The following is a 455545-nucleotide window of genomic DNA, read 5'->3' as shown; positions in this document are numbered from 1 at the left end:
CCTGGGCCAGCACGTCAAAGTCGCGCCCCTGGCGTGAGAGGCCGTGGGCACAGACGATGGTGTGGGCTGCGTCGGCCGCGCCCCACTGCCAGTACGCCATACGGTGCCCGCCGTTGGCGTCAGCGCAGGGTACGTAATTCAGCGTAGGGTCAGCCATGGTGGAATCACTCGTTTGATAATGACCACATCCTAATGGAAACCCCCCTACTCTTTTGGAAGGACGCAGCATGTTGAAAGGTAAAACCGCCATCGTTACCGGATCCACCAGCGGCATCGGTTTGGGCATTGCCAAGGCGCTGGCCGCCCAGGGTGCCAACATCGTGCTGAATGGCTTTGGCGATGTGGACGGCCCCAAGGCCGAAATTGCGGCGCTGGGCGCCCAGGTGGGCTACCACGGCGCCGACATGAGCAAGCCTGCCGAGATCGAGGCCATGGTGCAGTACGCCACCACGACCTTTGGCGGTGTGGACATTCTGGTCAACAACGCCGGCATCCAGCACGTGGCGCGGGTCGAGAACTTTCCGGTAGAAAAGTGGGACGCCATCATCGCCATCAACATGAGCAGCGCCTTCCACGCCACGCGCCTGGCCCTGCCCGGCATGTTGACCAAGAACTGGGGCCGCATCATCAACGTGGCCAGCGTCCACGGCCTGGTGGGCTCTGCCGAAAAGTCGGCCTATGTGGCGGCCAAACACGGTGTGGTGGGCCTGACCAAGGTGACCGCACTGGAAAACGCCACCAGCGGCGTGACCTGCAACGCCATCTGCCCCGGCTGGGTGCTCACACCCCTGGTGCAAAAACAGGTGGACGCCAAGGCGGCGGCCCAAGGCATCAGCAACCAGGATGCAACCAAACAGCTGTTGGGTGAGAAGGAGCCGTCGATGCAGTTCACCACGCCCGAAGAGCTGGGCGCGCTGGCCGTGTTCTTCTGCTCCCCCGCGGGAGACAACGTGCGCGGCGTGGCCTGGAACATGGACGGTGGCTGGGCCGCTCAGTAAGAGATTTTTAAAGCATTTTAGGCCTCTAGCCCCCGTGGATGCTGCGCAAGCAGCTCCTAATTCAATAGCATTTACGCCGCGGGGCTGAGGCTGACATGGGGCCGCTGGCGCGTGGCCCACCAGCTCATGGCCATGGAGGCCACCAGGCCCGCCAGCGCAAACCAGTGCAGCGAGCCCATGCCATCATGGGCGATCAGCCAGCCACCGCTGCCCGCCCCTAGCGCTTGGCCCGCATACATGGCCGAGCTGTTCAGCGCGATGGAGCCCGAAGCCAGGGCCGGCGCAATGCCCACCAACCGCGCCTGCTGCGCTGAATTCGACGAGAAGCACCCCAGCGCCCAGGGAATCAAGACCAGCGCCACCAGCACCAGGTTGGTCCCCAGTGGCCACAGCACCAGGCTCAGCGCCATGGCACCCACGCCCCACATCACGGCGCTGGGCGCGCCCATGCGGTCAATGCGGCGTGACATGAGGATGTTGCCCAGCAGGCCAAACGCGCCAAACCAGGCAAACAGCAGGCTCAGTTGCAGCGGCGTGATCGCCAGCATCACCTTGAAATACGGGGCGAAGTAGGAAAACAGCACGAACTGCCCGGTCGAGTACAGCAGCGTGACCGCCACACACAGCATCAGCGCGGGCGAGCGCAGGGCCTCACCCCAGGCCGCGCGCGACAGGGCCGGGGGTTTGATGCCATCGGGCATGGCACGCCACACCCAGGCCGCACTCACCACACTCAGCACGGCAACGACGGCAAAAGCCGCGCGCCAGCCCAGCGTGCCACCAATGAGGGCACCAATGGGCAGCCCCAGCACCGAGGCCACCGACCAGCCCAAAAACACAAACGTGATGGCCCGACCACGCTGCTCGGGCGGCACCAGCAGCCCCACACAGGCGGCAGCCTGTGGCGTGAAGATGGCCGGTGACACGACGGTCAGCACGCGCACAATCAGCAAAGAACCAAAGCTGGGCATCAGCGCGCTCAGGCCCAGGAATACGGCGTACCACAGCAGAGACAAGGCCAGCAGACGCCGCCGGTCCCAGCCCGCCACCACGCTGGCCAACAAGGGCGCGCCAAGGCACATGACGGCGGCGGCCGCGGCAATCAGCTGCCCTGCGGTAGCCACCGAGATATTGAGTGAGGTGCTGATGTCGTTGAGCGTGCCCGGCACCACCATGACGCCGGTGCCAATGACAAAGTTGCCAAACAGCAGAGGCCAGAGGACCGGGGGCAGCGGCGCAGTGGCCGCTGGAGGGGACGTAGAGGTCATGGCCCCATTCTCACCGCCCCCTGCCGCGAGCGCTGTCACAAGGGCAATAACAAACGCAGTGACCCTAGCTGGACTGCTTGAAGGCCATCACCGCCTGGTTGCGCAGCGTGCGCAGCAGCGCCAGCTCTTTCTCATCCAGCTCCAGGGAGCCGTGGCGCACCTTGTCGGCATAAATCAGGCCAAACGGGGCGTTTTTGATCTGCAGCGGCAGCAGCAAAAAGGTGGGCGCATTCAGGCTTTGCGGGTACCAGGCTGGCAAGCGCTGCACGATGCGGGGCTCAGTGGCGTCGGTGATCATGGTGTCCGCGCCCTTGAGGCAAACCACACCAAACAGATCGGGCGTGGCGGCCTTGAGGTGGGTCTTGAAACCTTTGACATGCGCCTCCACTCCCTGGCCCAGGCCAAAACGGCCGGACATCATTTCGGTTTTGGGGTCGCGCATGCAGAAAATGATGCGGTCAAACTCCAGCGCACGGTACATGGTTTCCAGAATCATGCGCAACACGTCGGTAAGTTTGAAGTCCTCCACCATGGCATTGGTGATGTCCTGAATACCCGCTGCCAGCGTTTCGGCCACCTGGCCGGCGCGGGCCATGGGGGCTGCCGCGCTGTCCAGCGGGGCCGACTGGGTGGCCTGCAGCTCAAAGCGCCCCAGGTTGCCATCGGTGTCCGATTGCAGAGCCGCAGGCCGGCTGCTCAACGCATCAGGCATGCGCAGCAGCTTGGCCGCGGCCGAGCCGGGGCTCACCCGAATCTCCATCGCAGCAGCCAGATCAATCAGCTTTTGCCGCGCCTTGATGGTGGCAGCCATCACCTGCTTGCCGCTGCTGCCCATGGCCTGGGCGTACTTCTTGGTGATCAGGGCAATGCGTGCCTCTACGTCCTTGGGGTCGCTCTTGAGCAATACGTCGGCAATCTCGTTAGACGCCAGGGCAATCCAGCGGATGCGCTCACCCGAATCCGTCGGGGCCTGCGAGGGCGGCGCACCCGTGGGCTTGGCCATGCAGCGCTGGATGCCCACCGGCAGGCCCCAGGCCTTGGCAATGCCCACGCCCAGATCTTCATAGCTCAGCCCCAGCACGCTGCTGGAGGCGGCCCGTTCGGTCATGGGTTCGCGTGCGGACTGCACCAAGGTGCGCACACGCGTGGCCTCTTCGGGAAAATAAAACTGGGCCAGTAAGCGGCCCAGGTTCTGGAACATGGCGCCGATAAAGGCCTCTTCGCTGTCCTTGAGTACCGGGCACAGCTCGCCGCCAATGGAGCCCGCCATCAACGAGCGCAAAAACTCTTCCTTTAACTGGCCAGCATGGGCCTTGTCCTGCATGTGCTCCAACAGCACCAGGCTCAGCGCCATATTGCGGATGCCGTTAAAGCCCACCAGGTTGACCGCCCGCGACACGGTGCTGATGTTGCCGCCGCGCGCAAAGTGGGCGCTGTTGACCAGGCGCAGCAGCTTGTTGGTCAGCGCCACGTCCTTGAGGATCTCGTTGGTGACGCTGCCCACGCTCTCGGTCTCGGAGCTGGCCATGCTCTGAATGCGGCCCACCGAGTCGGACAGGGCCGGGAAATCGCTTTTGTGCCGCATGCGACGCAGCAAAAACTCCAGCGTGCTGTTGTTCACGCTGCCGCCCTCGCCGCCCGACTCCCCTTGCAAGGACTTGCTCCATAGCTCCAGTTCGCTCTGAAAGGCGCGTGCGCTCACAAAGCGCTGCTTGGCGTCCTTGGCCAGGGCGCGCTGCACAATGGCCCGCAAGCGGTCGTCCACCCCGGCAGGCAGCACCTTGGGCAGCTCCAGCTGCTCATGCAGGGTGCGGTAAATGGCCCGGTGCGGGTCCGACTCCATGATCAGGGGCCGCCCCATCAACAGTTCGGCCAGCACCAGTCCGGACGAAAAAATGTCCATCGCGGGCGCAGGCGCGTCGCCATTGGCAGCTTCGGGCGACAGGTAGCCCACGGTGCCGGCGCTGTCCGGGGCCGGGTCTTTGCTCTGGCTGTCACGGATGCGGGCGGCAATGCCGAAGTCCATGACCCGGGCACGGCCTGCAGAGTCCACCACCACATTGGAGGGTTTGAGGTCACGGTGCACCACACCGGCGGCATGGGCCACGGCCACTGCGTCCAGCACGTCCATCATGAGGGCTACGGCCTCTGCCGCGGGCAAAGCCCCGCGCTGCTGCAGATGCTGGTCCAGGGTGTTGCCGGGAATGTATTCAAACACCAGGTAGGGCTGGCGGCCGTGCACATCGGCCTCGTACACCGGCACGATGTTGGGGTGGGTCACGCGGCTGGCATTGCGGGCCTCTTGCAGCCACTGGCTTACCGCCTGGTCGTCGGAGCCCGCTGCAGGACGCATGACCTTGATCGCGACCTCGCGCTCCATGCGGGGATCAAAGGCAAGCCAGACCGTGGACTGGCCGCCCTGACCCAGCACCCTTCGCAGCTCAAACCGCCCCAGTGTGGTGCCTGCCTCAGCGACGGGAGGGCGGCTGTTGGCAAAGGAGACGGGATCTGGCATGTCGCGGGCTCTGTGGGTGGTGCGTCAGTCGCAATGTCTTACCCCAAGTATGGCACTGCGATGGCGGTTCTACCCGCAAAAATACAGATCGTTTTCCCTCAAATTGCGGCCTTGCCCGGCTCTTGCCGCAATTCCTGCGCATGGCGCACAAACGCGACAAACTCCGGCACCGCAATGGGTTTGCTAAAGAGGTAGCCCTGAAAGATGTGGCAGTCGTTTGCCACCAGAAATTCGCGCTGGCCCTGGGTTTCCACCCCCTCGGCCACCACAGCAAAGCCCAGGCTCTTGCCCAGGGTGATGATGGTGTGGGCAATGGCCGCATCGTTGGGGTCGCTCAGCACGTCGCGCACAAAAGACTGGTCGATCTTGAGCTGCTCCAGTGGCAGCTTTTTGAGGTAGGTCAGGGACGAGTAACCAGTGCCAAAGTCGTCCAGCGAGCAGCCCACGCCCAGGGCACGCAAGGATTCCATCTTGTGCACGATGTCGTCCATGTCCTCCACCAGCATGCTTTCGGTCAGCTCCAACTTGAGACGCCGCGGGTTGGCCCCGGTGCGCTCCAGCACCGCCTGCACCTGCCCGACGAAATCGCTTTGGCGAAACTGCCGAGCGCTCACGTTGACCGACAGGCTCAGGTGCGACAGCTCGGGCATCTGGGCCCAGGTCACCAGCTGGGTGCAGGCGTTGCGCAGCACCCAGGCGCCTAACGGCAGAATCAGGCCGGTTTGCTCGGCCATGTCGATAAAGTCACCGGGCGCCACCAGCCCCATTTTGGGGTGGCGCCAGCGCAACAAAGCCTCGGCACCCAGCACCTCGCCACTGTGGGTCACCTGGGCCTGGTAGAGCAAAAAGAATTCATCCCGCGCAATGCCCTTGCGCATGTCCACCTCCAGCGCACTGGACTCCGAGACCTCGGTCACCATGATATGCACCAGCGCATACAGCCCCAGCATGGCCAGCGCTGTGTTGACCCAGGTACCGCTGATACGCACCTCGTGCGGAATCAGGTATTGCGTCTGAATGCCCCAGGTAGTGCTGCTCAGCGCGACATACGACACAAACAGCAGGCCCACCACGCTGTGGCGCATCCAAGCCGACTCATCGCGCAGCACCAGCATGGCCGCCAACGCCAGTACCAAAATGAAGTGATGGGTGGAGCGTGGTACTTGCGCATCCGGAATATCAAACACCAGGCCAAAGGCGCAGATGGATGAATACACGGTAGCCAGCATGACAAAAAATGCCAGCCGGGTGCGGCGCTGCTGGGTCAACCAGGCCACCACTACGCCCAGCACCGCCATGGCCCCCTCCACGGCCACAATCACCCAAGCACCGCGCGCAAAAAAGAAGACGGCCCAGCCCAGTCCAATGCCCATCATCAGTACCGCAGCCACCCACAGCATCATGCGCACACGGCGCAGGTGCAATTGACCAGGCGCTGGCTGCGGCGCACTCATGCGGGCTCTCCCTGGCTCTGCTGGGCGTGCAAATAAGCTGCAAAAGCGCCCGCAGCCAATGGACGGCTGAAGAAATAGCCCTGGTAGGCGCGGCAGCCACTGGCGAGCAAAAAGTCTCGCTGCTGGGCGGTCTCCACCCCTTCGGCAATCACGGCCAGCCCCAGGCTGTGGCCCAGGGCGACAATGGTTCTGGCAATGGCGGCATCGTTGGGGTCGCTCAGCACGTCGCGTACAAATGACTGGTCAATCTTGAGCTGGTCCAGCGGCAGGCGCTTGAGGTAACTGAGCGACGAGTACCCGGTGCCAAAATCGTCCAGCGAAAAGCCCACACCACGCGCCCGCAGCGCGGTCATCTTGGCAATCACGTCCTCCACGTTGTCCACCAGCAGGCTCTCGGTCAACTCCAACTTCAGGCGCCTGGGGTTGGCGCCGGTGTAGTCCAGCATGGCGAGCATGTGATCGGCAAAGTCCTGTTGGCGGAACTGGCGTGAGCTGACATTCACCGCCAGGGTCAGGTGCTCGGTGGCCGGATCTTGCGCCCAAGCCACCAGCTGCGCACACGCCGTTTCCAGCACCCAGCTGCCTAGCAGCACAATTTGGCCCGTTTCTTCAGCCACGGGAATAAAAGAGGCTGGCGACACCATCCCCCGCACCGGATGTTTCCAGCGCAACAGGGCCTCGGCCCCCTGTACCCTGCCCTGCGCATCCACCTGCGGCTGGTAGTGCAACTCGTACTGGCCAAACAGCAGCCCCTGGCGGATGTCAGCCTCCAGTTCGGCGCGCTGGGTGACGGCTGCCTGCATCAGCGGGTCGTAAAAGCGCAAAGCATTGCGGCCTGCGTTTTTAGCCTGGTACATGGCCAGGTCCGCCTGTTTGAGCAGCTCGTCCAGCACCACCTCGTGTCCGCTGAACAACGTGAGCCCAATGCTGGGCGTGCTGTGGTACTCGTGCCCGGCAAGCCGGTAGGGCGCGTTGAGCGCAGCGATGATTTTTTCGCCCACCTGGGTTGCCTGCCCCGCCGCAACCGTGCGCTGCACGTCCAGCCCCTCCAGCATCACCACATATTCGTCCCCTCCCAGCCGGGCCACGGTGTCTTCTTCGCGCACGGCGTCCATCAGCCGATGCGCCACTTGCTGCAGCAGCAAATCGCCTTTGTCATGGCCCAAGGTGTCGTTCAGGGTTTTGAAATGGTCCAGGTCGATAAACAGCAAGGCCCCGCAGGCCCCCGAGCGAGCGCTGCCAGCCAGTGCGTGCTGCAAGCGGTCCATCAGCATGCGGCGGTTGGGCAGCCCGGTCAGTGGGTCGTAAAACGCCAGCTGGCGGATCTGGTCTTCGGCCGCCTTGCGCTGGGTAATGTCGATCAAGGTGGCCACATAGTGGGTGACCCGGCCATCGTCGTCCGACACCGAGGAGATGTGCATTTGCTGGGGGTAGATATCGCCGTTTTTGCGGCGGTTCCAGATTTCCCCCTCCCAGTGCCCCTGCTGCTCCAGCGTCTGGTTCATCTCGGCATAAAAGGCGTTGTCATGCCAGCCAGAACTGAACATGCTGGGGTTCTGACCGATCACCTCATGGTCTTCGTAGCCGGAAATGCGGGTAAAGGCTTGGTTCACGCGCAGTATCTCGCGGCGTGCATTGGTGACCATCATGCCCTCTTGCGCCTCGAAGGCGGTCGCTGCCACACGCAGTTCGGCCTCGGTGCGGCGCCGCTCTGCCAAGTCCATGTCGAAGCGAAAAAACTCCGCCACCGCACCATGGGCGTACACCGCGGTGTGGCTGCAGTACACCGGCACTTCCTGCCCATTTTTGTGGACCAGCGTGAGCTCCTGCGAGACAAAGGCATCCGGGCTGGTCTGCATCTCCAGCAGCACTTCTTGCAGCGCATTGCGCAAGGTGTGCGGCACCACCAGCATGAAGAGGTTGCGGCCCACCGCCTCCTCGGCGGTATAGCCATACAAGCGCTCGGAGGCCGCATTCCAATAAGTGATCGTGCCATCGGGGGTGTAGCCCTGCACCGCCACCGCCCCCACGTTTTGCAGCAGACTGCGAAAACGTTTTTCAGATGCCTGCAAGGCCGCTTCGGCTTCACTGCGCTCGGTGACATCCCGCGCCAGCAGCACCAGGGTACGCGGCTGGCCAGGCGTCTGCTTGAGAGCGTGGGCCCGGCCTTCAAACCGGCGAACGCCCTGTTTGGACTGCAGGTCAAACACAAATGTCTGGGTGGTTTGCAAAGCCAGGGTGCGCTGCAGATGCACTAGCAGTGGCTCGGCATCCTCGCGCGGCAGCACGTCGTGCAAGCGTTTGCCCAGCAGATTCTGGCCCCGGCCGCCACGCAACAGCGCCGCGTCGGACAAGACCTCCACAAAAGTGCCATGTTCGTCCAACACATAGAGTAAATCAGGGATGGCACCGATGGTGGCCCGCAAACGCTCCTCTTGGCTACCCAGGGCCGCCTCGGTCTGCAAGCGCGCACGCACATCCTGCAGGATCAACCCCATCAACAAAGTAGCCGGCGAAAAAACCAGCAACATTGGCAGAGCCACGGCCTGCAGCACAGCTGCCCCCAAATCGCCAGGCAACCAAGTGAACAGGTAAATTTCGACGCAGTGCACCAGCAGGCCAAACAGCAGCAACTGCCACCACCCCAAACCCATCCAACCCCGTTGGTGCAGCACGTAATAGGCCAGCCCAAGCCCATAACAAGCCAGCACCACCGCTACGCCCACTGTGGCGCCCACACCGCCCAGGTACCAGCGGTACACCGCGGCAATGCCAGCTGCAAGCGTTCCCACCCAAGGCCCGCCAAAAAGGCTGGCCATGCTGAGAACCACGGAGCGTGCATCAAAAATGACACCGGACACGATCTGCAGCGGCATCATCATGCCAACCACACAGATACCGCCAAACAGCAGCCCACCCACGCCCTGACTGAGCCAAGGGTGCTGGCGCAAGGCGCGCACGCTATAACTGTAGAGCTGGCTCAAAGCCAGCAACAGTGCAACGCCCTTGGCAAGCTCTAATAGCAAGGGAGTCTCCTGCAGCCCGGAACGCCAAAGCACGCCAAACGCCCTCCCGCACAAGTGTTGTTGCAAACATTATGGCGCGCGGCAAGGCATTTGCGGCAGGTTTTGCGCCTCCTCTGTATGGCGTCAGGCGCGGGTGCCGGGGCTGGGTGTCTGGTTGGGCGGCAGCCTCAGGGGGCAGACTGGTCGCGCAGCTGGCGGCGCAACTCGGCACGCTCGGAAGGACTCAGCTGGCGGGCGGGTGCCCCGTCAGGCCGGGCGGGCACGGCCTCTTGCCGTTGCACCAAGGCCTGGCGCAAAGCGGCCCGACGCTGGTCTTTGCTTTGCTCCGCACGTGCACCTTCTGGCAACAGCTCTCTGCCCTGCGGCTGAACAGGTGCGGCCGCGCCATTGGCAGGCCCGGCCATGCCCCCCAGGGGGAAAGCAGCCAGCGCAGCAACGAGTAAAAGATGGTGCATGGTGGTGTAACGCAAGAGAACCGGACAGTGGTGACATTGTTGGAGCCGGTGCCTGTGTATGGGCTTGCTTATTTGTAACATAGTGTCAAAGTACGGCCTGTCTACGGCATTCGCAGGCGAGTGCAACGCAAAATCGCGCCTGTTACAAATTCAGAGTACCCCATGCAACCCAACGCAAACCGTCCCAACAAGATTCTGGTGGTCGATGACGATGCCCGCATTCGGGACCTGCTGCGCCGCTACCTCACGCAAGAAGGCTTTGATGTGCTGCTGGCCGAAGACGGCAAGTCGCTCACCCGCATCATGCTGCGCGAAACGGCCGACCTGATTGTGCTGGACCTGATGATGCCCGGCGAAGATGGCCTCTCCATCTGCCGCCGCTTGCGTGCCGCCAACGATGTGACCCCCATCATCATGCTGACCGCCAAGGGGGAGGACATTGACCGCATCGTGGGCCTGGAAGTGGGAGCCGATGATTACCTGGGCAAGCCTTTCAACCCGCGCGAATTACTGGCCCGCATCCACGCCGTGCTGCGTCGCCGCCCCGCCACCGAAGTGCCGGGCGCGCCCTCCAGTGACAACGAGGTCGTCAAGTTCGGCACTTTTGTGTTTGACCTGGGCGCACGTACCCTGACCAAGGCCGGCCAGGAGTTGACCCTGACCACTGGCGAATTTGCCATGCTCAAGGCGCTGGTGCGGCACCCACGCATTCCACTGTCGCGGGAAAAACTGGCACAGCTGTCACGCGGTCGCGAGTTCGAACCCTTTGACCGCAGCCTGGACGTGCAGGTGTCGCGCCTGCGCAAACTCGTGGAAAGTGACGCCACCACCCCCCGCTTCATCCAGACCGTGTGGGGCGTGGGTTACGTGTTTGTGCCTGACGACGCGGCCTAAAGCCGGGCTTTGCCACTGTGGCCAAAACCGAGCATGCCGACTTTGACGCCAGCGCACCTGCAGCGCTAGCCGAAGGCGAAATAACTGCAGGCCGATGGCGCTTTACGCGCCTGAGCCTGTTCTGGCGAACCTTCTTTTTGCTGGCCCTTTTGCTGCTAGGCAGCATTCTGGCTTGGCTGCAAACCTTGCGTTCGCTGGAGTTCGAGCCGCGTGCCCTGCAGACGGCGCAGCAACTCGCCTCCCAGGTCAACCTGAGCCGGGCCGCGCTGATCCACGCCGACGGCATTGCCCGTATCTCGCTGATCAAGACCATGAAAGACGAGGAAGGCCTGCGTATCGTGCCGCGCGAGCCCACAGACCAGTTTTCCCTGCTGGACAACGATGCCCTGAGCCGCCGCGTGGCCCTCGATATGAGCGAGCGGCTGGGCAAAGGCACCATCGTAGCGAGCAGGGTGAACGACCAACCTGGACTGTGGGTAAGCTTTGTGATTGACGGCGACGAGTACTGGCTGCAGACCGACCAAAACCGGGTGTCTATCGCTGGCGGCGCTACCTGGATGATCTGGTTATTTGTGGCTGCCGTCTTGTCCCTGGCCGGTGCAGCGCTGATTGCGGGTTTGATCAACCGGCCACTCAAGGATCTGTCGTTTGCCGCGAGCCGGGTGCGCGAGGGCAACTTCAGCGCCAGCCAGCTCGACGAACATGTCAACACCAGCGAGATCCGCGAGGTCAATATCGGCTTCAACCGCATGGCACAAAAACTGGCCAAGGTGGAGCAAGACCGGGCCGTGATGCTGGCCGGCATCTCCCACGACCTGCGCACGCCCTTGGCGCGCCTGCGGCTGGAGACCGAGATGAGCGTGGCCGAAGAAAGCGCCCGCGCCTATATGGTGGCCGACATCAACCAGCTCGACGCCATCATTGACAAGTTTCTGGACTACGCCCGGCCCGACCGCGTGGCGCTGGCCCCGGTGGTGCTGGGTGACGTGGTGGACGCTTGCGTGTATTCATTGCAAAAGCTGCCTGATGTGCGCATCAAGATCGACATGCAGGACGACCTGCTGGTACTGGCCGACGAGGTGGAGTTGGGGCGCGTGTTGTCCAACCTGCTGGAAAACGCCAGGCGCTACGGAAAATCGGTGCACACCGGCGTTGCCATGATCGACATTGCCGCCATTGCGCGCGAAAAGTGGGTGCTGATCAAGGTGCGTGACCACGGCATTGGCGTGGGCGAAGAGCAGCTACACCAACTGACCCAGCCGTTTTACCGCGGCGAAGCCGCACGCACTGCTGCCAACGGTGCCGGACTGGGGCTGGCGATTGTGGACAAGACCATCCAGCGCATGGGTGGCATGTTCCGGCTCACCAACTCCACGTCAGGCGGCCTGGCCGCCCAGATCCGCCTGCAGCGCGCTACGCGGCTTTGAACAACAGCACGACGGCGCGTGCCTCCATGGCACGGCCCTCACCCACCGGACCCATTTTTTCAGCCGTTTTGGCCTTCACGTTCACCTGGCCCACATCCACCCCCAACACCGCCGCCACGCGCTCGCGCATGGGCACGATGTAGGGTGCCAGCTTGGGGGCCTGGGCGATGATGGTGCTGTCCACGTTGCCAATGGCATAACCCAGCGCCCGGATATCGGCCGCCACCTTGGCCAGCAGCAGTGCCGAATCGGCCCCCTTGTACTGGGCGTCGGTGTCGGGAAAATGCTTGCCGATGTCACCCAGCGCAGCGGCGCCCAAGAGCGCATCGGTAATGGCGTGCAGCAGCACATCGGCATCGGAATGCCCCAGCAAGCCCTTGTTATGGGGCACCTCCACCCCGCCCAGCATCAGTTTGCGCCCTTCCACCAGTTGGTGCGTATCCCAACCCTCGCCAATCCGCATTGTCATGAATTGCATTCCTGTGTCATGGGGTCGGGGTCACCGTGTAGGTGGTGACCTCCATACCCGAAATGGAAACCTGCATGGGCTGAAAACCCAGCCCCGCAGGGTCGCCCAATAGCTCGCGCACGCGTTGGGTCACCAGCACCTCGCCAGGGCGGGCAATGTCTTCGCCCAGTTTGTAGGCCAGGTTGACGGCATCGCCAAAGCAGTCCACCGCCTCCAGCAGCAAGATGTCACCCACATCAATGCCCACGCTGAACGCCAGCAGCGGGGCATGCCCCTCTACCTGAGCGGCATTCACCATGGCCAGGGCCGCGGCCACTGCGTCCGCCACATCATCAAACACGGCAAGCAGGTTGTCCGCCTCGTTCTTCACCACCTCGCCATGGTGGGCCAGCACCAGGGGTTTGGTGATTTTGTGCATGCGCCGGATCTGGCACAGGTAGGCCAGAATGCCGTCGCGCCGCACCGTCAGCGTGAAGCCGCTCATGTCCAACGCCAGCACCGCCTTGCGACGCTGGAAGGTGTCCAGAATCATTTGCTCCACCGCAGGCTTGCGCGCCTGCGGCGCAGCAATCAGGGTGTCCATCAGGGCGTCAAAGGCATGCATGGCGGTTACTCCTGGGTGCGGGCCGCGAGCACGGCCTGGGCTAGCGCAAAGTCTTGCGGGTAGGTGACCTTGAAATTCTGGGCGCTGCCTTCTACCAGCAACGGAGCCTGGCCCATGAACTCCATGGCGCTGGCCTCGTCGGTCACGGCCTCGCCCGCCGCGTGCAAAGCGGTCTGCAAATCACCCAGGCGAAACATCTGCGGGGTCTGGGCCAGCCACTTGTCGCTACGGTCCACCGTGGCGGCCACCCGGCCACCCTGCTCCCGCTTTAGCGTGTCGGGCAGCTTCAGGGCCAGCAAGCCACCTACCGCGTCGCCCTGGCAGGCGTCGATCAGGGCATTGATTTGGGCGGGCGTAACGAGGCAGCGCGCAGCGTCGTGCACCAGCACCCAGTCATGCGCCACGGCCCCCTGGGCCATCAGCGCAGAAATACCATTAAAAACGCTTGCAGCCCTTGAGGAACCTCCGCAAGCAGCTATCGAAACAATAGCATTCAGTGGTCGCTCGGGCGCATCAAAAAACGTATCTCCAGCGCTCACCACCACCAGAATGCCGCCCAGCCGTGGCACCGCGGCAAAGGCGGCCAGCGTGTGCAACACCATGGGCTGGCCGGCAATGGATTGGTACTGCTTGGGGCCGGCGGCCCCCGATCGGCTGCCGTTACCCGCACAAGGAATGAGTGCAAAAAACCGCGAGGCTGGCGTCTGCTGCATGGTCAATACCGTTCCAGGGCGGGGTGGTCAGTGGGAGATCTGCAGGTCGCGAACCCGCAGAAAGAACAAGAAAGAAAACAAACAGCTGTGGCAGAATTTCTCCATCCACCTGCAGGGCAACGATCCACCGGAATCGGTGAAAAAAAGGCTGTAACCCAACACAGCGATGCATCATATCAACTGAGCCCATGCCAGCCTATCTCGTTCCCCAGTACGACCTCAGCACCGTCGCCTTGTCGCTGCTGATCGGTTGTTTTGCCTCTTTTGTCACGCTGGAACTGGCCAAACGCATGCGCTCGCCGGACCAGGCACTGGCCCGTTTCTGGTGGCTTGGTGGGGCCATCACCATGGGTACGGGCATTTGGTCCATGCACTTTGTGGGCATGTTTGCATTTACCTTGCCCATTGAGCTGGGCTACCGGGGCCTGGAGACCTTTCTGTCCTGGGTCGCCGCCATCGTGGTGTCGGCGATTGCGCTGGGGGCCGCCAACCAGGGGCAACTCAGCCGCCCACGGCTGGTCATCAGCGCGCTGTTGATGGGCGCGGGGATTTGTGCCATGCACTACACCGGCATGGCTGCGCTGGACATGGCGCCGGGCATCGTCTGGAATGGCTGGCTGGTCGCAGCATCTGCCCTGATTGCGGTCACGGCCTCGGCGGTGGCATTGCTGATCTTCTTCTGGCTGCGCCAGGTCAACCGCCGACACCTATGGGCCTACCAGCTCGCCGCCGCCGTGGTGATGGGCGTAGCCATTACCGGCATGCACTACACCGGCATGGCAGCGGCCCAGTTTCCTGCGGGCTCCCTGTGCCTCAGTGTGGACGCACTGGCGGGGCGCGAGCTGGGCGTGTTTGTGATCCTGGGCACCTTGATGCTCCTGAGCATGACCATGGTCACCGCCATTTTGGATGCACGCATGCAAAGCAAGGCGTCGCGGCTCTCAAACAAACTGCAGTCCACCAACGCCGAGCTACAAAAAGCCAACGAAGTCCTGCAGCAGCATGCGTTTACCGACGCCCTGACGGGCCTGCCCAACCGCCTGCTGCTGGAAGACCGGTTGCGTCATGCCATCAGCCGCTTCGAGCGCCAGGACAAGTCGCCGGCATCGCGCAACCTCAAACGCATCGCCGTGCTGTTCATTGACCTGGACGGTTTCAAACCCATCAACGACACCTTTGGGCATGCCACTGGCGACAAGGTGCTCCAACACGTTGCGCAGCGGCTACGCCAATGTGCACGCGAGGTCGACACCGTGGCACGACTCGGTGGCGACGAGTTTGTGATCTTGCTGGAGGATCTGGGCAACACCGCCGATGCGGTGACTCTGGCCCAGCGGGTGATCAACCAGTTTGCGGCCCCGCTGGAGATCGATGACCGCGCCATGCACCTGGGTGCGTCCATCGGCATTGCGCTCTGCCCCGACCATGCACAGAGCGAAAAACTGCTGGTGCATGCCGATGCCGCCATGTACGCCGCCAAACGCATGGGCGGGCGCAACTACGCCCTGTTTGAAGCCCATATGGATGCCAGCAACCACGGCGAGGTCAGCCTGCATGCGGACCTGAGCCAAGCCCTGGCCCGGGGCGAAATTTCCTTGCACTACCAGCCCAAGGTGGAAAACCGGCGCGGCACCATCCGCGGCGTGGAGGCCCTGCTGCGCTGGCAGCATCCGCAGCGCGGCGCAGTAGGGCCGCACATCTTCATCCCGATTGCCGAGCGCTACGGCCTGATCAACGCATTGGGCGACTGGGTCATCAACGAGGCCTGCCGGCAAATGCAGGTCTGGCAGGCCGCAGGGCTGAACATCTCGGTGGCCATCAACCTGTCGGTCTACCAGCTGCGCCAGGACAACCTGGGCGAACGCATTGCCGCCGCCCTGCAGCGGCATGGCGTTCCTGCCGAGCGCCTGGTGTGCGAAATCACCGAGTCGGTGGCCATGGAGGACATCCGCGCCACACAAACCGCCTTCGATGCCATCAGCCGCCTGGGCGTACTGCTGTCCATCGACGACTTCGGCACCGGCTACTCCAGCCTGAGCTACCTGCGCCAGCTACCGGCCAAACAGCTCAAGATTGACCGCAGCTTCATTCTGGACATTGAAGACAGCGTGGATGCGCGCGCCATTGTGGACGCCGTCATCAAGCTCGCCCACGCGCTGGGCCTGAGTGTGGTGGCCGAAGGGGTGGAGACTGCAGCCCAGCGTGATATTTTGCTGGCACTGGATTGCGACGAAATGCAGGGCTACCTGTTTGCCCGCCCCATGACGTCTGCCGCACTGCTGGACATGGCGCGCAGCGCCCCAGGTGAAGGCCACACGGGTTTCTCCCCCTCGGTGCTGGAACCTTGAACGCCCCTTAAAATACCCGCAGCCAGCACCCGCCAGGCTTTTTCACACCCCCTACGCCACCGTTTGGGGGTGTTTTGCATTTCTTGCCGCATTCGATACCGTTATGGATTTACCTAAACTCACCAGCGGCAAACGCTACACCCTGCCCCGCCCGGCAGGTTCGGCAGATGCCCTGCTGCTGGCCCGTCTGGGCGAACGTGAAAAAACCGCTGGCCATCCCATGACGGTGGTGACGGCCAACGCGAGTGACGCCCAGCGCCTGCTGGAAGAAATCGCCTTTTTTGCCCCCACGTTGCGCTGCGCCCTGTTTCCCGACTGGGAGACCCTGCCCTACGACACGTTTTCACCGCACCAGGACCTGATCAGCGAACGCCTGGCCACGCTGTGGCGTATTAGCCAGCGCGACAAGGAAACCGGTGCTGACGTCGTCATCGTGCCTGCCACCACCGCGCTGTACCGCCTGGCACCGCCCAGTTTTCTGGCCGGCTACACCTTTGAATTCAAGGTCAAGCAGAAGCTGGACGAGGCCCGCCTCAAAGCCCAGCTCACGCTGGCCGGCTACAGCCATGTCACGCAGGTGGTAAGCCCCGGCGAATACGCCGTACGTGGCGGACTCATTGACCTGTTCCCCATGGGCAGCGCAGTGCCGTATCGGGTGGACCTGTTTGACGACGAGATCGACAGCATCCGCACCTTCGACCCCGACAGCCAGCGCAGCCTGTACCCCGTGCCCGAAGTGCGCCTGCTGCCGGGCCGCGAATTCCCCATGGACGACGAGGCGCGTGCCAAGTTCCGCAGCCGCTGGCGCGAGCTGCTGGAGGGCGACCCGACCAAAAGCCGCATTTACAAAGACATTGGCAACGGCGTGGCCACCGCCGGCATCGAGTACTACCTGCCACTGTTTTTTGACGAGACGGCCACGGTGTTTGACTACGTGGGTGCAGACGCCACCGTAGTACTGCACGGCGACCTGGAACCGGCCTTCCAGCGCTTCTGGCAAGACACCAAAGACCGCTACCGCTTGGTGCAGGGTGACCCGGACCGCCCCGCCCTGCCCCCGGAGGCATTGTTTCTGGGGACCGAGCAGTTCTACGCCCGCGCCAACGCGCACGCCCAGTTAGCCATCCGCGCGCCCGGTGAAGGCGATGCGTTTGTCGAGTTCACGGGACTGCCCCCGCTGTCGGTTGAGCGCGGCACCGAAGACCCGCTTTCCCGCCTGAAGAACCATGCCCGCAACACCCAGCACCGCATCCTGGTACTGGCAGAGAGTGATGGCCGGCGCGAAAGCCTGCTGGACTTTGTGCGCGCCAGTGGCATCTCGCCGCCTGCGTTTGACTCACTGGCCGAGTTCCTGGCCAGCGACGAGAAGTTTGGCATTGCCACCGCCGGGCTGACGGTGGGCTTTAGCTGGCTGGAATCTGGCATCGACCTGGTCACCGAGACCGAGCTGTTTGCCGCCGGCCCGACGACACGCCGCCGCAAAAAGCAGGAGCAAGTCAGCGATGTCGAGGCGCTGATCAAGGACCTCTCCGAACTCAATGTGGGCGACCCGGTGGTGCACAGTTCACACGGCATTGGGCGCTACCGCGGGCTGATCAACATGGACATGGGCAACAAAAACGCCCAAGGCGAGCCCGAGTTGCAAGAATTTTTGCACCTGGAATACGCCGACAAGGCCACGCTCTATGTGCCCGTGAGCCAGTTGCAACTCATCAGCCGCTACACCGGCGTGAGTGCGGATGAGGCACCTCTGCACCGCCTGGGCAGCGGCCAGTGGGAAAAAGCCAAACGCAAGGCCGCCGAGCAGGTGCGCGACAGTGCGGCCGAGCTGCTCAACATCTACGCCCGCCGCGCGGCGCGCGAAGGCCACGCCTTCCGCTACAGCCCGGGCGACTACGAGACCTTTGCCAACGACTTTGGCTTTGAAGAGACTGCCGACCAGAAGGCCGCTATTCACTGCGTCATCCAGGACATGATTTCGCCCCGCCCCATGGACCGCCTGGTCTGCGGCGACGTGGGCTTTGGCAAGACTGAAGTGGCCTTGCGCGCCGCCTTTGTCGCGGTGACCGGTGGCAAGCAGGTGGCATTTTTGGCCCCCACCACGCTGTTGGCGGAGCAGCATTACCAGACGCTGGTGGACCGCTTCGGCAAATGGCCGGTGAAGATTGCCGAGATGAGCCGCTTTCGCAGTGGCAAGGAAATCACCGCGGCGCTCAAGGGCGTGGCCGACGGCACGGTGGACATTGTGGTGGGCACACACAAGCTGCTGAGCCAGGACACCAAGTTCGCCAACCTGGGCCTGCTCATCATCGACGAGGAACACCGCTTTGGCGTGCGCCACAAGGAACAGATGAAGGCCTTGCGCGCCGAGGTGGATGTGCTCACGCTGACCGCCACGCCCATCCCGCGCACGCTGGGCATGGCGCTGGAAGGCCTGCGCGACCTGAGCGTGATTGCCACCGCCCCACAGCGCCGCCTGGCCATCAAGACCTTTGTGCGGTCCGAAGGCAATGGCGTGATCCGCGAAGCCGTGCTGCGCGAACTCAAACGCGGCGGGCAGGTCTACTTTTTGCACAACGAGGTGGAGACGATTGAGAACCGGCGCCAGAAGCTCGAGGAACTGTTGCCCGAGGCCCGCATTGCCGTGGCCCACGGCCAGATGCCCGAACGCCAGCTCGAAGCCGTGATGCGCGACTTTGTGGCCCAGCGCTTCAACCTGCTGCTCTGCTCCACCATCATCGAGACCGGCATCGACGTCCCCAGTGCCAACACCATTGTGATGAGCCGCGCCGACAAGTTTGGCTTGGCCCAGCTGCACCAGTTGCGGGGCCGCGTGGGCCGCAGCCACCACCAAGCCTATGCCTACTTGATGGTGCCCGACATTGAGGGCCTGACCAAACAAGCCCAGCAGCGACTGGACGCCATCCAGCAGATGGAAGAACTGGGATCAGGCTTCTACCTGGCCATGCATGACCTGGAGATTCGCGGCGCCGGTGAGGTGCTGGGCGAAAACCAGAGCGGCAACATGCTCGAAGTCGGCTTCCAGCTCTACAACGAGATGCTCAGCGAGGCGGTGCGCTGCCTGAAGGCCGGTATCGAGCCCGACCTGCTGAGCCCGCTCAACGTCACCACCGAAATCAACCTGCACGCGCCAGCGCTGCTACCGGATGACTACTGCGGCGATGTGCACCTGCGCCTCTCGTTCTACAAAAAGTTGGCCACTGCCAAGAACACCGACCAAGTGGATGCGCTGCTCGAAGAAATTGTGGACCGCTTTGGCAAGCTGCCGGCCCAGGCACAGACGCTGATCGATGTGCACCGCCTGCGCGTGATTGCCAAGCCTTATGGCGTGGTGAAGGTGGACGCAGCGCCCGGCGTGATCACCATCACCTTCAAGAAAGACCCGCCGATCGACCCTATGAAGATCATCGGCCTGATCCAGAAGAACAAACACATCAAGCTGGCCGGCAACGAAAAGCTGCGCATTGAGCGCGAGCTGCTGGAGGTGAAGGACCGGGCCCAGATGGTGCGCGACATTCTGAAGAACCTGGGCCAGCCGCTGGCGGCCAGCCCACAGCCGGGTTGAGCATAAAATTGGCCTCTAGCCCTCGTAGATATTGCGCAATCAGCTCCTGAAATAATAGCAAAATCCCCATGTCCAGCACCGAACTCTCCCCCGGCCTTGTCGTCCAAAACCTGCCCAACGCGCTAAAGCTTGCCGACTACAAGCTCATCGCCTTCGACATGGACTCCACGCTGATCAACATCGAGTGCATCGACGAGATTGCCGACGCCGTGGGCCGCAAGGCCGAGGTGGCCGCCATCACCGAAGCGGCCATGCGCGGCGAGATCACCGACTTCAAGGACAGCCTGCGCCGCCGGGTGGCCTTGCTGAAGGGCGTGACGGTGGCCGACCTGGAGGCTGTGAAACGGGAACGCCTGCAGCTCAACCCTGGCGCGGCCGAATTGGTGGCGGCCTGCCAAAAGGCCGGGCTCAAGGTGCTACTGGTGAGCGGCGGTTTCACCTACTTTGCCGAGCACGTGCGCGTGCTGCTGGGCATCGACTACACACGCTCCAATGTGCTGGAAATTGCCTCCGGCCCGAACTGCGGCGTGTTGACCGGCGGACTGGTGCAGCAAAGCTGGGGCGACATTTGCGACGGTGCGGAAAAACGCCGCACCCTGCTGGAAGTGGCCTCACTCTTGGGTATCGAGCCCGCGCACTGTATTGCCATGGGCGATGGCGCCAACGACCTGCCCATGATGGGCGCGGCCGGCCTGTCCGTGGCCTACCACGCCAAACCCGCGGTGCGCGAAAAGGCACAGGTGGCCATCAATAGCGGTGGGCTGGACCGGCTGCTGGAAGTGCTGGCGTAAATCGCCCCCGCCCAGCCCGATCTCAGGTCTGGTGCACCGCCGCCCGCCCCGGCTCCACGGCAAATGCGGCCAGTGTCTGCACCCCTGAATCGGCTCGCGCCACATCGTCCACCGCTCGGAGTGTGACGCTCAGCCCCTTCGGGGTGAATTCGGCCACGCCGTAGCCGCGGCGTTCACGGTCGGCAAACACAAAGTGCGGGTTCTCTGCCAGGGTCTCTGGCACACCGTCGTTACTGCCACCGCGTGAGGTGATGCTGGTGCCGCAAAACTCCACCCCCACCGTCTTGCTCTGGGCGCGCGCGTAATCGGCCTTCACGTGGCCCACCCAGTTGGAATGCACGTCGCCACCCAGAAACACCGGGTTGCTGGCTTGGTGGCGTTGTAGTGCGTCGGTCACGCGGGTGCGGGCAGCGCTGTAGCCGTCCCATCCGTCGTTGGACACACTGATTCCATCCCCAGGTTTGAAGTCCCGTTGGCCAAATACGGTTTGCTGGCCCAGCACGGTCCATTGCCCACCGCCTGCGGCCAAGGACTGCTCCAGCCAGCGCTCTTGCGCCGCACCTAACAACGTGCGCCGTGGGTCGGCCAAGGCTGCGCAACTGGCGGGGTTAACGGTACTGGAGCCCGGGCCGCCGCCTTTGGTGCAGGCCTGCGGGTCGCGGTACTGGCGGTCGTCCAGCAAATGCATTGTGGCCAAGCGACCAAACGGCACCCGGTCATAGAGGCGCAACTCGCGATTGGCACCCCACACCCCGTTCAGCGCCCGGCCAAGCGCCGCAGCACGCAGCGGCATGTGTTCGTAATAGGCCTGGTAGGCCGCGGCACGGCGGGCGGCAAAGTCGACGCCCTCGGGCCCACGGCTGCCCTGCGTGCTGCTGGCGTAGTCGTTTTGTACCTCGTGGTCGTCCCAGGTCAGCAGCCAGGGGCAGGCGGCGTGCATGCCTTGCAGGTGCGGGTCACTTTTGTACAGGGCGTAGCGGGCACGGTAGTCATCCAGCGTGAGGGTGGCCGCAGCGGGCACAGTGCGCACGGCCTTGCTGCTACCCCCATATTCGTAGATGTAGTCGCCCAGAAACATCAGCGCATCGAGCTGCTCACCCAACATATGGCGGTAGGCACTGTAGTAGCCATGCTCCCAATGCTGGCACGAGGCATAACCCAGGCGCAGCTTTTGGGCGGCGGCACCCGGTGCCGGGAAGGTGCGCGTGCGGCCCACCGTGCTGACCGCCGCGCCCAGCATGAAGCGGTAGTGGTACCAGCGGTCTGGCTCCAGCCCCTGCAGTTCCACATGCACAGAATGCGCCAGCGCTGGCAGCGCCTGCGCTTGACCGGACTGAACCAGACGCTGAAATTGTGCGTCATGGGCCACCTCCCAGCGCACCGTGATGGGCGCGAGGGATGGCGCTTGCTCGGTCACCAGCCGGGTCCACAGCACCACGGAGTCATGGGTGGGGGACCCACTGGCCACGCCCAACGCAAACGGATTGTTATCCAGCTTGGCCTGGCTCCAGGCGCTGCGCGGCAGCCACAGGGTGCTGGCGCTGCTGGCTGCCCAGCCCAGGAGTTGCCGCCGGTCCATCAAAACAGGTCAGCCCGCCGCGATCTGGCGCAAGGCCTGCTCAAACACCTCGGGCGGCTGGCCGCCGGAGATGAGGTGGCGGTCGTTGATCACCACCGCGGGCACCGAATGGATGCCCTGGTCCAGGTAAAACTGTTCTTGCTCGCGCACTTCCGCCGCGTAATCGTCGGTGGCCAGCACACGCTGGGCTTCATCCACATCCAGATCCGCTGCCTGCACGGCGCGCAGCAGCACCTCGTGGTTGCTGGGGTCTTCGCCGTTGGTGAAGTAGGCAGCAAACAACGCTTTCTTCAGGGCCAGTTGCTGGCCCGAAGTCTCGGCCCAGTGCAACAGGCGGTGCGCATCGAAGGTGTTGTAGATGCGGGCGCGTTTGTCCATGTTGAAGGTGAAGCCCAAGGCTTCGCCGCGCTGGCGGATGTTCTCGCGCGCGGCGGCGGCCTGCTCGGGGGTGGAGCCGTACTTTTGGCTCAGGTGTTCGGTAATGTCCTGCCCTTCTGGGCCCATCTTGGGGTTCAGCTCAAACGGCTGGAAATGGATGTCGGCCTGCACTTCACCATCCAGCCGCTGCAGGGCGGTTTGCAGGCTTTGCAAGCCAATGGCGCACCAGGGGCAGGACACATCAGACACGAAGTCGATTTTTAGAGTGCTGTACATCAAAATTCCTTGGTTCTCACAGACAAAAATGGGGGTTGCGCCATTATGCTCAGGCTTGTCTATGGCTGCAGGCCGTGGGTGTTTCTGTGTTTTAGAGAGTCTTCCGGTTTCATGTCAGCGATTCGTTTTTTGGTGGCCGATAACAGCACCGCAATCCAAACTTTTTTGCGCCAACTTCTGGAGGGTTACGGCTTCGAACCCTCCAGCATCAAAACCACCCACACGCCCCAGGCGGCACTGGAGGTGGCTGCCGAACACCAGCCCCACCTGCTGCTGACCGATTGCTACTCCAAAGAGTTGGTGAGTGGTTTTTCCTTGCACCAATCGCTGCAAAAGCTCAATCCACAATGCCGATTCGGGCTCATGAGTGCACACATGGGCCCCACCATGGCGGAACAGGCCCAGCGTGCGGGCGCCTTGTTTCAGCTGGCCAAACCCTTCACGGCCGCGGACATCAAGGCCGCTGTGGCCAAAGCGATGGAACACATGGCGCAACTGCACCCCGAAGTGGCCCACAAACTGCAGCCCGTCGCGGCCCGGCCCGTACTACCGACGCTACCCAAGTTCCAGGCGGGCGACGCGGTGCTGTACCAAGGACGCTACGAAACCGTCAAAGACGTGATCTTTCGTCAGGGGGAATTGGTGGTGCATTTGCAAGGCACACCCGGCATGGTACCCGCCACCAAAATCACCAAACTTTAGGCGTGCTGCCCCTGGCGTGCGCGCCAGGCTTGGTAGTCTGCCCACAGGGGGCGCCAGACCAGCGCCATGAGGATCAGGGCCAGCGGCACCGTGGTGCTGTACCCCACCCACTTGAAGCCCATGGCACCCACCAGTGCGCCACCAAAAAAGCAGGCCACCATGCGCAGTTGCACCCGCAGGCGCTCGCGGTTGGCTCGCACCGGGGTGTCGGTGTGGCCGTTGATGTAGACCAGCTTGCCCAACTCGATGCCCAAATCCGTCACCAGCCCGGTGAGGTGGGTGGTGCGGATCTCGGCCTTGGAGATTTTGGTCACCACCGCGTTTTGCAAACCCATCAGGTAACACAGCAGCACGATGGTGAGGGGTTCAAAAAACCAGAACTTGGCCTCGGCCGCCGAACCAAACACACCAAAACACAGCAAAAGAATGGCCTCCAGCAGCAGCGGCCGACCAAAGGCGCTGCGCAGCTTGCGTTGCAGGCTCCAGTTCACCATCCAGGCTGTGGTCATGGCACCCGCCAAAAAGGCCCCCAGCGAACACAACCCCACCAGCACGATGGACCATTGCCCCAGCACCAGGTAATCGGCCACGGAAGACACCACCCCGGTCATGTGCGAGGTGTAGGTTCCCACCGCCAGAAAGCCCCCCGCATTGGTGGCCCCGGCCACAAAGGCCAAAGCCGAACCCAGGCCAACATTGGCCTGGGAGGAGCGTTCCAGATCGGTCCAGGTCACGCGGGCAAGGAATTACAGGGCCTGGCCCAGACGGCCAATGCCTTCTTCTATCTTGGCCACATCGGCCGTGGCGAAGCTCAGGCGCAGCGTACTTTGGTCTGGGTCGTGCGCGTAAAACGGCGCACCGGGCACAAAGGCCACCAGCTTGTCGATAGCCCGCTTGGCAAAATCACTGGCGTTCTGCTCTTTGCCATGCGTGCCGGTCAGGCGGGCCCAGAAGAACATGCCCCCCTGGGGGCGCTCAAAGGCAATGGCGTCGCCCAACTCGCGCTGCAAGCATTCGGCCATCACCCGCGCACGCTCCGCATAGGTGGCACGCACGGCGGCCAGGGCCGTGGGCAGGCGGTTCAGCGTGAGGTAGTGGGCGGCCGTGGCCTGGGTCAGGTTGCTGGTGTGGGCGTCGCTGAACTGTTTGCACATGGTGGCGCGGCCCAGCAATGCGGGCGGCGCAATCAGCCAGCCCACACGCAGGCCCGGGCTCAGCACCTTGCTGAAACTGCCGCAGTGCGCCAGCCAGTCGCGGCTGCCGGGCACGTTGTCGCTCAGGGCCAGCAGGCTGGGCGGTGGGGCCTGGTCGAAGAACAGCTCGCCATAGGGGTCGTCTTCCACCACCAGGGTCTGGGTCCGCACAGCGACCTCCAGAATGCGCTTGCGGCGCTCCATGCTCAGCATGGCGCCACTGGGGTTGCCAAAGGTGGGAATCAGGTAGACCAGCTTGGGCTTGTGCTCGTCAATCAGTGCTTCGAGCTTGTCCACGTCCACGCCGTTGGCGTCGATCGGCGCGCCAATGACCTGCGCGCCGTACAGGCGGAAACACTGGATGGTGGCCAGGAAGGTGGGCGCCTCCATGATGACCTTGTCGCCGGGCGAGATCATGGTTTTGCCAATCAGGTCCAGCGCCTGCTGGCTGCCGGTGGTGACGATGAGGCCGTCGGGTGCCACGGTGGCACCCTTGCTGGCCATGTGTTTGCTGATGCCTTCGCGCAGTGGCTGGTAACCCTCGGTCGCGCCGTACTGCAGCACGGGGCCGGGGTTGTTTTTCAGCACCGCATCGGTGGACTCGCGAATGCCTTCCACATCAAACAGTGCGGGGTCGGGAAAGCCGCCGGCAAAACTGATGATGCCGGGCTTGCCCAGCAGTTTGAACAGCTCACGAATGGCGGAGGTTTCTACGTTGTTCAGGCGATCGGCAAATTGCATGGGGCTCTCTTTCGGCTCACAAAGGGAAAAAATAGTACGCGGCGTTTGGCCAATTGGCCGGGAGGCATGTGGGATTGGGGTAAATTGTCACCGATTGGGTCGCAACTTTTTTTGGAGAATCCATGGTCAATCTCGAGTCCTTCTTTGCAACTGTCAAATTGCCATCGATGTCTGAGGTCGCCCACGCGCTGATCCAGACCCTGAACGACGACGACGCCTCGGTCCCCCAGGTGCGGGACCTGATCGCCAAGGACCCGGCCCTGTCCGCCAAATTGCTGCGCCTGGCCAACAGCGCCCAGTTTGGGCTGCCGCGCGGCGTGGGCACGCTGGACGACGCCATCACCATGGTGGGCATGTCCAAGGTGCGCACGCTGGCACTGGGCGCCTGCCTGAGCGAGTCCTTCCCCAACCTGCCCGACCTGGACCGCAAGGAGTTCTGGCGCTCCAGCATGGCCTGTGCCGGCTACGCCCAGTGGCTGGCCACCCGCCTGGGCATCGACGGGCAGCTGGCCTGGCTCACCGGCATGATGCTGCGCCTGGGCGAACTGCTGATTGCCCAGGCCGACCCGGCCACCCTGCGCGAGATCGAAAAACTGCCCCACCTGCCCGGTGTGCGCTGGCAGCGCGAGCAGCGCCTGATCGGCTTTACTGAAGGGCAAATCACCGCCGAGCTGGCGCGCCGCTGGAACTTCCCCATGCAAATGGTGCAAGCCCTGCAGCGCTCGGCCGACCCGATTACTGAGCAGGCCTTCTCGCGCCTGGGCGCCGTGGTGCACCTGGCCGGCCTGCTGGCCGAAACTGAAAATGCCGGCCCGGACTCCGTAGACGGCTTGCCCGCCGACGTGATTGCCGCACTCACGCTGGATGCCGACTGGCTGCGCACCAGATTCCCCGACACCAGCACCTTCCTGGACGTGACCGCTTAGTGACCCCAGCCGCTATCGAGACCTTTTTTGCCACCTTGCGGGCGGCCAACCCGCACCCGCAAACCGAACTGGAGTTCAGCTCGGTGTTCGAGTTGCTGGCAGCCGTATTGCTCTCGGCCCAGGCCACCGATGTGGGCGTCAACAAGGCCACCCGCCGGCTGTTTGTGGCGGCCAACACCCCGCAAAAAATCCTGGCCCTGGGCCAGGAGGGATTGGAGCAGTACATCAAAACCATCGGTCTGTACCGCAGCAAGGCCAAACACCTGATGCAGACCTGCCAGATGCTGGTGGACCTGCACGGCGGCCAGGTGCCCCGCACGCGGGAAGCCCTGGAAGCATTGCCAGGCGTGGGCCGCAAGACGGCCAATGTGGTGCTCAACGTTGCTTTTGGCGAACCTACCATGGCGGTGGACACCCACCTCTTCCGCCTGGGCAACCGCACAGGCCTGGCGCCGGGCAAAACCCCGCTGGAGGTGGAGCGCAAGCTGCTCCAGCGCATTCCGCCCGTGTACATGGTGGACGCCCACCACTGGCTGATCCTGCATGGCCGCTACGTCTGCCAGGCGCGCAAGCCAATGTGCTGGCAATGTGGTGTGGCCAGGGTCTGTGGCTATACACTCAAGACCCCTACCCCCAACCGATAACCACAGTACCACCCCATGGCGGACATCAGCGCCTTTATCCAAACGGTCAAGCTGCCGGTCATGCCAGAGGTTGCGCATGCGCTGATCCGCACGCTCAACGACGAGGATGCCGATGTCGTGACGGTGCGGGACGTGATTGCCAAAGATCCGGCCCTTACCGCCACCCTGCTGCGCATGGCCAACAGTGCGCTGTTTGGCCTGTCCCGCTCGGTCACCACGCTGGACAGCGCGGTCAGCGTGGTCGGGATGTCGCAAATCCGGGCCCGCGCCTTAGGCATTTGCATGGCACAGGTGTTCAGCCTGCCGGCCGGGGTCAACCGGCTGGAGTTTTGGCGCTACAGCATGGTGTGTGCGGGCTACGCCAAGTTTTTGGCCAACGAAGTGCATATTGATGAACAGCAGGCTTGGCTCACCGCCATGATGCTGCGCCTGGGCGAGATGCTGATCGTGCAGCACCAGCCCGCTCTGCTCGATGCGCTGCAACAACAGCCCTGTGCCCCCGGGCAGCGCTGGCAGCGCGAACGCGAGCTGCTGGGGTTTGACGAAGGCCGGGTGACGGCCGAAATTGCCAAACGCTGGGACTTTCCCGGTGAGGTGGTGCAAGCCCTGACCTTCTGCGGCGACGCGCAGGCCGCAGTGCAACAGTCCAAGCTGTGTGCGGTGGTGCACCTGGCCGGCTGGCTGGCCGACCAGGCCAGCAGCCACGCCACGGTACTGCAGGCCGTACCGCACATACCCACCGCGCTGCAGCATTACCTCCAGCTTTCGGCCGACGACCTGCAAGGTGGCCTGCCCGACCCAGACACCTTCAGCGATGTCTCCACCCTGTTGGCCTGAGGGAGGGCTGTGGGGGCCATTCTGAAGCTGGACGCACGCACCATCCTGGTCATGACGGCCATGATGGGGCCGCTCATGGCGGTGGTGTTGTACTCCATGCGGCGCAACTACCCGGTCAGCGTGCGCGGCCTGGGCTGGTGGGCCGGCGGGGCGCTGGTGCAATTTGTTGGCATTGTGCTGATCGCCACCCGCGATGTGTTGCCTACCCTGTTTTCCATTTTGCTGGGCAATGTGCTCATGATGGCCGGCAGCCTGATGTGGGTGGCCGGTACCGAAAAATTTCTGGGCCGCCCCTCCAGCATGCGAATCTGGCTGCCTCTGCTGGCCCTGGTCAGCCTGGCCGTGGCGGCGCTGCTGTTGGTCTGGCCCGACTATGTGCTGCGGGTGCTGGTTATCAATGGCAGCATGATCGCCATTGCCCTGCTGCACAGCCACCGCCTGGTGCTGCACAGCCGCTTCGAGTTTGCCTGCCGCTTTCTGGTGCTCGCGCTGATGGCCAGTGCCTGCGCCTGGCTGGTGCACGCCACCGGGGCCGTGATTGGGTATACCGGTGGCAGCGTGTTTGCCCCCACCAGTTTCAACGTGGCCTGCAACGCCGCACTGACAGTGACCACCCTCTTGACCCTGATTGGTTTTGTGCTGCTGGCCAGCGAGCGGGTGCGCGACGAGTTTGAGCGCCTGGCCACGCGCGACTCCCTGACCGGTGCGCTGATGCGCCGGGCCTGGAACGCCGCCGCACAGCTGGAAATGGACCGCCACCGCCGGCATGGCCGCGACCTGTCGCTGGTGGCCATGGACCTGGACTATTTCAAACGCATCAACGACACCTTTGGCCACCAGGCGGGTGACAAGGCCTTGATGGATTTTGTCGACCGAGCGAGCACCCATTTGCGCAGTCAGGACCAGATGGGGCGCCTGGGCGGCGAGGAGTTTGTGCTTCTGCTACCCGAAACATCGGCCCAAGACGCGTGGGTGGTGGCCGAGCGGATACGGTACTCCTCGGAACTGGCCGAGAACGAGACACGCTACACCGTGAGCATAGGCATTGCGACCCTGCAGACACAAGACCACTCTTTGCAAGCCCTGCTAGCCCGGGCGGACGAAGCGCTCTACCGTGCCAAGGCCAATGGGCGCAACCGCATCGAGTTTGCATGAACTCGCGGCCCTGGCACCTGCTTCTGGTGGCCGGCTGGCTGTTCACAAACATGGCCTGGGCCACAGAACCCGCCAAGGCCCCACAAGCCCCCGCACAGCTGCGCCTGTGTTTTGAGAGCGCCACCATCCAGCCCTGGCGCACCGCCGAGGGACGGGGCCTGAACTTCGAGCTGCTGCAGCAGGTGGGCCAGCAGGTCGGTCAGCCCTTTGTCTACCAGGCCCTGCCCTGGAAACGCTGCCTGGCCAGCCTGCAGGCCAATGAAGTGGACGGCGCCTTTGCCGCCAGCTTCAGCCCTGATCGACTGGAGATTGGTGCTTACCCCGGTGGCAAAGTGGCCGACCCGGCCAAACGCATGCACACCGACCGCTACGTGTTGCTCAAGCGCAAAGGCACAGCCGTGCAATGGGACGGCAAACAGATCAGCCACCTGGACGGCACCGTGGGCGTGCAGCTGGGTTACTCGATTGGTGCGCAGCTGCGCGGCTGGGGCGTGGCGGTGGAAGAAGGCAACCAGGGCGCGCTGGCGCTGGCACGCCGCCTCATGCTGGGCCGGGTGGGCGCCATTGCCATGGGCGGCAGCGACGCCACCATGCTGATGGCCCAGCCCGAGGTAGCCAACCAGCTCGAAGAGCTGCCGGTGCCGCTGACGGAGAAGCCCTACTACCTGCTGCTCTCGCACCAGTTGCTGGCCACCCAGCCCGAACTGGCCCAGCGCATCTGGAAGGCGATCGAGGCCGTGCGCAACAGCCCGGCCTACAAAAAGCAGGAACGGCAGGCCATGGAGTTGATGCCGGACTGAAGTGCGGCGGTCACTGCACCTGTCAGGGCAACACGCGCAACCACTGGCCAAAGGCCGGTGCCTGGCTCGGCCACTGGTCGGCCTGCTCTACGCGGCGCACGCCCTGTGCCAGCAGGCTCACCACCCGCGCCACCCCGGCATGCGTGATCCAGACCTGCACCCGGCCAGCCGCGCGCGCGGGCTGGCAGGCATCCCACACCTCGGCCACACGGCCCATAAATTCCGCCACCGACTCCTGCCCGCCAAAACGGTGCGCCCAGAAGTCGTCCGTCCAGGCATCCATGGCGTCCTTGTCAATGTCAGCCCAGGCCACGCCCTCGTAGACGCCAAAGTGCATTTCCACCAGCCGTGGCTCGGGCTTAAAGGTCAAATCGGGCCGCAGCCCCCGTAGATATTGCGCCAACAGCTCACATCTTTGTAGCACCGAGACGTGCACTTCGGCGCCCTGCGGCAGCACCTCGGCCAGCGCTTCTGCTGCCGTGTGGGTCGCCTGGGGTTCGGCCGGCAGGTCCAGCGCGCCATAACAAATGCCGGGCGCCACCCGCGGTTGCGCATGGCGCACCACCCACAGTGTCATGCCAGCCCGCCGTGCACCACCGCGCCCCAAGCCAGCGCCAGGCCCAGGTAAAAGGCCAGTTCGCCCACCTGCTGCGTGGCACCTAAGCAGTCACCGGTAAACCCCTGCAAGCGGCGCACAAACCAACGCAGCATGCCCAGCCAGGCCAGGCCACTGGCCAACACCCCGGCGCACAGCCACAGAGTCAAGGCCTGTAACGTCAGCTCGGTCACTACAAAAACCATAGCTGCTTGCGCAATGCCGACGAGGGCTAGAGCCCCCAAAGACCATAAAAATGCCACCCACAGGCTGCCCAGGCTGATCTGGTCTGCCAACGGCTTGGACTTGGAGCCGGCCACATCGCCCACATGGGGCAATAGTCGAATCGTCAGCAGCGGCCAGAAGCGCGAGATCACATGGCCGGCGAACAGCGCCACACACAGCACCGCACCGTGCAGCGACCCTAGCAGCGCCAGCAGACTCACCTTGGCCAGCAGCGCTAGCAACACAGCAATGGCGCCAAAGGCCCCCACGCGCGAGTCCTTCATGATCTCCAGCGCACGCTCCCGGCTCTGCGTGCCGCCCAGGCCGTCGGCCACATCGGCCAGGCCGTCTTCGTGGAAGGCGCCGGTGATGAGCACGCTGAGCACCGTGCCCAGCACGGCGGCCACCAGCGGCGCAAACGGACTGGCGGGCAACAGCGCGAGCAGCAGCCAGCTTGCCAAAGCCACCACGCCGCCCACCAACCAGCCCACGCCCGGCAGGTGCGCCGCACTAGCGCGCAGCATGGCCGGGCTAAAGCCCACCCAGTCCGCCAACCGGCCCGTCACCGGCACACGCGTGAAGAACTGCAGCGACAGCAGGTAGTGGCGGAAGAAGCTGGCCATGGCGCCCTGGCTCAATGCGCGGTGGCAGCGTCAGCGGACTTTTCGGACACACCGGCCGAGGCAAAGCTCGCCATGTCGCGCAGGATGGTGCAGGCCGATTGCAACAGCGGCCAGGCCAGCGCGGCGCCCGAGCCCTCACCCAGGCGCAGGCCCAGGTCCAGCAGACCCTGCACGCCCAGGTGCTGCAGCATGAACTCATGGCCGCGCTCGCCCGAGCGGTGGGCAAACACGCAGCGCTGCAAGACCAGCGGCTGCAGCGCCTGCGCCACCAGCACCGCGCTGGTGGCAATGAAACCGTCCACCACGATCACGCGGCGTTCATGCGCGGCCTGCAGCACTGCGCCCACCATGGTGGCAATCTCAAAGCCTCCCAGGGCCGCCAGCGCGTCCAGCGGCGCGGTGGCGTCGGCATGGCACACCAGCACTTCGCGCAGCACCTCGGTCTTGCGCTGCACGGCGGGTGCATCCAGCCCGGTACCCGCGCCCGTGCACACGGCAATGTCCAGCCCTGCCAGGCGCGAGAGCAGCAGCGACGCCGCCGAGGTATTGCCAATACCCATTTCGCCCAGCAGCAGCGCATTGCCCGGCAACCCCTTCACCAGGTCCATGCCGTGCTGCAGCGCTTCGTCTCGCTGCGCGGCCGTCATGGCGGCTTGGGCTGACGAATCTGCCGTACCCAACTCAGCCCCAATGGCCTTGCGCACCTGCAAACCGGGGCGCATGCTACCGGCGGGCAAGCCGGCCAAAAAGTCGCGCTTCACGCCGCAGTCCACCACCGTCAGCGCAATGCCGTTTTGCTTGGCCAGCACGCTCACCGCCGCGCCGCCGGCCAGAAAATTCTCCACCATCTGCCAGGTCACATCGCTGGGAAAGGCCGAGATGCCGCGCGCCGTGAGCCCATGGTCGCCCGCAAACACCACCATCTGCGGCTGGTCCAACACGGGCGCGGTGTTGCCCAGGATCTGGCCAATCTTGAGCGCCACGTCTTCCAGGCGGCCCAGAGAGCCCAGGGGCTTGGTCTTGTTGTTGATCGTGGCCTGCAACGCATTGGTGAGGGCGACATTGGAAATATCGGCCAGGATGGGCAAAGAAGTGGTCATGGGAATCGCTTTCAAAAATCAACACTAAAAATTTGGCTACGGTGATACGTAAATCACTTTGCCCACGAGGTGGTCTTGCGGAACGAAGCCCAGATAACGGCTGTCCATACTGTTGTCACGGTTGTCACCCAGAAAGTAGTAGTGGTCTGGAGGTACGGTGCAAGTCACTTCATCGGCTTCATATCGGCAACTCTCCATGTGGGCGAATTTCTCCGTCGGCAAGGGAACTGGGCGAACTTGCTCATCAAACACAACCTCGTACTCCTGCGCACCTGAGTTTTCTAGAAACCGCTTGTAGTAGCGCATTGAAAATTCATCCAGGTAGTCGGGCAAGGGGGAGAGAACCAGGACACGTCCATTCACGGTGAGTTTTCCGTTTTGGACCCTGACTTGATCACTCGGCAGAGCGACAACTCTCTTCACATACTGATATTTCCTCAGAGGCGGCGCCTCAAACACCAGAATGTCCCCGCGCGCAACGGGCTCGGTAACACCGAAGCGAAAAAAACTCAGTCCATAAGTACCGTAGTTACCAAAGCCCCACTTTTGAACAACCATACGTGCCCCGACCGGAATGGTGGGCTGCATGGAGCCAGCTGCAGCACGAAACGGTTCGTAGAAAAACGAACGGAAGGTCACGACACACACGACCAAGGCAACGCTAGAGAGTAGGATCCCCGACCATTGGCTGTAAGCCGGACGGGTGCGTTCGGGATCAAAGCGATTCGCCTGAACATATGCCACGCGGCAAATAAAGACCGCAAAACCCAAACTCAATACGGTGGTCAGTCCTTCGACCCGATGGAGAGATAAAAGCTCTAGACAGGCAAGGACTAATAAGCCCAACCCGCTGGCTATCGCCCACTTCCAGCGCACTACGTACAACATGCCCAGCGGAGGCATCACAAACCCCAATAAAGCTGCCAACCATTTGTTCGGACGGTTCTTCATGCTCTCCCTTTTTACGCGCGCTCAATCAGTTGCTCCAGATACTCTGCCGCAAAGTGCTGGCCTATGTAGTCCGCCAGCCCGTCAAACACGGTCTCCAGCGTGGGCACAGTGCCTCCCAGTTGCGCGCCAAACAGCGCTTGCAAGACGTCGGCGTCTTCAAACATGCCATGCAGGTACAGGCCCATCACATTGCCACGGGCATTGCACCAGCCGAGGCCGTCAGGCAGCACGGCATGGGCCACGTCACCCGCGGTGGCCATGGCTGCGTGTTGCTGGGTTTGGCCGTGGTGAATCTCGTAACCAGCAACCGATACGCCAGCCAAAGCGGACCAAGGCGAAGCGGAGGTTGAACCGGCACCCACACCAGGTTCCGAGCGCGGGGAAGCGAAGTCGGGGGGCGATTTCTGCGCGTTTGGCAGTATGAGCCCCCCGGCTTTGCCTCCCTGCGCGGGCGAGAGGGACGCCACGCCGTGCGAATGAAACTGCGCCAAAAACGCAGTAGTGGTGTGCCGCACTGTCTTGTCTTTCGCAAACACGGTGACGAGCGGCAACAGTCCCAGACCCGGCGCATTGCCATCAATCCCATGCGGATCAATCAGTGCCTCGCCCAGCATCTGCAGCCCGCCACACACCCCCAGCACCGCCCCACCCTGCTCTGCATGCCGCGCAATCGCCGCATCCAGCCCCTGCGTGCGCAGCCAGGCCAGGTCACCACTGGTGTGCTTGGAGCCCGGCAAGATGATCCAGTCGGTCGGCGTGAGCCCGGCCAGCTCCGACGGGCTGCGCACCCACTGCAAACGCAGACCCGGAATGTTCTTCAGCGGCTGGAACTCGTCGAGGTTGCTAATGCGCGGGTAGGCGACCACCGCCACCGTCATGTTCACCGCGCCCCGGGCCACACTGCGGTCGTCAAACACGCCGTCTTCCTCGGGCAGACCGTGGTGCCACCACATGGGCAAGGTGGCCACCGTGGGCACGCCGGTCAGGTCCTGCAACATCTGCGGCGCGGGGGCCAGCAGCTTCGCATCGCCACGGAACTTGTTGAGCACAAAACCCTTGATGAAGGGCCGCTGGTCTTCGGGCAACAAGGCCCACGTGCCATACAGGTGGGCAAACGCGCCACCACGGTCAATGTCGGTCACCAGCAGGCAGGCCGCATCGCCATGCTGGGCCACGCGCATGTTCACCACATCGCTGGCGGCCAGGTTGATCTCGGCGGGTGAGCCCGCGCCTTCGATCACCACCACATCGTTCTCGGCGCGCAAATCATCCAGCGCCTGCGCAATCTGCGGCCAGACCTTGAGACTGCGGCCGCGCCAGGGCATGGCGCTCAGCTCCGCATTCACCTGTCCCATCAGCACCACCTGGCTGTGCGTGTCGCGCTCGGGCTTGAGCAGCAGCGGGTTCATGCGCACATCGGGCACGGCATTGGCGGCCAGGGCCTGAAAGTATTGGGCGCTGCCAATCTCGCCCTGCCCGTTGTCGGAGGCCACAACCCGCGCGTTGTTACTCATGTTCTGCGCCTTGAACGGGGCCACCTTGAGCCCCTGGCGCGCGTAGTAGCGGCACAGCGCTGTGGTGAGCCAGCTTTTGCCGGCGCCGCTGGTGGTACCCAGCACCATGATGCATTTGGCGGTCATGCGGCCACTTTCTGATTCAAAGCGTTGGCCAGCGCATCTTGCGCGGCGGGCGGCAACACACCCAGCCGCACCCAACCCGGCAGGCCAAACGAGGTGGCATCGCGCAGCTTGATGCCCTGCGCGCGCAGCGTGGCGCACAGGGCCACGGCGTCCACACCCGCAGGCGGGCGGGCGCAGAAAAAGGGGGTGTCGCTGGTCTGCAGGGTCCAGCCGGCGGCGTGCAACAGCTCAACCTGGCGCTGCTTCCAGCCGGCCAAGATGTCCAAACTGCTTTGTAGCCACGCCTGTGTATCAGGCTGCGTCCAGGCCATGAGCATGGCGGCGCCGTGGGCGCCCAGCACCCAGGACGGCGCCAGGGCGTCCAGTTGCTGCACCGCCGCCTCTGCCCCCAGCGGCGCAATGGCAAAGGCCGCGCGCACGCCAGTCAGGCCCAGCGCCTTGTTGGGTGAAAACAGCTGCCACAGCTGCTGGCGCTGCATGCCGCCCAGCGTGGGCTGGCCCGCCAGGCGCAGCGGTGCGTAGGCACTGTCCAGCACCACGGTGCCGCGCACGCGGGTGAGCATGGGACTGTGCGCCTGGCCCAGCGGGCTGGACGGCTCACAGGCCCAGACCAGGTCGGCCACACCCCCCTCATCCGCCACGACCAGACCCCAGGCCTGCGCGGCGTGGGCGTAGTCGCCATAGGCGTGGGTGGGCAGACTCACCGTGCGGGCGCCCTGCTGCCGCGCCCAGGCCGTGATGCGAAAAATGAACTCACTGGCGCTGCCGACCAACACGATGCGCCAAGGCGCCACCGCATAAAAATCTGCCAGCGCGGTGCGCAGCGCGGTGTAGGCGGCGTCGGGATAACGCGTGGCATCGGCTGCCTGCACGGCGGCCAGCGCCTGCGGGCAGGGGCCGGTGGCATTGCTGTTGGTAGAAAAGTCGTACTGTGGGGCACCCAGTGCATCGGGCCCGCCATGGATGCGGGGAGCCCGGCTCATCGCCCCGCCCCCAGTACTATCAAAACCATAGCTGCTTGCGCAATCACCACCAGGGCTAGCAGTGCTTTTGATGCATAAACCAGGGCTCCCGCCGTGTCTGCCGCCACAGCCGCACGGCCCTGGGGGTTGAGCACATAGACACCCGGTTTGCGCAGCGCCACGTCCAGGTTCAGCGCCATGGCGGCCATGGGCCAGCCGCTGTTGGGCGATGGGGTCTGGCGCGCCTGGGCAGGCAGGCGCAGTGCCAAACCGGCACCGCGCGCTCCGGCCGCCATCAGCAGCGCCGCCGCGGTGATGCGCGCCGGCAACCAGCTCAGCACGTCATCCACCCGCGCCGCCCACTTGCCGGCCCAGGCCCAGTTCTGGCCCTTGTAGACGCCGGGGTAACCCCACATGGCGTCGGCCGTGTTGGCAAAGCGGTACAGCGCCGCGCCAGGCAGGCCCAGCAGCACAAACCAGAAGAGGGGCGCGACCACCGAGTCGTTGAGGTTTTCGGCCAGCGTCTCGATGGCGCTTTCGCGCACCTGGGTGTCGCTGAGCTGCGCCACCTCGCGGCTCACCAGCCAGCGCAGGCGCTCGCGGCCGGCGTCCAGCGACTGGCCCAACGCGGCCTCCACCGCTTGCACCTCGCTCCGCAGCATGGCCCAGGCCAGTAAGGGCTTGAGCGCCAGGCCCAGGCCCAGCCCGGCCGCCCACCAGGGCAGCGTCAGCAAGGCCGCTTGCAGCGCCCAGGCCGCTCCTGAAACCATAGCTGCTCCCGCAATCCACACAAGGGCTGCGAGCCAAAAAGCCTTCCAATCGCGGCGCTTGGGCTGCTGCACAGTATGGTGCTGCACCCAGGCGCCCACGGCGCCCAGGTAGTTTCCCATCCACACCACGGGGTGCAGGCGCAGGCGCGGCTCACCCCACCAGCGGTCTACCGCCAGTGCAACCAGCAATGCCAAGGCCAGCGCCATCATGGGTGGAACCGTGCTTCAGGGCTTGGGCATGGGCTTACCGGTGCGCAGACCCAGGCGCTGCAGCAGCGCGCCGTCGGCGTCCACATCGGGGTTGCCGGTGGTGAGCAGCTTGTCGCCGTAGAAGATGGAGTTGGCACCGGCCACAAAACACAGGGCCTGCACCGCGTCGCCCATGCTTTGGCGCCCGGCCGACAGGCGCACGCGCGCCAGCGGCATGGTGATGCGCGCCACCGCAATGGTGCGCACAAATTCCAGCGGGTCCAGGTCCGGCTGGTCGGCCAGCGGTGTGCCTTCCACCTTGACCAAATGGTTGATAGGCACCGACTCCGGGTAAGGCGACAGATTAGCAAGCTCGGCAATCAGCCCGGCGCGCTGCAGGCGCGACTCCCCCAGGCCCACAATGCCACCACAGCAGACGCTGACGCCGGCGTTACGCACACGAGCCAGCGTGTCCAGGCGGTCCTGGTAGTCACGCGTGGTGATGATGTCGCCGTAGAAATCGGGAGCGCTGTCCAGGTTGTGGTTGTAGTAGTCCAGCCCGGCGTCGCGCAGAGTTTCGGCATGGCCGTCGTTCAACATGCCCAGCGTGGCGCAGGCCTCCAGGCCGGTGGCCTTGACGGCTTTGACCAGCTCGGCCACGGCTTCCACATCGCGGTCTTTGGGCGCGCGCCAGGCAGCCCCCATGCAGAACCGCGTGGCGCCCGCGGCCTTGGCGCGCTCGGCGGCTTCACGTACCGCGTCGACGCCCATCAGCTTGCCGGCCTCTACGCCAGTGTCAAAGTGCACACTTTGCGGGCAGTAGCCGCAGTCTTCGGGGCAGCCGCCGGTCTTGACCGACAGCAGCGTCGCCAGCTCGACCATATTGGGGTCGAAATGCTGGCGGTGCACGGTTTGCGCCTGGAACATCAGGTCGTTGAAGGGCAGCTCCAGCAGCGCTTGCACCTCGGCCACCGTCCACACGCGCTGACCCGCGTCGGGGCGTGCAGCAGGGGTCTTGTGCGGGGCGTGGAAATGCAGGGGTTGGGGGGCGATCAATGTGGTTTCCATACGGGTCTTCCTTATCGTTATGCAGTTGTCTCATCCATACAGCGCTGCACCTAAGTGCAGCCTGTATCACTTACTGTGGCGCTTGTGCCGTGCCCACGGCCGGGCCCTCTGTGCGCTGGAGCAGCGTCAGCAAGGCGGGGCGCACCCAACGCTGAAACGCCAGCCCACCGGCCAAGCCCATGCTCACCCAAAACGACAGCGACACCCAGGTCGTGGCCCAGATGAACTGGCTACCCAGTTGGCGCAAGGTGGCTTGGGCCTCGCCGCTAAAACCGGCCAATGGGTCGGCCGTGATCTGCGGCGCACCGATGACGTAGGGCAAAGCCAACCAGGCCGCCGCTGCCACCCAGCGCAAATGGCTGCGCAAGACTGCGACCGATACACAGGCCAGTGCCGCACTGCCGGCCGCCAACACCCACCAGCCCTGGCGCGAGCCCAGGCGGGCAGCGTCCATGCCGGGAAGTTCTGCGTGCAAGCCCAGCGAGGGCCAGAAATGGAACGTCAACCAGCCGGCTGCAGCCACCCAGGCGGCCAGCGCCAGCGAACGCAGGCTGCTGCCGCGGTACAGGCTCACGCCCATCACCGCAAACACCAGCAGCGCCATGCTGAAGGCGTGCAACACGTTGGCCACCCAGGTCCAGAAGGCGCGCTCGGCGCCATCGGCTGGGGCCCACTCTTCGGTGGCCGCATCGGCGTGGTTGTGTGCAGCCGCGCCGGCATGTGCGTGGGCTGCGGCCATGGCGGGTGCCGCCACCGGTGCGGGCGCTTCTACCTTTTGGCTCTCAAACACCTCGGCCGCCAGGATGATGGGCACCGCTTGCAACTGCTGCACGCCCGACTGCACGCTGCCCACCAGCAGCGCAACGGCCAAAGCGGCAAAGATCAATCGTTGAAAAATCATGGCGATCTCCTTGTGAAGTACCCGTGGCTCAGTGGCAGGGTTTGACGGTCACGTGGCGCACATCATGTGCTGCGTTGTGCGCCAGCGGGCTCTCGGCAAAGGCCACGCCGTAGAGCACCACCAGGCCCAGTGCGGCGGCGGCCAGCAGCGGGCGCAGCACGGCCAGGCCGGGGTTCTGGGTGGCAGAGGGGGTGTGGGTCAGCGTTGTCGGTTCAGTCATAGCGTTCTCCTTGGGGTTGCGGGTTAAAAAACAAATTTGGTGACATTAAACAATGGTGGCGGTATGGGACATGGGCAGGCTCCAGGGTAGATGGCTCAGGCCTGTGCCAGCCGGTGCTCCGCGCCCCAGCGCGTGGCCCAGGCGGCACAGCGGCCCAGGGTCTTCTTCGGATCGTCAAAGTCCACGATCACCAGGTGTTGCGGCGTCAGCGGTGCCTCTGGTTGCTCCAGCGTGCGGCCATCGGTCAGCAGCCAGAGCCAGCATTCGGTGGGGCCACTGATGCGTAACGTGCGCTGCAACAGGCGGTCGGCCTGAACTAGGGCTTCCGCCAGCGGCGTGCCGCCACCGCCACCCAGCGGGCGCAGGCGCTGGCTGCCAGAGGCACGCGCGCGGCCCGGCGGCAGCAGCAGCTCCACGCCCTGCCCGCCAAAACGCAACAACGCCACATCATCACCCTGGCGCGCGGCCTGCTCGATCATGAACGCTGCATGGCCCTTGGCCAAGGCCAGACGGCCGCGCTGGCGCATAGAGCCCGAGGTGTCGAGCACGATGCAGTGCAGGCGCCCGGCGCGCAGCGCAACGGGCTGATGGCGCAGGTGGGCTCGCTGCAACGGCGCCGCGCCTTTGGCCACCACAGTGGGCAACCAGGCAATAGCGCTGCTGCGCTGCCGTGCACCGGGCGCAGTTGCTGTAGAAGCGTTAGAGGGTGGAGGCCACCGCCAGCTGCCAGGCCCGTTGCGCGGGCGGCGGCTGGGGTGGCCTAGGCTTTTTTTGGCGGCCACCCGGCGATACGTTGGACCTTGGTGGTGCCCTCGGGCTGGGCCGGCAGCGCGCCCCAGTCACCTTGGGGCGTGGGGGCGGTAGCTTGCTGGTCTTGCGGGCGCTGCGGGTTCTGTTGTGGTGGCTGTGGTGCGCTGGCGTTGCTGGGCGGCTGGGCTGCACTGCCCTCGGGGCGACGATGCGCCAGTGCGAGTTCGGCCACGGCGTCTACGTCGGCCACGGTCACTTCGCTGCGGCCTTCCAAGGCGGTCAACGCACGTGCGGCGCGCAGCATTACCAGATCAGCCCGCATGCCGTCCACGCCGGCCGTGATGGCGCGGGCAGCTGCGTGATTTAACACTTCGTCCGACCAGGTCAGGCGAGGCAGTGCAGCGCGAGCCGCTACCAATGCTGCGCTCAGCGCGCGTTGATCTTCTGCATGCTTCTCGCCCAGGGCAGCGGGGTTTTCATCAAAGTCCAGACGCGCGCGCAAGATGGCCGTGCGTTGTGCGGCGTCTACCGGGTTGGCCAGCGCCACCGACAGGCCAAAGCGATCCAGCAGTTGCGGGCGCAGCTCGCCCTCCTCCGGATTCATGGTGCCCACCAGTACAAAACGTGCGGCGTGCTGCTGCGAAATGCCATCGCGCTCCACCGTGTTCACGCCACTGGCAGCTACGTCCAGCAGTGCATCCACGAGTGCGTCGGGCAGCAGATTCACTTCGTCCACATAGAGCACACCGCCATGCGCGCGCGCCACCAGACCGGGCGCCAGGCGCACCTGGCCGTCGCGCAGCACGTCTTCTACATTGAGCGTGCCCACCAGTTGCTCCAGGCTAGCGGCCAGCGGCAGCGTGACAAAGGGTGCACCAGGCAACAACGCGGCCAGCGCGCGCGCTGCCGTGGACTTGGCTGTGCCGCGCGGGCCGCTGATCAGCACACCGCCAATGCCAGGGTCGATGGCGGCGAGTTGCAATGCCCGCTGCAGTTGCGGCTGACCCACCAGCGCGGTAAAGGGGAACGCAGCGCGTGTGGCGGGTTCCAGGGGAGTGTTCTGTGCAGAAGTCGTCATACCAAAGGTCCTTCTCCGTGTTCTTCCACGCGGCGCTCCAGCGCCAGCAAATGGTCTTCAATGCGTTCACGCTGGTCGCCCGGCGCTTCCCACAGACCGCGCTGCATGGCTTCGAGCAGGCGCTCGCCAATGCTGCGCAGCGCGCCGGGGTTGTGCTGCTGCAGGAACGCGCGGTTGGTGTCGTCGTGAAGATACGCGTCGGCCACCAGCGCGTACTGGTGGTCGCCCACCACGCCCGTGGTGGCGTCAAACGCAAACAAATAGTCCACCGTGGCGGCCATCTCAAACGCGCCTTTGTAGCCGTGGCGGCGCACGCCCTCCAGCCACTTGGGGTTGACGGCACGCGAACGCACCACGCGCGCCACCTCTTCGCCCAACGTGCGGATGCGCGGCGCACCCGGCACGCTGAAGTCACCGTGGTACAGCGCAGCGGCCTCGCCGGTCAGGGCCTGGACGGCTACCGCCATGCCGCCCTGGAACTGGTAGTAGTCGTCCGAATCGAGAATATCGTGCTCGCGGTTGTCCTGGTTGTGCAGCACCGCGTCCAGCCCGGCAATACGCTGCTCAAAGCTGCCACGCGCGGCCACGCCATGTTCGCCCTGCCCGTAGGCAAACGCCCCGGCACGCAGATAGGCCTGGGCCAAGTCCGCACCATCGTTCCAGCGGCCGCTGGCCATCAGTTCCTGCAGGCCAGCACCGTAGCCACCGGGACGCGGGCCAAACACCCGCCAGGTGGCTTCGCGCTCGGCCGCCTCGGCACTCTGGCCTTTGGCCTGCGCATCGGCTGCCTCACGCCGCACGCGGGCGCGGATCGGGTTCACCTCGTCCGGTTCGTCCTCTTCGTTGATGGCGGCCACGGTGCGCACGGCGGTGTCAAACAGGTCAATCACATTGGGAAAGGCATCGCGGAAGAAGCCCGACACACGCAGCGTCACGTCCACGCGCGGCCGACCTTTCAGGCTCATGGGCAGCACCTCGATGTCCACTACCCGGCTGCTGCCATCGGCCCACTTGGGCCGCACACCCAGTAGCGCAAACGCCTGGGCAATGTCTTCGCCGCCCGTGCGCATGGTGCTGGTGCCCCAGACCGACAGGCCCACCTGGCCCGGCATGCTGCCGTGGTCCTGCAAGTGCCGCTCAATCACCCGCTCTGCCGCCGCAGCGCCCATGGCATAGGCGGTTTGGGTGGGCACGGCGCGTGTGTCCACCGAATAGAAGTTGCGGCCCGTGGGCAGCACATCGGGGCGACCGCGCGACGGTGCACCACTGGGGCCAGCCGGCACAAATCGGCCTGCCAAGCCGCGCAGGCATTGCAAGATTTCTTGGGGGCCGCAGGCGTCCAGGCGCGGGCGCAGCACGACGTGCATGCGCTGCAGCACCGGGGCGGTATGGGGCCAGGCGGCAGCATCGAATGCTTGGTCGCCCACCACATGGTCCAGCACCAACTGACGCGCCAACAGCTCCAACCGTTCGCGTGTATGGCCCGCATGGCGCCAGGCCTCGGCACTTACGCCTTGCAATACCGCAGGGAACGGGCCATTCCAGGGCGCAGCCCATTCCGGGCTTAGCGCGCTAAAACCATCCACACCATCCAAGAACAAGTCTTTCGCCAATGCCACAAGCAAGCTTCGCTGCCCGGCGGCCGTGCCACCGGGAAAACGCGCCAGCGCCACCAGCGTGTCGATCTGCTGGCGACCCTGCGGGGAGGTGCCCAGGATGTGCAGGCCATCGCGGATTTGCGATTCCTTGATTTCGCACAAGTACGCGTCCAACCGTTGCAGCAGCGCCTCACGGCCCGCGTCATCGGCGGGTTTGGCAAACCCCAGGTCGGTGTGCAGGTTTTCGGTCAACACGCGGTCCAGAATGTCCACACGCAGGCGCTGGGCGCGGCGTGGGTCCAGGGAGAGTGCCTCGTAGTACTCGTCCATCTGCCGCTCCAGCTTTTGCAGCGGGCCGTAGGTTTCGGAGCGGGTCAGGGCCGGCATCAGGTGGTCGATGATGACGGCCTGCGTGCGGCGCTTGGCCTGGCTGCCTTCTCCGGGGTCGTTGACGATAAAGGGGTACAAGTGCGGCAGCGGCCCGAGGATGGCGTCGGGCCAGCAGTTGGCGCCCAGCGCCACGCTTTTGCCGGGCAGCCACTCCAGATTGCCGTGTTTGCCCACATGCACCACGGCGTCCACCGCAAACTGACGGCGCAGCCAGAAGTAAAACGCCAGATAGTTGTGTGTGGGCACAAGATCAGCATCGTGGTACGTCGCCACCAGATCCAGATCACGCCCGCGCGCGGGCTGGTTGCCGACAAATACGTTGCCATAACGCTGGCCCGACACCATAAAACGGCCACTGCGCACCATGGGGTCCTGCTCCGGCAAACCCCACAGCGCGGTGACCGCATCGCGGCTGGCGGCATCCAGGCGGTTGAAGTCCGCCAGGTAGTCTTCCATCGCCAGGCTTTGGCTGGCGGGACGCATGACGTTGGCGTCCAAGTTGTTCGTCACACCCGCCACCAGCGCCGCCATCAGCGCGTCGCTACTTTCGGGCAAAGCGCCCGTGGCGTAACCCGCGCCCTGCATGGCACGCAGCAAGGCCACGGTAGAGGCAGGCGTGTCCAGACCTACGCCGTTGGCCAGGCGGGAGTCGTCGTTGGGGTAATTGGCCAAGATCAGCGCCACGCGCTTGTCGGCATTTGGCTTGTCGCGCAGCACGCACCAGCGGCGCGCCAGTTCGGCCACAAAGGCCATGCGTTCGGGCTCGGGCTGGTAGCGCACCACATCCACCTCGGTGCGCTCGCAGCGCCAGGCCAGGCCCTTGAAGCTGATGGCGCGCGTGCCAATGCGACCATCCACCTCGGGCAGCACCACCTGCATGGCCAAGTCGCGCGGCGCCAGGCCATGCGGGTCGGCTGCCCACTGCTCTTGCGCACAGCCGGCGGTGATGAGCTGCAGCACGGGCGCATCACCGGCCAACGGTTCCATCTGCGCACCGTCTACGCTGTCTACGTCGTCGCCGTCCAGCGCGGTGATGGCAAAGCTGGTGGCATTGAGCACCACGCCCACACCGTGCTGCGCGGCCAGCGACTGCAACAACGCCAGGCTGGCGGGGTTCTTCAGCGAATCCACCGCCACGGCGACAGTGTTCAGGCCCTGGTCGTGCAGCGCGGCCAGCATGGCGTCAAACACGGCGGTGTTGCCGGCCTGCACATGGGCACGGTAGAACACCAGCAGCGCCACGGGCGCGCCGACCTGCCACGCCGGGGAACCCGGGGATACGTAGACCATGGCCGGCGGCAGCACAACGGGCGGCGCGGGACGCTCGCCCAGGCCAAAAGCGGAATGGCCAATGAGCTCATAAAAGCCGCGCGCATTGTCGCGGCCACCTTCGCGCAGGCAGCGCCAGAGCTGGCGGCAGTCCTCCTGCGGGGCGGTGCTACGCAGCAGCAGTTGCAGGTCTTCAAAGGCGTCACCCGAAAACAGGGCCAGCCACTGGCCGCGTTCGCGTGCCAGATCGCGCACGCGCTCCACCACATAAGCCCAGTCACTGGCGGCACCCAGGTGGTCAATGACGATCACACGCGCATGCTGCAGCACCTCGTCCACATACATGTCAGCCGAGGCCGGTTGACGCAACCACATGAGATTGGCCAGGCGCACCGTGGGAAAGTCTTGCGGCAGCTGTTGCGCGGCATCGGCCAGCAGCGACAGCGTGGTGTCGGCCGCGCTGAGCACCACGATGTCGCCCGGCGTCTGCTCCACGCGCACCACCCCCTGGCCTCCGTCTTCCACGTGGCCACCGGGGCGGGTCGAGAGCAAATGCATGTTGAGCTTCTCAGTACGTTAGGCGGCGACGGGTGTCGACGATGCGGACAGTGCCGCGCTCAACTCCGCCTGCAACACCGCTGCATTGAGTTCAGAACCAATCAGTACCAGACGCGATTGGCGCGCTTCATCGGGACGCCAGGGGCGGTCAAAGTAGCTGTCAAACCGTGTGCCCACGCCCTGCACCACCAGGCGCATGGCCACTCCGGGCAAGGCCACAAAACCCTTGGCACGGTAAATCTCATGGCGCCCCACCACATCGCGCAACGCAGCCAGCAATGCATCACGGTTGGTCACGTCCAGCGCCACCTGCACCGAATCAAAGGCATCGTGGTCGTGGTCTTCTTCCTCGTCGTGGTGGGTCTTGCGCGCATCGATCTGGTCTTCCACCGCGCGCTGCAGGCCCAGCAGCACGTCAATGTCAATGCGGCCATGTTGGGCATGCACCAGCTTCACGCCGGGCATGGTTTCGGCGCGGATAGCGGCTTCGACTTCCACTAACTGAGCGGGCGTGACGCCATCGGTCTTGTGCACCACCACCAGGTCGGCGGTGGCCAGTTGGTCTTCAAACAGCTCGTGCAACGGCGAGTCGTGGTCCAGGTTGTCGTCGGCACGGCGTTGAGCGTCCACGGCCACCGGATCGTCAGCAAAGTCACCGGCGGCCACGGCTGGCGCGTCCACCACGGTCACCACGGCGTCTACGGTGAAGGTGTTGCGCAGCGCGGGCCACTGGAAGGCCTGCACCAGCGGCTTGGGCAGCGCCAGGCCCGAGGTTTCGATGATCAGGTGGTCAATCTGGTCGCGGCGTGCGGCCAGCTTTTCCATCACCGGGGCAAATTCTTCCTGTACGGTGCAGCACAAGCAGCCGTTGGCCAACTCGTACAACTGGCCGTTCTCTTCACCGTTTTCGTCGCAACCGATGCCGCAGCCTCGCAGCAGTTCGCCGTCGATACCGAGTTCGCCAAACTCGTTGACGATGACCGCGATGCGGCGGCCCTGCGCGTTGGCCAGCAGGTGGCGTAACAGCGTGGTCTTGCCGCTGCCCAGAAAGCCGGTGACGATGGTGGCGGGGATTTTTCGGGTTTGCATAAGCATCTTTCGGGTCAAGAAAATTAACGGGTTGATTCACGCGGCGGCAGTGCCTTCAGGCACTCCACCAACATTTGCGCGGCTTCGCCCAGGCGCGTGCCGGGGCGTGACAGCAGGTCCATACGTTCGGTGTCCAGCAGGCACAGCTGCTGCTGGCGCACGGCCGGCAACGCACTCCAGCCAGGGCGGTCGGTCAAGTTGGCCAGTGTGGCACGCGGGCCGATGATGAGGTCCGGCGGGCGGCGCAGCAGCAGCTCGGGGTTGATCTTGGGGAATAGGCCCAGCTCGCCGCTCACCACATTGACCAGGCCCAGCTTGGCCACAGTCTCGCCAATAAAACTTTTCTCGCTGGCTGCGGACGATCCTGCGCCCACCTCCACATACACGGTGCGCCCACGCAAAGCGGTGGGCATGCGGCCGGCAGCGGCGTCCAACTCGCCATCGAGACGGGCGATCAACTCGGTAGCGCGGGCGGGCTCGCCCAGCGTGTCGCCCAACTTGACCAGCATGCGTTTCAAATCGGCATGGGTGCGCGCGTCCAGCATGAGCACCGGCACGCCCAGCGCCTGCAGGCGTTCGCCCGCGCGGCTGCGCGGCCCCAGCAATACGAGGTTGGGCCGCAGCGTGACAATGCGCTCGATCTGCGCGTCCTCCAGCCCGCCCACCTTGGGCAGTGCCTGCACCGACGCGGGCCAGGTGGAGTGGCGGTCCGTCCCCACCAATTGCGCGCAGTGGCCCAGCGCACACACGGCCTCGGTCAATGAGGGGGCGAGTGTGACGATGCGCAATGGCTGCTGCGCATGGGCCAGACCACCCAGTGCCAGGAGCAGCAGCACAAGGCGCCAGCGGGATACAAGCGAAGTCAACAAAACGTCAATCCTCAATGCCACGCTGCGCCGGCACACCGGCTTTGAAGTGGTGTTTGACCAGCGTCATCTCGGTCACCGTATCCGCCAAGTCCACCAGCTCGCCCGGCGCATTGCGGCCCGTCAACACCACGTGCACATGCGGCGGGCGCTCGCGCAGGCAGGTGAGGATGGTCTCCAGCGGAATCCAGCCGTAGCGCAGCGGGTACATGATTTCGTCCAGCACCACCATGAAGTGTTCGCCCGCGCGTATCGTCGCCTCGGCTTTGGCCCAGCCATCCAGCGCCAACTGGGCCGAGTGGTCCAGGTCCTTGCTTTTCCAGCTAAAGCCGTCGCCCAGGCCTACGATGGGAATGCCCAGCTGCTCGAACAGGCGGTGTTCGCCGAAGCGCGCGGTCGGCACCTTCATGAACTGGTAGACCTTGACGGCCTTGCCACGGCCGTGCGCGCGCAGGGCAATGCCAAACGCGGCCGTGCTCTTGCCCTTGCCGTGGCCGGTGTTGATCATGATGAGGCCGCGGCGTTCGGCCGTGGGGATGACACGTTCGTAGTCGACCGGTGGAGTTTCAATTTGCATGGGAGCCCTCTTGGGGGGTTGGGACACTTTGGGCAGCGCAATCCACTGCCCTTGTACGGGGTGAACGGCAATACGTCCGTCGAATACGTCTTCCATGGCGCGGTGCGTGGCCAGGTCGGCACACGCGCCCTGGTGGGTCACGCGGCCAGCGGCCATGACAACCATCGTGTCGGCCTGCAGTGCCATGGTGATCTCGTGCAGCACGCTGACCACAGTCTTGCCCTGGGCCACCAGGGCGCGCACCACGTCCAGCCAGTCGGCCTGGTGGGGTGGATCCAGATTGGCCAGCGGTTCGTCCATCAGCAACACCTGGGCCTGCACCGCCAGCGCACGCGCCAGCAGCACGCGTTGGCGCTCGCCACCGGACAGTTGGCCCAGCGCACGCTGGCGCCAGTCCCACGCGCGGGTGGCGCGCAGTGCTTGTTCTACGGCCGCATGGTCCGCCGCATTGGGCGGCGCCAGCCAGGCCTGGTGCGGCAGGCGGCCCAGCATGGCCACGTCCCACACCGTCAAATCATCGGCCGAGGTTTCGTTCTGGCCCAGCCAGGCCAGTTGCCGCGCGCGCTCGCGGTGCGGCAGGCTGTGCAGCGGCTGGGCCAACAAATGGACGCTGCCGCTGTGCGGCAACACGCCAGCCAGGCACTTGAGCAAGGTGGACTTGCCGGCGCCGTTGGGGCCCACGATGCTGGTCCACTGCCCGGCCGCGATGTCCAGGCTGATGCCATGCAGGATAGGCTGCTTTTGCAAGCCATTTCCGAGGCTAGCCCTTATGGAATATGCGCAGATAGCTATGGTTTTAGTAGCACCCGTCATGCTGCACGCCCTCCGCCCAGGCTGCTGCTGCGGTGCATCAGCCACAAAAGGTAACCACCGCCCAGCACGGCGGTGAGCATGCCCACGGGCAGCTCTTGCGGCGCGATCAGCCCGCGCGCCAGCGTGTCCGCCGCCATCAGCAACACGCCGCCCATGAGGCTGGAGAGCAGCATCAGGTGCGCATGCGTGGTCTTGACCACCGAGCGAACCAGATGCGGCGCGGCCAGGCCGACAAATGCAATCAACCCGGTTTGCGCCACCGCCGTACCTGTGGCCAGCGCCAGCACCGCCACCAGCGCGGCACGCATGGGCGCCACCGGCAGACCCAGGCTCACAGCGGTAGCGTCGCCCAAACTCAAACCATCGAGCACGCGCGCCAGCAGCCACGCCGCAAGCACACACAGACCCCAGACGCTAGCCATCAGCACACACGAGGTCCAGCCTACAAAGGCGGTGGAGCCCAGCATGAAGGCCTGCATGGCTTGCAGCGATTCGGGCGAGAACAGCAACACTAGGTGCGTCATGGCGCCCAGCACCACGCCCACCACAACACCGGCCAGCAGCAGGCGCAAGGTGTGACCCACGCCGCGTGAGAGCACCAGCGTCAGCATCACCGCAAACACCGCGCCCAGAAACGCGGCACCGGTCAGCCCCAAACGCACCCACAGGCTGCTGGAGAACACGCTCACCGCCACGCCACCATTCATGCTGCCGCCCAACATACCGGCACCACCACCCAGAGCAGCCAAGGCGAGCGCCACACCCAGTGAGGCGCCCGAGGCGCTGCCCAGCAGATACGGATCGGCCAGCGGATTGCGAAACAGGCCCTGCGCCACGGCACCGGCCAGCCCCAGCAAGGCGCCCGCGGCCCAGGCACCCAGCGTGCGCGGCAAGCGGATCTGCCAGACGATTTGCTGCGCCATGGCGGTCTGCTGCGGGTCTTGCGCGGGGTTGAGTAGCGGCCCAATCAGGTTTTCCAGCCCGGCACTGCCCACGCAGATGCCCAGCGCCGTGAGCGCCAATGCGCCCAGCACACCGGCCCAGACCAGCCAGAAAACGCGGGTGGGCATCATGGTTTGGCTCCGGGAGCTTTCGCGATCAGGCACTTGGCCATCAGGCGCGCACCTTCCGCCATGCGCGGGCCGGGGCGCACCAGCATGTCGGCTTCGTCGGGTGGAAAGATGCAGACCCGCTGCTCGCGCAGCGCGCGAATGCTTTGCCAACCCGGGCGGGCCTGCAGCCCATCGGCGCTGCGCTGACCGATCAAGATCAGGTCCGGGTTGGCGCGGACTATGTATTCAGGGTTGAGTTTGGGGAACGGGCCCAGCTTGGCGGGCACGATGTTCTTCACGCCCAAGCGCGTAAGTGTCTCGCCAATGAAAGATGACTCGCCCGCCGCATACGGCCCTTGGTTCACCTCAAAGTACACCTTGGTGTTACGCACGGCGACCGGCAGCGACTGGGCCGCGGCCGAGACACCCGCGTCAATCGCACGCCAGATGCGAGCGGCATCCTGGACTTCCAGCAACTGGCCGAGCTTGAGCATCACGCGCTGCACATCGGCATGGCGTTTGGGCTCCAGCGCCACCACCTTGATGCCCAGCGCCTGCAGCCGCTCGCCCGCGCGCGACGAGGTGGCCATGAGCACCACATCGGGCTTGAGAGACACGATCATCTCGATATTGGGGTCCAATCCACCGCCCACTTGTGGCAGCTTTTGCACGCTGGCGGGGAAATTGGAGTAGCGGTCCACCCCCACCAAGCGATGGCACTGGCCAAGTTCACACACGGTTTCGGTGAGCGAGGGTAAAAGGCTCACGATGCGCTGGGGCGTTGCGGGCAACGTGACGGTGACTCCGCGGTCGTCTGTGACCTGCAACGCATGGGCGGCTCCGGCAAACAGGCACGCCCAGGCGATCGCCCATACGACCAGGCGGTGAAGCGCCGGGCCGTTTTGCTCCGTGTCCCCCGCCCGCTTTGCGGGCTCCTCCTTTACCTGCGCAAAACGCCCCAGCACTCCACCGCTTCGCAGCACGCTACGTAGAAAGAAACTGCCAAGTCCACGGTGCGTCATGGCGCATCCTTCAAGGTCAGCGGCAGCCCCGCCGCCATCAGCGTCACGCGCTGGCAGGCGGCGGCCACATCCTGGTTCAGTTTGCCCAGCGCATCCACAAAGGCGCGCACCTCGCGCCCCATAGGGATCACACCCAAGCCAATCTCGTTACCCACCAGCACCAAGGGGCCGGAGGCGTGGGAAATTGCTATCAAAAGAGAAGCTGCTTGCGCAATATCCACGGGGTCCAGAGGCTGATTTGGCTCATATTCCGCAGGCATCAACCGGTTGGTCAGCCACAGCGTCAGACAGTCCACCACCACCAGCGTGTCGGGCTGGCTGTACTTTTGAATCGCCTCGGCCAACGCCAACGGCTCTTCCACGGTGCTCATACCAGGCACACGCTCGGCACGGTCCGCCTGGTGACGCGCGATGCGCTGACGCATCTCGTCGTCCCAGGGCTGGGCGGTGGCGATCAGCATGGCGCGATGGTCCCGGTTCTGGTCCAGCCACTGGCGCGCCAGCAGCTCGGCACGGCGCGACTTGCCGCTTTTCTGGCCACCCAGAATCAGTTCGCTTTTCGCAATCGTCATGGCGCTCATGGCGCTCATGGCAGGAATGCTCCGGCTTGGTCGGCGTCCATCCACTGCAGGATGATCTGGTGCATCTTCTGCACGCCATCGGTCAGCGCGGCCGGGCCGGGCTGCAGGATGTCGGGCGACTTGATTTCAAACAACTGGTTATGGCGCACGGCATTCACCGCATCCCAACCCTCCCGCGCCACCACGTTTTCAGGCCGGAATTTCTTGCCGCACCACGAACCCAGAATGATGTCCGGGTTGCGGCGGACGATCTCGGCACCGTCGGCAATGATGCGGTTCTTGCCCAGGGACTGTGCGGCCAGCTCCGGAAAGCAATCGTCGCCGCCTGCAATGCCGATCAGCTCCGACACCCAGCGGATCGCGCTGATGTGGGGTGTATCCCACTCTTCAAAAAACACTTTGGGCCGGCGCGCACCGGCCGTCACCTTGGCTGCAATCGCTGCCTGCATGGCACGCAAATCGGCCTGCATCTGCGTAATGCGCTGCGCGCCCTGCTCCGCCTCGCCCACCATGGCGGCCAGCTGAAACAGCATAGAGAAAATCTCGGCCACGCTGCGCTGGTTGAAGATGGTGACCTGTACGCCGCGCTTGACCAGCTCCGCCGCAATATCGGCCTGCAGGTCCGAGAAGCCCAGCACGCAGTCGGGCTGCAACTCCATGATCTTGTCGAGCTTGGCGCTCAGGAACGCGCTGACCCGCGGTTTCTCGTCCCGCGCACGTTTGGGCCGCACGGTGTAGCCCGATATGCCGACAATGCGCGCCTCCTGGCCCAGCAGGTACAACCACTCGGTGGTCTCCTCAGTCAGGCAAACGATGCGCTGCGGGCCGGGGCTGAAGTGCAGCAGATCCGTCATGCAGTTACCTCAACCGGCGCAGTGAATAACTCCACCACCGCCTCGGGGCAGGATGGGAACCAAGCATGGAAGTAACTGGCGCGCACGCTGCCCACTTGCCACACTGCCTCGCCAGCATCCGGTGTAGGCGTGGGTGCCGTAGCGGGGCGCGAGGTGCGCGCCGCTGGCTGCAGCGGCGTGATAGTAGTCGAGTAGTGGAAGGTATGGCCGCGCAAAGTGCCGCTTGCCATGGCCAACTGCTGCGGGCCCAGACCAGCCAGCAGCTTTTGCATGGTCACTTCACCCGGCAACACACCCCACTGCGCGTAGCGCTGGCCGTCCAGGGTCACCAGCGTGTCAAACAAGGCCATCATGCCGCCGCACTCGGCCCACACCGGTTTGCCGGCGGCCACGTGGGCAGCCAGGCTGTTCTTGAAACCGGTGTTCACAGCAATCGTTTCGGCATGCAACTCGGGGTAGCCGCCGGGAATCCACAGCGCGTCGCAATCGGGCAAAGCCGTATCGACCAGCGGCGAGCAGAACACGAGGTCGGCACCCAACGCACGCAGCGTGTCGAGATTGGCGGCGTAGATAAAACAGAAGGCCGCATCACGCGCGACGGCAACCGTCTTGCCCAGCAAGGTAAGGCGGCTGGGTGGCTGAGCGTTTTGCGGAGGTAAAGGAGGAGACCGCAACGCGGTCGGGGGACACGCAGCAGAACGCTCAGCCGCCCAGCCGCCTGGCGCAATAGGAAGGGGAACTTCCGGTGCAGCGAAGTCAACAGCCCAACGCTGCAAATCCTCCAGCGTCATCTGCCCCAGCCGCGTAGAAGCCAACGCATCCGCCGCCGCATCCAGCCGCTCCATGGCGTCCACCACTTCGGTCGCCACCGTCAGGCCCAGGTGACGCTTGGGCAAGGCCATGGTGGCATTGCGCAGCACCGCACCCAACCACTGGTCTTCTGCCACGCTGGCCTGCAACATGCCCGCATGGCGCGCATTGGCCACGCGGTTGGCCAGCACACCAGCCCAAGGCATATCGGGCCGGTAATGCTGCAGGCCAAAGGCCAACGCGCCAAAGGTGCCCACCATGCCCGACGCATCCACCACCGCCAACACCGGCAGGCCAAAACGCTGCGCCAAATCGGCCGCACTGGGCTCGCCGTCAAACAGGCCCATCACGCCTTCCACAATGATCAGGTCCGCCTCCAGCGCCGCGGCATGCAGGCGCGCACGGCAATCAGCCTCGCCCGTCATCCACAAGTCCATCTGGTAGACCGGCGCATCGCTGGCCAGCGCGTGCCAGCAGGGGTCCAGAAAATCCGGCCCGCACTTGAACACCCGCACCCGCCGCCCCTGGCGCGTGTGCAGGCGTGCCAACGCCGACGTGACCGTCGTCTTGCCCTGCCCGGAGGCGGGCGCGGCAATCAGGATGGCGGGGCAGGTGGCGGTGGTGTGCATGGTGTTCAGGGTGCCCACTTCAGACCGACATACAGCGTGCGGCCTGCGGTGGCGTAGGTATCTGCCAATTGGTACGTTGCATCGGTCACATTGTCCACGCGCAGCAGCCCACTCCACTGGGGCGACAACGGGCGCGTGGCCGACAGGTTGAGCAGCGCATAGGCGGGCAGCACGGTCGCGTTGGGAACCTTGTCATAACGCGACGAGGACAACTGTGCTTCTGCCCCGAAGGACCAGGCGCCCCAACGGGTGTGCCCCCCCACAACGGCATGGTGTGTGGCACGGCGGGCCAACAGGTCGCCAGTGACCCCATCGCGGGGGTCCTGCAGATCGAGGGCCGCATGCCAATGCACATCGGCCACCACGGACTTGGCGGACAGGGTCACCCCCCGATAACGTGCCTGCGCCGTATTCAGATAACACCCCCGTGAAGCCAGTGCCACGGGGGGCTTGTTGTTGATGCAGTTGCCCGTGCGCGAGGTGTAGGTGATCAAATTGGTTACCTCGTTGAGGTACACCGTGGCGCCGAATTCTGTGACGCCATGGCGGTAGCGCAATGCCAGCTCCTGGTTGCGACTGGTTTCGGGCAACACATCGGCGGTGCCGTATACGCTGAAGCGCTGGTACAGCGTGGGCGCCCGAAATGCCGTGCTGCCTGCCACCGTGACGCGCCATTGGGGTGTGATGGCATAACCATAGGCCAAGCTGCCGGTGTTTTGCGGGCCAAACTCACTGTCCTGGTCCTGGCGGATGTTGGCTTGCACCGAATGCACCTCGCCCGCCAAGCCATAACCCAGGGCCAAAGCATTCTGAAAGCGGCTGGTGTCGCGCGGCGTGGTACTGGCGTTGTTGAGCTGGTCCTCGCGGCGCTCCAGCGTGGCGGTGAGCAGGTTGGCTCCCTTGCGCCATTCGTTTTGCAGCAGGTAACCCCGCAGATGGGTTGTGGTCGCGTACGGGCTGGGAATCGTTTCGTAACGCTCCATGGACTCGTTGACACTCACCGTGGTGCGGTAGGCCTCACTCCATTGCCCGGTCCAGCTCAACCCGGTGGCCTGCAGCCGACGCAGGTTGCGGTTGTCCACCACACCGGTGCTGTCGTACTGGGAATTTTGGTCATTGCCCAGAAAACTGGCCTCCAGACGGTGCCCGGCAATCAAGGCAGCGCCCAAGCGCAGGCTGGCGGAGTCGTTCTTGTAGCCGTCGTCGTCGGGGTTTTGGCTGGCCAGCACGCGCGCGTTGAAGCCTTTGCTGCTCTCGGTGCCCAAGCCCAGGGCGTAGTCCCACTGCGCATCACCACCACTGAGCGACAGGTCCAGTTTGGACGTACCGTAGCTACCCATCCCCATGCTGACCGAGGGTGAGAAGCCTCCATCCCCTTGGCGCGTGAAGATCTGAATTACACCGCCCAACGCGTCAGAACCGTACACGGCAGCAGCCGGTCCGCGCAGCACCTCAACCCGCTCGATCTGGGCCAGCGGAATCGCCTCCCAGGACACGCCGCCGGTGGCCTGCGAATCCATGCGTACGCCGTTCACATACACCGCGGTAAAGCGCGATTCGGCGCCACGCAGGTAGACCGAGGTGGCGGCGCCGACACCACCGTTGCGCACCATCTCCACACCGGGCAGGCCGCGCAACACATCAGGCAGGGCCGCGGCACCGCTGCGTTCAATCGCCTCACGGTCCACGATGGACACATCCGCCAATACATCGGTCAGGGGCTGCACTACCCGGGTGGCGGTGACCACCACCTCTTTGAGCACGCGCGGCGCGGCCTCTTGCGCCTGCACAAGCAGGCACAGCGGCCACACGGCAGTAAGCACGGCAATGCGCACCCGAGACACACACAATTTCATGGAACAAGAATCCGAACAGAAGCCCTCCCCGGCTTCCCCGCCAGGGCATGGACGTCACGCAGGCGCGCCAGGCGCACCTCCACCGTGTTGGCCGGTATCCGGGCTGGTGGATGCAACCTCCATCGCCTTCCCAAGCGCGTGTTCGAAAACGCTCAGTGGCCGTGATGGAAGCGGAGCTCGCGGGCTCGTCCACTTACCGTTGCGGGGGCAGCGCAGGTTAGGTTCGCTGTTGCACAGCAACACCCTCCTGCTTCCCGTTGAACTGCGGCGTGTGAACCACACCGCGAGCACCAACCCGCGCATTTTACGCTGCCCCAGCTTGCACGCACCCTACAATGCGACCTCTATGTCGAACCAGACCCCCATCGACCAAATTGCCGAACGCGTGGAGCGCCTGCTGGTGCGCTACGAGGAGCTGCAGCGCACCAATGCCCTGCTCGCTTCGCAGGTGGAGACATTGACCCATGAGCGCGACGCCCTTAAGTCGCGACTCAACGCCGCACGGGCCCGGGTCGATGCGCTGCTGGAACGTTTGCCCGACGCCCTGGCCACGCAAAAAGACGCAACATGAAACAGCTTGAAGTTCAAATCATGGGGCAGAGCTACCTGCTGGGCTGCCCCGAAGGCGGCGATGCCCGGCTGCTCGAAGCCGTGGAGCGCGTGGATACCGCCATGTGCAAGATCCGCGACGCCGGCAAGGTGCGGGCACGCGACCGCATTGCCGTGCTGGCCGCACTGAACCTGGCCTTTGACCTGTCCGAACGCCCCGCTGCGGTGGCCCCCACCCCCAGCGAAACGGCCCCTGCAGCCGCCAGCGCAGCCAGCAACCCCGCGGGCGACGGCAGCCTGCTGCTGAACTCCCTGCTGGAACGCCTGGACGCCGCACTCGGAGAAGACGGTCGTTTGCTCTGAAGTCGGCCGCCAAGGCCTACAATTGCAATTGTCTGCGGTGCTGCCGGGCTTTATATTTCCTGAACCAATGCTCATTGAGCCCGGGCTTGGAACATTGCCTAGCTAGCGTGATCATCTCGCGTTAGATGAACCCAAAGCCAGCGCTGACCTCGCCCACCTAAACTTCGGTTTAGGGTGACGGTCCGGTGGATCACACCGCAGACACCTTATCTCTCGCTCCACGCTCCCCTCGCGCACCCACCATGACCCTGGAACCTTTGTTGATTGCCGAACTGGCCACCCTGGGTTTGGCCACCGGTTTCATGGCGGGGCTGCTAGGGATAGGCGGCGGCATGCTGATCGGCCCATTTCTGACGCTGATCCTCTCGGCCCGCGGCGTACCGGCGGATCTGGCGGTAAAGATGGCGATTGCCACCTCCATGGCCAGCATCATGTTCACCAGCATTTCCAGCGTGCGCGCCCACCACCAGCGTGGCGCCGTGCGCTGGAACCTGGTCAAGGGCTTGGCGCCCGGCATCGTCATGGGTGGTGCACTGGCCAGCCTCGGCGTGTTTGCCCTGCTGAAGGGCACCACGCTGGCCCTGCTGTTTGCCGCGTTTGTGAGCTACTCCGCCACGCAAATGTTTCTGGACAAGAAGCCCAAGCCCAGCCGGCAGATGCCGGGCATGGTGGGGCTCACCGCCACGGGCAGCGTGATTGGGTTCCTGTCGGGCCTGGTGGGCGCGGGCGGTGGTTTTGTCAGCGTGCCCTTTATGGTGGCGTTTAATGTGCCTATCCTCAACGCCGTGGCCACCAGCGCCGCGCTGGGATTTCCGATTGCGCTGGCCAACACCACTGGCTATGTGCTGGGCGGCTTGCAGGTGCCGGGGCTGCCAGACTGGTCGCTGGGCTATGTGTGGTTGCCGGGCCTGCTGTTGATTGCCAGCTGCAGTGTGTTCACCGCGCCGCTGGGCGCCCGCACCGCACACCGCCTGCCGATTGCCAAACTCAAGCGGACCTTTGCCATGGTGCTCTACCTGCTGGCCGCCTACATGCTCTACAAGGGCCTGAGCGGCTAAAAGCCCAAGGCCCCTGGCAGCGGTGGTGGCAACAGTCGCGCGGCCAGCACCTCAAACTCGGCCGCCGGCAACCCGGGCGAACACAAGAACCCCTGAAACGAGGCGCACTGCAGCTCCCGCAGGTAGTCGCACTGGGCCTGGGTTTCCACCCCCTCGGCCACCACCGACAGCTTCAGCGCCCGTGCCATGGCCACGGTGGCACCCACAATGGCGCGGTCACTCTCGTCCTCAGGCAGGCCCATCACAAAGGTGCGGTCAATCTTGAGCTTGGAAATGGGAAATTTCTTCAGGTAGGCCAGGCTGGAGTAGCCGGTGCCAAAGTCGTCAATCGCCAGGCTCACGCCCAGCCCTGCCAGCGCATGCAGACGGGCCAACGCCTCATTGGCATCCTGCACGAGAATGGACTCGGTGAGCTCCAGCTCCAGCAGCGCGGGGTTCAGTTCGGCATCGGCAATACAAGCCGCCACGCGCTCCACAAAATCGGGCTGCTGAAACTGCAGGGCCGACACGTTGACCGACACCACCAGCGGCCGCCCGGCACGCTGCCAGACGGCAGCTTGGCGCACCGCCTCCTGCATCACCCAGCTGCCAATCGTGATGATGAAGCCCGACTCCTCGGCCAGCGGAATGAAGGTGGCGGGTGACACCATGCCCAGCTCGGGGTCAGTCCAGCGCACCAACGCCTCTGCGCCCAGCAGGCGGCCGTCATCCAGGGCTACCTGGGGCTGGTAGTGCAGGCGGTACAGGCCCGACTCCATGGCGCGGCGCATGGCGTGGTCCATCTTCATGCGCGAGAGCAGGTCCACATTCATCTGCGGCTGGTAGAAGCGGAAGTTGCCCCGGCCGCGCTCTTTGACGCGGTACATGGCCGTGTCGGCACACTTGATCAGATCGTCCAGCGTGCGACCATCGGCCGGGTACATGGCCACACCGATGCTGCAGCCCAAAGAGAAGTTCATGGCATCTACCAGAAACGGCTGATTCAGCGCCTCCAGAATGCGCCGCGCAGCCACCTCGGCGCCCATGGCATCGGCGTCCTGCAAAAACGCCACAAACTCGTCGCCGCCCATGCGACTCAGCGTGTCCACATCGCGCATGCAGTGCAGGATGCGGTCCGCCACCTCCATCAGCACGCGGTCGCCAAAGGCGTGGCCCAGCGAGTCATTGATGTTCTTGAAGCGGTCCAGATCAATGAACAGGATGGCAAAGTGGCCACCACCGCGCTCCGCCAGGCGCAGCGCAAACTCCACACGCTGCCCCAGCAACAGGCGGTTGGGCAGGCCGGTGAGTACGTCGCGGTAGGCCAGCTTCTCGATGCGGCGCTGCGCTTCCAGGCGCTCGGTCATGTCCTTGAAAAAACCGACCGTGTGGGTCATCTGGCCCTGCACATCGTGCAAGGCCACCCAAGACACCTCCACGGCCACTGCGCCGTCGTCACGCGTGCGCCACACCTCACCGGCCCAAAAACCGTTGGCCAGCAGCGCCAACTCAATGTCGGTGAACAGCTGGGGGCGTGCAGGGTCGTGGAAGAACTGCTTGGCGGAGGTACCCAACAAACGCCCAGGCAAATGGCCCGCCAGGGCGGTGCAGCGGGGGTTGGCCTGTACGACCTCGAACGCGGCGTTGGTGATGAACGCCGCCTCAGGGCTGGACTCGAAGACCTTGGCCGCCAGGCGCAACTGGTTCTCGGACAACACCTGGGCCGTAATGTCCCGAAACGAAAAAACGCGTCCGCGCACCCGGTGGCGGCTGCGCTGGGGCACGCTGCGGCGCTCCAGGGTTTTGCCATTGCGCAGCCTCAACACGTCCACGCGCTCCAGGGTTTCGTCGGCTAGCAACAAGCCCTCAGCCGCCAGGTAGGCATCCAGGTCCAGCACCTGGGTCTGCAAATAGCCAGGCAATTGATCCCGGGCTGGGGGTTGCTGTGCGTCCCCGGGCAGTGACCAGAGTTCGGTGAAACGCCGGTTGAAGTTGCGCACCTGCCCCTGCAAATCGGTCACCAAAATGCCGTCGCCGGTGGATTCGAGCGTGGCGCTCAGTTCGGACACACGGTGCTCCAGCGTGTCTTCGGCGGCCTTTTCAGCGCGCAAGTCACGCAGGGCCACCAAGTAGCAAGGTGTCTCCGGGCTGAGCCAGATCCGGCTGACCTTGCGCTCTACGGCAATCGCATCCCCATCCCCACCACGCAGCAAGGCGTTGGAGTGGATCCCATGGGCCAGCCCCGCGGCCACGTCTTCCCAGAAAAACATGTCCTCAGGGGTGACCGCCAGCGCAATGGCCGGCATGCCCACCAGCGCCTCTGCAGCCATGCCCACCAAGGTGGCTGCTGCGGGGTTGACTGCGGTGATGCGCAGGCTCTTGGGGTCTACGAGCCAGATGGCGTCCAGCGTGCCGTCGAGCAGCCCCGCCAGGCCCTCTTCGGTCATGCCACAGGTTCAGGCGACTCGGGGTCTGGAGCCTGTTCGAAGAAATAGCAGATACGCTGGCGCGGTGCCAGGTAGTCGAGCGCCGACGGAGGCAGATTGGCGGGTTTGAGGCTGCGCCGGATACCCAGCTGCGGTGCGTATTCCAAGTCCAGGATCAAGGCCTCGTGCTTGGGCACGCTGGGTTCGTGCACGATCACGCGGGGCTTGAGCGGACGCGCCGAATTAACCGACACCACGATGGCGTAACGGTCGTCGATGAGCTGCACCACCGAACCCGGTGGGTACACCCCCATCATGCGGATGAAGGCGCTCAGGGCGGCAGCATCAAAACGGGTCTTGAGTTGCGCAAAGATCAGCGACAGCGCCTCATGCGGCGTGAGCGCCGTGGCCGGGCGGCTGGGGTTGCACAGGTTGTCATAGCGATTCACCAGCGCCAAAATGCGGCCGGCCACCGACATGGCATCGCCCTTGATGCGGGCCGGAAAACCACTGCCATCGGCCAGCTCGTGGTGCTGGGCTATGGCCAACTGCGCACCAGGGCGTAGCTCCATGGCCCTTGCCAGGTTGACGCCCTGGGCCACGTGCTCCTGGTACATGCGGTACTCGGCGGTAGAAAAGTTTTCTTCCACCCAGCGCACGCGGTCGGGCACATTGACCTTGCCAATGTCATGCAAAAAGGCGGCCATTCCCAGGTCCTGCAGCTCGCCCGATTGCAAGCCCATGGCCTTGCCCAGCAGCAGCGAGACGATGGTCACGTTAACCGGGTGCATGGAGGACTTGTCGCCCGCCGCCTCGGAGAGCAGGCGAATGGAGGCCTCCCCATGGTCCAACAACTCAGACACATAGGTGCCCACCATGGCCTGGCATTGCTCGGCCACTACTTTGGGCTGGGTCTGCACCTGGTCCAGTGCCTTACGGTACAGGCGCACCGATTCGCCGAAACGGCGCTCGCACACCACCAGACTGCGGTCCTGTGCGGCCAAGGCGGCTGCGCGCAGGCGGCGCTGTTCTTTCTCACGCAGGGCCGCAAGCTGGCGTTCGTCCAGTGCGGCCGCTTGTGCGCGGGCGCGGGCGGCCTCTTGCTCTGCAGCGGGATCGGGGTCACTCTTGGAGGGAATACAGCGGATGCGGGGCTGACCCAGGCTCTGCAGGGTCTCGATCTGCTTTTGCGAGCTGATCTTGAAGCTTCCCGTGGGGAAGGGATGGGACATCCAGCCCACATCCAATTCAATATAAAGCCCGACGCGCAGCAGCTTTATATCTACCCAAACGGAATCTTCAATAGTCATATTCAGTTGCTTGCGATGCGCCTTGCGTCTGTCAAGTGTGCTGAGCATACCCCACGTACAGAGGGAAAAAACCCAGTTAGGACTGCAGTTTTTGTATATGTGTAACAGCAGTGGCGAAGGCGCACCACGCAAAAGGCCCGCCGAAGCGGGCCTTGAGGCGCAGCCCCGGTCGATGCCGGGGCATGGCGGGCATCAGCCCATGTGCAAACCACCGTTGACCGAGAAGTCGGCGCCCGTGGCGTAGCCACCTTCGTCAGACGCCAGCCAGGCAATGATGGAGGCGATTTCGGACGGCTCGCCCAAACGCTTGACGGGCACGGTGGCCACGATTTTGGCCAACACGTCTTCGCGGATGGCCTTGACCATGTCGGTGCCAATGTAACCTGGGCTCACGGTGTTCACGGTCACGCCCTTGGTGGCCAGCTCTTGCGCCAAGGCCATGGAGAAACCGTGCATGCCGGCCTTGGCAGCCGAGTAGTTGGTCTGACCGGCCTGGCCTTTTTCGCCGTTGACCGACGAGATGTTGATGATGCGGCCCCAGCCCTTTTCCACCATGTCGGCGACCACTTGTTTGGTCACGTTGAACATGGAGTTCAGGTTGGTCTCGATCACCGAGTCCCAATCTTCGCGCGTCATCTTCAGGAACATGCGGTCCTTGGTGATACCGGCATTGTTCACCAGCACGTCGATGGTGCCGTGCTCGGCCTTGGTCTTGCCAAAGGCCTCCACGGTGGAATCCCAATCGCCCACATTGCCAACCGAGGCGTAGAAGGTGTAACCCAGCGCCTTTTGTTCATCCAGCCACTTGGTGAAGTCACGCGTGGGGCCGCAGCCGGCGATGACCTTGAAGCCATCTTTGTGCAAGCGCTGGCAGATGGCGGTCCCGATGCCGCCCATGCCGCCGGTGACGTACGCTACTTTTTGTGTCATGTTGACTCCTTGTCTAGTTTTACTTGCTATAAAAACAGGAGCTGCTAGCGCATATTCTAATTGGGCTAGCAGCCCATTTCATTTATTTTTGGTTGCCTAACGCTCTACCGCGAGGGCCACACCCATGCCGCCGCCAATACACAGCGAGGCCACCCCCTTCTTGGCGCCGCTGCGCTGCATTTCGTGCAGCAGCGTCACCAAAATGCGAGCACCGGACGCGCCGATGGGGTGTCCGATGGCGATGGCGCCACCGTTCACGTTCACCTTGGCGGGGTCGATGTCCAGCAACTTGTTGACGGCGCAGGCCTGTGCGGCAAAGGCTTCGTTCAGCTCAAACAGGTCCACGTCCTGCGCCTTCCAGCCGGCGCGGGCCAGGGCACGCTGGGTGGCCGACACGGGGCCCAGGCCCATGAGGGCGGGGTCCAGACCGGTGGTGCCAAAACTGGCGATGCGGGCCAAGGGCGTGAGGCCCAGGGCTGCAGCTTTCTTGGCCGTCATGACCACTACGCCGGCCGCGCCGTCGTTGATGCCCGACGCGTTGCCCGCAGTCACGCTGCCGGCCTTGTCAAACGCGGGGCGCAGGCCAGCCAGGGCTTCGGCATTGGTTTTCTTGTTGATGAACTCGTCCGCATCAAACACGATGGGGTCGCCCTTGCGCTGGGGGATGCTCACCGGCACGATTTCGTCCTTGAACTTGCCGGCGTCTTGCGCCGCAGCCGCCTTTTGCTGGCTACCCAGCGCCAGAGCATCCTGCTGTTCGCGGGTGATGCCATTGGCCTTGGCCACGTTTTCGGCAGTGATGCCCATGTGGTACTGGTTGTACACGTCCCACAGGCCGTCAGTGATCATGGTGTCGACCATCTTCCAGTCGCCCATGCGCTGGCCGTCGCGGCTGCCCAGCAGAACGTGGGGCGATGCGCTCATGTTTTCCTGGCCACCAGCAATGACGATCTCGCTGTCACCCCAAGCCACCGCCTGGGCGGCCAGCATCACGGCCTTGAGGCCGGAGCCGCACACGGCGTTGATGGTCAGCGCCGGGGTTTCTTTGGCAAGGCCGGACTTGATGCCGGCCTGGCGCGCGGGGTTCTGGCCCACACCGGCCGCCAGCACCTGGCCCAGGATCAGTTCGCCCACGGCGTCTACGGGCAGGCCGCTGCGCTCCAGCAGGCTTTTGATGACGATGCTGCCCAGCTCAGTGGCGGGGGTCTTGGCGAGTGAGCCACCAAACTTTCCAACTGCAGTACGGGCTGCAGCAACGATAACGATGTCTTCCATCAGGTGTCTCCTTCTTAGTGAATCAAAAACTCAAGCTTTGGCTTGAACATAACGCCCAGGAGCCGCCTCTATGGCTTTGTACTTGCCTTTGCCATAGCTCTTTGGCGCAGCAATTTGCTTGCCAGCATGGCCCTTGAGCCACTGGGACCAGTCGGTCCACCAACTGCCGGCATGCTCGGTTGCGCCCTCTAGCCACTGCGCGTGTGTCTTCGGCAATTTGCCGTCGGCACGGATCCAGTGGCTGCGTTTGTTTTTGGCCGGCGGGTTGATCACACCGGCAATGTGGCCCGACGCGCCCTGCACAAAACGTTTTTTGCCGGGCAGCACCTGGGTGGAGGCGTAGGCCCCGCCAATCGGCACGATGTGATCCTCGCGCGAGCCGTAGATGTAGACCGGGATGTCCAGCGCGCGCAGCTCCAGCTTCTCGCCGCAGACCGTGAGCTTGCCGGGCTTGACCAGGTTGTTTTCCAGGTAGGTGTTGCGCAAATACCAGGCGTAGTACGGACCAGGCAGGTTGGTGCTGTCGCTGTTCCAGTACAACAAGTCAAACGGCGGTGGGGTTTCACCCTTCAGGTAGTTGCCCACCACGTAGTTCCACACCAGGTCGTTGGGGCGCAAAAAGCTGAAGGTGCTGGCCAGGTCCTGGCCCTTCATCAGGCCGCCCTTGCCCAGCTCACCTTCGCGGTATTTGACGAAGCTTTCGTCAATGAACACATCCAGGATGCCGGTGTCCGAGAAATCCAGGAAGGTGGTGAGGAAGGTGGCACTGTCCACGGGCAGGGGCTGAGGGGTCCCCTTCGTGGCCCGGCCGCGCGCGGCCAGCACGCCCAGCGCCGTGCCCAGCATGGTGCCGCCCACGCAGAAGCCCAGCGCATTGATGGTGGGCGAGCCGCTTATGTCTTGGGCCACACCAATGGCGCGGATGACGGCGTGCTCGATGTAGTCGTCCCAGGTCTTGTGGGCCAGCGTGGCATCGGGGTTGCGCCAGCTGACCACGAAGGTACGGTGGCCCTGCTCCACGGCATAGCGGATCAGCGAGTTCTCGGGCTGCAAATCGAGGATGTAGAACTTGTTGATGCACGGGGGCACCAGCAGAAACGGCTTCTCGTAGACCTTGGCGGTCAGCGGCTTGTATTCGATGAGCTGGAAGAGTTCGTTCTCGAACACCACGGCGCCCTCGGTGGTGGCCACGTTCTTGCCGACCTCGAACAGGCTCTCATCCGTCATGGACACATGGCCTTGCTGGATGTCGTGCACCAGGTTCTTCATGCCTTTGGCAATGCTCTCACCCTTGGTCTCGATGGCTTTTTTCTGCGCCTCGGCGTTGAAGGCCAAAAAGTTACTGGGCGCGGCGGCGGCCATCCACTGCTCCACGGCAAAACGGATACGGCTCTTGGTCTTGGCATCGGCGTCCACGGCCTCGGCCAGACCCATGAGCGTGCGGGCGTTGAGCAGATAGACCGCAGCGGCATAGGCGGCCATGGGGTTGTCGCCCCAGGCGGGCGCGGCAAAACGGCGGTCGGTGCTGGCGGGGGCTTGGGTGGGGTGGCTCAGGCCCTGGCTGAACAGGCCCATGGCGTCTTGCAGGTACTGCTGCTGCAGGGCCTGCAGTTTCTCGGGGGCGAAATGGATTTCGGGCGCTTTTTCGGTCATGGCGGGAAAGCCCGCGCCGGCGGCCCCCAGGTCCATGCCCTGGAAGGATTCCAGCGCCTTGGACCAGCTCTGGGTAAATGCCTGCTGAAACTGTTGCGTTGCCTGGGCCAAAAAGTCGGAATTGGGTTGGGTCACGCCATCACCTTCGGAATTAGTGTCTCTAGTCTAACGCCCAAGTATGGCAATCCTGGACCTGCGCTATCCTGACATGCGCTAAGAGAAACCCTATGTACATCATTCCCATCGCCTGGCTCTACGTCGCCCTCATGATGAGTGTGGCCGAAGCCACCAACTCCAACGGCACCGTACTGGGCGCCATCGTCACTTTTGTCCTGTACGGCCTGCTGCCCATCGCCCTGATGGTGTATTTCATGGGCACGCCGGGGCGCAAACGGAAAATTCGGGCGCAGGAGATGGCGGAGCGTGAAGCCGCCATTGCGGCCCATGCTGCTGCGGCTGCTTCCAATGAAGCCGCTACAGCCTCAGCCCAGCCAGATGCAGGCGGCCAGCCGCCCGCTGACCCGGTCGCGCCGGTGGGAAAAGAAGCGTGAGGGGTTGCTGACGGTGCACCAGGGCGTGCTGCCGTCATTGCCATAAACGGCGCTCACCCCCGCCGCCTGCAGCCGCAGGCGCGCCAGGGCTGGCAGGTTGGCCCACCACTTACGGGGGCCGGCAGGCACAAAGCAGGCTGCGGCCTCAGACATGCCGTCCACAAAGGCTTGGCGCACCTCGTCCCCCACCTCAAACGCCGTGGGGCCTATGCAGGGCCCCAGCCATGCTATGGTTTCAGGAGCTGCTAGCGCAGAATCCACGTGGGCTAGAGCACTTTTTTGTTCATAAACTGCCGCCAGGGTGCTCTCCACCACCCCCACACCGCCCTGCCCGGCCAGGCCGCGCCAGCCCGCATGGGCGGCGGCCACCCAGGTGCCCGTGCTGTCGCACAGCAGGATGGGCAGGCAGTCCGCCACCATGATGGTGCAGGCCACGCCGGGCTGCGTGGCCAGGCAGGCGTCGGCCACAGTGCCGTCAGGCGAATCGGGCGCCAGGGCCTGTACCTGCGTGCCATGCACCTGCGCCAGAAACACGGGCCGCACGTCCAGCACGCGCTGCAGCACGGCGCGGTTGGCCTGCACATCGGCCGCATCGTCGCCCACATGCGTGCCCAGGTTCAGGCCGTCATAGGGCGGGCGGGACTGACCGCCGCTGCGCGTGGTGAACAGGGCATGCACCCCGGCGGGCGCGGGCCAGTCGGGCACCAACCAGTCTGCGGGCGCGCTTGGGGCGGGCCCGCTCATGGCGTGAAGTCCGGGCAGCGGCTGGGCTGGGCCGCATCAAACGCGGGCAGCGCCATGCAGGCGTCAAACGCGGCCAGGGTGTTGGGCAGGCCGCTCAGGTCGGTGTCAAAGCGGCGGGCGTTGAAGATTTGCGGCACCAGCAGGCAATCGGCCAGCGTGGGCGCATCGCCATAGCAAAAGGCCGAGGGCCGCAGGCCCTGGGCGTCCAGCGCATCCAACTGGCGCTCAAACGCCAGCAGGCCCTGGCGCACCCAGTGGCGGTACCAGGTGGTTTTTTCGTCCTCGTCGCACTGCAGGGTGCTGGTCAGGTACTTGAGCACGCGCAGATTGTTGAGCGGGTGGATCTCGCAGGCAATGGTTTGCGCCAGCGCCCGCACCTGGGCGCGGCCCAGCGCATTGGCGGGCAGCAGGGGCGGCGTAGGGCGGGTTTCTTCCAGGTAATCGATGATGGCCATGGACTGGGTGAGCGTGTGGCCATCCACCTCCAGCACCGGCACCAAGGCGTCGGGCGAACGCGCCCGGTGGGCGTCTTGCAGCTGTTCGCCGCGCACCAGGTGCACGGGGATGTATTCAAACGGCAGGCCCTTGAGGTTGAGCGCGATGCGCACCCGGAACGAGGCAGACGATCGGCAGTAGTTGTACAGCTTCATGCCCGCGAGGATAAACCCGAAGCCGTTACCATTGGAGACCCTCCCACTGACATTCACCCGCCTGGAGCTCCCCATGATTCTGGAACTTGCCGACATCCGCATCCACCCCGGCCAAAACGCCGCCTTTGACGAAGCCATTGCCCGCGGCCTGCGCGACGTCATCTCCAAGGCCAAGGGCTTCCAGGGCTACAAGGTGAACAAGGGGATTGAGAGCCCCGAGCGCTACATCCTGCAAATTTTCTGGAGCACGCTGGAAGACCACACCGTCGGGTTCCGCGAGGGCGAGCTGTTTCCCCAGTGGCGCGCCATCGTGGGCCCCTTCTTTGCCACACCGCCCGTGGTGGAGCACTTTGACCTGGTGGTGAAGTCGGCCTAAAGAAGGAACGCACCATGAGCTTTGTTGTCACACCCCCCGCCATTCCCTCGATCCCCGTGGTGGGCGAATCGGCCCGCTTTCCCATCCACCGCATGTACTGCGTGGGCCGCAACTACGAAGAGCACGCCAAGGAAATGGGCCATACCGGCCGCGAGGCGCCCTTCTTCTTCATGAAGCCCGCTGACGCCGCGCTGGTAGCGGAGGCCGGCCAGACCGTGGCCATGCCCTACCCCACGCTGACCAGCAACCTGCACCACGAGGTGGAGCTGGTCGTAGCCATTGGCAAGGGCGGTGCCAACATTGCAGCGGCGGATGCCCTCCAGCACATCTACGGCTACGCCTTGGGCCTGGACATGACGCGGCGCGACCTGCAAAACGAGATGAAGAAACAGGGCCGCCCCTGGTGCATTGGCAAAGGCTTTGACTTCTCGGCGCCCATCGGCCCCATCACCCCCGCCGCCCAGATGCCCGCCATCCACAGCGCGGCCATCGCGCTGCAGGTGAACGGACAAGACCGCCAGCGCAGCACGCTGGCCAAGCTGATCTGGAACATTGCCGAGACCATCGAGCAGCTGTCCGCCGCCTGGACGCTGCAGCCCGGCGACCTGATCTTTACCGGCACGCCCGAAGGTGTGGGCGCCGTGGTGCGCGGCGATGTATTGCTGGCCAGCGTGGAGGGGCTGCAACCCCTGCACGTGCAGCTGGTCTGAGCCGCCCCATGCTGCGTCCCCCCATTCGCCATTGCAAACAATGCGGCACCGCCGTGGTCTACCGCGTGCCGGACGACGGCGACACCAAAGAGCGCGCCGTCTGCCCGGCCTGCGGCACCATCCATTACGAGAACCCGCTGAACGTGGTGGGCACCGTGCCGCACTGGGGCGACCAGGTGCTGCTGTGCAAGCGCAATATCGAACCGCGCTTTGGCAAGTGGACCCTGCCCGCCGGCTTTATGGAACTCAACGAGACCACGGCCGAGGGTGCCGCACGCGAAACCGATGAAGAAGCCGGTGCCCAGTTTGAAATGGAGGGCCTGTTCACGCTGCTGAACGTGGCACGCGTGGGCCAGGTGCACCTGTTTTACCGCGCCCGGCTGACCAGCGACCAGTTCAACCCCGGCACCGAGACCATCGAGGCCCGGCTGTTTACCGAGGACGAGATTCCCTGGGACGAGATTGCGTTTCGCACCGTCAAGGAAACGCTGGAGCGCTACTTTGCCGACCGACGCACGGGCCAGTACGGCATCCACACCATAGACATCGTCTAGCTTCCCATGCTGCCCTGTTTTGTTTTGCTGGATCTGGAAACCACCGGAGGCAGCGCAGTGCACGACCGCATCACCGAAATTGCCGCGGTGCGTATAGAGCACGGCATGGAGGTGGCGCGCTGGAGCACGCTGGTCAACCCCGGTATGCCTATCCCATCGTTCATTCAAAGCCTGACTGGCATTAGCGATGCCATGGTGCAAGACGCGCCCACCTTTGCCCAGGTGGCGCCCCGGCTGTTGGCGCTGCTAGACGGAGCCGTCTTCGTGGCCCATAACGTGGGGTTTGACCACGGCTTTGTGGTGCAGGAGCTGGCCCGGCTGGAAAAGCCCCTCAAGGTCAAAACGCTGTGCACGGTACGGCTGTCGCGCAAGCTGTACCCGCAACACAAGGGCCATGGGCTGGACGCCATCATGCAGCGCCACGGCCTGCACACCCAGGCGCGCCACCGCGCCATGGGCGATGTGGAGGTGGTGCTGCAGTGGCTGCAGCTCGCCCAGGCCGACTTGGGTGCCGAGGTCGTGCAACGCGAAGCGGCGGCCCTGTTGCGCGGTGGCACCAGCGCACCAGCCCAACTCGAAACCCCGGTGGACGACATCCCCGACACACCCGGCGTCTACCTGTTCTACGGCGAAGGCCCTACACCGCTGTACATCGGCAAAAGCGTGAACATGCGTACGCGCGTGTTGGCCCACTTCCAGAGCGCGGAGAAGGTGGCCCGCGAGGCGCGCATTGCCCAAGAAATTCGCCGCGTCGAATGGCGTGAGACGGCCGGCGAGCTGGGTGCTCTGTTGTTGCAGACGCGCTTGGTCAAGGAACTCAAGCCGCTGCACAACCGCAAGTCCAGCAAAAAGTCCCAGGTGGACCTGGTGCAGCAAACCCTGCAAGGCTGGCCGCACGCCGGCCGCATTGGCATCCGCGAGCACCACGCGCGCACCGGCCGCACCGATGTGCATGTGTTTGACCAGTGGTGCCATGTGGCCACGGTGCACTCCGCCGAAGACCTGGACGATGTGCATCAGAGCCGGCAAACGCTGGTCTTTGACCTGGAAACTTACCGCGTGCTGGCCAAACGCTTGGCACCGCCCCTGGGCCGCGACGGCGCAGTTTTTCCTCTGGAGAACGCCCATGGCTAAACGCAGCCAACCCTTGCGTACGCAGATGGCCGACGCGATTCTGGAACTGGTGGTGCAGGTGCCCGCCAGCGACGAACCTACGCAGCAGCACCCCGCCGAGCGCGCCCACGTCATAGCCCGGGCTACCGCACGCAAGGCCAGCCTGCTGGCGGGCTCGCTCTCGCTGCCGCCGGGCTGGCTGGGCTGGGTCACGGTGCTGCCGGAAATGGTGGGCGTGTGGAGGCTTCAGACGCAGATGGTGGCCGACATCGCGGCGATTTACGGCCAACACACCACGCTGACGCGGGAGCACCTGCTGTACTGCCTGTTCAAGCAACTCTCGGCACAGCTGTTCCGCGACATCGCCGTGCGCATGGGTGAGCGCGTGGTGGTGCGGCCCACCACCGTCAAGGTGCTGCAGACGCTGGCGCAAAAGCTGGGCGGCATGCTGGCCGTGGCGGCGCTGCGCAAGGGCGCATCCCGCTTTGTGCCACTGCTGGGTGCGGTCAGCGTGGGGGCGTATGCCTACTACGACACGCTGCAGGTTGCCCACAACGCCGTCGCCTTGTTTGAGGATAAAACAGGGGCCTAGCCCCCGTGGATATTGTGCAAGCAGCTATAAAAACAGGAGCAAACGATGAACATTCTGCATGACTTGCAGTGGGTGCTGCCGCTGCGCTCAGCCGCTGGCACGCAGCTGGCTATGGCGTTTTCGTGGCTGGGTTACGCCACTTTTTTGATGTTCTTCATGTCGATCGGCTACTGGGTGTGGAACAAGGAGCGCTTCTTTCGCCTGCTGGTGGTGGTGGCCTGCAACGCGCTGCTCAACGCCTATGCCAAAGACCTGTTCCAGGACCCGCGCCCGCCGCTGGAGATTCGCCTGGATGACCTGGTAGGCGCCAGCTACGGCCTGCCCAGCGGCCACGCCCAAATGGCCGTGGCGCTCTGGATGTGGCTGGCCTGGGAGGTGCGCCGCACCTGGGTCTGGTGGGCCTGCAGCGCAATTGCACTGGGCGTGATGTTCAGCCGCCTGTACTTGGGCGTGCACGACCTGGAGGATGTGCTGGCAGGTGCGTTGCTGGGCGTTGCCAGCCTGTTGGTGTTTGCCTGGGCACTGCGCCAGTCCAGTCCGTTGCACCACTCCCTGGTCTGGCAGCTGGCTGCCATCGTGGGCGTGGCTATTGCAGCACTGCAGAGCTGGCCGGGTGGTCAGCCACCGGACTACGTGCCCATGCTGGCGGCCTGGCTGGCTACCGCCACCGCCGGCCTGCACTGGGATCGGCGGCATACGCAGTTTGCGGCGCCCAGCGGCCCCGCGCGCATCGTCGCCGCGGCCCTGCTGGGGGCGCTGCTGTTTTGGGGTGAACAAAAATTGCTCAAAACGCTGGGCCTGCAGCTGCAGTGGGAACCTACACTGTGGTCTGCGACCAAGGGCTTGGCAAGCGGCGCGTTTGTGGCCCTCTTGGTTCCCTGGGTGCTGCGCACGGTGCGGCTTGCCCCTGCCCGCAGCACACAGGCTCGACTCTGAAACCTGATTACCCCATTTCCGTACTGCTTTCCTGCGCACCATGGCCAAACTGTTTTTCCGCTACTCGGCCATGAATGCCGGCAAATCCACCTCGCTGCTGCAAATTGCCTACAACTACGAAGAGCAAGGCCAGACTGTGCAGCTCTTCACGGCTGGCATTGACGACCGCAGCGGCCACGGCAGCATTGCCTCGCGCCTGGGCATCCAACGCCAAGCCCAGGTGTTTGATGCGACTACCGATTTTTTGGCGCTGCTCACACCACAGACACAGCTAGCCTGTGTGCTGATCGACGAATCGCAATTTCTGACGCCTGTCCAGGTGCGCCAGTTGCACCAGATCGCCCACACGGTAGATATCCCCACCATCTGCTTTGGCCTGCGCTCCGACTTTCAGGGCAACCCCTTCCCCGGTGCCGCCTACCTGCTGACGCTGGCGGACGACATCGAAGAAATCAAGACCATTTGCGCCTGCGGCCGCAAGGCCACCATGAACATCCGCATCGATGCCCAGGGCCGGCGAGTGCGCGAGGGTGAACAGGTGGAGATAGGTGGCAATGAACGCTACCAGCAGGCCTGCGCTCGCTGCTTTTACCGGGAGCCTGGCGATGGACAAATCTGACATCTCCCCTCCGCCCTGGCCCCAGGTGGGCGCAGGCCTGTGGACCCGGTGGTGGGGCTACCTGGCCAGGTGGCTGGTGTTTGGCATCGTAGTGGGCCTCTTCCAGCCGGTGGACGACGGCGTGGGCGAGCTGTGGCAACGCATGTCGCTTCGGCTGGCGCTGGGCGCGTCCTTTGGCGTGGTGGCCGCAATCCTGTTCACCATGGCGGAGAACACCTTCAACACCGTGCGTGTCTGGTGGAAAACTTGGCTCTTGGTGTTGTTGACCTGGGCAGTCGTCAAAGCCCTGTTCGTGACCGCCATCGCACTGGTCTAGTTCGGGCCAGCGCTCGCCTGCGCTCAGGCCTCTAGCTGTTTAGCGGCTTCGCGTTTGCCCATCTTCATCACCGCGGCAATCTTTTGCAACTGGGCGGCCCGGGGCTGGGCCTTGCCGCCTTCCCACTTGTGGACCGAAAGGTAGGACACGCCCAGCAGTGTGGCCAATTGGGCCTGGGTCAGCCCCAGCTTGGCGCGCAGTGCCGCAAAACGCGCTGCACTAAAGCGAATGCCGGGTGCCGCAGCGGCGGGAACAGCAGACGCCTCTTGCCCACGGGCCTTGGAAGCCCGTGTGCCCGCCTTGACCGCAGAGGCCAGCGCCTTGACCTCGCGCTTGAGTGCCGCAATCTCGGAGCGATGGGCTGTCACGGCCTTGCGCAAGGCCAGCAACTCATCCTTGAGCTCCTTGCGGGCCACGCGGGCGATCTCGGACTTGAGGGAATTGATCAATGAGCTCATGGGGAAGATACCAGTCCTGAAAGAATGTCCATCAATGAAGTACCTTGGCATTTGATTGCAACCAAGCGCCCACGATTCTCCAATGAAAAAAGCCTCCAAGCATCACTGCTTGAAGGCTTTTCACATTTATCGTGGTCGGTGTGAAAGGATTCGAACCTTCGACCCCTTGCACCCCATGCAAGTGCGCTACCAGGCTGCGCCACACACCGATCGAGCCTCAAATTATAACCTCTGTTTTTAGCGCTTTCAGGCAGCTTCCGCAAGAAGTTCGCGAATCTCAAACAATTCACGCTTGAGTTGCACCAGCTCCATCGCAGGCAGGTCCGGAGCATCGACCAACTGGCTGTCTTCAAAGTCGTCCAGGTCCATGTCGTCGACTTCAACCACTTCCAAACCATCGAGCATGACCTCGCCATTGCGCTTTTTGTCACGCTCGTTTTGCAGCAACTCCTGCATCTTGTTGCGCGCACCACTGATGGTGAAGCCCTGGTCGTACAACAAATCACGGATCCGGCGGATCATCAGCACCTCGTGGTGCTGGTAGTAACGGCGGTTGCCACGGCGCTTCATAGGGCGCAGCTGCGTGAATTCCTGCTCCCAATACCGTAGCACGTGAGGTTTGACGCCGCACAAATCCCCCACCTCACCGATGGTGAAATAGCGTTTGGCGGGAATGGGAGGGAGCGTTTTCTCCATTGAAATCAATGCTGTACGAGGCAAAGCGCAGAGGTTACTCTAAGTTTTGCCCGCATGCAAAGACCATTTTGCGGAGAGGCGCCAAATGGCGGCCTGGTGTTGCTAAACGGCGCTGGCCGTCTTGCCTTCGTCCTGAATTTGCTCTTTGAGCTTGTGGCTGGCGTGGAATGTCACCACGCGGCGCGCCTGAATCGGAATCGCCTCCCCCGTACGCGGATTGCGGCCCGGCCGCGGCGCCTTGGTGCGGATCTGAAAGTTGCCAAAACCGGAGATTTTCACGTCGGTGCCGTCCACCAGGCTGGCCGCAATCAGATCAAAAAACGCGTCGATCATGTCCTTGGACTCGCGCTTGTTGAGCCCGATTTGCTCGAACAGCATGTCGGCCAACTGGGCTTTGGTCAGCGCCGGCGTTTCCAGGCTTTCAACAGAAAAATCCATGGTAGCTAGAACCTTCTCTGGTGGACGGGTCAGGTCAAACGCGCTGGCGGGCAGCAACCGCCGCAACCAGTTGGTCTACCACGGCTTTCACCGCGGTTTCAATTTGCTCTTCGGTCAGGGTGGTTTCGTCGCTGTTCAGCGTCAGGCGAACGGCCAGGCTGCGGTCGGTTGCGCCGTCTGCTGCCACCACATCCTTGGCGAGCTTGGAGCGGTAGACATCGAATAGCTGCGCATCGCGCAACAAGCCCGACGTAGGCGCGGCCCATACGGCGGCCATCAAGGCAGCATGGGTCACGCTGTCAGCCACCACCACGGCGATGTCACGCTGCACGGACTGGAACTTGGCCACGGGCTTGAACTCGGGCACGGGACGCGCCAGCACGGCATCGAGCGCCAGCTCGAACACCACGGGAGCCGTCGCCAGCTCATAAGACTGACGCCACTTGGGGTGCAACTCACCCACGTGGCCAATCACCTTGCCATCCAGCACGACCTGGGCACAGCGGCCCGGATGCATGGCGAGGTGGGTGCCAGGCGCGAACTCGGCCTTCAGCGGTGCCAGCAGGGCTTCCACATCGCCCTTGGCGTCGAAGAAGTCCACGCCCTGCTCTTTGCGGCCCCACTGCAGTGCATCGGCGCTGCCGCCCACCAGGCCGGCAATGCGCATGGGCTGGTCGAAACCTTCAACGGTGCTGTCGGTGCTCTTGACCGACGCATCGCGCAGGAACACGCGGCCCAGCTCAAACACGCGCACGCGTGGTGCCTTGCGGGCCGCATTGAAGCGCAGCACCTGCAGCAGCGAACCAATCAAAGAAGAGCGCATCACGCTCATCTGGCTGGCAATCGGGTTCAGCAGCTTGATGGGGTTGGGGTTGCCGGCCAGCTCATGCTCCCAGCGCTCTTCCACAAAGCTGAAGTTGATGGTTTCCTGGTAACCCAGAGCGGCCAACGCGCGGCGCACGGCAAACGGGCTGCGCTGCGCCTCGGCACGGATCTTGGCCGTGATGGGCGCCAGCGGTGGCGTATGCGGCAGGTTGTTGTAACCCACCATGCGCGCCACTTCCTCGATCAGATCTTCCTCGATCTGCAGGTCAAAGCGGTACGACGGGGGCGTAACGGTGACCGTGCCTTCACCCTCGGTCACTGGCAAGCCGAGGCGCTTCAAGGCGTCAACACATTGCACTTGGGTCAAGGGCATGCCGATGACCTTGACCGCACGCGCCACACGCAAGGTGACCGGCGTGGGTGTCGGCACATTGGCCTTTTGGTCGTCCACCGGGCCGCAAGTAGTGGCAGGTGTGCCGCAGATGTCGATGATCAGCTGTGTGATGCGCTCGATGTGCTCCACTGTCTGCGCAGGGTCCACACCGCGCTCAAAACGGTGACCGGCGTCGGTAGAGAAGTTGAAGCGGCGCGAACGGCCAGCAATCGACTTGGGCCACCAGAACGCGGCTTCCACATAGATGTGCTGCGTGTCGTCAGACACGGCAGTGGCGTCGCCGCCCATGATGCCGGCCAGCGACTCCACCTGGGCGTCGTCGGCAATCACGCCGACCTTGTCGTCCACCGTGACAGTATTGCCATTGAGCAGCTTGAGCTGTTCGCCAGGCTTGCCCCAGCGCACGTCCAGGCCACCATGGATCTTGTCCAGATCAAAGATGTGGGATGGGCGGCCCAACTCAAACATCACGTAATTGGAAATGTCCACCAGCGGCGTCACGCTGCGCTGACCACTGCGCGCCAGGCGGTCCACCATCCACTGGGGTGTCTTGGCTTTGGTGTTGACGTTGCGCACCACACGGCCCGAGAAACGGCCACACAGATCGGGCGCGCTGATCTTCACGGCGACTTTGTCTTGATTGGTCACCGCCACGGGGGCAATGGGTGCGGTGATCAGGGGTGCACCGGTCAGGGCTGCCACTTCACGTGCCACGCCATAGATGCTGAGGCAATGCGCGAGATTGGGCGTGAGCTTGAGCGTGAACAGGGTGTCGTCCAGGTCCAGGTACTGGCGAATATCTTGGCCCAAAGGCGCATCCAGCGGCAGCTCCAGCAGGCCGCCATGGTCTTCGGACAGCTTGAGTTCGCGCGCTGAGCACAGCATGCCCTGGCTTTCCACACCACGTAGCTTGCCTACCTTGATCAGGAAAGGCTTGCCATCCTCACCAGGCGGCAACTCGGCGCCCACCAGCGCACACGGAATGCGGATGCCGACACGCGCATTGGGTGCGCCGCAGACGATGTTCAGCAACTCGGGCTGGCCCACGTCCACCTTGCAGACACGCAGGCGGTCAGCGTTGGGGTGCTGCTCGGCTTCTTTAATCTCACCGACCACGATGTGAGTGAACGGAGGCGCGACGGGCTTGAGTTCTTCGACCTCGAGCCCCGCCATGGTGAGCGTCTCCGCCAGCTCGGCGGTGGAGATGGAGGGGTTGCAAAAGGTACGGAGCCAGGATTCAGAAAATTGCATGGTCAGTCAGGCGAGGTATTTGGCGGTGGGCAATAGCAGGTGCTTGTCGGTTTACTGGAACTGGGACAAGAAACGGATGTCACCGTCAAAGAACAGGCGCAAGTCGTTCACGCCGTAACGCAGCATGGTCAGGCGGTCCGGACCCATGCCAAAGGCAAAGCCAATGTATTTCTCGGGGTCCAGGCCCATGTTGCGAATCACATTGGGGTGCACCTGGCCAGAGCCGGCCACTTCCAGCCAGCGGCCAGCCAGTGGGCCGGTCTGGAACTGTATATCGATCTCGGCGCTGGGCTCGGTGAAGGGGAAGAAACTGGGGCGGAAACGCAGCACCAGGTCATCCGACTCAAAGAAGGTGCGGCAGAAATCGGTGAAGACGAACTTCAGGTCCTTGAAGCTCACGTTCTCGCCCACCCACAGGCCTTCGCACTGGTGGAACATGGGGGAATGCGTGGCGTCGCTGTCCACACGGTAAGTGCGGCCCGGGGCGATCACGCGGATTTCTGGCATATCGCCGGAGAACAAGCCTTCTGCACTGGCGCCGGCGGCGGCACGGTGTGTCTTCACATGCTGCACCGCGTAGCGGATCTGCATAGGACTGGTGTGGGTGCGCAGCAGGTTGGGCGCGGTTTCCGAACCACCTTCGACATAGAAGGTGTCGTGCATGGAGCGCGCAGGGTGGTCTTCGGGCGTGTTGAGTGCGGTGAAGTTGAACCAGTCGGACTCAATTTCGGGGCCCTGGGCCACTTCAAAACCCATGGAGCCAAAGATGGCTTCGATGCGCTCCAGCGTCAGCGACACAGGATGCAAACCGCCCTGCCCGCGCTGGCGGCCTGGCAGTGTTACGTCCAGCGCTTCGGCCTGCAGCTGTAGTTGTAGCTCGGCATCGGCGAGCGCCTGGCGGCGTTCGGTCAGCGCGGCTTCGATGGCCTGCTTGGCCACGTTGATCGCAGCACCGGTTGACTTTTTCTCTTCCACGCTGAGCGCGGCCATGCCCTTCATCAGCTCGGTCATGCGGCCGGATTTTCCCAGGAACAGGGCTTTGGCATTTTCCAGATCAGCGGGCGTCACTGCTTGGGCAAAAGCCGCTTTGGCGGTGTCAACGATGGCGTTCAACTCGGTCATAAATTTGGGTGTGACTGTTTATGTCATTGAAAAAGGGCTAGTGCTTTTTCAAGCGCTAACCCTTGTTTCTGGTGCGCAGAACGCTACAAAATCAGTAGCATTCAGCCGCGAACTCAAGCAGCCAGTTTGGCTTTCACTTGTTCCACGATGCCAGCAAAAGCAGCCATGTCATGGATCGCGATATCGGACAGAACCTTGCGGTCGATCTCGATGTTTGCTTTCTTCAGACCATTGGCAAACTGGCTGTATGTCAGACCGCATTGGCGGGCAGCAGCGTTGATACGCGCGATCCACAACTGACGGAAGACACGTTTCTTGGTACGACGGTCACGGTAGGCATATTGCCCAGCCTTCATTACTGCCTGTTTGGCAACACGGAAGACATTACCGCGGCGACCACGGAAACCTTTTGCAAGGGCCAGAACTTTTTTATGGCGGGCGCGAGCCGTTACACCACGTTTGACGCGAGGCATGAGATTACTCCTTGTTCGTCGTTAATTAAATACCACGACCGGGCAGCATCTGTGCCATGTGACCCATATTGGTCTCATGAACTCCAGTGGAGCCGCGCAAGTGGCGTTTATTTTTGGTGGTCTTCTTGGTCAAGATGTGACGTTTGAAGGCTTGACCGCGCTTAACGGTGCCACCTGGACGGACGCGGAAGCGTTTCTTCGCCGCGCTCTTGGTCTTCATTTTGGGCATGTAAATGCTCCTTTTCGTTTGTGCTCGTGAGGCGTCCGGAAAACTACTTCCAGCCTTGTTGGCCCCGAGCCACTTTTAAAGTGGAGCGCTTGACCGCTCCACTGGTGTGGCGAATCCAAAGATTCGCCGTTCACCCCAGCAGGTGACCAGACCTGCCGAGAGAATTTAGGCCGCAGGTTCCGCTGCGGGCTTGGGTGCGCCACCACCGGGCTTTTTACGGCCGGGGGCGATCATCATGATCATCTGGCGACCTTCCAGCTTCGGGAATTGCTCCACGAGGATGGTGTCGCCCAGTTCGTCTCGCATGCGCTGCAACATCGCCAAACCAATTTCCTGGTGGGTGATTTCGCGACCCCGAAAACGCAAAGTGATCTTGCACTTGTCGCCATCGGCCAAGAAGCGCCGGATGTTGCGCATCTTGATGTTGTAGTCGCCGTCATCGGTACCCGGGCGGAACTTGATTTCCTTGATCTCAATGACCGTCTGCTTGGCTTTCGCTTCCGCTGCCTTTTTCTGTTCCTGGTACTTGAACTTGCCGTAGTCCATCAACCGGCACACAGGCGGGTTGGCAGTAGCGGCAATTTCAACCAGATCAACATCCAGCTCGCCTGCCATACGCAGGGCTTCCATCAGGCTAACGACACCAAGCGGTTCATTTTCAGGGCCAGAGAGGCGAACCTCTGGGGCCATGATTTCCCGGTTTAGACGGTGTTTGCGCTCTTCACGCTGACGGCGGTCACGAAATTCAGTAGCGATGGCTCAATCCTTCACAATTTTTGCTACACAAATAGTAGCGATTGCCGCACAGTACACGCCGTCAAACCGGGTTTTCTTGGGTACAACCTCAAGCCGCTGATTTGTTGGCAATGTCACTCGTGATTCTTTGAACAAAGGCATCAAGGGACATTGCACCGAGGTCTTGACCACCCCGGGCGCGCACTGCAACAGCGCCTGCTGCCATCTCTTTGTCGCCAATGACGATCAGATAAGGCAGCTTTTGCATCGAATGCTCCCGTATTTTATAGGTTATTTTCTCATTGCGCAGGTCTAAATTGACCCTAAGCCCTTGATTTTGCAGCGTTTTAGCCACGGAACGGCAGTAATCGGCCTGTGCATCGGTGATATTGAGCACCGCCACTTGCACCGGAGCCAGCCAGGCCGGCAAGGCGCCAGCACTCTCTTCGATCAGAATGCCGATGAAACGCTCCAGGCTGCCGACGATGGCGCGGTGCAGCATGATAGGGCGGTGGCGCGCACCATCTTCACCCACAAATTCAGCGTCCAGACGCTCGGGCAAGTTGGGGTCGACCTGAATGGTGCCGCACTGCCAAGGGCGACCCAGCGCGTCCTTCAACGTGTATTCAATCTTGGGACCATAGAAAGCGCCCTCGCCCGGCAGGTATTCGAAGTCGCAGCCAGATGCACGCAAGCCCTCGGCCAAGGCATGCTCCGCACGATCCCAGCTCTCTTCAGTGCCAATGCGTTTTTCGGGGCGTGTGGAGAGCTTGTAGATGATGTTGGTGAAACCAAAGTCCTTGTAGACCTTTTGCAGCAGGGTCGTGAACGCCACCACCTCCGCCTGAATCTGGTCTTCGGTGCAGAAGATGTGGCCGTCGTCCTGCGTGAACGCGCGCACGCGCATGATGCCGTGCAGGCCACCCGAGGGCTCATTGCGGTGGCAGGCGCCAAACTCGCCGAAGCGCAGCGGCAGGTCGCGATAACTCTTGATACCGTGTTTGTAGATCAGGATGTGGCCCGGGCAGTTCATGGGCTTGAGGGCGTATTCGCGTTTTTCACTCTCGGTAGTGAACATGTTTTCGCGGTATTTATCCCAGTGGCCGGTCTTTTCCCACAGGCTCTTGTCGATGATCTGCGGGCCTTTGACTTCAAGGTAGCCGTTGTCTTGGTAGACCTTGCGCATGTACTGCTCCACGCCCTGCCAGAGCGTCCAGCCCTTGGGGTGCCAGAACACGGTGCCCGGAGAGTGCTCGTCAATGTGGAACAGGTCCAGCTCGCGGCCCAGCTTGCGGTGGTCGCGCTTTTCGGCTTCTTCGAGCATCGTCAAATGCTGCTGCAGCTCATCTTTGGTGGCCCAGGCCGTGCCGTAGATGCGTTGCAGCATCTCGTTTTTATGGTCACCGCGCCAGTAAGCACCAGCCACCTTCATGAGCTTGAAATGTTTGAGCTTGCCGGTGCTGGGCACGTGCGGGCCACGGCACAGGTCCTCAAACTTGCCTTCGCGGTACAGCGAGACATCTTCATTGGCAGGAATACTGGCGATGATTTCTGCCTTGTAATGCTCGCCCAGGCTCTTGAAATAGGCCACCGCTTCATCACGCGGCAGTACACGACGCACCACGGGCTCATCCAACGCGGCCAATTGCGCCATCTTCTTCTCGATGGCGACCAAATCTTCCGGCGTGAATGGGCGCTTGTACGAAAAGTCGTAGAAGAAGCCATGTTCAATCACAGGACCGATGGTGACCTGAGCCTCAGGAAACAGCTCCTTGACGGCATAGGCGAGCAAGTGGGCCGTGGAGTGGCGAATGACTTCCAGACCGTCTGCGTCTTTGGCTGTGATGATGGACAGCGCGCTGTTGGCTGTCATCTGGAAGCTGGTGTCCACCACTTTCGCAGCATCAGCAGGCTCGCCTGCGGCTCGGACTTTGCCGGCCAATGCGGCTTTGGCCAGGCCAGCGCCAATGGAGGCGGCGACCTCGGCCACGGTGACCGGGCCGGAGAATTCACGTTGGGAACCGTCGGGGAGCGTAATTTGAATCATGGTGTGCCTAACAAAGCGTCGAGAGCAAAAAGAAAAAGCGCGGAAGGGTCCGCGCTTTACTATGAATTTGGTAGCTGCTTGCGCACAAGGCGCGCGGACTACGGCCTTATTCGCTGATGAATGTCGCCGGTGTAGTTCGCGGTGTCATAACCAAACTGCCTTTCTCGCTCTTATACAAAGTTGATCTGAGGATTTTAACCCCAGTCAAGCGCCCCAGTAAAAAGGGCCGAACTCCCCTCACGAAAGTCCGGCCCAGTGCTGCAAGCAGGCAGCTTAGTGGAACTGCTCTTCTTCGGTAGAACCGGTCAGCGCCTTCACGGAGGAAGAACCGCCCTGGATCACGGTGGTCACGTCGTCGAAGTAACCAGCGCCGACTTCCTGTTGGTGCGACACGAAGGTGTAACCCTTGTCACGGGCTGCGAACTCAGGCTCTTGCACCATGTTCACGTAGTGCTTCATGCCTTCGCCGTTGGCGTAAGCGTGGGCGAACTGGAAGGTGTTGAACCAGTTGATGTGGATACCGGCCAGTGTGATGAACTGGTACTTGTAGCCCAGCGCGGACAGGTCTTCCTGGAAGGAAGCGATCTGTGTGTCGTTGAGGTTCTTTTTCCAGTTGAAGGAAGGCGAGCAGTTGTACGACAGCAGCTTGCCGGGGCAGGCAGCATGCACAGCTTGCGCGAATTCACGGGCGAAGCCAATGTCTGGCACGCCGGTTTCGCACCACACCAGGTCGGCGTAAGGAGCGTAGGCCACGCCACGGCTGATGGCTTGTTCCAGACCGTTCTTGACGCGGTAGAAACCTTCTTGTGTGCGCTCGCCGGTCAGGAAAGGCTTGTCGTTGGCATCGTGGTCAGACGTGATCAGGTTGGCTGCTTCCGCATCGGTACGGGCCAGCACGATGGTGGACACACCCATCACGTCGGCCGCAAAACGTGCGGAGATCAGCTTTTCACAGGCTTCCTGCGTAGGAACCAACACCTTGCCACCCATGTGGCCGCACTTCTTCACGGCAGCCAGTTGGTCTTCAAAGTGCACGCCAGCAGCGCCCGACTGGATCATGTTCTTCATCAGCTCGAACGCGTTCAGCACGCCGCCGAAACCGGCTTCTGCATCGGCCACGATGGGCAGGAAGTAGTCGATGAATTCCTTGTCGCCGGGGTTGATGCCACGGCCCCACTGGATTTCGTCAGCGCGTTTGAAGGTGTTGTTGATGCGGCGCACCATGGTGGGCACCGAATCGTAGGCGTACAGCGACTGGTCGGGGTACATGGTTTCGGAGGTGTTGCCGTCAGCGGCCACTTGCCAGCCCGACAGGTACACGGCCTCCAAGCCAGCCTTGGCCTGTTGCATGGCCTGGCCGGCGGAGATGGCGCCGAAGGCGTTGACGTAGCCCTTCTTGGCGCCGCCGTTGATCTTTTCCCACAGCTTCTCGGCACCGCGCTTGGCCAAGGTGTGCTCGATGGACAACGAACCGCGCAGGCGCACCACGTCAGCAGCGGAGTAGCCGCGCTTCACGCCCTTCCAGCGGGGGTTGGTCGCCCAGTCTTTTTCCAGGGCGGCGATTTGTTGTTCGCGGCTCAGTTGCGAGTTGAGGTTTTGCGTCATGAGAGCACTCCTAGGGTTGGTTAAACGTTGCGGCCCGGTTTTGTCATGCAATTCTGGTGCCGATGGATGAATTCTATGTCTTATATAAGACATATTTTTAATCTTATGTCTTATATAAGACATAAATTTATTCATTACAAATCAACAACTTAGATGCGACATTTCTCAATACAAAATCATAGACATGTATGTGAAATACAGACCATGGAAAATCCCCTCCTCTGTTTCACAATAAGAAAAGGGCTGACGCATATCGAAATGCGACAGCCCTGGTGTGCACCAAGCCGGGACGTCTTAGAAGGTTTGCGCGTAACGCGCCATCTCCCAAGGGCTGATGTGCTGGCTGAACGCAGCCCATTCGGCCCGCTTGAGGTGCAGGAATTGCGCACAAAAGGCCTCCCCCACCCCTTGGCGTAGCACCAGGTCCTGCTCCAGTGCCTGCAGCGCCGCGTGCAGATCGGCAGGCAAGCTTGCTGGCAACGCGGCACCCGCCTGGGCGCGCTGGTACAAATCGTCCGCCACCGGTGCGGGTGGCTGCAATGCACGGTCTATGCCCTGCAGACCGGCAACCAAGGTGGCGGCCATCGCAGCGTAGACATTGCAGGACGGATCGGGCAGGCGCCACTCCAGGCGGCCGTCCACCACACGCACCAGGCAGGTCCGGTTGTTGGCGCCATAGGCCTTCCACACAGGCGACCAGGTGGTACCCGAAGCACTGTTGCTGGAGGCCAGGCGTTTGTAGCTGTTGACCGTGGGCGCACACAGCGCGGCCAGTGCATCGGCATGGTGCAGCAGGCCAGCAGCAAACTGGTGGCCCGCGGTGCTAAGCCCCAGGGCGCCCTGCGTATCGGCAAACACCGCGCGCCCCTGTGCATCGGTGATACTGATGTGAAAGTGCAGCCCGCTGCCGGGCGCATGCGCCAAGGGTTTGGGCATGGCGCTAAAGACCATGCCATGGCGCTCGGCCACGGCGTGGGCAGCCAGTTTGAACAACATGTAACGGTCGGCCGCCGCCAACGCGTGGTCAAAACGGTAGTTAATTTCGTACTGGCCGCAGGCGTCTTCGTGGTCGATCTGCTGCAGCTCAAAACCCAGCTGCACCAGCGTGCTACGCATGTCCTCCAGGTAGGCCGCGTTGCGGTGGATGGACTTGAGGTCGTACGAAGGTTTGTCCAGTTGGTCCTGTGCATCGGCCACCTGCCAGACGCCGTTCACCTGGCGCAGCAAAAAGAACTCAGGCTCGATGCCCACCCACATGCGCCAGCCGCGCGCCTCCAGTTGGGCCACGGCCGCTTTCAGCACTTGGCGTGAGCAGGTGTCCAGCGCCTCACCGCCGGCAAAACCGTCACACACGGCACGCGCCACGCCCGGCATAAAAGGCAGCGCCTGCAGGGACTCGGGCAACACCCGCCCGTAGTACTCGCTGCGCGGCCCCATGCGCGGCAAGCCTGTACCCCAGATACTGGGGCCGGCAAAACCTGCCCCCACCTCCACCCACTCCTGCAGTTTCTCCAGCGGCACCAGCTTGCCTTTGGCCACACCATGGAGATCACAAAACTGGGTAAGCACAGAGTGCACGCCCTGGGCTTGCAGGGTACGGATGGTATCGGCGTAGTTATGCATAAAGTTGGCCTCTAGCCCTTATGGAATATGCGCAAGCAGCTATCAAAAAAGGAGTGAACGAAGTCCCCAAGCCATCACTGTGGCCCGGGTGACGGGGCTCATACCGGGCTGTCGATGCGAATCCAGGTGGTCTTGGTTTCGGTGTATTTGTCGAAGGCGTGCAGGGACTTGTCGCGCCCTACCCCACTTTGTTTGTAGCCGCCAAATGGCACGGTGATGTCGTCCTCGTCATACTGGTTCACGTGCACCGTGCCCGCACGCAGTGCACGCGCCACGCCATGGGCCTTGTTCAGGTCACTGGTCCACACGCCGGCCTGCAGGCCGTAGACGCTGGCGTTGGCCATGCGCACCACCTCGGCCGTGTCGCTGAACGACAGCACCGACAGCACCGGGCCAAAGATTTCTTCACGCGCAATCGTCATGTCGCCACGCACACCGTCAAACACCGTGGGCTGCACATAACAACCGCCCGTGGACTGCAACACCTGCTCGCCACCGGCCAGCAACTTGGCGCCTTCGGCCTTGCCGCTTTCGATGTAGCGCAGCACGGTGTTCATCTGCAGCGTGTCCACCAGTGCGCCCATCACCGTGTCGGGCAAGGTGGGGTTGGCCGGTGCGTAGGCTGGCACCAGCGCCAGGGCCTTTTCCAGGAATTTCTCTTTGATGCTGTCCTGCACATACAGGCGCGAGGGCGCGTTACAGCTCTCCCCCTGGTTGAAGAAGATGCTGCCTACCGCAGCCTCCACCGCGCGGTCGATGTTGGGGCAATCGGCAAACACGATGTTGGGCGACTTACCGCCCAGCTCGGTCCAGGCGCGCTTGAGGTTGCTTTGCCCGGCCATCACGTGGATTTGTTTGCCCACGCGGGTGGAACCGGTGAAGGCGATGCAGTCCACATCCATGTGCAGCGCCAGCGGCGAGCCGGCCTCGGGGCCAAAACCCGGCACCACGTTGAACACACCATCGGGAATACCAGCCTCCAGCGCCAGGTCCGCCAGGCGCAGCGCCGTGAGGGGCGATTTTTCACTGGGCTTGAGCACCACGCTGTTGCCCACGGCCAGCGCCGGCGCAATCTTCCAGGCGGCCATGATCATCGGGTAGTTCCAGGGCACCACCACGCCCACTACACCCACGGGTTCGCGTGTGATGAGGGCCAGCGCCGTGTCGGCCGTGGGGGCGATTTCGTCGTACACCTTGTCCACCGCCTCGCCGTACCAGCGGATGCAGTTGGAGGCACTGTTCACGTCCACGGCGCGCGCGTACTTCACAGGCTTGCCCATGTCCATCGTTTCGGTCAGGGCCAGGGCATCGGCGTTTTCCAGCAGCAGATCGGCAAAGCGGACCATGACGCGTTTGCGCTGCGCAGGTGGCAGGCCGCGCCAACGTTTGTCGTCAAAAGCGGCACGCGCTACGCCCACCGCACGGTCAATGTCGGCCGCGCCGCACTGCGCCACCTCGGTCAACACCCGCCCGTCCACGGGCGAGATGCACTGAAAAGTGGCACCACTCAGGGCGGCCACACGCTGGCCGCCAATTACGGCGCGCCCATCAAACTGCAATTGGCTCATGTCGTCCTCGTTTTTGTAAGCCGCCCGCGACGGGACGGCGGTTTTTCAGCGCGGGGCGCTTTCGGCCCGGGTAGCTGCGGCGATCTCGCGCTCCCGCTTGCGCGTCTGCCGCGCGACCCACACGCTGTAACTGATGATGACAATCGTCACCGTAAAGATCAGCAGCGTGGCGGCCGCGTAAATGGTGGGGTTGATGCCGCGGCGCGCGTAACTGAAGATGACCTGGGGCAAGGTGCTCACACCAGGGCCAGACAGGAATTCCGAAATCACCACATCGTCAAACGACAGCGTGAACGACAGCAAAAACGCCGCCAGAATGCCCTGCGCAATATTGGGCAAGGTCACGAGGAAAAACACCTCGTAGGGCTTGGCCCCGAGGTCCATGGCGGCTTCTTCGAGCGAGCGGTTCACCTCCAGCAGGCGCGATTGCACCACCACCATGCCATACGCCATGCCCAACAGCGTGTGGCCCAGGATGATGGTCAACATGCCGCGCTCGGGCCAACCCATGAGGTTTTGCGCCCCCACCATCAGCAACAACAGGGACAGGCCAATCACCACCTCGGGCATCACCAGCGGCGCATTCACCATGCCCGAGAACACCGTCCGTCCCAGAAAACGGCGGTAGCGCACCAGCACAAAGGCCGCAAAGGTGCCCAGCACGGCCGACAACACCCCGGTCACCGTGGCCACCTGGATGGAGAGCCAGAAGCCTTCCACGATCTTGGTGTCGCGTGTCAGTGCCTCGTACCAGCGCAGCGAGAAACCTGTGAAGTTCGCGTCCTGGCGGGTGCTGTTGAACGAGAACACCACCATGAAGATCAGCGGCATGTACAGGAACAGATAGACCAGGGCCATCCAGCCCTTACCAAAGTGTTTTTCAATCCACGGTTTCATGGCCTGCCCTTCATGCCTTGCCGGACGTGTCGCTGTCGCCGGTGTAGTGGTAATAAATGGCCAGCGGCACAATGATGAGCGCAATCATCACCACCGCCAGCGCCGTGGCACGGGGCCAGTTGTTGCTGGTGAACATTTCGTCCCAGACCACGCGGCCAATCATGATGTTCTCGGGCCCGCCCAGCAGCGAGGGAATTACAAATTCACCCACCGCGGGAATGAACACCAGCATGAAACCCGCCACAATGCCGGCCCTGGACAGCGGCACCGTCACCAGCCAGAAGGCCTTAAATGGGGTGGTGCCCAGGTCGTAGGCGGCCTCCAGCAGGCGAAAGTCCATCTTCACCAGGTTGGCGTACAGCGGCAGCACCATGAAGGGCAGGTACACATAGGTCATGCCCACCAACATGGACACATTGGTGTAGAGCATCTGGATCGGCTCGCTGGTCAGCCCCAGTGCCATCAGCACCTGGTTGACCACACCCTGGTCCGCCAAAATGCCCTTCCAGGCATAGACGCGCAGCAAAAACGAGGTCCAGAACGGCAACATCACCATCATCAAGAGCGCCGGGCGCGCACTGGGGGCCGAGCGGGCGATGAAATAGGCAAACGGGTAACCAATCGCCAGACACAACACCGCAGTGCAGAGTGCATACCAGATGGAACGCAAATAGGCTTCGATGTAGATGGTCTGGAACAGGGCCCCGTCTTCGCTGTTGCGGAAGATGGACCAGTAGTTTTCGTACTTAAGCTTCAAGAGCCCGGTGGTGCTGTCCCAGATCGGCTTGAAGGGATGGATGTCACTGCCCATGTCCACAAAGCTGATGTAGAGCAGGATCAGGAACGGCAGCAGAAAAAACACCACCAACCAGGCGTAGGGCACGCCAATGACCAGACGGCGGCCTGGCATGGGAAGAGAGAGTTGTGCCATGGTGTGCCTCAATCGCGCAACACGATGGCAGAGCGGTCACCCCACCAGAAGTACACATCGTCTTCCCAGGTGATGTCGCTGAGCTCCTGGCGCGAGGTGTTGGCCTCGGTGATCTTCACCTTGGTGCCGTCGGTGGCCACCACAATATAGGTGTTGTAGGAGCCAAAGTAGGCAATCTCCTTGACCTTGCCGGTGAACAGGTTCACCCCCACATCGGGCCGCACCTTGCTGATTTCGATCTTCTCGGGTCGCACGGCAATGCCCACCGGCATGTTCAGCGTGCCACTGACGCCATGGCCCACCTGGATTTCACCAATACCGGTCACGGCGGCGCAGCGGTCGTGTTCATCAATACTGAGGCGGCCTTCAAAAATATTCACGTTGCCAATGAAGTCGGCCACAAAACGGTTGGCCGGGTGTTCGTACACCTCTTCGGGCGAACCCACTTGCTGCACACGGCCCTTGCTCATCACAGCAATGCGGTTAGCCATGGTCATGGCCTCTTCCTGGTCGTGCGTCACCATCACGCAGGTCACGCCTACTTTCTCGATGATGTTGACCAGCTCGAACTGCGTCTGCTCACGCAGTTTTTTGTCCAGCGCGCCCAGTGGCTCGTCCAGCAGCAAAAGCTTGGGCCGCTTGGCCAGGCTGCGGGCCAGCGCCACGCGCTGCTGTTGCCCGCCCGAGAGCTGGTGCGGCTTGCGCTTGGCGTAAGTACCGAGTTGCACCAGGTCCAGCATTTCGCCCACACGCTGCTTGATTTCATCTTTGGGCAGGCCTTCGCGTTTCAGGCCAAAGGCCACGTTCTCCCAAATGTCCAGGTGGGGAAACAGTGCGTAGCTCTGGAACATCATGTTGATGGGGCGGTCATACGGCGCCAACTTGGCCACGTCCTGCCCACCCAGCAAAATCCGGCCGGAGGTGGGCGATTCAAACCCCGCCAGCATGCGCAGAAGCGTGGACTTGCCACACCCCGAGCTGCCCAACAGCGCAAAAATCTCGCCCTGCGCGATGGACAGAGACACCTCGTCCACAGCGGTGGCTTCGTCAAAGCGTTTCACCAGCTTCTCTGTCACCAGGTAGCCTGGTTTTCCGGATTGCACTGTCATCTCAGGGCCTTTGCATCTGTCGCACACAATAAAAAGGGCTGTTTATACCTGCGTACAAACAGCCCCGGCTGGCATTACGCCAAGTTTTTACTTACCTTTTTTGAAGGCGTTATAGGCGGTTGCCAACGCTTCACGCGCTTCGTTGCTGAAGCTGCTGGGGGGAATCATCTTGGCGAAGTAATCGGACTCCACAAAAATGGTCTTGTTACCGGCGATTTCGGGCTTGATCTTGTCGATGGCCGCCTTATTGCCCGTGGGGTAGCTCATTTCATTGGACATCAAAGCTGCGTTTTCGGCACGCAGGTAGAAATCAATGAACGCAGCGGCGTTGTTGGGGTGCTTGGCATCTTTGGTGATGGCCATGGTGTCAAAGAAGATCAGCGCACCGGTGCTGGGCAGCAGCGATTCAATTTCGTCCTTGGAGCCATTTTCCTTGGCGCGGCCCGCAGCGATGTTGATGTCGCCAGACCAGCCTACGGCCACGCAGGCTTTGCCGCCAGCGATGTCGTCGATCATGGTGGAGCTGAACAGGCGCACGTCCTTGCGCACCTTGGCCAGCATGGCGGATGCCAACTTGTAGTCTTCAGGGTTGTTGGAATACGCGTCCTTGCCCACATAGTGCAGCGCCACGGGCATGATTTCGGTGGGCGAATCCAGGTAGGCAATGCCGCACGACTTGAGCTTGGAACTGTACTTGGGGTCAAACACCAGGTCCCAAGCGTTTTCAGGCATGGGCAGACTGCCCAGGGCCTTGGTCACTTTGGTCTTGTTGATGCCCACGGTGGTGAAACCCCAAGCCCATGGCACCAGGTGTTTGTTGTCGGGGTCGGCTTTGGTCAGGGTCGCCATGATGGCGGGGTCCAGGTTGGCCAGGTTTTTGATCTTGGCCTTGTCCAGCGGCTGCAACAGGCCGCCTTCGATCTGGCCCTTGGCAAACACGGTGCCGGGCACCACGATGTCATAGCCGGTATTGCCTGCCACCAGCTTGGCTTGCAGGGCTTCGTTGGTTTCAAAGGTGTCGTAGTTCACCTTGATACCGGATTCTTTTTCAAACGCGGCAATCATGCCCTCTGGAACATAGTCGGGCCAGTTGTAGATGTTGAGCACCTTTTCTTCGGTGTTCACTGGCGCGGCAGGTGCGCTGGCCACCGGGACTGCAGCAGGCGCCGCAGCGGGGGCTTCTTCTTTTTTACCGCAAGCAGCCAAGGCTATTGCTGTCAGTGCAAAAGACCAGAGGTATTTTTTCATGGCGAATGTGTCTCCACTAAAAGAGAGTTGGGTTACGGACAATCAAAACGGCTTGGTGTGAATAAGCAAATTTCAGACCAAAAAAGATTATAGAAGTGCAAATCAGTCGCTTTACACCAATCCGCGCGCTTTGAGGTCACGTTGTGTCAAATCCAACGCCAGGTGGATCAAGCGCATCATTTCGTCGATGTCGCTGCGGGTCATCACCAAGGGCGGCGCAATGATCATGCGGTCACCCACGGCGCGCATGATCAGCCCGTTGCCAAAGCAGTGGCCACGGCACAACATGCCCACTCCGTCGTCGTCCTTGAAGCGTTCCTTGGTCTTCTTGTTCTTGACCAGCACCAGGCCACCGACAAAACCACAGGTTTCAGCCAGACCGACCATCGGATGGTCATTGAGCTCGGCATAACGCTGGGCAAAGTAGGCCCCGATCTCGCCATGCACCTTTTGGGGGAGCTGCTCCTGCTCCATGATGTTGATGTTGGCCAGGGCCACGGCGCAGGCCACAGGGTGCCCGCTGTAGGTGTAGCCGTGGTTGAACTCGCCACCCTGCTCGATCAGCACTTTCGCCACGCGGTTGCCCACCATCACGCCACCCAGCGGGATGTAGCCGCTGGTCACCGCCTTGGCAAAGGTCACCAGATCGGGTTTGTAGCCAAACTTCTCGTAACCAAACCAGTGCCCCAGGCGGCCAAAGGCACAAATCACCTCGTCGCTGATCAGCAAGATGCCGTACTTGTCGACGATGCGCTGGATCTCGGGCCAGTAGGTAGCGGGCGGAATGATGACCCCACCCGCACCCTGCACCGGCTCGGCAATGAAGGCCGCCACCTTGTCCGGACCCACGGCCAGGATTTTTTCTTCCAGCCAGCCCGCCGCGCGCACGCCAAATTCGTCGGCCGTTTCACCGGGCTTGCCGTTCTCAAAGTAGTAGGGCTGTTCGATGTGCGTGATGTTGGGAATCGGCAAGTCGCCCTGCGCATGCATACCGCTCATGCCGCCCAGCGAGGCGCCGGCCATGGTGCTGCCGTGGTAGGCGTTGTGGCGGCTGATGATGACCTTGCGCTGCGGCTGGCCCAGCAGGTCCCAGTAGCGGCGCACCATGCGCACATTGGAGTCATTGCTCTCGCTGCCGCTGCTGGAATAGAACACGTGCTGGAAGCTCCGGTCGCCCACCGTGGGCGCCAGGCTGGCCAGCTTGGCCGCCAGTTGCACCGCGGGCACATTGGTGGTCTGGAAAAAGCTGTTGTAGTAAGGCAGTGCCATCATCTGCTGGTGCGCCGCATCGGCCAGCGCCTTGCGGCCATAGCCCACGTTCACACACCACAGGCCACTCATGGCGTCCAGAATTTTTTTGCCCTCGGAGTCCCAGACGTAAATGCCCTCGGCCCGCGTGATGACGCGTGCGCCGCGGCTGGACAAGTCCTTGAAGTCGGTAAAGGGGTGCAGAAAGTGGGCGCTGTCCAGGGACTGGATCAAGGCGGTGTCGACGACAGTGTTCATGGGCTTTGGGTTCAAAGGTTGAATGGCTTACACGTGCAGCAACAGGTGCTCACGCTCCCAGGGAGAAATCACTTTCATGAACTCGTCGAATTCGAGTTCCTTGATCTCGGAATACACGGTGATGAACTCCTTGCCCAGCACCTCGTGCAGGTCAGACTCCTTGCGCAACCAGTCCAGCGCTTCGCCCAGACTGCGCGGCAAGGCGTAGGGTGACAGGTAGGCATCACCCCGCATTTCGGGCTTGGGTTTGATCTTGTTCTTCAGCCCCAGGTAGCCACAGGCCAACGTCATGGCCATGGCCACGTAAGGGTTCGCGTCGGCACCAATCACACGGTTTTCCACGCGGCGTGCGGCCGGTGACGAAATGGGCGAGCGAATACCCACCGTGCGGTTGTCATAACCCCATTCAATGTTGATGGGCGCCGCCGTGTTGCGCGAGAGGCGACGGTAGCTGTTCACATAGGGTGCCACCAGCACCATGGCTGCCGGAATGTAGCGCTGCAGGCCCCCGATGTAGTGCATAAAGGCCTCGGACGGCGTACCGTCTTCGTTGCTGAAGACGTTTTTGCCACTGGCCACGTCAATCAGGCTCTGGTGCACATGCATGGCACTGCCCGGCTCACCGGCAATCGGCTTGGCCATGAAGGTGGCGTACATGTCGTGACGCAAAGCGGCCTCGCGCACCGTGCGCTTGAAGAAAAATACCTCGTCGGCCAACCCCAGGGGTTTGTTGTGGAAGAAGTTGATCTCCATCTGCCCCGCACCCACCTCGTGGATCAACGTGTCCACGTTGAGCTCCATCTTGTCGGAGTAGTCATAAATCTCTTCAAACAGCGGGTCGAACTCGTTCACCGCATCGATGCTGTAGGCCTGGCGCGAAGTCTCGGCCCGGCCACTGCGGCCAATCGGGGGGCGCAACAGGGTGTTGGGGTCGGTATTGCGGGCGGTGAGGTAAAACTCCAGCTCGGGCGCCACGATGGGCTGCAGGCCTTCGGCCGCAAACAGGTCACACACCCGGCGCAACACGCTGCGCGGTGCAAAAGGCACCAGCTTGCCTTCGTGGTCAAAACAGTCGTGAATCACCTGTGCGGTGGGGTCGGTGGCCCAGGGAACAATGCGCACCGAAGACGGATCGGGGCGCAGCTGCATGTCCTTGTCGGTGGGGTCCACCACATCGTAGTAGGGGCCACTCTCAGGGAACTCACCCGTCACACCCATGGCCACAATGGCCTGGGGCAGGCGCATGCCGCGGTCTTCGGTGAACTTGCCGCGTGGCAGGATTTTTCCACGCGCCACACCGGTCAAGTCAGGTACCAGGCACTCCACTTCGGTGACCCGGCGCTCGTTCAGCCATTGCTCCAGATCGTTGAAGGTCATCGTCTTGTTTTCGGTCATTCTCCATCTCCTTGCGGCGCACCCCGGGGGTGGTCATTGTTGGGCCTGAGCCACTGTAGCAGTGCGCGCTGTTGAACCATTCTGCGGCAGAATTGGCTGGCAAACAGTGCCATTTGGCAAAACCTGATGGTGCCACTTTAATCCGCCTTCCACGCCACCCCAAGCCCCCCACGCCATGCTGTCCGAACTGCTACTGACCGATATGCACCACAACCCCGGTGCGGCCGCCCTGCCCCTGAACCGACGGTTGTACGAAAGCCTGCGCCGTGCCATCCTGAACGGCCACCTGGCCGGTGGCGACCGGCTGCCTTCCAGCCGCGAATTGACGCAAGACCTGCAGCTCTCACGCAACACCGTGATGGCGGCGCTGAACCAGCTCAGTGCCGAGGGTTACCTGGTCAGCCGAGTCGGGAGTGGCACCTTTGTGAATGAACAGCTGCCCAGCCCGCGCCAGCGTGGCCGCACCGGCAGAACCACCCACGCCGGGGCCAGGCTCTCGCGCCGCGGCACGGCGCTGGCCACGCAGTTCACTTCGGCCGAGCTTGAAATCCAGCCCTTCACCCCGGGGGTGGCGGATTTCAGCGCTTTTCCGGTGGCGCTGTGGCAGCGCCTGCAAAACAAACACTGGCGCATGAGCTACCCCGATATGCTGGACTACTGCTACTCGGGTGGCCACGCCCCCCTGCGCCGGGCCGTGACCGACTACCTGCGCGTGTCGCGCAGCGTGCCGCTGGACATGGACCAGGTCATCATCACCAGCGGCACCCAGCAGTCGCTGGAGCTGTGCGCCCAGATGCTGGCCGACCATGGCGACACGGTGTGGCTGGAAGACCCGGCCTACTGGGGTGCGGTCAAGGCCTTCATGGCCAGCGGCTTGCGCACCCACAGTGTGTTGGTGGACGCGGACGGCATGGCACCCACCGCCGCCGACGAACGCCATGCACCCCGGTTGATCTACACCACACCCTCGCACCAGTACCCCACCGGCGCCGTCATGTCTTTGGCGCGGCGCCAGCAATTGCTGGCGCTGGCCCAGAAGCACCAGGCCTGGGTGCTGGAGGACGACTACGACAGCGAGTTCCGCTTCAGCGGCCCGCCCATGTCGTCACTGGCGGGCTTGTCGCCCGACGAGCGTGTGCTCTACCTGGGCTCGTTTTCCAAGGTGTTGTACCCCGGGCTCAAGCTGGGCTATCTGGTGGTGCCCAAAGCGCTGGCGCCCGCCTTTCGCCAGGCCCACTACGACCTGAACCGCCCCGGGCAAATGCCATTGCAAGCGGCACTGGCGGAGTTCATTGAACTGGGCCACTTTGCCAGTGCGCTGCGCAAGGCGCGCCACAGCTATGCCCAGCGGCGCCAGCAGCTGCTGGACGCCCTGCAACCCTGCCTCGGCCCACACGCCCACATCAGCGGGGCCGAACAAGGGCTGCACCTGTGCCTGCGCCTGCCCAACACGGTGGACGACCAGGCCCTGGCGTTGCGCATTGCCCAGCAGGGCATGACCGTGCGTGCGCTCTCGGCCTACTGCCTGCAGCGCAGCGATGCCAAGGGCCTGGTGATTGGTTATGGCTACGCCACGCTGGAAGACATTGCGCACTGGGGGCCGGTGCTGGCCAGCACAGTCAAGCGCGCGCTGGCGGCTGGCCGCAGCGGCAAGAAAACCTGACCCCTCCAATAACGACGGCTTACAACCGGTCCATCAGCCGGTGGTACAGCATGCCCAGCACTAGGCTGGGGGTGCGTAACAACGTGCCGCCCGGAAACGGCCGGTGCTGCACACGCGCAAACACATCAAAACGTTCTGCTTGTCCGGCAATCGCGTCTGCTGCCAACTGCCCGGCCAGACCGGTGAGTGCGACACCGTGACCGCTGAAACCCTGCAAGTAATACAGGTTGGTACCCAGGCGCCCAAAGTCGGGCGCCCGGTTCATGCTGATGTCCACAAAGCCGCCCCAGACAAATTCCACGGCAACCCCCTTTAGCGCGGGGAAGATGCTCGCCATGCGCTGCGCCATGAGCGCCTGCAAGCCGGGGGGCGTGCGGGTCGAGTAACTCACACGACCGCCAAACAACATACGGTGGTCCGCGCTGCAGCGAAAGTAATCCAGCACAAAGTTGTTGTCGCACACCGCAGCACCCGAGGGAATCAGGGACTGGCACTGTGCTTCGGTCAACGGCTCGGTGCCAATGATATAGGTGCCCACGGGCATGGTGCGCGGTGCAATGTCCGGTGCTACCTGCGGACCATATTCGGGCAAGGTGCAGTTGCCCGCCAGCACGCCAAAACGCGCCGTGACCGAACCTTGAGCGGTGCGTGCCACCAGAGGTTCACCACGCTGCAAACCAATCACTGCGGATTGTTCATACACCTGTACCCCTAATGCCAGCGCCGCACGCAACAGGCCCAAGCCATATTTGAGCGGGTGCAAATGCCCCGACGTGTCTTCCACCGCCGCAGCGCAATACCGCGCGCTGCTGATGTGTTGCTGCACCTCGCTGCCCGTGTACAGCGCCGACTCAAACCCGTAACGGCTGCGCAGCAACGCCACCTCGGCTTCCAGTACACGCGCCTTGCGCGGTGAGTCGGCCACGGTCATATACCCCTTGCGCAGGTCGCAGCTTATGTCGAATTCGCGCACGCGCTGCTCCAGCAAGGCAATCGCGTCCAGCGACATGTCCCACACCTGCCGGGCCGCGGCCAGGCCCAGCTGCGCTTCAAACGGCCCCTGCCCGCTGGCCAGGCCCACGATGAACTGGCCGCCGTTGCGCCCAGAGGCACCGCTGCACACCCGGTCGGCCTCCAGCACCACTACCTGGTAACCACGCTGGGCCAGCGCGATGGCGGATGAGAGTCCGGCAAACCCGCCCCCCACCACCAGCACGTCAGCGCGCACCTCGCTCCGCAACGGCGGCAACGCGGCAGGCCGCTGCACGCTGGCCTCGTAATAACTCTTCTGGTTCAGTTGGGTGTCGGATTGCAGCAGCATGGTGCGCCCTCAGGCTGGGCGCTTGGCCACCTGGGAGGCCAGGTAGGTCCAAACAAACGTGGCTGCAGCATTGCTGGTGAGCTCGGCATGGTCGTAGGCCGGGGCCACCTCCACACAGTCCATGCCGACAAAATTGAGGTCGGCCAGCTCTTCCAGCAAGGTCAGCACCTGTGAGCTGCTCATGCCGCCGGGCTCGGGCGTCCCTGTGCCGGGCGCAAACGCCGGGTCCAGGCAGTCAATATCCAGCGTCAGATAACAGGGCTGCTGGCCAATGCGCGCGCGAATCTGTTGCACCACGTCCTGCAGACCCGCCCCGTCGCGCCCACGCAGCGCACGCGCTGTGAAGATCAGCCCACCCTGGTCCTGCACGTACTCACGTGCCGCACGGGTGCCGCTGGAGCGCAGGCCAATCTGCACCGTTTGCTGAGGCACCACCAGGCCTTCCTGCAGCGCCTCATAGGTCCAGGTGCCGTGGCCAGAGGGTTCGCCAAAATGGTCTTCCCAGGTGTCGCAGTGGGCGTCGAAATGAATGAGCGCGACCGGCCCGTGCTGGGCATGCAGAGCGCGCAGGAGCGGCAGGGTGATGGAGTGATCACCGCCCAAAAAGACGCAGTGGTGGCGCGCCATCAGAGCAGCCGCTTGGGCCTGGATGGCCTCACGTACTTGGGCCAGCGCGCCGGCATTGGGCAGACGCAAATCACCCGCATCGCCCAAGGCCTCCAATGGAGATACCCCAAACACCGGGTGCAAGCCGTCACACAGCATCAGCGAGGCACGGCGAATCTCTTGCGGGCCAAAACGCGCGCCGGGGCGGTTGGTCACCGCACCGTCAAAGGGCACGCCCACCAGCGCAAAACGCTGCGCCTGCAAGGGCGCCGATGCAAGAAACCGGTTGCTGTTGTTAGCGTAGGCAAACTCTCCAATGGCCATGGTTATCCTCGTCGGGTTCAACTCAATGGACTGCACGTTAACGCAAATTGATGTCTGCGATGGAGCCACTTGGCGCGCTGCGCATGGTGTAGGCTTGCACGCTTGCCGTTTCCACTCCCTGCCCTGCATGCCCCATTCCACCACCGCCCCCAGCCGCCTGTTGGCCTACTTTTTTTTGGCCCTCAGCATGGCGCTGGTGGGCAGCTATGTGGCCCTGTCCAAACCGCTGGTGGCCGCGTTGCCGATTTTTCTGCTGGCCTGGATGCGCTTTGGCATTGGCGGCCTGGCCATGCTGCACTGGCTCAAACGCCCGGCCGGTGAACCCACCATGACGCCGCACACCCGGGCGCTGGTGTTTCTGGAGTCGCTGCTGGGCAACTTCCTGTTTTCCATCTGTATGCTGTTTGGCGTGAGCATGACCAGCGCGGTGTCAGCCGGTGTCATCATGGCCAGCATTCCTGCGGTGGTGGCGCTCATGAGCTGGGTCTTTCTGCGCGAACACATCGGCCTGCGCACCTGGCTGGCGGTGGGTTGCGGTGCAATCGGCATTGGCTTATTGGCGCTATCAAAACAGGAGCTACCCGCGCAATCGCTATCGGGGCCAGAGGCCGATTTGGCACACAACAAGGCCTTGTTGGGCAATCTGCTGGTGTTTGGTGCCGTGCTGTGCGAAGCGGCCTATGCAGTGATTGGTAAAAAGCTGACCGGCGCCCTCTCGCCCAAACGTATCACCGCCCTCATCAACTTGTGGGGGTTTGTGCTGATGACGCCCCTGGGCCTGTACGCGGCCTGGCGTTTTGACTTTGGTGGTGTGGCCACCGGCTCCTGGGTGTTGCTGGTGTTCTACGCGCTGGCGGCCAGTGTGTGGACGGTGTGGCTGTGGATGACCGGTCTGAAAACCGTGCCGGCCGCACGTGCCGGTGTGTTCACGGTGATGCTGCCGATCTCGGCCGCGCTGGTGGGCGTGCTGGTGCTGGGCGAAAGCCTAACCGGCATACAGCTGGTGGCGTTTGCCGTGGCACTATTGGGCGTGGTGCTGGCCACCTTGCCCTCGCGCAGTACAGGCGCGACAACGACAGCTACACCAGCGCCGTAGCCGACACCACCATGCCGTCCTCGTCGGCATACAGCCAGTCGCCGGGGCGTACCCACACGCCCTGCAGCTGCACTGCCACACCGGCCTGCCCCTGGTTGCGTTTTTCGGTCGGCATGGGCATGGCAGCCAGCGCGCGGATGCCCACGGCCTGCGTGGCCAGCTCTGCGGTGTCGCGCACACACCCATCAATCACCACACCGGCCCAGCCATTGCGCGCAGCCGCAGCCCCCAGGTTGCCGCCCAGCAGTGCCCGGCGCACAGAAGCACCACCGTCCACCACCAGCACCTGCGCCACACGCCCGGCGTCGGTATCGACCCAGCCTCGGGAATCCACCGCGGCCTTGACCAGCGTGTTGTCCTCAAAACACTTCACGGTGACCACCGGGCCTGCGAACTTGCGCACGGCGCCAAAGTCACGAAACACCGGGGGCAACACCCGAAAATCGCCGCTGGTGTCGGCTTTGTGGGCATCGCAAAGATCACAGGTGGCAAAGGCAATCGGCATGAAAGATGCTCCAGAACAAGATACAGAGCCATTCTCCAATGAAAAAAACAACATCCCAGAGGGAAAAATGCAGTTCCTCCCTTGGAAACGTGCTTTTTTGCCATTAGCATCCGCAGTACCAGTGAAGAAGCAGTTTTTTGCTGGTGATTAATCAATCTTCTAGAAGGACAATCAATCATGGCAACTGCGAAAAAAGCACCGGCAAAAAAAGCCGCTCCCGCAAAGAAGGCGGCTCCTGCTAAGAAGGCAGCCGCTCCCGCGAAAAAAGTCGCTGTGAAAGCAGCACCCGCAAAGAAAGCGGCTCCCGCCAAAAAAGTAGCTCCCGCTAAAAAGGTCGCTGCCAAAAAAGCTCCCGCCAAAAAGCGCACCGTGAACGCCGCGTTCATGAAGGCACTGACTCCCAGCTCCGCATTGGCAGCTGTGGTGGGCGCAGCCGCTCTGCCCCGCACCGAAGTGGTCAGCAAGCTGTGGACATACATCAAGAAGAACAAGCTGCAAGACGCAGTGAACAAGCGCATGATCAACGCTGACGCCAAGCTGAAGGAAGTCTTCGGTAAAGCCCAGGTGTCGATGTTTGAGATGGCTGGCCTGATCGGCAAGCACCTCAAGTAATCCCTGCGTGATTCAAGAAAAGGCCGCACTTGTGCGGCTTTTTTTTGGCCTGCGTAGGCCTATACGAAAGTGCATATACCGCCTATCGTGCCAAGACCTCACAAACCTAGGGTTAACCGCCGTTTTTTTTGGGCATGCTTTATGCATAATCGCCCGCTTTCATCCCAAGGATCTTTGTCCATGAAACTCAAGATACTCGCTCTCGCCGCCACCCTGGCATTTGGAGCAACCGCCCTGCAGGCCAAAACATTCAAATGGTCTAGCGCCAGTGACATTGCAACCTGGGACATCCACTCCCAGAACAATGCCTTGCAAAACGGCATCCACGCCGCTGTGTACGAAAGTTTTGTTTACTACAACAGCAAAACCTTCAAGATCGAACCCGTGCTCGCCACCGCGTGGAAAGAAATCAGCCCCACACAAATGCGCTTCACGCTGCGCACCGGTGTGAAGTTTCACGATGGCAGCCCACTGACCACGGATGACGCGGTGTTCTCCATCCAGCGCGCCATGATGCCCACCTCCAACTTCACCCCCTACATCCAGGGCGTGGACAAGGTGGTCAAGGTCAACGACACCACGTTCGACGTCTACAGCAAGACGCCCAACCCCGTGTTGCTCAACCAGATGACCGAGCTGCGCGTCATGAGCAAGGCCTGGGCTGAAAAGAACAAGTCGGTTGCGCCCAAAGACATCAAGACCCAGGAAGAAAACTTTGCGCACCGCAATGCCATGGGCACTGGCCCCTACATGCTCAAGGAATGGCTGCCTGACCAGAAGCTGGTGCTGACGCAAAACAAGGCATGGTGGGGCAAAGCCGACACCAATGTGACCGAAATCGTCTACACCCCCGTCAAGGCCGTTGCCACCCGCATGGCAGCCCTCTTGTCTGGTGAAGTGGACTTGGTGCTGGACCCCAGCCCCCAGGATCTGCCCCGTGTGCGTTCCAACCCCGAGCTGAAGGTGATGGATGGTGTGGAAAACCGCACCATCTTCTTCGGCATGGACCAGTTCCGTGACGAACTGGTGGGCAGCAACATCAAGGGCAAAAACCCGCTGAAAGATGTGCGCGTACGCAAGGCCCTGTACCAGGCCATTGACGCAGACGCAATTGCCCGTGTCACCATGCGTGGTCTGGGTCAGCCTACCGGTGCCATCGTGGCGCCCCAGGTCAACGGATGGACCGAAGCGGTCCACAAGCGTTTCCCGTTTGACGTCGCTGCGGCCCAGAAGCTGCTGGCTGACGCCGGATACAAGGACGGATTCGAAGTGGACTTGGCCTGCCCCAACAACCGCTACATCAATGACGAGCAGATCTGCCAGGCTGTGACCGCCATGTGGTCGCGTATTGGCGTCAAGGCCAAGCTGCGCACCCTGCCCCTGGTCACCTACTTCCCCATGATCCAGCGCAACGAAGCCAGCATCTACATGCTGGGCTGGGGCGTTCCTACGTTTGATGCGCTGTACAGCCTGCAATCCCTGGTGCGCACCGTGGGCGCGGGTGGCGACGGCAACTACAACGTGGGCCGTTACAGCAACCCCCAGATGGACGCTTTGGTGGAACGCACCAAAAAAGAGACCGATCTGAAGTTGCGCACGGAACTGCTCACCAAGGCACTCCAGTTGCATAACGACGACGTTGCCAATATTCCTTTGCACAACCAAGTCATTCCTTGGGCCATGAAAAAGAATATTGACGTGGTGCACCGTGCAGACAACCGTCTGGACTGGCGCCTGATCAAAGTCAAGTAAGACCGCATACCCTTACAAAACAGGGCCGCGGCAGCTTGTCGCGGCCCTCATTTTTTTTGAATCCATGTTTGCATTCATAGTGCGGCGCTTGGCGCAAGCGGCATTGGTGATGGTCACCGTTGCCCTCATATCTTTCATGCTGTTCCAGTACGTCGGCGACCCTGTCGTCTTCTTGCTGGGGCAGGATGCTACCCAAGAGCAAATCCGGGAACTCCGGCAGGCCTTGGGCTTGGACCAGCCCTTCATTGTCCAGTTCTGGCATTTCTTGGCGAACGCGGCCCGGGGAGAGTTCGGATTCAGCCTGCGCCAGGGTACCCAGGTGTCAGCGCTTATCGCTGAGCGCTTCCCGGCCACACTGGAGTTGGCCTTGGTTGCGGGCTTTCTGGCACTGGCCGTTGGCATCCCGATGGGGGTGTACGCCGCCCTGCGCAGGGGTTCCTTTCTGAGCCAGGTCTTCATGACACTGTCACTCTTGGGCGTCTCTTTGCCAACCTTCCTGATCGGCATTTTGCTGATTCTGGTGTTTGCCGTGACCCTGGGCTGGTTTCCCAGCTTCGGGCGTGGGGAAGTTGTGAAGATCGGCTGGTGGACCAGTGGTTTGTTGACCGCCAAGGGCTGGCACCACATCGTGTTGCCCGCCGTCACACTCGCCATTTTTCAGCTCACACTGATCATGCGTTTGGTACGCGCCGAAATGCTGGAAGTGCTGCGCACGGACTACATCAAGTTCGCCCGCGCGCGTGGACTGACTACCCGGGCGGTTCACTTTGGCCACGCGCTCAAGAACACGCTGGTTCCGGTCATGACCATCACAGGCCTACAGCTGGGCGGGCTCATTGCTTTTGCCATCATCACCGAGACCGTCTTCCAATGGCCGGGCATGGGGCTGCTGTTCATTCAGGCGGTCACCTTCGCGGACATTCCGGTGATGGCGGCCTACCTGTGCCTGATTGCGCTCATTTTTGTGGTGATCAACCTGATCGTGGACCTGCTCTACTTTGCCGTAGATCCGCGCCTGCGCGCTGGCAAATCAGGCGGCCACTGAGCCACACCCGAATCCTTCTTCACACCTGAGGAATCTTGAATTGAAAACCCTGTTTCACCAATGGTGGGATGGCGATGTGGGCTACAGCTTTCGCACGTCTCCCACCGCCGTTTTTGCCGCGCTGATCGCGCTGATTTGTCTGGTCTGTGCGCTGTTTGCGCCATGGATCGCGCCCCACAACCCCTTTGATCTGGCAACGCTCCAACTGGACAACGCCCGACTGCCCCCCGCCTGGAGTGTGGGTGGCAAATCGGAGTACTTTTTGGGCACCGATGACCAAGGCCGGGACATCCTCTCTGCGCTGATGTACGGGGCCCGAATTTCGCTAGCCGTTGGCCTGGCTTCGGTGGTGTTGTCCCTGTTTGTGGGCGTGAGCCTGGGGCTGCTGGCCGGCTTTTTGGGCGGATGGGTGGACGGACTGCTCATGCGCCTGTGCGACGTGATGTTGTCCTTCCCTGCCATCCTGGTGGCCCTGTTGATTGCGGGGGTGGGGCGCGCCCTGTTTCCCAACGCCCATGAATCGCTCGCATTTGGCGTGCTCATCATCTCCATTTCTTTGACCGGCTGGGTGCAGTACGCGCGCACGGTGCGCGGAAGCACCATGGTGGAGCGCAATAAAGAGTACGTGCAGGCAGCCCGCGTGACCGGTGTGGCGCCCCTGCGCATCATGCGCAAACATGTGCTGCCCAATGTGCTGGGGCCAGTGCTGGTGCTGGCCACCATCCAGGTGGCCACAGCCATCATCACGGAAGCGACGCTGTCATTCCTGGGTGTAGGCGCCCCCCCCACCTCGCCCTCCCTGGGCACCCTGATCCGGGTCGGCAATGACTACCTGTTCTCTGGCGAATGGTGGATCACCATCTTCCCCGGCGCCATGCTGGTGCTGATCGCCCTGAGCGTCAACCTGCTGGGCGACTGGCTGCGTGATGCCCTCAACCCCCGTTTGCGGTAACCCTGTATGAGCTTGTTACAAGTTAAAAATCTGGTGGTGGAATTCCCATCACGCAAAGGCACGCTGCGCGCCCTGGACGATGTGTCCTTTGACATCGCGCCCGGTGAAATTTTGGGCGTTGTGGGTGAATCCGGTGCCGGTAAATCACTGACTGGCGCCGCCATCATTGGCCTGCTGGAACCCCCAGGCCGCGTCGGCAGCGGTGAAATTTTGCTGGAAGGCCAACGCATCGACAACCTTCCTTACGCCCAGATGCGCGCCATCCGCGGGCGCAAGATTGGTGCGATCTTTCAGGATCCGCTGACCTCGCTCAACCCGCTGTATTCGGTCGGGCGGCAGCTCATCGAGACCATCACCACCCACTTGCCGCTCAATGCGAGCCAAGCGCGTGCGCGTGCCATCGAGCTGCTCAAAGACACCGGCATTCCGGCGGCCGAGCAACGCATTGACCACTACCCGCACCAGTTCTCTGGCGGCATGCGACAACGTGTGGTGATTGCGCTGGCGCTCGCCGCAGAGCCCAAACTCATCGTGGCCGATGAGCCCACCACGGCGCTCGATGTATCCATCCAGGCGCAGATCATCACGCTGCTCAAAACCATCTGCAAGGAGCGTGGCGCTGCCGTCATGCTGATCACCCACGACATGGGCGTGATTGCCGAAACCTGCGACCGCGTGGCCGTGATGTACGCCGGGCGCGTGGCCGAAATTGGCCCCGTGCATGACGTGATCAACCGCCCGTCACACCCTTACACCGCCGGCCTGATGGCCTGCATTCCCGACATGAGCCAAGACCGCGAGAACCTCCACCAGATCGATGGCGCCATGCCACGACTCAACGCGATTCCGCAAGGCTGTGCCTTCAATCCGCGTTGCACCAAAACCATCGCCAAATGCGGGCAACAACGCCCCAACCTGATACAGGCCGGGAACACCCACGCGGCCTGCTGGTTGCACGAAACCGGAGGTGCCGCATGAGCGATACCCCACAACCCCTGGTCCGCGCCACCGACCTGGCCAAGACGTTTGACGTCTCGCCCCCCTGGTTGAACCGCGTCATCGAGCGCAAGCCCAAAATGCTGCTCAAGGCCGTGAATGGTGTGAGCTTTGACATCGAACGTGGCAAAACCCTGGCCCTCGTCGGGGAGTCTGGCTGTGGCAAAAGTACCGTCGCCCGTCTGCTGGTCGGTTTGTATGAGCCCACCCGTGGTGGCTTTCAGTTTGATGGGCAAGATGCCCATGCGGCCTTCAAGACGAAGGAAGGCCGCAAGCTGCGCCGCCGGGTGCAAATGGTGTTCCAGGACCCCTATGCCAGCCTGAACCCGCGCTGGACCGTGGGCGACATCATTGCCGAGCCCTTGCGGGAGCATGAAATCCTGAGCGACAACGAGGCCATCGCGCAACGCGTTGGAGAGTTACTGCAATCCGTAGGCTTGTCAGCGCAAGACCGGGTCAAGTTTCCCCACCAGTTCTCCGGCGGGCAGCGCCAGCGCATTTCCATCGCCCGGGCCTTGGCCACTCAGCCGGAGTTTCTGGTCTGCGACGAACCCACGTCTGCGCTGGATGTGAGCGTTCAGGCACAGGTGCTCAACATCATGAAGGACCTGCAGCGCAAACACGGCCTGACCTATTTGTTCATCTCCCACAACCTGGCCGTCGTACGCCACGTGAGCGATCAGGTGGGTGTGATGTACCTGGGTGGCTTGGTAGAGCTGGCGGACAAACACACTCTGTTTGACACCCCGCGCCACCCCTACACCCGCATGCTGCTGGAAGCCATCCCGAAGATGCACGACACCGGCAGGGCCCGCACCGCGGTGGCGGGCGAGGTGCCCAACCCGCTCAACCCGCCCACGGGTTGTGCCTTCCATCCGCGCTGCCCACACGCCAACACGCGCTGCAGCAGCGAAAAACCCGAGATGAAAAACTACACGGGAGTGCGCGTGGCATGCCACGCGGTCGAGGAAGGTCGTATTTAGGTCCGAACCAGGGCGGGCTAGGCCCGCCCTGGCGATGTGGGGTAGCCCACAATGTCCTGCAGCGCCGGGTAACCCGACACCGCAAACGACGCCAGCCGTCCCCCCATGACGGCACCTTCCACACTGCCCACGTTCAGGCCGGTGTAGATCCAGTCGCCCGCCAGCGTAAGGTTGGTAAAGCCGCTGCCCCAGGCCTTGAGGCGCGCCTTGGTGCTGCCTGGGGGCGACGTGACATAACTCTCGGTTGGGTCGATATTGGCGCGCCAGAATTGCTGGTTGAAGCGCTGCACACCCACGCCCGGGTGTGCCGGGTCGGTGCGCAGCAGGCTGAAGTCCAGGCCCACGGGATCACCCGGTGGATTCACCACATTGGTGGTGGCCAGGGGCAGCAGTGGCCCGATGCTGGCCTGCAGGTACTGCACGCACTGCGCCTGCACGCGGGCATGGGCCCGTGCGGGGTAGCCGGTGTCGGTAAAGGGTGGCGGGGCTTCGTACTCGGCCATGGCACCGCTGAAGTACCACAGCGACTTCGGGGCCGAGTCCTGCGGCCAATCCTCCCACTGCAGCAGGTGGGTGAAGTCCACCTGGCCGTCCAGCGGGTTCAGGTAGGTGGCGCCAATCACGGTGTCGGTCGGGTTCTGGAACGGGATGTCCCAACCCATTTCAGTGGTGCTGCGGTTCATCCACAGCTGCATGGTCTGGGTCTGCACCGTGGTGACCTTGTCCACCATGGTGCGCCACGGCAGGCTGGCGTCCAGCAGCTCGCGGCACAGGTAGGGCACGGCGCCAATCGAGATGGCGAACACCAGTTGGTCAAAGCCCTCACCCGCACGCAGCGTGCGGTGTGCCACGGGCTGCCAGCCGCTCCAGTAGGACTCCAAATCCACCCGCCCATCCCGCAGCGCATCGCCCTGCTCCAGCTGCTCGTGGCGTGGCTGGCCCGGCCACGATGGCAGGCCCTTGACCGAGATCAGCGGCTCGTAAGGGCGGTGTTTGTCCTTGAGCGTGGCCTGCACGGCGAAGTGCACCTCCTCCACCTGCGATTGGTCGGCACTGAGCTTCAGCGACTCGACTTTGTGGAAAAACTCGAACTTCACACCACGCTGGCGCAGCACCTCGTAGAGCGGCGCAATCACGGTCTCGCCCGTGCCCGCCTCAAACAGCCACGCAAAAGCTCCTGCGTAAGCAAAGCTGCGCAGCGTCCAGTGCAGGTAGCAGCCCGCGCCCATCAGCGCCGTGCGTGCGGTATCGCCCTTGGGGTATTGGTAAGACAGGTTCACGGTGTTCAGCGCCATGGGGCTGGACGCCACCATCACCGACGCGCCGTGGCGCACCAGCCAGTCGCTGAAGTTTTCTTCGTCCAGTGGGTCAAAGCCTTTGGTGGCCACTTCGTCCGCAATACAGCCACGCACGATGGCCAGCAGGAACTCGGCCACGATGAGCAGGCGGCGCAGCTCGGTGTTGTCTTTCACCAGCGTTTCGGCCGCATCGCGCACCCAGTGCCAGGCAGCGTCCAGCGCCTTCCACAGCGCCGAGTCCACGCCGTGCAGCGCCACGGATTCCGATTGGAGGATAGCCACGATACCCTTCACCATCGTGCGCCCCAGTGCCCATTGGGCCGACTTCACCAGCCCCAGGTCGGCATAGGTGTGCGCATGGTGGTCCAGCAGCGCGTCCAGCACATCGGCGGTGGCGGCAATCCAGTGGGCCACCGACTGCAGCTTGGCCATGGACGCCGGGTCGCCCGGCACCAGGGCATTGCGTGGCGAGGTGAAGGGCCAGCGGGTCATCTTGCCGTCGATGTACTCCCACATCAGCACAAAACTCTCGGGCTTGAAGGCTTCTTCAAAAGTGGCCAGCGGCTGGTCCGGCGTGCGGCCCAGGGCTTCGTAGCAGCGGCGCATCACCGGCAGTGCGTTGTAGTAGCTGCCCAAAAAGCCGTGGATGCCGTGTTCCTCGATGCGCATGTGCTCACCGCGTGCGGTGGCGCATTTGCCGCCCAAGCGCCAGCCCATCTGGTAGAGCGTGATGTCCAGTGACTGCTCCCAGCCAGGCTGGCTGGTCAGTTCAAACGCGGTGGTGAGTGCGGAAATACCACCACCCAGAATGGCCACCTTGCGGGGCCGGGCAGATGGAGACAGGGGACTTGCATCAGGGGTGGCAATGGGCACGACGGACTTTCAGGATGCTGCAACAGCACGGCGCCGCCACAAAGCCTGAAAGTTTAAGCCTCCCACCCCGCATCGCGCAGGGCGCCAAGAAACTTTTCCCGGTGTTCGGCCTTCACAAAGGGGTGGCCAAACATGAGGGACTGCAAGTTGTAGCCCCGCCCGCTCAGCGCCTTGGTCAGGCTGTCTTGTGCAGACGCCATATCCCCCACCGCCGACAGGCAGGCCGCCATCAGCAGGTGGTTGAAATACCAGTCGGCACGCTTGGCGGTGGCCTCGCGGGCGTAGCGCACCGCGTCGGCATAGCGGCCATCGATAAAGCAGGCAATCGCGCGGCTGCGGATCCACAGGCTCAGGTGCGGGTCGTGCGGGCTGGCGTCGATGGCCTGCAGGATGAACTCCTCGGCCTCTTCGGTGCGGCCCGAGAACACCAGCAGGCGCCCCAGCTCGCCCGCCGCGGCCGAGGCCTGGGGGTACAGGGCCAGCGCACACTCCATCTCGGCAATGGCGGCCTCCATCTGGCCGGCGCACGACAGGGCCGTGCCCAGCGTGAAGTGGGCAAAGGCATCACGCTCGTCATTGCGCACTGCCACCAGGGCCAGGCGATTGGCCTCCGCCACAGTGGCGCGTGGGTCTTCGGCCCAGGCGCCCCAGATTTTGGCCAGGTGGGTAAAGGCCATCAGCGACAGGCTGGGCGAATCGTTGGGCTTGATCTCCAGCGCCCGTGTCAGCAGGGCTTGCGCCTGCACCACATGGTCAGGCGTGGTGCGCCAGAAATGCCAGCGCGCCCGCATCAGCAGGTCCCAGTGCTCCAGACTCTGGTTGGGCACCTCGGCGGCCACCTTCTCCTCGCTGTGCAGGTAGACCGGCTCAATGGCGCTGACGATCTGCGCCGAAATCTCGGCCTGGATGGCAAACATGTCCGTCAGGGGCCGGTCAAAGCGGTCGGACCACAGAGTCTCTGCGGTGGAGGTGTCCACCAGCTCGGCCGTCATGCGCAGGGTCTGCCCTGCCTTGCGCACCGTGCCCGACACCAGATAACGCGCGCGCAGCGCCTGCCCCACGGCCTGGCTGCTGTCGCTGGACTTGCGGTAGGCAAACGACGAGTTGCGCGACACCACCAGCAGCCAGGGCGAGCGGGTGAGGTAGCTGATGATGTCCTCGGCCAAACCATCCGAAAAATATTCCTGCGCGGGGTCCGCATTCAGGTCCACAAAAGGCAGCACTGCAATGGTGCGGCGGTAGGCCGGCTGGTCAGACGCGCGGCCCTGGCTATTGGCAGCGCGCACAGGCGCCGCGGCGGGTGCAGGGCTCTCGGCCATGCGCATGGTGAAGCGGTAGCCGCGCCCGGGCACGGTGGCAATCGCATCGCCCCCCAGAATGCGCCGCAGGCTGGAGACGTGCACCTGCAGGTTGTTCTCTTCCACCACCAAGCCGGGCCAGACCAAGTCAAACAGCTGTTTTTTGCTGACCAACTGGCCCGCATGGTCCACCAGCACACACAGCACATCAAAAGCCCGGGCGCCCACCATGACGGGTTGGCCATCGCGCAACAGGCGGCGTTCATGCCGTTGCAGCACGCACGCCCCAAAAACACTGATGTCGGAATCGTTTTTGGCGAGGGAAGGTGTCACGGGCAAAGCGATCTTTCTTGGCGGTCCTGAAGACCTGGTCAGTCACGAATTCAGGAATTTTAAGGAGTGATTGAGGACTTTTGGGGAGCAACTCAGCAAACTCAGCCCAAGTCGTTGAAAGAAAAGAACATTCCATGCCAAAAACCACCGTGACTGCTCCACAAAACCCCATGTCTTACGAGCCACGCCCATCCCAGGGAGTGCAATGGCAACAGACCGTTGTCATGCGCAACGCGCAAAAGCAGGAGGAAGCCTTCAGCATCGGCCCGGACGGCTGCGTGTGGAGCTTTATCGCCGACAGCGGTGACAGCCGTTTTGATGCCAGCGGCCAGCGCTTGGAAAACCTGGGCCTGGAAGCCGATTTTCTGACCGTGGGCCGCAATGTGGCAGGCGCACTGGTGGTGATTGCGGCCAAAGGCCTGCGCACCCAGTACCGGACCGAAAGCCCATTGACCGCGCTGGACGCAGCAGAAAGCCTGGGCCGCCGCTGGTCGCCCGCCCAGTCCATCCACCTGCCAACCATCCAGGGCGCCACAGGTGTGCGCCGCCTGTACACCCAGTCCGACTTCAGCGGCATGCGGATTGCCATGATCGTGGACACCGAACAGCCCGGCGTCGGCAGCAGCTATGTGATGGCCTGCTCCCAGTGGCACGACAGCGGCCCGGGCCCGTTTATTCTGCTGCCCCCCTTGGGCGCCCCCGCGACGGGACAGGCCAGCAAGCCTGCGGGCCACAGCAGCCCGCCACTCTTTCGCATGGCACATTCAGCATAAAAAAGACCTCTAGAGCACGCCAATACTGCGCAAACAGCTATTAATTAGATAGCAAAAAGCGCCCCAGCACTGCCCGCCTGCTCAAGCCAGGTGAGGCGCATGCAGGTGACACCACATGTGCACCTTGGACACGTACCCACTCCCCACCCGCACCGCCAAGGGCTCGGTCCCAAAAGGCACAAAGCCGAAAGACGCGTACAAGCCAGTGGCCGCGGCGTTGCCCTCGGTCACCGTGAGCTGCACCAGCAGCGTGCCGTTGCGGCTGCGCCCATAGTCCAGCACAGCTGCCACCAACTGGCGCCCCAAGCCCAGACTGCGGTGCTGGGCATCCACATACATGCCAAACAGCGTGGCTTTGTGGCGGGCCTTCTCCCGCGGCTCAAACGACAGGCCCGCCAAGCCCACCAGCGCGCCCTGCTCCCAGGCGCCGAACAGCACTTCCTTGGCATCGTCACCAGCGGCCAGCCGGTTTTCCCACCAGCTGAGCGGAAAACCGCTGCGCTCGGTGGCGCTGGTGGTGAAGGCGTCCGGGTGCAAGGCATAGGCTTGCAGAATCAGCGCCCGGTAGGCCGCTGCGTGCTCGGGCGTCAAGCGGATGATGGGCATGGCAGGTCAGCGCTGCAACGCAGCTTGTGTCATCGCGGCCAAGGTGCCACGCGTGCTGATGAGTTCGGGCTCCAGCACCACCTCGATCACCGTGCCATTCGGTCGCACCAGCGCAGCCAGCAGCTCGGCTTCAAAGTCGGCACTCTTGCGGATGGTGACGCCCGCATAACCATAGGCACGCGCCAACGCCGCAAAGTCGGGATTGTTGAGCGCGGTGCCCGCAACGCGCTGCGGGTACTCGCGCTCCTGGTGCATACGGATGGTGCCGTACATGCCGTTGTTGAGCAGCAGGATGATGCTTTTGGCGCCATGCTGCACCGCCGTGGCCAGCTCCTGGCCGTTCATCAGAAAATCGCCGTCACCGGCAATCGTGAAGGCCGTGCGCCCGGTGGTGATGGCCGCCGCAATACCAGCCGGCACGCCATAACCCATAGCGCCATTGGTGGGCGCGAGCTGGGTCTTGTGGCCGCTCGCCAAGCCGGTGTAGCGGTAGAAGCGGTGCAGCCAACTGGCAAAGTTGCCCGCACCATTGGTCAGCACGGCATCTGCAGGCAGGTGCTTTTGCAGCGTGGCGATCACGCTGGGCATGTCCACCAGGCCGCGGTCGTTGTCGGCCGGCAGATCCTTGATCACGCTGGGCACCAGGTTGGCCTGGTAGTCGGCGTTGCAGCCTTGCGTCCAGGCCTCCCAGGGCACATTCACCGGGGCCGTCAGCACTTCAAGCGAGCGGGCCGCGGCACGCATGCTGGCGTGAATGGCCAGGTCAGCCTGGTAGACGCGATTGAGCTCCTCGGCGCTGCTGTGGATGTGTACCAGCGTCTGCGCCGCCTTGGGTGCCTGCAGCAGCGTGTAGCCACCGGTGGTCATCTCGCCCAGGCGCGGGCCAATGGCGATGATGAGGTCGCTATCGCGCACACGTTTGGCCAGCGCGGGGTTGATGCCAATGCCCACGTCGCCCGCGTACTGCGGGTGGTGGTTGTCAAAGGTGTCCTGAAAGCGAAACGCATTGCCCACGGGCAGACGCCAGTTTTCGGCAAAACGCTGTAACGCCTGTGCGGCCTGCGGCGTCCAACCACCGCCGCCCGCGATGACAAAAGGGCGCTCCGATTTCAATAGCAGTTGGCGCAGATTGCGCAAGGCTCCAGGGTCACTCCAGGCCTCCACCGGCTCTACCCGGGCCAGCGGTTGCGGTAGCTTGCCAGCCGCATCGGCCACCAGCGGCTGCGTCAGCATGTCTTCGGGCAACACCAGCACCACAGGGCCGGGGCGGCCATTCATGGCGGTGGCAAAGGCGCGGGCGATGTACTCGGGAATACGCGCCGCGTCATCAATACGCTCCACGCGTTTGGCCATGCCCAATGCGCTGGGGCCAAACATCACGCGGTAGTCCATCTCCTGAAAGGCCTCGCGGTCACGCTGGTCGCTGGCCACATCGCCCACCAGCAAGACCATGGGCGTGGAATCCTGAAACGCGGTGTGCACGCCAATGCTGGCATTGGTGGCACCCGGCCCGCGCGTCACAAAACACACGCCGGGGCGGCCGGTGAGCTTGCCGTGGGCCTCGGCCATGAAGGCGGCACCGCCTTCCTGGCGGTTCACCACAAACTGGATCTGGTCGCGGTACAAATGAAAACCATCCAGCACGGCCAAATAACTTTCACCGGGCACGCCAAAGGCGTGGGTTACGCCCTGTTCAACCAGGCATTGCACCAGCAGGTGGCCGGCGAGTTGGGGGGGAGACAGTTCGGGGGATAAATGGGGTGTCTGCATGCCTGCCATTGTGCCGCCGCAAGGCATGCGTTTTGCGCACGCCCCTATGCCATTTCCGCCAGGGCCAAGCCGCCCTCCAAATGCCAAGCCTGGCCATGCCCGCGAGCACGCAAGGCCTGCACAGCCTGCAGACTGCGCCCACCGCTGCGGCAGAAAAACACCAGGGGGCGGTGGCCTTCGTCCAACCAGGCGGGCAGGTGCTGGCCCAGGGTGGCCAGTGGCACATTACACAGCGCCAGTGTGGACCAAGGCAGGCTGTGTTGGCCCACCGCGTGTTCAAACGGCTCGCGCACATCCACCAGCAGCGCGTCAGGGTGGCTTTGCAGAAACGCGGGCAAGGTAGCGGCGGTCAGTGTGCTCTCTTGCATATCAGGCAAAGACGCTGCGGGTACCACAGGGGTGATCGCTGGCGGTTGCACCGCGGTCGCGGCGCTTTGCAGGGCCGCGCCACAGCGGGCAATACGCGCGCAGGCTTCGTCTATCAGCGCGTCATCGGTGAGCGCACCAATGGAGAGGCGTGCCGCGCCCTCCGCCTGCCAGGCCGGCAGTCCCATGGCGCACAGCACAAAGCTGGGCTCCGCCTTGGCCGCGCTGCAGGCACTGCCTGCACTAATGCGCATGCCGGCCGCGTCAAACAGGTTGAGCAACGCCTTGCTGGACAGGCCCGGCACCGAAAAATTCAGCGTGGTGGGCAACGAGCCGTCGAAGGGCATGTTGAACAACAACTCTGGAAAGGCATTACGCAGTGCTTCGGCCAAGCGCAGGCGCGCCTGCTGCAAAAAGGCGGTGGAGCGAAACACCCCGCCCTCCCCCGTTTCCAGCGCCTGCAGCACCGCGCCCAGGGCCGCAATACCCGGCATGTTCTCCGTGCCCGAACGCCGGCCCGCCTCCTGCCCACCACCCACCATCAGCGGGGTGAATGGGCTGCCGGCACGCACATAGAGCATGCCAATGCCCTTGGGGGCATAGAGCTTGTGGCCAGAGAATGGTGCGTAGTCGATGCGCGTGCCTTGCAGGTTCAAACCCAGCTTGCCCAGCGCCTGCACGCAATCCACCAACCACAGCGCACGGGAGTTCGTCGCGTGCAGCAACGCCTCGATACCTGCGATGTCAGAGATCACGCCGGTTTCGTTGTTGGCGGCCATGGTGCACAGCAGGCCGGCATGGGCGACATGGGCTTGCAGAAAGGCCATGTCATGCAGACCGTTGCGGTCCACCGGCACTTCCACAATGGGCAGGTTCAGGCCCAGCACGCGGTTCCAGTGCGCCAGGCTTTGCGGCACGGCTTTGTGTTCGGTGGCCCCCACCAAGAGCGGACCGTCCACGCGCTCGCCCGCATCGCGGCGTTCGCGTAGCGCACACAGCGCGGAGAGCACTGCGGTCTGTATGCCTTCGGTGGCGCCACTCACAAACAGCAGACGCCCTGCCCCCACGCCCAGCAGGCGGCTGGCGCGCGCCCGCACGTCATCGACCAATGCCCGGGCACGCAAGCCGGTGCAGTGGCTGCTGCTGGGGTTGCCAAACTGCGCTTCCATGGCCTGCAGAGCCGCATCGCGTGCCGCAGGCAGCAGCGGCGTGGTGGCATTGCAGTCCAGGTAAATCTCGGTCAGCGGGGTGTACATGGCGGGCCTTGCAAGCAGTTGGAATTGCTGCAAATATTAAGTGGCTCATCGGAAAAATTTGTTCCGTATTTACCGAATAATCGCCACTTTGTAGAATGAACGTTCTTTTAATAAGCAGATCAGCAGCATGAAAGAACTAGATCGAATGGACCGCGCCATCCTGGGCGCATTGCAGAAAGACGGCACGCTGTCGGCCGCCCAGCTCGGCGAGAAGGTGGGTTTGTCGTCCACCCCCTGCTGGAAACGCGTCAAGGCCATGGAAGAGTCTGGCCTCATCGAGAAGCGTGTGGCCATCGTGAACCGTGCGCAGGCCGGTCTGCCGGTGACCGTGTTTGTGAGCCTGTGCACCAACCGGCACGACGAAGCTTGGCTACGCAAGTTTGCGGCCTCGGTGTCTAGCATGCCGGAGGTGATGGAGTTCCACCGCATGAGTGGCGATGTGGACTACCTGCTCAAAGTGGTGGCGGCCGATATTGCAGGCTACGACCGCTTTTACAAACGGTTGATCCAGAACGCGCAGTTGGCGGGGGTGTCTTCGGCGTTCTCGATGGAAGAGATCAAGAGCACCACCGCGCTACCATTGTGATAGCTGCTCGCGCAATACCCATAAGGGCTAGAGGCCAATTTAAGCGCCAACTGTGGTGTGGGCGCGGTGGTAGGCACCGCTGCCACGGTGCAACACCGTGTCGGTGGACAGCACATCGCCGGGCTGGTAGCTGGGGCCGTGGTTCAGGCGCTCGTAGACCGGGGCAAAGTCGATGCGGGCCAGCCCCAACAGGTCGTCCAGGCTGTCCAGCACAAAGTAGCTTTCCTGAAAATCGTCAATGCGGTAGTGGGTGCGCATAACGCGCTCCAGCTCAAAACCAATGCGATGCGGCGACGCACTCTGCACCGCGTACACACTCTCGGTAAAGCTGGAGGCAATGCCCGCGCCATAGATGCGCAAGGCTTGCGCACCGTTCACCACTTCCTTCACCAGCCCAAACTCCACCGTGTACCAGTACACACGCGCCAGCTCGGTCAGCTTGCCGATGCGCTTGGCGCGCAGCCCGGCCTCGCCATACATCTGGATGAAGTCCGCCATCACCGGGTGCATGAGCATGGGCACGTGCCCAAACACATCGTGAAAGACATCGGGTTCCTGCAGGTAGTCCAGCTGGTTCGCACCGCGGATGAAGTTACCACTGGGAAAACGCCGGTTCGCCAGGTGTTCAAAAAACACCTCGTCGGGCACCAACCCGGGAACGGCCACCACCTGCCAGCCCGTTTGCGGCTTCAGCACGTCGTTGAGTTCGGCAAAGTTGGGGATGCCCTGGGCCGAGATTGGCAGGTTGCGCATGCCCTCCACAAATTCGGCGCAGGCCAAGCCCGGCAACAACGCGGTTTGCCGCTCAAACAGCGTCTTCCACACCGCGTGGTCTTGCGCGGTGTAGTGCTCCCAGCGCTGGGGAATGGTGTAGTCGTGTGCCATGCCCACGGTCCTCTATCGCACCGCCAGCACTGTGCCGCGGCACTCGCCAAAGCCAATGCGCCGTGCACCCGCACGTTCGCATGTGCCCCGCAGGATGATGCTGTCGCCGTCCTGCAAGAAGGTGCGTGTCTCGCCATTCGCCAGCGTGAGCGGCACTTTGCTGCCCTGCGTCAGCTCCAGCAATGAGCCGCCCTGCTCCGGCGCCGGACCAGAGAGCGTGCCGGTGCCCAGCACATCGCCCGCGCGCAGGTTGCAGCCGTTCACCGTGTGGTGCGCCACCAACTGCGCCAACGTCCAGTAGGCGTCGCGCATATTCGATTGCGACAGGCGTTCGCCCGCGCTGCCCGCCGCGCGCATGGCGGGCGTCTGCAGCCAAACTTCCAGCTGCACGTCCAGCGCACCGGCGCTGCGGTTGTGCGCCGAGTCCAGGTAGTCCAGGGGCTGCGGATCGTCGGCATTTCGTGTGAAGGCGGTGCGGAACGGGGCCAGCGCCTCCATCGTCACCAGCCAGGGGGACACGGTGGTGGCGAAGTTCTTGGCCAGAAACGGGCCCAGTGGCTGGTACTCCCAAGCCTGCACATCGCGTGCGCTCCAGTCGTTGAGCAGCGTGAGGCCAAACAGGTGTTCCTCGGCATCCGCTATGGAAACAGGAGCACCTAGTGCATTGTCCATGCCGACCCAAGCCGCTATTTCCAGTTCATAGTCCAATCGCGCGGTTGGCCCAAAGTCCGGCACCGTGGCGCCGGGCCTCAGGGTTTGTCCACGCGGGCGGTGGAACTGTTGGCCGCTGGCGCCAATGCTGCTGGCGCGGCCGTGGTAACCAATGGGCACCCACTTGTAGTTGGGCAGCAGCGGGTTGTCTGGGCGGAACAGCTTGCCCACCGTGGTGGCGTGGTGGATGCCGGTGTAGAAGTCCGTGTAGTCGCCCACCTCGCAGGGCAGGCCCAGCTCCACCTCGGTCTGGCGCAGCAGCGCGTCGGTCCATACCTCCTTAAGAGCCGAGCCCGCGCGCAGCCCTTCCCAGATCGCCAGACGCAATGCACGGCGTTCGGCCACAGGCGCCGCCATCAGGCGCGCCATGTCGTTGTGGTCAATCAGCCCCGTGGCGTGCAGGTCCAGCACGCGGTCGCCAATGGCCACGCCAATCTGCCAGGGCTCCAGCCGGTTGTGGCGGAAGCGGCCGAATGGCAGGTTCTGGATAGGAAAGTCCGCGTCCATCGCGTTGGCCGACTCCACCCAGCTTTGGGTGGCAGGATCGTGCGTGGCATCCAGCGTGATCAGCGCAGCGCTCATGCTTTGGCTCCCAGCTCTTTGGCATGCAAAAAGGCGGCGTGTTTGGGTGCGCGTTTGGTCACGCTCCATTCCTCCAGCATGGCCCACTTCACTGCGTCCGCCTGGGCAATCTTGGCGGTCTCTTCGGGGTCCGGGCAGGCCAGCTCCAGGCGGTGGCCATTGGGGTCGAAGAAGTAGATGCTGTGGAACATGCCGTGGTCGGTCACGCCCAGTACGTCCACGCCCTGCGCTTCCAGGTGCACCTTGAACTCCAGCAGCTCCGCGCGGTCTTTCACACGGAAGGCAATGTGCTGCACCCACTCAGGTGTGTTCGGGTCACGGCCCATGGGCGGCTGCGTGGGCAGCTCAAAAAAGGCCAGCACATTGCCCATGCCCGCGTCCATGAAGATGTGCATGTAGGGGTCGGGCGCCTTGGTGCTGGGCACCACGTCTTCGGCGATGGCCAGCACGAAGTCCATGTGCAGCATCTTCTGGTACCAGAGCACGGTCTCTTTGGCGTCCTTGCAGCGGTAGGCCACGTGATGGATGCGGTCGATTTTCATGGTGTGTCTCCTCGGTTCGCCTGGCTTCACTTGGCGGCTTCGAGCACGCCACGATTGATCTGGTCGCGCTCCAGCGATTCAAACAGGGCCTTGAAATTGCCTTCGCCAAAACCCTCACGGTAGTTGCCCTTGCGCTCGATGAATTCGAAGAACACCGGGCCCAGCAGCGGCTGCGAGAAGATCTGCAGCAACAGGCGCGGCTTGCCGCCTTCGGTCGTGCCGTCCAGCAGAATGCCGCGTGCCTGCAATTCACCCACGGGCTGGCCGTGACCCGGCAGGCGCTTGGCCAGGTTCTCGTAGTACACGTCGTTGGGCGCAGTCAGCAGCGGGATGCCGGCCATCTGCAAGCGGTCGATGGCGCTGGGCAGGTCCTCGCACAGCAAGGCAATGTGCTGGATGCCCTCGCCGTTGAACTGCATCAGGAATTCCTCGATCTGCCCCCCGCCTTGGCGCGCTTCTTCGTTGAGCGGAATGCGGACCAGCCCGTCCGGCGCGGTCATGGCCTTGGAGGTAAGGCCGGTGTATTCCCCCTGAATGTCAAAGTAGCGGATTTCCTGGAAATTGAACAGCTTGCTATAGAAGTCTGCCCAGTACGCCATGCGGCCCCGGTACACGTTGTGCGTGAGATGGTCGACCACGCTGAAGCCATGGCCCACGGGGTGGCGGTCCACGCCGGCTATGAATTCAAAGTCAATGTCGTAGATGGACTTGCCGTCTTCATAGCGATCGATCAAGTACAGCGGCGCACCGCCAATGCCCTTGATGGCAGGCAGGTTCAACTCCATGGGGCCGGGGCGCAACTCCACAGGCTGGGCGCCCAGCTCCAAAGCGCGTTTGTAAGCCAGGTGCGAATCCTTCACGCGGAACGCCATGCCGCAGGCGCTGGGGCCATGCTCGGCGGCGAAATAACCCGCCACGCTCTTGGGTTCGCGGTTGACGATGAAGTTGATATCGCCCTGGCGGTACAGCACCACGTCTTTGGAGCGGTGCTTGGCCACCAGCGTGAAGCCCATGCGCTCGAACACAGGTTCAATTACACCCGCGACAGGAGATGCGAACTCCACAAACTCAAAGCCCATCAGGCCCATCGGGTTGTCAAACAAATCACCTGTTGCAGTGGCCATGGTCGTGCTCCTCAAACGCTGTTCTTGAAGCCTTGATTGTGGTCATTTGGACATGCAAAAGGTGTGCAAGTTGCAGGGAAGCAGCCCGCACAGATGCATAATTTATGCATGAAAACAGAGAAAAACGAAGATTCGCTGCTAGATAGCTTTGATATTAGCCTTCTTGCCGCACTGCAGCGCGATGCGCATGCCACCCACCAGCAAATTGGGGAGCAGGTGCATTTGTCGGCCTCGCAGGTCAGCCGCCGGGTGCAGCGCCTGCAGGCTAGCGGCATCATCCGTCGTTATGTAGCGCTGCTGGAGCCCGCGGCCATTGGCCTGGGTGTGCGCGCCATCTCCTATGTCACGCTGACACGCCACAGCGGCGACGAAGGCTTGGCGTTTGAGCGCGAAATTGCCGGCTTCCCCGAAGTGCTGGAGTGTTATTCGGTGGCTGGTGAGTCGGACTACATCCTGCAGATCGTGGCGGCCGACCTCAGCGTGTTGTCGGAACAGGTGCTACGCCGCCTCACGCGCATCCAGGGCGTGGGCAGCATCCGCTCCAACATCGTGCTGGCGCGCATCAAGAGCAGCACGGAGCTGCCCCTGGCACACCTCAAGCGCGGCGCCTAGATCTGCACTCGCGCGCCCAGTTCGATCACGCAGTTGTTGGGCAGGCGGAAGAAGTCGGCCGCGCTGCCCGCGTTGCGCGACATCACCGCAAACAGCGCCTCGCGCCAATGCGCCATGCCCGAGCCACGCGTGGGCACCACGATGTCGCGGCTCAAGAAGTACGAGGTCTCAAACAGGTTGATGGGCAGCCCCTGGCTGCGGCACAGCTCCAGCGCTTTGGGAATGTCGGGTGTGTTTTTGAACCCATAGTGCAGTTGCACCGTCCAGAAGCCGGGCGCCAGCGTCTGCACCACCAAGCGTTCGTCAAACGCAATCCAGGGTACGTCGTGGAACACCACATTGAGGATGATGTTGCGCTCGTGCAGCACCTGGTTGTGCTTGAGGTTATGCATCAGCGCCTGGGGCACGGTGTCAGGGTTGGCCACGGCATACACCGCAGTGCGCGCCACGCGATGCACACCGTCTTGCGCCAGGGCCGCGACAAAGGGCGCCAGCTCGGGGTCGTCGCGCCGAATGCCGTCCACCAGCAGCTCGCGGCCCCGGTGCCAGGTGGCCATCACCAGGAAGATGCCCAGGCCCATGACCAACGGGAACCAGCCGCCCTGCAAAAACTTGAGCGAACATGACACCACCAGCAGCACGTCCAGCGCCACAAACACACTGGTGGCCGCAATCGCCAGCGGCAGCGGGTACTTCCACGCGTGGCGCACCACAAAGAAGGTCAGCACGGTGGTGATCAGCATGGTGAAGGTGACCGCAATGCCATAGGCCGAGGCCAACGCCGACGAACTGCCAAACCCAAACACGGCCAGCAACACCGCCACCAGCAGCAGCCAGTTCACGCCGGGCAGGTAAATCTGGCCCGCTTCTTTGGTCGACGTGAACAGCACCTGCATGCGCGGCAGCAGGCCCAGCTGGATCGCTTGTCGGGTCATGGAAAACGCCCCGGAAATGACAGCCTGCGAGGCAATCACGGTGGCCACGGTGGCCAGCACCACGGCTGGGATGATCCAGGCCTCGGGGAACATGCGGTAGAACGGGTTCTCCAGCGCGGTGGCATCGCGCATCAGCAGCGCGCCCTGCCCCATGTAATGCAATGCCAACGCAGGCAACACCAGCCCCATCCAGGCGAACTGGATGGGACGTTTGCCAAAGTGGCCCATGTCGGCATACAAGGCCTCAGCCCCGGTGAAGGCCAACACAATGGCGCCCACCGCCACAAACATATGCCAACCTTGGTCGCTCAAAAACGCCAGTGCATGCAGCGGGTTCAGCGCCGCCAGGATCTGCGGGCTCTGCGCAATCTCCAGCACACCGGTAAACGCCAGCACGCCAAACCAGAGCACGATGACCGGGCCAAACAGCTTGCCCACCAGGCCGGTGCCAAAACGCTGCATGGCAAACAGGCCCACTAGCACCGCAGCGCAGATGGGCAGTACATAAGGCTTGAACGCTGGGGTGACCACCTCCAGGCCTTCCACCGCGCTGAGCACCGAGATGGCAGGCGTGATCACGCTATCGCCGTAGAACAATGCCGCACCCAACACACCAGTCAGCAAGAGCACCAGACGTCGCCGCGGTGTGGTGCCCGCGGCCTTGGCAGCCAGCGCGGTGAGCGCCATGATGCCGCCCTCGCCCCGGTTGTCGGCACGCAGGATCAGCAGCACGTATTTGAGGGTCACCACCATCATCAGTCCCCAGAACACCACCGACACCGCACCGATCAGGTGCGGCGCGTCCAGCGGAATGCCGGTGGCGGGGCTGAAGATTTCTTTCATGGTGTAGAGCGGGCTGGTACCAATGTCGCCATACACCACACCCAGGGCGCCTAGCGTGAGGGCGCCCATACTTTCGCGAGCCGTGTTGGATTGCATGAAAAACTTAAACAGTGAAGAGGACTGCACTGTCGCCCGCCTCGCGTTAGGAAGGCATATGGAATGCCTGCCCGCAAGACTTTCCGTCTACTGCGTAGCCAGGCGGTAGCCCACGCCGGTTTCGGTCAGCAGGTGGCGGGGCTCGGCCGGGTCAGCCTCAATCTTGGCGCGCAGCTGGCCCATGTAGAGGCGCAGGTAGTGCGTGTGTTCGGTGAACTCCGGCCCCCACACGTCCACCAGCAGCTGGCGGTGCGTGACCACACGCCCGGCGCTGCGCACCAAGCGCGCCAGCAGTTTGAATTCGGTGGGTGTGAGGTGCAAGGCCACACCGTCTCGCTCCACCTGGCGCAGCGTCAGGTCCACGCGCAGGCCGTCCAGCACATGCACCGTGACCGCGGGTGACAAGGCGGTACCGCGGTGGCGCAGGGCCACGCGGATGCGCGCTAGCAACTCGCTCACGCCAAAGGGTTTGGTCAGGTAATCGTCCGCCCCAGCGTCCAGTAGCAGAATTTTTTGTGCCTCCTGGTGGCGAGCAGACACCACCAGAATCGGCAGTGTGTGCTGCTTGCGCACAGCCTGCACCAGTTCCAGGCCATCGCCATCGGGCAGGCCCAGGTCCAGCACCAGCACATCAGGCAGAGCGTGTTGCAACAGGGCCTGCGCTTCACGCACCGACACCGCGGTCTGCACCGCAAAACCCTCCACCGTGAGCGAAGACTGCATCAGCGCACGGATCTCGCGGTCATCCTCCACCACCAGAACGCGCAAGCTCATGGCATATCTCCCGCCAGGGGTTGCACTACCGCGGGCAACGTCAGGGTCACGCTGCAACCACCGCCTTGGCGCTGGCGCACGTCCAATGTCGCATGGTGCGCCTGTGCAATCGCACGGCACAGGGCAAGCCCCAAGCCCGCACCATGCGGGCCAGCGCGGTCGCCGCGCGCATAGGGCTCAAACAGGGTAGCCATCTGGTCCTCGGCAATACCCGGACCGCGGTCTTTGACCGATAGCTGAACGACACCGTCTTGTGTTTTGGCCACCAGGTCGATGGTGCTGTCGCTGTACTTCAGCGCGTTGTCCAGCAGATTGCTCAGCAGCTGGGCCAGCAGCACGGCGTCCACCCGCACCAGCGGCAAATCACCCGGCACGCGGGACTGGATGCGGCGCTGCGGGTCGCGCTGGCGCACACGGGCCAACACAGCGCCCACCACCTCCTGCACCGATTCCCAGTCCGGGCGGATGTCCAGCGTGGTGGTGCTCAGCCGCACCAGCTGCAGGGTGTTTTCGGTCACGGTAGACAGGTAGCTGGCTTCATCCATGATGCTGGCCAGCAGGCGCTGCTGCTCGGCCTCACTGAGCTTGTCACGCTGGGTTTGCAGTGACGATGCCGCCCCCACCACTGCGGCCAGCGGCGTGCGCAGGTCATGCGAAATGGCGGCCAGAAAGGTACTCTGCACTTGCTGGCGCTGACTTTCTTGCTGCGCCACGCGCATGGACTGCGCCATCTGCAGCCGGGACAGGGTTTGGGCCAGCAAGGCGCACAGCGCCTGGGCATGGTCGCGGCCGGCTTCGTCATCGGCGCGCACAGTTTGAATACACACCGCACCATGCATCTGCGTCGGGCCGCCCAGTGGCAGGTACCAGGCCTCCAGCCCCGGCCAACGCCCGGTGCCCGGCCCCAGCACTGCGGCTTCGCGCATGCAGCACTGCAGGCCGTCGCGCAGCGCGGCGTGGTCATCCACCTCGGCACTCAATGCCAGTACGCTGGGGCCGACAAAGGCCTGGGCCAAGGCGCTGCGCCCCAAGTCTGCCACGGCCTGCGCAGATGCAGCGTCCGCCAAGGCGGTGGCCAGCTGTTGCAGCTGCCAAGCCCGCTCGGCATTCGCGCGGGCCAGCGCGGTCTTGCGGCGCAGCGCACTGGCCAGATGGCTGATGACCAGCGCGACCAGCAACATGGTGAACAGGCCGATCAGGTGCTCCTGGCTGTCCACCGCAAAGGTGAAACGCGGCGGCACAAAAAAGAAGTTGAGCGCGATGACCGCCACCACGGCACACAGCACCGAGGGCAGCCAGGGCAAGGTATAGGCCGCCAGCACCACGGCCAGCACGTAGAGCATGGACTGGCTGGTGAGCGAGACATGTTGGTCCAGCGCGAACCCCAGCCCGGTGGCCGCGCCCAGCAGGGCCAGCACGGTGGCGATTGGGGTCAGATAAACGCGGTGAGTGGCGGACAGGGCTTGCATGGTCACGCCAGCGTACCACCCGCCATATCAGGATCGCATTAGGAAACGCGGGGCCGCAGCCCCAGCCGCTGCGCTACTTGGCAGTACGCAACCCCACACCCAGCGCCGCACCCACGCTCAGCAGCAGCACCAGAGCCGCGCCCAGCAGCGTGGCGCCGTACCAGCCGCGGTCCATAAACACGCCGAATACGATGGGCGAAATGGCAAAGCCCGTGTCCAGGCCCGAATACACCAGACCATAGACGCGGCCCGTGGCCCCCTTGGGCGTGGCCTTTTTGATCATCATGTCGCGCGAGGGGCCGCCAATGCCAACCGCAAACCCGGTGATGGCCAGCACCACCATGGTGCCGGTGGCGCCCAGCAAGCCGGTGCCGCACAGGGCCAGCAGCACGGCACCGGCCGCCATGGCCCAGGCCACCACGCGGTCGGAATGTTTGGACTTGGCCGCCACAAAACCGCCAATGAACATGCCCACCGCGCCGCACAGCATGTAGGAAGAAATGGTCAGCGTGGCCGCTTCAAAGCTCACGCCGTGCATGGCCTTGAGGATGGACACCGCGTAGCTTTGCACCACGGCCAAGGTCATGGTGGACAGCAAAAAGAAGCCGAAGCACCACCACACTACGGGCAGTTTCATAAAGGCCAGGTCGTGTTCGGTCTTGGCGTGCTCCGCTACACGCGGCGCCACTGTGGTGCTCAGATGTTCCCGCTGCACCACCAGCAGCGCCAGGATACCGGCGTACATCACCGCTGCGGCCAGGTAAGCATTGCGCCAGCCCATCAAAGCGCCCAGCCCGGCAAAGAACACCGGTGCCACGGCCCAGCCCAGGTTGCCCGTGAGCCCGTGCGCGCTGAAGGCGTAGCCAAGGCGCGGGGCGGATACCCGCTGGTTCAGGATAGTGAAGTCCACCGGGTGGAACGTGGCGTTGCCCAGGCCCGCCAGCACCGCCACCACAAACAGGCCGGAGTAGCCCGTCACAAACGACGCCGCCACACAGGCCACCATGAACAAGACCAGGGCCACATACATCAGCGGCCGCGCACCCAGCCGGTCCACCACAAAACCTGCGCTGGCCTGGCCCACACCCGACACCACAAAAAACACGGTCATCAGCAGCCCCAGCTGCGAGTAGCTGAGCCCAAACTCCTGCATAAACACCGGAAACAGCAGCGGCAGCAGCAAATGGCCGAAGTGCGAGCTGGCATGGGCCAAGCCGACAAGGCCAATCACGGTAGCGTCCTGCTTCATGGGAACCAAGGATGCGGCGGCGGGGGAAGAAAGTGTGGCGCTGGTCATGTGGGGCATCGTACGGACGAAAGCATTTTCTTGATTACGACAAAAAGACAATAATTGTCGAAATCCCGCCAAACCTGACCCAATGATCAACGCCATGAAACGCAAGGCCCCGCTCAACTCCGTGTCCTTCGACACCTCGGCCAAACGCCCACCCACAGCCCAGCGCCCGGTGCGCAGCCGGGCCCGCTCGCTGGCCATGGACGCCCACATCGAGCCCCACCAACACCCCTGGTCGCAGTTCACCTACTGCGCCAGCGGGCTCATGCAGGTCACCGTGACGCAGGGCGAGCGGCAGACCACTTTCATCGTGCCGCCCAGCCGCGCGGTGTGGATTCCGCCCCACGTGCAACACAACGTGGTGGTGCTGGAAACCGCCGAGCTGCGCACCGTGGACATTGCCCCCAGCGTGCTGCCCGCCAGCTGGACCGACTGCCGCGTGCTGGTAGTGAGTAAGCTGCTGCGCGAACTGGTGCACGCACTGGAGGGCAGCGAACCCGGCCCACGCGATGACGCCCTGATGGCGCTGACCGCGGATGAGATGGCGCGCGCCGACATCCAGGCCCTGGGCGTGCCCATGCCCCACCCCGAACACGGTGACAAGCGCCTGCGCGCCTTGTGCGAAGCCGTGCTGCGCGACCCGGCCGAAAAAGGCCAGCTCAAGGAATGGGTGGCCGACGTGGGCGCCAGCGAGCGCACCATGGCCCGCCTGTTCCGCGACGAACTGGGCACCAGCTACCAGCAATGGCGCACCCAGGCCGTGCTGGCCCACGCCCTGCCCCAGCTCGCGCGCGGCGTGCCCATCGCCCAGGTGGCCGCCGCAGCGGGCTACGCCAGCGACAGCGCGTTTTCCGCCATGTTCAAACAGAGCATGGGCAAGGCGCCCAGTCACTTCAAGGTAACGGGCTGAGCCGGCGAGGCACAATCGTTTCAAAGGAATTTTTCATGCACTTCTCCAACTGGCTGGTCTTCTGCGGCGTCGCGTTTCTGGTCACCTTCAGCCCCGGGCCCGGCGTGCTGCTGGCCATCTCCAACGCCATGGCCCATGGCAAACGGGACTGGGTGGCCAGCTCGCTGGGCAATGCCACGGGCCTGTTCATCCTCTCCGGCGTGGCCATGGCCGGCATGGGCGCCATCCTGGCGGTGTCGGCCGTGGCGTTCACCATCCTGAAAGTGGCTGGTGCCCTATATTTGATTTACTTGGGCATCCGGCAGTGGCGCAGCCAGGCGGTGTCGTTTGCCACCCCGGAGTCCGCCACGCACGCAGCGGGCGCGCTGGCGGACAAGGCCATCACCCGCCGGCTCTACGGGCAAGGCATGGGCGTGGCGCTGACCAACCCCAAAGCTATCCTGTTTTTCTCCGCCCTGTTTCCGCAGTTCATCACGGCCGATGCGCCGGTGCTGGAACAGGTGGCGGTGCTCACCTGCACCTTCGTGGCCATGTCACTGCTCTCGCACCTGTTTTATGTGCTGGTGGCGCGCCTGTTCAAAGGGCAGCTGGCCAACCCGCGCAAGCAGCGCCTGTTTAACCGCATCTCTGGCGGCCTGTTTGTGCTGCTGGGCCTGAGCCTGCTACGCCTGAAGAACAAGGTGGCTGCCTGATCCACCCCAGCTTGCTATCAAAATAGAAGCTGCTTGCGCATATTCCACGGGGGCTAGAGGCCTATTTGATGCTTATTTAGCTCTGCACCGGCGGCTTGCGCATCTGCAGCAGGGCCACGATGAACAGGCCCACCACCACCAGGTCAAAGCCAATCGCCAGGCCCGCCGTGCCCAGATACGCCTGGCCGTAGACCAGCACCAGCCCAATAAAGGCCAGCTTGCTGACGATGGCCACCACCAACACCAGCGGGCGGCTGGCAGGGCGGTAGGCGCCGTAGATCAGCAGCGCACCCACCAGCGTGATCAGCACACCCCAGTTGCGCACCACGATGTCGGCCAGCGGCCCTTCCAGCGTAGTGCCAAAGGTCTGGCGCAAGGCGCCCTGCGGGTCGATGGCGGCATACAGCATGGTGCAGGTCAGCACGCCCGACACCAGCATGATCCACTTCAACGGTTTGGCAATCCAATACATGACGTATCCCTTCAAGACGATGATGGTTGGGCCGACGCAGGCAGTCCGAATATTTTGTCAAACGCCCAGGTAAAGCCCACGGTGTAGAAAAAGAAGAAGGCCAGCAGGCCCAGGTCCGCCACAAAGGCGGCCCACAGCGAGATGTGCAGCCAATACGCCATCACCGGCATCAGGATGATCGCCAGCCCACCCTCAAAACCCATGCCGTGCGCAAAACGGCGCAGGGGCGAACGGCCCTTGACGGTCTGGCGCGCCTCCCAGCGCTCAAACAGGCTGTTGAAGATGTAGTTCCAGGCCAGCGCAATGCTGGACATAACGGCCGACAGCACAAAGGCCGAACCGGGGGGATGGGCAAAAGCGAGCGCCAGCGTGGGCGTAACAACGGCAATGGCAATGCTTTCGTACAGGGCGGCCTGCACGATGCGGCGAGTAATGGGAGTCATCGCCCAATCGTAACGGCTGCGCCCCGCAGCGCTATATGCGCCTGCGTATCATGGCCATGGCCTGTTCATTGCATGCCCCGGGGCCTACCAAAGCCCGATTCTTGTGGAGCCCCGCCTTGCTGATTGCCCAACTGTCTGACCTGCATGTGCGCCCGCCGGGCGAGCTGTACCGCGGCGTGGCCGACTCCAACCGCGCGCTCACCAACGCCATCGTCCACCTGCACCAGCTGGACCGGCGGCCCGACCTCGTCGTCATCACCGGCGACCTGGTGGACTACGGTGAGCCCGAGGAATACGCGAACGCACGCGCCCTGCTCTCACAGCTCACCATTCCTTACCTAGTGCTGCCCGGCAACCACGACCACCGCACAGCTTTCCGCACTGCCTTTGCCAACCACACGTACCTGCCGACGGATGGCCCGCTGCACTACTGTGTGGACGACTACCCGGTGCGCATCATCGCGCTGGACTCCTGCGTGCCGGGGCAACACCATGGCGATGTCGACGCGGCTGGCCTGCAATGGCTGCAGCGCACGCTGCAGGCCGACCCACACACACCCACGCTGGTGCTGCTGCACCACCCGCCATTTGTGAGCGGCATCCCGTATCTGGACGAATACGCTTACCGCGACCCCGCGCCGCTGGAAGCTGTGCTGCGCACGGTAAGCAATGTAGAAGCCGTGCTCTGCGGCCATGTGCACCGCCCCATGGTGCGGCGCTGGGCCGGCACCGTGGTGGCCAGTTGCCCCAGCACCACCACCGAGATCGCGCTGCAACTGGCGCCCAACGCCGTGCCCCAGTCCTTTATTGGCCCCGCAGCCGGCCTGCTGCACCTGTGGCAACCCGCGCATGGGCTGGTTACCCACACCAGCTACATCGGCCAGTACCCGGGGCCGTATCCCTTCTTCTGACCCCAGCACACCAAAGCAGTGCGTCAAATCTGGCACACCAATTGCTTGATCTACATCAGAGTAGAAGCTGTCAGTAACCACCGGGCACCCGCCCCAGGTTATCGGTCATTGCTCTGGTGACGGTAGTGCCGTCGCATGCTGAAGGTTCGCTTGCAGCATTTGGGTTCGCACCCAACAGAGACTGGCAGCCCCTGGGCTGCCGCCTGGCCCGGCACTGTCGTCTTTCCATATCAACTTTTGGAGAGATTGACGATGCAACGCAAACTGACCCAACACTTCACTCGCCTCGCCTGCGCCACCGCGCTGGCAGCCCTGTCTAGCGCCACCTGGGCGCAAGACAAAGTCACCCTGCTCACCTCCTGGTACGCCCAGGCCGAGCACGGTGGTTTCTACCAGGCGCAGGCCACCGGCCTCTATAAAAAGTATGGCCTGGACGTCACCATCAAGATGGGCGGCCCCCAGGTCAACGGCATGCAGCTGCTCACCGCAGGCCAGGCCGACTTCATCATGGGCTACGACTTCCAGACGCTCAATTCCATTGAGAAGGGCCTGCCCGTGGTCACCGTGGCCGCGTCTTTCCAGAAAGACTCGCAAGGCCTGTTGGCCCATGCGGATGTGAAGGGTCTGGACGGCCTGAAAGGCAAAACCATCCTGGCCAACAGCTCGGCCCAGACCAGCTGGCTGCCCTGGCTGCTGACCAAATACGGCTACGGCGCGGAGCAGGTGCGCCCCTACACCTTCAACCTGCAGCCCTTCTTTGCCGACAAGAACGTCTCGCAAAGCGCCTACCTCTCGTCCGAGCCCTTCATCGCCCAGAAGAACAATGTGCCGGCCAACTTCTTCCTGTTTGGGGACTATGGCTACCCACCCTACGGCACCACCATCGTTACGCAGCAAAAGATGGTGAGCGAAAAGCCCGAGGTGGTGGCCCGCTTTGTGCGCGCCACCATGGAAGGCTGGAAGAGCTACCTGGCCAACCCCGCGCCCGGCAATGTGCTCATCAAGCAAGACAACCCCAAGATGGAAGACGACCTGATCGCCTTTGCCGTCAAGCGCCTGAAAGAAGTGAAGGCCGTGGACGGTGGCGATGCAGCCACCCAAGGCGTAGGCACCATGACCGATGCACGCTGGGAGCAGACCTACAAGTTCATGGTCTCGGCCAACCTCATCAAGCCCGGCACCGACTGGAAGAAGGCCTACACCACCCAGTTCGTCAAAGACCTCAAGGTCATGCCCTGAGCCCCGCACGCACACACCCCAAGGAGTCACCATGGTGATGTACACCGAACCCGTGCGTGCGCTGCGGCCCACGCTGGACATAGGGCCCTGGCTGGACGGCAGCGACAAACCCGGCGTGGCCCGCGCGCTGGACCGCATCTGCCGCGAGATTGGCTTCTTCTACCTGGTGGGCCACGGCCTGGCCGGTGAAGAGATGGAGTCCATGCTGGCGCAGGCGCAACGCTTCTTCGCCCAGGGCGATGCCGCCAAACAGCGGCTGGCCGTGAACACCGCACGCCGCGGCTACGAGAGCATCGGCTCGCAGGCGCTGGATGTGGATTCGCCGCCCGACCTGAAGGAGTCGTTTCTGCTGGGCCACGAAACCCCGGCAGACCACCCCTTTGTGCAAGCCGGCCTGCCCAACTACGGTGCCAACCAGTGGCCCACCGAGGCCGAGCTGCCCTGGTTTCGCACGCTGTGCGAGCTGTACCTGCAAAAGGTGAGCAGCATCTCGGAAACGCTGATGCGCATCTTTGCCGTGGCCACCGGCGAGCGTGAGGATTTTTTTGACGAAGCCCTCATCGACCCCATGGCCACGTTGCGCCTGCTGCATTACCCGCCGCAGGCCAAGGTGGTGAACAACCAGATTGGCTGCGGCGCGCACACCGACTGGGGCGCCTTCACCATCCTGCTGCAAGACGCCACCGGCGGCCTGGAGGTGCAAGCCGCCAGCGGCGAGTGGCTGTATGCCGACCCGGTGCCCGGCGCCTTTGTGGTGAACCTGGGCGACATGATGCCGGTGTGGACCAACGGGGCGTACCACTCCAACGGCCACCGCGTGCGCAACCGCTCGCCGCAGAAGCACCGCTACTCCATCCCCTTCTTTCAGGACCTGAACTACCACACGCGCATCGCGTGCCTGAAGGCCTTCCGCACGGGGGACGACACCGAGCTGCCCACCCGCACTGCGGGCGAGCACTTTGAGTTGATGTACCGGCTCACGCACGAGGCGGCCCTGGCTGCCTAGTGCGATGTGCCCTGCTGGCGAAGGCGACCATTCTGGCGCGCCGGCCAGCGCCGCTGCACCTGTTTGCACAGGCGCAGTGGCAAATCTGGAGATACGACTATGTTGGTCACCCAACAACCTGTGCTGCGCCGCTTCTGGTACGCACTCATGCCCATCAGCCAGCTGGACGATGGCCCCAAACCTTTCACGCTGCTCGGCGAAAACCTGGTGCTGTGGAAGAAGGCAAATGGCGAACCCGCCGCCCTGCGCGACCGCTGCTGCCACCGCACCGCCAAGCTGTCCAAGGGTTTTGTCGAAGGCGACCACATCGTCTGCGGCTACCACGGCTGGACGTATGACTGCAGCGGCAGCTGCGTGCGCATTCCGCAAAACCCCGACGCCGCCATCCCCGCTGGCGCCAAGGTGCCCGCCTTCCACTGCCAGGAGAAATACGGCTACGTGTGGGTAGCGCTGGAAGACCCGCTGCGCCCCATCCCCCACTTTCCTGAAGACGGCGCGCCGGGTTACCGCCGCATCTTCCAGTTCTATGAAGAGTGGAAGACCAGCCCGGTGCGCGTGATGGAGAACTCGTTTGACAACTCGCACTTCAGCTTTGTGCACAAGGCCAACTTCGGCATCCTGAACCAGCCCGTGCCACAGAAGTACGAGCTGGCGGAAACCGACTTTGGCTTTGAGGGCGAGACCACCATCCCTATCAACAACCCGCCCGCCGGCCACCGCGTAACCGGCAGCACCGCGCCCACCACCACGCGCCGCCTGGCCAACAAGTACTACCTGCCCTTCTCGCGCCGCTTTGGCTGCCACTACCCCGACAGCGGCATCGACCACATCATCTACAACTGCGCCACCCCCATCAGCGACGACCGCCTCATGCTGGTGCAGTGGCTGTACCGCAACGACACCGAAGAACAGTGCAGCACGCAGGAGCTGATCGACTGGGACGCCACCATCACCGGCGAGGACCGCGACATCCTGGAAGCCACCGACCCCGATGCCTGCATAGACACCCGCCGGCGCCAGGAATTTCACATGCCGTCCGACAAGCCCGGCCTGCTGATACGCCGCATGCTGATGGACGTGCTGGCCGAACACGGCGAAGTGGAAATGCACGCCGGCAACCGCCGCACCGTGGTGCCCATCCACCCCGAATCTTCTGTGAAGGAGTGACCATGCTCATGAAAACCAGCACCGACACGGCCATTGCCGACGACGAAGCCCCGGCACTGCAGCTGCCCGATGCACAGACCGTGCTGCACGCCAACAAAGTGGAGAAGACCTATGGCAACGGCACCCACGCACTGGCCCGCATGAGCCTGCGTATCCAGCGTGGCGACTTTGTGTCCCTGCTCGGCCCCTCGGGCTGCGGCAAGAGCACGCTGCTCAAGATGTTTGCCGGGCTGGAGGAACCCAGCCACGGCCACATCCGCTGGGCCGGGGCCGACCAACCATCCAAGTCCGGCCTCACATCGGCCATGGTGTTCCAGGAGGCCACGCTCATGCCCTGGGCCACCGTGGCCGCCAATGTGCGCCTGCCGCTGGACCTGCAAAAAGTGCCACGCCACGAGGCCGATGCACGCGTGGCGCAGGCCCTGGCGCAAGTGGGCCTGGGCGCCTTTGGCCATGCCTACCCGCGCGAGCTGTCGGGCGGCATGCAGATGCGCGCCTCCATCGCGCGGGCCTTGGTGACCAAGCCCGATGTGCTGCTGATGGACGAACCCTTTGGTGCGCTGGACGAGTTCACCCGCAACAAGCTCGACACCGACCTGCGCGCACTCTGGCAGGCCACGGGCCTGACGGTGGTGTTTGTCACTCACAGCATTTACGAGGCGGTGTTCCTCTCCAGCCGCGTGGTGATGATGGCCGCGCGCCCCGGCCGCATCGTGGCCGATGTACCGTTGCCCGAGCCCGACCGCTCCGAGGCCTACCGCCTCTCGCCCCCGTTTGCCGAGCATTGCCGCGAGCTGTCCACCCTGTTGATGGCCGCCAGCGACCCAGCCGATTTGCACTAAGGAGCACCCGCCATGCAAACCTCATTTTTCAAAAACGCCAACACCCTCAAATGGCTGGCCCCGCTGGTCGTGGGTGCCGTCTTTCTGCTGCTGTGGCAGGGCATCTGCACCGCCTGGCAGGTGCCGGTCTACCTGGTTCCCAAGCCCAGCGACATTGCGCACACGCTGCTGACCGACGGCCCCTCGCTGCTGCTGTCGCTGGGCACCACGCTGAAGATCACCGTGCTGGCCTTTGTGCTGGCCACGGTGCTGGGCGTCATCGCGGCCTTTCTGTTTGTGCAGAGCCGCTTCATCGAGGCCAGCCTCTTCCCCTACGCCATCCTGCTGCAGGTCACCCCCGTGGTGGCGGTGGCGCCGCTCATCATCATCTGGGTCAAGCAGCCCACGCTGGCGCTGGTCATCTGCGCCACGCTGGTCACGGTGTTTCCCATCATCTCTAACACCGTGCTGGGCCTGCGCAGCGTGAACCCCGGACTGGTCAACCTGTTCAAGCTCAACCGCGCCAGCCGCTGGCAAACGCTGGTGCGCCTGCGCATCCCCAGCGCACTGCCCTTCTTCTTTGGTGGGCTGCGCATCTCCAGCGGGCTGGCCCTCATCGGCGCCGTGGTGGCCGAGTTTGTGGCCGGCACCGGCGGCACCGGCGCGGGCCTAGCCTACGAGATCTTGCAGGCCGGTTTCCAGATCAACATCCCGCGCCTGTTCGCCGCACTCGCCCTCATCTCGCTCACCGGCATCGCCCTCTTCCTCAGCATGGACTGGCTCAGCAAAAAAGCCCTGGGCCACTGGCACGACAGCGCGCAAGGCGCCTAACAACAAACTTCGCTATGACCTCTACCCTCATCCGCAACGCCGCCGCCATTGTCACCGGCCAGCGCGGCGCCGTCTCGCGCAGCGCCGGGCCCGACATCCGCATACGCGGGAACTTCATCGACGCAATCGGCCAGCTCACGCCCGAGCCCGGTGAACGCGTGGTGGACGCCACCGACTGCGTCGTCTACCCCGCCTGGGTCAACACCCACCACCACCTGTTCCAGTCCCTCATCAAGGGCGACGCGCACGGACTAGACCTGCCGCTCACCGCCTGGCTGGCCGCCACGCCCTACCGCTTTCGCGCCGCGTTTGATGAAGGCCTGTTCCGCACCGCCGTGCGCATTGGCCTGCTGGAGCTGGCGCTCTCGGGCTGCGGCACCGTGGCCGACCACAACTACCTGTACTACCCCGGCATGCCGTTTGACAGCTCGGCCATTCTGTTTGAAGAGGCGCAGCGCATGGGCCTGCGCATGGTGCTGTGCCGTGGCGGCGCCACCAAGGTGCGCCAGCTGGAGGCCGAACTGCCCCAAGCCCTCCGCCCCGAATCGCTGGACGCCTTTTTAGGCGATGTGCAACGCCTCACCGCGCGTTACCACGACGCATCCCCCAACGCCATGTGCCGCGTGGTCATGGCGCCCACCACACCGCCCTACTCCATGGCGCCTGCCGAACTGGTGGAGTGCGCCCGCACCGCGCGCGGCCTGGGCATCCGCCTGCACTCGCATTTGTCAGAGACGGTGAGCTACCAGGACTCCGTGCACAGCATGCACGGCATGAGCCCGGTGCGCTTTGTGGCCGAGCACGAATGGCTGGGCAGCGATGTGTGGTTTGCGCATCTGGTGAAGCTCGACGCCGAAGAGATAGCCCTCTTGGGCAGCACCGGTACCGGCATCGCCCACTGCCCGCAAAGCAACGGCCGCTTGGGCAGCGGCATTGCGCCCATCCTAGCGCTGCAGGCGGCCGGCGTGCCCATCTCCATGGGCGTGGACGGCGCAGCATCGAATGAGGCGGCCGACATGATCTCCGAAGTGCACGCCGCCTGGCTCATGCAGCGCGCTGCGGTGGGTGACCGCTGCCAGCCCCTCTATCGCGGTGGCAAGGGTGAAGGAGAAAGCACTGCTGTGACTGCCGACGACGTGGTGGCCTGGGGCACATCCGGCGGCGCCAAGGTGCTGGGCCTGGACGCCATAGGCACGCTAGCCCCCGGCATGGCCGCCGACATCGCGCTCTACGCGCTGGACGATCCGCGTTACTTTGGCCTGCACGACGTGGCCGTGGGCCCGGTGGCCAGTGGCGGGCGGCCGGCGCTCAAAGGGTTGTGGGTGAATGGGCAGCGGGTCGTGGAAAACGATGTGCTGCGGGGGGTGGATGTGGGGGAGCTGAGGGCGGAGGCGCGGGGGGCGGTGCGGAGGTTGATGGCGGGATAAGGCCTTAATTCAGATGGTCAAACCAAATATCTCCTAACTTGGCCTTAGTCGGACCGCGAGACTTTCTCTCAATTGATCCATATTGAGAGACTCGCGAACTCACCGATTAGACGTTTGATATTTGCATGCCCGATTGCCATACCAACGCTGGTCAACGTAAAGCTTTTCATCGGGGAATCTTTCCACACATCAAAAACATCAGACATATATGGGCGGATAGATATTAATTTTTCCCTGATCTCTAAATCATTCATTTTTCCAAGATCGAACAGCGCCAAGATCTGGGATCGATCTTCGACGGAGACTCCGTTGGCATCCAAAAGCTTTTCAAGCCCTTCTTTGTTATTAGCTCGGACTTGCAACTTTGCTGCATCGTTTAGACAGTGAATAAAGAAGCGCGGGTCCATACCAACACTGATCGCTCGATCTGCAATTTCAGATTGATCGAAGCCCTTGAGGAATTGACCTTGATAACTCTGACCAAAAATGGCTTCTAAAGAATGCTCACCCATCGCTATCGACCCGCAGCCTGAAAACTCTAAATGCTGGTAGCCAGCTTCATTTTTTTTGAGCTTGGGAACGAACGGCAATAATTGCTTATCGAGGTAGGCGCCAAGGGTTTGGTGATTTCCAATTGAATGATTTTGCGTGTACTTAAATAAAAAAATCACAGCCAACGCCGCAAGATGTGCGTCTGTGAGTTTTGGGGCCGTTGCAAGAGACTCGTTCAAAACAATCTGGAGAATATCCCGTTGATCCTGCTTGCTTCGATCTACTAGTAGATCAACAAGCAGATCACCCAAGTCTTTGTCACCGCTACGTACATATTCTTTTTGAACTGTATTGAGTGCAAACTGAAAATCAGGGTCTTTAGCTTTTTGAAGTCCAGCAGGGAAGTCCCTCTCAAGCTTCTTTATTACCTGATCTGTAATCTCTTCCGCCCTAACACTAGCAATATCTTTTGCTACGCCTGTCAGTTCATAGAACGTCGCCTTTGCAACATCTAAGGCAATTTGCCTAGCCTCCGAAGAGGACACCCCGACATTGACGATAGTTACATTGCCATTCGCTTGAATTGCTGTAGCACCATTTCCAACATCTTGGCTTTGATCTCTATTCAGCATTTCTTGTTTTTCCTCTGGAACGAATATTACCGACACTGACGTCGCCACCCGCTTGAATACCAATACCGTTTTCTGCGACAGTCTGGCTCTGCCTCGCTTGGCGTTTTATTTTTTTCTCACTCAGCCAAACCGCAATGAATGTGGACAAAGAAGTCAATATCGCAATGGCAGGCTCATAGCCCGGTTGCGCGGTATACCAAGCAACTGAACCCATGAAAACGAGACCGGACAAAACTTTCATGATCAGCATGCGATCGCCCCCGACGTGCAACCTGATTTAGAACACAAAAAGTCCGAAAAATCTGAAAGATGATTCATAGCGCGCGCCTCCCTTGCAGCAACTAAGTCGTTTTTTCTATTTGCTTTAGCGCCAGTATATGACCGTGCGTTAACCTCTCCACCATGTCCCAAACACCCCTCCACCTAGCAACCCCACTCCTAGAATCCCGCGCCCTCAGCCTCGCTGCGCAGCGCAGCGTCTGGCTCAAGATGGAAGCGCTGCAGCCGCCTGGCAGTTTCAAGATTCGTGGCATTGGCCATGCTTGTCAGATCCATGCGCAGCGCGGGGCTAAGCGCTTCGTGTCGTCGTCTGGCGGCAATGCGGGCATGGCGGTGGCGTATGCGGGGCGGGTGCTGGACATCCCCGTGACCGTGGTGGTGCCGCAGACCACGACGGCGCGGGCCCAAGAGCTGCTGCGGCTGGAGGATGCGGATGTGATCGTGCACGGCGCATCGTGGCAAGAGGCGAATGAACTGGCGCTGTCGCTGGTGGGGCCGGACGATGCGTTTTTGCATCCGTTTGATGACCCGCTGCTGTGGACCGGCCACGCCAGCATGGTGGACGAGGTGGCCCGCGCGGGCGTGGTGCCCGATGCGGTGGTGCTGTCGGTGGGGGGTGGTGGCCTGCTGTCGGGTGTGGCCGAGGGCATGGCACGCAATGGCTGGGGGCAGGTGCCCATCATTGCGGTGGAGACGAATGGCGCCGCGTCGCTGCACGCGGCCATGCAGGCCGGGCACACGGTGGCGCTGGACAGCATCACCAGCATTGCCAGTTCACTAGGCGCCAAGCGCGTGTGCGAACAAGCACTCCAGTGGACGCAGCAGCGCCCGCTGCAGAGTGTGTTGGTGTCAGACGCCAGCGCGCTGGAGGCGTGCGAGAGATTCTTGACCGACCACCGCGTGCTGGTGGAGTCCGCCTGTGGCGCCAGCCTGGCGCTGGCCTATGAAGCCAACGCGGCGCTGGCGCCCTACCGCAACGTTTTGTTCATCGTGTGCGGTGGCGCCACCGCCACGGTGGAGCAAATCCGCCAGTGGCGGCAAGCCGCGTAGCGGAGGCTAGAGGGTTAAGGGGCAGCGTTCTTCTTGGCAATTTCATTGCCAACGTAACCACCGCCCACGGCACCGGCGATGGTGGCCAGGGTCTTGCCGTCGCCACTGCCAATCTGGCTGCCCAGCGCACCGCCCACTAGAGCACCTACACCGATACCAACGATGCTGTTCTTCTCAGCCGGAGCGGCGGGAGCCGCAGCGGGTTGCGCAGGGGCATTGGAATTGGCTGCCACTTGGGTGGAAGATTTTTGCGTAGCTGGCTTCTGGCTCGCAGCCTTCTGCACGGAAGGTTTTGCAGCAGGGGCAGACACGTCTACCGGGGCACTGATGGCAACGCCATCTGACGCCGCCTTGGCATTGGAGTTGGGAAGAATGCCCGTAATGGCAGCGGCGCCCAGCAGGCTCACCAGAACCACTGAGCCTGCAGCAACCGCAACCAGTGGGTGCAGACGCGAAAAGCGAGATTGATTGGTAGAGAGGGGGTACGAGTTCATGGATTTTCCTTACGTGGTGACTTGATAAACCACGTGGTCAGTGTGGCTGACGCACGCGGTGGCCACCAGAGGAAAAAATCCCGACTTGGCGTAGGAATGCGCCTACAAGGGACACGCTGCAGGCTTGCCGAAAGTTTGAAAAGCCCACTCCCCAAGGCACAATGTCATCCATTCAGCTCCACCCAAAACCTATGCATCCCGCCCTTCACCTTGATGAGCAAGCCCTCAAGCTGTTCTGCGAATCCCACCGGATTCGCAGCTTGGCCCTGTTTGGCTCACAAGCCAAAGGAACTGCGCGGGCAGACAGCGATGTCGATTTGCTGGTGGACTTTGAGCCCGACGGCGTGCCTGGCCTGTTGGGTATGGCAGCGTTGGAAGATGAGCTTTCGGCCTTGGTGGGCGGACGAAAAGTGGATTTACGTACGCCGCGTGATTTATCGCGTCACTTCAGGGACGAAGTGGTGCGTACCGCCCAAGTGCAATATGCGCGCTGAAGATCGCATCCGATTGCTGCACATGGTGGAGGCTGCTCAGGCCGCATTGAAGTTTGTCCATGGTAAGCAGCAAGCAGACCTGCAAACAGACCAAATGTTGCTGTTCGCGGTGGTCCGGGCGATTGAAATCTTGGGCGAAGCCGCCAACAAGGTCTCCGAGGACATTCAGTCCACCAACAGTTCCATTCCGTGGCGGGCCATTGTCGGCATGCGCAATCGCTTGGTGCATGCCTACTTTGACGTGGACACCGAGATGGTTTGGAAGACGCTTCAAAGCGAAATTCCATGGCTACTCAGTGCTCTGCAAGCGCTACTTTCAGCCGATGAGGCATAGAGACTCTGGATCATTTCGGTTGGCGACGTAGGCCCTAACCGACACGCCTTTCAAGAACTCACGTCTTTCCCGCGCAGCATGTCATAGACCATCGCGCTTTGGCCTTCCTCAAAGCCGCAACGCTCCACCCGATTTGTGGGGTTGCTCCACGTACCAAACATCAGGTCCCAGACTGGCAGGCTGTAGTTCTGCGCGTGATGCCCAATTTGGTGATGGACACGGTGCATTTCGGGGCGTTGGATGAAATAGCCCAGCCATCGCGGCGACGGCGTATCGGAATGAATATAGAGATTGAAAACGCTCACGTAAAGGATGGCCCAAGCTGCAGCGCTGGCATCAAAACCAAACCCCAGATAGGCCACGACACAAGTAATGAGAGTTGCCGCGATGGAATCGAATGGATGGGCATAGAAAGCGGTCAAGGCTTCTATGCGGCTGGGGCTGTGGTGCAACTGGTGAAACAGACGCCATAGCAGCGGGCTCTTGTGCATGGCCCTGTGCCACCAATAGGCTACGAAGCTTGCGACCAGGAACGTTAGCCCCCCAGCGATGGGAGCCGACATGGAGCCTGAGAGATTCCAGATCGAATGGCCGGCAAATGCCGCGTGCAAAAAATATCCCGCTGCAACGGCGGCTGACATCTGCAGCACGTTGATGCTGCCAGCAAGTATGAGCCATCGGTTGTCGCAATGTGCTTTAGACGCTGGAGCGATGACCTCGCGCGTGAAAATTGCGATGAACACCAAAAAGATGATTGCGTAAACGGCAGTGGTCATTGGAGTGCAACGCCAAGTTGTGAATTTGGCAGGCTGGAGTATTTGGGGAGATCCGCCAGAAAGAGACTGGCTATCGAAAGTTCACTCTGGCGTGTTGATGTCGCTATCGTCCCCAGGGGCGTTCAGCGCTTGTTGCGCCAGCTCTTCGTCCGAGAGCTCGGGAAGACTCTCCAGTTCGTTCCATTCCTCCAGAAACTCTTCCGTTGGCGTTTCGCCGTGCACCAATACGTCTTCGACCGTCTGGCGTGGCCGAGTGGCAGTCAGTTCAGCAGCCGGGGGGACATCAAGACCTGCAGTGGCGGGCGCCTGGGCATTCTTGGTCTTTCCCTCCAGGAAGGACGCAAAGTCTCCGTTGTGAGGGGTGTCTTGGTTTGTCATGGTGTTTCTCCCTTCAATGTGTTTCGGCATTCCATACGCCCAGTGCAGGCTGGGTAGATATTAAACACACGCTGAACGCTATCAAATCAATAGCTGCTCGCGCATATTCCACCGGGTCTAGAGGCCAATATGGCCAATAAATTAGCCTAGGCGGTGACTTGCACGCCCTTCCAGAACGCCACCCGGTCGCGCACCATGTCGGCCTCGGGTTTGGGGTCGGCGTAGTACCAGACGGCGTCGATATTCATCTCACCATTCACCATCAGTGAGTAGTAGCTGGCCTGGCCTTTCCAGGCGCAGCTGGTCTTGTGGTTGCTGAACTGCACGTAGTCGCGGTTCAGGGCGCTGGCAGGAAAGTAGTGGTTGCCTTCCACCAGCACGGTGTCATTGCTTTCGGCTATTACGGTACCGTTCCAAATCGCTTTCATTGCAGGCTCCAGGGTCACATTCAGGGGCTCCCATTCCACCACAGCACAGTCCATCCGGGGGCTACCCGGGCTATTCGCTTTCGCTTATCCTTTGCCCACATTTGAAAGGCCCTGCCATGCGTACCTCCCCACTCTTCATGCGTCGCCACTTGCTGGTGCTGGCTGCCGGCCTGCTGGCCAGCTGGGGCGCCCAGGCCCAAAGCCCCGTGCGCGTAGGCTCCAAGATCGACACCGAAGGCAAGCTGCTGGGCAACATCGTGGTGCTGGCGCTAGAGGCCAACGGAATCAAGACCGAAAACAAGGTCGCGCTGGGCAATACCAAGGTGGTGCGCACCGCCCTGCTGGCCGGCGAGATTGACCTCTACCCCGAGTACACCGGCAACGGTGCCTTCATGCTGGGCGACGAGGGCAACAAGGCCTGGAAGAGCCTGCGCGCGGGCTACGAACTGGCCAAGAAGATGGACATGGAAAAGAACAAGGTCGTCTGGCTGGAGCCGGCCAATGCCAACAACACCTGGGCGATTGCCGTGCGCCGCGACGTGGCCACTGCCAACAAGCTGCGCACGCTGGACGACATGGGGCGCTACATCGCCAAGGGCGGCGCGTTCAAGCTGGCGGCCTCGGCCGAATTCATGGAGCGCGCAGACGCCATGCCGGCCTTCCAGGCGGCCTATGGCTTCAAGCTGCGGGCTGACCAGACGCTGGTGCTGGCCGGTGGCGACACCGCAGCCACCATCAAGGCCGCGGCCGAAAAAACATCGGGCGTGAACGCCGCCATGGCCTATGGCACCGACGGCCCGGTGGCCGCGCTGGGCCTGGTGGTGATGGATGACCCCAAGGGTGTGCAACCCGTCTACGCGCCCGCACCGCTGGTGCGTGAAGAGGTGCTCAAGAAGTACCCCGCCATTGCCACCGTGCTAGCGCCCATCTTCAAGGCGCTGGATGGCCCCACGCTGCAGATGCTGAACGCACGCATCCAGCTGGAAGGCCAGGACCCCCGCAAGGTAGCCAGCACCTTTTTGCACAGCAAGGGCTTCCTGAAATAGCCGCCGCCGTGGCGGACACGCCCCCTCAGCGCTGTAACCCGGTGCTGGCGCTGTGTGCTGCACTGGCGCTGGCCGGCGCCTGGGGTCTGCCCTTTGTGCGCGTGGCGCCCAACCGCCTGCTCTCGGGCGAGCCTGTTTACCTGGTTGATGTGTTGCTGGGCCCCTGGGTCTGGTTAGCGATGGCGCTGCTGTCGGCATTGGCCATCGCCACTTTGCAGGCCCACCGCCGCGCCACCCAGGCGCTGGTGATAGTGGCCATGGCCGCCACACTGCCCGCCCTGTGGCTGCTGGCCGGCGCACATGCCCACCACGTGGCGCAAACCGAATCATCTTTGCACCGCACCGCGCTGGGCGCCGGCTTCTGGACGCTAATGGGCCTGGCCTGGCTGGTGACGCTGGACGCCGTGGCACGGCTGCGGCTGGCCACGCTGGCGCGCCTGGCGGTGCTGATGGCGGCCGCTCTTCCCTTGCTGGCGGTGCTGGCGACACTGGATACAGGGCAAGAGCTGTCCATTGCGCAGGAGTACGCCAACCGCAGCGATGTGTTTGGCGCCGCCGTGCTGCGCCACCTGCAGATCGTGCTGCTGGCCACCATGCCGGCCGTGGGCATCGGCGTGCCGCTGGCCTGGGCGATGGCCCGCACACCGCGACTGCGCCAGGCGCTGTTTCCCATCCTCAATGTGATCCAGACGATTCCGTCCATCGCGCTGTTTGGCCTGCTGATGGCGCCGCTGGCCTGGGCCGCCGCAAAGGCACCGGTGCTGGGGCAGATGGGCATCAGCGGCGTGGGCCTGGCACCTGCCGTGCTGGCGCTACTGCTGTATGCGCTGCTGCCCATCGTGCGCTCCACACTGGCCGGGCTGGAGCAGGTGCCGGCCGCGGCCACCACGTCTGCGCGCGCCATGGGCATGGCCCACTGGCAGGTGCTGTGGCAGGTGGAGCTGCCGCTGGCGCTGCCGGTGCTGCTGGTGGGCCTGCGCACGGCGGTGGTGCAGACCACGGGCCTGGCCGCGGTGACCGCGCTGGTGGGCGCCGGGGGCTTGGGGCAAATCATGTTTGACGGCCTGTTCAGTGCGGCCAACGAGCTGGTGATGCTGGGCGTGTTGCCCATCGTGCTGCTGGCCGTGTTGGCCGATGCCCTGTTCAAGGCGCTGGCCGCGCTGCTGGAAACCCCCACCGCATGATCACCTTTGACCACACCAGCAAGTCCTACGACGGCACACCCGCCATCACCGACCTGCAACTGACCATCGCGCGTGGCGAGCTGCTGGTGCTGATTGGCCCCTCGGGCTCGGGCAAGTCCACCGCACTCAAGATGATCAACCGCATGGTGGACCACGACGGTGGCCGCATTTTGCTGGACGGGCAAGAGATTTACAGCTTCAACGTGCGCGACCTGCGTCGGCGCATGGGTTATGCCATCCAGTCGGTGGGCCTGTTCCCGCACTGGACGGTGGCACGCAACATTGCCACCGTGCCGCAACTGCTGGGCTGGAGTGCCGAGCGCATCGAAGCGCGCGTGACCGAGCTGCTGACGCTGTTTGCCATGGAGCCCGCGCAGTACCGCCACCGCTACCCCCACCAGCTGTCGGGCGGGCAGCAGCAGCGCGTGGGCGTGGCACGCGCGCTGGCGGCTGACCCCGATGTGCTGCTGATGGACGAACCCTTTGGCGCGCTGGACCCGGTGACGCGCGCTGCCCTGCAGCTGGAACTGAAACGCGTGCACCAGGCGTCTGGCAAAACCATTGTGCTGGTCACGCACGATATTGACGAAGCCCTGCTGCTGGCCACCCGCATCGTGCTGCTGCGCCAGGGCCGGGTGGAACAGGTGGGCACGCCGCTGGAGCTGCTGGCCACACCGGCCAATGACTTTGTGGCGGACTTTCTGGGCCGCGCCGACCTTGGGCTCAAGCTGCTCTCGCTGCGGCCCATTGCGCCGCTGGTGCAGCCGCTGTCCGAGCCCGCGCCCAACGCGCAGATTGCCGACACCGCCACGGTGCGTGAAGCCCTCTCGCACATGGCGGCGCATGCCGTGTCCGCACTGCGCGTGGTGAATGCTGCAGGCGATTCGCTGGGCCAGGTACGCGCGGCGGATCTGCTGGAAGCGCAGCACCGTGGCTAAGGACTTCGTGAACACCCCGCGCCTGAAAAGTGCCTGGTGGGCCGACCGCCTGCTGTGGACCGTGGCCCTGCTGATGGCGCTGGCCTACGGCCTGCCACACAGCCAGCCCCTGTTTGCCGCACTGTTCCCTGCCCTGCCGCGCCCGGTCTACCTGCAGGAGCCGCTGGCCGCGCTGCTGTGGCAACACCTGGGCCTGGTGCTGTTGTCCAGTGCCGTGTCGGTGGTACTGGGCACTGCGGCCGGCCTGGCCGCCACGCGCCCGGCAGGCCGCGCCTTCCGCCCGCTGCTGGAAACCATCGCCGCCATGGGCCAGACCTTTCCGCCCGTGGCCGTGCTGGCCGTGGCCGTGCCTGTGGTGGGTTTTGGGGAGCTGCCGGCGCTGCTGGCGCTGGCGCTGTTTGGCCTGCTGCCGGTGTTGCAGGCCACGCTGGCCGGTGTGGAGTCGGTGCCCCAGCCCGTGCAGGAGTCCGCCCGCGCCATGGGCCTCTCGCCCTGGCAGCAGCTCTGGCAGGTGCAGGTGCCGCTGGCCCTGCCGCTGTGGCTGGCCGGCGTGCGTACCTCCGTCATCATCAACATCGGCACCGCCGCCATCGCCTCCACCGTGGGCGCCAAAACCCTGGGCTCGCCCATCATCGTGGGGCTGTCAGGCTTCAACAACGCCTACGTGTTGCAAGGCGCGGTGCTGGTCGGCCTGCTGGCCGTGGCTGCCGACATGGCGTTTGAACGCCTGGCGCGGCGGGCGCAATGGGACGTGTGACCGCACAGCCCCCATTCGCTATACATTTGATAGCTGCTTGCGCAATAACCAAAAGGGTTAGAGGCCTAAAAGACCACTAACCCGCAGGTAAACACTGTCAGCTAAAGCTGAATTCCCCCGGCGCGCGGATCGGGTCCACACCCACACTGATGGTGTCCTTGGGCAGGAACTTGCCTTCCAGCAGCAGCTTGGACAGCGGATTCTCAATACGCTGTTGGATAGCGCGCTTCAGCGGCCTCGCGCCAAACACGGGGTCGAAGCCGACCTTGGCCAGTTCGGCCACCGCCGCATCGCTCACTTGCAGCGTCAGGTCCATCTTGGCCAGGCGGCCCATCAACGTGGCCAACTGGATCTTGGCAATCGACGCGATGTTGGCGGCGTCCAACGAATGGAACACAACCGTCTCATCAATCCGGTTCAAAAACTCGGGCCGGAAGTGGTTCTTCAGCTCGCCGGTCACGGCCTCTTTCACGTCCTCGTAGTCCTGCCCCACCATGCTCTGGATCAGCTGGCTGCCAATGTTGCTGGTCATCACGATGACGGTGTTCTTAAAGTCCACGGTACGGCCCTGGCCATCGGTCAAGCGGCCATCGTCCAACACCTGCAGCAGCACGTTGAACACGTCCGGGTGGGCCTTTTCCACCTCGTCGAGCAGCAGCACGCTATAGGGCTTGCGGCGCACGGCTTCGGTCAGGTAGCCGCCCTCTTCGTAGCCCACGTAGCCGGGGGGCGCGCCAATCAGCCGCGCCACCGAATGTTTCTCCATGAACTCGCTCATGTCGATGCGCACCAGGTGCTCTTCACTGTCAAACATGAAGCCGGCCAGTGCCTTGCACAGCTCGGTCTTGCCCACGCCAGTGGGGCCCAGGAACAGGAAGGAGCCCGTGGGGCGGTTGGGATCGCTCAGGCCCGATCGTGAGCGGCGGATGGCGTTGGCAACTGCCGCAATGGCTTCGTCCTGCCCGACCACGCGGTCGTGCAACTTGTCTTCCATCTGTAGCAGCTTGTCGCGCTCACCCTGCAGCATTTTGCTGACCGGGATGCCAGTGGCGCGGCTCACCACCTCGGCAATCTCGTCGGCGCCCACCATGGTGCGTAGCAGCTGGGTGCGGCCACCGTCCTTGGCGTCCTTGGTCTTGCCGGCTTCCTGGGCCTGCGCGTCTTGCAGGCGCTTTTCCAGCTCGGGCAGCTTGCCGTACTGCAACTCGCCCGCCTTGTTGAAGTCGCCCTTGTCGGTCAGCTCCTTGATCTGGAAGCGCAGCTTCTCGACCTCTTGCATGATGGTTTTCGACCCCTGGGCCTGTGCCTTCTCAGCCTTCCACAGCTCGTCCAGGTCGGCAATCTCTTTTTGCAGCGCGGTGATCTCTTCGTTGATAAGTTCCAGGCGCTTTTGCGAGGCTTCGTCTTTCTCGCGCTTCACGGCTTCGCGCTCGATCTGCAGCTGGATCAGGCGGCGGTCTTTCTTGTCCATGACCTCGGGCTTGGAATCCAGCTCGATCTTGATCTTGCTGGCGGCCTCGTCGATCAGGTCGATGGCTTTGTCGGGCAAAAAGCGGTCGGTGATGTAGCGGTGGCTGAGCTCGGCCGCAGCCACGATGGCGGGGTCGGTGATCTGCACGCCGTGGTGGGTCTCGTAGCGCTCCTTCAGGCCGCGCAGGATGGCGATGGTGGCTTCCACCGTGGGCTCACCCACGATGATTTTCTGGAAGCGGCGCTCCAACGCGGCGTCCTTCTCGATGTACTTGCGGTACTCATCCAGCGTGGTGGCGCCCACGCAATGCAGCTCGCCACGGGCCAGCGCGGGCTTGAGCATGTTGCCGGCGTCCATGGCACCCTCGCCCTTGCCGGCGCCCACCATGGTGTGTAGCTCGTCGATGAAGACGATGGTCTGGCCTTCGTCCTTGGCCAGGTCTTTCAGCACATTCTTCAGGCGTTCTTCAAACTCGCCGCGGAACTTGGCACCGGCCAAGAGTGCGGCCATGTCCAGACTCAGCACGCGCTTGCCTTTGAGCGAATCGGGCACCGCACCGTCCACGATGCGCTGGGCCAGGCCTTCCACGATGGCAGTCTTGCCCACACCGGGTTCGCCGATCAGCACGGGGTTGTTTTTGGTACGGCGCTGCAGCACCTGGATGGCGCGGCGGATTTCGTCGTCGCGGCCAATCACTGGGTCCAGCTTGCCCAGGCGGGCGCGCTCGGTCAGGTCGATGCAGTATTTCTTCAGCGACTCGCGCTGCTCTTCGGCATCCGCGCTGTCCACGGCCTGGCCACCACGCACGGCGTCAATAGCGGCTTCCAAGCTCTTGCGAGTCAGGCCATTGGCGCGGGCCAGGTTGCCGGCGTCGCCCTTGTGGTCGGCCAGGGCCAGCAAGAACAATTCGCCGGCCACAAACTGGTCACCCCGTTTGATGGATTCTTTTTCAGCCGCCTGCAGCAGGCTCACCATGTCGCGGCCCACGGTCACCTGTTCGTGCCCCTGCACCTGGGGCAAGCGTTTGATGGCCGCTTCGGCAGAAGCCAGCAATCCGGCCACGTTGACACCGGCGCGGTTCATCAGCGCTTTGGGGCCGTCGTCCACACGGATCATGGCAGCGAGCACGTGCACCGGCTCGATGTAGGCGTTGTCGTGGGTCAAGGCCAGCGTCTGGGCTTCGCCCAGGGCTTCCTGAAACTTGGTGGTGAGTTTTTCGATGCGCATGGCGGCTCTCGTGACGATTTATGGAATGCTACCCAGCTTGGGGCCATGGTGCCCCATTTCAAGCCCGGTGGGCGTACGCCAGCGGACATTGGCACGCTGTTTGACCCACATCAAACAGCGTGCCACGCGCCCCGCAATCCTCAGCCCAGGGTCCAGTCGATCTGCACCTGGTCAGGCGTGGCCACATCAAAGCGGCGCATGCTGAAGCTGGCGCGCAGCCGCTGGCCCCCGCTGGCCAAGGGCTCCAGCTCACATTCCAGCCAGCCATCGCCGTTCCAGGCCTGCGCTGCGATGTGCGCACTGCCGCCTGCCAGCGGCACCGTCTCCTGCGCCAGCACATCGCTGGCGGCCACGTTGGCAAAACGCAGCGGTGCATGCAGTGGCGGTGTGACCAGCGCGTAGGCCTTCACCGGGCTGTGGCTGAAGGTGATGGTGGCGCTGGCCGCGCAGTGGTAGTCGCCCGAGAGGAAGACCACATTGCTGATGTGCTGCTCGGCAATGAAGTCCAGCACGCGCTGGCGATCGCCTTCGGCAAACTGCCAGTTGTCGGTGGACCGGGGCGAAGGCCGGCCAAGCCCCTGCACCAGGCCCGGTGCCAGCACCGCGCCCGTGGCGATGAACTTGGCGTGGTGGCCACGCGCCTGCTCCTGCAGCAGCCAAGCCTCCAGCACCGGCCACTGGCCGGGCTCCAGCAGGCGCCGCGCGGTACCCAGCGCGCGGTTGCGGTGCACCCGCGTGTTGAGCGAGAGAAATGCCGCTGCAGCGTGTGAAACCGCTCCGTCGTGCCCCTGCGGTCCCAGGGGTGCGGGGCCGTGGGCACGCTGAAAGGCCGCAAAGGCGCTCAGCGCATTGCGCGTGAGCACGGCGCGCTCAGTGCCCAGGCGCTCTTCGTCACGGCTCCAGTTGTCGGCAATCTCATGGTCGTCCATCGCCATGTAGAGCGGCAGGCTGCGCGCCAGCTGCCTGAAGCCGGTTGAACCAAAGGCCTCGCGGTAGCGCGGCAGCAGCGCTTCAATCGGCGAGCTGCCCGAGGCCAGACCGGCCCGCGCATCGGCATAAATCTGGTCGCCCAGCATCCACATCAGCGAGGCCGGCGCCTGCCGCTGGCGCAGGGCCAGCTGCTGCAGGGTGTGGTCACTGCGGGCCGCTTCAAACTCGGTGATGCCGGGGTGGCGGCAGGTGGCCGCCACAAAGCGCAAGCCGGCCTGCGGGGTCAGCAGCTGGCCCTGCAGGCGCAGCACGCAGTCGCGCATCCAGCGCAGGCTGCGGCGCTGGCGCGACAGCGTGCCGGGCTGCGCACGCAAGGCCACGGCGCGCTGCTCGCGCACCAGCGCGGCCAGTGGCCGCAGCAGGGCCACGGCATCGTCCAGTGTCAGGTCCAGCGGCTGGGGCTGCAGCACGCCATGGCCCACCGCATGGGGGACGGCCATAGCCGTGGGGGCCAGCTCCCAGCCTGCGGCGCCCTGACCCTGCGCCAGGGTTTGCCGGTAGTCGGCATTCGCAGCCTCGGCCGAGGGTGGCACTGCGGGCACCGGGCTGCGCCCGGCGCTGTGCGCCACGTCTTCCACGGTCACCGGAGCCCCCCACACCGTGGGCCAATGCAGTGTGTGGGCAGCACCATCGGCAGGTGCATCGGCCGCAATGCGGTGCAGGCTCACCATGGCCACGGTGATAGCGCCTTGCCAGTCAGCTGGCACCTGCAGGTCGGCCACGGCATACACAATGCTTTGGTCCGGTGAGGCGTCTTTTGCCACGCCCACCAGGCCCTCCAGCGGGCTGCTGACCAGTGGCCAGGCTTGCACGGTGCGCTGGCGCCCCACCGAGAGCAGCGTCATGGCACCTACCGCCGTGTCTGCCTGCGAGTTGTCCACCTCCATCCAGACGCGCAGCACGGTGTCTGCGCCCTCGCGGCGTACCCAGCCCGTCAGCGGGCCGGTGCGCGGCAAGCGCGCGCGCAGGCGGTTTTGCGTCATGGGCTCGGGCAAGTCTGCGGCCTGGGCTTGGTTGAAGAAGTCCACCACCTCCGAGAAGATGACCTCGGGCGCGCGTTTGCCGATGGTGCAGTCAAAGTGCGCATGCTCGGGTGCCACCAAAAAGCGGTCCAGCTTGCTGGCCAAGCGCTGCCCGCCAAAGGCGCGGCTGAACTGGCGCTGGGTTTCGTGCAGCGACTCCTGGTCGAACAACACGTTGTCGGCCCCGTGCAGCAGCATGACGGGCATGCCCAGGTAGCGGCGCACGTTTTCATCCGTCACATAGATGTTCTGGCCATCGGCGTCCACCAGGTGCTCGTACTCCACGCACTTGGCGCCGTGCAAGAACACACCCAGGTTGGTGCGGCCAAAGTACAGGTCCAGCTTCTCGTGCGTGCCGGGGCGGCCGGGTTGGCTTTCAATGAGCTGGTCGTGGCGGAACAGGCGGCTCAGGAAACCGGCCATGCGTTTGCACGAGGTGCTGTCGGGCTGGTGCACGCGCAGGTCGTGCTCGTGCGGGCAGCGCTCGGCTTCGTCGTAGTGGAAGCTGGCAAACGCCCGGTCCATGAGGGCGTGCAAGCCGTTGGCCTGGGCCGTTCCGGCAGCAAAGTTCACATACTCCAGGCCCAGCGCATTGACCATGAGCGAGGCCACTTGCAGGCGCATTTGCGCGGTAACGGAGCCAATCACATAGGGCTGGAACTGCGAGAACAGCACCGCCGCCACTTTGGGCTTACCCGCTTCGTGCATGAGGTGGCCGCCCAGCAAGGCCATGGCGGTGGACGCAGAGCCCACGCAGTGGCTGAACACACTGAGTTGCCCGGGCAACAGCTCTGGTTCGCTGCGCTCAGCCTGCAACACGGCGAGCGCATGATTGACGGCGGCCGGCAAATCGCAGGCGCCAATGTCGTCCATGCTGGAGAGCCGGGCTGAGGCGCGCAGGAAAGGGCTGACGCGGTATTCGAGCAGCCACACATCCCAGCCCTGGGCGTAAAGCATGGCGGCCAGCGCACGTTCGCCCAGCTCTTCGGCCACAAAGGGCAAGGTGTTTTGCGCAAAGCCGTTAAGCAGGATGATGGACTTGAAGCGCCGCAGGCCCTGTGCGGTGACGCTGGATTCGACCCGCGGCTGGGCATAACGCACCAGGCCGATGCGGATGGTCTCGGTCTTCGGATCAGACACATCCGCGCCGGCACGCAGGGGCACGGTGAGGCATACCGGCGCCTGCGGGAGCACCTTACCGCCACCGGCCAGGCAGATGGGCGGGTATTGGTCGGCCGTCAGCTCAAAGTCGCCCTGGTCGGGCAGCGTGGCCGGGTCGGTGGCGGGCAGGTCGGCCTTGTAGTCGGGCAGGCGGAAATCGAGCATGCGGCTGCTCACCACGTAGCGCACGATGGTGAGCGGGTAGGTGATGAAGGCGGCCAGCGCGTTGACTGTGTCGGGGCCCGGCTTCATTTGCGGCGCAATGCGGCGCACCATCTCTGGCACGTCCATGGTCAGGCGACCGGTGGCCAGCACACGCCCTCCCTTGGCCTGCATAAGCTGCACGTCGAGCTGGGTCAACTCGTCCCACACGCTGCGGCGCTGCGGGGCGGGCCAGCCGCCGTGCTGCCATTTTTTGCGCAGCCAAGCCCGCAGCTCGCCCCAGCTCAGGGCTGGCTGGATCAGCTTTTCTCCTTGCAGGTACCAGTTGCGCTCGCCGTCGCTCAGCGTGAGGCGGTAGTCAAAGGTACGTGCAGCGCTGGCGTGCCACAGTAGCTTGGCGCCGTCCCAGATCAGATCGGTCAGCTTTTGTTTCTCTTTGCCTTCTTCCTTGGGGCGCTTGCTGTCGGGGTACCAGCGCGCAATTCCGTAGGTCAAGCCCGCCCGGGCCATGCGACTGACACGTGTGGAAAATCCCTCGGGCGCCGCACGGAACAGCTGCACGGTGCCACCGGTGACCTGCAGCACGGTGGACGGACCTTGGGCAGCATCAATGACCAGGCGCGAGGCAGTCAGGCTGCGCGCAGTGGCAGTGCCTGGCAGCGCCTGCAGGCTGTGGCTGGGGTCTTGCCACAGGCGGGTCCAGTCGGCCACGTCCATCTCTAGAAACAGCGCAGCAGCAGGTGCAACTGGCCCGGCAGGCCACCAGGCTGGCAACACCACGTCAGGCTCGGGCTGCAAGGGGCCGCGCAACACCTCGGCCAACACAGCACCATGGGGTGCATCGGGCGCGGCTTTCACCATGGGGGCGACGGGCGGGTATGGGGGCAAGGTGCGTGCGTGCGACGTGCGGGCCGGTTCGTCCTGCAACAGCAGGCGGCAGGTGCGCTCGGCCAGTGCGGTGATGGTGAGCAAGGGGTTCACCCCCAATGAGGTGGGGATGACGGAGCCATCCACCACCACCAGGCCGGTGTGCACACTCCCATCGGGCAGGAAGACCTGGCCCTGGTGGTTGACCACGCCCAGTGCGGGCGAGGCGGCCATACGGCAGCCGCCCAAGGGGTGCACCGTGATCCAGCTGGTGTCGGCCTTGGGGCCGCTGAGCACGCTGGCAATCTTGTCGGGGAGCACACCGCTCCCCGGGTTAGGCAAAAATTCTGCGCCCACGCCCTCCACACTGGCGGCACGGCTGCGGTGCAGCACGGGCGCGGGGTCCACCGCGCCACTGCCCCAGGACCAGGCAATACGCGACTGCCGTTTGGCCAGCTGGGCCTGCCCCGCCGAGCTGTCGTGCCCCATGCCCAGCATGACCAGGCTGCGGGCCGTGCGCCGTGGGTCGGCCACCAGCGGGTCTTGTCCACCTGTCTGGCGCAAGCCAAAGCGCGCCAGCTGGGGCAGCACGCCCAGCGTGGCCAGGGCCTCACCCACAATGGGCGCGAGCATGCCGGGAATGCCACCGTCTTCGGTGACGGTGCTCTGGGTATGGTCTAACTGGTCATGAAAGCGGATCACCGCACTGATGGTGGGCCCCACCTTGTCGGTGGCGGCGCGCACGGTGCCACTGCCCTCCCCCAGCGCGTTGGCCGTGTCTGCCATGTCATAGGCCGCGCTCAAGTCATCGCCGTTGGCAGAGATGCCCTTGCCCAGCCAGCTGTGGGCCACGGGCAGACCGTGCTCGCGCGAGCGCAGCAGGATTTCACTGGAACCAAAGGTGCCGGCGCTGAGCACCACGCGGCCGGTGCGCAACACAAATTCGTAGGCGCCGTTGAGCGCGCCTTCGGGCGCCTCGAAAGATTGCTCCCAGGTGCCGCGCTCGGTGGTGCGCACGCAGTGCACCACCCAGTCACGGCCGGGGTGGGCCATATCGGGGCTGTGCGACACATAGAGCACGCTGACCCCGGTGAACAGTTGGGCACCGGCTTGTGCGGCACGTGGCAGGTAGGTTTTATCCAGGCTGAGCTTGGCATTGTGGTTACAGCCCGAGCAGCAGTCGCCACAACCCACGCAGGCATCGCGCGGGCCCAGCCCTAGCGGGGCATTGGCCCGGAATTCGATAGCCAGGGGCACGTCTTCGGTACTGACCTTCAGACGGGTGCTGCCAAAACGGTCGGCTGCCGCCTGGCCAATTTCTTGCATGCGCTGGTACTTGGCGGTGTGCTGCGGCACGCAGGCCGGTGAGGCACGCTGTGCCTGGGGCGACTGGATCTCCAGCACCTGTGTGGCCAGCGCGTAGTCGGCATCCAGCGAGGCCTCGCGCACTGCGGCTGGCCAGGCGTCCTGCTGAAACACGCGCGGGTCGGGGCGCAAGGCCACGGCCGCATTGATCAGGCTACCACCGCCCAGGCCATTGCCCACCAGCGCACTGGCACGGGTGCCCACGCGAAAGTCGAACAGCGCGTCTTCGTAGCCAATGGCCGCGGGGCCCTGCCCACGTTCCAGATTGCCGCCCACCTCGGCGCGCACAAAGCCACCAAACTGGCCAAAATCAGTAGGGAACTCACCGGCCAGGTATTCTGCGCCGCGCTCCAGCACGGCCACGCTCTGGCCATGCTCGGCAAAGCGCAAGGCGGCCACCGAGCCGCCGTAACCCGAACCCACCACCAGCACCTCGGGCGCGTAGCCTTCTTGTGTGTTGGTGATCAGTTGCTCCACACCGTGTGACAGCCAGTGCATAGCGAATCCTCCCTGGAAATTTAATCGTTAGTTCATCGTAAAAAAGGCAGCTGCGTCTCACACCAGCGCTCGAACTCCGGCACCGGCATGGGCCGCGCAGCGTACCAGCCTTGCGCGTAGTCGCAGCCAATGGCGCACAGCAAGGCCCATTCCTCGGCATCTTCGGGGCCTTCAGCCACCACGCTGAGCCCCAGGCGGTGGCCCATGGCGATGGTGGACTCCAGCAGGGCCGCACCGTCGCTGCCATGGCGCACATTGCGCACAAAGGCACGGTCGATCTTGAGCTCGGCCACCGGCATTTTTTGCAAATACGCGAGCGAGGAGTAGCCGGTGCCGAAGTCGTCAATCGACAGGCTGAAGCCGCTGGTGCGCAAGGCGTTCATCACCTCCAGCGCGGAGGCTGGGTCCTGCATGGCGCCGCTCTCCGTAATTTCAAGCCGGATGTCAGCAGGGTCTACGCCTACCTGCTGCGCCAGCAGTGCCGTGCGCGCCGCAAAGCCCGCCTCGCCCAGGTCGAAGGTAGAGAGATTGACCGAAATCTGCAGCGGGCGGCCCTGGGCACGGTAGCTGGCAGCCAGGCGCATGGCCTGCTCCAGCACCCAGCGGGTGATGAGGGTGATGCGGCCGGTCTTTTCGGCAAAGGGCACAAAGTCGCCCGGTGGAATCATGCCGCGGCGCGGGTGCTCCCAGCGTACCAAGGCTTCGGCGCTGCTGACGGTGCCGTCGCTCAGGCGCACCTTGGGCTGCAGGTACATACGCAACTCGCCCTGCTCCACCGCGCGCTTGAGCTCGGAGAGCAGGTCCAGGTCGGCGCGCTGACTGGTTTCCATTTCCTGCTGGTACTGCAGCCAGTTGCGGTGCTGCGCACGGCCCGCGTCCAGGGCAATTTCGGCATTGCGCAGCAGCTGGGCCATGGAGGCCTTGTCGGGTGGCGGCAGGGCCACGCCCACGGCGAGCGTGATGTCCACCGCCTGGCCCTCGATCTCCGCAGGGCTGTTGAATGCGTAGTCCACCTCTTCGCGCATGGCTGCCAGACTGATGTCACTAGGGAACACCAGACAGAACTGGTCCGCATGCATGCGCCCCACACAGGCCGTGGCATGCACCTGGCATACGGCCTGCAAGCGGCGCCCGGTTTCCTTGAGTATCTGGTCGCCCAAGATGGGTCCCAGGGTTTCGTTGATGGCGTGGAAGCGCTCCACATTGAGCATCAGGGCGGCCGGCACGTCCCCTTCGTCGATGCGCAACTGGCCGTACTGGCGCGCGCCCTCACGGTTCAGCAGTCCGGTGAGTGCATCAAAGCGGGCCATGCGCGAGGTCTCGCGCTGCAAGCGCAAGGTGCGGTCGGCAATGCCGTAACAAAACGCGACAGGCAGCAACAAGGTACGCGCAAAATCAAACGTGGAGCCCAGCGCCACAGCCGAAGGCATGGGCTCGCGCAGCACCACGTTGTAGAGCAAAAAAGCGGACCAGTAAATCGCAATGGGGGTGAGCCCCAGCAGCAGAATTCCGCAGCCACGCTCTCCCCCGCGCCAGCCGCGCCAGTTGCCCGTGAGCAGCACCAAAAAGTGCAGCGGCACCAGTGCGTAAATCAGCACATTGGCCAGGCTGGGCCAGAGGTAGTGCAAGGGGATCATGCTGGCAAACAACGTTGCAACGCCGTAGGCCACCTTGGTGGTGCGCGGGCTGTGCCTGGCAAACCGCCCAAAACGCACGCTCAACAAAACGGAGAGTACGCCCACCAGGTAGTTAAAAATCCAGGCATTCAGCCAGAGCGGAGAGCTCGCGTCGAGCACAAAAGGCAGCCCGCTTTTGGTGAAGATGGTGAGCGACTGCACTCCCGCATAGAGCGCATAAATGGCGTAATTGGCCTCCCGCAGGGTGATGCTGAAAAACAGCGCAACCAGCGCCGTGGTGAACAGGAAGACCGCACCGCTGTGGTTGAGCAGGTCTGTGCCGTGCTCGTCGCGCAGGCTCTCCTCGGGCACCACTGCTTCTACCAACAGGGTGCGCGCCAAGCCTGGGTAGGCCAATGCGCCCAGGGCGGGTTCAAAGCGGGCATAGAGCGGAAATACAGCCGCCGCGTCGGGGGTGAAAATGGCCCGCAGGCCAGTGACCAGGGCCCCGCTGCTTTGGCCCAGGCGCAGCGCCTGCCCCAACGGCTTGCCCTGCGCATCGAACAGCGCAATGTTGACACGCTGCACATTCAGGTCGGCAAAGGACAACCAGGGCCGGGTTTCCAGCGCCTGGCCGGCTGGCAGGCTGGCAATCCGGACCCAGCAGGCACCGCCCTCGGGGTCCACGGGTGCTTTCCCCTCGGGTGCCGCGATCCAAGCGCTTGCGGGCTGGGCGATGGTCTGTTGGACCGACTGCAGACCGCAGTGGTAGTCCACCGGCAGGGGCGCAGCCAACGCCCAGGCACTCCACAGCGTGACCACCACTCCCCCTCCTAGCCGCAGTGCGAGTCGCCGGAAATCCATTTCTACCCTTGTGTATTGAGGTAAGGCGAAGACTGAGCTGGGCAACTTCCCACAGCATCAACCCGCAAATGATTGTAGAGGGATCAGGCCCAAAACGCCTGTTTTCAGGGCCTGCGTGCTACGCTTTTTAACGCAGGGGGCTCAGGCGTTGCGCGCCTCTATGCCCCAGCGGGCCAGGGCAGCGTCATCACTCACGCGCGCGTCCACCCAATGCGCCCCCTCCGCGGTCTGCTCCTTCTTCCAAAACGGCGCCTGGGTCTTGAGGTAGTCCATCAAAAACTCGCAGGCCTGAAAGCTCTGGCCACGGTGGGCCGAAGTCACCACTACCAGCACCACCCCATCGGTGGGCCGCAGCACCCCCACACGGTGCACCACACGGGCGCCCAGAATGTCAAAACGCGCAAAGGCCGCGTCCACCATGGCCTCGATGGACTTCTCGGTCATGCCGGGGTAGTGCTCCAGCTCCATGGTTTGCACCGAGCCCGCGGCGCCGGGACTATTACGGTCACGCACCGTGCCCACAAAGCTGCACACCGCCCCCACGCGCGGGTCGCCCGCCTGCAGGGCGGCAATCTCCTGCGCCACATCAAATGGCTGTGGCTGAATGCGGACACGGGGGGAAGAAATGGCGTCAGAGGGCATGGCCGAATTGTGGCACCGTGCTAGCATGGTGCCCATGTTCGCATTTACCGCACTCCTCACCATGGCCACGCTGGCCCTGGTCGGCGCACGTGTGGTGGCTGCCAGCAAATCCAAAAAACCCAAGCTCATTTGACCGGAGCTGCGGTTCCGTCCTCAGATGAGCGATGGAACTGCGAACAACACCCCTCCCCCGTTTACGCAACCCGCCGCGCAGCTGACGATGGTTTTTTCCATCGGTCTTGTTTCTGCAAAGGATGTTCGCGTGCACGCTACTGCTACCCATACTTCTGACACTTTTTCCGGCCTCTGGATTCCACTGGTCACCCCGTTTCACCACGACGCCGTAGACCACACCGCCCTGCGCAAACTCGTGCAGCACCTGGTGCCGCAAGGCATTGCGGGCATCGTGGTCTGCGGCTCCACGGGCGAGGCCGCTGCCTTGAGTGCAGACGAGCAACTGGCCGTGCTGGACACCGTGGCACAGGCCGCCCCGGGTCTGCCGCTGGTGATGGGGCTGTCGGGCTACCACCTGGGCGACACGCTGGCATGGGTGCGCACCTTGAATGCCCAGAAGCTGGCCGGTCTGCTGTTACCGGCACCCCACTACATTCGCCCCTCGCAAGCCGGGCTGCTGCAGTGGTTCACGGCGATTGCCGACGCGAGCGCCCAGCCTGTGGTGATTTACGACATTCCGGCACGCACCGGGGTTCCGCTGGCGCTGGCCACGCTGCGCACGCTGGCCCAACACCCCAACATCACGGCCATCAAGGACTGTGGCGGCGACCCGGCCAAGACCCAGACCCTGATTGCCGATGGGCAGCTGCAGGTGCTGGCGGGAGACGATGCCAACATCTTCACCACGCTGGCACTGGGCGGCACGGGTGCCATTGCAGCCAGTGGCCATGTGCACACGGCGCGCTTGGTGGCGCTGATGCAGCAGGTAGTCCGGGGGGAAATAGCGGCAGCGCAGACGCTATGGCGGCCGCTGCAGCCGTTGATCGAGGCGCTGTTTGCAGAACCCAACCCGGGGCCGGTCAAAGCGCTGCTAGCCCAGCAGGGCCTGATGCAGGCCGAGCTGCGCGCGCCCATGACGGCAGCCTCCACCGCCCTCACCGCGCGGCTGGTGGCGCTGAGCACTAAGCTAGAGACTAGCCCCCGGTAACAGGCGGGAAAAAGGCGACTTCGCAACCAGGCGTGAGCGGCGCGAACTCGGGGCTCATAACCTGGTCTAGCGCCATGCGCACCGCGCGGCCTGGTGCCAGGGCGTCGGCCCCGGCACCGCCGCGCGCCACCAGCTCGGCGCGCAGCGCGGCCAGCGTGGAGGCTTGCGTGTCCAGCTGCTCGGCGCCAGTACCCATGGCCTCGCGCACCGAGGCAAAGTAACGCACAGTGACTTTCATGCCAGCAGCTCGCTGAACGGGATGTAGCGCACCGTGGCGCCGTACTGGATGGCCTCGCCCGGTGGCGTGTCGATCAGGCCATCGCCCCAGACGGCCGAGGTCAGCACGCCCGAACTCTGGTTGGTAAACAGCTCCAGACCGCCCTGGTCGTTGCGGCGCACGCGCAGGAATTCGCGGCGTTTTTCGGCTCTAGGCCAGTCAAAGTCTGCGCGAGCAGCTATGCTTTTCATAGCAACATCTTGCGCCCCCTGCAGCCGCAGCAGAAACGGCCGCACCAGCAGCGCAAAGGTCACAAAGCTGGACACCGGGTTACCTGGCAGGCCGATGAAGTGCGCCGCACCGATGCGACCGTGCGCAAACGGCTTGCCGGGTTTGATGGCAATTTGCCACAGGTCCAGCTGCCCCAGGGACTGCACAGCGGGCTTGATATGGTCTTCCTCGCCCACCGAGACGCCGCCGCTGGTGAGCACCAAGTCATGGCTGGCAGCAGCCTGCTGCAGGGCTTGCACCGTGGCGTCCAGCTGATCGGGCACGATGCCCAGGTCGGTCACCTCGCAGCCCAGGCGGCGCAGCATGGCACTCAGGAAAAAGCGGTTGGAGTTGTAAATGGCGCCCGGCGGCATCTGCTCGGGCGGCACGGTGCCAGGCAGCACCAGCTCGTCGCCCGTGGAGAACAGCGCCACACGCGGCTTGCGCACCACCTTCAGCTGGGCCATGCCCACGCTGGCGGCCAGGCCCAGCGCGGCGGGGCCCAGGCGGGTACCCGCGGCCAGCACCACGTCGCCGCGGGCCACGTCCTCACCCGAGCGGCGGATGTTCTGGCCGGGCAGCGGCGTGCTGTGGATCTGCACACGGGGTGTGGCCTCTGCATCGGGCGCGTCCACTACCGTGCACTCCTCTTGCATCACCACCGCATCTGCCCCGGGGGGCACCGGTGCGCCGGTGAAGATGCGAGCCACGGTGCCAGGCTGCAAGGGCGTGCCCACGCTGCCGGCCGCAATGCGCTGCGACACCGGCAAGGCGCCTTGAGCAGCCAGCACATCGTCCACACGCAGGGCGTAGCCGTCCATGGCGCTGTTGTCGCACGGTGGGACTTGCAGGCCCGACACAATGGCCTGCGCCAGCACGCGGCCATCGGCGTCACCGGTAGGCACGGGCTCAAACTGGGTCAGGGGCTGCACGCTGGCCAGCAGCTGGGCCAGCGCGTCGTCCAGTGGCAACAGAGGTTTGCGGGGGGCGGTGGACATGCGGTGATTTGCTATGGTTTATATAGCTGCTGGCGCATATTCCATGTGGGCCAGGCAGCTATTTCATTCCTATTTGGCTCAGTAGCCGCACTCGGCGGCAACCAGGGCCTGGATGGCCGCCACATCGGCGTCCATCACCTTCACACGCTTGGGCAAGGCCTCGATGCCTTCGAACTTGGCGGGCCGCTCGGGCTCGCGGCCCAGGGCTTCAACGATGGTGGCGGCGAACTTGATGGGCAGCGCGGTTTCCAGCACCACCATGGGCACACCCGCCTCGCGGCGTTCCAGCGCCACCTTCAGACCGTCCGCCGTGTGGGTGTCGATGACCATGCCGTGGCGCTCAAAGGTCTCGCGGATGGTGGCGAGGCGGTCCGCGTGCACGCTCTTGCCGCTGACAAAGCCGTAGCGGCTGGCCGCCTGGGCAAACAGCGGGTCGGCGCTCAGGTCGAACTGGCCGGTCTTGGACAGGCCTTCGCCAAACAGCGCCTTGACGCGCGCACCATCGCGGCCCAGCAGGTCGAACACAAAACGCTCGAAGTTGCTGGCCTTGGAAATGTCCATGGACGGGCTGGAGGTCTCGTGCGTGTCGGCCGTGCCGCGCACGCGGTAGACGCCGGTGCGGAAGAACTCGTCCAGCACATCGTTCTCGTTGGTGGCAACCACCAGCTTGTCAACGGGCAGGCCCATCTGGCGCGCCACATGGCCGGCGCAGACGTTGCCGAAGTTGCCGGATGGCACTGCGAAGCTGACCTTCTGCGAATTCGTCTCTGTGGCCTGGATGTAACCCGCAAAGTAGTACACCACCTGGGCCAACAAGCGTGCCCAGTTGATCGAGTTGACGGTGCCGATCTTGTACTTGCGCTTGAAGGCCAGGTCGTTGGACACGGCCTTGACGATGTCCTGGCAATCATCGAACACGCCGTTGATGGCGATGTTGTGGATGTTGGCGTCCTGCAGGCTGAACATCTGCGCCTGCTGGAAGGGGCTCATGCGGCCGTGCGGGCTGGTCATGAAGACGCGCACGCCCTTCTTGCCGCGCATGGCGTACTCGGCCGCGCTGCCGGTGTCGCCACTGGTAGCGCCCAGGATGTTGAGTTCTTCACCGCGGCGGGCCAGCTCGTACTCGAACAGGTTGCCCAGCAGCTGCATGGCCATGTCCTTGAAGGCCAGCGTGGGGCCGTTGGACAGGGCTTCGATCCAGACGCCGTCTTCAAGGTGGCGCAGTGGCACGATCTCGCCGGTGCCAAACACTTCGGCGGTGTAGGTCTTGGCACACAGGGCACGCAGGTCATCGGCCGGAATGTCGTCGATGTAGAGCGAGAGGATCTCGAACGCCAGGGCGGCGTAACCTTGCTCGTGGTAGACCTTGCGCCACTGTTGCAGCGTGGCGTCGCTCACCTGCGGGTAGGCCTCGGGCAGGTAGAGGCCGCCATCGGGCGCCAGGCCTTCGAGCAGGATTTCGCAAAAGCGTTTGCGGTCAGGGTTGCCGCGCGTAGAGAGGTAACGCATCAGTTCAGCTCCTCTTTGCGGATACGGGTGATAGGTGCCAGCACCGTGGGCAGGGCCTGCATCTGGGCGATGGCCGCATCCATCTTGGCCTCGGCACAGTCGTGCGTGAGGATGATGACGTCGGTCTGCGTGCCGGCCTCGCCGCTGATCTCGTCGGCTTCACGCTGCAGCACCGCGTCGATGCTGATGTTGGCCTCGGCCAGGATACCGGTGACCTTGGCCAGCACGCCGGCCTCGTCGGCCACGCGCAGGCGCAGGTAGTAGCTGGTCACCACCTCACCCATGGGCAGGATGGGCGTGTTGCTCATGGCACCGGGCTGGAAGGCCAGGTGCGGCACGCGCTGGGCCGCGTCGGCAGTGTGCAGGCGGGTGATGTCCACCAGGTCGGCAATCACGGCGCTGCCGGTGGGCTCGGAACCCGCGCCCTTGCCGTAGTACAGCGTGGTGCCCACGGCATCACCGTTGACGACCACGGCGTTCATGGCGCCTTCCACATTCGCAATCAGGCGCTTGGCCGGTATCAGCGTGGGGTGCACGCGCAGCTCGATGCCATTGGCCATGCGCTTGGTGATGCCCAGCAGCTTGATGCGGTAGCCCAGCTGTTCGGCGTACTTGATGTCGGCTGAGCCCAGCTTGGTAATGCCTTCCACATAGGCCTTGTCGAACTGCACGGGAATGCCGAAGGCGATGGCCGACATGAGGGTTAACTTGTGCGCGGCGTCCACGCCTTCGATGTCGAAGGTGGGGTCGGCTTCGGCGTAGCCCAGGCGTTGCGCTTCTTTCAGCACCACGTCAAAGTCTAGGCCCTTGTCGCGCATCTCGGACAGGATGAAGTTGGTGGTGCCGTTGATGATGCCGGCGATCCACTGCACGCGGTTGGCGGTCAGGCCTTCGCGCAGCGCCTTGATGATGGGAATGCCACCGGCCACGGCCGCTTCAAACGCCACCATCACGCCCTTGGCAGACGCGGCCGCAAAAATCTCGGTGCCGTGCACAGCCAGCAGCGCCTTGTTGGCGGTGACCACATGTTTGCCCGCGGCAATGGCTTCCAGCACCAGCTCCTTGGCCAGCGTGTAGCCACCGATCAGTTCCACCACGATGTCGATGTCGGGGTTGCGGATGATCTCGCGTGCATCGGCCACTACCTTAGCCCTGTCGCCCACGATTTCTTTGGCCAGCGCGGTGTTGCGGCGCGACACCATGGTCACCTCAATGCCGCGGCCAGCGCGGCCCTTGATTTCTTCCTGGTTGCGCTGCAGGACGTTGAACACACCGCTGCCCACGGTGCCCAGGCCCATGATGCCTACTTGTATCGGTTTCATAAATTCTTCAGGTAAAAAGTACGTCTGGCCCGCATGAATACTGCGCGAGCCGCTATCAAAATCGGAGTGAATCAGGTACCAAAGCGCTTGCGGTAGCTTTCCAGAAACTTGGCGATACGGCCAATGGCCTCACGCAAGTCGTCCTCATGTGGCAAAAACACAATGCGGAAATGGTCTGGCTGCTGCCAGTTGAACCCCGTGCCCTGCACCAGCATCACGCGGGTCTCACGCAGCAGCTCCAGGAAGAACTGGCGGTCATCGGTTATCGGGTACACCGCCGGGTCCAGCTTGGGAAACATGTAGAGCGCGGCCTGCGGCTTCACGCAGCTCACGCCGGGGATGGCGGTGATCAGCTCGTAGGCCAGGTCGCGCTGGCGGCGCAGGCGTCCGCCCTCACACACCAAATCGTTGATGCTCTGGTAACCGCCCAGCGCGGTCTGGATCGCCCACTGGCCGGGCACGTTGGAGCACAGTTTCATGTTCGAGAGCATGTTCAAGCCCTCGATGTAGTCCGTGGCATTCTTTTTGTCACCCGACACCACCAGCCAGCCGGCGCGGTAACCGCAGGAGCGGTAGCTCTTGGACAGCGAGTTGAAGGTCAGCGTCAATATGTCAGTGGACATGCTGGCAATGGCCGTGTGGTGGATGCCGTCGTACAGCACCTTGTCGTACACCTCGTCGGCCAGGATCACCAGACCGTGTTCACGCGCGACTTCGATGATGCCTTGCAGCAGTTCGTTGGAATACAACACGCCCGTGGGGTTGTTGGGGTTGATCACCACAATGCCCTTGGTGCGCGGCGTAATCTTGGCGCGGATGTCGTCTAGGTTGGGCATCCAGCCATTGGACTCATCACACAGGTAGTGCACTGGCGTGCCACCGGACAGGCTGGTAGCAGCCGTCCACAACGGGTAATCGGGCATGGGCAACAGCAACTCATCGCCGTCGTCCAGCAGCGCGTTGGTGGCCATGGTGATGAGTTCACTGGCGCCATTGCCCAGGTAGATGTCATCGAGTGTGACGCCGGCAATGCCCTGCTTCTGGGTTTCGTGCATCACCGCCTTGCGCGCGGCGAAGATGCCCTTGCTGTCCGAATAACCCGCCGAATTGGGCAGATTGCGGATCATGTCCTGCTGAATTTCCTCGGGCGCGTCAAAACCAAACACCGCCAAATTGCCCAGATTGAGCTTGATGATTTTTTGGCCTTCGTCCTCCATCTGACGCGCCGCGTCCATGATGGGACCGCGGATGTCATAAAGCACATTGGCCAGCTTGGCAGATTTCTGAATGGTTTTCAAAGTCCCTCCGGGAGGTGTCAGCACAGGGTGAAACCTATAATTTGACCACAGAACGACGACGCCAAGCCTGCGTCACCACCGCTACATCCAGCACTCCCTCTACACACGCCGCCGCCCACCATGAAATTTATCCCCGATGCTGCCCAAGGCCCGTCCATCACCGGTTACGGGCCGGGCTGGATCGGCGTGAATGGCGAGCAACACCACGCCAGCATTCTGGTCAGCAGCCAGGGCCTGTGCCGCCCCTGGGGGGGCGCCAGCTTTGCCGACTTGCAGAGTGCACACTTTGACGAGTTGGCGGCGCTGGAACCCGAATTGGTGTTGTTTGGCAGTGGCCTACGCATCCAGTTTCCGCCGCCACAGTGGCTTGCCGCCCTGTATGCCCGGCGCATTGGTGTGGAAACCATGGACACCCAGGCGGCCTGCCGCACCTACAACTTTCTGGCCGGCGAAGGCCGCAAGGTGGTCGCCGCTTTGCTGGTCTAGGGAATCCACTAGGAATTCGTGGCGGGGTGGTAGTCATTTCAGAGTAAAATTGCGGGTTGCGGTCTGGGGCGACAAATTGCTGTCACGTTTGACGCCCCGCACTACGACTGACACATCAAGCACGCGAGACTGAAATACCCTATGGCGATCGTTGTCAACAAACCCCTCCCCGAATTTGAAGCCAACGCTACCGGCGGCATCAGGGTGACCAACACCACCCATGTCGGCAAAACCATGGTTTTGTACTTCTACCCCAAGGACAACACCCCCGGCTGCACCACGGAAGCCATGCAATTCCGCGACAAGTACAAAGATTTCGTCAAGGCAGGCGCCGAAGTGTTCGGTGTTTCCCGCGACAACATGAAGTCTCACGACGAGTTCAAGACCAAGCTGGAACTCCCGTTTGAGCTGATTGCCGACACCGAAGAAAAAATGTGCCACATGTTTGGTGTGGTCAAAAACAAGATCATGTACGGCAAGAAGGTCAAGGGCATCGAGCGCAGCACCTTCCTGGTAGGCGCCGATGGCATGCTGAAAGAAGAGTGGCGTGGCCTCAAGGTCCCCGGCCATGTGGACGACGTGCTCAAGGCTGTCAAAGCGCTCAAAAAAGCCGGCTGACCCTTCACTGTTGTTTTGGTGCACCACCAAAACAACAGGGCCATGGCGCTCATGCATAATGGTTTCATGCCGTTGAACGTCGCAACCGCGCTCTCACAAAAAGCCGCCTTGGCTCAAGGCGGCTTTTTCGTTTTTCCGGCTAGTGTTTTCTATTTTTCATCCTCTGCGAGCCCACTCCATGCCATTGCCCACTGCCCCGTCCAAGCGCGCCGATCGCCTGACCGCCAAAGAGTTTGACGCACCCGCACGAGCCTCCCAGCGCCCTCTGCGCAAAACACCGCACACCCAAGCCCTGGCCCCTGCTGTCCCCGTCGTCCCTGCTGTTCGCAGCAAACAGGCCGCACCCGAGGCCGCAAAAAAACCGCAAACTGCCGCCCTGACCCACACCCCGGTCAACGTGCCCGCACCTGTGGCCACCACGCTGGCGCCCAAAGCAGCGGTATCTCCGGTTCGCCGCGCCAAACGCACCGCAGGCACCGGCCCTACCAAGCTGTTTGTGCTGGACACCAATGTGCTGATGCACGATCCGATGTGCCTGTTCCGCTTTGAAGAACACGACATCTACCTGCCCATGATCGTGCTGGAAGAGCTGGACGGCCATAAAAAGGGCATGACCGAAGTGGCGCGCAATGCCCGCCAGACCAGCCGCACGCTGGATGCCCTGGCCGGCACACCCGGTGCCGACATCACCGCCGGCTTCCAGCTCGACAGCACCGGCCACAAGGATGCCCGCGGCAAGCTGATGTTCCAGACCCAGCCGCTGAACTACACCCTGCCCACCAGCCTGCCCCAGGGCAAGGCGGACAACCAGATTCTGGGTGTCGTCGAGGCCCTGCGCCAGCACTATGCACCGCGCGAAGTGGTGCTGGTGTCCAAAGACATCAACATGCGCGTGAAGGCGCGCGCGCTGGGCCTGGCCACCGACGACTACCAGAACGACAAAACACTGGAAGACGGCGACCTGCTGTACTCCGGTGCGCTCGCCCTGCCCTCCGACTTCTGGGCCACACACGGCCAGGCGGTGGAAAGCTGGCAACAGGGCCCGCACACCTTCTACAAGGTGGACGGCCCTGCCGTGCCCAGCATGATGATCAACCAGTTTGTCTACTTCGAGTCGCCCGGCGAACCCAGCCTGTATGCACGTGTGACCGAAATCCGCGGCACCACGGCCGTACTCAAGACACTGAAAGACTTCAACCACCTGAAGAATGCAGTGTGGGGTGTGACGACCCGCAACCGCGAACAGAACTTCGCCATGAACCTGCTGACCGACCCCGAAGTCGACTTTGTCACGCTGACCGGCACCGCCGGCACCGGCAAGACGCTGATGGCCCTGGCCGCCGGCCTGACCCAGGTGCTGGACGACCGCCGCTACACCGAAATCATCGTCACCCGCGCCACCGTAAGCGTGGGCGAAGACATCGGTTTTCTGCCCGGTACCGAAGAAGAAAAGATGGGCCCCTGGATGGGCGCGCTGGACGACAACCTGGAAGTGCTGGGCAAGACCGACACCAGCGCAGGGGAATGGGGCCGCGCGGCCACCAACGAGCTGATCCGCAGCCGCATCAAGATCAAGAGCATGAACTTCATGCGCGGGCGCACCTTCCTCAACAAATACGTGATCATCGACGAGGCGCAGAACCTGACGCCCAAACAGATGAAGACGCTGATCACCCGTGCCGGCCCCGGCACCAAGATCATCTGCATGGGTAACCTGGCGCAGATCGACACGCCCTACCTGACGGAAGGCTCTTCGGGCCTGACCTTTGCGGTAGACAAGTTCAAGGGCTGGCCACACGGTGGCCACATCACACTGGCACGCGGTGAACGCTCGCGTCTGGCGGACTTTGCGAGTGAAGTACTGTGAGTTTGAGGGGCAGACCACTCGCAAAGCGACGTGCTCTGACCTCAACTGACTGAAGTGACGCAAACTACTTGCTATTGATTCAATAGCTGCTCGCGCAACAATGACAAGGGCTAGAGGCCAATTTGGCATCCAGCCCTTTTCTTATGGCCGCAAAACGTGTTCAGTAGTCGTCGCCACCGCCTCCATGAGCCAGATTTTCAAACTTGGTGAAGCGGTTCATGAAGGCCAGTTTGACCGTGCCCGTGGGGCCGTTACGCTGCTTGGCAATGATGACCTCGGCCACACCGGGCTCCTTGCACTGGTCCTTGGTGTAGTACTCGTCGCGGTAGATGAACATGATGATGTCCGCATCCTGCTCAATAGCGCCGGATTCACGCAAGTCACTCATCATGGGGCGCTTGTCGGGGCGCTGCTCCACGCTTCGGTTGAGCTGCGAGAGCGCAATCACCGGGCACTTCAGTTCCCGCGCCAGCATCTTCAGGCCCCGAGAGATTTCGCCCAGCTCGGTGGCGCGGTTTTCACCGTCGCTGCTACTGCCGCTCATAAGCTGCAAATAGTCCACGACGATCAGGCCCAACTGGCCGCACTGGCGTGCCAGGCGGCGCGCGTTGGCCCGCACCTCGCTGGAATTCAGGCCTGCACTTTCGTCGATGTGCAGCGAGATGGTGCGCAGCTTCTCAATCGCCTCGGACAGGCGCGGCCACTCGTCGTCGGTGAGTTTGCCGGTGCGCAAGTGGCCCTGGTCGATACGGCCGATGGAGCCCACAATACGCACCGCCAACTGGGCGGCGCCCATTTCCATCGAAAAAATGGCAACCGGCAGGCCTTCGTTGAGGGCCACATGTTCTGCGATGTTGATCGCCAGCGCTGTCTTGCCCATGGAAGGACGGGCAGCCAGCACAATCAAGTCCCCCGCCTGCAGGCCGGCGGTCATGCGGTCAAAGTCGATAAAACCGGTGGGCACCCCGGTCACATCGTTGGGGTTGTCCGCCATCTCCTGCACACGGTCCAGCAGGTTGACCACCAGCGTGTCCATGCCCTGGAAGCCCTGTTTGTTGCGTTTGCCGGCTTCACCGATGTTGAAGATCTTCTGCTCAGACTCGTCTACGATCTCGGACACCGGCCGCCCCTTGGGGTTGAAGGCGTTGGTGGCAATCTCGTCGCTGGCGCTGACCAGCTTGCGCAGGATGGAGCGGTCCCGCACGATCTCAGCATAACGGCGGATATTGCTGGCGCTGGGCACGTACTGGGCCAGCGAGTTCAGGTAGGTCAACCCGCCAATCTCTTCGGCCTTGCCCTGGCTCTGCAGGTGCTCAAACACCGTGATCACATCGGCCGGTTTGTTGCCGTTGATCAGCGTACCAATCGAAGCGTAAATCAGGCGGTGTTCGTAGCGGTAAAAGTCGGTGTCCACCACCACGTCGCCCACGCGGTCCCAGGCTTCGTTGTCGAGCAACAACCCCCCCAGCACACTGGACTCCCCCTCGATGGAATGGGGCGGTACGCGCAGTTGGGCAATTTGGCGGTCGGGCTCGAAGGCATCGCTGGCAGACAAAACGGCAGACATGGTCAATTTCCTTGGAACCTTGCATCCTAAGCGGCCCGTTGGGGCACGTCGAGAGCAAAAGCTGGGGGCAAGTTGTGGGCAAACTGTGCAAAGGCTGGGATAAGTCCAGCCCAAAAACACAAAAGCCGCAAGGGACCAGCCCCGGCGGCTTTTGGTGAGAACTGTCCCGTTGCCGGGCCAGTCTTCAGGGTGCTGTTAAGCGGTTTCGCCGTACACAGACACAGTGATGTCCACCACCACGTCGGTGTGCAGAGCCACGCTCACGGTGCTGTCGCTAACGATCTTGATAGGACCGTTGGGCATACGCACTTGGGACTTGGCAACCTTGTAGCCGGCTTTCACGAGTTCTTCGGCGATGTCGTAGTTGGTCACGGAACCAAACAAACGGCCATCCACGCCAGCCTTTTGGGTCAGCTTGATGGTGGTACCACCGAGCTTTTCGCCCAAAGCTTGGCACTCGGCCAGCTTGGCGGCGGCAGCCTTTTCCAGTTCAGCGCGCTTGGCTTCGAACTCTGCCTTGGCAGATTCGGTAGCACGGCGTGCACGGCCGGATGGGATCAGGAAGTTGCGTGCGTAGCCATCTTTGACCTTGACGATTTCGCCCAGGTTGCCGAGGTTCACGACCTTGTCGAGCAGAATAATTTGCATGGTCGGAGCTCCTTAGATCTTGTGCTGGTCGCTGTAAGGCAACATCGCCAGGAAGCGAGCGCGCTTGATAGCGGTGTTCAGTTGGCGCTGGAAAATAGCGCGGGTGCCGGTCAGGCGTGCGGGAATGATCTTGCCGTTTTCAGCAATGAAGTCACGCAGCGTGTCGATGTCTTTGTAGTCAATCTCTTCCACACCGGTCACGGTGAAGCGGCAAAAGCGCTTGCGCTTGAACAGCAGGGATTGCGTGTTGCGCTTGGGGCGCTTGTCTTTGTTGAAACGTTTTGGTCCGGGCATGATGGACTCCTAAAAATTAGTCTTGCAAAAAATCTTGAATGTGAAACACGAGTGATTTGCCTTGGCGTGCATTGGCAAGAAAACCGTTGAACTTCCAGACACTGCCGATGGCCTGCTTTGCAAGCCGCTCTGCCAATGTGCCGAAAGCCACCGCTTTCACCACCACCTTCACGGTTCGCTGGCCTTCTGCTTCCGATACGCGGGACTCGTGTTCGAGTCGCAGGTTCAGAGCGGGTAGGCCGGCTGGCGTGTAACGCATGGATTCAACCTCTGCGATACAGGCGCTTAAAACCAATGAGTTGGCTTGCACTCCTTTTCAGGCAAATACGTGTTTACGCCTGGTACTCGGCCTGTTGGGCCTTGCGTGCGTCTTCACGTTCCACGGTCTTCATCATGGAAGAAGGACCGGTGTCGGCTTTTTTCTTCAACACGGTGAGGTGGCGCAACACGGCGTCGTTGAACTTGAACGCGTGTTCCAGTTCAGACATCACAGCCTGGTCGGCTTCGATGTTGACGCACAGGTAGTGGGCCTTGGCCAGCTTGTTGATCATGTACACCATCTGACGACGGCCCCAATCTTCAACACGGTGCACCTTGCCACCGCCAGCGGTGATCATGCCCTTGTAACGTTCCAGCATGGCAGGAACTTGTTCGCTCTGATCCGGGTGGATCATGAGGATGATTTCGTAATGACGCATTGATACTCCTTGAGGATTTCCCAGCATCTGGGATTAAGTAAGCTGCCCCCGGCGTCTAAACAGGGTGCAGCAAGGCGAAGCCCATGATTATAGCTCAGCCCAGATGGGGTGCCAAATCCCGCTCAGGAACCGGGTCGGGGCGACCCAACCAGCTGCACAGCACACCCGAGACAAAACCCGCAGGCACGCCGAACACGCCGGCCGAAATGGGCTGGATGCCCCACCACAGCCCATCACCCTGCAGACCCAGCGCCTGGCGCACCACCGGCAGGTTGATCGCCATGTAATACACGGTGACGCCCAAACCGGTCAACATGCCGCCGACGGCCCCCGCGCGGGTCATGCCCGGCCAGAAGATGCCCAGCACCATGGCCGGCACAAAAGCCGCACCAGCCAAGGAGAAGGATGCAGACACGAGGTACAAAATGCCCGCAGGCCGCTGCGCCGCGGCATAGGCCGCCAACAAGGCCACCACCAGCAGGGCAAACTTGGACCACATCACCCGACGCATGGCCTGGGCCTTGTTGCTATTGCCCTCAAAGTACACATCGTGGGCCAGCGCATTGCCAATGGTAAGCAACAAGCCGTCGGCCGTGGACAAGGCTGCGGCCAAGCCCCCCGCCGCCACCAGCACCGACACCACATACGGCAAGCCGCCAATCTCCGGCGTCGCCAGCATCACTAGGTCCGGGCCGATTTTGAGCTCGGCAAACTGCAATATCCGGTCCCCATTCACGTCCACCGCCATCAGCAAGGACGGGTCACGTGCCCACTGGGCGATCCAATGCGGCAGCGCATCCATGGGCTGCCCGACCAAATGCGCCATCACCTCGTACTTGACCAGCACCGCCAGCGCCGGGGCCGACAGATACAACAAGGCAATGAACACCAGGGACCAGGCCACCGATCTCCGCGCCTCGGCCACCGAGGGCGTGGTGTAGTAACGCGTCAGCAAATGTGGCAAACCCGCCGTGCCCACCATCAGGCAAAACATCAAGGCCAAAAAATTGGCCCGGGAGTTGTCAAAGTCTTTCTGCTCCTGCGGCGTGCCGTCTGGCTTGCCGGCATAGGGGCGCGTATGGGCGGGCATGCCGCCCAGGGGTTGGGCACGCTCCTGGTTGTCAGCCAGGGCCTTGGCCCAGCGATCGCGCGCCGCATCCACATCTTTGGGCAGGGCAGCCAGCTCACGGCGCAAAAGCTGGGCGTGGGCATCGTCGGCTTTCTGCTCCCCCAGCGCACGCAATTGGCGGCGCAGCTCCTGGCGCTCCTGCTGCAAGGCCTCTTCCACGTTTTGCAGCTTGCGCTCCAGCTCCTGGGCACGCCGGGCATAAATGCTGATGACCTCTTGCTCAGCGGGCGACTCTTTGAACTGGCGCTCCAGCTCGGCAATCTTGCCCAGCTGCTGGCCATAGGCCAAGGGCGCCAGCGGGTTGCCAGTCTGCTTGTAAGACAGCCAGGACACGGGTATCAGGAACGCCAGAATGATGATCACGTATTGGGTGACCTGCGTCCAGGTCACGGCCCGCATACCGCCCAAAAACGAACACACCAGTACACCACCCAGCCCCAGCAAAATGCCAATCTCGAAATGCACGCCGGTCAAACGCGAGGTGATCAGGCCCACCCCGTAGATCTGCGCCACCACATAGGTGAAAGAACACAACACCGCCGCCAGGGCGGCCAGCATGCGCGGCCAGCGCCCACCGAAACGCACCGCAAAGTAGTCAGGCACGGTGTACAGCCGCATGCGGCGCAGGTAGGGCGCCACCAGCAGGGCTACCAGGCAAAAACCGCCCGTCCAGCCCAGCACATAGGCCAAACCACCGGGCTGCCCGCCTGCGCCTGAAAAGCCCTGCAAATACAAGCCCCCGGCCATGCTGATGAAGGAGGCCGCACTCATCCAGTCGGCCGCCGTGGCCATGCCGTTGTACATGGCGGGTACACGTCGCCCTGCCACGTAGTATTCGTTGGCATCGGCTGTGCGCCCCACCACGCCAATGACGGCATAAAGCACCAGGGTGGTGGACAAGAAAATGCCTGCCACCCAGGGTTTGGACAGGCCCATGCCCTCGGCCACCGCCAAGGCCGCAATGAACAACAGCACCGACACCACATACAGGCCAAACCGACGGTGCAGACGCCGCTCGTAGCTGCGGTACACCACGGGGTCGAAGCCCAGGGTTTCGGTGTTGCACCGGTTCACCCGCCAGGCAAACACCACCACGATGGCAATGAAGGCCAGCACCGCGCCCTGGGCCGCGAACCAGAAGCCCACGGGCCAGGACAGGACTTCTTGCTGCAGGTCGTAAGCGAAAAACACCACGCCAAACGACACGGCAAACCACAGCGCCAGCAGCCCTGCATGCAGGTGCCACCGACGTGGGCTTGCCCCCCCCGTCATTTGCTGGCGAGCTGCTGCCAGGTGGCAACCACCGAGTCAGGGTTCAAGGAGATGGAGGAAATGCCCTGCTCCTCCAGCCACTGCGCAAAGTCGGGGTGGTCGCTGGGGCCCTGGCCGCAGATGCCGATGTACTTGCCCTGGCGCTTGCAAGCGTCAATGGCCAAGCTGATCAGCGCCTTGACCGCCGGGTCGCGTTCATCAAAGTCGGCCGCCAGCAGCTCCAGGCCCGAGTCACGGTCCAGCCCCAGGGTGAGCTGGGTCAGGTCGTTGGAACCGATAGAGAAACCGTCGAAGTATTCGAGGAACTGGTCTGCCAGGATGGCATTGCTAGGGATCTCGCACATCATTACCAGCTTCAGCTCGTTCTCGCCACGGCGCAGGCCGTGGCGGCCGAGCAGCTCGGTCACTTTTTTGGCCTGGCCCAAGGTGCGCACAAACGGCACCATGACCTGCACATTGGTCAGGCCCATGTCGTTGCGCACGCGGTTGAGCGCTTCGCATTCCATGGCAAAGGCTTCGCCAAACTCGGTGCTGGTGTAACGCACGGCACCGCGAAAACCCAACATCGGGTTCTCTTCCTCGGGCTCGTAGCGGCTGCCGCCGATGAGCTTGCGGTATTCATTGCTCTTGAAGTCCGACAGGCGCACGATCACCGGCTTGGGCCAGAAGGCCGCGGCAATGGTGGCCACGCCCTCCGCCACACGGTCCACGTAGAAGGCGCGTGGCGATGCATGGCCCCGGGCCACCGACTCGACCGCCTTTTTCAGGTCGCTGTCGATGTTGGGGTAGTCCAGGATGGCCTTGGGGTGCACACCAATGTTGTTGTTGATGATGAACTCCAGCCGGGCCAGGCCCACGCCCTGGTTGGGCAGCTGGCAAAAGTCAAACGCCAGCTGGGGGTTGCCCACGTTCATCATGATCTTGACGGGAATTTCGGGCATCTCGCCGCGCTGCACCTCGGACACTTCGGTTTCCAGCAGGCCGTCGTAGATGAAGCCGGTGTCACCCTCGGCGCAGCTCACGGTCACCAGCATGCCGTCTTTCAGCAGGTCGGTGGCGTTGCCACAACCCACCACGGCCGGAATGCCGAGTTCGCGCGCAATGATGGCGGCGTGGCAGGTACGGCCACCGCGGTTGGTCACGATGGCGCTGGCGCGTTTCATGACCGGTTCCCAGTTAGGGTCGGTCATGTCGGTGACCAGAATGTCGCCGGCCTGCACCTGGTCCATCTCGTTGATGTTGTGCACGATGCGCACCGGGCCGGTGCCAATCTTTTGGCCAATCGCACGCCCTTCCACCAGCACCGTGCCTTTACCCTTGAGTTTGTAGCGGTACTCGGCCTGGTTGCCGGCCTGGCTCTTGACCGTCTCGGGGCGGGCCTGCAGGATGTAGAGCTCGCCGTCGATGCCGTCTTTGCCCCACTCGATGTCCATGGGGCGGCCGTAATGCTCTTCAATCACCAGCGCGTAGCGGGCCAGTTGCTCCACGTCGGCGTCGGTCAGCGAATAGCGGTTGCGCAACTCGGTGGGCACGTCCGTGGTCTTGACCAGCTTGCCGCCGGCAGCTTTTTCTTCAGGTGAGGTGAACACCATCTGCAACAGCTTGGAGCCCAGGTTGCGGCGGATCAGCGCACGTTTGCCCGCCTTGAGCATGGGCTTGTGCACGTAGAACTCGTCGGGGTTCACGGCACCCTGCACCACGGTTTCACCCAGGCCGTAACTGCTGGTGATAAACACCACCTGGTCAAAACCGGATTCGGTGTCGATGGTGAACATCACACCCGCTGCGCCCAGGTCGGAACGCACCATACGTTGCACACCGGCAGAAAGTGCCACCACGTCATGGGCAAAACCCTTGTGCACGCGGTAGCTGATGGCGCGGTCGTTGTAGAGGCTGGCAAACACCTCTTTCATCTTGTGCAGCACATCCTCGATGCCCACCACGTTGAGGAAGGTTTCCTGCTGGCCGGCAAACGACGCATCAGGCAAGTCTTCGGCCGTGGCGGAGGAGCGCACGGCAAAGCTAGCTTGGACGTTGCCCGCGGACAATGTGACAAAGGCCTCGCGGATGGCTTTTTCCAGATCCGCCGGGAAGGGCTGGGCCTCGACCATGGCGCGGATTTCGGCACCCACCACTGCCAGCGCGCGCACGTCTTCAGTATCCAGATTCTTGAGTTTGGCGCTGATCTTGTCGGCCAGGCCGGCGTGGGCCAGAAACTGCCGAAAGGCATGGGCCGTGGTGGCGAAGCCCGTGGGCACTTTCACGCCCTGGGGAAGTTGCGAAATCATCTCCCCCAAGGAGGCGTTCTTGCCCCCCACGGATTCCACATCGGCCATGCGCAGCAGCTCGAAGGGGACGACCAGGTCGGTCGGGTTGAAAAGATTAGACATAGGAATGCTCCAGAAGTTAAAACCTTTACAGGGCCCCGCGGGGAGATGTCACCCGCCTGCCGCAAGCGCACGACCGTTCGTTTTCTGTTGTTGGTGTTCTGGATAACGAACCGGTTACCAAATGCGCTAAATTGCGGTGATTGTAGGTGGCGGACGCAGTAGGTCAGACTACGGAAAACCCGCCTGCGCTTGCAAATCACTGACATCCCGGACCCACCCACCATGCCCCAACGCACCGTATTTTTCATCTCCGACGGCACCGGCATCACCGCCGAAACCTTTGGCAACGCCATCCTGGCCCAGTTTGAGATGAAGGCACGCCACGTGCGCCTGCCCTTTGTGGACACGGCCGACAAGGCTTACCAAGCGGTGCGCCAGATCAACCACACGGGCGTGGTGGATGGCAACAAACCGATTGTGTTCACCACACTGGTGAACATGGAGGTGCTGAAGGTGATTCAGGAGGGCTGCCAGGGGATGCTGCTGGACATGTTTGGCATGTTTGTGCACCCGCTGGAAAACGAGCTGGGCATCAAATCCAACCACCGCATTGGCCGCTTCAGCGACGCCAGCAAGAGCAAGGAGTACCAGGACCGCATTGAGGCGATCAACTTCTCATTGGCGCACGACGACGGCCAGAGCAACCGCGACCTGGAGCAAAGCGACGTGATTCTGGTGGGTGTGAGCCGCAGCGGCAAAACCCCCACCTCGCTCTACCTGGCCATGCAATACGGCCTGAAGGCGTCCAACTACCCGCTGATCCCCGAAGACTTTGAACGCCGCCAGCTGCCGCCGGCGCTGGTGGCGCACAAGGCCAAGATTTTTGGCCTGACGATCCAACCCGAACGCCTGAGCGAAATCCGCAACGAACGGCGCCCCAACTCCAAATACGCCTCTATGGAGAACTGCCGCATGGAAGTGGCCGAGGCCGAGACCATGATGCGGCGGGCCGGCATCCGCTGGTTGTCCACCACCACCAAGTCCATCGAAGAGATTGCCACCACCATCCTGCAGGAGATCCACCCGGAGCGGCTGGTGTACTGATTGGCTGGCGCCCCCACGCTTCACCGCCAATTTACTATGGTTTTGATAGCTGTTTGCGCATATTCCACGGGGCCTAGAGGCCTATTTCTCTCATAAAATGCGACTGGGACAACGCGACGATGCCCGCGTTCTTTCAGGGCTTGGGGCTGGCCGACGGAGCCGACCCCGGTGCGGCAGGCGCCGCCAGGCCCGGCAGAGGTGTGGCGCAGGGGTCGGGGCGGTCCTCGCCCGCTGCGGTGAACCACAACACATCAAACCCCGCACGGTCGTAGTCGGCGGGACGGGCCTGCCCGGCCACGGTTTCCATCATGGCGATGCTCAGTGCCTGCGCAGGCGCCGCCAGATAACGTGGCACGGCGCGATCGGCACGCACATGGCCGGCACCGGCAATCAGCACCACCGGGCCACCCACGGCATCCATGGTCTGGGCCATGCGCGCGTCACGCGCACGCTGCGCCGCCACAATGCCATTCAGGCGCGCAGTCTCGGGCCGATAACCGCAGTGGCCTTGCACCACATCGTTCTCCAGCGCGGCCTGTTGCTCCGGCGTGGCCGCGGGCAAGTTGGGGGTGAGCTCACCCAGTGCAATTTTGCGCGCCTCGGTGCGTGACAGGTTGGCGGCGCGCAGCGGCCACCGGTGCTGGGCGGCAAAGGCCATCAGGTCTTTGTACATAGGCCAGCGCCAGCCCTTGCGGTTGAGCTGACCCGCATCGGCCAGGGCTTCGGCATCGGCCTGTCCGGCACCTTGGGCCTGGGTCAATGCGGCTTGGTGTTCCGAATCCATCTGCTCCATGGCCAGAGCGGGTTTGGCCCCCAAAGCAGCCAAACCTTTGAGCACATCGAGCTGGCGCGCGTGGTGGGCCTCACTGTCGTGTTTTTCACCCAGCAACACATACCGCGCGACGGCAGCACGCTGGTAGAGCGCGTCTTCCGTGATGAACTGCTGGGCGCGGGTGTCCCAGATGCGGCCCTGCAGCACATGGGGCACTGGTGTTGGGGTTGGGGTTTGCGCCATCACCACCGTCCCCAGGCACAGGCCCAGACAGAGATGCATGGTCGTGAGCAAGATTTTGGTCGTCATACGTTGCGTGGGTAGGTAAAAAAACCGGGAGCCCCCGAAGGTGCTCCCGGTGAACGGTGCCCTCACCGTAAAAGCTGTGTTTTACATGCCAACAGCGCCTGGCGTCAGCGTGGCAGTTCCGGTACCAGCACGTCGACTGCCGGCTTGGCTACGGCAATCTGGGCCAAACCACGCTCCAGCGAAGACGCGCTGGGGTTCTCCACAAACACACAGCGTTTGCCGGTGCGTTTGCAAAAGTCTTTGACACGCCAGTAGGCGTTGTGGCTGATGCAGCCGGTCTGGCAAATCACCAGGTCAGCGGCCGCGAGGTTGGCGTCCAGCACCGAGGCGTTGTCCTCCACCCCACCATCGTGGTGCGCAAAGCGGCCACCCACGCGCTCCACCACATCGCGGTAGTTGGCAATGTTGCCGCTGCGCCCCCCCACACACAGCACCATTTTTTGGTGCAACTGCACCACCATGGCTTGCACATCCTGCAGCGCACCGGCCTCGGGCCCCATAGCCACCCGCTCCAGCCCCGCACGCTCGGCAGCCACGCGTTCTGCCACGGCCAGCCGGCGCCGCAAGTCACCGTTCTGCGCTTCCAGCTCCTGCTGGCGTTGGGCCATTTGGTCCACCCGTTTTTGCAGACGCTGCTTGTCTTCCAGTTGGGGAATGGAGGCCTGCAGGGCTTCCAGATCCTGCGCCATAAAAACGATGCGGCTGTCTTTGGCAATGGCCTCGGCACGCACCTGCAATAACTCGGCGTTCAGACGTTCGATGTCCGCCGTCTTTTGCGCCATGACCCGTGTAATGCGCTCTTGCACCTTGCCCAGTTCGCGGCCCAGCACGGCGTTTTCTTCGGCCAGTGCATTAAAACGGGCAATCTCCAGACGCACACCGGCGCCGGCCTGGTGCTGGAACATGTGCAGGTCCTTGCACATGGCCTCCTGCAGCGGCATGTCACAACGCGGATGCGAGAGCGCAGCCCAAAAGGCACCCGCCACGTCACCCGCCTTCAGGTACTTGATCCACAATTCCGCCACGGCCAACGCACTCTTGGCGGCTTTGAAGGTCTGGATCTCGCGCACATACCGCGCATCCAGCTCGTCCTGCATCAGCTCCGACAGTTTGCAGCGGCGCGCGCATTCCGATACGGCGCCTGCGTGCACCTCGTAGTCGTTGGCCACCGCACTGCCGCCCAGCGCCTTGTTGACCAGACGGCGCAAGGTGTCGATGGGCAGGCTCACCCCCACCAGGGGGCAATGGCAATGGTGGTCCAAGTCCCACAAGCGCCGGCGCCGGGAACCGGATGACGGTGCTGCCACATGTTCCTGGTGGCAATGGATCTCGGGGCTAGGCAGATTCTTCAGCATGGGCTGGCCTCCTAATGCTATCTTTTCAATAGCTGCTTGCGCAGTATCTGTAAGGGCTATTGGCACTTTTTACCTTCAAACGCTGGTTTCACCCGCGCCCTCTGCCAGCGCTTGCTGCGCTGCCAGACGGGTACGCCAGGCCAAGGTCGGGCGGTTGACGCTGCGACGCTGGGGTTTGCCCTCCAGGGCTTCGGGCTCCGGGGCACAACAGGCGCACATGGCCCGGTAGGCACTGCGCTTGCCATGTCGGGCTGCGGGCGTGTGGCCTTCGAGCAAAGCTTCTACGGCTGAACTCACTGCACCACCTCCGGGCTGTGGTGCCAAAGACTGCGCTCGGTGGCCGGCAACTGCGCCAGCGCGGCACCCTGCCCCTGGTTTTGCCAGCGCTGGCGCAAGGCCCATAGCAAGGTTTTGAAACCGGGGGACAGCAGTGGATCTTCGGCCAGCGCTGTGAGATTCGACACGATTTTCCCCGCCATGGCCTCCCGGTGCGCACCGCAACAGGCCTGCACGTGGCCCGTCATCAGTGCCATGGTGCCAGCCAGCAAGGCCTCGGCACAGGGCATGGTGTACTCCTCGTTGTAATGCGGGGCTGCGGTGCTTTGCATGGTCTCTCCTTGGTGGTATCCGTGTGCTGACTGTTGTATGAATGTACTCAGTATATGCGAATCATTCTCATTTGCAATATTTTTATAGTTCTTGTTTGGGGGTTATTCCAAGGGACCGGATTCGCTGCAATCGAAGCCGGTGGGGATAATCGCGCTTTCCATACCAATACAAGGAGTTCCCCATGAAAGGTGACGCACAAGTCATTGCGCATTTGCAGGCCCAGCTCAAGAACGAACTCACCGCCATCAACCAGTACTTTTTGCACTACCGCATGTACAAACACTGGGGCCTGGACAAGCTGGCCAAGAAGGAATACTCCGAATCCATCGGCGAAATGAAACATGCCGACCTGCTGATGGACCGCATCTTCACGCTGGACGGCCTGCCCAATGTGCAGGACATGGCCAAGATCCTGGTCGGCGAAAACGTGCCCGAAGCGCTGGAATGCGACTTGAAAGCCGAAGTTGGTGCCCAGGCCACCATCAAAGCCGGCATCGCCCACTGCGAATCGGTGCGTGACTATGTTTCGCGCGACCTGCTGCAAAAAATTCTGGACGACACCGAAGAGCACATCGACTTTCTGGAAACCCAGATCGAGCTGATTGGCAAGGTAGGCCTGCAGAACTACCTGCAGAGCCAGATGGGCGAGTTGTCCTGAGCGACTAGGGACAGGCCACTACCGCACCGCCTGGGCCTTCGGCCTCGCGCGGTGCCTCCCACTGCACCAGCACCGGTGTCTTGCGAGAAAACAGGGCCACGTGGGCATCAATGACATGCTGCACGCGGGCGATCATCTCGGCATCTTCTGCCTCACAGACAAAACCGATACCCGCCTCGTGCGCGATCAGCGTGCAACGCCCCCACGGGAAATGCGCCACGCCCTGGGCATCGTCGTACTGCACCTCAATTTTTTTGGCAAAGTGATAACACAAGCGCACCATCGTGCGGCTGGGTTCGCTGCTGGCCACGCGCCCATGCTGCATCAACATGCGGTCCTCCCGGTCTTCAAATCACACATCTCAAGCCCCTGCCGCAGCGGGGGCCGCATCGACCAGCACCATGGGCATGCCGCGGGAACAATGCTCCACACGTGCCTCCACCCCATAGGCTTGGCGCAACAACGCGGGGGTGAGCACAACCCTTGGCGGGCCACTGGCCAGCAATTGCCCCTGCGACATCAGCAACATGTGGTCGCAAAAGCGGGCCGCCAGGTTGAGGTCGTGTACCGCCATCACGCACAGGGTGTTGTGCGCCTGCACATGGGCCCGCAGCGCTTGCAGCAATTGCAATTGCCAGCGCAAGTCCAGCGCACTGGTGGGTTCGTCCAACAGCAATAGTCGCGGGCTGCGAGCCAGCAGCTGCGCCAAGCCCGCCATTTGCCGCTGCCCGCCCGACAGCGTGCCCAACGCACGCAGCGCCAGTGGCTCCAGCCCCAAATCCACCAGCACCTGCGCGATGCGCTGGTGCACCTGGTCCCTGCTCCATTGCGGACAGGCGATGTGCAAGCTACCCAGCACCGCCTCGTACACGGTCAGGCCACTGGCTTGCGGCAGGCTTTGCGGCATGTAGGCCACACGCTGGGTGCGCTGTACGGGGCGCAAGTGGCCCAGGTCTTCACCATCCAGCCAGACCTGGCCCGACATGGCGCATAACCCGGCAATACCGCGCAAGGTGCTGGACTTGCCTGCGCCGTTGGCCCCCACCAGTGCCACCACCTGCCCCGCCTGGGGCAGCACCAGATCCAGGCCCTGCACCACAGGCACGCCCGCATAGGCCACCCCCATGTGTTTGAGCTGCAATGTCATACCTGCAAGCCCCCTTTGGAGCGCAGCACCAACACCAAAAACACCGGCACGCCAACCAGCGCCGTGACGATGCCAATCGGCAACACTACACCCGGCACCAGGGTTTTGCTCAGAATGGATGCGCCCGCCAACATCACCGCGCCCGCCAAACCACTGGCAGGCAAATAAAAGCGGTGGTCCTCCCCAAGCAGCAAGCGCGCAATGTGCGGCCCCACCAGCCCGACAAAGGCAATCGTGCCCACAAAGGCCAGCGCCGTGGCGCTGAGCACGCACACGCGCAACAGGCTGAGCAGACGCAGGCGCTCGACGGCCACACCACTTGAGCGGGCATGGTCCTCGCCCGCCCGCAAAGCGGTGAGCTGCCAAGCCTGGCTCTGGGTCCACACGCCACACACCAGCAGCACCAAGGCCAGCGTCGCAATCTTGGGCCAGGTACTGCGCCCCAGGCTGCCCATGTTCCAGAACACAATTTGTTGCAGGGCATTGCTGTCGGCAATGAACTCCAGCAGCCATAACACCGCCTCAAAGGTGAACATCAGCGCTATGCCGAACAACACCACCGCCCCGACGGATGCCCCCCAGCGCCAGGTCAGCAGGTAGATCAACCCGGCCGCAGTCGCCGCCCCGCCGAATGCGCATAAAGGCAAGGCCACATGCGGCCCTAGCCCCCAGGCGTCAAACCCGGTGACGATGGCCAGCGCAGCACCCACCGTGGCCGCTGCCGACAGGCCCAAGGTGAATGGGCTGGCCAACGGGTTGTTCAGCACGGTCTGCATTTGCGCACCCGACAAGCCCAGCGCGGCCCCCACCAACACCGCCATCAGCGCAAACGGCATGCGCACCTCCCACAGGATGACGCGCTGGCCGAGCTCCAGGCTATCGGCGTTCCACAGGCCTTGCCACAGCACCTGAAGTGGCATGCCCGAAGGCCCGGTGGCCAGATCGGTCGCAACCAATACGAGCAGCAGTGCCAACAAGGCCACAAGGCGGCGCAGGCGTTGGCGCACATGCTGACCATAACGCGCTGCAAGACTCGCCCCCGTCATGGCGCACCATTCAATGACACCCAGTACACACCGTCCAGCGGCACGGGTTGAAAGCGCTGGTACAGCATCTGCAGGGTGGCCTGCGGGTCCAGATCGGCAAACAGCGCAGGGTGCAGCCATTTGGCCATCGCCTGCACCGCCACCACGTTGAAGGGCGAGGTGTAAAAATGGTGCCAGATGCCGTACACCCGCCCTTGCTTGAAGGTTGGCAAATGCCCAATGCCACGGCGTTGGGTGGCGCGCACCAGCGAATCGCGTGCCGTACGGGCATCCACACCCGCCCCCAAAACAATCAGGTTGGGGGTGCGTGCCACGCTGTCACTGGCGCCAATGGCCGTGCCGATGTACACCTCGGGTGGGTGGCTCAACAGGTACTCCAGGCTCACCGTGCCATAGGCCCCGGGCACCATGCTGCTGGCAATGTTGCGCCCCCCAGCCGCATCCAGCACATGGCCCAACATGCCATTGGCCATGGTGTCGCAGCACTCCTCGTTCATACCCACGCGGTTTTCCAGAAACACCGTGGGTGCGCGCGGCTTGGCCCGGGCCAGGCGCTGTGTGACGCGGGCCATTTGGGTTTGGTAAACGCCCATGAATTCGGCCGCTTCGGCACGCCGCCCCAGCACCTTGCCCAGCACCTCCACACTGGGCAAAGTGTTGCGCAGCGGCTCCAGGCGAATATCGATAAACACCACCGCCACACCCGCCGCGCTCAGGCGCGCCAGGGTTTCACGGTCCAGCGGTGAAGGGCCATGCCCCCCCAGGCCAAAAATAGCCAGGTCGGGTTTCAGGGAAATCGCCTTCTCCACACTGAAGCTATCGCCCGTGGTGCGGCCCGTGCGGGGAATCTGCGCAATTGCCGGAAACCGCTTGGCATATTGGGCGTACCCGGCGGGGTCCAGCTTCTCAAAATCTGCCGACATGCCCACCAAGCGGCGCAGCGGGTCGCCACGCTCCAGCATCGCCAGCAGCGGCACCAGTCGCCCCTCTCCCAGCAGAATGCGCTCCACCTTGGCCGGCGCCCGCACGCTGCGCCCCGCCAAGTCTGTCACCACCTCTTGTGCGGCTGCGCCCTGCCCCACAGTCAGCCCCAGCCACACAGCGGCAACCACCACACGCCCCACAACCCTGATTCCTTGCATAGTCGTGATACGCCTCAGAACACGCTGGTCAGGGACACGTAAAACGTGCGGCCCGATTCGTTGTAAGTCGCCGCCCCGGCGCCCCCCGTTGTGCCGTACACCGGCGTGTTGGACACCGATACCGAGTTGCCTTGGCGGAACTGGCGCTTGTCGAACAGGTTGTTGATGCCCGCACTCATCTTCCAGCCCTTGCTGATTTCGTAGTTGCTACCCACGCTGGCCACTGCGTACGGCGACACCGTGTTGGCGGACGTGCCGGTCACCGCCACACCTTTGTAGTCGTACTTCATGGGCTTTTGCTCACCGTAGAACGTCGCGCTGAACAGCATGCCCAGCTTGCCGCTCACCCGCCAGTCCAGCGTGGAGTTCAACGTGTACTCCGGAATCACCGACAGATAGTCACCGGTATTTTTGTTCTTGGACTCGATCATGTAGGTGAAATTGTTGATCCAGTCCAGCGACTTGGTCACCGGCAAACGGACACTGCCTTCCAGGCCTTGCACCACCGACTCACCAATGTTGGTCCATTGGAAAATACTGCGGTTGTTCGTCGTAGAAATACCTACAGGTGTCGTGCCCGCCTGGATCTTGTTGCGGTAGTCGTTGTGGAACCAGGTCACGCTGGCCGAGAAACCCTCGTCTTTGTACTCAATACCCAGCTCCTTGTTGATACTGGTTTCGGGCTTGAGGTCCGCATTGCCCAACAAGAAACATCCCGTGGTGCCATTGGTCACCACCTGGCAGCCATTGTTGTTGCTGTAAAGCAGGTAGTTGGGGTTGCTCTGGAACAGATTGGGCGCCTTGTAGGCACTGGCCACACCAGCCTTCAAGGTCACTTTGCTGCCCAGCAACTGGGTCAGGTTCAGCGACGGGCTCCAGTTCGCGCCCGACTGGGTGTGCTGGTCAAACCGCAGCCCCGGCGTCAACAAGGTGTTGGCCGCTAGCTCAATGTTGTCTTCCACAAACACCGAGGCAATGCTGGCTGACGAGTCGGGGCTGCGCCCGGTGTTGCTGAGGCCCGGAATGTTGCCAAAGGTGTTGGCCTGCGAATTCGAACTGGGGTCTTGCAGCTTCTGCCCGGTCCATTCCACACCGGCGGTCAGCATCTGGTTCCAGGTGCCACGTAGCGGAATATTCACTTCCGAGTGGGCAGATACGTCCTGCAAAAGACTGGTCAGGAATGTATTGCTGGAGAAAGCGCCTTCCGTTCCCCCGACCAACCCCTCCTGAAGCCGCGCATTCTCTGTATCGCCCCATTGCAAGTAAGACATGGTGTTACCAAAATCGAACTTACCCTTGTGTGTCAGCGCCAAGGTGCGCTTGGTCATGATATTAGTCTCGGCACCGCGATTGCCCGCCACGATTGCCGCATTCGCGGGAATGCTTCCCACGTTTTGTGTGTCACCGGCGTAAATGTTGCCCTGCCGGCCGTAGCTCAAATCCAGGTCCAGCGTCTGTCCTGGCAGCAGCCTCCAGCTCAGCTGAGCGCTCAGGTCTTTGTTGCGCACCCCTTCTCGGCCGGCGGGCAACACGCTGGCATAACCTGGCGCCTGTTTGCCCGCGTTGATGTATTGGCCATCGGCACCGGTTTCGTTGGAGTTGCCAGTCAGGCGGTACGAAAAATCTTCTGCCAACGGGCCACTCAAACTGAAGTTCAGGCGCTGGGTGGCGCCTTCGTCCGAATGCTCGGGTGCGTTGGCATACAGGCCCACCTGGCCATGGGTTTCCTTGGCACCTTTTTTGGTAATGATGTTCACCACACCACCCGCGGCCCCGTTACCGTAGCGCGCCGCGGCCGGGCCGCGCAGCACCTCAATACTCTCCACTAGCTCAGGTGCGACCCAGTTGCTGTCGCCCCGGCTGTCACGCTCGCCGCGCCAGCCATAACGCACCGCGTTGCGGCTGCTGGCAGGTTTGCCGTCAATCAGGATCAGGGTGTTCTCCGGACCCATGCCACGCAGGTCGATCTGACGGTTGTTGCCGCGCTGGCCACTGGTCGAATTGCCGGTCAGGTTCACACCGGGCATGGTGCGAATGATTTCAGACAGGTCGTTGGCGGGCGGGCGCTTCTCAATGTCTTGCGCGCTGATGGTGGACACCCCCAGCGCCTGCTTCCACGCCTCTTCGGCGGTGCCCAACACCGTCACCTCCGACAAGGACTTGACAGCGTCTTGCGCCATGGCCGGCAAGGCGGCATATGCCAACGCCAACGCGAGCACCAAGGGCTTCACCGGAATTCCCACCACACCTGCCTGCATGTTTTTGTCCTCAAAACGGGCCTCACAAGGCCTTGATGCTATTGCGAATAGTTTTCATTTAGAATGAGGCCGTAGTATGGCAAGCCTGCTTAGGCTTTTTGTTTGCAGGAACAAGAAATATGTTTGCGAGCGCCCCTCCATCGCCCTCACGCGAGGTAGACACCCCAGCCCCCGCACGCGGCACTTTGGCAACCCTGCGTCCGCCCGCCCTTGACGCTGGGGGCCTGCAAGCCCTGGTGGGCCACGGCCACCAAGTGCTGAGTCCCTTGCAACGCAGCCCATCGGCCCTGATGCAGGGACACTTCTCCAACGTGACACTGCGCGACGGTCTGTCCATGCACTGCACGGACATCGTGCAGCTGCAGGACATGGCCACCCAGCTGGAAATGCGCGAAGAAGGCATCAAGGTGCTGATCAAGCTGGAGGGGCATGCCGATGTGTTTATGGACGAACACGCACTGCCATTTGTGGCCAGTCGACTCCCCAAAGCCACCCCGCAGGGCGCAGTGGTGGCACTGCATGCGCCGGCCACGTTCAGGCGTTATGCCAAAACCGGCGCACGCCAACGCATGGTGGTGCTGACCTTGACCCCAGCCTGGCTTGAGGCCGCTGATGTAGGCCCTGACCTCAGCCTCAAGCACCTGGCCATGCACCGCTGGAAACCCACGCCAAGAACCATTGCCCTTGCCGAACAGTTGCTGCACCCCAGCGGACTGGGCAGCGCGCTGCACCAGCTCCACCAAGAGAGCCGTGCACTCGAATTGATTGTGGAAGCCTTGGGGCAAATTCTGTTGCCCCTTGCCGTGCCATCCGGTGCCCTGCCGGCCAGTGCACTGCAACGCGTGCAGCGCTTGCAGCAGTTTCTGGACAGCGGCGAGGCCGACCAACTCGATATGCGCAGCATCGCCCAAGCCATGGGTTGCAACGCCACCACGCTACAACAGCAGTTTCGGCAAGTCAGCGGACAGGCCATTTTTGACTACTTGCGCCAGCAACGCCTGCAGCGTGCCGCGCATGCCTTGTCGCACCGGGGAGTCAGCGTGGCCCAAGCCGCCGACATTGCGGGCTACGCCAGCCAGGCCAACTTTTCCACCGCCTACCGCAAACACTTCGGCATCACGCCCAAACACTCACGCAAGCGCCTCTAGGGGCATGGCCCCCACGCTCCGCCGTTGCGCGATTCAAGGGGCGAACGCGAACTCCAGCACGCGGCGTGCACCGTGGAAGAGCATGTCCTGGTGGTCGTGCCCAGGCACCTGCTGCAACTGCACCTGCCAGGCGGGCACATGGTCTTTACTGGCCTGCACAAAGCGCTGGGCGTTATCGACCATGGTGCGCTCCTGCAGTTTCTTTTGCACCTCGGCAGACGCAAAACTGGCGGGGTATTGCTCGTCCTGCCCCACGGTCACCATCACCCGCACCGCGGGCTGCACGGGCAAGGCCGCCAAACGCTGGGGCAGGCCACGCATGACATGGTGCTCACCAAACCACAGCGACGGGCTGGACGCCCAGTAACGCTGAAAGTGCTGCGGTTGCGTGCTGAGCGTGTGCAAGGTGAACAGGCCACCATACGAAAAACCAAACAGCGTGTGCTGCTGCGGGTGCATGGCGAAATGCCGCGCCAGCAGAGGCCGCAACTCCAGCGTCAGAAAGCGCAAAAAGGCCTCTGCTCCGCCGTGCTGATGGGAGAAGGTGTCACCCGTTTTGCCAGTCACCGCAGGGGTGTAATCTTTGGCGCGGGCATTCACATCCAACGGATCACCACTGGCGTAACCCACGGCCACCACCAAACCCGCGGGCTCTTCGCCAATTTTCTGCCGCCACTGCGCACTCTCCCCCGCGCTGGGAGGCCGGGGCCGGGCCACTTCCATCAAAGGGTAACTGGCCAATCCATCCAGCGCCCATAACACCGGGTAGCCCCTCGCCGGTGCCGCTTTGTGCGGCAGGCCCAACCACACGCGGTAGCGCTGGCCCGTGTGTTGGGAGTCCAGGTCAAACGCCACGCTGCGCGACAAAGTCGGCGCAGCCCAGCCGGCGGGCAAGGGTTCACGACCAAACTGCGTGGGCGCCTGTGCCAGCACGGTGCCAGCCAGGCAGCCGCCCAGGGCGGCCAGAAGTAACCGCCGTTGATGACAAATGGATTTCAAAGTTTTTTCCTTGATGTGGCGTGCGCGCCGTCTGGGCAACACACGCGAGTTTTGGTGTGAATCGATCAACAATGAGAATTATTCGCATTATGATGGATGGTTTTCTTTTCACACCGAGGACCTTCATGCAAAAACGCCAACTACTCCAAACCGTTCTGGCTGCCGCACTGGCATTCAGCGGTTTTACCGCCCAGGCACAAACCGTCGATGCCAAAGCGGTGGTGCAGCAATACGCCACCCTGGTACACGCCAACTACAGCGACGTGTTGACCAGCGCCCAGACCCTGCAAAAGGCCATCGCCGCGTTTGCCGCAGCCCCCTCGGCCCAAGGCCTGGAAGATGCCAAAAAAGCCTGGTTGGCTGCACGCGAGTTCTACGGCCAGACCGAAGTGTTCCGCTTCTACAGCGGCCCGATTGACGACGACAACGGACCTGAGGGCCGCATCAACGCCTGGCCGCTGGACGAGTCTTACATTGACAGCGTGGCGGGCAAGCCCAAGGCCGGCCTGGTGAACAACCCCAAAATCAAAATCACCAAGGCCAGCCTGTCCAAACTCAACGAACGTGGCGGTGAAGAAAACATTGCTGCGGGCTGGCACGCCATCGAGTTCTCCTTGTGGGGCCAGGACCAGAGCGACACCGGTCCCGGCAACCGTTCGTTTGAAGACTTTGTGGACGGCAAGACCCCCAACGCCGACCGCCGCCGCGCCTACCTGGTCACCGCCACCGAGCTGCTGATCGACGACCTGGGCTTCCTGGTCAAGGCCTGGACACCCGGCGCCAAAAACTACCGCGCCAAGTTTGAACAAGGCGGTATCCAATCCGTGCGCAAGATCATCGTCGGCATGGGCTCGCTCTCGCGCGGTGAACTGGCCGGTGAACGCCTGGAAGTGGCCATGAACACGCAGGACAAGGAAGACGAACATTCCTGCTTCTCCGACAACACCCACCGCGATGTGGTGACCAATGCCCAAGGCATTGCCAACGTCTGGCTGGGTAGCTACAAACGTCTGGACGGCAGCGTGCTGCAAGGCGCGTCGCTCAAGGACCTGGTGGCCGCCAAAAACGCCGCACTGGCCGACAAGGTGAGCAAACAGATCGCCCAAAGCGTGGCCAATGCCACCGCTATCCAGGCCCCGTTTGACCGCGAAATCGTCGGTGCGAAAGATGCGCCCGGCCGTATCCGTGTGCAAAAGACGATCGACAGTCTGGTGCAACAGTCCAAGGACATCACCGAAGCCGCCGCCGCTTTGGGCATTACCAAGCTGGCCCAGGCCAAATGATGCGGGCCCGTCAAAAAGTCGGCCTCGTGCTGACTCTGGCGGGCGCTGTTGCTGGGTTAACGTGGCCCCTGTGGGGCCACAGCAATACCGACCTCTCCGGCGTGGTTCAGGGTGAACTCACGGCCGCAGAGGCCACGGTGTTTGCCACCGGGCGCAACGCCTTTTCCATGCCCCTGCCCACGCTGGACGACGCAGAAAATGCGCGTTTCGCGGTGGGCAATTCTTTCTTCCGCCGCAACTGGGTCGAAGCCCCCGCCTCCACCACCGCACGCGATGGCCTGGGCCCGCATTTCATCGCGCGCTCCTGCGGCGGCTGCCATGTGCAAGACGGCCGCGGTGCACCGCCCGATTTCCGCAAGGGCCTGAGCGATCCGCCCGTGGCGCTGCTCATGCGCCTGTCCATTCCCGGCATCGGCGCCCACAGTGGTGTCGTGCCCGACCCGGTCTATGGCGACCAGCTCAACAACGCAGCCATCCAGGGCGTACAGCCCGAAGGCCAAATCCGCATTCGCTACCAGACACTGCGCGGCCAGTTTGCCGACGGCACACCCTACACGCTGCGCAAACCGATCTACAGCCTGACCCACCTGGCCTACGGCCCGCTGGCCCCCGGCGCCATGCTGAGCCCGCGAATTGCGCCGCAAATGGCGGGTGTGGGCCTGCTCGAAGCCATTCCTGAATCCGACATCTTGGCCAACGCTGCGGCACAAGCCGCTGCGGCGGGCCCGATCAAAGGCCAGCCCAACCGCGTGTGGGACGACTTTGCCCAGGCCCAACGGGTGGGCCGCTTTGGCTGGAAGGCCAACCAGGCCAGCCTGGCCAGCCAGACCGCAGGCGCCTTTTTGGGCGACATCGGCATCACCTCGCCCCAGCACCCCGACGAGGCCTGCACGCCCACGCAAAAAGACTGCCTGGCGGCACCACGCGGTGCGCAAGGCAAGGCGCCCGAAATTGATGAGCGCACACTGGCGGACGTGATCTTCTACCAGGCCACGCTGGCACCAGCCGCGCGGCGCAATGTGAACGACGCCAAGGTACTGCGCGGCCAGGCCCTGTTTGCCCAGGCCCAGTGCAGTGCCTGCCACCGGCCCAGCTACACCACCGGTGCAGCGCCCTTCCCGCGCCTGTCCAGCACCAAAGTGCAGGGGCTGAAAATCTGGCCCTACACCGACCTGCTGCTGCACAACATGGGCCCGGATCTGGCCGATGGCCGGCCTGACTTTGCAGCCAACGGCCAGCAATGGAAAACGCCACCACTGTGGGGCGTGGGCCTAATCCACGACGTCAACGGCCACCGCCGCCTGCTGCACGATGGCCGCGCCAACGGCGTGCTCGAAGCGATTCTGTGGCACGGTGGTGAGGCGCAAGGGGCCAAAAACAACGTGCTGCAACTCAATGCCCGCGACCGGCAAGCGCTGGTGGCTTTTGTGGAGTCCCTGTGAAACGACGCACCCTGCTGACTTATATGCATTTTGGGGCTCTAGCCCTTATGGAAACTGCGCAAGCAGCTATCAAAACAATAGCAACCCCACAGGTAGCAGCCCCCTTTATCTCGTCCAGCCAGATGGTGCTGGGCCTGCTGAAGCAGCACCTGCAGCCCAGTGCGGCAAGCCTGCAACAGGCTGCGCAGGCCCTGGCGCAATCTTTGTCGCAAGCCACAACACCCTGGGCCCAGCACCGCCCGCGGTGGGTGGCCACCATGCTGGCCTGGGAGCGGCTGGCGGCGGTGGCCGTGGGGCCGCTGCTGGAGCGGCGTTCGGCCCGCGCCATTGATTTTTGGCCCACGCGCCCCGCCCAAATCCAGCGCCTGCTGGAGAGCGGCAGCGTCACCACCGTGCAACAACTGGAGACCGTAGGCGCCACCGCACGCGGCCTGCCCGCACTGGAGTGGTTGTTGTGGAAGACCGATGGCAGCGGCCACGCGAAGGCCTACGCCAGCGTGCTGGCCCAGCAAATTCTGACTGAGAGCCAGGCCCTGCAAGCGGGCTACCAGACGCTGACCGATACCGCATGGGAAGAGGAAGATGCCTGGGCCCTGTACGGCGAGTGGTTTGGCCAAGCCGTAGGTGGGCTGGACCAGTTGCGCATCAAAAAAATGGTGCCCGACACCCGCGGCAAGGACAGCGCACCCTGGGTGCGTGGTGTCAGCGGCCAAACGGCCGCCGCTTGGCTGGCCCAGGCACAGGGCCTGCAGGCGTTTTTGGTTGGCTCACCCGCCGCGCAGGCCGCCACCCAAGCCACCAACCCTGGCTGGCCAGTGGCGGGCAGCCTCAACAGCCTGCTGCTAGGCCGCGGCCATTTGCGCGACAGCCTGAGCCTGCAAGAGCGCACCACCACCCTGCTGCGCACGGTGCAAGCGGCACGCCCTGGCAACGCCACGTCGGTGCGCGCCGCCCAGGCTGCACTGGCCCAGATATCGGCACAGGCCAATGGCCTGGCGGGCGATGTGCTGGCCATCACCATGGGTTTTACCGATGCCGATGGGGACTAACGCCTCCATGGCTTTGCACCCGTCACGCCGCGCCTTTCTGGGCCAGGCCGTGACAGCCCTCGGTTGGGCAGGCAGCAGTTGGCACGCCGGGGCCTCCACGTCACGCGCCCCAGACCCCCCCCGGGTGCTGACCGCATGGATGCGCGGCGAACAGTCCTGGGCTGGCGTGTGGACCCCAGGGCAAACGCCCCGCGGCGTTGCCCTGCCTGCACGCGCGCACCAATTGCTGGTGCTGCCTGGCGCGCCAGGCACAGCGCCACAGGCGCTGGTGCTGGCCCGCCGGCCCGGCGAATACCTGCTGCGCATGGACCCGCTGCGTGGCAAGGCCCTGCAGTGGCACACCATGGAAGACGACCGTTACCTGGGTGGCCACGCAGCCCTGTCCGCCAAGGGCAAAACCTTTTTCACCACCGAGACCGATGGCGACACCGGCCAGGGCCTGATTGCCGAGCGCGACCTACACACCTTGGAAAAACTGCGCGAGTTTCCCAGCGGCGGCATTGGTCCACACGCGCTATTGCTGGAAGCCAGCGGCACGCTGCTGGTGGCCAATGGCGGCATCCTGAACCTGCCCGAAACCGGGCGGCGCAAACTCAACATTGGGCGTATGGATTCCAACCTGACCCGGCTGGACGTACAGAGTGGCCAGGTACTGGCGCAGTACCGCCTGGCTGACCACTACCTGAGCCTGCGCCACCTGGCCTTTGCGCCCGATGGCACGCTGGGCATTGCGCTACAGGCCGAACACCCGCAGCCGCAGGACCGCCAGGCCGCGCCCGCACTGGCCCTGCTGCAGGGTGACACCCTGCGCACGGTGGACTGGGCATCGGGCCAAGCCCCCGACGCCTGGGACGGTTACGCGGGCGACGTGTGTTGTGCAGACAAGCGGTTCTGGGTCAGCGCGCCCCATGCGGGCTGGCTGGCGTCGTGGTCTGTCGCGGGTGAGAGCCTGCAAACCCAGGCCCTGGCTGGCGCTGGCGCCTTGGCAGCTGGCGGTGAGCGCTGGATGGTGGGCGGCGACACGGCGGCCTTGCTCTACCGCAGCCACGCCCCGCAGCCGCAGCGCTACGGCGTGGCCTTGCCGTGGGACAATCACGCCACCTTGCTATCGTTTACATAGCTGCTTGCGCATATTCCACGTGACCTACAGCCCTGTTTGATACTTAAACAGCGGCTTAGCGCGCGGGGGCTACTGGTTTCAAGACCGGCGCGAGTTTGTACTCCACCAGCGTCTCCCGGCGGATTTGCTCCAGCACGCCTTCGGCCTTCATCTTTTTCAGCACGGCATCGATCTGCGGCACCAGCGCCGCATGTTTACGCTGCAGGTAAAAGTACAGCGGAATCGCCTCACCCACCGAAAACAGCTTGATGGGTGGCGGCAGGCCCGCCAGCTCGGCACTGCCGGCATCGGACAACACCGCGGCATCGATGCCACAGTGCACATCGTTGCGCCCCATCTGCAGCAGGGTCAGCGCGTTGACGGTGGTGGTCACATCCACCACGCGTTGGGGCGGCAGCAGACCTTGCAGCAGGCGCTCACACTCCACCACGCCACGCGTGAAATTGACCGACAGGCCGGAGTCCGCCAACTGGTCCAAGCGCAGCAACAGGGGCCTGGGTTGGATGGACCAGAGTGCAAAGCCAATGGTCATGATGGGCTCTTCCACCCGCACCAGGCCAGGCTGGCTGTCGGCAAAGGCCAGGGGGCGGGCCACCTCACCATCAATGCGGTCAGCGGCCAGCTCCACCGTGAGCCGGGCCGAAGGCATCACCTTCATCTCCAGCGGCACTCCCAAACGGCGGAAGAGTTCCTGGAAAGTACGCCGCAGCATCCGTCCGGCATAACTGCCATCCGGGCGCGATGTTCCCAGCACCATCCCCTGCGGGGTTTGGGCCAGCAATGGGCCGGTGGGCAACACCAATAAACCGGCCAACACAGCACAGAGCCACGGCCGGCATTTGCCCCCAGTCCCCCCTGTATCCGGTGGGCTCATGAAGACTCCAATCACAACGACGGCGGCCAGTATCGCACCGGCCCGCTTCACCGAAGCCCCACACAGCCTACATATTTCTTCACATAGAATACAAATAAGATAGATTCTCATTTAGAATCCACCCATCAACACCAGCCACCCCAATTTGCCATGATTGTTTGCGTCTGCCGCCGTGTGTCCGAGAAAGAGATTGCTCTGCACGCCAGCGAGGGCATGGGCTTTGACGACATCCAGTTTGAACTGGGTGTGGCCACCCAATGCGGCAAGTGTGAAGAATGCGCACGCGAAGTGATCGACAAGTGCCACGCCCAAGCCAGCATCGCCCAGCAGGGTTGGATGCCAATTGCCGTGTCCATGTCTCGCTAAGTGGGTCGTTTTTTTGCACACAAACAAGAACGCTTCTTGTTTGCATTGATTTTGATCTCTCCGCCTCCTTTTTTGCCTCTCCCCTCTCCGATAGCACGCAAGATCAGGTAGCTTCCCTGGGCCTCCTCCACCAATGTCCACTTCCGCCCTACCCCGCCCCAGCGCCTTGCCTGCCCTGAGCCGTAACACCACCATCGTTCTCAGCGTCATTGCCCTGCACGTGGTGGTGCTGTGGGCCATGCAAACCGGTTTGCTGCGCCGCGTGGCCGAGGCCGTGGTGCCTGCCGAAATCCTGGTCGAGATCATGTCCCCCCCTGCGGCGCCGCCTGCCCCCAAACCGGTGGTGCAGCCGCAACCCAAGGTGCAGCCCAAGGCCGTGACGCCCAAACCCGTCCAGCCCACACCGGCCCCTGCCGTCACCCCGCAACCCACCCCGGTGCCGCTGGCCATTGCGCCCTCGGCCGTGGCCCCCGAAGCCAGCGCCGCAGCCCCCACCGCCGTGGCACCCGCCCCCGCGTCTACCAATGCCGGCAGCAAGGCCAATGCACCGCCCGCACCGCCCGCGCCCCCCAAAGTGGAGCTGCCATCCAGCGACGCTGCCTATTTAAACAACCCCTTGCCGGCCTACCCCTCCATGAGCAAGCGCCTTGGCGAACAGGGCAAAGTGGTCGTGCGTGTGCTGATCAGTCCCGATGGCCAGGCATCCCAGGCCAGCGTCAAGACGTCCAGCGGCTCTGACCGGCTGGACCAGGCGGCGGTCACCACCGTTCTCAAGTGGCGCTACGTGCCAGGCAAACGCGGTGGCGTGCCCGAGGCGATGTGGTTTGACGTGCCCGTGAACTGGACGCTCCAGTAGTTCTTTTTTTCTGTATCTCTTTCTGATTTTTTGTGGAGTAGTAAATGGAATCGCAACTCGGACTCATGACCCTCTGGACCCAAGGCGATTGGGTCACCAAAGCCGTCGCCCTGCTTTTGCTGATCATGTCCTTGTCCTCGTGGATCGTGATTCTGATCAAGGCACTGGACGTTTTCAAATTCAAGTCCCTGGGCCAGCGTACCGAAGCGTTTTGGCACAGCGAAGACTTCTCCGCAGGCATGAAGGCCCTGGGCCCCCAGCAGGACAACCCCTTTGTGCAACTGGCCCAGACCGGCGAGGAAGCCACCGCCCACCACCGCAACACCCAAACCCAGCTGCACGATGCGCTGGACATCAGCGACTGGATCAGCCGCTCGCTGCGCAACAGCATTGATGACAGTACTGCACGCCTCCAGGGCGGTCTGGCGATTCTGGCCTCGGTGGGTTCAACAGCGCCATTTGTGGGCCTGTTTGGCACCGTGTGGGGCATCTACCACGCGCTGATGGGCATTGGCGCCGCGGGCTCGGCCACCATCGACAAAGTGGCGGGACCGATTGGTGAGGCGTTGATCATGACCGCGCTGGGTCTGGCCGTGGCGATTCCCGCCGTGCTGGGCTACAACGCCCTGGTGCGTGGCAACAAGTCCATCCTGACCAAGCTCAACCGGTTTGCGCACGACCTGCACGCCTACTTTGTGACGGGTGCCCGCGTGGGCAACCGCCAGGCAGACGGCAAGGTCATTGCCATGAAGAAGGCATAAGGCAAGGTATGTCCTTCGGAATACAAGACGCCAGCGCAGAGGGCGACGCCGATGTGATGAACGAAATCAACATGACGCCCCTGGTGGACGTGATGCTGGTGTTGCTCATCATCTTCATCATCACCGTGCCGGTGATGAAACACGCAGTGAACGTGGAACTACCCACGGCCACCAGCCAGCCCCAAAACGCCAAGCCAGAAACCATTCAGCTCAGCGTGGACGCCCAGGGCGCCTACTTCCTGAACCAGAACCCGGTCGCCGCAGATGCCTTGCCCGCCGTGTTGCAGGCCGAGGCAGCCAAGGACCCGCAGCCAGAGCTGCACATCCGCGGCGACAAAACCGTGCGCTACGAGTTTGTCGCTCAGGCCATGGGCGCGGCCCAGGTGGCCGGGCTGCGCAAGATCGGCTTCATCACCGAACCCAAGCCCTGAGGCAGGCGCCCATGCTGCTGACCCTGAAAACCCGCCTGGACTGCACCGCAGAGCGCTGCTTTGACGAGGTACAAACCACCCGCCTGCTCATGCACATTGCGCAACCGCTGGTGCACTTCACGCCCATCACCCCGCCAGAGCTGCCAGCCCGGTGGGAGGCGCGGGAGTACGAGGTCGCCATGCACCTGCTGGGTTGTATTCCGCTGGGGCGGCAAATGGTGCGTATATCGGGCCAGGACCATTCACAGCGCGACGGCCACTTCTCTGTGGAGCTGCGCGACAACGGCTCTGGCACGCTGATCTCGCGCTGGGACCACCGCATCTTCATCCAGGCGGCAGAGCAGGGCTGCCACTACACCGACCAAGTGGACATCCGGGCCGGCTGGCTTACGCCCTTGGTGTGGCTGTTTGCCTGGGGGTTTTACAAACACCGCCAGCAGCGCTGGCAGCAGCTCGTGCGCCGGAGTTTCTCGTATGCCTAGCACCCAAGAAGCCTGCGACAGCCCGATCCCCTCGCCCACACCGCGCAGTTCCCCTTCCCCGGTGCAGGGGAGAGCGCGAGAGAACCACGACGTGTTGCAATCCAGCGCCCTGCTGGGCCCCCGCCAGGCCATCGAGATTGAGCACAACGGCCAGCGTTACCGCCTGCAAAGCACCAAGTCGGGCAAACTCATCCTCACCAAATAGGCATAAAAATAGCTGCTAGCGCACATTCACAGTGCGCGAGCAGCTATGCTTTTAATAGCAGTTTGGCGGCTTACAGGCCGATGGCGGCAATCCCGGCCTTGGCAATCTGGGCGTCCTCGTTGGACTTGACGCCGCTCACCCCCACCGCACCCAGGCATTGGCCGTCTTTGAGGATGGGCACACCGCCCTCCAGCATGCCTTCCAGGTTGGGCGCGCTCAGGAACGACACGCGGCCACCATTAATCATGTCCTCGTACACCTTGCTCTCGCGGCGGCCCATGGCGGCCGTGTGGGCCTTGCCGGGCGCAATGTGGGCCGAGATGGGCGCCGCACCGTCCAGGCGCTGGAAGGACAGCAGGTGGCCGCCATCGTCCACGATGGCAATGCTGACGGCCCAGTTGTTTTTCAGGGCTTCGGCTTCAGCCGCGGCGGCAATGGCTTTGACATCAGCGAATTCGAGTACGGATTTGGTTTTCATGGCAGACCTTGCAAAAAATAGGGGGCAAAGAGAGTGAGAGAGGGGGAAAACCCCAAGCATACCGTTTGCCAAGGCAGCATTGACCGTGCCAAGCGCAGAACAGCCCTGCACAAAACCCGGCCAATCGCAGGGCCAAATGCGGCGCAGGCCTTGTTATTCCCTAGAATGGCCACACCTGCAGACTGCAGTAACAAGGAGCAATGACTATGACCGATCGCATAACCACCATGGGCCAAAGCCTGGGCTATGGCGCATCTTCCGCACAGCGCAACAAAGTGCTGCGCAACACTTATTGGCTGCTGGCCCTGAGCCTGGTCCCCACCGTGTTGGGCGCCTGGATTGGCGTGGCCACCGGTATCACCCAGTCGCTGGGCGGCATCATGGGTATGGTGGTGTTTTTGGCCGGCGCGTTCGGTTTCATCTACGCCATCGAAAAAACCAAAAACTCTGCCGCCGGCGTGCCCGTGCTGCTGGGCTTCACCTTCTTCATGGGCCTGATGCTGTCGCGGCTAATTGGCCACGTGCTGGGCTTCCGCAACGGCGCTGAACTCGTGTTCACCGCCTTTGGCGGCACCGCGGGTGTGTTTTTGGTGATGGCCTCGCTGGCCAGCGTCATCAAGCGTGACCTGTCGGGCATGGGCAAGTGGCTGTTTGTTGGCACCATCGTGTTGCTGGTCGGTGGCGTGATCAACGCCTTTGTCGGCTCCACCGCCGGCATGATGGCCATGTCCATGGCAGCCATTGGTATCTTCAGCGCCTACATGCTGTACGACATCAAGCAGATCATTGACGGCGGCGAAACCAACTACATCAGCGCCACGCTGGCCCTGTACCTGGACATCATCAACGTGTTCCAGAGCCTGTTGGCCCTGCTGGGTATCTTTGGTGGCGAACGCGACTAAACACCGCACACATCCCCTGCACACCAAGGCCCTTCGGGGCCTTTTTGCATGGCGCGCTCAATTGCGCGCAAAATCAGCCGATAAAAGACCTAGACCACTCTCTGCATCCATGTCCCTGCGCCTACTCCCCCTCGCCCTCACTCTTCTGCTCGCTGGCTGCGACCTGCAAGCCCTGCTGGCAGACCCGCGTGTGGCCCAGCGTGAGGCCGACGCCAAGGCCATCGGCAGCGCCTGCCGCCACGGGCTGCGTAGCATTGAAGACTGTTATGCCATGAACGAGAAGGCCTCCAAGGCGGCCGTTTTCACGGGCTGGAAAGACATGGACCAGTACATGCGCGACAACAAGATCGAGGGCGTGGCGCCCACCGGCATCAAACCCGCTTCGGCCACAGATGCAGACGGCGTGATCACCGAAACCAAGGACGCCGAAGCCAAAGACCCCAAGGCCAAGACCAAAACGGCCAAGGCCGGCGGCGAGAAGTCCAGCGCCCACTGAGAGCGCCACCCCACGGACGTGGGGCCTTCACACTCAGTCCTGCAGCTCAAACACCGCAATACTCTCCACGTGCGCCGTGTGGGGGAACATATTCACCACGCCCCCCTTGGTACAGCGGTAACCCGCCTCTTGCACCAGCACGCCCGCATCGCGCGCCAGCGTGGCGGGGTTGCAGCTCACGTAGACGATGCGTTTGGGTGGCGTCCAGCCCTTGCGCAGCTCGGGCTGCTGGTGCAAGGCAGCCAAGGCCTGCACCAATGAGAACGCGCCTTCACGCGGTGGGTCTACCAGCCATTTGTCGGCCGCGCCATCACCAATCAGCAACTCGGGTGTCATTTCGAACAGGTTGCGTGCTACAAATTTGGTAGCTGCCAGCGCAGTTTTTACGGGGGCCAGAGGGTTATTTGGCTCTGAACCCGCAGCCACATTGAGTGCCAGATTTTCGCGCGAACGCGCCACCAGCGCCTCGGCGCCCTCCACACCCAGCACCTCGCGCGCCTGGGTGGCCAGCGGCAGCGTGAAGTTACCCAGGCCGCAGAACCAGTCGATCACACGCTCGGTCTTTTGCACCGCCAGCAGGCCCAGCGCGCGCGACACCAACACGCGGTTGATGTGCGGGTTCACCTGGGTGAAGTCGGTCGGGCGAAACGGCATGGTGATGCCGAAGTCCGGCAGCTGATAAGCCAATTGGCCCGTGGTGTGGCCTGGCAGTTCGTCCAGGCGGTGCACCGTGTCCAGCCCCTTGGGTTGCAACCACCATTGCAGGCCGGGGTTGATGGCGGCAAACTGGCGCAGGCGGTTCAGGTCGCCATCGGACAGTGGCTCCAGGTGGCGCAGCACCATGGCAATCACCTCGCCCGCACCGCCATTGGCACCCGCCGTGGGCGCCATGTCACCCATGGCCAGCTCGATCTGGGCCAACGTCTCCACGGCGTCCATGGACTCGATCAGGCGGCGCAGCGGCACCAGCATGGCACTCACGTGCGGCGCCAGCACATGGCATTCCTTCATGTCGGCCACGTAGCGGCTCTTGCGCTCGTGAAAACCAATCAGCACCTGACCTTTTTTGCGCACGTGGCGCACCGACAGGCGGGCGCGGTAGCGGTAGCCCCAGGCCGGGCCTTCGATGGGGCGCAGGATGTTGTCGGGCTTGACCTTGCCGATGTGCCAGAGGTTGTCTTCCAGCACGCGCTGCTTCACCGCCACCTGGGCGCTCACATGCAAGTGCTGCATCTTGCAGCCGCCACAAGCGCCTTCGTGCAGGCCGAAGTGCGGGCAAGCTGGGCGCACGCGCTGAGACGATTCCTGGTGGATCTCGGTCAGCGTGCCCTTCTCGAAGCTGCTTTTGCTGCGGTGGATCTGGGCGCTCACCACCTCAAACGGCAGCGCACCGTCAACAAACACCACCTTGCCATCGGGCCGGTGGGCTACGCCCTGGGCCTCCAGGTCCAGGGATTTGACGCGCAGCCAGCCTTCGGGCAAGGCAGCTTCGGTCGGAGTTTCAGGGGAGATGGGGGAAAGGGTATCGGGGGAAATAACGTCGCTCATGCCCCGATTGTCTCAGGTCAGTAAAAGGGCAATTCTTCGCCGGGCCGCCCCAAGTTCTGAACCGCCTGGCGGTCAGCCCTGAAAGGGAAGAATTAACCCCCTCAGGGGGCAGCGACCCACGCAGTAGCAGAGCGTGGGGGCCAGTGTGGCTACATTAAAAATTCGCGTTTGATACCGCGGCGGGCCAGGTGGCGTTTGAGCTTGAACAAAGCCTCGTTTTGCACCTGGCGCACACGCTCACGTGTCAGCCCCAGCCGGCTGCTGATCACGTCCAGCGTTTCGGGTTCACGGTCATGCAGGCCAAAACGGCCCTCCAGCACCTCGCGCTCGCGCGGCGACAGGGTGGCAATCCACTCCTCCAGCAGCACGTCCACCTCGTGCGCATGGGCCTGCGCCTGCGGGTCCAGCGCCAGCTCGTCGACCAGGCTGTCGCCCAACGAATGCTCCTCGCCGCCCGGATCCAGCGTGGCATCGAGCGAGCGCGGTGCTTCGGACATGGCCAACAGATCGGCCACATCGGGCGCATCGCGCCCCAGCAGTGCCGCAATGTCCTCCACGCGAATGCCTTCGGGGCGCTGCGCCACCAACGCAGCATCGTTTTCCAGCGCCCGACGTGCGCGCAGCACCTGCTGCACCTCGCGCACCACATTCACCGGCAGGCGCACGGCCCGGCCCTGGTACATCAGCGCCCGGTCCACCGACTGGCGTATCCACCAGGTGGCGTAGGTGGAGAAACGAAAGCCCCGCTCGGGCTCAAACTTGTCGATGGCGTGCATCAGCCCCAGGTTGCCCTCTTCGATCAGGTCGGACATGGGCACGCCGCGCCCGTTGTAGCCCTTGGCAATGCTGACCACCAGGCGCAGGTTGTGTTCGATCATGCTTTGGCGCGCCGCAAAGTCGCCGGCACGGGCGCGCACCGCCATGTTGAACTCTTCTTCGGGGGTGAACAAGGTGGTACGCCGCACGCCGCGCAGGTACACGGCCAGCGCATCGGCCACATCTTCGCCCGCGGTGGGCGCAGTAGCCTCGGCGGTCCAGCCCTCGGGGGCTTGGCTTGCTATGTTTTCAGGAGCTGCTTGCGCAGAATCCATGCGCTCCAGAGGCCGATTTGATACCCAATCGCTCCCCGCGTGGTTCGGACGGGCGGGAGCGTCATCCGGTGCGGGGGGGCGGGGCTTTTTCATGGGGGCCTGCTATCTGGCGGGGAGGTATTTGGCCGGGTCCACCGGCTTGCCTTGCCGGCGCACCTCAAAGTGCAGCTTCACGCGGTCGGCGTCACTGCTGCCCATCTCGGCAATCTTCTGGCCCTTCTTCACCGTCTGGTCTTCCTTGACCAGCAGGGTCTGGTTGTGGGCGTAAGCCGTAAGGTAGGTGTTGTTGTGTTTGAGAATGATCAGGTTGCCATAGCCACGCAAGCCCGCACCGGCATACACCACCTTGCCTTCGCCGGCCGCCAGCACCGGGTCGCCCGCGGCGCCACCAATGTCCAGGCCTTTGTTCTTCACTTCGTCAAAACCCGCGACCACCGGGCCATTGCCGGGCCAGATCCAGGCCAGATCATCTTCCCCAGACGCTGCGGCTGCGGGCGCGGGTGTGCTGGGTGCCGAAGCAGCGGCAACCGGTGTGGATGCCGCCTTGGCAGGCGCCGAAGCCGCACCCGCTGCGGGCAGCGTGGTCGTGGTGGCCGACGAACTTGCCACGGGCTTGGCTACTGCCACCGTGTCCGCAACGGGCGGCACCACGCGCAGCACCTGGCCCACTTCAATCTTGTCGGGGTTGTCCATCGCGTTCCAGCGCGCGATGTCTTTGTGCCCCTGGCCGGTTTCCAGGCCAATGCGCATCAGCGTATCGCCGGGTTTGACGGTGTAGTAGCCAGCCTTACCCGCGTTCTCAAAGCCCGGTGGCTGCTTGACAGGCTGGGTGCGGGGGTCCGTCACCGGGGCCGACTTGCCGGCGGAGCTGCCACGGTCCTCGACAGGCGCGCGGTTCACGGACGTAGAGCTACAAGCAGACAACACCACCACAGCCACACAAGCCCCGGCCAACGCTAAACGACGCACACCAAACATATGTTTCTTTCCCTTTAGGCAATGCCCGATTTTAGAGGGACAAAATGCACCGCCTCCAACAGGGTCTGGCGCACCCCCTGCGGCGTCTTGTCCAGCACCAGCAAAGCCTGCGTGCCCGCCCCCGTGACCACGGGTGCCACCAGGCGCCCGCCCACGGCCAACTGGTCCACCCAGGCCTGGGGCAGCGCCTCGCCACCGGCTGCCGCAATGATGCCGGCATAAGGTGCCCCCTTGGCATAACCCGCCATGCCATCCCCAAACAGCAAATGCACATTGGGCAGCCGCAGGTGGCGCAGGTTTTCGCGTGCCTTGTCGTGCAGGCCGCGCAGGCGCTCAATGCTGTACACCTCGTCGGCCACCAGGCTCAACACGGCGGCCTGGTAACCGCAGCCCGTGCCAATCTCCAACACGCGGCCCACACGGCCCGTGGCGCCGTTGCGCAGCAGCTCAATCATGCGCGACACCACTCCGGGTTTGGAAATCGTTTGTCCCAAGCCAATCGGGAGGCTGGTGTCTTCGTACGCCTGGTTGACCAGCGCGCTGTCCACAAAACGGTGGCGCTCAATCGCACCCATGGCGCCCAGCACCAGCGGGTCGGTCACGCCCTGCCCGGCCAGCTTTTGCACCATGTGCTGGCGCACGGCCTCGGAATCCATGCCATGACCCTGGGGCATGTGCGGCAACGGGTGACTGCTGGCCTTGGCGCGCACGGTGGGCAACACCACGGGCTTGGCTGGCGCGGGCTGCGCCACAGCCTTGGGTACGGGCTTGGCCACAGACACCCCACTGCTGGCTACGGTGCCGTGTGGGTTGGGGCGTGTTTTGGCCAGCGTAGCGTCCAGCCGGGCGGGGAAGGACGGGCGTGGTTTCATGCCGCAACCGGGGGCTGCTGTCCCAGCCGGGACGCGGTTTGCGCCCAGTAGCCCAGGTTATCGTGGTCGGTCAGGTCCACTTTCAGCGGTGTGATGGCCACATGGCCTTGCGCTGTGGCGTGGAAGTCGGTGCCCTCGGCATCGTCTTTCACCGGGCCAGCCGCGCCAATCCAGTACATGGTCTCGCCGCGCGGGCTTTGCTGTTGAATCACTTTTTCGGCTGCATGGCGCTTACCCAGGCGGCACAACTTCACGCTGCCAATCTCGTCAAACGGCAGATTGGGAATGTTGACGTTGAGCAGCCAAGGCTTGGGGGTGATGAGCTGCTGCTGTTGCATGGCGAGCACCAGCTCGCGCGCCTTTTGAGCGGCCGAGGCAAGGTGCACCCAGTCTTTTTCGACCTGCGAGAAAGCGATGGCCGGAATACCAAACAAAAAGCCCTCCATGGCAGCCCCCACGGTGCCGGAGTAAATCGTGTCGTCGCCCATGTTGGCACCGTTGTTGATGCCGGACACCACCAAGTCCGGCCGGTAGTCCAGCAGGCCGGTCAGCGCAATGTGCACACAGTCGGCCGGGGTGCCATTCACATAACGAAAGCCGTTGGCTGCGCGGTGCACATACAGCGGCGAATGCAGGGTCAGCGCATTCGATTTGGCGCTGTTGTTTTGCTCGGGCGCAATCACCTCGACCTCGGCAATGTCTTTGAGCGCCTCATACAGCGCCACGATGCCGGGGGCTTGGTAGCCGTCGTCGTTGGAAATCAGGATTTTCATAGGAGTGCAGAGTGTGCTGGCATTGTAGGTGGGGGGTGTGAAACCTGGTCGCACGAGAGACATTTTTAAAACGCCCGCCCACCTATGATTTGCCAACTTTTTGGAGACACCCCATGCACGCCTGGTTATGCGAAAACCCCACCGGCATCGACGCCCTGACCTGGAAAGAGCTGCCCACACCGCAACCCAAGGCTGGTGAAGTGCTGCTGGAGATCAAGGCCGCCAGCCTGAACTTTCCCGACATCCTGATCGTGCAAAACAAGTACCAGATGAAACCCGCCCTGCCCTTTGTACCGGGCTCGGAGTACGCCGGCATTGTGCAAGCCGTGGGTGAAGGCGTCACGCATCTGAAAGTCGGCCAGCCCGTCGCCTGCTTGAGCGGCACCGGCGGCTTCGGCACCCACACCATCGCCCCTGCTGCGCTGTGCATGCCCCTGCCCCCCGGCTTCCCCATGGTGGATGCCGCGGCCTTCATCATGATCTACGCCACGTCCTACCACGCGCTGGTGGACCGGGCCCAACTCAAGGCCGGTGAAACCGTGCTGGTGCTGGGCGCGGCCGGTGGCGTGGGCACCTCGGCCATCCAAATCGCCAAGGCCATGGGCGCACGCGTCATTGCCGCAGCCTCCACGCAAGAGAAGTGTGAGCTCTGCAAGTCGATTGGCGCAGACGCCACCATCAACTACGCCACCGAGAACTTGCGCGAAGCCCTTAAGGCCTTGACCGATGGCAAGGGCCCGGACGTGATTTACGACCCGGTGGGCGGTGACTTTGCCGAGCCTGCATTCCGCTCCATCGCCTGGCGCGGCCGTTACTTGGTGGTGGGCTTTGCGTCAGGCCCCATCCCTGCGCTGCCGTTCAACTTGGCATTGCTCAAGGGCGCCAGCATCGTCGGCGTGTTCTGGGGTGACTTTGCCAAAAAAGAACCCAAGGCCAACGCCGCCATGATGGGCGAGCTGGCCCAGTGGTACGGCCAGGGAAAGATCAAACCCGTGATCGACCGCACCATGCCCATGGCCGAACTCAAAGCCGCCTACGCCCACATGGGCTCACGTGGAGTGATGGGCAAGCTGGTGATGGTGAACTGAAACGCGGGGCCTCAAAGGTGCCAAAGGTTGGCATCTTTGCGGGCAAGATGCGGATAAATCGCATCGTGGTCATTCGACAACTCGTGAATCGCCATCAACACCTCTGCGGGAAAGCCTGCCCGTGGCCGATCACCCACATCGTGCTGCAGCTCGTGCATTAGCGCTACAAACTCCGGGTGTCCCCAGAACAGTTTGATCTTCTTTCCAATGTTCGGAAAGGCCGCATCAATCGTCTTGAAAAAGATGCTGTCTTCAACCATGTGTTTTCTCCATCCAACGACAGCCCGGTTGCTGCTGCTGCGATCACACGCTGCGCGCCTCCAGGTCAGATGGATGAGATATCGGATGGCAAGGAAAGTTTCTTCAAACCCAGGCCGGGTAACCACAAGCACCAGACGTAAAAAAACCCTGTTTCCTTACGAAAACAGGGTTTTTACATACCTTGGGGTGGCTGATGGGGCTCGAACCCACGACAACAGGAATCACAATCCTGGACTCTACCAACTGAGCTACAGCCACCGCAGAGCCGAAATTATAACCCGATAAAACCCTTATGGAGCCTCTGGCGGCACAGAACTTGTAGGCGCTGGCACTTTGATTTGCACCTTGAAACGCTCTTTGAGCACTGCGTAATAGGCTTGGCTTTCGGCGTTGGCGGTCCATTGCGCATACTGGTTGCGCTCCTGCTTGGCCACATCGTCGGCCACAGGCGTGCGCGGCAGCACTTTGTTGACCTTCACAATCGCATAACCTTGGCGGCCCAAGTCCACACCCACAGTGGCGGGCAGCTTGGTTGGGTCGGCACGCAGGGCGGCGTCCAACAGCAGCCCTTGCACAGGCTGATTGGCTTCGCGCGATACCGTTACAGCCGCTGGAAAGCTGGCTGAAGCAGGAGCGGCCTTCCAGGCGTCCAGTTTGGCGGCGCCCTCTTTCTTGGCCAGCTCTTGGGCCCGGCTGGCCACCAGTTGTTCACGTACCTGCGCGCGCACCACAGACAAAGGCAAGGCCGCTGCAGGGCTGTAAGACACCACACGTGCCGCGCTCAGCTGGTTGGGGCCGGTCTCCACGGCTTCGGTGTTGCGCTTCTTCTCCAGCGAATCGGCGCTGAACACGGCAGCCAGCAGCTTGGCGTTGGCCAGCACACCTTTGGCATCCGCGGCAGGCTGGCGCTGCAGATTGCTGGCTTGTTTGACCTCCAGCTTGAGGCGTTCGGCCACGGGCTTCAGGCTGTCCGACTGCTCGTACACCCCATTGGTAAAGGTCTCCGCCACTTCGGCAAACTTGCGCTGTGCCTGTTGCACGCGCAGCTCGGCTTCGAGCCCCGCACGTGCTTCTTCAAACACGGGTTGCTTGGGGGCTTTCACGTCGGTGAGTTTGATGATGTGAAAGCCAAAGTCGGACTCCACCACATCGCTAATGTCGCCCTTCTTCATTGCAAAGGCAGCATCCTCAAAGGGCTTGACCATGGCGCCACGGGCAAAGAAATCGAGGTCGCCGCCGTTGGGAGCCGAGCCCGTGTCTTGCGAGTTTTTCTTGGCCAGCTCTGCAAAGGTCGCGGGCGCCTTGCGGGCCTGCTCCAACAGGGCTTGCGCTTTCTCTTTGGCCTTCTGGCGGTCAGCGGCGGGCATGTCTTTGGGCGCGTTGATCAGGATGTGGCTCGCACGGCGCTCTTCCTTGGCACTCAAACGGTCCGCATTTTGTTCAAAGTACGACTTGAGGTCGGCGTCATTCACCACGACGGTCTTTTTGACAGCGTCCAGGTCCAGCACCACGTACTCCACCGTAGCCGACTCGGGTGACTGGAACTGCGACAAGTTGGCTTGGTAGAAGGCTTCGATGTCGGCGTCCGACAGATTCACCTTGCTGGCAAAGTCGGCAGGGCTAAAGCGCGTAATTTGTACTTCGCGGCGTTCAAAAAATGCGTTCAGGGCGATGTCAGCCAAGGCATTGGGAGCGAACGCCGTGGATGTCATGCCAGACTCCACTTGCATCAACGACAAATCACTGCGCACGCGTGCTTCAAAACCTTCAGGCGTCAGGCCCTGGCTGGCGGCGAGCTGGCGGTACCGTTCCATGTCGAGCGAACCATCGGGCTTGCGCAGGCCCGCAATCGTGGGGTTCTGCTGCAGTTCACGGGCCAGGCGTGCATCGGAGGTGGTGAAGTGTGCGTCACTTACCGCAGCAGCCATCACGCGCTCACGCACCAGGCGTTCCAGCGTCGCGTAACGGGCTTCGGGGGAGTCCAGCAGTTTGGCGTCCAGGTTGGGCACAGACGCACGCAAACGGTCCACCTCATTCTTGTGGGCAAAGTCCCACTCTTCCTGGGTGATGCTGGCATTGCCCACTTGGGCCACGGTCGCACCACTGGAGACGACACCTTTGTACCCATCAATCCCCACCAACACAAAAGCGGCAATGATCAGCAAGAACAATGGCGCCGCGATGAACTTGGTGTTCCGGCGGACAAATTCAAACATGCACTAACTCTCCATGTAAACAACAAAAAAGGCGAACACACTGTTCGCCTTTGCTGGGTGGGTGGTGGGTGATGACGGGCTCGAACCGCCGACATTCTGCGTGTAAGGCAGACGCTCTACCAACTGAGCTAATCACCCAAACCGAAACCGAATTTTAGTTCAGGGCATCTTTCAATGCTTTGCCTGGACGGAACTTTGGCACTTTGGCAGCCTTGATTTTAATCGCAGCGCCGGTACGTGGATTGCGACCCGTGCGAGCAGCACGTTTGCCCACTGCAAAAGTACCAAAACCGACCAGGGAAACAGTGCCACCTTTTTTGAGGGTGGTCTTCACTGCGCCAATGGTGGATTCCAGAGCGCGCGTTGCAGCGGCCTTGGAAATGTCGGCGTGTTTTGCAATGTGCTCAATCAGTTCTGTTTTATTCACAAAGACCCCTTGTACGGAAGCGAATTAATGGATTGTCTCTTCAAATTTGGTTGTACCGCCTTGGACCTGAGATGCGGTGCAATGGCACACAACGCAGACACAAAACGATTCGGCGGTAGCAGTCAAAGCTGCTGCATTGCATTAAAGCCACGGCCTAATTCCGTGTCAATATGCCCTGCAACATTGCGACAGCGCGGAGGCGAATTCTAGACGCAATTCTTTCCAAAACTGGAGCAAGGGTGGAAGTTTTTTATGGCGCTTGGCACTGTCGCAAATGCAACAAAGTGTAGGCGCCATGCGGGGTGCACCGCTTCGGGGCACTTAGCCCGAGGGCAGGTTATTTGGTGCGTGCGCGGATTTCAGGCAAGGCTTTTTGCAGGTAATACACCATGGACCAGACGGTGAGAACGGCGGCGGCCCAAATGAGCCACACACCCCACAGATGGGTGTCAATCACACCAAACAGCACACCATCAAACAGCAGAAAGGGGATGGCCACCATCTGCACCACGGTCTTGACTTTGCCAATCATGTGCACGGCCACACTGCGCGATGCACCAATCTGCGCCATCCACTCGCGCAGAGCCGAGATAGCAATCTCGCGGCCGATGATGATGAGGGCCACAAACACATCGGCGCGTTGCAGGTGCACCAAGACCAGCACACAAGCACACACCAAAAACTTATCGGCCACCGGGTCCAAAAAAGCGCCGAATGACGAGGTCTGGTTGAGCTTGCGCGCCAGGTAACCATCCAGCCAGTCCGTTGCCGCGAATACCACGAACATGATCGTGGCCACCAGGTTGCGCTCATAGGCGGACGCCATGGAATCGGGCAAATAGAAGACACCCAGGATGAGGGGAATCGCGAAGATTCGCGTCCAGGTCATGAGGGTGGGGATGGTCATAAACATGGCGGGATTGTGGCACGGCTAGTGCAGCGCCCGGTAGATTTCATCGGCCAGTTCGCGCGATATTCCGTCCACCGTGGCAATGTCCTGTGCGCTGGCCAACGCCACGCCGCGCACGCCGCCAAAACGCTGCAGCAGTTTGGCACGGCGCTTGGGGCCGATGCCCGGAATTTCTTCGAGCTTGCCTCCACCCGTGCGTACCTTGGCACGCGCGGCGCGCATGCCGGTGATGGCGAAGCGGTGCGCCTCGTCGCGGATCTGCGCGACCAGCATGAGCGCAGCCGAGTCGGCACCTAGGTAAACCTTTTCACGGCCATCGGCAAACACCAACTCCTCCAGCCCCACCTTGCGGCCCTCGCCCTTCTCCACGCCCACGATGAGCGACAGGTCCAGCCCCAGGCTCTCAAACACCTCACGCGCCATGGCCACCTGGCCCTTGCCGCCGTCCACCAGCACCAGGTCAGGCAAGCGTGCGGTACCGCTCGGCGTGGTGCCCTGGTGCTTGGCTTCGCGCAGCGCCTCGGCCAGCTTGCTGTAGCGGCGCGTCAGCACCTGGCGCATGGCCGCATAGTCGTCACCCCCGGTGATGCCTTCTATGTTGAATCGGCGGTACTCGCTGTTCTGCATCTTGTGGTGCTGAAACACGACACACGACGCCTGCGTGGCCTCGCCCGCGGTGTGCGAGATGTCAAAACACTCAATGCGCAATGCGTCCAGATCGTCCAGCGCCAGGTCCAGTGCATCGGCCAGTGCCCGGGTACGCGCCTGCTGCGAGCCCTCTTCGGCCAACAGGCGGGCCAGCTGCAGCGCCGCATTGGTCTGTGCCATGTCCAGCCAGGCGCGACGCTGTTCGCGCGGCTGGTGCACGGCCGTGACCTTGATACCAGTTTGTTCGGACAGCGCCTGCAGCAACCCCTTGCTCACGGGCTCGCTGACCACCAGCGCGCCGGGCATAGGCACGTCGATATAGTGCTGCGCCAAAAAGGCCTCCAGCACCTGGGCCTCCACAGACTTCTTCACCTCGCTGTCATCGACCGCCTCGCTCATCACCGTGGCGTCTTCCACGTGCACGGGGAAATAAGGCCGGTCGCCCAAGTGGCGACCGCCGCGCACCATGGCCAGGTTCACGCAGGCCTTGCCGCCCTGCACCTTCACGGCCAAGATGTCCACATCGCGGTCCGACACGTTGTCCACCGACTGCTGGTGCAGCACATTCGACAGCGCCGCCACCTGGTTGCGCAGCTCAGCCGCCTGCTCAAACTCCAGTTTGTCGGCGTGGGCCATCATGCGGGCCTCCAGGCCGCGCATCACGTCCTGCGCTTCACCGCGTAAAAAACGTTCGGCATTGGCCACGTCCTGCGCATAGTCCACCGGGTTGATGTGGCCCACACAGGGCGCGGAGCAGCGCTTGATCTGGTACAGCAGGCAGGGCCGCGTGCGGTTGCTGAACACCGGGTCTTCGCAGGTGCGCAGGCGAAACACCTTTTGCATCAGCAAAATGGCCTCTTTCACCGCCCAGGCACTAGGGTAAGGCCCGAAGTAGCGGTGCTTCTTCTCCACGCCGCCGCGGTAGTAGGACACGCGGGCAAACTCCACCGGCTGCGGGGGGCGGGGCTTGGCACCCGGTTCGGCAGGCGCCAGATGCTTGGGCACGGGCGGCGTGCCGGTCATCTTCAGGTAGGGGTAGCTCTTGTCGTCCCGAAACAGGATGTTGTATTTCGGGTTCAGCGTCTTGATGAGGTTGTTTTCCAGCAGCAGGGCCTCGGCCTCGGAGCGCACCACCGTGGTCTCCATGCGCACAATCTTGCTGACCATGTGGCCGATGCGTGTGCCACCGTGGTCCTTCTGGAAATAACTGCTGACCCGCTTCTTCAGGCTGATGGCCTTGCCCACGTACAGCAGCTGGTTGTCCGCATCAAAGTAGCGGTACACCCCGGGCAGCGACGGCAAGGCCGCCACCTCGCGCAGCAGCGCGTCGGAATGGGTTTCTGCGGAGGGTGCTTCAGACATGGGACGCTATTGTGCTTGCTACTTGGAGGGTGGACCGCGCATGGACAATAGCCGCCATGCAATGGGATATTTTCTGCAAGGTCATCGACAACTTTGGCGACATCGGCGTGTGTTGGCGCCTGTGTGCCGACTTGGCCCACCGCGGCCACACGGTGCGCCTGTGGGTGGACGACGCCAGCGCCCTCGCGTGGATGGCGCCCGGTGCGGTAGAAGGCCAATGGCCTGGCGTGCAGGTGCGCAACTGGGCGGACGCGCACAAGCCCTCGGCACTGACGAACCTGCCCCCCGCCGATGTCTGGGTGGAAGGTTTTGGTTGCGAAATTGCTCCTGAATTCATAGCTGCTCGCGCAATAAGTAGGGGTCCTAGAGGCAAAAATGAGCATAAACCTCCGGTGTGGATCAACCTGGAGTACCTGTCGGCCGAGGCCTATGTGGAACGTTGCCACGCCCTGCCCTCGCCCGTGATGCAGGGCCCGGCCCAAGGCTGGACCAAACATTTTTACTACCCCGGTTTCACAGCACACACGGGCGGGCTGCTGCGCGAGCCGGACTACCTGGCACGACAAACCGCCTTTGACGCAACGGCACGCAGCACCTGGCTGGCCCAGCAGGGGATTGCCTGGCACGGCCAGCGCCTGGTCTCGCTGTTTTGCTACGAGCCGCCCGCGCTGGCAGCCCTGCTGCAAGGTCTGATGGACGGTGCGGCCCCCACCCTGCTGCTGGTCACACCGGGCCGCGCCCAGCGCGCGGTGCAGACAGCGCTTGCGCAGATGGACATCGCCCCTACCGGCGCTGGCGCGCTGGCGCTGCACTGGCTGGAGCCGCTAACCCAGACCGAATTTGACGCGCTGCTGTGGGCGTGTGACCTGAATCTGGTGCGCGGCGAAGACTCGCTGGTGCGCGCCATCTGGGCCGGCAAACCCTGGTTGTGGCACATCTACCCGCAGGACGATGGCGCCCATGCCGATAAGCTGGACGCACTGCTGGACCAGATGCAGGCGCCCGCCTCGCTGCGCGCGGCACAGCTAGCCTGGAACAACCTCTCTGACGTGGCCGGGCCGAGCGGGCCCAAGCCGGACTGGAGCAGTCTGCCCCTGGCCGAATGGTCGGCTGCCGCACACGATTGGCGCCGCACCCTGCTGCAAGCGGACGACCTGAGCAGCCAGCTCACCAATTTCGTGCTGAAAAAAAGATAAAATGCTAGGCTTTGCTGAATTTGCCGCCTGAGTTTTGGGGCAAGTCATGCCCCGCCGCAGACTGCGGCCTACAGTCGCACCACGCGACATTCGTTCCTGCAACCCTATGAAAATCGCTCAAGAAATCCGCGCCGGCAATGTGATCATGCACGGCAAAGACCCCATGGTCGTCCTGAAAACCGAATACAGCCGCGGCGGCCGCAACTCTGCCACCGTGCGCATGAAGCTCAAGAGCCTGATCGCCAACTTCGGTACCGAAGTCGTGTTCAAGGCCGACGACAAGATCGACCAGATCATTCTGGACAAGAAGGATTGCACTTACTCCTACTTCGCCGATCCCCTGTATGTCTGGATGGACGCGGACTACAACCAGTACGAAGTCGAATCCGAAAACATGGGCGACTCGCTGAACTACCTGGAAGACGGCATGACCGCGGAAGTGGTGTTCTACGAAGGCAAGGCCATCTCGGTGGAACTGCCCACCAGCGTGGAACGCGAAATCACCTGGACCGAACCCGCCGTCAAGGGCGACACATCGGGCAAGGTGCTCAAGCCCGCCAAGATCGCCACCGGTTTCGAAATCGGCGTGCCAATCTTCGTGGCCCAAGGCGACAAGGTCGAAATCGACACCCGTACCGGCGAATACCGTAAACGCGTCTGACCAGCCGCGTTGCCGCAAACGCGTGTAAATCGCGTTTCGTGCTCAGCTCAAAAAGGCTCCTTCGGGAGCCTTTTTGCTGTCTTGCATTTGCCGCACAATGCACGCATGGAAAACACGCAAAACCTCAACGAAGCCCGCCTGGCCAATGCCTGGGCCGACCTGCAAGCCCACGCCGACCTCGGCAACATGCTGGAGACTGACGCCTACCGCCTGGCGTTTGCCGACCCCGAATTTCTGCTGCGCCGCGAGACCCGCGGCCTGCGCATCCAGCTGGAGATGCTCAAGCCCGATCTGGACCAGGCAGCCCAGGGCGTGGAGAACACCGTGGTGGTGTTTGGCAGTGCCCGCTTTCCCTCCCCCGAAGACGCCAACGCTGCACTCAAGGCCGCAAAGGCCAGTGGTGACGCCCAACAACTGGCCCTGGCCGAGCGCCATGTGCGCAACGCCAAACACTACGACAACGCCCGCCTGTTTGCCCGCCTGGTGGCTGGCTACAGCGCACGCAAGCCGTTGAAGGACCGCCTGTTTATCTGCACCGGCGGCGGCCCCGGCATCATGGAAGCGGCCAACCGCGGCGCGTTTGAAATGGGCGCGCCCACGCCGGGCCTGAACATCGCCTTGCCCCACGAGCAGCGGGCCAACCCCTATGTCACGCCGTCGCTGAGCTTCAAGTTCCACTACTTCGCCACACGCAAGATGCATTTCATGATGCGCGCCAAGGCACTGGTGGCCTTCCCCGGCGGCTTTGGCACGCTGGACGAGCTGTTCGAAGTCATCACCCTGGTACAAACCAAAAAGGCCAAACCCGTGCCCATCGTGCTGTTTGGCACCGATTATTGGAAACGGCTGATCAATATGGACGTGCTGGTGGAAGAAGGTGCGATCTCGCCCGAAGACCTGAACCTGCTGCACTACACCGACGACCCGCAAGAGGCCTGGGACACTATCCGCACCTTCTACAACCTGCCCCTGTAAGGCACTGCTGCCTGAGGGTTGGTGCGCTTAGGGCCGCAGCTTCCAGGCCGCCGGGGCCCCCAGCCCCACCAGCGTCCCCACGGTCCAGAACACCACAGACACCCCCACCACCACACCCGCCGTGCCAAAGAGCATGGGCATGAGCACGCTGGAGAGATTGATGCTCATGAGCCGCAGCGCGATGGCCTGGCCATGCAGAGCGTGCGGTGTAATCTGGTGCAGCGTGCTCATGAGCATGGGTTGCACTGTGCCCAGGGCCAGCCCCAGCAACACCGAACACAACCCCATGGACCAGGCACCGGGCATGAAGGGGTAGGCCGCAAACAACACGGCAGTGGCCACCATGGCACCGGTTACCACCGCCCATTCACGCAGGTGTGCAGCCAGCAGCGGCATCAGCACCCGCACCGAAGCGGCCGCCACGGCAAAACCGCCCAGGATGGCACCAATGACTGAGGCGCTAAAACCGCGCTCATGGCCGATCACCGGCACCACAAAGGTGTGCACATCCCAGCAGCTGGAGAGCAGCCAGTTCACCAGCAACAGACGACGCATCAATGGCTCGCGCAACAGCGGCCACACGCTCGGCGCGGCACTGCCCGGCTCGGAATGCAAGCTGGGCAACTCCACCGTGTGGCGCACACACAACCAGCACAAGGCGGGCACCAATGCCGTCAGGGCAAAGGCGGCGACAAACCCGTTGTGGTCTGCCGCCCGCCCGCCCAGCCATACCCCGGCGTGGTCAATCAGCAAGCCCACACACACCGGGCCCAAAAAGTTGGACACCGCCGGCCCAATGGACAACCAGCTGAAAACACGCCGCAGCTCCTGCGCGCCATGCGCAGCGCGGCCCACATGCCGCTGCAGCGCAATGGAAGCTGCCCCGGTGGCGGCGCCCGTCAACAAGGCACTGAAACACAAAATCGCGAAGTGGGGAAACAATGCCGCCACACCACCACCCAGCATGGAAGCCCCAATGCCCAACGCCACCGGGCGACGCAGGCCGTGGCGGTCTGCATAACGTCCCGCAGGCAGCGCCAGAAACACCTGGCTCAGTGAAAACAGGGCCAGCAAAAAACCGACGGCGAGCGGACCATACCCCTGCTGCAAAGCCCACAGCGGTGCCGCCATGCGCATACCCGCCATGCTGGCGTGCAGGCACACCTGCCCGGCAATCAGCCGTAGCAGCCCCCAAACACTGCTGTTGGCGTGGGCTTCAGAACCGGAAACACTCATGCCGAGCCCGTGTCAGCATCCCGGTCAAAGTCGCGGTCGGTGGGCAGCAGGGCCTGGGCTTGCGTGTCCGGCAGCGCATCCACCTTTTTGAGCGCACGGCCCATGGCGCGGCTGCGCACCTCGGCGCTGTCCAGCGTTTTGAGCACGGTTTCGGTCTGCGCCTTGACCTTGGCCAGCACATCGCCAAACTTGCCGAACTCGGTTTTGACGGCGCCCAGCACCTGCCACACCTCGCTGGAACGCTTCTCCAGCGCCAGCGTGCGAAAGCCCATTTGCAGCGAGCTCAGCATGGCCAACAGCGTGGTCGGCCCGGCCAGCGTGATGCGGTGGTCGCGCTGCAGGCTTTCCATCAGGCCGGGGCGGCGCAGCACCTCGGCGTACAGGCCCTCAGTCGGTAAAAACAGGATGGCGAAGTCGGTGGTATATGGCGGCTCCACGTATTTTTCGGAGATCGACTTGGCCTCCAGCCGGATCCGCATTTCCAGCGCCTTGCCCGCCACCTCGGCGGCCAGCACATCGGCGCGGCCCTGGGCGTCGAGCAGGCGCTCGTAGTCTTCGTTGGGAAACTTCGCGTCGATGGGCAGCCACAAGGGCGTGCCGTCGTCCGATTTGCCGGGCAGCTTGATGGCAAAGTCCACCACGTTTTTGCTACCGGGGCGCGTGGCCACCTGGGTGGCGTACTGGTCGGGCACAAACACCTGCTCCAGCAGACTGGCCAGCTGCGCCTCGCCAAACATGCCGCGGGTTTTCACATTGGTCAGCAAATGCTTGAGGTCGCCCACGCCCTGCGCCAGCGTCTGCATCTCGCCCAGGCCCTTGTGCACCTGCTCCAGGCGCTCGGCCACCTGCTTGAAGCTCTCGCCCAGGCGGGCCTGCAGCGTGGTCTGCAGCTTCTCATCCACCGTGGCGCGCATCTCGTCGAGCTTGGCCGCGTTGGTGGTTTGCAGCTGCGCGAGTTGCTTCTCCAGCGTCTCGCGCACTTCATTCATGCGCCGTGCGTTGGATTCGCTCAGGTTGGACAACTGGTTCGTCAGCGTGTCCGACAGCGTTTTTTGCAACAAGGCGAGCTGCTGGCCAAACGCGTCGATCTGGGTGTTCTGCGTGCGGGTAGCCTCTGCCCCCTGCTGCACCAGGCTCTGCTGGAAGGTGGCCAGGTTCTGCGCCAACTCCTGGCGACCGCCGCGGGCGGACTCGGTCACTTCGCGGCGCAGCTCGCGCTCCAACCGCTCGCTGCTGGTTTTGACCAGCGCCAGCAGCTCCTGGCGCTGTGCCTCTTGCAGCGGGCTGGGGGGTGTTGGCACTGAACGCCGCACCAGCAGTAGCACCAACACCACCAGCTGCACCACCGCCAGGCCAACCAGCAGCCATTCAAACCATTGCATTGCCACACCCACCAAAATATGAATAAAAAAGCACTCTAGCCCTTATGGAGTCTGCGCAAGCAGCTCCTAAATTTATAGCGAACTACGCCCCGCGCAGCATCGGCTCCACCCCGATAAATGCCTGCTGGATGGCCGGCACCAGCGCCAGGGCCTCCTCGGCTTTGCCCTGGCGGGCCAGGGTCTCCAGGTCCTGGCACAGCGCGCCCAGCTGCATAGCCCCCACCGTGTGAGACGACGATTTGAGCCGGTGCCCCACCGCCGCCAGGCCCTTGAGGTCGTGCGCCGCGCGCAGCACCTCCAATTCACCCATTTGTGCCGACGTGGTGGTGACAAAGCGGTCCAGCAGGCGGCGGTGCATGGTCGGGTCGTCGCCCACCATGCGGCTCAGGGCTTGGCTGTCCCATTGCGGCGGTGGCGCATGCGGCGCGCTGTTGCGCGGCAACCATTTGGCCAGCATGGCACCCAGCTCGCTCAGGCGCAGGGGCTTGGTCAGGTAGTCGTCCATGCCACGCTCCAGGCAGTGCTGCAGCTCGCCGTCCATGGCATTGGCCGTGACCGCCACGATGGGCATGTGCTCCTGCGGGTCTTCGGCCTGGCGGATGGCGTCGGTCAGCGCAAAGCCGTCCATGTGCGGCATGTGGCAGTCAGTCAGCATCAGTCCGTAGCGGCCGGTGCGCCACATGGTGAGCGCTGTGGCGCCATCCGCAGCGGCTTCTGCGGCATAACCCAAGATGCGCAGTTGCTCCTGCATCACTTCGCGGTTGGTCTCGTTGTCTTCCACCAGCAAAATCAGGCGGCCGGCGTCGCGCGCGGCCTCCACCGACGGCGGTGTCGGGCTGGGCTGCGGCGCGGCAGCGGGCCGCGGCACCACCGCGGGCACCGACAGACGCCCGCAGGCCAGCGCAATACCCCGCAGCAGCTCCTGCTGCAGCATGGGCCGGGCACACACGGTGACCGATCGGCCTGGCAGGCTGCTCTGGTTTTGCCGCACCAGGCGCACTACGCCGCGGCCCGGCACAGCCTGGGCCCAGGCGTCCACCGATTCGTCCCACGCGGCCTCCACATCGAGCAGCAACACGGCCTGCCCCTGCACTACCGCCATCCAGGTCGCGGCCTGGTCCAGCGTGTGCACGCTTTGCACCTGGGCACCGGCCAAGTGCAGGTGGCCCGGCAGGTTCTGCGCACAGTCTGGGTCGTCCGTCACCAGCAGCACCTGGCTACCGTCTAGGCGTACGCCCGGCACCACATCGCCGCCCACCGTCGCCACTTGCAGCGGCAGCAACACGGTGAAGATGGAGCCCTCGCCCAAGGTGCTGTGCACCAGGATGCGGCCGTGCATCATTTCCACCAGGCGGCGGCTGATGGTGAGGCCTAGCCCGGTACCGCCAAACTGGCGCGCTGTGCTCACGTCAGCCTGGGTAAAGGCTTCAAACAGGCGCTCCACCAGCTCAGGGGCCATGCCAATGCCGTTGTCCATCACGCTGAGTTCCAGCATGGGCACACCCTGCGTCTGCTGCGCCGCGCGCACGTACAGGCGCACATTGCCACGCCGCTCGGCCCGGCCCAGCGTGAACTTGAGGGCGTTGCCAACCAGGTTGTAGAGCACCTGGCGCAAGCGCGTGGGGTCCACCCAGACCCAGGCCGGCAGGTCGGGGTCGACCAGCACCGAGAGGTCAATGTCCTTGCCCGCCGAGATGGTGACCATGAGCTGGGCCACACCTTCCACCAGCTCACGCAGGTGGGTGGGCATGGCCTCCACCTCCAGCTTGTCGGCCTCGATCTTGGAGAAGTCCAGGATGTCGTTGAGGATTTGCAACAACGCAATCGAGGAATCGTGGATGGTGCCCACCATGCGGCGCTGTTCGCGCGTGAGTTCGGTGGCACGCAGCAGGTCCACCATGCCCACCACGCCGTTCATGGGCGTGCGGATCTCGTGGCTCATATTGGCCAAAAACTGCGACTTGGCCTGGCTGGCGGCCAGCGCCGACTGCTCGGCCTGGCGGCGCTGGGTGATGTCGGTGCTGACCGTGATGTACTCACGCGGCGTGCCGTCGGTGTGCATAAAGGCAGCCACCGTGGTGTCCAGCCAGTACAGGGTGCCGTCCTTGGCGCGGTTGCTCAGTTCGGAGCGCCACACCTTGCCTTGCGAAATGGTGTGGATCAGATCGGTGTAAAACCGGTCATCGTGCTGGCCCGAGTCCATCATGCGGTAACTCTTGCCCAAAAACTCCTGGGGCGCGTACCCACTGATCTCCACAAACCTCTGGTTGCCGTAGGTCAGGTGGCCGCCCAGATCCATGATGGTGACGATGGCGTGTTGGTCAATCACATAACGCTGTCGCTCCAGCTCCGACAGGGCCTTGAGCACGCGCGCATTGCTGGCATCGCGCTCGTCGAGCAGCATCTTCTGCGCCGCGTTGATGCGCTGGGAGGCGTCCAGCAGGTGGCGTTTGATCAGCACCGCCATGCGGTAGGCCACGATAAAGCCGGTGGCCAGAATCGCCCACTGGGCCTGCGGCACGGTGGGTGCCGACGGCTGCAGGCCACCCGACACCTGGGCCCAGGTGATCCAAGCACTGGCGGCCACGGAAAGCAACAGCAGCAAAAAGCCGGCACGCTCGCCCAGAATGATGACGCAGTAGATCAGCGGAATGCCGGCCAGTGCGGCCTGCGCAATGCTGACCGAACCAAAGCGCAGCATGCTCGAAAACACCCCCACAAACAGCAGCACCAGCACCACCGCCGAGCTGGAGCGCACCCAGCCCTGGATCAGGAACACCTGCACCAGCGCGGCCAGACACACCAGCAGCACCATGTTGAGCATGTTGAGCCCATCGGTGAACAGGCCCAGCGCGTAGGCCGCCACGATGACCAGGCCACAGACCACAAAAATACTGGCGTTGAAGCCGCGGGCTACCGCACCAATGCCCACCATGCCGTCTGCCGAAGGAGCGCCGCCCGCGCCGCTATCGGCACCGGTCTGCGGCCACCACTTCATGTGCTGCGGGCCACGGGCTGTGGCGTGTTGATAGGGGTGCGCACCTTGCCATGCACCAGAAAGTCGACCAGGTTGTCCGCCGCCAGTTGCGCCATGGCGCGGCGTGTGCGCAGGGTGGCGCTGGCAATGTGCGGCGTGAGCACCACATTGGGCACGGTCAGCAGGTCGGGGTGAACCTGGGGTTCGCCCTCGAACACGTCCAGCCCCGCCGCGGCAATGCGCCGTTCACGCAGGGCCACGGCCAGGGCCGCGTCGTCCACAATGCCGCCGCGGGCAATGTTGATCAGCGTAGCGGTGGGCTTCATCTTGGCCAGCTCGGCCGCGCCGATGGTGTGGTGCGAGGCGGCCGAGTACGGCACCACCAGCAGCACGTGGTCGGCGCTCTGCAGCAGCGTGTCCTTGTCCACATAGCGGGCGCCACAGGCGGCCTCGGTGGCGGCGTCCAGGCGGCTGCGGTTGTGGTACATCACCTGCATGCCAAAGCCCAAGGCGCCACGCCGTGCAATCGCCTGGCCAATGCGCCCCATGCCAATGATGCCCAGCGTCGCGCCGTGGATGTCGGAGCCGCAAAACATGTCGTAGCTCCAGCGTGTCCAGTGGCCGGCGCGCAGGTAGTGTTCGCTCTCGGTCACGCGCCGAGCGGTGGCCATCAGCAGGGCAAAACCAAAGTCGGCGGTGGTTTCGGTCAACACGTCGGGCGCATTGGTGCCCTGCACGCCCGCGGCCGTCATGGCGTCCACGTCAAAGTTGTTAAAGCCCACCGCCATGTTGGCGCAGATGCGCAGCTGCGGGCAGGCCGCCAGCAGCGCGGCGCTGATGCGCTCGCCGCCCGTGCTCAGCACGCCCACCTTTCCCTGCAGCTTGTCGATCAGTTGCTCCGCACTCCAGGCGGCGTCGGCCTGGTTGGACTCTACGTCGAAGTGCTGGGACAAGAAGTCCAACACCTCCGGAAAGAGGGCGCGGGCCACAAGAATGCGTGGCTTGGCGGCAGAAATAGACATGCGGGTTCCCTGGAAAAAGGCGCTGGACAGCAGTTGGCAATCAGGCGGGCGATGTGATCTGGAAAACCTGGCGCAGGTAGGCCAGGTACTTCTCGTCATCGCACATATTCTTGGAAGGAGTATCCGACAACTTGGCCACCGGTTGGCCGTTGCAGCGCACCATCTTGATGACTATTTGCAAGGGCTCGTAACCCAGGTCATTGGTGAGGTTGGTGCCAATGCCAAACGCCAGCTGGCAGCGCCCACGGAACTGCTGGTAGAGCTCAATGGTGCGCGGCACCGTCAAGCCATCACTGAAGATCAACGTTTTGGTGCGCGGGTTCACGCGGTTGCGCTGGTAGTGCTCCAGCATGCGTTCGCCCCAGTGGAAGGGGTCGCCGCTGTCGTGGCGGGCACCGTCAAACAGCTTGCAGAAGTACATGTCAAAGTCGCGCAGAAACGCGTTCATGCCATACACGTCGCTCAGCGCAATGCCCAGGTCACCGCGGTACTCGCGCGCCCATGACTCGAAAGCAAAAATCTGGCTGTCGCGCAGGCGTGGCCCCAGCGCCTGCGAGGCCTGCAGGTACTCGTGCGCCATGGTGCCCAGCGGCAGCAGGCCCATGCGCATGGCTTGCAGCACATTGCTGGTGCCCGCCAACTGTCCCGGCGCAGCACCTGCCTGGCCCGGGCTGCGTACCGTGCCCAGCTTGGCGGCCAACACACGCAGCACCTCTTCGTGCCAGGCGCGCGAAAAACGGCGCCGTGTGCCGTAGTCGGCAATCTTGAGGTCGCCCAAGCCCGCCACACGCAGCTCGGCAATCTTGGTGTCCAGGCGCCGGCGGCCTTCGTCCAGATTCGGCGTCGGCTGAGTGTTGCGAAAGTACACCTCGTTGACGATGGCCAACACCGGGATCTCGAACAGGATGGTGTGCAGCCACGGCCCCTCAATCACGATCTCCAGCTCGCCCGTGGGCAGCGGCGTGACCGTGATGTATTTCTCGTTGAGCTTGAACAGGCCCAGAAAGTCCACAAAGTCACTTTTGATAAAGCGCAGCGAGCGCAGGTAGGCCAGCTCCTCATCCTGAAAACGCAGGCTGCAGAGACTGCGAATTTCTTGCCGGATGTCATCGGCATGGGCCGCCAGGTTCACCCCGGGGTTGCGGCACTTGAAGCGGTACTCCACCTGGGCGCCAGGAAACTGGTGCAACACCACCTGCATCATGGTGAACTTGTACAGGTCGGTGTCCAGAAGGCTGGCGATGATCATGGTGTGACAGGTGGTGCCGCTGCGGCACCTTTTTTGCTATGTTTTCAATAGCTGCTTGCGCAGCATCCACGTGGGCTAGAGCCCTATTTCTTATAAATTTTCGGCCTCAGTCCAGCCAATGGGTGAATTCGGCCACCGGCACGCGGGGGGTGTGAAAGCCGTTCACGGGCGCCTGCACATCCGCGTAACCCAGGGACATGCCACACACCAGCATCTCCCCCTCCCCCGCCCCGATGTGTGGCAGGATGATCTTGGCAAAACCATTCCACGCCGCCTGCGGGCAGGTGTGCAGGCCACGCCCACGCGCGGCCACCATGATGTTCTGCAAAAACGCGCCGTAATCCACCAGCGAGCCGCGGCCCATGACCTTGTCCACCGTGAACATCAGGCCCACCGGCGCGTCAAAGAAGCGGAAGTTGCGTTGGTGCTGGGCGTGCATCTTGTCCTTGTCGGCCTTGCCGATGCCCAGCAGGCCGTACAGGCCCCAGCCGTTCTCACGGCGCCGGTCGATATAGGGGCTGACCCATTGGCCCGGGTAGTAGTCATACTCTTCCTGGTACTCGGCCGCCAGCGCCGGGTTGGCGCGGATGGCGTCGTGCGCGGCGCATACCTTGTCCACCAAGCCGGTGCGGCTGTCGCCCTGCAGCACATAGACCTTCCAGGGCTGGCAATTGGTACCACTGGGCGCCCGGCTGGCCACCTGCAAGATCGCCTCAATATCAGCGCGCGCCACCGACTGCCCGGTAAAGGCCCGCACCGACATGCGGGAGCTAATGGCGTCGTCCACCACAGAAGCGGTCATACAAGGGTCTCCAGTACTTTTTTAAGGGCTGGCGGCAGCGCCACCGGTTTGCGGGTGATCTGGTCTACATACACATGCACAAAGTGGCCCTTGGCGGCAGTCAATTCGCCTTCGCCAAAAATGCCGACCTCATACCGCACGCTCGACGTCCCCAGCTTGGCCACACGGATGCCGGCCTGCACCGCCTGCGGAAAAGCCAGCGAAGCAAAGTAGTTGCACTGCGTCTCTACCACCAGGCCAATCGTGCTGCCCCCGTGGATGTCCAATACGCCCTGCTCGATCAGGTAGGCGTTCACCGCGGTATCGAACCAGCTGTAGTAGACGACGTTGTTCACATGGCCATACACATCGTTGTCAGACCAGCGGGTGGAGATGGGGCGGAACACCTTGTAGGCGCTGCGCGGTTCGGCGTGGGGTTTGGCGGGAGCGTGGTCCATGGGTCCATTCTGCCAGCGCAGGGCGGCCTAGTTGCCTGCGGTGACAAAGGCGTGAAAAAGTGCCGAACTAGGCCTTCGCATCTAAATTGTTGCACTGCAACAAAAAGTGCTTGCATTGCACCGCAGCATCGCTACAATTCGATTCATGCTGCACTGCAACATAAACAGAGCCAAGGGGCCAGGTTACGGAGCAGATAGTGATTTTCACCTTAACTACTGGAGAATGAACATGCTGACCGTTGAACAAGTAATCGCTTCCCACAAAGCCAACATCGAAACCCTGTTTGGCCTGACCAACAAGGCCTTCGAAGGCGTGGAAAAAATCGTTGAACTGAACCTGACTGCTTCCAAGGCTGCCCTGTCCGAAGTCGCTGGCCACACCCAGTCCATCCTGAGCGTGAAAGACGCCCAAGAACTGTTGGCTCTGCAATCCAGCCTGCTGCAGCCTTTGGCCGAAAAGACCGCTGCTTACAGCCGCCACCTGTACGACATCGCTTCCGGCGCCAGCGCCGAGCTGACCAAGACAGTCGAAGGTCAAGCCGCTGAAGCCCAGAAGAAATTTGCTGGCTTGGTTGATAGCGCTGCCAAGAACGCACCTGCCGGCTCCGAAGCCGCTGTGGCGATCCTGAAAAGCTCGGTGGCTGCTGCCAACAACGCTCTGGAATCTGTGCAAAAGGCTGTGAAGCAAGCGACGGATGTGGCCGAAGCCAACTTCAACGCCGTGGCCGCCACTGCGACCAACGCCACCAAGGCTGCTGCCAAAAAGCGTTAATTCAGGCAAGGGCTTCAAGTTTTTTCAAAAATTTGAGCCTTTTCCCTAGCTACCAAGGGAAAACCCTGAGATAATTCAGTCATCGGAAACAAAGTTTGTTTCCACCGGTTGTCTCCTCGGGTCCTTTCGAAACCTTCAGGTTCAGGGATCCCTTCAAGGCCTCGTTGCAAAACGGGGCCTTTTTTTTGGCCCCCGCTCTTGAGTGGCAAATGACATTGATGTGAAAGCTCCGCCTTGATCCAATTAGTGCATGGTAAAAATCCCCTCTGCACTGAAATGGATGATGAATCGCCGGGCCAGATTGCTGGGCGAAATCAAGAAGGTCGAAAAGCGCTTTGAGGCGCGTGAATCCGCTCTACAGAAGGAGCTAAACAGAGTCGAGAGCCGCGCCCAAACTCTTCGCAGCCGACTACTGCGGGTACAGAGTTTGCGTCCGCAGCATCTTGCTGTGTTGCAGCAAAACCTGACCGCCATCGATAACGCGATGGGGCAGCACGAGGTCATGATCGACACAGATCTGATCCGGCCACTGAAAGGTCAGGAGAATGCCTGGCTACTGCCTCATGGCGCCATGAGTCGCTTTATCTTGCATGCGCTGCGTGAAGCCGATGGTGAAATCCTGTGTACAAATGAAGTCGCCCTCTTCGTCGCAGAAGAAGGCAAGCTCAATATTGATCCCGAGGACTTCAGATCATTCAAGATCGCCATTCGACGACGCATGAGGGCACTACACGTGGCGGGACTTCTCAAACGCGTCGAAGCGGGGCGCAAGAGATCGGACAGCCGCTGGAGAGCGCTCAGGCCCGCCGAGCAACCAGGACGAGCGGAAATCGAACAGTGACCTGGATCGCCTTAGGTTGGGATCTTGTTTACCTCGGCGTTTGACTGAAAGTACCCGCGCCACTTAGAGTGGTGCTGAATCAACAGTCCTGCAGTGATGGCATGGCTCTTTTGCCCCTCCGTTTTCCGGCGCCAGTCCTCGCGCCACGCCATTTCGATGCCAAAGTCGAGCATGTATTTGGGTACGATCCGGAGAGAAACACCTAAGACATAACGGCGTAGGCGGCTAAAAAAGGACTCTGCCTGATTTTCATTGACGCCTTCGAGAGTGCTGAACTCCTCTTGATGATTCACAGTCTCATGGACATAGCCCGCGCTTTCCAGCCAACCATATGCAGAATTTTCATCCGTCATGATGGTTGACCCTGGTGCCACCATTTTCAAGATGGAATCCCTGACCTGTTCGGCGGTCTCCGCTTTCAGCACCGTGACGTAGGTGCGTACAGCTCCGAATCCTTTACGACCGCTGTGCTGGCGGATCGTGAAAAAAATACGACGATTTTTGAGCCGTTTAATGTTCGCGCGGGTCTGTTTGCTCTTTGGCCGACCCTTTCCCTGGTTCTGCGCCATGAGCTGCTCGGTCACCTTTGCAGCGATGGCTTCTGGTCTGGAGCGCCGGCGAATCCGGCCGCTACGTGGCCGTCCACCAAAATGCCCACCATCCAGTTCGATCACACCACTCATGACGGGCATTTCGTGGATCAGCTGAATTGCTTCCCGGAGCTTGTGCGCGAAGACAAAGGCAGTCTTGGCCTGTACTTTCAGGTCGCGATGCAGCCGCAAGGCTGAACATCCATTGGCACTGCTGATGAAAAGAGTAATCCCCAGTAACAGTCTCTTAAAAGGCAGCTTTCGCCCGTGGAAAATCGTGCCACTGGTTGGGGAAAAGATGCCGTAGCAGTGCTTGCATGACCAGCGGCGTTGTTTTTTACGGAAGTAATGGATGTCAATTGCCGCGCAATGGGGGCAGGCCATGTGGGTTGTCGACCCAAAGCGAATCTTCACGAAATGCCAGAAGCAGGCCTCCTCTGACATGTCGGCCACATCGGCCATAGTGAAATCCCTGGTCGAAGCCCGTACCAGGAAGTTTTTGTGTTCTGTGTAGTCCACGATAAATCGGTTGAAATTGCGCACTGCCGCCTGCTGGCGGCCAACCGGCTCACTGGAGACAAGACAATCCCTAGCCAGTGCTAAAAGCTATTGACATCCCATCCGAATTTTCGGAAACTACACGTGCAGGCCCTCAGACTTGTACACGTTAAGAACGCCGCAGTTCCTGCAAGAACTGCGGCGTTTGTGTTTCCAGCAAGCCACTCTTGCTTGTGAGACTGCTACGTCATGTGGCCCCCTCGTCTTCATTGCTCGGCAGCGGTCCTCTGGCCATCTGGGAAAGATTGGCTACCCAAGCCATGACATCGCCCCTCAAGGCATGTTGTCCCCTGCGACCGGGAATGTGGAATACGAGTACTGGAGTCATTCCCCGCCGGGCCGCCTGTGAAAAGGCCGTACCGGTGCGATAGCCCAAGGCCTTCCATAGCTCTGGACCACTCATCAAGGGGTTGTCTAAATGCGGGGTATCCTGCGACGAATCCGCAGTCAAATTGGTTTCATTGCTCATGCCTGTCATGTTGCTGGCAACGATCGGTTTTGACTACCGTCATATTTTTCTGAATTATTTGTCGCAACCCTTATTCGATGGAAATACCCACCTCGCGCGGACGTGGTCGCCCCCCAGAAGATGAACAAATTCGAAGTCTGAGAACACGAGCCTGGTACCACTGTTGTGTCTTGGAGACTGGGGCCCCCAATCCACCCGCCTTGGCAGAGATGTTTAGGGTCGGGCTTGGTGATCAGCAGCGTTCATGGGAACGATATGCCTCAGGTCGATCACTCCCTTCTCTATTTAGAAAGAAGCCGGCTATCGTTGCGTTGGTCGCCAAGCGTTTTCCGCGGACCTTGCCGGTTTACGCAAGCCCCCTGTGGATCATCATTCGCAACGACCAAGTTTTTGGCGTTGTCGAGACCAATGAACTTCTATGGCAACTGGACCAAATAGTCTGGAGGCCATTCTTCTTAACTGACCAGAACGGCCAACTAACAAGGAACTGGTCCTACATTCAGCATGAGATTTGGGATGAACCCAAACCGGCATTGCTCATGGACTACCTGGCTGCCTATCTTCTTTTGCTGAAGGAAGCCCGAACATTGGGTCATCATCTGACCTTGCAATCGGCGGAGCCTTGGATTCAATGGGTATTGACAATGCTTCCCCGTCACCCATTTCTCGGAGATCTCGCCGATGAACTCAGTTCAACGGTGATTGAGCGCATGCAAATTACTTCCGTCAGATTCGGGTTGTTGCCGAGCTAGGGCAACCCTTGAATTGAAACAGCGTGTGAATAAATTCAGCGAGGTGCTGCAGGCATAGGCAGCACCTCGCCGGCACTGCGCAGTGTTAACTACGCTGACCACTGCGGTCATCAGACGGTATAGTGCACGCAAAACTTTAAGGCGGGGAGGTAGACATGGTTGTGCTAGGAGTCATGCTGAAGGGAAACGTCGGGCGTCTCGTTGCACTTTCGGGGCGACAAACGGACCACACCGTGGTGAAGAGCCGAGTGAATAAGCTCGAACTGCCAAAGAATCCGTCCAAGGACGACGTTGACACATTCGTTCAGGCTTTCAAGTCGTTCTGCGCAGTGAACTCCGTTGACCTGGTTGCAATCAACCGAAGGGCGACCTCAGGTCAAGGCACCGGCGGCGCGGGGACCTTCATAACCGAAGGCATTCTCCTCGCTACATCGCCGTGCCCGGTCGACTTCTTCCATCCTGCAACCATCAAAGCTACGGACCGGAAGAAGGCTGGGTTGAAGACCTTGAGACCAGAAACCGTAGACCTGGGCATTGCCTACGATTTGGCTTTCGAACGCCTGCCGGAGTAATGCATGGCGCTTGACCTCAACGATCTTCCTCGCGAGGCCCGCGAGCTGTTGGCGAGGTTTCCGGAGTTCGAGCCAAATCATTTCAACGACACGGGTGCCAACGGGTATGTGCTTCTGGGGCGACACAACGTCCTCCAGCGGGACGTCGCGCTGAAAATTTACTTCCACGCGCCTAACGAGGTGGACCAAGAGCCCGCATTGGTCGCGGCGCTCAACCATGCGAATGTCATGAAGGTCTTGGACGCCCGGAATCTCCGTCCGGATTGCTCCTTCTTCATGACGCCGTTCGCCAACTATGGCGATCTCGGTACCTACCTAAAGGAGAACCATCTCTCCTTACCCCTAGCGTTTCGGCTGCTTGTACAGCTTTTGGCAGGTCTCTCCGCATTGCACGCCGACCCCAATCGGCTCCTGCACCGTGACCTAAAGCCGCAGAACCTACTCGTTCATGACGACACGATTCTTATCGCGGACTTCGGTTCGGTGCGTCACATCGCCAACGGAAGCGACTCGGTAGCAGCTTCGAAACACAGCGTGTTATATCGACCACCTGAGGCATTTGGCGATAACGGGTACTTCGACTTTTCGTCCGACTGCTATCAGGCCGGCATTATTGGGTATCTTCTCTTTGGAGGTTCATTGAGTGAGGACCTTCCCGACCACCTTAAGCCCGCTGAGAAGCGACAACTGGCTCGTTTGAAGCTTGAAAACGTGCCCTGGCACCAAGAATGTGAGTTTGTCGACCAGTGCATTCGGGCCAGGATAAAAAAAGGGACGCTGCTGGATTGGGACTCAATTCCTGAGTTCGTTCCCCGTCGCATTATTCGAGCTCTTAAGCGTGCGACAGCGACGAAGAATCGTTACAAAGATGCCAGCGAATTCCTTGCCAAGCTTGCGTCGCCCAAGCCGCTGCCGGACTGGATCAGGGAAAACGGACGCACCTGCACCCTCAGAGGGTGGAAGGGTGCCGACTATCAACTGACTGAGCAACACGGAATAATTTCCGTCAGGAAGAAGCGCATGGGTGCCGAGAAATTCATGAACGACAACGCCCTCTCCGGTGGAACGTGGGCACAAACCTTAGAGCGTCTTTCCCAGAAGTTGGAACTTCCCTAATTCCCCAGTTATTGACGCACCAATAGACAAGTCTTGTAAAGACGTATTGCAGTGAACAAAACTATTCATCCTGGCTACCTCCACAACTGGATACCGGGAGGATGATGGACTGCACACGACTTGCATTGCACTCCTGGAACTCGGATGGATGGGCCCTGGAGTGGGCTGTCAACGCCACCTACGCCGGATTGCCGTGAACATCTCAGTGCATCTGTACTTAGCTTATAGCTCCCATTGATCAGATAGATTAGGTCCGACAAGGCGGTGCGTCTCCTGGCGTTCTGGCTTTGGTTGCCCGCGAGCTACGAAGTAGTACAAGATGTGGACCAGATGATTCCACTTGCGAACGACATCTATGCTGGCGAAATATGGTGGCCAAAAATGCATAAATTTCATGTCCTCCATGACATGCTGGATGTACTTCCTGGGATCAATCAACTCTCGGAGATTGAAGTGCCGCCAAGCATTTGGGTGGGGGCCCGCAGGGGCGTGCGCCGGGCAATAGGTCCGAATGTCGTGGACATGGTACCGATGCCGTGCATCCCGCTCCCGATTCCCGCTGGGTGAGACCGCAGGAGCATGAGTCGCTTCATAGATGACCACGCCTGAAAGTTCTTCAAGCAGATCAAGGCCGCACTCTACACAGCGCATCACCGGGCGCTTGCGAAACACGTAGCTATCCGAGACGGCTCGAAGAAACTGGGTGTAGCCACGAGGAAACCATCGCTGCACCAGATTTGGGCCATCTGAAAGTTCTGAAAGATGCCTGCGGATGTCCGCATCTTGGATCAGGACGACGTCGAAGCCCTCTGGCATCTGCGTATTCGACTTGAGCCCTTCCGTCTCATTGATGAGGCCTTGAGTGACATGAGTTGAATAGAAGCCCATGAAGGCATGACAGTGGTTTGCTCGGAGGCGCGTCTCCAAGCGCTGCTCGTCTTTGGGGCCTACGGCTTTCTTCTGGTGTTTACAGCTGACTAGATACCTGACCTTTCGACTCGACAGCTTTCCTTCCAACACGTCCGTTACCACCATGTCTCTGCCGCCATCTGGTCCCTCCCCGGGTCGTATATTGATCTCGTAGCCGAGACAGCGCAGCACCTCTTCGGCGAACTGCTCGAATTTATGAGACGACTCGATTTCTGAAAAATCGATGATCTTGCTGAATTTATCTACGTCCATGTGCATCCCTTTTGCAGCAATTCTCGCAAAATGAATTGTTCATCATTCGCAACGACCAAGTTTTTGGCGTCGCCGAGACCAATGAACTTCTATGGCAACTGGATCATGAGGTTTGGAAGCCATTCTTCGTGACTGATCAGAACGGTCAGCTAGCAAGGAACTGGTCCTACATTCAACATGAGATTTGGAATGAACCAAACCCGGCATTGCTCATGGACTACCTAGCTGCCTATCTTCTTTTGCTGAAGGAAGCCCGATTGCTGGGGCACCATCTGCCCCTGCAATCAGCAGAGCCTTGGGTTCAATGAGCTTTGGCACTGTTGCCGAGTCACCCATTTCTCGGGGATCTAGCTGATGAGCTCAGCGGGTTGATCATTGAGCGCATGCAGATTACTGCGCCCAAAACGAAATTACTGTCATAATTTTTTGCTCCCTAGATGGATCCAGTAGTTGTGGCCCTTGGCGCCACGAGCCGATCCTGTTCCGACTACCAGTTTTAAACATGTTGGTCTGCATGCCATGTTTTATGGGTACGAATTGCTGCGGCTAATTTGCGTCGAAATCGCTATATGGCCTTGGGGCGAGATTCAGTAGAATGATCGATAAGCGGGTCAACATATCAGAATTCGCTGCCAACACATTCAGGGACATGCAGACTCAAATTCGGCCACGCCAGCCGGTGGTGTCTAATCGCTTCAGCTTTCTGACGCATGCTATGCGACAGGATGATGTTGCGCATGGTCTGGGTGCGTCTATAGGGATGCCCCAATGATCAACTTCCCAGTCCTTAAACGCGTTAGGGTCTCAGACTTTGCCATGTACGCTGGCACTGACGCCAAGCCAGGGCTGGATCACCCGTTTGTCCCTGGCGTCAACGTCATCGTCGGCATCAATGGTCTCGGCAAGACCACCTTGCTGACCATGCTGTTACGCGCCCTTTCTGGGGCGGTGGACGTACCTGGCGATGACGACTTGGGCGACAAGCGGAGGCGGATCGTCCCAGTCGACCGATTCTGGTTTCGCAAGCGGGCGCCTGATGACGCAGTCAATGCGAAGGTAACTATTTGGTTCACTCTCGGCTCTCATGAATTCGAAGTGACCCGGTCGCTGGCAAACTTGGACGTTGTCGAGCTTTCGGTTGATCAGCAACCCTTCCCTACCGCGCGCGGCACTGAGATGGAGGCCACCTATCGCGACCAGGTGGTAGCCGCATCGGGCCTGTCGTCTTTCGAGGACTTCGTATTCCTGCTGCGCTACATCGTGTTCTATCTCGAAGACAGGCGCAGCCTCGTCTGGGATGCTGCGGCGCAAGGTGACATCCTGGGCATCTTGGTTGACGTTCAGGGTGGACACCGTGGGCAATACGTCGACCTATTCAACGAGTTGCTCAGCAAGGACAGTGAGTATCGGAACGTTCATGCAGTCGTATATAAACGGCGCAGGGAATTCGACAAACAGACCAGCACGATCGAAGGCGGCCAGATCGAAAGGCTGGTTCAGTCACTGGAGGAGCGCCGCAAGGATCTGAAGGCGCTCGTGGTACGCAAGAACGAGCTCGCCCAGACGCGTGATCAGCTGCGCGAGCAGATGGAGAACCGCCGGCAGGAGATTCATGATGGGCGTGCCGCTTTGGCCGCGCAGCTCAACAATTTCTACGAATCCTTCTTTCCTCAGTTGGACACTCCTGCCCGGTACCTTCTGGCGCACTTCGAGGCTGGTGCCGGCTGTCTAGTCTGCGGCACACAGACCCCCGAAGCGATGGAGCGGGTCACGGCCAAACTCTATATGAACACCTGCCCCGTATGCGGCAGTCCCATCGAGGAAGGTCATCGACCTGCCAACGACCCGCATACAGGCGAGGTGATCGAGCAACAGCGTGTGAACATTGCGACTGCAGAGGCCGACTTGGCGGCTATGGAACAACCCTTACGAGACGCCGAGCAGGATTATTCGTCGACGGCGGCGGAACTCATGTTAATCACGTCGCAGTTGGTCTCCTTGGAGGGGCAGCTCAAGGCGTTGGGCGACAACTTGCCGAACGTGATCGAGCGGCGAGATGAACTCAACAAAACGCTTGGGACTTTTGAGGCCGCGCTGAACCAATTGGAGGTGGAGCGCATCGAGTTGGCTGGGCAGTTCCGTGAGTTAACCGAAGCGATTGATCAGGAAGTTCGGGCCGTTTCCGGCCAGATTGAGCAGGCCTTTGCCAAGTACATTCGCGGCTTCTTGGCCGAGCAATGCGAGATCAAGTACACGCCGAGGATCAGGCGGCTGGGGCAGCGTGCGAACACGGACTTGTTCACGTTCCCGCACTTCATCCCGGCGTTGACGTCCGGCGTTCATCGGAACATCACGACTGTGCGTGAAGCCGGCCAGTCGGTGTCCGAGTCCCAGAAGGAGTTCATCGACCTCGCCTTCCGCATGGCGCTCTTGGAGCTGGTCGCGCCAGACGCGCCCACAATGTTGATCCTCGAAACGCCTGAGGCCAGCCTTGATTCGGTCTTCGTGCCTCGCGCTGCGGACCTCTTGCGACGCTTCGCGACCCGGTCAAATGGCGCTTTGGGGACCCGGTTGATCGCGTCGTCCAACGTCAACCGCGAACAGATGATTCCAGCCTTGTTCGGGGCCTACCCTGACCAGCGCTTCTATGGCCAGGTCGTCGACGAAGCTCCGAACGAGATGCCACCAATGATCCCTATTGAGGAGCGGGTGTTGCACGTTTTGGACTTGCTGACCATTGCCGTACCTACCCGGGCGCTCGAGCGCTTTCGAGCCGCCTATGAGGATGAACGCGACCAAGCAATCTATCCCGACGGTCGGCCGAGTGGACCGCAGACATGAATATGGATGCTTCGTCACGACTTGACAGTGCAGGCATGTGGAAGGCTTGGGTGGTCCTCAGCATCGCCGAAGCCCGCCGCATGGGCCTGACGCCTGTGGCGACTTCGCAACTACACGTCATTCTCTATTTGGCCAACACCTTGGCGGATTTGTTCGGTGTAACCAGGGTACGTGGCCGAGTACTGAAGCGCGGGGACTACCCGTTCTTCCCCGACGTGCAGCGAGAGATCGACCGCTTGGCATTCGCTGGCGTGCTGGTTATTAAGCACGTGGAGTTCGGCGCAAAGGGACGCATGGCGGCTCAATACGGGCTCGGGCCGAAGGGCGCTGAAATCTGCAATGCAATGCTCGCCCATTCCCCAGAAGCCCAGCGGACCGCGCGACTGCTGCGCGAACTGGTGTCAGCTTGCTTCGGACGATTCCTGACCGCGCGCGCGGACATCGGTGCGGTCGATGCGAACTATGGGAACGCGGCTATTGCGCAAGGTGAGGTCGTTGACTTCTCAGAATGGGGCACCGACAACAAGAATGTGGAGGTGGCTCATTACCTTATCGAGCATCTACGCAAGCTTCGACCCGACGCACAGCGTGACGGCGTGCGCTTGTACTGCGACTACCTAGACCGGGCAATGGCAGAAGCATGAAGGCCCGCGGCACGGAAACCATGGGCCTAGGCGGTGCCCTGAAAGCAGCCGTTGATGCCGTTGTCCAGGAGGGCGCAGCTGGCCTTTCCGTGGCAGACGCCGGCACACGGACAGCCTTCCTCGACGCCTGGACGCGGGCCCTCGCTGAACATGCCAGGTACCTCCGCTCCAAGGGCGAGGGCCTCTCTGCTCCTGTCGTGCTAGTACACAGCGAGAACTGTGCCGACATAGGTGAAGGACTGGGCTGGATACGGCGGCCAATGCTCGGAGGTGCGCCAACTGATCCATTTGCCGGTACGCTTGCTATCGGCACCGGGGAGATCGGCGCCTACGCTAAGCCCGAGCATCTTCCTGACACCAACGCTATGACGGACACTATCCGCGCAGCAGGCCTAGCGAATTCCCTCACCATTGCCTTGCTCAGCACATCCGTGCTGGTCATCTGGCCCGACGGGGTAGATTCAGAGGCTTCGCCGGAAATCCGACGCGAGCTCGACGATGCACCCATGGTGCTGGACTTGGCTGCATTGGAGCAGGCTCTGCAACAGTTCTACGAAAGATCGGCACGCCAATCCCGCACTTGGTGGAAGGATCGCGCGAAGCGCATCACGGTTGAAAGTCCCGAAGGCGTCGTGCAGAACGACCTTTTGCATTTTCTGCTCGGTAAGTACTCGGAAGTGGCCAGGGTCAAAGCTGAGACGGTAATTGGTCACGGTCGCGCAGATATCACGTTAACGCCGATGAAGGCCAACGTCAGCAGCGCTGTACTTGAACTAAAGGTGACTCGTGACTTCATGACGCCGAAACCTGGCACTGTGAAGCCCAACGCCATCAGCCAGCAGGACAACATCGATTGGGCCAAGTCGGGCGTCTCTCAGACGGCAGCCTACCGCGATGACGAGACCCTGGACGCTGCGTACTTATGCGTCTATGATTTTTGCGCGAACAACGGCGAGGAGATCAGCAAGGCCATTGAGGAAGCAGCGGCTCCCTACAGCGTGATCGCAAAGCGCTACTGGATCACCGTATCGCACAAAGAACATCGGACAGATCGGTATCCCGATCTGTCCTGATGATTGGGCCATATCAGGTTGTCTTTGGTGAGGTCTTCGCCGCCGCTCGTTTCTTGACCGTTGGATTGCTCGTGGATTTTTTTGCCAACTGAGTGGTGCGAGGGACCTTAACTGGCTTGGTGACAGAGGCAGCGTCGCCTTTGTCTTTCTTCCGTGGTCGTGGTTCAGGCACCTGCATAGCGTGCAATTTCAAAATAACATCTTTGGCATCAGCATCCGGTTGCAGCGCCGGCATCTCATCGGTCTTGTTTCGTCGGGCGTCGTAGATACAGGCAAAGGCGGCGTCAGTATTGATGGTTTTTTTGTAGCCATGTGCTTGCTCAATGCCTTTGTGAGCCCACGCTAGGTTTTCAGCGTCGCTTTTCTCCGGTACAAGCACCTTGAGCTCGATCATTGTTATGACTTCGTTGCTGGTCGGGTCAAAACGCGCAATCCTGAGGTCCACGCGCCCTTCGTTCAGCGCAACCTCTTCGTCAACAAGTGCATTCTTACCACGATAGATACCGCGAAAATGCGTCAGCATCGCTGACTGCACGTGGAGCTCGGGCTTGGGTCCGAGAACCGACTTCTTTGGTTCCTCGAATATCTGCCACATGAGCCGAGCCATAGTGCCTCTGTATGACTCAAGCTGTACTTTGTGGAACACATCGAGCTCTTTCTCGATCTGTGCTGGCGTGATCATAGATGCGTCGAGCTGCTTGATTTCGACGACCCGAGGAGCGCGTAACCAGTCATCGATCGCGACGCCTTTGTCATGCACCAGCATTCGGCTTTGGCCGAGCAACAGCAAAGCAAACGTCTGATCAGCCTTGAGGTGATCACGGGCGAACTGGTACGCCTCGGTCGCCCCGTTCTTGAAATGAGGCACGTGCTGGACCACTTCACTCAGACTTTCGCCTGCAACCGCGACGCCGTCTTCCAGAGTGAGCAGTGCGGCAAAAACCTCAGTCGGCTGGACACTGACACTGGGCGGGATGCCCGGCTCAAGTTCTGGTGATTCGGAATACAGCATCAATAGCGCTTGATCACTCTTGATGAGTCCAGCCGTAATCGACGTCGAGCGGGCCACCAACCATTTGATGAAGTATTCGACCAGCGTTTGGAAGAAGCGTTCCTCGGGCGGTCCCGACACCAACGAAAGTCCTGAATCGAGCCCAGCGATGTCCTGTCGCGTGATTGTGCTTTGCTGGTTCATGTCAGGCGGCCTTCTTCTGAAGCAGCCGCTGGTAGACGGTCAACACGTCGCGACGATTGACAATGGCTTTCTCTGTCAAGTATTTTCGTATCTGTCGGAGGCCGACTAGCGTTGGCGTCGTCTTGTCGTCAGGAGTCTCTTCAACGAACAGCATGTTTCCTGGGCGCTCGAGCGCTTCCTGATAAGTCAGGTCCTGCTCGAATACCCTATCCAGGCCGCGACGCTCTTGTCGGTCGTGCATGTGCTCGTCGTGCCAGGCGCCTTCGACGACACCCAGGCAAAGATCAAGTAAGAAGGCATAGAGCGCTTCACCGCGCTGGGTGCTTCGTAGCTGGCGGCCGACTTCCAGACCCGCAAGGGTTGCACGGAAATTGCCCTCAAACTGTAAGTGCGTCGATGACGGATGCGGGGAGAAGTCCCGAACCTCCACCAAACCTGACAAGGCCAGCGCTCCTAGCGCGACGTGTGCGGCGCGGTAGTAGGGTCCCTGCTCGGTTCGTCGTGCCCGCTGACGCAGTGGCTGGATCCCATAGAAGCGGCACGAAGCGAACGACATGAACAGCAGCAGATGCAGCTGTTTGCGGGTCAGCTGGCCGATGCCGGCCGCTTCGGCCGCATTGATCGTGAAGAGCATCCAGCGCACAAACTGCAGGCGCTCCTGTGCGCTCTGGGGCACCGCATGGGACAGCCTAGCCATGGAACCGCCCGAGCTCTTCGTTGAGCAGGGACCGCGCTGCACTGTCTTTCAAGGTGTTCGACTTTGCGGTCACCTGAAGTAGGTCAATGAGCTGGGCGCCGTTGGTTTTGCTCGCACGGCGTGGCTTCCCGTCCTTACCGACGCGGCCAAGGAGGGCGGGAATCATGGCGGTGCCATTGACGTTAGAGGTGGCGATTAGGTTTCGAACTGGACCGGAATTCGCTGGCGCGTACTGACGCATGAGGTCTGCTGCGCGGAGCATAAACCAGCTATCCAAGCTGGCTTCCGGGGTTTCGATGACCAACGTCGTTGCACCGTCTGAGCAGGCCATGTCGAGGAGCGTCATGCGAAACGCTAGATCGAGAAACTCCTTCTGCGATTCTGAAACGTTGTCGCTAGTCAGGCGTTCTTTGGGAACCTCATGTGTGCTCGACGTCATGAGGATCGAGAATGACGGCATGCCGACCTGGCCGGCGCCGGTGGCGATCTTCACTTTGTCCTGCGAACCGAACTGTACCTTCACTGTTTCCTGGAGGAATGCCTCGGCATAGGCGGTCAGCTTCGTGCGCAGGACCTCTTTGAAGGTATCGATCTGCACGCGGCCCTCTTTAATGAGCTCGCGGTAGTTCTCGGCCAGTCCCTTACGCTGGCCATCCATCTCTTCCAAAGCATCGCGCTCTGCTTTCAATTCTGCTTCAAGCGCACTGGAGGTCTCAGGTGGGACGGGCAGTTGCGCCTGAAGCGTTTCGAGTGCCAATGCGGTCTCGGAATTCAGTGAGGCTGCCACGCGAAGCGCCTGAAGGGCGGGAGTCATCTGCGTATGAACAACGTCGCGTTTAGCTGCGATGGCAGTTGCGTGTGCCCTGACGCTCTCGATCTTTTGCTCCAAGGTGCGCACCTGAGCGGCGGCCAAGGGCTCAATCTTCGCCCCTTTGCCGCGGCCCGCAATCGAATGGTTGCAGACGAAACAATGGCCGCCCTTAAGTTGTTTTGCAACGGTCTGCACCTGACTCCGATGTCGGTTGCCGCAGACGAAGCAGCCCTGGCCTGAGGCGAGACCAGCCATCAGAAATTTGGCCTTGTCGTCGATGGATGGAAGGGCCTGAGCGATGAAAGCAGCGTCGGCGTGCTCCAGCTCATCCTCTAGGTCGGCGAGTGTCGCCTCCGCTTGATTGAGATCGACATCCAGACCGCGAACTTGTATTTGCAGGGCTTCGGCGACTTGTTGGTGCTTCCGGTATTCCTCTGCTGCCGCACTACGCGCCACCTTTGCGGCTTCGAATCGTGTGCGGAGGTCGCCGGTATCTTGTGCCGCAACCGCCGCTGCTTGACTGGTCTTGAGCCGTTCCTCACGAAGATTTAGCTGGTGGATCCGATTGCGGTAGAGTGTGTCCAGTCGCTGGATGGTCGCGAAGGTGTCATCGGTGTCCGCCGTGAGCTCTCGGTTGAGGAAGAGCATCTTGAAGAACTCGTATTGCGTCGCCGCCGACCACAGGATCGGCTGTCGCTCCTCAGTGAAGAACTGGAGATAGCGTACAACCACGTGGAAGTCGTAGGCGGACGCCAGCCCGCAGAGCCTCGCCATCTCCTCAGAGAACTGCAGTTCCGTCGTGACGGAGCGGTTTCGACCGTTGATCTTGACCGATTTCAGCGCCATCGTCTTGAGGGAACGGATCACGGTGATGGCGCGATCTCCCACCGTGAAGTCCAGCGAGGCTGTGGCGTTGTCACCGAGTTCTTCAGGCACGCGGTCCGCGAAGAACGAGAAGCGCTTGTCCAACACCAGCTCTCGCTTGCTGATCCGGCTCAAGTCGCGGTCGGCCTTGGCCCGGTCCAGCGGACCCAGCAGCATACGCATGAGCAGGTTCAGCAGCGTGGTCTTGCCGACGCCATTGATTCCGGCCAGGACCGTGATGCCAGCGGGAAAATCGAGATCCAATCCCTGGTTGTTGGTCCCCGGGTACAACGAGTAGTTGCGAATACTTAGCCGGACGAAAACTGGCAGCTTGATCTTGGACTTCAAAGAACCCTCCCTGGATGAATGTTGTCCGCATAACCTCATGCGTTCAATCAGTCTTGCACCAGGCTTACGCTCTTTGTGTGCAATTTGTTACATATCTTAGCGCCACCATACGGATCAACCCACTACTGGATCGAAAGTCAAAGCGTGAGTTCCACGATGCTTTCAGCGAGTTGGAGGCCACCACCCTGCTGAGCGCTCGCACGCATCTGTCGCACCTCACGCGTTGTGACCCGCCCAAAACCCATGCTCTTGGCGAGCTCCGCTAGGATCGAAGCGACCTCAATGCGTACGTCGGCGTACCGGGAATCGCCGACAACCATCATGACCCGGCCTGTACTCGTAAGCAGCCGCTGGCTCTGTTCCAGCACCAGCTCCAGATCGCGGAAATACGCCCCGACCATTTCCGGAATGGTTGAGTCCCAGAGCGCCTCGCGGCGGCTTCCAAGAGCGTCCAGCGCACTGCTCAGCTTTTCCGATTTATTCTTAGGGCCTTCGTAGCTGCGCCGGATTTGCACATGGGACCGTAGCGTCTGGTTCCGCAGGGTCAGGTTGTCGGCAGAGGAGCCAATGTAGCCGAGCACCCACAGTTCGACGTTGTAGATGTCGGTGTAGTCGAAGGAGTTCGGGTACGGCGGTGAAAAAACAATCAGATCCGCCTTCTCCTGTACTTGTTGCAACGCCGTGCGCGAATCTCCATTGATAACGGTGACCTGCGAACGCGGTCGATGCTCGAATCGCAGGACGTCTTCGAAAGATGTGTTGAACTGCTTCCCAAAGTGCTGATCCAGCTTCTCGGGCGTCGGCTGATTCAAGTGCCAGGCACCACGGTATCTGCGCCCCTTTCCGTTGACATAGACATTGCTGCAGTTGACCAACACCGACCCGAGTGCCACTCTGAAGAAGCGCTGAACATCGACGTCATCAATGGCGTCGATGCACGTCAGGTACTGCGCGAGCCTGCGGGCGACGTCACGCGGAAAGATCCACCGGTCCTTGCCTTCATCCTCAATGAAAGTCGCTGGCAAATGAGCGAGCCGGGACAGATCGGCAGGTGTGTCTTGCAGTCGCGCCTGGAAGTCGGCTGCTGCCGACAGCAGCTTTTCGCCAGTCAAGGGGCTCAGCTTGGCCTTGATCACGTCGGCGAGAAACGGATTAACCTCCACCGTTGTCGCGTTGATCGACAGCAGCTGCGAGGTGATGGCGCTTGTGCCGGACCCTCCAAACGGATCGATCACATGCGTGGGGCGGTAGCCCAGAGACGCGATGGCCGCGCTTACGAATTCCGGGGAAAAGGCTTCCTTGAAGTGGAACCAGCGCTGGAATGCCGTGCCCTTCCCATCTTGGTTTGTCGTCAGTGCCGCGCCGGTGACCGGCGTAAACGCCGCTGGCGGCAAACCTAAGCCCGAATTGAACCACTGCGGGGTTTGCGCGAAATGCTCTCGCAAGGTCTGGAGGTAGCGCTCGGGTGGATTGCGCATAGTTTTCTTTGATTGTGAAAGTGTGTCATCGTACCTTATTTTCGAAATTATGTACATAATTACGAAATGAATGCAATTCACGTTTCAATCGATCAAGCGCAACGAAGTTGGCTTGGGGCATGCACACATATCCGCGAGGTGACCCGCACGTCTTACGCGGGGGAGGTTCGGCGCTTCCGGGAATATCTGGAAGATGTTGACATCTTTGATACCCAAGCTATTACGGAAGACGCTTGGCTTGATTACCTCCGTAACCTGACCGAAGCTCGATCAACGGTCAGCACAAAACGCACGGATGCGCTAAAGATTTCTAGCGCGCTTCAAGCTGCAAGGATCACACGTTCATTTCTGCGGCATTGCTGGATACAGCGTTGGTTGAACTGGGTGCCGGGGTTAGGAAATCAAAGATGCAGCCCTACTCAATCCGCGTTGAAATTTCGGGTGCCAGACGGTTTGGTGAATTTTTTGCTTGACCCAGGTGAGTTCGACAGCGAGGTGATCAGCCGCTCAAGGTGTATTGTCGGCTTAACTTTCTGGGGAGGATTTCGACCCAAAGAGATAGCGGAACTCCGAGGGCGCGATTTGGTACTAGGTGAGCATGGTGGTGCAATGCTCCGCTCCGATTTCCGGTCTGAGGGCGTGGCTCTGCCGTCCATCATGGTGCAACAGCTCAAGTACTATGCGGCGCTGCGAGCAGAAAACTCGGGGCCTTTGACCTCAGATGCAGCGCTGATCGTCAAGTTGAAGTCGACAATACCCTTATCCGCTTCGGCAGCTTGGAAGGTGCTCAAGGACTGGATCGCCGCGCAAGCTCCTGGTGACAAGACTTTGAGCACGAGGGTGATTCGCGAAAGTTTCAAGCAACTCGCAGGGGCTGAGGCCGAGGACTACATTAGAGTAATAGAGCGGCAGTCTGCGAGCAAACATCGGTTTGCTACTGACTCGGCGAGTCGAATGATCAGTGCTCAGCAAGTCACCGAAGATCTGTTGAGAAAAATGGCGGGATTGGTGCTAAGCCCATAGGCACAACATACTCGACTGATGCGAGGTTGCTTTTGTAAACCGTACTTGGCGATACTTTTTTACTACGATCAATCAATAACGAGAGCGGTCGAACCCTGCTGAACAAATGACAAAGTCCATCGAAGCCGTTCTTGCCGAAGCTGAAGAACTGATCTCTCGGCGTCAATATAACGATGCTTTCAACAACTTGATCACTCTATTTCAGCAGTGCAGCCAAGTTGATATCAGACGACTTCATGAACCGATCAAGGAGATCATTGGCCGCTTCATGCCGCAAAAGCAAAGAAAGCTTGGCGAGGAGCTGAGTAGCCGCCTTGGGCGAATCGAAGCGGCGGTGCACGCAGAAGTACCTGGCAGCCCCTCTGAGCACCCGGTCCGACTGCAGCAATTCGTCACATCGCTCCAAGACAGGTTCTTGGAACTCCGTGAATGGCATATCTTTCAGTGGTCGACCTACTACAGGGACGAGCTCAAGGCGATCATGGCCGATACAGTGGATTTGATGCGCAGCAACAGCGACACTGATACTGCGTTCGCCGAGGTGGGCGCTGCGATACAGGTGCATTCGAGGGAAATATTCACCAAAGGCTTCAGCAGGATCATGTTGCAGGGACAAGCGACGCCGGATGCCGCGGTAGCAAAGGCTTTAGGCGGGCTGCGTTCGTTTCTGGCACTACCGGTGGAAATCTATGCAGACGAAACCTCGCGGATTTTTGAACCGAAGGGCTGTCGCGCCCTTCGAAAGGTAACTTCCCGCATGCTGCGTGGCATCCTAATCGGCTTCTTGAATTCACGGTTCGGGGAGCTCAACGCGCAAGAGCTTTTGACTCGCACCGCAAAGTCCTGGGTTCACGTATTGCCGCTTCTCGAAGAAGCAGATCTCAAGTTGCTCGATCAGAGCATAAGCCTCTGTACCATTGCACCCATTCTCGGGCGTCCGCTTGAACTACTTGCACAGGAGCTTGACCATGCATCTGCAAAAAGCAGTGTGGATGCTGTAGTCGTGACCTCTGCCATGGTCAACATCGATGATGTCACGATTGATCTAACTCTGCGACCACCAGCTGACTCCAGTGACACAAAGCCTCTCGAGTTGGGCATTCTGGGAGGGGGTGGAGGGCTCAGATATCAAATCGAACGACGGGCTAAACTTGGCTACATTGCCTGCCTGACACCTAAGCCCGTGCAAGAGTATTGGAAAGGATCATTTCCCACCAAGGAGGCCAAGGGCATCGTCGTGGCGATGCCAGATGAGGGGGTCAATTCCGTCGGTTTCTTGCTTTCGCGTTTGCGGCTGCGTTTCTACGAGAACACGGTAGTCGTTCAACCCAGCGTGCCACTCAAGACCAACATCGCGGAACGTTTTCCCCTGGAAAATCCTTCCCTCATGTCGTACTTCAGGGTTGATCGACCCAGTGTACGGGCCTTGGAGACAACGCTGTCTACTCGCACCGGAGTGCTCCTGTGGTGCAGCGTCCGTCGCAGCGGGAAAACCACCGGTGTGAGTGAACTTGCCAGCGGCATTGCTGAGCGAAACGCTGTATTTCAGCGTTGCGAGATGACGGGTGGAGATAAGGCAAGTCGCATGCTGTTCGAGGAGGTTTGCGATGCGCTCGAACCTGCGGCACCACTGCCGCGTGATTTTTTGCGCAGTATCGTAGCGCGTGCGGCACCAATGGGCGTACAAGAAAACCGTGGCTCGATACTGATAGTGGATGAATATGACCGCCTGTTTGGTTGGTTGCGGGTCATGGGGCGACGCAGTGAGGATGCGCGTACGCTCGTCGTGCAGCCATTACTAGACCAGTTTGTAGAATTTGCAACGGAGAATCTACTGATTCTCCTGGGCCAGCAGCCCAATGCGCATTTCATTTTTATGGATCAGAACCAGCTGAGCGCCTACGTACATCAGGAACCGTATCCACTTTTCAGTCATGAAAATAGTTCACCCGAAAGCGAGTTCCACGAACTGGTGCGGCGAACTTTCCAGAAGACGCTGACCTTCGATACTTCTTTCGTGGACGCAGTCTTCGAGGAGACTGGTGGTCATCCATTTCTTGCCGTCAACCTGCTGCGTGATTTTGTCGATTGGCTCATTGAGAGAAAAATTATTCCCAGTGAAACCCGTCTAACAAGAGCACTCTATGAAGAATATGCGCTCCACGGATTGACATTGAGCGCGGTAGGAAGAAGCACGCATTACAAGTTCTTTCGGGGCGCTGCCAGTGAGGCCCTATCGGAAGCAAGTATTGAGCAAGGCCCATGGCTACACACAGCTTATAAACTCCTGCGTCATCTCGCACTGAATGGGGGGACGAATACGAGCGCAATGAGTTTTCAAAGAGCCGAGGAATATGTCAATTCCACATTGGTGAGTTCCCAGCTCAGCGCCTACACGGGTAATTCTTTTTTGGCCAGTGCGGCGGAAAGCAATTTCATCGAACTTGTAGATGACCAAGTCAGGGCAAAAATTCCGCTGCTTGCACGCATTTCCGCAGCTGTCGGTGTTGCACATTAACTTCCTATTCACACATGCTCAGTCCTGACACCATTGCGGCTTCGCTCATCCTATTTCATCAACAACAGACAGAAAAGATAGAAGTGTTCTGGATTGAGTCGGCGAGTTCACGCCAGGAACTGGTGGCAGAGTTGACTACGCGCTTCGCAGGCCTCCCAATCCTAGTTACAACGGTCAACAAGAACCGCTTCCATGATGCGAATGGTGTTTCTGATGACCTCAACCTGACCATCCAGGAAAACGAAGAATGGTTCGTTCCTGATAACCGAGAGTTGGTGGGAGAGTGTCAAAAGTTCAGCCTAGTACTCGTTTCCAAGAGACCGTTAGGTATCCCGCAGATATCATCGCCGGTGACGCTGCCGGACTGGTTTCCACAATGGCCATGTGAAATACTGACCGCCGAAGTCAAGAGCGTATTTTCTTCCATCACTTTGTCGCTTGGGTCGCCTGATATTCCGCAGTCCGCCATCAACAGCGCACTCTTCGAACTGGAACGGGCGCTCTGCCATCGGCTCCATACCGTCGCCCAATCGAATCCAACTGCGGCGAATGCACTCATGGCGATGGTAGGTACTGGCGCTGCGCCGGTTAGCGTTACAGATCTCATCGCCAGTTCCAGGCAAGGTCTGCACGCGAGGAACGGCAGCGAGTTCCGGCCGGGCGGTGCGATCGATAGTGATTTCATCGTCTCTCATTTCGCCCGTGTATGGCGCGACTGTCAGCCCGTGCAACGCCAAAATCTCTCGGCTCACACATCAGCAGCACTCGGTTTGAGCACTGTCAGTTCCATTTATCCGCAGTATTCCTTGACGGCGCTGCTATCTCGTGGAAAAGAGAAGTTTCCGGCTACACCTGCGCACATCACCTTTTCTCGCAACTTAATGGTGACAGTTTCAGACGTGGTTCAGTTCGTGAATGGCATGCATCATGCTGATGAATTTCCACAGTTCCCTGCGGTACTCACCATTACTTTTGCCAAAGATTTGGCAAATTCTTGCCGCGCCGCTGCATCGACACTCGGCCAGCTCAGTTAGACATGCATCTGCCGGCATCTGATTCAGTGGACAGTGGTAGCTGTTCAACGCGGGTATGCATGTCAAGCTATTCTTGAGCGAGTGCTAAAATTTCCACTGAGTCTTCAGCTACGTCCCACACTGGGCAATCAGAGCCGAAATGTCGTGTAGCTGGAGGCTTCTTTGTTGACTAACAGCGACCCTGGTTCTCAGGGCCTGCGCCTCCACATCACCAGCCTTCACCTTTGCGACTGAACTCAGACTTTGGATTCAGCGTGAAGGTGACACCTTTCAGGTCGCCTTTTCCCACACTCCAGAGACTGCGCGCTGATCGTAGACCTGCCACCACCTCTTCTGCATCCTTGCGCTTGCGCGCTTTGAGCATCGGCAGACCGCCCACATCCCGGATGTCACCACCCGAGGTGTACCAAGCCCGCTGATTGGCCAAGGCATCGTCCAAGGCATGATTGCGACGCAATCCCTCGGCAAACGCCGCCTCGCGTGCTGCTACGAAAGCGTCAAATTCGTACAGATAGTCCGCGGTGAGAAGCAATGGCTCGCGAGCAAGGTTTTGCGGCCACTGCTTTTGCAGAAGTGCCTCTATCCAGGCCCAGTCCCATTGCGGGGAATCCATGGCCAGCATCACTGGCACACGTAATGCATTGATCCAGTCCGCTAGCCGCTCCTGCAAAGCAGGCACGGTTATGCGCGATGCGCCGCCTTCGAGATGAGGAATGACTTCTCTTTGGGTGTACTCACTCGCGTCCGAGTGTTGCCATGTATCGGATGGCTCGGCGTAGAACTTGTGTTTGCCGGATTCGTCCACCAAGCCTATGGATATGAGCTTAGCGTCCGGGGTTAAATCGGTGAATTCGGTGTCAACAAAAAGGCGGTCCATTTAACGAATCCTCCTGAGTGGTTCCATGAAGACCTTCCACTCCCTATAAATGGCCATCAGCCAGCGAATGGTGCTGGGACTAATCAATTGAATACGCGGCATGGAGCGCATCTTCAAATACAGGATGGGTGGCCGCTCTTACTGACGCATGATTACAAGTGTGACAGCCCCGACAACGGTGACCACTGAAATTATGATCCTTCGAAGCCTCCGGTTCGTCACGCCTTCCCAGCGGAATGCACCATTGCCCTTACTCAAATCTGCTTCGAGAAAAATCTTCATCGTCTGCCCCCTTTTTCTTGCAGCAGCTTTTTAAAATATTCAAAAGTCGCCGCGTAGTCTGGGTTTTCGGCGATGGTAGTCCACTCTTTTGGGGCCTTCGCCACGGCAGATCCAGGAACTACATAGTCGTCAGGGTGCCAAGCAATGACCTTGGCATTGCGTCGCACGATGGTGGCCGGAAGCGCTCCCCCGTTTAGTAAGAGGTCGTAGTCTTGTGGAGTGAGCCGTTTGCCGCTTACGAGAACGCCCAAGTGGTAAGCGAAGTAAACCACCAGTTTGATGTGATCGCGGCAACGCCAATAGGACCAACGTCCTTCGTCCCAAACTTCATACGTCTCCAGGTCTTCTCCCCCGGCCAATGCCTTGGTGCGTCGCAGCACCGGAATGAAGTGAGGCAAACGCTTCCAATCCTGCTCGTCATTTGTCATCGCCAGATCAGTATCCGTTTTGACAAAGAGGATGAGTTCTACGCCTTCGAACTGGTCTTTGGCCTCACACAGCTTGTCTGCTGCCGTCTCCATTGCCTTGTACCAACAATGCGGAGTGGACTCGAAGACCTGGTCACTCTTACCTGCAAGCCAGTCATATCCGACGTAAAACCGATCTGCAACACTGCGAATAACAGGGGAGGACAACTTGAGCTGCAAAGCATCTACTGATGCAAAGTCAGCCAATGTAAAACCAAGATCAGCCAACGCTTCGACCGCAGCAGGAAAAGAAAGTTGGTGCTCTTGAATGAGTACGTTGAAGCGTTCCGCAACTCCACGTAATGCTGCTGCCCCGCCATCTCGGCCCTGAGTCGACATAGCTACGCCATCGAGAATGGCCCCGGCAACCCCGGCAATTGAGCCGCCCAAGTAGTTCGCCTGGGCTTCTAGAAATGCTCTTGTCTCAGGCCTCACGACTACCGGGAAACGTCCCGGGTTCGTGGAAGCCGGTTGCTTCAACGATTCATCAGTTGCGGCTCCGACGAGCCGGTAAAGGATTTCTTGAAGAGTGGGGACAAAGCGTGTGGCCATATGATTGATTCATCTTGATTCACTTTAATTTTAGTGAATCAAAATGAATCGTCAAGCAGTATTTGAGAAATTGTTGCTTTGGCGATGTAAGTCTTTCCGAGAAGAGATGTGCGGGCTGTGCACCGCAAGGGAATCATGAAGTTCAAGCGTATGGGGACTGCACCCCACCACCAGCTTCGGTTTGCTACGGTTCAAATATCTGTAACCGGTAGCAGCGGTTGGTGGATTGTCATTTGCTACTCAAGAGCGTTGGCCCCGCCAAAATCGCCCCTTCAGCGCATGCGGGCGGCTAACGCCGCCTTGAGTTCAGGGATAGCCCGCAGCATGGCCTGGCGGCCAGCGTCGATGGAGCGCTTACGGGCACTAAAGTCTGAACTGGCTATGCCCTGCAGGGCCGGGCGAACCACCACATCGGCATCACGCAGCTCAAAGGTGTTGATGCTTTTGCCCATGATGGAAAAGGTTTGCAACAGGATTTCCAGCGTACCGCCGGTCAGACTGCCCTCGGGTGGGCTGGAAATATCCACCGCAATCACAAAATCAGCGCCCATCTTGCGCGCCGCCCCTACCGGCACCGGCGAGACGAGCCCGCCGTCCACATACTCACGCCCTGAAATTTTGACCGGCTGAAACACGGCTGGCACGGCACTGGAGGCGCGCACGGCCGTGCCCGTATCCCCACGTTGGAAGATCACGTCCTTGCCGGTGTTCAGGTCGGTGGCAATGATGCCCAAGGGCAGCGGCATGTCCTCAATGCGGCGCGAACCGACCTGGGTATTCACATAACGGGCCAATGCTTCGCCCCGCAACATGCCGCGGCTGAAGATCGGCAGGGTCCAGTCGGCAATGGCGGCCTCTTCCATGGTTTCTGCCACACGCTGCAACTGGGCTCCAGTCTTGCCACTGGCATAAATGGCGGCGACAAGACTGCCTGCAGAGGTGCCGGTCACCAAGGCGGGTCGTATGCCGTTCTCCTCCAGCACCTGGATCACGCCCACGTGGGCAAACCCGCGCGCAGCACCACCGCCCAGAGCCAAGCCTATTTTGGGAGGCGGCTTGACCACCATGGGCGGCACCACGGGCACCGAAGGGTTGGCATCCACCACCGGTGTATCAACCACTGGGGCAGACGCACACCCCACCAAAACGCAGACCGCGCACACGACAACCGGCGTCGCCCAAACTCTTTTCACCCACTCCGTGACTAGCATCAATTTACCTTTATTACGAATGATTCGTGTTTGTTCTATGATGCGGCTGGTTCCCACAACATCCGAGCGACACACCATGAAAATTTCTCGCATTACCCTGGCCGCACTGATGGCCGTTAGCGCAACCGGCGCCATGGCGCAAGAGCAAACGCTGAACATTTATTCAGCACGCCACTACCCCACGGATGAGGCGCTGTACACCAACTTCACCAAGGCCACCGGCATCAAGCTCAACCGGGTGGACGCCGATGATGCGGGTATTCTGGCGCGCTTGAAAGCAGAGGGCACCGCATCCCCCGCCGACATTATCTTGCTGGTAGATGCCAGCCGCCTGTGGCGCGGTGAAGTGGATGGCCTGTTCCAGCCCGTCAAGTCCAAGTTGCTCGAAGACGCCATACCTGCACAGTTGCGCGGCAAAACAGCCGCCGATGGTGGCACACCTTGGTATGGTTTCTCCACCCGCGCACGCGTCATTGTGTATGACAAGGCGAAGGTCAACAAAGACGATGTGGACACCTACCAGGAGTTGGGTGACGCCAAGAACAAAGGCAAGCTGTGCATCCGCTCCGGCTCCCACCCCTACAACCTGTCTCTGTTCGGCTCTGTGGCCGAGCATTTGGGTGACGCTGCAGCGGAACAATGGCTCAAGGGCATGGTCGACAACATGGCGCGCGCGCCCAAGGGCGGCGATACGGACCAGATCAAGGCGGTTGCCAGCGGCGAATGCGGCATTGCGGTCACCAACTCCTACTACCTGGCCCGCTTGATGCGCTCAGAGGTCCCTGCAGACAAAGCCGTAGTTGAACGTATCGGCGTGGTGTTCCCCAACCAGGCTTCCTGGGGCACCCACATGAACATCGCCGGTGGCGCAGTCGCCAAGAACTCCAAGAACGTGGCCAATGCCGTCAAGTTCCTCGAATACCTGGCCAGCCCCTCCGCCCAAGAACACTTTGCGAACGGCAACAATGAGTGGCCCACCGCCAAAGGTGTGAAGTCCAACAACCCTGCGCTGCAAGCCATGGGCGGTGGCTCGTTCAAGAGCGAAACCATTCCTATCAGTGTGGTGGGCATGAACCAAGTGAAGGTTCAGCAAATGCTGGACCGCGTGGGCTTCAAGTAAGCTAGGATTTGTGCGCGCCCTGCCCTTGCGGCAAGGCGCACACCATCACACTTGCTGGGAGAGGGTTCGCCATGAAAGTCGTTTGGTCCATTGCTTTGCTGTTCTTCGTCATTACAGCGCTGCTGTTTCTGGCGGGCCAACTGGGTATGCTCAAAGGGGCGACACCCTCTGACTTGGGTCTCAAAGACGGGCGACTAAAGCCGCCCGCCCGCACACCCAATAGTGTCAGCAGCCAGGCAGATCTGTATCCAGACCATCCGCAAGCCCAATATGCGGCCATTGCCCCCCTGGATTACCAAGGGAATGCCAAAGCAGCCATGGCCAAACTGGCTAGCGTGGTGCAAGCCCAAACAGGCACGGTCATCATGTCGCAAACCGATGACTACTTGTATGCCCAAAGCACGACCAAGCTACTGCGCTTTACCGACGATGTTGAATTCTGGCTGGATGCCACCAACCAAAAGATCCATGTACGCTCTGCAAGCCGTATCGGACGCAAAGACTTTGGCGTGAATCGACAGCGCATCGAAGCTATTCGGGCCCAGTTTCAAGCCAGCTGATGGCGCGAAAGGTGCCATAAAAATAGGGCGCTTAAAGCGCCCTATTTTCTTTTGGCCGTCAACGGCAGCGATCAGCCCGCCGTAGCCTCTTCAGGCTTGGACTTGCCCTCCTTCTTGGGCAGGGGCTGTATGTCCAGAATCACTTCGGTCTTGTCGGCCACCGCATCGTCCAGGTCCACAGTCAGTCGCCCGCCATCCACCAGACGGCCGAACAACAACTCATCCGCCAAGGCACGGCGAATCGTGTCTTGAATGAGACGTTGCATGGGGCGTGCGCCCATGAGTGGATCAAACCCTTTTTTGCCCAGGTGCTTGCGCAACTTGTCGGTGAAGGTAACGTCCACTTTTTTCTCGGCCAGTTGGGTTTCCAACTGCAGCAAGAACTTGTCGACCACACGCAGGATCACCACCTCGTCCAGCGCCTTGAAGCCCACGATGGCATCCAGTCGGTTACGGAACTCGGGCGTGAACAGGCGCTTGATGTCCACCATCTCGTCGCCCGCTTCACGCGGATTGGTGAAGCCAATCGTGGCCTTGTTCATCGTCTCGGCGCCCGCGTTAGTCGTCATGATGATGATGATGTTGCGGAAGTCCGCCTTGCGGCCATTGTTGTCGGTCAGAGACCCGTGGTCCATCACCTGCAGCAGCACATTGAAGATGTCCGGATGGGCTTTCTCAATTTCATCCAGCAACAGCACCGCATGCGGCTTCTTGGTCACAGCCTCGGTCAACAGACCACCTTGGTCAAAGCCCACATAACCCGGGGGCGCACCAATCAGGCGGCTCACGGCATGGCGCTCCATGTATTCGCTCATGTCAAAACGAATCAGGTCAATGCCCATGATGTAAGCCAGCTGCTTGGCGGCTTCGGTCTTGCCAACACCCGTGGGGCCGCTGAACAGGAAGGAGCCAATTGGCTTGTCACCCTTGCCCAGACCGGAGCGCGCCATCTTGACCGCCGAGGCCAGGATATCAAGCGCCTTGTCTTGGCCAAACACCACACTCTTCAAGTCACGTTCCAGTGTCTTGAGTTTGCTGCGATCATCATTGGATACATTGGCCGGAGGAATGCGTGCGATCTTCGCCACGATTTCTTCGACCTCGGTTTTGCTGATGGTCTTCTTGCGTTTGCTGGGCGCCAGAATGCGCTGGGCGGCACCGGCCTCGTCAATCACGTCAATTGCCTTGTCCGGCAAGTGGCGGTCGTTGATGTACTTCGCGCTCAACTCTGCGGCGGCTTGCAGCGCAGCCAACGCATATTTGACGTTGTGGTGCTCTTCGAAACGGGACTTCAAACCCTTGAGGATTTCCACGGTCTGGTCGATGGTGGGCTCCACCACATCCACCTTCTGGAAACGGCGAGACAACGCAGCATCCTTCTCGAAAATGCCACGGTACTCGGTAAAGGTGGTGGCACCAATACACTTGAGCTGGCCCGAGCTCAAACTGGGCTTGAGCAAATTGGAAGCATCCAGCGTACCGCCGGAAGCAGCACCTGCACCAATCAAAGTGTGGATTTCATCAATGAACAACACCGCATTGGGCCGGTCCTTGAGAGCTTTCAAAACACCTTTGAGGCGTTGCTCGAAATCGCCGCGGTACTTGGTACCCGCCAACAGGGCGCCCATGTCCAACGAATAGACGACCGAATCGGCCAAAATTTCTGGCACCTCATTTTGAGAGATGCGCCAAGCCAGGCCCTCGGCAATCGCTGTTTTGCCTACTCCCGCCTCACCCACCAATAGTGGGTTGTTTTTGCGGCGACGGCACAGGATCTGAATAACCCGCTCCACCTCGTACTCACGGCCAATCAGCGGATCAATCTTCCCGTCCTTGGCCATCTGGTTCAGGTTTTGGGTGTACTGCTCCAAAGGCGAGGTTTTCTCGCTTTTCTCAGCCCCGCCCTCTTCTGCCTCAGCGGGGTTTTCGCTTGACTTGGCGGCTTCAGGTGGATCACTTTTCTTGATGCCGTGGGCAATGAAGTTCACCACGTCCAGGCGTGTAACACCCTGCTGGTGGAGGTAGTAGACCGCGTGTGAATCTTTCTCGCCAAAGATGGCAACCAATACGTTGGCGCCGGTGACTTCTTTCTTGCCACTGCCGGTGCTCTGCACATGCATGATGGCGCGCTGGATCACGCGCTGAAAACCCAGGGTGGGCTGGGTATCCACCTCATCGCTACCCGCCACCTGGGGCGTGTTGTCCTTGATGAAGTTGCTCAGGGATTTGCGCAGATCGTCGATGTTGGCCGCACAAGCCCGCAGCACTTCGGCAGCGCTGGGGTTATCGAGCAAGGCCAACAGCAAGTGCTCTACGGTGATGAACTCATGTCGCTGCTGCCGCGCTTCGACAAACGCCATGTGCAGGCTGACTTCCAATTCTTGGGCAATCATATGAATTCCTTTTTGCCTTGCTGTGTTGAATAACTGTAATGCGTTTTACGTCGCGCAAAGCGCTTACGCCGCAAATACCCTACAAATCGACCGGCTCGCTCACACACTGCAGAGGGTGACCGGCTTTGTGCGCCGCCTCCATGACCTGGTCTACCTTGGTCGCCGCAATGTCCTTGGAATACACGCCACAAACGCCCCGCCCATCCAAATGGATCTTGAGCATGATTTGCGTGGCGGCCTCCAGATCCTTGCCAAAAAACTCCTGAATCACCACCACCACAAACTCCATGGGGGTGTAATCGTCATTGAGCATCACCACCTGGTACATGGAAGGCGGCTGCACCTTTTGTGTCAGGCGCTCCATCACGACAGAGCCGTCCCCGTCTCCGGTAGAGGGCGGCGAGATCATCGGTTTGGTGGGTTTGTTGGTAGCCATGCGTGAGATTTTATCGGGCGCTTACTGGTGTACACGCTGGCGATGTTTTTTGGAGTTGGTGACAAAATTTCAGGTTTCAAGCCGCGCCAGAAAAAAACCGCTGCGCAGCCTAGCTCCACAGCGGTTTTCGGGGCCGACGAGGCGCTGCACGCAGCGCCCGCACAACACGTCTCACATATTGTCGATCATGACCTGGCCGAAGCCGGAGCAGCTGACCTGCTTGGCACCGTCCATCAGGCGGGCAAAGTCATACGTCACTTTTTTGCTGGCGATGGACTTCTCGATGGAACTGATGATGAGATCGGCCGCTTCTTTCCAGCCCATGTGGCGCAACATCATTTCCGCTGACAGGATCTCGGACCCGGGGTTCACATAGTCCTTGCCCGCATATTTTGGCGCCGTGCCGTGGGTGGCCTCAAACATGGCCACGGTGTCCGACAAGTTGGCACCAGGGGCAATCCCAATGCCCCCCACCTGAGCAGCCAATGCGTCGGAGATGTAGTCGCCGTTGAGGTTGAGGGTGGCCACCACGCTGTACTCCACCGGGCGCAACAGGATTTGCTGCAAAAAAGCATCGGCAATGCTGTCCTTGATGATGATGTCCTTGCCCGACTTGGGGCTCTTGAACTTACACCAGGGGCCACCATCAATCAGCTCCGCACCAAACTCCTTTTGTGCCAATGCATAGGCCCAGTCGCGGAAGCCACCCTCGGTGAACTTCATGATGTTGCCCTTGTGCACAATCGTCACATTGGGTTTGTCGTTGTCAATGGCGTACTGAATGGCCTTGCGCACCAAACGTTCTGTTCCTTCGCGTGACACAGGCTTGATGCCGATGCCTGAGGTGTTGGGAAAGCGAATCTTCTTGACGCCGAATTCGTCTTGCAGGAATTTGATCAGCTTCTTGGCCTTGTCAGACTCCGCTTCAAACTCGATGCCAGCGTAGATGTCTTCCGAGTTCTCACGGAAGATCACCATATTGGTCTTCTCGGGTTCCTTCAGCGGACTGGGAACACCCTTGAAGTACTGAATCGGCCGCAAACACACATAGAGGTCGAGCTCCTGGCGCAGCGCCACGTTCAGTGAGCGAATGCCGCCCCCCACCGGTGTCGTCAGTGGGCCTTTGATCGACACCACGTACTCGCGCACCACGTCCAGTGTCTCTTGGGGCAGCCAGACATCGGGGCCATAAATTTTGGTGGACTTTTCACCCGCGTAGACCTCCATCCACTGAATCTTGCGTGCACCACCATAGGCCTTGGCGACTGCCGCATCCACCACTTTGAGCATCACCGGGGTGATATCCAGCCCCGTACCATCACCCTCGATGTAAGGAATGATGGGATGGTCCGGCACATTCAATGTTTTGTCGGCATTGACAGTGATTTTTTGGCCTTCGGCAGGCACCTTGATGTGCTGGTACATAGAAACGGAACTCCGGGTTCGGTGCGCTAACAATGTGACGCCACACACCACAAACGAATGGCGAGTGCATGGACTTGAACGTCAGAATTCTAGTTGTAAATCCCGCCCAGCCTCTCCCGCGCATGGCGCACAATTCAAACACCCGCCCACCAACCCGCAAACGGACAACGCATGAAATCTTTCGGTAGCTACTTGGCTGCGCTCTGCCTGGCACTGGCAGGTCCTGCACTCGCGCAAGACACCCCCCAAACCAATTTGCCACGCGTCAAACTCACGGCCGGCATGCACCTCATCGACGCACAAGTGGCGCAAACCTCGGACCAGCGCACCATCGGACTCATGTTCCGCAAAGACATGCCGCAGCACGAAGGCATGCTTTTTATCTTTGAACAACCTTCTGGCTTGTGTTTCTGGATGAAAAACACCTTGCTGCCTCTGACGGCCGCGTTTGTGGCCGATGACGGCACCATCGTCAACCTCGCCGACATGAAGCCGCAAACAACGGACTCCCATTGCGCCAGCAAACCGGTACGCTACGTACTGGAAATGAACCAAGGCTGGTTTGCCAAACGCGGCTTCAAAGCAGGTAGCAAACTTGGTGGGGCACCCTTTGAGAGCCGTAAATAAGACACCGTTGACCGCTCTCGCACCATGAAAAAGCCCCTTCAAGCCGAAGCTTGAAGGGGCTTTGAACATTGCGCTGCAGACCCTAAGGCCCGCCACACACCGTTACGCTTTTACCGATGCCAATGCGGCATTCAGCGTCTGGCTGGGGCGCATCACTGCGTCCAGCTTGCTGGTGTCGGGCAGGTAATACCCACCGATGTCCGCTGGCTTGCCTTGCACCGCAGCCAACTCCGCCACGATGGTTTGCTCGTTGTCGGTTAGTTGTTTGGCCAATGGCGCAAACAGCTTCGCCAGTGCTGCGTCGTCGGTCTGCGCGACCAGTTCCTGCGCCCAGTACAGGGCCAGGTAAAACTGGCTGCCACGGTTGTCGAGCTGGCCAGTTTTGGGAGACGGATTTTTGTTGTTGTCCAACAATTTGCCCGTCGCAGCATCCAGCGTTTTGGCCAACACTGCGGCCTTGGCGTTGCCCGTTTTCAGACCCAAGTCCTCCAACGACACGGCCAACGCGAGGAATTCACCCAGCGAATCCCAGCGCAAGTGGTTTTCTTCCACCAGTTGTTGCACGTGTTTGGGAGCCGAGCCGCCCGCACCGGTTTCGTACATGCCGCCGCCCGCCATCAAAGGCACGATGGAGAGCATCTTGGCCGAGGTGCCCAGTTCCATGATGGGGAACAAGTCGGTCAGATAGTCACGCAGGATGTTGCCAGTGGCGCTGATGGTGTCCTGGCCACGGATCACGCGTTCCAGGGTGTAGCGCATGGCACGCACCTGGCTCATGATCTGGATGTCCAGGCCTACGGTGTTGTGCTCGTGCAGGTACATCTTGACCTTGGTGATCAACTGCGCTTCGTGCGGACGGTAGGAGTCGAGCCAGAACACGACGGGCATGCCCGAGTTGCGCGCGCGGTTGACGGCAAGCTTGACCCAGTCGCGGATCGCTGCGTCCTTGACCTGGCACATGCGCCAGATGTCGCCGGCTTCCACGTTTTGGCTCAGCAGCACTTCACCCGTGGCCAAGTCGGTGATGTTGGCCACACCGTCTTCCGAGATTTCAAACGTTTTGTCGTGTGAACCGTATTCTTCGGCCTGTTGCGCCATCAGGCCCACGTTAGGCACGGTACCCATGGTCTTGGGGTCAAAGTTGCCATGCCATTTGCAGAAGTTGATGATCTCCTGGTAAATGCGCGCAAAGGTCGATTCAGGCATCACGGCCTTCACATCCTTCAGGCGACCATTGGCGTCCCACATCTTGCCGCCGTTGCGGATCATGGCCGGCATGGAGGCGTCCACGATGATGTCGTTGGGCGAGTGGAAATTGGTAATGCCCTTGGCAGAGTCCACCATGGCAAGCTCGGGGCGGTGCTCGTGGCAGGCGTGCAGGTCGCGCTTGATCTCGTCCTGCTTGCTTTGCGGCAAGGTGGCGATCTTGGTGTACAGGTCGGCCATGCCGTTGTTGACGTTAACACCCAGCTCTTTGAACAAGGCGCCGTGTTTTTCAAACGCCTCCTTGTAGAAGATCTTGACGCAGTGGCCAAACACGATGGGGTGCGACACCTTCATCATGGTCGCCTTGACGTGCAAGGAGAACATCACGCCGGTCTTGCGCGCGTCTTCGATTTCCTTCTCGTAGAACTCCAGCAGCGCTTTTTTGCTCATGAACATGCTGTCGATAACTTCACGGTCCAGCAGCGACACTTTGGACTTGAGCACGATGGTCTGGCCGCTCTTGGTGATCAACTCCATCTTGACGTCACGGGGGCGGTCCAGCGTCATGGACTTTTCACCGTGGTAGAAGTCCCCGGCGTGCATGTGTGACACGTGTGAACGCGAGGCCTGGCTCCACTCGGCCATGCTGTGAGGGTTCTTGCGCGCGTATTCCTTCACGGCCTTGGGCGCGCGGCGATCCGAGTTGCCTTCGCGCAGCACAGGGTTCACGGCGGAGCCGATGCAGCGGGCATAACGGGCGCGAATGGACTTTTCTTCGTCAGTCTTGGGCGCTTCGGGATAGTCCGGAATGGCGTAACCCTTGGATTGCAGCTCCTTGATACAGGCTTGCAACTGGCCGACGGACGCGCTGATGTTGGGCAGCTTGATGATGTTGGCATCGGCTTGCAGCGTCTTCTTGCCCAGCTCGGCCAGGGTATTGGGCAGCCGTTGGTCTTCAGGCAGAGATTCAGGGAACTCACCCAGTACCCGGGCCGCCACCGAGATATCACTCTCGGTCACATTGATGCCCGCAGGCGCCGCAAAGGTGCGAATGATGGGCAAAAAGGACGCCGTGGCCAGGCGGGGTGCCTCATCGGTCAGGGTGTAGATGATGGTGGGTTGCTGGGTACTCATCTCTTGTCTCCAAAAAATAGATAGGGGTGGCGCCGTGGGTCTGCACTACCCACCGGCTTTATTAACCGGATAGTCCGTGATTGTGCTTTCAGCGGTCTGACCCAAACCTTGTTTTTTGCAACGCATTCTCACCATACGGAATTTAACTTCATTCTGGTGAAATTTTTTTAAGCCCTAGTCCACGCATGGCAACAAAAAAGGCCAACAGGTTGCCCTGTTGGCCCTTCAGACGCCGCAAGGCGGCACTCAGGCGAAGTTCTGCGCCGCAAATTCCCAGTTCACCAGCTTGTCGAGGAAAGTCTCGACAAACTTGGGGCGCATATTGCGGTAATCGATGTAGTAGGCGTGTTCCCACACGTCCACCGTCAACAGCGCGGTGTCAGCGGTGGTCAGGGGCGTGCCGGCAGCACCGGTGTTCACGATGTCCACGGAGCCGTCGGGCTTTTTCACCAGCCAGGTCCAGCCGGAACCGAAGTTGCCCACAGCCGATTTGACAAAGGCTTCCTTGAAAGCAGCATAGCTGCCCCATTTGGCATTGATGGCGGTTGCCAGCGCTCCTGTGGGTTCACCACCACCAGCGGGCTTCATGCAGCTCCAGAAGAAGGTGTGGTTCCAGATCTGGGCAGAGTTGTTGTAGATGCCGCCGCTGGACTTCTTGATGATTTCTTCGAGCGTCATGCTCTCGAATTCGGTGCCCTTTTGCAGGTTGTTCAGGTTCACCACGTAGGCATTGTGGTGCTTGCCATGGTGGAACTCCAAGGTTTCTTTGGAGTAAGCGGGAGCCAAAGCGTCGATCGCGTAGGGCAAGGCGGGCAAGGTATGTTCCATGGAGTCCTCTGGGTTGGTTAGCAAGAAAAATGGGATTGTAGAAACTAATTGGCCGCCTGTTGGCTGACCTGAACATCAACCGCACCGTCGGCAAGGGTTGCCCGCAAGCGGTCCCCCGGCTGGAGCTGGGCCACCCGTGTCACGGCCTGTCCCGACGCATCGCTGAGCCAGGCATAACCCCGGCGTAACACCAATCTGGGGTCCAGCAGTTCCAGGCGCAAGCCAGCCCGCGCTGTGCGCTCCTGCTGGACTTGGTGGGCACGCGTCAGACTGGGCAACAGGCGTTGTTGGGCATGCTGCCAGGTGGAGCGCTTCCACTGCACATCGGACACCACAGCCTGCAGCATGCGCTGCCGCAAAGCCACCAGCCCTGCACTCCGCTGCGCGACGATGGACGAAGGCCGCCCCAGACGTGCCGAGACGCCATCCAGGCGTTGCGACTGCCGGTCCACCACGCGCATCAGGGTCGCCTGGAGGCGGTCCTGCTGGCTGTCTACCAAGCCTAGCAGCTGCTCGGTTGCGGGGCTCACCATCTCGGCTGCTGCCGTCGGCGTGGGCGCCCGCACATCGGCCACAAAGTCGGCAATCGTAAAGTCGGTTTCGTGCCCCACACCACTGACCACGGGCACCGGGCTGGCCGCAACCGTGCGCGCAAGTTGTTCGTCGTTGAAGGCCCACAGATCCTCCATGGAACCGCCACCCCGCACCAGCAAAATGGCATCCACGCCCTGCGACTGCGCGCCCCGGTAACGGTAGAGCGACTCCAGCGCCTGCACCAACGCGGGGCCCGCCCCCTCCCCTTGCACCATGGCTGGCGCCAGCACCACCTGCACATGGGGCGCCCGTCGGCGCAGGGCGGTCACCACATCGTGCAAGGCGGCCGCACCCAGCGAGGTCACCAGACCGATGGTGCGCGGCACGGCGGGCAATGCCCGTTTGCGTGCGGCGTCAAACAAACCTTCGGCTTCCAGCGTCGCCTTGAGGCGCATGAACTGCTCAAACAGGTTGCCCTGCCCCTGGCGCGTCATGCTTTCCACAATCAACTGCAAATCGCCACGCGGGCCATAAATGTCCAGGCGTCCGGTCAGCTCCACCAGCTCGCCCTCGCGCGGCGCAAAGTCCAGCTGGGACGCGGCCCGCTTGAACATGGCACATCGCAGTTGGGCTTGCGCGTCTTTCAGGGTGAAGTAACAGTGGCCACTGCTGGCCCGCGTGAAGCTGGCCAGCTCCCCAGTGACTCGCACCGGGTTAAAACGTGCATCCAGCGTATCGGCCAAGGCACGGCACAGGGCCGATACCGGCCACACCCGCCGTGTCGGGAGCTCGGTCTCAAACGCGGGCATACACACGGCTCCGGCAGGCGCCAGCGCACGGGCGTGCGTAGCAAGTTGTTGAATTGATTGGTTTTTCCACTGCTGTATTTGTCATCAAACTGTTCGCACCCGCATGCAGATGGGCCTGGAGGGCTTGGCAGGTGCAGTTGCCCACATACTTATCCACACATTTTGTGAAAAATGGACACACCGGGGTACGCCATAATCAGCCAGCTTTTTACTCTGCGTGGGGTTTCACTCTTGTTTTCCATCATACAAGCCGCGGGTTGGCCGATCTGGCCTTTGATTGCCTGCTCCATCCTGGCCCTGGCCATCGTCATTGAACGATTTATCAGTCTTAAAGTCGCCAAGGTAGCGCCCCCCCGCCTGCTGGAAGAAGTGCTCAGCGTCACCCGCACCAGCGTGCCGGCACCCGACGTGGTCACCCAGCTCGAAAAAAACTCGGCCTTGGGCGAGGTGCTGGCCAGCGGCCTGCGCGCCGTGAATGCCGACCCCCATATCTCGGAAGACGATGTGCGCGCCACCATGGAAGGTGCGGGCCGACGCGTCACGCAACGCCTGGAACATTACCTGGGTGCCTTGGCCACCATCGCATCGGCCGCACCCCTGCTGGGACTGTTTGGCACCGTGGTGGGCATGATTGAAATTTTTGGCTCACAGGCTCCTGGTGGCAGCACGGGCGGCAACCCGGCGCAGCTGGCACACGGCATTTCGATTGCGCTGTACAACACTGCCTTTGGCCTGATCGTGGCCATCCCCTCGCTGATTTTCTGGCGCTACTTCCGCGCCCGCGTCGATGGTTATTTGCTGACGCTGGAACTGGCGGCCGAGCACCTGAACCGGCACCTCAAGGCCATGCGCAAGTAAGCCGGCCCCCTTTATAGACGCCACACCATGAATTTTCGCCGCCACCGCCAGGACGAGCCCGAGATCAACCTGATTCCGTTTATCGACGTGCTTCTGGTGGTGCTCATCTTCCTGATGTTGTCCACCACCTACAGCAAGTTCACCGAGCTGCAGCTCAAGCTACCGGTGGCCGACACCGATGCGCAGCGCGACTACCCCAAGGAGCTCATCGTCGCGGTGAGTGCCGATGGCAGCTACAGCATCAACCGCAACGCCATCGCAGGTCGCAACCTGGACAGCCTGGCGATTGCCCTGACAGACAACGCAAAGGCAGGCAAAGACACCGTGGTCATCATCAGCGCCGACGCCAGCGCCAAACACCAGGCCGTGGTCACCGTGATGGAAGCGGCCCGGCGCGCCGGACTCAACCAGATCACCTTCGCCACCCAGTCCTCCGCCCAGGCGGGCGGCCAGTAAAACCATGCACGCAGGCCTGCAACAGGCCTTTCTGCAGGCCTGGACAGGCCGCAGTGCGCTGGCCTGGGCTATGCGGCCCGTCGCGTTCTTCCACGGCGTCCTGATTGCGCTGCGCCGCGGGCTCTACCACCAGCAGTGGCTGGCCATCCAGCGCCTGCCGGTGCCCGTGGTGGTGGTGGGCAATGTGCTGGCCGGCGGTGCCGGCAAAACCCCCACCGTCATCGGCGTGGTGACCCATTTGCAGGCACAGGGCTGGCAGGTCGGCATCGTCTCGCGCGGCTATGGCCGCCAGGGCGAGGCCATCCAGGCGGTGCACGCCGACGCATCGCCCACTGAAGTGGGCGATGAGCCCTTGCTGCTGCAGCGCAAGACCGGGGTTCCGGTCTATGTAGGCCGCCAGCGTGCCGCCGCGGCCCGGGCTTTGCTGCAAGCACATCCGCAGACCCAGATCATTGTGTGTGACGACGGCATGCAGCACTATGCGCTGTACCGCGACGTGGAGATTTGTGTGTTCGACAGCCGCGGCACGGGCAATGGCTGGCTGTTGCCGGCCGGCCCCCTGCGAGAGCCCTGGCCGCCCCGGGCCTTGAAGGCTGCGGGCCAATCCCGTGAGAATTTGCTGGTGCTTAACACCGGCCCCAATGCCGTGCCCGGTTTCAATGCAACTCGCCAGTTGGCCGACCACACGGTGGGGGCCAGCGGTGATGTGCAGCCGCTGACAGCCCTGAACGCCCCCGACACACACCCGGTGTGTGCGGTGGCAGGCATTGCCCAACCCGAGGTGTTTTTTGCCATGCTGCGTGCACAGGGTGTGCTGCTGGCCCATACCATAGCGTTGCCAGATCACTATGATTTTGATAGCTGGTCGCGCAATACCCACGAAGGCTACAACCTAATTTGCACCGAAAAAGACGCCGCCAAGCTGTGGCAGCACGCCCCCGAGGCCCGCGCCGTCCCACTGGTGCAAACCGCGCCGCCCGATTTCTATGCCGCGCTGGACCGCTGCCTGCAGCCCCACCGCCCTGCCCCGGTATCATCCCCCCATGGACACCCGACTTCTTGAACTGCTCGTTTGCCCCGTAACCAAGGGCCCCCTGGAATACAACCGCGACCAGCAGGAACTCATCTCCCGCAGCGCCCGCCTGGCCTATCCCGTGCGCGACGGCATTCCCATCCTGCTCGAAAACGAAGCCCGCGTACTCACCGACGCCGAACTCGGCCTGTGAGTAGCACCATGGGTTTCACCGTACTGATTCCGGCCCGCCTGGCCTCTACCCGCCTGCCCAACAAACCCCTGGCCGATCTGGCCGGTGTGCCCATGGTGGTGCGCGTGGCGCAGCGGGTGCGTGATGGCGTGCCGCAAGCCAGCCGCGTGGTGGTGGCCGCCGACAGCGACTCCATCGTACAAGCCTGCGCAGCCCACGGCGTGCACGCCATCCTGACACGCGAAGACCACCCCTCTGGCAGCGACCGCCTGGCCGAGGCCTGCGATATCCTGGGCCTGGCCGACGAAGACATTGTGGTCAACGTGCAGGGCGACGAACCACTGATGGACCCCGACCTGGTGCAAGCCGTGGCCGCGCTGCTGCACGCCACGCCACAGGCCAGCATGGGCACAGCCGCCCACGCCATCACCGACGTGGCCGACTTTGCCAACCCCAATGTAGTGAAAGTGGTGCACGACGCCGCGCACCTGGCGCTGTACTTCAGCCGCGCGCCGATTGCCTGGTGGCGCGATGGGTTTGCCAATGGCATCCACACCCTGCCGTCCCCGGCACCCTTGCGCCATATCGGCATTTATTCCTACCGCGTGGGCTTTTTGCGCCAGTTTCCCCTACTGCCACAGGCCCCCATCGAGGTGGTGGAGGCGCTGGAACAGCTGCGTGCGTTGTGGCATGGCCACCGCATTGCGGTGCACGTCAGTGCGCATGCGCCCGGCCCCGGTGTAGACACCCCCGAAGACTTGGCGCGTGTGCGCGCCATCCTCGCCGGCCAAGCCCCCACGCTGTAAGTTAGGCGCGGGGCAGCCCGTGCTATTCTCCAGAGCTACACGCGCGCAATAAAAAATGCACCAGCAAGGTGCCAAAGAAGCGCCAAAGTTTTTGTTTTATCCGAGGTTATCCATGAGACTGATTCTGTTGGGCGCGCCTGGCGCTGGCAAAGGCACGCAAGCCACCTTCATTTGTCAAAAGTACGGAATTCCGCAAATTTCGACCGGTGACATGCTGCGCGCTGCCGTCAAGGCCGGCACGCCGCTGGGCCTGCAGGCCGACGCGGTCATGAAATCCGGCGGCCTGGTCAGCGACGACCTGATCATCAACCTGGTGAAGGAACGCATCGCCCAGCCCGACTGCGCCAAAGGTTTTCTGTTTGACGGCTTCCCCCGCACCATCCCCCAGGCCGATGCCATGAAGGCGGCTGGCGTGCAGCTGGACTACGTGGTGGAAATCGACGTTCCGTTTGACGCCATCATCGAACGCATGAGCGGCCGCCGCTCACACCCCGCCTCGGGCCGTACCTACCACGTCAAGTTCAATCCCCCCAAGGTGGAAGGCAAGGACGATGTGACTGGTGAGCCCTTGGTGCAGCGCCCCGACGACCAGGAAGAGACCGTCAAGAAACGCCTGGATGTGTACAGCGCCCAGACCCGCCCGCTGGTGGAGTACTACTCCAGCTGGGCCCAGAAAGACCCCGCAGCAGCCCCTCAGTACCGCGCCATCAGCGGCATGGGTGATGTGAATGCGATCACCAGCCGGGTGTTTGAAGCGCTGACCAAGTAAGCGCTACTGGCACCGCCCGAAAAAGCCGCATCTGCGGCTTTTTTTACGCCATCAGCTGCAGCATCAGCGCGATGCGCGCCTTCACCGCAGACAGGCCCTGCGAATGCGGCAAGGCAGCAACGCCCTCACCCGCCACCACCTGGCCACGTGCGCAACGGCTGGCGCGGACCACCGGCGTGCCCTGCGCTTGCACTTCAAGCAAAGCTGCTTCCAGATCCACATGCAGCGTGCCATTGCCGGTGCCCGCCACCACCAAGCCACGCAATGGAGGAACGTTGGCATCGGGCACGGCCAAGCTGCGTACCATGGCGCCCGAGGCACCCGCATAGCTCATCACAATCTCCACCCGCGGCCATGCAGTGTTGGCCAGTGCCTGCAGATCGACCACACGCGGGGGAGCCATAGGGGCAGGCTTGCCCAACCAGCGCACGCGGGCCTCTTCCACCAGCGCCAGCGGCCCTGCATCGCCCGAGTCAAACGCGTCCACGCGGTAGGTATAACTCTTCTGCACCAGGCGGGCGCTGTGCACCGCACCCGCGCACACCACCAACACGCCGCGTGCCGCGCTGTCCAGCGCCACGGCTACCGCATCCAGCACGTTTTGCGGCCCATCGGGCGTCAGGGCCGACGCGGGGCGCATGGCGCAGGTCAGCACCAGCGGCTTGGCCTGCAATAACGCGGGGGGCAGCACCTGCTCCAGAAAGAAGGCGGTTTCCTCCAGCGTGTCAGTGCCATGGGTAATCAGCACCGCATCCACTTCCGTATCCTGCAGGTGCTGGGCACAACGCTGCGCCAGCGCGGCCCACACCGCAAAGCCCATGTCTTTGCTATCCACCTGCGCCACCTGTTCGGCCACCAGTTCGCGCCCCTGCAGCGCAGCCTGAAGTGGGGCAATGTCTTGCAGCAATGACTGCACGCCCACCTGCCCGGCCTTGTAGCCCACGTTGTCCGATCCGCGCTCCGATCGGCCTGCAATCGTGCCCCCCGTACCCAAAACCACCACTTTTTTACCCATACATCACCGCCCCACTTGCATTAATCAAAAAACTGGTTAAAAATACAGTTACTGGATGAGAAAACAGTGTGTACAGACACACAGCCAGCACCGACCCAACATGAAGGAGTCAGTATGCTTGAAAGTCCCAAACTCACCGCCCGCCAACAGCAAATTCTGGATCTGATCCAGGGCGCCATTGCGCGCACCGGTGCCCCCCCCACCCGGGCGGAAATCGCCACCGAGCTGGGCTTCAAGTCTGCCAACGCGGCCGAAGAGCATTTGCAGGCCCTGGCCCGCAAAGGCGTGATCGAACTGGTCAGCGGCACCTCCCGCGGCATCCGCCTCAAGGGCGATGTGTTGCGCTCAATGCAAGAGTCGCGCATGAAGCAGTTTGCCCTGCCCCTGCCCGGCCTGGCCCAACTGGCCTTGCCCCTGATTGGCCGTGTGGCCGCCGGCTCGCCCATCCTGGCCCAAGAACATGTGGACCAGACCTATTACGTGGAAAACAGCCTGTTCCAACGCCAGCCCGACTACCTGCTCAAGGTGCGTGGCATGTCCATGCGCGACGCCGGCATCATGGACGGCGACCTGCTGGCCGTGCAAGCCACCAAAGATGCCAAAAACGGCCAGATCGTCGTGGCCCGCCTGGGTGAAGAAGTCACCGTCAAACGCTTTCGCCGCAACAAACACCTGATCGAGCTACACCCTGAAAACCCCGACTACCAAACCATCGTGGTTGAACCCGGCGAGCCCTTCGAGATTGAAGGTCTGGCCGTTGGCCTGATTCGTAACACCATGTTGATGTAACGCAGACAGAAAGTACCCACCATGAACACCGCCATCGTCATGAAACCCGACTTTCTGGCCCCCCTGCGCCAACTCCTGGCCTGGCTGCTGCCAAGTCCTTCCCCACGTGTGCCCAGCTACACCGTGCCACGGTCTTTTGAACGCAAAAATGCTCCTGATTTAATAGCTACTTGCGCAGTATCTACGGGGGCTAGAGGCATAAACAAGCCTAAAACCAAACCCCTGCGCGTGGTCCGGGTGCTGGAGAGTGGGCAACCCCGCTCTGACGTAGGTCGTATGGTCATCTCGGGCCGCATGGCCGATGTCTGCGCCGAACTGGATCGCCTGGCCGCCTGCGAAGCCGCGTAACAACAGCGGGGCAAATTTGCCCTGCACTCTGCCGGACCGCTGGTATCCCAAGGCACAATGGCATGCATGAATATTGTGATTCTGGATGACTATCAGGATGCTGTACGCAAACTGCAGTGCTCGGCCAAGCTGGACGCTTTTCCGGCCAAGGTGTACACCAACACGGTCAAGGGCATGGGCCAGTTGTCGATCCGGCTCAAAGACGCCGATGTGATCGTCCTGATCCGTGAACGCACGCAGATCACCCGGGCACTGATCGAAAAACTTCCCCGCCTCAAGCTGATTGCCCAAACCGGGCGGGCGGGCTCCCACATCGATGTGCAGGCCTGCACCGAGCGCGGCATTGCTGTGGCCGAGGGCACTGGCTCCCCGGTCGCTCCGGCCGAACTCACCTGGGCCCTGATTTTGGCGGCCATGCGCCGGCTGCCCCAGTACATTGGCAACCTCAAACACGGGGCCTGGCAGCAGTCCGGGCTCAAGGCGGGCTCCATGCCTGCCAACTTCGGGCTGGGTGGTGTGCTGCGTGGCAAGACCTTGGGTGTGTGGGGCTACGGCCGTATTGGTCAGCTGGTAGCCGGTTATGGGCGCGCCTTTGGCATGAACGTCTTGGTGTGGGGCAGCGAGGGCTCCCGCCAGCAAGCCGTGCAAGACGGCTATCACAGCGCCACTGACCGCGAAGATTTCTTCTCACGCAGCGATGTGCTGACCCTGCACTTGCGACTCAATGACACCACACGCGGCATGGTGACGGCCGAGGATCTGGCCTGCATGAAAAACACGGCCCTGCTGGTCAACACCTCGCGGGCAGAACTGATTGAAACCGATGCACTGATTGGGGCCCTGAACCGGGGCCGCCCGGGCCTGGCGGCAGTAGATGTATTCGAAACCGAACCCGTGCTGCAAGGCCACGCACTCCTGCGGCTGGAGAACTGCATCTGCACCCCCCACATTGGTTATGTGGAGCAGGACAGCTACGAGATGTACTTTGGCGCGGCCTTCGACAACGTGGTGAATTTCATCAAAGGCACACCGTCCAACATCATCAACCCCGGTGCACTGCAGGTGCGCCGCTAAGCCGCTGCCTTGGGGCGGCCCACAGCCTAAGAACGGGGCGTCAGTGGTGGGGTGAGCGACAGCCCAGACGCATCGAACTCGATGAGATTGTCTGCGGCTGGCACAGACTCCGACAAGTCCAGGTCAATGTCCATGGCAGGCTCAAGCAAAGCAGCGTCCACGGGAGCCGGGCCCGTGTCGGGCGACGGGGCCGTTGATGGCTCTGCCGATTTGGCTGCACTGAATGGCACCACGCCGCTGGTCGTCTCGCCCGACAAACGCGTGACGAGTGCATGCAGCAACAGCAGCTCCCGGAAAGCCTCCAAATCAAAATTGACGTCTGCGGCCGCGTTGCGCTCACGCACCAGACATTTCTCAATGAACTCCAGCGCCGCCCTGCTGGGCCACACCGATGCGATGTGCGCGCACAGCTCGGGGTAAGCATCCAACCCCTGCCCCGGCTGGTTGAACTGGGTGTACGGTGGCACCTGGCCTGTGAAGAGTGCATTGAACTCGTCACGGTAGCGGTCAAACGCTTCCTTGCGGCTCAGGGTGTGCAGGGCCTTGAGCAGATCCAGGTACACCAGCGGGTTGGACTCTGCATGGTCGGCAATGTTGTGCTCCAACAAAGCGATGGCGTCGTCATACTGGCCCAGTGTCATGAAAAACTCGGCCTGCTGGCGCACATCCAGCACCTCTTGGGTATTGATGGAACGCAACGAACCCGACATGCTGGGTGAAAAATCGCGCAAACCCATCATGCGGGATGACGGTGGGGCCACTGTCACTGGCGCAACCGTTGGTACGGGCGGTGACAAGTCATCCAGATGCAGGTCAATGTCCACATCGGTCAGCAGTGCGGCTTTGCGCACAGGGGTTGGGGTTGGCAGCGGCTTAGCCACCACGGGCCGCACCGGTGCAGTCACTACGGGTGGCGGCATAACGGATGGGTCTTGGGCCGTCGTATCACGCTCCACAGGCGTCAACAGAGACTCACCCTGCCCGCTCCACCAAGGAGAGTCTCCCGCATTACGCAGCTTGCGCCAAAACCAGAACATGCCACCGGCCAGAGCCAACAGCGCTGCTGCGAGGGCGTAGATCAGCGGGTTGGCGTACTTTTCAGACTCTGACTTTTCCAGCCTCGCGAGCAAGGCCTGCATCTGGCGTTGATTTTGGGCGGTCTGCTCACCCAGCTTGCCAACGCTTTGCTCCAGCCCCTGGAGGCGCGCAGCATCGCGCAGCACCTCTTCGGGCGTGAGGTTCAGGGTCTTCCACAGTGCCGCAGCGGCAAGGCGCTTTTGCACATCCTCCACAGGCGGCGCAATCAACTCCGATGAGGACTTGAGGGCCGGCTCCCAATCCTGCGACAAGTCCAGCGGGGCCAGCTTGAGGCGCGGACGGCTGCTGGTCGGCACTTTGTTGCCCAAAGAGCTTTCGGTACGGGGCAGAGATTTTTTGGCGGGCACTGCCAGTGTTGCAACCGGCTTGGCCGACGCGGCGGCGACGGCCGGGGCGGCGGTACCTGTGCCGGTGGTTGCCGGAGCCGCATTGGCTGACGTGCCCCCAGGCAAGGCCACCGCCGGCTGGCGTGTCGCCTGGACAGGAGCGGTAGCGACCAACGGCGGACTGACTTCCGAGACCAGATCTGCCAACAGCACGTAGCGGCGGGAGGTGGAAACACCACAGGTCGAGCGCACATATACCGACACCACAGGCTCGTCCACCGGCATACGCGCCTGGATACGCAGCGCCGTGGGTTGGCCAGCGGCATTACGCTCGGGAGTGACGGAAACCCGGGTCGCTTCCTGGCGAACATCGCCGTAGAACACATCGGCCTCAAAACACAGGCCACTGCCATCTTCGTCCACCGCCAGCTGCACGGGCACCGTGATCTGGAAGGGCTGGCCCAACAGGGCCGCCCCGCGGGCGCGCCCCAGAGTCAGTGCACTGCTGCCCATCGCAGCACACAGCAGCAGGGCACCCAGGGCGCAATGTGTAAGTTGAAAGACCGGCTTCATTGATTCTGTCGATTCTCGCATACCCTAACCGAGCGAAAAGCTATCGTGCCAGCGGCAACACCCCGCATTTCTAGCACCACCGCGCCAGATAATCCGGGCATGAAACCACTCTTTGAACACATTGGCATCGTCGGTGCCAGCGCCATGGGGCGCGGTATTGCACAAATCGCAGCCCAGGCGGGCAGCACCGTTCTGCTGTTCGACACGGCGCCAGACGCCACACAGGCAGCCGCGGCCGCATTGCAAGCGCAGTGGCAAAGCCTGGCCAGCAAAAACCGCATCAGCGCCAGTGACGTTGAGGTCTTCAGCTCCCGCATTCGCCAAGCTGCCAGCCTGCAAGAACTGGCTGCGTGCCCTCTGGTCATCGAGGCCGTGGCCGAGCGCATGGACATCAAGACCCAGCTGCTGCAGGCCCTGGAATCCTGCCTGGCGCCCAGTGCGGTACTGGCCAGCAACACCTCATCCCTGTCCATCACCGCACTGGGGGCGGGTCTGCAACGCCCGGCACAGTTGGCCGGCTTTCACTTCTTCAACCCGGTCCCCTTGATGAAGGTGGTGGAGGTCATCCCGGGCCTCAAGACCGCGCCCACCGTGGTGGAGGCATTGCAGCAATACGCCAAAGACCTGGGCCACACGCCCGTGCTGGCGCAAGACACGCCGGGCTTCATCGTCAACCACGCAGGGCGTGGGTATGGCACCGAAGCGCTGCGCGTGGTCTCCGAAGGCGTGGCGGACTTTGCCACCATTGACCGCATTCTGCGCGACCAATGCGGCTTCAAGCTCGGCCCCTTTGAGCTCATGGACCTGACCGGCCTGGATGTGTCGCACCCGGTGATGGAGTCGATCTACCAGCAGTACTACCAAGAACCCCGCTACCGCCCCAGCGTGATCACTGCACAGCGCCTGGCAGGTGGACTGACCGGCCGCAAGGTCGGTGAAGGGTTCTACCGCTACACCGACGGCCAGGCCGTACTGCCTGCCGAACCCGCCGTGCCTGTGGTCGAAGAGATGCCGCCCGTCTGGCTGTCACCCCGCGCATCACGGCGTGTGGAGCTGCTGATGCTGTTGAAGAACCTGGGCGCCAAGATCGAGACCGGGCAATCCCCCTCACCCATCGCGCTGACACTGGTAGCCCCCCTGGGCTTTGACATCACCACGGTGGCCGTGGTGGAGCGGCTGGACCCGGCCCGCACGGTGGGCATCGACATGCTGCTGGACGACGCAGGCACCAAGCGCCGCGTGCTGGCCACCAACCCGGCCACTCGCACCGACATGCGTGATGCCGCCCACGCGCTGTTTGCACGTGACGGCAAAGCCGTGAGTGTGGTGCGCGACAGTGGTGGTTTTGTCACGCAGCGCGTGGTGGCCAACATCGTCAACATTGCCAGCGACATGTGCCAACAGGGCATTTGCAGCCCCAAGGATCTAGAGACCGCGGTGACACTGGGCCTAGGCTACCCCATGGGCCCACTGGCAATGGGCAATCTGTGTGGCCCCACCAATGTGCTGGAAGTGCTGTTCAACATGCAAACCGTGTACGGTGATACGCGCTACCGCCCCAGCCCATGGCTGCGCCGCCGCGGCGCCATTGGCCTGAGCCTGCTGCACGAAGAAGAGTAGACCCCGCACCAGACGCACTGGTGACACCCCCCTGTACCTGGCGCGGTCCCGGGGGTGACAATGTGGGCGCGATTTGCCTTCCGCAAGTCACCCAAAAGACAGGCCATGGACGAACCCATTCTTACCATTGATGAACGCACTGCGATCAACGCAGGGCGCTGGTTTTCATCCCTCTCTCCTTCTCTCAAACACGACATTCTTCGATGTGCCTACGTCAAACGTTACAAAGACGGCGAGCTGATTGCAGCGCGCGGCGAGCCGCCCGAGGAATGGATTGCCTGTGCCAAGGGCGCAGTGCGTGTGAGCTCCACCTCCATCTCGGGCAAGCAGATCACGCTGACCTATGTGGAGCCCGGAATCTGGTTTGGCGATGTGGCGATCTTCGACGGGGACCGCCGCACGCACGATGCGTATGCGCATGGAGACAGCACCATCTTGTGTGTGGCCAAGGCGGATTTTCGAAAAATTTTGGCCAACCATGTGGAGCTGTACGAAGCCATGCTGCGCCTGCATGCACGGCGCATTCGCCAGCTCTATGGTTTGGTGGAAGACCTCAACACCCTGCCCTTGCGTGCGCGGTTGGCCAAGCAACTGCTGCATTTGGTGCGCAGCTACGGGGTGCCCTCGCTCAGCGATGGCAGCGAGGTGCGCATTGGCCTGCAACTGGCGCAGGAAGAGCTGGCGCAGCTGCTGGGTGCATCGCGCCAGCGCGTCAACCAGGAGCTCAAGGCCATGGAGCGCGAGGATGCGATTCGCATCGAGCCCGGTGGCCTGGTAATACGCGACCGCGCGGCGCTGATGCACATCATTGACGCAGATAACTAGTTTTCGACTTTCACACCATCCATCTGCATGAGCGACTTTGACCACTTTATCGGCACCCGTTCCGTTTCGGGCCAGCACGTCTTTGACGTGGCGGCGCTGGACGCCTGGCTGCACAGCAACCTTACCGGCTACGCCGGCCCGCTGGAGGTGGAGATGTTCAAAGGCGGCCAGTCCAACCCCACTTACAAGCTCAACACACCCGGCAAAAGCTATGTGATGCGCGCCAAGCCTGGCCCGGTGGCTAAGCTGTTGCCATCGGCCCATGCAGTCGAGCGCGAGTTTGCAGTCATGCAGGGCCTGCACGGAACCGATGTGCCTGTGCCGCAGATGCACTGTCTGTGCGAAGACGAGTCCGTCATCGGTCGCGCCTTTTATGTGATGGAGTTTATGCAGGGTCGCGTGCTGTGGGACCAGTCGCTGCCAGGCATGAGCACCGAGCAACGCGGCGCCATCTACAACGAGATGAACCGCGTCATATCGGCCCTGCACACCGTCAAGTTTGCCGAGCGCGGCTTGGCTGGCTACGGCAAGCCGGGCAACTACTTCGAGCGCCAGATTGGCCGATGGAGCAAGCAGTACGTGGCCTCCATCACCCAACCCATCCCTGAGATGGACCAGCTCATGGAGTGGCTGCCCAAGAACATTCCGGCGATGGCGCGCGACGACAGCATGGTCAGCATCGTGCATGGTGACTACCGGCTGGACAACCTCATGTTTGACAGCCGCGAGACCCAGGTGCGCGCGGTGCTGGACTGGGAACTGTCCACCCTGGGCCACCCGCTGGCCGACTTCAGCTACCACTGCATGGCCTGGCACATTCCGCCAGGCGCCTTCCGCGGCATTGGCGGACTGGACTTTGCAGCACTCGGCATCCCCTTTGAGGACACCTACATCCGCATGTACTGCGACCGCACGGGCCTGGCCGAGCCCGCGCAGCTCAAGACGGACTGGAACTTCTACATGGCCTACAACATGTTCCGCATCGCGGCCATCCTGCAAGGCATTGCCAAGCGTGTGGAAGCTGGTACCGCCTCCAGCGCGCAAGCGGTGAGCTCTGCTGCAGGCGCCCGCCCGCTGGCCCAGATGGCCTGGAAGTTCGCCCGCCAGGCCTGATTTTTTGACTGCACACGCCCCCTACCCCCGGAGATTCCATGGATTTTGACTACTCCCCCGAGACCAAAGACTTGCAGGCCCGCCTGCTCAAGTTCATGGACGAGCACATCTACCCCAATGAGGGCGCGTACCACGCCGAGATTGCGGCCAACACCGCAGCCGGCAAGCGCTGGACGCCTCTGCAGACCATTGAAAACCTCAAACCCAAGGCCCAGGCCGCGGGATTGTGGAATTTGTTTTTGCCGGTAGACAGTGCGGAGGCTTCCGGTTACCACGGCGCGGGTTTGACGAACCAGGAATACGCCCCGTTGGCGGAAATCATGGGCCGCGTGATGTGGTCTAGCGAAGTGTTCAACTGCTCGGCGCCCGACACCGGCAACATGGAAACCATCGCCCGTTACGGCTCAGACGAAAACAAGGCGCGCTGGCTCAAGCCGCTGCTTGAAGGCAAGATCCGATCCGCCTTTGCCATGACCGAACCCGATGTGGCGTCCAGCGACGCCACCAACATTGAAACTCGCATCGAGCGCCAGGGCGACGAGTATGTGGTTAACGGCCGCAAGTGGTGGATCTCCGGCGCCGGTGACCCGCGCTGCGCGGTCTACATCACCATGGGCAAGACCGACCCAGAGGCGCCTCGCCATTCGCAGCAGAGCATGGTGCTGATACCTGCCGACACCAAGGGCATTACGGTGGTGCGCCCCCTGAATGTGTTTGGCTACGACGATGCCCCCCATGGCCACATGGAGATGCGTTTCGAGAATGTGCGCGTGCCCGCTTCCAACATCCTGCTGGGTGAAGGCCGCGGTTTCGAGATCGCCCAGGGTCGCCTCGGCCCCGGCCGCATCCACCACTGCATGCGCCTGATCGGCCTAGCCGAGCGCGCGCTGGAGTTGATGTGCAAACGCGCCTCCAGCCGCATTGCCTTTGGCAAGCCCATCGCCGCACAAACCGTCACACAGGAGCGCATTGCCGAGGCCCGCTGCAAGATTGACATGGCGCGCCTGCTTACACTCAAGGCGGCCTGGATGATGGACATGGGCGGCAACAAGTTCGCCAAGAATGAAATTGCGATGATCAAGGTCGTGGCCCCCAGCATGGCCTGTGAGGTCATCGACTGGGCCATGCAGGTGCATGGCGGCGGCGGCATGTGCGACGACTTCCCGCTGGCCTACAGCTACACCTGCGCACGCACGCTGCGTTTTGCCGACGGCCCGGACGAAGTACACCGTAACGCGATTGCCAAGCTGGAGCTGGGCAAGTACGCACTTAACCCGAGACCGGTCGAGATGCCCATCACCCGGGGCTGTTAAAGAAAAAGGAGCCAGTGTCAAAACACTCGCTCCTTTTTTGATAGCTGCTCACGCAGTATCTACGCGAGCCAGAGGCCTTTTAGGCTCTAATTCTCAGGTTTTTACCAAGGTGCATTGGGCAAACCGGACCACAGCTCATTCAAATCGGCAAAGCGCCATTTGGCGGGGTCCTCCCGGCTGGCGATTTTGTCATTCGCGCTGGGCTTGGACAGGTCCACCAGTTCGGGGACGATGCGCATATTGGATTTGGTGGAGAAAAACACCTTCACACAAGGTGTGGTCAGCGACTTGGCCGTCTGCTCCACCACAACGCCCAAACGTCCCGAGCTCAGGCGCACCAAAGAACCAATCGGGTAAATCCCCAGACTCTTCACGAAGGCCTGAAAAACTTTGCCGTCAAAGTGCCCATTGGCCCACTCGGCCATCTTGCGCAGCGATTCTGCAGGGTCCCAGCCGATTTTGTAAGGGCGGTTGGACGTGATGGCGTCGTACACATCACAGACGGCGCCCATCTTGGCAAACAAGCTGATCTGGTCTACCTTCAAGCCCTCAGGATAGCCCGATCCATCGGTCTTTTCATGGTGGTGCAGGCATACATCGAGCACCACCGGATCCACGTCCTTGCTGGTCTTAAGCAGGCGATAGCCTTCTTGCGGATGTGTCTTGATGATGGCGAACTCGGCATCGGTGAGTTTGCCTGGCTTGTTCAATACCTCCATGGGCATGGCAGCCTTGCCCAAATCGTGCATCAGGCCCGCTAGCCCAGCCAAGCGGGTTTGTTCCTCGTCCATGCCCAACTGTTTGGCCAGCGCTACCATCATGGCGCACACCGCTACGGAATGCATATAGGTGTAGTCGTCGGCAGTCTTGAGGCGAGCCAGACTGATCAGGGCGCCTGGGTTGCGGGTGACGGAGTCGGTGATTTCTTCCACCATCTGCCTGGCACCACCCGCATCCACGGTGTTGCCCATGCGGGCCTCCTGGAACATGGACATGACAGCCTGCTTGGACTGGTAGCAGATCTTGGCGGCGCGCTGCAGTTCCACATCAATGGAAACCGGTGCAACCTCGCGCTGGGCAGACACCGCTTGGCGTAACTCCTCTTCGACTTGCTCTTCGGACTCAGATTCCGTCATGGCCGACTGGCCCTCTGCCACATCCAAGCCCTTGTCGGAGTCGATCCAGACCTCCTTGATGCTGCTGGCCAAGATAGTGGTGATGTCTTTGGGATCGGTGATCACAAAGCCCGTTCGCCAAAACGGGTGCTCCATCCACGAACCGCAGAACTCCTTGAGGTGCATGCCCACCGTCAGTTGTTGAACGCTGATCTTCTTGAGCATGGATTTGTTTTTGGAATCTAGCGACGACACGGAAATGAACGAATCAAGCTACATAGTCAACGACGAATTTTTAGTATACGTGCGCAAATGCCGGCTGCGCAGAAAATAAGTGCCGCTCAATGCAAATGCCGCGGCTTGCGCCCACCACCGTGGCCGCTGCCAAATCCGCCACCCGAGCCACGCGGGGGTTTTCCAATTTCTAGGGAGCTCACCAACGCATCAAACCGCTGCGTGAACAACTTGTCCACTTCGGCGACAACTCCCCCCAACTCGGAGCCATCAAAATGGCGCTCCATGAGATTAATCAGATCTTGCACCAGCAAGTCACGCTGAACTTGCATGATGGAGGCCGGATTGGGCCCCACAAACAACACCACAAAGTCATCGCGCGAGGCTGCATCGGAGGACGGTTCGTCTTCATCAAACTCGGAGTCATAGAAAGTCACCTCAATGGCAGCCCCAGCATCAGCCAACTCATTGAGGTTCATGCAGACTTCATCCAGTGTCTGACGAAAGTCTTCATCACCCGCCACGGTCCAACACATCTGTAATACATGGTCAGGCGCATCGAACTGGATGCCTGGCTCGTCTTCATAGCTACTTTTGGCACCGTCCGTCAACGACTTGGCTCCGGCGTACTTCCACATCGGTTTCAAGGCATCTTGTAGCTGGGCAAAGGTCGCGTCCGCACGCAGCAGAATCTGGCCATGGACATGGATTTCGAAAGGGGCGTTGTAGTTCGACATAACAGTATGTGGTTGCGAGACCGGAACCCCAAAATTCGCCCGAAAGCACCATGGGCAAAAGATCTCAAGAGCAGCCCTTTCAAGCTGCCAACAGCAGATCAACGGGTGCAAGCTGATTGTACTGAATGCCGTCCACAAGCAGGCACGCATTGAGATTGCAATAGTTCTTCGCCATCTTGGTATTTTTCTTTCTGCTATTTAGTGACAGAACAGCGGAAATCCGAGTCCCGTTTTGCGAGGCACACCACCGTCCTTTGGACGTAATCGGTGCGTGCAGAACACGCACAACGGGCTTACCCAAAGATTGACGACAATAGAGGCCTGACTGGATCTCTAGTCAGACAACAAAAAAGGAAATTCAATCAAATGGCAACTGCAAAAAAAGTGGCTCCCAAGGCCGCAGTAACTCTCAAGACAAAAGCTGCCCCTGCGAAGGTCAAGAAGGTCGTAGTCTCCAAAGAAGCCAAGCTTATTGCAAAGCTGACAGAGAACATCGCCAAGCTGACCGAGCGTAAAAACAAGATCTCTGCAGAAATCAATACCTTGCGTGACCAACGCACTGCACTCAAGGCTGCGCCTGCAGTTGCACCGACAGCCCCCAAGGCCAAGACTGTAGCTAAACCTGCAGCAAAAGCCCCAGCCAAGGCTCCTGCAAAGAAGGCCAAGGCAACTGCCAAAAAGTAATCGCCAAGCGATTGCCAGAAGCAATAAGGGCCCCAATTGGGGCCCTTGTCATTGGTGCACTCGGCTCAACTGCACTTGGGATCACATACAGCTTGGGATTTCCCAATGAACTTGCGAGATTTGAGTTCGCTACGGGGACGGTGTTTGCCGCACAAGAAGCAGGACATGGTCGCGGCTCCGGGACTTGACGCTGTCAAGAATGGCGATCCACCAATTTTTGACTTGTAGCGCAAACCGTCTTCCAGGATCTTGGTTTTTTCTGCAGACTTACTCATGCCATGATTTTACGTTGTCAGTGATGGAGATACCGCATATGAGCCGGCGCCCAACTGCCAGCAACCCTTGCGGGTATGCAACTGGCCGCTGAAGTGAAAGGAGCGCCACAGGTTTTCGAGGTAGCTCCGGCATACGCCGCTTTATCTACCCACAGTGTGAGGTAATGGTGCCCGAGACCGGAATCGAACCGGTACGCCCGTTATTCACGAAGCGGCGGATTTTAAGTCCGATGTGTCTACCTATTTCACCACTCGGGCACGTGGGTCTATTGTCAAACAAAAACGCCCCGCCAACCTAGGCCGACGAGGCATTTGTGACCAGATCAATCTGGAGGCGCGGTCCGGAGTCGAACCGGACTAACCGGATTTGCAATCCGGGGCATAACCGCTTTGCTACCGCGCCACTTTGAATAAAAAAATGGAAGTCAAGACTTCCATTTTTTGAATTGGAGCGGGAAAAGAGGCTCGAACTCTCGACCTATACCTTGGCAAGGTATCGCTCTACCAACTGAGCTATTCCCGCATGAACTGACACTGTACTAGAAACGACACTCCAGTACGAAATTGGAGCGGGAAAAGAGGCTCGAACTCTCGACCTATACCTTGGCAAGGTATCGCTCTACCAACTGAGCTATTCCCGCGTTTCAAGCCTCGAATTATAGCCTACTTTTTTAGCCTAAGTCCACTCCGACTCAAAAATGCCAGCACTTAGTGTTTGACGGACTCATCCAATTGCACGGCAGGCGCAATGGCAGCCACTGCCGTCGCGGGCAGCACCTCTTCGTCCGCAAGGGGAATGGGATGGCTTTCCAGCGCCAGCTCCAACACCTGGTCAATCCAGCGCACCGGCACAATCTCGAGACCGTTCTTCACGTTCTCAGGAATGTCCTGCAGGTCCTTGGCGTTCTGCTCAGGAATCAACACAGTCTTGATGCCGCCACGCAGCGCGGCCAACAACTTTTCCTTCAAGCCACCGATTTCCGTGATCTCACCGCGCAGGGTAATTTCACCAGTCATCGCCACATCGCCACGCACAGGAATGCCGGTCAATGCGGACACAAACGCAGTTGCCATCGCAGCACCGGCGCTGGGACCATCTTTGGGGGTTGCACCATCGGGCACGTGGATGTGGATGTCTTTCTTCTCAAACACCTCGTCCTTGATGCCCAAGCGGCGTGAACGGCTGCGCACCACCGTACGTGCAGCCTCCACAGACTCCTTCATCACATCGCCCAAAGAACCGGTACGCGTGATGATGCCCTTGCCAGGTGTTAATGCGGCTTCAATGGTCAGCAAATCACCACCGACTTCCGTCCATGCCAGGCCGACGACTTGGCCAACCTGGTTCTGTTCTTCAGCGCGACCATAGGTGTACTTGCGCACACCCAAAAAGTCGTTGAGGTTGTCTACGGTCACCACCACCTGCGGCGTCAGCTTTTTGAGCAACAGGCCCTTGACCACTTTACGACAGATTTTGGAGAGTTCACGCTCCAGCGAACGCACACCGGCTTCCCGCGTGTAGTAACGCACGATGTCGCGCACCGCGTCTTCCGACACGGCCAGCTCGGAAGCCTTTACACCATTGTTTTTCATCTGCTTGGGCAGCAGGTAGGTGATAGCAATGTTCGTCTTCTCGTCTTCGGTGTAACCCGAGAGGCGAATCACTTCCATACGGTCCAACAGGGCCGGAGGAATGTTCATAGAGTTGCTGGTGGCCACAAACATCACATCGCTCAGGTCGTAATCGACCTCCACGTAGTGGTCGCCAAACTTGTTGTTTTGCTCGGGGTCCAACACTTCCAGCAGCGCGCTGCTAGGGTCCCCCCGGAAGTCCGTGCCCAGTTTGTCAATTTCGTCCAGCAGGAACAGTGGATTACGGGTGCCAACCTTGGACAAGCTTTGCAGGACCTTGCCAGGCATCGCGCCGATGTAGGTACGGCGGTGGCCACGGATCTCGGCCTCGTCCCGCATGCCACCCAGAGCCATACGCACGTACTTGCGTCCTGTGGCCTTGGCAATGGACTGCCCCAGGGACGTCTTGCCCACGCCAGGAGGGCCTACCAGGCACAGGATGGGAGCCTTGACCTTGTCCACGCGTTGTTGCACTGCGAGGTATTCCAGGATGCGGTCCTTGACCTTGTCCAAGCCGTAGTGGTCTTCATTCAGCACATTCTCGGCATTCACGAGGTTGTGCTTGATCTTGGTTTTGGTCGTCCAGGGCAAGCCGGTCAACACCTCGATGTAGTTGCGCACCACGGTGGCTTCGGCCGACATGGGCGACATCAGCTTGAGCTTCTTGAGCTCGGCCTCGGCTTTCTTCAAAGCCTCCTTGGGCATCTTGGCGGCCTTGATCTTTTTTTCGATCTCTTCGATGTCCGCACCGTCCTCGCCCTCGCCCAGTTCCTTCTGGATGGCTTTGACCTGCTCATTCAAATAGAAATCGCGCTGGTTCTTCTCCATCTGGCGCTTCACGCGGCCACGGATCTTCTTGTCGACATTGAGAATGTCAACTTCGCGTTCGATTTGCTCGAACAGGTTTTCCAGGCGGTCTTTCACCTGCGGCAGGCTCAGCACAGTTTGTTTGCTGTCCAGCTTCAACGGCAGGTGCGCGGCGATGGTGTCAGCCAGACGGCCGGCATCATCGATGCTGGAAATCGAAGTGAGGATTTCGGGCGGAATCTTTTTGTTGAGTTTGACGTATTGGTCAAACTGCTGCATCACCGCCCGACGCAGGGCCTCCACTTCGCTAGCGGCCTTGCGGGCTGCATCGCTGCTCTCGTCGGGAGCTTCAATCGGCGTGACATTGGCGGTGAAGTGCTGCTCCCCTTCCACAATTTCGTTCACGCTGGCGCGCTGATGGCCTTCCACCAGCACCTTCACGGTGCCGTCGGGCAATTTCAGCATCTGCAGAATGGTGGACACGCAACCCACATCAAACATGTCAGACACCACAGGGTCGTCTTTGGCAGCCGCCTTCTGGGCTACCAGCATGATGCGGCGATCGGCCTCCATCGCGGCTTCCAGCGCCTTGATGCTTTTGGGACGCCCCACAAACAGGGGGATCACCATGTGGGGGAAAACAACCACGTCACGCAAAGGCAACAGTGGCAAGTCAATGGGGGTAGCAGGCAGGGGTGTGTGGCCAGACATGGGAAACCTTTTCGTTACCTGTTGAATATGGACCGAGTTGCCTGAAATTCAAGCGCACTGCCATTATGGGTGGCAACTTCGCCTGCGATTTCAGGTGTACTCTCCCAAAAGCCCTGTTAATTGGACCCTTGGGCGGAAATGCATTACGCCTTCTTGGCCGACTCGCGGTAAACCAGCAATGGGGGCTTGTTTTCTTCGATGGTGGACTCGTCCACCACCACTTTTTCCACGTTGCCCGCATTGGGCAACTCGTACATGGTGTCGATCAGCGACTGCTCCAGAATGGAACGTAGCCCACGTGCACCAGTCTTGCGTGCCAGAGCGCGCTTGGCAATCGCCTTGAGGCCAGCAGGGCGGATTTCCAGCTCAGCGCCTTCCATGGCCAACAGCTTGGCGTATTGCTTGACCAGCGCATTCTTGGGCTCGGTCAGGATTTGCACCAGCGCATCTTCAGTCAGCTCGGCCAGGGTCGCCACCACCGGCATACGGCCAACCAGTTCGGGAATCAAACCGAACTTGATCAGATCTTCCGGCTCCACTTCCTTGAACACCTCGGTCAAGGCGCGCTGCTGCTTGCTCTTGACGGCAGCACCAAAGCCAATCCCCGAAGACTCGGTGCGACGCTCAATGACCTTTTCCAGGCCCGCGAACGCACCACCGCAAATGAACAAGATGTTAGTCGTGTCGATCTGCACAAAATCCTGGTTGGGGTGCTTGCGGCCGCCCTGCGGAGGCACGCTGGCCATGGTGCCTTCGATGAGCTTGAGCAAGGCCTGCTGCACGCCCTCACCCGACACGTCACGCGTGATGGACGGGTTGTCCGACTTGCGCGAGATTTTGTCGATTTCGTCGATGTAGACGATGCCGCGCTGGGCGCGCTCTACGTCGTAGTTGCAGCTTTGCAGCAACTTGAGAACGATGTTCTCCACATCCTCACCCACATAACCCGCTTCGGTCAGTGTGGTCGCATCTGCCATCACGAAGGGCACATCAAGCATCCGCGCCAGCGTCTGGGCCAGCAAGGTCTTGCCCGAACCGGTGGGGCCAATCAGCAAGATATTGCTTTTGGCCAACTCCACGTCGTCCTTCTTGGCTTTTTCCTTGTGTTTGAGGCGCTTGTAGTGGTTGTATACCGCCACCGCCAGCGTGCGCTTGGCGGGCTCCTGGCCAATCACATAGTTGTCCAGGTTGGCTTTGATGTCGGCGGGGGTCGGCAGGTCACTGCGTGCGTCCTTGCCTTCGGTCGTGGCGGGCAGTTCGTCGCGGATGATCTCGTTGCAGAGTTCGATGCACTCATCGCACACAAACACCGATGGGCCGGCGATCAGCTTTTTGACCTCGTGCTGGCTCTTGCCGCAGAAAGAGCAGTACAAGGTTTTTTCGCCGGTTGCGCCTTTTTTCTCGGCCATGTGAAGTCTGCCTTTTTCGCTAAGTTAAGCAATGATAACCAAATAAAAACGGTGCCTTTCCAGCAGAAAGACACCGTTGGGAGGGCTAAAAGCCGCTCAATCAGGGGCGCTTGGCGATCACCTGGTCCACCAAGCCATACTCTTTGGCTTCATCGGCAGACAAGTAGTAGTCGCGCTCGGTATCGCGTTCGATTTTTTCCAATGGCTGACCCGTGCGCTCTGCCAGGATTTTGTTGAGCTGCTCGCGGGTCTTCAGAATTTCGCGAGCATGAATCTCAATCTCGGTGGCCTGGCCTTGTGTGCCGCCCAAAGGCTGGTGAATCATGACCTTGGAGTTGGGCAGCGAAAAACGCTTGCCCTTGGCGCCCGCAGCCAGCAGGAATGCGCCCATGCTGGCGGCCATGCCGGTGCACAGCGTGGACACATCGGGCTTGATGAAGTTCATGGTGTCAAAAATCGCCATGCCAGCGCTGACCGAACCACCGGGGGAGTTGATGTAGAAGGAAATGTCCTTGTCAGGATTTTCGCTCTCCAAGAACAACAACTGTGCAACCACCAGGTTGGCGGTCTGGTCGTTCACCGGGCCGACCAGGAAAATCACGCGCTCTTTGAGCAGACGTGAATAGATGTCGTAGGAGCGCTCACCGCGGCCCGACTGCTCGATGACCATGGGAACCATGCCCAATGCCTGCGTTTCCATTGCGCCGGACATTCCATATTTCACGTTCATAAGCTCTCCAAATTGAATGGTGTAACTGTACCGAAAAAACCTGACCCTCCATGCAAATGGGGCTTGACCGCCGGACTGCAAGTCCCGCGCAAGCCCCATTTCCGATTCAGCGTGCCAGGCACGCCCATCGCATGGCCAATCAGTTCTGGCCCATCAGCTCGTCAAAGGAGACCGACTTGGCAGTCACCTTGGCCTTGGCCAACACGAAGTCGGTCACGTTGTTTTCGATCACGATGGCTTCGACTTCAGCCATGCGGCGGTTGTCACCAAAGTACCAACGCACCACGTCAGCAGGTTTTTCGTAGCTGGCAGCCAGCTCGTCCACGTGAGCCTTGATCTGCTCGGGCTTGGCGGCCAGGTCATTGGCACGCACCAACTCAGCCACCACCAAGCCCAGACGCACGCGGCGCTCGGCTTGGGGACGGAAGATGTCGTCAGGAATCGGCGCCTTGTCCGCATCCTTGATGCCGCGTTGTTTCAGGTCGGCACGGGCGTTTTCGATCATGCGGTCCAGTTCAGCTTGCACGCTGGACTTGGGCAGGTCCAACTCAGCCTTGGCAACCAACGCGTCCATAGCGGCTTGTTTGTTGCGGGCCAGCAGGCGGTGCTTGACTTCACGTTCCAGGTTCTTGCGGATGTCGGCGCGCAGGGCTTCCACGGTGCCTTCGGCAATGCCCAGAGACTTGGCCAGCTCAGCGTCCACAGCGGGCAGGTTGGCGGCTTCGAGCTTCTTCAGGGTGACCATGAAGTCGGCAGTTTTGCCGGCCACGTCTTTGCCGTGATAGTCAGCGGGGAATGCCAGAGGGAAAGTCTTGCTTTCGCCGGTCTTCATGCCACGGGTTGCGTCTTCAAATTCTTTGAGCATCTGACCGTCGCCCAGGATGAACTGGAAGTCGTCGGCCTTGCCGCCGGAGAACACTTCACCGTCCATCTTGCCTTCGAAGTCCACCGTCACGCGGTCGGTGTCTTGCGCAGCGGTGCCTTGGGCACGTTGGGCGAAGGTACGACGCTGCTTGCGCAGGATCTCGATGGTTTTGTCGATGGCTTCTTCGGTCACTTCGGCGGAGAGTTTTTCCACTTCAGCGGTAGCCAAGTCAGCAATCTTGACTTCGGGGAACACTTCAAAGACGGCGTCAAAGGCCATCTGGCCTTCGGGAGCGGCTTCGCTCTCGGTGATTTTGGGCTGGCCGGCCACGCGCAGCTTGGCTTCGTTGGCAGCGGTGGCGAAAGCCTCGCCCACCTTGTCGTTCATCACTTCGTAGTGCACGGAGTAACCGTAGCGCTGTGTCACCACGTTCATGGGCACTTTGCCAGGACGGAAACCGTCCATCTTCACGGTGCGGGCCAGCTTGCGCAGACGGCTGTCCACTTCAGTCTGGATCACGCCCACGGGCAGGGTCAAAGTGATCTTGCGCTCCAGCTTTTCCAGAGTTTCTACAGTAACGGCCATGGCTAACTCCTAATATTGGTTTTGGCAGGACTTTCACCTGCGGCACCCCACAAGGTGCCAGTTAAGGTTGGTGCGCGGGGGGGGACTCGAACCCCCACAGTGTTGCCACCGTCAGGACCTAAACCTGGTGCGTCTACCAATTTCGCCACCCGCGCAAAAAACAGAAATGGGAGGCCCGGTGCGCTTGCAGGGGGTACCCGCAAGGCCTAGACCACCCATTTGAAATCGGTCAGCCCGCTATTTTAACCTGCGGAAAGACCGGCTCCGTTTAAACCGGGGTTGGCACCTCGCGCTTCACGCGAAACCAGGCGGCGTACATGGCTGGCAAGGCCAGCAAGGTGAGTACGGTGGCCACGATCAGCCCGCCCATGATGGCCACGGCCATGGGGCCCCAGAACACCGAGCGGGACAGCGGAATCATGGCCAGCACCGCGGCCGCGGCCGTCAGCACGATGGGGCGCAGACGCCGCACAGCCGACTCCACAATCGCGTCCCAGGCCGGAATACCCGCCGCACGGTCCTGTTCGATCTGGTCGATCAGGATCACCGAGTTGCGCTGGATCATGCCCATCAAGGCGATCACACCGAGCAAGGCCACGAAGCCAAACGGACGGCCCAGCAAGATCAAAGCGCCTGCCACACCGGCTATACCCAGCGGCCCGGTGATGAAGACCAGCAGCGCGCGGCTGAAGCTTTGCAGTTGCAGCATCAGCAGGGTGAAGGTCAGGAACAGCATGATGGGCACACCCGCCACGATGGAGGCCGAGCCCTTGGAGCTTTCCTCCACGGCGCCCGCCACTTCAATGCGGTAGCCCTGCAGGTCCGCCTGTTGCCACTTGGTCTCCAACGCTTTGAGCTGGGGCATCAGTTCAGCCGTCACCGTGGCGCCCTGCAGGCCTTCCACAATGTCGCCCTGTACGGTGATGGCGTAGTCGCGGTTTTCGCGCCACATCACACCGGGCTCCCAGGTGAACACAGGTTTGGCAATCTGCGTCAGCGGGATGGACTTGCCACTGGCCGTGGGCAGGTAGGCGTTGGCAATGTCGGTAATCGCATTGCGCTCGTCCAGCGGCTGGCGCAGCACGATGTCGATGAGTTTGTCGCCCTCGCGGTACTGGCCCACGGTGGTGCCGGCCAGCACGGTTTTGGACGCTTGGGCGATGGACTGGCTGGTCACGCCCAGGGCGCGGGCCTTGGCCTGGTCCACTTCCAGACGCAGCACCTTGACCGACTCGTTCCAGTTGTCGTTCACACCCCGCATATTGGGGTTGGTGCGCACCACGGCCTTCACCTCGTCAGCGCGCTCACGCAGCGCAATTGGGTCAGGCCCGACCACACGGAACTGCACCGGGTACGGCACAGGTGGGCCGTTGGGCAGCAGCTTGACGCGGCCGCGCACCTCGGGAAATTCGGCCGCCAACAGGGCCGGCAACTTCACGCGCAGCGATTCACGCACCTTCAGGTCCTTGGGGATGATGATGAACTGCGACACGTTGGTCTGCGGGAACACCTGGTCCAGCGGCAAATAAAAACGCGGCACGCCGGAGCCAATCCAGGTACTGACGGTGTTAACGCCCTCTTCCTGCATCAGGCGTTGTTCCACGCGCTGGGTCACTTCCTGGTTGGCCGCAAAGGACGTGCCTTCGGGGAACCAGATATCCACCAGCACCTCAGGGCGGCTGGAGTCCGGGAAAAACTGCTGCTGCACCTTACCCATGCCCACAATGCCCAACGCAAACAACAAAATGGTGGCGCCAATGGTCAGCCAGCGGTGCTGCACACACCAGTTCACGGTCTTGCGGAAGAGGTTGTAGAACGGCGTGTCAAAGTGCTCGGTGTGAACCGATTCCTCACCTGCAATGTGCTTGTGCTCCTTGAGCAGCAGCGTCCCCAGGTAGGGCACAAAGTACACCGACACAAACCAGCTCAAAATCAGCGCCAGCACGGTGACGGCGAAGATGGCAAAGGTGTACTCACCGGTGGTGGATTTGGCTAGGCCGATGGGCAAAAAGCCCACGGCGGTGATCAGCGTGCCCGTCAGCATGGGCATGGCAGTCACTTCATACGCAAAAGTGGCGGCGCGTACCTTGTCGTAGCCCTCCTCCATCTTGCGCACCATCATTTCCACCGCAATGATGGCGTCGTCCACCAACAGCCCCAGCGCAATGATGAGCGAACCCAGCGAAATTTTGTGCAGGCCAATGCCCCAGTAGTACATGCCCAGGAAGGTCACGGCCAGCACCAGCGGAATGGTGATGCCCACCACCAGGCCGGGGCGGATGTCCAAAATCCAGCGGCGCCACAGCGGGTTCTTGCCAGGGCGCTTGTGCAGGCCCAGTGCAATAAAACTCACGGCCAGCACAATCACCACCGCTTCAATCAGCACCTTCACAAACTCGCTGACAGAGGTGGACACCGATTTGGGCTGGTCCTGCAGCTGCACCAGCTTGATACCGGCCGGCAGGTCTCTCTCGATGCCTTTGAAGACCGAGTCCAGCGCATGGCCCAGCGCAATGATGTCGCCGCCCTTGGTCATGGAAACACCCAGCGCAATCACTTCTTTGCCCTGGTGGTGCACCTTCACCGACGGTGGGTCCACATAACCCTTACCAATGGTGGCAATGTCTTTCAGCTGCAACTGGTTGCCCGAGGCGCCGCGGATCGGCATGGCCTGCAGCTCTTCCACCCGGTTGAACTGGCCGCCCACGCGCACCTGCACCACGTCCAGCGGGGTTTGCACGGCACCGGCGGACTCCACCGCGTTTTGCTGGCCCAGTTGGGCCAGCACCTGGTTCAGGTCCAGCCCGAGCTGGGCCAGGCGCTTTTGCGAGATTTCGATGTACAGCTTCTCGTCCTGCGCACCAAACAGCTCCACCTTGGCCACATCGGACACGCGCAGCAGGCGCTGGCGCACGTCGTCCGCAAAGGTCTTGAGCTCGGCGTAGTTGAAGCCATCAGCCTCCAGCGCGTAGATCACGCCATACACATCACCAAAGTCGTCGTTAAAGAAGGGGCCGACCACACCGCCGGGCAAGGTGCCGCGGATGTCGCCCACCTTCTTGCGCACGCTGTACCAGACGTTGGGCACATCCGACGGTTTGCTGGAGTCCTTGATCTGGAAAATGATTTGCGACTCACCGGGCTTGGAGTAGCTGCGGATCTTGTCGGCGTAGGGCACCTCTTGCAGGGTGCGCTCGATCTTGTCGGTGACTTGCTCGGCCACCTGCTGCGCCGTTGCGCCGGGCCAATAGGTGCGCACCACCATGGCACGGAAGGTGAACGGCGGGTCTTCGTCCTGCCCCAGCTGGAAGTAGGAGGCCACGCCCAACAACAGCAGCACGATCATCAAATAGCGCGTCAGCGCCGCGTGGTCCAAGGCCCACTTGGACAGGTTAAAACCGGCTTTGGGTTCGTCGAGGTTCATGCCAGCCTCACTTCGCAGCGGTGTCGCTGGTGGCCTTGGCCACTGCGGGTGCTACGGTTTCAGGAGCTGCTTGCGCAGAATCCACGGAGGCTGCAGGCACTTTTCCCTTGTAAATGGAGACCTTCTGGCCAGGCGACAACACATGCACACCGGCGGTCACCACCTGGGTGCCGGGCTGTAAGCCATCTGCCACCACCACCTCGTTGCCGTCGGCCGTGGCCACGGTGATGGGCTGCAGCTTCACGGTCATGCTGGCACTGTCCAGCACCCACACCGCAGTGGACTTGCCACTTTGCACCAGCGCGCTGGTGGGCAGCTTGACCACTTGCACCCCACTGCGGTCAAACGCCTGCGGCACCACCGACACCGTGGTACCCAGCGCCAGCGTGTCCTTGCTGTCCAGCGCCACCTTTACCACAAAGGTGCGCGTCACCGGGTCGGCACTGGCCGCCACTTCGCGCACCACACCCTTCACGGTGGTTTTGCTGGCCCACACCTTCACGTCCACGGCGGAACCGGCCTTGATCATCGCCACCTTGTCTTCGGGCACCGAGAACACCACGTCGCGCGGGCCGTCTTGGGCAATCTGCACCACCGGTGTGCCGGCGCTCACCACCTGGCCGGGTTCGGCGTTGATGGCGGTCACCACACCGGCCATGTCCGCCACCAAGGTGGTGTACGACGCCTGGTTGCCCTGGCTGTTGAGCTGGGCCTGGGCCTGGTCAAGCTGGGCCTGGGCGGCTTTGAGCGTGGTTTCGCGGCGCTCCAGTTCGGCCCCGCTGATGAAGTTCTGGTCGCGCAGTTCCTTGAAACGCTTGAAGTCGGCCGCGGCCAGGTCGCGGTTGGTGGAGGCAGCGGCCACCTGGGCACGGGCGGCTTCGGTGGCCAGTTTGTAGTCTTGGGGGTCCAACTGGGCCAGCACCTGGCCGGCTTTCACCGTTTGGCCCAGCTCCACCGGGCGGCGCACCAGCTTGCCGGCCACCCGAAAGCCCAGGCGGGACTCAACCCGGGGCCGCACCTCGCCCGAAAACTCGGCCCCCGACTGGATACTGGCCATGCCCACGGTGCTGACCTTGACCGCACGCACCGGCTCTTCCGAGGGGGCGGGCTTGGAGCAAGCCGTAACGAGCAGCGCGGTGGCAAGCACGGCGCCTGCGGTGTACAAAGTTCTGGTTGGCATGGTGGTGGCGAGGGGTAAGAAGAGAAAACATACGGTGCCAGGCAAGCCGCCCGGCACCACTAATGACCGATTGGTTAGTAATTTAGGGTAAGCCCTGATATTTGTCAAGACGCGGTAAAGCAAATAGGCCCAAAGGCACAATGGCGCCCATGCCAAGCCCCCTGCCCGCCGCCACTGTGGCCGCTGCCCCCATCACGCATTACGAAAACTTTCCGGTCGCCTCCTGGCTCTGCCCGCCGCACCTGCGCGCACCGATTGCCGCCATCTACCACTTTGCCCGCACGGCGGACGACATTGCCGACGAAGGCGACGCCAGCCCGGCCGAGCGTTTGGCCAGCCTGCAGGCCTACCGCCAGGCGCTGCAACAGGCGGCCGACGGTGAAACCGCCTTTGCCAACTGGCCCCAGGTGTTTGGCCCGCTGCAGGTGGCAATTCAACAGCACGCCCTGCCGGTGCAGTTGCTGCACGACCTGCTGGACGCGTTTGTGCAGGACATTGAGAAAACCCGCGACGCCGCGGGTTACGCCGACGACGCCGAGCTGCTGGACTACTGCCGTCGCTCAGCCAATCCGGTGGGCCGCCTGCTGCTGCACCTGTATGGCGTGCACGGCACGCAGGCGCTGGCCGAGAGTGATGCCATCTGCACCGCCCTGCAACTCATCAACTTCTGGCAAGACCTGAGCGTGGACATTCCGCGGGGTCGCTACTACCTACCGGAAGATATGCACTTCCAATCCGGTGTGTCATGGGTTGATATGACGGCTCAACAACAAATCACCGTCTCCAGGGAATTAATTTTGGCTTGTACGCAAGTTGCAAGAGGCCGCATGCTGCGTGGTGCGCCACTTGTGCATCGAATTCCTGGGCGTGCCGGGTGGGAGTTGCGCCTAGTGGTGCAAGGCGGCTTGCGCATTCTTGACAAAATTGAGGCTGCTGGTGGCATGACGCTATTCAAGCGCCCCACCATCCGCTGGTGGGATGCCCCGGTCATGCTCTGGCGCGCAATTTGGATGTAAAAAACCAAAGTGACAGTCCTCGCCATGTCTGCGCTACAAGAACAACAAACCGAACCCCGTTGGACCCGCCGCCAATCCCTTTTGCGCATCGCCAGTGCGGGCTGGGCGCTGGGCAGCACACCGCCCGGCCTGGCCCAGGTGGCCCCACTTGCGGTGGTCTACCCCAACCTCAACGGCAACGGCGCAGACAACCTGGGCTACCGCGTGCTGGAACTGGCACTGCAGCGCGCCGCCAGACCCTACTCACTGCTGCTGCACCCCGTGGCCGTCAACGACGAACGCGCACGCGCCATGTTGCGCCGCGGCGAGGTCAACGTGGCGGACTTTGGCTCTGGCGGAGAGTTCGAAAAAGCCTTCAACGCCGTCTACTTCCCCATCGACCGCGGCCTCCTGGGCTACCGCATCAGCCTGATCCACTACAGCCTGGAACACGAATTCGCCCGCGTGGGCAGCCTCACGCAGCTGCGCCGTTTTCGCGCCGGCCAGGGCCTGGGCTGGTCCAACAACGCCATCATGCAGGCCGCCGGTATCTCGGTGGTCACCGGCCCCACGCTGGAATCGCTGTTCCCCATGTTGGAGGCCAAACGGTTTGACTTTTTGCCGCTGGGCCTGAACGAGGTGTACGGCTTCTCCGAACAGTACGGCGACTTTGCACCGTCCATGCTGGTGGATGCCCACACCTTGCTGGTGTACCGCTTTGCCCGCCTGTTTTATGTTCGCCCCGACAGCGCCGAGCTGCATGCGACCATCTTGCTGGGCCTGCGGCGTGCTTTTGCCGATGGATCGTTCCAACGGCTGCTGAACAACGACCCTTCGGTGCGCCGCGCCCTGCTGCGCGCCAAGCTCTCACAGCGCAACGTCATCACCCTGGACAACCCGCTGCTGACCGAGGCCTTCCGGGCCATGCCGGACGAGTATTTTTTCAAGCCCGGCGAATTCAAATGAGGTGCTGCGGGATGTAACAATCCCCGCCATGACCCCAGAGCAATACGTCCAGGACAAAGCCGCCGCCAGCGGCAGCAGCTTCTACTACGCCTTCCTGTTTCTGCCGGCCCCGCGCCGCGCCGCCATCACCGCGTTTTATGCCTTCTGTCGCGAGGTGGACGACGTGGTAGACGAGATGGTGGACCACGGCGTGGCCGCCACCAAACTGGCCTGGTGGCAATCCGAGGTGGGCAAAGCCTTTGCAGGCCAACCCAGCCACCCGGTGATGAAAGCGCTGATGCCACACACCGCCGTCTACGGCATCGAGGCGCGCCACCTCCTGGGCGTGATCGAAGGCTGCCAGATGGACCTGGAGCAAACCCGCTACCTGGACTACCCCAACCTGCAACGCTACTGCCACCTGGTGGCCGGCGTGGTAGGCGAGGTGGCGGCGCGCATCTTCGGCCAGACCGACCCGCAAACCACGGCCTACGCCCACAAGCTGGGCCAGGCCCTGCAGCTCACCAACATCCTGCGCGACGTGGGCGAAGACGCCATGCGCGGGCGCATCTACCTGCCCGTCAACGAGCTGCAACAGTTTGATGTGAAGGCGCACGAGATCCTGAAGCGCAGCTACTCCGACCGCTTTACCGCGCTGATGCAATTCCAGGCACAGCGCGCCCAGGGCCTGTACGACGAAGCCCTGGCCCTGCTGCCCGCCGCCGACCGCCGCGCGCAAAAACCCGGCCTGATGATGGCCAGCATCTACCGCGCCCTGTTGCGTGAAATCGAGGCCGACAACTTCCAGGTGCTGCACCAGCGCGTGGCACTCACGCCGCTACGCAAACTGTGGCTGGCGTGGAAAGTCCAAGCCCTCGGTCGCCTATGAACAAGGCCCCCACGGTCGCCCACTGCGTGTGGCTCCCTGCCCCCCAAGGGGGCCGCGTTTTGCCTTGGGGCGGCCCGGCGGCAAAACCTGCTTCAGCTTGCCTATGCGCGTAGCCATCGTCGGTGCCGGCTGGGCCGGAATGGCGGCGGCTGTTACGGCCACGCAAGCAGGCCACCACGCTACAGTTTTTGAAGCAGCCCGCGCAGTCGGGGGGCGGGCCAGAGCCCTGAATGGCACCTTGCCGGACGGCACGCCCGTGGTGCTGGACAACGGCCAGCACATCCTGATTGGCGCCTACTCCGAAACGCTCAAGCTCATGCGCACCGTAGGCGTGGACCCCGAAGCCACGTTGCTGCGCCTGCCACTCACGCTGCTGTTCCCCGATGGCAACGGTCTGGCCCTGCCCGACTGGCCCAGCCCGCTGGATGCGCTGGCCGGCATCCTGCGCGCCGGCGGCTGGAGTTGGGCCGACAAGTGGAGCCTGCTGCGCGCTGCCACGGGCTGGCAGCTGGGCGGCTTTGCCTGCGCGCCGCAGACCAGCGTGGCCGACCTCTGCCGCACGCTCACGCCCACCGTGCTGGCCACCATGATTGACCCGCTCTGCGTATCCGCCCTCAACACGCCGGCCGACCGGGCCAGCGGCCAGGTGTTTTTGACTGTGTTGCGCGACTCGCTGTTTGGCGGGCGTGGCAGTTCCAACCTGCTCTTGCCGCGCGCCGACCTCGCCACGCTGTTCCCGCAGGCCGCGGCCAACTGGCTGCAAGCGCAAGGCGGCGTGGTGCAGCTGGGCACACGTGTGGAGCAACTCAGCCCGCAGCCCACGGGCCGCGGCTGGCAGGTGAACGGCCAAGCCTTTGATGCCGTGCTGTGGGCCACTTCATCCTCGAATGCGGCCTCAGCCCTTATGGAGTCTGCGCAAGCAGCTCCTGAAACCATAGCAACCCAGCTGCAAACCTGGGCCGCCACCGCGCAGGCCCTGCAGTTTGAAGCCATTGCCACCGTCTACGCCCACGCCGCCAACGGCCGCCTGAACCAGCCCATGCTGGCGCTGCGCAGCGATGCGGCCTACCCGGCCCAGTTTGTGTTTGACCGTGGCCAGCTCGGCGGCCCGCAAGGGCTGCTGGCCTTTGTGGTCAGCGCCAGCGAGGGCGACCGCGACACCCTGCAAACCCAGGTGCTAGCGCAGGCCCAGGCGCAGCTGGGCCTGGCACTCACGCCGCTGCAAACCGTGGTGGAAAAACGCGCCACCTTTGCCTGCACGCCGGGGCTGGTACGCCCCACCCAGGCCATCGCACCCGGCCTGTGGGCCTGTGGCGACTATGTGGACGGACCCTACCCCGCCACGCTGGAAGGCGCGGTGCGCAGCGGAGTGGCTGCTGCAAGCCTTTTAAAAAACTAACTATCTTTTAAATTCACTGAATGTTATATTTATGAAAAGTTAGTTTTCATAAAGGCATTCACCATGTCCAGCTCCGCCTTCAGCGCCAAAGTCTTCGCTGTTTACTTATTCCTGGCGGGCACCGTGCTCGTCACCGTGCCCAACCTGCTGCTGGCCCTGCTGCAGATACCACCGACGCCCGAGGTGTGGATTCGCGTGGTGGGGCTGGTGGCTTTCATGATTGGCGTCTACGCCTGGGTGGCGGCCAGCCATGAATTCAAGCCGTTTCTGGTCGCCTCCGTTTACACACGTTTCATCGTGTTTGTGGCGTTCACCGCCTTTGCCCTCGCCGGCCTGGGCAGCCCCATGATCATGCTGTTTGGCCTGGCCGACCTAGCCGGCGGCATCTGGACCCACTGTGCCCTGCGCGCCGATGCGCGCTGGGACGGCACTGCTTGAGAGCCCCCGCACCATGCGCACCACCAAAGCCCAACAAGCCCAAAGCCACCGCCTGCTGATCCGCACCGCGGTAGACCTGATGACCCAGCACGGGTTTGACGGCACCACCATGAAACAAATCGCCCGCGCGGCCGACATGGGCGATGCCACCATCTACAAGTACTTCCCCAGCAAGGAAAAACTGGTGCTGGCCTACTTTGAGCAGGCCGTGGAGGACGCCCTGGCGGCCATGCGCAAGACCAAGGGGCTGGACAAATTTACGCTGCAAGAGCGCATGCAGCTGCTGGTGGACCATCTGCTGGAAACCCTGCTGCCCGACCGCGAGTTTGTGGCCCTGGCGCACCAACTGCTCAACAAGGCACCCCTGGCGATGCTCAGCGGCGCCCTGCCCGGCAAGGCGCTGCTGCAGGCCGCGTTTGCCGAGATGCTGGAGGCCGCGCAGGCCAGCGGCGAGATACCACCCTGCGGCTTTCAGGGCAGCCTTTCCAGCCTGATGGCGGACTATGTGTACGCGGTGCTGGGCTTCTGGTTGCGCGATACCTCGGATGGCTTTGCCGATACCACCCGCATGACCGACCTGAGCCTGGGCGTGCTGACCCTCGCCCTGCGCAGCGGCCTGGTGGACCGCCTGCTGGAGCTGGGCGGCTTTTTGCTGCGCAGCCAGCTGGCCCGCCTGATGCAGCCCGGTGGTGGCTGGCTGGACCTGATGCAATTAGCCCGCCAAACACTACAAACCCCAAAGACCCCATGAACACCGCCACCATCACCGAAACCGCACTGCCCGCGCACAGCCAGATTGCCCTGCGTACGGCAGGTGCCGACTTTGCCGACTGCTACACCTTTGCCGACCCGCAGCCCGGCAGCAACGCCATGGAAACCTACTTGGCCGTGATGGGCTACACCCCGGGCTGGATGAACTTTCTGATGTCGATGCGCAACCAGGCCGGGCGCCTGGTGGGCCTCAAACACCTGGGTGGCATGCAGGTAAAGATGCAAGCGCAGGACGCCAAGCCCGCCGCCAGTTACACCGTGGGCGACCGCGCGGGCATCTTCAGCGTGGACTACCTGTCGGCGCCCGAAGTCATCCTCTTCGATGACGACAAGCATTTGCGTGTGGAGCTGTCGGTCTACAAACACCAGCAAGACGGCCAGCCCGTGGTATCCGTCAGCACCGTGGTGCACAACCACAACGCCCTGGGCCGTGCCTACATGGCCGTGGTGGGGCCGGTGCACCGCGTCATTGTCCCCATCATGCTGCGCCAGTCTTTGCATGCCGCAAGCACCGCGCACCAGTAAGCTCGCGCGCGGCGCCATCGTGGGTGCCGCCGCCGCACAGGCCGGGGCCACGCAGCTGGCACGCTCGGCAACAAAGCTGGTGCAGCGCGGCGCCAGCGCGGCCGACCAGGAGGCCGCCCGCGTGGAGCACGAGGCCAAGATGGGCCGCATTGCGTTCACCGCGCTCAACCAGCTCAAGGGCACGACGCTCAAAGCCTCGCAGCTGCTGAGCATGGAGCTGGGCCTGCTGCCCGACGGCGTGCGCCAGCAGCTGGCGCGCGCGCACTACCAGGTCACGCCGCTGAACCGTGCGCTGGTGCTCAAGCTGCTGCGCCAAGAGCTGGGCGACAGCCCCGAGGCGCTGTTTGCCGACTTTGACCTGCAAGCCTTTGCCGCCGCCAGCCTGGGCCAGGTGCACGCGGCCACGCTGCACAGCGGCGAGGCCGTGGCCGTGAAGCTGCAGTACCCCGGCATGGCCGCCACCATCCAGAGCGACCTGGCCATGCTGCGCCTGCTACTCAAGGGCATCAGCCTTGGGCCCGAGGCGCTGCCCAACGCCGACATCCAGGCCCGGGTGATGGACAACATTGCCCAGACGCTGACGCAGGAGCTGGACTATCTGCACGAAGCCAGCCAGCTGCAGTGGTTTGCCAAAGCGCTGCAGCACCCGCACCTGGTGGTGCCCCAACCGGTGATGGCGCGCACCACACCGCGCATGCTGACCATGCAGCGCCTGCAAGGCCAACACCTGCCTGAGTGGCTGGCCACCCAGCCCAGCCAGGCCCAGCGCGACCACTATGGCCAGCTGCTGTTTGACACCTTCATGCAATGTGCCTGGGGCCTGCAGCGGCTGCAGGCCGACCCGCATGCGGGCAACTACCTGTTCATGGCCGACGGCCAGTTGGGCCTGCTGGACTTTGGCTGCACGCGCACACTGTCGCCCCTGTTTTGCGAGCAGGCCGCCATTGTCTGGAAGGCCGCACTGCGCCGCCCCAAAAACACAGCGGCGCTGCGCAACGCCTACCTGGCGCTGGAGCTGATTGACCCCGCGCTGGACCTCCCGCACTTTGAAACCGAGCTACTGCCCGCGCTGGCCGGCTGGCAAGACTGGCAATGCCTGCCGCTGCACAGCGCGGTGTACGACTTTGGCCAGTTGCCACCACCGCCCCAGCCCGACGCCGCCGCACGGCGCACCGCCACGCACTACCTGCGTGCCGTGCCGCCAGACCTGCCCCACTTTGACCGCGCCCATCTGGGGATGACGCAGATGCTGCGCAGCCTGGGCGCCCGCGTGCGCACCCGCAACCCCTGGATTTTTTAGGGCGCGGCGGGCGAATTTAATGGCACCATAGCTGCCATGAAGCTTGTCCTCAAAATTATTGGCGGCCTGATCGCCTTGCTCCTGCTTGCCGCGTTGGCCCTGGGTGGCTGGTACCTCTACCAAAAACAACCTGTGCGCAGCGGCACGCTGGCCATGGAGAAACTCGCCGCCCCGGTGAGCGTGCGTTTTGACGAACGGGGCGTGCCCCACATCCGCGCCGAGAACCAGAACGACCTGTACCGCGCACTGGGTTATGTGCACGCCCAGCACCGACTGTTCCAGATGGAAATGGTGCGTCGCCTGGCCAAGGGCGAGTTGGCCGAAATCTTGGGCCCCAAGCTGGTGGAGGTGGACACCCTGTTCCGCACGCTGGGCATACGCGCCCACGCCAAGGCTACCGTCGCCAAGATGGACATGGCTACGCCGGCCAACCAGGCCCTGCTGGCCTACCTGGACGGCATCAACCAGTACCAGGACACGCAGCGCTCGCCCATCGAGTTCGACATTCTGGGCATCCCGCACCAGCCCTTCACACCTGAAGACACGATTGCCGTGTCTGGCTACCTGGCCTACAGCTTTGCAGCAGCGTTTCGCACCGAGCCGGTGATGACCTTTATCCGCGACAAACTCGGCCCCGACTACCTGCGCACGTTTGACATTGAGTGGAACCCGCAAGGGGTACTCACCCAGCCCACCACCTTGAGCCAGCGCGACTGGGGGAGCCTGAACCACATCGCCCAGATCAGCCAAGACGCCATGGCACTGGCGGGCGTGCCGCTGTTCGAGGGCAGCAACGCCTGGGCCATCTCGGGCAAACGCACGGCCAGCGGCAAGCCGCTGCTGGCTGGCGACCCGCACATTGGTTTTTCCACCCCCAGCGTCTGGTACGAGGCGCACCTGAGCGCACCCGACTTTGAGCTGTATGGCAACTTCCAGGCGCTGAGCCCCTTTGCACTCTTGGGCCACAACATGGACTTTGGCTGGAGCCTGACCATGTTCCAGAACGATGACGTGGACCTGGTGGCCGAAAAGGTGAACCCCGAGAACCCGCAGCAGGTCTGGCACAACGGCCAGTGGGTGAACCTGACAACACGCTCGGAAACCATCACCGTCAAAGGTGCCCCGCCGGTGCAGCTGAGCCTGCGCCGCTCGCCCCACGGCCCCATCATCAACGATGTCTTCAAGGACAGCCTGGGCGACACCCCGGTTGCCATGTGGTGGGCCTTTCTGGAAACCGAGAACCCAACGTTACAGGCCTTCTACGAGCTCAACCGCGCCGACACGCGCGACAAGGCGCGCGAGGCGGCCAGCAAAATCCACGCCCCCGGCCTGAACGTGGTGTGGGCCAACGCCAAGGGCGATATCGGCTGGTGGGCCGCCGCCAAGCTGCCGCAGCGCCCCCAAGGCGTCAACCCCACTTTCATCCTCGATGCGGCCAAGGGCGAAGCCGAGAAGCCCGGCTTCTACGCCTTTAACTTCAACCCGCAAGAAGAAAACCCGGCACGCGGCTACATCATGTCCGCCAACCACCAGCCCAAGCCCAGCAGCGGCGTACCGGTGCCCGGCTACTACAACCTGTACGACCGCGCCCAGCGCCTGGACGACGTGCTCTCCAACCCCAAGGTGCGCTGGGATACGGAGGCCGCGCAGGCCCTGCAACTGGACACGAGCAACGGCTACAGCCGCCGCATCCTGCAAAACCTGCTGCCCGTGATGCAGTCCGTGGTGACGGATGCCAACGAAAAAGCCTTCATGGAGCCGCTCACCAAGTGGGACGGCAACTACAGCACCGACAGCATTGCCGCCACCTTGTTCAGCCAGATGCTGTATGAGCTGAGCAAGGCCGCCATGGAAGACGAGTTGGGCGAGGTGCAGTTCAAAAACCTGCTCAACACCCGCGCCATCGACTTCGCCCTGCCCCTGCTGGTGGCCGACCCGCAATCCCCCTGGTGGGACAACACCAACACCAAAGCCAAAGAGAGCCATTTCGAAACTGTGCGCATTGCCTGGTCCAACACGCTCAAACACCTGCAAGGCCTGTATGGCACCAGCCTGCTGGACTGGCGCTGGGGTGCCGCCCACACGGTGACCCACGTGCACCCTCTGGGCCGCCAGAAACCGCTGCACCTGCTGTTTAACGTGGGGCCTTTTGCTGCACCAGGCGGACGCGAAACGCCCAACAACCTGTCGGGCGCCATGGGGCCTGCGCCTTGGGCCGTGAGCTACGGGCCATCCACCCGCCGGGTGATTGACTTTGCCGATGCCAGCCGCGCCGTGGGTATCAACCCGGTGGGCCAGAGCGGCGTGCTGTTTGACACGCACTATGCCGACCAGGCCGAGCGCTATATTGCTGGGGAGTATGTGCCGCAGCACCTGAGCGAAGACAATGTGCAGGCCTACACCAAGAGTCGCCTGCGCTTCAAACCCGCGCCTTGATCGCCTGGGCCAGGCCGGGGCTCAGGCCGCGCTGAGCAGGTCGCGCAGCTCGGTCAGGCTGGCCACCGTGGCATGCGGGTGCTGCGTGTGGCTCCACAGGTGTTCGGCACGGTTCACCCACACCGCCTGCATGCCCACGCCCAAGGCACCCAACACGTCCAGCGCCGCATCGTCACCCACGTGCAAGATGTGCTGCGGCGCCACCTGCAGGGCCTGCGCCGCCGCCATAAATATTTTCGCGTCCGGCTTGCCCACACCCGCATCGCGCGCACTCACGGCGCCCGTGAAGTAGGCGCCCAGCCCCACCTGGTTCACATCGGCATTGCCGTTGGACACCGCGTACAGCGGCCAGCGCTGCGCCATCCAGTCCAGCGTTTCCAGCGCGTCGTCAAACAGCTCCACCCGCATGCGCTCGGCAAAAAACACATCGAAGGCCGGGTCGGCCAAGTCGGTGTCATCCCCCGCACGCTCCAGCGCCAGGCGGATGGACTCTCGGCGCAGCACACTCAGGTCGTGCGCCTGGGCGGCCCACTGCCGCTCGGTGTCTTCGCGCAGGGTGCGCCGCGCGTGTGGGTCGGCATACAGGGTGGCGGTGGCTGGTGCGTACTGCAGCAACCAGGCATGCAAGACCTTCTCGGCCCGTTCAATACACGGCCAGATGGGCCACAAGGTGTCGTCCAGGTCCAGGGTAATCGCCTTGATGGTGGAGAGTTGCAGCATAGGTGCGGGAGAATACCGCATGCTCTTCCAATCCCCCTTCCAGCCCGAGCCCCCCTACACCCATGGCCAGGTGCCCCGCACCGCCGTGCTGCTGTGCAACCTGGGCACGCCTGATGCCCCCACCGCCACCGCCGTGCGCCGCTACCTGGCAGAGTTTTTGGGCGACCCGCGCGTGGTCGAAATCCCGCGCCTGCTGTGGCTGCTGATCCTGCACGGCATCATCCTGCGCACGCGCCCGGCCAAGTCGGCCGCCAAATACGCCAGCGTGTGGACGCCCGAGGGATCGCCGCTCAAGATCTGGACCGAAAAACAGGCCAAGCTGCTGCAAGGATGGCTGGGCCAGCGCAACCACCAGGTCAAGGTGCGCTGGGCCATGCGCTATGGCAGCACCTCCATCGCCTCGCAGCTGGACGCCATGAAGGCCGAGGGTATGACCCGCGTGCTGGTGCTGCCCGCCTACCCGCAGTACAGCGGCACCACCACCGCCAGCGTGTGCGACGCGGTCTACGCCTGGGCTGCCAAGACACGCGCCATCCCCGAGTTCCGTTTCATCAACCGCTACCACGACGACCACGGCTACATCAGCGCCCTGGCCGCCAGCGTGCAGCGTTACTGGAAAGCCAACGGCCGCCCCGACAAACTGGTGATGAGCTTCCACGGCGTGCCCGAGCGCACGCTGCACTTAGGCGATATGTACCACTGCGAATGTTTCAAGACCGCACGCCTGTTGGCCGAGGCACTGAACCTGGACAAAGACCAGTACCAAGTCACCTTCCAGTCCCGCCTGGGCCGCGCCAAGTGGCTGGAGCCCTACACCGAACCCAGCCTCATCGCCCTGGGCAAGGCCGGCGTAAAGCGTGTGGACGTCATCTGCCCCGGCTTCACCAGCGACTGCCTAGAAACCCTGGAAGAAATCAACATGGAAGGCCGCGAGGCGTTTCTGCACGCGGGCGGCCAAGAGTTTCACTACATCCCCTGCCTCAACGACGACCCCGAGTGGATCACCGCGCTGTGCAACCTGGCGCAGAAGCACCTGCAGGGCTGGCCTACACAGGAGGCGCCGGATGCGGCCGCGCTGCAGGCCTCGCGTGCGGCTGCGGTGGCACTGGGGGCCAAGCAGTAGGTTGCTTGGCTTGGGGTCGCTGGCAGGCTAATTTTTAGTGTTTTTGGCCTCTAGCGCCTGTGGAATATGCGCAAGCAGCTACTAAAACGATAGCGAATTTGCTTTGCTGACTGCGTGATGGGTAGGCAGAGCTGGGGCTGCATAGGTGGGTTGGCGGAGGGAATTCCGAATCCAACTAGAAGATGGTGAAACAGCGAAAGCCGACATTCGGCCTGCGTACTCAATTGCAGTTGAGGGCCTAAAATCCTTTATAGACAGTATGTGCAGTTAGTTAGATTTTTATACCCTTTATGCAAGTCAGGCAGAACTGCCGCAACCAAAAATACACGTCACTTGCGGAAGATTTAAATGTTAAAAATATCCAGCAATGCTGGTTTTATCGAACAAGCCATAGTCCACAAATCGCATTGGATTTTTAATTCGAGGAATACACATGCTTAGGATCAAAGAGGGAAGCGTATTTGACGAAAAATGCGATTTACTCGTACTCCCTTGCGACTCGGTTGGTGGAGTCACGCAATGGGTTAGCAGCGAAATTAACAACAATAACTTACCGTTCCCCAGCACCAAGATCCCATATGGAGAAGCTCTATTCCTCGCAACCAATGCTCGATATCCCAAGGCGGATTTCATCGCGTACGCTGCCTCTGTTGATGCTCGAACAATCACATCCAGCGTTGCCGCAATCACCAGCATCCTCTCTAGCGTAGTTCAGTACTGCAGAGAGAATAATTGTTCGATTGCAAACCTTCCGATACTCGGAAGCGGAGCAGGGAAACTCGATCCAACTGATGTTCTCAACCTCTATAGAAAAATTCTGATCAGCGAGCCAGCACATTTCAACATCTATGTCCCAGACAGGAAGATGGCTAAGGCTTTCTTAAGTTGGAACCCTGAGGAGAAAGCCCCCCACTCATTGGACGAAGAGCATCCACGAGTGTTCATTTCGTACTCTTGGAAGGACGAGAGCGTTAAGTCTTGGGCTCTTGATTTGGCTAAGAAGTTGTGTGCAAACGGGGTGGATGCTCGCTTAGATCGATTTCACCTTCGTCCAGGTATGGATCTACCGCAATGGATGACAAATGAGGTTCTGAAAGCAAGCAAAGTGCTATTGATATGCGATTCAAACTACGCTGAAAAAGCCGATACAAGACGCGCAGGTGTTGGGTGGGAAACCATGATCATTCAGGGCGACATGATGCTTCAGGGTGAGATGAATACGAAGTACATCGTTATTGCATTCGGAGACTTTGAAAAGAATACTCCGATCTATATGAAGTCAAAACTCGGCATCAGTCGGGAGGATGTTGATAGAAATTTCAATCTTTTGCTTGAGCAAATCTTCGACATTGATGCGGCCCCTGAGATCGGAGCAATTCCAACTTGGGTCAAGGCCAAGCGCAAAGCCACAGCAAGCTAATTTTTATATACGTAAGGGATGGATCAATAGTTTGGCTTTAGCGCAAGCGGAGCAAGCACTTCAAACTCTTGTCTATAGAAGACATCACAAACAAGAAGCTGGCGCTGTACCTGCCGCTGGCGCTCAAGGCTTGCCAAGACCCACATTGACGTAGCTACGCGCAGACAACAAAAAACCCGCCAAGGCGGGTTTTTTGTTGGGGTGGCAATCACTCAGGCTTGTTTGGCTTGGCGGCGGCGGGCCCAGCCCAACACGCCCAGACCTGCCAGCAGCATGGCGTAGGTTTCGGGTTCGGGCACGGGGGCGGCCACGTCCACACCCGACAGGTGCACGCTGTAGCGGGTGCCCATGTTCACGGTGCTGGCAGGTTGGTCCCAAATAGCCAAGGGGATGGGGGTTTGGCTATCGAACTTGAAGCCTTGCGCCAGCGTAGTGCCATTGGCCCAGTTGTTGTAGGTGGCGATGGTGAACAGGTAGTTGCCAGCGGCCAGGCTGCTGAAGGTCAGGCCGGAGTCAAACTTGGTCAGACCGGGAACGATGGTGGGGTTGTCGTCGTTCTGCTCCACAAGGCTCCAGCCACTGCCAGCTTGCGACCAGACGGCGGTGATGGGGTCAAAGTTGACGCCATTCAGGTAGGAGTCGGTCCAGACCTTGACGTTGGTGGCGTCACTGGCCAGCGAAAAGCTGATTTGCACCACGTCATTGTGGTTGGCAATGTTGCCACTGAAGTCGAATTGGGCGGCATGCGCGCTGGTGGCAAGCAGCATGGCTGCGAGCAATGCGGTGGGTTTGAATGTCAAAGGAGCTCCCTGTTTTGCTATGCACCGCCGCCAGGGTTTGGCAGGGTGTGCCCGGTCGGGCGTGCGCAGTGTAAGTTCGCCAATTCGTACCCCATTAGCTCCAAAGAACTAACTGAAACAGGTGGAAACAATTTAACGACTCGCGCATGGTGTCCAATAGAGCGCTATGGACACTACCGACCGCACCGAACAGCGCCTGACCGAGCTGGAGATCAAGGCCAGCTTTGCCGAAGACGCGCTGGACCAGTTGGACAAAATTATTGTTCGCCAGCAGGAACAGATCGACTTGCTGGTGCGCGAACTGACACACCTGCGCCAGCAGGCCAGCGAACCGGCTACCGCGCGCAACCTGCGCGACGAGTTGCCGCCCCATTACTGAAAACCCAACCCAAGGACAAAACCCATGAGCCTGAATACCTGGTGGCTGTTTGTGATGATGACGTTTGTGGTGTCGGCCACGCCTGGCCCCAATATGCTGCTGGTGATGAGCACCGGCGCGCGCCAGGGCCTGCGCGGTGCGGTGACCAGCATGGCGGGTTGCATGACGTCGCTGATGCTGATGCTGAGCCTGTCGGCTGCCGGACTGGGGGCGCTGTTGCAAGCATTCCCGGCCGTGTTTGACGCGCTGCGCCTGGCCGGTGCGGCCTACTTGGCCTACTTGGGCGTGCAGGTGTGGCGCAGCCCGGTGCAGGAGAGCAACCCTTCGGATGGCGCAGCCCAAGGCAGCAACCTGGGTGCGACGCTGAGCAGCTGGGCGCTGTACCGCCAGGGTGCGCTGGTGGCGGCCAGCAACCCCAAGGCCATTTTGTTTGCCGCGGCCTTCTTCCCCCAATTTTTGAACCCGGCGCTGCCCCAGCTGCCGCAGTTTGGCATTTTGCTGGGTACGTTTGCGGTGGTGGAGGTGAGCTGGTACTTTGTCTACGCCGCCAGTGGCAAACAGTTGGCGCGTTACCTGCAGCGGGCCAGTGTGATGCGGGCCTTCAACCGGCTAACGGGTGGGGTGTTTGTAGGTTTTGCCGCACTGATGGCGGGCGCCAAGAGCTAAAACGCTATCAATTCAGGAGCTGCTTGCGCAGTATCTACGGGGGCTAGCCCAGGCTTTGATGCCTGGTGTCTTTTTCGACATACATGCCCACGTCGCAGCGGTGCAGCCAGCTGCGCAGGCTGTCACCGCTTTGCGCACCGGCCACGCCCACACTCACGCTCACGCTGAGTCCAGGGCGCAGGCGCTCCCAGGGGTGGGATGCCACAACATCCTGAATGCGCTGCGCCAGGCCATGGGCCGCCGCTTCTTCCACATGCGCAAAAGCCACCACAAATTCATCGCCCCCCAGGCGCACGGGCACATCACCCTCGCGCACAAAGCTGCGCAGAATCTGCGCCAGCTCCTGCAGCACAGCGTCGCCCACCTGGTGGGAAAACCGGTCGTTGATACGCTTGAAGTAGTCCACATCCACAAAGGCCATGGCAGGCGATAGACCGCGCTCGCTGCCCTTGCGCAGCAGGTCGGGCACCATGCGTTCCAGGTAGCGGCGGTTAAACAGGCCGGTGAGCGCATCTTCCATCGCCAACTGCTCCAGCTGCTGTGCTTGCTGGGCCAGACGGCGTGCCGTGGCGCGGCTGGCGCGGGCCTGCAGCTGCCATTCAATACGCTCCTCGCGCTGCTGCAGTGCGGCGTGGCGCAGGTCGTTTTCGCGCTGCTTCAGGGCACGCAGCTGCACCTGCGAAGCACGCTCTTTGCCCTGGGCGGTCAGTATCTGGGCCAGCAGCAAATAGGCAATGCTCACCATGTGCTCGTTGTCGATGGACATGGCCAGTTGCATCATGCGGTGGCAGTGGTATTCGGCCAGTTGCCAGTCTCGGGCGGCCCAGGCAATCTCGGCCCGCAACCACAGCTCCATCAGCGTGACCGAGGGGTTGGCGTCGCCCCGGGCTTCTGCGGCCTGGGCAAAGTCGGCATGGCTTTGTGCGGTGGCCAGGTCGCCCAGCCAGCAAGCTTCAAAACCGTCGCTCAGGCCCAGCAAGGCCTGGGTTTTGAGATAAGCCCCCTGGAACACCAGCAGATTGGGCGCCGCCTGGGTGGTACGCACGCTGGCGCGGCGCAGCTTGCCCAGCCGCTCCAGGCAAGCAAACTGGCCCTGGTAATACCGGTCAAAAAAGCAGCGACTGACCTCCATGGCACGCTGATTAACGCGTGGCAAATAGGCTTCCATCCAGTGGCCGTTGTCTTCCAACAGCCCAATGGCGGTGCGGAAGGCGGCATCGGCCCGGTCGAAGCTGCCACCACAGGCGTAGGCCACGCCCAGGTAGTTGTACGAGAGCGCTTGCGAGAGCGAAGGCGCATCGGCATTGAGCTTGAGGCCCAGCAAGGCGGCTTCCACGCCCTCTTCGCTATGGCCCATCACGCTCAGGGTGTGCGACAGGGTGGCCAGGGCCTCGGCCTCGCCGCGGGTGTCTTCGCACATCTGGAACAGGGTGGCCGCGCGCTGCGCAGTTTCTTGGGCGCGCCGAAAGCGCGACACCATGCGATCAGCCTGGGACAAGGCCAGCAGGGAGCGCGCCTCGGTCGGCAGGTCGTGTGCGGCTTGCGCACGGGCCAGCGCCGATTTGGCCAGCACCAGGCTGTGGGCCACATCCCCGTGTTTCAGCGCCAGCTGGGCTTGGTGCAGCACCTGCATCACAGGCACAGAAGAGTCGGGGGGCGCGTAAGCGAGCATAAGAGGGGCTAAATTCGTGCTGCAGTGCATCAAAAAAGAATGCACCAGCGTAGCCCCGTCAATCGCCCCTGTCACTCCCCCAAACGGGTGAATTTGGGGCTGTTTTTCACAAAAAACTCAGTTGGCCAAGGCCAGCGCCTTGACCTGGGCCCACACAGGCTGCCCCACCGCCAGCCCCAGCATGTGCACGGAGCGCCGGGTCACCCGCGCCAGCAGGCGGTCCGGGCCACAACCCAGCTGCACCAGCGCTTGCGCGGGGTGGCTGTCGTCGGCGATGGCCAGCACGGTGCAGGGCAACACGTTCTGGATGCTGGTGTGCGCCGGCTCTTGGGTGGCCAGGCTCACATCGCGCGCCAGCACACGCAAGCGTACGGCCGTGCCCACCGCTAGCCCGGCGTCTGTCAGCCACAGACTGCCACCAGCAAATTCCAGCCGGGCCAGGTGCCAGGCCGCATCCACCTGCGCCACCCGGGCGTGCAGCAGGCTTGAGGCTTCGTCCCCCAGACCCAGGGGCACGTCCACCTGCGCCAGCACCTGAGCTGCCGGGCCGCTGGCCTGCACGCACCCCTGCGCCAGCACCACCAGCGTGTCGGCCAGGCGCACCACCTCGTCCACCGAATGGGTGACATACAGCATGGGGATGTGCAGCTCGTCGCGCAGCCGCTCCAGCCAGGGCAACACATCCTGGCGGCGCGCCGGGTCCAGTGCGGCCAGGGGTTCGTCCAGTAACAGCAGCTCGGGCTGGGTGGCCAGTGCCCGGGCGATGGCCACGCGCTGGCGTTCGCCGCCCGACAAATCGGCCGTCTGGCGCGCCAGCAGCGGCGCCAGGCCCAGCAGGTCAATCGCCGTCTCCAGCGCCAGCAACGCCTGGTGGCGGCCACTGGCCTTGGCAGCGCGCTTTTGCGCGTAGGCCAGGTTACCGCGCACATCCAGGTGCGCCAGCAGGCTGGCTTCCTGGAACACATAACCCACCGGGCGCCGCCAGGCCGGTAGCGTGATGCCCTGGGCATCGTCTTGCCAGACTTGGCCGTGAATGGTGATATGCGCCTGGGCCGCTTGCTCCAGCCCGGCCACACAACGCAGCACGGTGGTTTTGCCCGAGCCCGAGGCGCCAAACAACACGGTGATACCGCGTGCGGGCAAGGCCAGGTCTACCTCCAGTGTGAACCCGGGGCGTGGCAGGCGCAGACGAATCTGGCTGGGTGCGGTGCTCATGGGCGCAGCCTGCTACCGCGCGGGTTGAGCCAACCCAGGCCCAGCAGCACCACAAACGAAAACACCACCATGCCGCCAGACAACCAGTGTGCCTGCGTGTACTGCAGGGCTTCCACATGGCCGTAGATCTGGGTGGAGACCACACGGGTCTTGTCGGGAATATTGCCGCCCAGCATGAGCACCACCCCAAACTCCCCCACGGTGTGCGCAAAACTCAGCACCGCCGCGGTCACAAAACCCGGGCGCGCTAGCGGCACGGCCACGGTGAGGAATGCATCGAGTGGGCTGGCCCGCAAAGTAGCCGCCACCTCCATGGGGCGCGTGCCCATGGACTCAAACGCATGCTGCAAGGGCTGCACGGCAAAGGGCAGCGAATACACCACCGAACCCAAGACCAAGCCCGCAAAGGTGAACGGCAACAGCCCCCAGCCCAGCGCCTGGGTCAGTTGCCCCAACGGCCCTTGCGGCCCCAGGCTCACCAGCAAATAAAAACCCAGCACCGTGGGCGGCAGCACCAGCGGCAGCGCCACCACAGCCCCCACGGGCCCGCGCCAGCGCGAGGCCGTGTGCGCCAACCACCAAGCCAGCGGAGTCGCCAGCAACAGCAGCAACACGGTGGTCACACTGGCCAGCCGCAACGTCAGCCAGATGGCGCCAAGGTCGTCAGGACTCAGGGGCATGCGCTTACCAATTCAGACTTCATAACCAAAGCTGCGGATCAGCGCCCTGGCTGCATCACTGCGCAAAAAGGCCATAAAGGCGGCCGCGGCGGCGTTGTCTTTGCCCGCGTTCAACACGATGGCGTCCTGGCGCAGCGGGCTGTGCAGGTGGGCGGGCACCACCCAGGCCGAGCCCTCGGCCACCTTGCCCTCCACCATCACCTGCGACAGCGCCACAAACCCCAGCGCTGCGTTGCCGCTGAACACAAACTGGTACGCCTGCCCAATGCTTTCGCCCTGCACCAGCTTCGGTTGCAGGCTGGCGGTCAGGCCCAACTTGGCCATCACATCCACCGCCGCCGCACCATAGGGGGCGAGCTTGGGGTCGGCCAACGCCAAGTGCTCAAAGCGGCCACTACGCAGCACCTCACCCTTGTCGTCCACCACACCGCTCTGGCGGCTCCACAACACCAGGCGGCCCGTGGCGTAGGTGAATTGCGAGGCCACCACACCCGCGCCCTCCTTGCCCAGGCGCGTGGGGGTTTCATCATCGGCCGACAGCAGCACCTGGAAGGGCGCGCCGTTTTTGATCTGTGCGTACAACTTGCCGGTGGAGCCCACCACCACGGTAGCCTTGTGGCCGGTGGCCGTGGCAAAGGCGGCGGCAATTTTTTGCACCGGCGCGCTGAAGTTGGCTGCTACGGCGACGGTGACTTCTTCGGCATGCAGGGCGCCGCTGGTCAGCACGACCAGTGCACCAACCCAACGCAACACTTTTTGCAAAGAGTTCATAGAAACATCGCTATTCCAAAAAAGGATAGCGTAGCATAGCCTGCATGACATCCCCCTCCTCTTTGACCGGCGCTGGACTCGCCGGCGCGCTGGGCCACGAGGTCGCTGACAAGCGGCTGGACATCCTGCGCCGCATTGGCCAGGTCGGCTCCATTTCTGAAGCCGCACGCGGCGCCGACGTGAGTTACAAGGCCGCCTGGCAGGCCATCGACACGCTGACCAACCTAGCCGGCGCCCCGCTGGTGGAGCGCACCGTGGGCGGCAGTGGCGGCGGCGGCGCGCAGCTCACACCCACGGGCCTACAGCTGCTGGACGCGGCCGACACCCTGGCCACGCTGCGCCGACAAGCGCTGGCCCAGGTCGCCCAACGCCACGCCCCGGCAGACGGCGTGGCGCCCCGCCTGGCCGGGCTGGGCCTGCGCACCAGCATGCGCAACCAGCTGCCTTGCCAGGTGGTGGCGCTGCAGCGCGCCGGGCGGGCCATGCAGGTGCGCCTGCGCCTGAGCGATGGCAGCACGCTGGCATCGCGTATCACGCGCGAAAGTGCGGAGCTGCTGGACCTGGCAGTGGGCAGCGAGGTGCTGGCGCTGGCCAAGGCCACGGCGGTGGCGGTGCTGGCAGCGCCGGTGAATGGCTCCGCGCTGCCCAACCGTTTACACGGCACGGTGGCGCGGCTGGCGCGCTCTACATCAGGGGACGAAGTGGTGCTCACGCTGGCCTGCGGGCTGCAGATGGTGGGCTTTAGTGCACCGGGCCTGCAGCTCAAGGTGGGCCAGGCGGCCGTGGTGGTGTTTGACGATGCGGCGGTGGTGCTGGCGATTGGCGGCTAACCCAAAACGCTCCTATTTCAGGAGCTTTTTGCGCAATATCCACAGGGGCTAGCGCCCTATTTCGCTTAAATTTTGGCTGCTGCAGCCTGCGCCGCGTCAATGAAGTTAGACACCAGCGTGAGCTGCGAGGGCACGTTCAGCGCGGGTGCGTGGCCGCAGCCCGGCACCTCGACCAGTTGCAGGCGCCCGGCGGCACCGGGCCCGCGCGTGGCCATGGCCAACACGGTCTGCGGCAGCACCAAATCCGACTCGGCACCGCGCAGGCACAACACCGGCACGGGGATGTGGTCGTAGTGGTCCCAGATGCGGTAGTCGTCCGGGTGGGCGGTGAATTGCTGCACCATGGCCGGGTCGTAGTGCGGTGTCACGCGGCCATCGGGCAGGCGGCGCGTGGAGGTTTCGGTCAGGTGGCGCCACTGCGCATCGCTGAGCCAGCCATAGGGCTGGTACACCTGCCGGAAAAACGCTTCCAGCTCCAGCACCGTGTCAAAGGCCGGCGGGTTGCCCGCGTAGGCGCGGATACGGTCAATGGCCGCACTGGCCAGCTCGGGCGCATTGTCATTGAGCGTGAGACTCACGATGCGACTTTGCAGTTGCGGCTCGACCAGCCCGCCCGCGCACACCGTGCCAATAGCGCCGCCCATGGAGGTGCCGACCCAATGGGCGCGTTCAATCTTCAGCGCAGCGAACAGCTCCGCTGCCAAACGCGCATAGAACTGCAGGCAATATTCCTGCGCCGGCAGGCGGCTCCACTGGCTCAGGCCGCGGCCCAGGGTGTCGGGGCAGATGACACGGTAACGCGGGCTCAGGTGCCGGGCCAGCTCGTCCATGTCACGCCCGGTGCGTGCCAGGCCGTGCCAGGCGATCACCACAGGGGCATCGGCTGCGCCCCATTCGGTGGTGTGCACTTCGTAACCTGCGCAGCGCAGGTAGTGGGAGGTGGGTGTGGCGGTGCTCATGCCTTGCTCCCCAGACTGGCGGCCCGCAGGCGCCCCACCACGCCGGTGGGGAAGTAATACACCGACAGCACAAACAACACACCCAGCCAAAGCAACCAACGGTCTGGCGACAGCAGGGCCGACAACCAGGGCAAACTCGCCGCCGCCTCGCTGCCCACCCGCAGCAGGTCCTGCAGATAACTTTGCGCCACCAGGAACAACACCGCACCCACGATGGAGCCATACAGTGTGCCCATGCCACCAATCACGACGATGAGCAACACGTCCATCATGATTTCGAACGACAGCGAGGTGTCCGGCCCGTTGTAACGTAGCCAAAGCGCCAGCATGGCACCGGCGGCACACGCAAACAGGGCCGAGAGGATGCTGGAGATGGTGCGGTAGACCACCACGCGGTAACCAATCGCCTCGGCGCGAAACTCGTTCTCACGGATGGCCTGCAACACGCGGCCAAACGGTGAATTGACGATGCGCAGCAGCGCGAGGAACAGCACCGCGGCCACGGTAAACAGCAGGTAGAAGCACAACAAGCGGCCATCGAGCGAGGCGCCCAGGAACGGGGTTTCGCTGAACTCGAAGCTGGGCGACAACACCGCGGGCACCTTGAACGTCAGCCCGTCTTCGCCCCCCGTGAACTCATGCAGTTGCGAAGCCAGCGTGAGGAAGGCCGAGGCCACGGCCAGCGTGATCATGGCGAAGAAGATGGCCCGCACGCGCAGCGAAAACAGGCCGATCAGCCAGGCCAGCAGCAACGACACCAGCAGCGACGCGCCCAAGCCCACGCCCAGCGCACTCCAGGTCGCGCCCAGGCGCGTGGTGGCGATGGCAATGCCGTAGGCGCCAATACCAAAAAACATGGTGTGCGCAAAACTCACGATGCCGGTGTAGCCCAAGAGCAGGTCGAAGCTGGCCACCAGCACGATAAAGACCAGCACCTTGGCCGCCACGTTCAGTGCCTTGACGCCCGGGAAGAGAAACGGTGTGAACGCCAGTGCCAGCACCAGCGCGGCCAGGATCAGTGCGAGCCAGCGGCTGCGTGGCAAGTCGTTGGAAAGAATGCGTTTGAACATATCTATTCCCTTACCGGTTCGCGACCGGATAGACGCCTTGCGGACGCCACAGGAGGATGCCCACCATCAGTGCGATATTGGAAAACAGCGCTACCTTGGGGACCAGAAAACCGGTGTAGTTGGCCATCAGGCCCACCAGCAAGGCGCCAATCAATGCGCCACCTGTGGAGCCCAGACCGCCGATGATGATGACGATGAAGATCAGCACATTGACCTGTGCGCCCATTTGCGGCGTCACGGTCTGCTGGTACAGGCCCCACATCACACCACCCAGGCCAGCCAGCGCGCTGCCCACCACAAACACACCGATGAACAGGCGCTTGATGCGGTAGCCCAGGCTCTCGACCATCTCGCGGTCCTGCACACCTGCACGTATCAGCAGGCCAATCTTGGTGCGGCCCAGCACCCAGGCCAGCGCGGCAAACACCACCAGGCCCACCACCACGGCCATCAGGCGGTATTTCTCGATGGCCGCATCCCCCAGCAGCACGGCGCCGCGCATGCCTTCGGGCAGCGGCAGCGGAATCTGCGCGGGGCCCCAGACCACCTTGATGAGCTCCTCACCAATGATCATGCCACCCATGGTGATGAGGATTTGCTTCAGGTGCTGGCCGTACACGGGCCGCACGATAAAACGCTCAAACGCCAGGCCCAATGCGCCCGCCACCGCCATGGCCACCAGCATGGCTGGGAACACGGCCACCAGGTTGCGCCAGAGTTCGGTGGAACCGGTCCAGTCGCCCATGGTGCCCATGACCGTGGTGGCCACAAAAGCCCCCAGCGCGATGAACACACCGTGGCCAAAGTTCAGCACGTCCATGAGGCCAAACACCAGCGTGAGGCCCGAGGCGATGATGAACACAATCATGCCCATGGCCAGGCCCGCCACGGTGAGCGTGAGCCAGGTGCTGGGCGAACCCACTAGCGGCAAGGCCAACACAGCCAGCAACGGCACCAGGGCCAGCGGCTTCCAGTCGAAATCAGTTTTCATAGTGACAACCCCAGCAGCGTGCGCTGCAGCGCTTCGTCTTCGGCCAGGGCCTGCATGGCACCGGCGTGCACCACGCGGCCATCGTCCATCACGGCCACATGGTCGCCCAGGCGTTTGGCGAAGCTGATGTTTTGTTCCACCAACAAGATGGTGGTGCCGGTTTGTTTGAGCTGGGCAAACGCGTCGATCATGTTGTTGATGATGGCTGGCGCCAAGCCCTTGCTGGGCTCGTCCACGATCAACAACTTGCGCGGCTCCACAATCGCGCGGGCCACGGCCAACATCTGCTTCTGCCCGCCCGACAATTTGCCCGCGGGGTGGTTCCAGAACTTCTCCACCGCGGGGAACAGCGAGAAGATCCACTTCAACCGCTCGCCGTCGATGTGCTGCGCACGCTTGGCTTTGCGGGCGGCCAGCAGCATGTTTTCCTGCACCGTCAGGTCGGCAAAGATGCCCATGTTTTCGGGCACATAGGCAATGTCCAGGCCCGCAATCTGTGGCGTCTCGGTGGCGGTGATGTCTTTGCCATCAAACACCACACGGCCCTGGCTCGCATGCCACAGGCCCATGATGGTGCGCAGTGTGGTGGTCTTGCCCGCGCCATTGCGGCCCAGCAACATGGTGAGCCGGCCGCGCGGCACAGCCAGGTCCACGCCGTGCAGGATGTGGTACGCGCCGATGTGGGTGTGCACGCCCTCCAGCGTCAACAGGTTGTCGCTCATGCAGCCTCCTTGTCAGCAGGGGCCACGCCCAGGTACGCCTGTTGCACCACGGGCGAGGCAATCACCTCCGCCGGATCACCATCGGCCACCAGCGTGCCGTTGTGCAGCACGATGATGCGGTCGGCCAGTTCACGCACCACGTCCATCTTGTGTTCCACCAGCAGGATGATTTTGGTGGGGTCTTGCTTGAGTGCGCGGATCAGGTTCAGGATGACCGGCGCCTCGTCGGCACTCATCCCGGCCGTGGGTTCGTCGAACATATAGACATCCGGGTCCAGCGCCATCAACAGCGCCACCTCCAGCTTGCGCTGGTCACCATGCGGCAGACTGGCCACGGTGGCGTCTTGTTTGTCGCGCAGTGCCACGGCCTGCAATATCTCCAGCGCGCGCGCGGTCAGCGCACGGTGGTCGCTCCAGATGCTCCAGAGGTTGAGGCCGCGCAAATGTTTGCCCTCTTGCGTCGCTTGCACCGCCAGCCGCACGTTCTCCAGCACGCTGAGGTTGGGGAACAGGTTGGTGAGCTGAAACGCCCGCCCCAGCCCGGCCCGTGTACGGGCCGATGGGCTGAGCGACGACAGGTTGGCCCCGTTCAGATACACCCTGCCCTGCGTGGCCTGCAGCTGGCCCGAGATCAGGTTGAAGTAGGTGGTTTTGCCCGCGCCATTGGGGCCGACGATGGCGGTCAAGGTGCCAGGCAGGAAATTGCAGCTGACAGCATTCACCGCCACGTGGCCGCCAAAGCGGATCGTGAGGTCTTTGGTTTCAAGCATATGAGAGGCTCCCAAAAGGATGGGAACGGTGTAGCGGGCAGTTGTCAGGCAAGGCGCACGGAGCGCAGGAACCGGAACGTACTTCGGTACGTGAGGATTCCGAGCACCGCGCAACGCCGCATGGCGACTGCACGGTAGCCGGGCACATTCTTTTAGCGCTGGTTACGAATCGGAACGGCCATCTCGTCGGCCTTGATTTCGCGGATCAGCTCGGGCACACCCCAGGCGAAAGCCGGGTCCACCTTGATCTTGAAGTGGTACATGCTTTGCATGGCCTGGTGGTCTTCTTTGCGGAAGGTCATCTTGCCCTTGGGCGTGTCAAAACTCATGCCTTCCATGGTCTTGATCAGCGTGTTAGCACTGGTGTCGCCGTTGCTGGCTTTCAGCGCGGTGACCACGGCCATGGCAGCGGAGAACCCACCGGCAGTGAAGAAGTCAGGCGGTGCCTTGAACTGGCTGTAGTGGCGCGCCACCAGGGCTTCGTTCACCGGGTTTTTGGGCATGCCAAAGTAGTAATACGCCGCGCCTTCCATGCCGGGGAACTGCTTGTAGGCGGTCATGGCGGGCAGGATGTTGCCGCCGGTGGCGATCTCGATGCCATGGCGCTTGAGGTCCATGTCAGCGATCTTGAAGGGGTTGCCGCCGGCCCAGATGATGAAGATCACCTTGCGTCCGGGAATGTCCTTGAGCTTGTCGATCAGGCGCTGGCCACCGGCGGTGAAGTCGGTGGTGGCGGGTGGCAGGTACTCTTCGTGAACCAGCTTGGCTTTCTTGATGGCTTCGCGGAAGGCCTTCACGCCATCGCGGCCAAAGGCGCTGTCTTGCGCCATGGTGGCAATGGTTACGCCGGCCTTGTCCAGCGCCACGGCGTTGGCAATCGCATCCTGGCTGCTGTTGCGGCCGGTGCGAAAGATGTACTTGTTCCACTTGTCACCGGTGATGGAGTCGGCCACAGCGGGCTCGACCACCAGAATCTTTTTGTATTCCTCGGCCACGGGCAACATGGCCAGCGCCACAGGCGATGCCGTGGGGCCTACGGCCAGGTCCACCTTGTCGTCGCCGTAGGCGGCGGCCAGCAGGCTCTTGCCCTGGTCCGGTTTGCCCTGGTCGTCTTTCTCGATCACGGTGATCTTCTTGCCGGCCACCATCATGGTGCCGCCGGTGGCGTAGTCCAGGCCCATCATGAAACCGGTCTGGGTCTGCTTGCCATAGGCTTCCAGCGGGCCGGTCTTGCTGTAGATATGGGCGATCTTGATTTCCTTGGACTGCGCGAGCGCAGTGCCAGAAATCAGCGCAGCGCAAAGGCTGGCGGCAAAAAGCGTGGCCTGGGCGGCCCAACGGCTTGGGTGCATGTCTGTCTCCTTTTATTGTGGTTTGACATGCAGCAATTTGCACATTACGTGCCATCACGCAAGTGCATGATTTCACTTAAGATTTTTTGGAGACGCCTGAAACAAGGGTTTAATATGACTGATATCTAGACATTAAATATGTCTATATATCAGTCATATGTCTATTTTTCAGACAATCCAAGTCGTGCGTACAAGGTGGCACGCGAGATACCCAAGACCTTGGCCACGGCCGCTTTATTGCCCCCCAGGGTCACCATAGCATCGCGAATGGCCCGAGCCTCCAAGGCGGCCACCTGCTCCGCCAGCGGGCGTACCGGCACCGCAATAGTGGCCTCCACGGACACCGCCTCTGTACGCAGGGGCGCTGCCAGCAGTGGCTGCACGCCCGATTCGCTGAGTACCAGCGAAAACACCTCGGCTTCGACCCGCACCGACTCACTGCGCATCACCGCCTGCTCCAGCACATTGCGCAGCTCACGGATGTTGCCGGGCCAGGGCTGGGCTTCCAGCAAAGCCAGGGCTTCGGGGGTGAGCTCGGGCGGTGGCAGGCCACTGCGCAGGGCCACGTCTTCCCCCAGCACCTCCAAGAGCGCGGCAATGTCAGCCCGCCGCTCGCGCAGCGCAGGCACACGGATGGGCAACACATTGAGGCGGTAAAACAAATCTTCGCGGAACGTGCCCGCACGCACCAGGCCCGCCAAGTCGCGCGAGGTGGCGGCAATCACGCGCACATTCACCGGCAGCAGTTTGTTGGAGCCCAGGGGCTCAATCTCGCCCTCTTGCAAGGCGCGCAGCAGCTTGCTTTGCAGGGCCTGCGGCATGTCACCAATTTCGTCCAGAAACAGTGTGCCGCCATCTGCCAGACGGAACTTGCCATCGCGCCCCTTGCGGTCGGCCCCGGTAAAGGCACCCGGCGCGTAGCCAAAAAACTCGGCCTCCAGCAGGGTCTCGGGCACCGCGGCAATGTTCACGCTGATGAAGGGGCCGCGTGCCCGGCTGGACGCGGCATGGATGGCGTGGGCCAGCAGCTCCTTGCCGGTACCGGTTTCGCCCAGCAGCAGCACCGGGCTGCTGGACAGCGCGGCGCGGCGCGCATGGCGCTTGACCTCCACCGCCGCCGGACTCAGGCCGACAAAACTGGCAAAGGTGTATTTGGACTGGCGCTGCCCCGGCGCCTGCAAGCGCTGGGTGGCGAGTTCGCGCCGGGCGTCGTCCAGGTCGCGCTGCAGCAGCGAGAACTTGTCGATCAGCGGCTGTAGCGTAGTTTCGGCATGGTCAAACAGCACGATGCCCAAAGCACCAATCACCTGCCCCGCCGCGTCACGTAGCGGAATGCGGCTGACCACAAAGGTGCCGGCGCGGTTGGTCAGCAGGTCAATCAGGATGGGCTTGCCGGTCTCCAGCACCTGGTGCATCTGGGTGTTGTGCACCACCATGGAAACCGGGTGGCCGACAAAGTCTTCCTCCCGCTCGAAACCCAGGGCCGGCAAGAAGCGTTTGTACTGCTCGTTGATCCACACCACGCGGGCCTCGCGGTCCACCAGCATCATGCCTTCACTGGCGCTGGAGAACAGCGCAAACATGGAGCGCGCTGCCAGCTCCAGGATGCTCTGGGCGTCGCGCGGCAGGGAGTCAGGGGTCAGCATGCGGCAATGTTAACGCAGGAACAGCCCCTGAACCGCTATGAATTCAGGAGCTGTTCGCGCATATTCCATAGGCCTTAGAGGCCTATTTCATGCCAAATCGTGGTCAGGCAATGGCTTCGATGTTTTTGCGCGACATGCGTTTGAACACACGTGGCAAGACCAGCACGGCCACCACCACCACCAGCAAGGTCACCGACATAGGCCGCTGCAAGAACACCATGGCACTGCCCTCCCCGATCGACATGGCATTGCGCAACTGCGCCTCGGCCAAGGGGCCCAGAATCATGCCCACAATCACCGGTGCGGTGGGGAAGTTGAAGCGCCGCATGACCAAGCCCAATACGCCAATGCCGTACAGCAGGAACAGGTCAAACGCGCTTTGGCGCATGCCGTAGGTGCCCACGGTGGCAAAAATCAAAATGCCGGCGTAGAGCTGTGCCTTGGGCACCTTGAGCAGCTTGACCCACAGGCCCACCAGCGGCAGATTCAGCACCAGCAGCATGAGGTTGCCAATGTAGAGCGAGGCAATCAGCGCCCACACCAAAGCCGACGAGCTGCTGAACAGCTGCGGGCCGGGCTGGATGCCGTAATTCTGGAACGCGCCCAGCAGCACCGCCGTGGTGTTGGAGACCGGAATGCCCAGCGTCAGCAGCGGGATCAGCGCGGTGGTCACCGTGGCGTTGTTGGCGGCCTCGGGGCCGGCCACGCCTTCGATCGCACCCTTGGTGCCGAACTCGGCCAGGTGTTCGGGCTTGGCCAGCTTTTTCTCGGTGGCGTAACTCAGGAAAGTGGGGATCTCGGTGCCGCCCGCAGGGATGCAACCAAACGGTGCCCCAATCGCGCTGCCGCGAATCCAGGCCGGGATGGAGCGCTTCCAGTCCGAGCGCGTCATGGTCACGCGGCTCATCTTGTTCTCGGTCTCTACCACTTTGCCTTCAAACAGCACGGCGTGCAGCGCCTCGGCCACCGCAAACAGGCCCACCGCCACCAGCACAATTTCCACACCGTCCAGCAGCTCCGGCGTGTTGCCGGTGTAACGCGCCTGGCCAGTGATCTGGTCCATGCCAATCAGGCCTACCGCCAGGCCGATGAACAGGGCCGTCAGGCCGCGCAGGGTGCTTTGGCCCAGCACCGCACTCACGGTGGTGAAGGCCAGCAGCATCAGGCAGAAGTATTCGGGCGGGCCGAGCTTGACGGCGTACTCCGCCACCAGCGGCGCAAACAAGGTCACCACGATGGTGGCAATGGTGCCCGCCACAAACGAGCCAATGGCGGCCGAGGCCAGCGCCGCACCGGCGCGGCCGCTTTTGGCCATTTTGTTGCCCTCCATGGCCGTGACCATGCTGGAGGTTTCACCGGGCGTGTTGAGCAGGATGGAGGTGGTGGAGCCGCCGTACATCGCGCCGTAATAAATACCGGCAAAAAAGATCATGGAGGCCGTGGCCTCCACCTGGGTGGTGATAGGCAGCAACATGGCCACCGCGGTGGCCGGGCCAATGCCGGGCAACACGCCCACAGCGGTGCCCAGTGCGCAGCCCACAAAGGCCCACAACAAATTGACCGGCGTACCCGCCGTCATAAAACCTTGAAGGAGTTGGTTCCAGATATCCATCATCACAGCCACCCGCTTTGCGTCAAACCTGGCAAGCTGATGGCCAGAAACTTGGTAAACATCCAGTACACCGGTGCAGCAATGAGCACGCCCACCACCGCGTCCAGCAGCCAAGTGCGTGCGCCCCCGGCGGGCTGCCCCTGCGACATGCGCACGCCCCGCGCGGCCAGCACAAAACACAAGGTGCAGCTCAAGATGAAGCCGATGGTGGTGATCAAAGCGCCATTAACCAGCAGGCCGGCCGACATCCAGACAAAACCCAACCAATAAGGTGGCGCCTCATCGTCGGCAGCATCCAGATCCCGAAAACCGCCGGAGCGGGCCTCCCACAACAGGAAGCCGCCACACAGCAGCAAGGCCACGGACACCACCCACGGCAAAAAGTCGGGGCCCACGCCCGCGTAACCCGCCTCCGAGGGGATGACCCAGGCTCCCGAGGCCAAGCCCAGCGCGAGCAAGAGCACGCCCAGGGCCAGCGCCGTTTGCTGGCGCACTTTGATCACCGCACGCATCACAACATGCCGGCCAGGTGCATCACGCCGCGCAGGCTGGAGAACTCGTTGTCCACAAATTCATCAAACGCCTTGCCAGTCAACACAGCGGGGGTCCAGCCGTTCTTTTCCAGCGACTCGGCCCAGGACTTGGACTTGGTGGCCTTGACCACCATCTCGGTCAGCGCAGCGCGCTGCTCGGCCGTGATGCCAGGGGCACCGTAGACCGCGCGCCAGTTGCCCAGCACCACGTCAAAACCCTGCTCACGCATGGTGGGTACATTGATGTTGGGCAGGCGTTTTTCGGATGTCACGCCAATCGCGCGCATCTTGCCGGCCGTGATGTATTCGGCAAACTCGCTGTAGCCGCTGCCGCCCACGGTGACGTTGCCACCCAGAATGGCCGCTGTGGCTTCGCCGCCGCCACGGAAGGCCACATAGTTCACCTTCTTGGGGTCCACACCCACCTTGCCCGCCAACATGGAAGCACAGATGTGTTCTGTGGAACCACGCGAACCGCCGCCCCACTTCACGCTGCCAGGGTCTTTTTGCATCTGGGCGACCACGTCTTTCATGGTCTTGAGCGGAGAGTCGGCCGGCACCACAAACACGTTGTATTCGCTGGTGATGCGGGCAATCGGCGTGGCCTTGTCCAGGGACACAGCGGGCTTGCCGGTGATGATGCCGCCCACCATCACGGCGCCGGTGATCAGCATGGCATTGGGGTCACCCTTGGCGGCGTTGACAAACTGGGCCAAGCCGATCACGCCGGCTGCACCGCCCTTGTTTTCATACTGCACCGTGTCAGCCGCTTTGGCATCGATTAGGGCTTTGCCCAGGGCGCGGCCAGTGCCGTCCCAGCCACCGCCGGGGTTGGCGGGGATCATCATCTTCAGGTTGGCAGCGGCACGGGCCGACAGGGGCAAGGCACCGGCTGCGGCCAAAACGGCCATGGACTTCAGAAAGGTATCGCGACGCATGGGATGTCTCCTAGGGTTGAATGCAGGCCCTATGATGCGAGCCCAGCCTGTCAAACGGCTGTCCAAACGCCTAGGGAAAACCCCATGCACCTGCTGCTTATTGAAGACGACCCTGCCCTGCACACCACCTTGCAGCGCAGCCTGGTGCGCGCGCAAATGCGGGTGGATGTGTGCAGCGACGGTCGCCTGGCGCTGCACCACTGGCGCAGTGCCGAGCCCGATGTGGTGGTGCTGGACCTGAGCCTACCCGGTGTAGACGGGCTGGACATTCTGAAAGCCGCACGCGCCGAGGGCCTGGGCACCCCGGTGCTGATCCTGACCGCCCGCGGCACCGTGGGCGACAAGGTGTTGGGCCTGAATGCCGGGGCCGACGACTACCTGCCCAAGCCCTTTGACTTGGACGAACTCGAAGCCCGCGTGCGCGCCCTCTACCGCCGCCACGCGGGTAACACGCCCAGCGCCAGCCCCGACCTGCAATTGGGTGCGCTGCGGCTGGACAAGGCCAACGGCGCGCTCTACCACCGCCACCAGATCCTGGACCTGAGTCCGCGCGAGCTGGCCCTGGTGGCCGCACTGATGGCGCGGCCCGGCCACGCGGTCAGCAAGGAGCGCTTGTTTGAGGTGGTGTTTCCGGGCGAAGTAGACGTGCAGTTTGAAGCCATTGAGGTGGTGGTGTACCGCCTGCGCAAAAAACTGGCCGCCACCGGTGTAGGTCTGGTCACCCTGCGCGGCCTGGGCTATTTGCTCAAGGCCGAGGGCTGACATGGCCCCCAACCACCGCACGCCCCTGTCCCTGCGGCGCAGCTTGCTGCTGGGCATCTTGCTGCCCATCGTGCTGTTTGTGGTGGTGGACACCATCAGCCTGTACCGCCAGGCACTGGGCGCCGTCAACACCGCCTACGACCGCACGCTGCTGGCCTCGGCCAAGGCGATTGGTGAGCTGCTGGACATTGAGGGCGACGGCGCCCAGGCCCGGCTGCGCGCCCAGGTGCCCTACTCGGCGCTGGAGGCTTTTGAGGCCGACAACCGCAGCCGCATGAGTTACCGCATTTCGGATGCGCGCGGCCAGTGGATCGACGGGGCCGAAGATCTGCCTGCCTGGCGTGGCACCCTGCCCAACCAGGGGCCGTACGCGGCGCTGGTGGACTTTTATGACGACAGCTTCCGCGGCGACCCGGTGCGCGTGGCCGTACTGCTACAACCCGTGGCCACGCGGCGCGAACGCACCATGGCCATGGTGCAGGTGGCCGAAACCCTGGAACTGCGCCGAACCCTGGCGCGGCAAATCCTCATCGACACCCTGCAGCGCCAGGCCATTCTCATCACCGTCATTACCGCCGTGGTGCTGGTGGTGGTGCAGCGCGTGACCCGACCAGTGCGCCGCATGAGCAGTGAACTGCAGCAACGCCCCGAAGACGACCTGACCCCGCTCAATGCCAGCCACCTGCCGCTGGAAATTCGCCCGCTGACCGAGGCCACCAACCAGGTCATGCAGCGCCTGCAGCACCTGCTGGACCACCAAAAACGTTTTGTGCGCGACGCGGCCCACCAGCTGCGCACGCCACTGGCCGTGCTCAAGGTGCAGGTGCAGTCGGCCCTGCGCGGCGATGTGGCGCCTATCGTTGCCCTGCAGGAGATCCAGACCACGGTGGACCGCGCCACCCAACTGGCCAACCAGATGCTGTCGCTGGCCAAGGTGGAGCAGGTCAAACAACAGCAGGATTTCGCCACCATGGACTGGACCGAACCGCTGCGCGCCGTGGCGCTGGACGTGTCGGCCCTGATTGCCGAGAAAGACCTGGACTTTGAGATCCGCACCGAGCCCAGCCTGGTGCATGCCCACGAATGGATGCTGCGCGAAATGGCGCGCAACCTGCTGCACAACGCCATCCGCCTGAGCCCGCGGGGGGGCCGCTTGAGTGTGCACCTGCAGCCGCTGGGCGATATGGCCGAGCTGCACATCGAAGACAGCGGCCCCGGTATTTCCGACGAGCTGCGCCTGCGCCTGTTCCAGCCGTTTGCCGCGGGCCACGCCCATTCGGGCTCCGGCCTGGGTCTGACCATCACGCGCGAAATGGTCAAGGCGCTGGGTGGCAGCATCACCCTCACCAATCTGTACGAACAAGGCTTGTGCGTGGGTCTGGACGCCTGTGTACGATTACCCCTTCAATCCACGCCCACCTGAACCCGCATGGACAGCACCCGCATCGACAAATGGCTCTGGGCCGCACGCTTCTTCAAGACCCGTGCACTGGCCACCGACGAGGTCAACAAAGGCCATGTGCAGATGGCGCAGCGCGACATCAAGCCGTCCAAGGATATTCGGGCTGGTGATGTGCTGACCATTTGGCAGGCCAAAGTGCCGCGCACCGTGGTGGTCAAGGGCATCAGCGACCAGCGTGGCCCGGCCCCCGTGGCGCAGCAGCTGTACGAAGAAACCCCCGAAAGCGTGGCCCAACGCAGCGAGATGGCCGAGCAGAACCGCCTGGCCGCCGAGCCCGCCCATGCCATTGAACATGGCCGCCCCACCAAACGCGAGCGCCGCGCCCTCGACAAAGGCTGGGGTACGCGCTGGAGCGCATCCGTGGACTAAGCCCCCACGCTCCGCCGCTGCGCGGGTCGCTGCCCCCCAAGGGGGCGCGTTTAAGCTTGGGGCGGCCCGGCGCTGAAACCTGATCCATTGCCCTTGTGCCGGGGCTTGCCTTGGGGTTTGCGGCGATAATCGGGGACACGCCTGCCATCGGCACGGCCTTGTTGGACCGCTCTTTTGAAAGTACTTTGCGCATGACCGCCTTCTCCCCCGTCCCCATTTCCCCGGTTGAAGACATCGTCGCCGACATGCGCGCAGGTCGCATGGTCATCCTGGTAGACGAGGAAGACCGCGAAAACGAGGGCGATTTGGTCCTGGCGGCCGACCACGTCACCCCCGAAGCCATCAACTTCATGGCCAAGTTTGGCCGTGGCCTGATCTGCCTGACGCTGACGCGCGAACGCTGCGAGCTGCTCAAGCTGCCTCCCATGGCCACGCGCAACGGCACCAAGCACAGCACCGCCTTCACCGTCTCCATTGAAGCCGCCGAGGGCGTGACCACCGGCATCTCGGCCGCCGACCGCGCCCGCACCGTGCAGGCCGCCGTGGCCAAGGGTGCCGTGGCCAACGACCTGGTGCAGCCCGGCCACATCTTCCCCCTGCAGGCGGTGGATGGCGGCGTGCTCATGCGCGCCGGCCACACCGAAGCCGGTTGCGACCTGTCGGCCATGGCTGGCTGCACGCCTGCCGCCGTGATCTGCGAGATCATGAAAGACGATGGCACGATGGCCCGCCTGCCCGACCTGCAGCTGTTCGCGGCCGAGCACGGCCTGAAGATCGGCACCATTGCCGACCTGATCGAACACCGCAGCCGCACCGAATCGCTGATCGAAAAGCTGGGTGTGCGCGCCCTGCAAACCGCCTACGGCGAATTCACGGCCCATGCCTTCCGCGACACCACCGGCCAGGGCGTGCACCTGGCGTTGGTCAAGGGCAGCTGGACAGCTGACACGGTGGTGCCCGCCCGCGTGCATGAACCTCTGTCGGTGCTGGACGCGCTGGAAATCAATCGCTCCATGCACAGCTGGAGTTTGGACACCGCGCTGGCCCACATTGCCAAAGAGGGTAAAGGCGTGCTGGTGCTGCTGAACTGCGGCGAAACCGGCGAACAGCTGCTGGCCCAGTTTGAAGGTACCGCCCGTGCATCCCAAGCGCCCGAGCGTGGCCGCATCGACCTGCGCACCTACGGCATTGGCGCACAAATCCTGCTGCAATGTGGCGTGCACAAGGTGCAACTGATGGGCAGCCCCCGCCGCATGCCCAGCGTGACCGGCTACGGCCTGGAAATCACCGGCTATATCTGTAAGTAATGACTTTGGGGACAGATCTTCAGCTCTGTCCTCAACTTGAAAGGAAAACTCCACTATGTTTGGCGCAGACAAAGGCACCACCACCGAAGACCGTTTGAACGGTAAAAAACTCTCCATTGGCATCGTGCAGGCGCGTTTCAACGCCAGCGTGACCGACGCGCTGGCGGCCGCCTGCAAGGCCGAGCTGCTGGCCCTGGGCGTGTCAGACAAGGACATTGACCACGTGACCGTGCCCGGCGCGCTGGAAGTACCAGTCGCCCTGCAAGCCATGGCCGAAAAAGGCAAGTACGACGCGCTGGTGGCCTTGGGCTGCATCATCCGCGGCGAGACCTACCACTTTGAGCTGGTGGCCAACGAGTCCGGCTCTGCCGTGACCCGCCTGGCGCTGGACTACCAACTGCCCATCGCCAATGCGATTTTGACCACCGAAGACATGCCCCAGGCGATTGCCCGCCAGGACGAAAAAGGCCGCGACGCGGCCCGTGTAGCCGTCGAAATGGCCAACCTTCTGGAAAGTATTTGATGAGCGACACCCCTTCTTCCTCCGCGGCCAAGCGCCCGCCCCGCCAGTCCCGCACCGGGCTCACGGCCACGGGTGCGCGCAAGGCGGCTGGCAAGTCCAACCGCACGCGGGCACGCGAATTCGCGCTGCAAGGCCTCTACCAAAGCCTGGTGGGCCGCAATGCGGTGGACGACATTGACCCGTTCACGCGCGACCTGGCCGGTTTCAACAAGGCCGATGCAGCCCACTTTGACGCGCTGCTGCACGGCTGCGTGGAGCACGGCGAGGCCATGGACGCGCTGATCGCCCCCCTGCTGGACCGCCCCTGGGGCGAGATTTCACCTGTCGAACACGCGGTGATGTGGATTGGGGTGTACGAGTTCCAGCACTGCCTGGACGTGCCTTGGCGCGTGGTGCTCAACGAGTGTGTGGAACTGGCCAAGGAGTTTGGCGGCACCGACGGCCACAAGTACGTGAACGGCGTGCTCAACGGCCTGGCGCCCAGCCTGCGTGCCGCCGAGGTGGAAGCCGACAAGGCCAAGAAACCCCGCAAAGCCTGACACGCCCCCGCGCCACCCATGCAGATATCGTCTCGCGCAAAGAACATTGAACCGTTTTATGTGATGGAGGTGGCCAAGGCCGCTTCCACCCTGGGCGCCCAGGTGGCACACACCGATGCGCCCATGGTGTTCCTGAACATCGGTGAGCCCGATTTCACCGCCCCACCACTGGTGCAAGAAGCCGCCGAACGTGCCGTGCGCAACGGCCATTCCCAGTACACACCGGCCCTGGGCCTGCCACAGCTGCGTGAACGTATCAGCGCTTGGTACAGCAGCCGCTTTGGCGTGCAGGTGCCGGCCAGCCGGATTGTGGTGACCGCCGGTGCATCGGCTGCGCTGCATCTGGCGTGCCTGGCCCTGATCGAGTCGGGCGACGAAATTTTGATGCCCGACCCCAGCTACCCCTGCAACCGCCACTTTGTGAGCGCAGCGGAGGGCAAAGCGGTGCTCATCCCCACCACGGCGGAAGAGCGTTTCCAGCTCAGCGCCGCCAAGGTCGAAGCGGCCTGGGGCCCGCGCACACGTGGCGTGCTGCTGGCATCACCCTCCAACCCTACCGGCACGTCCATCCACCCGGATGAGCTGCGCCGCATCCACCAGGTGGTGCAGGCGCGCGGCGGCATCACACTGATTGACGAGATTTACCTGGCGCTGAGCCATGACGACCAGTTTGGCCAGACCGCGCTGGCGCTGGACGACGGCATCATCAGCATCAACAGCTTCAGCAAATACTTCAACATGACGGGCTGGCGCCTGGGCTGGATGGTGGTGCCCGAGGTGCTGGTGCCCGTGGTGGAGCGCCTGGCGCAAAACCTGTTCATCTGCCCCAGCACCATTGCACAACACGCCGCATTGGCCTGTTTTGAGGACGCGAGTATTGCGCTGTACGAGCAGCGCCGTGCCGAGTTCAAGGCGCGGCGCGACTACTTCATTCCGCAACTCAATGCCTTGGGCCTCAAGGTCCCAGTGATGCCCGATGGCGCGTTTTACGCCTGGGCCGATTGTTCGGAACTTTGCCAAAAACTGGGCATCCAGGACAGCTGGGACTTTGCCTTTGAGGTAATGAACCGCGCCCACGTGGCCATCACCCCGGGGCGGGACTTTGGCACGGCGCAGACCGCCCAGTTTGTGCGTTTTTCCACCGCCAGTTCGATGAAACAATTGGAAACAGCGATTGCCCGTTTGCGTGCGATGCTCGTGACCTGACCACCTGAACCTTTCTGATGAACCAAGACCTCTCCATCCTCCATTTGGTCCTCAACGCCAGCATCGTGGTGCAGGCCGTCATGTTGCTGCTGATGCTGGTGTCCATTTCCAGCTGGGCCGCCATCTTCCGCAAGCTGTTTGCACTGAACCGCGTGAAGGCACAAAACGAAGCTTTCGAGCGCGAGTTCTGGTCCGGCTCCAGCCTCAACGACCTGTTCAGCGCGGCCAGCAAAAACGCCCAACACTGCGGCCCCATGGAACGTATTTTTGCCAGCGGCATGCGCGAGTTTCAAAAGCTGCGCGAGCGCCGCGTGGCCGATGTGGGCACGCTGATGGACGGTGCCCGCCGCGCCATGCGCGCCAGCTTCCAGCGCGAGATGGACTCGGTGGAGAGCAACCTCTCCTTCCTGGCCTCGGTCGGCTCGGTGTCGCCCTATGTGGGCCTGTTTGGCACGGTGTGGGGCATCATGCACGCCTTCACCGGCCTGGCTTCGCTGCAGCAGGTCACGCTGTCCACGGTCGCCCCCGGCATTGCCGAGGCGCTGGTGGCCACGGCCATTGGCCTGTTTGCCGCCATCCCGGCCGTGGTGGCCTACAACCGCTTCGCGCGCGACCTGGACCGCATTGCCATCCAGCAAGAGACCTTCATCGAAGAGTTCTCCAACATCCTGCAGCGCAACGTGAGCGCGCAGGCCTCTGCCCCGGCTGCCCGCTAAGCCACCGCAAGGAACCCACCCATGCCCGCAGTAGCCGGACGCGGCCGAGGCCGCCGCACCATCAACGAGATCAACATGGTGCCCTTCATCGACGTGATGCTGGTGCTGCTGATCATCTTCATGGTCACCGCCCCGCTGATCACGCCCAGCATGATTGACCTGCCCAGTGTGGGCAAAGCCGCGCGCCAGCCCGACCAGATCATCCAGATCGTCATCGGCAAAAACGACAAGCTGGAAATGAAGGTGAAAGAACAAACCACGCCCCTGGTGCTCAAGGACCTGGCCGCTGCCGTCCAGCGTGCACAAGGGAGTGCCCAGGGTGCCAAAGGCGCCACCGCGGCAACCAACTCGGCCGTGGTCATCAGCGCCGACAAGGCGGTCAAGTACGAAAGTGTGGTCCAGGTCATGGACACCCTGCAACGCGCGGGCATCCAGCGCGTGGGCCTCTCGGTGCAACTGGCCAACTGACCCCCATGAGCGGCACCCGCCACCTGGAATTTGCCCCGCCCGCCACACCCGGCATGGTGCGGGCCGTGTTGCTGGCCCTGGTAGCCCACTTGGCGCTAGTGGCCGTGTTAGCCATCGGTGTGGCCTGGAAGCGGGAGACGCCCCCTGTCACCATGGAGGCCGAGCTGTGGGCCACCGTGCCACAAGAGGCAGCCCCCCTTCCCCCCGAGCCCGAACCGGAACCCGAGACACCAGAGCCCGCTCCCGAACCGCCGCTTCCCGTCCGCCCCGCGCCACCACCGGCCCCGCCTGTGGTGGACACGCCCAAAGCGGCTGACATCGCCCTGGCCAAAGAAAAGGAGAAGGCCCGCCTGCAGAAGGAGAAAGAGCTGCAGCAAGCCAAGCTGGAACAGGAACGCAAGGCGCAGCAGGACAAGCTGCAGCGCGAGAAACAAGCGGCGGACAAACTGGCCGCAGAGAAGCTGCGCAAAGAACAGGACGCCAAAGCCGCCCGCGAGAAGGCCGAGAAATTGGCCAAAGCGGAAAAAACCGACAAGGCCAAAGCCGACGCACTGGCCAAACAAAAGGCCACCAAGGCCGCGGAGCTTGCGGCCCAGAAAAACCGCGATGACCAACTCAAACGCATGGCCGCGCTGGCCGGTGGCGAGACCACAGGCTCGGGTGGCGCCGGCAGTGCCACCAAAAGTGCAGGCCCCGGTGCCAGCTACTTCGGTCGGGTGGCGGCACGTATCAAACCCAATGTCACCTACACCGACATCATTTCGGGCAACCCCATCACCGAGATTGAAGTCTCGCTCAGCCCCAGCGGCGATATCCTGAGCCGGCGCATCAGCAAACGCAGCGGTAACACCGCGTGGGACAACGCGGCCCTCAACGCCATCGACAAGACCGAAAAGCTGCCCCTGGACAACGGCAAGGTCTGGTCACCGCTGGTGATTGTGCTGTCACCCCAAACGCTGCTGGGCCCCTGAGGCCTACAGAGCGCTATTTATTTGATAGCTGCTCGCGCAATATCCACGGGGGCTAAAGGCCTAAAAGGCTTATAAATCGTAGACGATGGCGGCTTTGCCCTGGTAGGCTTGGCCCCGCCAGCTGGCCAGGGCCGCGTCACTGGGGAAAAACTTGGCCCGCTCATCCAGGTGCAGGTCCACCGCAGCGCCCGCCACCTCACCCTCGGGCGTCAGGCACTGCAGTTGCAGGCGTACCGGCAGGCCACGCACCAGTTCACCCTGCTCCGACATTTCCCGCACCGCCGGAAACTCGCGCACCATGGCGTGTAAATCGGGTGCGCGTTGCTGCCCATCGAGCTGCACCGCCACACGCAGGAACTTGCCAAAGCGGCAACGCGCCTCTTCAAGCCCCCACAGCTGCTGCACCACAAACCGCGCGGCAAAGCCGTTGCGCCCGGGTTGCAGGCGACCGCTCACGATGACCAAGGTGTCGTCTTGCAGCAGATGGCGGTAGGTGGTCAGCATGGCTTCGTCGGCCGTGGCCTCGATGGCCGCAGACTTGTCGTCCAGCGTGAAGATGCCCACCTTACCGCGGTTGCCGTTGATGACCTTGAAACCGCTGATGATGCCGGCCAGCACCTGCGGCTCGCGGGTTTCCAGCACCTCCTCAATCGGCCGTTTGGCAAACCGGCGCACTTCCAGTGCCATCTCGTCAAACAGGTGGCCCGAGAGGTAAAAACCCACCGCCGATTTTTCCTGCGTCAGCTGCTCGCGCACGCCCCAGGGCAGCACTTCCACCAGATCGGGTTCCTGGGTGCTTGAGCCATGGTCGTCTTCGCCGCCCATGTCGAACAGGCCGTGCTGGTTCGCATTGGCGGCGCTGGCCGCGGCAAAGTCGAAGGCGCGGTCCATGCTTTCCACCAGGGAGGCCCGGTTCAGGTGGATGGTGTCAAAGGCGCCGGCCTTGATCAGCGCTTCCACGCAGCGTTTGTTCAGGCGCGTGCGGTCGACCCGGCGGGCAAAGTCAAACAGGCTCTTGAAGGGACCGGCTTCTTCGGTCGGGCCACGGCCTTCGCGTGCCGCCACGATGGCCAGAATGGCCTGTTCACCGGTGCCCTTGATAGCACCCAGGCCGTAGCGGATTTCCTTGTTGGAGATGGGCTCAAACCGGTAGAAGCCGCGGTTGATATTGGGCGGCTCGAAGCTCAGGCCCATGGTCTCGGCGTCTTCAAACAGCACCTTCAGCTTGTCGGTGTCGTCCATTTCCACCGTCATGTTGGCGCAGAAGAATTCGGCCGTGTAATGCACCTTGATCCAGGCCGTGTGGTAGGCCAGGAGCGAGTAAGCGGCGGCGTGTGACTTGTTGAAGCCGTAGCCCGCAAACTTCTCCATCAAGTCAAAAACTTCGTCCGCCTTTTCTTCGCTGATGTCGTTTTTGGCCGCACCGGCGCGGAAGATGGCGCGGTGCTCGGCCATCTCCTCGGCCTTCTTCTTGCCCATGGCGCGGCGCAGCATGTCGGCGCCGCCCAAGGAGTAGCCGCCCAAAATCTGGGCGGTCTGCATCACCTGCTCCTGGTAGACCATGATGCCGTAGGTCTCGGACAACATCTCAGCCACCAGCGGGTGCGGGTACTCGATCACCTCTTTGCCGTGTTTGCGCGCCACAAAACTCGGGATCAGGTCCATGGGACCCGGGCGGTACAAGGCGTTCAGCGCAATCAGGTCTTCCAGGCGGCTGGGCTTGGCGTCCACCAGCATGCGCTGCATGCCCACACTTTCAAACTGGAACACGGCCTCGGTCTTGCCCTCGCTGAACAAGCGGTAGACCTTGGCGTCATTGAGAGGCAGGTTTTCGTAGGCAAAGTTTTCCTGGCCCGGGTGGCGCTTCATGATGAACTCGCGCGCGATCTCCAGGATGGTGAGCGTGGCCAGACCCAAGAAGTCGAACTTCACCAGGCCAATCGCCTCCACGTCGTCCTTGTCGTACTGGCTCACGGCCGACTCGCTGCCGGGCTGCTGGTAGAGCGGGCAAAAATCGGTCAGCTTGCCGGGCGCAATCAACACACCCCCGGCGTGCATGCCGATGTTGCGCGTCATGCCCTCCAACTTGCGGGCCAGCTCCAGCAAGGTCTTGACGTCTTCTTCTTTCTCTTCGCGCTCGGCCAGCAGGGGCTCGGCCTCGCTGGCGTAGACGTATTTGTCGTTTTTCTTGCCGTCGGTGGGCGGCAGCTGCAGCGTGACGTTGGTACCCGGCTTGTTGGGAATGAGCTTGGAAATGCCGTCGCAAAAGGTGTAACTCATGTCCAGCACACGGCCCACGTCGCGCACCACACCGCGCGCGGCCATGGTGCCGAAGGTGGCAATCTGGCTCACGGCGTCCTTGCCGTATTTATCCTTCACATAGTCGATCACCAGGTTGCGGTTGGTCTGGCAAAAGTCGATGTCGAAGTCGGGCATGGACACCCGCTCGGGGTTCAAAAACCGCTCGAACAGCAGGTTGTACTGCAGCGGGTCCAGGTCGGTGATCTTGAGCGCATACGCTACCAGCGAGCCGGCACCCGAGCCGCGGCCTGGCCCCACCGGGCAGCCGTTGTTTTTGGCCCAGTTGATGAAGTCCCCCACGATCAAAAAGTAACCCGGGAAACCCATCTTCAAAATGGTGGCCAGCTCAAACTCCAGGCGCTCCACGTAACGTGGCATCTGCGCCTCGCGTGCGTCAGCCTTCGGGTAGAGGTGCAACATGCGGTCCTTCAGACCCTCAAACGACGCGTAGCGGAAATACTCCTCCGGCGACATGCGCTGGCCATTGACCTCGGGCGTGGGGAACACCGGCAGCTGCGGCTTGCCCAGCACCAGCGTCAGGCTGCACCGTTTGGCAATCTCCAGCGTGTTGGCAATGGCCGAGGGGATGTCGGCAAACAATTCCTCCATCTGCGCCGCACTCTTGAAATACTGCTCGCGTGTGAAGCGGCGTACACGTTTGGGGTTGCTCAGGATCTCGCCATCGGCAATACACACACGGGCCTCGTGCGCTTCAAAGTCGTCGGGCTCGGTGAACTGGATGGGGTGCGTGGCCACGACCGGCAGCATCATGCGGGCGGCCAGTTGCACCGTGGCAATAACGTGGGCCTCGTCATCGGACCGGCCGGCGCGCTGCACCTCCAGGTAAAAGCGGTGCGGAAACACACCGGCCAACTGCATGGCGGCCTCGTAGGCACGGTCGGTGTCGCCCTGCACCAGCGCCTGGCCCACCGGGCCCGCCTGTGCACCGGCCAGGCAAATCAGGCCCTCGTGCAGCTCCTTGAGCCAGGCCATCTTCACCACGGCCTGGTTTTTCACCACGTTTTGGGTGAAGGCGCGGGCAATCAGCTCCGAGATGTTGAGGTAACCCTGCTTGTTTTGCACCAGCACGATGACGCGTGACACCGCGGTGGGGTCGGTGCCCAGGCCTTCGATGATGAGTTCGGCCCCGATGAGGGGCTTGACGCCCTTGCCACGGCCTTCCCGGTAAAACTTGATGGCGCCGAACAGGTTATTCAGGTCGGTGATGGCCATGGCCGGCTGGCCGTCCTTGGCTGCGGCCTTGACCACCTCGTCAATGCGGTTGGTGGAATCCACCACGGAAAATTCGGTGTGCAGGCGCAGGTGTACAAACATGGCTTGATTGTAGTTTTGCCAACGCCGCGACCAGGGCACAGGGGCACTGCCTTGCGTCACAATGACACTGCAGGAGACAAAATAAGCGGGAACACCCGCCTCGACCCGATTTGGAGCAAGAAACATGGCGACACCCGCCTTCCGCCCGCACGGTACTGCCCTGGTAGAACTGTCCGAGGCCATCCTGACGGTCCATATGCGCGGCGACTGGAACGCAGAAATGCGCAGCCAGACATCCCAACAAATGCGGCAGTACGCCCCCGCGCTGAATGCGGCCGGCCCCTGGGCCATCTGCAACATCCTGCATGACACCCTGGTCTACAGCGAAGCGCTGTACACCAGTGCCCGCCAAGACTACGCGTCTCGCCCGGCTGCATCACGCCTGCAGGCAGTGGCTTTTGTGATTGGCCCCGCTGTGGAGGGCGCCACCTTGCTCAAGCCGCGTTTTGAGACCCTGCTGGACGGCGTGATAGACGCCCGGGTGTTTGCCGACACCGAAGGCGCACGCCAATGGCTGCTGCAGCAACTGGCCCGCGCCTGACAATCTTAAAATCAGGGGGTGAACACCATCCTGAACATCTCCACCTACAAATTCGTACCCATCAGCGATGCACCCGCATTGCGCGAGCTGCTGCAGCAGCGTGCTGTGGCGCTCCAGCTCAAGGGCACCATCCTGCTGGCCGAAGAAGGCATCAATCTGTTCCTGGCTGGCCCGGCCGACGCGGTGCGCGGTTTTGTGGCCCAGTTGCACACCGATGCCCGTTTTGCCGACATCACCCCCAAAGAGAGCTGGTCCGATACCCAGCCGTTCAAGAAGATGCTGGTCAAGGTCAAGGGCGAGATCATCCGTATGAACCACCCCGCCATCCAGCCGGCCCAGGGCCGTGCGCCGGCCGTGGCCCCAGCCACCGTGAAGCGCTGGCTGGACCAAGGCCATGACGACAACGGCCGCCCGGTGGTCACGCTAGACACACGCAACGACTTCGAGGTGGACGAAGGTACGTTTGACGGCGCCATCGACTGGCGCATCACCAAGTTCACCGAATTCCCCGATGCGCTGCGCAACCACCTGAACGACCTGAAAGACAAAACCGTGGTGAGCTTTTGCACTGGTGGCATCCGCTGCGAAAAAGCCGCCATCCTGATGCGCGAAGAAGGGCTGGAGCACGTCTACCAGCTCGAAGGCGGCATCCTCAAGTACTTTGAGGAAACCGATGGCAGCCACTACCACGGTGGCTGTTTTGTGTTTGACGAACGGCGGGCGCTGGGCGCCGACCTGCAAACCGTGGGTTTGCAGACCGAACCATCAGCGTCCTGACACGCTCACCGCTGCGTCACCAGCGGCTTGTCGACCAAGCCAGCACGCAGCATCCAGGCAAACACAGAATCCACGGTCACGGTCTCAATCTTGTCCGCATAACGCTTCACATCGGGGTGGTCGTCAAACGCCACATTTGCCTTGGTCATGCGCGCGCCCAGGCGGGTGAGTGCGGTAATGGTCAGGGTGCTGGGCTGGTAGTCCTGCTGCTGCAACCAGGCCTGGGCCTGCAGCCGGTCCAGCACCGAGGCCTTGCCGTCGGCCGTCATGGCCAGGGCCAGCGTTTCAATCGCCCACTGGTTGGACTGCTGGTATTTTTGTGCCCAGGGGTAACTCACCATGTTGTAGGGTTTGTGGTGCAGCTGCAGGGCCTGTTTCTCGTCCAGCAGCACGGCCAGCAGGCGCTTTTGCACGGCGTCGGTGGGCACCAGCCAGGCCGCCTCGTACTGCCACAGGTCGTCCATAAAAAATTCGCCCAGGCCCTGGCGGTAGATGGCCGATTCGGCCGTGCCGCATTGGTTGAGCTTGTGCAACACGCGCCACACCTGGCCGCCCTGGCCGTCGGGCTGCTGGTAGGCAAAGCCCAGGTGCGAGTAACGAATGCCGTATTTGCTCAGGTCCTGCCCGGCACGGGCCATCACCACCACCTTGGCACCGCTGGCGTCCAGCGTTTTCAGGGTGCTGAGGGCCAGGCCCAGCGAACGCTCCACCGTGGCCACCTTCAGGGCCTGGGGTTCGTTGCAGGGCCGGCCCGCCAGGGCCGGGGCCAGTGCCCCCAGCCCCAGGGCAAGCGCCACCACCACACGGCATGCGGCGCTGCGCATCAGCGGCTCACACGTTCGTTGTGCAACAAGGCCTTGCCAATTTCATTGGGGATAAAGGCAATCACCGTGCCGGCCACCGACAGCACCACACCTGCACCAATCACGCTGACCGTGACCACGGTGCCCACGGCTGTGGAGGCACCACTGGCCACCTTGCCCGACACCTCCACGCTGGCGCGGGCGCCGTCGGATACACGCTCCAACAGGTAGACGGTGCCCTTGGCAGAGGCTTCCACGCCCTTGACCACCAGCACCGCACCGGCGGTAGAAAAAGCCACAGGAACCGCCACCACCGCGCCCGCACTGGCCCCGACCACCGACGCCAGTGGCATGGCCGACACGGCGCTCAGGGCCGATGCATCGGTTTGCGCTTGGGCATGAAATGAGGCTGCAGACCCCATGGATATTGCGCAAGCAGCTAGCAAAGAGATAGCACGACGGTATTGCATAAGAGGAAAAACCTCGGGTTGCTGGCAAAAGTGCCGCAGCCATCTTAGCAAGCCGCATGCAAAAACCCAGGCCGGTGCCACAGCACCGGGCCTGGGTTTCACAAGAGCAAAAGCCGCTTAGCCGCGCTTGCCCGCCAGCGCAGCAATACGCTCGCCATACTTGCGTCCGGTTTCCAGATCACCGGGGTTCATCTCGTCGGCACTGGCGTCACCCGGGGTCTGGGCAATCGGGCCGGCGTTGGACGCCAGGTAGTTCAGGTCGGCGCGCTGCGAACCCTTGTGGTTGTTATAGGCCATGCCGGTGCCGGCCCACAGGCCGCCGTGTTGCATGGCCAGGGTCATGAAGTAGTGCAGCGTGGAGTGTTTGTCGCCGTCCACGTTGGCGCTGTTGGTAAAGCCGCCAAAAATTTTGTCTTTCCAGGCCTGCACATACCAAGGCTTGCTCGAAGCGTCGGCAAACTTCTTGAACTGCCAGCTCACGCTGCCCATGTAGGTGGGCGAGCCAAAGATGATCGCGTCGGCCGCGGCCAAGGTGTCCCAAGCGGCTTCGGGCACATTGCCGTCGGCGTCGATGGTGATCAGGTCCGCCGCTGCGCCCTGTGCCACCGACTGCGCCAGGCGCTGCGTGTGACCGTAACCGGAATGAAATACCACTGCTACTTTTGCCATGTCAAAGCTCCTTGATAAAGGTGAAAGTTAAGGCGAAACAAGAGGGGCCCGCAGCGTGCGGGCTCCAGGGGGATTACTTGCCGCGCTTGGCGTCCAGGCTCAGCGCGCCGGGGCCAAAGGCCGTCAACATCAACAGACCACCCACGATGGCGATGTTTTTCATGAACATGATTTGTTGCATCTGCGCAGCCTCGGGGGCGGCGGCCCAGAAGGCGTGGAAAAACACACCCGCGGCCAGGGTGAACACAGCCAGCACCAGCGCAGCCAAGCGGGTCTGCAAGCCCAGCAGCAGCGCAATGCCACCGCCCGCTTCGGCCACGATGGCCAGCACTGCGCCGACTACGGGCAGCGGCAAGCCGACCGAGCCGATGTAGCCCACGGTGCCGGCAAAGCCCGCAATCTTGCTGATGCCAGCAGGCACAAACAAGGCTGCCAACAGAATGCGCGCGGCCAGGGCCAGGGGGTTTTGGAATTTGTCAAACATGAGGATCTCCTTCGTTGGTTAAAAAACTAAAAAATCAGGCTTCCAGGTCAAACACCAAGACTTCGGCGTTGGACCCTTGGGCCAGGGTAATGCGGCTTTCGCCCTCCAGCAGCGCCGCATCACCCGTCGTGAGCTTGGCGCCATTCACTTCCACACCGCCGCGCAGCACCTGCACATAGGCTTTGCGGGCGGGGTCCAGGGCCAGTTCGGCGCTCTCGGCACCGTCAAACAGGCCGCTGTAGAGCTTGGCATCGGCATGGATCAGCACACTGTTGTCCGCACCGTCGGGCGACGCGACCAGCCGCAGCTTGCCCTGTTTTTCGGCTTGGTCAAAACTCTTCTGCTCATAGCTGGGAGCAATACCGCGCACGTTGGGCTCGATCCAGATCTGGAAGAAGTGTGTGGTCTCGCCCTGGGCGTGGTTGAACTCGCTGTGTTGCACACCGCTGCCCGCACTCATGCGCTGCACATCACCGGGCGGAATACCCTTGACGTTGCCCATGCTGTCCTTGTGCGCCAGGTTGCCCGACATCACGTAGCTGATGATTTCCATGTCGCGGTGGCCGTGGGTACCAAAGCCGGTGCCGGGGGCAATGCGGTCTTCGTTGATGACGCGCAGGTTGCCCCAGCCCATGTGGGCAGGGTCGTAGTAACCGGCGAACGAAAAGCTGTGGAACGACTTCAGCCAGCCATGGTCGGCTTGGCCGCGGTCTTGGGATTTGCGTAAGGTCAACATACGGTGTCCTTTCTCTGTGTGTCTTGCTGATGGGTTGAACTTTAGGCCTCGGCAGGGTGTTTTCCATCCACGCTGTTTGATGGCATCATTCAAACCAATTCAACATAAAGGCATGCTTCATGCAAAACGCCCGCGACTTTTTGACCCCCGACGCGCTCTCCATGCTGCAGACCATTGCGGTAGCCGGCAGTTTTGCCGCGGCGGCGCGCGAGATGGGCATGGTGCCCAGCGCGCTGACCTACCGCGTGCGCCAGATCGAGGACGCGTTGGACGTGCTGCTGTACGACCGCAGCTCGCGCCAGGCCAAGCTCACCGAGGCCGGGGCCGAGCTGCTGCGCGAAGGTGCGCGCCTGCTCGAAGAAATTGATGCGGTGGCCAACCGCGTCAAACGTGTGGCTACGGGCTGGGAGCCGCAGCTCACCATTGCCATCGACACCGTCATCTCCAAGCCCACCATGATGGAGCTGTGCGAGAGCTTTTTCAGCCAGTCGCCCCCCACCCGCATCCGCCTGCGCGAAGAAACGCTGTCGGGCACGCTCGAAGCCCTGACCCGCGGCCAGGCCGACCTGGCGATTGGTGTAGCCCCTGATTCAGCGCGTACCGCCGGCGTGCACAGCAAGCCGCTGGGCCACATCACGTTTGTCTATGCCGTAGCCCCTCACCACCCGCTGGCCAACGCGCCCGAGCCGCTCAGCGACGAGGTGATCCAGAAACACCGCGCCGTGGCCGTAGCCGATTCCATCAGCCGGGGCGCGGGCCAGACCTTTGGCCTGCTCAGTGGGCAGGATGTGTTCACCGTGCCCACCATGCACGCCAAGCTGGATGCGCAGCTGCGCGGCCTGGGCGGCGGCAACCTGCCGCGCTGCATGGCCGACAGCTACATCGACACCGGCCGCCTGGTCGTCAAGCGCACCGAGCGCGCGCAGCGCCAGGTGCCGCTGCACTACGCCTGGCGCCTGAACAAAACCACCCAGCAGGGCAAAGCCCTGCAATGGTGGCTGAGCCAGCTAGAGAGCCCGACCACGCGCGACGCGCTGCTCGAAGAACACCGCAACGCGTAAGCCCGTGGGGCCCGGCCAGCGTGTATAAAGAGACCACTACAACTATTGGAGATTGCGCCCATGACCACTTCCAAACACATCGCTATCGTGGGCGCCGGCATGGCCGGTATCGCTTGTGCACGCACGCTGGTGCAAGCAGGCCACCGGGTGACCGTGTTTGACAAAAGCCAGGGCTTGGGCGGGCGCATGTCCACGCGCAGCAGCGCGTTCGGCACCTTTGACCATGGCGCGCAGTACTTCACCGTGCGCGATGCGCGCTTTGAGCTGGCCCTGCAAACCACCGCCGGCCTGTGCCGCCCCTGGAGCGCCAACACCGTACGTGTGCTCGACTCCCACGGCCGCGTGGCCGCTGCCGGTTTGCCGGCGCGTGAACCGCATTGGGTGCCATCGCCCGGCATGAATGCCCTAGTAGGTGCCTGGGCCAAACCGCTGGTGGACGCGGGCTGTGTAGAACTGCAAACCCGCGTCATGGGCATTGCGCCCGACGCCCTTAACAAAAACCAATGGCAGCTGCGCACCACCGGTGCAGACGACAGCAGCCACGTCTACAGCGGTTTTGACGCTGTGGTGCTGGCCATCCCGCACCCGCAAGCGCAGGCTCTGCTGGCCACCACCCCCAAGGGCGAGGCGCTGGCCAAGAAAACCACCAAGGTGTCGGTGGCCCCGTGCTGGACGCTGATGCTGGCCTTTCCGCAAGCCGTGCAACCCGGCCTCACCACCCTGGGCCCGCAGTGGAACGCGGCGCGCAGCACGCACCACCGCATTGCCTGGCTCACACGTGAATCGAGCAAACCCGGCCGCGGCCGCGTGGAACGCTGGACCGTGCAAGCCAGCGCCGCCTGGTCACAAGAGCATTTGCAAGACAACCCCGCCCGCGTGCAGGCCAAACTGATCAAGGCCTTCTCCGAGATCACCGGTATCCGCGCCGAACCGGCACACGCCGACGTGCACCGCTGGATGTACGCCAAGACCGAACAGCCCCTGGGCCACAGCCACCTGCTGGACGCCAAGGCCGGCCTGGGCGTGTGCGGCGACTGGTGCCTGGGGCACCGGGTGGAAGATGCATTTGTGTCGGGCTTGGAGCTGGCACTTTCGATGGCGTGAACAGCCGTTTGACCTACCGGGGGCGCTTTGCCCCCTCCCCCACGGGCCCGCTGCATGCGGGCTCGCTCGTTGCGGCGCTGGCCAGTTGGCTGGACGCGCGGGCGCATGGTGGGCAGTGGCTGGTGCGTATCGAAGACGTGGACACACCACGCTGCGTGCCCGGCGCCGACCAGACCATCTTGCAGCAGTTGGCCGCTTGCGGCCTGCACCCCGACGAACCGCCCGTGTGGCAGAGCCAGCGCAACACGCTGTACCAACACGCGCTGGAGCAACTGATTGCCACCGGGCTGGCCTACGCCTGCGCCTGCTCGCGCAAAGACATTGAACAAGCGCTGGCCGCGCGCGGTGACGGCAAACCGCGCCACGGCGAGCTGGTCTACCCCGGTACCTGCAGGCCCGAGCGAGGCGGCCTACACGGCAAGCCCGGCCGTGCCTGGCGCCTGCGCACTGATACCGCTATTTTTAAGCCTAATTGGCCTCTAGCGCTTATGGATATTGCGCAAGAAGCTCCTGAATTCATAGCAAATAACGCCCAGCTACTGCACTGGACCGACCGCCGCCTGGGCCCGCAAAGCCAGGATGTGGAACAGGCCGTAGGCGACTTTGTGCTCAAACGGGCCGATGGCCTGTGGGCCTATCAGCTAGCAGTGGTGGTGGACGATGCGGCACAAGGCATCACGCATGTGGTGCGCGGTGAAGACCTGGCCGACAACACGGCGCGGCAAATTGGACTGCAGCGGGCACTGGGCCTGCCCACCCCGCACTACCTGCACACGCCGCTGGTGCTGGGCCCCAACGGCGAAAAACTCAGCAAACAAAATGGCGCTGCCGCACTGGACACCACCACGCCCCAGGCTGCGCTGCAGGCCCTGCAGCAGGCCGCACAGGCGCTGGGCTTGCCGCCAGGTGCCGGCACACACACGCCAGACCACCTAGCAAGCTGGGTGCAAGCATGGCGCCTGGCCACCGCCTCAGGCTGAGGGTTCGGGCGCAGGACCCTCCAGGTCCGAACGCCGCTTTTTCATTTGCGCCTTGGCCTGGTACATGCGCTGGTCGGCCTGCGCAATGCACTGCGCCAGGGGCTGCTCTGCATTCGCACGCATGGCGTGGCCCAACGCGGCGCTGGGGGCGCCCCAGGCATCAGGCACGGCCGGCAACCGGGTGCCCAGGCAGCGCTGGCGCAGCCCCTCCATGCCCGCCAGGGCCTGGGCCTCGCTGGTAGCGGGCAGCACGATGAGGAACTCGTCGCCCCCCATGCGGAAGAAATGCCCCTCGGGCCACTGCTCGCGCACCAGGCCCGCGAACAGCAGCAGCAAGGCGTCACCCGCGGCGTGGCCGTAGCTGTCGTTCACACGCTTGAGGTTGTTCAAGTCGGCCACCACCACGGCCTGCGGGTAGTCGGGCCGCAGCGCCTGCTCGGCCCGGTCGCTGAAATAGTTGCGGTTGTAAAAGCCGGTCAGGGTGTCGGTGTACAGAAAATGCTCGCGCTCGGTCAAAAACTGGGTGCGGGCCTTTTGCTCGGCCAGCTTGCGTACCACCTTGATGACCAGCATCAAAATGCCCAGCAAGGCCGCCAGCAAAAACACCACGATCAGGATCAGCCGCCGGTTGGCCTCGTTGCGCAGCGCCGGCACGCTCTGGATGCCGGCGTACTTGGCGTCCTCAAAGCGAATCAACGGAATCACCTTGTCCATGATGGAAGCCAGCTCGGGCTGGCGCCGGCTCACGCCGAAGTAGACAAACGAGTCTTTGGAGGTGTTGCCGCGTTTCACCACGTCGGTGTAGCCCAGGCCGTTGATGTAGAACTCCACCACCGTGGGGTTCTCGATCATGTAGGCCACCTCGCCATTGCGCACCAGGCGCAGCGATTCCATGATGTCTGCGGTGCGTACGATCTGCGGGTTCTTCAGGTTTTTGCGCAAGTACTCCTCGTGCCAAAAACCGTCAATCACCGCCACCCGTTGCCCGTCCAGCCCGTACACGTCCTGCACCGGCGCGCTGCTCTTGAGGCCCACGATGATGTCGCGCTCGGTGCTGATGGCGTGGGGGAACACAAAGTCTTTGAGCCGGTCTTCGGTCTTGGCCATGTTGGCCACGTCCACACCGCCCTTGCGCGCCTTGTCCATGATGTCGGGAAAGGTGCCACTGACCACCTCAAAGCGGATGCCCACCGTGTCGCCAATGCGCCGCAGCATCTCGCCGGCAATGCCACGGTACTCGCCCTTGTCGTAGTAGTCGAAAGGCAGGTAGTCTTCGGCCACGCCTACCACGGCGGTGCCGCTTTTCTCCAGCCAGCGCAACTCGGCCTCGCTCAGGCGCAGGATTTTGCGGTTGTATAGGCGCTGTGCCTTGGCCTTCATGTCGCGGATTACGGCCTCGCGCTGGGCAATGTAGCGGTCCAACAGGCCTGCCAGAAGCTGCTGGTCCCGGGCCACGGCCAGGGTCATGTCCGAGGTGATGGCGCGCAGCTCTGCCACCAGGGCCAGCTTGGGGTGGGCGTACAAAAACTCGTACTCCAACCCGCCCCCCGCGGTCACAAAGCCGTCAAGCTCGCCGCGCTCCAGCGCCTTCAGGCCCGCCTCCTGTTCGTCAAACTCCACGCTCTGCACATGGATGTTCGGAAACTCCAGCGGCAGCTGCCCGATGACAAAGTCATTGCGAATAAAACCCACACGTTTGCCATCCAGGTCGCCCAGCGTCTGCACCGCCGTGTCGTTGCGTGCAAACACGGTGTAGGGGTACTTCCAGACGGGGCGGGTAAACCGCATGATGCGTTCGCGCTCGGGTGTGGCGTTAGCGCCGTAGAGGATGTCGATGTCGCCCGCGACAAAGCGGTTGTAAGCATCATCCCAGCCCTTGACCTGGGCTGGCACCACATGGAGCCCCAACTGGGCCTGCATGTCCTTGAGCAGGTCGTGCAGCAGGCCCACGCGGTGGCCCCGGAATTCAAAACTGTCCATGCCCGCAAACGGGTCGAAGCCCACCGTGTACGTCTTGCCGCGGTGCGCTGCCAGCCAGGCCTGCTCATCCACGTTCAGCTGCAACCCGGGCGCTGCGTGCGCCTGCCCCACCAGCACGCAGCCAGCCAACAGCAGGCAAATGCGCAAACCGGTCGACCAGCGCTGAAGCACACGAAGCAGGAACACGACAACCCTCCCGAAGTGAAGCGAATTGTGAACGCCGCCCTAGCTTACGTGCAAATGCCCCGGCATCACCACTTGGGCAGTATGCGGTCGCCAGGCATCAGGTCGTAGGGCGCCACCCAGCCGGGCAGGGCCTGCATGCGCGCAACCCAGGCTGCCACATGCGGGTAGCGGTTCAGCAGGTCCAGCCCGTTTTCTTCCTCGGGGTAAAACGCGTAGCCGCTCAACGAAAAGTCGGCAATCGTGGGGGCGTTGCCCACCATAAACGGTGTCTTGGCCAGGTGTTTGTTGACGATGTCGTAGGCCACTTCCAGCCGGCCCTTGAGCCAGGCCATCACGGCCGGTTCGGGTGCCACCGGGCCAAACGATTTGCTAAAACGGTAACTGGCGAAGTAGCTGGTGAACTTGTGGTTGTCAAACAAGATCCAGCGCAGCACCTCCAGCTTTTCTTCGGGTGTGGTGCCACCATACGCGCCGTGTTTGTCCGCCAGGTAGCTGAGGATGGCACCGGACTGCGTGATGCGGCGTGTGCCGTCCTCCAGAATCGGCGCCTCGCCCATTTCGTTGGTGGCCTCGCGCCACGCGGGGTCGCGTGAGGCTCCGTTCATGAAGTCCAAAAATACTGGCTCATAGGGCTGGCCCAGCGCACGCAGCAAAAAAGCCACCTTGAAACTGTTGCCTGACTGGGCAAAGCAATGCAATTTGTACATCCGGACTTCCTTTAGTTTTCGTCGATATAACCACGCTCGGCCGCAGCCTGCGCGTCCTGAAAAATAGCCATGGCGGTGCGCATGCGGCGAAAACCGAACTTGCGGTAGAACGGCTCCTTGCCCGGCACCGCATAAAGAATGATTTTCTTGTGCCCCTGCGACAAGGCTACCAGCCGCACCACGATCTCCTTGCCCAGACCTGTGCCCTGGTGGCTGGGCAACAGCGCCACGTCGCAAACATAGGCGCAGTCCACACCATCGGCCAGCACCCGGCCCACGCCCACCAACGCGCCATCGTCATACACAAAGCAACGGAACATGCTGTTGCCAAAGGCCGTTTTCAGCCCCTCGGGCGTCTTGTTGCCCAAAGGGGCAACACGGTAGAGCGCGGCGAGTTCGTCCCAGTCCAGGGAGTCGGTGGAATCAGACCAGTGGTATGTCATGGGGACTATCTCAGGAGTTCGCGTTGTCAACTTCGTTCTGTTTATCTTCACACGATTTGCCGGCATGGATGGCTTCCACCTAGCGTGTGTAGTGAATATTCAACACTCCCAATCGACTCGAAGCGGACCTCTTGCGTTTCCGACTCATGACTGGATAGCGGACATTCAACGCTGGCCCACCTGATGGTTGCGATGGACAGCCAGGTTGCCGCGAAAACCGATATTCCACCTTCGGGCAGCTCCGCGCTTGCCAAAATGAGCTGACACTTAACGTTTCAAACTGAGCAAAGCCGCTAGCTATTAGTCACCTCACGTCGAATCTGTGTTGTGGGCGGTAACCCGCCATGAATTTCTGTCATCAGCCCCATGCTGCGTGAGCCTTCTCGTCATAGGCGGCTCGAAAAATTCGGCTATAAATCAACGACATACATAAGCAGTCTTCTCACTCAGTTCGAGCTGCGGCACTTAGTGAACTTAACTTTCCTATCGCACTAGACCGCTCACACCACTTTTTCCATTTTTGAAAGTTCTAAATGAAAGTTGAACATCGAATCGCAATTGCCGCCTCCGCCGAAAGAGTCTTCCAAATATACGAAGATGTCCAAAACTGGCATACGTGGGACCCAGACACAAAGCAGGCATTTCTTGAAGGTCCATTTCGCGTCGGTAGCCGCGGTCGTCTCACTCCCCCTAAGGGCATGACGGTTCCTATGCTTCTTACTCAAGTTGAACCAGGCAAGTGCTTCACGGTCGAATCGAAGATTCCCCTGTTTCGCATGCTATTCGAGCACGAGCTCGTTCCCATGAAAGGAGCGACAGAGGTCATCCACAGGGTTACGTTCTCAGGTTTTCTGTCCTTTGTTCTAGGTCCTATGCTGTCCAGACAGCTGAACTCAGGTCTTCCGGTCACACTCAGGAAGCTAAAAGCTGTTGCAGAGGGTGCCGGTGCAGCCTAGACTTGCCGGTGATGCGTGGCGGCACCGGCCGCACTAGGAGGCCGCGTTACAGAAGCTGACTTCCACCAGCAGGCCAACCTTGCCTAGCCGAGCCACTGTGGGCCAGCCGTGGTTTCGGGCAATCTCGGTGCGGATGAAGTCTAGCCTCCAGGCACGTCTGCTGACCTCAGCCAATTTGGCGTGGGCTTGCTTGCGGATTAATAAACCCGCAGCACCTCAAATTGCTGTCGGATTGGAGCAACCTGCATCCAAACCTCATCACCCTCACATTTACCCAGCATGGCCCTGCCCAAAGGGGCTTCGCTACTGATAACCTGAACGAGCTGAGCGCCGCTGACCAACTTCATGCTGCCCCCATCCGGCCCGAGAAAGAGCTGTTGCTGCTTGTCATCGGAATCGACTAGGCAGACCAGCGCGCCGAGCTGAATACCTTTGCTGGCGTCGTAGGGGCGCGGGCGGAATTGGCGCCAATTGGCCATCGCCTGACGGATGCCTTCGGCGCGCCGAGCCTGGCCGGTAGCTAGGTAGGCAGCCTCGAGTCCCAATGTGTCGTATTTGTTTTCGGCAATGTTTTCTTCGTGAGTCGCCGTTTCATGGGCCGCACGCACTGCCTGTTCGGCTTGCAGCAGGTCTTCGGCGAGCCGCTCCAGCACCTGATGCTGCAGCAAGAATTTATCCATGATGAAAGGTAGGCATCTCGAAAAGCGGGGGGGTCTTGATTATGAAGTGCTTTACCAGCCTTAGATACTTCTGTTGGCGTCAGGTTAACTTCAGCTAGGCGGCTGCGTATCCCGCGGTACGACAAGTGGGAGCGATTGTTTTCCAGAGAGCAGTCACTGGCCAACTTCCGCAAGTTGGCCCAAACCGCCCCTTCCCTCGCCCCTGCATACAATGCAGGCCCGGCCTTTTTGCCGCGACTGCCGACCATGACCACCTCTACACCCGACACCACCCCGCCCGAGCACCCTGACGAAGAAGGCGCCAAGCCCTTCATGCGCACCATCAAGAGTTTTGTGAAGCGCGCGGGCCGCATGGGCAGTGGGCAGATCAAGGCGGTGGAGGAGTTGGGGCCGAAATTTCTCTTTCCCTACCAGCCATCTGCTATCGATTTCGAAGCTGCTTTCGCAGGTGCGGCGGGGGCTGAGGGCCAAAATGATGCCAAGACTGGCACACAGCGCCCGGTAGTCCTGGAGATTGGTTTTGGCATGGGCGAGGCCACGGCCCAAATTGCACTGACCCTGCCGGGCACCAACTTTTTGTGCTGCGAGGTGCATGAGGCCGGTGTGGGCGCCCTGCTCAAGCGCATTGGTGAAAACAACATTCCCAACATCCGCATCTGCAACCACGATGCCGTGGAGGTGATTGACCACATGCTGCCGCTGGCCAGCCTGGACGGTGTGCACATCTTCTTCCCCGACCCCTGGCACAAAACCAAGCACAACAAGCGCCGCCTGATTCAGAGCCCGCTGGTGGCCAAGCTGGCCGCGCGCCTGAAGCCCGGCGGCTACCTGCACGCGGCCACCGACTGGGAACCCTATGCCCAGCAGATTCTGGAAGTGCTGAGCGCCGAGCCCAAGCTCAAAAACCGCGCGCTGGCAGCTAACCCCGAACTGGCCGGCTACGCACCCAAGCCACACTACCGCCCGCTCACCAAGTTCGAGAACCGCGGCATCAAGCTCGGCCACGGCGTGTGGGACGTGGTGTTCGAACGCATTTAACCCGGCTGGCATGGCGCGCCCCCGCCCCAACGCCCCGCCCACGCGCAACGGGGTAGGCGCCAGCAGCGTGGTGCTGCCCGAGGGGCCTTGGGCCACGGTGCTCGAATTTCTGGTGCAACGCTTCCCCGGCATCACCCACGCCCAATGGCTGCAGCGCCTGCAGGACGGCGACGTGGTGGACGAGCAGGGCCTGGTGCTGGCGCCGCACAGCAGCTACACGCCCAAGCGCAGGCTCTACTACTACCGCGCGCTGGCGGCCGAGCCGCCCATCCCCTTTGACGAAGTAGTGCTGTGGCAGGACGAACACCTGCTGGTGGTGGACAAGCCGCACTTTCTGCCGGTCGTGCCCTCGGGCAAATACCTGCAAGAGACCGTGCTGGTGCGCCTGAAGAACCGGCTGGGGCTGCACGACTTGGTCCCCATCCACCGCATTGACCGCGACACCGCCGGCCTAGTGCTGTTCTCCATCAACCCTGCCACGCGCGACGCCTACCACGCGCTGTTTCGCGACCGGGTAGTGGCCAAGACCTACGAGTGCATCGCGCCGGCCAACCCCGCCCTGCCCTGGCCCCTCCACCGCGAGAGCCGCATCGCCGTGTCGTCCCACTTCATGCAACAGACCGAGGTGGACGGCCCCGTGAATGCCATCACCGACATCACACCGCTGGAAACTCTGGGGCCATGGGCCCGCTACCAGCTGCAACCGCTGACCGGCCAGCGCCACCAGCTGCGTGTGCACATGGCGGCGCTGGGCCTGCCCCTGCTGTTTGACGGCATGTACCCCACCCTCACCCCCGAAGACGCTACCGATTACGCCCGCCCGCTGCAGCTGCTGGCCCAGCGCATTGCCTTCATCGACCCGCTGAGCGGCGAGGCGCGGCAGTTTGAGAGTCAGCGCACGCTGCTGCCCTTGAAAAATCTGAATGAAATAGGCCTCTAACCCTTATGGAGTATGCGCAAGCAGCTCCTTAATTCATAGCAAATACAAGACCCAGGGAGCGCAGTACACTGCAGCAGCGCGCTGCAAGCTCAACCGCCTCCGAGGTGTTTTTGAACAAAAAGCTCACCATCACCATGGCCACATTGGCCGGTCTGCTGGCCGGGGCGATCCCCATCGGGGTGACGCTGCACATGGCCCAGCGGCAAAGCTTGCAGGCCGAGCAGCAGCACATGCTGGACTATGCCCACGCCGTGTTGCAGCGCTCCGAGCGTGCCACCAAGCAGGTGTATGCAGGCATTGCCAAACTGCAGACCCACAGCGATGCCCCCTGCTCTGCCGCCCAAATGGCCCGCATGGGCGAGATCGATCTGGTCTCAGCCGACATTCAGGCCATGGCCCACATCGCCAACGGGCGCTTGCTGTGCACCTCGTACGGCAAGCTGGAACAAGCCTACACACTGCCCCCCGTGCCAGGCGCCCCCAGCAAGGATGGCATCACCCTGTACACGCAGGTGCAGCTGCCATTTGCGCCGGGCATGACTTTCATTGTGGTGGAGCGCGGAGGCTACGCAGCCATCGTGCACGAAGCCATCACCGTCGACATTCCCACGACGCCAGCCGATGTCTCGCTGGCCACGTATTCCCCCCGCAACGGTAGTTTCCGGTCCACACGCGGAACGGTGCAGCGCGCCTGGATAGACCGCCCACGCACTGGTGGCCAGGCCACCTTCATGGCCGATGGTTATCTGGTGGCCACCGTGGAGTCGCGCAACTTCTCTACGGTGACGCTGGCGGCATTGCCGCTGGCACAGCTGCAGGCCCACACCACGGCGGTCATTCGGGAGCTGCTGCCGCTGGGCATTCTGGCGGGCCTGGCACTGGCGTTTTTGGTGTTTCTGGTGGCGCGCCAGCAGATGGCGCTGCCCGCCATGATCCGCACCGGGCTGCGCAGAAACGAGTTTTACCTGCTCTACCAGCCCCTCATCGACCTGCACACGGGCGCATGCGTAGGGGCCGAAGCCCTGCTGCGCTGGCGCCGTGGGGATGGCCTGGCCATGGGCCCAGACAAGTTCATTCCCGTGGCCGAAGAGTCGGGCTTGATCCAGGCCCTGACCCAGCGCGTGCTCCTGCTGTGCGCACAAGACCTGGGGGACCTGCTGGTGCGCTACCCGGGCTTTCATATCGGCGTCAACCTGTCGTCGCTGGACCTCAAGTCGGCGTGCACGGTGGAGCGCCTGCGTGCCCTGCAGCACAGCAGCGGGGCCGGCCCACAGCAGCTGGTGGTGGAGGCCACCGAGCGCGGCCTGATGGACACAGTGCGAGTGCGCGAGATCATCCGGGATATTCGCGCGCTGGGTATCGAGGTGGCGGTGGACGACTTTGGCACGGGCTACTCCAGCCTGTCTTACCTGGGCACCTTTGCGCTGGATTACCTGAAGATCGACAAATCGTTTGTGGACACCCTGGGCACCGGGGCCGCCACCAGCCATGTGGCCATGCACATCATCGACATGGCCAAGGATCTGAACCTGAAGATGATTGCCGAGGGCGTGGAGACCGAAGACCAGGCACGCCTGCTGCGCGAGCGTGGTGTGCAGCTGGCACAGGGCTGGCTGTTTGGCAAACCCATGCCTATGCCGCAATTGGTGCAGCGGCTGGTGCTGCAGCAGCGCGCCTAGCGCCGGGGCAGCAGCGGTGCAGAGGCGGGGCGCAAGGCCGCGTCCAGTGCCTGGGCATCGCCTCGGCGCAGACCATCAGACAGCGTGCGTGCTGCCTCTGCACGCTGCACCGCATAGGCCTGCAAAGCCCCCAGCGTAGCGGCCGAGGGCGCATCCCCGGCTGGGGCGACAGCGGCCAGGCGGTCAAAACTGCGCGCGTAGCCCGCGGCCACTTCAGCGTCTATGCGCCCGGCCAGTTGCTCAAAAGTTTGCCCACCCTGCTGGCCGCTCTGCACCAGGCTGCCCCAGCGCTGGCTGATGCGCTGGTCTTCTTGCAAAAACTGGGCAATGCCGGCCCGGGCCTTCAGCTCTTCCCCCATCAGGTAGGGCGGTGCTGGCAAGGTGCGCCACAGCAGCGCCACCAGCAGCAACACCCCGCTGGCAGATGCCCACTGCCAAGCCCGCACTGGCGGGCTCTGGGCTGTCCACTGGCGGGCCAGCAGCCCGCCCAGCAAGGCGCCCGCCAGCAGGCCACCGGCGTGTGCCGCGTTGTCTATGCCAGGCAGTACCAAGCCCAGACCCAGCATCAATGCCGTAAAAAACAGTGCCCCACCAAACAGCCAGCGAAATTCGGACCGGTCCACCTGCCGGCGCTCGCGCCACAAAAACACCAGCAAGGCCCCGTACAGGCTGAACACCGCGCCCGATGCCCCGCCCGACACCGCCTGGTTGCCCTGCACCACCAGCGACACGCCATTGCCCAACACCCCGCTGCCCAGGTACAGCGCCGCAAACCGCCAGCGCCCCAGCAGCCCCTCCATCAGGCGGCCCACATCCCACAGCGCCCACATATTCAGCGCCAGGTGCATCACCCCAAAATGCACAAACATGGCCGTGCCCAAGCGCCACCACTGGCCATCTTGCGTGGCCGGGCCAAAGTTGGCCCCCCAAGCCAAGGGCACGCCCTGCGCCGCATGCCACCAGCCCGCCCCGGCCAGCAACATGGCCAAGAAGACCATCACATTGACTGCCAGCACCCCACACACCACGGGCGCTGCAGATGCGGGGCTGCGCATCAGGTCCAGCAGGCTACGAGAGGGGGTCACTGATGCCATGGTGTGTGCCTCAGCGCCCGAAGGGGGCGGCCAGCGGCTCGCCGATGAACACGCCTTGTGCGGGCCAGGCCACGCTGCGCCAGTAGGCTTCCAGCGCACTGGCGCCTTGGGCGTAATGCGCCAGCAGCAAGGCGGGGTGGGGAAACTTTTGCAGATGGTTACAGGGTTCACTCACCGTACCGTAACTTGCCGTGGCGCCGGCCTCCAGCCAGTCCAGCACACTCATCTGGCCTTGTGCGTGGAGCAGCTGCCCGCCGAATGAGGTGAGGTGGTCCGCCAGCGCGCCCGGCAGCCATGCGATGCGCGCCATGTGCTCCTCACGCACACTGCCGGTTTGGTAGAGGATGACACGGGGCAAGGGCTCGGCCTGGCTGCTGTCCACGCGGTCAATCTGCAGGCCCAATGCAGGCACCACCGCAGCCACAGGAAACAGGGGGGCACGCACATTGCGCGCCTTGTCGAGGGTGGAGACAAACACGGCGTGGGCCAGTGGCACACCGCGCTTGCCCAGTTGCTGGTCGGCAGCCAGGCCACGGTCAATCAGCGCCTTGGCACTCTCCACGCTGCGGGCGGCCAGCAGCATGGAGGGGCGCAGGCCCTGTTCCGTATGCGCGGGGGTGAGCACTCGGTTAAACAGTGGCGAGGGCTTGCTGGGGGCACAGGTGTTTTTGCACACCTCGGGGTCAAAGCCCAGCGTCACGGCAGCGGTGATGCCATTGCACTCCACCGCATAGGGCTGGGCCCAGGCAAGCACTAATGCACGGGTCTTGCCACCCAAGGCGGCCTTGAGTTGCGCTTGCAGCGGCTCAAACTCGGCCGCACTGAGCACGGGTTTCACGGGCAGGTCTACAACCAGCACCTGGCTGGCATCTAGGCCCCGCTGGCGCACGTAGTAGTCACCCACCGCCACTGAATACGGGTCGGCCTGGTTAACCACCAGGCCCAGGTCTGCCGCCAACACACGTTTGGCACCATGGCCTGCCACCTGTGCGCAGACACCGGCACCAAGCAGCAGCAATAGCGCGCAGAGCGCCTTAGGAGGCCACCAACTCGGCATCCAGCCAGCCTCGCAAACTGTTGACAAACGCCAGGCCTTGCGCGCGCTGCAAGTCTTCCACCCGCACCACGGCCTCGCTCACGCGGCCGCTTTGCAAATGCACCGCACGGCCAATACCGGGCAGTAAGCCACAGGCCAGCGGCGGTGTGATCCAGCGGCCATCCAGCAGCACGGCGATGTTGCCACGTGTGCACTCGGTCACTTCGCCCTGGGGGTTGAACAACACGGTGTCAAACACCGTGGCATCGCTAGGCGTGAAGGCGTCGTAGTGGGCGCGGCGTGTGGTTTTGAAACGCACAAACTCACTGTGCGCATCGGCCAAAGGGGCACTGGCCAGTTGCAGCCGCACGGGCTGGGGCGTGTCCACCAGCGCAAAGGCCTGGGCCTGAAAATGCCCGTGGGCTGGCAACAGCAGGCGCACACGGTACGGGCCCTTGGGGTGCGTGGTGGCCAAGGTTTGCAACGCTTGCAGTGCGCGCTGCCGGTCCCACGGCATGCCAAAGTGCGCTGCCGCCGTGGCCATGCGGTCCAGGTGCAGATCGACATGCGGCAACACACCGTCGCGCAGTGCCAGCGTTTCCAGCAATTCAAAGGGCTGGCTGGCGCGTTCCAAAAACATGCGTTTGCTGCGCCACTCGTTCCACTCCCCCTCGGCCTGCGCATCAAAGGTAATGCCACTGCCAATGCCACAGCGCGCCGCGTCGCCCTGCACGGTGACGGTGCGAATCGCCACGTTGAAGGTGGCGTGGCCGCCGGGGCGCACCACACCCACCGCGCCGCAGTACACACCGCGCGGCGCGGGTTCCAGCGCTTTGATCATGCGCATGGCTTGCACCTTGGGTGCGCCGGTGATGGAGCCACACGGAAACAGCGCGGTGAACACCTCCAGCAGCGTGGTGCCGGGGCGTGTGGTCGCCTCCACGTCCGAGGTCATTTGCCACACCGTGGGCAACGCCTCCAGATGGAACAGGCGTGGCACCTTCACACTGTGGGGCTGCGCAAGGCGGGACAGGTCGTTGCGGATCAGGTCCACGATCATCACGTTTTCGGCCCGCTCTTTGGGGGTATTGCGCAGCTGCGTGGCGTTGGCGGCATCGTCCTCGGGCGTGGCGCCACGTGCGGCGGTGCCCTTCATGGGGCGGCTCAGGATGTGCGTGCCATCCCAGTCAAAAAACAACTCGGGCGAGACCGAGAGCACCTGCTCGGTCCCGGCGTCGATGAAAGCGCTGTAGGCCCGTGGCTGGGCGCGGCGCAGCGCCTGAAAATAGGCCAGCGCACTGCCCGCAAATTGGGCCTGCAGTGGCGCGGTGTAGTTGACCTGGTACAGCTCTCCCGCCGCAATGGCCCGATGGATCTCTGCCATGTTCTGGTCAAACACCACACGCTCCACGCCACCGTCCCACACCACCGTGGGCTCGGCGGCACTGGCGGGCAAGACGTCTGGCAAGGGCTGCGTGTGCACGCCAAACCAGGCCAGCGGCCCGTCGGCCGCATGCACCTGCAGCGCCGCGTCAAACGCGGGTGCCGCCTCGTACCGCACATAACCCACACACCAGCGTCCTTGGCGGCTTAGCGCGTCGACTTGCGCCAGCACCGCGGCCACCTCGTCCACCGCATGCGCCACCAGCACCTGGTCGGGCGGCCCAAACGCCAGCCGCAGCGGGGCTGCGGTGTGGTGCGGGTCACCAAAATCAATCAGGGCATGGGGCTGGGGCATAGGCAGAGTGTGGGGCATTCGTCAGGCCGTTCAGGCCGCGATTTCCTTGGCGCTGATTTGGTACTTGAAGTCGTCCGGCGCGTAAGAGTCCAGGCGGCCCGCGGCAGTCTCGGCCGCCGGGTACATAAAGAAGCCCAGCTTGGGGCCGGTGGACTGGGGCAGTGCCACATCATGTGCCACGTTGTAGGCCATCCAGTTACCTTCCCAGCCGCCAAACAGGCCCTTGTTCACGGGCGCCACCAAGGGGTTCTTGGCGGTCTTGATCCACTCCGGGGTTTCCTGGCGCATCACCTTGGCCACGTCGGCCGGGTCCATGCCCACCCAACCATGGCCCTTGAGGTAGACCTCGGCACGGCAGTGTTGTGCCCCCTTGAGGCTGGCAGAGTTGCCCCCCAGCTCACGGTAACCAAAGGCACTGGGCGCCACGCGCAGGCCGTACACGTCGCGCGCGGGGATACCCACGGAGCGGCACAGGCCCACAAACAGCGCATTCAGGTCGGCGCACTTGCCGCCCAGGTTGTTGGTTTCCAGCATGGTCTTGATGTCGCCCTCGCCACAGCCACGCACCTTGGGTTCGCGGTAGGTGTTGGTCACGATCCAGTCGAACAGCTTTTGGGCCCTCTCCACATCGGTCTTGGCGCCGCGGGTGGCTTCCAGCGCGGTGGTGCGCACAATGCCGTCGGTGGGCAGCAGGCTGGTCGGTTGGGTCCAGTACTTGAGGCTGGCGGCGTCTTCGGCGGGGGCAGACTTTTGGCTCCAGTCCTGAGCCCGGTTCTGGGTCTGGATGCGACTGGTCAGCTCCACAAAAGGTTTGGCCTGGTCGGCAGCAAACTCCACAAACAACATGCGTGCGCCATAGGTGTTGTCGTCTTCCATGCGGGCGGTGCCATTGGTCTGATAACTGCTTTCCAGTGACTTTTGCCAGTCGCTGTTGACCGAGGGAATGGGCAGCCACAGGCGGGTCGCGCCCTGGGGTTTGGCAATGTCCACCCGGGTGGTGACCTCAAAGGTGCGCCACGCGCCCGGCTTGGGGCTGAACTGGCGCTCGACCGTACTGGCCGATTGTGCAAAATTGATAGCAGGTAGCGCAGTACCCACAAGGGCTACAGCCGAATTGGCCATAAATTTACGGCGCGAAGCCACACGGGAAGCCACGGGGGCAGAAGAAGTAACGGGGGTCATACAGAGATCTCCGGGTGGATGAAAAGGCGGCGCGTACGGCGTAACACAAAGTACCCCGGGGTGGCGCAGGCCCGATTATCCCTGCTGCCTGTATATTCAGCCCTCCCCCGCGCTGAAGGTCCCCCCGTTTGTCCGACTTTTCCTCCCTGCCGCCCGCCAGCGCCGCCCTGGCCCAGCACGCCCTGCACGCCTTCGAGACCGTGGTGGGCAGCACCAGTGGCTTTAGGCGCCGCCCCGGCCAGCACCAGATGGCCGAAACCGTGGCCGCCACGCTGGCGCAAGCCGATATTGGCGAGCACCCCAACCCCACCAAGGCCATTGCCGTCATCCAGGCTGGTACCGGCGTGGGCAAGAGCGCAGCCTATGCCTCTACCGCCATTGCCATGGCGCTGGAACGCAAGACGCGCGTCATCATCAGCACCGCCACCGTAGCCCTGCAAGAGCAGCTGATGACCAAGGACTTGCCCGCCCTGGCGCGCAGCATGGACCAGCCCTTTGCCTACGCGCTGGCCAAGGGCCGCGGGCGCTACGTCTGCAAGGTGAAGCTGGAACGTCTGGTGGGCAGTGGCGCGGCCGAAGACGATATGTTTGACGACGACAGGCCGCAGCCCAAGGTGTCGGCGTTGTCGCAAGAGGCCATCGAAGAACGCCGCCAGTCGCTCTACGAGAGCATGGCGCACAAGCTGGCCGTGGTGAGCTGGGACGGCGACCGCGACACCTTGCCCGATACGCCGGACCCGCGCGACTGGTCAGCCGTGGCCGCCGAACGCCACACTTGCACGGCGCGCCACTGCCCGCGCTACAAAGAATGCAGCTATTACAACGCGCGCACCAAGCTGGCCGAGGCCAATGTCATCGTGGCCAACCACGACCTGGTGCTGGCATCCTTGGGCATGAAGACCCTGCCCGACCTGGACAACTGCCTGGTGGTGTTTGACGAAGGCCACCACCTGCCGGCCGTGGCGCTGGACCAGTTCTCCAACGCCATGGACCTGAGCAATCTGCGCTGGCTGGACAAGCTGCCCAAGGCCATGAACGAGGTGGCCGGCAAGCTGGCACTGCATGTGGGCGAAGACGTACAAACCGTGACCAGCCAGCTCAAGGGCGCACTCACCACGCTGGCCCGCATGGCCATGGACCTGGTGTGGGCCCACACGGGCCAGAACGCGCGCGGCGAAGGCAATGACGGCACGTTGCGTTTTGCCAATGGTGTGTTGCCCGATGCGCTGGTGGATCCGGTGACCCAAATCCACGCGCAGGCGAATGGCCTGTCCAAGGCGCTGGAGGCGCTGGGTGTGGATGTGAAAGCTATCGCCAAAGACGACCCGTCGCAGGCCGTGTTGTGCGCCCAGCTGTATGCGCAGCTGGGTGGCCTGGCACCGCGCCTGGGCAGCCTGGTATCTACCGCGCAGCTGCTGCTGGAACATGGCGAGCAGCCGCTGGCCAAATGGCTGCAGGCCGAGAGCGACAACGGCTACCTGACCATGACTGCGCATGCCTGCCCCATCGTGCCGGGCGACTTGCTGCGCCAGTTTTTGTGGAGCCAGGTGCGCGGCGCCATCGTCACCAGTGCATCCCTCACCAGCTGCGGCAGTTTTGACTACTTCCTCAAGGAAGCGGGCCTGTCCAACAAGGCCTATGTCACCGCCTTGGAAGTGGCCAGCCCCTTCAACTACAGCGCCCAGGGCAGCCTGACCGTGGTGCACACCCAGGCCGACCCCAAACACGCCGACGCCTATACGGCCGAGATGGTGCGTGCGCTCATGGACGACATCGAGCAGGTCAAACGCGGCGCGCTGGTGCTGTTCACCAGCCGTGCGCAGATGCGTGCCGCCACCGACGCCCTGCCCGGCCATTTGATGGACATGGTGCTGGTGCAGGGCACGCAGTCGCGCACACGCTTGCTGGCAGCCCACGCCGAGCGCGTGGAGAGTGGTTTGCCGTCTGTGCTGTTTGGCCTGCAAAGCTTTGGCGAGGGGCTAGACCTGCCCGGTGCGCTGTGCGAAACCGTGTTCATTGCCAAGCTACCATTCGCACCACCCAGCGACCCGGTGGACGAAGCGCGCGCCGAGTGGCTACGCAGCGTGGGGCGCGACCCCTTCAACGAGCTGGTGATCCCCGCCACGGGGGTGAAGCTGCTGCAGTGGACCGGCCGCGCCATCCGCACCGAGGAAGACCGCGCGCAGGTCATTTGTTACGACAAGCGCCTGACGCAGACGAGTTATGGCAAGCGCATGTTGGCGGGGTTGCCGGCGTATAAGTTGGGGACGCGGGTGGTAGGCAACTGAACTGGGCCAATCTTATGACTACTAGTTGCCAAGGTCGGCATTCTTGCCTTCACCGTCAGGCATGCCATCGGCGCCGTAAGACATCACATCTACCTCGCCTTTAATGCCGGGATTCAGGTAAATATAGGGATTGCCCCAGGGGTCTTTGGGCAACTGATCCACGTAACTTCTCCAATTGATTGGCGCTGGTGCCACCGTCGGTTTAGTCAATAAAGCCTGTAGTCCCTGCAGCGCAGATGGGTAGCGCAAATTGTCCAAGCGGTACAGCTTGAGAGCTTGCGTCAGGTTGGCAATGTCAGTCTTGGCCGCAGTGACGCGGGCATCGTCAGCCCGGTCCAGAACGTTGGGCACGATCAGTACCGCCAACACGCCGATGATCAGAAGTACCACCATTAATTCAATCAAAGTAAAGCCAGCTTGCAAAAAATGTCCTGGGCCATAGCGTCTGCTCAAGGCAGCAGTGTGTGTGCTTGAACCAGAGAAAGTGAATCGGGTTAAAACGCTCGGGTAGATCATTTCGCGTTCGGGTCTTGCTTGAAAAATAGCTTGTGCGTCGCGTAGTAGGGCTGGCCACCGGGCGGCGGCGGGAAGACGATGGCGGCCAGCGCAGCCCGCACCCCCTCATTAAAGGCGGCGTTCTCAAAGCCGCTGTTCATCACCGCCACCTGTGTGGCCTTGCCGTCCGGGGTGATGGTCCAGTCCAGCGTCATGGCGCCTTCGGTCTGCTTGGGCTTGGTCGCCAAGTAGGCCAGCCAGGGCTTCTGGATCTCTGGCGCCTGTTTGCGGATGGCGTTCTTGACGGCCTCGTCCTTGTAGGGGTCGGCTTCCCGGCCTTGCTTGGCGCCGGGCTTGCTGGCCTGAGCCGCCAGAGTGCGTAGTTGCTCCTGGGTCAGTGGCGCCTGGGCCGGTGCGCGCAGAAACCAGAGCCAGGAGCCGATGAGGGCGATAACGAGCACGGCCGCCGCTGCCAGGGCTGTGGTGGTGGTCTTGTTGTTGAAAGAGATACGTGTCATGACTCAGTTTCCGAAGTTGAAGATGTAAGCCGCGCCGGCAGTCGTTGCCGAGTTGTCAGCGCTGGCGGTGCTGCCATGGGTGATGGTGTTCTGGTTGCTGGATTCGCCATAGGCACCCACCACGACGGTGCTGCCACTGATGGCCACGCTGGAGCCGAAGTAGTCGTCGCTCTCGGCATTGGCGGCCTTGAGGTAGGCCTGCTGGCTCCAGCTGCTGCCGCTGCGCACGAACACATAGGCCGCGCCGGCATCGGATGCCGAGTTGTCGGCGCTGGCGGTGCTGCCGTTGGTGCTGGTGGTCTGGTTGCTGGCTTCGCCGTTCGCGCCGACGACGATGGTGTCGCCCCTGATGGCCACACTCTCGCCAAACTGGTCGCCCGTCCCGACATTGGGTGCCTTGAGGTAGGCCTGCTGACTCCAGCTGCTGCCGCTGCGGACAAACACATAGGCCGCGCCGGCAGCGGATGCCGAGTTGTCGGCGCTGGCCGTGCTGCCATTGGTGATGGTGGTCTGGTTGCTGTCCTCATAGTGGGCACCCACGACGATGGTGTCGCCGCTGATGGCCACGCTGTTGCCAAACCTGTCGTTGGCCTCGGCATTGGAGGCCTTGAGGTAGGCCTGCTGGCTCCAGCTGCTGCCGCTGCGCACGAAGACGTAGGCCGCGCCGGCGTTGGATACCGAGTTGTTGACGCTGGCGGAGCTGCCGTTGGTGATGGTGGTCTGGTTGCTGTCCTCCAGGTTGGCCACCACCACGATGGTGTCGCCGCTGATGGCCACACTAGTGCCAAAGTGGTCATCTGCCTCGGCATTGGGTGCCTTGAGGTAGGCCTGCTGGCTCCAGCTGCTGCCGCTGCGCACGAAGACGTAGGCCGCGCCAGCACGGGAGGCCAAGTTGTCGGCGCTGGCGGTGCTGCCATTGGTGATGGTGGTCTGGTTGCTGGCCTCGCTCGTGGCACCCACCACGATGGTGTCGCCGCTGATGGCCACGCTGGAGCCGAAGAAATCGCTCGCCTCGGCATTGGGCGCCTTGAGGTAGGCCTGCTGGGTCCAGCTGCTGCCGTTGCGCACGAAGACGTAGGCCGCACCGGCAAGCGATGCCGAGTTGTTGGTGCTGGCGGAGCTGCCGTTGGTGATGGTGGTCTGATTGCTGTCCTCATAGAGGGCACCCACGACGATGGTGTCGCCGCTGATGGCCACGCTGAAGCCAAACCTGTCGTTGGCCTCGGCATTGGGGGCCTTGAGATAGGCCTGCTGGCTCCAGGTCGTTCCGCTGCGCACGAAGACATAGGCTGCGCCGGCACCGGAGGCCGAGTTGTCGGCGCTGGCCGTGCTGCCATTGGTGATGGTGGTCTGGTTGCTGTCTTCGGCTTCTGCGACGACGACGAGGGTGTCGCCGCTGATGGCTACGCTGTTGCCGAAGAAATCGTAGCCCTCGGCATTGGGGGCCTTGACATAGGCCTGCTGGCTCCAGGTACTGGCGGCGGCGCTGCTGCTGCTCCCACCGCCGCCCCCACCACCTCCACAGGCGCTGAGGCCGCTGGCCAGCACGGCGGCGGTGAGCAGGGTGCCCCAGCGGGTGCCGGTGGGCGAAGGGCTGCGCGGGGAACTATCGTGACGCATCATGAAAATCTCTCCGATGAACGGGGGAAGAGGAAGGAATGCAGAGACGTTCATCGCTCAGTTCCCGAACTTGAAGACATAGGCCGCACCAGCAAGAGATGCCGAGTTGTCGGCGCTGGCGGTGATGCCATTGGTGATGGAGTTCTGGGGGCTGTCTTCCTGATGCGCGCCCACCACAAGGGTGCTGCCACTGATGGCCACGCTGGTGCCGAATTGGTCGTCAGCGTCGGCATTGGAGGCCTTGAGGTACGCCTGCTGGCTCCAGCTGGTACCGCTGCGCACAAAAACGTAGGCCGCGCCGGCGTTGGAGGCCGAGTTGTCGGCGCTGGCGGAGCTGCCGTTGGTGATAGTGGTCTGGTTGCTGCCCTCGCTCGTGGCACCCACCACGAGGGTGTCGCCGCTGATGGCCACGCTGATGCCGAACTGGTCGATCGCCTCGGCATTGGAGGCCTTGAGATAGGCCTGTTGGCTCCAGCTGCTGCCGCTGCGCACGAAGACGTAGGCCGCGCCGGCAGCGGATGCCGAATTGTCGGCGCTGGCGGTGCTGCCATTGGTGATGGTGGCCTGGTTGCTGTCCTCATTGAGGGCGCCCACCACGATGGTGTTGCCGCTGATGGCCACGCTGTAGCCGAAGTAGTCGTTGGCCCCGGCATTGGGGGCCTTGAGGTACGCCTGCTGGCTCCAGCTGGTACCGCTGCGCACAAAAACGTAGGCCGCACCGGCAGCGAAAGCCGAATTGTCGGTGCTGGCGGTCGCGCCGTTGGTGATGGTGGTCTGGTTGCTGTCTTCAGCGTAAGGACTGACGACGATGGTGTCATCGCTGATGGCCACTCTGTAGCCAAAGAAATCAGCTGAATCGGCGTTGGGCGCTTTGAGATAGGCCTGCTGGCTCCAGGCCGTGCCGCTGCGCACGAAGACGTAGGCGGCACCGGCAGCTGAGGCTGAATTGTTGCTGCTGGCGGTGCTGCCGTTGGTGATCGTGGTCTGGTTGCTGTTTTCTTTGGTGGCACCGACGACGATGGTGTCACCACTGATGGCTACGCTGGCACCAAAACTGTCGTTGGCCTCGGCGTTGGGAGCCTTGAGGTAGGCCTGCTGGATCCAGGTGCTGCCGCTGCGGGTGAACACATAGGCTGCGCCGGCACCGGAGGCCGAATTGTCGGCGCTGGCGGTGCTGCCATTGGTGATCGTGGTCTGGTTGCTGCTTTCAGCGAAAGCGCCAACGACGATGGTGTCACCGCTGATGGCCACGCTTTCGCCAAATTGGTCGCCCGCCTCGGCATTGGGTGCCTTGAGATAGGCTTGCTGACTCCAGCCGTTGCCGTTGCGCACAAACACATAGGTCGCGCCTGCAGTGGAAGCCGAGTTATCGGCGCTAGCCGTGCTGCCGTTGGTGATGGTGGTCTGGGGGCTGTCTTCGTTGTCTGCGCCCACCACGAGGGTGTCGCCGCTGATGGCCACGCTGGTGCCGAATAGGTCGTTGGCCTCGGCATTGGGTGCCTTGACATAGGCCTGCTGGCTCCAGGTACTGGCGGTGGCACTGCTGCCTCCACCGCCGCCACCACCACCACCGCCACAGGCGCTGAGGCTGCTGGCCAGCACAGCAGCAGCAAGCCGGACACCCCAACGGGTACCGCTGCGCGAAGGGCTGCGTGGGGAACTATCGTGCCGCATCATGAAAATCTCTCCGAGGAATGGGGGCAGGAATGCAGAAGCGTTCATCACTCAGTTCCCGAGCTTGAAGACATAGGCTGCGCCGGCTTCTATGGCTGAGTTGTCGCTGCTGGCGCTGCTGCCGTTGGTGATGGTGGTCTGGTTGCTGTCTTCCTGATACGCACCCACGACGACGGTGTCGCTGCTGACCGCTACGTTGATGCCGAATCGGTCGTCAACCCCGACATTGGAAGCCTTGAGGTAGGCCTGCTGGCTCCAGCTGCTGCCGCTGCGCACGAAGACGTAGGCCGCGCCGGCATACAAGGTCGAGTTGTCGGCGCTGGCTGTGGAGCCGTTGGTGATGGTGGCCTGGTTGCTGTCTTCGGTTTCCGCGCCGACGACGATGGTGTCGCCGCTGATGGCCACGCTGGTGCCAAACCTGTCCTCCGTCTCGGCATTGGGGGCCTTGAGGTAGGCCTGCTGGCTCCAGCTGCTGCCGCTGCGCACGAAGACGTAGGCGGCACCGGCGGTGGACGCCGAGTTGTCGGCGCTGGCCGTGCTGCCGTTGGTGATGGTGGTCTGGCTGCTGGATTCGCGAGCGGCACCGACGACGATGGTGTCGCCGCTGATGGCCACGCTGGTGCTGAACTCGTCGATCGCCTCGGCATTGGGTGCCTTGAGATAGGCCTGCTGGCTCCAGCTGCTGCCGCTGCGCACGAAGACGTAGGCCGCGCCGGCATCGATGGCCGAGTTGTCGGCGCTAGCCGTGCTGCCGTTGGTGATGGTGGTCTGGTTGCTGTCTTCCTGATACGCGCCGACGACGATGGTGTCGCCGCTGATGGCCACGCTGGTGCCAAACCTGTCTTCCGCCCCCGCATTGGGAGCCTTGAGGTAGGCCTGCTGGCTCCAGCTGCTGCCGCTGCGCACGAAGACGTAGGCCGCGCCGGCGTTGGTGATGGTGGTCTGGTTGCTGTCCTCCAGGTTGGCCCCCACCACGATGCTGTCGCCGCTGATGGCCACACTGGTGCCAAAGTGGTCATCCGCCTCGGCATTAGGAGCCTTGAGGTAGGCCTGCTGGCTCCAGCTGCTGCCGCTGCGCACGAACACATAGGCCGCGCCGGCATTCGTTGCCGAGTTGTCGGCGCTGGCCGTGCTGCCATTGGTGATGGTGGTCTGGTTGCTGTCCTCCAGGTTGGCCCCCACCACGATGGTGTCGCCGCTGATGGCCACGCTACGGCCGAATTCGTCGTCTGCCTCGGCATTGGGAGCCTTGAGGTAGGCCTGCTGGCTCCAGCTGCTGCCGCTGCGCACGAAGACGTAGGCCGCGCCGGCACGGGAGGCCAAGTTGTCGGCGCTGGCCGTGCTGCCGTTGGTGATGGTGGTCTGGTTGCTGTCTTCCCCGATGGCACCGACCACCATCGTATTGCCGCTGATGGCCACGTTGAAGCCAAACTCATCGTTCGCCTCGACATTGGGGGCCTTGACATAAGCCTGCTGGCTCCAGGTACTGGTGGGGGCGCTGCTGCCTCCGCCCCCACCGCCGCCCCCACCACCTCCACAGGCGCTAAGGCCGCTGGCCAGCACAGCGGCGGCTAGCAAGGTGCCCCAGCGGGTGCCGCTGCGCGAAGGGCTTCGTTGGACCATATCGTGACGCATCATGAAAATCTCTCCTGAGATTGGGGAAAAGGGGAGGAATGCAGAGACATTCATCGCTCAGTTTTCGAGCTTGAAGACATAGGTTGCACCGGCACTAGATGCCGAGTTGTCGGCGCTGGCCGTGCTGCCATGGGTGATGGTGGTCTGGTTACTGGATTCGCCATAGGCACCCACCACGACGGTGCTGCCGCTGATGGCCACGCCGACGCCAAAGTTGTCGCCCACCTCGGCATTGGGAGCCTTGAGGTAGGCCTGCTGGCTCCAGCTGCTACCACTGCGCACGAAGACGTAGGCCGCACCGGCAAGCGTTGCCGAGTTGTTGGTGCTGGCGGTGCTGCCGTTGGTGATGGTGGTCTGGTTGCTGTCTTCGAAATAGGCACCGACGACGATGGTGTCGCCGCTGAGGGCCACGCTGTTGCCGAATTGGTCGCCGGTTTCGGCATTGGGAGCCTTGAGGTAGGCCTGCTGGCTCCAGCTGCTGCCGCTGCGCACGAACACATAGGCCGCGCCGGCATACGATGCCGAGTTATCGGTGCTGGCGGAGCTGCCGTTGGTGATGGTGGTCTGGTTGCTGGATTCACCGTTGGCACCGACGACGATGGTGTCGCCGCTGATGACGACGCTGACGCCAAAGTTGTCGTTTGCCTGGGCATTGGAGGCCTTGAGGTAGGCCTGCTGGGTCCAGGTGCTGCTGCTGCGCACAAAGACGTAGGCCGCACCTGCATCGGAGGCCGAGTTGTCGGCGCTGGCGGTGCTGCCGCTGGTGATGGTGGTCTGGTTGCTGTCTTCCAGTCTAGCGCCGACGACGAGGGTGTCGCCGCTGATGGCCACGCTGGTGCCGAAGTTGTCATCCGCCCCGGCATTGACTGCCTTGAGGTAGGCCTGCTGGCTCCAGCTGCTGCCGCTGCGCACGAAAACATAGACGGCACCGGCGGCGGAGGCCGAGTTGTCGGCGCTGGCGGAGCTGCCGTTGGTGATGGTGGTCTGGTTGCTGTCCTCGTCTATGGCACCCACCACGAGGGTGTCGCCGCTGATGGCCACGCTGTTGCCGAAGTTGTCGCCTGCCTCGGCATTGGGAGCCTTGAGGTAGGCCTGCTGGCTCCAGCTGCTGCCGCTGCGCACGAAGACGTAGGCCGCGCCGGCACGGGAGGCCAAGTTGTCGGCGCTGGCCGTGCTGCCGTTGGTGATGGTGGTCTGGTTGCTGTCTTCCTGACGCGCGCCGACCACGATGGTGTCGCCGCTGATGGCCACGCTGTTGCCGAAGTTGTCGCCTGCCTCGGCATTGGGAGCCTTGAGATAGGCCTGCTGGCTCCAGGTGCTGCCGCTGCGCACGAAGACATAGGCGGCGCCGGCTTCCGAGGCCGAGTTGTCGGCGCTGGCGGTGCTGCTGTTGGTGATGGTGGTCTGGCTGCTGGATTCGCGGGCGGCACCGACGACGAGGGTGTCACCGCTGATGGCCACGCTGCGACCGAAGAGGTCGTCCGTCCCGGCATTGGCTGCCTTGATATAGGCCTGCTGGCTCCAGGTACTGGCGGCGGCGCTGCTGCTCCCACCGCCGCCGCCGCCACCTCCACAGGCGCTGAGGCCGCTGGCCAGCACAGCGGCGGCGAGCAGGGTGCCCCAGCGGGTGCCGCTGCGAGAAAGGTTGTGTGGGGACATATCGTGACGCATCATGAAAATCTCTCCGGAGAACGGGGAAAGGGAAGGAATGCAGGGACGTTCATCGCTCAGTTTCCGAACTTGAAGACATAGGCAGCGCCGGCGTTGGAAGCGGAGTTGTCGGCGCTGGCCGTGCTGCCGTTGGTGATGGTGGTCTGGGCGCTGTCCTCGTGAAAGGCCCCCACCACGACGCTGTCGCCGCTGATGGCCACACTGCGGCCGAAGAGATCGTCCGCCTCGGCATTGGGAGTCTTGAGGTAGGCCTGCTGGCTCCAGCTGGTACCGCTGCGCACGAAGACGTAGGCGGCACCGGAATTGGCCGCCGAGTTGTCGGCGCTGGCCGTGCTGCCATTGGTGATGGTGGTCTGGTTGCTGTCTTCCTCCGATGCGCCGACGACGATGGTGTCGCCGCTGATGGCCACGCTGTTGCCAAACCTGTCGTTGGCCGCGGGATTGGAGGCCTTAAGGTAGGCCTGCTGGCTCCAGCTAGCACCGCTGCGTACGAAGACATAGGCGGCGCCGGCGGCGGAGGCCGAGTTGTCAGCGCTGGCCGTACTGCCGTTGGTGATGGTGGTCTGGCTGCTGGATTCGGTTTCTGCGCCGACGACGATGGTGTCACCACTGATGGCCACGCTGATGCCAAAGCTGTCACCCGACTGAGCGTTGGGAGCCTTGAGGTAGGCCTGCTGACTCCAGCTCGTGCCGCTGCGCACAAAGACGTAGGCCGCGCCGGCGAAGGATGCCGAGTTGTCGGTGCTGGCTATGGAGCCGTTGGTGATGGATGTCTGGTTGCTAGCTTCGTTGTCCGCGCCAACGACGATGGTGTCGCCACTGATGGCCACGCTGGTGCCGAATTCGTCGCTCGCCCCGGCATTGGGGGCCTTGAGGTAAGCCTGGTGGCTCCAGCTGTTACCACTGCGCACGAAGACATAGGCCGCACCTGCAAACGACGCCGAGTTGTCGGTGCTGGCCGTGCTGCCGTTGGTGATGGTGGTCTGGCTGCTGCCTTCCAAACGGGCACCGACGACGATGGTGTCGCCACTGATGGCCACGCTGGTGCCGAATTGGTCGCCCGCCTCGGCATTGGGAGCCTTGAGGTAGGCCTGCTGGGTCCAGGTGCTACCGCTGCGCACGAAGACGTAGGCCGCGCCGGAGAAGGAAGCCGAGTCGTCGGCGCTGGCCGTGCTGCCGTTGGTGATGGTGGTCTGGTTGCTGCCCTCGCTCGTGGCACCCACCACGATGGTGTCTCCGCTGATGGCCACGCTGGTGCCGAGGATGTCGCTTGCATCGGCATTGGAGGCCTTGAGGTAGGCCTGTTGGCTCCAACTGTTGCCGTTGCGCACGAGCACATAGGCCGCACCGGCGGCGGATGCCGAGTTGTCGGTGCTGGCAGAGCTGCCGTTGGTGATGGTGGTCTGGTTGCTGTCCTCGCCCGTGGAACCCACCACGATGGTGTCGCCACTGATGGCCACGCTGGTGCCGAGGAGGTCGCTTGCATCGGCATTGAGCGCCTTGACATAGGCCTGCTGGCCCCAGCCGCTGGTACTGCTGCTCCCGCCCCCACTTCCACCACCGCCCCCACCACAGGCGCTGAGGCCGCTGGCCAGCACGGCAGCGGTGAGCAGGGTGCCCCAGCGGGTGCCGCTGCGAGACAGGCTGTGTTGGGTTGCAACGTGACGCATCATGAAGATCTCTCCGGGGAATGGGGGAAGGAATGCAGAGGCGTTCATCGCTCAGTTTCCAAACTTGAAGGCATAGGCCGCGCCGGCGATGAGAGCGGAGTTGTCGCTGCTGGCGGTGCTGCCATTGGTGATGGTGGTCTGGTTGCTGTCTTCGTAATAAGCACCGACGACGAGGGTGTCGCCGCTGATGGCCACGCTGGCGCCGAAGAAATAGCTCGCCCTGGCATTGGGGGCCTTGAGGTAGGCTTGCTGGCTCCAGCTGCTGCCGCTGCGCACGAAGGCGTAGGCCGCGCCGGCGAGGGCGAGCGAGTTGTCGCTGCTGGCCGAACTGCCGTTGGTGATGGTGGTCTGGTTGCTGTCTTCCTGATGCGCGCCCACCGCGATGCTGTCGCCGCTGATGGCCACGCTGTAGCCAAAGTTGTCGCCTGCCTCGGCATTGGAGGCCTTGAGGTAGGCCTGCTGGCTCCAGCTGCTGCCGCTGCGCACGAAGACATAGGCTGCGCCGGCTTCCGAGGCCGAGTTGTCGGCGCTGGCGGTGCTGCCGTTGGTGATGGTGGTCTGGTTGCTGGCTTCCTGGTGGGCCCCGACGACAATGGTGTCGCCGCTGATGGCCACGCTGTGGCCGAAGTTGTCATCCGCCTCGGCATTGGGCGCCTTGAGGTAGGCCTGCTGGCTCCAGCTGCTGCCGCTGCGGGTGAACACATAGGCTGCGCCGGCACCGGAGGCCGAGTTGTCGGCGCTGGCTGTGGCCCCGTTGGTGATGGACGTCTGGTTGCTGGCTTCGGCTTCTGCGCCGACGACGAGGGCGTCACCGCTGATGGCCACGCTGATGCCGAAGTTGTCGCCAGACTCGGCATTGGCTGCCTTGAGATAGGCCTGCTGGCTCCAGCTCGTGCCGCTGCGCACGAAGACGTAGGCCGCACCGGCGGCGGATGCCGAGTTGTCGGCGCTGGCGGTGCTGCTGTTGGTGATGGTGGTCTGGTTGCTGGCTTCCTCCGAAGCGCCGACGACGATGGTGTCGCCGCTGATGGTCACACTGGTGCCAAAGAAGTCCTGCGCCTCGGCATTGGAGGCTTTGAGGTAGGCCTGCTGGGTCCAGGTGCTGCCGCTGCGCACGAAGACGTAGGCCGCGCCGGCACCGGGGGCCGAGTTGTCGCTGCTGGCGGTGCTGCCGTTGGTGACGGTGGTCTGGTTGCTGTCTTCCCCGACGGTTCCGACCACCATCGTGTTGCCGCTGATGGTCACGCTGGTGCCGAAGTTGTCGCCAGCCTCGGCGTTGGACGCCTTGAGGTAGGCCTGCTGGCTCCAGGTACTGGCGGCGGCGCTGCCACCACCGCCGCCGCCCCCACCTCCTCCACAGGCGCTGAGGCCGCTGGCCAGCACGGCGGCGGTAAGCAGGGCACCCCAGCGAGTACCGGTGGGCGAAGGGCTGCGTCGGGCTGCATCGTGACGCATCATGAAAATCTCTCCGGGGAATGGGGGAAGGAATGCAGAGGCGTTCATCGCTCAGTTCCCGAGCTTGAAGGCATAAGCCGCGCCGGCGTTGAATGCCGAGTTGTCGGCGCTGGCGGTATTGCCATTGGTGATGCTGGTCTGGTTGCTGTCTTCTTCGTTAGCGCCCACCACAATGGTGTCGCCGCTGATTGCGACACTGCGGCCAAAGACGGCGTCTGTATTCGCATTGGGAGCCTTGAGGTAGGCCTGCTGGCTCCAGTTGGTGCCACTGCGCACGAAGGCGTAGGCCGCGCCGGCGAGGGCGACCGAGTTGTCGCTGCTGGCCGTGCTGCCGTTGGTGATGGTGGTTTGGCTGCTTTCTTCCTGATGCGCGCTCACCACGATGCTGTCGCCGCTGATGGCCACGCTGTAGCCAAGGTTGTCGCCCGCATTGGTGTTGGGAGCCTTGAGGTAGGCCTGCTGGCTCCAGCTGCTGCCGCTGCGCACGAACACATAGGCAGCCCCGGCACCGGCGGCCGAGTTGTCGGGGCTGGCGGTGCTGCCGTTGGTGATGGTGGTCTGGGGGCTGTCTTCGCCGTCCGCGCCGACGACGATGGTGTCGCCGCTGATGGCCACGCTGCCACCAAAGTTGTCGCCCACCTCGGCATTGGGGGCCTTGAGGTAGGCCTGCTGGCTCCAACTGCTGCCACTGCGCACGAAGACGTAGACAGCACCGGCTTCCGAGGCCGAGTTGTCGCTGCTGGCCGTGCTGCCATTGGTGATGGTGGTCTGGTTGCTGGATTCGGTGTTGGCACCCACCACGATGGTGTCGCCGCTGATGGCCACGCTGTGGCCGAAGAGATCGTCGGCCTCGGCATTGGGCGCCTTGAGGTAGGCCTGCTGGCTCCAGCTGCTGCCGCTGCGGGTGAACACATAGGCTGCGCCAGCACCGGAGGCCAAGTTGTCGCTACTGGCTGTGGCCCCGTTGGTGATGGACGTCTGGTTGCTGGATTCGGCTTCTGCGCCGACGACGAGGGTGTCACCGCTGATGGCCACGCTGATGCCGAAGTTGTCGCCCGCCTCGGCATTGGGAGCCTTGAGGTAGGCCTGCTGGCTCCAGCTCGTGCCGCTGCGTACAAAAACGTAGGCAGCACCGGCGCCAGGGGCCGAGTTGTCGGCACTGGCGGAGCTGCCGTTGGTGATGGTGGTCTCGTTGCTGGCTTCATCGGGAACGCCGACGACGATGGTGTCGCCGCTGATGGTCACACTGGTACCAAAGAAGTCCTGCGCCTCGGCATTGGAGGCTTTGAGGTAGGCCTGCAGAGTCCAGGTACTGCCGCTGCGCACGAAGACATAGGCCGCGCCGGCACCGGCGGCCGAGTTGTCGCTGCTGGCGGTGCTGCCGTTGGTGACGGTGGTCTGGTTGCTGTCTTCCCCGACGGTACCGACCACCATCGTATTGCCGCTGATGGCCACGCTGGTACCGAAGTTGTCGGTCGCCTGGGCATTGGGGGCCTTGAGGTAGGCCTGCTGGCTCCAGGTACTGGTGGTGGCGCTGCTGCCCCCCCCACCGCCACCGCCACCGCCACAGGCGGCCAGCGTCAATAAAAACGGAACCAGGGCAAGGGTTTTGTGGCGCATAAAACAATGAATCCAAAGTCAGAAGACAAGGCAGTCATTGTTCGGAACCCAGCTGTATTGCGGTAGCCCCAATATTGGGGTCACGCGCAGGAAAGTGCCTAGTAGCTGTGGGCTTCTTTGCCGGCAAAAGGCGGTGTGCGCCCCACCAAAGCTTCCAGCATCGTCAACTCGTAGTCACGGTGGTGGATAACTGGCGCAGCGGTGAACAGGGGGCGGGATGCATCCGTACCGATGTAAAAGGGCGAGTCGTGGTAGTGGGTGACAACCGTGCGCGCCTGGCCAGGGTCGGCAGTCGGTCTCAGATCGGCCGTCCCGTAGCAAAGACAGAAGTAGGTCTGGGTGTCCGATGTCTCGATGTAACAGGCCGTTCCACGGATGCCGGCCGTGGCGGTCGGCATCACAATACGCTTGGCACCCGGACCGAAAACGGCCAACACTTTGCCCGTGACGACGCGCAACACGCCCACTGCAGCATCACTGCCAAACTCCACCTTGCTGTCTTCACGCATCAAGTAGGCGTTGTTGCCCATCACGTAAACGACTTCGCTGGACTTTCCAGTGGCGACACTATCGCCTGTGAGTACCAACTGCCCGTCTTTGGCAGGCGCGCCATTGACGCGCACATCTCCTTTGATCTTGCGTATTCCTGGCGACAGCGGGCGGGTACCCATTGACATAACCTCCACCATGTAGGCAGACAGGCTGCTGAGGGCCAAGCCTTGCAAGATGGTGCGACGAGGTTGCATGGTGCGTTGCCCTGAAGTGGAAGAGTTGTTCGCTCGAAGCACTGCGCATTTAGCTATCAATAAGATAGCTGGTCGCGCAATGCGGTCGAGGGCTAGGTGCCAATTTAATCAATAAGCACTGGCTGCTGCTTTGGGCGCACTGCCCACAATGTGCCACACGCCGCCACTGCCGTCCCCATTGCGCTCACCGGGTTTGCTGTCACCGGCAAAATAATACAGCGGCATGCCTTTGACAGCCCATTGCTTGCCACCAGTGGCGTCGATCAAGGTAAATTCACCTTTAGCACTGGCACCGTCCTTGGCCAGGAATGCCGGCCAGGCTGTCAGACAACCGCCGCTGCAGTTGCTTTTGCCCGGTACGTCCTTGTCAAAGGTGTAGACAGTGCGCCCTGCTGCATCGGCCAGAACGCCGTCGCGCATGACGGGCTGCGCGTGTGCAGTGGCAACGACGAATACGAGCAAGGCAGCGGAGATGACAGTTTTTTTCATGGAATGTTTTCCTTTGTGGTGAGATGAAACGGTTGAAAATCGGGTAAACGTCTTGCCAGATCGCTTTGGCAAGATTTCCATTTTTCTTGGGGAGTAGGTTTACTGATAGCCCCAAAATTGGGGTCGAGGGTCTTCTCTTTCCTCCTTGTCAAGGTTCTTTAGCCCCACTACGCTCCCCAATATGGTTTTCACCGATCCTGACACTCCCGTTTCTAGCCCCATCGGCGCAGCATTGCCCATTTCCGTCGCGGTACTGGAGGATGAAACCCATGTGCGCAAGATGTTTGAGGCAGCCATAGCCGCCGCCCCCAGCCTGCAACTGGCCTTTAGCGCGCAGACGGTGGCGCAAGCCAAGGTGTTGGCGCAAACGCATGCGGCGCAGGTGTATCTGGTGGACTTGGGACTACCCGATGCCGACGGCCGTGAGTTCATACGCTGGGTGACAGAAAACCAGCCTGGCGCATCTGCCATGGTGGTGACTGTCTTTGGGGACGATGAACATATCGTCAGCAGTTTTGCAGCAGGTGCGGTGGGCTACTTGTTGAAGGACGCCCCCGCGAATGAAATCGCTCAACACATTGCCGAATTGGTGGGCGGCGGATCGCCTATTAGTCCCAGCGTTGCACGCCGCATGTTGCAGCACTTCAAAACACATCACGCGCCGGTTGAAACCAGCTCTAGACCGATGCCGCTGGACCAATACCCGGCCGATCAGGCGCTGAGCCCGCGAGAACATGAAGTTCTGTGCCTCATCGAAAAAGGGTTGACTTACGAGGAAATTGCGCAGGTGTTGGGTATTACATGGCACACGGTGACCGGCTATTTGCGCCGGGTGTACCGCAAGCTGGAAGTGAAGTCGCGAAGTGAGGCGGTGTTTGAGGCCCGGCAACGCGGGTTGCTGTAACCACTAGCTGACCGTGCATTCCCCGTTGACTTATGGCAGGCTGTTGGCAGCCTTTGCGTTGGTGCTGCTAGTGCTGGTTGGAACACGATTTGGTGAATTTCAGCCACTGGAGGACGATGAGGGGACGCTGATTGCCATCGAGTCGGCCATTGTTTACGAGACTGGGAAGCCGCAGCAGTATTCCGTCTTGTCGCTACCGGTTCGCATCGACCGGGACCGGCGGGAATTGGTCAAACTTCGAGCGGTTTCCGAGTTTGAGTTGACAAAATCGCCAGGCGATTCCCCTTGGCTGCTGTATGTTGAGGACCTGCATGATGGCGGGAAACTAAAAGTCAACGGCGCGGTAGTTGCCGACTTGCCCGTGACGGACGCAGATACCACGGTACGCCAACTACTCCCTTTGCGTTTCGACGTGCCATCGGGGTTGCTACGTGCCGGGACCAACGTGATTGAGCGTGAATGGGCCATCCATGAAAACATGTTGCTGATGCCGCGCATGGCGATCGGTGAGGCGCAAAGCGTCAATGCGATCTTCGCGCCACGCAACGTTGCCTACCGCATTCTGCCCAAGATCACCTTTGTGGTGGCCTCCGCCCTGGCATTCATCATGTTCGGCATTTATATGCTCAGCCGCGAGCTCAAGGCCTACCTATGGATTGCCTTGAGTGGATGGGGGTTTTGTGTGGTGGATCTCATGTTTTTCATGAACGCCATCCCCGCGTCTGTGTTTCCTTATTGGCGGCTTTCTTTGTATGCGGCAGGTAGCGCATTGACGTTGGGTACCTACTACTTTCTTTTGGAGGTCAGCGGACTCGATGCTCCCAGATACCGACGTTGGACGCTGCGACTTTCCGTGTTGCATTCCGTCGGATTTCTAGTCTATTTCTACTGGACAGGTAACACGTTTTCACCGTTTTTCTCGCGCGTAATTCTTCTGCTCTCTGCTGTGTTTGCGCCATTGCCTTTTTTTGCATTAATCCGAAGCTTGTTACGGCAGTTTCAATGGAGCAAGGCGATCTTGCTCATGGTTGCAGTATCCGGAATTTGGATCAGTGTCATGGATATGACGACCCTGAACGAAGGCCGCAGTGCTGCGCAAAGTGGATATTTGCTGCAGATTTTTGCCCTGATCTGGTTCTTGTCGTGCTGTTTTTTTCTCATTGTCGATTTTTCCAAATCGTTGGCAGCACAACGGGCTCAATCCACAACCATGGCCCAGGAGCTTGCTGCGCAGAAGGAAGAGCTGTCGCGTCTGCACGCACTGGAGCGTTCCGCACAGGAGGCCGAGGCTGCCGCACTGGAGCGCAGTCGCATCATGCAGGACATGCACGATGGCCTGGGCTCCCAGCTTGTAAGCTCCTTGGTCATGGCTCGGGCCGGAGAGCTCAACAGCCAGCAAACCTACGAACTCCTGCGTAGCTGCATCGACGACCTGCGCTTGGCCATTGATGCATCCCATGACACAGAAGACTCATTGCTGTTGGCCTTGGGCAATCTGCGGTTTCGCATGCAGCCACGACTCAAAGCCGCTGGTATCACGCTGCATTGGGAAACACAGGCCTTGAGTAACCACCTGCCACTGCGCCCGCAAGACCAGCTTCCGGTGCTGCGCATTGTGCAAGAGAGCCTGACCAACGCACTCAAACACGCCAACGCAAAGACCATCACCGTGGAGGCCAGCAATACCGCAACCGAGCTGTTCATGCGCATTGAAGACGATGGCCAGGGCTTTGATGTCACTGCTGCAACCGAGGGCGCCACGGGCAAGGGGCTCCATAGCCTGAACAAGCGGGCACGTGTGTTGGGCGCACAACTGACGATCAACAGCACCGGGCAAGGCAGTTGCATCGTCTTGACACTTCCATTGGAGCGACGCAACGTGCCTCGTAGAACCATCGGTGTGGAGAAAGCGGAGTGATTGACAGTTGGAATAATTTCCCCGATGCAACACTCTTCTTGCAGCAAACGCTAGCGCAGATTACCTGCGCATTTGCGACTGTCATTGCCTTGTTGCAGTTGGGCCTTTTCCTCAATAACCGCAAAGACACCCAATACGGCTGGACCTTCGTTACCGTTGCAGGGTACGCAGTAGTCAGCCTGACATTCTTTATGCCAACGCTGTCATACGAATGGCAAATGGCCTGGAATGTCGTTCTATTTAGCGGCATTCAAGCATTTGCACTGGGAAGCAGCGTCTACATGCTCAATGAGTGCGGTGTAAGCAACAAGGCTTACATCCGCTTCACCGGAGCGTGGAGTGGCGCATTTCTGGCGATTTATTGCAGCGTTTTTGCATGGAGCGGAACAGCATTACCGATCCCCTATGTGATGACATGGTACGTAGGGCTCAGTGTTGCGAACCTCTATCCGGCATGGCACCTGTGGCAATTGGTCGAGCGCCATCGGCATTGGCAGCACGCTGTTTTTTCGATGACGTACTTGGCGGTGGGGGGGGCTGCCTTCCTGGATATCTCACGCGTGCTCGGCGGACCGATGATCGCAGGCACAACCCCGATCCTGCCCATGATGGCGGCCTTGTGGTTCTTGGCCGTGTGTTTTTTCCTGGTGAACGACTTTACGCACTCGCTGCGTGTTCAGCGCCAACACACCGTCGAGATGGCCCAGGAGCTTGCTGCGCAGAAGGAAGAGCTGTCGCGTCTGCACGCACTGGAGCGTTCCGCACAGGAGGCCGAGGCTGCCGCGCTGGAGCGCAGTCGCATCATGCAGGACATGCACGATGGCCTGGGCTCCCAGCTTGTAAGCTCCTTGGTCATGGCTCGGGCCGGAGAGCTCAACAGCCAGCAAACCTACGAACTCCTGCGTAGCTGCATCGACGACCTGCGCTTGGCCATTGATGCATCCCATGACACAGAAGACTCATTGCTGTTGGCCTTGGGCAATCTGCGGTTTCGCATGCAGCCACGACTCAAAGCCGCTGGTATCACACTGCATTGGGAAACACAGGCCTTGAGTAACCACCTGCCACTGCGCCCGCAAGACCAGCTTCCGGTGCTGCGCATTGTGCAAGAGAGCCTGACCAACGCACTCAAACACGCCAACGCAAAGACCATCACCGTGGAGGCCAGCAATACCGCAACCGAGTTGTTCATGCGCATTGAAGACGATGGCCAGGGCTTTGATGTCACTGCTGCAACAGAGGGCGCCACGGGCAAGGGGCTTCATAGCCTGAACAAGCGGGCACGTGTGTTGGGCGCACAACTGACGATCAACAGCACCGAGCGAGGCAGCGTGGTGCAGCTCAAAGTTCCATTTGTCTCCGAATCAGTTTCAAACTGAAGGCGACCGGAGAAAATACCGCTTTAGCCCATAAGGTACTTGTGAACCCATCCCCCGCCCCCACCGAACTCATCGCCACCTACCGCAGAGCGGAAGCAGAAGCTGCACACAAGTTCGGCTTGATCAAAGTCGTGGCCAACAAGGGGCCGAAGGCGATTCAGGCGGCTGTGGAGACGGCGGCCAAAGCCGCCAAACGCCGGGATGCCTATGCCAAGAAACTACTGGCGCTGGGGGTCGAGCTTAAGGACTGAGAGGAGTGTCGCCTACCCCACCCAGCGCTTGCTGCTTGCGCGCTGCGTGGTAAGCCGTCAGCACCTGCGTCGCCACCATATCCAGTGCGGGCCGGGTGTTGCCTTGTTTGTCGGTCCACACCTTGGGCGTCAAGGCGCCGGCCAGTGCCACCGCATCGCCATCGTCCAGCGCCATCAGTGCAGCACTGGCCTCTGCTGCAAAGGCGATCACGTTCACGATCAGGCTCTCGCCATCGCCTGCAGTGGCTTTGACTTTGGCCAGCGCAAACGTGCTGTCGTTTTTGCCTTGGCGGGTTTCGGCCAGGCCGACCAGGTGGCCGGCAATCAATCCTTCAATCATGCTCACTCCTGCGGGCTCAGTTCCAAACGGGTCATGTTAAAACCACGCTGGGCCAGGCGGGCCAGCAAGGCTTGGTAAGCGGCGGGCTCCACCTTGGGGGTGCGCGAAAGCACCCACAGGTATTCGCGCTCGGGCTCGCTCACCGCCACCAATTGGTACTGTGGGTCCAGGTCAATGACCCAGTAGTTGCCCCACACCATGGGCAAGAACGACAACCACGCGGGCGCAAAGCGCACTTGCAGTTTGGGGGAGTCAGCAGGCCCTACCTGGCGGGCGGCGCCCAGCGCTTCGGTGGTTTGTCCATCGGCCATCACACAGCGGTTGAGCACTTGCACGGTGCCGTCCGGCTTGGCCTGGTAATCGGCGCGTGTGTTGCGGGCGCATTTTTTCTGAAAGCTGTTGGGGTACTTGGCAATCTCGTACCAGGTGCCCATGTAGCGCGCCACATCCAGAGAGGCTATCGGCTGCAAGGGCGACTTGTCGGTTTGGGCTACAGCGGCGCTGCTGGCCAAGGTGGTGGCAAGCGCCCACAGGAGAAAATGTTGTTTCATAGGCTCAGTATGCATGTGCACAAGGCTCCATCGGTGCGGCAACGCACGCGTTTACAACGCATGGGCCTTAAGTTGCTCCAGGCTCACAGACTCCAGGGCCTTGGCGTGGGTGGCCTCCAGATGCACGGGTGGGGCCACGCCTGCCTGCAGGGCTTCCAGCCAGCGGTTGACGCACAGACACCAGCGGTCGCCGGGGCGCAGCCCCACAAAACGGTATTCGGGCCGCGGGGTGCTCAGGTCATTGCCCCGTTGCAGTGAATACGCCAGAAAATCAGCCGTAACTTTGGCACACACCACGTGGGTGCCGTGGTCGTGGGCATCGGTGTTGCAACAGCCGTCGCGGTAGAACCCGGTGAGCGGGTCAAACGAGCAGGCTTGCAAGGCAGTGCCTAAAACATTCAGGGCGGACATTCTCAACTCGCTTTCAGACACACAACAATGGCCCCCAGGGACACACGGGGGGCGGTTTCCCACAAAATACGGGCACCGCATGCTGCCACAGTGGCAAGCAAGCTTTGTATGTATGGCTTTTCAGGACGCAACCATGGACAACGACGACGAGCGCTGCTGCGGAACCAGTGCCTTGCAACAAGGCGAAGCCCCATGATCGCAGCCCCCACATCCCTGCCCTTGCCGCGCTGGGCCGCCCGGCTGGGCTATGCCGGTGCGCTGCCGTTTATTGCGCTGGCTGTGGCCGCCTGGTGGGCGCCAGCCGCCTACCGCAGCCAGGCTGCCCTGGCCTTGCTAGCCTATGGCGCAACGATTGCCAGCTTTATGGGAGCCATCCACTGGGGCTTGGCCATGCGCGGGCCACTCACGCCGCAACCCGGCCCGTTTGTATGGGGCGTGTTCCCCAGCCTGGTGGCGTGGGTGGCGCTGCTGCTACCACTGGCACAAGGCCTGGTCACGCTGGCCTTATTGCTAGGTATCTGCCTAGCCGTGGACCGGCGCAGCTACCCGGCTTATGGCCTAACCGACTGGCTACCCATGCGTCTGCACCTGACACTAACCGCGGCGTTGAGCCTACTGGCTGGGAGCCTAGTCGCATGACGCGGGCCCAAGTTGCCCTGACAGAATCTGACATTTCGCGCATTGTGGAAATGGCGTGGGAAGACCGCACGGCGTTTGAAGCCATTGAGAACCAATTCGGCTTGAATGAATCCGCCGTGGTGGATGTGATGCGCAGGCACATGAAACCCAGCTCGTTTCGCATGTGGCGCAAACGCATGGCCGGCCGGACCACCAAACACCTGGCGTTGCGATCGTCCGAGGTCCAACGGCACCGCGCCAGCCACACCCGGCAGGCATAAAAAAAAGGCCTGCAAGCAGGCCTTTCCTGTAAATCGCAGGCCGCTGGGGCCACTGTGTTTATTGCTCCACGAAGGCGCGTTCCACCACGTAGTCGCCTGGCGTGGTGGTGTTGCCTTCCTTGAAGCCTTTGGCATCCAGAATCTCGCGCATGTCTTTGTTCAGGCCAGGGCTGCCGCAGATCATGATGCGGTCCACGGCTGGGTCCAGCGGGGGCAGGCCCAGGTCGGCAGACAACTTGCCGCTCTCGATCAGTGTGGTGATACGGCCCTGGTTTTCAAAGGCTTCACGGGTCACCGTGGGGTAATACAGCATTTGCTGGCTGACCGTTTCGCCCAGGAATTCGTGCTGGGGCAGCTCCGTTTTGAACAGGTCGTGGTAAGCCAGCTCTTTCACTTCGCGCACGCCGTGCACCACGACAACCTTCTCGTATTTCTCGTAGGTCTCGGGGTCGCGTGCCACGCTCAGGAAGGGGGCCAGGCCGGTACCGCTGCCCAGCAGGTACAGGTTTTTGCCGGGCAAGAGGTAGTCAATCAACAAAGTGCCGGTGGGCTTGCGGCCCACCACAATCTTGTCGCCCACCTTGATGTGCTGCAGCTTGGAGGTGAGCGGGCCATCTTGCACCTTGATGCTCAAAAACTCCAGATGCTCTTCGTAGTTGGCACTGGCAATGGAATAGGCGCGCAAGAGCGGCTTGCCATTGTCTTGGCGCAGGCCAATCATGGTGAAGTGACCGTTGGAAAAACGCAGAGCCGGATCCCGAGTGGTGGTGAAGCTGAACAAACGGTCTGTCCAGTGGTGTACGCTTAAAACTGTTTCTTCCAGAAATGCACTCATGGGGGCCTTGGGTGAGGGTCAGTCAGTGGGAAATGCCCGCAGCCACTTTCGGCTAGGGCGAAACCCTATATTGTAAAACTCCATACCCCCACGACTTGTTATATCGATATTGATTTGAGTCATTAGCGCGACCGCCATGCCCCACGCCTCCACCCCGCCCGAAACCACCTCCATCGCCCTGCTGGTGGCCTGCCTGTGTGCCCAATGGTGTGGCACCTGCACCGAGTACCAGCCGCTGTTTGCCCAGCTGCAGGCCGATTTTCCGGGTGCGCGCTTTGTGTGGGTGGACATTGAAGACGAGGCCGATCTGGTGGACCCGGTCGAGGTGGAGAACTTCCCGACCATCTTGATTGCGCAAGGCGAGCAGCCCCGGTTTTTTGGCACCGTGATGCCACACCTGGAGACCCTGCGCCGACTCATCCAGTCCAGCAGCGCGCCCGATGCGCGCGCCGTGCAGGCCCCCGAGGTACTGGCCTTGGTTCAGCGCTTGCGCGCGCGCTGAGGCTGCAGCAGGGGCTGCCAAAGGCGCTCCCCCTCGGGCCCAGCCCAGTCCAGCGCGCCACGCACCACACTACGTGTCCGGCCGTCGGAATCAATCAACACCGTGGAGGGGTAAATGCGGATACCCCAGGCTTTGGCAATGTCACCTTGTACATCGCGCACCACAGGCAAAACCAGACCCGTGTTTTGCACAAAACGGGCGATGGCCTCGGAAGATTCTTTGAGGTTGATGGTGAGCACCACCAGGCGTTCGCGCTCGCGTTCGGCCAGGGTTTGCAGCGCTGGCATTTCGGAGCGGCAGGGTTCGCACCAACTGGCCCAGAAGTTCAGCAAAACAGCACGGCCTTTGAGCCCAGGCAGGGTCCAGCGTTTGCCTTCCAGGTCCACCCAGTCCACCGGTGGCTGGGTTTGTTGGCGGTTCCACGCCAACACATCAAAACCCGGGCTGGCTGCGGCACGCACTGCCCAAGGCGCCACCCCTGCCACACCCAAGGCGCCCAGCAGGTGGCGGCGCTTCATGGGCGTTTATGCATCAAATAGGGCTCTAGCCCGCATGGGATATGCGCAAGAAGCTCCCTATTTAATAGCAAATCCACAACCACTTACAGCTTGGCAGTCACCCAGGCCTGCACGCTGGCCAGCGCGCCGGCCAGCTTGACGGGCTCGGTACCACCGGCCATGGCCATGTCGGCCTTACCGCCGCCCTTGCCGCCCACTTGCGCGGCGACAAAGTTGGCCAGCTCGCCGGCCTTGACCTTGCCCGTGGTGTCGTTGGTCACGCCAGCGGCGATCTGCACCTTGTCGCCATCCACCGCGCCCAGCACGATGACGGCGGTCTTGAGCTTGTCCTTGAGCTTGTCCATGGTGTCGCGCAGGGTTTTGGCGTCGGCGCCGTCCAGCTTGGCAGCCAGCACCTTTACACCGTTCACCTCTACAGCACTGCCCACCAGCTCGTCGCCCTGGGCAGACGCCAGCTTGCCCTTCAGGGCCGCCACTTCTTTTTCCAGCGCCTTGACTTGGTCCAGCACCTGGCCCAGGCGGTTGCCCAGCTCAGCCACCGGGGCCTTCAAGGTGGAGGCCGCAGCGTTCACCGTGGTTTCCAGGTCTTGCAGGTAGGCCAAGGCGCCCTGCCCGGTCACGCCTTCGATACGGCGCACACCGGCAGCCACGCCGCCTTCTGCCACCACCTTGAACAAACCGATATCACCCGTGCGCTGCACGTGGGTGCCGCCGCACAGTTCGGTGGTGCTGCCGATGTCGAGCACGCGCACGACCTCGCCATACTTCTCACCGAACAGCATCATGGCGCCGGTTTGTTTGGCGGCCTCGATGTCCATCAGGCGCGCCTGGGTGGCCGCGTTGCTCAGGATTTCCGCGTTCACGATGGCCTCGATCTGCTGCACCTGTTCGTCGGTGACGGGCGCGTTGTGCGCAAAGTCAAAACGGGTGCGCTCGGCATTCACCAAGCTGCCCTTTTGCTGCACATGCTCGCCCAGCACCTCGCGCAGGGCTTTGTGCAGCAAGTGGGTGACTGAGTGGTTGCGCTGGGTGGCGGCGCGCTGGGCGGCATCCACATGGGCCGTCACCGCGTCACCCACCTTCAAGCTGCCAGTCTTCAGCGTGCCGTGGTGGCCAAACACATCGGCCTTGATCTTTTGCGTGTCGCCCACTTCAAACAGGCCGACATCCGAGAACACCGCGCCTTCGTCGCCCACCTGGCCACCGCTCTCGGAGTAGAAGGGCGTGGTGTCCAGCACCAGCACGCCTTCTTGACCGGCTTTCAGCTCGGCAACCGGCGTACCGTCTGCGTAGAGCGCTACGATTTTGCTAGCTTGTGTGAGGTGCTCGTAGCCCACAAAGGTGTTGCCCGCGCCGGTGTACTCCAGCGCCTTGTCCATCTTGAACTTGCCCGCCGCGCGGCCTTTGGCCTTTTGCTGCTCCATGGCAGCCTTGAAGCCCGCCTCGTCCACGTCCACACCGTTTTCACGGCACACGTCGGCCGACAGGTCCAGCGGGAAGCCATAGGTGTCGTGCAGCTTGAACGCCACTTCACCGGGCAGGACTTTCACGCCGCCTGCCAGAGCCTCGTCCAGGATCTGCATGCCGGTGGCCAGGGTTTCAAAGAAACGTTCTTCTTCCACACGCAGCACTTCGGTGATGCGGGCTTCTTGCGAGGCCATGTTGGGGTAGGCGGCGCCCATCACCTGCACCAGGTCTTTCACCAGCTTGTGGAAAAACGGCGTCTTCTGGCCCAGCTTGTAACCATGGCGGATGGCGCGGCGCACGATGCGGCGTTGCACATAGCCGCGGCCTTCGTTGCTGGGGATCACGCCGTCGCTCACCAAAAAGGCAGTCGCGCGGATGTGGTCGGCAATCACACGCAAGCTCTTGTTGTTCAAGTCGGTGCAACCGGTTTCGCGGGCGGCGGCCTTGATCAGCGCGTCGAACAGGTCAATCTCGTAGTTGCTGTGCACGTGTTGCAGGATGGCAGCCAGGCGCTCCAGGCCCATGCCGGTGTCCACACAGGGGGCAGGCAGCGGCGTCACGGCGCCGGTCTCGTCCATGTTGAACTGCATGAACACGTTGTTCCAGATTTCGATGAAACGGTCGCCATCTTCATCGGGGCTGCCTGGGGGGCCGCCGGGGATGTGGGCGCCGTGGTCGTAAAAGATTTCCGAGCAGGGGCCACAGGGGCCGGTGTCGGCCATCATCCAGAAGTTGTCACTCTTGTAGCGGCCACCCTTGTTGTCGCCAATGCGGATGATGCGTCCCTCTTGCTTCACGCGCTCGGGCGTCCAGCCGGACTTGACGAAGATATCTTCCCAGATGGCATGGGCCTCGTCGTCTTCCTGGTAGACCGTGGCGTACAGCTTCTCGGCGGGGAGCTTGTAAACGGTGGTCAACAACTCCCAAGCCCAGTTCAGACTCTCCTTCTTGAAGTAGTCGCCGAAGCTCCAGTTGCCCAGCATCTCGAAGAAGGTGTGGTGGCGCGCGGTGTAGCCCACGTTTTCCAGGTCGTTGTGTTTGCCGCCAGCGCGCAGGCAGGCCTGTACGGATGCGGCGCGCACGTAAGAGCGCTTGTCGGTGCCCAAAAACACGTCCTTGAACTGCACCATGCCCGAGTTGGTGAACATCAGCGTGGGGTCGTTGCCGGGAACCAGCGGGCTGGACGCCACCACGGTGTGGCCCTTGGAGGCAAAGAAGTCGAGGAAGGTTTTGCGAATGTCGGAAACACTCATTACAGGCTGGGTCATGTCTTGTTTTCTTCGCGCGTGGGGTCAATAGAGCCCTCTATTATCGCCGCCCCGGGCCGACAGCCCGCCCGCACCCCACAAGGCCCCGCACAAGGGTAAACACCATGATGTTGGCATTGAAATTTAACTAACATGTCAGTCATGACACAGGCTGCAACCACCGCCCCCGACGACACCACCAGCCAGCGTGCGCGCGCCTACCAAGGCTTCACCCAGCAAATTTTCACGGGCGGCATCCGCGCCGGGCAATTCATCTCGCAGCGCGAGCTGATGGCCCTGCTGGACATGCCACTAGGCGCCGTACGCGAGATGATTCCGCGCCTGGAAGCGGCTGGCCTGGTGAAGACCGTACCCCAGCGGGGGCTGCAGGTGGCCCATGTGGACCTCAAGCTAATCCGCAACGCCTTCCAGGTGCGCTCCATGATTGAGCGCGAAGCGGTGCTGAACTTTGTGCGCAGCGCCAGCGAGGCCGAGCTGGCCGCTATTGAAGCCAGCCACCGCGACATCCTGCACCGCGCCGAAGCCCCGGATGCCCTGAACGACACCGCCTTGCTGGACGACGCCCAGGCCGTGGACTGGGGCCTGCACGACCGCATGGTCGACGCACTGGGCAACGACATCATTTCCGAGCAGTACCGCGTGAACAGCCTGCGTGTGCGCCTGATCAAGCTGGAGCACAGCGTGATCACGCCCAGCCGCCTGATACCGGCCATGCAGGAGCACCTGCGCTTTATTGAAGCCCTGCGCCAGCGCAATGCCACGCTGGCCGTGGAGCTGCTGGAAGACCACATCAGCAGCGCGCGCAGCCGCGTGATGAACGCGCCCCTGGAACAGGTGCGCAGCGAATGGACCACCCCCCACACCCCAAGGAGAAGCGTTTGAACCCCGATATCCACGGCCTCTGGCCTGCCCTGTTGTTGCCCGTTAGCGCGGATGGCGCCCTCGACACCCCGCGTGCCATCGCCCATGCCAAGCGCATGCTGGCCGCTGGCTGCGACGGTGTCACGCTGTTTGGCACCACCGGCGAGGGCCCGGCCTTCACCTTGACCGAACGCAAGGGCCTGCTGGAAGCCATGCTGGGCGCCGGCATCCGGGCCGACCAGATCATCGTTACCACCACCGCCTTGGCGCTGGGCGAAGCGATTGAGCTGGGCCAGCACGCCAGCCGCCTGGGTGTGCACCGCCAGATGCTGATGCCACCCTTCTTCTTCAACCAGCCGCGCGACGCGGGCATCATCGAAGCCGTGTCGCAAGTGGTGCGCGGCATTGGGGACGATGGCCTGAAGCTGCTGCTCTACCATTTTCCGGCCATGAGCACCTTTGGTTTTTCACACGCCGCCATTGCCGAGCTGGTGCACCGCCACCCCGGCCAGGTGGTGGGGGTGAAAGACAGCAGCGGCGACCGCGCGCACTCCCTGGCGCTGGCACGCGCTTTCCCACAACTGGCCATTCTGGTGGGCGCTGAGCCTGATGTGGCCCCCGTGATGTGTGAAGGCGGTTCCGGCTCCATCAACGGTTTGGCCAATATTGCGCCGCGCCTCATGAAACGTGTGATGAGCGCCCCCGACAAAGTGGCGCTAGCCGATGCCCAGCTGATTCTGGACCTGCTCAAGCTGCTCTCCATCAAGCCCGGCATGCCCTTTGTAGGCGTGTACAAGGCGATGCTGGCCGAACAGACCGGTGACAACGCCTGGCTAACCATGCGCGCACCGCTGAGCCCCTTGGATACCATCGAGCTGGAAACCGTGCGCAGCGGTTATCGTGCCATCGGTAGCGCTTTGAGCCACCTGTGATTTGAGATTGACATAACTAAAGGAGACACAACCATGACCACATCCCACCTGAACCGTCGCACCCTGCTGGGTGCTGCTGCTGCCCTGGGCGCTAGCGCCCTGCCCGCCATGGCACAGACCAAAACCGTGCTGCGCATCTCCACACCCGCCGTGCCCGATGACTGGCACGCCAAGATGTGGACCGTGTTCAAAGAACAACTCGAAAAGACGGCTCCCGGCGAATTTGACGTGCAGATCAACCTGAACGCCACACTCTTCAAACAAGGCACCGAACCCGCCGCCATGGCGCGTGGCAACCTGGAGCTGTCCAGCATCTCGGCATTTGACATTGCCAAGCTGGTGCCCGAGTTCTCCATCTTCACCGCGGGTTACGTGGTGCGCGACCCTGAGCAGCAGCAAAAAATCTTCAACGGCCCCATCGGTGCCGAGCTGTTCAAGCTGGTGTCCGAGAAAATGGAAGTGACCCCATTGGCCACCGTGTACCTGGGCACCCGCCAGGTCAATATGCGTGAAGCCAAACCCGTCAAAACGCCGGCCGACCTCAAAGGCGTGAAGCTGCGCATGCCCGGCTCCAAGGAATGGTTGTTCCTGGGCGAAGCCTTGGGCGCCACCGCCACCCCGCTGGCCTTTGGCGAGGTCTACATGGGCCTGAAGACCGGCACCATCGATGGGCAGGACAACCCGCTGCCCTCGGTACGCGCTGCCAAGTTTTACGAAGTGACCAAGCAGTTGGTGCTGACCAGCCACTTGGTGGACGGCATCTTCATCGCCATCTCCAACAAGAGCTTCAACGCACTGACCACCGCACAAAAACAAAAGGTGACCGCCGCCGCCCAGGCCGCCGCGGCCTACAACAACGAAAACCGCATCAAGGAAGAAGGCCAGTTGGTGGAGTTCTTCAAGAAGGAAGGCCTGCAGGTCATCACCCCCGATGTAGACGCCTTCCGCAAATCGGTGCAGACCACTTACCAGACGTCTGACTACGCCAAGGTCTGGCCCAAGGGTCTGCTGGATCGCATCAACGCGACCAAATAAGCGACGCATTCCCCATGTTGCGTCGATTGCAACAGGCCGCCAACCTTCTGGGCGGCGGCCTTTTCCTGACCCTGTTTGTCGTGTTCATCATCCAGATTGCGGCGCGTTTTGGCTTCAACAAGCCCTTGCCGTGGACCGATGAGGCGGCCGTCATTTTGTATGTGTGGGTGATTCTGTGGGCCGCAGCTGCCGTGGTGCCAGAGCGCGAACACGTGGTGTTTGACCTGGTGTGGAACAGCGTGAACACCCGCACCCGCCAAGCCATGCGCATTGTGGGCAACCTGATGGTGGGTGGCTTGGCCTTGGTGGCCATACCCGCCAGCTGGGACTATGTGCACTTCATGGCCCGCGAAGGCTCCCCGGTGCTGGGCTTGCCTTTTATGTGGATTTTCTTGCCGTTTGTGCTGCTGCTGATTGCCCTGGTCATCCGCAGCGCCTGGGCCATCTGGAACGCCGTGCGTGGCATCGGCCTGGAAGCGGAATTGCGACTATGACCTCTGGAATCTGGATTCTTGTTGGCGTGATGGTGGCAGGCCTGCTGCTGCGCATGCCTATCGGTTTTTCCATGCTGGTGTCGGGCGTGGCCTACCTGCTGGTCAAAGGCCAGGATGTAGGCCTGGTGGCCGAACAGGTAGGCAACGGCCTCTACAACAGTTATGTGTTGCTGGCCGTGCCACTGTTTGTGTTCGCCGCCAACATCATGAATGCGGGCACTGTGAGTGAACGTATTTTTGACTTCTGCCGCATCCTGGTGGGCCGCATGCGCGGTGGCCTGGCGCAGGTGGACATTCTGGTGAGCGTGATTTTTTCAGGCATGAGCGGCAGTGCCATTGCCGATGCAGCGGGCCCCGGTCTGGTAACCATTCGCCAGATGCTGAAAAAGCCCGAATACACGCGCGGCTTTGCCGGCGCCGTAGTGGTAGCCAGCGCCACGCTGGGGCCCATCATTCCGCCCAGCATTCCCATGGTGATTTATGCGCTGGTGTCGGGCGCCTCCGTGGGCGCACTGTTCCTGGGCGGCGTGGTGCCGGGTTTTCTGATGGCCGGGCTGATGATGTTTGTGGTCCACATCATTGCGGTCAAACGCAATATGCCGCGTGACGAACCGGTGCCCCGCTCCGAATGGGCCGGCCTGATCTTCCGTGGCGCCTTGCCTTTGTCCATGCCCATCGTCTTGCTGGGTGGCATTTACTCAGGCGCTTTTACCCCCACAGAAGCCGCGGCCGTGGCCGCACTGCACGCGCTGATCTTGTCCACGGTGGTGTTCCGCGCACTCACCTGGCGCAGCTTCTGGGGTGTGGTGCTGGAGTCCACGCGGGGCAGTGCGGTCATCACCATCATCCTGGCCGGCTCCTTCATGCTGAATTACGCCTTCACCGCCGAGGGTGTGCCACAAAGTATGGCGATGTGGGTGGACAGCATGGACCTCACCAAGATCCAGTTCTTGCTGTTGGTCAACGTTATGTTCCTGGTGCTCGGGTGCTTTCTGGATGTATCCGTGCTGCTGCTGGTGTTTGTACCCATGCTGCTGCCCGCGGCCAAGCTGCTGGGTGTGGACCTGGTGCACTTTGGCGTGCTGGTGGTGCTCAACATGATGATTGGCCTGATTCACCCCCCCTTTGGCATGCTGCTGTTTGTCACCAAGGCTCTCACCGGCATTCCGATTGGCGAGATGATGAAAGAGGGCTGGCCCTTCCTCGTCATGCTCTTGTGCCTGCTGCTGGCAATCACCTGCTTCCCCCAAATCGTGCTTTGGCTGCCCCAGACCATGGGTTATGTGACTGGATAAAACGATGCAACTCACTCCCGACAACACCCTCCCCCTCGACGGCACCCAAGGTGCCCTGGTCGGCCGCATCTGGCGCCCCGACGTGCAAGGCCCCAGCGTGGTGGCGCTGCGTGACGGCATGGTGGTAGACATCAGTGCTACCTACCCCACCGTGCGCGATCTCTGCGAAACCCAGCACCCAGCCGGCGCCCTGCGGGCGGCCCAGGGAGAGGTGGTTTGCAGCCTAGAAGATTTACTGGCCAACAGCAACGGCCACCAGAACAAGCAAGACCGCCCTTGGCTATTGGCGCCTTGTGACCTGCAAGCCATCAAGGCGGCAGGCGTGACCTTTGCCACCTCCATGCTGGAGCGCGTGATTGAAGAAAAGGCACGCGGCAACCCGGCCGCTGCCGTCGCGATCCGCACCGAAATTCAGGCACTGATTGGCGACGACCTCTCCAAGCTGACACCGGGCTCCGAGCAGGCCATGGCGCTCAAACAAGTGCTCATCGCCCAAGGCGCCTGGAGCCAGTACCTGGAAGTGGGCATTGGCCCGGACGCAGAAATTTTTACCAAGGCTCCGGTGCTGGCCGCCGTGGGCTGCGGGGCCGACGCAGGTCTGCACCCCGCATCCCACTGGAACAACCCGGAACCCGAAGTGGTGCTGACCATCAACTCGCACGGCCTGGTGGTGGGCGCCACGCTGGGCAACGATGTGAACCTGCGCGACGTGGAAGGCCGCTCGGCCCTGCTGCTGGGCAAGGCCAAAGACAACAACGCCTCGGCGGCCATTGGTCCTTTCATCCGCCTGTTTGATACCAGCTTCAGCATCGACGACGTGCGCCAGGCCGAGCTGAGCCTGCGGGTGGAAGGGGAAGATGGTTTTGTGATGGACGGTTATTCGTCTATGGCCCGCATCAGCCGCGACCCCCTGGCACTGGCGGGCCAACTGATGGGGCCGCACCACCAGTACCCGGACGGCGCCATGTTGTTCCTTGGCACCCTGTTTGCACCCGTGCAGGACCGTGATGCCCCGGGCAGTGGCTTCACTCACAAATTGGGTGATCTGGTGACCATCACCAGCCCCAAGCTGGGCACACTGCGCAACCGCATGCAGGCTACGGACCACTGCCCGCCTTGGACCTTTGGCATTTCACACCTGATGCGTAATTTGGCGGGGCGGGGGTTGCTCTGACTCTCTTGTTGGTTTTTTTTAGGGTTGCACCATTTTTTTTGAACACCCACTCCCCCAGCCCCTCGCCCCGTCGGCGAGGGGAGCCTTTTGAACAGCCGATTTGGGGGCTGTCTCCGACAAGGTTGCTACACAAGGACCGTCGCCAACGGGTGGGTACGCCAAGGCCCGAACTAACGGTTGTGGAAAACGCGGATGTGCTGGCGCGGAACCACTGGCGTGCGCAGCCGCCAGCGTTGGCAGACAAATCCCTCCGAAGTCTCACAACCGTTGGCGCAGGCCGTGGAGCGAAGTAACAGTGGCAACCTCACCCCAGTAGCCACGTATCCGGCGCCCAACAGATAAATATGGCTGTTAAAGCTCCCCTCGCCGACGGGGCGAGGGGCTGGGGGAGTGGGTGTTAAAAAAGCGGTCGAACCCAGCCAAAAAACTACCGCAAATGCCCCCCCGTAGCCGGCAAATGCCCATCCAGCGTAGGCCGCACCGCCGTCAAGAAGTTGCTCAGCGACTCCGGCAACACCGCCCCCTTGCGCCAAGCCAGCCCCACATCCAGCGGCGGCAAGGGCTGCACCAACGGCCGGGCCTCAATGCGATCCCCTTCCAGCGACCAGGGCCGGTACAACATGTCGGGCAAGACCGAACAGCCCGCTCCGGTGGCGACTAGGCTGCGCACCGCCTCCACCGACGAGGTACGGATCAGCACATTGGGGTCGGCACCGCCGGCATTCCACAGGGCCGTGGTGGCATCCCCCAGCTCGTCCACCTGCAGCAGGATCAGTGACTGCTGCGCCAGCTCCGCGGCCTGGATTCTTTCCTCGCTAACCAACCGGTGGTTCACCGGGCACCAGACCCGCCAGCCGGAGCGCAGAATGGTCTCGGTCTCCAGTGCGCGGTAGTTCTGCAGCTGTGACACCACGATCAGCGCGACATCGAGCTCCCCACTCACCAGCAAATGCTCCAGGTAATCGCGCCGGTCTTCGGTGATCTGCACCTGGATGCGCGGAAACACGCGGCGAAAACGGTCCAGCAGAAACGGCAGGTAGTAGCCCACCATGAGGCTGGTCACCCCGATATTGAGACTGCCGGTGACGGTGTGGGGGCGTGACGCCAGCGCGTCGCGCGCGTTGCGCATGGCCACCTCGATCTGGTGGGCGTGGCGCAAAAACTGGTGGCCCGCGTGGGTGAGCGACATGCCGCGCGCGCGCCGCTCGAACAGCAGGGTGCCCAGGTCGGCCTCGATCTGGGCGATGGCCGCCGAAACCACCGACTGGGAGACGCCCAACTCCTGGATGGCGGCCGAAATGGAGCCGGATTCGGCCACTGCTATGAAATACCGAATGCTCTTGAAAGACGTGCTCATTTCGCTATTTCTTCAATTCAGGCACCTTTTTGGCCCATTTAAAGGGTAAACCCGCAAATGCACTGCTTTGAGGCATAGGGTAAACCACTAAATAAACGTTTTCTGGTGCAAGGTTTCTGTTTTTCCGATGGATTGTATTGCCTTGGCGATATGGTTCAAGTCCAGGGCAAAACCTAAGATGCTTTTCAGGCCCGCACCTGCGCGCCCCAACAACCAACGTCAGGAGTTCTTCATGTCCCAAACCCGCGCACTACTCACCGGTTTGCTGGCCGTGGCCGCCGCCACCTCCAGCCTCGCAGCTCCCCCTAAGGCACTTGGCAAGGGGGAGGGGCAGCTCAACATCATCGCCTGGGCCGGCTACATCGAACGCGGCGAAACCGTCAAGGAATACGACTGGACCACCAGCTTTGAAAAGTCCTCGGGTTGCAAAGTCAATGTAAAAACAGCGGCCACCTCTGACGAAATGGTGTCCCTGATGAAGGCCGGTGGTTACGACCTGGTCACCGCATCCGGTGATGCCAGCGGGCGGCTGATCGCCTCCAAACTCGTGCAAGAGGTCAACATTGGTCTGGTACCCAGCTACAAAAATATTGACTCGCGCCTGCAAAACGCGGCCTGGCACACGGTGGATGGCAAACACTATGGTGTGCCTTACCAGTCCGGCCCCAACGTGCTGATGTACAACACCGATGTGTTCAAGAAGGCCCCCGACTCCTGGGCCGTGGTGTTTGAAGAGCAAAACCTGCCCGACGGCAAGTCCAACAAAGGCCGCGTGCAAGCCTACGACGGCGCCATCTACATTGCCGATGCCGCGCTGTACCTGATGTCCAAGAAGCCGGAACTGGGCATCAAGGACCCCTATGAACTCAACGAAAAGCAGTACGCCGCCGTGCTGGAACTGCTGCGTGGCCAGAAGAAGCTGACCCACCGCTACTGGCACGATGCCACCGTGCAGATGAACGACTTCAAGGGTGAGGGTATTGCCGCTTCGGGCTCCTGGGGCTTCATGGTGAACTCGCTCAAGGGTGAGAAGAAACCCATTGCCTCCGTGGTACCCAAGGAAGGCGCAACCGGCTGGGCCGACACCACCATGCTGCACACCAATGCAAAGAACGTGAACTGTGCCTACCAGTGGATGGAGCACCAGCTGAGCGACAAACTGCAAGCTCCCTTGGCTGAGTGGTTTGGCACTGTGCCGGTCACCCCAGGCGCCTGCAAGGCCAAAGCCCCCGGTGGCAGCGACTTCTGCAAGATCAACGGCTTTGACGACCTGAACAAGATCAAGTTCTGGAAGACCCCTCAGGCCAAGTGCACCACCCAAGGCACCTGCGTACCGTATGCCAAATGGGCGATGGACTACATCGCCATCATGGGTGGTCGGTAAGTTTTAAAACATAAGGTGTGTATGCCAGTTGCAATCGAGTTCAAGGGTATTTCCCGGCATTACGGTGAGGTCAAGGCGCTGGACGGCGTCAGCTTCACCGTGCAGGAAGGGGAGTTTTTCTCCATGCTGGGGCCTTCGGGCTCCGGCAAGACCACCTCCCTGCGCCTGATGGCCGGCTTTGAACAACCCAGCAGTGGCAGCCTGACCCTGATGGGCCAGGAGGCCTCTGGCACACCGCCGTATGAACGCGATGTCAACACCGTCTTCCAGGACTACGCGCTGTTTCCGCACATGAATGTGCTGGATAACGTGGCCTATGGGCTGATGGTGCGCAAGGTTCCCCTGGCTGAGCGCCAAGCCCGGGCCCGCGAGGCCTTGGCCATGGTGGCCCTGCCTGACCATGCGCAGCGCACACCGGCCCAGTTGTCGGGCGGCCAGCGCCAGCGCGTGGCGCTGGCCCGGGCGCTGGTAAACCGCCCGCGCATCCTGCTGCTGGACGAGCCGCTGGGCGCCCTCGACATGAAGCTGCGCGAGCAGATGCAGGTCGAACTCAAGGTGCTGCACCGCAAGCTGGGTATCACCTTTGTGTATGTCACGCATGACCAGGGCGAAGCCCTGTCCATGTCGGACCGTATTGCCGTTTTTAACCAAGGGAAGATCGAGCAGATTGCCAGCCCGCGAGACTTGTACCACCAGCCACGCACCCGTTTTGTCGCCGACTTTGTGGGCAGTGCCAATGTGATCGATACGCCACTGGCCCACACCATCACCGGCACACCGCAGGCCTTTGCCGTGCGGCAGGAAAACATCGGCATCCACCCAATCGGCACAGCTGCTGCGGCAGGCCGTTGGCTGGTGGAAGGTGAAGTGCTGGCGATCCAGTTCCTCGGTGCCAGCCAGCGGCTGGAGGTTCAGGTCGGTGGGCAGGTCATCACGGCCATGCAGGCTGAAAGCGAGGCCGCCTCGGCACTGGCTGCCCAGACCCAGCCCGGCCAGCGTGTGGCGCTGAGCTGGTCGCAGCAGCACATGGTGATGCTGGACGCCTGAGACCCCTGCCATGCGCGCACTCTCCAACCTGTTTTACCAGCGGCGCACACTCACGTTGCTGCTGATCCTCACGCCCCCGTTGCTGTGGTTTGGCGTGGTCTATGTGGGCTCGCTGCTCACGCTGCTGAGCCAAAGTGTGTTTGTATTCGACGACATGAGCATGTCCGTCGTGGCCGAATTCACCACCGACAACTTTGCCAACCTGCTGGTGCCGGCCAACCTGGACATTGTGCTGCGCACACTGGGCATGGCCATCGCCGTCACGCTGGGCACGGTGCTCATCGGTTTCCCCATGGCCTATTACATGGCGCACCACGCCAGCCCGGCCGAAAAAGGCTTCTTTTATGTCGGCGTGATGCTGCCCATGTGGGCCAGCTACATTGTCAAAGCCTATGCCTGGACCGTGCTGCTGGCCCAGGGTGGTGTGATTTATTGGGTGGTCAATGCGCTGGGGCTGCAGACAGTGCTGCAAACCTTACTCGCCATCCCGGTGATTGGGGGCGACACCCTGGCCACCTCAAACCTGGGGCGTTTTCTGGTGTTCACCTACATCTGGCTGCCCTTCATGGTGCTGCCCATCCAGGCCGCCATCGAGCGTGTGCCGGCCAATCTGTTGCTGGCCTCAGGCGATCTGGGCGCCCGCCCCTGGCAGACCTTCCGAACCGTGTTGTGGCCGCTGGCGTTTCCTGGCGTCGTGGCGGGGTCCATCTTCACCTTCTCGCTCACACTGGGCGACTACATCATTCCCCAGCTGGTGGGGCCCTCAGGCCTCTACATCGGCAACATGGTTTACACCATGCAAGGCACCATCGGCAACATCCCCATGGCCGCAGCCTTCACTTGTGTGCCCATCGTGCTGATCACGATCTACCTCTCTATCGCACGCAGACTGGGGGCATTTAATGCACTCTAAACACCGTTTACTCCGCATCACCGCCTATGCGGGCCTGGCCTTTTTGCACCTGCCTTTGTTGTTCATTGCGCTGTACGCCTTCAACAATGCCGACAGCAGCTACAGCTTCCCCATCGAGGGGCTCACACTGCGCTGGTTCGCCCGCGCACTGGAGCGCACCGACATCCACGAAGCGATTTACCTCTCCATGTCGGTGGCGGCCATGGCCACTGTCATTGCCATGGTGCTGGGCACCCTCACGGCCGCAGCACTGAACCGGGACCGTTTCTTCGGCAAGGACGCGTTCACCACCATGTTGATCATGCCTATCGCATTGCCCGGCATCGTGACCGGTATTGCATTGCTGGCAGCCTTCAAAATGTTGGAGGTCAACCCCGGCCTCTGGACCATCGTGGTGGGCCACGCCACCTTCTGCGTGGTCATCGTGCACAACAACGTGGTGGCGCGCCTTCGCCGCTTACCCAGCCGACTGTGGGAGGCGTCCATGGACCTGGGCGCCGACACACTCACCACGCTGCGTTACATCATCCTGCCGCAGTTGGGCACGGCCTTGCTGGCCGGTGGCATTCTGGCCTTTGCGCTGTCGGTGGACGAACTCATCGTCACCACCTTCACAGCCGGTGCCGACAAGACGTTGCCCATCTGGCTCATGGGCCAGTTGGGCCGCCCGCGTGAGGCGGCCATTACCAACGTGGTAGCACTGGCCATCATGGTCATCACCATGCCGCTGATCCTGCTGGCCTGGCGCCTGACCCGCGATGGCGACGCCAGCCCCAATACCCGCTAACAACACGTCATCCCTTTTCTCTCACCCTTGGAGCACCCCATGGCTGCAACCCGTTTTCCGACCCAACTTCTGATCAATGGCCAACGCGTTACCGGTGAAGGGCGCGCAGAAGCCGTCCTCAACCCGTCCACCGGCGAGCAGCTCTGCGAAGTGCGCGAGGCCAGCGCCGACCAGTTGCGCCTGGCGGTGGACGCCGCGCACGCCGCCTTTCCGGCCTGGGCCGCCCTGACCCCGCGCGACCGCAGCGCCTACCTGCTCAAGATTGCCGATGCCATTGAAGCCAATGGCGACGAGTTCGCCATGCTGGAGTCGCTGAACTGCGGCAAGCCGCTGGCTGCCGCGCGCAACGACGAGATCCCGGCGATTGCCGATGTCTACCGCTTCTTTGCCGGCGCCATTCGCAATATGTCGGGCGCATTGGCCGGTGAATACCTGCCGGGCCACACCAGCATGATCCGCCGCGACCCGCTGGGTGTGGTGGCTTCCATCGCGCCGTGGAACTACCCGCTCATGATGGCCGCCTGGAAACTGGGGCCGGCCATTGCCATGGGCAACACCGTGGTGCTCAAGCCGTCGGAAAACACACCGCTGACCACGCTGCGCATGGGTGAGTTGCTGGCCGAAATCCTGCCGCCTGGCGTGGTCAACATCGTGTGTGGCCGGGGTGACACCGTGGGTGCACCGCTGATCCGCGACCCACGCATCCGCATGGCATCACTCACAGGGGATGTGTCCACCGGCAGCAAGATCATGGAGTCGGCCGCACGTGGCATCAAACGCACCCACCTGGAACTGGGCGGCAAGGCGCCCGTCATCGTGTTGGACGACGCCGACTTGGGTAGCGTGGTCGAAGGCCTGCGCACCTTTGGTTATTACAACGCCGGGCAAGACTGCACCGCCGCCTGCCGCGTGTATGCCACCGAAAGCATTTACGAGCGCCTGGTGGCCGACCTCAGCAGTGCGGTGTCCACCATCAAAACTGGCACCCAGCAAGAACCCGGTGTGGAGATGGGGCCGCTGATCTCGGCCCGCCAGCGTGATCGCGTAGCCAGCTTTGTAGACCGCGCCAGCCAGCTGCCGCATGTGGAAATCACGGCGGGTGGCAGCACCCTGGGCACCAAAGGCTTTTTCTACAAACCCACCGTGGTGGCCGGCGCCCTGCAGGACGACGAAATTGTGCGCAGCGAGGTGTTTGGCCCGGTGGTGTCCATCACCCGCGTGAAAGACGCCGAGCAGGCCGTGGCCTGGGCCAACGATTCGGACTACGGGCTCTCCAGCTCCGTCTGGACCAGTGATGTAGGCCGCGCCATGGGCATTGCCTCACGCCTGCAATATGGTTGCACCTGGGTCAACACCCACTTCATGCTGGTGTCCGAAATGCCACACGGCGGCATGAAACACTCGGGCTACGGCAAAGACATGTCGGTCTACGCACTGGAAGACTACAGCTGCGCCCGCCATATCATGGTGAAACACAACGCCTGAGCCCCCATTTTTGAAGGTATTGCACATGACCCACAACAGCACATCCGCTTCCAACGCCACCCTCATGGCCCGCCGCCGCGCCGCAATCCCCCGCGGCGTGGGGCAAAGCCACGAAGTTTTTATCACCAAAGGCGAGAACGCCGAGGTGTGGGACGTGGAAGGCCGACGCTACATCGACTTTGCCGGTGGCATTGCCGTGCTCAACACCGGCCACCGCCACCCGGAGATCATTGCGGCGGTCAAAGACCAGCTGGACCACTACACCCACACCTGCTTCCAGGTACTGGCCTACGAGCCTTATGTGGAGCTGGCAGAACGTATCAACGCGCTGGCACCCGGCAACTTTGACAAGAAAACCTTCTTCCTGAGTTCTGGTGCCGAGGCCGTAGAAAACGCCGTCAAGATCGCCCGCGCTTACACCAAGCGCTCCGGCGTCATCGCCTTCACCAGCGGCTACCACGGCCGCACGATGATGACGCTGGGTTTGACTGGCAAAGTAGCGCCTTACAAGGTAGGTTTTGGCCCTTTCCCGGGCGACATCTTCCATGCGCAGTTTCCCAATGCGCTGCATGGCGTGAGCGTGGATGACGCGATGGCTTCCTTGGAAACCATCTTCAAAAACGACATCGAAGCCAGCCGTGTGGCGGCCATCATTGTGGAACCCGTGCAGGGCGAAGGCGGGTTTAACGTAGCGCCGTTTGACTTTTTGCAACGCCTGCGCGCACTGTGCGACCAGCACGGCATTCTGCTGATTGCCGACGAAATCCAGACCGGCGCGGGCCGCACTGGCACTTGGTTTGCCATCGAGCAAAGCGGCGTGGCACCCGACCTGATCACCATGGCCAAGTCCATGGCCGGGGGCTTTCCCATCTCTGCCGTGGTGGGCCGTGCTGAAGTGATGGACGCCCCCGCTCCCGGTGGCTTGGGTGGCACCTACGCGGGTAGCCCGCTAGGCTGTGCGGCGGCCCTGGCCGTGCTGCAAATCTTTGAGAAAGAACAACTGTTGCAACGCAGCCAGGCCCTGGGGCAGCGCATTACCAGCCGCCTGCAGACACTGGCGACCACGCAACCCGCCATTGCCGACGTGCGCGGCTTGGGTGCCATGGTGGCCATGGAGCTGTGCAAAAACGGCGATGTGCACCAACCCGATGCCGATCTAACCAAACGCCTGTGTGCCGAGGCCACCAAACAAGGGCTCATCCTGCTGTCCTGCGGCACCTATGGCAACGTGGTGCGCATCTTGGTGCCGCTGACGGCCAGCGACGCCATCGTGGACGAAGGCCTGGACATGCTGGAAGCCGCCTTGGCGACTGCGCTGCAAGCCTGAAACCGGGGGACGGAAGTACCATAGACCTTCCGCCCCGCCTTGTCCTTTGCCATGACCACCGAGAGCCCCATGAACAGTCCCCTTGCCCTGCTCAAAGACCCCACCCTCCTCAAGACCGATGCGCTGATCAATGGCCAGTGGGTGGCCGGCGCCTCCCGCTTTGACGTGTTGGACCCCGCCACTGGCGCCAAATTGGCCGATGTGGCCAACCTGGGGCCCCAAGACGCCAACACCGCGATTGCCGCCGCCAACGCCGCCCTGCCCGCCTGGAAAGGAAAAACCGCCAAAGAGCGCAGCATCATCCTGCGCAAGTGGTTTGACTTGTTGATGGCCAACCAGGAAGACCTGGCCCGCATCATGACCGCCGAACAAGGCAAACCTTTTGCCGAGGCCAAGGGCGAGATTGCCTACGGCGCGAGTTTTGTGGAGTGGTTTGCCGAAGAGGCCAAGCGCGTCAACGGCGAAACCCTGCCGCAGTTCGACAACAACCGCCGCCTGATGGTGATCAAGCAGCCTATCGGCGTGTGCGCGGCCATCACCCCCTGGAACTTTCCGCTGGCCATGATCACGCGCAAAGTGGCGCCCGCCCTGGCGGCCGGTTGCACAGTGCTGATCAAACCCGCAGAACTCACACCACTCACCGCCTTGGCCGCGGCAGAGCTGGCGATTCGCGCGGGCATTCCGGCCGGTGTGCTCAACATGATCACGGCAGACAGCGAACAGTCCATTGCGGTGGGCAAAGTCATTTGCGCCAGCGACGTGGTGCGCCACCTGAGCTTCACCGGCTCCACCGAAGTGGGCCGCATCCTCATGGCGCAAAGCGCGCCTACGGTCAAAAAACTCTCGCTAGAGCTGGGCGGCAATGCCCCCTTCATCGTGTTCGACGATGCCGATGTGGACTCCGCCGTGGAGGGTGCGCTGGCCAGCAAGTACCGCAACGCGGGCCAAACTTGCGTGTGCGCCAACCGCTTTTATGTGCAGGCCGGGGTGTACGACCAGTTCGTCGCCAAGTTCAGCGCCAAGGTCAAGGCCATGAAGGTCGGCAACGGCTTTGAAGACGGAGTGCTGCAAGGCCCGCTGATCGAAGACGCCGCGGTAGAGAAGGTCAAACGCCACGTGGCCGACGCCGTGGCCAAAGGCGGCAAGGTGGAAACCGGTGGCCACGCGCTGCAGGGCCAGTTTTTTGAGCCCACCGTGGTGTCCGGCGCCACTGCCGACATGTTGTGCGCCCGCGAAGAAACCTTCGGCCCCTTCGCCCCGGTGTTCAAGTTCACCACCGAGCAAGAATCCATTGACGCCGCCAACGCCACCGAATTCGGCCTGGCCAGCTACTTCTACAGTCGAGACATCGGCCGCATTTACCGCGTGGGCGAAGCGCTGGAGTACGGCATGGTGGGCGTGAACGTGGGCATTCTGGCCACCGAACACGTGCCCTTCGGCGGTGTCAAACAGTCCGGCCTGGGCCGCGAAGGCTCGCACTTCGGCATGGACGACTACATTGAGGTCAAGTACCTCTGCTTGGGCGACATCCTGAAATAAGCCCCGCCCCACGCTCCCCCACAAGCCGGCTTTTGCCGGCTTTTTTGCGCGCATTCAATTGCCCACGCAATATCAGCCTTGACAATATTTGCTTAGGCAATTAATATTTGCCCCATGTCCAAACCCAGCACACCTTCGTTCTATCACCCTGACAGCTACCGGCCGGAAGACAGCGTGGGCTATCTGATGCGCAACATCATCAGCCACGTCTCCCAAGCCGTAGACCGCAAGCTCGCCCATACCGAGCTGACCCATGCGCAGTGGATTCCACTCTTCAAGCTGTACAACAAGAGTGCCTCTACGGTGGCGGAATTGGCCCGCGCTTGCGAGATTGACAACGGCGCCACCACCCGCATGCTGGACCGCATGGAGGCCAAAGGCCTGTGCCAGCGGGTACGGTCCGAGCAAGACCGCCGGGTCGTCAACCTGGAGCTCACGCCTGCCGGCAATGCTGCGGCAGCCGATATCCCGCGCATCCTGAGCGACGTGCAAAACGCCCACCTCGAAGGCTTTACCCAGGAAGAGTTTGACAACCTGCGCGGCTACTTGCAGCGCATCCTGGACAACGCCCAACGCATCAAAGCCGCCAACGGCACCGCTGCCAACCCCACCTCTCACGATAGCGAAGCCCCTCATGTCTGACACCACCAACCCCACTTCCCCCGCGCTGCGCTGGAGCCGTTTTGCGCTCAGTGCCATCGCCCTCGCGTCGTTGACCGCCTGCGCCAATTTCTCCGGCATCTTTTCGCAGGCCAAACCCGTGGCGGCCCAGCAGGCGGGCCTGTCGACCCAGGCCATTCCCACCGACAGCGTGGCGCTGGACAGCCAATGGTGGAAAGCCTATGGCGATGCGCAGCTGAACCAGTTGGTGGACCAGGCCCTGGCCCACAACCCCAGCCTGCGCGTGGCCCAGGCCCGGGTGCAGCGTGTGATGGCCTCCATCGACAACGCCGATGCCGCCAGCGCCCCCCAACTGAGCGCCGGGCTGGACGCCACCCGCCAGCTCTACACCCGCAATGGCCTGGTGCCCGCCCCGATAGCCGGTAGTGAGCGCGAGATTGCCACCCTGCAGGCCTCGGGCAACTGGGAGCTCGATCTGTTTGGTAAGAACCGCGCTGCGCTGGATGCGGCCATTGGCCAAAGCCGCGCCGCCCAGGCAGACGCCCAGGCCGCCCGCATGCTGCTGGCCAGCAATGTGGCGCGCAACTACTTCCAGTGGATGCGTATCCAGGGTCAGCTGGAGGTGGCACAACGCACCCTGGCCCAGCGCCAGCAGACGCAGCAGCTGGTGAAAGACCGCCTGCAAGCCGGCCTGGATACGCAGCTGGAACTCCAACAAAGCGAGAGTGGCCTGCCCGATGCCCGCTTCCAGATCGAAGCCCTGAAAGAACAGGAAGCCTTGCTGCTGAATGCCCTGGCCGCGCTCACTTCACAACAAAACAAGCCTCTAGTGCTCACCAGTATTGCGCCAGCAGCTATTAATTCAGTAGCAAATGCGCAGACCAAGGTGCAAGCGGTGCCACTGGACCTGCTGGGCCGCCGGGCCGATGTGGTGGCTGCGCGCTGGCGCGTCGAAGCGGCTACCCGCGACGTCGACAACGCCAAGACCCTGTTCTACCCCAACATCAACCTGACCGCTTTCGCCGGCTTCTCCAGCATTGGTTTTGACAAGCTGGTGCAAAGCAGCAGCACGCAGTGGGGGGTGGGCCCGGCCATCCGCCTGCCCTTGTTTGAAGGGGGCCGCCTGCGCGCCAACCTCAAGGGCAAGACCGCCGACTTGGACGCCGCGATCGAGACCTACAACGCCGCCGTCGTCGACGCGGTGCGGGACGTGGCCGACCAGTTGGCCTCCACCCAAGCTATTGCCCGCCAACAGACCGAACAAAAAGCGGCACAACACGCGGCCGAAGCGGCCTACGCCATTGCCGTTCAACGCTACGAAGCGGGTTTGGGCAACTACCTGAACGTACTCAACACCGAAACCGCCGTGCTGGCCCAACGCAAGCTCGGCGTGGACCTGGCTGGCCGCAGCGTGGACACGCAGATCCAGCTGATCCGTGCCCTGGGCGGTGGATTCAACGACACCTCCTCCGACACCAGTACCGCACAGGCTAACCACCACGCCGCCCGCTAAACACCCCATACACCGACCGAACCCGATTGAAAGACCGCACCATGAGCACACCCTCCACCCCCATCGCATCCGCTCCCGCCGGCAACCCCGCCCGTAAAAAAGCACTGACCGTCCTCTCCATCGTCGTCCTGCTGGGCCTGGCCTACGGCGGCTTCGAGTACTACGGCGCCCGCCACTCAGAAGAAACCGACAACGCCTATGTGCAGGGCAATGTCATCCAGATCACCCCGCAGGTGGGTGGCACCGTCACCGCCATCATGGCCGACGACACCGACTTTGTGAAAGCGGGCCAGGCGCTGGTGAAGCTGGACCCGGCCGACGCCAAGGTTGCGCTGGACCAAGCCGAAGCCAACCTGGCCCAAGCCGTGCGCCAGGTGCGCACCCTGTATGCCAACAACGGCAGCCTGTCCGCCCAGGTGACTCTGCGGGAGTCCGACATTGCAAAGGCGCAGACCGAAATCGCCCGCGCCACCGACGACCTGAACCGCCGCCAGGCCCTGTCGGGCAACGGCGCCGTGTCCAAGGAAGAGCTCAACCATGCCAAGTCGCAACTGGCCTCCGCCCAAAACACCCTGGCTGCGGCCCAGGCTGGCGTCGCCGCTGCCCGCGAACAACTCAACAGCAACCAGCCCCTGACCGAAGGCACCAGCGTGGAAAACCACCCCAGTGTGATGGCTGCTTCTGCCAAGGTGCGCGAGGCCTTTCTGGCGCTGCACCGTGCGGAGCTGCCCGCCCCGGTGGATGGGTACGTGGCCAAACGCACGGTACAGCTGGGCCAACGCGTGGCCGCCGGTGCCCCGCTGATGGCCATCATCCCGCTCAACCAAGTGTGGGTGGATGCCAACTTCAAGGAAGTGCAGCTGCGCAACATCCGCATCGGCCAGCCGGTCAAACTCACCGCCGACCTGTACGGCAAAAAGATGGAATACCAGGGCACCGTGGCCGGCCTGGGTGTGGGTACCGGCGCAGCCTTCTCGCTGCTGCCCGCCCAAAATGCCACTGGCAACTGGATCAAGGTGGTGCAACGTGTGCCGGTGCGGGTGGCGCTGGATGCAGCGCAACTGGCGCAGAACCCGCTGCGCGTAGGCCTGTCCATGGAAGCCACGGTGGACGTGACCGACCAGAGCGGCAAGTCCCTGGCCGATGCCCCCCGCACCGCCTCCGCAACGCAAACCGATGTGTACACCGTGCTCGACCAGCAGGCCAACGATGAAGTGCGCAAGGTCATTGCCGCCAACCTGGGCCGGGGCGCCAAGCCCAACGTCCACGCTGCCGCCACCACCGCAGCCGGTGTGTAAAGCCCCATTGCGCCCAGCCCCCACCACGACCGCCCCATGAGTTCTACCGCCTCTTACACCGCGCCCGCGCCCTTAGAGGGTTCGGCGCGCCTGTGGGGCACGATTGCCTTGTCAGCCGCCACGTTCATGAACGTGCTGGACTCGTCGATTGCCAACGTGTCCCTGCCCGCCATCGCTGGCGATCTCGGTGTCAGCTCCAACCAGGGCACCTGGGTGATCACCAGCTTTGGTGTGGCCAACGCCATCGCCCTGCCCCTGACGGGCTGGCTCTCGCAACGCTTCGGCCAGGTCCGCCTGTTCGTGACCAGCGTGTTGTTGTTTGTACTGTCCAGCTGGCTGTGCGGCATTGCGCCCAACATGCCTTTTTTGATTGGCGCCCGCGCGCTGCAAGGTTTTGTGGCCGGCCCCATGATGCCGCTGGCACAAACGCTGCTGCTCTCCAGCTACCCGCCGGCCCTGGCCGGGCTGGCCATGGCGCTCTGGGCGATGACCACGCTGGTGGCGCCCGTGATGGGGCCGCTGCTGGGTGGCTGGATCACCGACAACGCCCACTGGGGGTGGATCTTCTTCATTAACGTGCCCATCGGTCTTATTGCAGGCTTCATCACCTGGAGCATCTTCCACAAACGCGAAACGCCCACCCGCAAACTGCCGATTGACACCGTGGGCCTGGCCCTGCTGGTGATTGCCGTGACGGCCATCCAGATGATGCTGGACCGTGGCAAGGAGCTGGACTGGTTCCACTCCAACGAAATCATTGCGCTGACCGTGCTCTCGGTGATTGCCTTCGCTTTCCTGATTGCCTGGGAGCTAACCGACGAACACCCAGTGGTGGACCTGAAACTGTTCAAGCAGCGAAACTTTCTGACCGGCACCGTGGCCATGTCGATTGCCTACGGCCTGTTCATGGGCAACATCGTGCTGCTGCCGCTGTGGTTGCAAAGTTTCATGGGTTACACCGCCACGCAGGCGGGCATGCTAATGGCGCCGGTGGGCTTGTTTGCGATCATCCTCTCACCCATCATCGGCAAAAACATCGCCAAGTTCGACACCCGAAGGCTGGCCACCATCGCCTTTCTGGTATTTGCCCTGGTGCTGTGGATGCGTTCACAGTTCAGCACGCTGTCGGACTTCAACACCATGATGATTCCGACGCTGATCCAGGGCATTGCGCTGGCGCTGTTTTTCATCCCGCTGACCAGCATCATCCTGGGAGGCTTGCCGGGTGACAAGATCGCCTCGGCCTCGGGCCTCAGTAGTTTCTTCCGGGTGTTGTTTGGCTCCTTCGGTACCTCCATCTCAGTCACCGTGTGGCAAGACCGCACCACCCTGCACCACGCACAGCTCACCGAGTCGATCAACCAGGGCAATGCAGCATCGAATAGCGCCCTGGCGGGTTTGCATGCGGCAGGCCTGAGCACCGAGCAGGCCTTCAGCCAGATCAACCGGATGATCGACCAGCAGGCCGCGACGCTGGCGGCCAACGATGTGTTCTACGCATCGGCCCTGATCTTTGTGGCGTTGATTCCTCTGGTGTGGTTGTCACGCCCTGCCAAGACTGGCGGCGGCGCAGCGGCCGATGCTGCAGCCGCAGCGCATTGATACCCAGGCTTGCACGCGACCATAAAAAACGGGGCCTAGGCCCCGTTTTTTGATTCCTGAAATCCTGCTCAGCCCAGTTCTGGGCCGTTGGATGTTGCTGCCGTTCGGCTGGTACGGCTCGCGCCGTTGTTCACCGACCAGGGAATGCTGGCCGGCTTGTCCAGCGGGGCCACCTTGGCCAGCAAGGCTTGCCAGAAGAAGCCGCTCTGGATCGCAATCACCGCAAACAGCATGTAACTCTGCGAGCTGGAGGCCAACCACAGGTTGTAGGTGGGCATAAAAACAAAAGGCGACACCAGCAGCGGCAGCACGATGCGCAGCACCTGCATGGACTCGATGCCCTTGCCCATGTTGAACAGGTCCCAATAATAGTTGGTGAACATGCCCAGAATCATCCAGCACACCAGATGCCATGCGTACACGATGCTGTGGTTGCGCACCAGCAGCGTGATCCAGGCTTGTGAGCCCTCATCCGCATTAACAATCAGGACCATGAAGGTCCCCGTGGTGAGGAACACCACGAAGTAGATGAACATCAGGAATTTGAGCGCTCTGGACATGTTTTCCCCGGGTTTGAAATAGCAAAAGTATCTTACCCGCTGTCAGGTGCTGCTCAGAGCAGGGGAACCCCTGTTTTCTCCTGCAATTCCTCACGTGTCACGCCCGGTGCCAACTCCACCACTTTCAGGCCTTCGGGGGTCACGTCCATGACGGCCAGGTCGGTGATGATGCGGTCCACCACACCCACGCCGGTCAGCGGCAGGGTGCATTGGGGCAGGATTTTCAGGTCGGTGGTGCCGTCTTTCTTCTTGGCCACGTGTTCCATCAGCACGATCACACGCTTCACGCCCGCCACCAGATCCATGGCGCCGCCCATGCCTTTGACCATCTTGCCGGGAATCATCCAATTGGCCAGGTCGCCCTTGGCGCTGACCTGCATGGCCCCCAGGATGGACAGGTTGATCTTGCCGCCGCGGATCATGGCAAAACTCTCGTGGCTGCCAAAAATGCTGCTGCCCTTGATGGTGGTCACGGTTTGTTTGCCCGCGTTGATCAGGTCGGCGTCCACCTCGTCTTCGGTGGGGAACGGGCCAATGCCCAGCATGCCGTTCTCACTCTGCAGCCACACTTCTTTGTCGGCGGGCACATGGTTGGCCACCAGCGTGGGGATACCGATGCCGAGGTTCACATAAAAGCCGTCTTCCAGCTCGTGGGCCGCGCGGGCCGCCATTTGGTCTTGGTTCCAGGCCATGGTCAGACTCCTTCTTTCGGGGTGATGGTGCGTTTCTCGATGCGCTTTTCGGGCTTGGCGTTGAGCACAATGCGGTGCACATAAATACCGGGCAGGTGCACCTGGTCGGGCGCGATGTCACCGGTTTCCACAATCTCTTCCACTTCCACCACGGTGATCTTGCCGGCCATGGCCGCTGCGGGGTTGAAGTTGCGGGCTGTGAAACGGAATTGCAGGTTGCCGGATTTGTCCGCCCGGTGCGCCTTCACCAGCGCCACATCGGGCACCAGGGCACGTTCCATCACATAAGTCTCGCCGTCAAACTCGCGCAGCTCCTTGCCGTCGGCCACGATGGTGCCCACCCCGGTTTTGGTAAAGAACGCCGGAATGCCCGCACCACCGGCGCGCAACTTCTCGGCCAGCGTGCCCTGGGGCGTGAACTCCAACTCCAGCTCGCCTGCCAGGTACTGGCGTTCAAACTCTTTGTTCTCCCCCACATACGAAGAAATCATCTTCTTGATCTGACGCGTTTCCAGCAGCTTGCCCAGGCCAAAGCCGTCCACGCCTGCGTTGTTGGAAATCGCGGTCAGGTTCTTGGCGCCACTGTCGCGCAGCGCGTCAATCAGCGCCTCGGGAATACCGCACAGGCCAAAGCCGCCCACGGCCAGCAGCTGGCCGTCCTTCACGATGCCTTCAAGTGCCTTGGCGGCACTGGGATAGATCTTGTTCACAGCAGGTCTCCATAAAAAGAAGCAACGGCCGTACGATACTACGTATGACCCTACGTAGTTCCCCGTAAAGCGCAACCCTATGGACATTGACTACCGCCTCGCGTTCGACATGGCCCCGGTGGGCCTGGCGCTCTCGCGCAACCGCACCATGGTGGATTGCAACCAGCGCCTGTGTGACATGTTTGGTGCCGAACGGACGCAGCTCATCGGCCAGTCCTTCCAGGTGCTCTACCCCAGCGCCGACGAGTACGAACGTATTGGTGCGCGCATGGTCCCCATCCTCAACCGCAACGGCACTTACGCCGACGACCGCATCATGAAACGGCTAGAAGGCCGCTTCAAGGGCGAGACCTTTTGGTGCCACGTGACTGGGCGGGCATTGAACCGCGATGCCCCCCACGAAGCCGGCATCTGGAGTTTTGAGGACCTGAGCGCCCGCCGCCCCGTCAAAGCCGAACTGACGCCCCGCGAACGCGAGGTGGCGGCCCACCTGATGCAGGGTCTGACCTCCAAACACATTGGTAAAACACTGGACATCAGTCACCGCACGGTGGAGATTTACCGCGCCCGGTTGATGCGCAAGTACAAGGCCTCCACCACCGCCGACCTGGTACACAAGCTCATGTCAGGCAGCTAGGCGCGGCTCACAGGTGCAGGCTGCGCTGCACCAGCCCGACAGCAATCGTCCACATCATGCCGGCCACCAGCAGGTCCAGCAGGCGCCAAGCCAGCGGCTTGGTAAACAAGGGCGTGAGCACCCGCGCGCCATAACCCAGCGCAACAAACCAGGCCGTGCTGGCACAGGCCGCGCCCAGTAAAAACGCGCCCTGTGTGCCAGCCGGCTGCTTGGCCCCCACCGCGCCCACCAGAATCACCGTGTCCAGGTACACATGGGGGTTGAGCAGGCTCAGGGACAAGGTCTGCGCCACCATGCGGGACGCCGACACCGGCACACCGGCAGCCGCCGTTTGCAGCGCTGCGGGCTGCAAGGCCCGGCGCAAGGCCAGGGCGCCATACACCGCCAGCACCACAGCCCCCAGCAAGCCCAGCGCATCCAGCGCGCCGGGGTACTGGCCCAACGACGCTGCGAGCCCGCTCACGCCCAGGGCCATCAGCACCACGTCGAGCAACGTACACACGGCCACCACGGCAGCCACATGCTCGCGGCGCAGGCCCTGGCGCAACACATGCGTGTTCTGGGCGCCAATGGCCATGATGAGCGACAGGCTGAGCGTCAACCCGGTGAGGAAAACAGAGAAGCTGAAGGAAGAAGACATGCCCGCAGTATCGCCATGCCAAGCACTGCAGACTACTGAAACCTGCTAATGTAGAAACAGTATTACTTAACTTAAACCACTATGCTCGACACTGCCCTGCTGGCCACTGTGGCCGCTGTGGTGCGCGAAGGCAGCTTTGAGCGCGCCGCCCGCACCCTGCACATCACACCCTCTGCCGTGTCCCAACGCATCCGCCTGGCCGAGGAACGTGTGGGCACCGTGCTGGTGGTGCGCGGCCAGCCCTGCACGCCCACCGAAGCCGGCGCCCGCCTGTGCCGCCATGCCGACACCGTGGCCCTGCTGGAGAACGACCTGCGCCGCGACATGCCCGCGCTGCGGCAGGACGACGCAGCGGCGCCCCACACCACCATCCGCATTGCCATCAACGCCGACAGCCTGGCCACCTGGTTTGTACCCACCATGCAGAAGTTTTGTGAAACGGGTACCCCGCTGCTGGACATTGCGCTAGACGACCAGGACAAAACCAGCGAATGGCTGCGCCGCGGCCAGGTGCTGGCGGCGGTGACCTCACTGGCCAAACCGGTACAAGGCTGCCGCAGCCGCAAGCTGGGCGCACTGCGTTACTGCGCCACGGCATCGCCCGCGTTTGTGCAGCGCTGGTTTGCCACGGGCGTGAACACCGAGGCCCTGGCCCGCGCGCCCAGCCTGGTGTTTGACCGCAACGACCGCCTGCAAGAGCAATGGGTACGCCGCGTGGTGCGCAAAGACCTGGCCCTGCCAGCCCACCGCATGCCCTCGTCCCAGGCGTTTATCGACGGGGCACTGGCAGGCATTGGCTGGGGCATGAACCCGCTGGCGCTGGTACAGGAGCACTTGGCTGCGGGTCGCTTGGTAGAGCTGCTGCCGGACCGGCCTTTGGACATTCCGCTGTATTGGCAGGTGGCCAAGTTGCCCTTGCCCGAATTGGCGCGGTTGAGCCAGTGTGTGCTGGCGACTGCGGGGCGGGTGTTGGTGGGGTGAGGCTGCCCTTGGGCTTCGGTTGGATTTAGTTGGTTGGGTGGGACCGCTTTTTTTGACACCCACTCCCCCAGCCCCTCGCCCCGTCGGCGAGGGGAGCCTTTTCAACAGCCGATTTTGAAGTCTCCCTCCGGCCACGGTGCTACAAAAGGACTGTCGCCAGCGGGTGGGTACGCCACGGCCAGTGCCAACGGTTGTAGTGCTTCGCATGGGCCGGCACTCCGCCACTGGCGTGCGTAGCCGCCAGCGTTGGCAAACAGACATCGCCGAGGTATCCACAACCGTAAGCACTGGCCGTAGAGCCAAGTGACAGTGGCGACCTAACCCCGTAGCCACGTAACCGGCGCGCAAGAACAAAATATGGCTGTTAAAAGCTCCCCTCGCCGACGGGGCGAGGGGCTGGGGGAGTGGGTGTCAAAAAAAGCAGTCCGGGCACACCCAAAAATCAGCCCGGCTGAGGCCCGTCATACCCCTCAATCACAATCACATCCGCCGTAGCCGCCCCCACCCGGCAGTCCCTTGCCGCCTGGTACTCAGCCGAATTCCAGCAATCCAGCGCCGCCTGGTAACTCGGAAATTCAATCAACACATTGCGACTGCGCGCCGTGCCCTCCACCGCCTCAAACGCGCCCGAGCGCACCAAAAAGCGCGCGCCGTATTTGGCAAACGCCACCGCGTTGGCGGTGATGTAAGTCTTGTACTTCTCAGGGTCGGTCACATCCACACGCGCCACCCAATAACCTTTGCTCATCCGTTGGTCTCCTTGTTTCAAATCAGGTTGCGCATGGCGCGTGCGGTTTCCTGCAGCACGGGCAACACGCGGTTCACCGCATCGTCGGTCGACTCATTGCCCATGGGCATGGTCACATTCAGCGCCCCCACCAGCACGCTGTGCCGGTCCATCAGCGGCACGGCCACGCCGCGGTGGTTCAGCTCAAGCTGCTGCTCCGACACTGCCCAGCCCTGCATACGGATGCGTGCCAGTTCCACACGCAGGCGGTCTTTGCTGGCAATGCTGTGGGAGGTGTAGGCGCGCAGTTCGCGGGCCGTAATCCAGCGGTCCAGCCACTCGGGGTCACGCATGGACAGTAACAACATGCCCGCGGCGGTTACCTGCGCCGGCACGCGCGCGCCCAGCACATACCCCGTGTTCATGGTGCGGTTGGTGCCGTTGCGGGCGATGTAGACGATGTCGTCACCATCCATCACACACACGTAGGCAATCTCTTGGGTGCCCGCCGTCACCCGCTGCAAAAACGGCTGCACGATGCGCGGCAGCCGTGCCGACTCCAGGTACGACTGGCCCAGGCGCAACACACGCGGGGTCAGCCAAAACAGCTTGCCGTCGGTGGCCACATAGCCCAGGTACTGCAGGGTGAGTAGGTAACGGCGCGCGGCGGTGCGTGTCATGCCACAGCGCTCGCCGGCCTGGCTGGCGGTCATGCGCGGGTGGGCATCGTCAAAGGTTTCGATGATGGACAGGCCCTTCTCCAGCCCGGCAATCCAGTCTTTCTTGTCCAGCCCGGGCAACTCGGGTTCAGTCAGGGCGGGTGGCGTGTTGGCAGTGCTTGGCATGGGCCAAATTCTGGGGGGCTACACCCACCGTTCACCCTAGTGATAACCCGCATTACGAACGATCATCGAACAAACATGTTCGATAAACGATCTTTTTAGGTAGATTTTGCTTTTTAAAACCATTGGTGATGGCTAAAGTTCGCTCCGAAATCGCCAAATTGATCGACAACCGTACATTCTTATGCACTCCGCCGCCACATCCGCTCTCTCGGGCACTACCGACGTGTATTTGATCGTCGGCCACCCCGTGGCGCAGGTGCAGGCGCCCGCCCTGTTCAACGCCGTGTTTGCCCGCGCGGGCCTCAATGCGGTGATGGTGCCGGTGCAGATTGCGCCTGCTCAGGTGCTGGAATTTGTGAAGGCTGCGTTCCTGGCCCCCAATATCCGAGGCCTGTGCGCCACCATTCCGCACAAAACCGTGCTGGCCGAGTGGGTGGACGACTGCAGCCCCATGGGCCGCATTGCCGGCGCCGTGAACGCGGTGCGCCGCCACGCCGACGGACGGCTTGAAGGCGCCCTGTTTGATGGCCAGGGCCTGCGCGCTGCACTGGACTACTTTGGCATGGCCTACGCCAGCCGGCGCGTGCTGGTGTTGGGCGCGGGGGGTGCCGCCGCCGCCATTGCCACGGAGCTGGCCTGCGCCATGCCGGGCGCTGCGGCCCACGTGAGCCTGTTTGATCCAGTAGCCGGCAAAGCCCAGGCGGTAGCCAGCCGTATTGCCCGCCACACCCCCGCCCAGGTGCTGGCCGCTAGCAGCAGCGACCCCGCCGGGTTTGACCTGGTGATCAACGCCAGCCCACTGGGCCTGCAGCCGGACGACGCCTTGCCCTGCGACGTATTGCGCATGGAGCCCCACGCGGCGGTGATGGACATTGTGATGAAACACCAGCCCAGCCCCTGGGTGCGCGCGGCCCGGGCCCGAGGCCTGTTGGCCCAGCCCGGTTTTGAAATGCTGATCCAGCAAACCGTGCCCTACCTGGAGTTTTTTGGCCAACACGCTGCCGCCGAACTGGTGCGCACCGACGCCACCTTTCTGCGCGAACAGATTTACCCGAGCACGCTGCGCAGCGAAATCCGCGGGCGCGAGCCGCACCTGCTGATCCCTGCGCTGCTCTGACGCCATCCCCCACCGCTTTTCACCCTGGCATTCTTATTTATTCAACCGAGGAGACAATGACATGCAAAAACGAAATACTCTCAAATTGATAGCTGCTTGCGCAATGCTGATGGGGGCTAGCGCCTCTTTTGGTCAAGAAACTATCAAAATCGCCAACATTGTGGAGCTGTCCGGCGGCGGTGCCACGGCCGGCACCAACTTCAAAAACGGCGTGGAACTGGCCGTGAAAGAAATCAACGCGGCGGGTGGCATTCTGGGCAAGAAGATCCAGACCATCACCTCCGACACGCAAAGCAACCCCGGCGTGGCCAAGGGCCTGACCCAAAAGGCCGTGGATGACGAGGTGTTTGCCATCTTCGGCCCCGTGTTCTCCGGCTCCATCATGGTGTCCATGGCCGAGAGCCGCAAGGCCGAGATCCCCAACTTCACCGGTGGCGAGGCGGCCAGCATCACCATGCAGGGCAACCCCTACATCTTCCGCACCAGCTTCACCCAGGCCACCGCCATGCCCAAGGTGGCGCGTTACATCAGCGACCAGGCCAAGCTCAAGACCTTGGCCGTCATTTATGTGAACAATGACTTCGGCAAGGGTGGCCTGGACATGATCAAGAAGGCGCTGGACAAGTCGCCCACCAAGATCGTCACCGAAATCTCCACCGACTCGGGTCAGGTCGACTTCTCGGCCGCCGTGCTCAAGGCCAAACAAAGCAATGCCGACGGCGTGTTCGTCTACTCCAACGAAGAAGAGTCGGCCCGCATGCTGCGCGAGTTCCGCAAACAAGGCTGGAACAAACCCATCATTGGCGAAACCACCCTGACCGGCCAAAAGGTCATTGAGCTGGCCGGCGAAGCCGCCAACGGCGCGATTGCCCACGTGGGCCTGACCGTGGACGCCCCGCTGCCCGCGATCCGCGCGTTCCGCGCCAAGTTCGAGCGTGACTACAAATATGTGTCCGACCACAACGGCATGAAGGGTTACTCTGGCATCTATGTGCTCAAGGCTGCCATCGAAAAGGTGGGCAAGCTCGACCGCAAGGCCGTGGCCAACGCGCTGCACAGCCTGGTGGTCACCACCGACAAGGAGCCCGGCATCCTGATGAACGTGGCCTTTGACCAGAACGGCGACCTGGACCGCGAGAGTTTCCTGGTGGAAGTGAAAAACGGCCAGCAAGTGGTGGTGGCCACGCTGCCCCCACTGAACCCCATGGCGATCAACAAACCCGCGGCTGCGGCCAAACCCGCCGCCCCGGCCAAGAAATAAGCCTGCGCCTGAACGCCCAACGCGCCACACCACGGGATCCCCCATGACCGACTTTCTCCAACTGCTCTTCAGTGGCATGGCCACCGGGGCCATCTACGGCCTGGCTGCGCTGGGCTTCACCCTGCTGTGGCAGGCCAGCGGCACCATCAACTTCGCCCAGGGCGAATTTGTCATGCTGCCCGCTTTCATGATGCTGGGCTTTCTGAGCTTGGGCGCGCCCATGGCGGTGAGCTTCACCATGACCGTGGTGCTGGCGGTGTTTCTGCTGGGTTGGGTATTCAAGCGGGGCCTGGTGGACCCGCTGTTCAAGTACGGCATGATGCCCATCGTGGTGGCCACCATCGGCCTGTCGATTGCCATGCGCAACGGCCTGCGTGCCGGTTACAGCGCCGAGGCCCACCCCTTCCCCAGCCTGTTTGCCGACAAGTTGTTCAACATCGCCGGCGTGACCATCACGCTGGCCGATGTGGGCACCTTCAGCATTGCGCTGGTGCTGGTGTTTGCAACCCAGGCCTTCATGACCAAAACCGTGACCGGCCGCGCCATGCAGGCCGTGGCGCAAAACACCGAGAGCGCCTCGGTGCTGGGCATCAACGTGCCGCGCATGATTTTTTATGCGTTTGCCATCAACGCCGTGCTGGCCGTGGCTGCGGCACTGCTGGTCACCCCCACCTATCTGGCCAAGTTCGACATGGGCGAGAGCCTGGGCAACAAAGCCTTCTTCGCAGCCATCATCGGCGGCTTCAACAATTCGCGTGGCGCGCTCTTGGGCGGGCTGATTGTGGGCGTGTGCGAAAACCTGGCCGCGGCCTACATCTCACCGGCCTACAAAGACGCGGTGGCGCTGGTCATCTTCATGGTCGTGATTTTGTTCAAGCCGCAAGGCCTGCTGGGCAAGAAAGTCGAACGCAAGGTCTGACATGAAAAAACTCACTCTCATTTTGATAGCTGCTTGCGCAGTACTGCTGCTGGCTGCACCGCCTTTTCTTAAGAATTATGGGGTGTACCTGCTGTCCTACTGGCTGGTCTTTGTCATTGCCACCATGGGCCTGAACCTCACCGTGGGTTACGCCGGGCAAAAGTCCCTGGGGCATGCGGCCTTCTTTGGCATCGGTGCCTACACCGTGGCCATCATGATGAAGGCGGGCATCAGCTTCTGGCTGGGCTTGCCGGCAGCCGCGCTGATCTGCTTCTTTGTCGGCATTGCGCTGGGCTTTCCGGCGTTGCGCGTGCAGACCATTTACCTGGCCTTTGCCACCCTGGGTTTCAACACCGCGGTGTGGCTGGTCATGCGCAACGAAGAGTGGCTGACCGGCGGCACCTTCGGCATCAACAACATCGCCCGCCCCAGCCTGGCCGGCTTTTCGCTGGAAGGCAACCTGGCCTACTACTACTTCGTGCTGGGCACCGCCGTGCTGCTGGGTGCCCTGCAGTGGGGCCTGCTGCGCAGCCCCTGGGGCAAGGCGTTTACCGCGCTGCGTGACAACCCGATCCGTGCCGAGAGCCTGGGCATCAATACCCGCTCTTACACGCTGCTGAGTTTTGCCATTGGCGCCGTCTACGCGGGCATTGCCGGCGCGTTGTTCGCCTCGCTGGTGCAGTTCATCGAGCCTGCGCCCTTCACGGTGGGTGCGTCCATCATGATGTACCTGATGGTCGTCGTGGGTGGCCCGGGTTACTTCCTAGGCCCGCTGCTGGGCTCGGCCGTGGGTGTGATCCTGCCCGAATGGTTGCGTTTTGCACAGGCCTGGTACCTGTTTGTCTTTGGTGCCGCTGTGGTGCTCTTGATGATCTGGCTACCCGATGGCCTGCTGAGCATTCCCGACCGCATCAAGGCCAAGCGCCAGGCGCGCGAAGCCAGTGCTGCCCGCGCTGCAGCCGCCCAACAACAGGGAGCCCAACAATGAGCCAGCCCGTCCTTAAAGTGACCAATATCAAAAAGGCCTACGGCGCCATCCAGGCCGTGGGTGGCGTGTCGTTTGAAGTGATGCCTGGAGAAATCTTCGGCGTCATCGGGCCCAACGGCTCAGGCAAAACCACGCTGTTCAACAGCATGCTGGGCCAGATCACGCCGGACGCAGGCCAGATCGAGCTCAACGGCAAAGACGTGACCCAAGCCGGCCCGCTGGAACTTAACCGCCTGGGCGTAGGCCGCACCTTCCAGACCCTGCAGGTGTTTGGCAAGATGACCGTGCGCGACAACTTGATCGTGGCCGCGCAGGAGCACCAAGGCAGCATGCTGAGCCGCATGTTCGCGCCCTCCGATTCGGGTCTGGGTGCCAAGGCCGATGCGCTGATCGACCAGTTCCGCATCCGCCACGTGGCCGACAAAAAAGCCGGCGAGCTGAGCTACGGCCAGCAGAAGCTGGTGGACATTGCCATGGCTTTCATGAGCGAGCCCGACCTGGTGCTGCTGGACGAGCCCTGTGCAGGCGTGAACCCCAGCCTGGTGGGTGGCATCAGCACGCTGCTGAAAGAGCTCAACCGCAACCCCAAGTTCGGCAAGAAAAGTTCCTTTGTGGTCATCGAGCACAACATGGACTTTGTGATGGACCTGTGCCACCGCATCATGGTGATGGTGGAGGGCCAGGTGCTGGCCATCGGCACGCCGGAAGAAATCCGCAGCAACAAACAGGTGCTGGACGCCTACCTCGGGAGCTGAAGCATGACCACTGACACCTGCATTGAATTCAAGGACGTGGTGGCGGGTTACAAGGATTTCATGATCCTGAACAACCTGTCGTTCAAGGCCAAGCGCGGCACCATCACCCTGCTGCTCGGGCCCAATGGCGCGGGCAAGTCCACCGTGCTCAAGGCGCTGTTCGGCCTGCTCAAGCCGCGCCAGGGCGACATCCTGCTGGACGGCGTGAGCGTGGCCGGTGCGACGCAAAAGCAGCTGTTGGCCCAGGGCATTGCTTTTGTGCCACAGGGGCGAAACCTGTTTGGCCAGCTCAGCGTGTGGGAGAACCTGGAGCTGGGCGGCATCACGCTGGGTATGAAAACCACACATGAGCGTATTCCTGAAGTACTGGAGTTCTTCCCGCGCGTGAAGGAACGTCTGCACTCGGCCGCCTCTGCCTTGTCCGGCGGCGAGCAAAAGCAACTGGAGATTGGCCGCGCCCTCTTGCTGCGCCCCAAGGTCATCCTCATCGACGAGCCCTCCATCGGCCTGTCGCCCATGGTGGTGGCCGATGTGTTCAAGCTCTTGCGCAAGCTGGCCGACCAGGGCACCACGGTGCTCATGGTGGAACAAAACGTGAAGAGCGCGCTGAAGATTTCGGACGAGGCCATTGCGCTGGAGTCGGGCCGCCTGGTGCTGCAAAAGCCGGCATCGGAATTGCTGGCGGACCCGAACATCGAACGCCTGTTCCTGGGCGGTGCGCACCAAGCCAGCGCAGCACCTGCGACGGTTTAATTTCTGGATTTTTAGGGAGTCTTTATGGCCAACACCACCACCCCACGCCCCAGCGGCGCAGACCGCGAACACATTGACGAAGGCCCCAACCCGCTGGGGCTGGAAGGCATCGAGTTCATCGAATACGCCACGTCCAAGCCGCAGGCGCTGGGCCAGGTGTTGGAGGCCATGGGTTTTCGACCGATTGCACGCCACCGCTCGCGCGAGGTCCTGCTGTACCGCCAGGGTGATATCAACGTCATCGTTAACGCGCATGGCCGCGGCGCAGCCCTCACCGAGAAGCCGGTGATTGCCGCCATCGCTCTGCGCGTGCAGGATGCCACGGCCGCCTACCAGCGCGCACTCACCCGCGGCGCCTGGGCCGTGCCGGTGCAGGTGGAGGTGATGGAATTGCACATTCCGGCCGTGCATGGCGTGGGCAACAGCCGCATTTATTTTGTCGACCGGCACCGCGAGTTCTCCATCTACGACGTGGACTTCACCCCCGTGCCCGCGGTGGATAAGAACCCGCCCGCCATCACCGGCCTGCATTTCTTTGGGGTGGTGCAGTACATCGGTAACGACCGTGTGGACGACTGGACCGAGTTTTACAGCGCGCTGTTCGGCTTCACCGCACTGGAGCCCGAAACCCGCTTTGGCATCTTGCCCAAAGGCCGCATTCTGCAAAGCCCGTGCAAGACTTTTTACCTGCAACTCATCGAGCCCGAACCTGGTGTGCTGGACGTGGAAGACGACGAGTGTTTCCAACGTGTGGGCCTGGGCACGCCGGACGTGCAAGCCACCGTGGCCGCGCTGCGCACCCGTGGCGTGGACTTTGTGCCGTCCAAAGACCCGGCGCAGGACGACAAGGGTGCGCTGACCCGCCCGACCATGGGTAACGCCATGTTCGAGCTGGTCCACCACGTGCGGAGCTGAACGCCATGAGCCAATTCGAAGGCAAATTTGACGACTTCGGGATGGATACCATCTCGCTGGCCGGTCCGCTCAAGGCCAAACTCTCCGCCATGAAAGCCGCTGGCTTCACGCAGGTGATGCTGCTGGCCCGCGACCTGGTCGGCCACCCCGATGGCTGGCAGGCCGCGGTGCAAGAAGTGAAAGACAGCGGCCTGCGCGTCACCGGCTTCCAGGTATTGCGCGACTTTGAAGGCCTGTCGGGCCACCTGCACGAGTACAAGGTGGACATTGCCAAGAGCATGATGGAGATGTGCGCGGCGCTGGACTGCCGCGTCATGCTGGCCTGCTCCAGCACCTCGACCCACGCCACGGGCGACAGCGACGCTTTGGTCAAGGACCTGCGCAAGCTGGCCATGCTGGCCATTCCCATGAACATCAAGATCGCCTTCGAGGCACTGTCCTGGGGCCGCACCATCAACGAGTTTCCACAAGCCTGGGACCTCATCATGCAGGCCGACATGCCCAACCTGGGCCTGGGCTTTGACTCCTTCCACCTGTTTGCTACCAAGACCCCGCTGGACGAGCTGGAGATTCTGGACCCCAGCAAAATCTTCCTGGTGCAGCTGGCCGACTTCATGTGGAACGAAATCAAGACCGTGGAGGAGCGCATTACCACGGCGCGCACCTTCCGCGTGTTCCCCGGCGAAGGCGTGCACAGCGAAGCGCTGGCCGAACTCGTGCTCAAGCTGCACCAGCTGGGCTACCGCGGCGACTACAGCTTTGAGGTATTCAACGACGACTACCAGCAAATGCCGCTGGAAACCGTGGCCGCACGCGCGCGCCGCGCAGCCCTGTGGCTGGGTGAAGACGTGCTGCGCCGCTCGGTGCCTCTGCCCAACCAGCTGCGCCTGAAACAAGCCGTGCGCTGAGATGCCATGAGCAGTGTGTTCGACGATTTCTTGCACCCACCCGAGGTGCTGGATGCCTTTGGTGCCCAGCGCTTTGTAGCCGCCATGCTGCGTGTGGAGGCTGCGCTGGCACAGGCACAAGCGCAGTGCGGCGTGATTCCGGCCTCGGCCGCAGTCTCCATCGTCGGCACCTGCAAGGTCGATTTGTTTGATGCGCCCAAGATCGTGCGCGACAGCGGGCGCGCGGGCAGCCTGGCGATTCCGCTGGTCAAAAGCCTCAAGGAAACCGTGGGCCTGTTCAACCCCGACGCGGTGCCCTATGTGCACTTTGCCTGCACCAAGCAGGACCTGGTGGACACGGCCACCGTGCTCATCACCCGCGATGTGCTGGAGCGGCTGCGCACCGATGTGCAGCGCTGCGCCCAGCGCCTGCAGACCCTGGGTGCCCCCGATGCCGCAGCCCCCCTGCTGCGCGGACTGCAGCGGCTGGCGCACAGCGCCACCGACGCCCTGACCGTCCAACTCAGCGGCACGCTGGCCCAAACGCCAGACCACGGCGCCGAGGTGGTGCGCCTGGTGGCCCAGCAGCTGGGGTTGGCCGTGCCTGCCGCACCCTGGCACACCCAGCGTGATGCCTGGGTGGCGCTGGGCTGCGATGTGGGCTTGCTGATTGGCAGCTTGGGCACGCTGGCCAAGGGTATGGCCCGTGATGCCGGGCCCGAGCAGGTGCCTGCGGGCTGCCTGGTCGCCCTGGCCATGGCCAAACGTGCACCGCAGCGGGTCGCCAGCCTGCTGGCTTCCATGCCCGAGGCCTTTGAGCGCGGCCTGGGTGTCTGGCAGGCCGAGCAGGCCGACTGGGCGCAGCTGCTCATCTCAGCCCACGCCAGTGCCAACGCGCTGTGCCAGTCGCTGCAGCACGATGCGAGGCACTGGGCCAACGCGCCATAAGGTAAGGCCCATACGCAATCGGCAGCGCACCAGTACTTTTTTGGCGCTCGCCTGCACCGCTAGGGAAAGCCCTAGCCGATATTGAAGGCACGGTACAAACCAGCGCAAGCTGGGTATTGGCGCAAGACAGTACCGGGCCCTAACCTCCGCTCCAGTGTGTCACTGGATCGTATGGGTTATGAAAACAAAACGTTGTTGGAATCGGCTGCACGTGGCTGTGCTGTGCCTGGGTGCGTGGGGGGCAAATTGCCTGGCCACCGATATCACCGTGGCCACGGTGAACAACCGGCAGATGATCGAGATGCAAAAGCTCAGTGTGCATTTCGAAAAGGCCAACCCCGACATCCGCCTGAAGTGGACCACCATGGAAGAGGCCGACCTGCGCCAGCGCGTGAGTGCGGACGTCACCCACAAGGGCGGCCAGTTTGATGTGGTCACCATTGGCATGTACGAAACACCGATCTGGGCCGCCAAGGGCTGGCTGCGCGAGATCACGCCCACCGACGCCTACAACGTCAAGGACCTGATCCCCACGGTGCGCGACGGCCTCTCGTACAACAAACGCCTGTATGCCGCGCCCTTCTACGGCGAAGGTTCGATGACCATGTACCGCACCGACCTGTTTGACAAGGCCGGGCTCAGCATCCACAACCGCCCTACCTGGGAACAGATTGCCGCGGCTGCGGCCAAGATCCACAACCCCGCCGCCGGCGTCTACGGCATCTGCCTGCGCGGGCGTGCCGGCTGGGGCGACAACATGGCTTTGCTGGGCACCATGGTCAACACCTTTGGGGGCCAGTGGTTTGACATGGCCTGGCGTCCGCAGATCCACACCAAGCCGTGGAAGGATGCGGTGTCGTTTTACGTGAAGCTGCTCACCCAGTACGGCCCGCCCAACGCGGTGGCCAACAGCTTCAACGAAAACCTGGACCTGTTTGCCCAGGGCAAATGTGGCATCTGGGTGGACGCCACCAGCGCCGGTGGTGCACTGATCGACCCCAAGTTCAGCAAGGTGGCCAGCGTGACCGGGTTCTCGCTGGCCCCCACTGCGGTTACCCCCAAGGGCGCGGGTTGGCTCTGGTCCTGGGCCCTGGCCATACCGGCCAGCAGCAAAAATGCCGATGCGGCCCAGCGTTTTGTGCAGTGGGCTACGTCCGAGCCCTACCTGCGCCTGGTGGCCCAAACCAACGGCTGGGCGGCCATGCCCTCCGGCACCCGCCTGTCCACCTACCAGCGCCCCGAGTTCACCAAGGCCGCGCGTTTTGCCATGACCGAGGCGATTGCCATGGTGACCGCCAACCCGCGCGATGCCACCGAGGGCAAAGCTCCCTATGTGGGCGTGCAGTTTGTGGCCATCCCCGAGTTTCAGGACATTGGCGAGATCACCGGCGCCGAGATCCGCGATGCGCTGGCGGGCAAACAAACCGTGGACCAAGCGCTGCAAAAGGCGCAGGCCAAAACCGACCAGCTGATGCGCCTGGCCGGCTACTACCCATGACCAGTAACACCGCCATGCCAAGCCACACCGTCTGGACCATCGGGCGCCAACTGGGCGCCGCCTTTGCCGCCGTCGTCGCCCTCGTACTGCTGCTGGCGCTGACTGGCTGGAGCCGTATTGCGGCCATCAACCAGGACTTGCAGTCACTGGTGGACCAGACCCTGCCCACGCTCACCGCACTCAGCGAAGTGAACGACCGGCTGCAGCTGGTGCGCACCGCCGAGCTGAGCCACCTGGCGGCGCTGACCATGCCCGCCAAGGACCGGGAAGAAACCGCCATCAAAACTGCCGCAAAAGCGCTGGACACGGCCCTGCAGCGTTACACCGCCACCGGGGGTGCCCAAGACCAGGCGGCCGAAGTCAAAACACTGACCGATGCGCTGGCCCAATTCAATGCCTCGCGCAGCACCTTCCTGCAAATGTCCAACTCGGCCGCAGGCGCTGAGTCCGAACGCGCGGTGGAGGCCAGCGACTATTTCACCGGACCCAGCCAGCTGGCCTACCAGGGCGCTTACGACGCCGTACAAAAACTTTGGGCGGCCCATGTGGCCGAGGCTGAAACGGCCAAGGCGGCTGGCCGCAGCTCGGTGCAGCGGGCCAACCTGATGCTGGCCGCGGTGTCGGCCATGTCGGTGCTGCTGTCCATGGTACTGGCCGTGTTCATCACGCGGCGCCTGTTGCGCCAGTTGGGCGGGCAGCCGGCCTATGTGGCGCAGCTGGCGCGCAGCATTGCCGATGCCAACCTGGCCACCCCGATTGCGGTACGCAGCGGCGACACGCGCAGCGTGGTGGCCGCCATGGCGCGTATGCAGGCCTCGCTCACGCGCATCGTGCACGCGGTGCGAGACGGGGCAGACGGCGTGGCCACCGCTAGCGCCGAAATTGCCCAGGGCAACCACGACCTGAGCAGCCGCACCGAACACCAGGCCGGCGCACTGGAAGAAACCGCCGCCAGCATGGAAGACCTGAACGCCAAAGTGCGGCAAAACGCGCTGAGCGCGGGCCACGCCAACCAGCTGGCGCTGGAGGCCTCCGCCGTGGCCGTGCAAGGGGGTGACGTGGTGGGCCAGGTGGTGCAGACCATGAAGGGCATCAATGAGGCCAGCCGCAAGATCGAGGACATCATCCAGGTGATTGACGGGATTGCATTCCAGACCAACATCCTGGCGCTGAACGCAGCGGTGGAAGCCGCCCGTGCGGGAGAACAGGGCCGTGGTTTTGCGGTGGTGGCATCCGAGGTGCGCAGTCTGGCGGGCCGCAGTGCCGAGGCGGCCAAAGAGATCAAACAACTCATCAGCACCAGCGTGCAACGCGTGGAGCAAGGCACGGCGCTGGTGGACCGTGCGGGCAGCACCATGGCCGAGGTGGTGAACGCCATCCGCAAGGTAAGCGATATCGTGGGTGAGATCAGTACCGCCAGCGCGGACCAAAGCGCCGGCGTTTCACAGATTGGGGAAGCCGTGGGCGAAATGGACCAGGTGACGCAACAAAACGCCGCGCTGGTGGAAGAAATGGCAGCCGCAGCCAGCAGCCTCAAAGCCCAGGCCAGTGCGCTGGTGGGGGTGGTTTCGGTATTCCAGACCGGGGAGGAAACGCTACAAAATCAGGAGCTGCTTGCGCATACTCCATAAGGGCTACAGGCCTAAAACACTATAAAACGCGGGGCAGCGTGACGGTGATGGAGGTGCCCTGTGGGTCGGACACGTCCAGCGCCACATCGCCACCCTGGGCCGTGGCCAGCAGCTTGGCCGAGTAGGTGCCCAGACCGGTTCCACCGGGCTTGCCGTGGGTCACAAACTTGTGGAAAAACCGCTCCTGGATGTCGGCCGGCACCGCGCCCTGGTTGTGGATCAGCACCTGCAGCGGATCGCTGCCCTTCAGCGCCACCAGCACCCGGCCCTGCGCCGGCGACGCCTCGCAGGCGTTTTTAATGAGGTTCTGGAACAGCGAATAACACAGCATCGCATCCCCCAGCGCCTGCGGCGGGGCCTGCTCGGGTGCGCTGTCGGACTGCAGCTCCACCACCACCGGCTTGCCCGCGTAGGTGCTGTTGGCAATTTCCACCAGGCGGCTCAACACCTCGGCCAGCTTTACCGGCTGGGCCTGCAGCGTGAAGCGCCCGGTCTCGATCTTGTAGAGCTCGGACGAGAGGTTGATCATGTCCAGCACTTGCAACGTGGTTTGCTCCGTCAACCGCAGCTGTGCGGTCTGGTCGGGGCTGAGCCGGCTGTCCTGCGCCAGCGATTGCACCAGGCCCAGCACACCGGCCAGCGAACCCTTGAGGTCGTGCCGCGTGATGTGCTCCACGTCCTCGCGCAGGCGCGCGGCCTCCTGCATGGAGTCGTAGTCCGCCTGCAGCTGTTTGTGCAGTTCCACGTAACGCAAAAAGTTGCGCACACGGGGCTTGAGCACATCGGGGTCTACCGGTTTGGTGACAAAGTCCACCGCACCCATCGAGAGGCCCTTGAGGCGCGCATCGTTGTCGGTCATGGCGGTGACAAAAATCACCGGAATGTGTTCGGAGCTGGGGTGCTCGCGCATGCGCTGCGCCACCTCAAACCCGTCCATGCCCGGCATCATGATGTCCAGCAGCACCAGATCCGGCGGTGTGTCGGAATGGCAGATGGCCAAGGCCTTCTCGCCGTTGGAGGCCACACGCACCTTGTAGTCGTCCTTGAACAAGGCGGAGAGCAGGTGCAGGTTGTCGGGCGTGTCGTCCACCACCAGGATGGTGGGGCGTGGCGCCACGGCTGCGCTGGCTGGTGCGGCGGGGGCCGCAGCCTGCGCATCGTCCCCGTCGCCGCCCAGCTGCAAGGCGGGTGCGGGCTGCAAGGCCCGCGCAATGCGCGACTCCAGGTTGGCCGCCGAATAGGGCTTGACCAGAATATTGCTCACCCCACAGCCAATCGCCTCCTGGATACGGGTGCGCTCCACCTCGGCCGTGATCATGATGAAGGGCAAGAGGCGCAGCTTGGCATCGCTGCGAATGGCCTTGAGCAGATCCAGCCCGTGCATCACCGGCATGTTCCAGTCCGAGATCACCACGTCAATCGCCTCGGTTTGCAAGACCTTGAGCGCCTGCACGCCATCCTTGGCGGTGAATATTTTGCTATGGCCCAGGCTCATGAGCTGGTTGCTGGTGACCTTGCGCATGGACTCAAAATCGTCCACCACCAAAAAGGCCAGGGCGCTCACGTCGCACCCCCGACGCCTGCAGTGCTGAGGTACTGGGCCTTCTTCTCCAGGTCGGTGTCGGAGTCGGCATAACGCTCGGCAATGGCGCGAAACTCTTCCTGGATCTCCAAAAAGCCGTCCACGATGTCGGGGTCAAAGTGGCTTGCCCGGCCCTGCACGATGATGTCCACCGCCTGCGCGTGCGACATGCCCTCTTTATAGACACGGCGGCTGATCAGCGCGTCATACACATCGGCCAGGGCCATGAGCCGTGCCGAGATCGGAATGGCGTTGCCGCTCAGTCCTTCCGGGTAACCCGTGCCATCCCATTTTTCCTGGTGGTACAGCGCAATGTCCTTGGCCATGCTCAAAAACTCCACCTTGGTGCCCAGCGCGTCTTCGGCATGCGCAATCGCATCGCGGCCCAGGGTGGTGTGGGTTTTCATGATCTCGAACTCTTCGGGCGTGAAGCGGCCGGGCTTGAGCAGGATGCAGTCCGGAATGCCCACCTTGCCAATGTCATGCAGGGGCGCCGAGCGGAACAACATCTGGATGTTGTAGGGCGTCAGGAAGCTGGTGAAGCGCGGGTGCTGTTTGAGCGCCTCAGCCAGCGCTTGGACGTAGTACTGGGTGCGCCGGATGTGGTTGCCGGTGTCGGAATCGCGCGTCTCGGCCAAGGAGGCCATGGCCAGGATGGTGACCTCCTGGATGGCCATCACCTCCTGCGTGCGCTTGGCTACCTCTTGCTCCAGAAAATCGTTCTTGTCGCGCAAAAAATCGGCACTGGCCTTGAGCGAGAGCTGGGTGGCCACACGCGCCAGCACGATGGACGGACTGATGGGTTTGGTGATGTAGTCCACCGCGCCCAACTCCAAGCCTTTTTTCTCGTCCTCGGTTTCCGATTTGGCGGTCAAAAAAATCACTGGAATGTCGCGCGTGGTCGCGTGCGCCTTGAGGCGGCGGCAGACCTCGTAGCCGTCGATATCCGGCATCATGATGTCCAGCAAAATCAGATCCGGCGGGTTGTCCGACATGGCGATCTTCAGGCCCTTGTCGCCATGGTTGGCCACCTTGACCTTGTAATGGTCCTTGAGCAGGGCCGACATCAGGCTCAGGTTCTCGGGCGTGTCGTCCACCACCAGCACGGTGGATTTTTCGGTGAAGTCGAGTGAGTTCATAGCCTGGGGTCCTGGTTCATGTGTCCATGGCAGCCTGCGCCACCGCCGCATTCAAGGCCTGCAGGGCCGCTTCAAAATCGAAAGCATCCACCGCCGCTTCCACCGCGCGAAAGCCCGGCCCCCACGCCGCACGCAGCAGCGCCGCGTGTTGCCGTAGCACGTCGGCAGCCTCCGAGTCGTCGTCGGCCAGCAAAGCCGCCAATTGCTGGCTGGCCGCCGCCAGTTGCTCCGGGTCCACCGCAGTGCTGTCCGGCACCGCAACGTCAGGCGGCAAGGCAGCCCCCAAATCGGCCAGCAACTGGGTCAGCAGGCTGCGGGGCTTGTCCATCAAATCCTGCACCTGCGCGGCGGGTTCTTGGTCGTGCAGCGCGCGCTCCACTTTGGCCATGGCGGCCTGCAGGTCGCTAGCACCAATGTTGCCCGCCACGCCCTTGAGGGTGTGGGCCATGCGCTCGGCGGTGGCGCGGTCGCCCGCCTCCAGCGCCTGGACCAGCGGCTCCAGGCCAGCCTGGTTGCCAGCCACAAACTTGCGCAGCAGGCTCAGGTACAGCGCCTCCTTGCCCATCACTCGGCGCAGGCCCAGTTGGGTGTCCAGGCCCGCAATGTCGCGCGGAATGGTTTCGCTGCCACTGGCAAATGGCGCTGGCAAAACGGCCTCCAGCGGCTGACCTGCGGCCCCCACCAAAACAGACGCCTGGCCCAGACCAGCCCGCGGGCGAATCCAGCGTGCCAGCGCCTGCCATAGCGCATCGGGGTCAATCGGTTTGGTGACAAAGTCGTTCATGCCTGCGGCCAGGCAGCGGTCCCGGTCCACCTGCATGGCGTTGGCCGTCATGGCCACAATGGGCAACTCGGCGTGGCGTGCATCCTGGCGGATCTCTTCGGTCGCACTCACCCCATCCATCACCGGCATCTGCATGTCCATCAGCACAATGTCGTACGGGGTCTGGGCCGCCATGGCAGCCACCACCTTGTCCACGGCAATGCGGCCGTTGTCGGCCACGTCCACCACAAAACCGGCATCGCTCAACAGCTCTTGGGCAATCTGCTGGTTCAGGTCGTTGTCCTCCACCACCAACACCCGCGCACCACGCAACGGGGCTAGCAGACCCAGCGCCGTGGTCGAGCGCGCCGCATAGGGCACGCTGTCCTGCGCATCGGCATGGCCCAGCACGCGCAGCATGGTGTCAAACAGCACCGAGGCATTGACCGGCTTGATCAGCACATCGTCAATGCCCGCCTCCTGCGCACTCTTGATCACTTCTTCACGGCCATACGCGGTCACCATGATGGGGTGTGGCGCAGGGCTCAAGCCCAGGGCCCGGATGCGCTGCGCGGTTTCAATGCCGTCCATGTCAGGCATCTGCCAGTCCAGCATGAGGATGTCAAAGCCCTGGCCGCGTGCTGCAGCCTGGCGCACCTTGTCGATGGCCTCGCGCCCGGAGTAGGCGGATTCCACGGTAAAACCAATCGAACTGAGCAGGTGGGCCAGCACTGCGGCGGCGCGTTCGCTGTCGTCCACCACCAGCACGCGGCGGCTCTGGATATCGTGGCGGGACAGGTGCAGCTGCGCTTGCGCCTCGCCCAGCCCCAGGCGCGCGGTAAACCAGAAGGTGGAGCCCTTGCCATGTTCGCTCTCCACGCCCACGGCGCCGCCCATCAGCTCGGCCAAACTCTTGCTAATGGCCAGGCCCAGGCCAGTGCCACCGTATTTGCGGGTGGTGGAGGTATCGGCCTGCTGGAAGCTCTGGAACAGCCGGTCCATCTGCTCCTGCGTGAGGCCAATGCCGGTGTCGCGCACCTCAAAGCGCAGCAGCGCCTCATTGTCCGAGCCCTCCTTGAGGCGCACCGCAATGCTGATCTCGCCTTTTTCGGTGAACTTGATGGCGTTGTTGGCGTAGTTGATGAGCACCTGCCCCAGGCGCAGCGGGTCACCAATCAGGCTTTGCGGCACCTCGGGCGAAACATCACAAATCAGCTCCAACCCCTTGGCACTGGCCTTGTCCACAATCACCGTGGCCACGTTCTGCAGCACCTTGTCGAGCTCGAACGGGATGCTCTCCATCGACAGCTTGCCGGCCTCGACCTTGGAGAAGTCCAGGATGTCATTGATGATGCCCAGCAGGTGCTGGCCGGACTGCTGGATCTTGCTCACGTAGTCGTGCTGGCGTGGAGTGAGTTCGGTTTTCAGGGCCAGGTGGGACATGCCAATGATGGCGTTCATGGGCGTGCGGATCTCGTGGCTCATATTGGCCAAAAAGTCGCCCTTGGCCTGGCTGGCCGCATCGGCGGCATCCTTGGCGCGCTGCAGCTCTTCAGCAGCCTCGCGGGCGGCCGTGATGTCTTCCAGCACCCAAACTGTGCCCCATTCGGGGTGTTCCATGTCCAGCGCACGGCCATGCACACTGGCCCAGAACAGGCTGCCATCCTCGCGCTGGTAATGCTGCTGTCCGGTGTACAGCGCTCCCTGGGAGATCACGGCATAGGCCTCGTCACCGGCCTGCGCATAGGCCTCGGGGCTGGCGTACAGCAGCTCGGTCGACTGCCCGCGCAGTACCTCCGGGCCATAGCCAAACATGGTCTCGATGGCCCGGTTAAAACGCTTGATCTTGCGGTCCACGGTCAGCAGCACGCCCAGGCTCACGGCCTCGAAAATCACGCGCTGCTCCTGCGCGGCCTCGGCAATGGCGCGCTCGGCAGCCTTCTGCTCGGCCACGTCCACAAAGGTGCCCACCAGCCCGGCAGGCGCGCCATCGGCCCCCGCAAAGCCGGAGACAAAGTACAGCGTTTCGTGCGCGCGCCCGTCGGCAAACGGCATCACCATCTCGCGCTGGGCGTGGCCGGTGGTGGCGATGATGGCCTCGTCCTCAGCCTGGTAAGCCTGGCGGTCTTCGGGCGGCAGGTATTCCAGGTCCAGCACGCGCTTACCCAGCAGATCGGCGCGCTGCACACCAAACACACGCTCATAGGCCCGGTTCACGCCCAGAAAGCGGGCGTCGGCCCCCTTGTAGAAGACGGGATAGGGAATGGTGTCCACCAGCGCGCTCTGGAAGCTGGCCTGGGCGGCCAGGTGGGCCTCCATGGCCTTGCGCTGCTCGTCGCGCTGCTTCAGCTCGTCAATGCTGCGCACAAAGCCGGTCCACAGGGTGCTGCCATCGGCCTCCAGCTTGGGCGTGGCCGCCAGGTTGACCCAGTGCGGTGTGCCACCCGGGTCGCCCACCCGCATGTCCAGGTTGCAGGGCTCCAGCGTTTGCGAGGCGGCCGCCCCAAAGGCTTGCAGCTGGCGGCTGTCCTCTACGTGCACGCGGCTGAAAAACGCGACGCTGTCGGCCACGATGGCCTGCGGGAGCACGCCCCACAGCGCCTCGATTTGGTGGCTGAAGTAGGTAAAGTTCAGACGACCCGCCGTGTCGCGGTGGGCCCGAAAAATGGCCAGTGGCAAGGCCTCGGTAATTTCGCGCAACTGGTCTTCCGCTGCACGCAGGGCGGCGTCTTTTTCCAGCCGGGCAGCGGCACCGGCCAGCTCCATCTGGCTGCGCATGGACTCGGCCTGCGCGGCAATACGCTGGCGGCTCTGGCGCAACGTGGCTATGGCAAACAGCAGGGTCAGCCCGCACAAAAACACGGTCAGGGCTGCATTGGTGGTGAGCTGCGATTTGACCTCGGCGGTACGCGCATCCACTGTGAGCGCCGAGGATTGCCCGGCCTCCACAGTCAGGTCGCGGATCGGGTCCTTCAGGGCGTCAAGCAGGTCTTTCAGCTCCTGCAGGCCCGCAGGGTCGGGCTGGCGGCGGGCATCGGCGTTGCCAAAGGTGCGGTCCGCCAGCGCCATGAAGTCTTTGAGCGAGGCCAGCGCCTCTTTGTAGACCTCCTGGTCGTTGATCAGGCCGCGCATATCGGTGCGGTCCAGCGCACTGGTGCGGCTGACAAAGATGTCGTAGCGCAGCTGCAGCTGCTCCATGGTGATGCTTTGGGAGGACAGGACGCGCTGGTTCAGCGCGTTGCTGAAGCGCAGGTACTCGCTCTCCAGCTGGAAGAAGGTCCAGAGCGCCTCGCGGTCGCTCTTGAGCATGACGCGCTTGAGGCTGTCGTGCTGGCGGAACTGCACCACGCCAATGGCGAGGTACAGCCCCGCCAGGCCTGCAACGATCAGCGCCATCAGCAGTTTGCTGCGCTTCATCGGCCGCACTCCCGTGTATGGTGAAGCGCCTTACTGCACGATGAGCCGCGCCAGCTGCCAGGCCGAGCGGTTGTAGTAGACCTGCGACTGCAGCTCGGGCTTGGCGTCCAGCGGGTAGACCACAAACAAAGGGCCTTTTTCGCGCACCGGCATGGGCTTGCCGTTCATCAACCTGGCCAGAATCACGTCGTGCTGGGTGGCATCGTCAAACGGAATGTCGGTCTTGTAGTCGTTCAGGGCCACCGCCACGATCTTGCTGCCCTTGGCACCGGCGGCGGCCAGCACATCGCGCAGCAGCGGCCCGGTGAACTCGGCACCGGCCGGGTACCAGGGCGACTTGGTGACCACCTTGCGCTGCGGCAGCTTGGCCAGCATCTCCATGCTGAAGACGGCCGTCTTGCCCGCATTGGTGACGCTGACATTCCCGGAGATGGTGAGCACCACCGGATCGGTGGGTTTGTCCAGCGCCCAGGCAGCAGGCGCCAGTGCAAGACAGGCGCCCAACAGCAAGGCGGTGGTGGAAGAAACTGCGGCCATAGTTGTGCTCTTGACAGATTTCATTGGGTTCCCCTGGTAGCCGATTCGCGGGTGCTGCACGTGACTGGCGTGCAATGGCGAAGGGCATGCGCATGTATATCACATGCGACCCGGTTCAGGCCGCAATGTCCCCAGTCCCGGTGTAGAGTGATGCCGCTGCGCTACGGTGGCGCAGCATCCCTTTTGCAGGAGCGCCATGTTCACCACCCTTGCCACCATTTGGGTCCTCCACGTTGCGGCCATGATGAGCCCTGGCGCCAACGTGCTGCTGGTGTCCCAACTGGCCGCCAGCGACCACAGCGCCAACGCCCTGCGTGCGGCCCTGGGCATCACCGTGGGCGCGGCCATCTGGTCGGTGTCGGCGGTGTTGGGGGTGAATGCGGTGTTCAGCGCCTTCCCCAGCCTGCGCCTGGGGCTGCAGGTGGTGGGCGGCGTGTATTTGTTGTGGGTGGCCAGCCGCCTGTGGCGGGCCAGCGGCCCCGAGCTGGGTGGCGCAGGCGCCAGCATGTCGGGCTGGTCGGCGTTTCGCCGTGGCTTTCTGACCAACATCACCAACCCCAAGTCGGCGCTGTTTTTTGGCAGTGTGTTTGCTGCGTCGTTTCCCCACGCACCCAGCCACACCCTGCAGGCCGCGGCGGTGGTGATGATCGTGGGCAACGCCCTGCTGTGGCACACGCTGCTGGCCTACCTGTTCTCCCGCCAGCGTGTGCGCCAGGCCTATGCCCGTGGCAAGACCAGCGCCAACCGCGTGGCCGGGCTGCTGCTGGGCACCATGGGGGTGGGCTTGCTGGCCGCCACCGCCCGCGAAGCGCGCGGATAAACAACACAATTTGCTCCTAAAACAGGAGCTGCTCGCGCATATTCCACAAGGTCCAGGGCCATATTTCGTTCAAATCACCCGTTTGGGGGATGGTGCTTTTTGCAAAGCACGACAGAATCGGTGCGCCTTACGCCCTTCGCTTTACCCCAGGAACCCCATGGACAGCCTTGCACTGCTCATCTCCCCCGCCTACGCGCCCTTCACCGGCGCCTTGCTGGCCGTTATCGTGATCCTGACCCTGGAGGTAACGCTCACGGCCCTGGCTGGCTCCGGCTTGTCGGACATTCTGGATTCGCTGATCGAAACCCAGTCCCTGCCGGACTCCAGTTTCACCAACTGGCTGCTGGTCAAGGAGCTGCCCATGCTCATCGTCATCTGCAGCCTGCTGGCCAGTTTTGGCATCTGCGGCCTGCTGCTGCAGGGCGTGATGACCCACGCCTTCAGCCTGCCCCTGCCTACCTGGCTGGTGGTGGGCCTGTCGCTGCTGGGGGCCTTGGCTGCCGTGCGCACCATGGCCAAGGCGCTGTCCGGACTCAAGCTGGTGCACAGCGCGGCGGTATCGCCCGCCAGCTTTATTGGCCAGCGTGTCACCCTGAACAGCCCCCAGGCCAGCCAGGGTTACGCCGGTGCCGCCAGTTTTATCGACCGCTACGGTGCCACCCACACCCTGATGGTGGAGCCCACCCTGCCCGACGTGACCTACACCGCGGGCGAGGTACTCACCGTGGCCGAGCGCGTTTCCATCGCGCTGTACCGGGTCAGCAAATAAACACGCCACCATTCACTACCAAGAAAGAGGACTGAGACATGAACGAGATTTTGGGCACCTTGAGCCCCCTCATCAGCATCGTTGGCACCATTTTGGGCGCCGTGCTGATCATCGCCACGCTGGGCTTTATCGGCCTGAAGTTCTACACCCTCTCCAGCAAAGAAAAGGCCTTTGTGCGCACCGGCGCGGGCAGCCAGAAGGTGGTGCTCAACGGCGGTGCTTTTGTCATCCCCGGCATCCACGAGATTGTGGAAGTCAATATGCGCACGCTGCGCCTGGAGGTGGACAAGCAGGGCCGCGAATCCCTGATCACCGCCGACCGCCTGCGCGTGGACGTGAAGGTGGAGTTTTATGTGCGGGTGAAGGCTGACGAAGAGTCGGTCGCCAACGCCGCCCAAACCCTGGGCCGCCTGACCATGGCCCCACCCGAACTCAAGGCCCAGGTGGAAGCCAAGTTTGTGGACGCGCTGCGCGCTGTGGCCGTGAAGATGCCCATGTACGACCTGAACGCCCAACGCGCCCAATTTGTGCAGCAGGTGCAGCAGGTGGTAGCCGAAGACATTGCCAAAAACGGCCTGGAGCTGGAGAGCGTGTCCCTCACCGCCCTGAACCAGACCCAGAAGCAATTCTTCGACCCGTCCAATGCCTTTGACGCAGAAGGCCTGCTGGTGCTGACCCGCGAGACCGAAGCACGCCGCAAAAATGTGAACGACATTGAGCAGGACACCGCGGTCGCGATTGAGACCAAAAACCTGGAGGCCACGCGCCTGCAACAGTCCCTGCGCAAACAAACCGAAGAGGTGCGCCTGAACACCGAGCAGGACATTGCCACACTGACCGCCAACCAGCAATCGGCCATTGCAGCCACCGAAGCGTCGGCCCGCAAGGACGCCGAGTCTGCCAAGATTGCGGCCGACCGCGAGATCCAGACCAACCGCATCGAAGCCAACCGCGTCACCGAAGAAGCCAATGTGCAGGCCAAGGCCGCCGTGACCATGCGTGGCCAAGAGCAAAACATTTTGGTAGCCAACAAGTCCAAGGACGAAGCCGCCGCCAAAGCATTGGCCGACGAGGCAAGGGCCAAGGCCGTGGCCGCCGAAGAAGCCGTGGAAACCGCCCGGCAGGTGGAAGTGGCCAACCGCAACAAGCAAGTGACTGTGGTGCGCGCCGAGGAGAAGGCCAAAGAATCTGCCATCAGCCTGGTGGTGGCTGCCGAGGCCGAAAAAGAAGCCGCCACCCACAAGGCCGAAGCCGCACGCATGGACGCCCAGGGCGAGCGTGACGCCTCGGTGCTGCGCGCCGAGGGCACGATTGCCGAGGGCAACGCCACCGCCGAAGCTCTGGTGAAGAAAAATCAGGCGCAAAACGAACTATCGGCCGAACAGATTGCCCTGCAGGTGAGACTGGCGGTGCTGGCAGCCTTGCCGGCCATCGTGGAGCAAAGCGTGAAGCCGCTGCTCAATATCGACTCGATTCGCATTGCCGAAGTGGGCGGCTTGTCGGGCGCCAGCAGCAGCAGCAGCAACTCGGCCAACGATGCACAGGGCGGCACATCTGGCGGCGGCCTGAGCGACCAGGTGGTGGCCAGTGCCCTGCGTTACCGCACCAATGCCCCGGTGGTAGACGCGCTGTTGGGAGAAGTGGGCCTGAAGAGCGGGGGCGACATGTCGCAACTGCTGGCGGGCGCCCTCACCTCTTCGTTCGTGGCCCAAGAGGCAACGGCGGAACCCAGCGCCAGTTGAAGGCAGGGGCACCAAGCCCCAGCCGGGCGGGCCTCAGACTTGCCCGCCCACCACCTCGTTGGCGGTGCGAAACGCCTCCACCGATGTGGGCACGCCGCAGTACACCGCGGCGTGCAAGAGCACCTCTTGAATCTCTGCCGCTGTGGCGCCGTTGTTCAACGCGCCGCGCACATGGCCCTTCAGTTCATTTTGTTTGCCCAGCGCGGTCAGCATGGCCACGGTGATCAGGCTGCGGGTTTTCAAGTCGAGCCCCGGGCGCTGCCACACATCGCCCCAGGCAGCCCGCGTGATGTGCTCCTGGATGGGCGCGGTGAACGGCGTGGCATTGGCAAAGGCGGCCTCCACAAAGGTCTCACCCATCACCTGGGTGCGCATGGCCAGGCCTTTGTCAAAGGCTTCGGGCTGGGTGGAGTGGGGCAAACAGTCAGGGTCCAGGGGCATGGAGGGCTCCATCAGGGCAAAGGTGGCAATGCCCGTGATGGTAGCCGCGGCATCAGCCGCCGTGCCACTGCGCCAAGTTGGCCAGGGTGGCGATCAGGCCACTGCCCCAAATAGCCAAGCCAAGGGTTTTCTGAATCTGTGCCATGGTGGGTACTCCGGTTGCGCGAGGGGGTTCGCAGTAGGATGAATGGTAGGCAGCTGCACTGCATGTGTACATTCAATTAAAGCCATTGCAGCAATAGCTTTTATAAAAACAGGAGACTCCCATGGCCACCCCCCGCTACCCCCTGCCCGACCTCAACACGCTGCCGGAAGACATCCGCACCAAGATTTTGGAGGTACAAGAAAAGTCCGGCTTTGTGCCCAATGTGTTCCTGGCCTTTGCCCTCCGCCCGGCCGAGTGGCGCGCCTTCTTTGCCTACCACGACGCGCTGATGCTGCGCGAAGGCAGCAGCCTGAGCAAGGGCGAGCGCGAGATGATCATCACGACCACCAGCGCAGCCAACCACTGCCTGTACTGCGTGGTGGCCCACGGTGCCATCTTGCGCATCTATGAGAAAAAACCGCTGGTGGCCGACCAGGTGGCGGTGAACTACCGCAAGGCCGACATCACACCCCGCCAGCGCGCCATGCTGGACTTTGCGATGCAAGTCTGCACCGAGAGCCACACCGTGGAAGACGCCGACTTTGAAGCGCTGCACGCCCACGGTTTTGACGACGAGGACATCTGGGACATTGCCGGTATCACGGCCTTCTTTGGCCTGAGTAACCGCATGGCCAATGTGACCAGCATGATGCCCAACCCCGAGTTTTACCTGCTGGGCCGCGTGCCCAAGGCCAAGTAGGCGCTATCTATTTAATAGCTGCTTGCGCATATGGAATAAAGGCTAGAGGCCAATTTCTCTTAAAAATCGCCATGTTCCACCACCCACTCCGCACCTTGGTCAGCGCAGCGCTGCTGGCCGCCACGCTGGCGGGCTGCGCCAGCGCCCCCCGGGCCTGGCGCTACGAAGTGCCCGCGCAACCCGAAGGCGCAACTGGCAACACCGCCAAGCCCGGCTGGGCCACCCGCCGCGATGCCGTGGCCGCGGCCAACCCACTGGCCACCGATGCCGGCCGGCAGGTGCTGCGCGCAGGCGGCAGTGCGGTGGACGCGGCGATTGCGGTGCAAATGGTGCTGGCCCTGGTGGAGCCGCAAAGCAGCGGCATTGGCGGTGGCGCCTTTTTGCTGCACTTTGATGGCAAGACCACCCAGGCCTTCGACGGCCGCGAGACCGCCCCAGCCGGCGCCATGCCGCGGCTGTTTCTGGACGACAGCGGCCAGCCGCTCAAATTTGCAGAGGCCGTGGTCGGCGGTCGTTCTGTTGGCGTGCCCGGTGCCGTGGCCATGCTGGCCCGGGCCCACCAGCAGCACGGGCGCCTGCCCTGGGTCCAGCTGTTCGCACCGGCCATCACGCTGGCCACACAGGGCTTTGCCATCAGCCCGCGCATGGCTACGCTGCTGGCCAGCGAGCCGCACCTCCAAAAAGACCCGGTGGCTGCCGCCTACTTCTACGACGCCACCGGCAAACCCTGGCCCGCCGGCCATGTGCTGCGCAACCCGGAGCTGGCGGCGGTGTTGCAGCGCATTGCCAATGAAGGGCCGACGGCTTTGCTGCAAGGCGAGGTGGCGCATGCCATCGCCCGCAAGGTGCAGGACCACCCCAGCAACCCCGGCACACTCACCACCCAAGACCTGGCCCGCTACCAGCCGCTGGTGCGCGAGCCGCTGTGTTTTGACTACGCCGTCAAGGCCACGGCGCGGGACTACCGCATCTGCGGCATGCCGCCCCCCAGCTCGGGCGCCATCGCCATCGGCCAGATCCTCAAGTTGCTGGACAGCACCCCGGCCGACCGCCTGCCCCTGGCGCAAGGCCTGCCCAGCGCCGACTGGTTGCACCTCTACACCGAAGCCTCCCGCCTGGCCTTTGCCGACCGCGCGCAGTTTGTGGCCGACCCGGCCTTTGTGCAGGCACCTGCGGGCAACTGGCACAGCCTGCTGGCCCCCGCCTACCTGGCCCGCCGTGCCAAGGCCATCGACGCCAGCCCCGCCGGCCAAAGCATGCAAACGGCCCTGCCCGGCAACCCGGCTGCAGCACCTCTGGCCTATGCGCCCATGCCCCAGCAGCTGGAGTACGGCACCTCGCATATCTCGGTGGTAGACGCCTATGGCAATGCACTGGCCATGACCACCACCATCGAAGACGCTTGGGGTTCGCGCCAGATGGTGAACCGCGGTGTGGGTCTGGGGGGCGGTTTCTTGCTGAACAACCAGCTCACCGATTTCAGCTTTCTGCCCACCGGTACAGACGGCCTGCCCATTGCCAACCGCGTAGAGCCCGGCAAGCGCCCGCGCTCCAGCATGTCGCCCACGCTGGTGTTTGACAAGGCCACGGGTCAACTGGTGATGAGCGGGGGCAGCCCGGGCGGCGCGCTCATCATCCACTTCACCGCCAAAACGCTGTACGGTGTGTTGCACTGGGGTCTGAACACCCAACAGGCGATCGACCTGCCCAACTTCGCCTCGCTGAACGGCCCCACACTGCTGGAGGACAAGCGCTTTGACGCCACCACCCTCAGCGCCCTGAAGGCGCGGGGCCACACGGTGGTCGAAATCCCCATGCCCAGCGGTCTGCAGGCCATCCAGCGCACGCCGGGGGGCTATTTCGGCGGCGCGGACCCGCGGCGCGAGGGGGTAGTGCTCGGGGATTGAGCGGGGGCATTTATATGCCAAATTGGCAACTAGCCCATGTGGAATATGCGCTAGCAGCTATATAAACCATAGCAAAACTAAAACCTGGTCTGCAATTCCGCGCCGGGCCGCCAAGCGGAATTAGCCCCCTTGGGGGGCAGCGACCCGCGTAGCGGCGGAGCGTGGGGGCCACGTTCCTACAATCACCCCATGGCCATCCCGCAAACCTTCATCCAGGAACTGATCGCGCGTACCGACGTGGTGGAGATCGTGGGCCGTTATGTGCAGCTCAAGAAGGGCGGCGCCAATTTCATGGGCCTGTGCCCCTTCCACGGCGAGAAGTCGCCCTCGTTCTCGGTCAGCCCCACCAAACAGTTCTACCACTGCTTTGGCTGCGGCAAGAACGGCAACGCCATCAGCTTTTTGATGGACCACGCGGGCATGACCTTCATTGAAGCGGTGAAGGACCTGGCCGGCCAGTACGGCATGGTGATTCCCGAGGAAGAAGGCAGCCCGCAGGATCGCGCCCGCGCCCAGGAGCAGCGCCAAAAACAGAACACTCTGACCAGCGTGCTGGAGAAGGCCGGCGACGCCTACAAGCGCGGCCTGAAAGAGTCGCCACGCGCCATTGAGTATTTCAAAGGCCGTGGCCTCTCCGGTGAAATCGCCAAGCAGTTCGGCCTGGGCTACGCGCCCGAGGGCTGGCGCAGCCTGGCCAGCATCTTCCCGCAGTACGACGACCCGCTCTTGGTGGAGAGCGGTCTGGTCATCCTGCACGAGGCCGAAAACGGCGGCGAGGAAAAGCGCTACGACCGCTTCCGCGACCGCGTGATGTTCCCCATCCGCAATATCAAGGGTGAATGCATCGGCTTTGGCGGCCGCGTGCTGGGTGATGAAAAGCCCAAATACCTCAACTCCCCCGAAACCCCGGTCTTCAGCAAAGGCCGCGAGCTCTATGGCCTGTTCGAGGCGCGCAGCTCGCTGCGCGAGTTTGGCTATGTGCTGGTGACCGAAGGTTATATGGACGTGGTGGCACTGGCGCAGCTGGGCTTTCCCAATGCGGTGGCTACGCTGGGCACGGCCTGCACCAACGAGCACGTGCAAAAGCTGTTCCGCTTTACCGACGCGGTGGTCTTCAGCTTCGACGGCGACGCCGCCGGCCGCCGCGCCGCGCGCAAGGCGCTGGACGGGGCCCTGCCTTTTGCCACCGATGTGCGTAGCATCAAGTTTCTGTTCCTGCCTGCCGAGCACGACCCCGACAGCTTTATCCGCACTTATGGCCAAGAGGCGTTTGCCGACTACGTGTCCAAGGCCACGCCGCTGAGCCGCTTCCTGGTCGAAGCCGCACAGGAAGGCTGCGACCTGAGCACCGCCGAGGGCCGTGCCCATATGTCCAGCAACGCCAAGCCGCTGTGGACGCAGCTGCCCGATGGCGCGCTGAAGCTGCAGCTGTTGGCTGAAATCGCCAGCCTGGTGCAGCTCAGCAGCAGCGAGCTGGGGTCGCTGTGGGCCAGCGCCACTGCCAAACCGGCGGCCGAACCCCAGCGCCGCAAGAGTGCCCCACCCCAGCCGTACGACGGCCCACCCGACGATGGCCACTTTGCCTACGAAGAGCCGGCCGAGCCCTGGATTCCCCAGGAAGAGTGGAAGAAGAAAAACGACTGGAAAAAAGAAGGCTGGACCCCGCGCAGTGGCAAATGGGAAGGCAAAGGCGGCGGCCGTTTTCCGCCACGTGAGCCCCGCCCCAGCGGCCCGCGCGCCAAGCTAGACAGCCGGGCCGACCACGCCGCCCGCATCTTGCTGAGCCACAGCGAGCTGTGGGAGGTGCTGACCAGTGAAGACCACGCCCTGCTGTGCGAGCTGCCCTCACCACATGGCGATCTGTTTATCTGGCTGGAGGGCCAGTTGCACGAGCACGGCCCGGTATCGCGCGGCACCTTGAAAGATGAAATTGTGGGCCACCCGGCCGAAGACCTGGCGCTGCGCCTGCTGGCCGGCCCCAGTGTGGCCAGCGAGCCGATGACCGAATCCGGCCCCGAGCTGCGTGACCTGCTCAACCGCATGCTGATTGACCGCATCAAGGAACAGGAAACCGAGGCCATCGCAGCCTCCGCCCATGATGCCGGCGCCCTGCAGCGCTACCGGGAGCTGCAGCTGCGCCGCAAGCAGCTGGAGCTGGCCGTACAGCCCAACGCGGCAGCGGCCGGCTAAATGCCGTCAGCGCACCAATAGCCGCGCGCTATTTGGCGGCCTTCAGCAGGTACTTCTGCCGCAGCTGGGTGTAGCGCCCGTCATTGCGCAGCTTCTGCAAGGCAGCATTCAAGCGTTTGGCAACGTCAGGGTCCACTGACAGGTTCAGGCCGTACCAGTAGTTCAGGCTGTCATCCAGCACCAGCGCCGGTACCAGGTCGGCGGGGTCAATGCCGGCATTTTTGGCGTTGTAGGCGGCAGCCCAGTCCAGCGACACCAGTAGGTCAAACCGCTTGGCGATGAACTTGCGCATGTTCTGCTCGTCGTTCGCCCCCTGCTCCAGCCCCGAGGCGGCGCCGTCCGTGGGCATGGGCACAAAACCTTGCTTGATGAGATTTTTGGTCGCTGCTGATTCCAGCGTGGTGCCAATCCGGTAGTTCCGGACATCGTCCAGCGTCTTGGGCTGGATGTCGGTGCGGTCTGCCCATTTGTAAAGCAGGATGCGCCGCGGCCCGATCGGCCCCACCCAGCGAAACAGCGGCTCACGTTCGGGGGTGCGCACCAGCGAGTACAGCACCGTGTCGCCCGGCTTGGTGGCGCGGTCATAGGCCCGCACCCAGGGCAGCAGCTGTTTTTGCAGGGAAATACCGGCGTCAGCGGCCATCAGGTCCAGCAACTCGCTGGCAAAGCCGGTGATCTTGCCATCCTGCTCGTAGTTCAGCGGGGGCAATGACTCGGTCAATGCCTGCAAAACCGGTGTCTGGGGCTGTGCAGAAGCCCATGGCCCACCCGCCAACAGGGCCACCAGAAGCAGAACACCATTGAATAAATACATTTACAAACTATAATGCTGGATTATTTCGGCAAGAGCGACAGCAGCACCTCCGGGCTAGGCCACACGTTGACACCAAGTCACAACCGGCCACCTCACCGCAAGGACTGCACCCCAAATGATCGCCCTCCCATCTTGCCACAGGGGTATTACTGCCCCGTCTTGCCACCTACTTCGCCCACCGCGTGATGTAGCTGGTGCCTGATCTGTTTGCCAGTTTTTTTGTTGACCTGAGGTTTTTGCATGCCCGCTTCAAAATCCGCCAAGCCTGTCCAGCCTGCCAGCAAGTCCGCCCCGAAGACCGATAAGAAAGCCTCCTCCGTGTCCGCACCCAAATCCAAAGCCGCCCAGTTAAAAGAGGCTGCCGACGCGCTTCTGGCCGCCGCAGAAACGCCCGCCAAAAAGAAAGCCGGCCGCCCCGCCAAAGCCGCGGCAGACGAATCCTCCGCTCCGGCAAAAACCACGACCGGCGCCAAGCGCGGTCGCAAGCCCAAGGCTGCGGCTTCCGAGTCCGGTGGTGACGACATGGACATGTCCGACATTGAAGCGGACTTGGTAGGTGAGCCCGAAGCTGCGGCCGCAACGCCCGGCGAGAAGGTCAAACCCCTGCGCATGAAGATCAGCAAGGCGAAAGAACGCGCCTTGATGAAGGAATTCGGTCTGGACGAGACCGTGCTGTCCGAAGAAGACATGGCCAAGCGCCGCGCGCGCCTGAAGGCCCTGATCACACTGGGCAAGACCCGCGGTTACCTGACCCACGGCGAAATCTCCGACCACTTGCCCGACAAGCTGGTGGATGCGGAAACGCTGGAAGTCGTGATCTCCATGTTGAACGACATGGGCGTGGCCGTTTACGAACAGACACCCGACGCAGAAACCCTGCTGCTGAACAACAACGTTTCTACTGCTGCGACGGTGGAAGAAGCCGAAGAAGAAGCCGAAGCCGCTTTGTCCACCGTGGACAGCGAGTTCGGCCGCACCACCGACCCCGTGCGCATGTACATGCGCGAAATGGGCACCGTGGAGCTGCTGACGCGCGAAGGCGAAATCGAAATCGCCAAGCGCATCGAAGGTGGCTTGATGTTCATGATGGAGGCGATCTCTGCATCGCCCGCCACCATTGCCGAAATCCTGCGTCTGGGCGAAGAAATCCGCGAAGGCAAGGTTGTCATCACCACCATCGTTGACGGTTTCTCCAACCCCAACGAGGCCGACGACTATGTGGCCGAAGAAGACTTTGACGAATTTGACGAAGCCGACGATGACGACGGCAAGGGCGGCTCCAAGGCGCTGACCAAGAAGCTCGAAGAGCTGAAGAAGCAGGCGCTGGAGCGCTTCGACAAGATGCGCGAGCTCTTCGAGAAGGTTCACAAAATCTACGACAAAGAAGGCTACGGCACACCCGCCTACGTGAAGGCCCAGAAGGCCCTGAGCGAAGAGCTGATGACCATCCGCTTCACCGCCAAGGCGATTGAAAAACTGTGCGACATGGTACGTGGCCAGGTGGACGATGTGCGCAAGAAAGAGCGCGAGCTGCGCCGCATCATTGTGGACAAGTGCGGCTACCCGCAAGAACACTTCATTGCCGACTTCAGCGGTCGCGACAAGGCCGGCAACAAGGTGGCCTCCAACCTGCTGAACCTCAAGTGGATTGAAAAACAAGCGGCCTCCGGCAAGCCATGGGCTGCCGTCATGGGCCGCAACATTCCGCCGGTGCAAGACCTGCAGCAAAAGCTGATGGACCTGCAAGCCCAGGTGGTGGTGCCTTTGGACCAGCTCAAGGACATCAACAAACGCATGAACGAGGGTGAATACGCCTCGCGCGCGGCCAAGAAGGAAATGATCGAGGCCAACCTGCGCCTGGTGATCTCCATCGCCAAGAAGTACACCAACCGCGGCCTGCAGTTCCTCGATTTGATCCAGGAAGGCAACATCGGTTTGATGAAAGCGGTGGACAAGTTCGAATACCGCCGCGGTTACAAGTTCTCGACCTACGCCACCTGGTGGATTCGCCAGGCCATCACCCGCTCCATTGCGGACCAGGCGCGCACCATCCGTATTCCGGTGCACATGATCGAAACCATCAACAAGATGAACCGCATCAGCCGCCAGCACCTGCAGGAGTTTGGCTTTGAGCCCGATGCCTCGGTCTTGGCCGAGCGTATGGAGATTCCGGAAGACAAGATCCGCAAGATCATGAAGATCGCCAAAGAGCCGATCTCGATGGAAACGCCGATTGGTGACGATGACGACAGCCACCTGGGCGACTTCATCGAAGACAGCGCCAACACCGCGCCTATGGAAGCTGCCATGCAGGCCGGCCTGCGCGATGTGGTCAAGGACATTCTGGACAGCCTCACGCCACGCGAAGCCAAGGTGCTGCGCATGCGTTTCGGTATCGAGATGACGTCGGACCACACGCTGGAAGAAGTGGGCAAGCAGTTCGACGTGACCCGCGAACGCATCCGCCAGATCGAAGCCAAGGCGCTGCGCAAGCTCAAGCACCCCAGCCGTTCGGACAAGCTGCGCAGCTTCACCGACACGTTGTAAACCGCTCGCTTTGAGCGAAATAGCGCCCCAGTCCGCATGAAACATGCGCGGGGCGCTATTTTTTTGATAGTCCATTAGCCCGCATTGCTCTCATGGCCCACGAACAACCGTACCGACTCGCCGGCGTGATGGGATGGCCCGTCGCCCATTCCCGCTCCCCCATCCTGCACAACCATTGGATCGCCGAGCACGGCCTGCGCGGCGCCTATGTGCTGTTGCCCGTACAGCCCGAGAAGATAGAGCAGGCCCTGCGCGCCCTGCCGATACTGGGCTTTGCCGGCTGCAACCTGACCATCCCGCACAAGGTGGCGGCCATGGCCATCGTGGACCATCTGGAGCCGCTGGCCCAGCGCATCGGCGCGGCCAATACCATCGTAGTGGGGGCCGATGGCTCGCTGACCGGCCGCAATACCGACGCCTTTGGTTTTATCCAGAGCCTGCGCGATGCCCAACCCAACTGGCGCGCCGATGCCGGAGCTGCCTGCGTGGTGGGCGCCGGTGGTGCTGCGCGTGCCGTGATTGCGGGCCTGCTGGACGAAGGCACCACCGAAGTCCGCCTCACCAACCGCAGCGATGCCAAGGCCGTGGACATGGCCCAAGAGTTCGGCCCCTTGGTGCACGCTGTCCCTTGGGCGGAACGCCATGCAGCACTGGAAAGCGTGGCCTTGCTGGTGAACACCACCAACCAGGGCATGCACGGCCAGGCCGCGCTGGACCTGCAACTGGACGCACTGCCCACCACCGCCCTGGTGTCAGACATCGTCTACGTGCCACTGGAAACACCGCTGCTGCGCGAAGCCCAAGCCCGTGGCAACGCCACCGTGAATGGCCTGGGCATGTTGCTGAACCAGGCACGCCCGGCGTTTGCAGCTTGGTTTGGCCCCCTGCCTGCCATCTCCCCGACCCTGATGGACAAGGTGCTGGCCAGCTTTTAGCACCTAGCGGGGGGCCTTGGCGGCGCGCTCCTGCACAAAGCCAAAGGCGAACTGCAGCACCTCTTCGAGTGAGAGCTCAATGGCATGGCGCTCCTGCTCGGTCAGGTAGAACATCATGTCCACATCGTGGCGTACATAACGCGCGGGCAGCCGGTTCAGGGCTACACAGGCCACATCGGCCAGCATGTCATTGGTGAAAGTGGGGTGCGCCTGGGCGCGGCGTACCACTTCTTCAAATACCAGACGCTCGTAGTAGTTGTGGACTTGTTCGAAATTGAAATTCATGGATGTCTCCGCAAGATACTCACCCCAAGAGGGCCTTGCAAAGAACGTTAGCACCTCCCCTGCGCACTGGCAAGAGCGGCTACACACCCTCGGCGGCCGGGCATTCCGGGTGTTTTTAGGGGGTGTTGCCCGAAAAACATACGCCAGCAGCTATGAAACTTGTAGCAGCCGAAAATCTGCGCTATAGTTTCTGCTCATTTCAGCGGTTGTGGCCCCACGGGCGCAATCTGTCACGGTACAGACAAAAGGGTAAGGTAATGAGTGCAAAAGAAACGATCGCAGTGGGACAACTGTTGGGATTGCTGGAATCCCGCTATGCGATTCGCGTTTTGTGGGCCTTGCGCGACGGCCATGCACAAACCTTCCGCCTGCTGCAAGACAGCGTGGGCGGTATCACCCCCAACACCCTGAACACCCGTATCAAGGAACTGCGCGAAGCCGGCCTGCTGACCCATGGCAGCGACGGTTATGTGGTCACCGCTGCTGGTGCCGACCTGCTCAAGCGCCTGGGCGACCTGCAGGCTTTTGCCGTGAAGTGGTCCACCAGCCTGGCCAAAAAGGCCAAGTAAGCCGGGCCGGCGCAGGCCGGCGGCAAGCACCCACCAGACAGGCTTGGCCTGTCTTTTTTTCGTCTGCGGCATAATTTAGGGCTTTTCAGCCCTCCAGCGCACGCCCCATGTGCGCGAGCAGCTACTCTTTTTATAGCAAACAAGGAACTCCCCATGCCAACCACCGCCAGCGGCCTGCAATTTGAAGACACCGTCGAGGGCACCGGCCCTGTGGCCACCAAAGGCCAAAGCGTCACCGTGCATTACACCGGCTGGCTCTACAACGACGGCACCCAGGGTGCCAAGTTCGACTCCAGCAAAGACCGCAATGACCCGTTCGTGTTCAGCCTGGGTGCCGGCATGGTGATCCGCGGTTGGGACGAAGGCGTGGCCGGCATGAAGGTGGGTGGTGCCCGCACCCTGATCATTCCCGCAGCCCTGGGCTACGGCGCGCGCGGCGCTGGCGGCGTGATCCCTCCCAACGCCACCCTCAAATTTGATGTGGAATTGCTGGGCGTATCGGGCTAAAACCCCTTGAAACTGCGCTCCCGGACACCATCTGGGGCACATTCCCGCCTAACTTCGATCCAAACGCATGTCTGACACCTCCTCTACCCCTACCCCCAACCCTACGGCCGCCAATTACCAAAGCACCGAGGACATGGTTGCAGCCCAGGCCGCCAACGAGGCAGATGCCCTGACCCAAGCCCAGGCCGAGCTGGCCACCCTGCAGGCCAAGAGCAGCGAGCTGGCGGACCAGTTTCTGCGCGCCAAGGCCGAGGCCGAAAACGCCCGCCGCCGCGCCGAAGACGAAATCGCCAAGGCCCGCAAGTTTGCCGTCGAGTCGTTTGCGGAGAGCATGTTGCCCGTGGCCGACAGCCTGGAAGCCGGTCTGGTGATCAAGGACGCCACCCCCGAGCAAATCCGCGAGGGCGCCCAGGCCACGCTGCGCCAGCTGGTAGCGGCGCTAGAGCGCAACAAGGTCATCGCCATCGCCCCTGCTGCAGGTACCAAGTTTGACCCGCACCAGCACCAGGCCATCAGCGTAGTGCCGGCTGAGCAGGACGCCAACACCGTGGTGAGCGTGCTGCAAAAAGGGTATTCGATTGCTGACCGCGTGTTGCGCCCGGCCCTGGTCACTGTAACTGCCGCCAAATAAAGCAAGCGCTCTAAAAAATACCACTTTGGGCCTTGGGGGCTCTTGAAAGTCCAAAAGTACCCCACACCTTATCCACATCTGAATTTTTAAGTTAGCAGGAGTAAATCATGGGAAGAATCATCGGCATTGACTTGGGTACCACCAACAGCTGCGTGGCCATCATGGAGGGCAACACCCCCAAAGTCATCGAGAACGCAGAAGGCGCACGTACTACACCGTCCATCATTGCGTACCAGGAAGATGGCGAAGTGCTGGTTGGCGCGTCCGCCAAGCGCCAGTCGGTGACCAACCCCAAGAACACCCTGTACGCGGTCAAGCGCCTGATCGGCCGCAAGTTCACAGAAAAAGAAGTGCAAAAGGACATCGACCTGATGCCCTACACCATTGCCGCAGCCGACAATGGCGACGCCTGGGTGGAAGTGCGCGGCAACCGTATGGCCCCCCAGCAGGTCAGCGCCGACATTTTGCGCAAGATGAAGAAGACCGCCGAAGACTACCTCGGCGAAGAAGTGACTGAAGCCGTCATCACGGTGCCGGCCTACTTCAACGACGCACAGCGCCAGGCCACCAAGGACGCCGGCCGTATTGCCGGTCTGGATGTGAAGCGCATCATCAACGAGCCCACCGCTGCCGCTTTGGCTTTCGGTATGGACAAGAACGAAAAGGGCGACCGCAAGATCGCCGTGTACGACTTGGGTGGCGGTACGTTTGACGTGTCCATCATCGAGATCGCTGACGTTGACGGTGAAAAACAATTCGAAGTGTTGTCCACCAACGGTGACACCTTCCTGGGCGGCGAAGACTTCGATCAGCGCGTGATCGATTTCATCATCACCGAGTTCAAGAAAGAGCAAGGCGTCGATCTGTCCAAGGACGTGTTGGCCCTGCAACGCCTGAAAGAAGCCGCTGAAAAGGCCAAGATCGAACTCTCCAGCAGCTCGCAGACCGACATCAACCTGCCTTACATCACGGCAGACGCGTCCGGTCCCAAGCACCTGAACATCAAGCTGACTCGCGCCAAGCTGGAGGCCCTGGTGGAAGAGCTGATCGAGCGCACCATTGCGCCGATCCGCACCGCCTTGAAGGATGCCGGCGTGTCGGCCTCCGACATCCATGACGTGATTCTGGTGGGCGGCATGACCCGCATGCCCAAGGTGCAAGAGAAGGTCAAGGAACTGTTCGGCAAGGAACCCCGCAAGGACGTGAACCCTGACGAAGCCGTGGCCGTGGGCGCTGCGATCCAGGGCCAAGTGCTCTCGGGTGACCGCAAGGACGTGTTGTTGTTGGACGTGACACCTCTGTCTCTGGGTATTGAAACCCTGGGTGGCGTGATGACCAAGATGATCACCAAGAACACGACCATCCCCACCAAGTTTGCACAGACCTTCTCCACTGCCGAAGACAACCAGCCGGCCGTGACGATCAAGGTGTTCCAGGGTGAGCGCGAAATCGCTGCCGTGAACAAGATGCTGGGTGAGTTCAACCTCGAAGGCATCCCACCCTCGGCCCGCGGTACCCCGCAAATTGAAGTGTCGTTTGACATTGACGCCAACGGCATCTTGCATGTGGGTGCCAAGGACAAGGGCACCGGCAAGGAAAACAAGATCACGATCAAGGCCAACTCCGGTTTGTCCGAAGCAGAAATCCAGCAAATGGTGAAAGACGCCGAGCTGAACGCTGCCGATGACAAGAAGAAGCTGGAACTGGTGCAGGCCAAGAACGAAGCCGATGCCAATGTGCACAGCGTCAAGAAGAGCCTGACCGAGTACGGCGATAAGCTGGAAGCCGGCGAAAAAGACGCTATCGAAGCCGCGATCAAGGACTTGGAAGACACCCTCAAGGGCGACGACAAGGACGCAATCAAGGCCAAGAGCGAAGCGTTGATGGCTGCTAGCCAAAAGCTGGGCGAGAAGATGTACGCCGATATGCAAGCCAAGCAGGCGGCTGAAGGTGGCGAGCAAGCGGCGCCCGAGCAAGGTGCTCAGGCGTCCTCCAAACCCGCGGACGATGACAACGTGGTGGACGCGGAAGTCAAGGAAGTCAAAAAAGGCTGATTGCGCGGACACGCGCAGCTGAAAGATGCCGCGTTGAACGCCTGCTGGGGTTCAACGCGGCTTTTCTGTTGTAAACGGGCACAGAGACACACATGGCCAAACGAGACTATTACGAAATCCTGGGCGTTGCCAAAAACGCCTCCGAGGACGAGATTAAAAAGGCCTATCGCAAGTTGGCGATGAAGCACCACCCTGACCGCAACCAGGGCGATGCGGCCAAGGCCGCCGAAGAAAAGTTCAAGGAAGGCAAAGAAGCCTACGAGATGTTGTCGGACGCGCAGAAACGCGCTGCCTACGACCAGTACGGCCACGCCGGTGTGGACCCCAATCGCGGTGGCGGCGGGGGCGGCGAGGGTTATGGCGGTTTTGCCGAAGCCTTTGGCGACATCTTTGGCGACATGTTCGGCCAACAGCGCGGCGGTGGTGCGCGCGGAGGCCGCCAGGTCTACCGTGGCAGCGACCTGAGCTACGCCATGGAAGTGACGCTGGAAGAGGCCGCCCGCGGCAAGGACGCACAAATCCGCATCCCGAGCTGGGACAGCTGCGACACCTGCAAAGGCAGCGGCGCCAAGCCCGGCACCCAGGTCAAAACCTGCGGCACCTGCAATGGCGCTGGCACGGTGCAAATGCGCCAGGGTTTCTTCAGCGTGCAACAGACCTGCCCCACCTGCCGCGGCAATGGCAAGGTGATTCCCGAGCCTTGCATCGCGTGCAGCGGCCAAGGCAAGATCAAGCGCCAGAAGACGCTGGAAGTCAAAATCCCCGCCGGCATCGACGGTGGCATGCGCATCCGCAGCGCAGGCAACGGTGAGCCCGGTACCAACGGCGGCCCGCCCGGCGACCTGTACATCGAGATCCGCCTGAAGAAACACGACATCTTCGAGCGTGATGGCGACGACCTGCATTGCTCGGTGCCCATCAGTATCGTCACCGCATCGCTGGGTGGCGAGATTGATGTACCCACGCTAGCTGGCAAGGCCGCGATCGATATTCCGGAAGGCACCCAGACCGGCAAACAGTTCCGCCTGCGTGGCAAGGGCATCAAGGGCGTGCGCTCCAGCTACCCCGGTGACCTCTACTGCCACATTGCGGTCGAGACCCCGGTCAAACTCAGCGAGCACCAACGCAAGCTGCTCAAGGAGTTGGACGAGTCCTTCAAAAAGGGCGGCAGCAAACACTCACCCTCGGGTGACAGCTGGACCGATCGTTTGAAGAGCTTCTTTAGCTGATCCAGGTCAAGAAAAGCGGGACTCCCCCGCGCTCTTGGCAAGCCGCCCGGTCTATAAACGACCCGGCGGCTTTTTTCTTGGAGGACTCCATGGGCGTTTCCATCACCTTTCTCGGCGCAGCGGGCACGGTCACAGGCTCCAAGTATCTAGTGCGCTGCGGTGATCAGTCCCTGCTGGTGGACTGCGGCTTGTTCCAGGGCTACAAACAGCTGCGCTTGCGCAACTGGACACCACTGCCCATCGCGCCCGACCAAGTGGACGCGGTGTTACTCACCCATGCGCACCTGGACCACAGTGGCTACCTGCCATTGCTGGCCAAAGAAGGCTACCGCGGCCCCATCTATGCCTCGTCCGGCACCCGCGATCTGTGCCGTGTGTTGCTGCCCGACAGCGGGCACATCCAGGAAGAAGATGCCGCCTTTGCCAACCGGCACGGCTTCTCCAAACATACCCCCGCGCTGCCGCTTTACACCCGCCAGGATGCCTTGGACTGCCTGCCACTGATCAAAACCGTGCACCAACGTAGTACCTTTCAACCCCTGCCCGGCTGGCGTGCCACCTTCCAGCCGGCTGGCCATATCCTGGGCGCGTCCAGCATCTTGCTGGAAGTCGCAGGGCGCAGAATTTTGTTTTCCGGCGACCTGGGGCGCCCCGATGACTCCCTGATGAACCCGCCGGATGCGGCTCCGGCCGCCGACACTGTGTTGATCGAATCCACCTACGGGGACCGCTCCCACCCACAGGACAACCTGCTGGCCGAATTGGGGCCGGCCCTACAACGCTTGGCGGCGCGCGGCGGCGTGGCCGTGGTGCCTGTGTTTGCCGTTGGGCGCGCACAAGCCCTGCTGCACGCCATAGCCCAACTCAAGGCCAACGGCACCCTGCCCCACGGGCTGCCCGTGTTTCTGGACAGCCCCATGGCAGTGCACACCACCCATTTGTTTGAACAGCACCCCGGCGAACACCGGCTGAGCAGTGACGCAGTGCATGCCATGACCCATGCCGCCACCATGGTCAATAGCACCGATGAATCCAAAGCCCTGGCGTCACGCCATGGACCCATGGTCATTCTCTCAGCCAGCGGCATGGCCACCGGTGGCCGGGTACTGCACCACCTGGCCCACCACGCGGGCAACCACCGCAACATGGTCATCCTCACGGGCTACCAGTCGCCCGGCACGCGCGGTGCCACACTGGCCAGCGGCGCGCGCACTGTGCGTATCCACGGCCGCGACGTGGAGGTGCATGCCGAGATCGTGCAACTGGAGTCGGCCTCTGCCCACGCCGATGCCACACAGCTGCTGGACTGGCTGCGCAACAGCCCCAGCCGCCCCGACCAGGTGTATGTGGTGCATGGCGATCTGGAAGCCGCCGACACCTTGCGGGCGCGCATTGAGCGCGAGCTGCACTGGCGTGCACTGGTGCCCGAACACGGCTCCACCTGGCCCTGCTGAACACCACACACCCCCTGCCCCAAGGCACAATTGCACCATGCCCTCCCCCCGTTACCTGACCGCCGCTTTTTACAAGTTTGTGGACCTGCCCGACTACGCCGAGCGCAAGCCTGCGCTGCTGGATTTTTGTGAATCACACCAGGTCAAAGGCCTGATTTTGCTGGCCCGTGAAGGCATCAACAGCACCATTGCCGGTGCGCCCGACGATGTACATGCCGTCTTGGCCTATCTGCGTGCTGACCCGCTGCTGGCCGACCTGCAGCACAAAGAATCGTTTGCGGACAAGGCACCGTTTTACCGCATGAAGGTGCGCCTGAAAAAGGAAATCGTCACCATGCAGGTGGACGGCATCAGCCCCACCCAGATGGCCGGCACCTACGTGAAACCCGAAGACTGGAACGCGCTGATCTCCGATCCGGATGTGGTGGTGGTAGACACCCGCAACGACTACGAAGTGGACATTGGCAGCTTTGCTAGCGCCATCAACCCCCATATCAAGACCTTTGCCGAGCTGCCCCAGTGGGTGCAGCAATCGGAGCGACTGCACCCCCCAAGCGGTAAAAAACCCAAGGTCGCCATGTTTTGCACCGGAGGGATCCGCTGCGAAAAGTCCACCGCCTACATGCGGGCACAAGGTTATGACGAGGTCTACCACCTGGAGGGCGGCATCCTCAAATACCTCGAAAACATTCCACCCGCGCAAAGCCTCTGGCAAGGTGAATGTTTTGTGTTCGACGAGCGCGTCTCGGTGGGCCACGGCCTGGTGCCCGGCCACCATGGCCTGTGCCGCGCCTGCCGCCAGCCGCTGGAAGACGGCGCCACCACATCGCCCCTGTATGAGGCGGGGGTGAGCTGCCCGCGCTGCCATGCCGCCACCAGCGACACCCAGAAAGCCAGTGCCCGCGAACGCCAGCGCCAGTGGGAGCTGGCCAAGGCGCGCCAGCAGGTGCACATCGGTGCCGTCTTGCCCCACAAGTCCGAGCCCTAAGGACACGGCATGCCGGTGCTCTACTCGTTCAGGCGCTGCCCGTACGCCATGCGTGCCCGCATGGCCCTGGCGGTCAGCCAGCAGACCTGTGAGCTGCGTGAGGTAGTGCTGGCGCAGAAGCCAGTGGCGCTGCTGCAGGCCTCTCCCAAAGGCACCGTGCCAGTGCTGGTGCAAGACGATGGCACGGTGCTGGAGCAAAGCCTGGAGATCATGTTGTGGGCACTGCAACGCCATGACCCCCACGCCTGGTTGCCCACTGATACAGACGCTTGGGCCAGCACCCACGCGCTGATCGCCCACAACGACGGAGCGTTCAAACGCCAGTTGGACCGCTACAAATACCCTGCACGCCACGGGCTAGAGAACGGCCAAACCGAACGGGATGCAGCAGCGCCTTGGCTGCAAACCCTGAACACCACACTCGCCCGCCAAGCCTATCTGGGCGGCGGCCAATGGGGCCTGGCGGATGCAGCCATCGCCCCTTTCATACGCCAATTCGCCCACACCGACCCTGCGTGGTTTGCTGCGCAAGCCTGGCCAAAACTGCAGGCCTGGCTGGGCAACTTTGAGACATCGGACACTTACCTGCGCTGCATGGACAAGTACACGGCCTGGCAACCTGGCCACGCAGCGACCTACTTTCCGCTAGTCTGATCGGGCTATTTACAAATCGTTACCAGAAACCGAGGCCGTACTTTGTAAATCTGCCGCTTTGGATGGTCCAAGACCTAGGGCGCGGGCATGGTCCATGCGATCATTCCGCATCAGAAATACAGTCGATGGACGAACGGATCGCCAGCCCCGGGGGCTGCGTCACCATTCAGCGGTACATGAGCGCATTTCAGCCTTTTTCAGCCAGCACCAGCACCCCGGAGTCGCGCGCGCAAGCGCTGCGTCTGGTGCGCGCCATGATGGGGAAAACGCTGGGCTATTTTGAAGACCGCGAAGACGCCCAGCTCAAACAAATCCGCACCCACTTGCTGGACCTGGCCGACAGCAAGCTGCCCCTGTTGCAATCCCAAAACCTGCGCACAGCAGCCGTGTTGCTGGACCGCCAGGCCACCACGTTCAAGCGTCTTTACCGCGAAGCACTGCAACAGTGTCTGCAGGAAGAGGTGCAGGCCGTCTGGCCCGAGATGGAAAAACTCGGGGCCAAACCCGCCCCAGCCAGCGACCACGCGCTGGACGGCATGACGCTGAGTTTGATTGATGTGGATGAGGTGCACCGCATCCTGCTGCTGGACCGGGTGGCCCAGCAGTTCAACACCCGCTACGAAAGCACCCTCAGCCCGCTCACACAAAAACTGGGGGCGCTGTTTGGCAACGAATCGCCCACCCTGTCGTCCAACCCGTTTCGCCCTGGTGTGCTGCTGGGTGCCTTCATGCGCGCCTGGGACAAAGGCGAGTTTGAGCCCCAAGCCACCGAACACCTGGTGCAAGCACTGGAGCCCGGCCACACCATGGACCTGGCGCCGCTCTACACCGACCTGGGCGCCACACTGACCCAGGCGGGCATTCAGGCCCAAACCGTACACCGCATTCGCAAGTCCGTGTCCTCGGCCTATGCCCCGCTGACGGGTTCGGCCCCCTTGGGAGACGCGAGCCAGAGCAGCCAGGTGCCGCTGCAGTCGGCACCCGCACCGCTCACGCAACACGCGGCCCTGGCCCCGGCAGGCGCCGAGCCTGCACGCAGCGCCTGGAGTGCGCTGGCCCCGGCAGGCCAACAAATTGCCACCCAGGTCAAAGCCTTTTTGCAACGTCTGGGTGTGGGCGCCGCACCCGGCAATGTCGGCACCACAGGGTCTTCTGCTGGCCATGGCGGCGCGGACAACGCCTATGCCGGTGCCGCCACAGCGGCCGGCGGTGCAGCCCGCCTGTACGACGGCGACACCAACGGCACTGAACACGGGTACGCCAACACCCTGCAACCCGCGGGCAACATGGTGCCGGCCGATCCGGCGCTGCTCAATTACCTGGGCCAGATGCAGGCGAACGCCGGACCTAACGCCTCGCGTTTCCAGTTTTTGCAGCCGCAAGACAGTCCGCACGGCCATCACAATGTGCTGCGCCAGATCCGCGAACAGGACGCGATTCGCCAGGCCCCCGAGCTGGACCGCGGCACGGTGGATGCACTGGCCGAGGTGTTTGACTACGTCTTTGCCGACCAGGCCATCCCCATGCAAATGAAGGTGGTGATCGGGCGCCTGCAGATTCCGGTGCTGCGCGCGGCCATGATGGACCGTGACTTTTTCTTGAGCAGCGAGCACCCCGCGCGCAAGCTAGTGGACACGCTGGCCTCGTCCTCCGTGGCCTGGACCCCAGAAAAAGGCGAAGAAGATCCGCTGTACCAGCGCATCGAACACACCGTGCAACGCGTGCTGCACGAGTTTGAAGACGACCTGACACTGTTCAGCCTGCTGCTGGCCGAGTTCACCGAGTACCTGTTTGAGAGCGAACAACAGGCACAGCAGCAAATCGAGCCGGTTGCCAACCAGGAACGCGACCAGGAAGCGCTGAACGCCGCGCTGGCCCATGCCGACGAAATCGTGCATGCCCGCATCAGCGCCCTGCCCGACAGCCTGCCGCTGGTGCCCTTCCTCAAGCCTTTTCTCACCACCGAATGGCGCCAAGTCATTGCCGCGGCCTGGATGCTGGAAGACAGCGAGCCTGGCCGCTGGAACGCGGCGCTGCAGACCATGGACCAGCTCATCTGGAGCACCCAGCCCAAGACCACCTCAGAGGAGCGCAAGGCCCTGGTCGGTGTGCTGCCCGATCTGGTGCGCGTCCTGAACGTGGAGCTGGATGCCATCGAGTGGTACGGCGACCCACGCGCCACCTTCACGCGCCGCCTGATCGGCACCCACATGCTGGCCATCCGCATGAAGGCGCCGCCCCCCATCGACACGCAAAGCGCGGCGCTGGAAGAAAGTGCGGGCGACGCTGCAATGGAGGCGCTGGACCAACGGCGTGCCACGCAGCTCACGGTGCACGACCCGGCGGCCATGGATGATTTTGACGGCAGCGCGCAGTTGCTGACGCGTGGCGTGTGGTTTGAAGTGGCCGAGCCCGACCTGCCCTCGCACCGCTGCCGTCTGAGTTGGGTCAGCCCCATGCGAACGCGTTTTTTGTTCACCAACCGCGAAGGCTTTGACGCCTTTGTGCGCAATGAACGTGAAGTGGCGGCCATGCTGCGCAACGGTGCGCTGCGCATGCTGGAGCAGGCGCCGATTGTGGAGCGTGCGCTCAACCGCCTACTGGCCGACAACGAGACCGAACTGCGCCTGCAGGCCTGAGCTCAGCCGGTCTTGCCTGCAAGACTGCTCTCAAAAAAATAGCGCATCGCGCAGACTGCGCGGGCGCTAGAGGCCTGAAAGGCTTGTAAATCAGGCGTATTCGCGGGCTAGCAACTGGGCCTTGGCCGCGGCGTACTCGCGCTTGAGCTGGGCCACATACTCACCCGCAGGCTGCACCTTGGTCACCGCACCAATGCCCTGGCCGCAGCCCCAGATGTCTTTCCAGGCCTTGGCGGAGGCACCGCCAAAGTTCATCTTGCTCGGGTCGCTCTCGGGCAGGTTGGCTGGGTCCAGGCCTGCGGCACGGATGCTGGGCGCCAGGTAGTTGCCGTGCACGCCCGTGAACAGGTTGCTGTAGACGATCTCGTCAGAGTCGTGGGCCACGATGGCATCCTTGTACTCCTGCGCAGCGCGCGCCTCTTCGGTGGCGATGAAGGCCGAGCCGATGTAGGCAAAGTCGGCACCCATGGCCTGGGCCGACAGCACGGCGGCACCGGTGGAGATGGAGCCGCTCAGCGCAATGGGGCCGTCAAACCACTGGCGAATTTCCTGGATCAACGCAAACGGGCTCTTCACACCCGCGTGGCCACCGGCACCCGCAGCCACGGCGATCAGGCCATCCGCGCCCTTCTCGATCGCCTTGTGGGCGTGTTTGTTGTTGATGATGTCGTGCAGCACCACGCCGCCGTAGCTGTGGGCCGCAGCATTGATCTCTTCGCGTGCGCCCAAGGACGTGATGATGATGGGCACCTTGTACTTCACACACAGGGCCATGTCGTGCTCCAGCCGGTCATTGCTCTTGTGCACGATCTGGTTGACGGCGAACGGCGCCGCCGGCTTGTCGGGGTGGGCTGCGTTGTAGGCCGCCAAGGTTTCGGTGATTTCCTTGAGCCACTCTTCCAGCAGCTCGGCAGGCCGCGCATTGAGCGCGGGCATGGAGCCCACCACGCCGGCGATGCACTGGGCGATCACCAGCTTGGGGTTGCTGATGATGAACAGGGGCGAGCCGATCACGGGGAAAGGCAGGCGGTCCAGGGGTGCAGGCAACTTCGACATGGGGAGTCCTCGGGTCAATCGGTTTTTATGAGAAATAAGGCGCTAGCCCACGTGCCTATTGCGCAAGCAGCTAGCGAATTTATAGCAATAGCAGCCTGATTTAGAACGCGTCCAGTGGCAACGCCGTCACGCTGTCAGCACCTTCCACAATGCTGTCGCGCAGGCCACCGGCCTTGCTCAGCAGGTGGTCGGCGTAGAAACGCGCGGTGGTGATCTTGGCTTGCATGAAGGGCACATCGGTACCGGCGGCAATCTGCTTTTCGGCCACCAGCAAGGCACGCGCCAGTTGCCAGCCCGCCATCAGGTTGCCAGCCAACATCAGATAGGGCACGCTGCCCGCAAACACGGCATTCGGGCTGGCCTTGGTGTTGCCGGCCACAAACTCCACCACGTCGATGAAGGCCAGGCGCGCGGCCTTCAAACGCTTGGCCACGGCCAGCGCGTGGGCGCTGCCGCTGGCGGCTAGTTCGGCTTCGGTCTTTTCGACCTGCGCGGCAATCCCCTTGGCGGTCTGGCCACCGTCGCGCGAAGTCTTGCGGCCCACCAGGTCGTTGGCCTGGATGGCGGTCGTGCCTTCGTAGATGGTCAAAATTTTGGCGTCGCGGTAGTACTGGGCGGCACCGGTTTCTTCGATAAAGCCCATGCCACCGTGCACCTGCACGCCCAGGCTGGTAACTTCCAGACTCATCTCGGTGCTGTAGCCCTTGATCAGCGGCACCATATATTCATAGAAGGCTTGGTTCTGCTTGCGCGTGTCCGCATCGGGGTGGTGGTGGGCCGCGTCGTAGGCGCTGGCGCCCACGCTGGCCAAGGCGCGGCAGCCTTCGGTGTAGGCGCGCATGGTCATCAGCATGCGCTTCACATCGGGGTGGTGGATGATGGGCGCGCTGGCGGCAATGGAGCCATCCACGGGGCGGCTCTGCACACGGTCTTTGGAGAACTGCACAGCCTTTTGGTAAGCGCGCTCGGCAATCGCGATGCCCTGCACACCCACGCCGTAACGCGCGGCGTTCATCATGATGAACATGTACTCGAGGCCACGGTTTTCCTGGCCCACGAGGTAACCAATGGCGCCACCGTGATCGCCGTACTGCAACACTGCGGTCGGGCTGGCCTTGATGCCCATCTTGTGTTCGATGGAGACGCAGTGCACATCGTTGCGCGCGCCCAGCGAGCCATCCTTGTTGACCATGAACTTCGGCACCACAAACAGGCTGATGCCCTTCACACCTTCTGGCGCGCCGGTCACGCGGGCCAGCACCAGATGGACGATGTTCTCGGCCATGTCGTGTTCACCCCAGGTGATGAAAATCTTGGTGCCAAACACCTTGTAGCTGCCATCGGCCTGCGGCTCGGCACGGCTGCGCACCATGGCCAGGTCCGAGCCGGCCTGGGGCTCGGTCAGGTTCATGGTGCCGGTCCATTTGCCGCTGACCAGGTTTTCCAGGTACGTGGCTTTCAGCTCGTCAGAACCGGCGGTCAGCAGCGCTTCAATCGCGCCGTCGCTCAGCAGCGGGCACAGGGCAAAGCTCATGTTGGCGCTGTTGACCATCTCACCACACGCGGCGCCAATGGTCTTGGGCAGGCCCTGGCCACCGAAGTCGGTGGGGTGCTGCAGGCCTTGCCAGCCGCCGTCGGTGAATTGCTTGAAGGCTTCCTTGAAACCTGGGGTGGCGGTGACCACACCGTCTTTCCAGCTCGACGGGTTCTTGTCGCCCTCCCAGTTCAGCGGGGCCAACACGCCCTCGGTGAACTTGGCGGACTCTTCCAACACCGCCTGGGCCGTGTCCAAACCGGCGTCTTCAAAACCGGGGAGTTGGGCAATCTGTTCGATGTTGGCCAGGTGTTCGATGTTGAACAGCATGTCCTTGACGGGGGCGACGTAGCTCATGGAAGTCTCCAAAAATTCTAGTTACAAGCGGGTTACGCAGGCCTTCAGACCAAAAAAAGGGCACCGCACGCGATGCCCTTTTTCACACGGACATCAGAGCGCCGCAATCAGTTCGGGCACCGCCACGAACAGATCAGCTTCCAGACCAAAGTCGGCCACGCTGAAGATCGGTGCTTCGGGGTCCTTGTTGATCGCCACGATGACCTTGGAGTCCTTCATGCCGGCCAAGTGCTGGATGGCACCGCTGATACCGCAGGCCACATACAGCTGGGGCGCCACGATCTTGCCGGTCTGGCCCACTTGCCAGTCATTGGGCGCGTAACCAGCGTCCACCGCAGCGCGCGAGGCACCCAGTGCCGCACCCAGCTTGTCCGCCAGCGGCGTCATGACTTCCATGAACTTTTCGCTGGAACCTAAAGCGCGGCCACCCGACACGATGATCTTGGCAGCGGTCAGCTCAGGGCGGTCGTTCTTGGCGATTTCAGAGCCCACAAAGGCCACACCTGCGTTGGCAGCGGCAGCGGCCACGGCTTCCACCGCGGCGGAACCACCGGTGGCAGCAGCAGGGTCAAAACCGGTGGTGCGCACAGTCAGCACCTTCACGGCGTCGGTCGCTTGCACGGTGGCGATGGCGTTGCCGGCGTAGATGGGGCGCTCGAAGGTGTCGGCGCTGATGACCTTGGTGATGTCGGACACCTGGCCCACGTCCAGCTTGGCGGCCACGCGGGGGGCGATGTTTTTGCCCGACGCGGTGGCGGGAAACACGATGTGGCTGTAAGCGGAGGCGATGGCCAGCACCTGGGCCGCCACGTTTTCGGCTAGTCCGTGTGCCAGGTCGGCGCTGTCGGCATGGATAACCTTGGACACACCGGCGATTTGCGCGGCAGCCGCAGCGGCGGCACCGGCATTGTGGCCAGCCACCAGCACATGCACATCACCACCGGCTTGGGCGGCGGCGGTCACGGTGTTCAGGGTCGCGCCCTTGATGGAGGCGTTGTCGTGTTCAGCGATTACGAGTGCGGTCATGGTCAGATTACCTTTGCAACGTTTTTCAGTTTATCCACCAGCGTGGCGACATCGGGCACCTTGATACCGGCGCTGCGCTTGGCCGGCTCGGCCACCGACAGGGTCTTGATGCGGGGGGTCACGTCCACGCCCAGGTCTTCAGGCTTGAAGACGTCGAGCTGCTTTTTCTTGGCCTTCATGATGTTGGGCAAGGTCACGTAGCGGGGCTCGTTCAGGCGCAGGTCAGTGGTGATGATGGCGGGCAGGGTCACGGCCAGGGTTTCCAGGCCGCCGTCCACTTCACGCGTCACGTTGGCCTTGCCGTCGGCCACTTCCACCTTGGAGGCAAAGGTGGCTTGGGGCAAATCGGCCAGGGCTGCCAGCATCTGGCCGGTCTGGTTGCAATCGTCGTCAATGGCTTGCTTGCCCAGGATCACCAGGCCGGGTTGCTCTTTGTCGATCAGGGCCTTGAGCAGCTTGGCCACCGCCAGGGGCTGCAGCTCTTCCGTGGTTTCCACCAGGATGCCGCGGTCGGCGCCAATGGCCATGGCGGTGCGCAGGGTTTCCTGGCACTGGGCCACACCGCAGGAGACAGCGATCACCTCGGTGACCACGCCCTTTTCCCTCAAACGCACGGCTTCTTCCACCGCAATTTCGTCAAAGGGGTTCATGCTCATCTTGACGTTGGCGATGTCTACACCCGTTCCGTCCGACTTCACTCGAACTTTTACGTTGTAGTCCACCACACGTTTGACGGGTACCAGGACTTTCATTGCTGCCACTCCAGAGGTTAAAAATGGGTCTGTTTAGTTGACGTGCACGTCAATCAGTCGATTCTATGCGGGACGGCCTAGTGGCCCCGACTATCGTCTGCGCCCGCCATCATAAACACAAAATAGAACGATCGTGCTTTTTTCTAATTATAGCGGCGCCCGGCCCACCTTCTGGCACTTGGGCGACTTAACTTAGAGGCAGCGCATCAAAAAGCGAGGCCGTCAGCGTGTATGGATGACGCGCTGCGGGTAGGGAATCTCAATGCCGTGGGTGCGCAGGGCGCGCAGGATGGCGAGGTTGATCTCAGAACGCAAATTGCCCTGGCCGTTCTCCAGGTCATTGATCCAGTAACCCACGGTGAACTCCAGTCCGTCGGCGCCAAAGTTGGCCAGGCTGATCGCGGGCCCGGGCTCGCGCAGCACACGCGGCTGGCTCAGCGTGGCCTCCAACAGCAAGGCCATGACCTGCTCCACGTCGCTTTCGTAGCCCACGGAAATAGTGATGCTCTGGTTGACCCGGCTATCGGCGAGCGACATGTTTTCCACCCGCTGGGTGATCAACATCTCGTTGGGCACGATGGACTCACGCCCGGTCTGCGAACGCACCACGGTGTACCGCGCGTTGATTTCGGTGATGGTGCCCTCGAAGTTGTCGACCTTGACCACATCACCAATCCGCATCGCACGTTCGGCCAGGATCACAAAACCGCTCACGTAGTTGGCGGCCAGCTTTTGCAGGCCCAGGCCAATCCCCACCCCGACTGCCCCACCCAACACCGACAGCGCCGTGAGGTCAATGCCCACCGCCGACAAAGCCAGGATCAGGCCCACAAACATCAGTAAGGCACGTGTGGCATTGCTCACGGCCTTGCGCAATGACAGCTCCCCCCCCGTGGCCGACCGCAGCAGGCGCGATTCGATACCCGCCGAAATCCACAGCGTGATGATCAGCACCGCCCCCGCCGTCACCAACCCTTCAATGATGTTGCGCACCGACAGCGTAGTGCCCCCCACCTTCCAGGTGATCAGGTCCAGCTCATTGAGAATGACGGGCAACAAACCACTCACCCACAACACCATGGCCAGCCAGGCCACCCAGGAAATGGTTTGCTCCAGCGGCTTGACCCAGCGCGACTCGGCAAACGTGGCCTGCAACACCTTGACCCCGACGCGTATCACCACCAGCGACATCAGCACCGGAATGGTGATGCGCAACACCGCCACCGGCACAAAGTTGCTCAGCAGCTCTAGCGACAGGTAGCCCAGGCACAACAGCGCCAGCGGAAACAACACGCCGTCAATCACCCGTTTGCCAAACCAGATCGAACGCTCCTCGTGCATGCCCAAGGTACGGCGCAGCGCCGCCACCAGCCCCCAGGCCAGCGCCACGCTGAGCGCCAACACCAACAGCTCCACCAGCACGGTGGGTTGGGTGAACATGGCCAGCCAGGCCTCGAAGTCGTCGATGGGTTTGGGAGCGGGGAGGTTTTTCAGGGAATTCATCACAAATCTGCCAATACGCGCACATGCGCTTCTACGCTGCGGGCCAGTGCATCCAGGTGGTAACCGCCTTCCAGGCAGGAGACGATACGTCCCTGTGCATGGCGATCGGCCACGGCCTTGATCTGCGCGGTGATCCACGCGTAATCACTTTCCACCAGGCCCATCTGGGCCATGTCGTCTTCGCGGTGGGCATCAAAACCCGCGCTGATAAACACCATCTCGGGCTTGTACGCCTCCAGCCGCGGCAGCCAGTGCCGGGCAATCAATTCCCGCACTTCGGCCCCTTTGGTATAGGCCGGTACCGGCACGTTGACCAAGTTGCTGGCGTGGGAGCGCGAGCCACCTTCCGGGTAAAACGGGTGTTGGAAAAAACTCACCATCAGGATGCGCTGGTCACCGGCCACGATGTTTTCGGTGCCATTGCCGTGGTGCACATCAAAGTCCACAATCGCCACGCGTTTGAGGCCATGGCGCTCCAGCGCATGGCGTGCGGCCACCACCACGTTGTTGACAAAACAAAAGCCCATGGCCTTGTCTTTGCAGGCATGGTGGCCCGGTGGCCGCGTGGCACAAAATGCATTGGCCAGCTCACCCGCCATCACCGCATCGGTGGCTGCCACGGCAGCACCGGCTGCGCGCAAGGTGGCATCCCAGGTGTACACATTGAGGCTGGTGTCGGGGTCAATCTGCGCATGTGCGGGGCCACCGGCGGCCACCTCTTCGCGCAGGCTGTCGGTCAGGCCGCGCAGCGAGGCTACATACATGCGGCCATGGGCCAGTTCAAGGTCGGTGATGGAGGCCTGGGGTGCTTCGCGCTGGTCCAGTGCATCGGCCACACCGGTAAGCAGCAAACGGTCGTCAATGGCATCCAGTCTTTGGGGGCATTCGGGGTGGCCCTCGCCCATCTCATGCTTGCGGCAATCGCGGTGCGAAAAGTATCCGGTCTTGTTCACCAGTGCGCTCGTTGTTCAGGATTTTCGGGTAACGTCGTGCCATGGATGCACAACACAAGCTTAAATCATTGCTCGCCCAGCTTAACACGGTGATTGTGGGCAAACCCACGCAAATCCAGGACTGCGTGGCCTGCCTTTTGGCCGGTGGCCACCTGCTGATTGACGACGTGCCGGGCGTGGGAAAAACCACCCTGGCCCATGCGCTGGCGCGCAGCTTTGGCCTGCAGTTTTCACGCGTGCAGTTCACCTCGGACCTGATGCCCAGCGACCTGTCGGGGGTGTCGATTTACGAGCGTGGCAAAGAGGCCTTTGTGTTCCACCCCGGCCCCATTTTTGCGCAGGTGTTGCTGGCCGATGAAATCAACCGCGCCAGCCCCAAAACACAAAGTGCGCTGCTTGAAGCCATGGAGGAAAAGCAGGTCACTGTGGAAGGTGAAACCCGCGCCCTGCCCCAGCCCTTCTTTGTGATCGCCACGCAGAACCCGCTGGACCAACTCGGCACGTATGCGCTGCCCGAGTCGCAGCTGGACCGTTTCCTCATGCGCATCTCGCTGGGCTACCCAGACCGGGCGTCAGAACGCGCGCTGCTGGCCGGTGCCGACCGGCGCGCAATGGTGGACGAACTGCCCAGCTTGCTGGCCGACGGCGAACTGGCCCAGTTGCAAGTCACCGTGCTGGCCGTGCATGCAGCAGGCCCCTTGTTGGACTATGTGCAAGACCTGATTGCTGCCACGCGCTCGGGCCAGTGGTTTTTGCAAGGCTTGTCACCCCGCGCCGGCATTGCCGTGGTGCGCGCCGCCAAAGCCCAGGCGCTGCTCAGCGGACGCGACTATGTGGCACCCGACGATGTGCAAGCCGTGCTGCCGCAAACCATTGCCCACCGGCTGATTCCCGTGGGGGACTCGGGCCGTGGCGCGGTGGAGCAAGTTCAAGCCATGCTGCAAGCCGTGCCGCTGCCGTAATGACGCCCCCCCGAAGCGCATCCGGCGCCTCCCCCCCAGGGGGGCGCACTCAGTGGCCCGGCGAAGCCGGTTCCACGGGTGCCCTGGTGTGGAACCCCCTCACCGTGTTGCGACGTCGGTTCCGCACCTGGTTCGAGTCGCGCCTGCCGCTCAAAGACAGCACCACGCTGACCCAGCGCAATGTCTACATCCTGCCGACACGCCCCGGCCTGATGCTGGGCCTGACGCTCTTGGTGCTGCTGGTAGCCAGCATCAACTACCAGCTCAACCTGGGTTATGTGCTGACCTTTTTGCTGACCGGTAGCGCCGTCATTGGCATGCATGTATGCCATAGCACGCTGCGCGGAATCACTATGCATTTGATAGCACCTGACGCACAATTTTCGGGGGCTAGCGTGCCGATTGGCATACAACTGCAAAGCGACAGCCGGCGCGTGCGGTATGGCATTGGCCTGGCCGTGCTGGGGACCGACCACTGGAGCTGGACCGACGTACCCGCCCAGGGTAGTGCCAAGGTACAGGTGGCCTTTACGCCCACGCAGCGTGGTCTGCACCGCATCCCGGCACTGACAGCCGAGACTCGCTTCCCATTGGGCACCTTCCGGGTATGGACCGTATGGCGCCCGGCCGCCCAGGTGCTGGTCTACCCCGCACCCGAGGCGCACCCGCCGCCCCTGCCCCCTGGCGAACCACGGGCTGGCGGCGCGGCCAACAGCCACAAACAAAACACCGGCGAATTCGACGGCGTGCGCGCCTACCGCCGTGGCGACCCGCTCAAGCTGGTGGTCTGGAAAAAAGTAGCCAAGGCCGACGAACTGGTGAGCCGCGACGCCCAGCAGTCCCAGCGTTTTGAGCTCTGGCTGGACCTGGCCCATACCGGCCATGGCGCCAGTGCCTCGCGCGAGCACGCGCTCTCGCGCCTGTGCGCCTGGGTGCTGCTGGCCGAAAAACAAGGCATGCGTTACGGCCTGCGCCTGGGCAGCCAGGAGCTTGCGCCGGACAGCGGCCCAGCCCACCAGAAAAACTGCCTGCAGGCGCTGGCCCTGGCCTGAGTGGCACAACGTGTGAACCCATGCTGCAACGCCTGACCCACCTGCCGCGCGAAGCGCGCGACACCCTGTTTCTGCTGGCCGTGATTGCCTGGGTGATCCTGCCGCAGGTGGAGCGCCTGCCGCTGTGGTGCAGTGCCATGGCGGCCGTGGTGCTGCTGTGGCGCAGCCAGATGGCGGTGCAGGGCCAACCCCTGCCCTCGCGCTGGTGGCTGCTGGGCCTGCTGGCGCTGGCCAGCGCCGCCACCTGGTGGAGCTACCGCACGCTGCTGGGCCGTGACGCCGGCGTCACGCTCATCGTGGTGCTGCTGACCCTGAAGACGCTGGAGATGCGCGCACGGCGCGACGCCTTTGTGATCTTCTTCCTGGGCTTTTTCACCATGCTCAGCAACTTCTTCTTCTCGCAAAGCCTGCTCACCGCGGCGGCCATGCTGGTGGCGCTGCTGGGCCTGCTCACCGCGCTGGTCAACAGCCACATGCCGGTGGGCCGCCCGCCGCTGCTGCAAGCCGCCAAAACCGCGGGCTGGATGGCGCTGCTGGGCGCCCCCATCATGGCCGTGCTGTTCATGTTGTTCCCGCGCATAGCGCCGCTATGGGGCCTGCCGGGCGACGCCATGAGCGGGCGCAGCGGGCTCTCGGGCCAGATGCAGGTGGGCAGCATTGCCAGCCTGGCGCTGGACGACAGCATTGCCATGCGTATCCGTTTTGACGGGCCGCCGCCAGCGCAGCGTGACCTCTATTTCCGCGGACCTGTGTTGTCCAGCTTTGATGGGCGCGAGTGGCGTGCCCTGCGCTCGTCTTTTCCGGCGCGTTACCAACTGGCGGCCGATGTCACGGTGCAGGGCCCTCCGGTCAATTACCAGGTCACCCTGGCCGCCAACAACCGGCCCTGGCTGATCGTGCTGGACGCCACGCCCACCAAACCCGAGATCGTGGGTTACACCCCCAGCATGGCGCCGGACCTGCAGTGGCTCACCGACCAACCCATGGCCGACCTGGTGCGTTACCGCGCCACCAGCTACCCGCAGTTCCGCCATGGGCCCACACGGCTGGCCATGGGGCTGCAAGACTATGTGGACCTGCCCAGCGGCTTTAACCCGCGCACCCTGCAGCTGGCCGCCGAGATGCGCCGCAGCCCCGAATTGGCACGCGCCGGCACGCCGCAGCTGGTGGACGCCGTGCTGCAACGTCTGCGCACCGGTGGCTACCAGTACACGCTGGAGCCCGGCGTGTATGGCACCCACACGGCCGACGAATTCTGGTTTGATCGCAAGCTGGGTTTCTGCGAACACATTGCCTCCAGCTTTGTGCTGCTGATGCGCGCGCTGGATGTGCCGGCACGCGTGGTCACCGGTTACCAGGGCGGGCAGGTCAACAACGTGGATGGGCTGTGGACCGTGCGCCAAAGTGACGCCCATGCATGGGCCGAGGTGTGGGTGGCGGGACAAGGCTGGGTGCGGGTGGATCCGACCTCTGCAGTCGCACCGGGGCGCACCGGTACATTCACCCGCCTGCAGCCCCCGCAAAACGTGTTCACCCAGGCCCTCAACACCGTGAGCCCGGGCTTTGCCATCAACCTGCGGGCGATGTGGGAAGCGGCCAACAACCGCTGGAACCAGTGGGTGCTGAACTACAGCCAGTCCCGGCAAATGGACCTGCTGCGCAAACTCGGCTTCGACGCGCCGAGTTGGGAAGATCTGAGCTACGTGTTGATCGCCTTGATCGTGCTAGCAAGTAGCGCCGGCGCGGTGTGGACGCTGTGGGAGCGATACCACCAAGATCCGTGGCTGCGGCTGCTGCACCGCGCGCAGGCCCGGCTGCGCAAGGCCGGTTGGACCGTGGACGCGCAAGACACACCGCGCCAGCTGGCCACGCGGCTGCAGGCCCTGGGGACCCACAGCACCGACACTGCGGCCCTTGCCGCCTGGCTGCTGCGGCTGGAGGCCTGGCGCTACGCCCCCCAGGCACCGGCCACGCTGGCCACATTGCGGCGAGAATGCAGGCAACTACCCTGGCCCCTCCGCTTACCGTGAACACCTGCTCCTTTGTGACTTCATCACTCCGTACCATCACTCTCTTTTTGATAGCTGCTTGCGCAATATCCACGGGCTTTGCAGCCCAAAAGTCTTCTAAATCCAAAACCCGCCCCCATACGACAGTGCCCACCCCGGGGCCGCTCTACAGCACCCGCCCCGAGGTCATGCAACTGGCCGACGACCTGGCCCAGCGCCGCAACCTGGACCCGGCCTGGGTGCGCAGCGCCATCGGCCAGGCCCGGCTGGTGCCCGCCATTC

Annotated in this window: 417 protein-coding genes, 8 tRNA genes, 1 pseudogene and 1 riboswitch (2 of these 427 cut by a window edge); of the genes and pseudogenes, 196 read left to right on the top strand and 230 right to left on the bottom strand. The window is 62.4% G+C overall.

Features of this window, described 5'->3' with window-relative positions:
* Positions 1-157, bottom strand: the beginning of a protein-coding gene (locus AC097A_RS10245; protein WP_479620741.1) for an alpha/beta fold hydrolase. Its footprint begins 731 nt before the window's first position; 157 of the gene's 888 nt are visible here — the first part of the coding sequence; it begins with the start codon at positions 155-157; its stop codon lies beyond the left edge, outside the window.
* A gap of 70 nt (positions 158-227) precedes the next feature.
* Here AC097A_RS10245 and AC097A_RS10240 point away from each other — a divergent pair, with 70 nt between their 5' ends.
* On the top strand, positions 228-998 hold the full coding sequence (locus AC097A_RS10240) for a 3-hydroxybutyrate dehydrogenase (protein ID WP_479620740.1): 771 nt from the start codon (positions 228-230) through the stop codon (positions 996-998).
* Between the two features lie 71 nt (positions 999-1069).
* Here AC097A_RS10240 and AC097A_RS10235 read toward each other — a convergent pair whose 3' ends face one another.
* The 5 genes from AC097A_RS10235 to AC097A_RS10215 all read right to left on the bottom strand — a co-directional run bounded on the left by AC097A_RS10235 (position 1070) and on the right by AC097A_RS10215 (position 9716).
* Entirely contained in the window at positions 1070-2266 is a 1197-nt protein-coding gene (locus AC097A_RS10235; RefSeq protein WP_479620739.1) for an MFS transporter, read from the bottom strand.
* A 64-nt stretch (positions 2267-2330) separates the two neighbouring features.
* Positions 2331-4781, bottom strand: a complete 2451-nt coding sequence (locus AC097A_RS10230; RefSeq protein ID WP_479620738.1) for a protein kinase domain-containing protein — start codon at positions 4779-4781, stop codon at positions 2331-2333.
* Between the two features lie 98 nt (positions 4782-4879).
* A complete protein-coding gene (locus AC097A_RS10225) occupies positions 4880-6235 on the bottom strand; it encodes a putative bifunctional diguanylate cyclase/phosphodiesterase (RefSeq protein WP_479620737.1) in 1356 nt (451 codons plus the stop codon).
* A complete protein-coding gene (locus tag AC097A_RS10220; protein WP_479620736.1) occupies positions 6232-9261 on the bottom strand; it encodes an EAL domain-containing protein in 3030 nt (1009 codons plus the stop codon). Before AC097A_RS10220 ends, AC097A_RS10225 begins: the two co-directional genes overlap by 4 nt.
* Positions 9262-9428: 167 nt before the next feature.
* Positions 9429-9716, bottom strand: a complete 288-nt coding sequence (locus tag AC097A_RS10215) for a hypothetical protein (RefSeq protein ID WP_479620735.1) — start codon at positions 9714-9716, stop codon at positions 9429-9431.
* Positions 9717-9878: 162 nt separating this feature from the next.
* On the opposite strand from AC097A_RS10215, the gene ompR reads away from it, so the two are divergent.
* Entirely contained in the window at positions 9879-10610 is a 732-nt protein-coding gene (gene ompR / locus AC097A_RS10210) for an osmolarity response regulator transcription factor OmpR (protein WP_105260824.1), read from the top strand.
* A gap of 17 nt (positions 10611-10627) precedes the next feature.
* Complete coding sequence (locus tag AC097A_RS10205) at positions 10628-12037, top strand: ATP-binding protein (RefSeq protein WP_105260823.1); 1410 nt, start codon at positions 10628-10630, stop codon at positions 12035-12037.
* Here the strand turns inward: AC097A_RS10205 and ispF are convergent.
* The 3 genes from ispF to ispD are packed head-to-tail and all read right to left on the bottom strand — an operon-like array spanning position 12024 to position 13823.
* The gene (ispF, locus tag AC097A_RS10200; protein WP_105260977.1) at positions 12024-12506 is read right to left on the bottom strand and encodes a 2-C-methyl-D-erythritol 2,4-cyclodiphosphate synthase; all 483 of its coding nucleotides are present in this window, start codon (positions 12504-12506) and stop codon (positions 12024-12026) included. The genes AC097A_RS10205 and ispF overlap by 14 nt on opposite strands.
* A 16-nt stretch (positions 12507-12522) precedes the next feature.
* On the bottom strand, positions 12523-13110 hold the full coding sequence (locus AC097A_RS10195; protein ID WP_315493400.1) for an adenylate/guanylate cyclase domain-containing protein: 588 nt from the start codon (positions 13108-13110) through the stop codon (positions 12523-12525).
* Between the two features lie 5 nt (positions 13111-13115).
* Positions 13116-13823 carry a 2-C-methyl-D-erythritol 4-phosphate cytidylyltransferase gene (ispD, locus tag AC097A_RS10190; protein ID WP_479620734.1) on the bottom strand — a complete coding sequence of 236 codons (708 nt, stop codon included), beginning with the start codon at positions 13821-13823 and terminating at the stop codon, positions 13116-13118.
* A gap of 188 nt (positions 13824-14011) precedes the next feature.
* On the opposite strand from ispD, the gene AC097A_RS10185 reads away from it, so the two are divergent.
* The 3 genes from AC097A_RS10185 (at position 14012) to serB (ending at position 20548) form a co-directional block, all read left to right on the top strand.
* Entirely contained in the window at positions 14012-16171 is a 2160-nt protein-coding gene (locus AC097A_RS10185) for a putative bifunctional diguanylate cyclase/phosphodiesterase (protein ID WP_479620733.1), read from the top strand.
* Positions 16172-16274: 103 nt separating this feature from the next.
* Positions 16275-19757, top strand: a complete 3483-nt coding sequence (gene mfd, locus AC097A_RS10180) for a transcription-repair coupling factor (RefSeq protein ID WP_479620732.1) — start codon at positions 16275-16277, stop codon at positions 19755-19757.
* 68 nt (positions 19758-19825) lie between these two features.
* Positions 19826-20548: a phosphoserine phosphatase SerB gene (gene serB, locus AC097A_RS10175; RefSeq protein WP_479620731.1), complete on the top strand. Its 723-nt coding sequence runs from the start codon at positions 19826-19828 to the stop codon at positions 20546-20548.
* A gap of 22 nt (positions 20549-20570) precedes the next feature.
* Here serB and AC097A_RS10170 read toward each other — a convergent pair whose 3' ends face one another.
* Positions 20571-22127 carry an alkaline phosphatase D family protein gene (locus AC097A_RS10170; protein WP_479620730.1) on the bottom strand — a complete coding sequence of 519 codons (1557 nt, stop codon included), beginning with the start codon at positions 22125-22127 and terminating at the stop codon, positions 20571-20573.
* A 9-nt stretch (positions 22128-22136) separates the two neighbouring features.
* Positions 22137-22781 carry a DsbA family protein gene (locus AC097A_RS10165; RefSeq protein ID WP_315848196.1) on the bottom strand — a complete coding sequence of 215 codons (645 nt, stop codon included), beginning with the start codon at positions 22779-22781 and terminating at the stop codon, positions 22137-22139.
* A gap of 111 nt (positions 22782-22892) precedes the next feature.
* Between AC097A_RS10165 and AC097A_RS10160 the strand changes: the two genes are divergently transcribed.
* Positions 22893-23483: a response regulator gene (locus tag AC097A_RS10160; protein WP_315848195.1), complete on the top strand. Its 591-nt coding sequence runs from the start codon at positions 22893-22895 to the stop codon at positions 23481-23483.
* Here the strand turns inward: AC097A_RS10160 and AC097A_RS10155 are convergent.
* Together AC097A_RS10155 and AC097A_RS10150 are read right to left on the bottom strand one after the other, a co-directional pair.
* A complete protein-coding gene (locus AC097A_RS10155) occupies positions 23480-24217 on the bottom strand; it encodes a YoaK family protein (RefSeq protein WP_105260814.1) in 738 nt (245 codons plus the stop codon). The genes AC097A_RS10160 and AC097A_RS10155 overlap by 4 nt on opposite strands.
* Positions 24218-24229: 12 nt before the next feature.
* Positions 24230-25417, bottom strand: a complete 1188-nt coding sequence (locus AC097A_RS10150; protein ID WP_479620729.1) for an aminotransferase-like domain-containing protein — start codon at positions 25415-25417, stop codon at positions 24230-24232.
* A gap of 122 nt (positions 25418-25539) precedes the next feature.
* Between AC097A_RS10150 and AC097A_RS10145 the strand changes: the two genes are divergently transcribed.
* From AC097A_RS10145 to AC097A_RS10125, 5 genes are read left to right on the top strand one after another with little or no spacing between them, the layout of a single operon-like run.
* Positions 25540-26343: an HDOD domain-containing protein gene (locus AC097A_RS10145; protein WP_315493392.1), complete on the top strand. Its 804-nt coding sequence runs from the start codon at positions 25540-25542 to the stop codon at positions 26341-26343.
* Entirely contained in the window at positions 26343-26987 is a 645-nt protein-coding gene (nth, locus tag AC097A_RS10140; RefSeq protein WP_105260811.1) for an endonuclease III, read from the top strand. Before AC097A_RS10145 ends, nth begins: the two co-directional genes overlap by 1 nt.
* A 15-nt stretch (positions 26988-27002) precedes the next feature.
* Complete coding sequence (locus AC097A_RS10135; RefSeq protein ID WP_315479213.1) at positions 27003-27824, top strand: HDOD domain-containing protein; 822 nt, start codon at positions 27003-27005, stop codon at positions 27822-27824.
* A gap of 9 nt (positions 27825-27833) precedes the next feature.
* Complete coding sequence (locus tag AC097A_RS10130) at positions 27834-28979, top strand: GGDEF domain-containing protein (RefSeq protein WP_479620728.1); 1146 nt, start codon at positions 27834-27836, stop codon at positions 28977-28979.
* Positions 28976-29779, top strand: a complete 804-nt coding sequence (locus AC097A_RS10125) for a substrate-binding periplasmic protein (RefSeq protein WP_479620727.1) — start codon at positions 28976-28978, stop codon at positions 29777-29779. Before AC097A_RS10130 ends, AC097A_RS10125 begins: the two co-directional genes overlap by 4 nt.
* A 22-nt stretch (positions 29780-29801) precedes the next feature.
* On the opposite strand, the gene AC097A_RS10120 is transcribed toward AC097A_RS10125, so the two are convergent.
* From AC097A_RS10120 to AC097A_RS10010, 23 genes and pseudogenes are all read right to left on the bottom strand, one after another.
* Positions 29802-30356, bottom strand: coding sequence for a histidine phosphatase family protein (locus AC097A_RS10120; protein ID WP_479620726.1), 555 nt, complete (start codon positions 30354-30356; stop codon positions 29802-29804).
* Positions 30353-31222: an adenosylcobinamide-GDP ribazoletransferase gene (locus AC097A_RS10115; protein ID WP_479620725.1), complete on the bottom strand. Its 870-nt coding sequence runs from the start codon at positions 31220-31222 to the stop codon at positions 30353-30355. Before AC097A_RS10115 ends, AC097A_RS10120 begins: the two co-directional genes overlap by 4 nt.
* An 11-nt stretch (positions 31223-31233) precedes the next feature.
* The gene (cobT, locus tag AC097A_RS10110; protein ID WP_479620724.1) at positions 31234-32322 is read right to left on the bottom strand and encodes a nicotinate-nucleotide--dimethylbenzimidazole phosphoribosyltransferase; all 1089 of its coding nucleotides are present in this window, start codon (positions 32320-32322) and stop codon (positions 31234-31236) included.
* Positions 32323-32358: 36 nt separating this feature from the next.
* The gene (lepB, locus tag AC097A_RS10105) at positions 32359-33273 is read right to left on the bottom strand and encodes a signal peptidase I (RefSeq protein WP_479620723.1); all 915 of its coding nucleotides are present in this window, start codon (positions 33271-33273) and stop codon (positions 32359-32361) included.
* A gap of 11 nt (positions 33274-33284) precedes the next feature.
* Entirely contained in the window at positions 33285-34913 is a 1629-nt protein-coding gene (locus tag AC097A_RS10100; RefSeq protein WP_479620722.1) for a cobyric acid synthase, read from the bottom strand.
* Positions 34910-35896 (bottom strand): aminotransferase class I/II-fold pyridoxal phosphate-dependent enzyme, encoded by a 987-nt coding sequence (locus tag AC097A_RS10095; protein ID WP_479620721.1) that lies wholly within the window; start codon positions 35894-35896, stop codon positions 34910-34912. Before AC097A_RS10095 ends, AC097A_RS10100 begins: the two co-directional genes overlap by 4 nt.
* Positions 35893-36855 carry an adenosylcobinamide-phosphate synthase CbiB gene (cbiB, locus tag AC097A_RS10090; protein WP_479620720.1) on the bottom strand — a complete coding sequence of 321 codons (963 nt, stop codon included), beginning with the start codon at positions 36853-36855 and terminating at the stop codon, positions 35893-35895. The genes AC097A_RS10095 and cbiB overlap by 4 nt, the downstream gene beginning before the upstream one ends.
* Positions 36856-36870: 15 nt before the next feature.
* A complete protein-coding gene (bioB, locus tag AC097A_RS10085) occupies positions 36871-37902 on the bottom strand; it encodes a biotin synthase BioB (RefSeq protein ID WP_315495184.1) in 1032 nt (343 codons plus the stop codon).
* Positions 37903-37972: 70 nt separating this feature from the next.
* Positions 37973-38803, bottom strand: coding sequence for a CbtA family protein (locus AC097A_RS10080; protein ID WP_479620719.1), 831 nt, complete (start codon positions 38801-38803; stop codon positions 37973-37975).
* A gap of 28 nt (positions 38804-38831) precedes the next feature.
* Positions 38832-39023 carry a CbtB domain-containing protein gene (locus tag AC097A_RS10075; protein ID WP_105260798.1) on the bottom strand — a complete coding sequence of 64 codons (192 nt, stop codon included), beginning with the start codon at positions 39021-39023 and terminating at the stop codon, positions 38832-38834.
* 95 nt (positions 39024-39118) lie between these two features.
* Complete coding sequence (locus AC097A_RS10070) at positions 39119-39658, bottom strand: vWA domain-containing protein (RefSeq protein WP_479620718.1); 540 nt, start codon at positions 39656-39658, stop codon at positions 39119-39121.
* A gap of 125 nt (positions 39659-39783) precedes the next feature.
* Positions 39784-40851 carry a magnesium chelatase ATPase subunit I gene (locus AC097A_RS10065; protein WP_479620717.1) on the bottom strand — a complete coding sequence of 356 codons (1068 nt, stop codon included), beginning with the start codon at positions 40849-40851 and terminating at the stop codon, positions 39784-39786.
* Positions 40848-44666 carry a cobaltochelatase subunit CobN gene (gene cobN, locus AC097A_RS10060; protein WP_479620716.1) on the bottom strand — a complete coding sequence of 1273 codons (3819 nt, stop codon included), beginning with the start codon at positions 44664-44666 and terminating at the stop codon, positions 40848-40850. The genes AC097A_RS10065 and cobN overlap by 4 nt, the downstream gene beginning before the upstream one ends.
* A gap of 18 nt (positions 44667-44684) precedes the next feature.
* The gene (gene cobW, locus AC097A_RS10055) at positions 44685-45755 is read right to left on the bottom strand and encodes a cobalamin biosynthesis protein CobW (protein ID WP_479620715.1); all 1071 of its coding nucleotides are present in this window, start codon (positions 45753-45755) and stop codon (positions 44685-44687) included.
* A 23-nt stretch (positions 45756-45778) separates the two neighbouring features.
* Positions 45779-46624 (bottom strand): ABC transporter substrate-binding protein, encoded by an 846-nt coding sequence (locus tag AC097A_RS10050; RefSeq protein WP_479620714.1) that lies wholly within the window; start codon positions 46622-46624, stop codon positions 45779-45781.
* Between the two features lie 4 nt (positions 46625-46628).
* Positions 46629-47198: a cob(I)yrinic acid a,c-diamide adenosyltransferase gene (gene cobO, locus AC097A_RS10045; RefSeq protein WP_315479449.1), complete on the bottom strand. Its 570-nt coding sequence runs from the start codon at positions 47196-47198 to the stop codon at positions 46629-46631.
* Between the two features lie 27 nt (positions 47199-47225).
* Positions 47226-48011, bottom strand: a pseudogene (locus AC097A_RS10040) (ABC transporter ATP-binding protein); the annotation flags it as partial.
* Positions 48008-49084 (bottom strand): FecCD family ABC transporter permease, encoded by a 1077-nt coding sequence (locus AC097A_RS10035; protein ID WP_479620713.1) that lies wholly within the window; start codon positions 49082-49084, stop codon positions 48008-48010. The gene AC097A_RS10035 and the pseudogene AC097A_RS10040, both read right to left, overlap by 4 nt.
* Positions 49081-50085 carry an ABC transporter substrate-binding protein gene (locus tag AC097A_RS10030; RefSeq protein WP_479620712.1) on the bottom strand — a complete coding sequence of 335 codons (1005 nt, stop codon included), beginning with the start codon at positions 50083-50085 and terminating at the stop codon, positions 49081-49083. The genes AC097A_RS10035 and AC097A_RS10030 overlap by 4 nt, the downstream gene beginning before the upstream one ends.
* Positions 50082-50666: a bifunctional adenosylcobinamide kinase/adenosylcobinamide-phosphate guanylyltransferase gene (locus AC097A_RS10025; RefSeq protein ID WP_479620944.1), complete on the bottom strand. Its 585-nt coding sequence runs from the start codon at positions 50664-50666 to the stop codon at positions 50082-50084. Before AC097A_RS10025 ends, AC097A_RS10030 begins: the two co-directional genes overlap by 4 nt.
* A gap of 5 nt (positions 50667-50671) precedes the next feature.
* On the bottom strand, positions 50672-51520 hold the full coding sequence (locus AC097A_RS10020; protein WP_479620711.1) for an ABC transporter substrate-binding protein: 849 nt from the start codon (positions 51518-51520) through the stop codon (positions 50672-50674).
* On the bottom strand, positions 51517-52959 hold the full coding sequence (locus AC097A_RS10015; protein WP_479620710.1) for a cobyrinate a,c-diamide synthase: 1443 nt from the start codon (positions 52957-52959) through the stop codon (positions 51517-51519). Before AC097A_RS10015 ends, AC097A_RS10020 begins: the two co-directional genes overlap by 4 nt.
* A 5-nt stretch (positions 52960-52964) precedes the next feature.
* Complete coding sequence (locus AC097A_RS10010; RefSeq protein WP_479620709.1) at positions 52965-54815, bottom strand: TonB-dependent receptor domain-containing protein; 1851 nt, start codon at positions 54813-54815, stop codon at positions 52965-52967.
* Positions 54816-54887: 72 nt separating this feature from the next.
* A riboswitch (cobalamin riboswitch) is annotated at positions 54888-55124 on the bottom strand.
* Positions 55125-55161: 37 nt separating this feature from the next.
* On the opposite strand from AC097A_RS10010, the gene zapB reads away from it, so the two are divergent.
* The 3 genes from zapB to AC097A_RS09995 all read left to right on the top strand — a co-directional run bounded on the left by zapB (position 55162) and on the right by AC097A_RS09995 (position 56785).
* The gene (zapB, locus tag AC097A_RS10005) at positions 55162-55386 is read left to right on the top strand and encodes a cell division protein ZapB (RefSeq protein ID WP_105260787.1); all 225 of its coding nucleotides are present in this window, start codon (positions 55162-55164) and stop codon (positions 55384-55386) included.
* Entirely contained in the window at positions 55383-55727 is a 345-nt protein-coding gene (locus tag AC097A_RS10000) for a cell division protein ZapA (RefSeq protein WP_105260786.1), read from the top strand. Before zapB ends, AC097A_RS10000 begins: the two co-directional genes overlap by 4 nt.
* Positions 55728-55969: 242 nt before the next feature.
* Complete coding sequence (locus AC097A_RS09995; RefSeq protein ID WP_479620708.1) at positions 55970-56785, top strand: sulfite exporter TauE/SafE family protein; 816 nt, start codon at positions 55970-55972, stop codon at positions 56783-56785.
* On the opposite strand, the gene AC097A_RS09990 is transcribed toward AC097A_RS09995, so the two are convergent.
* The 5 genes from AC097A_RS09990 to phaC form a co-directional block, all read right to left on the bottom strand.
* On the bottom strand, positions 56782-59211 hold the full coding sequence (locus tag AC097A_RS09990) for a sensor domain-containing protein (protein WP_479620707.1): 2430 nt from the start codon (positions 59209-59211) through the stop codon (positions 56782-56784). The two genes, AC097A_RS09995 and AC097A_RS09990, sit on opposite strands and share 4 nt — an antisense overlap.
* Complete coding sequence (locus AC097A_RS09985; RefSeq protein WP_479620706.1) at positions 59208-60500, bottom strand: HD-GYP domain-containing protein; 1293 nt, start codon at positions 60498-60500, stop codon at positions 59208-59210. The genes AC097A_RS09990 and AC097A_RS09985 overlap by 4 nt, the downstream gene beginning before the upstream one ends.
* A 192-nt stretch (positions 60501-60692) precedes the next feature.
* Positions 60693-61430, bottom strand: coding sequence for an acetoacetyl-CoA reductase (gene phbB / locus AC097A_RS09980; RefSeq protein ID WP_105260783.1), 738 nt, complete (start codon positions 61428-61430; stop codon positions 60693-60695).
* Positions 61431-61526: 96 nt separating this feature from the next.
* Positions 61527-62705, bottom strand: a complete 1179-nt coding sequence (locus AC097A_RS09975) for an acetyl-CoA C-acetyltransferase (RefSeq protein WP_315479238.1) — start codon at positions 62703-62705, stop codon at positions 61527-61529.
* 30 nt (positions 62706-62735) lie between these two features.
* Positions 62736-64493: a class I poly(R)-hydroxyalkanoic acid synthase gene (gene phaC / locus AC097A_RS09970; protein ID WP_479620705.1), complete on the bottom strand. Its 1758-nt coding sequence runs from the start codon at positions 64491-64493 to the stop codon at positions 62736-62738.
* 92 nt (positions 64494-64585) lie between these two features.
* Here phaC and AC097A_RS09965 point away from each other — a divergent pair, with 92 nt between their 5' ends.
* Complete coding sequence (locus tag AC097A_RS09965; protein WP_479620704.1) at positions 64586-64909, top strand: hypothetical protein; 324 nt, start codon at positions 64586-64588, stop codon at positions 64907-64909.
* On the opposite strand, the gene pgeF is transcribed toward AC097A_RS09965, so the two are convergent.
* Both pgeF and maiA read right to left on the bottom strand, forming a co-directional pair.
* Complete coding sequence (pgeF, locus tag AC097A_RS09960) at positions 64841-65653, bottom strand: peptidoglycan editing factor PgeF (protein ID WP_479620703.1); 813 nt, start codon at positions 65651-65653, stop codon at positions 64841-64843. The genes AC097A_RS09965 and pgeF overlap by 69 nt on opposite strands.
* The gene (maiA, locus tag AC097A_RS09955; protein ID WP_479620702.1) at positions 65650-66303 is read right to left on the bottom strand and encodes a maleylacetoacetate isomerase; all 654 of its coding nucleotides are present in this window, start codon (positions 66301-66303) and stop codon (positions 65650-65652) included. The genes pgeF and maiA overlap by 4 nt, the downstream gene beginning before the upstream one ends.
* A gap of 73 nt (positions 66304-66376) precedes the next feature.
* Here maiA and AC097A_RS09950 point away from each other — a divergent pair, with 73 nt between their 5' ends.
* Genes AC097A_RS09950 through AC097A_RS09915 form a run of 8 tightly spaced genes read left to right on the top strand, consistent with a single transcriptional unit; the run spans position 66377 to position 71519 of the window.
* Positions 66377-66679: an antibiotic biosynthesis monooxygenase family protein gene (locus tag AC097A_RS09950; protein ID WP_479620701.1), complete on the top strand. Its 303-nt coding sequence runs from the start codon at positions 66377-66379 to the stop codon at positions 66677-66679.
* A gap of 14 nt (positions 66680-66693) precedes the next feature.
* Positions 66694-67389 (top strand): fumarylacetoacetate hydrolase family protein, encoded by a 696-nt coding sequence (locus AC097A_RS09945; RefSeq protein WP_479620700.1) that lies wholly within the window; start codon positions 66694-66696, stop codon positions 67387-67389.
* Positions 67390-67397: 8 nt separating this feature from the next.
* Complete coding sequence (locus tag AC097A_RS09940; protein WP_479620699.1) at positions 67398-67943, top strand: NUDIX hydrolase; 546 nt, start codon at positions 67398-67400, stop codon at positions 67941-67943.
* A gap of 6 nt (positions 67944-67949) precedes the next feature.
* On the top strand, positions 67950-69077 hold the full coding sequence (locus AC097A_RS09935; RefSeq protein ID WP_479620698.1) for an exonuclease domain-containing protein: 1128 nt from the start codon (positions 67950-67952) through the stop codon (positions 69075-69077).
* The gene (locus AC097A_RS09930) at positions 69070-69648 is read left to right on the top strand and encodes a hypothetical protein (RefSeq protein ID WP_479620697.1); all 579 of its coding nucleotides are present in this window, start codon (positions 69070-69072) and stop codon (positions 69646-69648) included. Before AC097A_RS09935 ends, AC097A_RS09930 begins: the two co-directional genes overlap by 8 nt.
* 45 nt (positions 69649-69693) lie before the next feature.
* On the top strand, positions 69694-70584 hold the full coding sequence (locus AC097A_RS09925; protein WP_479620696.1) for a phosphatase PAP2 family protein: 891 nt from the start codon (positions 69694-69696) through the stop codon (positions 70582-70584).
* Positions 70585-70624: 40 nt separating this feature from the next.
* The gene (locus AC097A_RS09920; RefSeq protein WP_315495200.1) at positions 70625-71203 is read left to right on the top strand and encodes a thymidine kinase; all 579 of its coding nucleotides are present in this window, start codon (positions 70625-70627) and stop codon (positions 71201-71203) included.
* Entirely contained in the window at positions 71190-71519 is a 330-nt protein-coding gene (locus AC097A_RS09915) for a hypothetical protein (RefSeq protein WP_105260770.1), read from the top strand. Before AC097A_RS09920 ends, AC097A_RS09915 begins: the two co-directional genes overlap by 14 nt.
* A gap of 23 nt (positions 71520-71542) precedes the next feature.
* Here AC097A_RS09915 and AC097A_RS09910 read toward each other — a convergent pair whose 3' ends face one another.
* From AC097A_RS09910 to AC097A_RS09820, 19 genes are all read right to left on the bottom strand, one after another.
* Positions 71543-71977: a helix-turn-helix domain-containing protein gene (locus tag AC097A_RS09910; protein ID WP_479620695.1), complete on the bottom strand. Its 435-nt coding sequence runs from the start codon at positions 71975-71977 to the stop codon at positions 71543-71545.
* A gap of 132 nt (positions 71978-72109) precedes the next feature.
* A tRNA-Pro gene (locus AC097A_RS09905) sits at positions 72110-72186 on the bottom strand.
* Between the two features lie 37 nt (positions 72187-72223).
* Positions 72224-72673 (bottom strand): MerR family transcriptional regulator, encoded by a 450-nt coding sequence (locus AC097A_RS09900; RefSeq protein WP_105260769.1) that lies wholly within the window; start codon positions 72671-72673, stop codon positions 72224-72226.
* A 102-nt stretch (positions 72674-72775) separates the two neighbouring features.
* A complete protein-coding gene (locus tag AC097A_RS09895) occupies positions 72776-73111 on the bottom strand; it encodes an integration host factor subunit alpha (protein WP_105260972.1) in 336 nt (111 codons plus the stop codon).
* 34 nt (positions 73112-73145) lie between these two features.
* The gene (gene pheT, locus AC097A_RS09890) at positions 73146-75581 is read right to left on the bottom strand and encodes a phenylalanine--tRNA ligase subunit beta (RefSeq protein WP_479620694.1); all 2436 of its coding nucleotides are present in this window, start codon (positions 75579-75581) and stop codon (positions 73146-73148) included.
* A gap of 51 nt (positions 75582-75632) precedes the next feature.
* Complete coding sequence (pheS, locus tag AC097A_RS09885; protein ID WP_479620693.1) at positions 75633-76703, bottom strand: phenylalanine--tRNA ligase subunit alpha; 1071 nt, start codon at positions 76701-76703, stop codon at positions 75633-75635.
* 113 nt (positions 76704-76816) lie between these two features.
* The gene (gene rplT, locus AC097A_RS09880; protein WP_105260766.1) at positions 76817-77176 is read right to left on the bottom strand and encodes a 50S ribosomal protein L20; all 360 of its coding nucleotides are present in this window, start codon (positions 77174-77176) and stop codon (positions 76817-76819) included.
* A 25-nt stretch (positions 77177-77201) separates the two neighbouring features.
* Positions 77202-77405, bottom strand: coding sequence for a 50S ribosomal protein L35 (gene rpmI / locus AC097A_RS09875; protein ID WP_094481090.1), 204 nt, complete (start codon positions 77403-77405; stop codon positions 77202-77204).
* Positions 77406-77570: 165 nt separating this feature from the next.
* The gene (gene infC / locus AC097A_RS09870; RefSeq protein WP_105260765.1) at positions 77571-78161 is read right to left on the bottom strand and encodes a translation initiation factor IF-3; all 591 of its coding nucleotides are present in this window, start codon (positions 78159-78161) and stop codon (positions 77571-77573) included.
* Positions 78162-78249: 88 nt separating this feature from the next.
* Complete coding sequence (gene thrS, locus AC097A_RS09865; RefSeq protein ID WP_479620692.1) at positions 78250-80187, bottom strand: threonine--tRNA ligase; 1938 nt, start codon at positions 80185-80187, stop codon at positions 78250-78252.
* Positions 80188-80460: 273 nt separating this feature from the next.
* Entirely contained in the window at positions 80461-81792 is a 1332-nt protein-coding gene (gene aceA / locus AC097A_RS09860; protein ID WP_479620691.1) for an isocitrate lyase, read from the bottom strand.
* 294 nt (positions 81793-82086) lie between these two features.
* The gene (gene glnT, locus AC097A_RS09855) at positions 82087-83415 is read right to left on the bottom strand and encodes a type III glutamate--ammonia ligase (protein ID WP_479620690.1); all 1329 of its coding nucleotides are present in this window, start codon (positions 83413-83415) and stop codon (positions 82087-82089) included.
* A gap of 98 nt (positions 83416-83513) precedes the next feature.
* On the bottom strand, positions 83514-84983 hold the full coding sequence (locus AC097A_RS09850; RefSeq protein ID WP_479620689.1) for an aldehyde dehydrogenase: 1470 nt from the start codon (positions 84981-84983) through the stop codon (positions 83514-83516).
* A 45-nt stretch (positions 84984-85028) separates the two neighbouring features.
* Positions 85029-85880 carry an ABC transporter permease gene (locus AC097A_RS09845; protein ID WP_105260760.1) on the bottom strand — a complete coding sequence of 284 codons (852 nt, stop codon included), beginning with the start codon at positions 85878-85880 and terminating at the stop codon, positions 85029-85031.
* 10 nt (positions 85881-85890) lie between these two features.
* The gene (locus tag AC097A_RS09840; protein WP_479620688.1) at positions 85891-86811 is read right to left on the bottom strand and encodes an ABC transporter permease; all 921 of its coding nucleotides are present in this window, start codon (positions 86809-86811) and stop codon (positions 85891-85893) included.
* 8 nt (positions 86812-86819) lie between these two features.
* Positions 86820-87920, bottom strand: a complete 1101-nt coding sequence (locus AC097A_RS09835) for an ABC transporter ATP-binding protein (protein ID WP_315493348.1) — start codon at positions 87918-87920, stop codon at positions 86820-86822.
* A gap of 87 nt (positions 87921-88007) precedes the next feature.
* Positions 88008-89168: an extracellular solute-binding protein gene (locus AC097A_RS09830; protein WP_479620687.1), complete on the bottom strand. Its 1161-nt coding sequence runs from the start codon at positions 89166-89168 to the stop codon at positions 88008-88010.
* A 111-nt stretch (positions 89169-89279) separates the two neighbouring features.
* Positions 89280-90674: an aspartate aminotransferase family protein gene (locus AC097A_RS09825; protein WP_479620686.1), complete on the bottom strand. Its 1395-nt coding sequence runs from the start codon at positions 90672-90674 to the stop codon at positions 89280-89282.
* Between the two features lie 27 nt (positions 90675-90701).
* The gene (locus tag AC097A_RS09820) at positions 90702-92069 is read right to left on the bottom strand and encodes a glutamine synthetase family protein (protein WP_315493345.1); all 1368 of its coding nucleotides are present in this window, start codon (positions 92067-92069) and stop codon (positions 90702-90704) included.
* 175 nt (positions 92070-92244) lie between these two features.
* Between AC097A_RS09820 and pdxR the strand changes: the two genes are divergently transcribed.
* A complete protein-coding gene (pdxR, locus tag AC097A_RS09815; RefSeq protein WP_479620685.1) occupies positions 92245-93732 on the top strand; it encodes a MocR-like pyridoxine biosynthesis transcription factor PdxR in 1488 nt (495 codons plus the stop codon).
* A gap of 19 nt (positions 93733-93751) precedes the next feature.
* Here pdxR and AC097A_RS09810 read toward each other — a convergent pair whose 3' ends face one another.
* Positions 93752-95053 (bottom strand): NAD(P)/FAD-dependent oxidoreductase, encoded by a 1302-nt coding sequence (locus tag AC097A_RS09810; RefSeq protein WP_479620684.1) that lies wholly within the window; start codon positions 95051-95053, stop codon positions 93752-93754.
* A gap of 9 nt (positions 95054-95062) precedes the next feature.
* On the bottom strand, positions 95063-95983 hold the full coding sequence (speB, locus tag AC097A_RS09805) for an agmatinase (protein WP_479620683.1): 921 nt from the start codon (positions 95981-95983) through the stop codon (positions 95063-95065).
* A gap of 127 nt (positions 95984-96110) precedes the next feature.
* On the opposite strand from speB, the gene AC097A_RS09800 reads away from it, so the two are divergent.
* On the top strand, positions 96111-97079 hold the full coding sequence (locus AC097A_RS09800; protein WP_315848130.1) for an EamA family transporter: 969 nt from the start codon (positions 96111-96113) through the stop codon (positions 97077-97079).
* On the opposite strand, the gene rraA is transcribed toward AC097A_RS09800, so the two are convergent.
* Positions 97063-97584, bottom strand: a complete 522-nt coding sequence (rraA, locus tag AC097A_RS09795; RefSeq protein ID WP_479620682.1) for a ribonuclease E activity regulator RraA — start codon at positions 97582-97584, stop codon at positions 97063-97065. The genes AC097A_RS09800 and rraA overlap by 17 nt on opposite strands.
* On the opposite strand from rraA, the gene AC097A_RS09790 reads away from it, so the two are divergent.
* The 7 genes from AC097A_RS09790 (at position 97583) to AC097A_RS09760 (ending at position 103924) form a co-directional block, all read left to right on the top strand.
* Positions 97583-97735, top strand: coding sequence for a hypothetical protein (locus tag AC097A_RS09790; protein ID WP_479620681.1), 153 nt, complete (start codon positions 97583-97585; stop codon positions 97733-97735). The two genes, rraA and AC097A_RS09790, sit on opposite strands and share 2 nt — an antisense overlap.
* 26 nt (positions 97736-97761) lie before the next feature.
* Positions 97762-98196, top strand: coding sequence for an SWIB/MDM2 domain-containing protein (locus AC097A_RS09785; RefSeq protein WP_315493340.1), 435 nt, complete (start codon positions 97762-97764; stop codon positions 98194-98196).
* A 180-nt stretch (positions 98197-98376) separates the two neighbouring features.
* Positions 98377-99948: an ABC transporter substrate-binding protein gene (locus AC097A_RS09780; RefSeq protein ID WP_479620680.1), complete on the top strand. Its 1572-nt coding sequence runs from the start codon at positions 98377-98379 to the stop codon at positions 99946-99948.
* Positions 99949-100012: 64 nt separating this feature from the next.
* Complete coding sequence (locus AC097A_RS09775) at positions 100013-100993, top strand: ABC transporter permease subunit (RefSeq protein WP_315493339.1); 981 nt, start codon at positions 100013-100015, stop codon at positions 100991-100993.
* A 40-nt stretch (positions 100994-101033) separates the two neighbouring features.
* Complete coding sequence (locus AC097A_RS09770) at positions 101034-101945, top strand: ABC transporter permease subunit (RefSeq protein ID WP_315493338.1); 912 nt, start codon at positions 101034-101036, stop codon at positions 101943-101945.
* A gap of 6 nt (positions 101946-101951) precedes the next feature.
* On the top strand, positions 101952-102923 hold the full coding sequence (locus AC097A_RS09765) for an ABC transporter ATP-binding protein (protein ID WP_479620679.1): 972 nt from the start codon (positions 101952-101954) through the stop codon (positions 102921-102923).
* The gene (locus tag AC097A_RS09760; RefSeq protein ID WP_479620678.1) at positions 102920-103924 is read left to right on the top strand and encodes an ABC transporter ATP-binding protein; all 1005 of its coding nucleotides are present in this window, start codon (positions 102920-102922) and stop codon (positions 103922-103924) included. The genes AC097A_RS09765 and AC097A_RS09760 overlap by 4 nt, the downstream gene beginning before the upstream one ends.
* A 17-nt stretch (positions 103925-103941) precedes the next feature.
* Here AC097A_RS09760 and AC097A_RS09755 read toward each other — a convergent pair whose 3' ends face one another.
* Complete coding sequence (locus tag AC097A_RS09755; protein WP_479620677.1) at positions 103942-106095, bottom strand: NAD(P)-binding protein; 2154 nt, start codon at positions 106093-106095, stop codon at positions 103942-103944.
* A gap of 53 nt (positions 106096-106148) precedes the next feature.
* Positions 106149-107726: a winged helix-turn-helix domain-containing tetratricopeptide repeat protein gene (locus tag AC097A_RS09750; protein ID WP_105260742.1), complete on the bottom strand. Its 1578-nt coding sequence runs from the start codon at positions 107724-107726 to the stop codon at positions 106149-106151.
* Between the two features lie 134 nt (positions 107727-107860).
* On the opposite strand from AC097A_RS09750, the gene AC097A_RS09745 reads away from it, so the two are divergent.
* Complete coding sequence (locus AC097A_RS09745; RefSeq protein ID WP_315495213.1) at positions 107861-108499, top strand: hypothetical protein; 639 nt, start codon at positions 107861-107863, stop codon at positions 108497-108499.
* Positions 108500-108580: 81 nt separating this feature from the next.
* On the opposite strand, the gene AC097A_RS09740 is transcribed toward AC097A_RS09745, so the two are convergent.
* From AC097A_RS09740 to AC097A_RS09730, 3 genes are read right to left on the bottom strand one after another with little or no spacing between them, the layout of a single operon-like run.
* Entirely contained in the window at positions 108581-109105 is a 525-nt protein-coding gene (locus AC097A_RS09740) for an N-acetyltransferase family protein (RefSeq protein ID WP_479620676.1), read from the bottom strand.
* A 6-nt stretch (positions 109106-109111) separates the two neighbouring features.
* A complete protein-coding gene (locus AC097A_RS09735; RefSeq protein WP_479620675.1) occupies positions 109112-110875 on the bottom strand; it encodes a thiamine pyrophosphate-binding protein in 1764 nt (587 codons plus the stop codon).
* Between the two features lie 44 nt (positions 110876-110919).
* Entirely contained in the window at positions 110920-112497 is a 1578-nt protein-coding gene (locus tag AC097A_RS09730; RefSeq protein ID WP_479620674.1) for an aminotransferase class V-fold PLP-dependent enzyme, read from the bottom strand.
* A gap of 127 nt (positions 112498-112624) precedes the next feature.
* Here AC097A_RS09730 and AC097A_RS09725 point away from each other — a divergent pair, with 127 nt between their 5' ends.
* A complete protein-coding gene (locus AC097A_RS09725; protein ID WP_479620673.1) occupies positions 112625-113083 on the top strand; it encodes an Lrp/AsnC family transcriptional regulator in 459 nt (152 codons plus the stop codon).
* A 39-nt stretch (positions 113084-113122) separates the two neighbouring features.
* On the opposite strand, the gene phhA is transcribed toward AC097A_RS09725, so the two are convergent.
* From phhA to hppD, 4 genes are read right to left on the bottom strand one after another with little or no spacing between them, the layout of a single operon-like run.
* Positions 113123-113968, bottom strand: a complete 846-nt coding sequence (phhA, locus tag AC097A_RS09720; RefSeq protein WP_479620672.1) for a phenylalanine 4-monooxygenase — start codon at positions 113966-113968, stop codon at positions 113123-113125.
* A 12-nt stretch (positions 113969-113980) separates the two neighbouring features.
* Positions 113981-115261 carry a fumarylacetoacetase gene (gene fahA / locus AC097A_RS09715; protein WP_479620671.1) on the bottom strand — a complete coding sequence of 427 codons (1281 nt, stop codon included), beginning with the start codon at positions 115259-115261 and terminating at the stop codon, positions 113981-113983.
* Positions 115258-115803 carry a VOC family protein gene (locus tag AC097A_RS09710; RefSeq protein ID WP_479620670.1) on the bottom strand — a complete coding sequence of 182 codons (546 nt, stop codon included), beginning with the start codon at positions 115801-115803 and terminating at the stop codon, positions 115258-115260. The genes fahA and AC097A_RS09710 overlap by 4 nt, the downstream gene beginning before the upstream one ends.
* Before the next feature lie 26 nt (positions 115804-115829).
* On the bottom strand, positions 115830-116927 hold the full coding sequence (gene hppD, locus AC097A_RS09705; RefSeq protein WP_479620669.1) for a 4-hydroxyphenylpyruvate dioxygenase: 1098 nt from the start codon (positions 116925-116927) through the stop codon (positions 115830-115832).
* A gap of 108 nt (positions 116928-117035) precedes the next feature.
* On the opposite strand from hppD, the gene AC097A_RS09700 reads away from it, so the two are divergent.
* Complete coding sequence (locus AC097A_RS09700; RefSeq protein WP_479620668.1) at positions 117036-117539, top strand: Lrp/AsnC family transcriptional regulator; 504 nt, start codon at positions 117036-117038, stop codon at positions 117537-117539.
* Here the strand turns inward: AC097A_RS09700 and AC097A_RS09695 are convergent.
* From AC097A_RS09695 to AC097A_RS09680, 4 genes are all read right to left on the bottom strand, one after another.
* Positions 117536-119413 (bottom strand): potassium transporter Kup, encoded by a 1878-nt coding sequence (locus tag AC097A_RS09695; protein WP_479620667.1) that lies wholly within the window; start codon positions 119411-119413, stop codon positions 117536-117538. The genes AC097A_RS09700 and AC097A_RS09695 overlap by 4 nt on opposite strands.
* An 87-nt stretch (positions 119414-119500) precedes the next feature.
* Positions 119501-120187, bottom strand: coding sequence for a response regulator (locus AC097A_RS09690; RefSeq protein ID WP_479620666.1), 687 nt, complete (start codon positions 120185-120187; stop codon positions 119501-119503).
* Positions 120184-121656, bottom strand: a complete 1473-nt coding sequence (locus tag AC097A_RS09685) for a sensor histidine kinase (protein ID WP_479620665.1) — start codon at positions 121654-121656, stop codon at positions 120184-120186. Before AC097A_RS09685 ends, AC097A_RS09690 begins: the two co-directional genes overlap by 4 nt.
* A gap of 73 nt (positions 121657-121729) precedes the next feature.
* Positions 121730-122953 carry an MFS transporter gene (locus AC097A_RS09680; RefSeq protein ID WP_479620664.1) on the bottom strand — a complete coding sequence of 408 codons (1224 nt, stop codon included), beginning with the start codon at positions 122951-122953 and terminating at the stop codon, positions 121730-121732.
* A gap of 94 nt (positions 122954-123047) precedes the next feature.
* Between AC097A_RS09680 and AC097A_RS09675 the strand changes: the two genes are divergently transcribed.
* Positions 123048-123860 (top strand): AraC family transcriptional regulator, encoded by an 813-nt coding sequence (locus AC097A_RS09675; RefSeq protein WP_479620663.1) that lies wholly within the window; start codon positions 123048-123050, stop codon positions 123858-123860.
* A 35-nt stretch (positions 123861-123895) separates the two neighbouring features.
* A complete protein-coding gene (locus tag AC097A_RS09670; protein ID WP_479620662.1) occupies positions 123896-124552 on the top strand; it encodes a LysE family translocator in 657 nt (218 codons plus the stop codon).
* Positions 124553-124628: 76 nt separating this feature from the next.
* Here AC097A_RS09670 and AC097A_RS09665 read toward each other — a convergent pair whose 3' ends face one another.
* The gene (locus AC097A_RS09665; protein ID WP_479620661.1) at positions 124629-125024 is read right to left on the bottom strand and encodes a hypothetical protein; all 396 of its coding nucleotides are present in this window, start codon (positions 125022-125024) and stop codon (positions 124629-124631) included.
* Positions 125025-125035: 11 nt separating this feature from the next.
* The gene (locus AC097A_RS09660) at positions 125036-125467 is read right to left on the bottom strand and encodes a PACE efflux transporter (RefSeq protein ID WP_479620660.1); all 432 of its coding nucleotides are present in this window, start codon (positions 125465-125467) and stop codon (positions 125036-125038) included.
* 35 nt (positions 125468-125502) lie between these two features.
* Here AC097A_RS09660 and AC097A_RS09655 point away from each other — a divergent pair, with 35 nt between their 5' ends.
* The 7 genes from AC097A_RS09655 (at position 125503) to AC097A_RS09625 (ending at position 132869) form a co-directional block, all read left to right on the top strand.
* Positions 125503-126378, top strand: a complete 876-nt coding sequence (locus AC097A_RS09655) for a phosphodiesterase (RefSeq protein WP_479620659.1) — start codon at positions 125503-125505, stop codon at positions 126376-126378.
* A gap of 252 nt (positions 126379-126630) precedes the next feature.
* On the top strand, positions 126631-127617 hold the full coding sequence (locus AC097A_RS09650) for an ABC transporter substrate-binding protein (RefSeq protein WP_479620658.1): 987 nt from the start codon (positions 126631-126633) through the stop codon (positions 127615-127617).
* A gap of 31 nt (positions 127618-127648) precedes the next feature.
* The gene (locus AC097A_RS09645; RefSeq protein WP_479620657.1) at positions 127649-128623 is read left to right on the top strand and encodes an isopenicillin N synthase family dioxygenase; all 975 of its coding nucleotides are present in this window, start codon (positions 127649-127651) and stop codon (positions 128621-128623) included.
* 99 nt (positions 128624-128722) lie between these two features.
* Positions 128723-129790, top strand: coding sequence for an aromatic ring-hydroxylating dioxygenase subunit alpha (locus AC097A_RS09640; RefSeq protein WP_479620656.1), 1068 nt, complete (start codon positions 128723-128725; stop codon positions 129788-129790).
* An 8-nt stretch (positions 129791-129798) separates the two neighbouring features.
* Positions 129799-130632 (top strand): ABC transporter ATP-binding protein, encoded by an 834-nt coding sequence (locus AC097A_RS09635; protein WP_479620943.1) that lies wholly within the window; start codon positions 129799-129801, stop codon positions 130630-130632.
* Positions 130633-130644: 12 nt separating this feature from the next.
* Positions 130645-131442, top strand: coding sequence for an ABC transporter permease (locus tag AC097A_RS09630; protein WP_479620655.1), 798 nt, complete (start codon positions 130645-130647; stop codon positions 131440-131442).
* Positions 131443-131456: 14 nt separating this feature from the next.
* Positions 131457-132869 (top strand): amidohydrolase family protein, encoded by a 1413-nt coding sequence (locus AC097A_RS09625; RefSeq protein WP_479620654.1) that lies wholly within the window; start codon positions 131457-131459, stop codon positions 132867-132869.
* A gap of 68 nt (positions 132870-132937) precedes the next feature.
* Here AC097A_RS09625 and AC097A_RS09620 read toward each other — a convergent pair whose 3' ends face one another.
* Both AC097A_RS09620 and AC097A_RS09615 read right to left on the bottom strand, forming a co-directional pair.
* The gene (locus tag AC097A_RS09620; RefSeq protein ID WP_479620653.1) at positions 132938-133993 is read right to left on the bottom strand and encodes an LPO_1073/Vpar_1526 family protein; all 1056 of its coding nucleotides are present in this window, start codon (positions 133991-133993) and stop codon (positions 132938-132940) included.
* On the bottom strand, positions 133983-134243 hold the full coding sequence (locus tag AC097A_RS09615) for a hypothetical protein (protein ID WP_479620652.1): 261 nt from the start codon (positions 134241-134243) through the stop codon (positions 133983-133985). Before AC097A_RS09615 ends, AC097A_RS09620 begins: the two co-directional genes overlap by 11 nt.
* A gap of 152 nt (positions 134244-134395) precedes the next feature.
* On the opposite strand from AC097A_RS09615, the gene AC097A_RS09610 reads away from it, so the two are divergent.
* On the top strand, positions 134396-135322 hold the full coding sequence (locus AC097A_RS09610) for a pyridoxal-phosphate dependent enzyme (RefSeq protein ID WP_479620651.1): 927 nt from the start codon (positions 134396-134398) through the stop codon (positions 135320-135322).
* Positions 135323-135336: 14 nt separating this feature from the next.
* On the opposite strand, the gene AC097A_RS09605 is transcribed toward AC097A_RS09610, so the two are convergent.
* Positions 135337-135816 carry a glycine zipper 2TM domain-containing protein gene (locus AC097A_RS09605; protein WP_479620650.1) on the bottom strand — a complete coding sequence of 160 codons (480 nt, stop codon included), beginning with the start codon at positions 135814-135816 and terminating at the stop codon, positions 135337-135339.
* A gap of 191 nt (positions 135817-136007) precedes the next feature.
* On the opposite strand from AC097A_RS09605, the gene AC097A_RS09600 reads away from it, so the two are divergent.
* On the top strand, positions 136008-136310 hold the full coding sequence (locus AC097A_RS09600) for a nucleotidyltransferase family protein (protein WP_479620649.1): 303 nt from the start codon (positions 136008-136010) through the stop codon (positions 136308-136310).
* Positions 136300-136644: a HepT-like ribonuclease domain-containing protein gene (locus AC097A_RS09595; protein WP_479620648.1), complete on the top strand. Its 345-nt coding sequence runs from the start codon at positions 136300-136302 to the stop codon at positions 136642-136644. Before AC097A_RS09600 ends, AC097A_RS09595 begins: the two co-directional genes overlap by 11 nt.
* A 50-nt stretch (positions 136645-136694) precedes the next feature.
* Here AC097A_RS09595 and AC097A_RS09590 read toward each other — a convergent pair whose 3' ends face one another.
* From AC097A_RS09590 to AC097A_RS09580, 3 genes are all read right to left on the bottom strand, one after another.
* Complete coding sequence (locus AC097A_RS09590; protein WP_479620647.1) at positions 136695-137420, bottom strand: sterol desaturase family protein; 726 nt, start codon at positions 137418-137420, stop codon at positions 136695-136697.
* Positions 137421-137501: 81 nt separating this feature from the next.
* Complete coding sequence (locus AC097A_RS09585; protein ID WP_479620646.1) at positions 137502-137798, bottom strand: hypothetical protein; 297 nt, start codon at positions 137796-137798, stop codon at positions 137502-137504.
* Between the two features lie 146 nt (positions 137799-137944).
* Entirely contained in the window at positions 137945-138226 is a 282-nt protein-coding gene (locus AC097A_RS09580) for a DUF427 domain-containing protein (RefSeq protein ID WP_479620645.1), read from the bottom strand.
* 116 nt (positions 138227-138342) lie between these two features.
* Between AC097A_RS09580 and osmF the strand changes: the two genes are divergently transcribed.
* The 4 genes from osmF to AC097A_RS09560 are packed head-to-tail and all read left to right on the top strand — an operon-like array spanning position 138343 to position 142151.
* Positions 138343-139272, top strand: coding sequence for a glycine betaine ABC transporter substrate-binding protein OsmF (osmF, locus tag AC097A_RS09575; protein WP_479620644.1), 930 nt, complete (start codon positions 138343-138345; stop codon positions 139270-139272).
* 8 nt (positions 139273-139280) lie between these two features.
* Positions 139281-140456 (top strand): ABC transporter permease, encoded by a 1176-nt coding sequence (locus AC097A_RS09570; protein WP_479620643.1) that lies wholly within the window; start codon positions 139281-139283, stop codon positions 140454-140456.
* Positions 140453-141394, top strand: a complete 942-nt coding sequence (locus AC097A_RS09565; protein ID WP_479620642.1) for an ABC transporter ATP-binding protein — start codon at positions 140453-140455, stop codon at positions 141392-141394. Before AC097A_RS09570 ends, AC097A_RS09565 begins: the two co-directional genes overlap by 4 nt.
* Complete coding sequence (locus tag AC097A_RS09560; protein WP_479620641.1) at positions 141387-142151, top strand: ABC transporter permease; 765 nt, start codon at positions 141387-141389, stop codon at positions 142149-142151. Before AC097A_RS09565 ends, AC097A_RS09560 begins: the two co-directional genes overlap by 8 nt.
* Before the next feature lie 97 nt (positions 142152-142248).
* Here AC097A_RS09560 and clpB read toward each other — a convergent pair whose 3' ends face one another.
* The 4 genes from clpB to AC097A_RS09540 all read right to left on the bottom strand — a co-directional run bounded on the left by clpB (position 142249) and on the right by AC097A_RS09540 (position 154021).
* Positions 142249-144849: an ATP-dependent chaperone ClpB gene (gene clpB / locus AC097A_RS09555; RefSeq protein ID WP_479620640.1), complete on the bottom strand. Its 2601-nt coding sequence runs from the start codon at positions 144847-144849 to the stop codon at positions 142249-142251.
* Between the two features lie 140 nt (positions 144850-144989).
* Positions 144990-150914, bottom strand: a complete 5925-nt coding sequence (locus AC097A_RS09550; RefSeq protein WP_479620639.1) for an alkaline phosphatase D family protein — start codon at positions 150912-150914, stop codon at positions 144990-144992.
* Positions 150915-150946: 32 nt separating this feature from the next.
* Complete coding sequence (locus AC097A_RS09545) at positions 150947-153352, bottom strand: putative bifunctional diguanylate cyclase/phosphodiesterase (RefSeq protein ID WP_479620638.1); 2406 nt, start codon at positions 153350-153352, stop codon at positions 150947-150949.
* 183 nt (positions 153353-153535) lie between these two features.
* A complete protein-coding gene (locus AC097A_RS09540; RefSeq protein ID WP_315479454.1) occupies positions 153536-154021 on the bottom strand; it encodes a molybdenum cofactor biosynthesis protein MoaE in 486 nt (161 codons plus the stop codon).
* A gap of 277 nt (positions 154022-154298) precedes the next feature.
* Between AC097A_RS09540 and dapA the strand changes: the two genes are divergently transcribed.
* A complete protein-coding gene (gene dapA, locus AC097A_RS09535) occupies positions 154299-155198 on the top strand; it encodes a 4-hydroxy-tetrahydrodipicolinate synthase (protein WP_479620637.1) in 900 nt (299 codons plus the stop codon).
* On the opposite strand, the gene moaD is transcribed toward dapA, so the two are convergent.
* The 5 genes from moaD to AC097A_RS09510 form a co-directional block, all read right to left on the bottom strand.
* Positions 155185-155436, bottom strand: coding sequence for a molybdopterin converting factor subunit 1 (gene moaD, locus AC097A_RS09530; RefSeq protein ID WP_479620636.1), 252 nt, complete (start codon positions 155434-155436; stop codon positions 155185-155187). The two genes, dapA and moaD, sit on opposite strands and share 14 nt — an antisense overlap.
* Complete coding sequence (locus tag AC097A_RS09525; RefSeq protein ID WP_479620635.1) at positions 155433-156683, bottom strand: molybdopterin molybdotransferase MoeA; 1251 nt, start codon at positions 156681-156683, stop codon at positions 155433-155435. Before AC097A_RS09525 ends, moaD begins: the two co-directional genes overlap by 4 nt.
* Before the next feature lie 78 nt (positions 156684-156761).
* The gene (gene thrC / locus AC097A_RS09520) at positions 156762-158192 is read right to left on the bottom strand and encodes a threonine synthase (protein ID WP_479620634.1); all 1431 of its coding nucleotides are present in this window, start codon (positions 158190-158192) and stop codon (positions 156762-156764) included.
* Positions 158192-159514: a homoserine dehydrogenase gene (locus AC097A_RS09515; RefSeq protein ID WP_479620633.1), complete on the bottom strand. Its 1323-nt coding sequence runs from the start codon at positions 159512-159514 to the stop codon at positions 158192-158194. Before AC097A_RS09515 ends, thrC begins: the two co-directional genes overlap by 1 nt.
* A gap of 71 nt (positions 159515-159585) precedes the next feature.
* Positions 159586-160812: a pyridoxal phosphate-dependent aminotransferase gene (locus tag AC097A_RS09510; protein WP_479620632.1), complete on the bottom strand. Its 1227-nt coding sequence runs from the start codon at positions 160810-160812 to the stop codon at positions 159586-159588.
* A gap of 120 nt (positions 160813-160932) precedes the next feature.
* On the opposite strand from AC097A_RS09510, the gene AC097A_RS09505 reads away from it, so the two are divergent.
* The 3 genes from AC097A_RS09505 to AC097A_RS09495 all read left to right on the top strand — a co-directional run bounded on the left by AC097A_RS09505 (position 160933) and on the right by AC097A_RS09495 (position 163783).
* Complete coding sequence (locus AC097A_RS09505; RefSeq protein WP_479620631.1) at positions 160933-161298, top strand: Mth938-like domain-containing protein; 366 nt, start codon at positions 160933-160935, stop codon at positions 161296-161298.
* Between the two features lie 141 nt (positions 161299-161439).
* A complete protein-coding gene (locus AC097A_RS09500; RefSeq protein ID WP_105260696.1) occupies positions 161440-161916 on the top strand; it encodes a peroxiredoxin in 477 nt (158 codons plus the stop codon).
* Positions 161917-162094: 178 nt separating this feature from the next.
* Positions 162095-163783, top strand: coding sequence for a PhoH family protein (locus AC097A_RS09495; protein ID WP_315493289.1), 1689 nt, complete (start codon positions 162095-162097; stop codon positions 163781-163783).
* A gap of 160 nt (positions 163784-163943) precedes the next feature.
* On the opposite strand, the gene dnaB is transcribed toward AC097A_RS09495, so the two are convergent.
* The 7 genes from dnaB to ppsA form a co-directional block, all read right to left on the bottom strand.
* Complete coding sequence (gene dnaB / locus AC097A_RS09490; protein WP_105260694.1) at positions 163944-165350, bottom strand: replicative DNA helicase; 1407 nt, start codon at positions 165348-165350, stop codon at positions 163944-163946.
* 195 nt (positions 165351-165545) lie between these two features.
* The gene (rplI, locus tag AC097A_RS09485; protein ID WP_105260693.1) at positions 165546-165998 is read right to left on the bottom strand and encodes a 50S ribosomal protein L9; all 453 of its coding nucleotides are present in this window, start codon (positions 165996-165998) and stop codon (positions 165546-165548) included.
* Between the two features lie 12 nt (positions 165999-166010).
* The gene (rpsR, locus tag AC097A_RS09480; RefSeq protein WP_029708819.1) at positions 166011-166292 is read right to left on the bottom strand and encodes a 30S ribosomal protein S18; all 282 of its coding nucleotides are present in this window, start codon (positions 166290-166292) and stop codon (positions 166011-166013) included.
* 16 nt (positions 166293-166308) lie between these two features.
* The gene (gene priB / locus AC097A_RS09475; RefSeq protein ID WP_255413701.1) at positions 166309-166602 is read right to left on the bottom strand and encodes a primosomal replication protein N; all 294 of its coding nucleotides are present in this window, start codon (positions 166600-166602) and stop codon (positions 166309-166311) included.
* Between the two features lie 22 nt (positions 166603-166624).
* Positions 166625-166990: a 30S ribosomal protein S6 gene (gene rpsF / locus AC097A_RS09470; RefSeq protein ID WP_105260691.1), complete on the bottom strand. Its 366-nt coding sequence runs from the start codon at positions 166988-166990 to the stop codon at positions 166625-166627.
* A gap of 94 nt (positions 166991-167084) precedes the next feature.
* A complete protein-coding gene (locus tag AC097A_RS09465) occupies positions 167085-169391 on the bottom strand; it encodes a VC_2705 family sodium/solute symporter (protein ID WP_479620630.1) in 2307 nt (768 codons plus the stop codon).
* Positions 169388-171781: a phosphoenolpyruvate synthase gene (gene ppsA, locus AC097A_RS09460; RefSeq protein ID WP_479620629.1), complete on the bottom strand. Its 2394-nt coding sequence runs from the start codon at positions 171779-171781 to the stop codon at positions 169388-169390. Before ppsA ends, AC097A_RS09465 begins: the two co-directional genes overlap by 4 nt.
* 222 nt (positions 171782-172003) lie before the next feature.
* Between ppsA and ppsR the strand changes: the two genes are divergently transcribed.
* On the top strand, positions 172004-172825 hold the full coding sequence (gene ppsR / locus AC097A_RS09455) for a posphoenolpyruvate synthetase regulatory kinase/phosphorylase PpsR (RefSeq protein WP_105260688.1): 822 nt from the start codon (positions 172004-172006) through the stop codon (positions 172823-172825).
* Positions 172826-172958: 133 nt separating this feature from the next.
* On the opposite strand, the gene AC097A_RS09450 is transcribed toward ppsR, so the two are convergent.
* The 4 genes from AC097A_RS09450 to AC097A_RS09435 all read right to left on the bottom strand — a co-directional run bounded on the left by AC097A_RS09450 (position 172959) and on the right by AC097A_RS09435 (position 175869).
* Positions 172959-173906, bottom strand: coding sequence for a ChaN family lipoprotein (locus AC097A_RS09450; protein WP_479620628.1), 948 nt, complete (start codon positions 173904-173906; stop codon positions 172959-172961).
* A gap of 104 nt (positions 173907-174010) precedes the next feature.
* Positions 174011-175261, bottom strand: coding sequence for a DUF2325 domain-containing protein (locus AC097A_RS09445; protein WP_479620627.1), 1251 nt, complete (start codon positions 175259-175261; stop codon positions 174011-174013).
* 75 nt (positions 175262-175336) lie between these two features.
* Positions 175337-175558 carry a hypothetical protein gene (locus AC097A_RS09440; RefSeq protein ID WP_105260685.1) on the bottom strand — a complete coding sequence of 74 codons (222 nt, stop codon included), beginning with the start codon at positions 175556-175558 and terminating at the stop codon, positions 175337-175339.
* Positions 175555-175869 carry a hypothetical protein gene (locus AC097A_RS09435; RefSeq protein ID WP_105260684.1) on the bottom strand — a complete coding sequence of 105 codons (315 nt, stop codon included), beginning with the start codon at positions 175867-175869 and terminating at the stop codon, positions 175555-175557. The genes AC097A_RS09440 and AC097A_RS09435 overlap by 4 nt, the downstream gene beginning before the upstream one ends.
* Before the next feature lie 182 nt (positions 175870-176051).
* Between AC097A_RS09435 and bfr the strand changes: the two genes are divergently transcribed.
* On the top strand, positions 176052-176528 hold the full coding sequence (bfr, locus tag AC097A_RS09430) for a bacterioferritin (RefSeq protein WP_105260683.1): 477 nt from the start codon (positions 176052-176054) through the stop codon (positions 176526-176528).
* A 4-nt stretch (positions 176529-176532) separates the two neighbouring features.
* Here the strand turns inward: bfr and AC097A_RS09425 are convergent, their stop codons facing one another.
* Genes AC097A_RS09425 through AC097A_RS09405 form a run of 5 tightly spaced genes read right to left on the bottom strand, consistent with a single transcriptional unit; the run spans position 176533 to position 182121 of the window.
* Positions 176533-176859 (bottom strand): DUF2218 domain-containing protein, encoded by a 327-nt coding sequence (locus AC097A_RS09425; RefSeq protein WP_479620626.1) that lies wholly within the window; start codon positions 176857-176859, stop codon positions 176533-176535.
* Positions 176860-176889: 30 nt separating this feature from the next.
* A complete protein-coding gene (locus tag AC097A_RS09420; protein WP_479620625.1) occupies positions 176890-177675 on the bottom strand; it encodes an ABC transporter ATP-binding protein in 786 nt (261 codons plus the stop codon).
* Positions 177672-178721, bottom strand: coding sequence for a FecCD family ABC transporter permease (locus tag AC097A_RS09415; protein WP_479620624.1), 1050 nt, complete (start codon positions 178719-178721; stop codon positions 177672-177674). The genes AC097A_RS09420 and AC097A_RS09415 overlap by 4 nt, the downstream gene beginning before the upstream one ends.
* Positions 178718-179863: an ABC transporter substrate-binding protein gene (locus AC097A_RS09410; RefSeq protein WP_479620623.1), complete on the bottom strand. Its 1146-nt coding sequence runs from the start codon at positions 179861-179863 to the stop codon at positions 178718-178720. The genes AC097A_RS09415 and AC097A_RS09410 overlap by 4 nt, the downstream gene beginning before the upstream one ends.
* Before the next feature lie 14 nt (positions 179864-179877).
* Positions 179878-182121: a TonB-dependent siderophore receptor gene (locus tag AC097A_RS09405; protein WP_479620622.1), complete on the bottom strand. Its 2244-nt coding sequence runs from the start codon at positions 182119-182121 to the stop codon at positions 179878-179880.
* Between the two features lie 119 nt (positions 182122-182240).
* Between AC097A_RS09405 and AC097A_RS09400 the strand changes: the two genes are divergently transcribed.
* Positions 182241-183269 carry a helix-turn-helix transcriptional regulator gene (locus AC097A_RS09400; RefSeq protein ID WP_479620621.1) on the top strand — a complete coding sequence of 343 codons (1029 nt, stop codon included), beginning with the start codon at positions 182241-182243 and terminating at the stop codon, positions 183267-183269.
* A gap of 33 nt (positions 183270-183302) precedes the next feature.
* On the opposite strand, the gene AC097A_RS09395 is transcribed toward AC097A_RS09400, so the two are convergent.
* Positions 183303-184268 carry an alpha/beta hydrolase gene (locus AC097A_RS09395; protein WP_479620620.1) on the bottom strand — a complete coding sequence of 322 codons (966 nt, stop codon included), beginning with the start codon at positions 184266-184268 and terminating at the stop codon, positions 183303-183305.
* Positions 184269-184393: 125 nt separating this feature from the next.
* On the opposite strand from AC097A_RS09395, the gene AC097A_RS09390 reads away from it, so the two are divergent.
* Genes AC097A_RS09390 through AC097A_RS09375 form a run of 4 tightly spaced genes read left to right on the top strand, consistent with a single transcriptional unit; the run spans position 184394 to position 189162 of the window.
* Entirely contained in the window at positions 184394-185551 is a 1158-nt protein-coding gene (locus AC097A_RS09390; RefSeq protein WP_479620619.1) for an imelysin family protein, read from the top strand.
* Entirely contained in the window at positions 185548-186993 is a 1446-nt protein-coding gene (locus AC097A_RS09385) for a di-heme oxidoreductase family protein (protein ID WP_479620618.1), read from the top strand. Before AC097A_RS09390 ends, AC097A_RS09385 begins: the two co-directional genes overlap by 4 nt.
* Positions 186990-188042 carry an imelysin family protein gene (locus AC097A_RS09380; protein WP_479620617.1) on the top strand — a complete coding sequence of 351 codons (1053 nt, stop codon included), beginning with the start codon at positions 186990-186992 and terminating at the stop codon, positions 188040-188042. Before AC097A_RS09385 ends, AC097A_RS09380 begins: the two co-directional genes overlap by 4 nt.
* A 7-nt stretch (positions 188043-188049) precedes the next feature.
* Positions 188050-189162 carry a DUF1513 domain-containing protein gene (locus AC097A_RS09375; RefSeq protein WP_479620616.1) on the top strand — a complete coding sequence of 371 codons (1113 nt, stop codon included), beginning with the start codon at positions 188050-188052 and terminating at the stop codon, positions 189160-189162.
* A 55-nt stretch (positions 189163-189217) separates the two neighbouring features.
* Here the strand turns inward: AC097A_RS09375 and AC097A_RS09370 are convergent, their stop codons facing one another.
* Positions 189218-189979 carry a substrate-binding periplasmic protein gene (locus AC097A_RS09370; protein ID WP_105260679.1) on the bottom strand — a complete coding sequence of 254 codons (762 nt, stop codon included), beginning with the start codon at positions 189977-189979 and terminating at the stop codon, positions 189218-189220.
* 207 nt (positions 189980-190186) lie between these two features.
* Between AC097A_RS09370 and AC097A_RS09365 the strand changes: the two genes are divergently transcribed.
* The 6 genes from AC097A_RS09365 (at position 190187) to hemP (ending at position 193137) form a co-directional block, all read left to right on the top strand.
* Entirely contained in the window at positions 190187-190402 is a 216-nt protein-coding gene (locus tag AC097A_RS09365; RefSeq protein ID WP_315493280.1) for a (2Fe-2S)-binding protein, read from the top strand.
* A gap of 133 nt (positions 190403-190535) precedes the next feature.
* Positions 190536-191258, top strand: coding sequence for an energy transducer TonB (locus tag AC097A_RS09360; RefSeq protein ID WP_479620615.1), 723 nt, complete (start codon positions 190536-190538; stop codon positions 191256-191258).
* Between the two features lie 44 nt (positions 191259-191302).
* Complete coding sequence (locus AC097A_RS09355) at positions 191303-192019, top strand: MotA/TolQ/ExbB proton channel family protein (protein ID WP_105260676.1); 717 nt, start codon at positions 191303-191305, stop codon at positions 192017-192019.
* Positions 192020-192027: 8 nt separating this feature from the next.
* Complete coding sequence (locus AC097A_RS09350) at positions 192028-192450, top strand: biopolymer transporter ExbD (RefSeq protein ID WP_315493278.1); 423 nt, start codon at positions 192028-192030, stop codon at positions 192448-192450.
* Between the two features lie 11 nt (positions 192451-192461).
* A complete protein-coding gene (locus AC097A_RS09345; RefSeq protein ID WP_479620614.1) occupies positions 192462-192932 on the top strand; it encodes a hypothetical protein in 471 nt (156 codons plus the stop codon).
* Positions 192925-193137: a hemin uptake protein HemP gene (gene hemP, locus AC097A_RS09340; protein WP_479620613.1), complete on the top strand. Its 213-nt coding sequence runs from the start codon at positions 192925-192927 to the stop codon at positions 193135-193137. The genes AC097A_RS09345 and hemP overlap by 8 nt, the downstream gene beginning before the upstream one ends.
* Before the next feature lie 70 nt (positions 193138-193207).
* Here hemP and AC097A_RS09335 read toward each other — a convergent pair whose 3' ends face one another.
* A complete protein-coding gene (locus AC097A_RS09335) occupies positions 193208-193615 on the bottom strand; it encodes a GlcG/HbpS family heme-binding protein (RefSeq protein ID WP_105260672.1) in 408 nt (135 codons plus the stop codon).
* Between the two features lie 206 nt (positions 193616-193821).
* Here AC097A_RS09335 and AC097A_RS09330 point away from each other — a divergent pair, with 206 nt between their 5' ends.
* Positions 193822-194517 (top strand): Bax inhibitor-1 family protein, encoded by a 696-nt coding sequence (locus AC097A_RS09330; protein WP_315479331.1) that lies wholly within the window; start codon positions 193822-193824, stop codon positions 194515-194517.
* 109 nt (positions 194518-194626) lie between these two features.
* A complete protein-coding gene (locus AC097A_RS09325) occupies positions 194627-195013 on the top strand; it encodes a hypothetical protein (protein WP_105260670.1) in 387 nt (128 codons plus the stop codon).
* 33 nt (positions 195014-195046) lie between these two features.
* Here the strand turns inward: AC097A_RS09325 and rlmD are convergent, their stop codons facing one another.
* The 5 genes from rlmD to surE form a co-directional block, all read right to left on the bottom strand.
* Positions 195047-196561 (bottom strand): 23S rRNA (uracil(1939)-C(5))-methyltransferase RlmD, encoded by a 1515-nt coding sequence (gene rlmD / locus AC097A_RS09320; RefSeq protein WP_479620612.1) that lies wholly within the window; start codon positions 196559-196561, stop codon positions 195047-195049.
* A 149-nt stretch (positions 196562-196710) separates the two neighbouring features.
* Positions 196711-197652 (bottom strand): sigma-70 family RNA polymerase sigma factor, encoded by a 942-nt coding sequence (locus tag AC097A_RS09315; RefSeq protein WP_479620611.1) that lies wholly within the window; start codon positions 197650-197652, stop codon positions 196711-196713.
* Between the two features lie 102 nt (positions 197653-197754).
* Positions 197755-198630 carry a peptidoglycan DD-metalloendopeptidase family protein gene (locus AC097A_RS09310; RefSeq protein WP_315493274.1) on the bottom strand — a complete coding sequence of 292 codons (876 nt, stop codon included), beginning with the start codon at positions 198628-198630 and terminating at the stop codon, positions 197755-197757.
* Between the two features lie 14 nt (positions 198631-198644).
* The gene (locus tag AC097A_RS09305; RefSeq protein WP_479620610.1) at positions 198645-199502 is read right to left on the bottom strand and encodes a protein-L-isoaspartate(D-aspartate) O-methyltransferase; all 858 of its coding nucleotides are present in this window, start codon (positions 199500-199502) and stop codon (positions 198645-198647) included.
* Entirely contained in the window at positions 199499-200275 is a 777-nt protein-coding gene (gene surE, locus AC097A_RS09300; protein ID WP_479620609.1) for a 5'/3'-nucleotidase SurE, read from the bottom strand. The genes AC097A_RS09305 and surE overlap by 4 nt, the downstream gene beginning before the upstream one ends.
* A 113-nt stretch (positions 200276-200388) precedes the next feature.
* On the opposite strand from surE, the gene AC097A_RS09295 reads away from it, so the two are divergent.
* Entirely contained in the window at positions 200389-201363 is a 975-nt protein-coding gene (locus AC097A_RS09295; protein WP_315493273.1) for a zinc-binding dehydrogenase, read from the top strand.
* An 11-nt stretch (positions 201364-201374) separates the two neighbouring features.
* Here AC097A_RS09295 and AC097A_RS09290 read toward each other — a convergent pair whose 3' ends face one another.
* From AC097A_RS09290 to uvrC, 7 genes are all read right to left on the bottom strand, one after another.
* Positions 201375-201623, bottom strand: a complete 249-nt coding sequence (locus AC097A_RS09290) for a hypothetical protein (RefSeq protein ID WP_105260664.1) — start codon at positions 201621-201623, stop codon at positions 201375-201377.
* A 183-nt stretch (positions 201624-201806) separates the two neighbouring features.
* Positions 201807-201882: transfer RNA gene (locus AC097A_RS09285), tRNA-His, on the bottom strand.
* Positions 201883-201914: 32 nt separating this feature from the next.
* A complete protein-coding gene (locus AC097A_RS09280; RefSeq protein WP_479620608.1) occupies positions 201915-203840 on the bottom strand; it encodes a peptidylprolyl isomerase in 1926 nt (641 codons plus the stop codon).
* Positions 203841-203902: 62 nt separating this feature from the next.
* A tRNA-Val gene (locus tag AC097A_RS09275) sits at positions 203903-203978 on the bottom strand.
* 16 nt (positions 203979-203994) lie between these two features.
* Entirely contained in the window at positions 203995-204267 is a 273-nt protein-coding gene (locus AC097A_RS09270; RefSeq protein WP_066709320.1) for an HU family DNA-binding protein, read from the bottom strand.
* A 337-nt stretch (positions 204268-204604) separates the two neighbouring features.
* The gene (pgsA, locus tag AC097A_RS09265; protein ID WP_105260662.1) at positions 204605-205180 is read right to left on the bottom strand and encodes a CDP-diacylglycerol--glycerol-3-phosphate 3-phosphatidyltransferase; all 576 of its coding nucleotides are present in this window, start codon (positions 205178-205180) and stop codon (positions 204605-204607) included.
* Between the two features lie 18 nt (positions 205181-205198).
* A complete protein-coding gene (gene uvrC, locus AC097A_RS09260; protein WP_479620607.1) occupies positions 205199-207187 on the bottom strand; it encodes an excinuclease ABC subunit UvrC in 1989 nt (662 codons plus the stop codon).
* A 56-nt stretch (positions 207188-207243) separates the two neighbouring features.
* Between uvrC and earP the strand changes: the two genes are divergently transcribed.
* The 3 genes from earP (at position 207244) to AC097A_RS09245 (ending at position 210019) form a co-directional block, all read left to right on the top strand.
* A complete protein-coding gene (gene earP / locus AC097A_RS09255; RefSeq protein WP_479620606.1) occupies positions 207244-208383 on the top strand; it encodes an elongation factor P maturation arginine rhamnosyltransferase EarP in 1140 nt (379 codons plus the stop codon).
* Between the two features lie 106 nt (positions 208384-208489).
* Positions 208490-209044, top strand: coding sequence for an elongation factor P (gene efp / locus AC097A_RS09250; RefSeq protein WP_105260659.1), 555 nt, complete (start codon positions 208490-208492; stop codon positions 209042-209044).
* Positions 209045-209149: 105 nt separating this feature from the next.
* Positions 209150-210019 (top strand): TIGR00730 family Rossman fold protein, encoded by an 870-nt coding sequence (locus tag AC097A_RS09245; RefSeq protein ID WP_315479340.1) that lies wholly within the window; start codon positions 209150-209152, stop codon positions 210017-210019.
* Positions 210020-210046: 27 nt separating this feature from the next.
* On the opposite strand, the gene AC097A_RS09240 is transcribed toward AC097A_RS09245, so the two are convergent.
* The 7 genes from AC097A_RS09240 to AC097A_RS09210 form a co-directional block, all read right to left on the bottom strand.
* Entirely contained in the window at positions 210047-211255 is a 1209-nt protein-coding gene (locus AC097A_RS09240; protein WP_315479341.1) for an MFS transporter, read from the bottom strand.
* Complete coding sequence (gene rmuC / locus AC097A_RS09235) at positions 211252-212637, bottom strand: DNA recombination protein RmuC (protein ID WP_479620605.1); 1386 nt, start codon at positions 212635-212637, stop codon at positions 211252-211254. Before rmuC ends, AC097A_RS09240 begins: the two co-directional genes overlap by 4 nt.
* 82 nt (positions 212638-212719) lie before the next feature.
* A complete protein-coding gene (locus AC097A_RS09230; protein ID WP_479620604.1) occupies positions 212720-215635 on the bottom strand; it encodes a hybrid sensor histidine kinase/response regulator in 2916 nt (971 codons plus the stop codon).
* Complete coding sequence (locus AC097A_RS09225) at positions 215632-216636, bottom strand: 2-hydroxyacid dehydrogenase (RefSeq protein WP_479620603.1); 1005 nt, start codon at positions 216634-216636, stop codon at positions 215632-215634. The genes AC097A_RS09230 and AC097A_RS09225 overlap by 4 nt, the downstream gene beginning before the upstream one ends.
* A gap of 40 nt (positions 216637-216676) precedes the next feature.
* A complete protein-coding gene (gene pncB / locus AC097A_RS09220) occupies positions 216677-217885 on the bottom strand; it encodes a nicotinate phosphoribosyltransferase (RefSeq protein ID WP_105260653.1) in 1209 nt (402 codons plus the stop codon).
* A 106-nt stretch (positions 217886-217991) separates the two neighbouring features.
* Positions 217992-218687, bottom strand: coding sequence for a nitroreductase (locus AC097A_RS09215; protein ID WP_479620602.1), 696 nt, complete (start codon positions 218685-218687; stop codon positions 217992-217994).
* Positions 218684-219124 carry an acyl-CoA thioesterase gene (locus AC097A_RS09210; protein WP_105260651.1) on the bottom strand — a complete coding sequence of 147 codons (441 nt, stop codon included), beginning with the start codon at positions 219122-219124 and terminating at the stop codon, positions 218684-218686. The genes AC097A_RS09215 and AC097A_RS09210 overlap by 4 nt, the downstream gene beginning before the upstream one ends.
* Positions 219125-219353: 229 nt before the next feature.
* Between AC097A_RS09210 and AC097A_RS09205 the strand changes: the two genes are divergently transcribed.
* Together AC097A_RS09205 and AC097A_RS09200 are read left to right on the top strand one after the other, a co-directional pair.
* The gene (locus tag AC097A_RS09205; RefSeq protein WP_105260965.1) at positions 219354-219896 is read left to right on the top strand and encodes a phasin family protein; all 543 of its coding nucleotides are present in this window, start codon (positions 219354-219356) and stop codon (positions 219894-219896) included.
* Positions 219897-220146: 250 nt separating this feature from the next.
* Complete coding sequence (locus AC097A_RS09200; protein ID WP_479620601.1) at positions 220147-220737, top strand: hypothetical protein; 591 nt, start codon at positions 220147-220149, stop codon at positions 220735-220737.
* 11 nt (positions 220738-220748) lie between these two features.
* On the opposite strand, the gene AC097A_RS09195 is transcribed toward AC097A_RS09200, so the two are convergent.
* Positions 220749-221789 carry an IS1595 family transposase gene (locus tag AC097A_RS09195; protein ID WP_479620600.1) on the bottom strand — a complete coding sequence of 347 codons (1041 nt, stop codon included), beginning with the start codon at positions 221787-221789 and terminating at the stop codon, positions 220749-220751.
* Between the two features lie 765 nt (positions 221790-222554).
* Here AC097A_RS09195 and AC097A_RS09190 point away from each other — a divergent pair.
* The 3 genes from AC097A_RS09190 (at position 222555) to AC097A_RS09180 (ending at position 224794) form a co-directional block, all read left to right on the top strand.
* Complete coding sequence (locus AC097A_RS09190; RefSeq protein ID WP_479620599.1) at positions 222555-223106, top strand: hypothetical protein; 552 nt, start codon at positions 222555-222557, stop codon at positions 223104-223106.
* A 155-nt stretch (positions 223107-223261) separates the two neighbouring features.
* Entirely contained in the window at positions 223262-223678 is a 417-nt protein-coding gene (locus AC097A_RS09185) for a DUF3010 family protein (protein ID WP_479620598.1), read from the top strand.
* A gap of 3 nt (positions 223679-223681) precedes the next feature.
* Complete coding sequence (locus AC097A_RS09180) at positions 223682-224794, top strand: protein kinase domain-containing protein (RefSeq protein ID WP_479620597.1); 1113 nt, start codon at positions 223682-223684, stop codon at positions 224792-224794.
* A 222-nt stretch (positions 224795-225016) separates the two neighbouring features.
* Here AC097A_RS09180 and AC097A_RS09175 read toward each other — a convergent pair whose 3' ends face one another.
* Positions 225017-225976: a restriction endonuclease gene (locus AC097A_RS09175; protein ID WP_479620596.1), complete on the bottom strand. Its 960-nt coding sequence runs from the start codon at positions 225974-225976 to the stop codon at positions 225017-225019.
* Positions 225977-226011: 35 nt separating this feature from the next.
* Between AC097A_RS09175 and AC097A_RS09170 the strand changes: the two genes are divergently transcribed.
* The 4 genes from AC097A_RS09170 (at position 226012) to AC097A_RS09155 (ending at position 230534) form a co-directional block, all read left to right on the top strand.
* Positions 226012-226284 (top strand): hypothetical protein, encoded by a 273-nt coding sequence (locus tag AC097A_RS09170; RefSeq protein WP_479620595.1) that lies wholly within the window; start codon positions 226012-226014, stop codon positions 226282-226284.
* Positions 226285-226792: 508 nt separating this feature from the next.
* On the top strand, positions 226793-228817 hold the full coding sequence (locus tag AC097A_RS09165) for a P-loop NTPase family protein (RefSeq protein WP_479620594.1): 2025 nt from the start codon (positions 226793-226795) through the stop codon (positions 228815-228817).
* On the top strand, positions 228814-229461 hold the full coding sequence (locus tag AC097A_RS09160; protein ID WP_479620593.1) for a hypothetical protein: 648 nt from the start codon (positions 228814-228816) through the stop codon (positions 229459-229461). Before AC097A_RS09165 ends, AC097A_RS09160 begins: the two co-directional genes overlap by 4 nt.
* The gene (locus AC097A_RS09155) at positions 229458-230534 is read left to right on the top strand and encodes a hypothetical protein (protein ID WP_479620592.1); all 1077 of its coding nucleotides are present in this window, start codon (positions 229458-229460) and stop codon (positions 230532-230534) included. Before AC097A_RS09160 ends, AC097A_RS09155 begins: the two co-directional genes overlap by 4 nt.
* 13 nt (positions 230535-230547) lie before the next feature.
* Here AC097A_RS09155 and AC097A_RS09150 read toward each other — a convergent pair whose 3' ends face one another.
* From AC097A_RS09150 to AC097A_RS09135, 4 genes are all read right to left on the bottom strand, one after another.
* A complete protein-coding gene (locus AC097A_RS09150; protein WP_479620591.1) occupies positions 230548-231729 on the bottom strand; it encodes a hypothetical protein in 1182 nt (393 codons plus the stop codon).
* Position 231730: 1 nt separating this feature from the next.
* Complete coding sequence (locus AC097A_RS09145; RefSeq protein WP_479620590.1) at positions 231731-232426, bottom strand: hypothetical protein; 696 nt, start codon at positions 232424-232426, stop codon at positions 231731-231733.
* Positions 232419-234449, bottom strand: a complete 2031-nt coding sequence (locus AC097A_RS09140) for an AAA family ATPase (RefSeq protein WP_479620589.1) — start codon at positions 234447-234449, stop codon at positions 232419-232421. The genes AC097A_RS09145 and AC097A_RS09140 overlap by 8 nt, the downstream gene beginning before the upstream one ends.
* Before the next feature lie 137 nt (positions 234450-234586).
* Complete coding sequence (locus AC097A_RS09135) at positions 234587-235927, bottom strand: SAM-dependent methyltransferase (RefSeq protein WP_479620588.1); 1341 nt, start codon at positions 235925-235927, stop codon at positions 234587-234589.
* Positions 235928-235993: 66 nt separating this feature from the next.
* Here AC097A_RS09135 and AC097A_RS09130 point away from each other — a divergent pair, with 66 nt between their 5' ends.
* The 3 genes from AC097A_RS09130 to AC097A_RS09120 all read left to right on the top strand — a co-directional run bounded on the left by AC097A_RS09130 (position 235994) and on the right by AC097A_RS09120 (position 240502).
* The gene (locus AC097A_RS09130) at positions 235994-236950 is read left to right on the top strand and encodes a hypothetical protein (protein ID WP_479620587.1); all 957 of its coding nucleotides are present in this window, start codon (positions 235994-235996) and stop codon (positions 236948-236950) included.
* Between the two features lie 106 nt (positions 236951-237056).
* Positions 237057-239468, top strand: a complete 2412-nt coding sequence (locus tag AC097A_RS09125; protein WP_479620586.1) for a Rho GTPase-activating protein — start codon at positions 237057-237059, stop codon at positions 239466-239468.
* A 14-nt stretch (positions 239469-239482) separates the two neighbouring features.
* The gene (locus AC097A_RS09120; protein WP_479620585.1) at positions 239483-240502 is read left to right on the top strand and encodes a hypothetical protein; all 1020 of its coding nucleotides are present in this window, start codon (positions 239483-239485) and stop codon (positions 240500-240502) included.
* Positions 240503-240710: 208 nt separating this feature from the next.
* On the opposite strand, the gene AC097A_RS09115 is transcribed toward AC097A_RS09120, so the two are convergent.
* From AC097A_RS09115 to AC097A_RS09105, 3 genes are all read right to left on the bottom strand, one after another.
* Complete coding sequence (locus AC097A_RS09115) at positions 240711-241379, bottom strand: 3'-5' exoribonuclease domain-containing protein (RefSeq protein ID WP_479620584.1); 669 nt, start codon at positions 241377-241379, stop codon at positions 240711-240713.
* A gap of 278 nt (positions 241380-241657) precedes the next feature.
* Positions 241658-242680, bottom strand: a complete 1023-nt coding sequence (locus AC097A_RS09110; RefSeq protein WP_479620583.1) for a hypothetical protein — start codon at positions 242678-242680, stop codon at positions 241658-241660.
* A 272-nt stretch (positions 242681-242952) separates the two neighbouring features.
* Complete coding sequence (locus tag AC097A_RS09105; protein WP_479620582.1) at positions 242953-243801, bottom strand: patatin-like phospholipase family protein; 849 nt, start codon at positions 243799-243801, stop codon at positions 242953-242955.
* 166 nt (positions 243802-243967) lie between these two features.
* On the opposite strand from AC097A_RS09105, the gene AC097A_RS09100 reads away from it, so the two are divergent.
* Together AC097A_RS09100 and AC097A_RS09095 are read left to right on the top strand one after the other, a co-directional pair.
* The gene (locus AC097A_RS09100) at positions 243968-245011 is read left to right on the top strand and encodes an extracellular solute-binding protein (RefSeq protein WP_105260624.1); all 1044 of its coding nucleotides are present in this window, start codon (positions 243968-243970) and stop codon (positions 245009-245011) included.
* A 71-nt stretch (positions 245012-245082) separates the two neighbouring features.
* Positions 245083-245571 carry a DUF1499 domain-containing protein gene (locus tag AC097A_RS09095; RefSeq protein WP_479620581.1) on the top strand — a complete coding sequence of 163 codons (489 nt, stop codon included), beginning with the start codon at positions 245083-245085 and terminating at the stop codon, positions 245569-245571.
* A gap of 71 nt (positions 245572-245642) precedes the next feature.
* On the opposite strand, the gene clpA is transcribed toward AC097A_RS09095, so the two are convergent.
* The 3 genes from clpA to icd form a co-directional block, all read right to left on the bottom strand.
* On the bottom strand, positions 245643-247964 hold the full coding sequence (gene clpA, locus AC097A_RS09090; RefSeq protein ID WP_105260622.1) for an ATP-dependent Clp protease ATP-binding subunit ClpA: 2322 nt from the start codon (positions 247962-247964) through the stop codon (positions 245643-245645).
* 79 nt (positions 247965-248043) lie between these two features.
* Complete coding sequence (gene clpS / locus AC097A_RS09085) at positions 248044-248400, bottom strand: ATP-dependent Clp protease adapter ClpS (RefSeq protein ID WP_148666396.1); 357 nt, start codon at positions 248398-248400, stop codon at positions 248044-248046.
* A 171-nt stretch (positions 248401-248571) separates the two neighbouring features.
* Positions 248572-249825 carry an NADP-dependent isocitrate dehydrogenase gene (gene icd, locus AC097A_RS09080; RefSeq protein WP_479620580.1) on the bottom strand — a complete coding sequence of 418 codons (1254 nt, stop codon included), beginning with the start codon at positions 249823-249825 and terminating at the stop codon, positions 248572-248574.
* A 171-nt stretch (positions 249826-249996) separates the two neighbouring features.
* Here icd and AC097A_RS09075 point away from each other — a divergent pair, with 171 nt between their 5' ends.
* Positions 249997-250452, top strand: coding sequence for a DUF192 domain-containing protein (locus tag AC097A_RS09075; protein WP_479620579.1), 456 nt, complete (start codon positions 249997-249999; stop codon positions 250450-250452).
* Between the two features lie 102 nt (positions 250453-250554).
* On the opposite strand, the gene AC097A_RS09070 is transcribed toward AC097A_RS09075, so the two are convergent.
* The 3 genes from AC097A_RS09070 to xseA form a co-directional block, all read right to left on the bottom strand.
* Positions 250555-252792, bottom strand: coding sequence for an NADP-dependent isocitrate dehydrogenase (locus AC097A_RS09070; protein ID WP_479620578.1), 2238 nt, complete (start codon positions 252790-252792; stop codon positions 250555-250557).
* 246 nt (positions 252793-253038) lie between these two features.
* Complete coding sequence (locus AC097A_RS09065; RefSeq protein ID WP_479620577.1) at positions 253039-253620, bottom strand: superoxide dismutase; 582 nt, start codon at positions 253618-253620, stop codon at positions 253039-253041.
* 44 nt (positions 253621-253664) lie between these two features.
* A complete protein-coding gene (gene xseA, locus AC097A_RS09060; RefSeq protein ID WP_479620576.1) occupies positions 253665-254963 on the bottom strand; it encodes an exodeoxyribonuclease VII large subunit in 1299 nt (432 codons plus the stop codon).
* Positions 254964-255194: 231 nt separating this feature from the next.
* Here xseA and AC097A_RS09055 point away from each other — a divergent pair, with 231 nt between their 5' ends.
* From AC097A_RS09055 to adk, 6 genes are all read left to right on the top strand, one after another.
* A complete protein-coding gene (locus tag AC097A_RS09055) occupies positions 255195-255821 on the top strand; it encodes a MotA/TolQ/ExbB proton channel family protein (protein ID WP_105260616.1) in 627 nt (208 codons plus the stop codon).
* 27 nt (positions 255822-255848) lie between these two features.
* Positions 255849-256277: an ExbD/TolR family protein gene (locus AC097A_RS09050; RefSeq protein ID WP_479620575.1), complete on the top strand. Its 429-nt coding sequence runs from the start codon at positions 255849-255851 to the stop codon at positions 256275-256277.
* A gap of 4 nt (positions 256278-256281) precedes the next feature.
* Positions 256282-257340, top strand: coding sequence for a tetraacyldisaccharide 4'-kinase (gene lpxK, locus AC097A_RS09045; protein ID WP_479620574.1), 1059 nt, complete (start codon positions 256282-256284; stop codon positions 257338-257340).
* Positions 257321-257503 (top strand): Trm112 family protein, encoded by a 183-nt coding sequence (locus AC097A_RS09040; RefSeq protein ID WP_105260613.1) that lies wholly within the window; start codon positions 257321-257323, stop codon positions 257501-257503. The genes lpxK and AC097A_RS09040 overlap by 20 nt, the downstream gene beginning before the upstream one ends.
* A gap of 8 nt (positions 257504-257511) precedes the next feature.
* Positions 257512-258288: a 3-deoxy-manno-octulosonate cytidylyltransferase gene (gene kdsB, locus AC097A_RS09035; RefSeq protein WP_479620573.1), complete on the top strand. Its 777-nt coding sequence runs from the start codon at positions 257512-257514 to the stop codon at positions 258286-258288.
* Positions 258289-258400: 112 nt separating this feature from the next.
* Complete coding sequence (gene adk / locus AC097A_RS09030; protein WP_315848043.1) at positions 258401-259057, top strand: adenylate kinase; 657 nt, start codon at positions 258401-258403, stop codon at positions 259055-259057.
* A gap of 43 nt (positions 259058-259100) precedes the next feature.
* On the opposite strand, the gene AC097A_RS09025 is transcribed toward adk, so the two are convergent.
* Positions 259101-260072: an asparaginase gene (locus AC097A_RS09025; RefSeq protein ID WP_479620572.1), complete on the bottom strand. Its 972-nt coding sequence runs from the start codon at positions 260070-260072 to the stop codon at positions 259101-259103.
* A gap of 114 nt (positions 260073-260186) precedes the next feature.
* Between AC097A_RS09025 and lexA the strand changes: the two genes are divergently transcribed.
* The 3 genes from lexA to AC097A_RS09010 all read left to right on the top strand — a co-directional run bounded on the left by lexA (position 260187) and on the right by AC097A_RS09010 (position 262283).
* A complete protein-coding gene (gene lexA / locus AC097A_RS09020; protein ID WP_105260609.1) occupies positions 260187-260861 on the top strand; it encodes a transcriptional repressor LexA in 675 nt (224 codons plus the stop codon).
* A 21-nt stretch (positions 260862-260882) separates the two neighbouring features.
* Entirely contained in the window at positions 260883-261209 is a 327-nt protein-coding gene (locus AC097A_RS09015; protein WP_146097316.1) for a hypothetical protein, read from the top strand.
* 66 nt (positions 261210-261275) lie between these two features.
* Entirely contained in the window at positions 261276-262283 is a 1008-nt protein-coding gene (locus AC097A_RS09010) for an NAD(P)-dependent oxidoreductase (RefSeq protein WP_315493250.1), read from the top strand.
* Positions 262284-262309: 26 nt separating this feature from the next.
* Here AC097A_RS09010 and AC097A_RS09005 read toward each other — a convergent pair whose 3' ends face one another.
* Positions 262310-264280, bottom strand: a complete 1971-nt coding sequence (locus AC097A_RS09005; RefSeq protein ID WP_479620571.1) for a type IV pilus assembly protein FimV — start codon at positions 264278-264280, stop codon at positions 262310-262312.
* A 99-nt stretch (positions 264281-264379) separates the two neighbouring features.
* Between AC097A_RS09005 and AC097A_RS09000 the strand changes: the two genes are divergently transcribed.
* The 4 genes from AC097A_RS09000 to AC097A_RS08985 all read left to right on the top strand — a co-directional run bounded on the left by AC097A_RS09000 (position 264380) and on the right by AC097A_RS08985 (position 269151).
* Positions 264380-265900 carry a 3-hydroxyacyl-CoA dehydrogenase gene (locus AC097A_RS09000; protein ID WP_479620570.1) on the top strand — a complete coding sequence of 507 codons (1521 nt, stop codon included), beginning with the start codon at positions 264380-264382 and terminating at the stop codon, positions 265898-265900.
* 105 nt (positions 265901-266005) lie between these two features.
* Entirely contained in the window at positions 266006-266725 is a 720-nt protein-coding gene (locus AC097A_RS08995) for a Crp/Fnr family transcriptional regulator (RefSeq protein ID WP_105260605.1), read from the top strand.
* 27 nt (positions 266726-266752) lie between these two features.
* Entirely contained in the window at positions 266753-267838 is a 1086-nt protein-coding gene (locus AC097A_RS08990; RefSeq protein ID WP_479620569.1) for a phosphotransferase family protein, read from the top strand.
* 38 nt (positions 267839-267876) lie between these two features.
* Positions 267877-269151, top strand: coding sequence for an acyl-CoA dehydrogenase family protein (locus tag AC097A_RS08985; RefSeq protein WP_479620568.1), 1275 nt, complete (start codon positions 267877-267879; stop codon positions 269149-269151).
* A gap of 101 nt (positions 269152-269252) precedes the next feature.
* Here AC097A_RS08985 and AC097A_RS08980 read toward each other — a convergent pair whose 3' ends face one another.
* Positions 269253-270491, bottom strand: a complete 1239-nt coding sequence (locus AC097A_RS08980; protein WP_315479367.1) for an HD-GYP domain-containing protein — start codon at positions 270489-270491, stop codon at positions 269253-269255.
* Between the two features lie 116 nt (positions 270492-270607).
* Complete coding sequence (locus tag AC097A_RS08975) at positions 270608-271237, bottom strand: DUF6806 family protein (RefSeq protein WP_479620567.1); 630 nt, start codon at positions 271235-271237, stop codon at positions 270608-270610.
* Positions 271238-271603: 366 nt separating this feature from the next.
* On the opposite strand from AC097A_RS08975, the gene AC097A_RS08970 reads away from it, so the two are divergent.
* Positions 271604-271921: a histone protein gene (locus AC097A_RS08970; protein WP_315479369.1), complete on the top strand. Its 318-nt coding sequence runs from the start codon at positions 271604-271606 to the stop codon at positions 271919-271921.
* A 440-nt stretch (positions 271922-272361) separates the two neighbouring features.
* Here AC097A_RS08970 and AC097A_RS08965 read toward each other — a convergent pair.
* The 11 genes from AC097A_RS08965 to AC097A_RS08915 all read right to left on the bottom strand — a co-directional run bounded on the left by AC097A_RS08965 (position 272362) and on the right by AC097A_RS08915 (position 283539).
* Positions 272362-272454 (bottom strand) — tRNA-Leu (locus AC097A_RS08965).
* Between the two features lie 71 nt (positions 272455-272525).
* Positions 272526-272599: transfer RNA gene (locus AC097A_RS08960), tRNA-Cys, on the bottom strand.
* 44 nt (positions 272600-272643) lie between these two features.
* Positions 272644-272719: transfer RNA gene (locus tag AC097A_RS08955), tRNA-Gly, on the bottom strand.
* A 42-nt stretch (positions 272720-272761) separates the two neighbouring features.
* Positions 272762-272837 (bottom strand) — tRNA-Gly (locus AC097A_RS08950).
* 67 nt (positions 272838-272904) lie between these two features.
* Positions 272905-275346, bottom strand: a complete 2442-nt coding sequence (gene lon / locus AC097A_RS08945) for an endopeptidase La (protein WP_479620566.1) — start codon at positions 275344-275346, stop codon at positions 272905-272907.
* A gap of 143 nt (positions 275347-275489) precedes the next feature.
* Positions 275490-276755 (bottom strand): ATP-dependent Clp protease ATP-binding subunit ClpX, encoded by a 1266-nt coding sequence (clpX, locus tag AC097A_RS08940; protein ID WP_105260578.1) that lies wholly within the window; start codon positions 276753-276755, stop codon positions 275490-275492.
* Between the two features lie 100 nt (positions 276756-276855).
* Complete coding sequence (gene clpP / locus AC097A_RS08935; RefSeq protein ID WP_315493244.1) at positions 276856-277485, bottom strand: ATP-dependent Clp endopeptidase proteolytic subunit ClpP; 630 nt, start codon at positions 277483-277485, stop codon at positions 276856-276858.
* Between the two features lie 139 nt (positions 277486-277624).
* Positions 277625-278935: a trigger factor gene (gene tig, locus AC097A_RS08930; protein ID WP_315493243.1), complete on the bottom strand. Its 1311-nt coding sequence runs from the start codon at positions 278933-278935 to the stop codon at positions 277625-277627.
* A 68-nt stretch (positions 278936-279003) separates the two neighbouring features.
* Positions 279004-279090: transfer RNA gene (locus AC097A_RS08925), tRNA-Leu, on the bottom strand.
* Between the two features lie 113 nt (positions 279091-279203).
* Positions 279204-282359 (bottom strand): efflux RND transporter permease subunit, encoded by a 3156-nt coding sequence (locus tag AC097A_RS08920; protein WP_479620565.1) that lies wholly within the window; start codon positions 282357-282359, stop codon positions 279204-279206.
* A gap of 7 nt (positions 282360-282366) precedes the next feature.
* Positions 282367-283539: an efflux RND transporter periplasmic adaptor subunit gene (locus AC097A_RS08915; RefSeq protein ID WP_479620564.1), complete on the bottom strand. Its 1173-nt coding sequence runs from the start codon at positions 283537-283539 to the stop codon at positions 282367-282369.
* Positions 283540-283679: 140 nt separating this feature from the next.
* On the opposite strand from AC097A_RS08915, the gene hpnC reads away from it, so the two are divergent.
* From hpnC to AC097A_RS08870, 9 genes are all read left to right on the top strand, one after another.
* Entirely contained in the window at positions 283680-284555 is an 876-nt protein-coding gene (gene hpnC / locus AC097A_RS08910) for a squalene synthase HpnC (RefSeq protein WP_479620563.1), read from the top strand.
* Positions 284556-284579: 24 nt separating this feature from the next.
* Complete coding sequence (locus tag AC097A_RS08905) at positions 284580-285500, top strand: hypothetical protein (protein WP_479620562.1); 921 nt, start codon at positions 284580-284582, stop codon at positions 285498-285500.
* Between the two features lie 28 nt (positions 285501-285528).
* Positions 285529-286368 (top strand): presqualene diphosphate synthase HpnD, encoded by an 840-nt coding sequence (gene hpnD, locus AC097A_RS08900; protein WP_479620561.1) that lies wholly within the window; start codon positions 285529-285531, stop codon positions 286366-286368.
* A gap of 103 nt (positions 286369-286471) precedes the next feature.
* On the top strand, positions 286472-287767 hold the full coding sequence (hpnE, locus tag AC097A_RS08895) for a hydroxysqualene dehydroxylase HpnE (RefSeq protein ID WP_479620560.1): 1296 nt from the start codon (positions 286472-286474) through the stop codon (positions 287765-287767).
* A gap of 63 nt (positions 287768-287830) precedes the next feature.
* Positions 287831-288205: a hypothetical protein gene (locus AC097A_RS08890; RefSeq protein WP_479620559.1), complete on the top strand. Its 375-nt coding sequence runs from the start codon at positions 287831-287833 to the stop codon at positions 288203-288205.
* Positions 288206-288218: 13 nt separating this feature from the next.
* Positions 288219-288956, top strand: a complete 738-nt coding sequence (locus tag AC097A_RS08885; RefSeq protein ID WP_479620558.1) for a TetR/AcrR family transcriptional regulator — start codon at positions 288219-288221, stop codon at positions 288954-288956.
* Positions 288953-289501 carry a DUF2867 domain-containing protein gene (locus AC097A_RS08880; protein WP_479620557.1) on the top strand — a complete coding sequence of 183 codons (549 nt, stop codon included), beginning with the start codon at positions 288953-288955 and terminating at the stop codon, positions 289499-289501. Before AC097A_RS08885 ends, AC097A_RS08880 begins: the two co-directional genes overlap by 4 nt.
* A complete protein-coding gene (locus tag AC097A_RS08875; RefSeq protein WP_479620556.1) occupies positions 289476-290801 on the top strand; it encodes an ABC1 kinase family protein in 1326 nt (441 codons plus the stop codon). The genes AC097A_RS08880 and AC097A_RS08875 overlap by 26 nt, the downstream gene beginning before the upstream one ends.
* A gap of 36 nt (positions 290802-290837) precedes the next feature.
* A complete protein-coding gene (locus AC097A_RS08870; protein ID WP_479620555.1) occupies positions 290838-293237 on the top strand; it encodes a penicillin acylase family protein in 2400 nt (799 codons plus the stop codon).
* Between the two features lie 21 nt (positions 293238-293258).
* Here the strand turns inward: AC097A_RS08870 and AC097A_RS08865 are convergent, their stop codons facing one another.
* Positions 293259-293957 carry an HAD-IA family hydrolase gene (locus AC097A_RS08865; protein WP_315493231.1) on the bottom strand — a complete coding sequence of 233 codons (699 nt, stop codon included), beginning with the start codon at positions 293955-293957 and terminating at the stop codon, positions 293259-293261.
* Between the two features lie 19 nt (positions 293958-293976).
* On the opposite strand from AC097A_RS08865, the gene hemH reads away from it, so the two are divergent.
* A complete protein-coding gene (hemH, locus tag AC097A_RS08860) occupies positions 293977-295080 on the top strand; it encodes a ferrochelatase (RefSeq protein ID WP_479620554.1) in 1104 nt (367 codons plus the stop codon).
* Positions 295081-295513: 433 nt separating this feature from the next.
* Positions 295514-296500, top strand: a complete 987-nt coding sequence (locus tag AC097A_RS08855) for a toll/interleukin-1 receptor domain-containing protein (RefSeq protein WP_479620553.1) — start codon at positions 295514-295516, stop codon at positions 296498-296500.
* 212 nt (positions 296501-296712) lie between these two features.
* Here AC097A_RS08855 and AC097A_RS08850 read toward each other — a convergent pair whose 3' ends face one another.
* Entirely contained in the window at positions 296713-297300 is a 588-nt protein-coding gene (locus AC097A_RS08850; protein WP_479620552.1) for a DVUA0089 family protein, read from the bottom strand.
* Positions 297301-297466: 166 nt separating this feature from the next.
* On the opposite strand from AC097A_RS08850, the gene AC097A_RS08845 reads away from it, so the two are divergent.
* Together AC097A_RS08845 and AC097A_RS08840 are read left to right on the top strand one after the other, a co-directional pair.
* Positions 297467-297679, top strand: coding sequence for a SlyX family protein (locus tag AC097A_RS08845; RefSeq protein WP_105260561.1), 213 nt, complete (start codon positions 297467-297469; stop codon positions 297677-297679).
* A 24-nt stretch (positions 297680-297703) separates the two neighbouring features.
* Positions 297704-298345 (top strand): LysE family translocator, encoded by a 642-nt coding sequence (locus AC097A_RS08840; RefSeq protein WP_105260560.1) that lies wholly within the window; start codon positions 297704-297706, stop codon positions 298343-298345.
* Positions 298346-298388: 43 nt separating this feature from the next.
* On the opposite strand, the gene AC097A_RS08835 is transcribed toward AC097A_RS08840, so the two are convergent.
* The 4 genes from AC097A_RS08835 to modA form a co-directional block, all read right to left on the bottom strand.
* The gene (locus AC097A_RS08835) at positions 298389-300017 is read right to left on the bottom strand and encodes a diguanylate cyclase (protein ID WP_479620551.1); all 1629 of its coding nucleotides are present in this window, start codon (positions 300015-300017) and stop codon (positions 298389-298391) included.
* A 117-nt stretch (positions 300018-300134) separates the two neighbouring features.
* A complete protein-coding gene (gene modC / locus AC097A_RS08830) occupies positions 300135-301232 on the bottom strand; it encodes a molybdenum ABC transporter ATP-binding protein (protein WP_479620550.1) in 1098 nt (365 codons plus the stop codon).
* Positions 301229-301912, bottom strand: a complete 684-nt coding sequence (modB, locus tag AC097A_RS08825) for a molybdate ABC transporter permease subunit (RefSeq protein ID WP_105260557.1) — start codon at positions 301910-301912, stop codon at positions 301229-301231. Before modB ends, modC begins: the two co-directional genes overlap by 4 nt.
* 12 nt (positions 301913-301924) lie before the next feature.
* The gene (gene modA / locus AC097A_RS08820) at positions 301925-302683 is read right to left on the bottom strand and encodes a molybdate ABC transporter substrate-binding protein (RefSeq protein WP_479620549.1); all 759 of its coding nucleotides are present in this window, start codon (positions 302681-302683) and stop codon (positions 301925-301927) included.
* Between the two features lie 44 nt (positions 302684-302727).
* Between modA and AC097A_RS08815 the strand changes: the two genes are divergently transcribed.
* Positions 302728-303513, top strand: a complete 786-nt coding sequence (locus AC097A_RS08815) for a TOBE domain-containing protein (protein ID WP_479620548.1) — start codon at positions 302728-302730, stop codon at positions 303511-303513.
* Between the two features lie 65 nt (positions 303514-303578).
* Here AC097A_RS08815 and AC097A_RS08810 read toward each other — a convergent pair whose 3' ends face one another.
* From AC097A_RS08810 to AC097A_RS08765, 10 genes are all read right to left on the bottom strand, one after another.
* Positions 303579-304472, bottom strand: a complete 894-nt coding sequence (locus tag AC097A_RS08810) for an alpha/beta fold hydrolase (protein WP_479620547.1) — start codon at positions 304470-304472, stop codon at positions 303579-303581.
* The gene (locus tag AC097A_RS08805) at positions 304469-305542 is read right to left on the bottom strand and encodes a branched-chain amino acid ABC transporter permease (protein ID WP_479620546.1); all 1074 of its coding nucleotides are present in this window, start codon (positions 305540-305542) and stop codon (positions 304469-304471) included. The genes AC097A_RS08810 and AC097A_RS08805 overlap by 4 nt, the downstream gene beginning before the upstream one ends.
* A gap of 10 nt (positions 305543-305552) precedes the next feature.
* Positions 305553-306533, bottom strand: a complete 981-nt coding sequence (locus AC097A_RS08800) for a branched-chain amino acid ABC transporter permease (protein ID WP_479620545.1) — start codon at positions 306531-306533, stop codon at positions 305553-305555.
* Positions 306530-307255, bottom strand: coding sequence for an ABC transporter ATP-binding protein (locus AC097A_RS08795; RefSeq protein ID WP_479620544.1), 726 nt, complete (start codon positions 307253-307255; stop codon positions 306530-306532). Before AC097A_RS08795 ends, AC097A_RS08800 begins: the two co-directional genes overlap by 4 nt.
* Positions 307252-308025: an ABC transporter ATP-binding protein gene (locus AC097A_RS08790; RefSeq protein ID WP_479620543.1), complete on the bottom strand. Its 774-nt coding sequence runs from the start codon at positions 308023-308025 to the stop codon at positions 307252-307254. The genes AC097A_RS08795 and AC097A_RS08790 overlap by 4 nt, the downstream gene beginning before the upstream one ends.
* Positions 308026-308177: 152 nt before the next feature.
* Positions 308178-309377, bottom strand: coding sequence for a substrate-binding domain-containing protein (locus AC097A_RS08785; RefSeq protein ID WP_479620542.1), 1200 nt, complete (start codon positions 309375-309377; stop codon positions 308178-308180).
* 161 nt (positions 309378-309538) lie between these two features.
* On the bottom strand, positions 309539-311023 hold the full coding sequence (locus AC097A_RS08780) for a sigma-54 interaction domain-containing protein (RefSeq protein WP_479620541.1): 1485 nt from the start codon (positions 311021-311023) through the stop codon (positions 309539-309541).
* Positions 311024-311126: 103 nt separating this feature from the next.
* On the bottom strand, positions 311127-312635 hold the full coding sequence (locus AC097A_RS08775) for a tripartite tricarboxylate transporter permease (RefSeq protein ID WP_105260953.1): 1509 nt from the start codon (positions 312633-312635) through the stop codon (positions 311127-311129).
* Between the two features lie 2 nt (positions 312636-312637).
* Positions 312638-313147 (bottom strand): tripartite tricarboxylate transporter TctB family protein, encoded by a 510-nt coding sequence (locus AC097A_RS08770; protein ID WP_105260547.1) that lies wholly within the window; start codon positions 313145-313147, stop codon positions 312638-312640.
* Positions 313147-314106: a Bug family tripartite tricarboxylate transporter substrate binding protein gene (locus AC097A_RS08765; RefSeq protein ID WP_105260546.1), complete on the bottom strand. Its 960-nt coding sequence runs from the start codon at positions 314104-314106 to the stop codon at positions 313147-313149. The genes AC097A_RS08770 and AC097A_RS08765 overlap by 1 nt, the downstream gene beginning before the upstream one ends.
* Positions 314107-314190: 84 nt before the next feature.
* Here AC097A_RS08765 and AC097A_RS08760 point away from each other — a divergent pair, with 84 nt between their 5' ends.
* From AC097A_RS08760 to tolA, 10 genes are all read left to right on the top strand, one after another.
* Entirely contained in the window at positions 314191-314868 is a 678-nt protein-coding gene (locus AC097A_RS08760) for a response regulator transcription factor (protein ID WP_105260545.1), read from the top strand.
* Position 314869: 1 nt separating this feature from the next.
* Entirely contained in the window at positions 314870-316291 is a 1422-nt protein-coding gene (locus AC097A_RS08755) for a sensor histidine kinase (protein ID WP_315493218.1), read from the top strand.
* Between the two features lie 6 nt (positions 316292-316297).
* Positions 316298-316699 carry an RNA-binding S4 domain-containing protein gene (locus AC097A_RS08750; protein ID WP_479620540.1) on the top strand — a complete coding sequence of 134 codons (402 nt, stop codon included), beginning with the start codon at positions 316298-316300 and terminating at the stop codon, positions 316697-316699.
* A gap of 191 nt (positions 316700-316890) precedes the next feature.
* The gene (gene ribBA, locus AC097A_RS08745; protein WP_479620539.1) at positions 316891-318006 is read left to right on the top strand and encodes a bifunctional 3,4-dihydroxy-2-butanone-4-phosphate synthase/GTP cyclohydrolase II; all 1116 of its coding nucleotides are present in this window, start codon (positions 316891-316893) and stop codon (positions 318004-318006) included.
* A gap of 55 nt (positions 318007-318061) precedes the next feature.
* Positions 318062-318529, top strand: a complete 468-nt coding sequence (ribH, locus tag AC097A_RS08740; protein WP_105260541.1) for a 6,7-dimethyl-8-ribityllumazine synthase — start codon at positions 318062-318064, stop codon at positions 318527-318529.
* Positions 318529-319068 (top strand): transcription antitermination factor NusB, encoded by a 540-nt coding sequence (gene nusB, locus AC097A_RS08735; protein ID WP_105260540.1) that lies wholly within the window; start codon positions 318529-318531, stop codon positions 319066-319068. Before ribH ends, nusB begins: the two co-directional genes overlap by 1 nt.
* An 18-nt stretch (positions 319069-319086) precedes the next feature.
* Positions 319087-320274 (top strand): pyridoxal phosphate-dependent aminotransferase, encoded by a 1188-nt coding sequence (locus AC097A_RS08730; protein WP_479620538.1) that lies wholly within the window; start codon positions 319087-319089, stop codon positions 320272-320274.
* A gap of 14 nt (positions 320275-320288) precedes the next feature.
* Entirely contained in the window at positions 320289-320990 is a 702-nt protein-coding gene (gene tolQ, locus AC097A_RS08725; protein ID WP_479620942.1) for a protein TolQ, read from the top strand.
* Positions 320991-321011: 21 nt separating this feature from the next.
* Positions 321012-321458, top strand: a complete 447-nt coding sequence (locus AC097A_RS08720; RefSeq protein ID WP_479620537.1) for an ExbD/TolR family protein — start codon at positions 321012-321014, stop codon at positions 321456-321458.
* A 5-nt stretch (positions 321459-321463) separates the two neighbouring features.
* A complete protein-coding gene (gene tolA / locus AC097A_RS08715; protein WP_479620536.1) occupies positions 321464-322429 on the top strand; it encodes a cell envelope integrity protein TolA in 966 nt (321 codons plus the stop codon).
* Between the two features lie 69 nt (positions 322430-322498).
* Here the strand turns inward: tolA and dnaE are convergent, their stop codons facing one another.
* Positions 322499-326065 carry a DNA polymerase III subunit alpha gene (gene dnaE, locus AC097A_RS08710; protein ID WP_479620535.1) on the bottom strand — a complete coding sequence of 1189 codons (3567 nt, stop codon included), beginning with the start codon at positions 326063-326065 and terminating at the stop codon, positions 322499-322501.
* A 124-nt stretch (positions 326066-326189) separates the two neighbouring features.
* Here dnaE and AC097A_RS08705 point away from each other — a divergent pair, with 124 nt between their 5' ends.
* Positions 326190-326606 carry a hypothetical protein gene (locus AC097A_RS08705; protein ID WP_315848015.1) on the top strand — a complete coding sequence of 139 codons (417 nt, stop codon included), beginning with the start codon at positions 326190-326192 and terminating at the stop codon, positions 326604-326606.
* Between the two features lie 18 nt (positions 326607-326624).
* Positions 326625-327383: a sulfurtransferase gene (locus AC097A_RS08700; RefSeq protein ID WP_315479413.1), complete on the top strand. Its 759-nt coding sequence runs from the start codon at positions 326625-326627 to the stop codon at positions 327381-327383.
* Positions 327384-327388: 5 nt separating this feature from the next.
* Here the strand turns inward: AC097A_RS08700 and AC097A_RS08695 are convergent, their stop codons facing one another.
* The 5 genes from AC097A_RS08695 to AC097A_RS08675 form a co-directional block, all read right to left on the bottom strand.
* Entirely contained in the window at positions 327389-328207 is an 819-nt protein-coding gene (locus AC097A_RS08695) for a DUF2145 domain-containing protein (RefSeq protein WP_479620534.1), read from the bottom strand.
* A complete protein-coding gene (locus AC097A_RS08690; RefSeq protein ID WP_479620533.1) occupies positions 328207-328608 on the bottom strand; it encodes a hypothetical protein in 402 nt (133 codons plus the stop codon). The genes AC097A_RS08695 and AC097A_RS08690 overlap by 1 nt, the downstream gene beginning before the upstream one ends.
* A gap of 165 nt (positions 328609-328773) precedes the next feature.
* Positions 328774-329325 carry a flavodoxin family protein gene (locus tag AC097A_RS08685; RefSeq protein WP_105260531.1) on the bottom strand — a complete coding sequence of 184 codons (552 nt, stop codon included), beginning with the start codon at positions 329323-329325 and terminating at the stop codon, positions 328774-328776.
* Positions 329326-329398: 73 nt separating this feature from the next.
* Positions 329399-329809 (bottom strand): DoxX family membrane protein, encoded by a 411-nt coding sequence (locus AC097A_RS08680; protein ID WP_315474175.1) that lies wholly within the window; start codon positions 329807-329809, stop codon positions 329399-329401.
* 34 nt (positions 329810-329843) lie between these two features.
* Positions 329844-330545 (bottom strand): pirin family protein, encoded by a 702-nt coding sequence (locus tag AC097A_RS08675; protein WP_479620532.1) that lies wholly within the window; start codon positions 330543-330545, stop codon positions 329844-329846.
* 119 nt (positions 330546-330664) lie between these two features.
* Here AC097A_RS08675 and AC097A_RS08670 point away from each other — a divergent pair, with 119 nt between their 5' ends.
* Genes AC097A_RS08670 through gluQRS form a run of 3 tightly spaced genes read left to right on the top strand, consistent with a single transcriptional unit; the run spans position 330665 to position 333690 of the window.
* Positions 330665-331606: a LysR family transcriptional regulator gene (locus tag AC097A_RS08670; RefSeq protein WP_315474174.1), complete on the top strand. Its 942-nt coding sequence runs from the start codon at positions 330665-330667 to the stop codon at positions 331604-331606.
* A 60-nt stretch (positions 331607-331666) separates the two neighbouring features.
* Complete coding sequence (locus AC097A_RS08665; RefSeq protein WP_479620531.1) at positions 331667-332710, top strand: NAD(P)/FAD-dependent oxidoreductase; 1044 nt, start codon at positions 331667-331669, stop codon at positions 332708-332710.
* Positions 332707-333690: a tRNA glutamyl-Q(34) synthetase GluQRS gene (gene gluQRS, locus AC097A_RS08660; RefSeq protein ID WP_479620530.1), complete on the top strand. Its 984-nt coding sequence runs from the start codon at positions 332707-332709 to the stop codon at positions 333688-333690. Before AC097A_RS08665 ends, gluQRS begins: the two co-directional genes overlap by 4 nt.
* On the opposite strand, the gene AC097A_RS08655 is transcribed toward gluQRS, so the two are convergent.
* From AC097A_RS08655 to AC097A_RS08645, 3 genes are all read right to left on the bottom strand, one after another.
* Complete coding sequence (locus AC097A_RS08655; protein WP_479620529.1) at positions 333682-335856, bottom strand: transporter substrate-binding domain-containing diguanylate cyclase; 2175 nt, start codon at positions 335854-335856, stop codon at positions 333682-333684. The two genes, gluQRS and AC097A_RS08655, sit on opposite strands and share 9 nt — an antisense overlap.
* Before the next feature lie 65 nt (positions 335857-335921).
* Positions 335922-336563: a glutathione S-transferase family protein gene (locus AC097A_RS08650; protein WP_479620528.1), complete on the bottom strand. Its 642-nt coding sequence runs from the start codon at positions 336561-336563 to the stop codon at positions 335922-335924.
* Between the two features lie 11 nt (positions 336564-336574).
* On the bottom strand, positions 336575-337006 hold the full coding sequence (locus AC097A_RS08645) for a GNAT family N-acetyltransferase (RefSeq protein WP_479620527.1): 432 nt from the start codon (positions 337004-337006) through the stop codon (positions 336575-336577).
* A 533-nt stretch (positions 337007-337539) separates the two neighbouring features.
* Between AC097A_RS08645 and AC097A_RS08640 the strand changes: the two genes are divergently transcribed.
* Positions 337540-337962, top strand: coding sequence for an SRPBCC family protein (locus tag AC097A_RS08640; RefSeq protein WP_479620526.1), 423 nt, complete (start codon positions 337540-337542; stop codon positions 337960-337962).
* A gap of 197 nt (positions 337963-338159) precedes the next feature.
* Here the strand turns inward: AC097A_RS08640 and AC097A_RS08635 are convergent, their stop codons facing one another.
* Positions 338160-338642 carry a GreA/GreB family elongation factor gene (locus AC097A_RS08635; protein WP_479620525.1) on the bottom strand — a complete coding sequence of 161 codons (483 nt, stop codon included), beginning with the start codon at positions 338640-338642 and terminating at the stop codon, positions 338160-338162.
* A gap of 246 nt (positions 338643-338888) precedes the next feature.
* Here AC097A_RS08635 and trmB point away from each other — a divergent pair, with 246 nt between their 5' ends.
* The 3 genes from trmB (at position 338889) to AC097A_RS08620 (ending at position 342299) form a co-directional block, all read left to right on the top strand.
* A complete protein-coding gene (gene trmB, locus AC097A_RS08630; protein ID WP_479620524.1) occupies positions 338889-339680 on the top strand; it encodes a tRNA (guanosine(46)-N7)-methyltransferase TrmB in 792 nt (263 codons plus the stop codon).
* A 10-nt stretch (positions 339681-339690) separates the two neighbouring features.
* Positions 339691-340620, top strand: a complete 930-nt coding sequence (locus tag AC097A_RS08625; RefSeq protein ID WP_479620523.1) for a pseudouridine synthase — start codon at positions 339691-339693, stop codon at positions 340618-340620.
* Between the two features lie 110 nt (positions 340621-340730).
* Positions 340731-342299, top strand: coding sequence for an EAL domain-containing protein (locus AC097A_RS08620; RefSeq protein ID WP_479620522.1), 1569 nt, complete (start codon positions 340731-340733; stop codon positions 342297-342299).
* Here the strand turns inward: AC097A_RS08620 and AC097A_RS08615 are convergent.
* The 4 genes from AC097A_RS08615 to AC097A_RS08600 are packed head-to-tail and all read right to left on the bottom strand — an operon-like array spanning position 342296 to position 347349.
* A complete protein-coding gene (locus tag AC097A_RS08615) occupies positions 342296-343393 on the bottom strand; it encodes a rhomboid family intramembrane serine protease (protein WP_479620521.1) in 1098 nt (365 codons plus the stop codon). The genes AC097A_RS08620 and AC097A_RS08615 overlap by 4 nt on opposite strands.
* A 10-nt stretch (positions 343394-343403) precedes the next feature.
* The gene (locus AC097A_RS08610; RefSeq protein WP_479620520.1) at positions 343404-344450 is read right to left on the bottom strand and encodes a TIGR03790 family protein; all 1047 of its coding nucleotides are present in this window, start codon (positions 344448-344450) and stop codon (positions 343404-343406) included.
* The gene (gene pabB, locus AC097A_RS08605) at positions 344428-346167 is read right to left on the bottom strand and encodes an aminodeoxychorismate synthase component I (protein WP_479620519.1); all 1740 of its coding nucleotides are present in this window, start codon (positions 346165-346167) and stop codon (positions 344428-344430) included. The genes AC097A_RS08610 and pabB overlap by 23 nt, the downstream gene beginning before the upstream one ends.
* A gap of 30 nt (positions 346168-346197) precedes the next feature.
* Positions 346198-347349 (bottom strand): transglutaminase-like domain-containing protein, encoded by a 1152-nt coding sequence (locus tag AC097A_RS08600; RefSeq protein WP_479620518.1) that lies wholly within the window; start codon positions 347347-347349, stop codon positions 346198-346200.
* Between the two features lie 128 nt (positions 347350-347477).
* Between AC097A_RS08600 and dinG the strand changes: the two genes are divergently transcribed.
* On the top strand, positions 347478-349637 hold the full coding sequence (gene dinG / locus AC097A_RS08595; protein WP_479620517.1) for an ATP-dependent DNA helicase DinG: 2160 nt from the start codon (positions 347478-347480) through the stop codon (positions 349635-349637).
* A gap of 21 nt (positions 349638-349658) precedes the next feature.
* On the opposite strand, the gene gspG is transcribed toward dinG, so the two are convergent.
* The 11 genes from gspG to AC097A_RS08540 form a co-directional block, all read right to left on the bottom strand.
* Positions 349659-350060 (bottom strand): type II secretion system major pseudopilin GspG, encoded by a 402-nt coding sequence (gspG, locus tag AC097A_RS08590; protein WP_479620941.1) that lies wholly within the window; start codon positions 350058-350060, stop codon positions 349659-349661.
* Positions 350061-350149: 89 nt separating this feature from the next.
* Positions 350150-350650: an AgmX/PglI C-terminal domain-containing protein gene (locus AC097A_RS08585; protein WP_479620516.1), complete on the bottom strand. Its 501-nt coding sequence runs from the start codon at positions 350648-350650 to the stop codon at positions 350150-350152.
* 3 nt (positions 350651-350653) lie between these two features.
* Positions 350654-352273 carry an FG-GAP repeat protein gene (locus AC097A_RS08580; RefSeq protein WP_479620515.1) on the bottom strand — a complete coding sequence of 540 codons (1620 nt, stop codon included), beginning with the start codon at positions 352271-352273 and terminating at the stop codon, positions 350654-350656.
* A gap of 54 nt (positions 352274-352327) precedes the next feature.
* Positions 352328-353947, bottom strand: coding sequence for an FG-GAP repeat protein (locus AC097A_RS08575; RefSeq protein ID WP_479620514.1), 1620 nt, complete (start codon positions 353945-353947; stop codon positions 352328-352330).
* A gap of 48 nt (positions 353948-353995) precedes the next feature.
* Positions 353996-355582, bottom strand: coding sequence for an FG-GAP repeat protein (locus AC097A_RS08570; protein WP_479620513.1), 1587 nt, complete (start codon positions 355580-355582; stop codon positions 353996-353998).
* Positions 355583-355636: 54 nt separating this feature from the next.
* The gene (locus AC097A_RS08565) at positions 355637-357253 is read right to left on the bottom strand and encodes an FG-GAP repeat protein (RefSeq protein WP_479620512.1); all 1617 of its coding nucleotides are present in this window, start codon (positions 357251-357253) and stop codon (positions 355637-355639) included.
* Between the two features lie 53 nt (positions 357254-357306).
* Positions 357307-358923 carry an FG-GAP repeat protein gene (locus AC097A_RS08560; RefSeq protein ID WP_479620511.1) on the bottom strand — a complete coding sequence of 539 codons (1617 nt, stop codon included), beginning with the start codon at positions 358921-358923 and terminating at the stop codon, positions 357307-357309.
* A gap of 48 nt (positions 358924-358971) precedes the next feature.
* Positions 358972-360378: an FG-GAP repeat protein gene (locus AC097A_RS08555; protein WP_479620510.1), complete on the bottom strand. Its 1407-nt coding sequence runs from the start codon at positions 360376-360378 to the stop codon at positions 358972-358974.
* Between the two features lie 48 nt (positions 360379-360426).
* On the bottom strand, positions 360427-361995 hold the full coding sequence (locus AC097A_RS08550) for an FG-GAP repeat protein (RefSeq protein WP_479620509.1): 1569 nt from the start codon (positions 361993-361995) through the stop codon (positions 360427-360429).
* A gap of 98 nt (positions 361996-362093) precedes the next feature.
* Positions 362094-362741 (bottom strand): FecR domain-containing protein, encoded by a 648-nt coding sequence (locus tag AC097A_RS08545; protein ID WP_479620508.1) that lies wholly within the window; start codon positions 362739-362741, stop codon positions 362094-362096.
* A 108-nt stretch (positions 362742-362849) separates the two neighbouring features.
* Positions 362850-363230, bottom strand: a complete 381-nt coding sequence (locus AC097A_RS08540; RefSeq protein ID WP_479620507.1) for a COG4315 family predicted lipoprotein — start codon at positions 363228-363230, stop codon at positions 362850-362852.
* Between the two features lie 181 nt (positions 363231-363411).
* Here AC097A_RS08540 and AC097A_RS08535 point away from each other — a divergent pair, with 181 nt between their 5' ends.
* The 4 genes from AC097A_RS08535 to AC097A_RS08520 are packed head-to-tail and all read left to right on the top strand — an operon-like array spanning position 363412 to position 367682.
* Complete coding sequence (locus AC097A_RS08535; protein WP_479620506.1) at positions 363412-364134, top strand: LuxR C-terminal-related transcriptional regulator; 723 nt, start codon at positions 363412-363414, stop codon at positions 364132-364134.
* A 13-nt stretch (positions 364135-364147) separates the two neighbouring features.
* Complete coding sequence (locus tag AC097A_RS08530; protein ID WP_479620505.1) at positions 364148-366052, top strand: sensor histidine kinase; 1905 nt, start codon at positions 364148-364150, stop codon at positions 366050-366052.
* Positions 366049-367431, top strand: coding sequence for a sensor histidine kinase (locus AC097A_RS08525; protein WP_479620504.1), 1383 nt, complete (start codon positions 366049-366051; stop codon positions 367429-367431). Before AC097A_RS08530 ends, AC097A_RS08525 begins: the two co-directional genes overlap by 4 nt.
* A 41-nt stretch (positions 367432-367472) precedes the next feature.
* Entirely contained in the window at positions 367473-367682 is a 210-nt protein-coding gene (locus AC097A_RS08520; RefSeq protein ID WP_315480111.1) for a hypothetical protein, read from the top strand.
* Here the strand turns inward: AC097A_RS08520 and AC097A_RS08515 are convergent.
* The 3 genes from AC097A_RS08515 to AC097A_RS08505 are packed head-to-tail and all read right to left on the bottom strand — an operon-like array spanning position 367672 to position 368984.
* Positions 367672-368022 (bottom strand): single-stranded DNA-binding protein, encoded by a 351-nt coding sequence (locus AC097A_RS08515; RefSeq protein WP_479620503.1) that lies wholly within the window; start codon positions 368020-368022, stop codon positions 367672-367674. The two genes, AC097A_RS08520 and AC097A_RS08515, sit on opposite strands and share 11 nt — an antisense overlap.
* A gap of 2 nt (positions 368023-368024) precedes the next feature.
* Positions 368025-368573 carry a lipocalin family protein gene (locus tag AC097A_RS08510; RefSeq protein WP_315480110.1) on the bottom strand — a complete coding sequence of 183 codons (549 nt, stop codon included), beginning with the start codon at positions 368571-368573 and terminating at the stop codon, positions 368025-368027.
* 51 nt (positions 368574-368624) lie between these two features.
* On the bottom strand, positions 368625-368984 hold the full coding sequence (locus AC097A_RS08505) for a DUF2237 family protein (protein ID WP_479620502.1): 360 nt from the start codon (positions 368982-368984) through the stop codon (positions 368625-368627).
* A gap of 192 nt (positions 368985-369176) precedes the next feature.
* On the opposite strand from AC097A_RS08505, the gene AC097A_RS08500 reads away from it, so the two are divergent.
* Both AC097A_RS08500 and AC097A_RS08495 read left to right on the top strand, forming a co-directional pair.
* Positions 369177-369623 (top strand): DUF3429 domain-containing protein, encoded by a 447-nt coding sequence (locus AC097A_RS08500; RefSeq protein WP_479620501.1) that lies wholly within the window; start codon positions 369177-369179, stop codon positions 369621-369623.
* Positions 369620-369883 (top strand): TIGR03643 family protein, encoded by a 264-nt coding sequence (locus AC097A_RS08495; protein ID WP_479620500.1) that lies wholly within the window; start codon positions 369620-369622, stop codon positions 369881-369883. The genes AC097A_RS08500 and AC097A_RS08495 overlap by 4 nt, the downstream gene beginning before the upstream one ends.
* Positions 369884-369941: 58 nt before the next feature.
* Here the strand turns inward: AC097A_RS08495 and AC097A_RS08490 are convergent, their stop codons facing one another.
* Positions 369942-370718 (bottom strand): ferredoxin--NADP reductase, encoded by a 777-nt coding sequence (locus AC097A_RS08490; protein WP_105260501.1) that lies wholly within the window; start codon positions 370716-370718, stop codon positions 369942-369944.
* Between the two features lie 136 nt (positions 370719-370854).
* Here AC097A_RS08490 and AC097A_RS08485 point away from each other — a divergent pair, with 136 nt between their 5' ends.
* The gene (locus AC097A_RS08485; protein WP_479620499.1) at positions 370855-371220 is read left to right on the top strand and encodes a thioredoxin family protein; all 366 of its coding nucleotides are present in this window, start codon (positions 370855-370857) and stop codon (positions 371218-371220) included.
* Here AC097A_RS08485 and AC097A_RS08480 read toward each other — a convergent pair.
* Both AC097A_RS08480 and alaS read right to left on the bottom strand, forming a co-directional pair.
* Positions 371199-371738, bottom strand: coding sequence for a TlpA family protein disulfide reductase (locus AC097A_RS08480; protein WP_479620498.1), 540 nt, complete (start codon positions 371736-371738; stop codon positions 371199-371201). The genes AC097A_RS08485 and AC097A_RS08480 overlap by 22 nt on opposite strands.
* An 83-nt stretch (positions 371739-371821) precedes the next feature.
* Entirely contained in the window at positions 371822-374473 is a 2652-nt protein-coding gene (gene alaS, locus AC097A_RS08475) for an alanine--tRNA ligase (protein WP_479620497.1), read from the bottom strand.
* A gap of 141 nt (positions 374474-374614) precedes the next feature.
* Here alaS and AC097A_RS08470 point away from each other — a divergent pair, with 141 nt between their 5' ends.
* Genes AC097A_RS08470 through AC097A_RS08445 form a run of 6 tightly spaced genes read left to right on the top strand, consistent with a single transcriptional unit; the run spans position 374615 to position 380264 of the window.
* A complete protein-coding gene (locus tag AC097A_RS08470) occupies positions 374615-375355 on the top strand; it encodes a GntR family transcriptional regulator (protein WP_479620496.1) in 741 nt (246 codons plus the stop codon).
* The gene (locus AC097A_RS08465; protein ID WP_479620495.1) at positions 375319-376266 is read left to right on the top strand and encodes a dihydrodipicolinate synthase family protein; all 948 of its coding nucleotides are present in this window, start codon (positions 375319-375321) and stop codon (positions 376264-376266) included. The genes AC097A_RS08470 and AC097A_RS08465 overlap by 37 nt, the downstream gene beginning before the upstream one ends.
* Before the next feature lie 33 nt (positions 376267-376299).
* Positions 376300-377301 (top strand): sialic acid TRAP transporter substrate-binding protein SiaP, encoded by a 1002-nt coding sequence (locus AC097A_RS08460; protein WP_105260496.1) that lies wholly within the window; start codon positions 376300-376302, stop codon positions 377299-377301.
* Positions 377302-377315: 14 nt separating this feature from the next.
* The gene (locus AC097A_RS08455; RefSeq protein WP_315480101.1) at positions 377316-377795 is read left to right on the top strand and encodes a TRAP transporter small permease subunit; all 480 of its coding nucleotides are present in this window, start codon (positions 377316-377318) and stop codon (positions 377793-377795) included.
* The gene (locus tag AC097A_RS08450; protein ID WP_315480100.1) at positions 377792-379090 is read left to right on the top strand and encodes a TRAP transporter large permease subunit; all 1299 of its coding nucleotides are present in this window, start codon (positions 377792-377794) and stop codon (positions 379088-379090) included. The genes AC097A_RS08455 and AC097A_RS08450 overlap by 4 nt, the downstream gene beginning before the upstream one ends.
* Before the next feature lie 4 nt (positions 379091-379094).
* Positions 379095-380264: a fumarylacetoacetate hydrolase family protein gene (locus AC097A_RS08445; RefSeq protein WP_479620494.1), complete on the top strand. Its 1170-nt coding sequence runs from the start codon at positions 379095-379097 to the stop codon at positions 380262-380264.
* Positions 380265-380691: 427 nt separating this feature from the next.
* On the opposite strand, the gene AC097A_RS08440 is transcribed toward AC097A_RS08445, so the two are convergent.
* Entirely contained in the window at positions 380692-381621 is a 930-nt protein-coding gene (locus tag AC097A_RS08440; protein ID WP_315847730.1) for a LysR family transcriptional regulator, read from the bottom strand.
* A gap of 232 nt (positions 381622-381853) precedes the next feature.
* Here AC097A_RS08440 and AC097A_RS08435 point away from each other — a divergent pair, with 232 nt between their 5' ends.
* The 11 genes from AC097A_RS08435 (at position 381854) to AC097A_RS08385 (ending at position 395137) form a co-directional block, all read left to right on the top strand.
* Positions 381854-383005 (top strand): ABC transporter substrate-binding protein, encoded by a 1152-nt coding sequence (locus tag AC097A_RS08435; RefSeq protein ID WP_479620493.1) that lies wholly within the window; start codon positions 381854-381856, stop codon positions 383003-383005.
* A gap of 21 nt (positions 383006-383026) precedes the next feature.
* Positions 383027-384052 (top strand): ABC transporter ATP-binding protein, encoded by a 1026-nt coding sequence (locus AC097A_RS08430; RefSeq protein ID WP_479620492.1) that lies wholly within the window; start codon positions 383027-383029, stop codon positions 384050-384052.
* Positions 384053-384062: 10 nt separating this feature from the next.
* Positions 384063-384965 carry an ABC transporter permease gene (locus tag AC097A_RS08425; RefSeq protein ID WP_479620491.1) on the top strand — a complete coding sequence of 301 codons (903 nt, stop codon included), beginning with the start codon at positions 384063-384065 and terminating at the stop codon, positions 384963-384965.
* Positions 384955-385752, top strand: a complete 798-nt coding sequence (locus tag AC097A_RS08420; protein ID WP_479620490.1) for an ABC transporter permease — start codon at positions 384955-384957, stop codon at positions 385750-385752. Before AC097A_RS08425 ends, AC097A_RS08420 begins: the two co-directional genes overlap by 11 nt.
* A gap of 39 nt (positions 385753-385791) precedes the next feature.
* Positions 385792-387237: a gamma-aminobutyraldehyde dehydrogenase gene (locus AC097A_RS08415; RefSeq protein WP_479620489.1), complete on the top strand. Its 1446-nt coding sequence runs from the start codon at positions 385792-385794 to the stop codon at positions 387235-387237.
* Positions 387238-387262: 25 nt separating this feature from the next.
* The gene (gabT, locus tag AC097A_RS08410; protein WP_479620488.1) at positions 387263-388564 is read left to right on the top strand and encodes a 4-aminobutyrate--2-oxoglutarate transaminase; all 1302 of its coding nucleotides are present in this window, start codon (positions 387263-387265) and stop codon (positions 388562-388564) included.
* Between the two features lie 69 nt (positions 388565-388633).
* A complete protein-coding gene (locus tag AC097A_RS08405) occupies positions 388634-390103 on the top strand; it encodes an NAD-dependent succinate-semialdehyde dehydrogenase (RefSeq protein WP_479620487.1) in 1470 nt (489 codons plus the stop codon).
* 114 nt (positions 390104-390217) lie between these two features.
* Entirely contained in the window at positions 390218-390745 is a 528-nt protein-coding gene (locus tag AC097A_RS08400; RefSeq protein ID WP_479620486.1) for a MarR family winged helix-turn-helix transcriptional regulator, read from the top strand.
* Complete coding sequence (locus tag AC097A_RS08395) at positions 390738-392237, top strand: efflux transporter outer membrane subunit (RefSeq protein ID WP_479620485.1); 1500 nt, start codon at positions 390738-390740, stop codon at positions 392235-392237. Before AC097A_RS08400 ends, AC097A_RS08395 begins: the two co-directional genes overlap by 8 nt.
* Positions 392238-392278: 41 nt before the next feature.
* On the top strand, positions 392279-393535 hold the full coding sequence (locus AC097A_RS08390; protein ID WP_479620484.1) for an EmrA/EmrK family multidrug efflux transporter periplasmic adaptor subunit: 1257 nt from the start codon (positions 392279-392281) through the stop codon (positions 393533-393535).
* Positions 393536-393571: 36 nt separating this feature from the next.
* Positions 393572-395137, top strand: coding sequence for a DHA2 family efflux MFS transporter permease subunit (locus tag AC097A_RS08385; RefSeq protein ID WP_105260482.1), 1566 nt, complete (start codon positions 393572-393574; stop codon positions 395135-395137).
* A 68-nt stretch (positions 395138-395205) separates the two neighbouring features.
* On the opposite strand, the gene AC097A_RS08380 is transcribed toward AC097A_RS08385, so the two are convergent.
* The 3 genes from AC097A_RS08380 to AC097A_RS08370 are packed head-to-tail and all read right to left on the bottom strand — an operon-like array spanning position 395206 to position 397099.
* The gene (locus AC097A_RS08380) at positions 395206-395697 is read right to left on the bottom strand and encodes a hypothetical protein (protein ID WP_105260481.1); all 492 of its coding nucleotides are present in this window, start codon (positions 395695-395697) and stop codon (positions 395206-395208) included.
* 53 nt (positions 395698-395750) lie between these two features.
* Entirely contained in the window at positions 395751-396389 is a 639-nt protein-coding gene (locus AC097A_RS08375; protein WP_315480087.1) for a CoA transferase subunit B, read from the bottom strand.
* Positions 396390-396391: 2 nt separating this feature from the next.
* The gene (locus AC097A_RS08370) at positions 396392-397099 is read right to left on the bottom strand and encodes a CoA transferase subunit A (RefSeq protein ID WP_479620483.1); all 708 of its coding nucleotides are present in this window, start codon (positions 397097-397099) and stop codon (positions 396392-396394) included.
* 79 nt (positions 397100-397178) lie between these two features.
* Between AC097A_RS08370 and AC097A_RS08365 the strand changes: the two genes are divergently transcribed.
* Positions 397179-397736, top strand: coding sequence for a PAS and helix-turn-helix domain-containing protein (locus tag AC097A_RS08365; protein WP_105260478.1), 558 nt, complete (start codon positions 397179-397181; stop codon positions 397734-397736).
* Positions 397737-397743: 7 nt separating this feature from the next.
* On the opposite strand, the gene AC097A_RS08360 is transcribed toward AC097A_RS08365, so the two are convergent.
* The gene (locus AC097A_RS08360) at positions 397744-398376 is read right to left on the bottom strand and encodes a LysE/ArgO family amino acid transporter (RefSeq protein WP_479620482.1); all 633 of its coding nucleotides are present in this window, start codon (positions 398374-398376) and stop codon (positions 397744-397746) included.
* 81 nt (positions 398377-398457) lie between these two features.
* Here AC097A_RS08360 and AC097A_RS08355 point away from each other — a divergent pair, with 81 nt between their 5' ends.
* Positions 398458-399357, top strand: a complete 900-nt coding sequence (locus AC097A_RS08355) for a LysR family transcriptional regulator ArgP (protein ID WP_479620481.1) — start codon at positions 398458-398460, stop codon at positions 399355-399357.
* Between the two features lie 442 nt (positions 399358-399799).
* On the opposite strand, the gene AC097A_RS08350 is transcribed toward AC097A_RS08355, so the two are convergent.
* Both AC097A_RS08350 and AC097A_RS08345 read right to left on the bottom strand, forming a co-directional pair.
* Positions 399800-400105 carry a DUF1330 domain-containing protein gene (locus AC097A_RS08350; RefSeq protein WP_479620480.1) on the bottom strand — a complete coding sequence of 102 codons (306 nt, stop codon included), beginning with the start codon at positions 400103-400105 and terminating at the stop codon, positions 399800-399802.
* 17 nt (positions 400106-400122) lie between these two features.
* Positions 400123-400929: an IclR family transcriptional regulator domain-containing protein gene (locus AC097A_RS08345; RefSeq protein ID WP_105260474.1), complete on the bottom strand. Its 807-nt coding sequence runs from the start codon at positions 400927-400929 to the stop codon at positions 400123-400125.
* A 181-nt stretch (positions 400930-401110) separates the two neighbouring features.
* Between AC097A_RS08345 and AC097A_RS08340 the strand changes: the two genes are divergently transcribed.
* The 11 genes from AC097A_RS08340 to AC097A_RS08290 all read left to right on the top strand — a co-directional run bounded on the left by AC097A_RS08340 (position 401111) and on the right by AC097A_RS08290 (position 412601).
* Positions 401111-402046, top strand: a complete 936-nt coding sequence (locus AC097A_RS08340) for a shikimate dehydrogenase family protein (RefSeq protein ID WP_479620479.1) — start codon at positions 401111-401113, stop codon at positions 402044-402046.
* Positions 402047-402107: 61 nt separating this feature from the next.
* On the top strand, positions 402108-403307 hold the full coding sequence (locus AC097A_RS08335; RefSeq protein ID WP_315495712.1) for an ABC transporter substrate-binding protein: 1200 nt from the start codon (positions 402108-402110) through the stop codon (positions 403305-403307).
* A 43-nt stretch (positions 403308-403350) separates the two neighbouring features.
* Complete coding sequence (locus AC097A_RS08330; protein ID WP_315848973.1) at positions 403351-404226, top strand: ABC transporter permease subunit; 876 nt, start codon at positions 403351-403353, stop codon at positions 404224-404226.
* 1 nt (position 404227) lies between these two features.
* The gene (locus AC097A_RS08325) at positions 404228-405214 is read left to right on the top strand and encodes a branched-chain amino acid ABC transporter permease (protein ID WP_479620478.1); all 987 of its coding nucleotides are present in this window, start codon (positions 404228-404230) and stop codon (positions 405212-405214) included.
* Positions 405211-405969 carry an ABC transporter ATP-binding protein gene (locus tag AC097A_RS08320; protein WP_105260469.1) on the top strand — a complete coding sequence of 253 codons (759 nt, stop codon included), beginning with the start codon at positions 405211-405213 and terminating at the stop codon, positions 405967-405969. Before AC097A_RS08325 ends, AC097A_RS08320 begins: the two co-directional genes overlap by 4 nt.
* A 3-nt stretch (positions 405970-405972) precedes the next feature.
* Positions 405973-406722, top strand: a complete 750-nt coding sequence (locus tag AC097A_RS08315) for an ATP-binding cassette domain-containing protein (RefSeq protein WP_315480077.1) — start codon at positions 405973-405975, stop codon at positions 406720-406722.
* Positions 406723-406746: 24 nt separating this feature from the next.
* Positions 406747-407637: a 4-hydroxyphenylpyruvate dioxygenase gene (locus AC097A_RS08310; RefSeq protein WP_105260467.1), complete on the top strand. Its 891-nt coding sequence runs from the start codon at positions 406747-406749 to the stop codon at positions 407635-407637.
* Positions 407638-407642: 5 nt separating this feature from the next.
* Entirely contained in the window at positions 407643-408545 is a 903-nt protein-coding gene (locus AC097A_RS08305) for a sugar phosphate isomerase/epimerase family protein (RefSeq protein WP_479620477.1), read from the top strand.
* Positions 408546-408551: 6 nt separating this feature from the next.
* Entirely contained in the window at positions 408552-409472 is a 921-nt protein-coding gene (locus AC097A_RS08300) for a lyase family protein (protein WP_479620476.1), read from the top strand.
* A 178-nt stretch (positions 409473-409650) separates the two neighbouring features.
* Positions 409651-410970, top strand: a complete 1320-nt coding sequence (locus AC097A_RS08295; RefSeq protein ID WP_479620475.1) for an ABC transporter substrate-binding protein — start codon at positions 409651-409653, stop codon at positions 410968-410970.
* A complete protein-coding gene (locus AC097A_RS08290; protein ID WP_479620474.1) occupies positions 410967-412601 on the top strand; it encodes a methyl-accepting chemotaxis protein in 1635 nt (544 codons plus the stop codon). The genes AC097A_RS08295 and AC097A_RS08290 overlap by 4 nt, the downstream gene beginning before the upstream one ends.
* Before the next feature lie 19 nt (positions 412602-412620).
* Here AC097A_RS08290 and AC097A_RS08285 read toward each other — a convergent pair whose 3' ends face one another.
* From AC097A_RS08285 to AC097A_RS08270, 4 genes are read right to left on the bottom strand one after another with little or no spacing between them, the layout of a single operon-like run.
* A complete protein-coding gene (locus AC097A_RS08285) occupies positions 412621-414165 on the bottom strand; it encodes an ATP-binding response regulator (RefSeq protein WP_479620473.1) in 1545 nt (514 codons plus the stop codon).
* Complete coding sequence (locus tag AC097A_RS08280; RefSeq protein WP_479620472.1) at positions 414162-415322, bottom strand: response regulator; 1161 nt, start codon at positions 415320-415322, stop codon at positions 414162-414164. Before AC097A_RS08280 ends, AC097A_RS08285 begins: the two co-directional genes overlap by 4 nt.
* Positions 415323-415338: 16 nt before the next feature.
* Complete coding sequence (locus AC097A_RS08275) at positions 415339-419502, bottom strand: PAS domain-containing hybrid sensor histidine kinase/response regulator (RefSeq protein WP_479620471.1); 4164 nt, start codon at positions 419500-419502, stop codon at positions 415339-415341.
* Between the two features lie 30 nt (positions 419503-419532).
* Positions 419533-420039 (bottom strand): putative pterin-binding protein, encoded by a 507-nt coding sequence (locus tag AC097A_RS08270; protein ID WP_315495703.1) that lies wholly within the window; start codon positions 420037-420039, stop codon positions 419533-419535.
* 196 nt (positions 420040-420235) lie between these two features.
* Here AC097A_RS08270 and AC097A_RS08265 point away from each other — a divergent pair, with 196 nt between their 5' ends.
* The 3 genes from AC097A_RS08265 (at position 420236) to AC097A_RS08255 (ending at position 423370) form a co-directional block, all read left to right on the top strand.
* A complete protein-coding gene (locus tag AC097A_RS08265) occupies positions 420236-420859 on the top strand; it encodes a LysE family translocator (protein ID WP_479620470.1) in 624 nt (207 codons plus the stop codon).
* A 157-nt stretch (positions 420860-421016) separates the two neighbouring features.
* Entirely contained in the window at positions 421017-421628 is a 612-nt protein-coding gene (locus tag AC097A_RS08260; protein ID WP_161499890.1) for an OB-fold-containig protein, read from the top strand.
* Between the two features lie 38 nt (positions 421629-421666).
* Positions 421667-423370 carry a flotillin family protein gene (locus AC097A_RS08255; RefSeq protein ID WP_479620469.1) on the top strand — a complete coding sequence of 568 codons (1704 nt, stop codon included), beginning with the start codon at positions 421667-421669 and terminating at the stop codon, positions 423368-423370.
* A gap of 33 nt (positions 423371-423403) precedes the next feature.
* Here AC097A_RS08255 and AC097A_RS08250 read toward each other — a convergent pair whose 3' ends face one another.
* Positions 423404-423811 (bottom strand): carboxymuconolactone decarboxylase family protein, encoded by a 408-nt coding sequence (locus AC097A_RS08250; RefSeq protein WP_479620468.1) that lies wholly within the window; start codon positions 423809-423811, stop codon positions 423404-423406.
* A 266-nt stretch (positions 423812-424077) separates the two neighbouring features.
* Between AC097A_RS08250 and AC097A_RS08245 the strand changes: the two genes are divergently transcribed.
* From AC097A_RS08245 to dnaG, 3 genes are all read left to right on the top strand, one after another.
* A complete protein-coding gene (locus AC097A_RS08245; RefSeq protein ID WP_479620467.1) occupies positions 424078-424656 on the top strand; it encodes a peroxidase-related enzyme in 579 nt (192 codons plus the stop codon).
* Between the two features lie 71 nt (positions 424657-424727).
* Positions 424728-426563: a gamma-glutamyltransferase family protein gene (locus AC097A_RS08240; protein WP_479620466.1), complete on the top strand. Its 1836-nt coding sequence runs from the start codon at positions 424728-424730 to the stop codon at positions 426561-426563.
* Between the two features lie 189 nt (positions 426564-426752).
* Positions 426753-428753, top strand: a complete 2001-nt coding sequence (dnaG, locus tag AC097A_RS08235) for a DNA primase (RefSeq protein ID WP_479620465.1) — start codon at positions 426753-426755, stop codon at positions 428751-428753.
* Between the two features lie 28 nt (positions 428754-428781).
* Here dnaG and AC097A_RS08230 read toward each other — a convergent pair whose 3' ends face one another.
* Positions 428782-429567, bottom strand: a complete 786-nt coding sequence (locus tag AC097A_RS08230; RefSeq protein ID WP_479620464.1) for a substrate-binding periplasmic protein — start codon at positions 429565-429567, stop codon at positions 428782-428784.
* Positions 429568-429807: 240 nt separating this feature from the next.
* Here AC097A_RS08230 and rpoD point away from each other — a divergent pair, with 240 nt between their 5' ends.
* Entirely contained in the window at positions 429808-432114 is a 2307-nt protein-coding gene (gene rpoD / locus AC097A_RS08225) for an RNA polymerase sigma factor RpoD (protein ID WP_105260453.1), read from the top strand.
* Positions 432115-432206: 92 nt separating this feature from the next.
* A complete protein-coding gene (locus AC097A_RS08220; RefSeq protein WP_479620463.1) occupies positions 432207-433049 on the top strand; it encodes a shikimate dehydrogenase in 843 nt (280 codons plus the stop codon).
* Positions 433050-433052: 3 nt separating this feature from the next.
* On the opposite strand, the gene AC097A_RS08215 is transcribed toward AC097A_RS08220, so the two are convergent.
* A complete protein-coding gene (locus AC097A_RS08215) occupies positions 433053-433334 on the bottom strand; it encodes a late competence development ComFB family protein (RefSeq protein WP_105260451.1) in 282 nt (93 codons plus the stop codon).
* Positions 433335-433591: 257 nt separating this feature from the next.
* On the opposite strand from AC097A_RS08215, the gene AC097A_RS08210 reads away from it, so the two are divergent.
* From AC097A_RS08210 to AC097A_RS08170, 9 genes are all read left to right on the top strand, one after another.
* Positions 433592-433903, top strand: coding sequence for a winged helix-turn-helix transcriptional regulator (locus tag AC097A_RS08210; RefSeq protein WP_105260450.1), 312 nt, complete (start codon positions 433592-433594; stop codon positions 433901-433903).
* Positions 433904-434056: 153 nt separating this feature from the next.
* Positions 434057-434410, top strand: coding sequence for an FKBP-type peptidyl-prolyl cis-trans isomerase (locus AC097A_RS08205; RefSeq protein ID WP_105260449.1), 354 nt, complete (start codon positions 434057-434059; stop codon positions 434408-434410).
* Positions 434411-434477: 67 nt separating this feature from the next.
* Positions 434478-435041: a nucleotide exchange factor GrpE gene (grpE, locus tag AC097A_RS08200; RefSeq protein WP_105260448.1), complete on the top strand. Its 564-nt coding sequence runs from the start codon at positions 434478-434480 to the stop codon at positions 435039-435041.
* Between the two features lie 107 nt (positions 435042-435148).
* A complete protein-coding gene (gene dnaK / locus AC097A_RS08195; RefSeq protein WP_105260447.1) occupies positions 435149-437095 on the top strand; it encodes a molecular chaperone DnaK in 1947 nt (648 codons plus the stop codon).
* Between the two features lie 92 nt (positions 437096-437187).
* Positions 437188-438324, top strand: coding sequence for a molecular chaperone DnaJ (gene dnaJ, locus AC097A_RS08190; protein ID WP_105260446.1), 1137 nt, complete (start codon positions 437188-437190; stop codon positions 438322-438324).
* Between the two features lie 89 nt (positions 438325-438413).
* Complete coding sequence (locus AC097A_RS08185) at positions 438414-439778, top strand: MBL fold metallo-hydrolase RNA specificity domain-containing protein (RefSeq protein ID WP_479620462.1); 1365 nt, start codon at positions 438414-438416, stop codon at positions 439776-439778.
* Positions 439779-439815: 37 nt separating this feature from the next.
* Positions 439816-440766 carry an oxygen-dependent tRNA uridine(34) hydroxylase TrhO gene (gene trhO / locus AC097A_RS08180; protein WP_479620461.1) on the top strand — a complete coding sequence of 317 codons (951 nt, stop codon included), beginning with the start codon at positions 439816-439818 and terminating at the stop codon, positions 440764-440766.
* Positions 440767-440775: 9 nt separating this feature from the next.
* Positions 440776-441420 (top strand): glutathione S-transferase, encoded by a 645-nt coding sequence (locus AC097A_RS08175; RefSeq protein ID WP_479620460.1) that lies wholly within the window; start codon positions 440776-440778, stop codon positions 441418-441420.
* 125 nt (positions 441421-441545) lie between these two features.
* The gene (locus AC097A_RS08170) at positions 441546-444059 is read left to right on the top strand and encodes a DUF1631 family protein (RefSeq protein ID WP_479620459.1); all 2514 of its coding nucleotides are present in this window, start codon (positions 441546-441548) and stop codon (positions 444057-444059) included.
* Between the two features lie 90 nt (positions 444060-444149).
* Here AC097A_RS08170 and AC097A_RS08165 read toward each other — a convergent pair whose 3' ends face one another.
* The 6 genes from AC097A_RS08165 to AC097A_RS08140 all read right to left on the bottom strand — a co-directional run bounded on the left by AC097A_RS08165 (position 444150) and on the right by AC097A_RS08140 (position 451240).
* On the bottom strand, positions 444150-445115 hold the full coding sequence (locus tag AC097A_RS08165) for an NAD(P)H-dependent flavin oxidoreductase (protein ID WP_479620458.1): 966 nt from the start codon (positions 445113-445115) through the stop codon (positions 444150-444152).
* A gap of 100 nt (positions 445116-445215) precedes the next feature.
* Entirely contained in the window at positions 445216-447006 is a 1791-nt protein-coding gene (locus tag AC097A_RS08160) for an acyl-CoA dehydrogenase (protein WP_479620457.1), read from the bottom strand.
* Between the two features lie 93 nt (positions 447007-447099).
* Complete coding sequence (locus tag AC097A_RS08155) at positions 447100-448032, bottom strand: electron transfer flavoprotein subunit alpha/FixB family protein (protein WP_479620456.1); 933 nt, start codon at positions 448030-448032, stop codon at positions 447100-447102.
* 2 nt (positions 448033-448034) lie between these two features.
* The gene (locus AC097A_RS08150) at positions 448035-448784 is read right to left on the bottom strand and encodes an electron transfer flavoprotein subunit beta/FixA family protein (RefSeq protein WP_479620455.1); all 750 of its coding nucleotides are present in this window, start codon (positions 448782-448784) and stop codon (positions 448035-448037) included.
* Between the two features lie 222 nt (positions 448785-449006).
* The gene (locus AC097A_RS08145; RefSeq protein WP_479620454.1) at positions 449007-450287 is read right to left on the bottom strand and encodes a mechanosensitive ion channel family protein; all 1281 of its coding nucleotides are present in this window, start codon (positions 450285-450287) and stop codon (positions 449007-449009) included.
* Positions 450287-451240: a histone deacetylase family protein gene (locus AC097A_RS08140; RefSeq protein WP_479620453.1), complete on the bottom strand. Its 954-nt coding sequence runs from the start codon at positions 451238-451240 to the stop codon at positions 450287-450289. Before AC097A_RS08140 ends, AC097A_RS08145 begins: the two co-directional genes overlap by 1 nt.
* Positions 451241-451281: 41 nt before the next feature.
* Here AC097A_RS08140 and AC097A_RS08135 point away from each other — a divergent pair, with 41 nt between their 5' ends.
* From AC097A_RS08135 to mltB, 4 genes are all read left to right on the top strand, one after another.
* Positions 451282-452202, top strand: coding sequence for an AAA family ATPase (locus AC097A_RS08135; protein ID WP_479620452.1), 921 nt, complete (start codon positions 451282-451284; stop codon positions 452200-452202).
* Positions 452202-453254: a DUF58 domain-containing protein gene (locus AC097A_RS08130; RefSeq protein ID WP_479620451.1), complete on the top strand. Its 1053-nt coding sequence runs from the start codon at positions 452202-452204 to the stop codon at positions 453252-453254. Before AC097A_RS08135 ends, AC097A_RS08130 begins: the two co-directional genes overlap by 1 nt.
* A 20-nt stretch (positions 453255-453274) precedes the next feature.
* A complete protein-coding gene (locus AC097A_RS08125) occupies positions 453275-455284 on the top strand; it encodes a transglutaminase TgpA family protein (protein ID WP_479620450.1) in 2010 nt (669 codons plus the stop codon).
* A 125-nt stretch (positions 455285-455409) separates the two neighbouring features.
* Positions 455410-455545 carry the start of a lytic murein transglycosylase B gene (gene mltB, locus AC097A_RS08120; RefSeq protein WP_479620449.1) on the top strand. It continues 854 nt past the right edge of the window, so 136 of the gene's 990 nt are visible here — the first part of the coding sequence; the start codon lies at positions 455410-455412; its stop codon lies beyond the right edge, outside the window.

Source organism: Rhodoferax sp. XS2R6 (genome assembly GCF_056521365.1).
The sequence above is the reverse complement of the archived record's forward strand: the minus strand, read 5'-3'. Positions and strand labels throughout refer to the sequence as shown.

Excerpts from the sequence above, each read along its gene's own strand:
- AC097A_RS10240 (WP_479620740.1), top strand. The coding sequence starts at position 228 with ATGTTGAAAGGTAAAACCGCCATCGTTACCGGATCCACCAGCGGCATC.
- AC097A_RS10235 (WP_479620739.1), bottom strand. The coding sequence starts at position 2,266 with ATGACCTCTACGTCCCCTCCAGCGGCCACTGCGCCGCTGCCCCCGGTC.
- AC097A_RS10230 (WP_479620738.1), bottom strand. The coding sequence starts at position 4,781 with ATGCCAGATCCCGTCTCCTTTGCCAACAGCCGCCCTCCCGTCGCTGAG.
- AC097A_RS10225 (WP_479620737.1), bottom strand. The coding sequence starts at position 6,235 with ATGAGTGCGCCGCAGCCAGCGCCTGGTCAATTGCACCTGCGCCGTGTG.
- AC097A_RS10215 (WP_479620735.1), bottom strand. The coding sequence starts at position 9,716 with ATGCACCATCTTTTACTCGTTGCTGCGCTGGCTGCTTTCCCCCTGGGG.
- ompR (WP_105260824.1), top strand. The coding sequence starts at position 9,879 with ATGCAACCCAACGCAAACCGTCCCAACAAGATTCTGGTGGTCGATGAC.
- ispF (WP_105260977.1), bottom strand. The coding sequence starts at position 12,506 with ATGACAATGCGGATTGGCGAGGGTTGGGATACGCACCAACTGGTGGAA.
- AC097A_RS10195 (WP_315493400.1), bottom strand. The coding sequence starts at position 13,110 with ATGCATGCCTTTGACGCCCTGATGGACACCCTGATTGCTGCGCCGCAG.
- ispD (WP_479620734.1), bottom strand. The coding sequence starts at position 13,823 with ATGCAGCAGACGCCAGCCTCGCGGTTTTTTGCACTCATTCCTTGTGCG.
- AC097A_RS10185 (WP_479620733.1), top strand. The coding sequence starts at position 14,012 with ATGCCAGCCTATCTCGTTCCCCAGTACGACCTCAGCACCGTCGCCTTG.
- mfd (WP_479620732.1), top strand. The coding sequence starts at position 16,275 with ATGGATTTACCTAAACTCACCAGCGGCAAACGCTACACCCTGCCCCGC.
- serB (WP_479620731.1), top strand. The coding sequence starts at position 19,826 with ATGTCCAGCACCGAACTCTCCCCCGGCCTTGTCGTCCAAAACCTGCCC.
- AC097A_RS10170 (WP_479620730.1), bottom strand. The coding sequence starts at position 22,127 with ATGGACCGGCGGCAACTCCTGGGCTGGGCAGCCAGCAGCGCCAGCACC.
- AC097A_RS10165 (WP_315848196.1), bottom strand. The coding sequence starts at position 22,781 with ATGTACAGCACTCTAAAAATCGACTTCGTGTCTGATGTGTCCTGCCCC.
- AC097A_RS10160 (WP_315848195.1), top strand. The coding sequence starts at position 22,893 with ATGTCAGCGATTCGTTTTTTGGTGGCCGATAACAGCACCGCAATCCAA.
- AC097A_RS10150 (WP_479620729.1), bottom strand. The coding sequence starts at position 25,417 with ATGCAATTTGCCGATCGCCTGAACAACGTAGAAACCTCCGCCATTCGT.
- AC097A_RS10145 (WP_315493392.1), top strand. The coding sequence starts at position 25,540 with ATGGTCAATCTCGAGTCCTTCTTTGCAACTGTCAAATTGCCATCGATG.
- AC097A_RS10135 (WP_315479213.1), top strand. The coding sequence starts at position 27,003 with ATGGCGGACATCAGCGCCTTTATCCAAACGGTCAAGCTGCCGGTCATG.
- AC097A_RS10125 (WP_479620727.1), top strand. The coding sequence starts at position 28,976 with ATGAACTCGCGGCCCTGGCACCTGCTTCTGGTGGCCGGCTGGCTGTTC.
- AC097A_RS10120 (WP_479620726.1), bottom strand. The coding sequence starts at position 30,356 with ATGACACTGTGGGTGGTGCGCCATGCGCAACCGCGGGTGGCGCCCGGC.
- AC097A_RS10115 (WP_479620725.1), bottom strand. The coding sequence starts at position 31,222 with ATGGCCAGCTTCTTCCGCCACTACCTGCTGTCGCTGCAGTTCTTCACG.
- cobT (WP_479620724.1), bottom strand. The coding sequence starts at position 32,322 with ATGACCACTTCTTTGCCCATCCTGGCCGATATTTCCAATGTCGCCCTC.
- lepB (WP_479620723.1), bottom strand. The coding sequence starts at position 33,273 with ATGAAGAACCGTCCGAACAAATGGTTGGCAGCTTTATTGGGGTTTGTG.
- AC097A_RS10100 (WP_479620722.1), bottom strand. The coding sequence starts at position 34,913 with ATGACCGCCAAATGCATCATGGTGCTGGGTACCACCAGCGGCGCCGGC.
- AC097A_RS10095 (WP_479620721.1), bottom strand. The coding sequence starts at position 35,896 with ATGAGCCGGGCTCCCCGCATCCATGGCGGGCCCGATGCACTGGGTGCC.
- cbiB (WP_479620720.1), bottom strand. The coding sequence starts at position 36,855 with ATGATGGCGCTGGCCTTGGCATTGCTGGTTGCACTGGCGGTAGACCGC.
- bioB (WP_315495184.1), bottom strand. The coding sequence starts at position 37,902 with ATGGAAACCACATTGATCGCCCCCCAACCCCTGCATTTCCACGCCCCG.
- AC097A_RS10080 (WP_479620719.1), bottom strand. The coding sequence starts at position 38,803 with ATGATTTTTCAACGATTGATCTTTGCCGCTTTGGCCGTTGCGCTGCTG.
- AC097A_RS10075 (WP_105260798.1), bottom strand. The coding sequence starts at position 39,023 with ATGACTGAACCGACAACGCTGACCCACACCCCCTCTGCCACCCAGAAC.
- AC097A_RS10065 (WP_479620717.1), bottom strand. The coding sequence starts at position 40,851 with ATGACGACTTCTGCACAGAACACTCCCCTGGAACCCGCCACACGCGCT.
- cobN (WP_479620716.1), bottom strand. The coding sequence starts at position 44,666 with ATGCATTTGCTCTCGACCCGCCCCGGTGGCCACGTGGAAGACGGAGGC.
- cobW (WP_479620715.1), bottom strand. The coding sequence starts at position 45,755 with ATGCAAACCCGAAAAATCCCCGCCACCATCGTCACCGGCTTTCTGGGC.
- cobO (WP_315479449.1), bottom strand. The coding sequence starts at position 47,198 with ATGCAAATTGAAACTCCACCGGTCGACTACGAACGTGTCATCCCCACG.
- AC097A_RS10035 (WP_479620713.1), bottom strand. The coding sequence starts at position 49,084 with ATGATGCCCACCCGCGTTTTCTGGCTGGTCTGGGCCGGTGTGCTGGGC.
- AC097A_RS10030 (WP_479620712.1), bottom strand. The coding sequence starts at position 50,085 with ATGACGCACCGTGGACTTGGCAGTTTCTTTCTACGTAGCGTGCTGCGA.
- AC097A_RS10025 (WP_479620944.1), bottom strand. The coding sequence starts at position 50,666 with ATGAGCGCCATGACGATTGCGAAAAGCGAACTGATTCTGGGTGGCCAG.
- AC097A_RS10020 (WP_479620711.1), bottom strand. The coding sequence starts at position 51,520 with ATGACGGATCTGCTGCACTTCAGCCCCGGCCCGCAGCGCATCGTTTGC.
- AC097A_RS10015 (WP_479620710.1), bottom strand. The coding sequence starts at position 52,959 with ATGCACACCACCGCCACCTGCCCCGCCATCCTGATTGCCGCGCCCGCC.
- AC097A_RS10010 (WP_479620709.1), bottom strand. The coding sequence starts at position 54,815 with ATGAAATTGTGTGTGTCTCGGGTGCGCATTGCCGTGCTTACTGCCGTG.
- zapB (WP_105260787.1), top strand. The coding sequence starts at position 55,162 with ATGTCGAACCAGACCCCCATCGACCAAATTGCCGAACGCGTGGAGCGC.
- AC097A_RS10000 (WP_105260786.1), top strand. The coding sequence starts at position 55,383 with ATGAAACAGCTTGAAGTTCAAATCATGGGGCAGAGCTACCTGCTGGGC.
- AC097A_RS09995 (WP_479620708.1), top strand. The coding sequence starts at position 55,970 with ATGACCCTGGAACCTTTGTTGATTGCCGAACTGGCCACCCTGGGTTTG.
- AC097A_RS09990 (WP_479620707.1), bottom strand. The coding sequence starts at position 59,211 with ATGACCGAAGAGGGCCTGGCGGGGCTGCTCGACGGCACGCTGGACGCC.
- AC097A_RS09985 (WP_479620706.1), bottom strand. The coding sequence starts at position 60,500 with ATGACTATTGAAGATTCCGTTTGGGTAGATATAAAGCTGCTGCGCGTC.
- phbB (WP_105260783.1), bottom strand. The coding sequence starts at position 61,430 with ATGACACAAAAAGTAGCGTACGTCACCGGCGGCATGGGCGGCATCGGG.
- AC097A_RS09975 (WP_315479238.1), bottom strand. The coding sequence starts at position 62,705 with ATGGAAGACATCGTTATCGTTGCTGCAGCCCGTACTGCAGTTGGAAAG.
- AC097A_RS09965 (WP_479620704.1), top strand. The coding sequence starts at position 64,586 with ATGTACATCATTCCCATCGCCTGGCTCTACGTCGCCCTCATGATGAGT.
- pgeF (WP_479620703.1), bottom strand. The coding sequence starts at position 65,653 with ATGAGCGGGCCCGCCCCAAGCGCGCCCGCAGACTGGTTGGTGCCCGAC.
- maiA (WP_479620702.1), bottom strand. The coding sequence starts at position 66,303 with ATGAAGCTGTACAACTACTGCCGATCGTCTGCCTCGTTCCGGGTGCGC.
- AC097A_RS09950 (WP_479620701.1), top strand. The coding sequence starts at position 66,377 with ATGATTCTGGAACTTGCCGACATCCGCATCCACCCCGGCCAAAACGCC.
- AC097A_RS09945 (WP_479620700.1), top strand. The coding sequence starts at position 66,694 with ATGAGCTTTGTTGTCACACCCCCCGCCATTCCCTCGATCCCCGTGGTG.
- AC097A_RS09940 (WP_479620699.1), top strand. The coding sequence starts at position 67,398 with ATGCTGCGTCCCCCCATTCGCCATTGCAAACAATGCGGCACCGCCGTG.
- AC097A_RS09935 (WP_479620698.1), top strand. The coding sequence starts at position 67,950 with ATGCTGCCCTGTTTTGTTTTGCTGGATCTGGAAACCACCGGAGGCAGC.
- AC097A_RS09930 (WP_479620697.1), top strand. The coding sequence starts at position 69,070 with ATGGCTAAACGCAGCCAACCCTTGCGTACGCAGATGGCCGACGCGATT.
- AC097A_RS09925 (WP_479620696.1), top strand. The coding sequence starts at position 69,694 with ATGAACATTCTGCATGACTTGCAGTGGGTGCTGCCGCTGCGCTCAGCC.
- AC097A_RS09920 (WP_315495200.1), top strand. The coding sequence starts at position 70,625 with ATGGCCAAACTGTTTTTCCGCTACTCGGCCATGAATGCCGGCAAATCC.
- AC097A_RS09915 (WP_105260770.1), top strand. The coding sequence starts at position 71,190 with ATGGACAAATCTGACATCTCCCCTCCGCCCTGGCCCCAGGTGGGCGCA.
- AC097A_RS09910 (WP_479620695.1), bottom strand. The coding sequence starts at position 71,977 with ATGAGCTCATTGATCAATTCCCTCAAGTCCGAGATCGCCCGCGTGGCC.
- AC097A_RS09900 (WP_105260769.1), bottom strand. The coding sequence starts at position 72,673 with ATGGAGAAAACGCTCCCTCCCATTCCCGCCAAACGCTATTTCACCATC.
- AC097A_RS09895 (WP_105260972.1), bottom strand. The coding sequence starts at position 73,111 with ATGGATTTTTCTGTTGAAAGCCTGGAAACGCCGGCGCTGACCAAAGCC.
- pheT (WP_479620694.1), bottom strand. The coding sequence starts at position 75,581 with ATGCAATTTTCTGAATCCTGGCTCCGTACCTTTTGCAACCCCTCCATC.
- pheS (WP_479620693.1), bottom strand. The coding sequence starts at position 76,703 with ATGACCGAGTTGAACGCCATCGTTGACACCGCCAAAGCGGCTTTTGCC.
- rplT (WP_105260766.1), bottom strand. The coding sequence starts at position 77,176 with ATGCCTCGCGTCAAACGTGGTGTAACGGCTCGCGCCCGCCATAAAAAA.
- rpmI (WP_094481090.1), bottom strand. The coding sequence starts at position 77,405 with ATGCCCAAAATGAAGACCAAGAGCGCGGCGAAGAAACGCTTCCGCGTC.
- thrS (WP_479620692.1), bottom strand. The coding sequence starts at position 80,187 with ATGATTCAAATTACGCTCCCCGACGGTTCCCAACGTGAATTCTCCGGC.
- aceA (WP_479620691.1), bottom strand. The coding sequence starts at position 81,792 with ATGACGCAAAACCTCAACTCGCAACTGAGCCGCGAACAACAAATCGCC.
- glnT (WP_479620690.1), bottom strand. The coding sequence starts at position 83,415 with ATGCATAACTACGCCGATACCATCCGTACCCTGCAAGCCCAGGGCGTG.
- AC097A_RS09850 (WP_479620689.1), bottom strand. The coding sequence starts at position 84,983 with ATGAGCCAATTGCAGTTTGATGGGCGCGCCGTAATTGGCGGCCAGCGT.
- AC097A_RS09845 (WP_105260760.1), bottom strand. The coding sequence starts at position 85,880 with ATGAAACCGTGGATTGAAAAACACTTTGGTAAGGGCTGGATGGCCCTG.
- AC097A_RS09840 (WP_479620688.1), bottom strand. The coding sequence starts at position 86,811 with ATGGCACAACTCTCTCTTCCCATGCCAGGCCGCCGTCTGGTCATTGGC.
- AC097A_RS09835 (WP_315493348.1), bottom strand. The coding sequence starts at position 87,920 with ATGACAGTGCAATCCGGAAAACCAGGCTACCTGGTGACAGAGAAGCTG.
- AC097A_RS09830 (WP_479620687.1), bottom strand. The coding sequence starts at position 89,168 with ATGAAAAAATACCTCTGGTCTTTTGCACTGACAGCAATAGCCTTGGCT.
- AC097A_RS09825 (WP_479620686.1), bottom strand. The coding sequence starts at position 90,674 with ATGAACACTGTCGTCGACACCGCCTTGATCCAGTCCCTGGACAGCGCC.
- AC097A_RS09820 (WP_315493345.1), bottom strand. The coding sequence starts at position 92,069 with ATGACCGAAAACAAGACGATGACCTTCAACGATCTGGAGCAATGGCTG.
- pdxR (WP_479620685.1), top strand. The coding sequence starts at position 92,245 with ATGCTGTCCGAACTGCTACTGACCGATATGCACCACAACCCCGGTGCG.
- AC097A_RS09810 (WP_479620684.1), bottom strand. The coding sequence starts at position 95,053 with ATGCTGCTGCAATCCGACACCCAACTGAACCAGAAGAGTTATTACGAG.
- speB (WP_479620683.1), bottom strand. The coding sequence starts at position 95,983 with ATGGCCATTGGAGAGTTTGCCTACGCTAACAACAGCAACCGGTTTCTT.
- AC097A_RS09800 (WP_315848130.1), top strand. The coding sequence starts at position 96,111 with ATGCCCCATTCCACCACCGCCCCCAGCCGCCTGTTGGCCTACTTTTTT.
- AC097A_RS09790 (WP_479620681.1), top strand. The coding sequence starts at position 97,583 with ATGAAAGATGCTCCAGAACAAGATACAGAGCCATTCTCCAATGAAAAA.
- rraA (WP_479620682.1), bottom strand. The coding sequence starts at position 97,584 with ATGCCGATTGCCTTTGCCACCTGTGATCTTTGCGATGCCCACAAAGCC.
- AC097A_RS09785 (WP_315493340.1), top strand. The coding sequence starts at position 97,762 with ATGGCAACTGCGAAAAAAGCACCGGCAAAAAAAGCCGCTCCCGCAAAG.
- AC097A_RS09780 (WP_479620680.1), top strand. The coding sequence starts at position 98,377 with ATGAAACTCAAGATACTCGCTCTCGCCGCCACCCTGGCATTTGGAGCA.
- AC097A_RS09775 (WP_315493339.1), top strand. The coding sequence starts at position 100,013 with ATGTTTGCATTCATAGTGCGGCGCTTGGCGCAAGCGGCATTGGTGATG.
- AC097A_RS09765 (WP_479620679.1), top strand. The coding sequence starts at position 101,952 with ATGAGCTTGTTACAAGTTAAAAATCTGGTGGTGGAATTCCCATCACGC.
- AC097A_RS09760 (WP_479620678.1), top strand. The coding sequence starts at position 102,920 with ATGAGCGATACCCCACAACCCCTGGTCCGCGCCACCGACCTGGCCAAG.
- AC097A_RS09745 (WP_315495213.1), top strand. The coding sequence starts at position 107,861 with ATGCCAAAAACCACCGTGACTGCTCCACAAAACCCCATGTCTTACGAG.
- AC097A_RS09740 (WP_479620676.1), bottom strand. The coding sequence starts at position 109,105 with ATGCCCATCATCCGCTTGACGCCCGAGCACGCAGCGGCCTACCGGGCG.
- AC097A_RS09735 (WP_479620675.1), bottom strand. The coding sequence starts at position 110,875 with ATGCAGACACCCCATTTATCCCCCGAACTGTCTCCCCCCCAACTCGCC.
- AC097A_RS09730 (WP_479620674.1), bottom strand. The coding sequence starts at position 112,497 with ATGTACACCCCGCTGACCGAGATTTACCTGGACTGCAATGCCACCACG.
- AC097A_RS09725 (WP_479620673.1), top strand. The coding sequence starts at position 112,625 with ATGAAAGAACTAGATCGAATGGACCGCGCCATCCTGGGCGCATTGCAG.
- phhA (WP_479620672.1), bottom strand. The coding sequence starts at position 113,968 with ATGGCACACGACTACACCATTCCCCAGCGCTGGGAGCACTACACCGCG.
- fahA (WP_479620671.1), bottom strand. The coding sequence starts at position 115,261 with ATGAGCGCTGCGCTGATCACGCTGGATGCCACGCACGATCCTGCCACC.
- AC097A_RS09710 (WP_479620670.1), bottom strand. The coding sequence starts at position 115,803 with ATGAAAATCGACCGCATCCATCACGTGGCCTACCGCTGCAAGGACGCC.
- hppD (WP_479620669.1), bottom strand. The coding sequence starts at position 116,927 with ATGGCCACTGCAACAGGTGATTTGTTTGACAACCCGATGGGCCTGATG.
- AC097A_RS09700 (WP_479620668.1), top strand. The coding sequence starts at position 117,036 with ATGAAAACAGAGAAAAACGAAGATTCGCTGCTAGATAGCTTTGATATT.
- AC097A_RS09695 (WP_479620667.1), bottom strand. The coding sequence starts at position 119,413 with ATGCAATCCAACACGGCTCGCGAAAGTATGGGCGCCCTCACGCTAGGC.
- AC097A_RS09690 (WP_479620666.1), bottom strand. The coding sequence starts at position 120,187 with ATGAGCTTGCGCGTTCTGGTGGTGGAGGATGACCGCGAGATCCGTGCG.
- AC097A_RS09685 (WP_479620665.1), bottom strand. The coding sequence starts at position 121,656 with ATGCAAGCCCTGTCCGCCACTCACCGCGTTTATCTGACCCCAATCGCC.
- AC097A_RS09680 (WP_479620664.1), bottom strand. The coding sequence starts at position 122,953 with ATGACCAGCGCCACACTTTCTTCCCCCGCCGCCGCATCCTTGGTTCCC.
- AC097A_RS09675 (WP_479620663.1), top strand. The coding sequence starts at position 123,048 with ATGAAACGCAAGGCCCCGCTCAACTCCGTGTCCTTCGACACCTCGGCC.
- AC097A_RS09670 (WP_479620662.1), top strand. The coding sequence starts at position 123,896 with ATGCACTTCTCCAACTGGCTGGTCTTCTGCGGCGTCGCGTTTCTGGTC.
- AC097A_RS09665 (WP_479620661.1), bottom strand. The coding sequence starts at position 125,024 with ATGTATTGGATTGCCAAACCGTTGAAGTGGATCATGCTGGTGTCGGGC.
- AC097A_RS09660 (WP_479620660.1), bottom strand. The coding sequence starts at position 125,467 with ATGACTCCCATTACTCGCCGCATCGTGCAGGCCGCCCTGTACGAAAGC.
- AC097A_RS09655 (WP_479620659.1), top strand. The coding sequence starts at position 125,503 with ATGCGCCTGCGTATCATGGCCATGGCCTGTTCATTGCATGCCCCGGGG.
- AC097A_RS09650 (WP_479620658.1), top strand. The coding sequence starts at position 126,631 with ATGCAACGCAAACTGACCCAACACTTCACTCGCCTCGCCTGCGCCACC.
- AC097A_RS09645 (WP_479620657.1), top strand. The coding sequence starts at position 127,649 with ATGGTGATGTACACCGAACCCGTGCGTGCGCTGCGGCCCACGCTGGAC.
- AC097A_RS09640 (WP_479620656.1), top strand. The coding sequence starts at position 128,723 with ATGTTGGTCACCCAACAACCTGTGCTGCGCCGCTTCTGGTACGCACTC.
- AC097A_RS09635 (WP_479620943.1), top strand. The coding sequence starts at position 129,799 with ATGAAAACCAGCACCGACACGGCCATTGCCGACGACGAAGCCCCGGCA.
- AC097A_RS09630 (WP_479620655.1), top strand. The coding sequence starts at position 130,645 with ATGCAAACCTCATTTTTCAAAAACGCCAACACCCTCAAATGGCTGGCC.
- AC097A_RS09625 (WP_479620654.1), top strand. The coding sequence starts at position 131,457 with ATGACCTCTACCCTCATCCGCAACGCCGCCGCCATTGTCACCGGCCAG.
- AC097A_RS09620 (WP_479620653.1), bottom strand. The coding sequence starts at position 133,993 with ATGCTGAATAGAGATCAAAGCCAAGATGTTGGAAATGGTGCTACAGCA.
- AC097A_RS09615 (WP_479620652.1), bottom strand. The coding sequence starts at position 134,243 with ATGCTGATCATGAAAGTTTTGTCCGGTCTCGTTTTCATGGGTTCAGTT.
- AC097A_RS09610 (WP_479620651.1), top strand. The coding sequence starts at position 134,396 with ATGTCCCAAACACCCCTCCACCTAGCAACCCCACTCCTAGAATCCCGC.
- AC097A_RS09605 (WP_479620650.1), bottom strand. The coding sequence starts at position 135,816 with ATGAACTCGTACCCCCTCTCTACCAATCAATCTCGCTTTTCGCGTCTG.
- AC097A_RS09600 (WP_479620649.1), top strand. The coding sequence starts at position 136,008 with ATGCATCCCGCCCTTCACCTTGATGAGCAAGCCCTCAAGCTGTTCTGC.
- AC097A_RS09595 (WP_479620648.1), top strand. The coding sequence starts at position 136,300 with ATGCGCGCTGAAGATCGCATCCGATTGCTGCACATGGTGGAGGCTGCT.
- AC097A_RS09590 (WP_479620647.1), bottom strand. The coding sequence starts at position 137,420 with ATGACCACTGCCGTTTACGCAATCATCTTTTTGGTGTTCATCGCAATT.
- AC097A_RS09585 (WP_479620646.1), bottom strand. The coding sequence starts at position 137,798 with ATGACAAACCAAGACACCCCTCACAACGGAGACTTTGCGTCCTTCCTG.
- AC097A_RS09580 (WP_479620645.1), bottom strand. The coding sequence starts at position 138,226 with ATGAAAGCGATTTGGAACGGTACCGTAATAGCCGAAAGCAATGACACC.
- osmF (WP_479620644.1), top strand. The coding sequence starts at position 138,343 with ATGCGTACCTCCCCACTCTTCATGCGTCGCCACTTGCTGGTGCTGGCT.
- AC097A_RS09565 (WP_479620642.1), top strand. The coding sequence starts at position 140,453 with ATGATCACCTTTGACCACACCAGCAAGTCCTACGACGGCACACCCGCC.
- clpB (WP_479620640.1), bottom strand. The coding sequence starts at position 144,849 with ATGCGCATCGAAAAACTCACCACCAAGTTTCAGGAAGCCCTGGGCGAA.
- AC097A_RS09550 (WP_479620639.1), bottom strand. The coding sequence starts at position 150,914 with ATGCACTGGCTGTCACACGGTGTGGAGCAACTGATCACCAACACACAA.
- moaD (WP_479620636.1), bottom strand. The coding sequence starts at position 155,436 with ATGAAAGTCACTGTGCGTTACTTTGCCTCGGTGCGCGAGGCCATGGGT.
- AC097A_RS09525 (WP_479620635.1), bottom strand. The coding sequence starts at position 156,683 with ATGTCCACCGCCCCCCGCAAACCTCTGTTGCCACTGGACGACGCGCTG.
- thrC (WP_479620634.1), bottom strand. The coding sequence starts at position 158,192 with ATGCGTTACCTCTCTACGCGCGGCAACCCTGACCGCAAACGCTTTTGC.
- AC097A_RS09515 (WP_479620633.1), bottom strand. The coding sequence starts at position 159,514 with ATGAAACCGATACAAGTAGGCATCATGGGCCTGGGCACCGTGGGCAGC.
- AC097A_RS09505 (WP_479620631.1), top strand. The coding sequence starts at position 160,933 with ATGAAATTTATCCCCGATGCTGCCCAAGGCCCGTCCATCACCGGTTAC.
- AC097A_RS09500 (WP_105260696.1), top strand. The coding sequence starts at position 161,440 with ATGGCGATCGTTGTCAACAAACCCCTCCCCGAATTTGAAGCCAACGCT.
- AC097A_RS09495 (WP_315493289.1), top strand. The coding sequence starts at position 162,095 with ATGCCATTGCCCACTGCCCCGTCCAAGCGCGCCGATCGCCTGACCGCC.
- dnaB (WP_105260694.1), bottom strand. The coding sequence starts at position 165,350 with ATGTCTGCCGTTTTGTCTGCCAGCGATGCCTTCGAGCCCGACCGCCAA.
- rplI (WP_105260693.1), bottom strand. The coding sequence starts at position 165,998 with ATGCAAATTATTCTGCTCGACAAGGTCGTGAACCTCGGCAACCTGGGC.
- rpsR (WP_029708819.1), bottom strand. The coding sequence starts at position 166,292 with ATGCCCGGACCAAAACGTTTCAACAAAGACAAGCGCCCCAAGCGCAAC.
- rpsF (WP_105260691.1), bottom strand. The coding sequence starts at position 166,990 with ATGCGTCATTACGAAATCATCCTCATGATCCACCCGGATCAGAGCGAA.
- AC097A_RS09465 (WP_479620630.1), bottom strand. The coding sequence starts at position 169,391 with ATGACGGGGGGGGCAAGCCCACGTCGGTGGCACCTGCATGCAGGGCTG.
- ppsA (WP_479620629.1), bottom strand. The coding sequence starts at position 171,781 with ATGTCTAATCTTTTCAACCCGACCGACCTGGTCGTCCCCTTCGAGCTG.
- ppsR (WP_105260688.1), top strand. The coding sequence starts at position 172,004 with ATGCCCCAACGCACCGTATTTTTCATCTCCGACGGCACCGGCATCACC.
- AC097A_RS09450 (WP_479620628.1), bottom strand. The coding sequence starts at position 173,906 with ATGACGACCAAAATCTTGCTCACGACCATGCATCTCTGTCTGGGCCTG.
- AC097A_RS09445 (WP_479620627.1), bottom strand. The coding sequence starts at position 175,261 with ATGCTGAAGAATCTGCCTAGCCCCGAGATCCATTGCCACCAGGAACAT.
- AC097A_RS09435 (WP_105260684.1), bottom strand. The coding sequence starts at position 175,869 with ATGCAAAGCACCGCAGCCCCGCATTACAACGAGGAGTACACCATGCCC.
- bfr (WP_105260683.1), top strand. The coding sequence starts at position 176,052 with ATGAAAGGTGACGCACAAGTCATTGCGCATTTGCAGGCCCAGCTCAAG.
- AC097A_RS09425 (WP_479620626.1), bottom strand. The coding sequence starts at position 176,859 with ATGTTGATGCAGCATGGGCGCGTGGCCAGCAGCGAACCCAGCCGCACG.
- AC097A_RS09420 (WP_479620625.1), bottom strand. The coding sequence starts at position 177,675 with ATGACATTGCAGCTCAAACACATGGGGGTGGCCTATGCGGGCGTGCCT.
- AC097A_RS09415 (WP_479620624.1), bottom strand. The coding sequence starts at position 178,721 with ATGACGGGGGCGAGTCTTGCAGCGCGTTATGGTCAGCATGTGCGCCAA.
- AC097A_RS09410 (WP_479620623.1), bottom strand. The coding sequence starts at position 179,863 with ATGCAAGGAATCAGGGTTGTGGGGCGTGTGGTGGTTGCCGCTGTGTGG.
- AC097A_RS09405 (WP_479620622.1), bottom strand. The coding sequence starts at position 182,121 with ATGCAGGCAGGTGTGGTGGGAATTCCGGTGAAGCCCTTGGTGCTCGCG.
- AC097A_RS09400 (WP_479620621.1), top strand. The coding sequence starts at position 182,241 with ATGTTTGCGAGCGCCCCTCCATCGCCCTCACGCGAGGTAGACACCCCA.
- AC097A_RS09390 (WP_479620619.1), top strand. The coding sequence starts at position 184,394 with ATGCAAAAACGCCAACTACTCCAAACCGTTCTGGCTGCCGCACTGGCA.
- AC097A_RS09385 (WP_479620618.1), top strand. The coding sequence starts at position 185,548 with ATGATGCGGGCCCGTCAAAAAGTCGGCCTCGTGCTGACTCTGGCGGGC.
- AC097A_RS09375 (WP_479620616.1), top strand. The coding sequence starts at position 188,050 with ATGGCTTTGCACCCGTCACGCCGCGCCTTTCTGGGCCAGGCCGTGACA.
- AC097A_RS09365 (WP_315493280.1), top strand. The coding sequence starts at position 190,187 with ATGATTGTTTGCGTCTGCCGCCGTGTGTCCGAGAAAGAGATTGCTCTG.
- AC097A_RS09360 (WP_479620615.1), top strand. The coding sequence starts at position 190,536 with ATGTCCACTTCCGCCCTACCCCGCCCCAGCGCCTTGCCTGCCCTGAGC.
- AC097A_RS09355 (WP_105260676.1), top strand. The coding sequence starts at position 191,303 with ATGGAATCGCAACTCGGACTCATGACCCTCTGGACCCAAGGCGATTGG.
- AC097A_RS09350 (WP_315493278.1), top strand. The coding sequence starts at position 192,028 with ATGTCCTTCGGAATACAAGACGCCAGCGCAGAGGGCGACGCCGATGTG.
- AC097A_RS09345 (WP_479620614.1), top strand. The coding sequence starts at position 192,462 with ATGCTGCTGACCCTGAAAACCCGCCTGGACTGCACCGCAGAGCGCTGC.
- hemP (WP_479620613.1), top strand. The coding sequence starts at position 192,925 with ATGCCTAGCACCCAAGAAGCCTGCGACAGCCCGATCCCCTCGCCCACA.
- AC097A_RS09335 (WP_105260672.1), bottom strand. The coding sequence starts at position 193,615 with ATGAAAACCAAATCCGTACTCGAATTCGCTGATGTCAAAGCCATTGCC.
- AC097A_RS09330 (WP_315479331.1), top strand. The coding sequence starts at position 193,822 with ATGACCGATCGCATAACCACCATGGGCCAAAGCCTGGGCTATGGCGCA.
- AC097A_RS09325 (WP_105260670.1), top strand. The coding sequence starts at position 194,627 with ATGTCCCTGCGCCTACTCCCCCTCGCCCTCACTCTTCTGCTCGCTGGC.
- rlmD (WP_479620612.1), bottom strand. The coding sequence starts at position 196,561 with ATGAGCGACGTTATTTCCCCCGATACCCTTTCCCCCATCTCCCCTGAA.
- AC097A_RS09315 (WP_479620611.1), bottom strand. The coding sequence starts at position 197,652 with ATGGATTCTGCGCAAGCAGCTCCTGAAAACATAGCAAGCCAAGCCCCC.
- AC097A_RS09310 (WP_315493274.1), bottom strand. The coding sequence starts at position 198,630 with ATGTTTGGTGTGCGTCGTTTAGCGTTGGCCGGGGCTTGTGTGGCTGTG.
- AC097A_RS09305 (WP_479620610.1), bottom strand. The coding sequence starts at position 199,502 with ATGAAACCACGCCCGTCCTTCCCCGCCCGGCTGGACGCTACGCTGGCC.
- surE (WP_479620609.1), bottom strand. The coding sequence starts at position 200,275 with ATGAAAATCCTGATTTCCAACGACGACGGCTACCAAGCCCCCGGCATC.
- AC097A_RS09295 (WP_315493273.1), top strand. The coding sequence starts at position 200,389 with ATGCACGCCTGGTTATGCGAAAACCCCACCGGCATCGACGCCCTGACC.
- AC097A_RS09290 (WP_105260664.1), bottom strand. The coding sequence starts at position 201,623 with ATGGTTGAAGACAGCATCTTTTTCAAGACGATTGATGCGGCCTTTCCG.
- AC097A_RS09280 (WP_479620608.1), bottom strand. The coding sequence starts at position 203,840 with ATGTTTGAATTTGTCCGCCGGAACACCAAGTTCATCGCGGCGCCATTG.
- pgsA (WP_105260662.1), bottom strand. The coding sequence starts at position 205,180 with ATGTTTATGACCATCCCCACCCTCATGACCTGGACGCGAATCTTCGCG.
- uvrC (WP_479620607.1), bottom strand. The coding sequence starts at position 207,187 with ATGTCTGAAGCACCCTCCGCAGAAACCCATTCCGACGCGCTGCTGCGC.
- earP (WP_479620606.1), top strand. The coding sequence starts at position 207,244 with ATGCAATGGGATATTTTCTGCAAGGTCATCGACAACTTTGGCGACATC.
- efp (WP_105260659.1), top strand. The coding sequence starts at position 208,490 with ATGAAAATCGCTCAAGAAATCCGCGCCGGCAATGTGATCATGCACGGC.
- AC097A_RS09245 (WP_315479340.1), top strand. The coding sequence starts at position 209,150 with ATGGAAAACACGCAAAACCTCAACGAAGCCCGCCTGGCCAATGCCTGG.
- AC097A_RS09240 (WP_315479341.1), bottom strand. The coding sequence starts at position 211,255 with ATGAGTGTTTCCGGTTCTGAAGCCCACGCCAACAGCAGTGTTTGGGGG.
- rmuC (WP_479620605.1), bottom strand. The coding sequence starts at position 212,637 with ATGCAATGGTTTGAATGGCTGCTGGTTGGCCTGGCGGTGGTGCAGCTG.
- AC097A_RS09230 (WP_479620604.1), bottom strand. The coding sequence starts at position 215,635 with ATGAAGTGGTGGCCGCAGACCGGTGCCGATAGCGGCGCGGGCGGCGCT.
- AC097A_RS09225 (WP_479620603.1), bottom strand. The coding sequence starts at position 216,636 with ATGTCTATTTCTGCCGCCAAGCCACGCATTCTTGTGGCCCGCGCCCTC.
- pncB (WP_105260653.1), bottom strand. The coding sequence starts at position 217,885 with ATGATCATCGCCAGCCTTCTGGACACCGACCTGTACAAGTTCACCATG.
- AC097A_RS09215 (WP_479620602.1), bottom strand. The coding sequence starts at position 218,687 with ATGACCGCTTCTGTGGTGGACGACGCCATTAGCTCCCGCATGTCGGTG.
- AC097A_RS09210 (WP_105260651.1), bottom strand. The coding sequence starts at position 219,124 with ATGGACCACGCTCCCGCCAAACCCCACGCCGAACCGCGCAGCGCCTAC.
- AC097A_RS09205 (WP_105260965.1), top strand. The coding sequence starts at position 219,354 with ATGCTGACCGTTGAACAAGTAATCGCTTCCCACAAAGCCAACATCGAA.
- AC097A_RS09200 (WP_479620601.1), top strand. The coding sequence starts at position 220,147 with ATGGTAAAAATCCCCTCTGCACTGAAATGGATGATGAATCGCCGGGCC.
- AC097A_RS09195 (WP_479620600.1), bottom strand. The coding sequence starts at position 221,789 with ATGGCCGATGTGGCCGACATGTCAGAGGAGGCCTGCTTCTGGCATTTC.
- AC097A_RS09185 (WP_479620598.1), top strand. The coding sequence starts at position 223,262 with ATGGTTGTGCTAGGAGTCATGCTGAAGGGAAACGTCGGGCGTCTCGTT.
- AC097A_RS09180 (WP_479620597.1), top strand. The coding sequence starts at position 223,682 with ATGGCGCTTGACCTCAACGATCTTCCTCGCGAGGCCCGCGAGCTGTTG.
- AC097A_RS09175 (WP_479620596.1), bottom strand. The coding sequence starts at position 225,976 with ATGGACGTAGATAAATTCAGCAAGATCATCGATTTTTCAGAAATCGAG.
- AC097A_RS09165 (WP_479620594.1), top strand. The coding sequence starts at position 226,793 with ATGTACGCTGGCACTGACGCCAAGCCAGGGCTGGATCACCCGTTTGTC.
- AC097A_RS09160 (WP_479620593.1), top strand. The coding sequence starts at position 228,814 with ATGAATATGGATGCTTCGTCACGACTTGACAGTGCAGGCATGTGGAAG.
- AC097A_RS09155 (WP_479620592.1), top strand. The coding sequence starts at position 229,458 with ATGAAGGCCCGCGGCACGGAAACCATGGGCCTAGGCGGTGCCCTGAAA.
- AC097A_RS09150 (WP_479620591.1), bottom strand. The coding sequence starts at position 231,729 with ATGAACCAGCAAAGCACAATCACGCGACAGGACATCGCTGGGCTCGAT.
- AC097A_RS09145 (WP_479620590.1), bottom strand. The coding sequence starts at position 232,426 with ATGGCTAGGCTGTCCCATGCGGTGCCCCAGAGCGCACAGGAGCGCCTG.
- AC097A_RS09135 (WP_479620588.1), bottom strand. The coding sequence starts at position 235,927 with ATGCGCAATCCACCCGAGCGCTACCTCCAGACCTTGCGAGAGCATTTC.
- AC097A_RS09130 (WP_479620587.1), top strand. The coding sequence starts at position 235,994 with ATGAATGCAATTCACGTTTCAATCGATCAAGCGCAACGAAGTTGGCTT.
- AC097A_RS09125 (WP_479620586.1), top strand. The coding sequence starts at position 237,057 with ATGACAAAGTCCATCGAAGCCGTTCTTGCCGAAGCTGAAGAACTGATC.
- AC097A_RS09120 (WP_479620585.1), top strand. The coding sequence starts at position 239,483 with ATGCTCAGTCCTGACACCATTGCGGCTTCGCTCATCCTATTTCATCAA.
- AC097A_RS09115 (WP_479620584.1), bottom strand. The coding sequence starts at position 241,379 with ATGGACCGCCTTTTTGTTGACACCGAATTCACCGATTTAACCCCGGAC.
- AC097A_RS09110 (WP_479620583.1), bottom strand. The coding sequence starts at position 242,680 with ATGGCCACACGCTTTGTCCCCACTCTTCAAGAAATCCTTTACCGGCTC.
- AC097A_RS09100 (WP_105260624.1), top strand. The coding sequence starts at position 243,968 with ATGAAAATTTCTCGCATTACCCTGGCCGCACTGATGGCCGTTAGCGCA.
- AC097A_RS09095 (WP_479620581.1), top strand. The coding sequence starts at position 245,083 with ATGAAAGTCGTTTGGTCCATTGCTTTGCTGTTCTTCGTCATTACAGCG.
- clpA (WP_105260622.1), bottom strand. The coding sequence starts at position 247,964 with ATGATTGCCCAAGAATTGGAAGTCAGCCTGCACATGGCGTTTGTCGAA.
- clpS (WP_148666396.1), bottom strand. The coding sequence starts at position 248,400 with ATGGCTACCAACAAACCCACCAAACCGATGATCTCGCCGCCCTCTACC.
- icd (WP_479620580.1), bottom strand. The coding sequence starts at position 249,825 with ATGTACCAGCACATCAAGGTGCCTGCCGAAGGCCAAAAAATCACTGTC.
- AC097A_RS09075 (WP_479620579.1), top strand. The coding sequence starts at position 249,997 with ATGAAATCTTTCGGTAGCTACTTGGCTGCGCTCTGCCTGGCACTGGCA.
- AC097A_RS09070 (WP_479620578.1), bottom strand. The coding sequence starts at position 252,792 with ATGAGTACCCAGCAACCCACCATCATCTACACCCTGACCGATGAGGCA.
- AC097A_RS09065 (WP_479620577.1), bottom strand. The coding sequence starts at position 253,620 with ATGGAACATACCTTGCCCGCCTTGCCCTACGCGATCGACGCTTTGGCT.
- xseA (WP_479620576.1), bottom strand. The coding sequence starts at position 254,963 with ATGCCCGCGTTTGAGACCGAGCTCCCGACACGGCGGGTGTGGCCGGTA.
- AC097A_RS09050 (WP_479620575.1), top strand. The coding sequence starts at position 255,849 with ATGAATTTTCGCCGCCACCGCCAGGACGAGCCCGAGATCAACCTGATT.
- lpxK (WP_479620574.1), top strand. The coding sequence starts at position 256,282 with ATGCACGCAGGCCTGCAACAGGCCTTTCTGCAGGCCTGGACAGGCCGC.
- AC097A_RS09040 (WP_105260613.1), top strand. The coding sequence starts at position 257,321 with ATGGACACCCGACTTCTTGAACTGCTCGTTTGCCCCGTAACCAAGGGC.
- kdsB (WP_479620573.1), top strand. The coding sequence starts at position 257,512 with ATGGGTTTCACCGTACTGATTCCGGCCCGCCTGGCCTCTACCCGCCTG.
- adk (WP_315848043.1), top strand. The coding sequence starts at position 258,401 with ATGAGACTGATTCTGTTGGGCGCGCCTGGCGCTGGCAAAGGCACGCAA.
- AC097A_RS09025 (WP_479620572.1), bottom strand. The coding sequence starts at position 260,072 with ATGGGTAAAAAAGTGGTGGTTTTGGGTACGGGGGGCACGATTGCAGGC.
- lexA (WP_105260609.1), top strand. The coding sequence starts at position 260,187 with ATGCTTGAAAGTCCCAAACTCACCGCCCGCCAACAGCAAATTCTGGAT.
- AC097A_RS09015 (WP_146097316.1), top strand. The coding sequence starts at position 260,883 with ATGAACACCGCCATCGTCATGAAACCCGACTTTCTGGCCCCCCTGCGC.
- AC097A_RS09010 (WP_315493250.1), top strand. The coding sequence starts at position 261,276 with ATGAATATTGTGATTCTGGATGACTATCAGGATGCTGTACGCAAACTG.
- AC097A_RS09005 (WP_479620571.1), bottom strand. The coding sequence starts at position 264,280 with ATGAAGCCGGTCTTTCAACTTACACATTGCGCCCTGGGTGCCCTGCTG.
- AC097A_RS09000 (WP_479620570.1), top strand. The coding sequence starts at position 264,380 with ATGAAACCACTCTTTGAACACATTGGCATCGTCGGTGCCAGCGCCATG.
- AC097A_RS08995 (WP_105260605.1), top strand. The coding sequence starts at position 266,006 with ATGGACGAACCCATTCTTACCATTGATGAACGCACTGCGATCAACGCA.
- AC097A_RS08990 (WP_479620569.1), top strand. The coding sequence starts at position 266,753 with ATGAGCGACTTTGACCACTTTATCGGCACCCGTTCCGTTTCGGGCCAG.
- AC097A_RS08985 (WP_479620568.1), top strand. The coding sequence starts at position 267,877 with ATGGATTTTGACTACTCCCCCGAGACCAAAGACTTGCAGGCCCGCCTG.
- AC097A_RS08980 (WP_315479367.1), bottom strand. The coding sequence starts at position 270,491 with ATGCTCAAGAAGATCAGCGTTCAACAACTGACGGTGGGCATGCACCTC.
- AC097A_RS08975 (WP_479620567.1), bottom strand. The coding sequence starts at position 271,237 with ATGTCGAACTACAACGCCCCTTTCGAAATCCATGTCCATGGCCAGATT.
- AC097A_RS08970 (WP_315479369.1), top strand. The coding sequence starts at position 271,604 with ATGGCAACTGCAAAAAAAGTGGCTCCCAAGGCCGCAGTAACTCTCAAG.
- lon (WP_479620566.1), bottom strand. The coding sequence starts at position 275,346 with ATGTCTGGCCACACACCCCTGCCTGCTACCCCCATTGACTTGCCACTG.
- clpX (WP_105260578.1), bottom strand. The coding sequence starts at position 276,755 with ATGGCCGAGAAAAAAGGCGCAACCGGCGAAAAAACCTTGTACTGCTCT.
- clpP (WP_315493244.1), bottom strand. The coding sequence starts at position 277,485 with ATGAACGTGAAATATGGAATGTCCGGCGCAATGGAAACGCAGGCATTG.
- tig (WP_315493243.1), bottom strand. The coding sequence starts at position 278,935 with ATGGCCGTTACTGTAGAAACTCTGGAAAAGCTGGAGCGCAAGATCACT.
- AC097A_RS08920 (WP_479620565.1), bottom strand. The coding sequence starts at position 282,359 with ATGAACCTCGACGAACCCAAAGCCGGTTTTAACCTGTCCAAGTGGGCC.
- AC097A_RS08915 (WP_479620564.1), bottom strand. The coding sequence starts at position 283,539 with ATGCCAACCAGAACTTTGTACACCGCAGGCGCCGTGCTTGCCACCGCG.
- hpnC (WP_479620563.1), top strand. The coding sequence starts at position 283,680 with ATGGCGCCCATGCCAAGCCCCCTGCCCGCCGCCACTGTGGCCGCTGCC.
- AC097A_RS08905 (WP_479620562.1), top strand. The coding sequence starts at position 284,580 with ATGTCTGCGCTACAAGAACAACAAACCGAACCCCGTTGGACCCGCCGC.
- hpnD (WP_479620561.1), top strand. The coding sequence starts at position 285,529 with ATGACCCCAGAGCAATACGTCCAGGACAAAGCCGCCGCCAGCGGCAGC.
- hpnE (WP_479620560.1), top strand. The coding sequence starts at position 286,472 with ATGCGCGTAGCCATCGTCGGTGCCGGCTGGGCCGGAATGGCGGCGGCT.
- AC097A_RS08890 (WP_479620559.1), top strand. The coding sequence starts at position 287,831 with ATGTCCAGCTCCGCCTTCAGCGCCAAAGTCTTCGCTGTTTACTTATTC.
- AC097A_RS08885 (WP_479620558.1), top strand. The coding sequence starts at position 288,219 with ATGCGCACCACCAAAGCCCAACAAGCCCAAAGCCACCGCCTGCTGATC.
- AC097A_RS08880 (WP_479620557.1), top strand. The coding sequence starts at position 288,953 with ATGAACACCGCCACCATCACCGAAACCGCACTGCCCGCGCACAGCCAG.
- AC097A_RS08875 (WP_479620556.1), top strand. The coding sequence starts at position 289,476 with ATGCCGCAAGCACCGCGCACCAGTAAGCTCGCGCGCGGCGCCATCGTG.
- AC097A_RS08870 (WP_479620555.1), top strand. The coding sequence starts at position 290,838 with ATGAAGCTTGTCCTCAAAATTATTGGCGGCCTGATCGCCTTGCTCCTG.
- AC097A_RS08865 (WP_315493231.1), bottom strand. The coding sequence starts at position 293,957 with ATGCTGCAACTCTCCACCATCAAGGCGATTACCCTGGACCTGGACGAC.
- hemH (WP_479620554.1), top strand. The coding sequence starts at position 293,977 with ATGCTCTTCCAATCCCCCTTCCAGCCCGAGCCCCCCTACACCCATGGC.
- AC097A_RS08855 (WP_479620553.1), top strand. The coding sequence starts at position 295,514 with ATGCTTAGGATCAAAGAGGGAAGCGTATTTGACGAAAAATGCGATTTA.
- AC097A_RS08845 (WP_105260561.1), top strand. The coding sequence starts at position 297,467 with ATGGACACTACCGACCGCACCGAACAGCGCCTGACCGAGCTGGAGATC.
- AC097A_RS08840 (WP_105260560.1), top strand. The coding sequence starts at position 297,704 with ATGAGCCTGAATACCTGGTGGCTGTTTGTGATGATGACGTTTGTGGTG.
- AC097A_RS08835 (WP_479620551.1), bottom strand. The coding sequence starts at position 300,017 with ATGCTCGCTTACGCGCCCCCCGACTCTTCTGTGCCTGTGATGCAGGTG.
- modC (WP_479620550.1), bottom strand. The coding sequence starts at position 301,232 with ATGAGCACCGCACCCAGCCAGATTCGTCTGCGCCTGCCACGCCCCGGG.
- modB (WP_105260557.1), bottom strand. The coding sequence starts at position 301,912 with ATGCCCCTGAGTCCTGACGACCTTGGCGCCATCTGGCTGACGTTGCGG.
- modA (WP_479620549.1), bottom strand. The coding sequence starts at position 302,683 with ATGAACTCTTTGCAAAAAGTGTTGCGTTGGGTTGGTGCACTGGTCGTG.
- AC097A_RS08815 (WP_479620548.1), top strand. The coding sequence starts at position 302,728 with ATGACATCCCCCTCCTCTTTGACCGGCGCTGGACTCGCCGGCGCGCTG.
- AC097A_RS08810 (WP_479620547.1), bottom strand. The coding sequence starts at position 304,472 with ATGAGCACCGCCACACCCACCTCCCACTACCTGCGCTGCGCAGGTTAC.
- AC097A_RS08805 (WP_479620546.1), bottom strand. The coding sequence starts at position 305,542 with ATGTTCAAACGCATTCTTTCCAACGACTTGCCACGCAGCCGCTGGCTC.
- AC097A_RS08800 (WP_479620545.1), bottom strand. The coding sequence starts at position 306,533 with ATGAAAACTGATTTCGACTGGAAGCCGCTGGCCCTGGTGCCGTTGCTG.
- AC097A_RS08795 (WP_479620544.1), bottom strand. The coding sequence starts at position 307,255 with ATGAGCGACAACCTGTTGACGCTGGAGGGCGTGCACACCCACATCGGC.
- AC097A_RS08790 (WP_479620543.1), bottom strand. The coding sequence starts at position 308,025 with ATGCTTGAAACCAAAGACCTCACGATCCGCTTTGGCGGCCACGTGGCG.
- AC097A_RS08785 (WP_479620542.1), bottom strand. The coding sequence starts at position 309,377 with ATGCACCCAAGCCGTTGGGCCGCCCAGGCCACGCTTTTTGCCGCCAGC.
- AC097A_RS08780 (WP_479620541.1), bottom strand. The coding sequence starts at position 311,023 with ATGCTGACCCCTGACTCCCTGCCGCGCGACGCCCAGAGCATCCTGGAG.
- AC097A_RS08775 (WP_105260953.1), bottom strand. The coding sequence starts at position 312,635 with ATGGATATCTGGAACCAACTCCTTCAAGGTTTTATGACGGCGGGTACG.
- AC097A_RS08770 (WP_105260547.1), bottom strand. The coding sequence starts at position 313,147 with ATGCGTGCGGTGATCAAAGTGCGCCAGCAAACGGCGCTGGCCCTGGGC.
- AC097A_RS08765 (WP_105260546.1), bottom strand. The coding sequence starts at position 314,106 with ATGCGTCGCGATACCTTTCTGAAGTCCATGGCCGTTTTGGCCGCAGCC.
- AC097A_RS08760 (WP_105260545.1), top strand. The coding sequence starts at position 314,191 with ATGCACCTGCTGCTTATTGAAGACGACCCTGCCCTGCACACCACCTTG.
- AC097A_RS08755 (WP_315493218.1), top strand. The coding sequence starts at position 314,870 with ATGGCCCCCAACCACCGCACGCCCCTGTCCCTGCGGCGCAGCTTGCTG.
- AC097A_RS08750 (WP_479620540.1), top strand. The coding sequence starts at position 316,298 with ATGGACAGCACCCGCATCGACAAATGGCTCTGGGCCGCACGCTTCTTC.
- ribBA (WP_479620539.1), top strand. The coding sequence starts at position 316,891 with ATGACCGCCTTCTCCCCCGTCCCCATTTCCCCGGTTGAAGACATCGTC.
- ribH (WP_105260541.1), top strand. The coding sequence starts at position 318,062 with ATGTTTGGCGCAGACAAAGGCACCACCACCGAAGACCGTTTGAACGGT.
- nusB (WP_105260540.1), top strand. The coding sequence starts at position 318,529 with ATGAGCGACACCCCTTCTTCCTCCGCGGCCAAGCGCCCGCCCCGCCAG.
- AC097A_RS08730 (WP_479620538.1), top strand. The coding sequence starts at position 319,087 with ATGCAGATATCGTCTCGCGCAAAGAACATTGAACCGTTTTATGTGATG.
- AC097A_RS08720 (WP_479620537.1), top strand. The coding sequence starts at position 321,012 with ATGCCCGCAGTAGCCGGACGCGGCCGAGGCCGCCGCACCATCAACGAG.
- tolA (WP_479620536.1), top strand. The coding sequence starts at position 321,464 with ATGAGCGGCACCCGCCACCTGGAATTTGCCCCGCCCGCCACACCCGGC.
- dnaE (WP_479620535.1), bottom strand. The coding sequence starts at position 326,065 with ATGTTTGTACACCTGCGCCTGCACACCGAATTTTCCGTGGTGGATTCC.
- AC097A_RS08705 (WP_315848015.1), top strand. The coding sequence starts at position 326,190 with ATGGCGACACCCGCCTTCCGCCCGCACGGTACTGCCCTGGTAGAACTG.
- AC097A_RS08695 (WP_479620534.1), bottom strand. The coding sequence starts at position 328,207 with ATGCGCAGCGCCGCATGCCGTGTGGTGGTGGCGCTTGCCCTGGGGCTG.
- AC097A_RS08690 (WP_479620533.1), bottom strand. The coding sequence starts at position 328,608 with ATGGGGTCTGCAGCCTCATTTCATGCCCAAGCGCAAACCGATGCATCG.
- AC097A_RS08685 (WP_105260531.1), bottom strand. The coding sequence starts at position 329,325 with ATGGCAAAAGTAGCAGTGGTATTTCATTCCGGTTACGGTCACACGCAG.
- AC097A_RS08680 (WP_315474175.1), bottom strand. The coding sequence starts at position 329,809 with ATGTTTGACAAATTCCAAAACCCCCTGGCCCTGGCCGCGCGCATTCTG.
- AC097A_RS08675 (WP_479620532.1), bottom strand. The coding sequence starts at position 330,545 with ATGTTGACCTTACGCAAATCCCAAGACCGCGGCCAAGCCGACCATGGC.
- AC097A_RS08670 (WP_315474174.1), top strand. The coding sequence starts at position 330,665 with ATGCAAAACGCCCGCGACTTTTTGACCCCCGACGCGCTCTCCATGCTG.
- AC097A_RS08665 (WP_479620531.1), top strand. The coding sequence starts at position 331,667 with ATGACCACTTCCAAACACATCGCTATCGTGGGCGCCGGCATGGCCGGT.
- AC097A_RS08650 (WP_479620528.1), bottom strand. The coding sequence starts at position 336,563 with ATGTACAAATTGCATTGCTTTGCCCAGTCAGGCAACAGTTTCAAGGTG.
- AC097A_RS08645 (WP_479620527.1), bottom strand. The coding sequence starts at position 337,006 with ATGACATACCACTGGTCTGATTCCACCGACTCCCTGGACTGGGACGAA.
- AC097A_RS08640 (WP_479620526.1), top strand. The coding sequence starts at position 337,540 with ATGAAAGTTGAACATCGAATCGCAATTGCCGCCTCCGCCGAAAGAGTC.
- AC097A_RS08635 (WP_479620525.1), bottom strand. The coding sequence starts at position 338,642 with ATGGATAAATTCTTGCTGCAGCATCAGGTGCTGGAGCGGCTCGCCGAA.
- trmB (WP_479620524.1), top strand. The coding sequence starts at position 338,889 with ATGACCACCTCTACACCCGACACCACCCCGCCCGAGCACCCTGACGAA.
- AC097A_RS08625 (WP_479620523.1), top strand. The coding sequence starts at position 339,691 with ATGGCGCGCCCCCGCCCCAACGCCCCGCCCACGCGCAACGGGGTAGGC.
- AC097A_RS08615 (WP_479620521.1), bottom strand. The coding sequence starts at position 343,393 with ATGGCATCAGTGACCCCCTCTCGTAGCCTGCTGGACCTGATGCGCAGC.
- AC097A_RS08610 (WP_479620520.1), bottom strand. The coding sequence starts at position 344,450 with ATGCCGAGTTGGTGGCCTCCTAAGGCGCTCTGCGCGCTATTGCTGCTG.
- pabB (WP_479620519.1), bottom strand. The coding sequence starts at position 346,167 with ATGCCCCAGCCCCATGCCCTGATTGATTTTGGTGACCCGCACCACACC.
- AC097A_RS08600 (WP_479620518.1), bottom strand. The coding sequence starts at position 347,349 with ATGACCCCCGTTACTTCTTCTGCCCCCGTGGCTTCCCGTGTGGCTTCG.
- AC097A_RS08585 (WP_479620516.1), bottom strand. The coding sequence starts at position 350,650 with ATGACACGTATCTCTTTCAACAACAAGACCACCACCACAGCCCTGGCA.
- AC097A_RS08580 (WP_479620515.1), bottom strand. The coding sequence starts at position 352,273 with ATGATGCGTCACGATAGTTCCCCGCGCAGCCCTTCGCCCACCGGCACC.
- AC097A_RS08575 (WP_479620514.1), bottom strand. The coding sequence starts at position 353,947 with ATGATGCGGCACGATAGTTCCCCACGCAGCCCTTCGCGCAGCGGTACC.
- AC097A_RS08570 (WP_479620513.1), bottom strand. The coding sequence starts at position 355,582 with ATGATGCGTCACGATATGGTCCAACGAAGCCCTTCGCGCAGCGGCACC.
- AC097A_RS08565 (WP_479620512.1), bottom strand. The coding sequence starts at position 357,253 with ATGATGCGTCACGATATGTCCCCACACAACCTTTCTCGCAGCGGCACC.
- AC097A_RS08560 (WP_479620511.1), bottom strand. The coding sequence starts at position 358,923 with ATGATGCGTCACGTTGCAACCCAACACAGCCTGTCTCGCAGCGGCACC.
- AC097A_RS08555 (WP_479620510.1), bottom strand. The coding sequence starts at position 360,378 with ATGATGCGTCACGATGCAGCCCGACGCAGCCCTTCGCCCACCGGTACT.
- AC097A_RS08550 (WP_479620509.1), bottom strand. The coding sequence starts at position 361,995 with ATGCGCCACAAAACCCTTGCCCTGGTTCCGTTTTTATTGACGCTGGCC.
- AC097A_RS08545 (WP_479620508.1), bottom strand. The coding sequence starts at position 362,741 with ATGCAACCTCGTCGCACCATCTTGCAAGGCTTGGCCCTCAGCAGCCTG.
- AC097A_RS08540 (WP_479620507.1), bottom strand. The coding sequence starts at position 363,230 with ATGAAAAAAACTGTCATCTCCGCTGCCTTGCTCGTATTCGTCGTTGCC.
- AC097A_RS08535 (WP_479620506.1), top strand. The coding sequence starts at position 363,412 with ATGGTTTTCACCGATCCTGACACTCCCGTTTCTAGCCCCATCGGCGCA.
- AC097A_RS08515 (WP_479620503.1), bottom strand. The coding sequence starts at position 368,022 with ATGATTGAAGGATTGATTGCCGGCCACCTGGTCGGCCTGGCCGAAACC.
- AC097A_RS08510 (WP_315480110.1), bottom strand. The coding sequence starts at position 368,573 with ATGAAACAACATTTTCTCCTGTGGGCGCTTGCCACCACCTTGGCCAGC.
- AC097A_RS08505 (WP_479620502.1), bottom strand. The coding sequence starts at position 368,984 with ATGTCCGCCCTGAATGTTTTAGGCACTGCCTTGCAAGCCTGCTCGTTT.
- AC097A_RS08500 (WP_479620501.1), top strand. The coding sequence starts at position 369,177 with ATGATCGCAGCCCCCACATCCCTGCCCTTGCCGCGCTGGGCCGCCCGG.
- AC097A_RS08495 (WP_479620500.1), top strand. The coding sequence starts at position 369,620 with ATGACGCGGGCCCAAGTTGCCCTGACAGAATCTGACATTTCGCGCATT.
- AC097A_RS08490 (WP_105260501.1), bottom strand. The coding sequence starts at position 370,718 with ATGAGTGCATTTCTGGAAGAAACAGTTTTAAGCGTACACCACTGGACA.
- AC097A_RS08485 (WP_479620499.1), top strand. The coding sequence starts at position 370,855 with ATGCCCCACGCCTCCACCCCGCCCGAAACCACCTCCATCGCCCTGCTG.
- AC097A_RS08480 (WP_479620498.1), bottom strand. The coding sequence starts at position 371,738 with ATGAAGCGCCGCCACCTGCTGGGCGCCTTGGGTGTGGCAGGGGTGGCG.
- alaS (WP_479620497.1), bottom strand. The coding sequence starts at position 374,473 with ATGACCCAGCCTGTAATGAGTGTTTCCGACATTCGCAAAACCTTCCTC.
- AC097A_RS08470 (WP_479620496.1), top strand. The coding sequence starts at position 374,615 with ATGACACAGGCTGCAACCACCGCCCCCGACGACACCACCAGCCAGCGT.
- AC097A_RS08465 (WP_479620495.1), top strand. The coding sequence starts at position 375,319 with ATGGACCACCCCCCACACCCCAAGGAGAAGCGTTTGAACCCCGATATC.
- AC097A_RS08460 (WP_105260496.1), top strand. The coding sequence starts at position 376,300 with ATGACCACATCCCACCTGAACCGTCGCACCCTGCTGGGTGCTGCTGCT.
- AC097A_RS08455 (WP_315480101.1), top strand. The coding sequence starts at position 377,316 with ATGTTGCGTCGATTGCAACAGGCCGCCAACCTTCTGGGCGGCGGCCTT.
- AC097A_RS08450 (WP_315480100.1), top strand. The coding sequence starts at position 377,792 with ATGACCTCTGGAATCTGGATTCTTGTTGGCGTGATGGTGGCAGGCCTG.
- AC097A_RS08445 (WP_479620494.1), top strand. The coding sequence starts at position 379,095 with ATGCAACTCACTCCCGACAACACCCTCCCCCTCGACGGCACCCAAGGT.
- AC097A_RS08440 (WP_315847730.1), bottom strand. The coding sequence starts at position 381,621 with ATGAGCACGTCTTTCAAGAGCATTCGGTATTTCATAGCAGTGGCCGAA.
- AC097A_RS08435 (WP_479620493.1), top strand. The coding sequence starts at position 381,854 with ATGTCCCAAACCCGCGCACTACTCACCGGTTTGCTGGCCGTGGCCGCC.
- AC097A_RS08430 (WP_479620492.1), top strand. The coding sequence starts at position 383,027 with ATGCCAGTTGCAATCGAGTTCAAGGGTATTTCCCGGCATTACGGTGAG.
- AC097A_RS08425 (WP_479620491.1), top strand. The coding sequence starts at position 384,063 with ATGCGCGCACTCTCCAACCTGTTTTACCAGCGGCGCACACTCACGTTG.
- AC097A_RS08420 (WP_479620490.1), top strand. The coding sequence starts at position 384,955 with ATGCACTCTAAACACCGTTTACTCCGCATCACCGCCTATGCGGGCCTG.
- AC097A_RS08415 (WP_479620489.1), top strand. The coding sequence starts at position 385,792 with ATGGCTGCAACCCGTTTTCCGACCCAACTTCTGATCAATGGCCAACGC.
- gabT (WP_479620488.1), top strand. The coding sequence starts at position 387,263 with ATGACCCACAACAGCACATCCGCTTCCAACGCCACCCTCATGGCCCGC.
- AC097A_RS08405 (WP_479620487.1), top strand. The coding sequence starts at position 388,634 with ATGAACAGTCCCCTTGCCCTGCTCAAAGACCCCACCCTCCTCAAGACC.
- AC097A_RS08400 (WP_479620486.1), top strand. The coding sequence starts at position 390,218 with ATGTCCAAACCCAGCACACCTTCGTTCTATCACCCTGACAGCTACCGG.
- AC097A_RS08395 (WP_479620485.1), top strand. The coding sequence starts at position 390,738 with ATGTCTGACACCACCAACCCCACTTCCCCCGCGCTGCGCTGGAGCCGT.
- AC097A_RS08390 (WP_479620484.1), top strand. The coding sequence starts at position 392,279 with ATGAGCACACCCTCCACCCCCATCGCATCCGCTCCCGCCGGCAACCCC.
- AC097A_RS08385 (WP_105260482.1), top strand. The coding sequence starts at position 393,572 with ATGAGTTCTACCGCCTCTTACACCGCGCCCGCGCCCTTAGAGGGTTCG.
- AC097A_RS08380 (WP_105260481.1), bottom strand. The coding sequence starts at position 395,697 with ATGTCCAGAGCGCTCAAATTCCTGATGTTCATCTACTTCGTGGTGTTC.
- AC097A_RS08375 (WP_315480087.1), bottom strand. The coding sequence starts at position 396,389 with ATGGCCTGGAACCAAGACCAAATGGCGGCCCGCGCGGCCCACGAGCTG.
- AC097A_RS08365 (WP_105260478.1), top strand. The coding sequence starts at position 397,179 with ATGGACATTGACTACCGCCTCGCGTTCGACATGGCCCCGGTGGGCCTG.
- AC097A_RS08360 (WP_479620482.1), bottom strand. The coding sequence starts at position 398,376 with ATGTCTTCTTCCTTCAGCTTCTCTGTTTTCCTCACCGGGTTGACGCTC.
- AC097A_RS08355 (WP_479620481.1), top strand. The coding sequence starts at position 398,458 with ATGCTCGACACTGCCCTGCTGGCCACTGTGGCCGCTGTGGTGCGCGAA.
- AC097A_RS08350 (WP_479620480.1), bottom strand. The coding sequence starts at position 400,105 with ATGAGCAAAGGTTATTGGGTGGCGCGTGTGGATGTGACCGACCCTGAG.
- AC097A_RS08345 (WP_105260474.1), bottom strand. The coding sequence starts at position 400,929 with ATGCCAAGCACTGCCAACACGCCACCCGCCCTGACTGAACCCGAGTTG.
- AC097A_RS08340 (WP_479620479.1), top strand. The coding sequence starts at position 401,111 with ATGCACTCCGCCGCCACATCCGCTCTCTCGGGCACTACCGACGTGTAT.
- AC097A_RS08335 (WP_315495712.1), top strand. The coding sequence starts at position 402,108 with ATGCAAAAACGAAATACTCTCAAATTGATAGCTGCTTGCGCAATGCTG.
- AC097A_RS08330 (WP_315848973.1), top strand. The coding sequence starts at position 403,351 with ATGACCGACTTTCTCCAACTGCTCTTCAGTGGCATGGCCACCGGGGCC.
- AC097A_RS08325 (WP_479620478.1), top strand. The coding sequence starts at position 404,228 with ATGAAAAAACTCACTCTCATTTTGATAGCTGCTTGCGCAGTACTGCTG.
- AC097A_RS08320 (WP_105260469.1), top strand. The coding sequence starts at position 405,211 with ATGAGCCAGCCCGTCCTTAAAGTGACCAATATCAAAAAGGCCTACGGC.
- AC097A_RS08315 (WP_315480077.1), top strand. The coding sequence starts at position 405,973 with ATGACCACTGACACCTGCATTGAATTCAAGGACGTGGTGGCGGGTTAC.
- AC097A_RS08310 (WP_105260467.1), top strand. The coding sequence starts at position 406,747 with ATGGCCAACACCACCACCCCACGCCCCAGCGGCGCAGACCGCGAACAC.
- AC097A_RS08305 (WP_479620477.1), top strand. The coding sequence starts at position 407,643 with ATGAGCCAATTCGAAGGCAAATTTGACGACTTCGGGATGGATACCATC.
- AC097A_RS08300 (WP_479620476.1), top strand. The coding sequence starts at position 408,552 with ATGAGCAGTGTGTTCGACGATTTCTTGCACCCACCCGAGGTGCTGGAT.
- AC097A_RS08295 (WP_479620475.1), top strand. The coding sequence starts at position 409,651 with ATGAAAACAAAACGTTGTTGGAATCGGCTGCACGTGGCTGTGCTGTGC.
- AC097A_RS08290 (WP_479620474.1), top strand. The coding sequence starts at position 410,967 with ATGACCAGTAACACCGCCATGCCAAGCCACACCGTCTGGACCATCGGG.
- AC097A_RS08280 (WP_479620472.1), bottom strand. The coding sequence starts at position 415,322 with ATGAACTCACTCGACTTCACCGAAAAATCCACCGTGCTGGTGGTGGAC.
- AC097A_RS08275 (WP_479620471.1), bottom strand. The coding sequence starts at position 419,502 with ATGAAGCGCAGCAAACTGCTGATGGCGCTGATCGTTGCAGGCCTGGCG.
- AC097A_RS08270 (WP_315495703.1), bottom strand. The coding sequence starts at position 420,039 with ATGGCCGCAGTTTCTTCCACCACCGCCTTGCTGTTGGGCGCCTGTCTT.
- AC097A_RS08265 (WP_479620470.1), top strand. The coding sequence starts at position 420,236 with ATGTTCACCACCCTTGCCACCATTTGGGTCCTCCACGTTGCGGCCATG.
- AC097A_RS08260 (WP_161499890.1), top strand. The coding sequence starts at position 421,017 with ATGGACAGCCTTGCACTGCTCATCTCCCCCGCCTACGCGCCCTTCACC.
- AC097A_RS08255 (WP_479620469.1), top strand. The coding sequence starts at position 421,667 with ATGAACGAGATTTTGGGCACCTTGAGCCCCCTCATCAGCATCGTTGGC.
- AC097A_RS08250 (WP_479620468.1), bottom strand. The coding sequence starts at position 423,811 with ATGCCCCTGGACCCTGACTGTTTGCCCCACTCCACCCAGCCCGAAGCC.
- AC097A_RS08245 (WP_479620467.1), top strand. The coding sequence starts at position 424,078 with ATGGCCACCCCCCGCTACCCCCTGCCCGACCTCAACACGCTGCCGGAA.
- AC097A_RS08240 (WP_479620466.1), top strand. The coding sequence starts at position 424,728 with ATGTTCCACCACCCACTCCGCACCTTGGTCAGCGCAGCGCTGCTGGCC.
- dnaG (WP_479620465.1), top strand. The coding sequence starts at position 426,753 with ATGGCCATCCCGCAAACCTTCATCCAGGAACTGATCGCGCGTACCGAC.
- AC097A_RS08230 (WP_479620464.1), bottom strand. The coding sequence starts at position 429,567 with ATGTATTTATTCAATGGTGTTCTGCTTCTGGTGGCCCTGTTGGCGGGT.
- rpoD (WP_105260453.1), top strand. The coding sequence starts at position 429,808 with ATGCCCGCTTCAAAATCCGCCAAGCCTGTCCAGCCTGCCAGCAAGTCC.
- AC097A_RS08220 (WP_479620463.1), top strand. The coding sequence starts at position 432,207 with ATGGCCCACGAACAACCGTACCGACTCGCCGGCGTGATGGGATGGCCC.
- AC097A_RS08215 (WP_105260451.1), bottom strand. The coding sequence starts at position 433,334 with ATGAATTTCAATTTCGAACAAGTCCACAACTACTACGAGCGTCTGGTA.
- AC097A_RS08210 (WP_105260450.1), top strand. The coding sequence starts at position 433,592 with ATGAGTGCAAAAGAAACGATCGCAGTGGGACAACTGTTGGGATTGCTG.
- AC097A_RS08205 (WP_105260449.1), top strand. The coding sequence starts at position 434,057 with ATGCCAACCACCGCCAGCGGCCTGCAATTTGAAGACACCGTCGAGGGC.
- grpE (WP_105260448.1), top strand. The coding sequence starts at position 434,478 with ATGTCTGACACCTCCTCTACCCCTACCCCCAACCCTACGGCCGCCAAT.
- dnaK (WP_105260447.1), top strand. The coding sequence starts at position 435,149 with ATGGGAAGAATCATCGGCATTGACTTGGGTACCACCAACAGCTGCGTG.
- dnaJ (WP_105260446.1), top strand. The coding sequence starts at position 437,188 with ATGGCCAAACGAGACTATTACGAAATCCTGGGCGTTGCCAAAAACGCC.
- AC097A_RS08185 (WP_479620462.1), top strand. The coding sequence starts at position 438,414 with ATGGGCGTTTCCATCACCTTTCTCGGCGCAGCGGGCACGGTCACAGGC.
- trhO (WP_479620461.1), top strand. The coding sequence starts at position 439,816 with ATGCCCTCCCCCCGTTACCTGACCGCCGCTTTTTACAAGTTTGTGGAC.
- AC097A_RS08175 (WP_479620460.1), top strand. The coding sequence starts at position 440,776 with ATGCCGGTGCTCTACTCGTTCAGGCGCTGCCCGTACGCCATGCGTGCC.
- AC097A_RS08170 (WP_479620459.1), top strand. The coding sequence starts at position 441,546 with ATGGACGAACGGATCGCCAGCCCCGGGGGCTGCGTCACCATTCAGCGG.
- AC097A_RS08165 (WP_479620458.1), bottom strand. The coding sequence starts at position 445,115 with ATGTCGAAGTTGCCTGCACCCCTGGACCGCCTGCCTTTCCCCGTGATC.
- AC097A_RS08160 (WP_479620457.1), bottom strand. The coding sequence starts at position 447,006 with ATGAGCTACGTCGCCCCCGTCAAGGACATGCTGTTCAACATCGAACAC.
- AC097A_RS08155 (WP_479620456.1), bottom strand. The coding sequence starts at position 448,032 with ATGACCGCACTCGTAATCGCTGAACACGACAACGCCTCCATCAAGGGC.
- AC097A_RS08150 (WP_479620455.1), bottom strand. The coding sequence starts at position 448,784 with ATGAAAGTCCTGGTACCCGTCAAACGTGTGGTGGACTACAACGTAAAA.
- AC097A_RS08145 (WP_479620454.1), bottom strand. The coding sequence starts at position 450,287 with ATGAATTCCCTGAAAAACCTCCCCGCTCCCAAACCCATCGACGACTTC.
- AC097A_RS08135 (WP_479620452.1), top strand. The coding sequence starts at position 451,282 with ATGGATGCACAACACAAGCTTAAATCATTGCTCGCCCAGCTTAACACG.
- AC097A_RS08130 (WP_479620451.1), top strand. The coding sequence starts at position 452,202 with ATGACGCCCCCCCGAAGCGCATCCGGCGCCTCCCCCCCAGGGGGGCGC.
- AC097A_RS08125 (WP_479620450.1), top strand. The coding sequence starts at position 453,275 with ATGCTGCAACGCCTGACCCACCTGCCGCGCGAAGCGCGCGACACCCTG.